This window comes from Pseudomonas sp. NPDC090203 (assembly GCF_044746765.1).
Classification (GTDB): Bacteria; Pseudomonadota; Gammaproteobacteria; order Pseudomonadales; family Pseudomonadaceae; genus Aquipseudomonas; species Aquipseudomonas putida_AD.
This window is the reverse complement of the sequence record NZ_JBIVCV010000006.1, coordinates 14,862-385,227: the sequence shown is the minus strand read 5'-3', so window position 1 is coordinate 385,227 and position 370,366 is coordinate 14,862. Positions and strand designations below refer to the sequence as shown.

Below are 370,366 nucleotides of genomic sequence, written 5' to 3'. Positions count from 1 at the left end.
GATCCCATCCCGAACTCAGAAGTGAAACGATGCATCGCCGATGGTAGTGTGGGGTTTCCCCATGTGAGAGTAGGTCATCGTCAAGATTAAATTCCAGAACCCCAATCGCTAACGCGGTTGGGGTTTTGTTTTTGCGCCTGGAAAAGTTTTCCACCCTGATGCCGCCCTGTAGGAGCGCGCTTGCCCGCGACTGCGCCAGGACAAACACCACCGCACCGCCTGACCCACCGCGATCGCGGGCAAGCGCGCTCCTACAGCCGATCGCGCCGCTTACCCCATCCCCAATCACCACCACTGATAACCCTCCAATCACCACACCGTTGCTTAACAAAAGATAACGTCATGTCGATTGTCATACGTTTTGAAAGCTGGATAGGATGGGCCTGCTTCGGTGGGCCGGGCTGCGCAGGCTAGAGCGCTTGCAGCCGCTACGCGGGCTACCGGGAGAACCTGATAACAACAAAGAAAGGGAAGCTCCATGCGTGCGAATGTTGCATTGCCGCTGTTCATCTTCATGGCCCTGAGCGGCGCTGCGCTGGCCACTGAAAGCTCACCTGCGGCCACCGCCGCAGACAATTCAGAATTCGCCCTCGAATCAGCCAAGGCCTCCCGCAGTCTGCTGCTGGACGTGACCCACGCAGGCAATCGCATGGTGGTCGTGGGGGATCGCGGCCATATTCTCTATTCCGACGATCAGGGCAAGACCTGGACCCAGGCCAAGGTGCCCAGCAGGCAGTTGCTGACTGCGGTGTATTTCGTCGATGACCAGCATGGCTGGGCCGTGGGCCATGACGCTCAGATCCTGGCCAGCAGCGATGGCGGCAAAACCTGGAGCAAGCAGTTCGAAGACCTCAAGCGCGAGGCGCCGTTACTGGACGTCTGGTTCAAGGACCTGTCCACCGGCATCGCCGTGGGTGCCTACGGTGCGTTGCTGGCAACCACTGATGGCGGCCAGCACTGGCAGGACATCGGCGAGCGCCTGGATAACGAAGACCAGTACCACCTCAATGGCATCACTTACGTGAAGGATGCGGGCCTGTTCATCGTCGGTGAGATGGGCAGCATGTTTCGCTCCCCCGACGATGGCCAGACCTGGGAAAAACTCGAAGGCCCCTACCAGGGCTCGCTGTTCGGCGCAGTCGGCACGGCCCAGTCCAACACGCTTCTGGCCTATGGCCTGCGCGGCAACCTGTTTCGCTCCACCGATTTCGGCAGTACCTGGGAGCCCATCGCCTTGCAGGGCGAGCGCGGACCGCTGGAATTCAGTATCGCCAATGCCTCCGTTCTGCCTGATAACTCCATCGTTCTCGTAGGAAACGGCGGCAGCGTGATGCGCAGCACCGATGACGGCGAAACCTTTACCGTCTCCAATCGCTCGGACCGTCTCTCGCTGTCAGGCGTGGCCGAAGACAACAAAGGCAATCTCATTCTGGTAGGACAGGGCGGTGTTCACCTCACTTCGCCAACGGGCGCTGATGTCGCTCAACAATAAGAACGGATAAGGCGAGGACGCTGACTGATGACCCAATTTCAACACCACCACGACAAACCCACGCTGCTGGAACGGCTGATCTTCAACAACCGCCCGGCCGTCATCACCATCTGCCTGCTGGTCAGCATCGTGCTGTTCTGGCAAGCAACGCTGGTGCGCCCGTCCACCAGTTTCGAGAAGATGATTCCCTTGGGCCATCCGTTCATTCAGAACATGATGGACCACCGCAATGACCTGGCGAACCTTGGCAACACCGTGCGTATTTCAGTGGAGGCCAGGCAGGGCGATATCTTCTCCAAGGAATACATGGAGACCCTGCGCCAGATCAACGACGAGGTGTTCTACATCTCGGGCGTGGACCGTTCCGGCCTGAAATCCCTGTGGAGCCCCAGCGTGCGCTGGACCGAAGTGACCGAGGAGGGCTTTGCCGGTGGCGAGGTCATTCCGCAGAGCTACGACGGGTCCCAGGCAAGCCTGGACAAGTTGCGCAACAACGTCCTGAAGTCCGGCCAGGTCGGACGGCTGGTGGCCAACAATTTCAAGTCCAGTATCGTCGATGTACCCTTGCAGGAGTTCTATCCGGACCCCAACGACCAGAGCAAGCTTCTGCCGCTGGATTACCGTCAGTTCTCCCATCAGCTTGAAGAGAAGATCCGCGACAAGTACGAAGCGCAGAACCCCAACGTCGACATTCACATCGTCGGCTTTGCCAAGAAAGTCGGCGACTTGATCGACGGCCTCATCATGGTGGTGATGTTCTTCGGCGTGGCCTTCCTCATCACGCTGGTCCTGCTGATGTGGTTCACCCGTTGCCTGCGCAGCACCATCGCGGTCTTGAGTACGACGCTGATCGCCGTTATCTGGCAACTGGGCCTGATGCATGTGGTCGGGTTTGGTCTGGATCCCTACTCGATGCTGGTGCCGTTTCTGATCTTCGCCATCGGTATTTCCCACGGTGTGCAGAAGATCAACGGTATTGCCCTGCAATCCAGCGATGCTGACAACGCACTGACGGCGGCCCGTCGCACCTTCCGCCAACTGTTCCTGCCGGGGATGATCGCGATCCTGGCTGATGCCGTGGGTTTCATCACCCTGCTGATCATCGATATCGGCGTGATTCGCGAACTGGCCATCGGTGCGTCGATCGGTGTGGCGGTGATCGTGTTCACCAACCTGATCCTGTTGCCGGTGGCGATTTCCTACGCGGGCATCAGCAAGAAAGCCATATCCCGCAGCAAGGAAGCTGCAGCCTGCGAACACCCTTTCTGGCGTCTTCTGTCTAACTTTGCCGCGCCAAAGGTGGCCCGGGTGTCCGTGGTGCTGTCGCTGCTCGCGCTGGCCGGAGGCCTGTGGTACGGGCACAACCTGAAGATCGGCGACTTGGACCAGGGTGCGCCGGAGTTGCGCCCGGACTCGCGTTACAACCAGGACAACAATTTCATCATCAACAATTACTCGACCAGCTCCGACGTGCTGGTGGTGATGGTCAAGACACCGCCCGAAGGCTGTTCGGCCTACCAGACGCTGTCAGCGATCAACGAGTTGTCGTGGAAGATGGAGAACACCCCTGGCGTCCAGTCGGCGATCTCGCTGGTCACGGTCTCCAAGCAGGTGATCAAGGGCATGAACGAGGGGAATCTCAAGTGGGAGTCGCTTTCGCGCAACAAGGACGTGCTCAACAGTTCGATTTCCCGCGCCGATGGTCTGTACAACAACACCTGCTCACTGGCGCCGCTGCTGATCTTCCTCAACGATCACAAGGCCGAAACCCTGGACCGTGCGGTACATGCGGTGCAGGACTTCGCCAAGGCCAATAACAAGGAAGGGCTGGAGTTCCTGCTCGCGGCGGGGAACGCCGGGATCGAGGCGGCGACCAACGAGGTCATCAAGCAGGCCGAGTTGACCATTCTGATCCTGGTGTACATCTGCGTGGCGGTGATGTGCATGATCACCTTCCGCTCCTGGGCGGCGACGCTGTGCATCGTGCTGCCTCTGGTGCTGACCTCGGTACTGGGCAACGCGCTGATGGCGTTCATGGGCATTGGCGTGAAGGTCGCGACCTTGCCTGTGGTGGCCCTGGGTGTGGGGATTGGCGTGGATTACGGCATCTACATCTACAGCCGCCTGGAGAGTTTCCTGCGCGCGGGCCTGCCATTGCAGGAGGCGTACTACGAAACCCTGAAGTCGACCGGCAAAGCGGTGCTGTTCACCGGCCTGTGCCTGGCGATCGGCGTGTGCACCTGGATCTTCTCGGCTATCAAGTTTCAGGCCGACATGGGCCTGATGCTGACATTCATGCTGTTGTGGAACATGTTCGGTGCGCTGTGGCTGTTGCCGGCCCTGGCCCGGTTCCTGATCAAGCCCGAGAAAATGGCGGGCAAGGTGGGCAATTCGCTATTCTCACATTGATCGGTCCCTGACACCCATCCACCCGTAGCAGTCCGGCTCGCCGGCGTTAGCGATCTAAAAGACGCCGACGCCGGCAAGCCGGACTGCTACGGACCGTAGAAAAACCAGAAATCCACGTAGGAGCGCGCTTGCCCGCGACGGCGTCAGGTCAGACAACGCAATGTTGATTGACCCGACGCCGTCGCGGGCAAGCGCGCTCCTACAGGGTGAGGCGAACGTCGTCAGTTATAAACGAAAAACCCGCGCCCGCTCTTGCGTCCCAGGTACCCCGCCGCGACCATTTCCTTGAGCAGCGGAGCAGGGCGGTATTTGCTGTCGTTGAAGCCTTCATGGAAGGCCTCGACGATGGCCAGCAAAGTGTCCAGACCGATCAGGTCCGCCAGCGCCAGCGGACCGATGGGCTGGTTGCAGCCCAGGCGCATGCCGTCGTCGATGTCCTGCGCGGTGGCCAGACCTTCCTGGAACACCAGGATCGCCTCGTTGATCATCGGCACCAGGATGCGGTTGACCACGAAGCCCGGCCGGTTGCCCGCTGTAATGGCGGTCTTGTTCAGCCGTTCAGCCAGCTTGATCGCAACCACATGTGTCTCATCGGCGGTCTGCAGCCCTCGAATCACTTCGATCAGCCCCATCATCGGCACCGGGTTGAAGAAGTGCAGCCCGATGAAACGCTCCGGGCTGTCCACGCTGGCCGCAAGCTGAGTGATCGACAGCGACGAGGTGTTGGAAGCGATGACGCAATCCACGCCCACGTTCGCGGCAATCTGCTTGAGCAAACGCAACTTAAGGTCCAGATTCTCGGTGGCGGCTTCGATCACCACCTGCGGAGCATTGAGCTCTGCGTAATCGGTGGTGCAGCGAATCCGAGACAGGGCTTGTTCGGCGATCTCGCTGGTCAGCGTCTGCTTGTTGACCTGGCGCTCAAGGTTCTTGCGCACGGTTGCGAGGCCGCGCTCCAGCGCAGCGTCGCTGATGTCCAGCAGGGTGACGTCAAAGCCTGCAATGGCGCATACCTGTGCGATGCCGTTGCCCATGGTGCCCGCGCCGATCACGGCGATGTGTTGCATGCTCATCGAAAGGGCCTCGCTCATACGCGTTCGAAAATGACAGCGATGCCCTGACCGCCGCCGATGCACATGGTCACCAGCGCATAACGGCCACCGGTGCGGTGCAGTTCGTGGATGGCCTTGGTGGCGATGATCGCGCCGGTCGCGCCCACCGGATGGCCAAGGGAAATCCCCGAACCGTTAGGGTTGACCTTCTCCGGGTCCAGGCCCAGCTCGCGAGCCACGGCACAGGCCTGGGCAGCAAAGGCTTCGTTGGACTCGATCACGTCCAGATCGGCAACGGTCAGGCCTGCACGTTCCAGTGCCTTGCGGCTGGCCGGGATCGGTCCCAGGCCCATCATCGAGGGTTCGACGCCGGCATGAGCGTAGGCCACCAGGCGCGCCATCGGCTTGAGACCGTGCTCGCGAACCATGTCGCCATTAGCCATCACCAGTGCCGCCGCGCCGTCGTTCAGGCCCGAAGCGTTGCCCGCAGTGACCGTGCCGTCCTTCTTGAACGCGGTCTTCATTTTTTCCAGTTGCTCGGCAGTGACGTCGCCGCGCACATGCTCGTCCTGGGCGAAGGTTACCGTGCCTTTGCGGGTGGCGATTTCGATCGGCACGATCTGCCCCTCAAAACGGCCTTCAGCGATGGCGCGGGCGGCGCGCTGCTGGCTGGTCAGGGCCAGTGCGTCCTGATCGGCGCGGGTGATGCCGTAGTTCTCGGCAATGTTCTCGGCGGTGATGCCCATGTGGATATTGGCGAACGGATCATGCAGCGCGCCGAGCATGTAGTCGTACGCCTGAACGTTGCCCATGCGCGCACCCCAGCGGGCCTGCGGCATGATGTAGGCGCCGCGGCTCATGGACTCGGTGCCGCCGGCCAGCACTGCCTTGGCATCGCCGAGCATCAGCGATTGTGCGGCCGACACGATGGCCTGCAGGCCCGAGCCGCACAGACGGTTGACGTTCATTGCCGGGGTTTCCTTGGTCAGCCCGGCCTCCAGTGCGACGACCCGCGACAAATAGGCGTCGCGCACTTCGGTAGGGATCACGTGACCCATGACTACATGGCCGATATGCTCAGGCGCCAGACCGGACTTGGCGATGGCCGCGCGGCTGACCTGGGTGCCCAGTTCGATGGGCGAGACGTCCTTGAGGGAACCGCCGAATCCACCGATGGCGGTACGCAGTGCGCTGACGACGAAAACTTCGGTATTGCTCATGTCGACTCCTTCAAATCTTCGAGATTTCTTGTGGTGGCACCCGGCCCGGAAACCGCCAAATGGCATTTCGGCCAGACGCATGTTGCGGGCAAGGATAGATCGGGCTCGCAGAGGGGCCTATGCCGAAACTGTCCATATCGACTGGCGTTCTTTACCATCTGCGCCGTCGGCTCGTTCAAGAGCACATCAATAAAAAGGAAAGGCCGGACATGCGGGAAAAGGATTCAGTCTCGATCTACTTCGTGCAGTTGGTGGTGTATGCCCTGCGTGACCAGCCGCTGCGCCTGCAATCGGTGCTGCAGGCGGCCGGGATCGACATGGCGCTGCTCGACGACCCGGCCGCACGGGTGTCGGCCAGTGCGTTCGCTGCGCTCTGGCTGATTCAGATCAAGGAGCTGGAAGACGAGTTTTTCGCCCTGGATTCCCATGGCATGCCACTGGGCAGCTTTACCCTGATCTGCCGGGGGCTGATTCAGGAGCCGAACCTGGAAAAAGCCCTGCGCCAGTGCTTGAACAACTTCGGCCTGTTCCTGAGGGATTTTCGCGGCAGCCTGATCGTGAGAGGGCAACGCGCGGTCATCGCGGTGGAGTCCCGGGTCGAGGATCCGACGCGCCAGCGTTTCGGCGAGGAAACCTTCCTGCTGCTGATGATCAGCCTGCTGTGCTGGCTGGGTGGTCGGCGCATCACCATCGACCGCGCGCAGTTTCGCCAGACGCGTCCGCGCCTGAGCGACGACCCGCTGCTCTGGGGCTTCAACCTGAGCTTTGGCGAGCAGAAGACCGAGATCGAATTCTCAAGCCACTACCTGCGCCTGCCGGTGGTGCAGTCGCTGCCGTCGCTCAAATCCTTCCTGCGCACTGCGCCGCAATGGCTTGTCATACGATTCCGCAACCAGCGCGGGCTGGCGGCTCAGGTCTATCAGCGGCTGCGCAACAGCCATTACGGCCATTGGCCAACATTGATCGAAATGGCCGTGGAGTTGAAACTCAGCCCCACCACGTTCCGCCGTCGGCTGGAGCGCGAAGGGTGCGCCTTCCAGGGCATCAAGGACGAGGTACGGCGTGGCATCGCCCAGCAGAAGCTGCGCGAGACCGAGATGAGCGTGGTGGACATCGCCTCGCTGGTGGGTTTTCAGGAGCCCAGCGCGTTTCACCGGGCGTTCAAGAAATGGACAGGGGAGAGTCCGGGCAGTTACCGCGCCGGGCGCAAGGCGACACTCCAGGCCGAGCAATGATTGCTCACTGATATCACGTGACACGCGGGCACAAAGTTTTTAGTGAACGACGTCGCATTTGTCTTCAGTTCGCCATGGACCTGCCGATGACTTGGTCAGTACGGAGCTTAGGAGTTCTATCGTGAATTTGTATCTCAACCAACTGCAGAGCAAGGCCGACTTCAAAAGCTCGATCTATGCAGGTGACATCTATCTGAACACCAACCTGCAGGCGACCCACGACCTGTGCCGGTTCGCCAAGCAAAGCATCACTGCGGCGTTCGATGGCGAGACCGACCACCAGGCACTGCACACCATGATGCCGGTCACCGAGTTCGTGGAGCGGGTTACGGCTCTCAAGCGCCAGTTCACCAACTGCCTTGATGTCAAAGAGATGATTCACAAGTTCGCCCTCGAGATCGGTATCGATCCGGCCGAATACCTGTTCGATGTGCCACGTATCCGCGTGGTACCGAACTACAACTACCTGCACGCCGGGGTGAGCTATGCGTACAAGCCGCATCGCGATACCTGGTACGGCAACGCCGACTGCCAGATCAACACCTGGATGCCGGTGTACACCATCACCCCCGACCAGACGATGATGATCAACCCGGGCTATTTCAGCACCCCGGTGAAGAACTCCTCGGTGGACTGGAGCCTGGCCGACTGGATCAACGTCCAGCGTCCGCTGGCAAAAACCAACGTGACCGAAGAAACGCGCATTCACCCGGTTCCTCAGGAAGACATCCAGACGTCATCGGAGATCCGCATCGCCGGCAACGAGGGGGAAGTCATTACCTTCTCCGGCTCGCACCTGCACGGCACCGTGGCCAACTTCACCGACAAGACACGTTTCAGCATCGATTTCCGCCTGATTCATCTTCAGGACCTGCTGACTGGCCGCGGTGCGCCCAACGTCGACAGCGGCGCCAAAGACGTCGAAGCCGGTTACAAAGATCTTTTCCATCTCAACGACTTTTCGCAATTCCAGGGAGTTAGCCAATGACCAAGCGCCGCCTGACGGGGCCTGAGGCCGAGTACGCCGAGAAACGCGCCAATCTGCTCAAGCGCGTCGACTCTCAATATGTGGCCGATGCTCCGTTCGTGTTTGCCAACCGGATTGCAGTCACGGCGGCGCTGTCGCGCATCGAGCTGTTCAAGATGGTGCAGGACGTGCCCGGCGCGATCATCGAGTGCGGCGTGTACAAGGGCAACTCGCTGATGCTCTACATGCAACTGTCGATGATCCTGGAGCCCTACGCGATCAACCGTTCGATCATCGGCTTCGACACCTTCTCGGGCTTTCGCAGCATCGACGCCGAGGAAGACCCGGCCGACATCAACGAAACCATGTTTTCGGACACCGATGAATCGATCATTCAAGAGATGATCGACGCCAATGACCTGGTGCGCCCGGTCAACCGGATTCCGCGTTGCGAGATCATCAAGGGCGACATCATGGAGACCGTTCCGGCGTTCCCCAAGACTCGCCCTGACCTGGTCGTGGCGATGCTGATCCTGGACACCGACCTGTATTCGTCGACCAAAGTGGCGCTGGAAACCTTCCTGCCGTACATGCCAAAGGGCGCCATCGTGGTGCTGGACGAAGTGGCCTATCGCAACTTCCCGGGTGAAACCGCAGCACTGCGCGAAGTGCTGGACCTGAACAAGGTCGAACTCAAGCGCCTGCCGTTCGATTCGTGCGTGGGCTACTTCCGCGTCTGATCGCCGCTTGCGTTGCCAGAGCCCCGTTGTGACCCAGCGGGGCTTTTTGTTTTCGGCAATCGGCAGGCGATAGCCTGTTTGCGTCATGGCGCTTGATATTTTGAACGCCCGACGCTTATTTTGTACGCCTCGCCGCGTTGCGGCCTGCACAGAACCCTGCATAAAAATAAAGGACTTGAGTCATGAGTAGCGGTGGCCACAATTCTCTCGCGCAGCGATTGATGGGCATTGATGAAATTGAATGCGTCACGCCGGACCTGAACGGCGTGCCCCGGGGCAAAGTCATGACAGCGGAGGGCTTCCTTGAAGGCCGTCGGCTGCAACTGGCGCGGGGGGTGCTGTTGCAATGCATCATGGGCGGCTATCCGGCCGCGAAATACTACGGCAGCGATGACGGCGACCTGGCGCTGATCGCCGACCCCGAGCAGACCCATCGCCTGCCCTGGAGCGACGAACCTCGCGCCCTGGCGATCTGCGACGCGGACGAGCTGGACGGCGAGCCGTCGAACCTGTCCACCCGCGGGCAACTGAAATCGGTCATCGCCCGCTATGCCTGCCATGGCTGGTCGCCGGTGGTGGCCACCGAGCTTGAGTTCTTCGTCTTCGCGCCCAACAGCGACCCCAACCAGCCGTTCAAGCCGCCAGTGGGCCTGGACGGGCGTCGCGAGGACGGGCAGTCGGCGTTCAGCGTCAGTTCCAACAACGGCCTGCGTCCGTTCTTCAGCGAAGTCTACAAGTGCATGGCCGCGCTGGGCCTGCCACGCGACACCTTTATGCACGAAATGGGCGTCAGCCAGTTCGAGATCAACCTGTTGCACGGTGATCCGCTGCTGCTGGCCGACCAGACGTTCCTGTTCAAACACATGCTCAAGGAAGTCGCGCTCAAGCACGGCCTGACCGTGGTGTGCATGGCCAAGCCTCTGGCCCATACACCGGGCAGCTCGATGCACATTCACCAAAGCGTGGTCGACAGCGTCACCGGCCAGAACATTTTCAGCGACGCCCAGGGCGACCCGACGGCGGCATTCCGTCACTTCATCGGTGGCCAGCAGGCGGCCATGGCCGACTTCACCGCCTTGTTCGCGCCCAACGTCAATTCGTACCAGCGGCTGTGCCATCCGTTCGCCTCGCCGAACAACGCCTGCTGGTCCCATGACAACCGTGCGGCAGGCCTGCGCATTCCGGCCAGCTCGCCGGTGGCCCGGCGCGTGGAAAACCGTTTGCCCGGTGCAGATGCCAACCCGTATCTGGCCATTGCAGCTAGTCTTTCAGCCGGGCTCCATGGTATCGAGCAGCAGCTTGAGCCAACCGAACCGATCCAGGGGGAATTCGTCGTGCCGGACGCGCTGTCGCTGCCATGCACCCTGCATGCGGCGCTTGAACGTCTCAAACGCAGCGGGCTTGCCAAGGAACTGTTCGGGGCCGAATTCATCGAAGGCTACGTCGCGTCGAAGACCCTGGAACTGACCAGTTTCTTCAACGAAATCACGCCCTGGGAACGCAGAGTTCTGGCTGCCCAGGCTTAACCACCGCGTTTCGGAAATCCTCCATGGATGAGGGTTTCCGTTTTTGGAAAGTCGATGCGCCAAATCTGGAAATCCTTTCGAGCGCTGTACTTCGCCTCACTGATGATGCTCATCGGTTCGGGTCTGTTAAGTACGTATCTGGCATTGCGCCTGGCCGCTGACCATGTCGATGGCCTGTGGGTCGGTGCGTTGATGGCGGCCAACTATGTGGGGCTGGCGCTGGGCGGGAAGGTCGGTCACCGGCTGATCGGCCGGGTAGGGCATATCCGGGCCTATGCCACGTGCGCCGGTATCGTCGGCGCGGCGGTGCTGGGGCATGGCCTGGTCAACTTCCTGCCGGCCTGGATCTTCCTGCGGATGATCGTCGGCCTTGGCATGATGTGCCAGTACATGGTCATCGAGAGCTGGCTCAACGAACAGGCCTCGCCCAAACAGCGCGGCCTGGTATTCAGCGGCTACATGATCGCCTCGTACCTGGGGCTGGTGCTGGGGCAACTGATTCTGGTGATCCATCCTCAGTTGGGGCTGGAGCTGCTGATGCTGGTCGCGATGTGCTTCGCCCTGTGCCTGGTGCCGGTGGCGATGACCCGCAGCATCCACCCGGCGCCCATGCGGCCGGCGCCGCTGGAGCCGCTGTTCTTCATGCGCCGGGTGCCGCAGTCGCTGACCACCGTGCTCAGCGCCGGCCTGATCATTGGCTCGTTCTACGGCCTGGCGCCGTTGTTCGCGGCGCAGCAGGGCTTGTCTACCGATCACGTCGGTCTGTTCATGGCGTGCTGCATCGGCGCCGGCCTGCTGGTGCAGGGGCCGCTTGGCAGGCTGTCGGACCGCTATGACCGCGCCAAGCTGATTCGCGGTTTCGCCGGTTGCCTGGTGGTCGCCTCGTTGCCCCTGGCGATCTTCCCCGGGTTGCCGATGGAAGTGGTCTTCGCCATGGGCTTCGTGACCTCGCTGCTGCAGTTCGCGCTCTACCCGCTGGCAGTGGCGTTTTCCAACGACCACGTCGAAGGCGAGCGACGTGTATCGCTCACCGCCATGCTGCTGATGACCTACGGCGTGGGCGCCAGTATCGGGCCGTTGGTCGCGGGCGTGCTGATGAAGCAGTTCGGCAGCAACATGCTCTATGCGTTCGTCTGCTTCGTGGCGCTGATCCTGGTGCTGCGCATCCGGCCCAAAGCCGTCACCAACCTGCACCAGGTGCAGGACGCACCCCTGCATCACATTGCCATGCCCGACAGCATGGCCAGCTCGCCCCTGGTCGTGGCCCTCGACCCCCGTGTGGATGAGCAGGTGGTGCAGGACCAGATGCAGACAGCCGCCGATCCCGCAGCGCAATCGGCCGATGCGCCTGCCGAGCCTGATGTTGAAGTGCAGGAACGGGTCGTGGCGTCTGGCGAAGGCGTGGTGCGGCCGGTGGCGGTGGTGGACGAGGAGGGTGGCGCATCCCCGGACGAAACCCGTGACGTGGGGGTGGATCGGCCGTTGTAGCTTTCTCGTTGTGGCCGAAAAAGCTGTTTCTACGACATATGCTGCTTTTCGCTTCTCTCTAAGATCGGTTCCAGAATCCCACGGCCTTGGCGAATCCCGCCGCCGTGGGTCAACCCTGATTCCGGAGAATCGACATGAAGCTGACCCACAACACCATTTTTATCACCGGCGGCACGTCGGGCATTGGTCGCGCACTGGCCGAGGCGCTTCACCAGCGCGGCAACAAAGTCATCATCGCGGGGCGTCGCCAGGCGTTGCTGGAACAGATCACCGCAGCCAACCCCGGCATGGAAGGAGTGACCCTGGACGTGGGTGATGCCGCCGACATTGCCAAGGTGACCGCTGACGTGGTTCGGCGTTTCCCGGACCTGAACGTGCTCATCAACAACGCCGGGATCATGCTGATCGATGACGCGAGCGGCGCCATCGACGAGCAGTTGATGATCGACACCATCACCACCAACGTCTACGGCCCGATTCGTGTCACTTCCGGGTTGATCGAGCATTTGAAAACCCGCCCCGATGCTGTGGTGATGAATGTTTCGTCGGTGCTGGCCTTCGTTCCACTGGCCTTCACGGCGGTCTATAGCGCGACCAAGGCGGCCATGCATTCCTGGTCGATGTCCCAGCGCTACATGCTGCGCAATACCTCTGTGCGGGTGCTGGAGATCGCCCCGCCATGGGTTCAGACCGATCTGTTGAACAGTAATGATGAGCCTCGCGCCATGCCCTTGGCGGAGTTCATCGAAGAAACCATGACGGCGCTGGCGACGGACGCCGATGAAATCCTGGTCGAGCGCGCGAGGCCCTTGCGCGCGGCGGCGGGTGCGGATGAGGCCGCCTTTGTTCATGGCTTCAACGATTCCTTCGCTGCGGGTTGATCTGCTGGCGAATAGCCCCGTAGCAGCACGGCTTGCCGGCGGGGGCGGTGTGTCAGGCGATGCATGTGTGTCTGATGCACCGCTCCCGCCGGCAAGCCGGACTGCTACGGGTTCAGGGCGCAGCGCAATACTTGTGTACACACCTGCCGCAGGTTCGGGTCTAGAATCGGAGATCCCATGACGGACCTCGCGCCCATGCAATCCATAGCTCTCGTCGTTCGGCCAGACTTTCAGGTGATGAGTCTGGCCGCGCTGTCGGCGTTCGAATTTGCCAATGTCGTCGCCGAGCAAAAACTCTACGACATTCACCTGCTCTCCGAGCACGGCGGTCCAGTCGCCACCAGTTCGCTGTTCACGTCGGTGTCGACCCAGCCCCTGGGCCAGGCGCAGTTCGACACGGTGTTGATCAGCGGCGCCATGGACCGGTCCTCGGCTTCGAGCCGCATCAATGAATTCCTGCTCCAGGCCTACGCCAACTGCCGGCGGGTAGGCGCCCTGTGCGTAGGGGCTTTCGCCCTGGCTGAAGCGGGTCTGCTCGACGGGCGCCGAGCCACCGTGCACTGGGCCCGGGCACGAGAAATGCGCGAGAAGTTCCCGGCGATCAAGGTTGAAGAGGACCGGATCTTCGTGGTCGACGGCAAGGTCTGGACCTCGGCGGGGATGTCCGCAGCCTTGGACCTGAGCATCGGCATGGTGGAAAAAGACCATGGCCCGGAGATCGCGCGCAAGGTTGCTCAGCACCTGGTGCTTTACCATCGCCGCGCCGGTGGCCAGTCGCAGCATTCGGCCATGCTGGAGATGAGCCCGGGCTCCGATCGCATCCAGGTATCGCTGGACTATGCGCGCAAGAACCTGCGCCGGGAATTGTCGGTGGACGAACTGGCCGATGCGGCGTGCCTGAGTCCTCGCCAGTTCAGCCGGTCGTTCCGTGCGCAAACCGGGGTTTCGCCGGCCAAGGCGGTGGAAAACCTGCGTCTGGAGGCGGCGCGACTGATGATGGAGCAGGGGAGAAAGTCGCTGGAGGCGGTCGCCCAGGAAACAGGCTTTGGTGACAGGGAACGGATGCGCAGGGCGTTTGTGCGGGTGTACGGGCAGACGCCCCAATCACTGCGGCGAAGCCTGGGGCCGGTGGCGGATGCGTTTTAGATCAAAGGCACATTCCGTAGCAGCCCGGCCGGGCGGCGATCCGCTTGCCGACGGGAGCGATCTTGAATACGCCCCCGCCGGCAAGCCGTGCTGCTACGGGATCAATCAGAAGTCGTCGTCTTTGTCGAAGCGGCGGGCTTCGCGTTGCAGCTGGTAGACGAAGCGTTCGACCTGACGCTGCACCAATCCACTGATGTTGTGGAAGCGCACGCCGGCGAAGGTGGTGTTGATCTTCTCTTCGAAGTGCAGGTAGCGCAGCTCGACCGAGGTGGTCATGTTGCCGAAGGGCAGGGCCGCGACGAAACGGTCGTACACCTGGCCCAACTGCATGCGCTCGGAATAGTCGCCATCGAAACGCAGCTTGCAGCCGGTGGCGGAGATGTCGAGCAGCTTGCCGCGCAGCGGCGCCTTGAGCTTCTCGCCGCCGACTTCGATGTCCACCAGGGAGGCCAGCTTCAGCGCAGCGCGGAAGGCGTTGCGGCGCTGGTGATAGACGACTTCCTCGGGAAGAGGGCCGCGATAGCTGTGGGGGTCGTCGATGATGGTCATCTGCGCCTTGACTTCCCAGGCGATGCGCACGCCATCGTGGAAGCCTTCGACACGGAACGCTTCGCCGTTGGCCATGAATCGCTCGCCGTCGCGAGGAATCATTTCATCCAGGGCGATGACGTTGTTGTCACGGTCGACTTCGATGACGTAGCTCTGGAAGCGCTGGCTGCGCTCATGGAAGGTGATGATCAGCGGATCATGGCTTTCCATCAGCAGCCGCAGGTTGGCGGCAATTTCCAAAGGCGTGGTAAGTACCTTCGGGGGCTGCGGAACATCTTCCGCGCTTAAGGCATTCACGGTTAATCCATCTCCAGGCAAATAACGACAACGTGCGACGGAAGGCAGTTTGCCACCATGTTGCACGTCTTGATACAAGAACTTACGCCTGGCTAAGCGGACGTGGTCTCATCTTCCCGGATGTCGAACCCCGGCTGTCATACAGCGTAGGTGTGTCGCCACCGTTGAGGATGCGTAGTTGTTGAGCCGTGGTCAGCTGCTGGAGCTGGATCAGTGCGCCATTCTGTTCGTTGGCGGCCTGACACTCGGTCATCAACCCACTCAATTCGTCGCCCGCTTTCAACAGTGCTTCGCCGACGGAGGAGTGCCTGGCCACTTCTTCAAGTCCCGCGCGATTGGCGGGCAGGCCCAGACTGCTCATCAGTTGGCTGCGTCTGCGTCCATGCTGTTCGAGCACGATCACCAGCGCCTGTTTCTGCGCCAGGATATGTTCCATTTCGACCATATTGCGTCCGTGGAGCGCCAGTGACTCGGCCCTCAGGATATCCAGCAGATGCTGGGTCGGCGCAATATCGTCCGTGATCAGTTGAAGCAATGTAGTGTCTTGCATCGCATGCCCTGGGATTCAAGCGTCCAGAAGCCCCTGCGCGGACCGGGGGCTAGCGCTGGGCTTCGAAGTTAAGCAGTTTGCTTGCAACACGGTTGCTGTCGACCTTGTAGCTGCCGTCGGCGATAGCCTGCTTCAACTCGGCCACACGGGCGCTGTTGACAGTGGGCTGATCACGCAACGAATCAGTGATCTTCTGCAACTGTTGAGCTTCGCTGCTCAAATGTACTTTCTCGCCGCTGCCGTCAACGCTTTGAGAAGTGCTTACCGTCGCGGAGGCGTCGGCCTTGCTGGCTTCCTTGGTGCTGGCGGTACGCGAAGTACCGCTTACGGCAGTGGAGCTATTCAAACGACTGAAGTCGATGACCATGATTAAAACCTCTGGGTTCTAGGACGCTTGCCTTTGTTTCGGCTAAACCCGGAATAACTTTAGGGCCAGTGCGAAAACAGTCTTGAATCGACTTCGCACAGGGCAGATGGGTTCCGAGTGTAGAAAAAGCGCAAGCGTTGCGCCAGAGGTTCCTGCGCGTCACATAGGCACCTCGACCTGCCCTGGGGCGACGATATTGGCCTTGATCACACGTTTGGAATTGAGGTTCTTGACCCGTATCTGCTCGTTGAAACCGCCGTCCGACAGTGCCTCGCCAGGCATGCGAACGCTCATGGCGCCACTGCGCGCACTGATGACCACCTGATCGCCCTTGCGCACCATTTGCGGCTGCTCCAGATGCACCGGGGTGAGAATCTGATCGATGACCGTTGGTCGGACGACTTTCTGCCCGATCGCCTGGTCCAGCGAATCCAGAAAACCTTGCCCCAGCAGGCCCACGTCACGCTCGCGCAGGGCCACGTCGGCCTGGGAGACGATCGCGTCACGCTTCATCGGGCGCACAACGGTCACCACATTGCGAAACAGATGTACCTGCGCCGGGACGAACACCGTCCACGGAGAAGAGCCCTCGCAGCGCAGTTTCACGGTCACCCGGCCGATGGGGGTTGCGGAATTTTCCAGGGAAGCTGTCAAATCCTTGTCGCAATGGGGCATGCGCAGGCGAGGGTCGAGCTGTTTGACTTCGATCTCGTAGCGCCCCTGGGTCTGACTGGTGGCCAGATAGTCTTCCACTGTGAATTCAAGAAAGCCCTGGGTGGCGCCGATAAGTTGTTCAGGCAGGGTTACGTTGTCCGCGCGGGCCACACCTGTGGCGGCGAGCAGACACAGCGCGACGACCACGCTATAAAAGCTGCGGGTCGCGTTGTTGAAGTGTCGGGATACTGTCATAAGCGAGTTCATGACAGGTCAATAGCAAGGGCCGTGCCGCTTGCCGATGTGGCAGTGCGCGATTGGTCGTTTTGGGAAGGAGTGGTGCATGGCTGGTGTTTTGGATTCAGTGAACCAGCGCACTCAACTGGTAGGGCAGAACCGCCTTGAACTGTTGCTGTTCCGGCTGGAAGGCAAGCAGTTGTATGGGATCAACGTGTTCAAGGTAAAAGAGGTGCTTCAGTGCCCAAAACTTACCCTCATGCCCAAATCCAGTCCGATTGTGCGCGGAGTGGCAAATATTCGTGGCGGGACGATTCCGATTCTCGATCTGTCGATGGCAACCGGGGCTGCGCCTCTGGCCAACATCGCCAATTCGTTCGTCATCATTACCGAGTACAACACCAAGATTCAGGGTTTCTTGGTGCATTCGGTCGAACGCATCGTGAACATGAACTGGGAAGACATTCATCCGCCACCCAAGGGTACCGGTCGCGATCACTACCTCACGGCGGTGACGCGTATCGACAACCAGTTGGTGGAAATCATCGACGTGGAGAAGATCCTCGCCGAAGTGGCGCCGGTGTCGGAAAACATTTCGGCGGGCGTTGTGACTGAAGAAGTCGCGCACAAGGCCTTGTCGCTGCGGGTCCTGACCGTGGACGACTCTTCGGTTGCGCGCAAACAGGTCACCCGTTGCCTGCAGACCGTGGGCGTTGAAGTGATCGCGTTGAATGACGGTCGCCAGGCGCTCGAATTCCTGCGCAAGCTGGTGGACGAGGGCAAGAAACCGGAAGAAGAATTCCTGATGATGATCTCCGACATTGAAATGCCGGAGATGGACGGCTACACCTTGACTGCAGAGATCCGCAACGATCCGCGCATGCAGAAGCTGCACATTATCTTGCATACTTCCTTGTCCGGGGTGTTCAACCAGGCGATGGTGAAGAAGGTAGGTGCCGACGATTTCCTGGCCAAGTTCCGGCCGGACGATCTGGCAGCTAGAGTGGTAGATCGTATCAGGGCGGCAGATATCAGCTGAGGAGGGGACTCCCTCCTGGCTGTTCACATGATTTGAGAGGCGGCATGTCTACAGGTAATTTGGATTTTGAGCAGTTCCGGGTCTTCCTGGAAAAAGCCTGTGGCATTTTGCTGGGTGAAAACAAGCAGTACCTGGTCTCCAGTCGCCTGAACAAGCTGATGGAGCAGCAGGGCATCAAGTCGCTGGGCGAGTTGATCCAGCGTATCCAGAGCCAGCCGCGCAGTGGTCTGCGCGAGCAGGTGGTCGATGCGATGACGACCAACGAAACCCTGTGGTTTCGCGACACCTACCCGTTCGAGGTGCTCAAGAACAAGGTGCTGCCCGAGCAGCTCAAGGCGTCGCCGGGGTTGCGTCCGCGCATCTGGTCGGCGGCCTGTTCGTCGGGGCAGGAGCCGTATTCGCTGTCGATGTCGTTCGATGAGTTCGAGCGCAGCAATCCCGGGCTCTTGAAGTCGGGGGCGCAGATTGTCGCGACCGATCTGTCGGGCAGCATGCTGACCAACTGCAAGACCGGGGAATACGACAGCCTGGCCATTGGCCGTGGTTTGTCGCCGGATCGCTTGCAGCGCTATTTCGATCAGAAGACGCCGGGGCGCTGGACGGTGAAGGCGCCGATCAAGAATCGTGTGGAGTTTCGTTCCTTCAATCTGCTGGACAGCTATGCGGCGTTGGGCAAGTTCGACATTGTGTTCTGCCGCAACGTGCTGATCTATTTTTCGGCTGAGGTGAAGAAGGACATTCTGTTGCGTATTCATGCGACGTTGAAGCCAGGCGGGTATCTGTTCCTGGGGGCGTCGGAGGCGTTGAACGGATTGCCGGATCATTATCAGATGGTGCAGTGCAGTCCGGGGATCATTTATCAGGCCAAGTAGGGCTGGTGGGTGATTTGACTGGTTGCTTGAAACCCGGCGATGGTGGCCGGGTTTTTTGTTGATCGTTCCCACGCCTGTGCCGTTGATCGTTCCCACGCTCTGCGTGGGAATGCAGTGGGCGACGCTCCGCGTCGTTGGCGGACTTTGGTATCGGGTGTTGATCCGTTTTCGCGGTGGTCCGGATTTTGGGTTTCGCCCCTTACGGGCGACTGACTTTCCTTACGGGGAAAGTAAGCAAAGCCATTGCTCCTGGCTGGGGTCCTCCTTCGTCGGACTTCCCTCGACTCCGGCGCCGTTCCGGGGGCACGCTGTGATGGGCCGTCCCTGGCCCGCACAGCTTTCGCGGCTTCCTGCCGCTCATCCCCCTGCACGACGCCTGCGCTCGGCCTGGCGCCTTGACGTCGCGTTCGGCGTCGTCTGTGCCATCGCGCATGAAGATCAAAATCAAAATCTAAAACACACCACCGTCCCGTAGCAGCACGGCTTGCCGGCGGGGACGTCCTCAAGATCGCCGACGCCGGCAAGCCGGACTGCTACGGGGTGTGGTGTCAGTTTCTGTAGGAGCGCGCTTGCCCGCGACGTGGGCCTCAAGATCGCTCCCGCCGGCAAGCCGTGCTGCTACGGGAGGCATGCGGTATCCGTCGGCAAACGGCAAAAAAACGACACAACCCTTGCCGCTTTGCCTTCTTCCTGCGGAAATCGTTTGCCGCTTTTCTGGCATCGCCCATTGCCACTTGCCTCGAACCCCAGCAAACGCGGCCATTTCGCAACTTGGCACGCCGCTTGCTCTAAGACCTGCAGTCACGAACATCTGGTCAACCGATAAAGGTTCCCGACATGAGCATCAGCTTCGACAAGGCACTGGGCATTCACGAGAAAGCGCTGAACTTCCGCGCTCAACGTGCAGAAGTGCTGGCCAACAACATCACCAACGCCGACACGCCTAACTACAAGGCGCGCGACCTGGACTTTTCCAAGGTGCTGGCCGCCGAAAGCGACAAGGCCAACAACGGTACTTTCGCCCTGAACATGACCAACAACCGTCATATCGAGGCCGAAGGCATGAGCACCGGCGATGCGAGCCTGTTGTATCGCACGCCGTCGCAGCCGTCGCTGGACCAGAACACCGTCGATTCCCAGGTCGAGAACGCCAACTACGCCGAGAACGCGATTGGCTTTCAGGCCAGTTTCACTTTGCTCAACAGTAAGTTCAAAGGGCTGGTAGCAGCCCTGCGCGGAGAGTAATTCATGTCTCTATCCAGTGTTTTCAATATTGCCGGTAGTGGCATGAGTGCCCAGAACACTCGCCTGAACACCGTCGCCAGTAACATCGCCAACGCCGAGACCGTGTCGTCCAGCCTGGACAAGACCTACCGTGCCCGTCACCCGGTCTTCTCCACCGTGTTCCAGAGCCAGGAAGCCGGCGGCAGCGCTTCGCTGTTCGAAGAGCAGGGCCAGGCCGGTACCGGCGTGCAGGTGTCCGGGATCGTCGAGGACGCTTCCAACCTGGAAGCCCGCTACGAGCCAAATCACCCGGCTGCCGACAAGAACGGTTACGTCTACTACCCGAACGTCAACGTCGTCAACGAAATGGCTGACATGATCTCGGCGAGTCGCTCGTTCCAGACTAACGCGGAAGTCATGAACACCGCCAAAACAATGATGCAGAAGGTCCTGACCCTGGGTCAGTGATAAGGGGCGCATGCGATGACCGTTACCAACGACACGACCACCAGCGACTACCTCAAGTCGCTCCAGTCGGCCACTTCCGGCAAGACTGGCGACAGCACCACCGGTTCCAGCACCCTGGGCAAGGATTCGTTCCTGCAATTGCTGGTCACCCAGATGCAGAACCAGAACCCGCTCGATCCACAGGACAACAGCGAATTCGTGGCCCAGCTGGCGCAGTTCTCAAGTCTTGAAACCATGCAGAACCTGAGCACCTCGGTCGACGCCATTGGCGGCATGTACCAGTCGTCCCAGGCGTTGCAGGCGTCTTCGCTGGTGGGCCGCACCGTGGTAGTCGACGCCGGCTCCACCAGTGTCGACACCACCAAGGGCATTACCGGTCAGGCCGTCCTGCCTAACAGCAGCACCGTGACTCAGGTCAAGGTCTATGACAGCAAGGGCGAGGTGGTCCGCACCCTCGATCTGGGCGAGCAGAAGGCCGGCAACGCCAGCTTCACCTGGGACGGCAAGGACGAGGACGGTAACGTCCTGGCCTCCGGCAACTACAGCTTCGTGGCCACCGCAGCGCTGGATGGCAAGAGCTCCACGGTCAAGACCTACCTGCCGGCCACCGTCAGCAGCGTGACCATGGGCTCGGCGGGCACTGCAATGACTCTCAACCTGGCCGATGGCAGCAACGTTGCCTTGTCCAAAGTTCAACAAATCGGAATCTAGAGCCGGATCGACGGCGCAGGAGTGATACATGTCTTTCAATATCGGTCTGAGTGGGCTCTACGCAGCAAATAAAAGTCTGGACGTCACCGGCAACAACATTGCCAACGTCGCGACCGTGGGCTTCAAGTCTTCCCGTGCGGAATTCGCCGACCAGTACGCGCAATCCATTCGTGGTACTTCCGGTGGCACCAATGTCGGCAGCGGCGTGACCACTGCGGCCGTGACCCAGAACTTCACCCAGGGCTCCCTGACCACCGGCACCGGCCGTGACCTGGACCTGGCGATCAACGGCAACGGCTTCTTCATGGTCAGCAACAATGGCGAGAAGCTGTACACCCGTGCCGGTAACTTCCACACCGACACCGCCGGCAACATCATCGACACCAACGGCAACAACCTGCAGGGTTTCGGTGTTGATGCCAACGGCAATGTGAAGACGGGCGTCCTTACCAACCTGAAGGTCGATACCTCGAACATGGCGCCGAAGGCGACCACCAGCATCAGCATCAGCTCCAACCTGGATTCGAGCAAGGAAATCAACACCGCTGCCGCGTTCGATCCGGCCAAGGTCGAAACCTACGACCTGACCTACAGCACCAAAATCTACGACAGCCAGGGCAACGAGCACACCCTCGACCAGTACTTCCGGAAGACGGGACTCAATACCTGGGACATGTACTCGATGATCGACGGTCGCAGCATTTCCAACCCGGCATCCACCACCCCGGACGTGACCAACCTCACGTTCAACTCGGCGGGTAACCTGGTGACCACCCCTGCGCCAACGTCCACCGCCAACATGGTGGTAAACGCTGATGGCACGTTCACCGTCGCCAACTGGATTCCGGCCCAGAGCAAGACCGTCGGTTCGACCACCACCTGGGCAGCCAACGGTGCAGCGGCAGCCACTGGCGGCATGAAGCTGGACATGCTGGCGACCACCCAGACCAACGCGGCCGGCGGCGCCATCGCCAAGAATCAGGACGGCAACTACACCGGCCAGATCAGCGCCATGAACGTTGACTCCACCGGTAACCTGTTCGCCACCTACACCAACGGCCAGTCGCGCGTTATCGGTCAGGTTGCGCTGACGTCGTTCGCCAACGTCCAGGGCCTGGCCCCGGCCGGTGGCACCATGTGGCGTGAAACCTACGCTTCGGGCATTCCGGTCACCGGCGCTCCGGAGTCGGGTACGCTGGGTAACATTACCGGTTCTGCGCTGGAAGAATCCAACGTTGACCTGACCACCGAACTGGTTCAGCTGATCAAGGCGCAGAGCAACTATCAGGCGAACGCGAAGACCATTTCGACTGAAAGCACCATCATGCAGACCACCATCCAGATGACCTGATAACGGTTGCTGGACAGGCGTTGACAGAGCCCCTCCTCGGAGGGGCTTTTTTGTGGGCGATGGGTGGTGTTTGGCGGGTCTGAAATTACAGGAGGTGTCCCACTCGATAACTGGAAAATTCCTACTTCCGTTTTTGCGAGCATAAAACCGCTGGCAAATGAATGCGTTTGAGCCGCCGTGTTCGACCGCATCCGTTTGCCCGCGACTATCAATGCATTGACGGATGTGTCGTGAAAACGACTCAGGGAGTGTTCATGTCATTCAATATTGCGGTTTCCGGATTGAACGCGGCGCACAAGCGCATGGAAGTGGCGGGCAACAACATCGCCAACGTACACACCTCGGGTTTCAAATCCTCTCGCGCGGAATTCTCTGCGGTGTATGGCTCGGCGACCCTGGGCGGTAGCCGGTCGGCAGTGGGGGACGGGGTGCAGTTGACCAATGTCTCGCAGAACTTCGCCGCCGGCGGGGCCCAGACCAGTGAGGGGCGCCCGCTGGATCTGCGTATCCAGGGTTCGGGTTTCTTTGTGGTCAGCGACGGCGGCACCATCAGCTATACCCGTTCGGGCGCCTTCAACAAGGATGCGGAAAACTTCATCGTCGACGGACACGGCAGCCGCTTGCAGGGTTACGCCGTGAACGCCGATGGCCAGGTCATCGGCGGTGTGCGCAGCGACCTGAAGATGGACACCGCGAACATGGCGCCCAAGGCCACGAGCAAGATCGAGCAGACGCTGAACCTGGATTCGTCGGCGGCATCGCTGGCGGCGCTGCCGCGGTTCAATCCTGACGATCCGCGTACCTACACGCGCGTGACCACCCAGACCATCAAGGACGCCGGCGCCCCGGAGATCAAGGAAGAGAAGGGCAAGAACCACAAGGGCGAAGAGGTCATCACCACTCATGCCCGAGCGGCAATCCCGCCGCAAGACCACGAACTCAAGCAGTACTTCGTCAAGACCGACGACAACAACTGGACCTCGTACATCCTCATTGACGGGATCAACCCGCTGGATCCCTCGACCACCTCACCGCTGGAAATCGGTCTGCGCACCCACGCCAACGGCAAGCTTCACCTGAGCGGTGCCTCGGCGGTGGTGAGCGTGGAGAATGACACTGAGCTTGCGCTGCATGACTGGCGGCCGGCGATCAAGGAAAACGGCAGCTGGAAACCCAGCCCGGCGAGCAATGCGGGGCCCATCAAGCTGCCGCTGAGCGAAGCGGGCGCGCCGCTGCTCGATCCGGCTGATCCAGCGATGGCGCGGCCCGTGCCACCGTTCAATCCGTCCGATGTCACGACCTTCAACCGGGTCATTCCCACCGGGCTTTTCGACAGCCTCGGCAACCGGCACGAACTGAGCCAGTACTTCGTCAAGGACGGCAGCAACAGCTGGAAAATGCACGTGCTGATTGACGGACGCAATCCTCAGGATCCGGCCAGCACCGATCCACTGACGGCCAGTATGCTGTTCAACGCCGATGGTTCGATGCAATTGCTCAGTGGCGGCCCGGGGCTGACGGCGGCCAACGGCAAGCTGACCCTCAGCGGCTGGATTCCGGCCAAGTCCCTGGACGGTAACAAGCCGGGCGGCCTCTGGGGCAGCAGCGGTGCGGTGGCCAGCGGCGACGGTATCCTGCTCGACTACAGCAAGTTGAGCCAGCACCGGGCCGACACTGGGCGTTCCAATGTGGTGGTCGATGGTCATGCGTCTGGGGTGGCGTCGGGGTTGTCCATCGACAAGTCGGGCATCATGAGCGTCGGCTACACCAACGGCCTGCATCGCAAGATCGGCCAGGTCATGCTCGCCAGCTTCGCCAACGAGCAGGGCCTGCAACCGATCAGCGGGACCCGTTGGGTGCAGACGCACGCGTCCGGCATGGCGAATTTCGAGACGCCCGGCATTGGAGGGCTGGGCACAGTGGTCAGCCACTCGCTGGAGGGCTCGAACGTGGACATGTCCCGGGAGTTGGTGGAACTGATCCAGGCCCAGACCGCCTACCAGGCCAATTCCAAAAGCCTGTCGACCGAAGCTGAACTCATGCAGACCCTGATTCGCGCGACTTGATCCCTGCACCGCACCTGTAGGAGCGCGCTTGCCCGCGATGGCGTCAGCACATTCGGCATCACCGTACCTGACACACCGCCGTCGCGGGCACGCGCGCTCCTACACGGTTCCGTGGTGGAATCAAATCAGGTACCCCCCAATCCTGTAGGAGTGAGCTTGCTCGCGATGACGGTGTGTCAGTGACCACGGCTTTGACTGACACACCGCGGTCGCCGGCAAGCCGGACTGCTACGGTGCCGGCGTTGAAATCGAATCACGCGCACGCCGCCACCTGTAGGAGCGCGCTTGCCCGCGATGGCGTCAATGGGTTCGGCATCACCGTACCTGACACACCGCCGTCGCCGGCAAGCCGTGCTGCTAGGGGTGAATTATCGTCATTCAGATCGAACAATCAGACCTCACGAACGCGCCGCTGATGCGGGTCCAGCCTTTGCCGGGGCTGGTCTGGGCGCAGACGGTCTTGGTCTTGCCTTGCCACAGGTAATAAGGCGCTGGCGCCGCGACGGCCAGGGTGGTGAAGGCGAGGAGGAGGGTGAAGGTGAGCGGCAAGCGCATGACAATTTCCTGTTGGCAAAAGGCTCGATAACCCAGGCACTGCAATTATCGCTCCCTGCGCGAAATTTTTTTGGCGCGCAGGCTGTGGCGATTCTATCGAAAGTGGCGGTCCGCCGTCGCCGATCAAATCACCGCTGCCGACCCGGTCCGATTTGCGCCCGCAATCACTGGGAAATCAGCCATTTGTATCTCTTCTGAAAAACTGGCGCGATCATTGCTATGACCTGCTCAGTACAGCTACAGGCGGCAAGCGTCTGTCGGAGGAGGAAGACTGTGGACAAGTTGCTTTACGTGGCCATGAGCGGTGCGTCGGAAAACGCCATCGCGCAAAAGGCCCATGCCAACAACCTGGCGAACGTCTCGACCAACGGGTTCCAGCGCGACCTGGAACAGGCCCGCTCGATGCCGGTATTTGGCGAGGTCAACCCGTCTCGCGCCTATGCCATGAGCGAGCGCCCGGGCACTGACTTCAGCCAGGGTTCGATGATCGACACCGGTCGCGAACTGGACGTTGCCGTCAAGGGCGACGGCTGGATGGCGGTCCAGACACCCGATGGCGGCGAAGCCTACACCCGCACCTCCAGCATGAATATCGACGCCCTCGGCGTGTTGCGTGATGGCAATGGTTTGCCGGTCATGGGCAACAGCGGGCCGATTGCCGTGCCGCCACAGCAGCAGATCGAAATCGGCGCCGACGGCACGATCAGCGTTCAGTCCCTGGGTGAGAGCCCGCAGGTGATGGCGCAGATCGACCGCATCAAGCTGGTCCGGCCTGACCTTGCCAACCTGGAAAAAGGCCCCGACGGCCTGATGCACACCAAAGACGGCAAACCGGCGCAAGCCGATGCCAACGTGCAGGTCGAATCCGGTTTCCTGCAGTCGAGCAACGTCAACGCCGTCGAGGAAATGACCTCGGTGCTGGCGCTGTCCCGCCAGTTCGAACTGCATATCAAGATGATGAAGACCGCTGAGCAGGACGACGAGTCGATGGCTCGCGTCTTGCAAATGGGCTAATGACTGACAGCTTGCGCCGATAATCAGGCGCTCGAGGAGATTCAATACATGCTTCCGGCACTTTACGTCGCTAAAACCGGCCTGGCCGCTCAGGACATGAACCTGACGACCATTTCGAACAACCTGGCCAACGTCTCGACCACTGGCTTCAAGAGTGATCGCGCCGAATTCCAGGACCTGCTCTATCAGATCAAGCGTCAGCCAGGTGCTCAGTCCACCCAGGACAGCGAGCTGCCATCGGGCCTGCAGCTGGGTACCGGTGTGCGCATCGTCGGCACCCAGAAGAACTTCACAGCCGGCAGCCTTCAGACCACCAACCAGCCGCTGGACATGGCAATCAACGGCCGTGGCTTCTTCCAGATCCGTCAACCGGACGGCACCGTGGCCTACACCCGCGATGGTACTTTCCACCTGGACCAGAACGGCCAGATCGTGACCGCCAACGGTTACGCGCTGGAGCCTGCGATTGTCGTGCCCCAGGACTCGCAGACCTTCACCGTCGGCGAAGACGGCACCGTGTCGGTGACCACTTCGGCTGCCACTGCCACGCCACAGGTGATCGGCAACATCCAGACCGCCGACTTCATCAACCCGGCCGGTCTGCAGTCCCAGGGCGGCAACCTGTACCTGGAAACCGCATCCAGCGGCGCGCCGCAAGTCGGTACGCCTGGCCTGACCGGCCTGGGTGTGGTGCGTCAGAACACCCTGGAAAACTCCAACGTCAGCACCGTCGAAGAGCTGGTGAACATGATCACCACCCAGCGCGCCTACGAGATGAACTCCAAAGTGATCTCGACCGCCGACTCGATGCTGCAGTACGTCACCCAAAACCTGTAACGCAGTCACATTCAAGCGGATCCTGAAACACCTGATGGTCTTTAACGAAACACCTGGTCAATCCTTGCTACACCGAGAGGTTTTAAGTGTCATGAAACGGCTTTCTGTACTGCGGCTTTCCCTGTTGGCAGCACCGCTTTGCGGGCTCGCGCTGCTGACCGGTTGCGTTGCGCCTTCGGCCAAGCCCAATGACCCTTACTATGCGCCGGTGTTGCCACGAACGCCGCTGCCTTCGGCGGCGAACAATGGCTCGATCTATCAGGCAGGCTTCGAGCAGAACCTGTACGGCGACCGCAAGGCTTACCGGGTGGGTGACATCATCACCATCACCCTGTCCGAGCGGATGGCGGCCAGCAAGGCGGCCAGTTCCGGGATCAGCAAGACCAGCAAGACCAGCGTCGGCCTGACCTCGCTGTTCGGTGCCGGTGTGAGCACCAACAACCCGGTGGGCAGCGGTGACCTGAGCCTGAACGCAGGCTACAGCGGCGACCGCGCCACCAAGGGCGACGGCAAGGCAGCGCAGAGCAACAGCCTGACCGGTTCCATCACCGTGACCGTGGCCGATGTGCTGCCCAACGGGATTCTGTCGGTGCGTGGCGAGAAGTGGATGACGCTCAACACCGGCGATGAGCTGGTGCGCATCGCTGGCCTGATTCGTGCAGACGACATCGCCACCGACAATACCGTGTCGTCCACTCGCGTGGCCGATGCGCGCATCACGTATTCCGGTACAGGGGCGTTCGCCGATTCCAGTCAGCCTGGCTGGTTCGACCGTTTCTTCCTGAGCCCGTTGTTCCCTTTCTGATACCGGGATAGCCATGATCACGTTCAAGCAACTGATAGCGGCAGCGCTGCTGTTCACCACGGCCATCGGCGCCCATGCCGAACGCCTGAAGGACATCGCCAGCATTTCCGGCGTGCGCACCAACCAATTGATCGGCTACGGCCTGGTGGTGGGCCTGAACGGCACGGGTGACCAGACCACCCAGACACCGTTTACCCTGCAGACCTTCAACAACATGCTCTCGCAGTTCGGCATCAAGGTGCCGGCGGGCTCGGGCACGGTGCAGCTGAAGAACGTCGCGGCCGTGGCGGTGTATGCCGACCTGCCGCCGTTCGCCAAGCCCGGTCAGCAGATCGACATCACCGTGTCGTCCATCGGTAACTCCAAGAGCCTGCGCGGCGGTGCGCTGTTGATGACCCCGATGAAGGGTATCGACGGCAACGTCTATGCGGTCGCCCAGGGCAACCTGGTGGTCGGCGGCTTTGACGCTGAAGGCCGCGACGGTTCGAAGATCACCGTCAACGTTCCGTCTTCGGGTCGTATCCCTGGCGGTGCGTCGGTCGAACGTGCGGTGCCGAGCGGTTTCAACCAGGGCAACTCGTTGACCCTGAACCTCAACCGCAACGACTTCACCACGGCCAAGCGCATCGTCGACAAGATCAACGACATGCTCGGCCCAGGCGTCGCGCAAGCGGTGGACGGTGGTTCGGTGCGCGTGACAGCGCCGCTGGACCCCAACCAGCGCGTGGACTACCTGTCGGTGCTGGAGAACCTGGAGATCGATCCGGGCCAGACCTCGGCCAAGGTCATCATCAACTCGCGTACCGGCACCATCGTCATCGGCCAGAACGTCAAGGTTTCGCCGGCCGCCGTGACCCACGGCAGCCTGACCGTGACCATCACCGAAGACCCTGTGGTAAGCCAGCCGGGTGCGTTCTCCAACGGCCAGACCGCCGTGGTACCGCGCTCCAAGATCAATGCACAACAGGAACTGCATCCGATGTTCAAGTTCGGCCCGGGTACCACCCTGGACGAAATCGTGCGTGCGGTTAACCAGGTCGGCGCAGCCCCTGGCGACCTGATGGCGATTCTCGAAGCACTGAAACAGGCCGGCGCCCTGCAAGCCGACCTGATCGTGATTTAAGGACTGACCGATGAGTATTCCAACTGGCGGCACGAGCACAGTCGATTCGGGGGCGTATACCGACCTCAATCGCCTGACCGCCATGAAGAACGGCGATCGTGACAGCGAAGCGAACCTCAAGAAGGTGGCGCAGGAATTCGAGTCGCTGTTCGTCAGCCAGATGCTCAAGGCCATGCGCTCGGCCAACGAAGTGCTGGCCAAGGACAACCCGATGAACACTGCCGCGACCCGGCAGTATCAGGACATGTACGACCAGCAACTGGCGGTCAGCATGTCCCGCGAGGGTGGCGGTATCGGCCTTCAGGAAGTGCTGATGCGCCAGCTCTCCAAGAACAAGAGCGATGCGGGCCCTGCGACCAACCAGCTCAACCCGGCGGCGCCGACGGCCGCTGACGCCACTCACGCCCAGGGTGGCCTGGCGACCCGTATCGCCCAGCGTCCGTTGTGGGCAACCCGTTCGGTCGCGCCGGCTTCCACCGCCCTTGGCACCAACGCCGATGGCAGCGTGCACAACGATGTGGCCGCGCTCAACGCCCGTCGCCTGTCGCTGCCAAGCAAGCTGACCGACCGCATCATGGCCGGTATCGTGCCGAACACCGCAGGTGATGCTGCAGCCAGTGCGACCACGCTGAAAAACCGCATTGCCGTGTCCAATGCCGTGGCCGCCGCCAAGCAGGCTGGCAGTTCGGGCAATGGCGACTGGACCATCGGCCCGCAGTACACCGCCCAGGCCGACAGCTACGTGCGCAACCGCGTGCAGACTCCGCTGGCGCCGGGCAAGGCCGCGTTCGCCAATGCCGACGAGTTCGTCGCCACCATGTTGCCGCTGGCCAAGGACGCCGCCGCGCGGATCGGCGTCGATCCGACCGTGCTGGTGGCCCAGGCGGCGCTGGAAACCGGCTGGGGCAAATCGATCATGCGTCAATCCGATGGCAGCAGCAGCCACAACCTGTTCGGCATCAAGGCCCAGGGTGGCTGGCAGGGGCCTGAAGCGCGGGCGATCACCAGCGAGTTCCGCGACGGCAAGATGGTCAAGGAGACGGCGGACTTCCGTTCCTACGACTCCTACGCCGACAGCTTCCACGATCTGGTCAGCTTCCTGCAGAACAACAATCGCTATCAAGCCACGCTCAAATCGGCCGATAACCCGGAACAGTTTGTGAAAGAACTGCAGAAGGCCGGGTACGCCACGGATCCGGGCTATGCCAGCAAGATTTCCCAAATAGCGAAACAGATGAAGAGTTACCAGAGCGTTGCAACCGCATCGGGCTCTTCCACGACTTTATAAGGTTTGAACCATGTCACTGATCTCAATTGGGCTTTCGGGACTGAACGCCAGCAGTGCAGCGATGACCACCATCGGCAACAACACTGCTAACGTCGACACGCTGGGCTACTCGCGCCAGCAAGTGATGACCACTTCCAGTGCTCAGCAGAATATCGGTGTGGGCTTCATCGGCACCGGTACTACGCTGTCGGACGTACGTCGGATCTACAACGGCTTCCTGAACACCCAAGTGCAGTCCAGTACATCGCTCAACTCCGATGCCCAGGCGTATCTGGGTCAGGCCAAGCAACTCGACTCGATTCTGTCCGACAGCTCGACCGGGATCAGCACCGTCCTGAGCAACTTCTTCTCGTCCTTGCAAACGCTGTCGAGCGGGTCGACCGTCGCGGCCAACCGCGCCAATTTCCTGGCCAGCGCCAAGTCGCTCGCCGGGCAGTTCAACGCCATCTCCTCGCAGATGAAGGACCAGAACACCAGCATCAACAGTCAGTTGACGTCCCTCACCGGACAGGTCAACTCGCTGGCGTCCTCGATTGCCGACCTCAACACCCAGATCACCCAGGCCAAGGCCACCGGCGGCGAGCCCAACTCCCTGCTCGATGCCCGGGACGAGGCCGTGCGCCAGCTCAACGACCTGGTGGGCGCCAAGGTGGTCGAGAACAACGGCAACTATGACGTCTACATCGGCAGCGGCCAGCCGCTGGTCACCGGTGGCAAGGCCGGCACGCTGACCGCAGGCCCGAGCGACAGCGACCCGAACGTGTACTCGGTCAAGCTCAATTATCAGAACAGCAGCGTGGATGTGTCGTCGGTGGTCACCGGCGGTACCATCGGCGGTCTGCTGCGCTATCGCAGCGACGTGCTGCAGCCTGCGGCCAACGAGCTCGGTCGCCTGGCGCTGGTGGTCTCCGACCAGATCAACCAGCAGATGGGGCAGGGCGTGGATGCCAACGGCAACTTTGGCTCCAGCATGTTCACCAGCATCAACGACCCAAGCCTGGTCAGCCAGCGCAGCCTTGCCAACAAAGGCAACAGCGCAGGTTCCGGCAATCTGGACGTGACCATCGCCAACACCGGCGCGCTGACCACCAACGACTATCAGGTGACGTTCACCAGCGCCACCGGCTACAGCGTCACTCGCCTGCCGGACGGCCAGAACATGGGCGCCTACGACCTGAGCACCACGCCGCCACCGGTTATCGATGGCTTCTCGCTCAAGCTCAATGGCGGTGCGGTCACTGCCGGCGACAGCTTCAAGGTCAGCCCGACCGCGTCGGCGGCGGGTGGCATCAAGACGGTCATGACCGACCCGAAAACCATCGCGCTGGCGGCGCCGTTGACGGCCACCAAAGGTGCAGGCAACGAGGGCAACGGGACTTTCACCCAGCCTGTGCTGAACACCCCGACCAATATCTACGACGCCACCGGCACCGCCGACCTGCGCAAGGCCATCGACGGCTCGACGCCGATGCGCCTGATGATGGGCGCCGTCGCAGCGGACGGCACGCAGTCCTATTCGCTGGTTGACGCCAGCGGGGCAGCCGTCAAAGACAAGAACGGCAACCCGATCACCGGCACGATCGTGCAGAAGCAGAACAACGACCTGAACCTGGCAGTGGGCTACACCGACTCGTCGGGTGCGGCGCAGTCGTTCTCCATCAGTATGTCAATCAATGGCGAGCCGAAGGCAGGCGACACTTTCAGCATCGACATGACCGGCGCCGGTTCCTCGGACAACCGCAATGCCGAGACCACGCTGGCCCTGCAGACCAAACAGACCGTCGATACCGCCGGCGGCAGCGGCACCGGGATGACCCTGAGCGGCGCCAACGCCAACCTGATTTCCTCGGTCGGTGCCAAAGCCAAGCAGGCCTCGGCCGACGCCACCGCCACCACCGCAGTGCTGGCCCAGGCCAAGGGCGCGCGCGACAGCGTGTCCGGCGTGTCGCTGGATGAAGAAGCGGCCAACCTGGTCAAGTACCAGCAGTACTACACGGCCTCGTCGCAGATCATCAAAGCCGCTCAAGCCATCTTCAGCACGCTGATCAACAGTCTTTAAGGGGTCGTAAACCATGCGTATTTCCACCACCCAGTTTTACGAAACCAGCGCCAGCAACTACTCGCGCACCTACGCCAACGTCACCAAGACCGGCGAGGAAGTCTCCAGCCAGATCAAGCTCAACACCGCGGGCGACGATCCTGTGGGCGCGGCGCGCGTACTGGCCTTGCAGCAACAGAACTCGATGCTGCTGCAGTACAAGTCCAACATCGACAACATCAACACCGGCGTCGTGAACACCGAGACCGCGCTGACCGCCATCACCTCGGCGATCCAGCGCGCCCAGGAGTTGGTGCTGTCCGCCAGCAACGGCACCAACACCGACCAGAACCGTCAGGCCAACGCTTCGGAGCTCAAGCAGTTGCAGGACCAGATCCTGGGCCTGATGAACTCCAAGGATTCGGAAGGCAACTACCTGTTCTCGGGATCGAAGTCGAGCACACCGCCCTACGCGATCAACCCCGATGGCAGCTACAGCTATCAGGGCGACCAGACCCGCAACATGCTGAACATCGGCAGCGGCATTTCCATGGCCAGCAACATCACTGGCTGGGATGCGTTCGAGCAGGCGATCAACACCACCCGTACCTCGGCGACCCTGACGTCGCCGACCACTGACGACGGCGTGCTGACGCTGTCCGGCGGCAGCGTCAGCAACAGTTCTGACTACGACACCAAGTTCCTGAGCGGCCAGCCGTACAGCATCACGTTCCAGAGCAGCACTCAGTACCAGATCCTCGACAAGAACGGCAACGACGTGACTGCGGAAGCCTCGTCGGCCGGCAAGTTCAAGTCCACCGGCCCGGAGAACCAGAGCATCGGTTTCCGTGGCCTGGAGCTGAACCTGAACGTCAACCTGACCCAGGCGCAGTACACCAACTCAGGCGCGGCCGATACCGCCATCGCAGGCCACAGCTTCCAGCTGGCGGTCTCGCCGACGTCCGTCACCACTGCACGCTTGCCGGCCAACCCGTCGTCAACCGTGATCAGCGGCACTACGGTCACCAACCAGGCCAACTACGACAGCACCTTCCCGTCCGGTGGTGCGATCCTGCGTTTCTCCAGTGCCACCAGCTTTGATCTGTACGCGGCGCCCTACGATCCAGCCACCAGCAAGCCGGTGTCCAGCGGCACCCTGACCGGCACCCCGCCAACGGCGACCGCAGCCGGGGTGACCTTCACCCTGAGCGGCGCGCCACAGGCGGGCGACCAGTTCACCGCCACCGGTTCCGCACCCCAGAGCCAGAACATCCTCAACACCCTGGGCACGGTCATCAATGCCCTGAACAGCAAGGTGGACGGTGATCCGATCGCCAAGCAGAAGCTGCAGGCCACCCTGACCTCGACCATCGGCAACCTGACCAGCGCCGCCAGCCAGATCGGCGATGCGGTCGCCGACGGTGGTGCGCGCGCAGCCACGGCCACCTCGCAAGGTGTCACCAACCAGACGCTGATCGACAACGGCACTACCGAGTCGGGCACCATCACCGCCTCCGACCCGGTCGATGCCATTGCCAGGCTGACCCTGCAGAAGAACATGCTGCAAGCCTCGCAACTGGTGTTCACCCAACTGTCCTCGCTGAACCTGTTCAGCAAGTTGTAATCGCCTGACCGGAGGGCGGTGCGCGAATTCTTCCCGCGCCGCCACCGCCGAGCGTCAACCGTTTTTTTCAGCGGTTAAGCCCCGCTCTCAGCCGAGAGGGGCGCGCCGCTCGTGAGTCCGCCTGTGAAATCAGCTCCTCTGGTCAGCATCGTCATACCCGCCTTCAATTCCCGTTTCTTCCAGCGTGCGTTACAGGGCGCGCTCAGCCAGACCTACTCGAACCTGGAAGTGATTGTCTGCGACGACTCGCGCGGCGACGAGATCCAGCGCATCACCGAAGCCTTTGCCCAGAACATTCGGGTCGACCTGCGTTACGTGCGCAACCCGCAGCGGCTGGGATTTGTCGGCAACCTGCAGGCGTGCCTGGCGCAGGCCCGTGGCGAGTACGTGAAGTTTCTCTGCGACGATGACCAGTTGTTCGCGCTGGCGGTGCAGATGCAGGCGCGGCAGTTGGACATGCATCCGGACGTGAATCTGGTACTGGCCTTGCGCCTGTTCTGGGACGCCGATGACGTGCAGCTTCCGGCCCGCCTTGAAAACAGTGCATTGGCCCCTCGTGGCGCGGTGTACAAGGGCGAGGACCTGCTGGGGATCTTCCAGGCGTTTCCGATCAACTTCGTCGGTGGTTTCAGCAGTTCGATGTTCCGTCGCAGGGACCTTGAAGAACTGTTGCCGGCACTGACCCAGCCGGAGCACGGCTTCGTCGCCTCGCTGGACCTGGCGCTGTACATCTGCCTGATGCGGCGCAGCAACGTGGTGGTGCTCAACAACGTGCTGAGCGTCGAGCGTCTGCATCAGGATCGGCTGAGCCATCAGCAATCGATGAAGGACGCCGCCCTGCAAGAGCGCGAGTGGTTGCTGCAGATGCTCGAAGCCCGTGGTGGCGAGCAGGCACCGGCCAAGGGCTGGGTGCGCTACCAGCCGCTGACCGACGACGAACTGGCGGGCGGCCCTGCACAACCTCGTGCCTGGGATGAGCTGCCGCTGAGCCGTTCGCTCGGCACCAAGCAGAGCACCCAGCAGTGGCGGGTCGGCGTCGACAGCGAGAGTTTCGCCGAACTGTATGACCAGTGGCTGAGCTGCCGCATGCTGACACCGCTGCAGCAGAGCCAGTTGCCCAACGTCATCGCCCAGTGGCCGTCGCGGCCGAAGATCGTTCCGGTCATCATCGACGAAACGGGTGGTCGCGCCAGCCTGGCAACGACCCTCGACAGCCTCGACCAGCAGTTGTATCCGCCGGAACTGATCGTCGTGCTGTCGCGCACCTGCACCGAAGCCCGGCTTGAAAAACGGGTGTTCACCCTGCCGCTGCAGGACGACCCCTACGCCCAGCTCAACCCGCTGTTGTCGCAGCTCGACGGGGCCCAGTGGTGCTACTTGCTGCAGGCAGGAGACCGGTTGGTCAAGCCGGCCTTGCTGATGCTGGCCGAGCGCATCGCCATGAACCCCGGGCTGCAGTGCCTGTACAGCGACGAAGGCTCCCTGCGCGAGGGCGAGTCGGCGGAGCCGGTGTTCAAGCCGGACTTCAACCTCGACATGCTGCGCAGCTACCCTTATGTCGGTCGCGCCCTGGCGTTTTCCCGCCGTGCGTTGCTCGATGCCGGCGGTTTTGATCCGCGGTTTGGCGTGCTGGCACCCCACGACGCCCTGTGGCGGCTGTTCGAGCAGGACGGCGACGCAGCCATTGGCCATGTCAGCGAACTGCTGCTGGAATCGTCGTTCCCGCTACCGCGCTGGCTGGCGCTGCCGGAGGTCGCCGAGCAGAACCTTCAAGTGGTCCAGGCGCACTTGCAGCGCTGTGGCATCGCCCACGACATTCGTCCGGGCCAGAGCCTGGCGTTGCTCAACCGCATCGAGTACCTGCACCGCGAACAGCCGCTGGTGTCGATCATCCTGATCGTCAAGGACCAGTTGCCGGCCTTGCAGCGCTGCGTCGAAACCCTGTTCGAGAAAACCGCCTACGGCCGCTATGAACTGCTGATCGTCGACAATGCCAGCGAAACCCCCGAGGCCCGGGCGTGGCTGGCGGCGATGGCGCAACTGGACCCCGATCGCTTGCGGGTGCTGCGCCATTCGCAGACCGAACCTGTGGCCGCGCTGTACAACCAGGCTGCCAGCGATGCCCGCGGCGACTACCTGCTGCTGCTCAATCCATACGCGATGATTACCCATGGCGACTGGCTCGGCGAGCTGGTCAGTCAGGCTCAGCGCCCGGAAGTCGGTGTGGTCGGCGCGAAGCTGTTTGGCTCCGATGGTCAGGTGCTGCACGCCGGGCTGATCCTGGGCCTGCATGGCCCGGCCGGTGTGCCGTTCCACGGCGAGAACATCAATGCCAGCGGCTACCTGCAACGCCTGCAGGTGGTCAGCGACCTCTCTGCGGTCGGCGGCGATTGCCTGATGATTCGCAAGCGCCTGTTCGCCGAGCTGGACGGTCTGGACGAAGTTCAGTACGGCAAGGGCCTGAGCCATGTCGACCTGTGCCTGCGGGTGCGCGAGAGCGGTCACCTGGTGGTCTGGACTCCGCACGCGTTGCTCGCCCTGGGCAGCCAGCCGCCGGTGATCGCGACGCCTGAGCTTCGCGAATTGCAGATTCTGGAACAGGAGCGTTTCTACCTGCGCTGGCTGCCGGTAGTGGCCCGCGATCCGGCGTACAACCCCAACCTTGCGCTCAACAGCCTGGGCGGCACCAGCTTCAACCTGGAGCCGGGGCTGACCACTGGCTGGAGTCCGTTTTCCACCACGCAACTGCCGCGCATCCTGGCCTTGCCGATCAACGCGTCGGCCATCGGTCACTACCGCGTCACCCAGCCGCTGATCGAGCTGGAAGCGGCGGGTAGGGCGGTGGGCGTGATCAACTACAACCTGCCGAGCATGATCGATATCGAGCGCCAGTCGCCCGACATCATCGTGCTGCAGGGGCGCTACAGCGAAGCCCCCATTGATGAGATCGTAGGGCTGAAAACCTACTCCAGGGCGCGACGCATCTTCGAGCTGGATGACTACGTCATCCATGTGCCCAAGAAGAACGCGCACATCCGCAACATGCCCGACCGCTTGGAGATGGAGCGCCTGGTGCGCCGTGGCATCAGCCTGTGCGACCGCGTGGTGGTATCGACCCAGCCGCTGGCCGATGCCCTGAGCGAGATGCACACCGACATTCGCGTGGTGCCGAACATGCTCTCGCCTCACTGGTGGAGCGGTCTGCGCAGCCATCGCCGAACGTCGGTCAAGCCACGGGTCGGCTGGGGCGGCGGTACCAGCCACTCGGGTGACCTTGAGATCATCGCCGAGGTGGTGCGTGAGCTGGCAGATGAAGTGGATTGGGTATTCTTCGGCATGTGCCCGGATGCCTTGCGGCCTTACGTGCGCGAATTTCACACGGTGGTAGCGCTGGAGGCGTACCCGGCCAAACTGGCCAGCCTGAATCTGGACCTGGCGCTCGCCCCGCTGGAGCATCACATCTTCAACGACTGCAAAAGCAACCTGCGGTTGCTGGAGTACGGCGCCTGCGGCTACCCGGTGATCTGCACCGACACCTTGGCTTACCGTGGTTACCTGCCGTGCACGCGGATCTACACCAACAGCACGGAAGAATGGCTCGAGGCAATCCGCAGCCACCTCGCCGACCCGGACGCCAGCTACCGCCAGGGCGACGCCCTGCGCGAAGCGGTGCTGCGCGACTACATGCTGCGAGACGACAACCTGCAGCATTGGGTCAACGGCTGGCTAGCCGACTGACACCCCGCTCCCGTAGCAGCCGGCCTTGCCCGCGGGTCGATCTCGCGGCCGCCGACGCCGGCAAGCCGTGCTGCTACGGATCGGCGGCGACCCAGATCCCGCGTCCTCCACGCTTTAGGTAGCAGTCCGGCTTGCCGGCGTCAGCGGTCGTACGCCAGAAAAACAGACGCCGCAAAACTGGCGCGCTTCCTGCAAGACCTCCCTTATATCGCCATAAATCGTGCATTCCAGGCGTTGCCCTGCACGGTGCGATGTCGATTTCGGTGATTGGTCCAGACGGCCTGCGAGGCGCGAAGAGCGCCAGCTTGAGCCCTGAACGAAACATGAGGGGAAGTGCAGTGAAAGCAGTAATTCTGGCGGGCGGTCTCGGTACCCGTATCAGCGAAGAGTCGCATCTGAAACCCAAGCCCATGATCGAGATCGGCGGAAAGCCAATTCTCTGGCACATCATGAAGCAGTACTCCGCCCACGGCATTCACGACTTCGTGATCTGCCTGGGCTACAAGGGCTATGCGATCAAGGATTTCTTCGCCAACTACTTCCTGCACACCTCCGACGTCACCTTCGACATGCGCAACAACCGCATGGACGTGCATCAGAACTACAGCGAGCCATGGCGCGTCACCCTGATCGACACCGGGGATGACACCATGACCGGCGGCCGCCTGCGTCGCGCCCAGCGCTACGTCGAAGATGAAGAAGCCTTCTGCTTCACCTATGGCGACGGCGTATCGGACCTGAACATCGGCGCGCTGGTCGATTTCCACCGTGGCCACGGCAAGATGGCCACCGTGACCGCCGTTCAGCCTCCAGGACGCTACGGTGCGCTGGATCGCGATGGCGACCGCGTGCTGGGTTTCACCGAGAAGCCCCGTGGCGACGGTGGCTGGATCAACGGCGGCTTCTTCGTGCTGTCGCCCCGGGTGCTGCCGTTCATTGCCAATGACATGACCTCGTGGGAATCCGAGCCGCTGGCGCAACTGGCTGCCCAGGATCAACTGCGCGCGTACCAGCACGAAGGTTTCTGGCACCCGATGGACACCCTGCGTGACAAGAATCAGCTCGAAGAACTCTGGCAGAGCGGGGAGGCTCCATGGAAGCAGTGGAGCTGAGCCCGGTGTTCTGGCAGGGCAAGCGTGTCCTGCTCACCGGACACACAGGCTTCAAGGGCAGCTGGCTGGCGCTGTGGCTGGGCAGCATGGGTGCCCGGGTGACCGGCTTTGCGCTGGACCCCGGCACCGAGCCGAGCCTGTTCGAGCTTGCCCGTGTGGCTGAAGGCATCGACGACCGCCGTGGCGACCTGCGCGACCTCGGCGCACTGCTGGAGGTGATCGCAGACGTCGAGCCTGAAATCGTCCTGCACCTGGCGGCCCAGCCGCTGGTGCGCGAAGGCTATCGCGACCCGTTGGGCACCTACTCGAGCAACGTCATGGGTACCCTCAACCTGCTCGAAGCGGTGCGTCAGGTCGGCTGCGTGCGCGCCTGCGTGCTGGTGACCACCGACAAGGTGTACGCCAATCAGGAGTGGCTGTGGCCCTATCGTGAGAACGAGCCCCTGGGCGGCCATGACCCCTACAGCAGCAGCAAGGCGTGCTGCGAATTGCTCGCGCAATCCTATGCCGCATCGTTTTTTCATCCCGATAAATACGCCGAGCACGGCCTGGCCATCGCCACCGCCCGCGCGGGCAATGTGCTGGGCGGTGGTGATTTCGCCGCCGACCGACTGATCCCCGATGTGCTCAAGGCATGGTCGGCGGGGGAGCCTGTGACCTTGCGTTATCCGCAGGCCGTGCGCCCCTGGCAACACGCCCTGGAGCCGCTGGCGGGTTATCTGCTGCTGGCCCAGGGGCTGTTCGAGCAGGGCCCGCAGATGGCGGGTGCGTGGAACTTCGGCCCCAGCGACAGCGACATGTGCACCGTCGGCGAAGTGGTCGCGACCCTCGCCAGTCACTGGCCTCAGGCGCCGGGGCTGCGGGTGGAAACCAGCGAGCTGCACGAAGCCGGTCTGTTACGCCTGGACAGCAGCCGTGCGCGGCAGTTGCTCGGCTGGCAAGCGCGCTGGTCCTTGCAGCAGTGCCTGCAGAACACCCTGGCCTGGCACCTGGCGTGGAAGGCCGGCGAAGACATGCGCGACTTCACCCTCTCGCAACTGAACCAGTACATGGAGCGCACATGATCGACATGCAATTGCGCGCCTTGCCGCTCAAGGGGCTGTTCAGCGTCCAGCACCGCCGTCACGCCGATCAGCGCGGGCAGTTTTCACGGCTGTTCTGCGAGGGCAGCCTGGCCGCGTTCGGCCAGACTTTTCACATTCGCCAGATCAACCATTCCCGCACCACCGAGCAGGGCACAGTGCGCGGCATGCATTACCAGAAGGCCCAGGCCCCCGAAGCCAAGCTGATTACCTGCCTGCGCGGCGCCGTCTGGGATGTGGCCGTAGACCTGAACCCGGATTCGGCAACCTTCTTGCAGTGGCATGCCGAGCGACTGGAAGCTGGCGACGGGCGCAGCCTGTTGATTCCTGCAGGCTTCGCCCACGGATTCCAGGCGTTGACCGACGATGCCGAGCTTCTGTACCTGCACAGCGCCGATTATTCGGCCGAGCATGAGGCCGGTCTGTCGGCAAACGACCCACGGCTGGACATTGCCTGGCCGTTGCCTGTCAAGAATCTGTCGGCTCGCGACGCTGGCCACCCAATGCTGGACTCGACTTTTGCTGGAGTGCGTTTATGAATTGCCGTGGTTGCGGTGCGAAGCTTTCGCTGCCGCTGATCGATCTGGGCACTGCGCCACCGTCCAACGCCTACCTGCGGCCCGAGCAACTGACCCAGGCCGAGCAGTGGGTGCCGTTGAAGGTCGATGTGTGCGAACAGTGCTGGCTGGTGCAGACCGATGACTACACCAGCGCCGAAAGCCTGTTCGACGCCGACTATGCCTATTTCAGCTCGTTCTCCAGTTCCTGGCTGGCCCATGCCGAACGGTACGTGGGCGAGATGGTCAAGCGCTTTGCGCTGAACGCTGACAGCCGCGTGGTCGAGATCGCTGCGAACGACGGTTACCTGTTGCAGTACGTGGCCGGTCGTGGCATCGGCTGCCTGGGCATCGAGCCGACCCGCAGCACCGCTGAGGCGGCGCGGGAGAAGGGCCTGGAAATCCGCGAGGTGTTTTTCGGCGAGGCCACCGCGCAGGCGCTGGTTGCCGAAGGCTGGTCGGCGGACCTGATGGCGGCCAACAACGTGCTGGCCCATGTGCCGGACATCAACGACTTTCTGCGTGGGTTCGCCACGCTGCTCAAGCCAACCGGCGTTGCCACCTTCGAATTCCCGCAACTGCTGGCGCTGATCGCCGGGCAGCAGTTCGACACCCTGTATCACGAGCACTATTCCTACCTGTCGTTGACTGCCGTGCAGACCCTGTGCGAACGCAACGGCCTGCAGGTCTTCGATGTGCAATCACTCAAGACCCATGGCGGCTCGCTGCGGGTCTTCGTGCAACGTGGCAGCCTCTCGCAACCCGGCGCTCAAGCGGTACAGCCTGCGGTCGCGCAGCAGTTGCAGGCCGAGCTGGACGCCGGGGTGAAAACGCCGCAGTTCTACGCGTCCCTGGCGCCGGCGGCCGAACGCATCAAGCATCAGTTGCTGGGCTTCCTGCTCAAGGCCAAGGCCGAGGGCAAGCGCGTGGTGGGCTACGGTGCGGCGGCCAAGGGCAACACCTTGCTCAACTACGCGGGCGTGAAGCCGGACCTGCTGGCCTGGGTCGCCGACGCCAATCCGCACAAGCAGGGCAAATTCCTGCCGGGTAGCCGCATCCCTGTGGTTTCCCCCGAACGCATCGCCATCGAGAAGCCGGACTACGTGCTGGTGCTGCCGTGGAACCTGCTCAAGGAGATCGGCGAGCAGCAGAGCCACGTGCACGGTTGGGGCGGCCGTTTCGTGATTGCCGTGCCGGAGTTGACCTTCCTGTGAGCAACCGAACAGTTCTGGTGACCGGTGCGACCGGTTTCATCGGCCGGCACGTGGTGAAGGCGTTGCTGGCGCGCGGATTTGCCGTGCGTGCCGTGGCCCGTGATGCCGACAAGGCACGCAGCATGCCGTGGTATGGCGATGCCGCAGTCGAATTCGTCGCCGCGGACATCCATGCCGCCGCCACCGATGTGCGTGCGTTGAGCGAAGGCGTCGATGCCTTGATGCACCTGGCCTGGCCGGGGCTGCCGAACTACGCAGGGCTGTTTCATTTCGAGGTCAACCTGCCCGCCGACTACGCCTTCATCAAGCAGGTGGTGCGCAGCGGTGTGAGCCAGGTTCTGGTCACCGGCACCTGCTTCGAGTACGGGCTGCAGAGCGGTCCGCTGAGCGAGTCGACGCTTGCCCAGCCCGTCAATCCCTATGGCCTGGCCAAGAACACCCTGCGCCAGTTTCTGGAAGCCTTGAGCCGCACCGAAGCGTTCACCTTGCAGTGGGCGCGGCTGTTCTACCTGCACGGCGAAGGGCAGAACCCCAACAGCCTGTTGGCGGCCCTGGAGCGAGCCATCCAGGCTGGCGATACACAGTTCGACATGTCCCCGGGGGATCAACTGCGCGACTACCTGGCGGTGGAAGACGCGGCGGCCTGCCTGGTGACGGCGCTGGAGCATCCACAGTTCGCCGGCGTGTTCAATTGCTGCAGCGGCCAACCAGTGTCGGTGCGGGCGCTGGTCGAGGCCTACCTGCAGGCGCGCGGCGCAAAGATTTCACTCAACCTTGGCCATTACGGCTACTCGGCTCATGAACCCATGGCGTTCTGGGGCACCCGGGATCGGCTGCAGCAATTGTTAGGGGGCTCTGATGGTGCGTGAATTGTATCGGGCGATGGATCTGCCGGTGTTGCAGAACCGCACCTTCGCCGAACCGCACTCGGCGCGGCAGTCGGGCAGGGCCGATCTGGTGCTGGTCCAGGACGAAGAAACCGGCCTGATCTACAACCAGGCCTTCGATCCGGCCAAGCTGATCTATGACAGCAACTACCAGAACGAGCAGGCCCACTCGGCGCTGTTCAAGCAGCACCTCGAGGTCGTGGAAGGCATTCTCGCGCGTCATTTCACCGGCAAGGTGCTGGTCGAAGTCGGCTGCGGCAAGGGTTACTTTCTGGAGATGCTCGCTGGCAGGGGCTATGACATTCGCGGTGTCGACCCGGCCTACGAGGGCGATAACCCGGCGGTCATCAAGGACACCTTCAACCCGCGCCTGGGCATTCGTGCCGACGGTGTGGTGCTGCGCCACGTGCTCGAACACATTCCGGACCCCATGGCGTTTCTGGCGCAAATCGCGGCGGCCAACCATGGCGGCCAGATCTACATCGAGGTGCCGTGCTTCGACTGGATCCTGGAGCATCGCGCCTGGTTCGACCTGTTCTACGAACACGTCAATTACTTCCGTCTCGAAGACTTGCGCCAGATGTTCGGCAACGTTCAGGAGTCCGGCTACCTGTTCAACGGCCAGTTCCTGTACGTGGTGGCCAACCTTGCGAGCCTGCGCCGCCCCGTCGCCAATGCCACCACCGCAGTGAGCATGCCCGCGGCCTTCGACAGCAGCCTGAACCGCGCCATCGAGGTGATCAAGGCCGCGCCGCACAAGGGCGTGGCGGTGTGGGGCGGGGCGTCCAAGGGCGTGATTTTCTCGCTGTTCCTGCAACGCATGGGCATCGAAGTCGATTACGTGGTGGACATCAATCCACAGAAGCAGGGGCAGTTTTTGCCGCTCAGCGGGCTGCGCGTGTCATCTCCCGAAGAAGCCATGAGCAGTTGGCCCGCGGGCACGCACCTGTTCGTGATGAATTCCAATTACCTAGAAGAAATCAAACGGATGACGGGCGGCGCGTGCGTGTATCACGCCGTGGACGACGCCGTTTTCCATTCCCAGATCGAGGCTGCAAACCAATGACTACAAACCCCGCTCAAGTGTTTCAGGAAGAGTGCAAGGCCGAAGTGGCTGCCCAGGGCCAGGACAAGAGCCTCGTCGCGCTGGGTCAGCAGTTCTACAACGAGTCGGCCAGGCACAAGTACACCTACCACTTCTCGTGGATGGGCCGTCCGATCATTCAGACCCCGCAGGACATGATCGCCATGCAGGAGCTGATCTGGGCAGTGCGCCCGGACGTGATCATCGAAACCGGCATCGCCCATGGCGGCTCGATCCTCTACTACGCCTCGCTGCTGCAGCTGATCGGCCACGGTGAAGTGATCGGCATCGATATCGACATCCGCCAGCACAACCGCGAGGCGATCGAAGCCCACCCGATGAGCCACCGCGTGAGCATGATCCAGGGTTCGAGCATCGATCCTGCGCTGGTCGAGCAGGTCCGCGCGCGCGTTGCCGGCAAGAAGGTCATGGTGGTGCTGGACTCCAACCACACCCACGAGCATGTGCTCGAAGAACTGCGCCTGTACGCGCCGCTGGTGTCGGTCGACAGCTATTGCGTGGTCATGGACACCGTTGTCGAAGACATGCCCGAGGACGCCTTTCCGGACCGTCCATGGGGCAAGGGTGACAACCCCAAGACCGCCGTGTGGGCCTACCTCAAGGAAAACGACGACTTCCAGATCGACGTTTCGGTGCAGAACAAGCTGCTGATCACCGTTGCCTCCGACGGCTACCTGCGTCGCGTTCGCTAACCCATGAATTCAGAGCTTGCGCCTCGGTCGAGCGGCTCGTCAGTGTCAGGATGAAGGTATGAAAGGTCGTAACAGTCTGGAAGTGGCAGCCTCGCTCAACGAGCTGCTGACAGTGGTATTGCTCAGTCACAACCGCCCGGCGTTCCTGCGCCGGGCCATGGCCTACTACAGCGCGCTGTCGTGCCGTGTGCTGGTGCTGGACTCGTCCACCCAGGCGTTGGATAGCGCCGAGACCCGGCATCCCTTCGTGGACTACCGGCACGTCTCGCAATTCGCCTACTGGGGCTTCCAGGCCAAGCTGGCCCACGGCGTCGGGCTGGTCGAAACGCCGTACATGGTGCTGGCCGCCGACGACGATTTCATCGTGCATGACTCCCTGCACCAGACCCTGGCGTTCCTGGAGAGCAACCCCGACTACGGCCTGTGCCACGGCTATTGCATGATGTACGTGTCGCAGGCCAACAGCGTCGGCTACCTGCGCCGGGACAAGAAGGTGCGCGAAGACTACGACGACGAGAGCGCCGAAGACCGCATCGTCTCGTACATGGGGCAGTACCTGCCGCCGTTCTACGCCGTGACCCGCACCGGGCTGCTCAAGGACTTCTTCGAGGCGATGCCCGATCGTGGCTTCGAGTGGATGGAAATCGGTCACGTGTACTACCTGCTGGCGCGCGGCAAGGCACGTGTGCTGCCGATTCCGTACGTGGTGCGCGAGGTCAACGTCGGCGAGTCCGAGCACCGCACCGACGTCTACCACAAACTCAGCTACCTGGACCCCAAGACCGTCGCCGAGCGCGAGGCCTATGCCGAGTTTCTTGCCGCGTTGCCGACCCAGGTGGTCGCCAGCGACGCCGAGCACGGCAAGCAGATCGCCCTGCGCGCGTTCGATGCCATGGCCCAGGGCTTGCGCGAACGCGCGTCGCTGACCATCGAGCCGATCTTCCGCTCGGTCTGGACTGACCCGCTGTTGCCGCCTGACCGCACCTTCGGGCCGCGTCAGTACGTCGAGATGCCGTTCTACAACAAGCCGTTCTTCGACACCCTGGCCGAGTATGAATTTCTCCTGCACGCGATGCCTGCCGGGCACCTGCAACTGGCAGAACTCGAAGGCGTGTGGGTGCGGCAACAGGCGTTGCTGCAGATCCACGACAATGACGTGCTCGAAACCATCCTCAACCGGTTGTGGCAGGCGGTGGAACTCAGCCCGTTCAATCGCGAAGTGGTCAACGCCCTGGCGCTGCGCCTGAGCCAGCAGAGCGAAGCGGGGGTGGACGAAGCCCGCGAAGACGCGCTGACCATGGCCGCCTGGGCCGAACGCCTGGCCGCCGCCCCGGAATACGATTACCGCAAGACATTCGACAGCATGCAGTCGGGCCGTGTCCTCAAGTGGCTGCAAGAGCGCAGCCCGGATGCAGCGCAAGGCGCAGCGCTGGGCCAGCACCTGGCAGAGCTGGGCGGCGGGCCGCAGTTCGGTCTGTTCCTGCTGGACCTGGACAACGACATGGAGCAGTTGCAGGCCACCCTCGACAGCCTGGTCGAAGGCTACTGCAAGCGCTTCAAGATCGTGGTCTTCACCACCGGTGAGCCGCCAGCCGCCACGGCGGTCAACAACACCCTGCATTTCGTCGAAGTGACCCGCAACAACTACGTCGACAAACTCAACCAGATGGCGCGCCAGACCGAGTGCGACTGGGTAATGCTGGCGCAGGTGGGCGATGTGTTCACCCCCGGCGGCCTGGTGCGCGCGAGCCTCGAGCTGCAAGGCGCGCCTGGATGTCGCGCGGTGTCCGTGGACGAAGTCCAGCGTCTGGAAAGCCATGCGCTGGCCGATGTCCTGCGTCCCGGTTTCAACTTCGACCTGCTGCAAGCGGTGCCGTCGGTAATGGCCCGCCACTGGCTGGTGCGCCGTGATGTGCTGCTGGATGTCGGTGGCTACTCGGCGGACTTCAGCGAGGCGCTGGAATTCGACCTGCTGCTGCGCCTAGTCGAGGAGGAAGGCATGAACGGCCTGGCCCATCTGGACGAGCCGCTGCTGATCTGTCACGCACAGCCCATGAAGGACAATGAACAGGAGCGCATGGCCCTGAGCCGTCACCTGTCGGCCCGTGGTTACAAAGCGTTGATCAGCTCCTCGCAACCGGGTGTCTATCAGATCGACTACCGTCATACCGCGCGACCACTGGTGTCGATCATTCTCAATGGCGAGGCCGGGCTGCCGGCGTTGCAGAACTGCCTGACCAGCATCCTGCAGCGCACCCGCTACAGCCTGTACGAGGTGCTGGTGGCGGTGGCGCCGGCGCTGGAAGCCGAACTGGCTGCCTGGCTGAACGAGCAGGGCAAGATCGCAGCCCAGGTGCAGGTGGTCGCCAACCGCGATGGCCTGAGCCATGGCGCATTCGTCAACACGGTTGCCGCCCAGACCAACGGCGAGTATCTGGTGCTGATGGCGGCCGATGCCCAACTCATCAGCCCCAACTGGCTGGGCTCGCTGCTCAACCAGGGCCTGCGCGCCGAAGTCGGTGCGGTGGGCGCGAAACTGCTGGACGAAGACGGCAAGGTCACCCAGGGAGGGCTGCTGCTGGGCTTCGACGGCGGCATCGGTTCACCGTTCGTGGGCCAGGGCAAGGACGAAGACGGCTACATGTACCGCGCGGTGGTCGAACAGAATCACTCGGCGCTTTCCGGCACCTGCATGATGGTGCGCAAGGAGGTATTCGATGCCGTGGGCGGGCTGGACGAAGGCCCGCTGGCCGAGGCATTTGCCGACGTCGACCTGAGCCTGAAAGTCGCCCAGGCAGGTTATCTGCTGGTCTGGACGCCGCAGGTGCAACTCACCCACCCGGGCGTGCTGCCCGATGCACCCGAGGCCCTGGCGGCGCTGCGGGAGAAATGGGCTGACGCCTTCGCCCGGGACCCGGCCTACAACCCCAATCTGGCACTGACCGGCAAGGCCTATTCTCTCGGTCAGGCCAGCGGTGCCCACTGGCAGGAATTCCTGGCGTAGTCGCACGGGAAAAAGGACGCACTCATGTTCAACGGCAAATCAGTGTTCATCTCAGGCGCGACCGGCTCGTTCGGTCGCCAGTTCATCCGCACGCTGCTGGCGCGTTACCAGCCGCGGCGGGTGGTAGTGTTTTCCCGCGACGAGCTCAAGCAGTACGAGATGCAGCAGGAATTCAACGCACCCTGCATGCGTTATTTCCTGGGCGACGTGCGCGATGCCGAGCGGCTGGTGCAAGGCATGCGCGGCATCGACTATGTGGTCCATGCCGCCGCGCTCAAGCACGTGCCCGCAGCGGAATACAACCCGACCGAATTCATCCGCACCAACGTCAACGGCGCCGAGAACATCATCGCGGCAGCCATTGCCAACGGCGTGAAGAAAGTCGTCGCGCTGTCCACCGACAAGGCCGCCAGCCCGATCAACCTGTACGGCGCGACCAAGTTGCTGTCGGACAAGCTGTTCGTGGCCGCCAACAACATCGGCGGTGAGGAGCAGACCCGCTTTGCCGTGGTGCGCTACGGCAACGTGGCAGGCTCGCGGGGTTCGATCGTGCCGTTTTTCAACAAGCTGATCGCAGGCGGCGCGAAGGAGCTGCCGATCACCGACCCGCGCATGACGCGCTTCTGGATCACCCTGGACCACGGCGTGGATTTCGTCATGCAGAGCTTCGAGCGCATGCACGGCGGCGAAGTGTTCGTGCCCAAGATTCCGTCGGTGCGCATCGTTGATCTGGCCCAGGCCATGGCCGCTGACCTGCCGCACAAGGTGGTGGGCATTCGTCCCGGCGAGAAACTGCACGAACTGATGGTGCCCCAGGACGATGCGCGCATGACCCTGGAATTCGACGATCACTACACCATCGTGCCGTCGATCCGCTTCAACAACGTGGACACCGATTTCACCATCGATGCGACCGGAGCCGCCGGGCGTGCCGTGGCCGATGACTTCGAGTACCGCTCCGACACCAATCCGGATTTCATGTCGGTCAAACAGATCGGCGACCTGCACGCCGGCATCACGCCATGATTCCCTACGGGCGGCAGAGCCTGGATCAGGCCGACATCGACGCGGTGGTGGCTGTGCTGCAATCGGACTGGCTGACCCAGGGCCCGACCATCGAGCGCTTCGAAGCAGCCATGGCCGAGCGTTGCGAAGCCGGCTTCGGCATCGCTGTCAGCAACGCCACCGCAGCCCTGCACATCGCCTGCCTGGCCGCAGGGCTAGGGGAAGGGGATGCGTTGTGGACCAGCCCCAACACCTTTCTGGCCTCGGCCAACTGCGGGCGTTACTGCGGCGCCGATGTCGATTTCGTCGACATCGACCCCTTGACCTGGAACCTCGACGTCAACGCCCTTGAGCACAAGCTGCGTGCCGCCGAGCGCATCGGCAAGCTGCCCAAGGTGCTGGTGGCAGTGGCCTTCTCGGGCCAGAGCTGCGACATGCGGGCGATTGCCGAACTGGCCAGAACCTACGGTTTCATCGTCATCGAAGACGCCTCACACGCTGTCGGCGCCCGGTACGCCGGACGGCCGGTGGGCTGTGGCGAGTTCGCCGACATGACGGTGTTCAGCTTTCATCCGGTGAAAATCATCACCACCGGGGAGGGCGGGCTGGTGCTGACCAATCGCCCAGAACTGGCCGAGCGCCTGCGCCGCCTGCGCAGCCACGGCATGACCCGCGACCCTGCACAGATGGACGAACCCAGCCACGGCCCCTGGTATTACCAGCAGGTGGAACTGGGCTTCAATTACCGCATCACCGACATGCAGGCAGCGCTGGGGCTTTCGCAACTGGGCAAGCTCGATGGCTTCCTGGCGCGCCGGCGTGAACTGGCAGCGCGTTATCAGCAGTTGCTGGCGGACCTGCGCCTTGACCTGCCAACGGCGCAGGCCGACGCCGAATCGGCCTGGCACCTCTACGTGGTACGTTTGCAGACGCAGCGCCTGGCCGTGAGCCACCGCGAAGTGTTCGAAGGCTTGCGCGCCGCCGGCGTCGGGGTCAACGTGCATTACATCCCCGTGCACCTGCAGCCGTATTATCGGGACCTGGGGTTCATCGCCGGAGACTTCCCCGAGGCCGAAGCCTACTACGCCCAGGCCATCAGCCTGCCGCTGTTCCCGGCCATGACGCACGAACAACAAGACTTCGTGATCGGGCAGCTCAAGACGCTGCTGGTTACCTCAGATTGATGGATGCAGCATATGCGTGAACTGACTGAACAAGAGCAATTCTGGCAAGGCGACTTCGGCGACCAATACGTGGGGCGCAACCAGGGCCAGGCGCTGATCTCGGCCAACCTTGCGCTGTTCGCCAAGGCGTTGGGCCGGACCCAGAAGCTCGGTTCGCTGCTGGAACTGGGCACCAACACCGGCAACAACCTGCAGGCCCTGCGTCAGTTGTTGCCGGGTTGCGAACTGGCAGGTGTCGAGATCAACGCCATGGCCCACGCCCAGGCCCAGGCACTGGAGATCGCCAGCGTCTGGCACGGTTCGCTGTTCGACTTCCCCCGCGAGCGCCAGTACGACCTGACGCTGAGCAAGGGCGTGCTGATTCACCTGGCACCCGAGCTGTTGAGCCAGGCCTATGACCAGCTCTATCACCTGAGCAAGCGCTATGTGCTGATTGCCGAGTACTACAACCGTGCGCCGGTGGAGGTCGCTTATCGCGGCAACAGCGGCAAGCTGTTCAAGCGCGATTTCGCCGGGGAGATGCTGGATCGTTTCGCCGATCTGCAGCTTGTCGACTACGGCTTCGGCTATCACCGCGATCCGCAGTTTCCGGTGGACGACATCACCTGGTTCTTGCTGGAAAAACGTTCGTGAGTGCCGTGGCGATCATTCCGGCACGCGGTGGCAGCCAGCGGATCGCGCGCAAGAACATCAAGCTGTTCAACGGCGAACCCATGATCGCAGGTTCCATCCGCACGGCGCTCGCTTCAGGGGTGTTCGATGCAGTGGTGGTCAGCACCGATGACGAAGAAATCGCCGAGGTCGCGCGGGCCTGCGGTGCGCAGGTGCCGTTCATGCGCCCGGCGCAACTGGCCGACGCTTACACCGGCACCGCACAGGTGATCGAACATGCCATCGGCGCGATGGGGCAGCGCTTCGATTATACCTGCTGCATCTACGCCACCGCGCCCTTATTGCAGGCGCGCTTCCTGCGTCAGGGGCTTGAACTGCTCGAGGCGGCACCGGACAAATCCTATGCGTTCTCGGTGTGCAGCTTCGGCTTTCCGATCCAGCGCGCGCTGACGCTCAACGACAGTGGCGCGCTGCAAGCGTTGTACCCTGAATTCCGTAATGTTCGCTCACAGGACCTGCCGGTGGCGTATCAGGACGCCGGGCAGTTCTACTGGGGGCGTACCGAGGCTTGGCTGCGCGGTGACCTGCTGTTTTCCGAGGCGAGCCTGCCGGTGATCCTGCCCCGGCATCTGGTTCAGGACATCGATAACGAAGAAGACTGGCTGCGCGCCGAATACCTGTATGCCGCGCTCAAGGCGGGGGGAGAACTCGATTCATGAGAGTGCTGATTCGCGCCGACGCCTCGATCAACATCGGCAGCGGCCATATCGCCCGCTGCCTGACCCTGGCCAAGGTGCTGCGCAAGGACGGCGCCGAGGTGGCGTTCGCCTGCCGGCAACTGCCGGGCCATCTGCTGCAACGCCTGACCGATGAGGGCTACGTCGCCCATGGCTTGCCCGAGCGCTACCCTCAGGAGCAAGGCGGGGTGGACATCGAAGCCTCTCTGCCGTGGCAGGCCGACATCGATGCGCTGGCGCAGGCGCTTGGCGAGCAACCACGCTTCGACTGGCTCATCGTCGACCATTACGGTCTGGATGCGGGGTGGGAAAAGGCAGCCCGTCAATTCGCCGACCGGCTGATGGCCATCGACGACCTGGCCAACCGGCCCCACGCGGTGGACGTGCTGCTCGATCAGAACTACAGCGCACAGGCCCAGGAGCGGCCCTATGCGCGTTGGGTCGATGCCGACTGCCGCACCTTCCTGGGCCCGCACTACGCGCTGATGCGCGACGAATTTCGATGCGAGGCCATCGCCATCAAGCCTGTGGTCAAGCGGGTGATGGTCAACTTCGGCGGCTTCGATGCAGCGCGGCAGGTCTATGCCACCATGCTGGCGCTGCAGGGGTTCGACGATCTTGAAGTGGACTTCGTCGCCGGGCTGCACAACCCCGAGTGGGACGCGATGTGCGCGTTGGTCGCGTCCCGCCCGAACTGGCGATTGCACACGCTGGTGAGTGATTTTCTCGGCCTGATGCAACAGGTCGATCTGTTCATCGGGGCGGGCGGCGGCACCACCTGGGAGCGGGCGGCGCTGGGCTTGCCGACGATCTGCATCTCGGTCGCCAACAATCAGCAGCTCAATGCGCAACTGATGGCCGAGGCGGGCGGGCACCTGTATCTGGGGCCCCACGAAACGCTGGAGCCGCAGCGCCTGGTGCAGGCCATTTCGACGCTGCGCGACGACCAGGAACTGCGCCGCAGCTATGCCATGCACTCTCGCGCACTGGTGGACGGCAACGGTGCCCGGCGGCTGGCCGTGGCGCTGATGGCGCCGTTGCTGCAATTGCGCCAGGCCACTGGGCTGGACGCCGCTTTACTGTTCGAAGGCCGCAATGCAGAGCATGTGCGCCGTTGGTCGTTCAACCCCGAGCCGATAGACTGGGATGCCCATATGGCCTGGCTGGCACGCAGCCTTGAGAACCCGCAACGGCTGATCCTGATCGCCGAAACCGCCCAGGGGCCGGTTGGCGTGGTGCGCTACGATCTACAGGACGCAACGGCCGAGGTCTCGATCTACCTGTTCGAGGGGCAGACCGGCGTGGGTTGGGGCGCGGCACTCTTGAACAGCGGGGAGCGTTTCCTGCACCGCCACTGGCCGCAGGTCCGCATGATCGCGGCGCAGGTGATGGACGCCAACAGCGCCTCCCATTCTCTTTTTACCAAGGCCGGTTATCTGCAGGCCGGCCAGCAATACCAGCGAGTGATCAGCGATGAATAGCTTCAAGATCGGTTCAAGAATCATCGGCCCCGATGCGGCGCCCTTTGTCATCGCCGAAATGAGCGGCAACCACAACCAGTCCCTGGATCAGGCGCTGCGTATCGTTGACGCCGCCGCGAAGGCAGGGGCGCATGCGCTCAAGCTGCAAACCTACACCGCCGACACCATGACCTTGGACATTGCCGAAGGCGAGTTCTTCATCAAGGACCCCAACAGCCTGTGGGCGGGGTCCTCGCTGTATGCCCTGTATCAAAAGGCCCACACGCCGTGGGAATGGCATGCGCCGATCTTCGAGCGCGCCAGGGCGCTGGGGATGCTGGCGTTTTCCACGCCGTTCGACGAGACGGCGGTGGACTTTCTCGAAAGCCTGGACGTGCCGGCGTACAAGATCGCCAGTTTCGAGAACACCGACATTCCGCTGATCCGCAAAGTGGCGGCCACCGGCAAGCCGATGATTATCTCCACCGGCATGGCCAGCATCGCCGAACTCGACGAAAGCGTGCGTGCTGCCCGCCAGGCCGGATGCAAGGATCTGGTGCTGCTCAAATGCACCAGCACCTATCCGGCATCGCCCGAGAACAGTCATATTCGCACCATCCCCCATCTGGCCGGGTTGTTTGGCTGCCAGGTGGGACTGTCCGATCACACCATGGGGGTCGGAGTGTCTGTCGCGGCGGTGGCGATGGGTGCAACGGTGATCGAAAAGCACTTCACCCTCGACCGTGCAGATGGCGGGGTGGACGCGAGTTTTTCCCTGGAACCTGCCGAAATGGCAAGCCTGGTGATCGAAACCGAACGTGCCTGGCAGGGGCTTGGACAGGTGCGCTACGGCGCGACCCAGGCTGAGCATAAGTCCCTGGTGTTCCGGCGCTCATTGTATGTGGTCAGGGACATGGCCGAGGGCGAAGTCTTCAGCCCCGACAACGTCCGCGCCATCCGGCCCGGCCTCGGCCTGGCGCCCAAACACATCGACACCGTGCTGGGCCGCAAGGCGCGCCAGCCGATCAAGCGCGGAACGGCACTTAGCTGGGACATCGTTGGCTGATCGCCGCAAAATCGCTATCGCCGGCAAGCCGGACTGCTACGGAACCGAGGTAAGACACAAATCCCACGAACACCCACGCCCCGTAGCAGCCGGGCTTGCCCGCGGGTCGATCTCGAGGACGCCCCCGCCGGCAAGCCGTGCTGCTACGGAACCGAGATAAGGCACAAATCCCACGAACACCCACGCCCCGTAGCAGCCGGGCTTGCCCGCGTGGCGATCTCGAGGACGCCCCCGCCGGCAAGCCGTGCTGCTACGAGACCGAGGTAAGACACAAATCCCACGAACACCCACGCCCCCGTAGCAGTCCGGCTTGCCGGCGTCATCGATCTTGCGGACGCCCCCGCCGGCAAGCCGTGCTGCTACGGAACCGAGGTAAGACACAAATCCCACGAACACCCACGCCCCCCGTAGCAGCCGGGCTTGCCCGCGGGTCGATCTCGAGGACGCCCCCGCCGGCAAGCCGTGCTGCTACGGGATGAGAGGCGTTCAGGACCGGCAAAACCCCGCACCTGACACGCACACCCTCATGACCCTTTCATGTCAATTGACTGTCCGAAACACACGCCACCCTTGCACAGCACCGACCGGTCAGCTAAAAGCTTGTAAAACTTTTGGTGACCTGTGAGTCATAACGGGCATCTTCACTGTATCGTGCTTGCAGGTAATGGAAGCATCAGGCTGATTCCACAGACATTCCGGACAGCCCGGCGCCTTCGCATTTGCCATTTTTTCGGCCTCAAGCCCCGGATTTCAATGCCCCGCCCCCAGGGCTGCGGGTGATGTTCAGCAGTTTTTGATTGGGAAGCCATGATGATTGGCATTAAAAGCATAGCGAGTTACGTGCCAGCAGCCGGCGTTGACAATTACGCTCAGGGTGCCAAATTCGGGAAGGATGAAGACTTCATCCTTGGCAAGATCGGTTCTGCTTTTCTGCCTCGCAAGGACGACACACAGGAAACCTCCGATCTGTGCGTCGAAGCCGCCAACCAGCTGTTCGCCAACAACCCCGAACTTTCCCGCGACGCCATCGACGTGGTCATCGTCGTCACCCAGAACGGTGATGAAGAAGGGCTGCCGCACACCGCAGCCATCGTTCAGCACAAACTGGGCCTGCCGACCCACGTCGCCGCGTTCGACATCTCCCTGGGATGCTCGGGTTACGTCTACGGCATCTACGCGCTCAAGGGTTTCATGGAAGCCGCAGGCCTGAAAAACGGCTTGCTGATTACCGCCGATCCGTATTCGAAGATCGTCGACCCCGAAGATCGCAACACCACCATGCTCTTCGGCGACGCCGCCACGGCCACCTGGATGGGCGAAAACGCGCCATGGCAGTTGGGCAAGTCCAAGTTCGGCACCGATGGCTCTGGCGCCGAATTCCTCAAGACCACCAACGGCGCGTTCTACATGAACGGTCGGCAGGTGTTCAACTTCGCCCTGGTCAAGGTGCCTGCGCACCTGAACGAACTGCTCACCGATTCGGGCCTGCAATCGTCCGAGATCGACGCATTCTGCATTCACCAGGGCAGTGCCGCCATCGTTGACGCCGTGGCCCGCCGCTTCGAAGACGGCAGCCACCCGGAAAAATTCGTCAAGGACATGCTCGAGACCGGCAACACCGTGTCGTCGAGCATTCCGCTGCTGCTGGAAAAGCACCTGCTCAACGCCAGCTGGAAGCGCGTGGCCATTTCAGGCTTCGGTGTAGGGTTGTCCTGGGGCTCGGCGATCATTTATCGTCCTTGACCCTGAGTCAGTCAAAACGGCGACACTGAATTTCAGGTCGCCGTTTTTTTATTTCCATCGTTTGCCAAGGACCGCGCGCATGAGCGAGATTTTCCAGCGCAACTTCGCGATCATCGAACAGCGCTGGCCCCAGGTCGCTCAGCGGTTGTCGGCTGAAGATGCCGATGCAGTGCCCGCGCAACTGCTCGAAGGCCAGGGCTCGACCCTGAGCATCGCCGGCATTCAGCTCACCAGCCGCCACGACCGGGTTGCCGAGGCGCGGTTGCAGGCGGCGAGCCTGCCCGCCGACAGCGCCGAGATCCATGTGTATGGCACAGGGCTTGGGGATCTGCAGCGCGTCCTGCTGGCGTCCTCCACGCTGCAAAACCTGCACCTGCACATCCTCAACGGCGCGATCTTCGCCCTGGTGCTGCGCCTGCTGGAACAGGATGACTGGCTCACAGATCCCCGTGTGAGCCTGGCCTATGCCGACGGGCACGCTGAAATTCAATTGCCGTTCTTCGCGCTCCCCGCCGAGCTGGTGCTGGCCGAAGACAGCAGCGCGCGGATCCGGGACCGATTGGTGAGCGAGATCCACCTGAGCTTCAACAACCGCGAGTTCGCAGCCGACCACCCCGACAACATCGCGCGGCTGGAGCAGGGCAGGGCACTGCTGCGCAGCGACACCGATGTGGGCGAACTGTTTGGCACCGCGCCCGGACGCGACGTCTTCGTGATCGCCACCGGGCCAAGCCTGCAACAGCATTTGCCACGGCTGAAACTCATCAGCGATTCGACCGAGCGGCCGCTGTTGATATGCGTTGACACGGCGCTGGTCCCGCTGAGCCGCCACGGTATTCGGCCGGATCTGGTGGTCAGTATCGATCACAACATCACCCAGCGTCATTTGCCCCCCGAAGCCAGCGCAAACGTCGCGCTGGTCTACCTGCCGCGGCTCGACGCCGAGCTGCTCAGCGCCTGGCAGGGCCCGCGCTACGTCGGTTACTCGGCGAGCCCCATGTACACCGCCATTCGCCAGGACATCCCCAAGGCGCAATTGCTCGCCGCGGGGAGCGTCATCCATCCGGCCATCGACCTGGCGGTGAAGATGGGCGCCGCCCGCATCACCCTGTTCGGCGCCGACTTCGCCTTTCCCGGCGACAGGACCCACACCGGCTGGCAGGACGGCGAACTGGGCCCCGAAATGAGCATCGCCAAACACTGGGTCCGTGACGGGCGCGGCAACAAGGTCAAGACCCAGCTCAATTTCCGTAGCTACCTGATCGAACTCGAGCGCTACATCACACTCCATCCCGAGGTGAAATTCCTCAACACCAGCCGCGACGGCGCACTGATCGCCGGCACCGAATTCGACCCAGACTGGACCGCGCCATGACCTCCCGGACCCAAATCATCGAAGACGCCGTCCACTGCGCGCACCTGTTCCGGCTGGGGCGGGATATCGAAGGGGCATTGAAAATGGTGGATGTGATCGATGCGGCGATGCCGCTATTTTCGGCCCGCCCGCCAGAGGATCAGGCACATCTGGCCCGGATCATGAGCGCGATACTGCAGAGCCAGGAATGCCAGGATTGGCTAGCTGTGGCGGATGCTCTGGAGTATGAACTGGTGGCGATTGTGTGAGGTCTTCGGGATGAGGGCTGGCCAGCCTGGCCAGCCCTCGAGATGACGTGGAGTATCAGTCAGTCATCCAGAAACGCAGGCGGTAATTGAAAGGTGAGGACCACCTGCTCACCGAGCGTACTGCCCCGCAGATATTGTAGCTTTCCGAGCCTGTCGAACTGGCGTCCCATTTTGTGGTGTTGCCTCCGTAATATTTGTGCCATCCACGAAAGTTGCAAGACTTTCCAGATGCTCCGGTGTAAGTGATATTGACGTCGCTCGTGTGGTCTGGAAAGTTCAGAGTGACGGACTCGCTTTGCCCTGGTGAAAGGATTTTCGGAAACCCCGAAGCGTAGGTTCTTATCGTTTCCGAAGACAGGTTTTGTACTTCTACCATTACTTCCGTTGCAGTGGCGTGCGTCGCAGTCACTGCAACGGATAGTGTTGTGATGAATAAAAGTGTCGTGGTGTTCATATGCCTTCCTCTGGGTTAATAAATGGTGTCTCGTTATTTGGCCTGCGATTTCACGTAAGCCGGTTCTGCTGGCGAAGGAAAGACAGCCATTTCCCAGGACGTTGTAGGAAGGTTCTCGGTTGGAGCCTGTTCGGCGAAAGCTTCTGGGCGTAATGGGCTTTCACAAGCGGTAATGAATCGGGTTGTTAAAATTATTTTTGTTCTTATCATTTATTCCAGGAAGTCTTTTCATATTCGTAGGTTGAGGGCTGGAATACCCCTGCATTTGTCGTGATGGCATATGGAGTGATTATGCCGTTTCAACTTTTACTGGCTAAAGCCCGTTAGCGCCTCGTCGATAAGCCAATGGTAGGTTTTCCGGGCGAAATGGACTTCCCCGCTTTTTGAAAACCTGCCGTTTCTATCAACGAGGGAATTCAAAATGGCTTTGACCGTAAATACCAATATTGCGTCACTGGGTGTTCAGCGTAACTTGAACCGGTCTTCTGATTCGTTAGGCACAGCGATGACTCGTCTATCGTCCGGGTTGCGGATCAACAGTGCAAAGGACGACGCGGCAGGGATGCAGTTGGCGTCTCGGCTGACTACTCAGGTGAGAGGTATGACTGTGGCGATGCGCAACGCAGGAGCCGCGATGTCGATTATTCAAACTGCTGAGGGCGCGCTGGACCAGTCCATGAATAATTTGCAGCGCATGCGAGACCTGGCCATGCAGGCAGCGAACGGGGATAAGGGGCCGAAAGAGCGAGCAGCTTTGAATGCCGAGTTTTTAAAGCTGAATGCTGAAATATCACGCTCTGCAAAAGGCACTACGTTTGGTGCAGAGCTTCGACTGTTGGATGGCAGTGCGGGGGAGCTAAGTTTTCAGATTGGCGCGAACGTTGGTGCTACCGAAAAGATCAGTCTCACGCTCAATCAGGACTTCGCTTCCGAATCGATCCTGGCTGCGAGTGAGGATCGAGCTGCTGTACCGGCGGACGCTACATCTTCAGGGTCGAAGGCCATAGTGAAAGGGGACTACACCCCTTTGTCTATCGATGGCTCAGGTTTTCGGCTCATTTCCGATAGCGTAACCCAGGCGATGACCGACGCGGTTGATACTGCGAAAACAGAACTGACTGCTGCGGAAGCGGCGTTTGCGGCTATCGCTGCTCCTGTCCAGACCGATATCGACACCCTGGATACTGCACGCAAGAAGTTATCTGACGCTGAAAAGGTCGTAGGGGACGCCAAGGCGTCAGACGGCGCCCTCAACAAAGCTGCGCGTATCGAGAACATTGAATACACCGTCACGGTGATTGACCTCGCTATCAGTAAAATCAATGCCGCTCGTGCAGACCTCGGTGCCAACCAGAACCGGATGGCCAGTGCGATGGAAAACCTCCAGAACATGGTGAAGAACGCCGAGGCTTCCAGAGGGCAAATCCAGGACGTCGACTTCGCCGCCGAAACCGCCGAACTCACCAAACAACAAACCCTGCAACAAGCCTCGACCGCCATCCTGGCCCAGGCCAACCAGCTGCCGTCGGCTGTCCTCAAGCTGCTCCAGTAACCATCTCAAAAGCAGGATCCGCGCACGACGCACGCCGTGCGCGGCTTCAAGGCCCGAGAAATCAACGCGTTGCTTGCGTGATTAAAGCTTTCCAGGGTTGCGCCGAAACGCTGTGTAACCCCCGTCAAAAAAGCAGGGGTGGCGCTCTGGTGGCAAAAAATTTTCAAAAGCCCCTAAAGCTCCTTGCAGATACGACGATAAACATTACGAAGGTTCTCTAGGCCACACCCGGCGGTTGCCAGGGCCGGATAGCCGCAGCACCCAACCAACGAGGAATTCATCATGGCTTTAACCGTTGCTACCAACACCACTTCCCTGGCCGTTCAGAAAAACCTGAGCCGCGCTTCTGACGCTCTGTCGACTTCCATGACCCGTCTGTCCTCGGGCCTGAAAATCAACAGCGCAAAAGACGACGCCGCTGGCCTGCAGATCGCCACTCGCGAAACTTCGCAAATCCGTGGTCAGACTGTAGCTATCAAGAACGCCAACGACGGTATCTCGATCGCTCAGACCGCTGAAGGCGCTCTGCAAGAATCGACCAACATTCTGCAACGTATGCGTGAACTGGCTGTTCAAGCCCGTAACGGTACCAACAGCTCGGCTGACCGTGACGCTCTGCAAAAAGAATTCGTGCAGATGCAATCGGAACTGGACCGTACCGCAGGTTCGACCAACCTGAACGGCAAGAACCTGCTGGACGGCTCGGCTGGCACCATGACCCTGCAAGTCGGTGCTGACACTGGCTCCGCCAACCACATCGACATCGTGCTGAGCAGCAAGTTTGACTCCGCATCCCTGTCGGCTGGCAGCGGTACCATCTCGATTTCCGGTACCAGCGCCAACTTCAGCGGCAACATCGACAAGGCCATCACTGCCATCGACCTGGCAATCGCCAACATCGGTGCAACCCGTGCTGACCTGGGTGCTGCGCAAAACCGTCTGACCAGCACCATCTCCAACCTGCAGAACATCGTGGAAAACACCACTGCTGCACAAGGCCGTGTACAAGACACCGACTTCGCAGCTGAAACCGCTAACTTGACCAAGCAGCAGACTCTGCAACAGGCTTCCACCGCTGTTCTGGCCCAGGCTAACCAACTGCCATCCGCTGTACTGAAACTGCTTCAGTAATATCGGAATGAGTTTTGGCGGAGGAGTGTGCTTGCGTACTCTTCCGCCTTTTTACGTTGAGAGGTAGTAGACATGGACATGACCGCCAAGCTCAATCAGTCTTACGCTGCTGTACAACCCCTGCCTGCGGTCGCGGACAAGCCTGCTGTCACCCCTCAAAAAGCCGTCACCCCGGTGCCTGACACCGCCAAGGCCGACGCGCAAACAAGTAAAGACTCGCATTCCGAAAGTGATCCCGACGCATTGAAAGCCGCAGTCCAGGAAATCGAAAAGTTCGTTCAGTCGGTGCGCCGCAATCTGGAGTTCTCGATAGATGAGGCTTCGGGCAAGGTCGTCGTTAAAGTGATTGCCAGTGAAACCGGCGAAGTCGTGCGGCAATTGCCCTCTGCAGAGGCGCTGAAGATCGCCGACAGCCTGCAGAACGCTCACAGCTTGTTGTTCGACGCAAAAGTGTAAGTGGCATGAAACGTGAACGCGGTACTTTTGAACGGTGACTTAGTCAAAAGACCGACTCAAACTGAAGGGAGACACACATGGCTAGTCCAATCACTCCATCCACCGGTCTCGGATCGGGCCTGGCAATTGGCGATATCGTCAATGCCCTGGTCGCTTCCGACAAGCTGGCCAAGCAGACGCAGATCACCACGCAGACCAAGCTGGTCACTACCAAACTGTCCGGGATCGGTACCCTGCAGTCGGCGGTGTCTGCATTTCAGACAGCCCTCAAAGGCCTTTCTGACGCGAAGAACCCGTCATTCAACGGCTATGCGGCCAAGTCGTCCGACGAAACCAAGCTGACCGTCACCTCCGACAACAATGCGGTGCCAGGCAACTACACCGTTGAAGTCGGCAATATCGCGACCAGTTCCAGCGTCGCCACCGCTGCCTTTTCCGGCGGCACTGCCAGTGCCATTCCGAGTGGTAACCTGACCATCACTCAAAATGGCATTTCCACCAGCTACACCATTCCTGCCGGCGCCACCCTGGCCTCGGTGGTCAAGCAGATCAACGCCGATACCGACAGCACCAAGATCAGTGCGAACATCATCACCGACGCCAACGGTTCGCGTCTGGTGCTGGGTTCGACCACCACCGGTGCCGGCTCCGATATCACCACCACCAGTGATATCGCAGGCTTCACGATCAATGCCAACACCAAGCTCGATTCGACCTCGGGAAGCTCGGCCGGTTACATCGGCGCTCAGGCCGTGGACGCGTCGCTGACCATCAACGGTCTGCCGGTGACCAGCAAGAGCAACACCCTGGATTCGACCCTGGGTGGCGTGACCATGACCCTGGTGGCCAAAGGCACTTCCACCGTCAACGTCGCGACCAACACCGACGGCCTGAAAACCTCGCTGCAAACCTTCATCACTGCCTACAACGCAGTGGTTGCCGCCGTGTCCAGCGTGACCAAGGCGACGATCAGTTCCACGCCCGATCCCACCACCGGCGCCACTGTGACCCCGGCTGCGCTGACCGGCGACTCGATGCCGCGTTCGATCCTGACCGCCATGCGCAACGAACTGGTGACCACCGGTGCCGCTGGTGACCTGTCGGTGCTGGCGCAGTTGGGTATCACCACTTCGCAGACCGACGGTACGCTGTCGCTCAATGACACCCAGTTCAAGGCGGCGATGGACAAGGGCCTGGCCGGTGACGTGCAGCAGCTGTTCAGCGGCACCACCGACAGCAACGGCCTGGTCGCACGCATGAACGCCGCGCTGACGCCCTACACCCAGACCGGCGGCATGTTCGACACCCGCAAGAGCAGCCTGAACACCCAGCAGAGCGATCTGCAGGATCAGCAGGCGGCTCTGGACTTGCGCGTGACCAACCTGACCGCGACGCTGACCGCCAAATACAACGCGATGGACCTGGTGGTGGGGCAGTTGAAGGCCTCGGCTTCCAGCATTACTTCGTTCTTCGATTCGTTGAATGCGCAGAAATCCAGCTGATGCTTGACTGATAAACCAGGACCCGGCCAAAGTGCCGGGTTTTTGGCATCTGGGCCTAAAGTTTCTCAAGGCCTCGTCGATATCCTGAATATAGAAACTTCAAGTGGTGTGAGGTAAGTACATGAACCGGATGGCAGCCCTTCGGCAGTATCAGAAGGTCAATTCACACGCGCAGACCGCCGTCGCGACACCGCACCGTCTGGTGCAGATGCTGATGGAAGCGGGTCTTGACCGCATCGCCCAGGCCAAGGGTGCCATCGAGCGCAAGGACATTCCCTCCAAGGGCGTGCTGATCGGCAAGGCCATCGAGATCGTCGGCGGCCTTCGCGAAGGGCTCGACATGGAGAAGCAGGCCGAACAACTGGCGCATGTCGACAACCTGTACGTCTACATGATGAAGCGTCTGGCCGAAGCCAATATCAAGACTGACCCTAAAATTCTCGATGAAGTCAGCGGATTGTTGACTACCGTGAAGGAAGGTTGGGACGCCATTGGCGATCAGCCACCTGTCCTGTAAGAGGAAATCACCATGAGTGCTGCACTCAAGCGAATCGAAGAAACCCGCGAAGCTCTGGTCGGTGCCCTGGCCGAACGTGACTGGGAGGCCATCGGCAAGCTCGATCTGGCCTGCCGGGCCTGCGTTGACGAGGTCATCCGCGAGGCCAACGACGATGAGCCGCAGTTGCGCAGCAATCTGGAAGAGCTGCTGGGTGTGTACCGCCAGTTGATAGACGTTGCGGTGGAAGAGCGTCAGGCAATTGTCGATGAAATGTCACAGATCCAGCGAGCGAAAAGCGCCGCAAAGGTATACCATCTGTTTGGTTGACGCTTAGGTTGATCGAAAAAATTGTGCGCCATAAAATTGACTGTGTACGGTTTTTTGACTTAACTAGTGATGTTCACTAATTTCTGGTTTGTGTGGCGTTGATCGCACCCCATACAGAGCCAAGCTTGCCCCTGAGCGGGCATCGAGTTGACTAGGGAAGTTGCTATTGCATGTGGCGTGAAATCAAGATTCTGCTAATCGATGACGATAGCCAGCGCCGCCGTGACATGGCGGTCATTCTGAATTTCCTCGGCGATGAGAACCTGTCCTGCTCCAGCACTGACTGGCAGCAAGTGGTAGGCGCTCTGGCGTCCACTCGGGAAGTCCTTTGCGTGCTGGTTGGCACCGTGAACGCCCCGGGCAGTCTCCAGGGGCTGCTTAAGACCATCGCTGCGTGGGATGAGTTCCTTCCTGTCCTGCTGATGGGCGAAAATTCTTCGGTCGACCTGGCCGAGGACTTGCGTCGGCGCGTGTTGTCCACCGTCGAAATGCCCCCCAGCTACAGCAAGCTGCTGGATTCCCTGCACCGTGCCCAGGTCTATCGCGAGATGTACGATCAGGCCCGCGAGCGCGGTCGCCAGCGCGAACCCAACCTGTTCCGCAGCCTGGTCGGCACCAGCCGTGCCATCCAGCACGTACGCCAGATGATGCAGCAGGTGGCGGACACCGACGCCAGCGTGCTGATCCTGGGCGAGTCGGGCACGGGCAAGGAAGTGGTCGCGCGCAACCTGCATTACCATTCCAAGCGGCGTGACGCGCCCTTCGTGCCGGTCAACTGCGGCGCGATCCCGGCCGAGCTTCTGGAAAGCGAACTGTTCGGCCACGAGAAGGGCGCCTTCACCGGTGCGATCACCAGCCGGGCAGGGCGTTTCGAGCTGGCCAACGGTGGCACGCTGTTTCTCGATGAAATCGGTGACATGCCGTTGCCGATGCAGGTCAAGCTGCTGCGCGTATTGCAGGAGCGCACCTTCGAGCGCGTGGGCAGCAACAAGACCCAGAGCGTCGATGTGCGGATCATCGCGGCCACCCACAAGAATCTCGAAGACATGATCGAGACCGGCGGTTTCCGTGAAGACCTGTACTACCGCCTGAACGTGTTCCCGATCGAGATGGCGCCGTTGCGTGAGCGCGTGGAAGACATCCCGCTGCTGATGAACGAGCTGATCTCGCGTATGGAGCACGAGAAGCGCGGCTCGATCCGGTTCAATTCGGCGGCGATCATGTCGCTGTGCCGTCACGGCTGGCCGGGCAACGTTCGCGAGCTGGCCAACCTGGTGGAGCGCATGGCGATCATGCACCCGTACGGCGTGATCGGTGTCGCTGAACTGCCGAAGAAATTCCGCTACGTCGACGACGAAGACGAGCAACTGGTCGATAGCCTGCGCAGCGACCTGGAAGAGCGCGTCGCCATCAACGGCCACACGCCCAACTTCGCCAACAGCGCCATGTTGCCGCCCGAAGGCCTGGACCTGAAGGACTACCTCGGTGGTCTGGAGCAGGGCCTGATCCAGCAGGCGCTGGACGATGCCAACGGGATCGTCGCACGGGCAGCCGAACGCTTGCGTATCCGTCGTACCACGCTTGTGGAGAAGATGCGCAAGTACGGCATGAGCCGTCGCGAGGGCGATGATCAGGGCGACGACTGACACCCGATTGACGCGTCAAAAATAAACCGCTGATTTTTCAGCGGTTTTTTTTCGGCACGAGGATTGCTAAGTCTCTTGCAACATACCGTTTAACTGACGGTTCGCCACGCGAGAGATCATTTATGTCCCAGGCCGCTCCGATGTCTTCCAAACCTGCCACGACAGCGGGTTTGCAAGTGCAGCCGTCCCCGGAATTGGAAAGTCGACAAGGGTTGGAGCAGGCATTCGCCCTGTTTAACCAGATGTCGGCGCAATTGACGGATTCCTACAGCCTGCTGGAAGCGCGGGTCACCGAGCTCAAGGGTGAGCTGGCGGTGGTCAGTGCCCAGCGCATGCAGGAACTGGCGGAAAAAGAGCGCCTGGCCAATCGTTTGCAGAACCTGCTGGACCTGCTGCCAGGTGGCGTGATCGTCATTGACGCCCACGGCATGGTGCGCGAGGCCAATCCCGCGGCGCTGGACCTGTTGGGTGAGCCGTTGATCGGCATGCTGTGGCGCCATGTCATCGCACGTTGTTTCGCGCCTCGCGAAGACGACGGTCATGAAATCTCCCTGAAAGACGGGCGTCGCCTGTCGATCTCCACCCGCTCCCTGGACGCCGAGCCCGGCCAGTTGGTGCTGCTCAACGACCTGACTGAAACCCGTCATCTGCAAAGCCAGCTGGCCCGCCATGAGCGCCTGTCGTCGCTGGGGCGGATGGTCGCATCCCTTGCCCATCAGATCCGTACGCCGTTGTCGGCGGCCATGATCTACGCCAGCCACCTGACTGAGCAGGCCCTGAATACCGAAACCCAGCAGCGCTTCGCCGGCCGCTTGAAAGAGCGCCTGCATGAGCTGGAGCACCAGGTGCGCGACATGCTGGTGTTCGCCCGTGGCGAATTGCCCTTGACCGACCGCGTAAGCCCCGCGGGTCTGCTCGGCGCGCTGGAGTCGGCGGCCCAGACCCATGTACGCGATGCGGCGGTGCGCTGGCAGTGCGACAGCCTCGACGGCGAGTTGCTGTGCAACCGCGACACGCTAGTGGGGGCGTTGCTCAATCTGATCGAAAACGCGGTGCAGGCCAGTGCCGGGGCATCGCGTATCAAGGTCCATGCCTACAGTCGCGGCGCGACGCTGCGGCTGTGCATCAGTGACAACGGCAGCGGCATCGACGCCGCCGCGCTCGCCCGTATCGGCGAACCCTTCTTTACCACCAAGACCACGGGCACGGGCCTGGGGCTGGCGGTGGTCACGGCGGTCGCCCGGGCACATCAGGGGCAGGTGCAATTTCGCTCGCGTCCGGGGCGGGGCACCTGTGCCATCGTTTCCTTGCCGCTGGTTCCAGGCACCGGCGGTGCAGTGGCTGGAGTGGAGAACCCATCATGACGATCAAGGTGTTGCTGGTCGAGGACGACCATTCTCTGCGCGAGGCCCTGGGCGAAACCCTGGCGCTGGCCGGCCACGATTACCAGGCCGTCGGCTCGGCCGAGGAAGCTTTGCTGGCAGCAGGGCAAGCCTCGTTCAACCTGGTGGTCAGTGACGTCAACATGCCGGGCATGGACGGCCATCAGTTGCTCAGCCAGTTGCGCAGCCGCTATCCGCAGTTGCCGGTGCTGTTGATGACCGCTCATGGCTCGGTGGATCGAGCCGTGGACGCGATGCGTCAGGGCGCTGCCGACTACCTGGTCAAGCCATTCGAGCCCAAGGCGCTGCTGGCGCTGGTGGCCCGGCATGCGCTGGGGCGCCTGGGGCCTGCCGATGGCGAGGGGCCGATTGCGGTCGAGCCTGCCAGCGTCCAGTTGCTCAACCTGGCAAGCCGGGTTGCCAAAAGTGATTCCACCGTGCTGATTTCCGGCGAGTCGGGAACCGGCAAGGAAGTGCTGGCGCGCTTCATTCACCAGCAGTCACCGCGGGCAGGCAAGCCGTTCATTGCCATCAACTGCGCGGCAATCCCGGACAACATGCTCGAAGCCACCCTGTTCGGCCACGAGAAAGGCTCCTTTACCGGCGCCATCGCCGCCCAGCCGGGCAAGTTCGAACAGGCCGATGGTGGTACCATTCTGCTCGACGAAATTTCCGAAATGCCCATGGGCCTGCAGGCCAAGCTGCTGCGGGTGTTGCAGGAGCGGGAAGTGGAGCGGGTCGGTGCGCGCAAGCCCATCGAGCTGGACATTCGCGTGCTGGCCACCACCAACCGCGACCTGGCGGGGGAGGTGGCGGCAGGGCGCTTCCGCGAAGACCTGTTCTATCGTCTGTCGGTGTTCCCGCTGGCCTGGCAGTCGCTGCGTCAGCGTCCTGCCGACATTCTGCCGCTGGCCGAGCGTCTGCTGGCCAAGCACGTCAATAAAATGAAGCACGCCCCGGTGAGCCTGTCGCCCGAAGCGCAAAAGTGTCTGGTCGGGTACAGCTGGCCAGGCAACGTGCGCGAACTGGACAACGCCGTGCAGCGGGCGCTGATTCTGCAGCAGGGCGGGGTGATCCAGGCCGAGGACTTCTGCCTGGCCGGTCCCGTGAGCTTTGCATCGGCGCCACTCGCAGCGCCGGCCCTTCAGGTTTTGCCGACGCTGCCGACAACGCCGGGTGTCATGGAATCGTCGCCGGAAGCGGCGGGCGGTGAAATGGCCGGTGCGCTGGGGGAAGATCTGCGCCGCCGGGAGTTCCAGATGATCATCGACACCCTGCGCGCCGAGCGCGGCCGCCGCAAGGAAGCCGCCGAACGCCTGGGTATCAGCCCGCGTACCTTGCGCTACAAGCTGGCGCAGATGCGTGATGCGGGAATGGATGTCGAAGGGTATCTGTTCGCATCCTGACGCAGAACCTGTAGGAGCGCGCTTGCCCGCGACCGCCTTGTGCCAGCCAGATATCTGCCGCCTGGCAGAGTGCGTTCGCGGGCAAGCGCGCTCCTGCAACGTCCGTATTTGTGGCGTGAAATCGGCGCTGGCTTGCGTGAGCTTTTTCGTTTTGTAACCACCCAAATACTTTCATGAAAAGCTGGCACAGTGCCTCTATTGGTCTGGCATTGTTGTTGCTACTACATGGGTAACCGCTGAATCGGTGTCAAAAATTTGCGGCCCTTTTAAGAGAGAAGTCCATGAGCCAGGGTGTTGAATTTAATCGCTTGATGTTGGACATGCGTTCCATGCAGATGGACGCAATGGCCAAGCCTAAGGCCATCGATGCCCCGCAGCAGGCGGGTGCGACCAGCTTTTCCGACATGCTCGGCATGGCCGTGAACAAGGTCAATGACACGCAGCAGGCCTCCAACCAGCTGGCCACCGCCTTCGAGATGGGCAAGAGCGGCGTGGATCTCACCGACGTGATGATTTCCTCGCAGAAAGCCAGCGTGTCGTTCCAGGCGCTGACCCAAGTACGCAACAAGCTTGTGCAGGCGTACCAAGACATCATGCAAATGCCGGTTTGAGGACGATTTAAGTCATGGCTGAAGCCGTCGCCGATAACGTGCCCGCAAAAGCGGGTGCGACAGGAAGCAAGCCGATGTTCGGCCTGGCGTTCCTGCAAAATCTTTCCGAGATGACCATGCTGCGGCAGGTTGGCCTCATGGTCGGTCTGGCGGCCAGCGTGGCGATTGGTTTTGCCGTCGTGCTCTGGTCGCAACAGCCGGACTACAAGCCGCTGTATGGCAGCCTGTCGGGCATGGACACCAAGCAGGTGATGGATACCCTGGCCCAGGCTGACATCCCGTACACCGTCGAGCCCAACTCCGGCGCCTTGCTGGTCAAGTCCGAAGACCTGTCCCGTGCCCGCATCAAGCTGGCCGGTGCTGGCATCGCGCAGAACGACGGCAACGTCGGCTTCGAGATCCTCGACAAGGACCAGGGCCTGGGCACCAGCCAGTTCATGGAAGCGACCCGTTATCGTCGCGGCCTGGAAGGCGAGCTTGCGCGTACCATTTCTGCCCTGAACAACATCAAGGCCGCCCGCGTGCACCTGGCGATCCCGAAGAGTTCGGTGTTCGTGCGTGACGATCGCAAACCTACCGCTTCGGTGCTGGTCGAGATGTACGCCGGCCGTACCCTGGAGCCCGGGCAGGTAGCCGCGATCGTCAATCTGGTGGCGACCAGCGTTCCCGAGCTGACCAAGTCCCAGGTCACCGTGGTCGACCAGAAAGGCAACCTGCTGTCCGATCAGGCGGAAAATTCCGAACTGACCATGGCCGGCAAGCAATTCGACTACACCCGTCGCATGGAAGGCATGCTGACCCAGCGTGTGCAGAACATCCTGCAACCGGTGCTGGGCAATGATCGCTACAAGGCGGAAGTGTCGGCCGACGTTGACTTCAGCGCCGTGGAGTCCACTGCCGAAAGCTTCAACCCCGATCAGCCTGCACTGCGCAGCGAGCAGACCACCAACGAACAACGCTCCAGCAGCAGCGGTCCGCAAGGCGTGCCCGGTGCCCTGAGCAACCAGCCACCTGGCCCGGCCACCGCGCCGCAGACCACCGGTGGTGGTGCAGCCGGTGCCGCAGGCCCGATTGCCCCTGGCCAGCCACTGCTGGACGCTAACGGTCAGCAGATCATGGACCCGGCCACCGGCCAGCCAATGCTCGCGCCGTACCCGTCGGACAAGCGTAACCAGTCGACCAAGAACTTCGAGCTGGACCGTTCCATCAGCCACACCAAGCAGCAGCAGGGCAAGATCAATCGCCTGTCGGTTGCGGTAGTGGTGGACGATCAGGTCAAGGTCAACCCGGCCAATGGTGAAACCACCACCGTGCCGTGGACCGCCGACCAGTTGGCGCGCTTCACTCGCCTGGTGCAGGATGCGGTGGGCTTCGATGCCGCCCGTGGCGACAGCGTCAGCGTGATCAACGTGCCGTTCTCCACCGAGCGTGGCGAAGTGATCCCGGACATTGCCTTCTATCAGCAGCCGTGGTTCTGGGACATCGTCAAACAGGCGATGGGCGTGATCTTCATCCTGGTGCTGGTGTTCGGCGTGCTGCGTCCGGTGCTCAACAACATCACCAATCCCAAAGGCAAGCATGCCGACGGTGACGTGGAACTGGGCGGCATGGTCGGCCTGGACGGCGAGCTGGCCAATGACCGCGTGAGCCTTGGCGGTCCGCAAAGCATCCTGCTGCCTAGCCCTACCGAGGGTTATGACGCGCAGCTCAACGCAATCAAGAGCCTGGTGGCCGAAGACCCGGCCCGTGTGGCTCAGGTCGTAAAAGAGTGGATCAACACAGATGAGTGAGACTCGTGCAGCGGTCAAATTGACCCGCGTTGACAAGGCCGCGATCCTGCTGCTCACCCTGGGTGAGACGGACGCCGCGCAGGTTCTGCGTCACATGGGGCCCAAGGAGGTCCAGCGTGTGGGCGTGGCCATGGCGCAGATGCGCAGTGTGCACCGCGAGCAGGTCGAGCAGGTGATGGGCGAGTTCGTCGATCTGGTCGGTGACCAGACCGGCGTCGGCATAGGCTCGGACGGCTACATCCGCAAGATGCTCACCCAGGCGCTGGGCGAGGACAAGGCCAACGGCCTGATCGACCGCATCCTGCTGGGTGGCAACACCAGCGGTCTGGACAGCCTGAAGTGGATGGAACCGCGCGCGGTCGCCGACGTCATTCGTTACGAGCACCCGCAGATCCAGGCCATCGTCGTCGCGTATCTGGACGCCGACCAGGCCGGTGAAGTGCTGGGCCATTTCGACCACAAGGTGCGTCTGGACATCATCCTGCGCGTCTCGTCGTTGAATACCGTGCAGCCTGCGGCGCTCAAGGAATTGAACCAGATTCTCGAGAAGCAGTTCTCGGGCAACGCCAACACCTCGCGTACCACCCTGGGCGGGATCAAGCGTGCTGCGGACATCATGAACTTCCTCGACAGTTCGGTCGAAGGCCAGCTCATGGATTCGATCCGCGAAGTGGACGAAGACCTCTCGACCCAGATCGAAGACCTCATGTTCGTCTTCAACAACCTGGCCGATGTCGACGACCGTGGCATCCAGGCCTTGCTGCGCGAAGTGTCTTCCGATGTGCTGGTGCTGGCCCTCAAGGGTTCGGACGACGCCATCAAGGAAAAGATTTTCAAGAACATGTCCAAGCGTGCCGCCGAATTGCTGCGCGACGACCTGGAAGCCAAGGGCCCGGTTCGCGTCAGCGACGTGGAAACTGCACAGAAAGAGATCCTCACCATTGCCCGTCGTATGGCGGAGGCCGGGGAGATCGTTCTCGGCGGCAAAGGTGGCGAGGAAATGATTTAACAGCAGGTGCAGTCGATGTTCAGCTCCGATAAAGAAACGCCTAGCGAGCTCATCCGCGCCAAGGACCTCAGTGGATTCGATGTCTGGGCCTTGCCCAGCTTCGATCCCCATGTCGAAGAACCCGAGCCGGAACCTGCGCCCGAGCCCGAACCTGCCGAAAGCGAAGAAGTGCCGCTGGAAGAAGTCCAGCCCATGACCCTCGAAGAGTTGGAGAGCATCCGTCAGGACGCCTACAACGAGGGCTTTGCCATCGGTGAGAAGGAAGGCTTCCACAGCACCCAGCTCAAGGTTCGCCAGGAGGCGGACATCGCCCTGGCCGCCAAGCTGCAAAGCCTGGAGACCCTGATGAGCCATCTGTTCGAGCCCATCGCCGATCAGGACGCGCACATCGAGAAGGCCATGGTCACCCTGGTCGAGCACGTCGCCCGCCAGGTGATCCAGCGCGAGCTGAAAACCGATTCCAGCCAGATCGGCAAAGTATTGCAGGATGCCCTGCGCATGCTGCCGATGGGCGCCACCAACGTGCGGATCCTGATCAATTCCCAGGATTTCGACCAGGTGAAGGCGCTGCGCGATCGCCATGAAGAAAACTGGCGCATCCTTGAAGACGACACCCTGCAACCCGGCGGTTGCCGCGTGGAAACCGAACACAGCCGCATCGATGCCAGCGTCGAGACGCGCCTGAGCGTGGCGATCGCCAAGATGTTCGACCAGCTTCACGAACAGGCGCTGCACCCGGCCGTCCCGGACGTGAGTGTCGATCTGGACGCCGCGATCAAGAGCGCCGAAAGCGCCCTGCAGAAACAGTCGGACGCCTCCGATGCGTCTTGAGCGCACCAGCTTCGGCAAGCGCCTGAGCACCTACGCCGATGCCATTACCTTGCCGGTACAGCCGGTGGTGGAAGGGCGCCTGCTGCGCATGGTCGGCCTGACCCTCGAAGCCGAGGGCCTGCGCGCCGCCATGGGCAGCCGTTGTGTGGTCATCAACGACGACAGCCATCACCCGGTTGAAGTCGAAGCGGAAGTCATGGGCTTCGCCGGCGGCAAGGTGTTCCTGATGCCGGTGGGCAGCGTGGCCGGTATTGCGCCGGGTGCGCGCGTTGTGCCTCTGCCTGATACCGGTCGTTTGCCCATGGGCATGACCATGCTCGGTCGCGTCCTCGATGGCGCCGGTCGTCCGCTGGACGGCAAGGGCGGCATGAAGGCCGAAGACTGGGTGCCGCTGGACGGCCCGACCATCAACCCGCTCAAGCGCGACCCCATCAGCCAGCCGCTGGATGTGGGCATTCGTTGCATCAACGGTTTGTTGACGGTAGGTCGCGGCCAGCGTCTGGGCCTGTTCGCCGGTACCGGTGTGGGTAAGTCCGTGCTGCTGGGCATGATGACCCGCTTTACCGAGGCCGACATCATCGTGGTCGGGCTGATCGGCGAACGGGGCCGCGAGGTGAAGGAGTTCATCGAGCACATTCTTGGCGAAGAGGGCCTCAAGCGTTCGGTGGTGGTGGCGTCCCCAGCCGACGACGCGCCGCTGATGCGTCTGCGCGCTGCCATGTATTGCACGCGCATCGCCGAATATTTCCGCGACAAGGGCAAGAATGTCCTGTTGCTGATGGATTCGCTGACCCGTTTCGCCCAGGCCCAGCGGGAAATCGCCCTGGCCATCGGCGAGCCGCCCGCGACCAAGGGCTATCCGCCCTCGGTGTTCGCCAAGCTGCCCAAGCTGGTGGAGCGCGCGGGCAATGCGGAGAAAGGCGGCGGATCGATCACCGCGTTCTACACCGTACTGTCTGAAGGCGACGACCAGCAGGACCCGATTGCCGACTCGGCGCGGGGTGTGCTGGACGGTCACATCGTGCTGTCCAGGCGGCTGGCCGAGGAGGGGCATTACCCGGCCATCGACATCGAAGCGTCCATCAGCCGGGTCATGCCGTCGGTGGTCGATGCGCAGCACATGACCCAGGCGCAGTACTTCAAACAGCTGTGGTCGCGCTATCAACAGAGCCGCGACCTTATCAGCGTGGGCGCCTATGTGGCGGGCGGCGACCGCGAGACAGACCTTGCGATCAACCTTCAACCGCAACTGGTGCAGTACCTGCGTCAGGGCTTGCACGACAACGAGAGCATGCAAAGCAGCGAGGCGCAGTTGGCGCGCATCTTCAATCCTCAGGCGGCTGGCTGATAACCCATGGCCCAGACCCGCGCATCGCGCCTGGCGCCCGTGGTGGACATGGCCGAAAGCGCCGAAAAGACCGCCGCCCAGCGTTTGGGGCATTTTCAGGGCCAGGTCCGGCTGGCCGAGAACAAACTCGGCGAGCTCGAAAAATTCCGCGCCGATTACCAGCAGCAATGGATCGACAAAGGCTCGGTGGGTGTGTCTGGCCAGTGGCTGATGAACTACCAGCGCTTTCTCAATCAGCTGGAAACGGCCGTCAGCCAGCAACGCCAGAGCCTGACCTGGCACCAGAACAACCTCAACAAAGCCCGCGGCGAGTGGCAAAAGGCATACGCCCGCGTCGAAGGCCTGCGCAAACTGGTGCAACGCTACATCGACGAAGCCCGCGCCGCGGAAGACAAACGCGAGCAAAAACTCCTCGACGAACTCTCCCAACGCCTCCCCCGGCAGCAGCCGTTCTAACCGCTTCAGGTGTCGGCTGTGATGCGTGGCGCGTCAGCGATGAATCCCTGTGGGAGCGGGCTTGCCCGCGAAAGCGTCATATCGGACCCTTCAATGTCGTATGGTCCGCCCCCTTCGCGGGCAAGCCCGCTCCCACACTTCTATGATCCCCAGTCCCGTAGCAGCACGGCTTGCCGGCGGGGCGATTTCGAGGGCGTCATCGCGGGCAAGCGCGCTCCTACAGGCACAGGCACCGCATGCCCGGCCGGTGGTGCGCGACGTCAGGCGACCAATCAAACCACTCAACTCCACCCCAGTCAGATCACTTCCATCATGACTGTAGGAATCTTCCATTTGCCGCGCCGCACAAGGGGTGCTAAAACTTCATCCGTCTGACGCCGTTTCATATAAGGGATTTGCCAATGTCAGTTACTTCCGAGCGCTCTCCTGACAAGCAGAAGCTGACCATCAAGATCAAAGGACGGTTCGATTTTTCCACGCACCAGGATTTTCGCGGTGCGTACGAGCGAGAAACCGACGCCAAGCATTACGTAGTCGATCTGAAGGAAACCAACTACCTCGACAGCTCGGCGCTGGGCATGCTCCTGCTGCTGCGCGATCATGCCGGCGGCGAACGCGCCGATGTACGGTTGGAAAACTGCAGCGCCGACGTCATCAAAATCCTCGCCATTTCCAACTTCTCCAAACTCTTCAACATCGGCTAATGGCGGGTTCTGCGCCACCCGAGCGCCTGACGATACTCATCGCCGACGACAACGCCAGCGACCGCATGCTGCTCTCGGCGATCATCAGCCGCCTGGGGCATGAGGTCCAGAGCGCCTGCGATGGCGAAGAAGCCGTCGGACTGTTCGAACGCAGGCGTCCGCAACTGGTCCTGATGGACGCCCTGATGCCGGTCATGGACGGCTTCGAGGCGGCCCGCCGGATCAAGGAACTGGCCGGCGAAGCGCTGGTGCCGATCATCTTCCTCACCTCCATGAGCGAAGGCGAGGGCCTGGCGCGCTGCCTGGATGCCGGCGGCGATGACTTCATCACCAAGCCCTACAACCCCATCGTGCTGGCCGCCAAGATCAACGCGATGAACCGCTTGCGCCTGTTGCAGGAAACCGTCCTGCAGCAGCGCGACATGATCGCCCGCCACCATAAATACCTGCTCAACGAGCAGCGCGTGGCCAAGGCGGTGTTCGACCAGATCGCTCACTCGGGCTGCCTCAACGCCCCCAACATTCGTTATCTGCAGTCGCCTTACGCGCTGTTCAACGGCGACCTGCTGCTGGCGGCGTGGGCGCCGTCGGGCAACATGCATGTATTGCTTGGCGACTTCACAGGACACGGCCTGCCGGCCGCCGTCGGGGCAATGCCGCTGGCCGAAGTGTTCTACGGCATGACGGCCAAGGGTTACGGCCTTCCGGAAACCCTGCGCGAGATGAACGCCAAGCTCAAGCGCATCCTGCCGGTGGACATGTTCTGCTGCGCGGCGCTGGTGTGCGTCAACTTCAAGCAGCAACTGGTGGAAGTCTGGAACGGCGGCCTGCCTGATGGCTACCTGCTGCATGCCGACGGGCGACCCCACACGCCGCTGGTGTCGGCGCACCTGCCGCTGGGCGTGCTGGGTGCCGGCAGCTTCGATGACAATACCCAGGTCTACCCCTTTGCCCCCGGCGACCGGGTGTTCCTGCTGTCTGACGGCGTGGTGGACAGCACCGACGAAAATGGCGAGATGTTTGGCTCGCGGCGGTTGCAGAACGTGTTCGTCACCAACCGCAACCCGGCCTCGCTCATGGAAGAAGTGCAATGGGCGCTCGCGCGGTTTCGCGGTCAGGTCCGTGACGATGTGAGCATGCTGGAAGTGGGCTTCAACGAGCCCGAGCTTCTGGGCACGCCATCGGTGATCTACACCGACAGCGGCGATTCGAGCCCGCTGGACTGGGCCGCCAGCTTCGAATTCCGTGCCTCGACCCTCAAGCGCTTCAACCCGCTGCCCTACCTGCTGCAACTGCTCCAGGAAGTGCATGGCCTGCGCCTGCAGAGCAGCGAGCTCTATACCGTGATGTCCGAGCTGTACAGCAACGCCTTGGAGCACGGGGTGCTGGGGCTGGATTCGGCACTCAAGCGCGATGCCGAGGGTTTTGCCCTTTACTACCAGTTGCGCGCCGAGCGTCTGGAGAACATGGAAGGCGGGTTCATACGATTTAGTTTCCAGATAATTCCGGTCGGGCAGGGTGGGCGGCTGATCGTCGAAGTTCACGACAGCGGCAATGGTTTCGACGTCGAGCGGGTGCTGGCGTTGCCCCCTGCGGTCAACCAGTTGTCCGGGCGCGGGCTCAACCTGGTCCGGCAATTGAGTAATGAGTGCCATTGGTCCCCGGACGGGCGCACCGCCCGTGTAGAGTTCGCTTGGGAGGGTCTGGCATAATCCGGCGCTTTCTTGATCAAGGAGCGAGCAAGCAGTGAAAAATCATATGGATCTAAACGTCCTCGGGACGCTGCGTGACGTCATGGAAGGGGAATACCCGGCGCTGCTGGAGGTATTCATCAAGGATTCCGAACGACGTGTCATCGAACTCAATGAGCTCATTCAATCAGCCGATTTTTCCTCCCCCGGCCCGCTCCAGCTCAAGCAACTGGCCGACAAGGTCCACAGCTTCAAAGGTAGTTGCAGCAACATGGGCGCTGCACACCTGGCCGACCTGTGCCGCGAGCTGGAAGACCAGGCGCGCAGCCCGGCGCCTCCCGGTGCTGCTGAAATCCGCCAGAGCGTCGCGGCGATCACCAGCGAATTTGCCGTGGTGCGCGATCTTTTCGACGTACAACTGGAGTCTGCGCTCAAGGGATTCTGAGCCGGCGATCTGTCCCATCCCGAAAGCTGGCCCGCCATTTGCTTGATCTCCGCGCAATCGTGCTTTTGCGGAGATCAACATGGCCCTTGCCAACAACCCTTTACTTACGGCCCTGACGGCTGCCAAAGCCCAGAAAGCCAGCGCCGCCAATTCGGTAAAGGCGCCAGACCCCGTCAAGGACAACGCTTCCAGCTTCTCGACGGTATTTGCCAAGCAGGCCGCGCCCAAGTCTTCCAGCGTCGATGACAGCCCGCCCAAGCCCGCCAGCGCCAAGAGTCCGGCAGCGACCGACAAGCATGGCGCCAGCCAATCGTCTGCCGCCTCCGACAAGACGGTTGCCGATAACGGCAATGGCTTGCCTGGCAACAAGGCGGTCAATGCCAAGCCGGATAACGCCTCCGGTAAGGACAACGACGAGGACGACGATACCGACGACACCTCCGATTCCGCGACCTCGGCCACCGATCCGACGGTAGCTGACGGCACTGTCACTGACCCGGTCGTCGATCCGTCGCAGATCGTTGCCACCCCCGTGGTCGAGCCTGCGCCGGTCCAGCCCGACGTCGCCGCGCAGCCGGTGATCGATCCGGCGTTGCTGGCCGGCACCGCCCCGGTTGTGCCGCCACCGGTGGTGCAGGCGCCGACCGACGCCACCGATGACACCTTCGACCCGTCGGCCGATCCTCTGGAAGGCTTGACGGCGGTTCAGGTGGCCCTGGAGAACAAGGCCCAGCAAAGCGCCCAGGCGAATGCGGCCGTGAAGGGCGCAGGCCATGACGCCGGCAAGCAGGACCCCAACGCCGATGCAGCGCAGCAGCTTGCCGGTAACCTGGCGGCGCTGGGCGATCAGCCTGTGGACAAGAGCACCACCGAGGGTGGCGGCGACAAGGCCTTTGCCGGGCTGCTGGCCGATGGCCTCAAGGATGTGAAGAGCGCCGCCGGCGACACCCGGGTGGACAACTTCGCCGAGCGTCTGGCGGCATTGTCCCAGGCCGCCCAGGTGAAAACCGGCTCCGCGACGCCAGCGACCCCGCTCAATCAGCCGCTGGCCATGAACCAGAGCGGCTGGACCGAGGGCGTGATCAACCGCGTCATGTACCTGTCCAGCCAGAACCTCAAGCAGGCCGACATCCAGCTGGAACCGGCCGAACTGGGACGCCTGGACATTCGCGTCAATATGGCGGCAGACCAGCAGACCCAAGTCACCTTCATGAGCGCCCATGTTGGTGTGCGTGAAGCGCTGGAAAACCAGATGTCGCGCCTGCGTGATTCCTTCGCCCAGCAGGGCATGGGGCAGGTCGATGTCAACGTGGCCGACCAAGGCCGTGGCTGGCAACAACAGGCCCAGCAGCAGTCGGGTGGTGACGCCCAGCGCGGCAATGGCACCAGTGGTTCGGGCAATGGCAGTGGCAGCGACCTGATCGCCGACGGCGCCCCGGTGGATGCCGCAACGGCCGCCGCCAGCGCCCCGTTGCAGATGGTAGGTTCAAGCGCGGTCGATTATTACGCCTGACCCCACGCCAGCCAAGTAGGAGCGCGCTTGCCCGCGACCTGCTGCACCGCAGCAGTAAAACCTGACACCTCGGATTGACTGGTAGTCCGAGCTCGCCGGTTTTACTGCCGCCTTGCGGCAGGTCGCGGGCAAGCGCGCTCCTACGCCTTCCAGGCAGCATCAAAAGCGCCACGCGTCTTGCCGTTCTGGCACAACCCTTGCTCTCCCTCTGTCACGCAACACCGAACCCATTGGATAGTGACGGATTATTGGCATGGCGAAGACCGACGACGCAGCACCTAAAGACCCCGCGAAGAAAGGCAAGTTGAAGATCATCATTCTCGTGGTGGTGGGCCTCTTGCTGGCCATCGGGCTGTCGGTCGGCGCTACCTGGTTCATCATGCACAAGGCCGAGAGCAAGCCTGATCCTGCGGTGGCGGCCGAAGCTGCCAACGTCAAGAAAGAGGCGATCTTCGAGCCCCTCACGCCGCCCTTCGTCGTCAACTACAACGTCAATGGCCGCCAGCGCTACATGCAGGTCAGCATTACCCTGCTGGCCCGTGATCACGCCGATCTGGAAGCGTTGAAAGTGCACATGCCGGTCATCCGTAACAATCTTGTGATGATGTTCTCAGGCCAGGCGTTCGACACCATCGCAACGCCGGTGGGCATGGAAATGCTGCGCCAGAAAGCCGCTGCCGTGGTGCAGGAAGTCGGCCAGAAAGAGCTGAACAAGAGCGTCATCGAGCAGGTTCTTTTCACTAACTACGTATTGCAGTAGGACCACGACATGGCCGTGCAAGACCTGCTGTCCCAGGATGAAATCGACGCGCTGCTGCATGGCGTGGACGATGGTCTGGTACAGACCGAGAGCGTCATCGAACCTGGCAGTGTCAAGAGTTATGACCTGACCAGTCAGGACCGCATCGTCCGTGGACGCATGCCGACCCTGGAAATGATCAACGAGCGTTTCGCCCGTTACACCCGCATCAGCATGTTCAACCTGTTGCGTCGCTCTGCCGACGTGGCGGTGGGCGGTGTGCAGGTGATGAAGTTCGGCGAGTACATCCACTCGCTGTACGTGCCGACCAGCCTGAACCTGGTCAAGATCAAACCGCTGCGCGGCACCGCGTTGTTCATCCTGGATGCCAAGCTGGTGTTCAAGCTGGTGGACAACTTCTTCGGTGGCGATGGCCGTCACGCCAAGATCGAAGGCCGTGAATTCACGCCGACCGAGCTGCGCGTGGTGCGTATGGTGCTGGACCAGGCCTTCATCGACCTGAAGGAAGCCTGGCAGGCGATCATGGAAGTCAATTTCGAGTACATCAACTCGGAAGTGAACCCGGCCATGGCCAACATCGTGGGCCCGAGCGAAGCGATCGTGGTGTCGACCTTCCACATCGAACTCGATGGCGGTGGCGGCGACCTGCACGTGACCATGCCGTATTCGATGATCGAGCCGGTGCGCGAAATGCTCGACGCCGGCTTCCAGTCCGATCTGGACGACCAGGACGAGCGCTGGGTCAACGCCCTCAAGCAGGACGTCATGGATGTGGCGGTGCCGCTGAGCGCCACGGTTGCCCGTCGTCAGCTCAAGTTGCGGGACATCCTGCACATGCAGCCCGGTGACGTGATTCCGGTGGAGCTGGGTGAACACCTGGTGATGCGCGCCAATGGCGTGCCGTCGTTCAAGGTCAAGCTGGGCTCGCACAAGGGCAATCTGGCGCTGCAGGTGATCGAGCCGATAGAACGTCGCTGACGCCTGGCCGTCTGCATCTGAATGTGTGCTGTAAACGAATTGCTCTGCTAACACAATTTTACGGGCGAATGACAAAGCCCTGTCGAGGACAACCATGGCTGATGAAAACGAAATGAACTCCGCAGACGACCAGGCACTGGCTGACGAATGGGCTGCAGCGCTGGGCGAAGCGGGCGAGGGCGGTCAGGCTGATATCGACGCGCTGCTGGCCGCCGATGCGGGCAACGCCGCCGGCAACCGTCTGGCGATGGAAGAGTTCGGCAGCGTGCCAAAGCACAATGGCCCCGTTTCGCTGGAAGGCCCGAACCTGGACGTGATTCTGGACATCCCGGTGTCGATTTCCATGGAAGTGGGCAGCACCGACATCAACATCCGGAACCTGCTGCAACTCAACCAGGGCTCGGTGATCGAGCTCGACCGTCTGGCCGGCGAGCCGCTGGACGTGCTGGTCAACGGCACACTGATCGCCCACGGTGAGGTGGTGGTGGTGAACGAGAAGTTCGGCATCCGTCTGACTGACGTGATCAGCCCAAGCGAACGCATCAAGAAGCTGCGCTAAGTGGGTCGCTTGCTAAAGGGCCTGTTGGTCGCGCCCGTGCTGATGACGTCGTGGCTGGCAATGGCGGCGGATCCTGCAACCACGCCAGCGCCAGCCGCTGCCACGCCTGCCGTGACAGCGCCGGCTGCCGTTACCGTGCCCCCGGTGGGCGCTTTGACCAGCGGTATCGGCGGTCAACTGGCGCAACTGGTGTTCGGTTTGCTGCTGGTGGTCGGTTTGATCTTCGTGCTGGCCTGGCTGATGCGCAGGGTTCAGCGCGCAGGGCCCGGCGGCAACCAGGTCATCGAACTGGTGGGTTCCCGTGCTCTCGGCCCGCGTGACCGGCTGGTCCTGGTGCAGGTTGGCAACGAGCAGGTGCTGCTGGGCGTTTCCCCCGGCAGCATCACCGCGCTGCATGTGATGAACGAGCCGGTGCAGGTGCCTGAAACCCAGAACGCCACGCCCGAATTCGCCCGCCGCCTGATGGAAGCGCTGGGCAACAAGGGTGTGGTCAACAAAGGCGCGGCCCGGCCGTTCGGCGGCAAGGACAGCCTCGAAAATCCGGGTCAGAAGGATAAGAACTGATGCGCATTGTCTTGACGCTGCTGTTGTTGCTGGCAGCGCCGCTGGCGTTCGGCGCCGACCCGTTGTCGATCCCGGCGATCTCGCTGGGCACCGGTGCCAACGGCCAGCAGGAATACTCGGTCAGCCTGCAGATCCTGCTGATCATGACCGCGCTGAGTTTCATCCCGGCGTTCGTCATGCTGATGACCAGCTTCACCCGGATCATCATCGTGTTCTCGATCCTGCGCCAGGCCCTGGGCCTGCAGCAGACGCCGTCGAACCAGATCCTCACCGGCATGGCGCTGTTCCTGACGCTGTTCATCATGGCGCCCGTGTTTGACCGGGTGAACAACGATGCACTTCAGCCGTACCTGGCGGAAAAACTCACCGCCCAGGACGCCGTTGCCAAGGCTGAAGTGCCGATCAAGGACTTCATGCTCGCCCAGACCCGCTCAAGCGATCTGGAGCTGTTCATGCGTCTGTCCAAGCGCACCGACATCCCGACGCCCGACGCTGCGCCGTTGACCATCATCGTCCCGGCGTTCGTGACGTCGGAGCTCAAGACGGCGTTCCAGATCGGCTTCATGATCTTCATCCCGTTCCTGATCATCGACCTGGTGGTCGCGAGCGTGCTGATGGCCATGGGTATGATGATGCTTTCGCCGCTGATCATTTCGCTGCCGTTCAAGATCATGCTGTTCGTGCTGGTGGATGGCTGGGCGCTGATTATCGGTACGCTGGCCGGCAGTTTCGGTGGCGTATGAACCTGTTTGACGAGGAGTGCGCAGCATGACCCCAGAAGTGGCCGTCGACCTGTTCCGTGAAGCGCTGTGGCTGACCACCACCATGGTCGCCATCCTGGTGGTGCCCAGCCTGATCGTCGGCCTGCTGGTCTCGATGTTCCAGGCCGCCACCCAGGTCAACGAACAGACCCTGAGCTTCTTGCCGCGTCTGCTGGTGATGCTCATCACCCTGATCGTGGTCGGCCCGTGGCTGGTGCGTACCTTCATGGAATACATCATTTCGCTGTACACCAGCATTCCCCAAGTGATCGGCTGACGTCTGCATGGAACCTGTGCTGGCGCTGACCGATACGCAGATCAGCACGTGGGTGGCCGCCTTCATGCTGCCGCTGTTTCGCATCGCGGCGGTGCTGATGACCATGCCGATCTTCGGCACGACCCTGGTGCCGACCCGCGTGCGCCTGTACCTGGCGCTGGCGATCACCGTGGTGGTGGCGCCGAGCCTTCCGCCGATGCCCGAAGTGCATGCGCTGGACCTGAGTGCGCTGCTGCTCATCGCCCAGCAGATCATCATCGGCGCGGCGCTGGGTCTGTCCCTGCAACTGTTTTTCCAGGCCTTCGTGATCGCCGGCCAGATCGTCGCGATCCAGATGGGCATGGGTTTCGCGTCCATGGTCGACCCGGTCAACGGTGTGTCGGTGGCGGTGATCGGACAGTTCTTCACCATGCTGGTGACGCTGCTGTTCCTGGCCATGAACGGTCATCTGGTGGTGTTCGAAGTCCTGATCGAAAGCTTCACCACGCTGCCGGTGGGCGAGGGGCTGATGGTCGCCAATTTCTGGGGGCTGGTGCTGCGCCTGGGCTGGGTGCTGGGGGCTGCGCTCATCCTGGTGTTGCCGGCGATCACTGCGCTGCTGGTGATCAACATTGCCATGGGCGTAATGACCCGGGCGGCGCCGCAGCTGAACATCTTCTCTATCGGCTTCCCCTTGACCCTGGTGCTGGGCATGGGGATTCTGTGGATCTCCCTGGGCGACATTCTCAATCAGTACCAACCGCTGGCGGTCGACGCCTTGCAGTTGCTCAAGGAAATGGTCAGGGCGCGCTGAGATGGCAGAGAGCGAGAGCGGTCAGGACAAGACAGAAGACCCCACGGACAAGCGCAAGAAAGACGCGCGAGAAAAGGGCGAGATCGCCCGGTCCAAGGAGCTCAACACCGTCATCATCATGATCGTCGGCGCCGCCGGTTTGCTGGCGTTCGGCGGCTCGATGGCAGAAATGATGATGCAGCTGATGCGCGACAACTTCACCATCTCCCGGGATGCGCTGATGGACGAGCGCAGCATGAGCCTGATGTTGATGGTCTCAGGCAAGGCAGCGCTGCAGTCGGTCACTCCGTTGTTGGTGGCCCTGACCCTGGCGGCGTTGATCGGGCCGATTTCCCTGGGTGGCTGGCTGTTCGCGGCAGGCTCGCTGGCCCCCAAGTTCAGCCGGCTCAATCCTCTGGCGGGGCTCAAGCGCATGGTCTCGCCCAAGGCGCTGATCGAACTGCTCAAGTCCCTGGCCAAGTTTTTCATCGTGTTGATCGTGGCCATCATGGTCCTGTCCAAGGACAAGAACGATCTGCTGGCCATTGCCCATGAACCCCTTGAACTGGCGGTGGCGCACAGTCTGCAACTGGTCGGCTGGAGTACCTTGTGGATGGCCTTCGGGCTGTTGATCATCGCTGCGGTGGACGTGCCGGTGCAGCTGTGGGAAGCCCACAAGAAGCTGCTGATGACCAAGCAGGAAGTGCGCGACGAGCACAAGGACAGCGAAGGGCGGCCAGAGGTCAAGCAGCGGATTCGCCAGTTGCAGCGCGAGATGTCGCAGCGACGGATGATGGCGGCGATCCCCGAAGCCGACGTCATCATCACCAACCCGACCCACTACGCCGTGGCGCTCAAATACGACTCCGAGAAGGGCGGCGCGCCGGTGCTGCTGGCCAAAGGCAGCGACTTCATCGCCCTGAAGATCCGCGAGATCGGGGCGCAGCATCAGATCCTGCTGCTCGAATCGCCGGCGCTGGCGCGTTCGATCTACTACAGCACCGAGCTTGAGCAGGAAATTCCGGCGGGGCTGTACTTGGCGGTGGCGCAGGTGCTGGCCTACGTGTACCAGATCCGCCAGTTCCACGCAGGCCGCGGCAAGCGTCCACCGCCGTTGAACGAGGATCTGCCGATTCCGCCGGATTTGCGGCGGGATTCTTAGGTTTGGTTTGAGTTGATGCTTTTTGGGTTGGCTTTGGATCGCCACATTGAAGCCCTTCGGGCGCGGTCGCGGGCAAGCGCGCTCCTACATTTTTTGCAACGTGCCGCATTCGGATGGACCGAGCGCATAGCCTTTGGCGCTGGCCAGAAAAACCTGACCCGTACGCCAAGGCTACCAACGCGGTCCATCAGGCCATGGCACGTTGCAACAAATGTAGGAGCGCGCTTGCCCGCGATAGGCCCGAAGGGCATCCATGTATCAATGTGCCGCCAGACAAATATGTCGACCCCAACACAATTCTGTATAGTGGCACTCTGACATTTTTCTCGCTTTCCCAGAGTTGGACAGAATTTTGCAATACCTGCGTTACAGCGCCTCTGGCGTCAAAAGTTTGATTTAACGCGCAGGTAGATAATCGGTGGATCGCTCTCAAATACTCACAAACGCACGCTCCGGACTGATCGGCCTGGGTCGTGGTCAGTTGGGTGTGCCGTTGTTGTTGCTGGTCATGCTGGCAATGATGATGTTGCCGATGCCGCCGTTCCTGCTGGACGTGTTCTTCACGTTCAACATCGCCTTGTCGATCGTCGTGCTGCTGGTCTGCGTCTACGCCCTGCGGCCGCTGGATTTTTCGGTGTTCCCCACCATCCTGCTGATCGCGACCTTGCTGCGCCTGGCGCTCAACGTGGCGTCCACTCGTGTGGTCATGCTCCACGGCCAGGACGGCCACGCCGCCGCCGGTAAGGTGATCCAGGCCTTCGGTGAGGTGGTGATCGGCGGTAACTACGTGGTCGGTATCGTGGTGTTCGCGATCCTGATGATCATCAACTTCGTGGTCGTGACCAAGGGTGCCGGTCGTATCTCCGAGGTGAGCGCGCGCTTCACCCTCGATGCGATGCCCGGCAAACAGATGGCCATCGACGCCGACCTCAACGCCGGCCTGATCGACCAGCCCGAAGCCAAGCGCCGTCGTCTGGAAGTCGCCCAGGAAGCCGAGTTCTACGGCTCCATGGACGGTGCCAGCAAGTTCGTGCGCGGTGACGCCATCGCCGGCCTCCTGATCCTGTTCATCAACCTCATCGGCGGCATGCTGGTGGGTATCCTGCAACACAACATGACTTTTGCCGACGCCGGCAAAGTGTACGCACTGTTAACCATTGGTGACGGTTTGGTGGCGCAACTGCCATCGCTGCTGCTCTCGACCGCTGCCGCGATCATGGTGACCCGCGCCTCGGGCTCCGAAGAAATGGGCAAGCTGGTCGGCCGCCAGATGTTCACCTCGCACAAGGCGCTGGCCGTCTCGGCAGGCATCATGATCGTCATGGGCCTGGTGCCGGGCATGCCGCACTTCTCGTTCATCAGCCTGGGCTTGGTGGCGGCGGGCGGTGCGTACCTGCTGTGGAAGAAACAGAACATGGTCAAGCTCGCGGCGATCCAGGAGGTCAAGCGTCAGCAGGACCTGCTGCCTTCGCCAACCCGCGCGCAGGAATCCAAGGAGCTGGGCTGGGACGACGTGACGCCGATCGACATGATCGGCCTGGAAGTGGGCTACCGCCTGATTCCGCTGGTGGACCGCAACCAGGGTGGTCAGTTGCTGGCGCGGATCAAGGGCGTGCGTAAGAAGTTGTCGCAGGAGTTGGGCTTTCTGATGCCAACCGTACACATTCGCGACAACCTGGACCTTGCGCCGAGCGCGTATCGTCTGACGCTGATGGGCGTGACCCTGGCCGAAGCCGAGATTTATCCGGATCGCGAGCTGGCGATCAACCCGGGTCAGGTATTTGGCAGCCTCAACGGCATCAATGCCAAAGACCCGGCGTTTGGCCTCGAGGCCGTCTGGATCGAAATCAGCCAGCGCGCCCAGGCGCAATCGCTGGGTTATACGGTGGTGGACGCCAGTACGGTAGTGGCCACTCACCTGAACCAGATTCTCTACAAACACTCACATGAATTGATCGGTCACGAAGAAGTCCAGCAATTGATGACGTTGCTGGCCAAAAGCTCGCCCAAACTGGCCGAGGAGCTGGTCCCTGGCGTGCTGTCGCTGTCGGCTTTGCTCAAGGTGCTGCAGGCGCTGCTGGCCGAGCAGGTTCCGGTGCGCGACATCCGCAGCATTGCCGAAGCCATCGCCAACAATGCCGCCCGGAGTCAAGATACCGCCGCGCTGGTGGCCGCCGTACGGGTCGGATTGTCCCGCGCAATCGTGCAAAGCATTGTCGGCATTGAGCCGGAGCTGCCTGTTATCACCCTGGAGCCAAGGTTGGAACAGATATTGCTCAATAGTCTGCAGAAGGCAGGTCAGGGTCAGGAAGAAGGCGTTCTGCTCGAACCGAGTATGGCTGAGAAACTTCAGCGCTCGTTGATCGAAGCGGCGCAGCGTCAGGAGATGCAGGGTCAGCCGGTAATTTTGTTGGTCGCAGGTCCGGTTCGCGCCATGTTGTCCCGCTTTGGACGCCTGGCGGTTCCGAACATGCATGTTTTGGCTTATCAGGAAATTCCTGACAATAAGCAAGTCACCATCGTAGCGACTGTCGGGCCGAACGGCTGAGGTAGTGAGTCATGCAAGTTAAGCGTTTTTTCGCCGCCGATATGCGTCAAGCCATGAAACTGGTTCGTGATGAGCTGGGCGCTGAAGCCGCCATCATCGGCAACCGGCGGATTGCCGGTGGCGTCGAGCTGACAGCCGCGCTGGACTACAAACTGTCTGCGCTGGCCCCGCGTGTGCCCAACGTCGAGCTCGAGGACGAGCTGCGCAAGACTCAGTCGCGCATCGTGACCGCACAGGCGGAGCTGACCAGCCGCAGCGAACTGGACACCGTCGCCAATCGCCAGCTGTTCGCAGGCATCGCCATGGACGACAGCAACAAGCAGATCGAGCCGACCCTGGACGAGCCGTTCCGCCCATCGATCCATGCCGCGATCGCGGCTGATCGTGCAGAGCGTGCCGAGCGTGCGGCGGCCGAGCCTGGCATCAGCCAGCGCGCCTACGAGTCGATGCGTTCGGAATTGAACGGCCTGCGTGAACTGCTGGAAGTCCAGCTCGGTTCGCTGGCCTGGAATCAACTGCAAGGCAGCCGCCCGCAACAGGCCAACCTGTGGCGTCGCCTGCAACGTGTTGGCCTGTCCGGCCCGCTGTCCCGTGACCTGCTGAACATGGTCCCGGACGTCGACGACCAGCCCCACGCCTGGCGCATGTTGCTGGCGCACCTGGCGCGCATGATCGTCACGCCCGACGTCGAGCCGCTCGAAGAGGGCGGGGTGATTGCCATGGTCGGACCTGCCGGAATGGGCAAGACCACCACACTGGCAAAACTTGCGGCGCGATATGTGTTGAAATACGGCGCGCAAAATATCGCGCTGGTGAGCATGGACAGCTTCCGTATCGGTGCCCAGGAGCAACTCAAGACGCTGGGCCGCATTCTCAATGTGCCGGTGACCCACGTCGATCCGGGCCAGTCCCTGGCTCAGGCGCTGGAGCCGCTGCTGCGCAAGCGCGTGGTGTTGATCGACACCGCAGGCCTGCAAGCCAGCGATCCTGCACTGCGTCTGCAGCTGGAAAGCCTGGCGGGCCGCGGCATCAAGGCGCGCAACTACCTGGTCCTGGCCACAACCAGCCAGAAGCAGGTGTTGACCGCCGCGTACCACAGTTACAAACGTTGCGGCCTGGCCGGGTGCATCCTGACCAAGCTGGACGAAACCGCAAGCCTGGGCGAAGTGCTCAGCCTTGCCGTGACACACGAGTTGCCCGTGGCCTATCTCACCGATGGCCCACGGATACCGGATGATCTGCATCTGCCACGTCGCCATCAGCTTGTAAGCCGGGCGGTGAGTGTTCAGATGCAGGAGGAGCCTAGCGAGGAAGCGATGGCGGATATGTTTGCGGATCTTTATCACAGCCCCGGCAAACGCGCGGGCTAGGTTAAGGAAAATGACATTGGAAAATACCTGCATCGATGGTCTGCCAGGCATTGTTCAGTCACTGAACGTGCAGCCCGAAATGTGGCTTAGGTCTAAGCAAGACAAGGTAAAAAATTAACATGGGCAGCATGCATCCCGTTCAGGTTATTGCGGTGACTGGTGGCAAAGGTGGCGTAGGCAAGACCAACGTGTCAGTGAACCTTTCGCTGGCACTGGCCGAGCTAGGGCGTCGCGTGATGTTGCTGGACGCCGATCTGGGTCTGGCCAACGTCGACGTATTGTTGGGCTTGACCCCTAAACGCACCCTGGCCGACGTCATCGAAGGCCGCTGCGAACTGCGCGATGTCCTGTTGCAGGGGCCTGGCGGTGTGCGCATCGTGCCGGCGGCGTCCGGCACTCAGAGCATGGTCCAGTTGACCCCGGCCCAGCATGCCGGCCTGATTCAGGCATTCAGCGACATCGGCGACAACCTGGACGTGCTGGTGATCGACACCGCCGCCGGGATTGGCGAATCGGTCGTCAGCTTCGTGCGCGCGGCGCAGGAAGTGTTGCTGGTGGTCTGCGACGAGCCGACTTCGATCACTGACGCCTACGCGCTGATCAAGCTGCTCAACCGCGACTACGGCATGAACCGCTTCCGCGTGCTGGCCAACATGGCCCAGAGCCCGCAGGAAGGGCGCAACCTGTTCGCCAAGCTGACCAAGGTCACCGACCGCTTCCTGGACGTCGCGCTGCAATATGTGGGCGCCGTGCCGTACGACGAGTGCGTGCGCAAGGCGGTGCAGAAGCAGCGCGCGGTGTACGAAGCGTTTCCCCGTTCCAAATGTGCGCTGGCGTTCAAGGCCATCGCGCAGAAAGTCGATACCTGGCCGCTGCCGGCGAACCCGCGTGGCCACCTGGAATTTTTCGTTGAGCGCCTGGTTCATCAGACCAGTGCAGGGCCAGTGTCATGACTGCAAGTGGCTATCGCATGTACAGCAAATCATCCAGAGATTCCCAGTACGAGCTCATCGAGCGCTATGCCCCGTTGGTCAAGCGTATCGCCTACCACTTGCTGGCGCGTCTGCCGGCCAGCGTGCAGGTCGAGGACTTGATCCAGGCGGGGATGATCGGCCTGCTCGAAGTGTCGACCAAATACGACTCCACCAAGGGTGCGAGCTTCGAGACCTACGCCGGCATCCGCATTCGCGGCGCGATGCTCGACGAAGTGCGCAAGGGTGACTGGGCGCCACGCTCGGTTCACCGCAACACGCGCATGGTCAGCGACGCGATTCGTGCCATTGAAGCAAAAACCGGCCGTGACGCTAAAGATCACGAGGTTGCTGCCGAACTTCAATTGAGCCTGGACGATTACTACGGGATTCTGAACGATACCTTGGGCAGCCGCCTGTTCAGCTTCGACGACCTTTTGCAGGACGGCGAGCATGAAGGGCTGCACGAGGACGGCGCGAGCCAGTCGCTGGAACCCTCGCGCGATCTCGAAGACGAGCGCTTCCAGAGCGCGCTGGCCGATGCCATCGCCAACCTGCCCGAGCGTGAACGCCTGGTGCTGGCGCTGTACTACGACGAAGAGCTGAACCTCAAGGAAATCGGTGAGGTCCTGGGTGTCAGCGAATCCCGTGTCAGCCAGCTGCACAGCCAGTGCGCCGCACGTCTGCGGGGCCGGCTGGGTGAGTGGCGCGCACGTTGATTGATTGAACGCAGGCTTTCGGGGCTGCGGATGGTATGTAAAACCGGCTGTGCAAGATGTTGTGTGGGCATCATGAGACAAGGCAGGAGCCGGTCGGATCGGGTCTTTGAAGATCCGCTCTGCTGCGCGCGTGACCTGCCGATTCGTCAGACCCGTCACTGTTATTCGTAGAAGCCGCTCGCCGGTATTGATTGAACGCGCGTCCAGGTGCTGGGCGCGTTAAAGACTGCTTGGAGGTCGAATTGGACAAGAACATGAAAATCCTCATCGTTGATGACTTCTCAACGATGCGGCGGATCATAAAAAACCTGTTGCGTGACCTTGGGTTCACCAACACGGCCGAAGCAGATGACGGTACCACCGCATTGCCGATGTTACAGGCTGGCGGTTTCGATTTCCTGGTCACGGACTGGAACATGCCGGGCATGTCGGGCATCGACCTGCTGCGCCAGGTGCGTGCCGATGAACGCCTGCGCCACATGCCGGTGCTGATGGTCACTGCCGAAGCCAAGCGCGAGCAGATCATCGAGGCTGCCCAGGCCGGTGTTAACGGTTACGTCGTGAAGCCATTCACAGCCCAAGTGCTCAAAGAGAAGATCGAAAAGATATTCGAGCGCGTCAATAGCTGATGTCCGCTGCGAGGGCGCTATGGATCCTAAAGATTCGACAATGGGTGACTTCGAGTCGACCCTGAAGAAACACGCACAAGAGCTCGTCACCAGCCTTGAAAAAGGCAAGTTCGGCGACGCCGTGCAACTTATCCATGAGCTTAACCAGACTCGCGATCGCGGGTTGTATCAGGAAGTGGGCAAGCTGACGCGCGAGTTGCACAGCGCGATCGTCAACTTCCAGATCGACCCGCACATGCCGCAAGCCGAGGAAGTGTCCCAGATCACTGACGCCACCGAGCGCCTGTCCTATGTGGTCAGGCTCACGGAAGGTGCGGCCAACCGCACCATGGACCTGGTGGAGCAGAGCACGCCGTTGATGAACGGCCTGAGCGAGGACGCCAAGGCACTGAGTGCCGATTGGGGGCGCTTCATGCGTCGCGAGATCGGCGCCGAAGAGTTTCGTGATCTGGCCCGCCGCGTCGATGGTTTTCTGTCGCGCAGCGAGAAGGAGACCCACCAGGTCGCCAGCCACCTGAACGACATTCTGCTGGCCCAGGACTATCAGGACCTGACCGGCCAGGTGATCAAGCGTGTCACCACGCTTGTGACCGAGGTCGAGAGCAATCTGCTCAAGCTGGTGCTGATGGCAAGCCAGGTGGATCGCTTTGCCGGGATCGAGCACGATCAGGAAGTGTTCCGTAAGCAAAAAGAACAGGAAAAACTTCATTCCAAGGGTGAAGGTCCGCAGATTCATGCCGATAAACGTGAAGACGTCGTATCCGGTCAGGATGATGTAGACGATCTGCTATCCAGCCTGGGTTTCTAACTTCCAGTTCCCGGGTTCTATGTGAAAGTGGCGCAAGGTCTGCGCGCGAATGCTTCGACGAAGGCAATGCGCGCAGGCCATCAACGCAGCCTCTGGATCGGTTTGACGGTTAATTTTAGGAGCACCCCCAATGAGCTTCGGCGCCGATGAAGAAATCCTTCAGGATTTTCTGGTAGAGGCCGGCGAGATTCTCGAGCAGTTGTCCGAACAGTTGGTCGAGCTGGAAAGCCGACCGGATGATGCGGATCTGCTCAATGCAATTTTTCGCGGTTTTCACACTGTAAAAGGGGGCGCCGGCTTCCTCCAGCTCAACGAGCTGGTTGAATGCTGCCACATCGCTGAAAACGTGTTCGACATCCTGCGCAAAGGTGAGCGTCGGGTCGATGCCGAACTCATGGACGTCGTGCTCGAAGCGCTGGACACCGTGAACAGCATGTTCGGCCAGGTGCGCGAACGCTCTGACATTACCCCCGCCACCCCAGGGCTGCTCGCCGCGCTGTCGCGCCTGGCCGAGCCTGCGTCGGCCGATGAAATCGCCGCTGCGCCTGCACCTGTGGTCGAGGAAGTGCCAGAGGCTGCGTCCGAAGACATCACCGATCTTGAATTCGAACAACTGCTCGACTCGCTCAACGCGGTCAAGGCCCAGGCGGCGGGTGCTGCTGTCTCGGCGCCGGCACCGGTGGCTGCTGCCCCCGTGCAGGCTGATCAGCCGGCCAGCGATGAAATCACCGACGCCGAGTTCGAATCGCTGCTCGATCAACTGCATGGCAAGGGTCAGTTCGCCGCCGATGCCGTGGCGCCTGCCGCCAACGCGCCATCTGCAGCGGCAGCGACACCTGCCAGCGACGAAATCACCGACGACGAATTCGAAGCCCTGCTGGACCAGTTGCATGGCAAGGGCAGCTTCTCCCCCGACGCCAGCGCACCGGTTGCCGCCGCGCCTGTGGCTGCTGCTGCCAGCGAGCCTGCATCGGACGAAATCACCGACCACGAATTCGAAGCGCTGCTCGATCAACTGCATGGCAAGGGCAAGTTCGAACCGGCCGTAGCCGGCGCGACCGCCACTGCTGCCGCACCGGTGAAGAAAGCCGAGCCTGCCAAGGCTGAACCTGCCAAACCGCAAGCACCGAAAGCCGAGGCACCGAAGGCTGAAGCGGCACCTGCGCCTGCGCCAGCAAAAGCTGCGCCTGCACCGGCGCCGGCCCGTGCACCTGCGCCGACCGCCGCCGACAAGGCGCCGACCGAAGCGGAAACCACCGTGCGCGTCGACACCGCGCGGCTGGACGAAATCATGAACATGGTCGGCGAACTGGTACTGGTGCGTAACCGCCTGGTGCGCCTGGGCCTGAACAGCGGCGACGAAGCCATGTCCAAGGCCGTGTCCAACCTGGACGTGGTGACCGCCGACCTGCAGACCGCCGTCATGAAGACGCGCATGCAGCCGATCAAGAAGGTCTTCGGGCGCTTCCCGCGTCTGGTTCGTGACTTGGCGCGCCAGCTCAAGAAAGAAATCAACCTTGAACTGGTGGGTGAAGAAACCGACCTGGACAAGAACCTGGTCGAGGCCCTGGCCGACCCGCTGGTGCACTTGGTGCGCAACGCGGTGGACCACGGCATCGAATCGCCGGAAGAGCGCGAAGCGTCGGGCAAGGCCCGTGGCGGTCGCGTAGTACTCTCGGCGGAACAGGAAGGCGACCACATCCTGCTGTCGATCTCCGATGACGGCAAGGGCATGGACCCGGCGGTGCTGCGCGCCATCGCGGTCAAGCGTGGCGTGATGGACAAGGACGCGGCCGATCGCCTGTCCGACACCGATTGCTACAACCTGATCTTCGCCCCGGGCTTCTCGACCAAGACCGAGATTTCCGACGTGTCCGGCCGTGGCGTGGGCATGGACGTGGTGAAAACCAAGATTTCCCAGCTCAACGGCTCGATCAACATCTACTCGACCAAGGGCCAGGGCTCGAAGATCGTCATCAAGGTCCCGCTGACCCTGGCGATCATGCCGACCCTGATGGTGATGCTGGGCAATCAGGCCTTCGCCTTTCCGCTGGTCAACGTCAACGAGATCTTCCACCTGGACCTGTCGACCACCAATGTCGTCGATGGTCAGGAAGTGGTGATCGTACGGGACAAGGCCCTGCCGCTGTTCTACCTCAAGCGCTGGCTGGTCAGCTCGGCCGCTCACGAAGAGCAGCGCGAGGGTCACGTGGTGATTCTCTCGGTGGGCACGCAGCGCATCGGTTTCGTGGTGGATCAACTGGTGGGCCAGGAAGAAGTGGTCATCAAGCCGCTGGGCAAGATGCTGCAAGGTACCCCAGGCATGTCCGGCGCCACCATCACCGGTGACGGCCGCATCGCGCTGATCCTCGATGTACCGAGCATGCTCAAGCGTTACGCCGCACGGCGTATCTGATTCAAGCGAGCGCGTCCGCCGTCACGGCAACGCGCGCCTCGTAGCAGCACGGCTTGCCGGCGGTGGCGCCTGCGGGACCGTCACCGCCGGCAAGCCGTGCTGCTACGAGGGCGTCGCCGGGATCAGATCCCGGTGTGTGTCATGTTTGACGAAACAGGTTTGATTCAGCGGCCTGTTCCGTCCTATGGAGTGTTTATGGCAGTCAAGGTTCTGGTGGTAGACGACTCCGGTTTTTTTCGCCGGCGCGTCTCGGAAATTCTTTCCTCTGACACAACGATTCAAGTGGTCGGCACCGCCACCAATGGCAAGGAAGCGATCGAGCAGGCGCTGGCCCTCAAGCCTGACGTGATTACCATGGACTACGAAATGCCGATGATGGATGGCATTACCGCAGTCCGGCACATCATGCAGCGCTGCCCGACACCGGTCCTGATGTTCTCCTCACTGACCCACGAAGGCGCCCGGGTGACCCTGGATGCGCTGGACGCCGGTGCGGTGGACTTCCTGCCGAAGAATTTCGAAGACATCTCGCGCAACCCCGAGAAGGTCAAGCAGATGCTGTGCGAGAAGGTGCACAGCATTTCGCGCAGCAACCGTCGCTTTGGCGGGTACAGCAGCCCTGCAGCGCCTGCGCCGGTATCGAGCCCGGCCTCTGCATCGCCTGCCAGCTCGCTGCGCAGCAGCGCAACCCCGAGCGCCACCACGCGCCCGGCGCCAGCCCCTGCACGTCCGGCGCCAACTGCGCCTGCGGCCCACGGCGCGGGACACCATGGACCTGCCTCGCCTGCGCCCAAGCGCAAGGCATACAAGCTGGTGGCCATCGGTACGTCCACAGGTGGTCCGGTGGCGCTGCAACGGGTGCTGACCCAGCTGCCTGCCAACTTCCCGGCGCCCATCGTGCTGATCCAGCACATGCCGGCCGCCTTCACCAAGGCTTTTGCCGAGCGCCTGGACAAGCTGTGCCGCATCAGCGTCAAGGAAGCCGAGGATGGCGACATCCTGCGTCCGGGCCTGGCGCTGCTGGCCCCCGGCGGCAAGCAGATGATGGTCGATGGCCGTGGCGCGGTGAAAATCCTGCCGGGCGACGAGCGCCTCAATTACAAGCCCTGCGTGGACATCACCTTCGGTTCCGCCGCCAAGGCCTATGCCGACAAGGTGCTGGCCGTGGTCCTGACCGGCATGGGCGCGGACGGCCGCGAAGGCGCGCGTCTGCTCAAGCAGGGCGGCAGTCATATCTGGGCTCAGGACGAAGCCAGCTGCGTGATCTACGGCATGCCGATGGCCATCGTCAAAGCCGATCTGGCGGATGCCGTTTACAGCCTGGACGATATCGGGCGACATCTGGTCGAGGCGTGTATCTGATGGATGTTCTGACTCTCATAGGGATCATTCTGGCGTTCATCGCCATCATCGGCGGCAACTTCCTGGAAGGCGGCCACCTGGGCGCCTTGCTCAACGGGCCGGCGGCGCTGATCGTGCTCGGCGGTACGCTTGCGGCCTGCCTGTTGCAGACGCCGATGAGCGCGTTCAAGCGGGCGATCCAGATCTTCGTGTGGATTCTGTTTCCGCCGCGCATCGACCTGCAAGGCGGTATCGACCGCGTCGTCAACTGGAGCCTGACTGCCCGCAAGGAAGGTCTGCTGGGCCTGGAAACCGTCGCCGACACCGAACCTGATGCCTATTCGCGCAAGGGCCTGCAATTGCTGGTCGATGGCGTCGAGCCGGAAACCATTCGCAGCATCCTGGAAGTGGATTTCCTGACCCAGGAAAGCCGCGACATCCAGGCCGCCAAAGTCTTCGAAAGCATGGGCGGCTACGCGCCGACCATCGGCATCATCGGTGCGGTGATGGGCCTGATCCATGTCATGGGCAACCTGGCCGACCCGAACCAGCTGGGCAGCGGCATTGCCGTGGCATTCGTCGCGACCATCTATGGCGTGGCGTCGGCCAACCTGATCCTGCTGCCGGTGGCCAACAAGCTCAAGGCCGTGGCGGTGCGTCAGTCGCGCTACCGCGAGATGCTGCTCGAAGGCCTGCTGTCCATTGCCGAGGGCGAAAACCCGCGTTCGATCGAGTTGAAGCTGCAAGGCTTCATGGAGTGATGGACTGATGGCCCGTCGACGTCGCCACCACGAAGAGCACGAAAATCACGAACGCTGGCTGGTGTCCTACGCGGACTTCATCACCTTGCTGTTCGCCTTTTTCGTGGTCATGTACTCCATCTCCTCGCTCAACGAAGGCAAGTACAAGGTGCTTTCCGAGGCGCTGGTCGGCGTGTTCAACGAAGCCGAGCGCAGCGTGCGGCCGATCCCCATCGGCGAGCAGAAGCCGCAGACCGTGCGCCCGGCAGACCCTCTGGTCAAAGACAGCGACCAGACCGACGCAGCCCTGGGGCAGGCCGCCCAGGATCCGCTCAAATCCATCGCCGATGACGTCAACGCAGCGTTCGGCGACCTGATCGCCTCGAACCAGATGACGGTGCGGGGCAACGAGTTGTGGATCGAGATCGAACTCAACTCCAGCCTCCTGTTCGGCAGCGGCGATGCGATGCCCAGCAACCTGGCGTTCGACCTGATCGACAAGGTGGCCAAGATCGTCAAGCCGTTCGACAACCCGATTCACGTCGAAGGCTTCACCGATGACCAGCCCATCAGCTCGGCGCAGTACCCCAGCAACTGGGAACTGTCGTCGGCGCGTGCATCGAGCATCGTGCGCATGCTGGCCATGGACGGGATCAACCCGGCGCGCATGGCCTCGGTCGGCTATGGCGAATTCCAGCCGCTGACCTCCAACGCCACCGCCGATGGCCGCGCGCGCAACCGTCGCGTGGTGCTGGTGATTTCTCGCAACCTGGACGTGCGTCGCAGCCTGACCGGCTCAGGTACCGCCGCCAATGCAAAACCCGATGCAGCATTGCGGCGTGCTGACACACAAACTGCACCAGTCCCGGCTAAACCGCCGCAAGGCGTCAAATCTTCGTCATCTGCCCCGTGATTGCGGGCGCAGCGCTTTGATCGGCGGGAACGCGAACACATGAGAGTCTGGGCGGTAGCCAATCAGAAAGGCGGGGTCGGAAAGACCACCACCTCAATCGCTTTAGCCGGCTTGCTGGCAGAGGCGGGCAAGCGCGTGGTCGTGGTCGATCTGGACCCTCATGGCTCGATGACCAGTTATTTCGGTCACAACCCCGACGCGCTGGAGCACAGCTGCTTCGACTTGTTCCTGCACAAGGGCGCGGTGCCTGACGGCCTGCCGGGCCAGTTGCTGCTGCCCACCAGCGATCAGCGCATTTCACTGCTGCCTTCGAGCACCGCCCTGGCCACCCTTGAGCGTCAGACCCCGGGGCAGAGCGGCCTGGGCCTGGTGATCGCCAAGAGCCTGGCGCAACTGTGGCAGGACTTCGATTACGCGATCATCGACAGCCCGCCGTTGCTGGGCGTGTTGATGGTCAATGCCCTGGCGGCGAGCCAGCAACTGGCCATTCCGGTGCAGACCGAGTTTCTCGCGGTCAAGGGCCTGGAGCGCATGGTCAACACGCTGGCGATGATCAACCGCTCGCGCAAGGTGCCGCTGCCGTACACCATCGTGCCCACGCTGTTCGACCGCCGCACCCAGGCCTCGATGGGCACGCTCAAGCTGTTGCGTGACAGTTTTCCGGAGCATGTCTGGAAGGCGTATATCCCGGTGGACACTCGCTTGCGCGATGCCAGCCGGGCCGGTGTCACGCCGTCGCAGTTCGACGGCAAGAGCCGCGGCGTGCTGGCCTATCGCGCGCTGCTCAAGCACATGCTCACCGAGCAGTTGGCCGGGCAGGGGCAGGTGGCCTGACATGTCCATTGATCGTTTATTTGCAGCTCAGGGCGCTCTGCGCTCAAGTCCAAAGGTCCCGCAGCCGATATTCGGGGCAGGCGGCAATCGCATCACTTATATTCGGGCCCTTGTATGAACCGCCCTCTGGACACCGCTTCACGGCCACAACTGGCGCTGCAGAATTACCTCGACGCGTTGCTTCAGGACGCCACCGAGGAACTGGAAGCGGACGACAGCATCGATGATTTCCAGGCGGCCGTGCTCGAAGAGCAGGCCCACGACGCACGCATGCGCTCGGCCGTCGCCGAAGCTGTTGCGGCAGCAGTGCCTGTACCGGTCAGCCGGCCCGAGCCGGTTTCCCTGGCGTTCGTGCCCGAGGCCAGGCCTGCCCGGCCGGTCGCCGAGCCTGTGGCGGCGCGGGTGCTCGAAGCCCCGGTGATCCTGCCGCAGGTGCTGGTGCCACCTGTCGTTGCGACGCCGGTGCTCGAAGCTCCGGTCATTGACGCGCCGGTGCTCAAGGCTCTGGTGATCGAAACGCCCATCGAAGCCCCCAACCAGGCTGAGCCTGTCAAAGGCCTGGTCGAGCCGGTGGCCGATGTGCACCTGCCAGCCCAGCGCCCGCCGGTGCCGCCGACCTCGGACGAGCGTCCGCAGTGGGCCGAGGAGCCTTTCGAATGCCTGCTGTTCGACGTCGCCGGGCTGACCCTGGCGGTGCCGCTGGTGTGCCTGGGCTCGATCTATCCACTGGCCGGCCATGAACTGACGCCGCTGTTCGGTCAGCCGGACTGGTTCCTCGGCATCCTGCCCAGCCAGGCCGGTAACCTGAAGGTGCTGGACACCGCGCGCTGGATCATGCCGGACCGCTACCGCGACGATTTTCGCCAGGGCCTGCAATACGTGATCTCGGTTCAGGGCTATGAGTGGGGGCTGGCGGTGCATCAGGTCAGCCGCTCGTTGCGCCTGGACCCCAGTGAAATCAAATGGCGCACCCATCGCGGCCAACGTCCCTGGCTTGCCGGGACGGTGATCGAGCACATGTGTGCGCTGCTGGACGTTTCCGAATTGGCCGAGCTGATTGCCAGCGGCGCGGTCAAGCAGATGCAAGCACTTAAATAAACACTCTCAGATAAACACCGGGCGGCGCTGACGCGTCGTTCGCAGAGCACAACACGCAAGGGGTTAGGGGTATGAAGAAGTCGTCAGCACAGGGTTCCGAAGATCCGATCCTGCAATGGGTCACCTTCCGCCTGGACAACGAAACGTATGGCATCAACGTGATGCAGGTTCAGGAAGTGCTGCGCTACACCGAGATTGCGCCGGTGCCGGGTGCGCCAAGCTACGTGCTGGGCATCATCAACCTGCGCGGCAACGTGGTGACCGTGATCGACACGCGTCAGCGCTTTGGTCTGCCACCGGTTGAAGTCAGCGACAACACGCGTATCGTGATCATCGAGGCCGACAAGCAAGTGGTCGGGATCCTGGTCGACAGCGTGGCCGAAGTGGTCTACCTGCGTCAGTCGGAAGTCGAGACGGCGCCGAACGTGGGCAACGACGAATCCGCCAAGTTCATCCAGGGCGTGTGCAACAAGAACGGTGAGCTGCTGATCCTCGTGGAGCTGGACAAGATGATGTCCGAGGAAGAGTGGTCCGAGCTGGAGAGCATCTGATTGATCTTCGAGGTTGCGGTCATTTTTCTGGCGGTGTTGTGGGTCGCGAGCGTCGCGATGTTCATGGCCCACACCAAGCGCCAACGCACACTGGCCATGCAGCAGGTCGAAGCCGACTCGCTGCGTGACCAGCGCATCCGCGATCTTGCCCGGCGCCTGGAGAACTACCAGGGCGGTACGGTAAAAATGGGCGAAGAGCTGCATGAACTGCGGTCCATCGTCGCGCCTCTGCCGGACAAGATCACCGCGCTCGAACAGCGCGACCCTTCCACCTTGTCCTTCGCCCAGGCCGCCCGCCTGGTCGGCATGGGCGCCAGCGTCGACGAACTCACCCAGTCCTGCGGCCTGACCCAGGCCGAAGCGCAGTTGATGACCAAGCTGCACGGCAACAACTGAGTTCCTCTTGCCGGTAGCAGCACGGCTTGCCGGCGGGGGCGGCGTCAAGATCGCCTCCGCCCGCATTGATGCACCAAACATCCCCCACCGTAGGAGCGCGCTTGCCCGCGACCGCGTGGTGTCAGCCGCCATCCATGGCACAGACAGACCGCATCGCGGGCAAGCGCGCTCCTACAGCGTTGTGTGTATCCCTACGGGTGCTCTGGCATTTATGGAATTCGCGTTCACCGCCACCCTGTAGCAGCACGGCTTGCCGGCGGGGGTGGCCTCAAGATCGCCTCCGCCCGCATTGATGCACCAAACATCCCCCACCGTAGGAGCGCGCTTGCCCGCGACAGCGTGGTGTCAGCCGCCATCCATGGCACAGACAGACCGCATCGCGGGCAAGCGCGCTCCTACAGCGTTGTGTGTATCCCGTAGCAGTCCGGCTTGCCGGCGTCAGCGTCCACAAGATCGCTCACGCAATCACGTCGCACGCCAAACCTGTGGGCGCGTTAGCGCGGGGTGATATCCCGCTCCACCGGCTCTGGATCCGGATCGAACCCCACCGGAAACTTGCCCTTCAAATGCCAGGCAAACGCGATGATTTCGGCAATGGTCAGGTACAGCTCCTGGGGAATGCTGTCGCCCAGTTCCATACGCGCGAGCATTTTCACCAGTTCGGCGTTTTCGTAGATCGGGACTTTGTATTCCCGGGCGATCGCCAGGATCGCCTCGGCCAGGGCATCGTCGCCCTTGGCGGTGAGGGTGGGGGCTTGCTGGCCGTCGTAGCTCAATGCGATGGCCTGGCGTGGAGTGTGTTCGGGCTGTCTCATCAGGCGTTCTCGTCGATCCAGCGTTGTTCCAGCACGGTACGCGGGCCTTGGCTGGGCACGCCGCGGTTGCACGCCAGTTCCTTCACGTTCAGGCCGCAGGCCACCAGGCGGGCGCGCAGGTTGTCCAGCTCGCCCGAGATCAGTTCGGCTGCGCCTTCGCGCTGTGCCCACATCTGGCTCGAAAGACTGCCAGCGATGAGCTGCGCCTGAACCTGCAGCGGCCCCAGTGGCTCCAGATCGAACGCCAGCTCCACGCGCCAGAGTTTCTCCTTCTCCTTGACCTCTTGAGTGGCACTGTCCGGCGCTTCCTCGCGCTCGGGCGTGTCTTCGCGCTGAACCTTGACCTGCAACGGCACGATGTCATGGGCGTTGCGCATCGGGATCTCAAGCTGCCAGGTGGTGACCTGGGTGCCGTCGGCGTTGGTGCGGGTCTGCTCCAGGCCGCCGAGTTGATGGCTTTGCAGGCGGGAAATGGCCCCCGCCGCAAGCTTCAACAGCGTCTCAAGGTCATCCTTGCCTTCGGCACTGCCCAAGGTGCGGGCGGGCAACGGAAAGCTGCTCTGCGGCCCGGGCGCGGCCACCAGCCCCAAGGTGCCGAGGGCGTTGCGGATCACGCTGGGCATCGCTCGCGCCAGGGTATTGGCCGCGGCCGCAGCGTTGTAACTGGTGTTATCCGGCAGGCCCGGAAGAATCTGCGCAATGACCCGCAACAGATTGGCTTTCATGTCCGGCACCAACGTCGGGTTCTGCCCGGCCAGCAGGCGCGATTCCATGAACAGCCCGCTGGCGTTGAGCGCCTGGGCCACACCCTTGGCGGTGCTCATCTGCGCAAGATCGGGCAGGTCGGCGAGCAGTTGTTCGACGCTGGCGCGCAGGTTCGCCGGCAAGGTGTCCGGGGTGTCTGCGCTGGGTGGCGGCAGGTTCTGCAGGGCGGTCAGGAGGCTTTGCAGCGAGCCTTGGCGGCTTTGCTGGGTCGAGAGTTGCTGGGCCAGAGCCAGTTCATCAAGCCGATTGGGCAAGGCGACGAAGTTCAGCGCCTGGCTGTTCTGCACCTGGGCGCTGAGCAGGCTGCCCACCCGCAGCGGCTGCGGGCTGTCGATGGTCAGGCTGCTGCCCGCCAGCGCGGTATTGAGCAGCATGACAATCGAGCGATACACCGCTGGCTGGGTGGTCGCGCTGCCGGCAGGTGTGCCGGCCAGTTGCGCCACATTCTGCGCCGCCACCTGGGTGGTCAGCACCTTGCCCTGCAGCAGGGTCCCGGCGGGAAGCTGGCGGGTGTCGATGCTGGTCAGGCTGTTGGTAATGGCCTTCTGCAAGTCCTGAACGCTGATGGTCAGGGTGTCGGCTGAACCCTGGGCCACGTTCACTGTGGTGCCGGGCGTCAGGGGCAGGGTGCTGGAGACGGGCAGGGTGGTCTGCCGGCCGTTGTCCATGGTGAGCTTGAGCAGCAACTGAAAGTCGTTGCCCAGCTGTTTGAGGCTGACCACTTCGGCATTGGCGACCTGCCCCGCATTGAGCAGGCCGGCGCGCGGCTCCATCAGCTTGAGCACTTCGCCCGGCGGTACGCCTGCGCGCAAGAGGGCAGTGGCCGCCGCGACTGGAGAAAGATTGGGTATATCGCCTGTCATCAGATCCCGACTCGGTCAAATGGCGCTCTGGAAAGCCTGTCTTAGGGACATGGGACCCTGGTATGTATAATCGCGCACCGGCATAGCCACCCAGACGCTAAGATTGCATCAGTATAACGGCCGTGCCGTCGCCGACTTGACACCTGCCATCCGAAAAGAAGGTCCACATGCAGATCCCTGTTCTTGAAGCTGTAGGGCTTGCCTGCGAACGCGACTGGCGCCTTTTGTTCGAGCACCTGGACGTGAAGCTGGCGCCCGGGGACATGGTACAGATCAGCGGCCCCAACGGCAGTGGCAAGACCAGCCTGCTGCGCCTGCTCAGCGGCCTGATGCAGCCCACGGCAGGGGAGGTGTTGCTGGACGGCAAGCCCCTGGCCGACCAACGCAGCGCACTGGCCCATAACCTGCTGTGGATCGGCCACGCGGCGGGCATCAAGGATTTGCTCACCCCCGTGGAGAACCTCACCTGGCTGTGCGCGCTGCACCACAGCGTTCAATCCAGTGAGCTCTGGCAGGCCCTTGAAGCCGTCGGCCTGCGCGGCTTCGAAGATGTGCCCTGTCACACGTTGTCGGCCGGGCAGAAGCGTCGGGTCGCGCTGGCCCGCCTGTATCTGCCGGGACCTGCGTTGTGGATGCTCGACGAGCCGTTCACCGCGCTGGACAAGCAAGGCGTGGTGCAACTCGAAGAGCACCTGGCCAGCCATTGCGAGAACGGCGGCACTGTGGTGCTGACCACCCACCACACGCTGAGCCGCACGCCGGCCGGTTATCGCGACCTGGACCTGGGGCAGTGGGCCGTATGAGTCATGTGTTTACCCTGTTGATCGCCCGCGAAGCGCGGCTGCTGTTTCGTCGTCCCGCCGAGCTGCTGAACCCGTTGGTATTCTTCGCCATCGCCATCGCCCTGTTTCCGCTGGCAGTGGGGCCAGAGGCCCGATTGCTGCAGACGTTGTCCCCAGGTTTGGTGTGGGTGGCGGCGTTGTTGTCAGTGCTGCTGTCGCTGGACGGCCTGTTCCGCAGCGACTTCGAAGATGGCTCCCTTGAGCAATGGGTGCTCTCGTCACACCCCCTGGCATTACTGGTGCTGGCCAAGGTGGCGGCACACTGGGCCTTTTCCGGGCTGGCACTGGTTTTGCTCGCGCCTCTATTGGCCCTGATGCTGGGGTTGCCGAGCGCCTGCCTGCCGGTTCTGCTGCTGTCATTGCTGCTGGGAACGCCGGTGTTGAGCCTGCTGGGCGCAGTGGGCGCGGCGCTGACGGTGGGGCTCAAGCGCGGCGGCCTGTTGCTGGCGTTGTTGATCCTGCCGCTGTACATCCCGGTGCTGATTCTGGGCAGCGGCGCCCTGCAGGCTGCACTTGAGGGTATGCCTGCGACCGGCTATCTGCTTTGGCTTGGCAGCCTGACCGCTCTGGCGATAACTCTGACGCCCTTTGCAATTGCCGCTGGCTTGAAGATCAGTGTTGGCGAATAATGAATTTCTGACCGATCAGACAGTTTTTTGAGATCCTTCGCTGGACTTCATACGATCGGCAGCAGGACACTTCAGCTAAAAGAAGTGCCTGGGTTCTGCAAGCAGGCTTGAAACACCGTGATGACAAGTACCTTGATGAAGGCAACATGATGAACACTAGCGCCAAGGCGAAGAGCGGCATCAGTTGGGCCTGGTTCCACAAACTGGGTTCGCCGAAATGGTTTTACGGCATCAGCGGCCGCCTGCTGCCCTGGCTGAGTATCGCTGCTGCCTTGCTGATCGGCATTGGCGTGGTCTGGGGCCTGGCCTTCGCCCCACCGGATTACCAGCAGGGCAACAGCTTTCGCATCATCTACATCCACGTGCCTTCTGCCATGCTGGCGCAGTCCTGCTACGTGATGCTGGCGATCTGCGGCGTGGTGGGGCTGGTGTGGAAGATGAAAATGGCCGACGTCGCGCTGCAGTGCGCCGCGCCCATCGGCGCCTGGATGACCGCCGTGGCGCTGGTTACCGGGGCGATCTGGGGCAAGCCGACCTGGGGTTCATGGTGGGTCTGGGATGCACGCCTGACGTCCATGCTGATTCTGCTGTTCCTGTACTTCGGTCTCATTGCGCTGGGTAACGCGATCAGTAATCGTGATAGCGCGGCCAAGGCCTGTGCGGTGCTGGCCATCGTCGGCGTGGTGAATATCCCGATCATCAAATACTCGGTGCAGTGGTGGAACACCCTGCATCAGGGCGCGACCTTCAGCCTCACCGAAAAACCGGCCATGCCCGCTGAAATGTGGCTGCCGCTGCTGTTCACGGCGCTGGGCTTCTATTGTTTCTTCGGCGCGGTGTTGCTGATGCGCATGCGCCTTGAAGTGCTCAAGCGCGAGGCACGGGCCGGCTGGGTCAAGGATGAAGTGATGAAAAGCCTGGGCCGTGCTGCCGGCAAGGAGACACAGCCATGAGTTTCGAGACATTCGGCGACTTTCTCGCCATGGGCAAGCACGGGCTGTTCGTCTGGACCGCCTACGGCATCTGCCTGACGGTGCTGGCCATCAACGTCGCGTCACCTTTGCTGGCGCGTCGGCGTTACCTGCAACAAGAGGCGCGTCGTCTGCGCCGGGAGAAGCATTCGTGAATCCGCTGCGAAAGAAGCGCCTGTTGATTATCGTCGCGATCCTTGCCGGGGTCGGCGTCGCTGTCACCCTGGCCCTCAGCGCCCTGCAGGAAAACATCAACCTGTTCTACACCCCGACCCAGATCGCCAGTGGTGAAGCGCCCCACGACACGCGTATCCGTGCCGGCGGCATGGTCGAGAAGGGCTCGCTGCAGCGTTCGTCCGATTCGCTGGACGTGACCTTCGTGGTCACCGATTTCAACAAGTCGGTGACCATCGCCTATCGCGGCATCCTCCCGGACCTGTTCCGCGAAGGGCAGGGCATCGTCGCGCTGGGCAAGCTCAACGCCGATGGCGTGGTGGTCGCCGATGAGGTGCTGGCCAAGCACGATGAAAAGTACATGCCGCCGGAAGTGACCAAAGCGTTGAAAGACAGCGGTCAAACCGCACCGAACCAACCGGCGGGCGCGTCCTATGCGCCGGCCAAACAGGGGTAAGCCATGATTCCCGAACTCGGCCACCTGGCCATGATTCTGGCCCTGTGCTTTGCCATCGTGCAGGCCATCGTTCCGCTGTTTGGCGCCTGGCGTGGGGATCGCGCCTGGATGGGCCTGGCCCAGCCAGCCGCCTGGGGGCAGTTCGCCTTCCTGCTGTTCGCCTTTGGCTGCCTGACGTACTCATTCATGGTCGACGACTTTTCGGTGGCCTACATCGCCGAAAACTCCAACAGCGCCTTGCCCTGGTACTACAAATTCAGCGCCGTGTGGGGCGCCCACGAGGGCTCGCTGCTGCTCTGGGCGTTGATCCTCGGCGGCTGGACCTTCGCCGTGTCGGTGTTCTCGCGACAGTTGCCGCAAGTGATGCTGGCGCGGGTGCTGGCGGTCATGGGCATGATCAGCGTGGGCTTCCTGCTGTTCCTGATCCTGACCTCCAACCCGTTCAGCCGCATCCTGCCGCAGGTGCCCCAGGACGGCCGCGATCTGAACCCGCTGCTCCAGGATCCGGGGCTGATCATTCACCCACCGATGCTGTACATGGGCTACGTCGGGTTCTCCGTGGCCTTCGCCTTCGCCATCGCCGCGTTGCTCGGCGGGCGCCTGGACGCTGCCTGGGCCCGCTGGTCGCGGCCATGGACCATCGTCGCCTGGGGTTTTCTGGGCATCGGCATCACCCTGGGCTCGTGGTGGGCCTATTACGAGCTGGGCTGGGGCGGCTGGTGGTTCTGGGACCCGGTGGAAAACGCATCCTTCATGCCTTGGCTGGTGGGCACGGCGCTGATCCACTCGCTGGCCGTCACCGAGAAACGCGGCGTGTTCAAGAGCTGGACTGTGCTGCTGGCCATCGCGGCGTTCTCCCTGAGCCTGCTGGGGACCTTCCTGGTGCGTTCCGGCGTGCTGACGTCGGTTCACGCCTTCGCCTCGGACCCGGCGCGCGGCGTGTTCATCCTGGCGTTCCTGCTGCTGGTGGTGGGCGGTTCGTTGACGCTGTTCGCGATCCGCGCGCCGGTGGTCAAAAGCCATGTCGGTTTCGGCCTGTGGTCGCGGGAAACCCTGCTGCTGGGTAACAACCTGGTGCTGGTGGTGGCGGCCTCGATGATTCTGCTCGGCACCCTGTACCCATTGGTGCTCGATGCCTTGAGCGGGGCGAAGATGTCGGTCGGCCCGCCGTATTTCAACGCGATGTTCGTGCCCTTGATGGGCGTGCTCATGGCCGTGATGGCCGTGGGCGTGCTGGTGCGCTGGAAAGACACCCCGGTCAAGTGGCTGATGAGCATGCTGGCGCCGGTGCTGGTCGGCAGCGCGGTGCTGGCGGTGATCGCCGGTTTCGCCATGGCGGACTTCCACTGGGCGGTGCTCGCCACCTGCTTGCTGGCGGCCTGGGTGCTGCTGGCCGGCGTTCGCGACGTGCTGGACAAGACCCGCCACAAGGGCCTGCTCAAGGGCATGCGCGCCCTGACGCGCAGCTATTGGGGCATGCAGGTGGCCCACCTGGGCATCGCAGTGGTGGCGCTGGGCGTGGTGTTGTCGAGCCAGAACAGCGCCGAGCGCGACCTGCGCCTGGCGCCAGGGGAGTCGGTCGAGTTGGGCGGCTACATGTTCGTCTTCGAAGGGGCCAAACACGTTCAAGGCCCCAACTTCACCTCCGACAAAGGCACGATTCGCGTGCTCGAAGGCGGCAAGGAAGTGACCGTGCTGCATCCTGAAAAACGTCTGTACACCGTGCAGCGCTCGATGATGACCGAAGCCGGCATTGACGCCGGCTTCACCCGTGACCTCTACGTTGCCCTGGGCGAGCCGCTGGATAACGGCGCCTGGGCGGTGCGGGTGCACGTCAAGCCGTTCGTGCGCTGGATCTGGTTCGGTGGGCTCATCACCGCACTGGGCGGCCTGCTGGCTGCGCTGGACAAGCGTTATCGGGTCAAGGTCAGGGCAAAAGTGCGGGATGCGTTGGGGCTGTCTGGAGCTGCGGTATGAAGCGTTGGGTGTTGTTGATTCCTCTGGTGCTGTTCCTGGGCATGGCGGCGTTTCTCTATCGCGGCCTGTACCTGGATCCTTCGGAACTGCCGTCGGCGCTGATCGACAAGCCGTTCCCCGAGTTTTCCCTGCCTTCGGTGCAGGACGGCAAGCCGCTGACCCGCGCCAATCTCGTGGGCAAACCGGCGCTGGTCAACGTCTGGGGCACCTGGTGCATCGCCTGCCGCGTCGAGCACCCGGTGCTGACCCAACTGGCGCAGCGGGGCGTGGTGATCTACGGCGTCAACTACAAGGACGTCAACGCCGACGCCCTCAAGTGGCTCAAGGATTTTCATGATCCCTACCAGCTCAACATCAACGACGAGGCCGGCAGCCTGGGCTTGAACCTCGGGGTGTATGGCGCGCCGGAGACCTTCCTGATCGACCGCAAGGGCATCATCCGCTACAAACACGTGGGGGTGATCGACGAGACGGTCTGGCGTGAAAAACTCGCTGGGCTGTATCAGGGGTTGGTGGATGAGGACAAGCAATGAGGCAGCTGTTTCATGCCGTTTCGCGCATCGCTTCCGTAGCAGCACGGCTTGCCGGCGGGAGCGGTCTTCCGGGCGCCCCCGCCGGCAAGCCGTGCTGCTACAAGGGGATGGCATTTGCCGCTGCGTTGCTGACGCTGGGCTGCGCAAACACCGCCCACGCCGCCATCGACGCCTACACCTTCAAGGACGATGCCGAGCGTGCCCGTTACACCGAGCTGACCCGCGAGCTGCGCTGCCCCAAATGCCAGAATCAGGACATCGCCGACTCCAACGCGCCGATTGCCGCCGACCTGCGCAAGGAAATCTACCGCATGCTCGGCGAAGGCCAGAGCAATCAGCAGATCATCGACTTCATGGTCGACCGCTACGGCGAGTTCGTGCGCTACAAGCCTGAACTGAACGCCCACACCTGGCTGCTCTGGTTTGGCCCTGGCGGCCTGTTGCTGGGAGGCGTGGTGCTGATCGGGGTGATAGTTGCCCGTCGGCGCAAGCAGCATACCCCACAGACCGATGTGCTTTCCGACGAGGAGCGTCAGCGCCTCGCCCACCTGCTGGATAACAAAAACGAATGATCGATTTCTGGCTAGCGGCCGGCCTGCTGTTGCTGGTGGCCTTGAGTTTTCTGCTGATCCCGGTGTTGCGCGGTCGTCGTGCGCAAAGTGAGGAGGATCGCACCGCCCTGAACGTCGCCCTGTACCAGGAGCGCCTGGCCGAGCTGCAAGCGCAGCAGGCAGAAGGCGTGCTCTCGGCAGAACAGATGGACAGCGGCCGTGCCGAGGCCGCCCGCGAGTTGCTGGCCGACACCGAAGGCGTCTCGCCAGACCGGGTCGGTCGTTTGGGCAAGCCGCTGCCGTTGCTGGCGGCCGGGCTGGTTCCGGTGCTGGGTCTGGGGCTCTATCTGCACTACGGTGCCAGCGACAAGGTCGAACTGACTCGCGAATTCGCCAAGCCGCCAGCTTCGTTGGCGCAGATGACCGATCGCCTGGAGCGGGCGGTCAAGGCCCAGCCCGATTCTGCCGAAAGCATCTATTTCCTGGCCCGCACCTATATGGCCCAGGATCGCCCGGCCGATGCGGCGAAGATGTTCGAAGCCGCCGTTGCGCTGGCGGGGCGTCAGCCAGAGCTGCTGGGGCAGTGGGCGCAGTCGTTGTACTTCGCTGGCAACAAGGCCTGGACCCCGCAGATCCAGGGCCTGGCCGATGAGGCGCTGAAGGCCGATCCCAGAGAGCCTACCAGCCTGGGGTTGAAAGGGATCAATGCGTTCGAGAGCCAGCATTTCCAGGAGGCAGTGGATTACTGGCGTCGCCTGTTGGCCGTACTGCCGCCTGACGATCCTTCGCGCACTGCCCTCGAAGGTGGCATTGCCAAGGCCAGCGATCGCCTGGTGCAGAGCGGCGGCACGCTGAAAGACGCACCGCTGGTGGCGGCTGCCGGCGCGCATCTGAAGGTGAGGGTGACCCTCTCCGACGAGCTCAAGGCCCAGGTGCAACCGGGCGACACGGTGTTTGTCTTTGCCCGCGCTGTGTCCGGTCCGCCGGCACCTTTGGCGGTCAAGCGGGTGACCGTGGCGGATCTGCCGGTGGAAGTCGAGCTGACAGATGCCGATGCGATGATGCCGCAGCTGAAACTGTCGAACTTTCCGGAAGTCCAATTGGTGGCCCGGGTATCCCGTGCTGGCCAGCCGACCTCCGGTGAGTGGATCGGCCGCAGTCAACCGCTGCCCAGCAACGTGACGGCCCGCCAGGCCCTGACCATCGACAGCCCCGATCAATGATTCTGGTCGTGCGGCCCTGACACAAAAGAGATGCCTTTATGTATCGCGTCGCACGATTTGCCTTGTTGAGTGTGGTGGTGGCGCTGAGCGCCGCCTGTGCGGTCCAGCGCCCAGGTCCGCAGAGTTCGGAACCGATTCCCACGATTCCCGGGCCATCGCCCACCCCGCAGCCGGGAACGCCGCGCACCACGCCGCAGACCCCGCCCACGATGCCGATCCCGTCGGGCCCGAAAACCAGCGCCAACTTCGCCCCGCCGCCGGGTGGCCACAGCCACTGGGACGCCAAACTGGGCGTGCACGTGCTGGATAACGTCCCCAACACCTTCTACCGCCAGCGCACCTACTACCGCTGGAACAACGGCTGGACCTGGGCCACCTCGCCAGCCGGGCCGTGGCAGGAAACCGATTCGAGCGGCGTACCGGCCGGGCTGAGCCGCCAGTTCGGGAATTGATTCTCCCTAGTTGATCGCGCTTGCTGACCGGTACACCGAACCTGTGTAGGAGCGCGCTTGCCCGCGACGGCTGTGTATCAGGACCAGATATGTCGGCTGACTCCCTGCGGTCGCTGGATTGCTAGGGCTAGAACCATCTTCGGCAAGAAGCTACAAAGCTTTCGGCAAAGTCCTACAGATTATCGGTTTACTTATTAGTGCTACTGTAGAACTATTCTCGGCGGTCTGAATTGTATGCGGCGGTCGAAGGTATGAAGATATTTGAATGTTCGCTGAAGCAGTGGTTGGGCGTTGTATTGTTAGTTTGCAGTGGGGCTGCGCTCGCCGATGGAGGGTGTGAGTACGCAACTCCGAAGCATGAGTCTCTGCGCTTGCATGAAAGTGGCTCCCTGCCTGTTTACTTTTCTAAATACCAGTTGACTCTTCCTGAAAAGCCTGTCGGTTTCATAAGCACTGATGGGTTTACCGCTGTGTACCCTGACAAAGGGTATGTCAGTATTGACCGGCTTCAAGAGCAAGAGATGACCGAGCCTTTACGCAGAATGTCATCACAGATTTCCGGCCCGGCCGACTACTTCAGACTTATTTACGGCGATGCTGGCTCTTTGAGTCGCTGGAATCCCGAGGAGTTGCGGTTGCAGCGTGCCGTCGCAGGACTTGACTGTCATTCGGTTGTGACCTTTTTTCGGGTCGGCGACGTCGACGTGATCCTGCATGAGGCCAAAACCGAGAAAGATTTCCACCGTGTGTTGGTATTGGATAGATTCGATGTTGAGCTTGTTACCGTTAAAGGATCTAGGGAAATGGCTCTGCAAGTTGTAAGTAGTATAAAAAGGAGGTTGTGAATGGAGTTAATGGATTATCATGATAAGAAAGCGCTAAATGAAGTTTTAGTGAGGTGGTATGGGGCGCAGGCTGCTAGTTGGCGAATGAACGACTCAGTGGCTCAAGTAGTCATTAAAATGCTGGTTGAGATGCGCAGTTGCACTGCTGCACTTCATTTTGTGCCGATGCCAACGACTTTTGGGAATCAGCTTGGGCAGTTGACGAAAGGGTACTTGAAAAAGGTGATTGGGGTGTTGAAGAATGATGAAAGAGTCTACAATATCTGTTCTCATCATACTATCCGGCAGTACAGGTCCGAAATACAGATGGCGTCAATGGGGCTGTAACCACCATAGCATGTTTTCCTGGCATCTAATCTCCATTTATACGCAATAACAAAACGGCGACCTCGATGGGTCGCCGTTTTCATTTCATCCCAACCCCTTACTTGGCGGGGTAGATCTGGTCAAACACTCCGCCATCGACGAAGTGCGTCTTCTGCACGGTGCGCCAGTCGCCGAAGGTCTTCTCCACTGACAGGAAATCGACTTTCGGGAAGCGGTCGGTGTACTTGGCCAGTACCGCCGGGTCACGTGGACGCAGGTAGTTGGCGGCGGCGATTTCCTGGCCCTGGGCCGACCACAGGTATTTCAGGTATTCCTCGGCGGCGGCGCGGGTGCCTTTCTTGTCCACCACCTTGTCGACCACGCTCACCGGCGGCTCGGCCTCGGCGGAGACGCTTGGGTAGACCACTTCGAACTGGTCGCGGCCAAACTCGCGGGCGATCATTTCGGCTTCGTTTTCGAAGGTGACCAGCACGTCGCCGATCTGGTTGGTCATGAAGGTGGTGGTAGCGCCGCGACCGCCCGTGTCCAGTACCGGCACGTGGCTGAACAACTCGCCGACGAATTTCTTCGCCGCCGCTTCATCGCCGCCATTCTTCAGGGTGTAGCCCCACGCCGACAGGTAGGTATAGCGGCCGTTGCCCGAGGTTTTCGGGTTCGGCACCACGACTTCGACGCCATCCTTGACCAGGTCCGGCCAGTCTTTCAAATGCTTGGGGTTGCCCTTGCGCACGATGAACACAGTGGCGGAAGTGAACGGCGCACTGTGATTGGGCAGGCGCTCGACCCAGTTTTTCGGGACCAGTTCGCCATTGTCGGCCAGGGCGTTGATGTCGGTTGCCATGTTCATGGTGATGACGTCCGCCTGCAGCCCGTCGATCACGGCGCGGGCCTGCTTGCTCGAACCACCGAATGACATCTTCAGGGTGACGTCTTCCTTGTGCTCGTCCTGCCAGTGCTTCTGGAAGGCAGCGTTGTAGTCCTTGTAGAAGTCGCGCATCACGTCGTAGGAGACGTTGAGCAGCTCAGGGGCGGCGTGGGCGGCGCTGGCGAAGGCCATGGCGCAGGTCAGCATCGAGGCGGCGAAGATTTTTTTCACTGCGAATTCCTTTGTCGTGTCGCGATTATTCTTATGAAAAAAGGGATGGCTAATGGCCGCGACTATAACGAAAACGGTTAGCGTCTTATAGATTAAAAACTTCTGTACTTATGACCGTTTAGAAACGCAGCGGGCGATCCTGCACAGACTGTCGAAACAGACGGCCACCTGCCTGCACCAGCCAGCAGGAGAGGATGAACGGCGCGGTCAACGTCGCCAGGCCCAGACTGGAAAAACCCGGTTGCAGCACAATCGCCAGGGCGACGGCGATGGCTGGCAGCCAGGGCTTGTGGCGTATATGGCTGAACGCCAGAGCCGCCAGCGCCGGGTTGTAACCGGCAAGCCCCAGCAACGCCAGATTGGTTTCCTGCTGCCAGAGGGCGAAGGCCACTCCGCTGACGCAGCCGAAGGCCGCCCACAATGCAGCGTTGCGGCTGGACAGCAGCAAGCCGATGCCGATCAGCACGCCTGCCAGCGGATGGTCCAGCAGAAACACCTGGCCCAGGCCCACCGGAAGCGCCTGGAGCAGACCGGTATCGACCATCGGGGCGGCGGGCATCGGCTCGGCAAAGGTCAGCAGCACCCAGCTGAACAGCACGAACGGCGCGGTGTAGGCCTTCAGGCAAGACGCCTTGGGCGTGCGTTGCAGCCAGGCGTGCATCAGCATCGCGCTCAGCCCGCCACAGGCGATGACCAGCAGTGGCAGCATCGGCGACCATTCGAACCGATAGCAGATCAGCAAGCCCAGCAGCACGCCGTTATAGCTGTACACCCCGGACTGCCGCTCGGCCTTGGGATAACCGCGACGCTGCGCGGTCAGTAGCCCCGACACGGCACCGAGCAGCGCGCCGCCGAGGGAGGAGGGCGCACTGATGAGAATCGCCAGCAGGCACATCAAGCCACACAGGGGACTGCGTTGCAGAAGCACCTGGCTGAAGCCATTGAGCAGTGCTTCGGCCCAGTCGGGACAGTGGGAGGCGGGGGCAGATCGAAGGGTTTGCATGTATGTATTCAATATTATTTTTTATTGTATACATAATGGCTGAAGGGCAAACCTCTATCAAGTAGGAGCGCGCTTGCCCGCGATTGCGCCGTATCAAATGACGCATGAGCAACGGAAAATCCCAATCGCGGGCAAGCGCGCTCCTACAAAGGCTATTTGCGCCAGATCTACACCCTGAACTGCCGCAACAACCCGTTCAACTGCTCACTCAAGCCCTTGAGCTGCGCACTGGCAGCGCTGGACTGCTCGGCGGCGATGGCGGTGCCCTGGGACAACTGCGCGGCCTGGGTCACGTTCTGGTTGATGTCTTCGACTACGTGGGATTGCTGCAACGTCGCGCTGGCAATCGAGGCGTTGAGGCCATTGAGGTTTTGCAGGGCCTGGCTGATGGAGGTCAGGCTCTGGCCGGCCAGGTGCGCCTGTTCGATGGTCAGTTGCGAGGAGCGGCTGCTGTCGCTGATGACTTTCACGGCGGCGTCGGAATGGCTTTGCAGGCGTTCGATCATCGCCTGGATTTCCGCCGTGGATTTCTGCGTGCGTTGCGCCAGCAGGCGCACTTCGTCGGCCACCACCGCGAAGCCGCGGCCCTGATCGCCTGCGCGCGCAGCTTCGATGGCAGCGTTCAGGGCCAGCAGGTTGGTCTGTTCGGCGATGGAGCTGATGACTTCCAGCACCCCGCCAATCTGCGTGCTTTCACTGGCCAGGGTGCGGATCACGTCCACCGCCTGACTGATGGTGCCGGACAGGTGATCGATCTGCTTGAGGCTGCTGTCGATGTTCGCCTGACCCTGCTGCGCCTGGGACTGGGCACTGCGCATCTCGCTGGCGGCGTGCTCCGCGTTCTTGGCGACATCCTGCACGCCATAGGTCACTTCGTTGATGGCGGTCGCGACCTGTTCCATCTGCAGCGATTGCTGCTGGCTGCGTTCCTGGGCCTGCACCGCGTTGTTGCCCAGTTCGCTCGACGCCTGGCCCAGGCCCACTGCCGACAGTTGCAATTGGCTGACCACCCCGCGCAGTTTGGCGGTGAATGCATTGAAATGCCCGGCCAGTTGGGTGATCTCGTCCTTGCCCTGGGTTTCAAGGCTGCGGGTCAGGTCGCTTTCGCCACTGGCAATACTGGCCATGGCCTCGACGGTGGCGTTCAACGGCCCGGCAATGCTGCGTGCGATGAGGGTCAACAGCAGCGCCATTACCAGAATGATCCCGGCGCTGATCGACAGGGCCTTGATGACCTGCTGCTGGAACTCGGCCTGCACGTCATCGACATACACGCCCGAGCCGATGATCCAGCCCCACGGGCTGAACAGCGAGATATAGGATGTCTTCTGCACCGGCTCGCTGGCGCCCGGCTTGGGCCAGCGATAGTTGACCATGCCGGCGCCCTTGGCCTTGGCCAGGGTGACCATTTCGTTGAAGACCTGGAAACCGTCCGGATCCTTCACCCCGGACAGATCCTGTCCCACCAGCTTGGGGTTGGCCGGGTGCATGATCATCACAGGCCGCAGATCATTGATCCAGAAGTAGTCGGTCTGGTTGTAGCGCAGGCCGCGAATGGCGTCCATCGCCTGCTGCTGGGCCTGTTCGCGGGTCAGCTTGCCGCTGTTTTCAAGGCCCTGGTAGTACTCCAGGAGGCCGCTGGCGGTCTGCACCACGTGCATGGTTTTCTGCGCCTTGGCGTCGTACAGATCGTCGTGGATCTGCTTGAGCATGGCCACGGCCAGGGTGAACAGCATCAGCACGGCGACGATTAGAATCAGCCACAGGCGCCGGCTGATCGACAGGTTACGCATATTCATGATCGTCACTCCGTTTCATTGTTCTTGTTATTGCGCCAAGCCTCGTCAGGCACCATGGCGAATGGCAGACAGCGGGCTCGTCTTCAAGCATCTCGGCCCGTGCCGGACAAACCTGAGAGCGGCATGCGGATTTGTACAGCCAGTCATCGAATATGGCCAATTGGCCATTAGTCCAACAAAACAATGGCGTCAGAATGCCATCGATATAGCCAAAGGCTTACACGAAATGGAGATTTTGGCTCTGGATGGGATCCAGTTATCACAGTAAATTGGATCCCATCAACCGCAACGAAGGAACGCTGCGGGATCAGGGACGATCGACCGTTCGCCAGGAATGGCTGCCGACATGGATTTTGGACGGTCTTGCACAAACCCGCTTCGGCGGGTTTTTTTATGCCTGAAAGGCTGCCCTTACAACCGTTTCAATCAAATCTCGTCACTGAATGGAATTTCCAGCGCGCGCGCCGTTCACAGTACCGACAGCAGCCGGAGTCCAGGACAGGACCAGCCGGACAGGTGACGGGAAGAATTATGGTGGGTGCAGCGCAAATGGCAGCAAACGAGCAGGAAAAACGCCTCATCCTGGTGGTTGAAGATGAGTCGATCATCCGTGATTTCGTGTGCGAGATTCTGGGCGACGAGGGTTTCTCGACCCATGCCCTGGAGAACGCCGACGACGCGGTGAGGTTTCTCGATGAGCACGCCGACCGCGTGTCGCTGCTGCTGACCGACATCCTCATGCCGGGCACGTTGAATGGAGCCGATCTGGCCAACCTGTCGGGTAACAAGTGGCCGCAGATTCCCATCCTGATCATGTCTGGCCACGAAACGCCGGAAAGCTCCGGCGTGCAGCATCAGGTGACCTTTATCCGCAAGCCGTGGAGCTTCGGGCAACTGCTTGATGGCGTCGACAAGGCCCTGCAATCGGGCAAGGCGCCATAAGCCTCAGCGATCCGGCTCACACCCCTTGAGCACCAGGCGCACGATGGTCTGGGCGGCGGCTTCGTAGTCGGCGTCGTCCAGCTTGGCCTTGCCGGTGACCGAGGAAATCTGCCAGTCGAAGTCCGCGTAGGTCTGGGTCGCGGCCCAGATGCTGAACATCAGGTGGTGCGGGTCGAGCGGGGCGATCAGGCCGTCGTCGATCCAGCCCTGGATGCACTCGATGTTGTGCCGGGCCTGGGCGTTGAGCTGTTCGGCCTGCTCGGCGGTCAGGTGCGGCGCACCGTGCATGATCTCACTGGCGAACACCTTGGAGGCGAAGGGCAAGTCGCGGGAAATGCGGATCTTGGAGCGGATGTAGCCGCTCAGTACTTCAGCCGGGACTCCCTGGCGATTGAAGGGCGTCGAGGCCTGCATGATCGGCTCGATGATGCTTTCGAGCACCTCGCGGTAGAGGTTGTCCTTGGATTTGAAGTAGTAATAGACGTTGGGCTTGGGCACGCCAGCCTTGGCGGCGATGTCGCTGGTCTTGGTGGCGGCGAAGCCCTTGTCGGCGAATTCTTCACTGGCTGCGCGCAGGATCAGTTCTTTGTTGCGCTCGCGGATGCTGCTCATAAAGCGGAATGTCCTTGCCGGCTCGGCGGTGGCGAATGGTAGCACCGGCCTCGCGGCAGGCTCAAGATTGGGGCGAACGCGCTATGATCCGGTCAGTGGAGTGACCGTGTCCGGGTTTCTGGCGGCCATGGTGGCGGGGAATGAACCGGATCTGAACGGCGAGGTGACAGCAGCATGAACAGCCCTTTGTTTTCCAGCGTCGTTGCCTATGCCCAACATTGCGAACGACAACTGGTGGAAATCCTTCATCGCCGGCCGACGCTCGACCGGCAACAAGTCATGACCTGGGTGGACGAGCAAAGCCACGCCCTGGAAGACCGCGACCCGCTGGAGCTGCTGCGCGCGCTCAACGCCAAGGTCAGGGCAGGCAAACCGATGCCATGGGAAAAACGCACGCCGTAGCAGTCCGGCGTGCCAACGTATCGATCTTGAAGACGCCTCGCCGGCAAGCCGGACTGCTACGGTTTTGCGGTGCCCACAAATCCAGAACTCGACACCTGTCCCGTAGCAGTCCGGCGTGCCAACGTCGGCGATTTCAAGACTGCCCCCGCCGGCAAGCCGTGCTGCTACGGATTTGCGGTGAACGCGAATCCAGAATTCGGCACCTGCCCCGTAGCAGTCCGGCTTGCCGGCGTCGGCGATTTCAAGACTGCCCCCGCCGGCAAGCCGTGCTGCTACGGATTTGCGGTGAACGCAAATCCAGAATTCGGCACTTGCCCCGTAGCAGCCGGGCTTGCCCGCGGGAGCGATCTCAAGACTGCCCCCATACCCGTCAATTATCGGCGACCTGCGCATAGGCCTTGGCCGGTTTGCGGTGGTAGAACATCGCCACGCCCACCAGCACCACCAGGATGCTCAACAACACCATCGACGAGCCGACGGTGCCAAAATCCAGCCCGCCTTTTTCATGGGGCTTGGTGAGCACATCGCCCAGGGTCGCGCCGAACGGCCGGGTCAGCACGAACGCGATCCAGAACAGCGCCACCGACGACAGGCGCGTGGTGTAGTGCAGCACCGCCACCACCGCGATACCCGAACCGATCAACAGCGCGCCGCCGGAAAAGCCCAGGCCCGAATCATCGGCCAGGAAATCACCCAGCGCCGTGCCCAGGGTGTTGGAAAACAGGATCGCGAACCAGTAGAACAACTCCGCTTTCAACGTCGTCACCCGGCTGACCGACAGCGATTTCTCACTCATGTACCAGACCGAGAAAATCGCCAGCAGGATCGCCACCAGAATCGCCGAGCCCGCCGCGTACCCCAGCCCGAGCGTGCGATCCATGAAATCGGACATCGTGGTGCCCGCCGTGCTGGTCGAAAGAATCACGATCCAGTACAGCGCAGGGTTGTAGCGTTTGGACGAAAGTTGGGTAAGCAGGGTGACGACAAACACGCTGATCAGAATCAGCGAACTCATCAGATAGCCGACATCCAGGGTCATTGAGAGCAGGTCGCCAGCGGTTTCACCCAGCGTTGTAGCGCAGATCTTCATGATCCAGAACGCGAGGGTAATCTGTGGAAGTTTATTCATGGGCTATACCGAAATGGGTCAGGAGCAATGGTTTGAACAAGCGTCTGGCAGAGGCCAAAGGTGGCCCATAGTCCGGTAAAGGGCGTTAAAAGCTGGTCGAATGGAAATGAAAATCCCATGAAAGTTACAGTTGGCGACATATCCGCTTTCAGTTTTTTACCGGCGGGCAGCCCTGGCGCTGGCAACGGGTGTAAAATCCGCCGCGGCATTTAAATGGATCGAATTGCCGTTTCGACAAGACGTATTTGCTAGAAGGAGATAGACCATGCATGGATACGGGATGTCCGGAGACCTGCTGCACCTGAGCCTTTATCTGCTGACCATCGTCGCCTGGCTCTATTTGTGGCTGGTGTGCGTGTTTGGCAGCGTGCCGTTCAGGAAACGCCTTGGCACTCACGCTTTGTTGATCTGCGCGCTGGGCGTGCCGAGTCTTGCGACTTTCATGGTGGGCGGCGCGGTTGTGCTGTTCGGTCTGGAGTACGTGCTGTGGAGCCTGATGGTCGTCGGCGTGGGAATGCCGCTGGCGGGGGTTCAACTGGTCAATCGCGACCGGCAAAAGGACGGCTCGGCCCAGGCGCGGCGTTGAGTGCCGCTTGGCGTGGGCTTCGATCAAACAAAGCCCACGCCTGCACTGATTAGAAGAACACTTTTACCAACAGGCTGGCAGTGTTCTGATCGGTATCGAAGTAACGGGTGTCATTGATCCCGTATTTGTTCGTCCAGTAGTCATACTCGATACCCACGTACAGCTGGCGCTCCGCCATGTTCATCGCCTTGCCCAGGTCATATTTGATCTGCGGGTTGAAGTGCAGGTTGGAGTGGTAGTCGCCCTTGGTGTTGGACTGTTTGTTGTCCACGACCCAGTCCATGAACCCGTCGATCAGAATGTCCGACTTGCCCACCGGAATGGTGTAGGACCACACCGGCGTAATCTGCCAGGCGCCGTAACCGGCACGGTGGCCGTCGTTGTAGCGCTTGTAGAAGTTGAGCTGGAAGTAGTCGAAGCCCGGGATGTTCAGGTCGAAGCCCGGACCGATCAGGTACGACTCGACGTCGCCTTCGCCGAACTCGTAAGTACCCGCCAGCAATACGTCCTTGATCGGGCCCAGCTCGAATTTCTGACCAAAGATCTTGCCCATCGACAGGCGAGGGGAGAACTCGCCGTACAGGGTGTTGTTGCCCACGCCCGGATCTTTCTTGCCGTTGTAGAAGATGTTGTCGACGAACAGGAAGTTGTCGCCGTACTTCCAGCCATCCGCGTGCTCGAAAGTGAACGTCTGCTGGATCTCCGGGTTCACGGCAAAGTCCTTGCCGTAGAGATAGGTCAGGCTGTTGCTCTGCCACTGCAACAGATCGCCCGACATGGCAGGGGCGGCGGCGAGCAGGCTGCCTGCGGCCATCAGGCTGGAAAGTGTACGGTTCATGCATTTACTCCCTAAGGTTTAAAGTCGTTGTCGCTCGGTTGTAACGCTCTGATGTGGCGCTATTTCTTCTAAATAAGTTGTCCATTTGGTCAACTTGAAGGGTGCAACGAAACCGCGCCCGCAGCCGGAAAAAAGGCCAAAAAGACTCGTCGGCTGTTTTCGCAACAGTCGAGGGAAGAGTGTTTTCAATGCCTTTTCGAGGGTGCAGCGGGTGATCGGTTAACTAACTTTGCAGTCAGAATCTTGTTGGTGGTCGTTCGACCCTGATTTCGAGCGGCGGCGGAGGATACTGACTCGCGCCACCAGGCTCAAGTGCTCCGCGACGGAGCACCTGAATCGACACCAGGTAAACGTTTGTCAGTGCGAGTGCACAGGCCCTGCCATGGCCGCGCGTTCGGCACCGCCGAGCACGTTGAACAGCAGGTTGAGCAGCACGGCGCTCAAGGTCGCCATGGCAATGCCGCTGTGGGTGATAGGCCCCATCCAGTGTGGCAACTGGCTGAAGAATTCCGGCCGCACGACCGGGATCAGGCCCATGCCGATGCTTACCGCAACCAGCAACTGGTTGCGACGGTCGGAGATGTCGGCTTCCTGGAGGATCTTGATACCGGTGGCCGCCACCATGCCGAACATGGCAATGGCCGCGCCGCCGAGCACTGCTGGCGGAATCGACGCCACCAGGTACGCAGCCTTGGGCAGCAGGCTGAGCAGGATCAGGAAGCCACCGGCAACCATGGTCACCGAGCGGCAACGCACACCGGTCATCTGCACCAGGCCGATGTTCTGGGCGAACGAGGAGTGGGTGAAGGTGTTGAGGAAACCCGCCAGGAACGAGGCTGCCGCATCGCACATCAGGCCGCGACGCAACATGCCGGGGGTGACTTCGCGGTCGGTGATCTTGCCCAGTGCCAGGAACATCCCGGTGGACTCGACGAAGATGATCACCACCACCAGGCACATCGACAGGATCGGCGCCAGGCTGAAGGTCGGCATGCCGAAGTGCATTGGCGTGACCACCTTGACCCATTCGGCCTGGGCCAGGCCGCTCAAGTCGACCATGCCGATGAAGCCCGACAGGATGTAGCCCAGGCCCATGCCGATCAGCACCGAGATGTTTACCCAGAAACCGCGCATGAAGCGGTTGATCAGCAGGATGCTGCCCAGCACCAGCGCCGCCACGCCCAGATACACCGGGTCACCGAAGCTTACGGCCTTGTTGCCGCCGCCCGCCCAGTTGACCGCAACCGGAAACAGCGAAAGGCCAATGGAGGTGATGACGGTACCGGTCACCAGTGGCGGAAAGAAGCGCACGATTTTCGACATGAACGGGGCGATCAGCATGCCGAAGAAACCGGCAGCGATGGTCGCGCCGAAAATCCCCGGCAAGCCGACGCCGGGCATGCCGGCCATCGCGACCATGCTGCCGACAGCGGCAAAGCTTGCCCCCATCATCACCGGCATGCGAATCCCCAGCGGGCCGATCCCGAAGGATTGCACGACCGTGGCGATACCGGCGACCAGGAGGTCTGCGTTGATGAGAAAGGCGATTTCTTCGCGAGACAGGCCAGCGGCCTGACCGATGATCAGCGGCACCGCGACGGCACCGCCATACATCAGCAGGACGTGTTGCAGGCCCACCAGAATCAGTTGCATCAGTGGCAAGGGCTGTCGTGGTGGCGCAGCAGGGATGCGCGCGTGAGTTGACTCGGACATGCAACACCTCATTTGTTCTTATTTTTGAGTACGCCCGTTGCGGCTGGGCGGTGGAACTTCACGTCAACGCGATCCTATGTAGGAGCGCGCTTGCCCGCGATTGCGATCGGTCTGTGCCATCGATGTTGCCTGACACACCGCCGTCGCGGGCGAGCGCGCTCCTACAAGGGAAGGCGCCGCTACATCAGTTCGTCTGGGCCCCCTTGTCGATCCACTGCCCCAGCAGGTCACGTTCCTGCTGGGTCATCTGGGTGATGTTGCCCAGTGGCATGATCTGCGCAGTCACGGCCTGGGCCTGGATGCGCGGGGCCAGTTGCTGGATCTGCTGCGGGGTGTCAAACATGATCCCGGCCGGCGCACTGCTGAACAGCGGGCTGGTCGGTTTGGCCGAATGACAGACCGCGCAGCGTTCCTGAATCACGCTGTGCACCTTGTTGAAATCCACGCCGCCGGCATTGCTCGCCTGTGCCGGTTGCTCGGCAGGGGCAGGGGCTTTTGCAGGTTGCGGTTCGTCGGCGCGATGACCACCGATGGCGGTAGCAGGCAGCGGCTGGTACTCGATCTTCGCCACGTCAGGCGCCTTGGCCATCTGCGCAGGACCTGTGACATACGCCAGGCAGATCATCCCCAGTGCGCCGACCGGCAGTGCCCAGGCGAACTTGTTGCTGTCGTGACGGGTATTGAAGTAGTGACGCACCAACACCGCACACACCGCGATCGCCGCCAGGATCAGCCAGTTGTACTGGCTGCCGTAGGTGCTCGGGAAGTGGTTGCTGATCATGATGAACAGCACAGGCAGCGTGAAGTAGTTGTTGTGACGCGAACGCAGCAGGCCCTTGGCTGGCAGCGTCGGGTCCGGCGTGCGGTTCTCGGCGATGGCCGCGACCAGTGCGCGCTGCGCTGGCATGATGATGCGGAACACGTTGCCGACCATGATGGTGCCCATGATCGCGCCGGTGTGCAGGTACGCACCACGGCCGCTGAACACCTGGGTGAAGCCGTAGCATGCCCCGATGACCAGCACGAACAGCACCAGGCCCAGCAGGCCAGGGCGCTTGCCCAGTGGCGAGTCGCACAGCAAATCGTAAATGAACCAGCTGGCGACCAGGGCGCCGACGCCGATGGCGATGCCTTCGCCGCCGGTCAGTGTGCTGCCGGGCGCGAGCAGGTAAAGCGTGGGGTTGGAGTAGAACACGATGCACAGCAGCACGATGCCCGACATCCAGGTCCAGTAGGCTTCCCATTTGAACCAGTGCAGGTTGTCCGGCATGGTCGGCGGGGCCAGCTTGTATTTCTCCAGGTGGTAGATACCGCCGCCGTGGATCGCCCACAGGTCACCCGACAGCCCGTCGCGCGGCTTGGCGCGGTTGAGGTTGTTCTCCAGCCAGACGAAGTAGAAGGATGCGCCGATCCAGGCGATCCCGACGATCATGTGAATCCAGCGCACGCCCAGATTCAGCCATTCCATCAGATGTGCAGCCACAGTCTTTACCGTTAGTCTTCTGCCACTTAGCGAGCAGTCAGACCCTCTTTTATTGTTGGGGATCGAGAATCATCTTCTGACTCTCTTCGAAGAAATGCTCATCGCAGTTATTGCCACTGCCACTGCGATCAACCACCAGGAAGTCATCCCGCTTTTCGATCGTCAGCACCGGGTGGTGCCAGACGCCGCGATGGTAATTAACACCCTGCCTGCCATTGGTGATGAAGGCGCGGGTCAACTCTGGTTCAGGAACATCGCCAAATGGCGCGACCACGACCAGAAAAGGGTTGCCGAGCAGCGGAATGAAAGCCTGGCTGCCCAGCGGATGGCGCTCCAGCATGCTCACGGTCAGCGGCATGTCCTGCGCGTCGGCGCGGAAGATGCTGATGATCGCGTTATCGTCCGGCGTTGCCGTTTCAACGGTCGCCAGCTTGTGAAAGCGCATGGTCGAGCCGTTGTTGATCATGAAATGATCGCTGCCATCGGTTTCGATGACATCACCGAAAGGGGCGAAGGCTTCTTTGGTCAACGGCTCGATAATCAGTTTGCGCATGCGGATTCTTCTGTTCTCAAGTTCAGTGATGGATCTGCGATCCTGCTGTCTTCTGTGGGAGCGGGCTCGCCCGCGAAAGCGTTGTGCCGGTCAACACATGGTTTGCAGACATATCGCCTTCGCGGGCAAGCCCGCTCCCACAGGGTCGGTCAGCTGCTCGTTACTTGGCAACCTTGCCCAGCACACGCAAGCGGCTCACACCACCGTCCGGGAACACGTTCAGGCGGATGTGGGTGATCGGGCCCAGCTTGTTGATCTGCTCGACGAAGCTGTGCTCGGCGTGCATCTGCAGCTTCTGGCTCGGCAGCAGTTCACGCCAGAACAGGCTCTGGGTTTCGATCTGGCTGTCGGTGCCGCCTTTGACGAATGCGCCCTGGATCGAGCAGCTGTCCGGGTAGTTGCCCTTGAAGTGCAGGGTGTCGACGACGATCTGCTCGACTTCACCGGCATGCCCCAGCGCCACGATCACCCAGTCATTGCCTGGTGTGCGACGACGCGCGGTTTCCCAGCCGTCGCCCATGTTGATGCCACGGCCCGGGTTGAGGATGTTGCTCATGCGGCCGAAGTGCTCGTCGGAGCAGGCCAGCGCGCGGCCGCCATTCAGGGCTGCGGCCAGGTCCACTTGCTCGTTGTCGCCAACGGCCGACCAGTCGCGGTGCGGCACGCCGTACACGCGCAGGCGCGCCACGCCGCCGTCCGGGTAGATGTTGAAACGCAGGTGGCTGTAGGCCTTGGCGTCGCTGATTTCGTGGTAGTGGTGGCTGTCGCCCTTGAGCTCCACGGCCGCCAGCACTTCAGTCCACACGGTGTTCTCGTCCGGTTCGCCCGAGGCCAGGAAGCAGCCTTCCAGGGACGCCGATGGCGGGTAGTTGCCGGTGAAGAACGAGGTGTCGATGTCCACGCCCTTGATCGAACCTGCCACACCCAGGCGGATCACCGCGCTGTCATAACCTTCGAAACGCTTGCGGCGCGATTCCCAGCCGTCCATCCACTTGCCGTTGTCGTCGAACACGCCTTCTTTCCACACAGCCGGGGTCGGCTGGAACAGGCGGTTGGCATCGGCGAACCAGTCGTCGGTGACGGAGATGATCTTGGTGCCCAGACGTGCATCGGCCAGGTTGACGAATTTCTCGAAGGGTACGGCGTAAGCTTTCATTCTTTTTGTCTGCCTTTTATTGATGGCGTGGGAGAAGGTCGGTTGGGGCTCAAAGTGTCTGCAATCGGAACAGCGCGATCTTGTTGATTTCGGCCAGGGCGCAGGCGAACTCGGTTTGGGCCGAGTTGTGAATGCGCGTCTCGAATGCCGCAAGAATCTGATGCCGGTTGCTGCCCTTGACCGCCATGATGAAGGGAAACGCGAACTTGGCCTTGTAGGCGTCGTTCAGCTCGGTGAAGCGTGCAAACTCTTCAGCCGTGCATTGGTGGATACCGGCGCCAGCCTGTTCGTTGGTGCTGGCTTCGGTCAGTTGGCCTTGCACGGCGGCTTTGCCGGCAAGATCCGGGTGAGCATTGATCAGCGCCAGTTGCGTGGCGTGATCGGCGCTCAACAGGATGTCGCTCATACGGGCATGCAGGACGTCGACGTCGTCGATGTCGCTGCCGTGGCCCAGGTCATAGGCCTTTTCGGCGACCCAGGGCGAATGCTCGTAGATGTCGGCGAAGGCTTTGACGAAGTCTTCGCGGGTAAGGGATGAAGGCGTCAGGCTCTGGAAGCGGCTCATTTGGCGGCTCCCTTCACAGAGTGGGGCTGGAAAGGATGCACATCATGCCAGTGGCGGGCGATCTCGACGCGGCGGGCGAACCACACCTGCTCATGGCCTTTGACGTATTCAAGGAAACGCTGCAGCGAGGCCAGGCGGGCAGGGCGGCCGATCAGGCGGCAGTGCAGGCCGATGGAAAGCATCTTCGGCGCCTCGGCCCCTTCGGCGTAGAGCACGTCGAAGGCGTCTTTCAAGTAATCGAAAAAGTCGTCGCCCTTGTTGAAACCCTGCACCTGGGTGAAGCGCATGTCGTTGGTGTCCAGGGTGTAGGGAATCACCAGGTGCGGCTTGCCGGTGCTGTTGTTCGGTTCCCAGTAGGGCAGGTCGTCGTCGTAGGTGTCGCAGTCGTAGAGAAAGCCGCCTTCTTCCATCACCAGGCGACGGGTGTTGGGGCCGGTGCGACCGGTGTACCAGCCCAGCGGGCGCTCGCCGGTGAGCTCGGTGAGGATGCGGATCGCTTCGAGCATATGCTCACGTTCCTGGGCCTCGTCCATGTTCTGGTAGTCGATCCAGCGGTAGCCGTGGCTGCAGATCTCGTGGCCGGCTTCGACCATCGCGCGGATCACGTCCGGGTGACGCTGGGCGGCCATGGCCACGGCGAAGATGGTCAGCGGGATATCGAACTGCTTGAACAGCTTGAGGATGCGCCACACGCCGGCACGGCTGCCGTATTCGTACAGCGACTCCATGCTCATGTTGCGCTGGCCTTGCAGCGGCTGGGCGGCGACCATCTCGGACAGGAAGGCTTCGGATTCCTTGTCACCGTGCAGGATGTTGCGCTCGCCGCCTTCCTCGTAATTGAGTACGAACGACAGCGCGATCCGGGCATTGCCTGGCCAGTGTGGGTGGGGCGGGTTACTGCCGTAACCGATCAGGTCGCGTGGATAGTCGGCGCTCACTGCAATCTTCCTTATCTACGTGTTGTCTGTGGCAGTGGTCGGGTCGAACCTGGCAGGACCACTGCGGCGATGGATAGATTGTATACAACTTTATTTACTATTTGTAACCCTGTTTTTTCGCCTTTCTGCTGCCGTACATCACCCCGCTGTACGTAGCAAGAAACTTGCCTGAGTGGTCAGGTTAAGCTGAAAAAACGCAGTAATATCCGCGATGCCCGAGAAATCAGGCTCCAACAGGATGGCCGGGCGGATAGGGTCAAAAAAGCCATTTTAATTGTGTACAATTTTCGCAGAAAGTGTCTTAATCGCTCATCGCCCGCATCTTTCAGGCCCTGAATGAGTGCGCGCCTATACCCCAACCATCCAAAAAGAGGCACTGACACGCCATGGGACGATTGACCACACACGTGCTGGACGCCGCGCATGGCTGCCCCGGCAGTGACATCCGCGTTGCCCTGTATCGCATAGAGGGCGAGCGCCTGGAAAAGATCGCCGAGACCCGCACCAACGCCGACGGCCGCTGCGATGCGCCGTTGCTGCAAGGTGAGGATTACCGTTCCGGTGTCTATCAATTGCAGTTCAGCGCCGGCGACTACTACCGCGCCAAGGGCGTGAAGCTGGGTGAGCAGCCGTTTCTGGACGAAGTGGTGCTGCGTTTCGGCATCGATGCCGGCCAGGACCACTACCACGTGCCCCTGCTGATTTCGCCGTACAGCTACTCGACCTATCGCGGTAGCTGATTCAACCGCTTGACCCGCTTCATCGCACTGCCCCTGTTCCTCATTGCCCGCCCCACACTGCGGGCTTTTTTTTGTCTGGCGTTTCCCGGCGTCAACGCCTTACACCTGTAGGAGCGCGCTTGGCCTGGGCCGCATCCGGACGATGGCGGTGTGTCAGCCAATTAATGCGGCACAGACATGACGCATCGCGGGCAAGCGCGCTCCTACAAGGGATGTCGCGGGCTCAATGACTAAGCAACGCCGCCGTGCCCGCCCCGCCAAACAACCCCGCGCTGATGCGGTTGAACCAGCTCTGGCCGCGCCCGGTGCGCAGGTACCGCGCGGCGCCCTGGGCGCTCAGGCCGTAGAACAGCTTGCAGGCCAGGTCCAGCAGGGTCCAGGTCACGATCATGGTCAGCAACTGGCCGAGAAACGGCTGATCGGCCTTGAGAAACTGCGGCAGGAAGGCGGCGAAGAACAGGATGTCTTTCGGGTTGCTGCCGCCCAGCACAAAGGCACGCCAGAACAGTGATGCGAAACCCGGATGGTTCAGCGCCTGGGGTACTTCCTGGGCGGTCACAGGCTGACGGGACTGCTTCCAGCTCTGCCAGGCCAGATAAAACAGGTACAGGCCACCTGCGATCTTCAGCACGCTGAACAATTGCTCGGATGCCATCAACAGCGCGCCCAGGCCCAATGCCGACGCGCTGAGCAGGCAGATCGAGGCGCAGACCCCGCCGAGGAACGCCGGGTACGAACGCAGCAGGCCGTAATTGAGGCTGTTGCCAATCATCAAGAGCGACAGGGGGCCTGGGATCAGGATCACCACCAGCGCAGCGCCGCTGAACAACAGCCAGGTTTCCAGAGTCATGCTTTATTTCTCCTTTTTTGAAATGACAAAACGCCATCCGATGGATGACGTTGTCGTTGACGCCTGTAGGAGCGCGCTTGCCCGCGATGGCGATGGGTCAGTCAATCAATGTGGCACAGACATGACGCCATCGCGGGCAAGCGCGCTCCTACACGGGTTTACGTGGGTTTACAGAAACACAAACTTGGCAATGAAAATCGCGCACAGTGCCCACAGGCTCACGGAAATTTCCTTATGCCGCCCGGTACCGGCCTTCAGCACCACGTAGGTGATAAAGCCCAGCGCGATGCCGTCGGCGACCGAAAAGGTCAGTGGCATCATGATCGCTGTGACGATGGCCGGAATCGCGTCGGTGGCCTCGTCCCAGTCGATGTGCGCCATGCCGCCCATCATCAGCATTGCCACATAAATCAGTGCGCCTGCAGTGGCGTAGGCAGGAATCATGCCCGCCAGCGGTGCGAAGAACATCGCGGCCACGAACAGGACACCCACGGTCACGGCGGTCAGACCTGTACGACCGCCAGCCGCCACGCCCGAAGCACTTTCCACGTAGCTGGTGACCGGCGGCACACCGACCATCGCCCCGAACACGCTCGATGCGCTGTCGGCCTTGAGGGCGCGGGACAGGTTCTCGATGCGGCCGTCTTCATTGACCAGGCCTGCACGCTGGGCGACGCCCATCAGGGTGCCCGCCGTGTCGAACATATGAACGAAGAGGAAGGCCAGCACCACGCTGATCATGCTGACGTTGAACACGCCCGCGATGTCCATGGCCATCCAGGTCGGCGCCAGGCTCGGCGGGGTAGAGAAAATGCCGTTGTAGTGCACAAGGCCCAGGCCCCAGCCAGCCAGTGTCACGGTGATGATGCTGATCAGGATCGCGCCGAACACCCGGTGGTAGCTGAGCACGGCAATCATCAGAAAGCAGATCGCCGCCAGCAGCGGACCAGGCTCACGCAGGGAACCCAGCTTGATCAGGGTGGCCGGGCTGTCGACCACGATGCCCGCCGTCTTCAGGCCGATCAGGCCGAGGAACAGCCCGACCCCCGCACCCATGGCGTAACGCAGGCTGACCGGAATGCTGTTCAGCAGCCATTCGCGAATGCGCGACAGGGTCAGAATCATGAAAAGCACGCCCGAGATGAACACCGCACCCAGCGCCGTCTGCCAGCTGTAACCCATGGTGCCGACCACGGTGTAGGTGAAGAAGGCGTTCAGGCCCATGCCCGGCGCCAGGCCCACCGGCCAGTTGGCGTACAGGCCCATCAGCAGGCAACCCAGGGCGGCGGCGATGCAGGTCGCGACGAAGGCGGCGCCGTGATCGATACCGGCGTCAGCCATGATGTTGGGGTTGACGAAGATGATGTAGGCCATGGTGATGAAGGTCGTCAGGCCCGCCAGCAGCTCGGTCCTGACGGTGGTGCCATGCACGCTCAGCTTGAAGATGCGCTCGAGCAGGCCGGTGCGTGGCGGCCTTGCTTCTATTGGAGTGGCATCGAGCGGCGCGGCTTCGGTTTTGCGACTTTCCACAGTGAAATCCTCGGGACGTTTTTGTTGTTTTTTTCAGAGCCGGTAACTGCTCTTTGAAGCGAGTCGACCTTCAGTCCGATTTCTTGACTGAAAGGTCAGAAACGTGCACGAGCGAATTATGCTTTTGTATACAAAAAATGCAAATAATGTTTTTGATTTTGTCGCAAGGATTTTACCGATTGTGTGCATAAGGCCCAATGGAACACGCCTCTTTGCAGACTTTGCACACTGTGTACAATGCGCCATTACTTTTACTGTGACTTTGCGCGGATATCTGCTATTGGTTTTACCAACAGTGGCTGTTCCCAGCAGTCACGGCACGGCCCCCGGGCCGGATTCAGGTCTTGTGAGTGTCCATGAACGATCAGCTGCAACCCCTCAAGAAACAACCGCGCGCCGCCAAGGCAGGCCGCAGCGGCACACAGGACGACATCGTCTACGCGCATATCTTCGAGGCGATCCTCGAGCAGCGCCTGGCGCCCGGCACCAAGCTTTCCGAAGAAGCCCTGGGGGAGATCTTCGGGGTGAGCCGCACGATCATCCGTCGCGCCTTGTCGCGCCTGGCCCATGAAGGCGTGGTGCTGCTGCGCCCGAACCGTGGCGCCGTGGTGGCAAGCCCCAGTGTCGAAGAAGCCCGGCAGGTGTTTTTCGCCCGGCGCATGGTCGAGAAGGCCATCACGGAACTGGCGGTGCAGCACGCCACCGTCGAGCAGCTCAATGAACTGCGCAAGATGGTCAGCGACGAGCGCGACAGCTTCTCCAGAGGGGATCGTGGGGCGGGAATCCGGTTGTCTGGCGAGTTTCACCTGAAACTGGCCGAGGCGGCCAAAAACGCACCGCTGATCAGCTTCCAGCGCAGCCTGGTGTCGCAGACCTCGCTGATCATCGCCCAGTACGAAAGCGGCAACCGCACGCACTGTTCCTACGATGAGCACACCCAGCTGATCGACGCCATCCAGGCCCGCGACGCAACGCTGGCAGTGGACCTGATGATGCACCACATGGATCACATCGACAGCAAGCTCAATCTGGACGAAGAAAGCGCGTCGGATGACCTGCACGCGGTGTTCTCGCACCTGGTGCTGCCGAAGAAGAAGCCGGGGCGCAGTACGGCGGTTTGATGGCCTGAGTTCGCCGCAAGCCTTGCGCCGAACACCGATCGCCTTTGTAGGAGCGCGCTTGCCCGCGACAGCGGTGGATCAACAACACATGTGTCGTCTGACCCTCCGCCATCGCGGGCAAGCGCGCTCCTACAAAGTGTGTGGCGCTTTCCTCAGCGCTTGTGCACCAACGCCCCCGCCGAATACGTCTCGCTCACCGTCCGGTCATCCCCCAGGGTCATCAGCACGAACAGCTTCTCCTCGATGCTCGTCGCCTGCTTCATGCGGTACGACAGCAGCGGGGTGGCGTTGTAGTCCAGGACCACGAAGTCCGCTTCAGTGCCTTCATGCAGGTTGCCGATCTTGTCCTCCAGACGCAGCGCCCGCGCGCCGCCCAGGGTCGCCAGGTACAGCGACTTGAACGGGCTGAGCTTGGCGCCCTGCAGCTGCATCACCTTGTAGGCCTCGTTCAGCGTCTGCAGGATCGAGAAGCTGGTGCCGCCACCCACATCGGTGCCCAGTCCCACGTTCACCTTGTGCTTTTCCGCCATCGGCAGGTTGAACAGCCCGCTGCCCAGGAAGAAGTTGGACGTCGGGCAGAAGGCGATGGCTGACCCGGTTTCCGACAACCGCTCACACTCCTGATCGCACAAATGCACGCCGTGGGCGAACACCGAGCGCTCGCCCAGAAGCTTGAAGTGGTCGTACACGTCCAGGTAGTTCTTGCGCTCCGGGAACAGCTCCTTGACCCACTCGACTTCCTTCAGGTTTTCGCTGATGTGGGTCTGCATGTAGAGGTCGGGGTATTCGCCCAGCAACTGGCCGGCGAGGGCCAGTTGCTGTGGCGTGCTGGTGGGCGCAAAGCGTGGCGTGACCGCGTAGTGCAGGCGGCCCTTGCCATGCCAGCGCTCGATCAGCGCCTTGCTGTCGACGTAGCTGGACTCGGCGGTGTCCACCAGGTAGTCCGGGGCGTTTCGGTCCATCATCACCTTGCCGGCGATCATCCGCAGATTCAGCTTCTCGGCAGCGGTGAAGAACGCATCTACCGACTCCTTGTGACGGCTGCCGAACACCAGCGCGGTGGTGGTGCCGTTGCGCAGCAATTCCTGAATGAAGATGTCAGACACTTCAGCGGCGTGCGCAGGATCGGCGAACTGACGCTCGACAGGAAACACGTAGGTGTTGAGCCAGTCCAGCAGTTGTTCGCCGTAGGAGCCGACCATGCCGGTCTGCGGTAAATGGATGTGGGTGTCGATGAAACCGGCGGTGATCAGCGCATCGCTGTAGGCCACCACTTCGATGTCGCTGGCAAGCGTGCCGAGCAAGTCCCTGGCGTGGCCGACGGCGATGATCTTGCCGTTCTCGACCACCATCAGGCCGTCTTCGAAATACTCGTAGGACGCCTCGATCACCACTTCGGCCGGGTCGGCGATGCTGTGGACGATGGCGGCGCGGTAGGCTTTCTTTGCAGTAGTCATGTTCAGGATTCGTTCTTCAAATGTTCATTGAGCCTGGCTGCGGCGGGAGACCGGCATCAGCTTGGCGACGGGTTCGGAAGTCGAGCCTTGCTCGCCGCTTTCCATCCCGAAGCAGGCGTTATAGGTGGCGATCACTTCGGCGGCGACCGACACGGCAATTTCAATAGGCAGCTTGCCCTTCACCTCGGACAGGCCCATGGGGCAACGCATGCGCTGCACCAGTGCCGGGTCGAAGCCGCGATCACGCAGGCGGTGTTCGAATTTGACGCGCTTGGTCTTCGAGCCGATCAGCCCGAACCAGGTGAAGTCGCCACGCTTGAGGATGGCGGCGGTCAGTTCCAGGTCCAGTTGGTGATTATGGGTCATGACGATGCAATAACTGCCGGCGGGCAGGTTGTCCACTTCGTCGACCACTTCATCGTTGACGATCTTGCTCACCCCTTCGGGCAACTGCGCGGGGAATTCCGCTTCCCGCGAGTCGATCCAGCGCACCCGGCAGGGCAGGCTGGCCAGCAGCGGCACCAGGGCGCGGCCGACGTGGCCTGCGCCAAACACGGCAATCTGCGCCTGGGGCTGGCCCATGGGTTCGAACAGCAGCACGTTCACGCCGCCACAGCACTGGCCGAGACTCGCGCCGAGGCTGAAGCGTTCGAGGCGCGTCTGCTGGGTGCCGCTTTCGAGCATCTGGCGGGCGATGTCCATGGCCTTGTATTCCAGATGGCCACCGCCAATGGTGTCGTAGATCCGCTCGGCGCTGACCACCATTTTCGAGCCTGCGTTGCGCGGTGTCGAGCCGCGCTCCTCGATGATGGTCACCAGCACGCAGGCTTCCCCTGCGGTTTGCAGCTCGGCGAGGGCGCTGATCCAGTTGTTCATGTGTTTCTCCTGATCGCCTGTGGCAGATCAAAAATCCTGGTTGCCTGTTCCGGCCTTGTCGCGGGCAAGCGCGCTCCTACAGTTGCAACGCGATTCTTTGTAGGAGCGCGCTTGCCCGCGACGGCATCATTTCAAACGCCGCCGATCAAACCGGTGAAACCGTCAACTCATGGGCCACACCCTCGGCCTCGGGCGCTGCCTGTTTCAACTTGCGCATCTGCTCGCACCCCCACAACACCCGCTCCGGCGTCGCAGGTGCGTCGATCTTCGGCTGATGCCTGTAGTCACCCAGGCTCGCCACCGCATCCTTGATTGCACACCACGCCGCAATCCCCAGCATGAATGGCGGCTCGCCCACGGCCTTGGAATGGAACACCGTGTCTTCCGGGTTCTTGCGGTTCTCCACCAGCTTCACCCGCAAGTCCGCCGGCATGTCCGCCACCGCCGGAATCTTGTAGCCGGCCGGGCCGTTGGTCATCAGCTTGCCCTTGGCGTTCCACACCAGCTCCTCGGTGGTCAGCCAGCCCATGCCCTGAATGTAGCCGCCCTCGACCTGGCCGATGTCGATGGCCGGGTTCAGCGAGGCACCGACGTCATGCAGGATGTCGGTGCGCAGCATCTTGTACTCGCCGGTCAGGGTGTCGACGATCACCTCGGTGCAGGCTGCGCCGAAGGCGAAGTAGTAGAACGGCCGCCCGCGGGCCTGGCTGCGGTCGTAGTAGATTTTCGGCGTCTTGTAGTAGCCGGTGCTCGACAGCGACACCTGGCCCATCCACGCCTGTTGCGCCAGGGTGTCGAAGCTGATGACCTGCTCGCCAACGCGCACATGGCCATTGCGGAATTCGACCTGGGATTCTTCGCACTTGTAGTGCCTGGCCGCGAATTCCACCAGGCGCTGCTTGATGGTTTCTGCCGCGTTCTGTGCCGCCTTGCCGTTCAGGTCCGCACCACTTGAAGCAGCGGTGGGCGAAGTGTTCGGCACCTTGTCAGTGTTGGTGGCGGTGATCTGCACGCGGCTGAAATCCACCTGGAACACCTCGGCCACCACCTGCGCCACCTTGGTGTTCAAGCCCTGGCCCATCTCGGTGCCGCCGTGGTTGAGGTGGATGCTGCCGTCGGTGTAGATGTGGATCAGTGCGCCGGCCTGGTTGAGGAAGCTTGCGGTAAAGGAGATGCCGAATTTCACCGGCGTCAGCGCAAGACCCTTCTTGAGAATCGGACTGTTGGCGTTGTAGGCCATGATCGCCTTGCGCCGCTCGGCGTACTGGCTGCTTTCCTCAAGCTCGGCGGTCATTTCCTCGAGCATGTTGTGCTCGACGGTCTGATAGTAGTGCGTGACGTTGCGCTCGGTCTTGCCGTAGTAGTTGGCCTTGCGCACCGCCAGCGGATCTTTGCCGAGGTGCCGGGCGATGGCGTCCATCACTTCCTCGATGGCCACCATACCTTGCGGGCCGCCGAAGCCGCGGTAGGCGGTGTTCGATGCGGTGTTGGTCTTGCAGCGATGGCCGTTGATGGTGGCATCGCCCAGGTAGTACGAGTTGTCGGCGTGGAACATGGCGCGGTCGACGATGGAGGCGGACAGGTCCGGCGAGCAACCGCAGTTACCGGCCAGCTCCAACTGGATGCCCTGCAGGCGCCCGTCGTTGTCGAAGCCCACGTCGTACTCGACGTAGAAGGGGTGGCGCTTGCCGGTCATCATCATGTCTTCGACGCGGGGCAGGCGCATCTTGGTCGGTTGGCCGGTCAGCCGCGCAACCACCGCGCACAGGCACGCAGGGCTGGCGGCCTGGGTTTCCTTGCCGCCGAAACCGCCGCCCATGCGGCGCATGTCCACCACCACCTTGTTCATCGAAACGTCCAGCACTTCGCTGACCAGCTTCTGCACTTCGGTGGGGTTCTGCGTAGAGCAGTAAACGATCATGCCGCCGTCTTCGGTGGGCATCACCGAGGAAATCTGGGTTTCCAGGTAGAAGTGTTCCTGGCCGCCGATGTGCAGCGTGCCCTGGATGCGGTTGGGCGCCGAGTCCAGCGCCGTGGCCGAATCACCGCGTTTATGGGTGTGGCTTTCGAGCACGTAATGCTTGTCGCGATAGGCCTGGACCACGTCGAGCACCGGTTCTAGATCTTCATATTCGATGATCGCCGCCATGGCCGCCTTGCGCGCGGTTTCCAGGTCACGAGCGGCAACGGCGATCACCGGCTGGCCGACGAATTCGACCTTGTCGATGGCCAGCAGCGGGTCGCCCGGCAGCAGCGGGCCGATGTCCTTCAGGCCTGGAATGTCTTCGTGGGTGATGGCGATGCGCACGCCTTCGAAATCGTAGCAAGGCGAGACATCGACCTTGACGATGCGCGCGTGGGCACGGTCCGACATGCGCGCATACACATGCAGCTGATTGGGGAATTCGAGGCGGTCATCGATGTAGATCGCCTCACCCGAGACGTGCTTGTCGGCGCTGTCATGCTTGACGCTGCGGCCAACGCCGGAGGTGAGGTCCTGCTGGAACAGGGCGACCAGTTCTTCCTGGGTCTTTTGCGGGGCGTGATTAGACATATGCAGTCACCCGAGTCTCGATGTGTGGCGTTTGCAGCTCGATGAAGTATTTGCGCAACAGGTTCTGCGCGCTCAGCAGGCGGTATTCCTTGGTGGCGCGGAAATCCGACAGCGGCGTGAAGTCCTTCTCCAGCGCGGCGCAGGCGCGTTCAATGGTGGCCGACGTCCAGGGCTGGCCGATGAGGGCCTGCTCGCAGTTGGCCGCGCGTTTCGGGATTGCCGCCATGCCGCCGAAGGCTGCACGGGCATCGACGATGGCGCCGTTTTCCACCTGCACGCGGAATGCAGCGCAGACTGCCGAGATGTCGTCGTCCAGGCGCTTGGAGACCTTGTAGGCGCGGAAGGCCTGTTTGGCGTTGGCCTTGGGCACGATGATCTTCTCGATGAACTCGCTTTCCTCACGGGCGGTGACGCGGTAATCGATGAAGTAATGCTCCAGCGGCAAGGTACGAGACTTGCTGCCTTTGCGAAGGACGATCTTGGCGCCCAGTGCGATCAGCAGGGGAGGCGAGTCGCCAATCGGCGAGGCGTTGCCGATGTTGCCGCCCAGCGTGCCCTGATTGCGGATCTGCAGTGATGCAAAACGGTGCAGCAGCTCGCCGAAATCCGGGTATTGGTGGGCCAGGGCTTCGTAACAGTCGGTGAGTGCGGTGGCGGCGCCGATCTCGATGCGGTCGTCGAACGCCTCGATCTTCTTCATCTCGGCCACGTTGCCGACGTAAATCATCACCGGCAATGGACGGTGGAACTGGGTCACTTCCAGCGCCAGGTCAGTGCCGCCCGCCAGCAACCGGGCTTGCGGATAGGAATCGTAGAGGTCGGCGAGATCGGCCACGGTCAGCGGCACCAGGCAGCGTTTGTCGCCGCTGTTCAGCTCGGCGGTTTCCTTGGGGGCGATGGCCTTCAGGCGGGCGATGGTCTGGGCCTGGCGAGTGTCGAACTGATCCGGCTGGGGCTGGCTGCAGCACTGCTCGGCGGCGGCCAGGATCGGGCGGTAGCCGGTGCAGCGGCACAGGTTGCCGGCCAGGGCTTCGTGGGCCTGGGCGTGTTTGATCTTGCTGGAATCGGCTTCGCTGGTGTTCTTCTGCAGGGCAAACAACGACATCACGAAACCTGGCGTGCAAAAGCCGCACTGCGAGCCGTGGCACTCGACCATGGCCTTTTGCACGCTGTGCAGTTGCCCCTGGTGCTTGAGGTCTTCGACGCTGATGAGTTGCTTGCCATGCAACGAGGCGACGAACGTCAGGCAGGAGTTGAGGCTGCGATAGCTCAAGTGATCCTGGCCGTCGGCGTCGGTGCTCAGTTCGCCCACCACCACAGTGCAGGCGCCGCAGTCGCCGCTGGCGCAGCCTTCCTTGGTGCCGGATTTATGCAGGTGCTCACGCAGGTAGTTGAGCACCGTCATGTTCGGGTCAAGAGCATGCTCGGTCTTGAGCTCTTGGTTCAGTAAGAACTGGATCACGGGTCGCGCCTCGTCTTCTTGTAATAGATAGCTGTCTTAAAGGTGTAGCGGAAATTGTTCATCGAACCTGTCGATGAATCTATCAGTTCTGACTATTGGGTCAATTAAAATCTGACCTAGAGGTCAAGAAAATCACATTTCCGATGACTAGCCGATTAACGGCAGCAAGGTCTTGCAATAAAACCGTGGGACGACGCTCAAAGAATTGCTTATTTCATGCCAGTTTCCATGCATATGGCCCTGCGCCACAGGTATCCAGTGCGATACACTGCGCCGCTTGTGTGCAGCCATGGTTTTAAAGGAAAGAAATGACGTTCAAGGCACCGGACAGCCTCGCTGAGCAGATCGCTCACCACCTCGCCGAACGGATCATTCGCGGCGAGCTCAAGCCCGGGGAGCGGATTCAGGAGCAGAAGGTCACCCAAGCGCTGAATGTCAGCCGTGGCTCTGTGCGCGAAGCATTGCTGATCCTGGAACGCCGTCACCTGATCGTGATCCTGCCGCGCCGTGGTGCCCAGGTGTCCGTGCTCACCCCGCACAACATCGAAAGCCTGTGCGCGCTGATGAGCGAGATGTACATCCTGCTCGGCCTTGCGGTGGCCAAACGCTGGGCCGAAGAACTGGACCTGGCGCCGTTCCAGCAGATCCAGCAGCGGCTGATCGCCAGTTGCGAGCGCGGCGACGTGAAGAGCTTCGTCGAGGACAGCTTCAACGTGATGCGCGCTGCGTATCCGTTCGCCAACAATCCGTACCTGGAAGAAACCGTCGAGAACCTGCAGCCGTCCATGAGCCGCTTCTACTACCTGGCGCTGGATCAGCGTCAGGCCGAGATGAGCGAGTACCTGACACTGTTCGGCCAGTTGCTGGAAGCCGTGGTTGCGCGGGATCTGCCGCGCATCCGCGACGTGCTCACCGCCTACGCCGAGCGCAGTTGCCAGTCGATCCTGTCTGCATTGGCGGCCAGCTGATCCATGCGTCTTAAATGCATCAGGCTGGCGGGGTTCAAGTCGTTCGTCGACCCGACGACAGTGAACTTCCCCAGCAACATGGCGGCCGTGGTCGGCCCCAACGGATGCGGCAAATCCAACATCATCGACGCGGTGCGCTGGGTCATGGGCGAAAGCTCGGCCAAGAACCTGCGCGGCGAGTCGATGACCGATGTCATCTTCAACGGCTCCACCAGTCGCAAGCCGGTGAGCCAGGCCAGCATCGAGCTGGTGTTCGACAACTCCGACAGCACGCTGGTGGGCGAATACGCCGCCTATGCGGAAATTTCCATTCGCCGCAAGGTCACCCGCGACAGCCAGAACACCTATTACCTGAACGGCACCAAATGCCGGCGTCGCGACATCACCGACATCTTCCTCGGCACGGGCCTGGGGCCGCGCAGCTACTCGATCATCGAGCAGGGCATGATCTCCAAGCTGATCGAAGCCAAGCCTGAGGATCTGCGCAACTTCATCGAAGAAGCGGCGGGCATTTCCAAGTACAAGGAGCGCCGGCGCGAGACCGAGAACCGCATTCGTCGCACCCACGAGAACCTGGCGCGTCTGACCGACCTGCGTGAAGAGCTGGAGCGCCAGCTGGAGCGCCTGCACCGCCAGGCCCAGGCCGCCGAGAAGTATCAGGAGTACAAGGCCGAAGAGCGTCAGCTCAAGGCGCAGTTGTCGGCGTTGCGCTGGCAGGCCCTGAACGAGCAGGTGGCCCAGCGCGAAGCGGTGATTGGCAACCAGGAAGTCGGCTTCGAAGCGCTGGTCGCCGATCAGCGCAGCGCCGATGCCGCCATCGAGCGCCTGCGTGACGGGCACCATGATCTGTCCGAGCGCTTCAACGTGGTGCAGGGGCGCTTCTATTCGGTGGGCGGTGACATCGCTCGTAACGAACAAAGTATCCAGCACGGCCAGCAGCGTCTGCGCCAGTTGCAGGACGACCTGCGCGAAGCCGAGCGTGCGCGCCAGGAGACCGAATCCCATCTGGGCCATGACCGCACCTTGCTCGCGACCCTCGGTGAAGAGCTGGAAATGCTCGAGCCCGAGCAGGAAATGACCCTGGCCGCCGCCGAAGAATCCGCCGCCGCGCTGGAAGAGGCCGAAGCGGCCATGCACGGCTGGCAGGAGAAGTGGGACGCTTTCAACCTGTCGTCCGCCGAGCCGCGGCGTCAGGCCGAGGTCCAGCAATCGCGCATCCAGCAGCTGGAAACCAGCCTGGAGCGACTGGCCGAGCGGCAGCGTCGGTTGGGTGAAGAGCGTCAGCTGCTCGCCGCCGATCCCGAAGACGCGGCGATTCTTGACCTCAGCGAAGACCTCGCCGCCCGGGAAATGGCCTTCGAGGAGCTGACCGCCGAAGAAGAGCAACTGGTCGAGCGCCTTGAAAAGCTGCGTCTTGATCTGCAACAGGCCACCCAATCCCAGCAGCAGGCCCAAGGCGATCTGCAGCGCTTGAACGGCCGCATCGCATCCCTTGAAGCCTTGCAACAGGCCGCCCTCGACCCGGGCACCGGCACCGCCGAGTGGCTGCGCGATCACCAGTTGAGCGAGCGTCCGCGTCTGGCCGAAGGCTTGCGCGTTGAAGCCGGTTGGGAGCTGGCGGTGGAGACCGTTCTCGGCGCGGACTTGCACGCCGTGCTGGTCGATGACTTCTCGGGGCTGGATCTGGCGGGTTTCAGCCAGGGCGACTTGCGTCTGGTCAGCTCCGCCAGCGACATGACGCGCATTGCCGGCAGCCTGCTGGACAAGGTCGACAGCCAGGTCGACCTGAGCAGTTGGCTGGGGCAGGTCAAACCTGTCGAAACACTTGACGACGCCTTGTCTATGCGCGCGCAGTTGAGCGCCGGGCAGAGCCTGATCAGCCGCGATGGCTATTGGGTCGGGCGTGATTTTCTGCGGGTGCGCCGCGCCAGTGAAGCCGAAAGCGGCGTGCTGGCCCGAGGCCAGGAATTGCAGCGTCTGGAAGCCGAACGCGAAGAGCGCGAAGCGACCCTCGCCGCGCTCGAAGAGCAACTGCTCAGCCTGCGTGAACAGCAGCGCACCCAGGAGGAGAGCCGGGAACAGCTTCGCAGGCGCCTGCAGGAAGAAGCCCGTCAGCAGAGTGAGTTGAAGGCGCAACTGTCGGCGGCCAAGGCCAAGGTCGAGCAATTGACCCTGCGTCGCACCCGGCTGGACGAAGAACTGACCGAACTTGGCGAGCAGCGCGCTTTGGAGCAGGAGAGCCTGGGCGAATCGCGCCTGCAATTGCAGGACGCCCTGGACAGCATGGCGCTGGACACCGAGCAGCGCGAACTGCTGCTGGCCCAGCGTGACAGCCTGCGCGAGCGCCTGGACCGGGTGCGCCAGGAAGCCCGCCAGCACAAGGACCACGGCAACCACCTGGCCGTGCGCCTGAGCTCCTTGCGAGCGCAACACGATTCCACCCGCCAGGCGCTGGAGCGTCTGGAGATGCAGTCCGAACGCCTGACCGAAAAGCGCGAGCAGTTGAGCCTCGGGTTGGAGGAGGGCGCAGCACCGCTTGAAGAGCTGCGCATGAAGCTTGAAGAGCTGCTGGAAAAGCGCATGGCCGTCGACGACGAAATGCGCACCGCCAAGAATGCCCTCGAAGACGCCGACCGTGAACTGCGCGATGCCGAGAAGCGTCGTACCCAGGCCGAGCAGCAATCGCAACTGCTGCGTGGGCAACTGGAACAGCAGCGTCTGGAATGGCAATCGCTCACTGTCAGGCGCAAGGCGTTGCAGGAGCAATTGCACGAAGACGGCTACGATCTAAATGGTGTGCTGGCGACATTGACTCCCGAGGCCAACGAAAAGGACGCCGAGGAAGAACTGGGGCGCATCGACGGGCGAATCCAGCGTCTGGGCGCGATCAACCTGGCGGCCATCGACGAGTACCAGCAGCAGTCCGAGCGCAAACGCTATCTGGACGCTCAGGATGCCGACCTCGTTGAAGCGCTGGATACCCTGGAAAACGTCATTCGCAAGATCGACAAGGAAACGCGAAATCGCTTCAAAGAGACCTTCGATCAGATAAACAGCGGAATTCAGGCACTTTTTCCAAAAGTTTTCGGTGGTGGCAGCGCTTATCTGGAACTGACGGGCGAAGATTTACTCGATACAGGGGTGACGATCATGGCGCGTCCTCCGGGCAAGAAGAACAGCACGATCCATTTGCTGTCCGGCGGCGAGAAAGCCCTGACCGCACTGGCACTGGTTTTTGCCATTTTCAAACTCAACCCGGCGCCGTTCTGCATGCTCGACGAAGTCGATGCACCACTGGACGACGCCAACGTGGGCCGCTATGCCCGACTGGTCAAGGAGATGTCGCAGACCGTGCAGTTCATCTACATCACGCACAACAAGATCGCCATGGAAATGGCCGACCAGTTGATGGGTGTCACCATGCATGAGCCGGGGTGTTCGCGCCTTGTGGCGGTGGACGTAGAGGAGGCGATGGCGCTGGTGGATGCGTAGCTGCTGGCCAGGCGGCCAGACGAATAGACAGGGAAAAGTGGCGTTCTGATAGCGCGGCACAGGATTAACCGTCGCAGCCGTACAGATGCTCGCGACATGCCAGATGTAACTGACGGTGTAAAGTTACCTTTGGTCGTGCTAGTTTAATGTCCACTTTTTCATTTTTGCGTGGGTAAAAGGCCATTCAGAACATAGAGTTGGCTCCACGTTTTAAAGGGGTTTACGCCCTTAATTTTCAGAATTTTCAATAGAGGCACGGGATTACATGGAAATCGGTCTGCGAGAGTGGCTGATCGTCATCGGCATTATTGTCATTGCCGGTATTCTTTTCGACGGCTGGCGCCGGATGCGCGGCGGCAAGGGCAAGTTGAAATTCCGACTGGACCGCAGCTTCTCCAACCTGCCGGACGACGAAGAAGGCTCGTCCGCCGAGGTACTGGGCCCTGCACGTGTCCTGGACAACCAGAAAGAACCGCAGCTCGACGAGCACGATCTGCCGACCATGAGCGCTGCCCGCGAGCGGCCGGAACGCGCCGAGCGCCCCGAGCGCGAATCCAAACGCGGCAAGCGCAAGGACGAGCCACAGCAGGGCGACCTGAATCTGGACCTGGACGGCCCGAGCCTGTTCAGCGCCCGCGAAGACGACTTCCCGGACGACAAGCCTGCCCAGCGCATCACCGAAGACAAGGATCTGGCGCCGGTCGAGGAAGTGCTGGTCATCAGCGTGATTTCCCGCGACGAAAGCGGCTTCAAGGGCCCTGCCTTGTTGCAGAACATTCTGGAAAGCGGCCTGCGTTTCGGCGAGATGGACATTTTCCATCGCCACGAAAGCATGGCGGGCAATGGCGAAGTGCTGTTCTCCATGGCCAATGCGGTCAAGCCGGGCGTGTTCGATCTGGACGACATCGACCACTTCAGCACCCGCGCCGTGAGCTTCTTCCTCGGCCTGCCAGGCCCGCGTCATCCGAAACAGGCTTTCGACGTGATGGTGGCCGCAGCCCGCAAACTGGCTCACGAATTGAACGGCGAGTTGAAAGACGATCAGCGCAGCGTCATGACCGCGCAGACCATCGAACACTACCGCCAGCGCATCGTCGAATTCGAACGCCGCGCGCTGACTCAGCGTCGTTGATTGAACGCCGCAGTTTTTCGTTGTAGGAGCGCGCTTGCCCGCGATTGCGTTGTGTCAGGCAACGTAAATGTATCTGGCAAACCCCCGTCGCGGGCAAGCGCGCTCCTACAAGGTCATGCAACATCAAATGAGCAGCCCCGGCTGCTCTTTTGCTTTTCGAGAACACCCATATGAACGCCGAACAACGAATTCTGGAACTGCGCGCAGAGCTTGACCTGCACAACTACCGCTATCACGTGCTCGATGAGCCGAGCATTCCGGATGTCGAGTACGACCGCCTGTTCCACGAACTCAAGGCGCTGGAAGCGGAAAACCCGCACCTGGTGACCCCGGATTCGCCGACCCAGCGTGTCGGCAGCGCGGCGCTGTCGGCGTTCACCCAGGTGCGCCACGAGATCCCCATGCTCAGCCTGGGCAACGCCTTCGAAGAAATCGACCTGCGTGAATTTGACCGCCGCGTGACCGAAGGCCTGGACCTGCCGGTGGGTGATCTGTTCGGCGCAGGCGCCAAGGTGCAGTACAGCTGCGAACCCAAGCTCGATGGCCTGGCCGTGAGCCTGCTGTACCAGAACGGCGCCCTTGTGCGCGGCGCAACCCGTGGCGACGGCACCACCGGCGAAGACATCAGCGTCAACGTGCGCACGGTGCGCAACATCCCGCTCAAACTGCACGGCGAAGGCTGGCCAGAGACGCTGGAAGTGCGCGGCGAAGTGTTCATGTCCAAGGCCGGTTTCGAGCGACTGAACGAGACCCAACTGGAAGTCGGCGGCAAGACCTTCGCCAACCCGCGCAACGCCGCGGCAGGCAGCCTGCGCCAACTGGATTCGAAAATCACCGCCAACCGCCCGCTGGAATTCTGCTGCTACGGCATCGGCCAGGTGTCCCACGACATCGCCGACACCCACACCGGCAACCTCGAGAAGCTGAAAACCTGGGGCATGCCCATTAGCCGTGAGCTGAAAGTGGCCGACGGCATCGAAGACTGCCTCAAGTATTACCAGGACATCGGCGAGCGGCGTCTGTCGCTGCCCTATGAAATCGACGGCGTGGTGTTCAAGGTCAACAGCATTGCCTCCCAGCGCGAACTGGGTTTCCGCGCCCGGGAGCCGCGCTGGGCCATTGCCCACAAATTCCCGGCCATGGAAGAGCTGACCGAACTGCTCGACGTCGAATTCCAGGTCGGGCGCACTGGCGCAGTGACCCCGGTGGCGCGCCTCAAGCCGGTCAAGGTCGCGGGTGTGACCGTGGCCAACGCCACGCTGCACAACATGGACGAAGTGGCGCGCCTGGGCCTGATGATCGGCGACACCGTCATCATCCGCCGCGCTGGCGACGTGATCCCGCAGGTGGTGCAGGTGGTCATGGAGCGCCGTCCGGAGAACGCACGCCAGGTCGAGATCCCGCAGACCTGCCCGGTCTGTGGTTCGCAGGTCGAGCGCACGCAATTGATCAAGCGCAGCAAAGGCAAGGAAACCGTCAGCGAAGGCGCGGTGTACCGCTGTGTGGGTCGCCTGGCCTGTGGCGCGCAGCTCAAGCAGGCGATCATCCATTACGTGTCACGCCGCGCCATGGACATCGAAGGCCTGGGCGACAAGACCATCGAGCAACTGGTGGACGAGAAGCTCATCGGTTCGCCCGCCGATCTGTACAAGCTTCAGTACGAACAGATCATCGATCTGGAAGGTTTTGCCGACATCTCCAGCAAAAAGCTGCTCAAGGCCATCGAAGACAGCAAGCAGCCGACTCTGGCGCGGTTCATCTATGCGTTGGGCATTCCGGATGTGGGCGAGGAAACGGCCAAGGTGCTGGCGCGCTCCCTCGGGTCGCTGGACAAGGTCAAGGTCGCGCTGCCCCAGGTGCTGACCTACCTGCCGGACATCGGCCTGGAAGTTGCCCACGAGATTCACAGCTTCTTCGAGGACGATCACAACAAGGACGTCATCGGCGCGCTGCTGGGCGAGTGCAAGATGCAGTTGCAGGACGTGGGTGAACTGGGCGCCGAATTCGCCGCCAGCGCGACCCTTGGCGGCATGCTCGACAAACTGAACATCCCGTCGGTAGGGCCGGGCGGGGCGCAAAAGCTGGCAGACAAGTTCGGCACGCTGGAAGGCGTGGTCAAGGCCGACTGGCTGGACATGCGCCAGACCTTGCCTGAAAAGCAGGCGCAGTCTGTGAGAACCTTCTTCGACAACGCTGAGAATGCTGACCTTGCCCTCAAGATCGAGCAGCAGCTCAAAGATTTCGGCATGCACTGGCACAGCGAGAAAAAAGCCGTCGAAGGCCTGCCGCTCACCGGCCAGACCTGGGTCCTGACCGGCTCGCTGGAGCTGATGAGCCGCGACGTTGCCAAGGAAAAGCTCGAAAGCCTGGGCGCCAAGGTATCCGGCTCCGTGTCGGCCAAGACCCACACTGTCGTCGCCGGCCCTGGCGCCGGGTCCAAACTGACCAAGGCCAACGAACTGGGCTTGAAGGTGCTGGACGAAGAAGCGTTCGTGGCGTTCCTGAAAAAGCACAACGTCGCCATCGATTGACGCCACCCACCGTAGCAGCCTGGCTTGCCCGCGGGGGCGATCTCAAGCCCGCCCCATACCTCGGAGCCCCCGCAATGCTGTGGGAGCGGGCTTGCCCGCGAAAGCGGTGGGTCAGTCCACCCTTGATGTATCTGGCCCGACTCCTTCGCGGGCAAGCCCGCTCCCACAGAAATTCGCCGATCGATGATCGTCAACATCCTTACCCATGCACAAAAATCCACGGAACCCCCGCAACCCCCGACGATCTAGTGCTTGCGGCCACATCGGGAGATCGCCATGTTCCAGTTCTTCGAACAACTCAGCACACGCATCGCGGCGCCGTTCGCCCCGGAAACCCGGCGCAACGGCAAAGTCTGGCAATGCCGCTGCGGCCAGTCGGTGTTCCTGCGCAACAGCCAGTGCCTGGCCTGCCAGGCGGCGCTGGGCTACCTGCCCGAGCAAGGCAAAGTCGCTTCACTGGAACCCGGACCCGATCTCAACACCTGGCGCCTGAGCGAAGAGCCGCAGGCCGGTCTGTACCGCCGCTGCGCCAACCTCGACACGCCCGCCGCCTGCAACTGGCTGTTTCCAGCCCACGATGCAGGAGAATTCTGCATCGCCTGTAGCCTCAACAAAACCATCCCCGACCTGTCCGTGCCGGAAAACCCCGAACGCTGGCGCAAGATCGAGATCGCCAAACGCCGGCTGGTCGCGCAACTCGTCACCCTGGGCTTGCCGGTCGTCCCCAAGACCGTCGATGAACAACGCGGACTGGCCTTCGAGTTTCTCGGCGTCGACCTGGAAGGCAATCTGCCCACCACCGGACACGCCAACGGCCTGATCACCCTCAACGTGGAAGAAGCCGACGACGCCATCCGTGAGAAGGTTCGCGTGCAGATGCACGAACCCTATCGCACGCTGCTCGGACATTTCCGCCATGAGGTCGGACACTACTACTGGGATCGTCTGATCGCGGGCACCTACTGGCAGGACGGTTTCCGCAACCTGTTCGGAGACGACCGCGCCAGCTATGCCGAAGCGCTGGATCATCACTATCAGAACGGCGCCCCCGCCGACTGGCAACAGCACCACGTCAGCGCCTACGCCACCATGCATCCATGGGAAGACTGGGCCGAAACCTGGGCCCATTACCTGCACATGACCGACGCCGTCGACACTGCCTTAAGCCTGGGCATGAGCGCCCACGACATGGACCTGGATTACCAGCCCTTCGACCTGCACACCCTCTACGACCCGCAGCATCCCGGCGGACCTGCGTTCCTCGCCTTCGTCAATGCGTGGATCGAACTGGCAGGCATGCTCAACGAGCTTTCCCGCGCCATGGGCCAGCCGGATTTCTATCCCTTCGTGTTGTCACCTGAAGTCATTACCAAGCTGCATTTCATCCATCTGGTCATTCAGGATGCGGGCGGCAAGGCAGACGAAGTGGTGCAGATCCAGTGACCCATCCAAACGAGTGAAGTGCATGTTTTGCTGCAACTTCCACCCCTCGCGCCAGTCGTCGCCGCCGGTCTGCGAACGCCTGCATGGTTGCGAATCTGGTGCTAACTTGGGGCTCACAATATCGTTTTGATACTACTGGCATAAAGCTGTTGCACAGGGATTCGCATATGGCCAATAGCGCTCCAATTCCACTGAACGAGGCTTCGCGTCTCTCTCGCATTTCCCACATGGGGCTTCTGGATTCAGCAGCGGACGACGTGCTGGATCACATCGTCGAGATGGTTGCTCACTATTTCGAGGCGCCGGTGGCGCTGGTGTCCATCATCAGCGAACACCGCCAGTGGTTTCGCGCCGGCACCGGGCTGGATGAGCGCGAGACCCCACGGGAAATTTCCTTCTGCGCCTACTCCATTCTCTCGCACGACATCTTCCAGGTGCCTGACGCGCTGCACGACAAACGCTTCAAGGACAACCCCATGGTGGCGGGGGAGCCCTACATCCGTTTCTACGCAGGTGTACCGCTGGTGACCGCCGATGGCCTGGCCCTTGGCACCCTGTGCATCATCGACAGCAAGCCGCGTGCGCCGCTGGAAGGGCGTGACATGAGCATGCTGGAGATGTACGGCCAACTGGTGATGAAACGCCTGAACAACCTGCGCAACAGCAACTACGTCGACCAGCCCACCGGCCTGTTCAATCGCCTGCGTCTGGAAGAAGACATCATGGCGCTGGCCGACCGGGACAACTACGCGCTGGTGGCGCTGGACATGGTCGATCCGCTGTTTCTGGACAGCATCGTCCGCGCGCTGGGCTACAGCTTTTCCCAGGAACTGGTCAAATGCATGATCGACAGCTGCCGCGAGCAACTGCCGCCCGACACCGCGCTGTACAAGGTCAGCCCCACCCGCATCGCGCTGCTCACCCGGCACGCGGCGCCAGAGCAGGCCGAGCAGCTGTTTCGCAAACTCATCAAGCATTTCCAGCGCCCGCTGGTGTGCCGCAACATCCCGATTCAGATGGACGTGGGTATCGGCGTGCTGCCTCTGGGCCTGGGCAAGCACGACGAGCGTGACTGGATTCGACTGGTAGTCAGCGCCGCCGACGAAGCGCGCGGCAAGGCCACCGGCTGGCGCTGGTATGAACCGCATCTGGATTTCGCCCAGCAGCGCGCGTTCCTGCTGCTGGCTTCGCTGGCCGATGCCGTCCGCAGCCCCGACCAACTGTCACTGGCCTTCCAGCCGCGCCTTGAAGTCAGTACCGGCCGTGTGGTCACCGTCGAGGCGCTGCTGCGCTGGCAGCACCCCGTGCTAGGCCCGATCAGCCCCGCAGAATTCATCCCCCTGGCGGAAAAGACCGCGCTGATCCGCTCCCTCAGCCTCTGGGTGCTGCGCCATGCCGTGCAACAGGCTCGAACCTGGCAGCAGCAGGGCTATGCGTTCAAGGTGGCGATGAACGTCTCGGCCATTGACCTGGCCAACTCGCAATTCAGCGACGCACTGTTCGAACAACTCGCCATCAGCGGCCTGGATCCGGGCCGCTTCGAACTCGAATTCACCGAAAGCGCCCTGTGCGCCAACCCCGAAATCACCCGCCAGCAACTCGAACGTCTGCGCGCCCTGAACATCGACATCGCCATCGACGACTTCGGCACCGGCTACAGCAACTGGACCTACCTGCGCCAACTGCCGGCCACCACTGTCAAACTCGACAAGTCCCTGGTGGAAAACCTCGACGCCAACGAAAAGGATCGCCGCCTGGTCGAAGCCATCGTCGACCTGGCGCGACGCCTGGGCTACCGCGTCGTGGCAGAAGGGGCGGAAACCGAAGACGTCTACGAAATCCTCTGCCAGCTCGGCTGCCACGAAGTGCAGGGCTACCTCATCGCCCGACCCATGCCCCCGGGCGCCCTGGAACACTGGATGAACGGCGAACGCACCGCCAAGGTTCGCGAACTTCGAGCGCTGGGGCACTGAGCATCGGAACGCCGGGAAGAAGGGTGCGCACAAGTGCTTGAGCGCTATCGGATTTTTTATCTGAAACCAGAGGTTGTAACTTCGCGCCAGACCGGTACAATGGCCCCCGCTCGCCGGGCAAGCCGGCAGCACGCGTTATGGTGACCCCATCGGTCCCCCCGCAACGATTACCCGTGAACCTGGTCAGAGCCGGAAGGCAGCAGCCACAGCGGGAACATTGTGTGCCGGGGTGTGGCTGGTGGGGGCACCACCTATCTCTAAGTCCTTGGTTTAGCAAGGATTTATCTGCGAAAAGCTCAAGAGTGGAACAGCGTTTAGGTACACCTAAGTGGTGCACTCCGTGAGTATCTTACTTTTTGCCTGCTCGTTGGCAAGTACCCTCATTGATAATCCTATTCGGCAGCCAGCATCCTCTATTAGATGACTGTTGATTCATCCAGTATTCTGCTCTACTCTCCGAAGAGTGAACTCGTGGACCAAAATCGCTCGATCAGCAACGTTGACGGGAGCGAAATGTGTGTAATCGAATCGCAAGAGAACGAGCACAGCATCTCCGAACTCACAAATCACATCTTCGCAGTGCGGTTATGGAATGGGACGGATGAAACCACCTTCGGATCTTAGAATCCTTCGCACCATTTACAAAATGTACTATCGAGATTTTATATCCTTCGCCCTCGGCAAGGAAAACTCTCGTCAATCAAAGGTGTACGTGCCAATAGATTGCAAGCAGGTAGCAACAAAACTGGGTGTGGATGGTGATATTGTATTTGGACGTCTCTATTACCATTTTGAAAACAGGTATGGTTATAAGAAGGCGGATGGAAGTGACGTGCACTTTTTTGCGATGGCCGTTGGGCGAGATAATAAGTGTGTGAACTTTCCCTTTTTGGCTTCGGTGTTGGCGGAGTTGGAGGCGGATCATAGTAAGTTTCGTTGGTCGATCGTGATTTCAACTACTGCTGTTATCATTTCTCTGATCGCCTTATATCTTGGTAAGTAATGCGTTTCAGATTTTAGGGGATGGGGAAGTGCAGTTGGAGGCCGGTGAAATTCGTCTCTAAGGCAGACATAGGCTTGGAGTTGCTCACAGCCGAGTAGGGAGAGAGAAATGAGTGAGTGCGTACTGTGCGATATGCAGATAACTGCAGAAACTGATTCGGCGGAGCATATCATAATTAATGCCATAGGTGGTCATTATAAGGTTAGAGGCATTCTTTGCGTTAGGTGTAATAGTGAAACTGGCAAGACTTGGGACTGCTCACTAGCTAAAGACTTGCATTCGCTTGGGCTGTTGGTTGGTGTCGTGCGAGAGCGAGGCGAAACACCCTCGATGGTGGTAAGTAATCTAGAAGGTCAGCGTCTGTTGCTGCATGCGGATGGTACGATGAGTCCTGCCAAGGTAGAGTTTAAAGAAAGTCAAGATGCTTCGGGTTTGGTTACCGTTGAGTTTGTTGCTCGTGACATCGAAGAAGTGCGTAAAATTCTGAAGGGAGTTAAGAAGAAGTATCCAAAGTTGGATGTGGAATCGGCTCTCGCTAAGACTGGAGATAAATTCATCTACCTTACAAGCCCACTGAACTTTTCCATGGACTTTGGCGGCCCGTTGTCAGGTAGATCACTTGTGAAATCTGTGTTGTGCTTCGCTGCCGTGAATGGTGTTTCCGCTAAGGATTGCTGGAATGCCAAGAGTTATTTGATGAACGAATCCGGCGAGCCGTGTTTTGGGTATTGGTATGCTCGCGACATGATAGTGGACCGCCCTAATGGCGTGCCTCTCCATTGCATTGCGATAAGTAGCCTGGGCACGGATGGACAGTTGATAGGGTATGCCGAATTTTACGGCGTCCGGCGAACGGTCGTCTGCCTGGCGGGGAGTTATTCGGGACCGCCTGTACATGCTGTATATTGCATCGATCCGCGAACTTCGGAGCAATTATCGATTTGCTGCAACTTGAGTCTCACCAAAGAAGAGCTCAGGGCTGCGTATAATTATGAGAAAATCCCAGATGGCAGTATGGAAGCTGCTTTTGAACCAATTCTGCGTGAAGCTTACCGACGGTCACACCAGCGAGAGAGGGAGAGAGTAATCGATCGAGCTGTCGATCACGCGTTCAAGAACATTGGCGTGGCGGAAGGGGAAGTGCTGACTGATGAGGAACTGTGGAGACTGTCCGGTCTAGTTGCAGAGCATATGAGACCGTATCTAGAACAGGTGTTGGTGAAGGGGCGGCGAAAGGACGAGCAGTAGTCGATGAACCTACTCCGTATGATTGAATCCCTCCGGGGTGTAGGGGGCGCTACTGTCTATTCTACGGAAGGGTTGAAGGTACCAAAGAGCACTCCATCGTCAGGGTGCTCCAGCCTGGTCAAGTAGACCGGGTTTCCGCTTCATGCCAACGGCGATGTACGTCTTCCAAGCGGCAATCAATCAGGCTTGGTGGGCAGCAGTATTCTTTGTCGTCCGTCACGTTAGATTTCCTCCAGACCCAGTTTCAGAATCTTTATCTTCGTCGTTTGTCGGCATGGCAGTCAGTGATTTCGTCGCTCTAGCTCATCAGCTGCAGCCATCGCAAGCGAGAGAATCTGAGCATTTTCCTCGAACGCTTTTGGGTCGCTAGAGCCTTCATATAGAGCTCCACCCTTTGAAATGTCCGTGACGACGCTATCAGCGTACTGGTAGAACTTGACGATCAGCTTCGCATCCTTGGGGTTCAGCATCCCAAGTTTGGCGACATGTTGGACGTACACCCGGCAGTAGTGACTGGGAACGGCAACCTCGAATGAAATGCTCTGCCGGTTTGCCTCAGAATGCTTGTTCAATGCATCAGCAGCTTCAAGTAGTTGGCTTATGTAGTGACGGGCTTTCGCTATATCACGTAAAGCGGTCACCTCGGCTACGAGTGCGACTCGGACAGCGTTACGCTCCTGCCGAGCTCTCCAAAACCACGATCCAGATGCCACCACGGGAGTAACGACGAGCCCCAAGAAGCTAAAGATGCTTGCCCATTCCATCCTCTCCAAGCCCGACCAATCCATTTGTACTCTCCGATGCTGGCATATGGCTTTATTGTACACGGGCTGTAGAGTAGCTCCGACGGTGTATTGGCTATACTGTTGATACATCCAGTATGTGGCGTTACCTCTTGTGGGGAGCATTTGTACTCCACTGAGTGACCTGACCATGAATGATGACCTGATCAACTACACCGGCTTCTAGGATTTGGACGTTCCCACGCCACTGGAATGCTGGAGGCACCAGGCTCACCAACTGGCCTGTGAGGTAGGGGAGTTGCAGAAGGATCTCTCCAACGCCCGGAAGAACATCCACACGCTTGTGAGGATGCACACGGAGCGACCAAGGAACGAGACGCCCTCAAACTTCAGGTGGTCGAACTCGCATGGCGAGTATCTGACATGCTTAGAGAGCAAGGAATGGCGGCAGCGGCGAAGATTAATCCGTTCGAGAGCTGTCACCGACATGACTCTGACGTTCAAGGCTGAAAGGGTCAGAATCCGCTTGCTGATCTGCCTCCCCTCAACTGAGTGCATCGTTTCGAGCGTTTCAACTACTTCGTTCCAGCGTTACGCTTCTGCTTTCACAGGGAGGCGACATCATGACCGCAGATCAAGCACTGATGCTCTGGAACACACGCTGGATGCTAATGGAAGGAGTGATTGTGTGTGGCGACTGCCAGCGAAGACAAATTCTGAGGGAGAGCCATCAGCCTTTCGACCACGCACCAGGTTGCAGCAACATCAACGATGCCGGAACCACGCCTTGGGCGAATCTGCACGACATACTCGATGCCGCGAGGGGGTAAGCTTTCACACGCTTCTCTATCTTCTCAACTTTCCCGTTTGCGGCTTGCAGACGCCCCGGCGAGTTGGTTAATGTCACGGTCAGTGACTGGGATACGTATTTTAATATAAGGGTTTTATATGTCAGAATGGATAACGGATAGCCAGGATGAGCAGAATTTTGAAAGCCTCCTAAGAGATGCTGACCAAATACATATTCCGATATTTCAACGAAGCTACGTCTGGAAAAGTAAGCAGCTCTCAGAACTCCTGGCTGATATCGATCAGGTTAGGTCTGAGGTCGAGGAAACACAGTTCATGGGTGCCATAGTCGCCTATGAGAAACCGCGAAGAGGGAACACCGTTGGGCGCATGCGCGCCTTGGAGGTGGTTGATGGGCAACAACGCTTGCTTACATTATATGTTTTCGTAATGGCAGTTGTTGAGTGCATCGCGCAGTTTGACAAAGAGGAAGCGTTCGAGCTAGTGCAGGAATATTTGTTGCTGTCGCCGCGTCGAGGTCTTGATATCAACACCAGAATTGTTCCTGCATTTGCTGATCGAAGTCAATTTAGAGTTATCTGGGATCGGATTAATAGTCCCTCAGTTTTGCAAGACGAACTGGCGGAATTGCAGCTACATCTGCCTCCTCCTAGCGGTGAGGCGGATGGTGACCTAGTTGGTCAATACTACCGTATACTTAGGCACTTAAAAGCCGAGTCGCAAGTTGATCCTGACGAGGCGTCGGAGTATTTGCGTGAGACTGTTGGTATCGTAACTCGTAACCTCTCGTTCGTGCACCTCAAGCTTACTGATGCTTCTGCCGCGACAAAGATTTTTGAAAGATTGAATTTTAGAGGAGTAAAGGTTGGGGTAGTAGACTTAGTTAGAAACGAGATTTTTTCTAGCTTGGCAGAAGATCCCGCTAAAGCTCAGCGTGTGTTTGACCACGTATGGAGACCTTTTGAGGAGGCATTTGGCGACAGGGCCGAGGCTTTCTTTTTTCCCTACTGTTTAATACACGATAGTAATACGAAAAAGTCAGAGCTGTTCATGCAGCTTCGGGCGTCTTGGCGAGGTCGGACGCCGGAGCAAATGATTAGTGATATGAAGCCGCTTCAAGGGCCATTCTTAGCAATTGACCAAACCGGGCACCAACCGAAGAGCAAGGAAATCTCGAAGCGTCTGGAGCGTCTTGTCAGAATGCGGCGGCCTGCGTCGGTTTACCCATATGTTATGTCCATGCTTCTCGCATATGAAAACTCTTCCGTAGCAGAGAAAACGGTTGTGAGTCTGTTAGATGCACTAGAGTCTTTTTTGGTTCGTAGAGCTATTGTCGGGCTAGAGCCGACAGGGTTGCATGCAGTATTCAAAGGCCTTTGGACGCAGATGAAGAAGCACGACGTTGCTGAATTCAAGCGGCAAATTAAGGTCAGGCCAACTATTCAGTGGCCAAGTGATGGGGAGGTTGTAGCGGCGGTTGAAAAGCGGGCGCTCGCGCGGGCTAATATATGCGGTTATCTTCTGGTTGAATATGATCGCGATCTGAAAGGCGATAATCCGCCGTTGGTGCCAACTATAGAGCATATTCTACCGCAGACGCTGGATGACGATTCAGAGTGGGCAAAAAGATTTAGCAAAGAACAACATAAGCATATGAAAGATCTTTTGGCGAATGTCATACCTCTATCTTCCCCGCTGAACTCTTCACTTCAGGATTCGTCATATGCTGTTAAAAAAGATCGGTATAAAAAGGAGTCAATGTTTACCACCCCTAGAGACTTAGCTAGTAGATGGTCAAGTTGGGGGCCAAAGTCGATTGGGCAGCGATCTGAGGTTCTGGCTGAATGGGCAGTGGCCCGTTGGTCGGATTCGCTGTAGCGTACGTAGAGCTGGGGATCGATGGGGGCGATGATTTATCACCCTCATCTCGCGAAACTGCTTTAAAGTCTGTTGAGATCGAGCTAAAGGGGGACGTTAAGTTTTATAGCGTCAACTAAATGTCCTCCAAGAGCCTGGACTAATCGTGAACGGGGATCAGGGGATAGCAACTCTCCGGGCCGCTGCGATTTCTGCGTCGTAGCAGGTAGAGCATTTTTCCAAACCCTAGGGGCCTAAGACTTTCAAAACCGACTATTGACCATGCTGAATATCGGGCGGTGAATCTATGGTGGATCATCAGAGCGGATATCTGGAAGTTTGCTGAAACCCTGAAAAATGTGGGTCGGTGCTAAGACCCATTCTTGTGCCCGAGTGGATCCCGAGTTGCTAACATTGAAATATCGCATCCATGAAATAACCTGCCCGATTGCGGCTGGTGTCAGATCGAACCACGAAATAAGACTTAGCCTTTATTCCAATGGCGTTTGACAGTTGCGATGCCGATGCCAAGTTCGATTGCAACCTCTATCTGAGTCATGGCCTTCGCCTTAAGCCGCTGTACTGCGTCAGTGGTAGTCTTCGCCACTGGCCTGCCCAGCCTCTTGCCCTCTGCCTTGGCGCGCTTCAGACCGGCCTGTGTGCGTTCGATCAGCAGATCACGCTCAAACTCTGCCACAGCCCCCAACACCTGCATTGTCATCTTACCTGCTGCACTGGTCAGGTCCACGCCGCCAAGTGCGAGACAGTGAACGCGGATGCCTGCTGCTGAGAGATGTTCAACTGTCTGGCGAACATCCATAGCATTGCGGCCTAGCCGATCCAGCTTGGTGACGATCAGAACATCACCTGATTCCATTCGATCAAGCAGCTTCTGGAAGCCAGGACGCTCTTTGGCGGCGATGCTCCCTGAGATGGTTTCCTCGATGACCCGACTGGCCTGTACATCGAAGCCTGCGGCTTTCACTTCTCGAACCTGGTTCTCGGTGAACTGGCCTGAGGTGCTGACACGGCAATACAGGAAGGTGCGGGACATAGTGGATGATCCTTGGTATCACTTAACGTGGTATCAATGTACCAAGGTATCATCAATGTGTAAATGCTAAATTTATGATGCGATCTTAAGCGGTTTTTTGAGGTGTCATATAACGGACGTTTAATGATCCGGAGGAAATAGCCGAGTTTACTGGGCTGGGGACAGTCCTCCGATTGGGCGTGGCCGGGTAAGCTTGGCTGTAGGTGATCATTCTAGGCTAATGACGGGGTAGGTCACGAATGAGCGAGGGGTAGCTCACGGGTGCTCACTAGCGAGCAGGCATGACCTAGGGGTAGCTCAAATCCTGATCAGCATCGACAAGTACCAAGCAGCCTGACTATCGGGCGAAACGATTGTCAGCAGCTTTGCCGAGACTAGTATGCGAAGGGCTGGCTTGATGCCTTCAGGGGCAATACCCCGAAAACAGGGCACTTGGTGAACGTCAGGACGATGCAGGGGCTGTAGCGGACATGTAACAGAATTAGATGCTGGTTACTTTTTGATCAATTATGGAAGGGTGTTAACGGGGAACTTTACTGTGACTGCTGACCAATGATTCCACCTCAGAAATGAGGGCTGAAGGTTTACATTTCAGCCCAGCAGCTAGCTTGAAGATGATGGTGATCGTCGGCTGGTTGATACCCCGTTCGATCAGGCTGACGTAGTTCCGCTGGATATCAGCTTCAAGTGCGAGTTGTTCTTGGGTCAGTCCCGCCTGCTTGCGTAGCTCCTTCAGAACCTTACCGAATGCCAACCCTGCTTCCAAACCATGCCCCCCTAAATGAGGTAGCACTGTCGGATCAAGGGCTGACAACGTCTTCACAACATGTTGTGAATTTTTGTTCTTACGTGCGACTATCGGCCGAGGGGACTCTTGAGCCTCCGTTTGCTCATCGCAGGGCCGGGACCACTGCTGAGCTCATCATCATGAAGATTCACCAACTGGAGTGAGCAATGACCTCGCAGAACATAACAGACAACCAGTCGACCGGCGACGCGATTTACTTCAATTCATCTGTATTCGGGAAGCTGGCGGGAATGAACCGCACAAGTCCCTACGCTCCACAGGTGATGCTGACCTTGATGGCGATGATGGATAGAAAAGGTGCGGTTAGTACGACGCAGGGGGCGATAGCCCATCGGTGCAAAATCCTGGTACAGGAGGTCGAGCAGGCTATTAACGACCTCGCATCTGCCGACCTGATCCTTTCTGTAGAGGCAAGTCCCGAGCCACCAGGTGGTTCTCTAACCTGCCTTGTAAATCCTGATTTTGTACGAGGCGAAATGCCTGGCAATCAGGTGCAGCCCTTTCTCAAGCTTCATGGACGAGAGCTGGCAGATGGTTGACCTATACGCGTCCAGCGATCAGGCGGTGCGTGTCCCCAGGTATGCCTTCGAAGTGATGGCAGCGATGACAGCGCTGGACGAGGACAAGGTAGCGGTAATGCTGCTGCTCTTGGTCCGAATGGACGTTGATCGCACCGTGAAAATCTACCTCGACCAATTGCCTGAATTTCTAACGGTGAGACCCGAGCGAGTAGATCGAGCCGTATCGAGTTTGATAGAGCGCGGTTGGATCACTTTGGTCGACATGGCCGCGATGCGATCTCGCATTCTTGCCTGTGTCGTGCATCCAGCGTTCCTGGATTCGGACTTCGATGGCCTCATGAGGGTGGTGTACCCCCGCATGTTCAAGGCTGATGGTCATTAGAATAACGAAGGGTGATTCAGAGGCGTCCGAGCGGGTTGGCTGTCCAGGTATGTTCTCGACAGTCACGCGGAGACTGCTGCTCTCCGTGCCTTGTACGCTCGGAACTCTTCCATGTTGAGCTCTGGTAGGCCAGAGCTTCGCTGGAAAAAGTTGTGGAATCTCAGATCGTAGTCTTCTGGGGTGAGCTTGTACTGCACTCACATTGCAGCAAGGTCAAGGTCAGCGGGCCAGTACTTGATTCTCTGCTGCTCAAACCATCGCTCAACAAAGCCGTGGCCGCCAGACATATCGATCGGTCCCTTCGAGCTGTCTACTAATCCCTGAGCGGTAAGGGATTTCAGGGTTCGGGTTAGATTGGCTAGGTCAAAGTCACCGTACCCAAGATCATCCCGCAGAATCCAATGGATGGTCGCAGCGTTGTGAGGTGGGTAAAGATTGTCTTCAGCATTGATGTGCCCGGCAGCCTCTAGGACTCGCCGCTTGTTCTGCGTCATCCGCATTATGTTTCCTTATTGACTAGTAGCGTGAGTTCATCATGTTGCATAGGTCATCTACGCCTTCTTACTCGCGTTGCGCGACGGGTAGGAGCGACTGGTGACGGTTCGTCACGGTTAACCCTCTTTTGAGTAATATCACCTGTGCTCGTGAGCACGGATGACTCTTATCCACATTCAGGGGGAGGTGGGGTGCCCTGCTGCTGGTGAAGCTTATAGTGTGTTCTGGTGCCCATCACGCACGGTCCAGCATGGTTCAACGCTATCCTTCAGGCATTACCGTGGCTGAGGCCACAATGTAATCCTGCCAAGGTGGATCAAAGTGTGGAGGAGCTTTGTTGCTCCTCTTTCTCTGTACTTGCAAGGTGTAAACTGTGTCAAGAGACACTTTATTATAGGTGGGGCAGAGGGCAGAAAGCCCTACATGCTTTTGATCTTAACCATGCAGTTTGTATGTGACGTACCGTCACGAGTAATAATCTGCAAGGTGGCCTTTACAGTTAAGATCAAAAGCGAGGAGGGCTTGACTGCGCTCTCCTCTACATTGCCGCATGAAATATTATCTTGCCTCGCGGCTTGGATTTTAGCTGGGCAGGCGGTGTAACCTTTCCTAAGAAGTCTTTTAGGATAGTTTACACCTATTCTGGAGGAGTCAAGCCGCTTGGAGAGCATCCTTCATCTGGGCTATCTTCTGTCTTGATACTCCCGTTTCTTTGTGGATCTGAAGGGTTGAGATGTTCATTGATATCAAGCGTTGAACCTCTGCTTCAGTAGTGACGTCCAGCTTTCTGCCGTCTCGTCTGAACGGAGCGTTATTAGCGAGGGACCAGTCGATCGTTGCATCCTGGAAATATGTCGATTGTAGGTATTCGACAACACGGTAATCTTGCACATAAAATCTGAGACGCTCGGTGTTGTGGCGGCAGCGAATAGCTGTGCGTGCCACCGCCTGTAACGTTGGCTCCAAGAGTCGGCTTGTAACAAATGACTCTTCAAAGCTTACGCCGTACTTTTCCTCCAAGTACTCTAACCCCTTCCCATCGGATGGGCTAGGATTTCCTCCGAATAAGGTGACCGCTTCTGTCGCGTGGATGTATCGGTTCAGGCCTCGACAGTCCTTGGGGACGTATAGAGTGCCGGGAACGTTCTGGAATCTTGCCCACTTGTTTGCAAACAGAAGGGGGGTGCTACCTACACACTTCAACACATTTGCAAGGAGGATATCGATAAGGCGCGAATCTTCGTGAACCTCGGTCATCATTCGCCAGCTGAACTTCTGGCCTTTCGGTACGACTGGGTAGATGGTTACATTGCCGCTGTCTGGGCGCCAGTCTGGAGTAAACTCTGAGTCTTTAAATTGGAAACCATGTACCTGTGCGAAGATCTCGAACTCGCTGTTTTTGATGCTTGCCGCAAGTACATGAGCTTCAGACGCTGAAGAGAATATGTCCCACCAATCTGTAAACTCCTCGACTGCACGCACATGACGTTTGCCGTCGGGCATGGGCTTGTCGATGAAAACTTGGACATCTGAAATCAGCAAGCGGAAGACATGAGCTGCTGATTTTCCTAATGTCGAACAATCAACGCCTCTCGCATCACCGCGATGTGTATTAATTTGTTCTATCAGAGTGCTCTTCCGATCTTCAATGATTTGCAACTGGCCAGAGTTGTCCTTTGTGTACTCTAGGATGCGGTTCAACTCTACTGGCTTAAGTGAGTAGTCTGGATAGTCCACTACCTTTGGAACCTCATCTAGCACCAGACTCCAATCGTGGAGTAAATGTGGTTTGACTCGGCGTATTGCTTCCTGGGTACAAATGATCAGTGCATCTGCCTTGTCTGCTAACGATGTCTCCAAAGCACTGACTACAGTTTCACCGGAGCGGTGGTCAATTGATTGACACGAGATTCCCTTGAGCGTTGCACGATGCGCGATTTCATCGCTCAGCATGAGTGTGGGTAATGCAAGGATGAATCGCTTACCTAAACTTATTAACGCGGGGAGTTTGCATAGTAGCGATTCTGTCTTGCCCGCACCTGGTGCGGCGATTGCAGTGTAGATGGGTTTGATGCGTGTGACCTTGCTTATGATATTCTTCCATGTGTCGTTTGATGTTCAACTCCTCAGTGCATTCCGGTAATCCACCTAGAGCTCTAATGATGACTAATGCGTATGCACTGGAATACGTACTACGCAGCCGCTATGGCCTTGAGTCGGTGAGGTAGTTGTTGGTTTGTAGCGAAGGTGTTGCGAAGGCCAGTGATCGGCTGGCGGAGCGAATCGTACAGGGTTTTTGTGGCGGGAGTCAAGATGTAATTCAAGTTTTTCGCTTTCTGGGCAGTGTGATACATAAATCTTACAATAGAGTGCTTGCTGTATGTGCGGTCTACCGAATATAGGGAATAACTTAGTTTCGGAAAGAATAAAGTTGCTCCGGCTGCACTCTCAAAAGAGCGTACAAGGCGCACGATAGCGTTCTTCTCGCTATGCCGCACCTTCGCCTTGATTTTGTTGTTATCGTCTTCAATGGTTTATGCAAGCGCTCTGGGGACGCGTTATAACCGCATGGGATTACACACTTGTCTTTACCTTACCGCTAATTGTGCCAGCTTTCAGTCTCGCACCGTGCTATATCTCGCAGATGGTTAGGCATACTTCATATATGAACTTGGCTTCAGCTTGATGTTCACAATCTCTTGAGCCTTCCACTCACTGACTTCAATTTCAAAGTTGCCTGTATTCAGGTGCTTCTGGTAAGGAATGTTCTGGTTGGGGTGGCCCATCAACTCTTCTCGTCTCGTAGTAACTTGTAGGACTTAATAGAGCCCATGCCGAACTCTTTCGCAACGTCTTGTACAGACTGTGTGCCTACAGAAACTGCCACATCATGGTAAAACTCAACTTTCGGTGGGTCTTCCGCGATACGGTGCTCCAGTTTCAATACTTGCTCGGTATGCCCAAGTAGCAGACCACGAAGAGTTGCTGCGTCGGTCAAGGTCGGAACTGGCTTAGCGTTCGCATCTTCCTGCTCACGCAGGCGGCGAACGACTACAAGACGGAGCGGAGCGTTATAGCCGGTAATCAGTGTTTCAGTCAGATCACGCGGAAGGTTGAATACCTTCTCCTTGCGAAAACCGCCTCGTGGCATTGGCACTTTCATGTCGGCTGAAAAGTCAGCCGACATCACCTAGGGCTCCAAGCATCTTGCGGATGTCGGCCATGACATTCTTGTGGTCTTCCCCTGTCAGCGTTGAAATCTCTTAGCTGCTCATGGTCAGTGGTGTTTCGGTCTTGATGATGAGCAGGATGGCGGTATCACAGCGGGACAAGCCAGTATGCGGATTTCTCATATCACAGCAGCCGGACGCCTACCTGTCAGATTGCCGATAGCTCCAGCCTACATACGAGCGTCAATGCCCTCCCACAGAATCGTTTCCGTGATTGCCAGAGCGAAGGAAAGTACTTTTCCTCAAATCTGAGGAAAAGTGCATCGGTGTAATCGGTGATCAAGGCTTTAATAGCATCACACTTATGATTCTTTCGTGCTGATGCTGTCATCTTCCCCTCCGTAGATGGACCACTCCACATCGCATAGGATTAAACCAATTGCTTCACGGCGTAGGTGCCGCCGTATCTCCCCGCAACCTTATTGACGGCTTTTCCCGTCAATTGCATTTCTAATTTACCGATCAGCTCTTGAGCACTCTTCGTGCTCAGCCACTCACGAGTATTTTCCTTACGCTCGCCGCATAACATCGTTCAGGCAGAACTGGCCTTCTGCCTCTTGTTTGGCGGTGATGCCGTCAATCGCAAGTTTGTCGGTTTGGTAGTCAGATATCGGTATTACATTCAACAACCACGGTGCTCTCCTTGGGTTACGGGGCTTGCTACTACATTGCAATGTGTCGAAGCGCTTGCTCCATTGCCTTGAGTGGACTTCTGCTGCCGTAGACACTGAAGGTCACGGATCCGTCTTCATGGCCGACGATTCGCTTGATTAGCGAGTCTTGCACCCCAGCATCTCGCAGGTCGTCAATGAGCGTGTGGCGGAAGCTGTGGAAGGTTTTCCTTGCGTCGGTGACGCCCATCTTCGTTTTATACCGCCCGAACCACTTGGACGGCGCGTGCCCCAGTTTCCCCCGCACGGCCTCTAGGTCAGGGAAAAGACGATCTGCTCCGGTTATGCGAACAGATTCCACATGGCCTAGCAGCCCCATGGCGATCAGGGCAGGGTGTAGCGGAAGAATGCGGCGACTGCTTGAGTTCTTCAGATTCTGGCCTTCGCGAGTATCATCGATGCGGATGCACGGGGTGCCTTGTTGGTCAATGAAGTCATCTACCCGCAACTGGCAGAGTTCCTCCAAGCGAGCGCCGGTGGCCCGCCCTAGGAATGGCAGCCAGTACCGCCAAGGATGTTTGCGTGCTTCGAGCCGCAGCGCCTCCGTGTTCAGCAAGGCAGCCAGATCCTGATGTTCGAATGACAGCCGTGCTTCCTTGGCGGATCCTGTCATCACCTTCATTCCGGCGAGAGCATTCTCTGATATGTAGCCATTTGCTTTGCACCAGCCCATGAAGGCGGTGATCTTGCGTAGGCGGTTGTTCACCGTGACAGCCGTGATTGTTTTATAGGTGCCGCTGGAGGCAACCACCTCCTTCAGAGACTTGCCTTTGAATTCGGGACGCAGGCCAAAGTACTGCGGACAGCGGCTCAGTCGTTCTTTCAATGTGCGAGCCTGTTGCAGATCGAACGCATCGGCAGCCATGTCGCCCATCAGCTCGAAGAAGTCAGACAGCGAGCGTTCGACGTCTGCTGTACTGACCTCCCGCCATGTGCCGCCACGCTTCCCTTCATCTATGTAGAGCTTGGCGAGGTAAGACAGTGTGGGGCCGCCTTTCGTCTGCACCGTAGCGGCGCCTGGAACCGCTTTTGAGGTTAGTCGAATCACCGGGGCAGGGGCAGCATCCCGCCACTGTGAGCACAGCCCTCGGAGCGTTTGGGGCGATGTGAGAGGGTGCTCGCCCAAGTGCCGCTGTACTTGCTCGGCAAGCGAAACTGCCAGAAATAACGCCGATTGGCGCTCTCTGACGTTGAGGCATAAACGAAGAGTGGACCGGTTGGGAAACAGGTGCTTGGGTAGCCTCAAGTTCAGGTAATAGACGGCTTGGCGACGGACGATATAGGCCATGAGTGGAACACCAGAGTGGAACAACCGAGTGGAACAATTCTGGTCACACCCCAGTGCATTTCGCGTTCGTGCGGCACGTCCGCACGGTAGGTATCTTGCACCCTTATCAGCCTGAAACCCTTGACCCATAAGGCCCGCAACGATTACCGAGCATGCTTGCATGCCACCTGGTCAGAGCCGGAAGGCAGCAGCCACAGCGGGAACATTGTGTGCCGGGGTGTGGCTGGTGGGGTTGCCTCCATTTCAGGGTCTTGAAATCTCAAGGCTTTCTCGACAAAAAATATTGAAATGTGACAGCGTTCTGGTACGCCAAGATGGTGCACTGTGCTGGGTTTTTCGCGCAGCGAAATCTTCATCTCCCATGTCCTCCGTTTCGCCACACCCTTTCTTCACTGATGCCTGAGAAGTGGCGTTTTTGCAGAACCGTGTGAACCAATTCCTCGGAAGTTATTGTGGCGATAGGCTACTATCAGGTTAGTGCATGGTATGGACAGGGAGTTGGGTATGGGGAAGGTCAAGGCAGTGACCGGAGCTGCGGCGGCTCTGGTAAAGAAGCTTGACGAGAATCGAGATCGGATCGCTGATCGCGCTGACAGTGCGGCAAAAGCCGGCAAACTGCTGGCAGCTGCGACGATGACTGGTGCAACAGTTGCCGCTCCTACCGGATTGACCGCATTAGGGGTAACCATTGGTGTTGTTAGTGCCCCTGCTATCGTTACTGCTGCCCCCATCATTGTCTCCGTCGCAGGAGGGGTAATGCTTTTTTCGGCGGCGGCCTCCCTCTATGTAAAAGCTCGGAAGAGGCGGCAGAGTTGTGAATGATTCCCGGTCTAGCGTTACTACTTTTCCGAGTTTCCGTACCGTGAATTCCTGTATGGGCAGTAGCGAATGAAAGCGTGTGGCGTATCAAGTGGGATAGTTCTGATGATGCTGCTGTAGAGCATAAGGTCGTTTCAATAGTGAGTTATCGCCGTTCATGTTCAAACCTCAAGGGCGTGCGACTAGGATGTTGGAGGGAGTATGCGGGTATGGACGCTAGTCATCACCACTGGGTTCGGGTTCTCCTTGGTCGGTGCTGCTGACGCTGGCCAGATTTGTACCTTGGTGAGTAACGCAAATACTTCCACTATTCTCTATCAGCAGGGGGACTGTTCGACCCGTGTCTCACCCGCTTCTACCTTCAAGCTGGCAATCAGTCTGATGGGATTTGATTCCGGCTTCCTTCAAGATGAATACAGCCCTGTGCTCAACTACAAGTCTGGAGATCCAGATTGGGGTGGCGCTAATTGGCTTCAGCCCACTAATCCTGAGCGCTGGCTCAAATACTCTGTCATCTGGTATTCCCAGCGCATCACCCACGGGTTGGGAACAGCTCGAGTTGAGCACTACGCTCGTGCTTTCGGATTCGGCAACGCTGATCTCTCCGGAGATCCTGGAAAATCGAATGGGCTTGATAGAGCCTGGATCTCTTCTTCACTTAAAATTTCACCGCTAGAACAGCTCCGTTTTCAGGAAAGACTGGCGAAGCGTGAACTCCCGGTCAGTGAGCGGGCGTTCGATCTGACCTCCCGCATATCTCTGATTGATGCACGTCCCGATGGTTGGGAAATCCGCGGTAAAACCGGTACCGCTTTTCCTCGCAACGCCAATGGTGTGAGTGACGAGTCTCGCGGATATGGCTGGTTCGTAGGGATCGCAACCAAAGGAAACCGCACGCTGGCGTTTGTTCAATTAGAGCAGGATCAGAAGGCCAACAGCGTGCCGGCGGGAATTCGGGCAAAGGACACCTTTCTCAATGAGTTCCCTTCTTTAGTTCACTAGCTGAAAGTAGTATCGGTGTCCTAGAGTCTCGCTGCGCTCGTTAAAGGGAAAAGCCGCCCACCACCCAATGGTGAGCGCGCTGTGGGGTGTTCGTCATTCAACAATCACCAACGCCAATCCCGACGATGATCCCACCCACGATCATGCCCCCGACGCCATCCACCGTCGTAATACCCATGGGGCAGTGGCGGTTCAAACCGGCGGTACACAACCGGTGGCGGTGGCGGCGCGTAGTACACGGGCTGGTAGCGCGGCACGTAACGCGGCGGCGGCGGTGGGGCGTAGTAGCGCGCCGGGCGGTGATGGTGGTGGGAGTTGCTGGCCACCGTGGCCACGACTGCGCCGATGGCGGCGCCTGCGATGACGGGCACGATCACGTTGCGATCGCTTGCGTTGGCTGCGCCTGCAGCAATCAGGGTGCCGGTCAGGACAAGGGCTTGGGTCATCTTCGAAATCATGGTGTCTCCTTTGGCGAAAGGTTTGGAATCGCCATGGACGTATCAAACACCGGATTCGTGTAAAGGGAGGTCTAGGGTGGGTAAAGGCTGAGTAAAGCGTATCTGGATACAAAAGAGCCGCTGCAGAGGTCGATGACCCGTGCTGGCGGGGCTTTGGAGTGTGTCAAAGAATGTAAGTATCAGCTCAATCGTTGTTTGCTACGTTCCAGCCACTGCAAGACGTGCGTCGGGTTGCCAATGGGAAACAGGTGCAAACGCAGCGTCTCCAGTTCCGCCGGGTCGATTCCCTCGATCAGGGCATCGATAAACCGGTCCGGCCCTTGTGGGCTCATCAACGAAGTCAATTGCCAGCCGTAGTGCTTGAGCAACTGCGCCGAGGTGCCGACGCGGCACTGTCGGGCGAAATTGAGGACGCCGGCCATGGTCGCGGGTGCGGGAATGCCGATGCGGATCGGGGCATCGATCCCGGCGTCCCGGACCTGTCTGATCCAGTTCATCACTGCCTGGACGTCGAACGAAAGCTGGGTGGTGATTTCAAGCTTGAAACCTCGGCTGGCCAAGGCGTCAGTCTTGCGTTTGAGGTAATGCCACAGCACTTCATCGGCGATCTTGGGGTGCCCCTCGGGGTAGCCCGCGATGCCGACGCTTTGCAGCCCCAGCCCGTCCAGATAGCCGCCTTCGATCACTTGCAGCGAGTCGGTGAATGGCCCGGCGGAGGTTGCCGGATCGCCACCCACCAGAAATATCCCGTCAACTCTCCCGACTTCGATGGACCGGGTTAGATAGCTGCGCAACACCTCGGGCGATATCAGGCGCCGTGCCGAGATGATGGGCCTGGGCCGAAAGCCTGCGCCATGCAAGCCCGCGACCGCCGCAACCCGTTCGTCAAAGGACTCGTTGCCTATGAACGCGATGTTCACCGCCATGCCCGAAGGTGCCAGATTACCCAGGCCACTGAACGCCGCCGCGTCCCGGGCGGTGGTTTCAATCGAGGGGGCGTCGAACAGTGGAAGGCGGGGCGGGTTCATTGAGTAGCGGCTCGTGGCGGCGGGGAGGGACGATCCTCTCAGGCTAGACCGGCAGGGGCGGGCGATACAGTGGCAGAAACCGGTTTTGCAGCCGGATCAGTGTCGGACTCGCCGATTGCCATCACACCGTCGCATCCTCCCCCAACATCTTCGACACCACCGCGCCCACCGGATGACCCTCGCGAATCAACTCGGCGAAGTGGGTGAGCATTTCCGGGCCGGAGTCGTTCATCAGTGCTTCGTACAGCAGGCGCCGTACCGGTTCGGGATCGGGCGCTACCGCATCGGTTTCCTCGCTTTGCGGCTGCGCGGCGATAAGTTGCGCGAGCACCTGGCTCCCCGGCGTGTCTTCGTCGATTCCGAACAGTTCGTTGAAGAGCATGCCCAAGGTTCCGGATGGCTGCTGGTCGGGGCGTTTCCATTTGCTGATGACGGTTTTTTCCTTCTCGACCTTCTCAAGGGTGCGTCGGATCTTTCCGGGAATCGTCGCTGCCGCGCGCTCGTCGGTGTAGTAAACGAGCTTGGCGAGGGCGGCGGCGTCCTTGATGTTTTTCCAGATCACGAACCAGATCTGCGAAATGCTGTGAGTTTCCAGGGCGCCACGCAGGCTGCTGCGGATTTCCTTGAGTTGCCGGTCATCGAGTTCGTGGTCGAAGGCTTTGCACTGGTCCAGCAGATAGCGCATCGAGTCGGCCGTGGCGAAGTCGAGCCAGAGGCTGAACAGCGCGGCGCTGTCGCAGAACTCCCGGGTCAGCAGGATGCTTCTGGCTTCGTCGTCGAGCCCGAAGTGGATGTCCGGTGTCAGCGCGTAGGCGACGTAGTGGGTGCGTACCGTCAGCACATCGTCCTGCATGAAGTAGGTGCCCGGCGTCGCTCGGCGCGGGTCTTCGCGCAGTACTGCGGCGGCTCTGAGTTTGTCGATGAACAGGCGCAGGTCCATCGGCGCCAGCGCCTGGCAGTCGCTGACCGTAAAGGCTTCGGCGCCCAGGCGGGGGCTGATGGCGAAATCCAGGGCGACGGTCAGCAGGGCCAGGTCATCGCCCAGGTGGGCATAGTCGATGGGGTGCGATGGCAGTCGGTTGATGTAGGCCGCGAGGTGAGTCTCGAGCCTGGCGGCGGCTTCGGCTTTTTGTGCCTGTTCCCGGGCCGCCTGGAGCTTCTGGCAATCGCCACAAGGCCTATAGGATTTTTGCGGATACTTCTTGGCGCAGGAGCGGCTTTTGACTTCAAGGCCTTCGTCGCAGTGGGGGCAGCGCAGGTTTTCGTCGTAGGCCGTGCACAGTTCACGAACGTGGGCGGCCAGCGCGCCGCTGTTGGTGATGTGGCGGAAGGGCACCAGATCGATCACCTTTTCCAGAAAATCGCCGCTTTCGCTCATCGCCCAGTAGCGGACGGCGAGTTGCATGGCCTCGGGGTCGGTGGTCAGGAATTCAAGCTTTACGGTCATGGGGCAGGGCCATCCGGTTTTCAGGGCGGTATGAAAAGCGTGGAGGGCCGGCGTTGTGCACCCATCCCGCGTTGAGCGATAGAAACAGGAAGTCACTATCAGGACTCATGATCGCCGGATGCAGGGTGCTGGATATGTAGGCTTGGGCTATCGGGTTTGTAGGCGTTGTCCGGAAACTGTACTGGCGTGAGCGGCCTGGCTGTCGCCGATCTTGTCGTTCAGCGCATGGCGCTGCGGTCTTCGGCGAACTGTTTGCCGAGCAGGGTCCGCACCGCGACCACGCAACCGTCCTTGATGCTGACGTCGGCAAACCCCTGATCGCGCAGGTACAGGAGCGCGGTGAAATCCAGCGGATTGACTCTGCACAGGGCCTCGTCGGCGAGGCTGATCAACAGTCGAATGGCGTTGGATTCTAGCCGCATGGGGGTGGCCTCCTGGTGATGATGGCGAATGATGGCTATTCGTCACTAGAGGGCGATCAGGAGTTCCATTTATTTGCGAGCTTTACACCGCTTTCCGGCGTTTTTCGCGAACGGCCGATTCTGCCGATCACGCCAATAATGCGTGGTAAATCAAAGAAATCTGCCCGGTTTTGGGGTCAATACGATAGTCTTCGCACCATTGTCGATACCGACACTGGATTGGAAGGCTATAGATGGCGCCTGATGACTATCTCGTAATGACCAGCAAAGAGTGGGCGGCGCTGCGTGCCAGCACGCCGTTGACTCTGTCCGAAGAAGACCTGGCGGCGTTGCGGGGCGTGAACGAAGATATTTCCCTGGAAGATGTCGTCAACATCTATCTCCCCCTGTCGCGCCTGATCAATCTGCATGTGAGTGCGGCGCGCAACCTGGCCAGCATCAAGGACACCTTCCTGGGGCGTCCGGCCAAGAAACAGACCTACGTGGTGGCGGTGGCCGGCAGCGTGGCGGTGGGCAAGAGCACCTTTGCCCGGGTGTTGCAGGCGCTGATGGCGCGCTGGCCCGATCACCCTCGGGTCGATCTGGTGACCACCGACGGCTTCCTGCACCCCAACGCGCGGCTCGACGCCGAAGGCATCATGCACCGCAAAGGCTTTCCGGAAAGCTACGATCGCAAGCGCATGGTCAAGTTTCTCTCGGAACTCAAGGCCGGTACCCCGGAGATCAGCGCGCCGGTGTATTCGCACATCAGCTATGACATCGTTCCGGACAAGTTTCTCAAGGTCAGCCAGCCGGACATCCTGATCTTCGAAGGCCTGAATGTGCTGCAGACCGAAGGCAACGACGGCCAGAAGCCGGGCACCATCGTGTCGGACTTCTTCGATTTTTCGATTTATCTGGATGCCGACGAAGGCGACATCGAGCGCTGGTATGTCGAGCGCTTCCTGATGCTGCAACGCACTGCATTCCGTGCCCGTGGTGCCTATTTCCGTGAACTGGCCGACTTGCCACCGGAGAAATCCCCGGACGCGGCGCGCAAGATCTGGCGCGACATCAACCGTCCCAACCTGCTGGAAAATATCCTGCCCACACGGGAGCGCGCGAGCCTTGTGGTGCGCAAGGCGGCCGATCATTCCGTGAAGGAGTTGTGGTTGCGGTGATGGTCAAGTCGCTCGGCGCGCTGATGGGGTTATGGCTGCTTGGCTGTGGTGTGCCCGCCATGGCTGATGGCAACAAGTTGTTGCTCGAATGCCAGGATGGCATCAACAGCATGAGCGGCGGGGTGGCCAGGAACCCCACCGGGATCGGCCATTGCGTGGGCGTGTTGCAGGCGACCATCGACACCCTGGACATCGTCCATGAGGCCGGTGGCGCGCCGAAGTTGGTGTGCGTGCCGGAGGGCGGCATTCCCATGATCCAGTCGATGCGCATCGTGGTGCAGTCGCTGGAGGAGCACCCGGAGGCCCTGCACCTGAATGAATCGGTGCTGGTGGTTTCTGCGCTGAAGAATGCGTTTCCCTGTCGATAGGCTGCGCTGCTGATCCGTTGCGGTCTCCCTTGAGACCGCCACGCCGGCAAGCCGTACTGCTACGGTTCAGCGGCCGGACCCTGACCTTTCGAACCCCAAATCCCCGTAGCAGTCCGGCTTGCCGGCGTCGGCGATCCCGAATACGCCCCCGCCGGCAAGCCGTGCTGCTACGGGGCGTAGTCGTCCGCAGATTTCGTGAACGGCCCCTATCCCGTAGCAGCCGGGCTTGCCCGCGGGGGCGTACTTGAGATCGTCGCCGTCGGCCAGCCATCGCGCTATACGCAACCATTCGTCGTGCGATCACTGCCGCGCTGGCTGATTGCGAATGTTTGACTATCCTTACCGGTCAGTACAGTTCATCCGCACAGGTAACCTATGCCAGCTAATCACAACGCCAGCCTCACCCATCAACGCTTGATCGAAGCGGCATCGGCGCTATTTTTTCGTGATGGCATCAACGCCACCGGCATCGCTGCGGTTGCTGAGTTCGCGGGGGTTTCGAAGATGACGCTCTACGCCCACTTCGCCTCCAAGGACGAACTGGTGGTGGCCTACCTGGATGAGCGTAACGAGCGTTGGAACGCGGCGGTCCTGCAGTCGCTGGCCGCCGCCGATTCGCCTGCCGAGAAGCTGCTGTCGCTGTTCGATCTGCATCGGCAATGGCTGTTCGAAGGCGGCTTGCGCGGCTGCCCTTACGTGAATTCCGCCGCCGAATTTCCGGACCGTTCTCATCCGGTGCGTCAGGCAGTGGATCGCCACAAGCGCGGGGTGAAACAGCACCTGCTGGACCTGGCGCAAAACGCCGGCCTGGCCAATCCGCAGACACTGGTCAGGCGCCTTTTCCTGCTACTGGAAGGGGCTTTTCTGACAGGCGCCCTAGAGAACGACGACAGCGTATTCCTGGTGGCCAAGGACCTGGCCGCCGAGCTGATCGAGGCCGCGCAACCCCGAGCCGTTATCTGAACAAACCGACCGATTTCTTGCCCCCAGGAAAGGACGCTGACGATGCGAATCAATGCTCTGATTGTGTTGCTGCTCACCGGGTTGGTGGCGGCCACTTACGGCTTCGGGATCTACCTGTTCGCACAGTTGGTGCCGGACATGCGCGCAAGCCTGGGTTTCGACATTTCCTACGTGGGCACCATCACGGCCTGCGCCCAACTGGGCTTTCTGGCCAGTGCATTGTTCGCCGCGTGGATCACCCCACGGGTCGGCGGTGGCTGGGTGGTGTTCGGTTCGGGCATCGTCTGTGCGGCGGCGCTGCTGCTGATCCCCATGGCGCACAACATCGTGCTGATCGGCGCGCTGCTGACAGTGCTGGCCGGCACTGCCGCCACGGTGTTCGTGCCGATGGTGGACGTGATCGCCCGCACGGTAGCCTACAAGTATCGCGGCATGGCGATGGGGCTGGTCTCCAGCGGGACCAGTTATGGCGTGTTCATCAACAGCCTGCTGGTGCCCATGTTCGCGCCACAGGGCGAATGGCGCACCGTGTGGGGGCTGGTGGGCTTTCTCACGGTGCTGATTGCGCTGGGCGTGATGCTGGTATTCTTCCGCGCACGCTTGTTCAGCCATTCCCGCGGCACCCATGCGGCCTCGAACGCCGAAATGAAGGTCGGCAAGAGCGCCTTGACCCAGCCCTGGGTGCTGAAGATCTGGGCGATGACGATGTTGCTGGGCTTTTCCACTTTTCCGTTCCAGAACTACCTGTCTTCCTACCTGCGCACGCAACTGGATTTCGACGTGACTTACACGGCGCAGATCTGGGCCAGCATGGGCTTCGTCGGCATGTTCGCAGGATTGGCCGTGGGCTGGCTGTCGGACCGCATCGGCCTGCGCGTCGCCATGCTGCTGGTGTACGTCAGCGTGTGTGCGGCCGCCTTGATCTTTGTCCTGCATCCGGTCGGACCTTGGCCGCTGGTGGCGGCGATCCTGTTCGCGCTGGCGTTTTATCCGATCTTCGGCCTGATCCCGGCCTACGTCTCGAAGATGGCCGGCAGCGCAGCGGTATCGGTAGCGGTGTTTGGCGTCGCCAATATCACCCAAGGGGTGGGCGGGATGCTCGGCAACCTGTGCGCGGGGCTGCTGGCCAGTTTCACTGGCTCGTTCGTCGGCGTCTATCTGGCGATCGCGGTGGTGGCGGTGGGGCTGGCGATTCTCACCACCCGCCTGCCCAGGGAGGCCGATGAGGTCTTGGGCAGTGGAGAGCACAAGGTTGATGCGGTGGCCTGACATCCCTCGCGTACATCGACCGGAAGCCGGCATCTGTCGGCTTCCGATACGCAGGCTACAGCGTTACATTCCCCGCAACACACTTCTGCACCTGGCCACTGACCCAGATCTGCTCGCCGATCTGCTCCACGCCCACCTGGCCTTTATGGCCCAGCACCGTGCCCTGCCGGGCGCTGTAGGTGCGCGGTGCGAGGCCCGCCGGGATCAGCCATTGCGCCAGGCTCGCGTTGAGGCTGCCGGTGACCGGATCTTCAGCGCCCAGGTCGCCGGTCAGCGCGCGCACTTCGAAGTCAGCCTCGGCACCCGGCCCGGTCCAGCGCGCGACAATGCCGACGTTCAGCCCCTTGAGCGCCGGATAGTCGGGGCGGATGGCCAGCAGTTCTTCGCGGCTGTCGAGCATTACGGCCACCCACCCCGGCCCGTTGTCGGCCCACTGGCTGGCAACAATCTGGCTGCGCTGGATCTTCAAGCCGGCGGCGATGGTGTCCAGGACCTCATCTTCCACGGCGCCGCTGCGCAACAAGGCCGGGGCCGCAAACGCCAGCCGAGCGCCGTCGCGACGGATGCGGACCAGACCCGCGCCGCATTCCTGAACCACTTCTTCAGCCTTGGACTGGCCGCCGCTGTCCAGCCACACGAAGCAACTGCCCAATGTCGGGTGCCCGGCAAACGGCAGTTCGCGGGTGGTGGTGAAAATGCGCACCCGGTAGTCCGCCTCGGGGTGCGTGGGACGCAGCAGGAAGGTGGTTTCGCTGAGGTTGGTCCAGCGGGCGAAGGCGGCCATTTGCGCATCACTCAACCCGTCGGCGCCGATGACCACGGCAAGGGGATTGCCTTGGGTCGGGGCAGTGGAAAAAACATCGACCTGCTGGAAGTTCAGCGTCTGTGGCATGGCACTCTCCTGATTGTGCTGTAGGACCTGGTCACTCTAAGCAGGCGAATCAGGGCTGTACATGCACAGATCAGCAGTCATTTTTCGCGAATGTGTGTGGTCGAGAGCTGCCGGAAGTGACCCGGCAGCAACCCTCGCCGCAGGCGCTCAGCGGGTGTTCAACCACGCTGAGACGTCAAACGACGGGCAGGCCTTGATGAATTCGTCGGGGGTGATCTTGCCGTCGCCGTTCAGGTCCGGCGACAAATCCCGATGGCCGAGAACGCGGGCCTTCGGGTAACGGGACTGAAGCTGATCGAGCAATCGGCGCAAGGTCGCGAATTGCCTGTCGGTGAAGTTGTTCTCCGGTTGGCCTGATCGGTTCACACCGCCGACCAGGCAAACGCCGACAGATTTTGCGTTGTGGCCTTTGACGTGCGCGCCGATGGCGTTTTCCGGTCGGCCTGTTTCCAGCGAGCCATCGCGGCGGATGACGTAGTGATAGCCCAGCGTGTCGAAGCCGCGCTGGATATGCCATTGAGTGATTTCCCGCGCGCCGATGTCCTGGCTGGGGGCGGTGGCTGAACAGTGCACGACCAGCCAGTGGGTGGCGATGCGGTATTGCGGGGTGTAGCGAGGTGGTGTTGCGTTCATGGCGGTGCTTCCTTGCACGTTGATTGACGTGTGCAAGGAATACCCATGAGTGCGATGGGTCAACGAGTGAAGCGTTGCAGAACGTCTCGGCAACGTTCTGCAACCTGGGCGTCTGTCAGACGTTCAGCCGGTCAGGCCGGAAAGCGCAGCGCGTTGGTCAGGTCGCCCATCGGCGCCTGTCCGCGTGCCACCATGGCGTCGTCCCGCTCCTTGAGCCCGTCCAGCGTTTCGAGGCCATGCACCCGGGTGATCAAGCGCAGGATCGAGGCGGTGTCGTACACCGTGTGATCGACCGTGCCCTTGCGCGCGAACGGCGAAATGACGATGGCCGGAATTCGCGTGCCAGGCCCCCAACGGTCGCCTTTGGGTGGCGCCACGTGGTCCCACCAGCCGCCGTTTTCGTCAAAGGTGACGACCACGACCATGTTTTTCCATTGCGGGCTGTTGCGCAGCACTTTAATCGCGCGGTCGATGTGGCGATCGCCCGAGGCGACATCGGCGTAGCCTGCGTGCAGGTTGAGGTTGCCCTGAGGCTTGTAGAAGGTCACGGCGGGCAGCTTCCCGGCCTCGGCGTCCGCCAGGAATCTGTTGGTGGCCGACTCGTCGCCCAGGCCACCATCGCGCAGGCGTTTCGCGCGCTCCTGCGGATGGTCCGGGCCCTGGTTCTTGAAGTAGTTGAATGGCTGGTGGTGGTACTGGAAGTTGGGGATCTTGGGGATGCCTGCCGAATCCTTGTACTCATCCAGCGTGACCTGCCAGGCGCCGGCGTACCAGGCCCAATCGACGCTCTTCTTCGACAGTTTGTCGCCGATGTGATCGTGGGTCTGAGGCACCAGCACGTTGGCCAGGTTTGGCTGCGAGTATTCAGGTTTTTCCTTGTCCCGCAGCCAGGTCGGCCAGTAGGGCGGGGCCATGGTGTTGACCGCGTAGCCATCGGGGGTCAGCAGGCTGGGGCCGAACTGGGGAGGGCCGGTCATGGCGCTGGCCGGGGATTTTTCCAGAGGTTTGAGGCGGTAATCCAGCGGATCGCTGCTTTCCAGCGTGGCGATCTGCGATTTCGCAGGGGAGTTGGCCGCATCCGGATAGAAGGGCGCCCTGGCCGAAATCAGGTACTGGTGATTGAGGAAGGAGCCGCCGAAAGCGCCCTGGAAGAAGTTGTCGCAGAGTACGAACTCCCGGGCGACGTCCCACAGGCGCAGGGAATATTGTGTCTGGCTGTAATGGCCCATGGTCAGGCTGCCGGAATCGGCCCAGGCCACGAAGCTGTCATTCTTGCCGCCGTTGATCTGCATCTGGTTCTGATAGAACACGTGCCACAGGTCACGGGTGACCACGCTCAGGGGCAGGTCCTCGCCGCTCGGGCCTTTGAGCGCGTAAGGGGCGTTGGGCAGGTTTTCCTGGTATTGCACGCCGGTGGCATAGGTCACGCCGTCGATACTTTGCGGGCCAATCTGGCACACGCCGCCCCAGCAGGACGGCAGGCTCTCCAGGACTTTGCCGTCACGGTCGCGCTGGCGGTAGTCTTCGGGCTTGACCGCCGACAAGGGTTTTTCAATGCCGGGAAAGTTGGCGAACAGGTTGTTGAAGCTGCGGTTTTCGGCGTAGATCACCACGATGTTCTTGATGTTGTCCTGCAGGGCCTTGTCCAGCGCAGGTCCCGTCAGCGCAGTTTCCAGGGCGCTGGCCTTGCCGTCGGTGCCGGTTTCACTGGCGGCCACCACACTGCTGACTGCGGCGCCAGCGCCGAGCACGGCCACGCCGCCGAGGAATCGGCGACGGCTGGTGTCAGACGGAGAATCCGATGAATCAAGGCTGGCGGACGGCTTGGACGGGTCTTGTTCTTTGTCGCTCATCACGGCTCCTGCTCGCTGGCATAAATGTGTTACCAAGTATGTCGAGGGAGCCTAATCCCGCAATGTGACGTTAATGCTACAGCTTGAATGGGGCGGTCCAGAGCGGTTGGGAGTTGGATGCCTGGGTGTGATGGTGGCCTCTGGATCGCTCCCGCCGGCAAGCCGTGCTGCTACGGGCTGGGAGCTACGGGCTTGGGGGCAGGCCGGTCACGGTGTTGTAGCGCGCCGTGATGCGGTCGATTTCTCCGGACATGCGCATGCGCAACAATACCCTCATCAAAAGCTGCGCCGGGACGTTGCTGTCATTGCGTACTATGCAGCCCACCGGCTGCTCGTCGATGACCGCGACGCTGCGCAATTTCTGCTCCTGGGGCAGGTTGCGGTTGAACCAGTCCAGTGACCACTGGTTGGCGACCGCGTAGTGATAGCGGCCGATCAGCAGCTTTTGCAGCACCTGGTCTTCGCTGCGTGCGTCTTCGCGCAGCAGTCTGCGAGTGTCGAACGCCGGTTGCAGGGTAGGGTAGGCGTAGCCCAGCACGGTCCCGACCACTTCATTGTGCAGTTGGGCGGGGTCCGCCGGCGAGGCGTTGTCAGGAGTGCTGATCAAGAGGTCGCGCTGCACCAGCAGCGGCAGGCTCCAGGTCACGTCCCCGGATAGGGTGGGCATCCAGGATTGTGCGGTGTAGCAGCGCACATCGATCTGGCCTTGCTCAAGCGCCCGCTGCACGCGGTTGATCGACAGCACCCGAAACTGCGCGGGCTGCCCGGCGTGGCTGGCCAGGCTGCGCATGATGTCGACCATGATCCCGCCTGTCGCCTGATGGTTCACCACCTGCGCCATGGGCATCGACCAGGAATCGGCGACGGCGAACCGCAGCGGCACAGGCTCGGCGCGAAGGGGCCCGCTCATCAACAGCAAGGCGCTCAGTGCCAACAGACGCATAGGATCCCTCAGTGTGTCCATGACATGGCGGTTTGGCATCGGTGGCAGTTTAGCGCCAGATGATTTAAATGCGCGCGGGCAAATCGTCCCGGATGCAATTTTGCCCCCGCTCCGCTAGCATTAGCGGTCTTCCGCAACCCAGTCGCGACGGTTTTCAATGAGTTATCAGGTTCTTGCACGTAAATGGCGTCCGCGCTCGTTCCGCGAAATGGTCGGCCAGACCCATGTGCTCAAGGCCTTGATCAACGCGCTGGACAGCCAGCGCCTGCACCATGCCTATCTGTTCACCGGCACGCGCGGGGTCGGCAAGACCACCATCGCGCGGATCATCGCCAAGTGCCTGAACTGCGAAACCGGCATCACCTCCTCGCCGTGCGGCGAATGTTCGGTGTGCCGGGAGATCGACGAGGGGCGTTTCGTCGACCTGATCGAAATCGACGCCGCCAGCCGCACCAAGGTCGAAGACACCCGCGAGCTGCTGGACAACGTGCAGTACGCGCCAAGCCGCGGTCGCTTCAAGGTCTACCTGATCGACGAAGTGCACATGCTCTCCAGCCACTCCTTCAACGCCTTGCTCAAGACGCTGGAAGAGCCGCCGCCGTACGTCAAGTTCATCCTGGCGACCACCGACCCGCAGAAGCTGCCCGCGACCATCCTGTCGCGCTGCCTGCAGTTCTCCCTGAAAAACATGACGCCGGAGCGTGTGGTCGAGCACCTGACCCACGTCCTGGGCGCCGAAAACATTCCGTTCGAAGACGACGCCCTGTGGCTGCTGGGCCGTGCAGCCGACGGCTCGATGCGCGATGCCATGAGCCTGACCGACCAGGCGATTGCCTTCGGTGAGGGCCGGGTGCTGGCCGCCGACGTGCGCGCCATGCTCGGCACCCTCGATCACGGGCAGGTGTATGACGTACTCACCGCGCTGATCGATGGCGACGCCCGCAGCCTGCTCGAAGCCGTGCGTCACCTGGCCGAGCAGGGCCCGGACTGGAGCGGCGTGCTGTCGGAAATCCTCAACGTGCTGCACCGCGTGGCCATCGCCCAGGCGCTGCCGGATGGCGTCGACAACGGCCATGGCGACCGCGAGCGAGTGCTGGCCCTGGCCCAGGCGCTGCCTGCCGAAGATGTGCAGTTCTATTACCAGATGGGCCTGATCGGTCGTCGTGACCTGCCCTTGGCGCCGGACCCTCGCGGCGGTTTCGAAATGGTCCTGCTGCGGATGCTGGCGTTCCGCCCGGCCTATGCCGAGAACGCGCCGCGACAGCCGTTAAAGCCAGTGGGGATCAGCCCGGCCACGGCTGATTCCCAGGCAGCGGTGGCCCCTGCTGCACCGGTCTCGTCCACGCCCGCGCCTGCACCGGCTTACATGCCGGCGCCGGTTGCCGAGCAGCCTGCGACGGTCATCGAACCCCCCGCGCCTGTGCCTGCGCCCGCCGCCAAGCCTGTCGAAGACCTCGACCTGCCCTGGAATGAGCGCGCGCCTGCTGCTGAGCCCGAGCCGGTTGCGGCGCAGGTCGCCGAAGACATCCCCGAGCCGGTGCTCGACACCGTGGCCGAGCAGCCTGACCTGACGCCGATGCCTGCCCCCGCACCGGCCAGCCCCGTGCCGGACGCGCCGGAAGTGGAGTCGCCCGAGCAGGTGCAGGCCGCGGCCGAAGTGGTGACGCCGGCCATGCTCGAACACGTGCCCGACGCCGTGGCCTACGTGCCTGCGCCCATGGACCGCGATGACGAGCCGCCACCGGACGACGACTATTACGAACCGGACGTGGACATCGACCCCGCGTCGTTCGCCTATCTGGATGACCTGGCCCATGACACCGTCGAAGCGGTGGAGAAGGAGCCGGAGTTGCTGCCAGCGGCGGAGCCCGCGACCGGCCTGGCTGCCGAGTGGCTGGAGCTGTTCCCGAAACTGCCGGTATCGGGCATGACCGGGAGCATCGCCGCGAATTGCACGCTGATCTCCGTCGATGGCGACAACTGGCTGCTGCATCTGGACCCGGCCCACAGCGCCTTGTTCAACTCCACGCAACAGCGCCGCCTGAACGATGCGTTGAACCAGTATCACCAGCGCACGATCAACCTGAGTATCGAGCTGATCAAGCCATTGCAGGAAACCCCGGCCCAGGCGGCTGCGCGCAGGCGTGCCGATCGTCAGCGTGACGCCGAGGCGTCGATTCATGGCGATCCGTTCATCCAGCAGATTTTGCAACAGTTCGGTGCCAGCATCCGTGAGGATACGATTGTCCCGGTGGACAGTCCGGCGGCCTGAACCCTTTAACGACCGCGAGGCGCTAAGCTGATTTGGCGCCACGCAAAGACCCCAACGACTTTCGAGGAGAATTCCCATGATGAAAGGTGGCATGGCTGGCCTGATGAAGCAGGCCCAGCAAATGCAGGAAAAAATGGCCAAGATGCAGGAAGAACTGGCCAATGCCGAAGTGACCGGCCAGTCGGGCGCAGGTCTGGTGAGCGTGGTGATGACCGGTCGTCATGACGTCAAGCGCGTGAGCCTGGACGACAGCCTGATGCAGGAAGACAAGGAAATCCTGGAAGACCTGATCGCCGCCGCCGTCAACGACGCCGTGCGCAAGATCGAAGCCGCCAGCCAGGAAAAGACCGCCAGCATGACCGCCGGCATGCAACTGCCGCCAGGCATGAAGCTGCCGTTCTGATCCGGCGACAAGTGCGTCACCAAATGCCAGGCCCAGTGCCTGGCATTTTTGTTTGTGGTAATTACCGATTTCGTGGCGTTCCCATTACCTGTAGGAGCGCGCTTGCCCGCGACGGCGTCAGGTCAGAGACACATGGATGGCTGACACACCGCCGTCGCGGGCAAGCGCGCTCCTACAGGCGGGCGCAGGGTTTATGATATGTGTCATATCGGCCTGCAGATCCAACCGAACCCCTCCTGACCGCCACGGTCTGCTTTCTATAGCCATTCAAGGAGCCGCGCCTCATGTCGCAAGAACTGATCCTCAACCAACGCATCGTCCTGGCCTCCCGCCCGCAGGGGGCGCCGGTGCCCGAGAATTTTCGTCTTGAGCGCGAGGCATTGCCTGACCTGCAGGACGGCCAGATTCAACTGCGCACCCTCTACCTGTCCCTCGACCCCTACATGCGCGGGCGAATGAGCGATGCGCCATCCTATGCCGCGCCCGTGGAGCTCAACGCGGTCATGGAAGGCGGGGCGGTGAGTGTGGTCGAGCAGTCGCTCAACCCGGCATTCAAGGTGGGCGACCTGGTGGTCGGGCAGACCGGCTGGCAGACCCACAGCATCTCCGACGGCAAGCAACTCTTGCCGGTACCCAAGGACCTGCCCAGCCCGTCGATGGCCGTCGGTGTGCTGGGCATGCCGGGCATCACCGCCTACATGGGCCTGATGCACATCGGCCAGCCCAAGGCCGGTGAAACCCTGGTGGTGGCCGCAGCGTCCGGCGCGGTGGGTTCGGTGGTCGGCCAGGTCGCCAAGCTGCATGGCCTGCGGGTGGTGGGCATCGCAGGCGGGATCGACAAGTGCCGCTACGTGATCGATGAGCTGGGTTTCGACGACTGCATCGACCACCGCAGCCCACATTTCGCCGAGCAACTGGGCGAAGCCTGCCCCAGTGGCATCGACATTTATTTCGAACTGGTGGGCGGCAAGGTTTTCGAGGCGGTGATCCCGCTGCTCAACCAGCATGCGCGGATTCCCCTGTGCGGCGTGATCGCCCAGTACAACGCTCAAGGTCAGTCCGATGGCCCGAACCAGCTACCGCTGCTGATGCGCACTTTGCTGACCAAACGTGCGCGGATCCAGGGCTTTATCGTCTATGAGGAGTACTACCATCGCCTGGACGAATTCATGCAGGCCATGGTGCCGCTGGTGAAGGACGGCAAGGTCAAGTTCCGTGAAGACGTGGTCGAAGGCCTGGAACACGCGCCTGATGCGTTCATCGGTCTGCTGGAAGGGAAGAACTTCGGCAAGCTGGTGGTCAAGGTGTCCTAAGTGATTTGACGCTGTCCGGAGGCGCGGGTATAAACCGCGTCTCGTGTTTTTGTGAGATTTTTCTTCAATGAGCTTCAGCCCTCTGATTCGCCAGTTGATCGATTCCCTGCGCATTCTGCCGGGCGTGGGTCAGAAAACCGCCCAGCGCATGGCCTTGCAGCTGCTCGAGCGTGATCGCAGTGGCGGTTCGCGCCTGGCGCAGGCGTTGAAGCAGGCGATGGAAGGGGTCGGGCACTGCAAGCAGTGCCGCACGCTCACCGAAGACGAACTCTGCCCGCAATGCTCGGACCCGCGCCGCGATGACACGCTGCTGTGCGTGGTGGAAGGGCCGATGGATGTGTACGCCGTCGAGCAGACGGGCTTTCGCGGACGTTACTTCGTGCTCAAGGGGCACCTGTCGCCCCTCGACGGCCTGGGCCCGGAAGCCATCGGCATTCCGCAACTGGTGGCGCGCATCGAAGAGCAGGGCACGTTCAGCGAAGTCATCCTGGCCACCAACCCGACGGTCGAAGGCGAGGCCACCGCCCATTACATCGCCCAGTTGCTGGCCAACAAAGGCATGGTCACCTCCCGCATCGCCCACGGCGTGCCGCTGGGTGGCGAGCTTGAGTTGGTGGACGGCGGGACGCTGGCGCATTCGTTTGCGGGGCGCAAACCGATCCAGCTCTGACAGATACACCGCCGTCGCGGGCAAGCGCGCTCCTACAGAGGCGATGCACCCGTAGCAGCACGGCTTGCCGGCGGGAGCGATCTTGAGGGCGCTCCCGCCGGCAAGCCGTGCTGCTACGGGACGGATGACGCAATACGGGCGTGGTTCGGGCTTGGCGTTGTTACTTATCGGTCAACGCAAACTGCGTCAGGCAGAAAGTCGGGATTTCCATGTCTTGCAGGCGCTGCGAGCCGCCCAGTTCCGGCAGGTCGATGATCGCGGCTGCTTCGTGAACCTTGGCGCCCATGCGGCGGATCAGGCTGGCCGCAGCGATCAGCGTGCCGCCGGTGGCGATCAGGTCATCGAACATCACCACCGAGTCGCCGTCGCACAGGCTGTCGGCGTGCACTTCCAGAAAGGCTTCGCCGTATTCGGTCTGATAACCTTCGGCCAGCACGTCCGCTGGCAGCTTGCCTTGTTTGCGGAACAGCACCAGTGGCTTGTTCAGCTCATAGGCCACGATGGAACCCACCAGAAAGCCCCGCGCGTCCATGGCGCCGACGTGGGTGAAGTCCGAGTCGATGTAGCGTTGCACGAAGCTGTCGATTACCAGGCGCAGAGCCTTGGGCGACTGGAACAGCGGAGTGATGTCACGAAAGATGACGCCGGGCTTGGGAAAGTCCACCACAGGGCGGATCAGGGATTTGAAGCTGAATTCGTCGTAAATCATAAAAGTCCCGGGCAGACGGTTGGCACAAAGGTGCCAGTTTAAGCCCGCCCGGGATGAATCGCCATCAGCTTTCCAGCGAGCCGCCCGCCAGCGCGCACAGCGCAATAGGGTCAAGAATGTGGATTTCCTTGCCCTCGGCGGCGATCAACTGGTTCTGCTGGAAGCGGGTGAACACCCGGGAAACCGTTTCCACGGCCAGGCCCAGATAGTTGCCGATTTCATTACGCGACATGCTCAAGCGGAACTGATTGGCCGAGAAACCCCGGGCCCGGAAGCGCGCCGAGAGGTTGACCAGAAAGGTCGCGATGCGCTCGTCGGCAGTCTTTTTCGACAACAGCAGCATCATTTGCTGATCGTCGCGGATCTCCCGGCTCATGACCCGCATCAACTGGCGGCGCAACTGCGGCAATTGCACCGAGAGTTCGTCCAGATGATCAAAGGGGATTTCGCAGACCGATGTCGTCTCCAGCGCCTGGGCCGACACCGGATACGCCTCGGCGTCCATTCCGGACAAACCGACCAGTTCGCTGGGCAGATGAAAGCCTGTGAGTTGCTCTTCGCCACTGTCGCTCAGGCTGAAGGTTTTCAGGGCGCCGGAGCGCACCGCATAGACCGAATCGAAGCCGTCGCCCTGGCGGAACAGGAACTCGCCTTTTTTCAACGGGCGGCCGCGTTTGACGATTTCGTCCAGCGCATCCATGTCCTCAAGGTTCAGCGATAGCGGGAGGCACAATGGCGCCAGACTGCAATCCTTGCAGTGAGCCTGGGTATGAGCGCGGGTTTTGACTGGCTCAGACATCGGAAAAATTCCTTGTGAAGAAACACACTTGAATCGTAAGGGTATCCCACGTGCCAATCCCCCGGCTAGCACATGCCCTCCATGGCGCGAACGTGGTTCCCACTGCGGATACAGAAATTTCCTATATCACTCTCGAAAATCTCTGACGGTTTTGCTGGCTCAGGTAGGCATCGAACACCATGCAGACAGAGCGCACCAGCAAGCGACCTGCGGGTTGCACCTGGATGCCCCGGGTGTCCAGATGGATCAGCCCGTCGCTGGCCATGCCCAGCAGTTGTGGCCACACAGCATTGAAGTAGTGGCGAAAGTCGATACCGAAGGCCTGCTCGATGGAGGCGAAGTCGAGATTGAAGTGGCAGATCAACTGGGCAATCACTGCGCGGCGAATGTGATCGTCGGCGTTGCACACCAGGCCCCGGTGGATTGCCAGTTGATCGCCTGCCAGCAGGTTCTGGTACTCGGCCAGGTCACTGGTGTTCTGCGCGTACAGGTCGCCGATCTGGCTGATGGCCGACACGCCCAGGCCAATCAGGTCGCAGTGGCCATGGGTGGTGTAGCCCTGGAAATTGCGTTGCAGCGTGCCTTCCTCCTGGGCGATGGCCAGGTCATCGTCGGGCAGGGCGAAGTGGTCCATGCCGATGTAGCGGTAGCCGGCTGATGTCAGTTGGTCGATGGTGCGCTGGAGCATGTCCAGCTTGTGTTCGGCGCTGGGTAATTGCGCGGTGTCGATGCGCCGCTGGGGCATGAAGCGTTCGGGCAGGTGCGCGTAGTTGAACACCGACAGGCGATCCGGTTGCAGGGCGATCACCTCGTCCACGGTGCGGGCGAAACCTTCCGGGGTTTGCAGCGGCAGGCCATAGATCAGGTCAATGTTCACCGAACGAAATTGCAGCGTGCGTGCGGCTTCGACAATGGCGCGAGTCTCGGACAGGCTTTGCAGGCGGTTGATCGCCCGCTGCACCAGCGGGTCGAGGTCCTGCACGCCGAGGCTGACGCGGTTGAAGCCCAGTTCGCGCAACAGGCCCATGGTCGACCAGTCCGCTTCGCGAGGATCGATCTCGATGCCATAGTCGCCAGAGTGGTCATCGAGCAAATTGAAGTGCTGGCGCAGGTGGGCCATCAACTGGCGCAGTTCCACATGGCTGAGGAAGGTCGGCGTGCCGCCGCCCAGGTGCAGTTGCTCGACCTTCTGCTGGCCGTCGAGGTGGCAGGCGATCATGCGGATCTCCTGCTGCAACCGTTGCAGGTATTGCTGGGAGCGGCCGCGGTCCTTGGTGATGACCTTGTTGCAGGCGCAGTAGTAACAAATGTTGGCGCAGAACGGCACGTGCACATAGAGCGACAATGGCCGCGATTGCTTGCGGCTTTCGCGCAGTGCGTGAAGCAGGTCGAAACCGCCGATCTGGTTATGGAATTGCACCGCAGTGGGGTAGGACGTGTAACGCGGCCCTGTCAGGTCATAGCGGCGGAGGAGTTCAGAATCCCAACGAAGGTCGTCGAGCATGCGGGCATTCCCGAAAAGGCTGGCGGTGCCGGCAGTTTAGGGAGTGCCCGGGCGGGTTTTATTGATCTGGATCAATGTCCGGCGGATGCCCGGTCAAACGACGCCGTTGGGCAGATCAATTGAAAATCGCGTCAGCCCCTCGCCCGACTCGCAGCGGATTGTGCCGCCATGGGCCTTGATGATCGACTGGGTGATGGCCAGCCCCAGGCCCGCGTGCTCGGTGCTCTCGTGGCGCGCGGGGTCGGCCCGGTAGAAGCGGTCGAACAGGCGCGGCAGGGTCTCGGCGGGAATCGTCGGGCCGGTGTTTGCGATGCTGATCCGCACTTGGGCAGCGTCCGAATCCAGCCGCACCGACACTCGGCCCTGGGGCGGGGCGAAGCGCAGCGCGTTGTCCAGCAGGTTGGACAGGGCGCGCCGCAGCATGGGGCGGTCACCCAACAGGCTGGCCTCGCCCTCGCGGCTCAGGTGCACCTGCGCGTCTTCGGCCAAGGGCAAAAAGAATTCCAGCAGTGCGTCGATTTCCTCCGCCAGTTGCAGGCGTTCGCGATGGGGGTTCAACAACCCGTGTTCGGCCTTGGCCAGGTACAGCATGTCGTTGACCATCTGCGCCATCCCTTGCAGCTCCTCCAGATTGCCCAGCAGCGCCTCGCGGTACTGCTCAAGATCGCGCGGACGGGTGAGGGTCACCTGGGTGTGGGTCAACAGGTTCGACAGGGGCGTGCGCAGTTCGTGGGCGATGTCGGCCGAAAACGCCGACAGCCGCTGAAAGGCATCGTCGAGGCGGATCAGCATGGCGTTGAACGCCTGGCTCAACTCGGCCAGCTCCGGCGGCATGTCGGTCTGGGGCAGGCGAGTGGTCAGGGAGCTGGCAGACACGCTGGCGGCCACCTCGGTCATTTGCCGCAAGGGGCGCAAACCGCTGCGTGCCGCCCAGGCGCCCAATAGCGCGGTGGCCAGCGCCGAGAGCCCGACCGTGAGCCAGATCAGCCGTTGCATGCGCTCAAGAAAATGCTGGTGATGGGTAATGTCCAGCAACAATGTCAGCTGCGGCGAATCGGGCTGACCGGGCTGCAGGTCAAGGCTGTAGGCGCGGTAGGAAACGCCGTTGTCGCTCAGGGTATGCAGCCCTGTGCCAAGGCTGTGGCTGGTCATGGTCTGCGGCAGGCTGTCGAACCAGACGTCGCCGTTGGGGCCGTGCACCCGCAACGCCAGGCCCGGCGAGTGGGCGAGTTCGCCGAGCAGCGCGGGCTTGTGCTCATTCAGTTGATCGACGCTGCTGGCCCCGGCCATGGCAGCGCGCAAGCCCGGCAACTTGCTGTCGAGCAACTGCCGATCCAGTTCGATGAAGTGGCTTTGGCTGGCCTGGCTGAACAGCACGCCGGCAGTCAGCGAGACCACGGCGGTGCAGGCGGCGAACAGCAATGCCAGACGGTTGCCCAGTGAGATGCGCCTGAACATCAGAGACTGCGCTCTTCAAGCACATACCCCATGCCGCGCACGGTGTGGATCAGTTTGTTGGGGTATTCATCGTCGACTTTCAGGCGCAGGCGGCGAATGGCGACCTCGATCACGTTGGTGTCGCTGTCGAAATTCATGTCCCAGACCTGCGAGGCAATCAGCGACTTGGGCAGCACTTCGCCCTGACGGCGCAGCATCAGTTCCAGCAGGGCGAACTCCTTGGCGGTGAGATCGATGCGCTGGCCATTGCGCTCGACCCTGCGCCGCAGCAGGTCCAGACGCAGGTCTGCCAGTTGCAGATGGGTTTCCTGGCTGGTGCTGCTGCCGCGCCGCAACAGGCTGCGCACCCGGGCCAGCAGTTCGGAGAAGGCAAAGGGCTTGATCAGGTAATCGTCGGCGCCCAGTTCCAGCCCGCGCACGCGGTCTTCGACGGCGTCGCGGGCGGTCAGAAACAGCACCGGGGTGTCCAGCCCTGCGCTGCGCACCGCTTGCAGGATCTGCCAGCCATCGCGACCGGGCAGCATCACGTCCAGGATCAGCAGGGCGTAGTCGCCGCTCAGCGCCAGGTGCTGGCCGGTGATGCCATCGGCGACCAGTTCGGTGTTGAAGCCGGCTTCGCACAGCCCCTGGCGCAGGTACTGGCCGGTCTTGGCTTGATCTTCGACGATCAGTAGTTTCATGGGTGGCTCAAGGTTCGTGATCACGTGGGGCAAGGGCGCTTTATAGCGCGAGCGGGGCAGGCCGCGGCGAAGCTTACAAAGTTGTAATCTTGCGGTCAGCTGATTGCCAGTGGCCCGGGCCTATCTTAAGGTCATCGATTGTCGTTGACTGGAGAGATTCATGTTCGCTCGTTTGACCGCTGCAGCCGTGTTGTTGGGTGTGAGCCTGTCGTCGCTGGCCTCCCCCGGGGCGCATTTCGATTTCGGCCATGCCGCGAAGGCCGACCAGGCCACCCGCACGGTCGAGCTGACCCTGGGCGACATGTATTTCGAACCCAAGGCGCTGACCGTCAAGGAAGGCGAAACCGTGCATTTCGTGCTGGTCAACAAGGGCAACCTGCTGCACGAGTTCAACCTGGGCGATGCCGCGATGCACGCGGCCCACCAGCAGGAAATGCTCAAGATGGTCGCCAGTGGCATGTTGACGTCCACCGGCATGAAGCATGACGCGATGCCGGGCATGGATCACGGCGAGCACGGCATGAAACATGACGATCCCAACAGCGTGCTGGTGGAACCGGGCAAGACCGCCGAGCTGACCTGGACCTTCACCAAGGCCACCGACCTTGAGTTCGCCTGCAACATTCCCGGCCACTATCAGGCCGGAATGGTCGGCAAGATCGCTATCGACAAATGAGTCAGCGACAATCAGGCGCTGAAAGCGCGGGACAAAACCTATAGACTTGGCGGTCAGGATTTTTCGATCAGCCATTCATATCCGTTTTCAGGTCCCGCCATGCATCCCGCAGCCGAACACTCGCCGCTGGGCAAGTCCAGTGAATACATTTCCACCTACACGCCGTCTCTGCTGTTCCCGATCCCGCGCACTGCCAAGTGGGCCGAACTGGGGCTGACCGCAGAGACGCTGCCGTATCAGGGCGTCGATTTCTGGAATTGCTACGAGCTGTCCTGGCTGCTGCCGTCGGGCAAGCCTGTGGTGGCCATTGGCGAGTTCTGCATCCCCGCCGATTCGCCGAATATCATCGAATCCAAGTCGTTCAAGCTGTACCTGAATTCGTTGAACCAGACGCCGTTCGCTTCCAGTGATGAACTGGTCGCGGTGCTGGAGAAAGATCTGTCGGCAGCGGCGGGCAAGCCGGTGGGCGTGCGGGTTCGTTCGCTCAAGGACATCGAGGCGGACGGCATCGTGGCGGTGCCGGGCGTGTGCGTCGACGAGCTGGCCGTGAGCATTTCCAGCTACGACCGGCCACAGCCGGAGCTGTTGCGTAGTGACGAGTCGCGCGTGGTCGAAGAAGCGCTGCACAGCCATCTGCTCAAGTCCAACTGCCCGGTCACCAGCCAGCCTGACTGGGGCACCGTGGCGGTGGAATACCGTGGTGCAGCGCTGGATCATGCAAGCTTTCTGGCCTACATCGTCAGTTTCCGCCAGCACTCGGATTTCCACGAGCAGTGCGTGGAGCGGATCTTCATGGACCTGCAACGCCTGTTGAAGCCGGAGAAACTGACCGTGTATGCGCGTTATGTGCGCCGTGGCGGGCTGGACATCAACCCGTACCGCAGCACCGAGAAGCTGACGCTTGAGAATGGGCGCCTGGCGCGCCAGTAGAATTTGCCCACGATCGCGTAGGAGCGCGCTTGCCCGCGATTGCGCAGGGTCATTCAACCTTGCGTCGCATGACACACCGCCATCGCGGGCAAGCGCGCTCCTACGGGGTGGTGGGGCAAGGGTCGCGGATCCGGCCCGGCAGGATGATCATTCCCACGCGGAACGTGGGAACGATCAGGGCAGGGTGGTGGAGCGGTGTTTACGGATCAAATCCCGATATTGCCCAACGTTTGCACAATGTTGCGCAACGTGCCGGCGATGGTCGGGTGATCGACTTCGAATCGTTCCACGGCCAGGTTCACGCCGTCGGCCAGGCTGTTGTCCTGGGTGGCGGTTTCCACGGCGATCTCGGCCTGGATCTGGGCCATCAAGGCGTGCAGGTCTTCGCGTTCTGCTTCAGTCAGCGGTGGGTTCTGATCCAGTTGCTCGCGCAGGGTGTCCAGTTGTTCTTGCAGTTCGCGGGCGGGCATAGCGTGCTTCCTTCTCGAATAGTCTCAGCATGGACAACGATGCCTTGGCAAAGGTCCTTGACGTCTTAAGACTAATCCAGTCGGCGCCACCTTGCATGGTGGCAGTCGCACGCGACTCAGGGCTTTTCCGACTTCTGCCGGCGCAGCGTGATGTCGGCCAGGCACGAATCCAGCTCGCCCAGATGATCGATCACCGAATGCGCGCCGGCGGCATACAACTCCAGCGTTGCCCGGCCGCGCAGGCGCTCGCGTTCCAGATCGCTCAACGCCTCCCATTGCGCCGGTGACAGTCCGCACAACGGGCCGGTGGAGGCGATGCCCACTGTCCACAACCCTGCGTTGAGCCCGGACATGACCAGACGCGGATCGCCGCTGACCATCACGCAGCCGTCGATCTGCGCCACGTTGAGGCTCATCAGCGCCTGCCAGCAGGCGTCCGGCGCTGGCCAGTGATTGTTCGGTCCTGGAGTCGGCTGGATCAGATCCTTGAGGGGCGCGGCCAGTTGTTCGGCGATGCTGGCGGGGTATTCTTCGATCCAGGCGCAGGGCACGCCTTGCAGCTTGAGGTTCTTCAGGGCACTGAGGGCCCCCGGTGTCGGCGCGGCAAAAGCCTTGGCGTCGTGGGAGAGCAGGGTGATGCCGTCCTGGTCGCGCAATGTCCGCGCCTGTGCGCCGAAATCGACGAGGCAACCACTCAGGCCGAACAGCACGGCGGTGAACGATGGGGCGGGCGCGGCGACCGGGGCGAGCATGGAATTCCCTCTCAAATGGCAATGACGCTAAGGGATTTGCATGACAGAGAGATGACGGGATCGTGACTTTGTCAGCGGATGTTTTGACGCCTGTGCAAATGTGTCGGTTTTCAGCGACGTAAAACGTTACAGAAGGCTTTATACTCTCGCCTTTGGTTCGGGGGCGTAGCGCCCGCTTCATCACTTTTGACTGGGAGTCTCAGCTATGCCCGTGACCGGTGCAGGCTTTATCAATCGTCTGGCGTTAACCTGTTTGTGGACCGGCCTGGCCGTGGTGCCGATGGCCGCTCAGGCAGCCGACGAAGATCCATGGGAAAGCGTCAACCGCCCGATCTTCCGCTTCAACGACACCGTCGATACCTACGCGCTCAAGCCGATCGCCCAGGGTTACCAGTTCATCACCCCGCAGTTTCTGCAGGACGGCATCCACAACATGTTCCGCAACGTCGGCGAGGTGACCAACTTCGCCAACGACGTGCTGCAGGCCAAGCCTGAGGCGGCCGGCGTCGATACCGCGCGCCTGATCCTCAACACCACCTTCGGCCTGCTGGGCTTCTTCGACGTGGGCACCAAGATGGGCCTGCAACGCAACGACGAAGACTTCGGCCAGACCCTGGGCAAGTGGGGCGTGCCGAGCGGCCCGTTCGTGATGCTGCCGCTGCTGGGCCCAAGCACCGTGCGTGACGGGCTCGCCAAGTACCCGGACACCTACACCCAGCCGTACCGCTACATCGATCACGTGCCGACCCGTAACACTGCATTTGGCGTGAGTGTGGTCGATACCCGTGCAAGCCTGTTGTCGGCCGAGAAGCTGATCAACGGCGACAAGTACATCTTCATCCGTAATGCCTATCTGCAGAACCGCGAATTCAAGGTCAAGGACGGCCACGTCGTCGACGACTTCTGATTGGTCCACGCATCATTGCGATACAAAAAAAGGCGACCTTCGGGCCGCCTTTTTTTCTTCTGGGAATTTGCTGAAACTGTGATCTGGTTCCGATGTGCCATCACTTCATGGTGAGGATGGTCAGCCCCAGTTTCTGTTCGTCACCTTCGACATCGGCCACCCACACCACCTCGGTATCGGCTTGCAGGCCCTTGAGCGCAGCGTGGTCGGATTCGATTCGCACGCTGATCCTGTCACCCACCCGAAACGAGCGCGGCGCCTGTATCTGCATGCCAGTGCTGGATAAATCCACGCAAACGGCGGGGATGATCTGGCCGGCGTAGATCAGGCTGATGTCCGCGTCGACGCGCATGCGGATGTAGTCTCGTTTCTCGGCATAGTCACGATCAATCTGGCCCATGGGCTCATCCTTCGTTTTTGTTGCTGATTTAGCGGTTCTTATAACTCCGGGCGATTTGCGATGTAAAGACGCCCACCGACCACTGGAGCACGCTTGAAACGCCCGGCGGATGGGAGTACCGTCTGCGCCTTGAAGGGCACCTCTGACAAGTGAAGCGTTTGACCAAAAGTCCGCTACCGTTTCCAGAGAGGCTAGAAGCGAATCCAGTACACGGCCTGACAACCTCCGACCGCGTACGCCAACCTGATCTGGCGCCGTTTGCCCACATGCAAAAAACCAGTGCCACGCTGCTGATTATCGATGACGACGAAGTAGTGCGCGCGAGTCTCGCGGCCTATTTGGAAGACAGTGGGTTCAGCGTCCTGCAAGCCAGCAATGCGCTGCAGGGTCTACAGACCTTCGAGCAAAAAAAGCCTGATCTGCTGATCTGCGACCTGCGCATGCCTCAGGTGGGCGGTCTGGAGCTGATACGTCAGGTGACCAGCCTTGCCCCGGAAACCCCGGTAATCGTGGTGTCCGGTGCAGGCGTCATGAGCGATGCCGTCGAGGCGTTGCGCCTGGGTGCGGCCGACTACCTGATCAAGCCCCTCGAAGACCTGGCAGTGCTCGAGCACTCGGTTCGCCGTGCGCTGGACCGTGCGCGGCTGCTGCAGGAAAACAAGCTGTACCGGCAGAAACTCGAGACCGCCAACCGCGAACTGGAAGCCAGCCTGCATCTTCTTCAGGAAGACCAGGACGCCGGTCGTCAGGTGCAGATGAACATGCTGCCGACCAGCCCCTGGGCCATCGACTCGTTCGAGTTCGAACACGAGATCATCCCCTCGCTTTACCTGTCGGGGGATTTCGTCGACTACTTCCGCGTCGACGAGCGCCGCGTGGCGTTCTATCTGGCGGATGTGTCGGGTCATGGTGCGTCGTCGGCGTTCATCACCGTGCTGCTCAAGTTCATGACCACGCGGCTGCTGTTCGAGTCCAAGCGTGGCGGCATGTTGCCCGAATTCAAGCCTTCGGACGTGCTGGGCCACATCAACCGTGGCCTCATCAGCTGCAAGCTGGGCAAGCACGTGACGATGGTCGGCGGCGTGATCGACGAACAATCCGGCAAGCTGACCTACAGCGTGGGCGGGCACCTGCCGTTGCCGGTGCTGTACACCCCGGCCGAAACCCGCTATCTGGAAGGCCGCGGCCTGCCGGTCGGGCTGTTCAACGAGGCAACGTACACGGACCACGTGCTGGACCTGCCTGAGTCCTTTAGTCTGACGTTATTGTCTGATGGCATTCTGGACCTGTTGCCAGGTGATACACTCAAAGAGAAAGAAGCCAACTTGCCCGAACTGGTCAAGTCGGCGGGCGGCAGCCTGGATGGCCTGCGTGATAAGTTTGGATTGGCCACACTCGGGGAGATGCCGGATGATATCGCCTTGTTGGTGTTGAGCAGGAACCTTTGATGAGTACCGGTAGAATCCAGTTTGCCGAGCAAGATGGCACCTTTGTCCTGAAATTCGTGGGTGAAGTGCGCCTGACGCTATGCTCGGCGTTGGATGCGACGATTGAGCGGATCTTCACCTCGATGAATTTTTCGACCGTGGTGATCGATCTGACCGAGACCCGCAGCATTGACAGCACAACCCTTGGCCTGCTGGCCAAGCTTTCCATTCTGTCCCGTCAGAAAGCGGGGCTGTTGCCGACTGTCGTGACCACCCACGAAGACATCACGCGCCTGTTGCAGTCGATGGGCTTCGATCAGGTGTTCAACATCGTTGGCCGACCGATTCCCCGTCCCGAGTCGCTGTGTGACCTGCCATCGCAGGACCAGTGCGAGGACGTGGTCAAGGCCAAGGTGCTGGAAGCCCACAAGATCCTGATGGGGCTCAACGATTCCAATCGCGAGGCATTCCGCGATCTGGTCAATGCGTTGGAACACCAGTAAGCCCGAAGCCTGAACCGAATCCGGCAGTAACGACGATCCCGGCCACAAAGTTATTCCTGTGGGAGCGGGCTCGCCCGCGAATGCGTCCTGTCTGACGCATCGGAGTTTCCTGACCCACCGCCTTCGCGGGCAAGCCCGCTCCCACAGGGACGTAGCAAGCCCTCAGACAGACCAGCAAGCCATAAAAAAGGGCAGCCCCCGAAGGAGCTGCCCTCTTTGTGCTTCAGGGCCTGCAGGTCACGCCTTGGCGCGCAGCAATGCCTCAAGCTTCTCCTGGTCGCGCGCGAACTGGCGGATACCTTCGGCCAGTTTCTCGGTCGCCATCGCGTCCTCGTTCGAAGCCCAGCGGAACTGGGTTTCGTTCAGGGTCTGACGTGGCTCGCCCGGGTTGCCTGGCTTGAGCTTCTGCACCAGCGTGCCGGTGTCTTCCGACAGCTTCTGCAGCAGGTCAGGGCTGATGGTCAGGCGGTCGCACCCGGCCAGTTCTTCGATCTGGCCCAGGTTACGGAAGCTGGCACCCATGACCACGGTCTTGTAGTCATTGGCCTTGTAGTAGTTGTAGATGCGGGTCACGGACTTCACGCCCGGGTCTTCGGCGCCGACGTAATCCTTGCCTTCGGCCTTCTTGTACCAGTCATAGATCCGGCCCACGAACGGCGAGATCAGGAATACGCCCGCGTCGGCACAAGCCTGCGCCTGGGCGAAGGAGAACAGCAGGGTCAGGTTGCACTGAATGCCTTTCTTTTCCAGCTGCTCGGCGGCACGAATGCCTTCCCAGGTAGAGGCCAGCTTGATCAGGATACGGTCGCGGCCGATGCCGGCCTTGTCGTACAGGTCAACCAGGCGCTCGGCGCGTTCGATGCAGGCGTTGGTGTCGAAGGAGATGCGCGCGTCCACTTCGGTGGAAACACGGCCCGGCACCACCTTGAGGATTTCCTGGCCGATGGCCACGGCGAAACGGTCGCTGGCAAGGCCGATGTCGCCCTTGGCGCCGCTGAAGGCTTCCTTCAGGCGCTCGGCATTGCTGTCGCTGGACGCAGCCTTGAGCAGCAGGGAAGGGTTGGTGGTGGCATCGACCGGCTTGAGCTTTTCGATGGCAGCGAAATCGCCGGTATCGGCAACCACGGTGGTGATCTTTTTGAGTTGTTCCAGCTTGGAAGTCATGAGCGTGCTCTGTCCTGTGGGTCTGATGACATTACCCGAGCACCGCCAGTCACTCAAGGGTATAAACCGCATCAAGGAGGCTGATTCAGAGGCCTGCGTTTGCGCAAACAGCAGACTTGCCCGTTCAGCCACGCGCCCTGCGAAACACGATCGTGAACGGATCAGCCAGGGTTGATGAGTTTTGATTGCCGAGGAGGGCGGATACTCGATCCAGACAGGTTGGAGCCTGTATCCGGCCAGTGGTTCCCGGCGGCTGGAACCGGACTCTCGCGTCACTGGTGTACCAACGCCGTAGTCAATGGCTTACACGCGCTGACGCGAACTCGCTCTATGAACTGTAACAATGGAGCGGTACATTGGATCCATCAACTGAAGCCAAGGATGCGCTTCGAAGATCAGGACGATCAGCCATGGCGCGGAGCGCTGCCGACAGGATGTTGGAATGGTGTTGAACTGAAAAACGACCCGCTTCGGCGGGTTTTTTTATGCCCGCCCGCCAGGCCCTGCGAACTGGTAAACTGTGCGGCCATTACGCTTGTCCGATCGCCCCCATGTTGCCGACCACCGCCCCTGTTGCTGCAATCCAGACCTTTGAGCCTTCCCGGCGTTTTTCCGTTGCCCCGATGATGGACTGGACTGACCGCCATTGCCGGTTCTTCCTGCGGCTGCTGTCGAAAAATGCCTTGCTGTACACAGAAATGGTCACCACCGGCGCCTTGCTGCACGGCGACAGCGAGCGGTTCCTGCGCCATGACCAGAGCGAACATCCGCTGGCGCTGCAACTGGGCGGCAGCAACCCGGCGGACCTGGCCGCCAGCGCGCGGCTGGCAGAGGCGGCGGGGTATGACGAGGTCAACCTCAACGTCGGCTGCCCAAGCGACCGGGTGCAGAACAACATGATCGGCGCGGTATTGATGGGCCATCCGCAACTGGTGGCCGACTGCGTCAAGGCCATGCGCGACGCCGTGTCGATCCCGGTCACGGTCAAGCACCGCATCGGCATCAATGGCCGTGACAGCTACGAACAGCTCTGCGAATTCGTCGGCACCGTACGCGAAGCCGGTTGCACCAGCTTCACCGTGCATGCGCGGATTGCCATCCTCGAAGGCCTGTCGCCGAAGGAAAACCGCGAGATCCCGCCGCTGCGCTACGACGTCGCCGCACGCCTGAAACAGGATTTCCCCGATCTGGAATTCATCCTCAACGGCGGCATCAAGACCCTTGAACAATGCCGTGAGCACTTGCAAACCTTCGACGGCGTGATGCTCGGCCGCGAGGCGTACCACAACCCCTACGTGCTGGCCGAAGTCGACCGCGAACTGTTCGGCAGCACCTCCCCCCAGATCACCCGCGCCCAGGCCTTGGCGCAGCTACGCCCCTACGTCGAAGCCCACCTGCGCGACGGCGGCGCCATGCACCACATCACCCGCCACGTCCTGGGCCTGGGCACCGGCTTCCCCGGCGCCCGCAAATTCCGCCAGTTGCTCTCGGTGGACATCCACAAGACCGACGATCCGCTGGGTTTGCTGGACAAGGCAGGGGAGCTGCTGGAGGGGCGGTGAGGGCGGAAGGAGCCGACGGTCAGTTCTGACGGTCGGTCCGATCCATCATTGGGCAGACACATGTGAGGGGGGCGAGCGACCCTTGATCGTTCCCAGCAGCTTTCCGTCAGTTCCTGCGTCGTGCGCGGACAGCGGCTACCTGTTCATAGGTGGCGGACTTTCCGTCATCGGCCTCTTTAACTGCCAGTTCGATCTGACTGGCCAGCGTCGTTTCGTACTCGATGTATTCGCGCAGGATATCCAGGGCGAGGTAGCTCGCACTCTGTCCGTGGTTCTTGGCCAATGCGGTGAGGGAGTCAGACAGATCTTCCGGCAGGTTCAAGGATATTTCGGTCATGGGCGCCTCGGTTGGTGGGGCTGGGACGGCACCTATCTTACACCCACATATACTCAGTACAGCGGGCAGGTTGTCGCGTCGTATGTCGAGAGCAGCGCTTGACAGCAATCAAGGATCAAGCCCCCGCATCACCCGCCCCACCTTGGTCTGTATCTCATACGCCGGTGCTTCGACCTCGTTGAAGTCCTGGGTATAGCGCTGGGCGAAGCCGTTGACGCCCCATTCCTGGTATTGCTGCACGTGCTTGAGTTCGTGGGCCCAGAGGGAGACGTTGTTTTCGGCATCCTGGGCGGTGCGGAAGACGATGATGTCGATCAGGGTGACGGCGCCGATGTCGGGGTTTTGCAGCATGGTGCGAGCGGCGCTGAGTTCGCCGTCGTTGCCGACCTTGTAGAGCGCGGCGTCGAGTACGCTGGGCGGGTACCAGCGCAGCAGTTTTTCGCGAATGCCTTCGGGGATCGGCTGGGTCAGGCCGTTGGCGGCTTCGGCGCGGGACTGGGTCAGCCACAGGGCAAGGGCCGGGCCGGCGATCTGGGTGACGTCGGTGGGCATGCCGCTGCCCAGCACCTGGCCGATGTCGGGCAGGCAGAAGCAGCCGTTGAGGCAGATGAGTTTTTCGCCGGAGGGGCAGGAGGTCGGGTCGGCGTGGGCGCTCGCGGTGAGGCAGGTCAGGAGCAGGGCGAGCAGGTGGCGGCGCATGGATGATTCCGGCGGGGGATTGCTGCATAGCCTAGCTGGTTGCACGCGATTTCCGTAGCAGCACGGCTTGCCGGCGGGAGCGGTGGATCAGTCAGCGATGTGTTGCCTGACACTACGCCCCCGCCGGCAAGCCGTGCTGCTACGAGGGCGTGGTGTGCAGGCAAGCAGGGTTGGTGGGGGCGGGCTCTTACCGGCGTCCGGTGCGCGTACTCACATCGACCCACACCGCCAGCACCAGGATGCTGCCCTTGACGATCATCTGCCAGTAGCTGTCGACGTCGAGCATCGACATGCCGTTGTCCAGGCTGGTGATGACCAGCGCGCCGAGCAGTGCGCCGTAGACGGTGCCCGAGCCGCCGCGCATGGAGGTGCCGCCGATGAAGCAGGCGGCGATGGCGTCGAGTTCGCCCATGTTGCCCGCCGACGGCGAGCCGGCGGCCAGGCGGGCAGTGTTGACCAGCCCGGCCAGGGCGCACATCACGCCCATGATGCCGAAGATCCACAGTTTCACCGCCTGCACGTTGATCCCGGACAGCCGCGTGGCTTCCATGTTGCTGCCCACCGAATAGATGCGGCGGCCAAACACGGTCTGGCTGGTGATGTAGCTGAAAACGCCCAGCAGCACCAGCAGCAACAGCACCGGCACCGGAATGCCATCGTAGCTGTTGAGGGTGTAGACGAAACCGGCCAGCACCGCGCCAATGGCGATGACCCGTAGAACATCGCGCACCAGAGAATGTGCCGCCAGGCCGTGCAGCGCCCGGTTGCGGCGCTGGCGCCAGGTAAGGAACAGCGTCAGGGCGAACAGCAGAACACCCAGGGACACGCCCACCAGCGGCGGCAGGTAGCCCTGGCCGATGTACACCAGTTGCGGCGAAACCGGCGCAATGGTGGTGCCGCCGGTGATGCCCAGCAGGATCCCGCGAAACGCCAGCATGCCGCCCAGGCCGACGATGAAGGAGGGGATGCGCAGGTAGGCGGTCATGCTGCCGTTGGCCAGGCCGATCAGCAGCCCGCACAGCGCCACGATGGCCAGGTTCAGGGGCAGTGACAGGTGATAGACCACGTCGAGAATCGCCGCCAGTCCACCCAGCAACCCGAGCAGTGAACCCACCGACAGATCGATCTCGCCACTGATGATGACCAGCACCATGCCGCAGGCCAGAATCCCGGTGATGGACATCTGCCGCAGCAGGTTGGACAGGTTGCGCGGGGTGAGGAAGCCGCCTTCGGTCTGCCAGCTGAAGAACAGCCAGATCAGGGCGATGGCGATGACCAGCGCGAGCATCTTGTAGCGGGTGAACAATTGTTTGACCTGATTCATTTACAGCGTTCTCTCGGCAGTTGGCCGTTCGTTATTGTTATGGCCGGCAGGAGCGGTGAGCGCGGCGGCGAGGATCTGCTCCTGGGTCAGGTCCTTGTTGATGAAGTCGCCACGCAACTGGCCTTCGCCGATCACCAGCACCCGGTCGGAGACACCCAGCACTTCGGCCAGCTCCGAGGACACCATGATGATCGACACGCCGTTGGCGGCCAGCGCGCCCATCAGTTTGTAGATCTCGTACTTGGCCCCCACGTCCACGCCGCGGGTGGGCTCGTCGAGGATCAGTACCCGGGGTTTGGTCAGGAGCATTTTCGCCAGCACCGCTTTTTGCTGGTTGCCCCCCGAAAGGCTGGTAATCGGCAGGAAGGGGCTCGCGGTTTTCAGGTGCATGCGGGCGATTTCCTTGTCGATGCTGCCGAGCTCGGCTTCGGCGTCGATGCGAGTCATGTGCGAGAAACTGTCGAGCACCGCAAGGGTGATGTTCTGGCCCACGCCCAGATCCGGAATGATCCCCTGGCGCTTGCGATCCTCGGGGACCATGCACAGCCCGGCACGAATGGATTTGAGCGGCGTGCGGCTGTCGATGCGCTTGCCCTCCAGCAGCACTTCGGCCTGGTAGCGGCCCGGATAGGAGCCGAACAGTGCCGACACCAGCTCCGTGCGCCCGGCGCCGACCAGCCCGGCGATGCCGAGGATTTCCCCGCGCTTGAGCGAGAACGAGATGTCGTCCACGCGCTTGCGGGTCGGGTTGTCGACGTCGTAGCAGGTGACGTTGCGCGCCTCGAACATCACCTCGCCCACGGCATGGGGCTCGGTGGGGTAGAGGTTGCTCATCTCGCGGCCAACCATCTGGGTGATGATTTTCGGGATGTCCATGTCGGCCATGGCCGTGGTCGCGATGTGCTTGCCGTCGCGGATCACTGAAATGGTGTCGCAGACCGCCGCCACTTCATCGAGTTTGTGCGAGATGTAGACGCAGGCCACGCCCTTGGCCTTGAGGCCTTTGATGATGTCCAGCAGCACCTCGATTTCCGAGCGGGTCAGGGCCGAAGAGGGCTCGTCGAGGATCAACAAACGGGCCTGTTTGTTCAGCGCCTTGGCGATTTCCACCAGTTGCTGATAACCGCCACCGTATTGCGAGACCGGCAGCGAGACGTTCATGTCCGGCACCTTGAGCTCGCGCATCAGGGCTTCGGCGCGGTGGATCATCGCCGGGTAGTTCATGCGCCCGCCGGGCAGGGTCAGCTCGTGGCCCATGAAGATGTTTTCAGCCACCGACAGGTCAGGCACCAGGGTCAGTTCCTGGTGAATGATGACGATGCCGGCCGCTTCGGTTTCGCTGATGGACTGGGCCTTGAGCGGCTGGCCGTCCCAGAGGATTTCGCCTTCCCAGGTGCCGTGGGGGTAGACCGCTGACAACACTTTCATCAGCGTCGATTTGCCCGCACCGTTCTCGCCGCACAGGCCGACGCATTCACCGGGGCGGACCTTGATGTCGATGCCGTTCAGGGCTTTGACACCGCCAAAGGTTTTGACGATGCCATTCATTTGCAGCAGGTAGTCGGACATGGCGCAGGTTCCAGAGTACGCAGGTGCGTAGCAGCACGGCTTGCCGGCGGGCGCGGTGGATCAATGGACTTTTACGTCACTGACACACCGCTCCCGCCGGCAAGCCGTGTTGCTACGGGACGTGATTGAGCCTGTGACTATTGCCCGGCCAGTTGCGCCTTGGTGTAGAACCCGTCCTTCTCCAGCAGATCGATATTGTCCTTGGTCAACGGCGTTGGGGTCAGGAGGATGGTGTCGACCTTTTTCGTGCCGTTGTCGTACTGCGAGCTGAATGCCGGTTTTTCGTTGCGAGCCAGTTGCACCGACAGCTTGGCGGCTTCGGAGGCGATGAGTTTCAGCGGTTTGTAGACGGTCATGGTTTGAGTGCCGTCGAGCACGCGCTTGACCGCGGCAAGGTCGGCGTCCTGGCCCGAGATCGGCACCTTGCCAGCGAGCTTCTGCGCAGCCAGGGCCTGGATCGCGCCACCGGCGGTTGCGTCGTTGGAGGCAACGATGCCGTCGATCTTGTTGTTGTTCTTGGTCAGGGCGTTCTCGACGATGCTCAGCGCCTCGGTCGGGTTCCATTCCTTGACCCACTGCTGGCCGACGATCTTCACGTCACCCTTGTCGATGGCCGGCTGCAGCACTTTCATCTGCCCCTCGCGCAGCACCTTGGCGTTGTTGTCGGTCGGCGCGCCACCGAGCAGGAAAAAGTTGCCTTTTGGCTGAGCCTTCAACACGCCAGCGGCCTGCATTTCGCCGACCTTCTCGTTATCGAAGGAGATGTAAGCGTCGATGTCGGCGTTGAGAATCAGCCGGTCATAGGACACCACCTTGATCCCGGCCTTCTTGGCCTCGGCCACGGCGTTGGTCAGCACGGTGGCGTTGAACGGCACGATGACTATCACGTCCACGCCACGGGAAATGAGGTTTTCGATCTGGGAAATCTGCTTCTGCTCGTTGGCGTCGGCCGACTGCACGAAGACCTTGGCGTCCATCTTTTCAGCGGCGGCGACGAAATAATCGCGGTCGCGTGACCAGCGTTCAAGGCGCAGGTCATCGATGGAGAAGCCGATTTTCGGATGGGCCGAATCGGCCATGACCGGCAGGCTGAGAAGCGCCAGAGCACTGGCCAGGAGGGTGAGTTTCAGGTTTTTCATTGTGGTGCGTCCTTTTATTTTTGTTTAGAGGCACTTCCTGAGCGTGAAACGTATTGCCGGTAAAACTGTAGAGAGTTCGCTGGCGATGCGGTGCAGAGAATTGTCGCGAGATTGTCACCGTCCCCTCGCTGCACATGCTGTAGGAGCGCGCTTGCCCGCGACAGCGTGGTGTCGGCCACCCTGAATGTCACAGGCAGATCGCATTCGCGGGCAAGCGCGCTCCTACGGGACTCGTTTATCGAGGGAAAATAAACCGGTTCACCACCCCCTCCAGCATCTCCTGCCGCCCACTGACCGCCTGCGGGTCGAGGTCATGGGCCAGCGCGTGCTGGGCCAGGGATTCGAGGCTGTAATCACCGGACAACACAGCCTGGCCGAAGGGCTTGTCCCACCCGGCATAGCGTTGGGTCTTGAACTGTTGCAGCACGTCGTTCTCGATCATCGCGGCGGCGCGTTCCAGGGCCAGCGCGAGCACATCCATGGCAGCCACGTGGCCGTAGAACAGGTCGATTTCGTCCAGGCTCTGGCGACGTACCTTGGAGTCGAAGTTGAAGCCGCCGCTCTTGAAGCCGCCTGCCTTGAGGATTTCATAGGTGGCCAGGGTCAGCTCTTCGACGCTGTTGGGGAACTGGTCGGTGTCCCAGCCGTTCTGCGGATCGCCGCGGTTGGCGTCGATGCTGCCGAAGATGCCCAGCGACGCCGCCGTGGCGATTTCGTGATGGAAACTGTGGCCTGCGAGGGTCGCGTGGTTGGCCTCGATATTGACCTTGATCTCCTTCTCCAGCCCGTACTGATGCAGGAAGCCAAACACCGTGGCGCTGTCGTAATCGTACTGGTGCTTGGTGGGCTCCTGCGGCTTGGGTTCGATCAGCAGGTCTCCCTTGAAGCCGATCTTGTGCTTGTGCTCGACCACCATGCGCATGAAGCGCCCCAGTTGTTCGCGCTCGCGCTTGAGGTCGGTGTTGAGCAAGGTTTCATAGCCTTCGCGGCCGCCCCACAGCACGTAGTTCGCGCCTTTGAGCCGTTGCGTGGCGTTCATCGCGCTGAACACCTGGGTGGCGGCGCAGGCGAAGATTTCCGGATCGGGGTTGCTCGCCGCACCTGCCGCGAAACGCGGATTGCTGAAGCAGTTGGCGGTGCCCCACAACAGGCGGATGCCGCTCTGTTCCTGATGCCGCTCAAGCTCATCAACCATCTGCGCGAAGTTGCGGCTGTACTCTTTCAGGCTTGCGCCTTCGGGGGCGACGTCGGTGTCGTGGAAGCTGTAATAGTCGATGCCCAGCTTGGAGAAGAACTCGAATGCGGCCTCTGCCTTGAACCGCGCCAGCTCCATCGCATCACCGGGTTTGCTCCAGGGCCGCTTGAAGGTGCCGACGCCGAACATGTCGGCACCCGGCCAGACGAAGGTGTGCCAGTAGCAGGCGGCCATGCGCAGGTGCTCGCGCATCGGTTTGCCAAGCACTTTTCTGTCGGCGTCGTAGTGGCGGAAGGCGAGGGGCGATTCGCTGTCCGGGCCTTCGTAGCGAATGCGGTCAATCTGGGGGAAGCAGGGCATCATCAGGTTCCTTGTTGTTCTGGTTCGAGCTGCGATTGACCCGATACTAGCAACGGCCCCAGGCCTTCCGATTACGAAAATCACCAACCCGGTGTTCGATTTTGAGTATTGAGATTCCGCCTGCGCAGGCCTAGTCTGTGCCATCTGTTCGAGACAGGCCCGGGGAAAACAATGAAAACCGTCCCGCCCGTTCACCGCATCGCCTTGTTGTTCAATGGCGGCAAAATCTACGACCGCGGCATCATCACCGGCATCGGCAATTACCTGAGCAGCACCCGCGCGTCCTGGGACCTGTTCCTGGAGGAGGACTTTCTCTGCCGCCTCAAGGGCATCGAGCGCTGGCAGGGCGACGGCATCATTGCCGACTTCGACGACCCGCTGATCGGTGAAGCGCTGGCTGCGAGCAAACTGCCGGTGGTGGCGGTGGGCGGCTCTTATGAAGACCCGGACGCCTACCCGAAGAACATTCCCTACGTGGCGACGGACAACTTCGCCCTGATCAAGCTGGCGTACGAGCATCTGATCGAAGCCGGTTTGACCCGTTTCGCCTGTTTCAGCCTGCCCGAATCCCACAGCAACCGCTGGGCCCAGGAGCGCGAGCGGGCCTTTCGCCGCCTGCTCAAGCGCGACGGTTTGCACGGTGAAATCTATCGCGGCCTGGGCACCAGCGCGCCGCTCTGGGACAGCGCCGTGGAGCAGCAGATCGCCTGGCTGCGCAGCCTGCCCAAGCCGATCGGCATCATCGCGGTCAGCGACGCCCGCGCCCGACAGTTGTTGCAGGCTTGCCTGACCGCCGGGATCGCGGTGCCCGAGCAAGTGGCGCTGATCGGTATCGACAACGATCCCTTGACCCGCACCCTGACCCGCGTGCCTCTCAGCTCGGTGATCCAGGGCACCCAGAGCATGGGCCGCACCGCCGCGCGGTTGCTGCATCAGATGCTGCACGGCGTGCCCTCGACCACCAGCCAGATCCTGGTGCCGCCCGAGGCGATCAACGTGCAGGCGTCCAGTCTGCACCAACCGCTGGGCAACCCTTACGTGATGCAGGCGCTGCACTTCATTCGCCAGTACGCGTGCCAGGGCATCAAGACCGCGCAGGTGGCGGGGTACGTCGGCATTTCACGGTCATCGCTGGAGTCGCACTTTCGCAAGGCGCGCGGTTGCAGCGTGCACGATGAAATCCTGCGCTTCAAACTGGCGGCAGCGGCGGCCCGGCTTGAGAAAACCGACTCGGCCATCGCCGACATCGCGCAGCACTGCGGCTTCAAGTCCGCGCAATACCTGCACACGGTTTTTCGCCGGGAGTTCGGCTGCACGCCACGGGAATACCAGCAGGACGTCACGGCGCCAGTTCACTGATTCGCTTAGAAGCGGGTTCTGTACAAAACAACGACAACATCACAGGAGTCATCGATGCATCCGATTCGTTTAGGGCTGGTGGGCTACGGCAAGATCGCGCAGGACCAGCACGTTCCGGCGATCCTCGCCAACCCGCAGTTCGAGCTGGTGGCGGTTGCCACGTTGGGCCAGCCGTGCCCGGACGTTGCCAATTTCAGCTCGCTGGCCGAGTTGCTCGGCACAGGGCCGCAGGTGGATGCGATTGCCTTCTGCACCCCGCCACAAGGGCGCTTTGCCCTGGTGCAGCAGGCGCTGGATGCCGGCAAGCACGTGCTGGTGGAGAAACCGCCGTGCTCGACCCTGGGCGAAGCCATGGCGTTGGTCGATGACGTGGAAACCGCCGGTGTGACGGGCCTGTTCGCCTGGCATTCGCGTTTCGCGCCGGGGGTGCAGACTGCCAAAGACTGGCTCGTGGGCAAGACCCTCAAGCAGGTGCGCGTGGAGTGGAAAGAGCAGGTGCGCAAATGGCACCCCGGGCAGACCTGGATCTGGCAGGCGGGCGGGCTGGGGGTGTTCGATCCGGGCATCAATGCGCTGTCCATCGTCACGGATTTGCTGCCGGGCTCGCTGTTCGTCGAGTCTGCTGCGCTGAGCGTGCCGGACAATTGCCAGTCGCCCATTGCTGCGGACCTGAAGATTCGTGGCGCCGGGCTGGTGGAGGTACTCGCCGAATTCGATTTCGATCACAGCGACAACGAGCTGTGGCGCATCGAGCTGCAATGCGAGGAAGGCACGCTGAGGCTGGATTCGGGCGGTGCCCAGGTCAGCCTCGACGGTGTAGCGCAGCGGGTGTCGGAGGACGGCGAATACCCGGCGATGTACCGGCATTTTGCGCAGTTGATCGCGGACCGCCAGAGTGATCTGGACCTGCAACCGCTGCGCATCGTGGCGGACAGTTTTTTTGTCGGCAGCAAGGAGACGGTGGCGGCGTTTCATGAGTGACAAAACCTGACGCAAATCCCGTAGCAGCACGGCTTGCCGGCGGGGGCGGTGGATCAGCCACCGATGTATCGCCTGACACGACGCTCCCGCCGGCAAGCCGTGCTGCTACGGGTCCGAGGCGAACCGAAATCCCGTGAACACCCACGACATTCGGGCGTCATGCTCACGTGGCCTGGGACCACTCCCCAAACAGATTCCCCACGAACAGCCGCAACGAGTCCCAGGCCCGGCTCAGCAGCGAGCCGGGTTCGGTGGCTTGCAGTGCGATGAGCGGCCGTTCGGCGAGTTTGGTCTCGCCTTCGTACAGCGCGTAGCTGCCCACCACGTCACCCACGGCGATCGGCGCCACCAGCGGTGTGTCGATGTGCAGCCGGGTTTCGGTCTTGCGGTGCGGGTTCTTGGGCAGCGTCAGGCTGACGTCATCCAGCAGGCCGACCTGCAGGGTGCGGCTGTCGGCTTTCCAGACCATGGGCGTGGTCAGCGTCTGCCCGGCTTTCTGGTAGGTCTGGGTGTCGTAGAAGCGGTAGCCGTAGGTCAGCAGTTTTTCCGCATCGGCCGCCCGGTTGGCGATGCTGGTGGAGCCGAAGGTGGCGGTAATCAGGCGTCGGCCATCGCGTATCGCGGAGGTCACCATGCAGTAGCCGGCCGCCTCGGTGTGCCCGGTTTTCAAGCCATCGACCGTGTTGTCGCGCCACAGCAGCAGGTTGCGGTTGGGCTGCTTGATGCCGTTCCAGGTGAAGTGCTTGTGGGCGTACAGCTCGTAGTAGGCGGTCTCGTCGTTGATGATTGCCCGGGCCAGTCTGGCCATGTCATCGGCTGACGAATAATGCCCCTCGGCTGGCAGGCCCGTAGGGTTCATGAAGTGAGTGTTGTTCAGGCCCAGTTTCTGCGCGGTGTTGTTCATCAGCCCGGCGAAGCTGTCTTCGCTGCCGGCGATGTGCTCCGAGAGCGCCACCGCCGCGTCATTGCCCGAGTCGATGACCACGCCCTTGAGCAAGTCGTGGACCGAGACCTGGCTGCCGGGAACCAGGAACATACGCGAGCCTCCGGTGTGCCAGGCGTTCTCGCTGACGGTCACCAGGTCATCGGCCTTGAGCCCGCCGGCCTGCATCTGCCGGGTGGCGACGTACACCGTCATCAGCTTGGTCAGGCTCGCAGGGGGCAGGCGCTCGTCCGGCTCTTCGCTGGCGATCACATTGCCGCTGGCGGCGTCCATCAGCACCCAGGCCTTGGCGGTGAGTTGCGGCGGCGCCGGGATCATCGCGCCGGACGGGCCTGCCGGAATGGGCGCCGCAAAGGCGCAGGTCAGGTGCGAACAGACGAGAAACAGGCTGAGCCGCAGGATCGGATGCTTCACGGAATAGGGGCCTTGGCTGGACAGAAGGGCCGCCAAACTAGTGGCAGCGCGCCAGGGCCTCAAATGAAGCGAAGTTAAGAAATGTTTATGTTGGCGCCCCCGCAGTGCCATGCATCGGGCAATCGATCAGCACCCGAGTGCCTTGGCCGCCTTCGCCATCCTCGATGCTCAGGTTGAAGCCATGCAGCCGGGCCACGGCCGTGACCAGCGACAGGCCAAGGCCATGCCCCGGTGTCTGGCGCGAAGTGTCGCCCCGGTAAAGCCTGCGGGTCACGCTGCTGCGCTCGCTGGGCGCAATGCCGGGCCCGTTGTCGCTGACCTCGATCAGCACCCGGTCTGCCTCCTGACGGCATCCCAGCAGGATGGTCCCGCCCTGGGGCGTGAACTTGATCGCGTTATCCAGCAGGTTCACCAGGGCTTCGAACAGTAGCGCCGCGTCGCCTTGCAACGGCGCGACATCAGCCGCCAATTGCAGCAGCAGGACCTGGCCCTTGTCATGGGCCATGGGCTCGTAGAACTCATGGGCCTGACGCAGCAGTTCATCGGCGGCGAGCGTCTGGAAGGCGCCCCGGCGACGAGTGTCCTCCAGCTCCGAGATGCGCAGCAGGCCCTGGAAACGCAGCATGATCGACTCGCTTTCTTCCAGTGCCAGGTTCAACGTGTGGCTGTGGCCGGTTTCCAGAGGCAGTTGCTGGAGTTGGTACAGCCGCGTGCGCAGGCGCGTGAGCGGGGTGCGCAAGTCATGGGCGATGCCGTCGCACACGCTTTTGACCTCATGCATCAGTTGCTCGATGTGTTCGAGCATGATGTTCACTGCGTTGGCGAGCATGTCCAGTTCGTCGCGGCGGGTCGACAGCGGCAGGCGTTCGCGCAGGTTGCCCGAGACGATGCGTTCGGTACTGCGCTGCAAGCGTTCGACCCGGCGCAAGGGCCTGCGGCGCAACAGTCGCCAGCCGATCAGACCGGGAATCAGCGTCAGCGACAGACCCCAGAACAACGCCTGGCCGATGATCCCGCCAACGGCTGAAATCGAGCCGCCGTCGCGGGCCAGAATCAGGATCCGACCGTCCGGTCGATTCACCCGCAAGGCATGGCTGCTGCGGGTCTGTTCATCGGGCTGGGCAATGCTCAGGCCGCGCTCCAGATAGTGCACCCGCCCATCGTCGGGCAGGCTGGAGCGCAGCTTTAGCAGGTCGCCCGCGATGTGCGTGCCGTCCGCCTCGAACAAGCCGTAGGCGTCGATGCCGGTCACGGCGTAGGCTTCGCTGGCGGCCAGTTCACCGACCAGCGAGGCGTCGTCGATCTTCTGGTAGTAATGGGCCCGCTGCATCAGCGTGCGTTCGGCGACCTTGCCCAGGTACTGGGAGATTTCCCAATACAGCACGCCGGTGAACATCGCACCCCAGGCCACGAAGAACAGCGCGTACAGGCCGATCAGCCGGCTGTTGCTGGAGCGCCAGCGGTCAGGCCTTTTCGACCAGAACATAGCCCGCTCCCCGTACGGTCTGGATCACCGGCGTGGCAAGGCCTTCGATCTTCTTGCGCAAGCGCCCGATGTGCACCTCGATGATGTTGGTGCCCGGATCGAAGTGATAGCCCCAGACTTCCTGGAACAGCATGGTGCGGGTGACCAGTTGCCCGGCGTTGCGCAGCAGGTAGGTCAACAGCTTGAATTCGGTGGGCAGCAGGGCGATGGGGGTGCCGTCGCAAGTCAGGCGCTGGTCGATCAGCTCAAGCTTGAGATTGCCCAGGCACAGGCAATGATCGGCGCCGGTGGCGGCGGGGTTGCGCAACAGCACTTCGAGGCGCGCCACCATCTCGACCATGGAAAACGGTTTGGTCAGGTAATCGTCACCCCCGGAGCGCAGCCCGCGCACGCGCTCGTCGACGTCGGACAGCGCACTGATCATCAGCACCGGTGTCTGGATATTGAGCTGGCGCAGGGTGCTGACGATCGTCAGGCCGTCGAAGTCCGGCAGCATGCGGTCCAGGGTAATGACGTCGTGACCGCCGGCAATGGCCAGCGACAGGCCCTCGCGGCCATTGTCGGCCCATTGGGTGGTGAAGCCGTGGGCGGCGAGTTCGGCGATGATGCCCTGGGCGGTGACCTCGTCATCCTCGATGACCAACGCTCGGTTCATGGGGTGCTCCGGTTGGGATGACCGGCCATTGTACGGTCATCGGTACCCAAAACTGGACCGCCATAGGGCAAACTAAACTTTTCTTAACCTGGGTTAATGCTCGATGGGGCAGGTCTGGGTTAGCGTTCGACCCTTTACCCCCGAGGAAGCACCCTCTGTGAGACGTTCATTGACGGCCCTGGTGCTGGGCCTTTCGTTGCTGTGCTGCAGCCAGACTCAAGCCGCAGCGCCTGCAAAGACATCTGCAAAGTCAGCTGCAAAAACGCCGTCCGTCACCCTGACGCTGTTCAGTGCCGATGCCATCACCGCCGCCGTGCAGAGCCTGGTCACCGAATATGAAACCGTCAGCGGGACGAAGCTTGCGGTGGTGCAGTTCTCCGAGGCGTCGCGTCAATCCACCGGTGCCGAACTGGCGGCGGCCCAGGCGGCGGATGTGGTGCTCAGCGCCCGTTCGACCATGGACACCCTGGTGGCCCAGGGGCGAGTGGACAGCGCGTCGCGGATCGATTTCGGCAAATCCTTCATTGCCGTAGCCGTGCGCGCAGGCAGCGCCAGGCCGGATATCGGCAGCCAGGCAGCGTTTCGCGAAACCCTGGTGAGTGCGCCGTCAGTGGCGTATTCGAACAATGCCAGCGGCATGTACCTGACCCACTGGCTGTTCCCGCACATGCAGTTGCCCGAGGATTTCAAGAACAGACTGGTGGAGGGGAATTCGGCCGGTGAAACCGTGGCCAGGGGAGAGGCGCAGATTGGGCTGCAGCAGATGAGCGAGTTGAAATCGGTGAGCGGCATCGAGGTCGTCGGCCTGATTCCCGACGCGCTCCAGCAGATGAAGCTCTACTCGGCAGGCCTTGTCAAAGGCAGTCCGCACCCGGCCGAGGCCGCGGCGCTGCTCGCCTGGTTGCGCTCCGGCGCCTCGAGCAAGGCCGTGGAACGAGGCGGGCTGATGCCGCTGCGCTGAGGGACACGATTTCAGAACTGCCCGACACCTGCCAATGCAATGGAGAAGGAAACAATCAGCATCAGCAGAATGGTCATGTTGATGGACATCGGGGGCAATCCTTGTTCGGGTTTTCGAGGTTGCCATGATCCTGAACTGCGCCGGCAAAATGAACGGCGATCTTGCGTATGTTGGTTATCGATACAATCGATAGTTCCACGCTTTCAAGCGGCCGGCGCCTGCTACGGTTTCGAGGCGATTCCAGATCCCTCAGACACCCCCAACCTGTAGGAGCGCGCTTGCCCGCGACGGCGCCCGCAAAATCGCTGACGCCGGCAAGCGGAACGCCGCCCGGCCGTGCTGCTACGAGGCTGTGGCGATTGCAAATCCCTCAAAAACTCCTGAACATCTCCCAGAACGACGCACCCACCCCGACGATGCTTTCCCCGGCAATCAACCCGGCTGCGGCGGTGATTGCGAAGCGCTCGGTGAGGCTGGGCCAGCGGCGACTGACGATCCAGGTCAGCACGGCGCCAAGCCCCATCATCAGCGAGGTTGACGCGGGTAACACGAACGCCAGCCCCAGTGCCGCCGTGCTCGGCAGCCAGCGCGCGAAACGTTGCGGCAGCAAGCTGTCCAGCGCACCCAACAGCCCCCCGGACACGGCGCCCAGGAAAATCGCCCAGCGAATCTCTGGCGACAGCGATTCCAGCCCATGGGTCAGGGTTTGCGCCACGGCCTTCCAGGTGGCAACGGCTGGGGCCGGCCATTGCTCGGTCAGCAGCATGTGCTGCGGATCGGGAATCAGCGCCATGTACACCAGCACCCCCACCACGCTGCCGATGAAGATCCCGATGCACTGCGCCACTACCTGTTTCTTCGGCGTTGCGCCAATCGCCAGGCCCACCTTGAAATCGTTCATCAGGTCCGTGGACTGACCGGCCGCGCCGCCTGCGGTGTTGGCGCTCATCAGGTTGATCGGCACCTGACCGGGCGCGATCAGCCCGAAGGTCAGTTGCGACAGCTTGCCGATGGCGCCAATGGGCGCGATTCCAGTGGCACCCACCACCCGCGCCGCCACCACCGCAAGACAGATCGCCAGCGGAATGCTCAGCAACGCCATCCGCAGATCGATTCCGAACAGCGCCGCTTGCAAGCCCACCACCAGCGCAATGGACAACAGCAGCCCCAGCGCGGGACCAGCCGAGAAAGGCGCCTTGGCCTTAGGCGTGTCGCTGGCCGACACACGCCTCGGCGCCCTGAATAATCGCACCGCCAGAGCGGTGAGCGTCGAACACACCATCAGGCTCACACCGGGCCACAACAACCACTCCACCAGCCTGGCGAACTGCGGCCCGCTGGCATCAGGCGCAAGCAGCAGCCAGCCGTGAGCGATCAGCCAGGGCGCCAACCCACCCCAGGCCAGCAGCGCGCCGAACAGCAGCGTCAGCCCGACGCGAATGCCGATGATCCCGCCAAAACCCACCAGCAACAGCGACGGATCGAGGGTGAAGGTCAGCCGCTCCAGTTGCGCCGTCGGCGCCCAGCGCGGGATGGCCCAGATGAAGCCATCGACCCACTTCACCAGCCCCGACAACAACGCCGCGCCAAACAACACCTTGATTCGCACCACCGCTTCGTGACCGTGGCGGTAGATGTGCTGCAGGGTTTCCAGCGTTGCCATGCCCTCGGGAAATTTCAGACCGTGATCGTTGAGCAGGGAAGGGCGCAGGTACCACGCGATCCAGATGCCCAGAAAACTCACGGAAAACACCCAGGCCATCATCGGCACCGGGTCCAGTTGCTGGCCGGTGAGCAAGGTGTAGGCGGGAATCGGCGCCACCAATCCCCCGGAAATGATCGACGCGGCAGCCGAAGCCACGGTCTGGTTGATGTTGCTTTCATGCAGCGTCCAGGCCGGCAGCTTGCCGTTGCGCCGCGCCAGGCTCTGCCACAGGCCAAAGCCCACCAGCAGCGCGATGATCGACATGTTGAACGACCAGCCGATCTTCAAGCCCGCGTAGACGTTCGAGGGGGTCAGCAGGATACCCAGCAGGGCGCCGGTGAGTACCGCGCGCGGGCTTAGTTCGCGCTCGATGCGGATGTCTTGCGGCGGCGTTGCAGCGTGGCGGCCCATGGCAAATCCTGTGCGGGAAGTCGGGTCAGGCCTGTCAGACCAAAATCTGCGACGCAAGTCTCAGCTTCAAATCGAAATGTATCGTCCATGAAACATTTTTTTGACAGGCAAAAATGCTCGTCTAGCCTGAATAATCCCTTCGTCCGACAATCTTTAATAACCATAAAAACGTTTAAAAATCAGTAACTTGAGTCTATTTGGCCATCATCTGGCCGCCACTCGTCGGACAACAAAACGACCACGCCGTTATAACGAAAGTTTCACAAGACGGTAAATTTTCTTACATTGCAATGAGAATCGTTTGCGTTATTCTTCGCGTTCCTTTGTATCCGGGGATGTCGAAAAACATGGAATTTCGTCCTGCAATGAGCCAGCCAGTCAGGCTTCGCGCGACCGGACCTGGCGGGGGCTGTGTGGCGATCGATCCTCATCTCGATGCTTTGATGGGCACCTACAACACCCATCGGGAAGGGCTGTTGCGCCTGGCTGCAAAATTCCTCGGCTGTCGTGCCCGCGCCGAAGACGTGGTGCAGGATGCCTTCGTGAAAATGCTCGAAAGCGACCTGGCGTCCATCGAGCCTGCGCGCTACATGTTCCGTGTGGTGCGTAACCTGGCCATCGACCGCCTGCGCCGTCAGCGTCTCGAGCGCAACCACGGTGTCGAAGCCGAACTCGACGAGCAGCAACGCTTCGACGTCTCGCCGGAGCGGGTGCTGGCGGGGCGCGAATCGGTCAGCCAACTGGTCGGCGCCCTCAACGAGCTGCCCAAGCGCATGCGCATCGTGTTCAACCTCAGCCAGATCCAGGGTTACACCCAGCGCGACGTGGCCAAGGTCATCGGCACTTCGCCCACCATGGTCAATTTCCTCCTGCGTGACACGCTATCCCATTGCCGTTCGCGGCTGGGCGAGATCTGAGCGTGGGTTTCACTTTTTCTGCCTTTGCCTTTGCCTTTGCCTTTGCCTTTACTGCCCGGAGTCATCCATGAAATTAGTTCGTCTGGTCTTCCAGCAATACCGCTGGCCCCTTGCGATGGTGTTGTTGCTGAGCATCAGCAGTGGCCTGCTGAGCGTGGGCGTGATCGCCTTCGTGAACCAGCGCATGATCAGCACCCACGACGGTCTGGGCACCGCGCTGTGGCAGTTCGGCCTGATGCTGGCGGTGTTGCTGGCGCTGGCGTCCGGTGCCTCGCTGTCACTGACGGCGCTGGGGCATCGTTTTGTCTACGGCCTGCGCCGGGTGATGGTCAAGCGCCTGCTGGACACCAACATCGAACGCATCGAGTCCATCGGCGGGGCGAAGATCTTTGCCAGTCTGTCCAGCGACATCCGCGCGGTGACCATGGCTTTCGTGCAGTTGCCGGACCTGATCTACGGCACGGTGTTGAGCGTCGCGGCGTTCAGTTACCTGGCCTGGCTTTCGCCTTCGCTGTTCGTCACCACCCTGTGCTGGATGGCCTTCACCCTGGGCGTTGGCTGGCTGCTGGTGGGCAAGCTCAATGCGCACATCCGGGCGCTGCGTGAGTCCGAAGACAAGCTGTACCAGAGCTATCAGGGCGTGATCGACGGGCGCAAGGAGCTGACCCTCAACCGCGACCGCGCCCGACGTCTGTACGAAGAAACCTTCGACGCCGCCGCACTGCGCTACCGCGAGCATTTCACCCTGGCCGACCGCTACCACGGCCTGGCCAGCAACTGGGCGAACATCATGGTGCTGGGCACCATTGGCCTGGCGTTCTACCTGGCCAACGGCCTGGGCTGGGCGCCGACCGAAGTGGCAGCGACCTACGCGCTGACCGTGCTGTTCATGCGCACGCCGCTGGTGCTGGCGGTGGCGGCGATTCCGGCCCAGGTCTCCGGGCGCGTGGCGCTGGACAAGGTCGAGTCGCTGGCGTTGGCCGAGCACCACGATAGTTTCGAAGTCGCCCCGAGTCACATCGCCGGCCACTGGCAGACCCTGGAATTGCGTGACGTGGAATATCACTACCCGCCTCAGGGCGACGAGCCTGGCTTCGACGTCGGGCCGGTCAACCTGACCCTGCGTCGTGGCGAAACGGTGTTCCTGATGGGCGGCAACGGCAGCGGCAAGTCCAGCCTGGCGCGCCTGCTCAGCGGGCTGTATCGCCCTTCGGCCGGGGTGATCCTGATTGATGGCCAGGCGATCGGCGCCGACGACTGGCTCGCCTACCGTCACCTGTTCGCCAGCGTGTTCACCGATTTTCACCTGTTCTCGCAGTTGCTGGGGGAGAAGGGCGAGAACGCCGACGCGCCGCACATCGAGCATTGGCTTGAGCAACTGCACATGAAACACAAGGTGCAGATCGGCGACGGGCACTTGCTCGACACCCGTTTCTCCCAGGGCCAGCGCAAGCGTCTGGCGCTGTTGCTGGCGCTGCTGGAGAAGCGCGACATCCTGCTGCTGGACGAGTGGGCCGCTGACCAGGATCCGCTGTTTCGCCGCTTCTTCTACCGCGAGCTGCTGCCGATGTTCAAACAGGCTGGCATTACTGTATTCGCGATCAGCCACGACGACCAGTACTTCGACCTGGCCGACCGGCTGGTGAAGATGGAGTCCGGCCAGCTCAGCGAATTGCAGGGTGATCGCCGGGAAAACGCCAGCCGCGATGCGGTGCACGAGATCGGCGGCGCCTACCGGATGCAAAACGTAAATGCTTTGTAAGTTTTTCATCGCAAGGGACTAAACAGCCTGAAGGCTCAGGCGTCTTTGTAATGATAATCAGTCTTACTCATTCTTGATGCGCACTCACTGCCCGAATGCCGCTGTGACCTGGGTCACGCAAGGCTCCACCTGAGGGCGCATCGCTCCAAACGAGAGGGAAGCATGGAACTCGTCTACGACTACATCGGCATAGGATTCGGCCCGTCCAACCTGGCACTGGCCATCGCCACTCAGGAGCATGCGCTGCGCACCGGTCTTGCGCCCAAGGTGTGTTTCCTGGAGAAGAAGCCAGCGTTCAACTGGCACGAAGGCATGCTGATCGACGGCTCAACCATGCAGATTTCCTTCCTCAAGGATCTGGTCACCCAGCGCAACCCGGCCAGCCGTTTCACCTTCGTGAATTACCTGAAAGAGCGCGGGCGCCTGCAGGATTTCATCAACCTCAAGACCTTCTTCCCGACGCGCGAGGAGTACACCGACTACCTGAGCTGGGCCGCCTCGCACTTTGCCGAGCAGGCGCACTACGGCGAGGAAGTGATCTCGGTCGAACCGCATTTCCAGGACGGCCGATTTGTCGCAGTGGACGTGCTGTCCCGTGGGCCGAGCGGTGGCATTTCCCGGCGCCGGGCGCGCAACCTGGTGTTCGGTATCGGCGGCATCCCCCAGGCGCCAGCGGCATTCGATGGCCTGAGCGATCCGCGCGTACTGCACTCGGCCGGCTACCGTGGCGGCATCGAAAAACTGCTGACCAACCGCCCGGGCCCGGTGCGGGTGGCGGTGGTGGGCGGCGGCCAGAGCGCGGCGGAAATCTTCGAAGACCTGGCCAGCCGTTTCGACAACGTCGAGGCCAGCCTGGTGATTCGCGGCAGCGCGCTCAAGCCGTCCGACGACAGCCCCTTCGTCAACCAGATCTTCAACCCGTCGTTCACCGACACCATCTTCAACCACAGCGAGGAGCGCCGCGACGCGCTGTTCGCGGAGTTCCGCAACACCAACTATTCGGTGGTCGACAACGACCTGATCGAGACCATCTTCCAGCGCCTCTATCACCAGAAGGTGCGCGGCGAGCAGCGTCATCGCCTGCTGACCAACCGCGAAGTGGCCCACGCCGAAGTCAGTGCCGCCGGCATCGAGCTGTTCCTGCGCGACGCTCCCCATGACCAGATGCACAGCGAGTCCTTCGACATCGTGGTGCTGGCCACCGGTTACCGCCGTGACTACCACCTGGAGTTGCTGGCAGGCGTGCAGGACCACATTCAGGGCGCAGGCGTTGACCGCAATTATCGCCTGCCACTGACCGCCGGCAGCGACGCAGGCATTTTTCTCCAGGGCTGCTGCGAAGACAGCCACGGCCTGAGTGACACTCTGCTGTCGGTGCTTGCGGTGCGTTCCCAGGAAGTGGTCGAGTCGATTTTCGACGGACATGAACAGTCCTGCGCCAGCCGACCGGCGAGCGCCCACGAGCGCGTGGCGTTGAAACTGGCGCGCTGATCCGCGCCCGCCACACCCGTCGTCACGGTGGCTGCTGGTCGGCCACCCACTCTTTTCTCACAACGTTGCGGGCGGCCCGAGAGGCTGTCTGTGGGTTGAGCCTTGCCGAAACAAATAGGTGAAAGAATGAAATCCATACGAGATCAGGCCGCGCATTTTCCCGAACTGGTGGGCCTTTATGCGCAGAGCCAGCCGGACCGGATTGCCCTTCGACACATCGTTTCCGAAGACCATGAACCGCTGCTGACCAGCTACGCCGAGCTGGACTTGCAGGCGCGATCCATTGCCGGATTGCTGCAGCATCACCTGGGCGTCCAGGGTGGCGAGCGCTGCGTGCTGATCCTGCCCACCGGTGCCGACTACGCGGCAGCGTTCCTGGGCTGCCTGCATGCCGGTGTCATCGCGGTTCCGGCGTTCGCGCCCGAGTACAACCGCCAGACGCACCTGGATCGCCTGACCGGCATCCTGCAGGACGCCGCCCCTGGCGTGGTGCTGGGGCGTCGCGAAGACCTGGATAAATTCGAGCACCTGCTGCAACCCTTCATGCCGGCGGGCGGGCGTTTTGTCGCCATCGAAGAGGTCCACGGCTGGCAGGCATCGTTCCAGCCCTCGCTGATCGACACCTCGTCGCTGGCGTTCCTGCAATACACCTCCGGTTCCACCAGCGCGCCCAAGGGCGTGATGGTCTCGCACAACAACCTGATGGCCAACGAAGTGGCCATGGCCCGGCACTTTGTTACCGATGCCGCCACCGAGAGCTGGGTCAGCTGGCTGCCGCTGTACCACGATATGGGCCTGATGTGCGGCCTGCTGCTGCCGCTGTATTACGGCGGCACCCTGAACCTGATGTCGCCCAATTATTTCCTTGGTCGCCCGGCGCGCTGGCTGGAAGTCATGAGCCAGTACGGCGGCACCTTCTCCGGCGGCCCGGATTTCGCCTATCGCCTGTGCGTCGAGCGGATCAAGCCGAACGCCGTGAAGAACCTCAAGCTCGACAACTGGAGCCTGGCGTTTTCCGGTTCCGAGCCGATCCGCATCGCGACCCTGGACGCCTTCAGCGAGCATTTCGCCGCCGCCGGTTTCGACCGTCGCGCCTTGACCCCCAGCTATGGCCTGGCCGAAGCCACGCTGTTCGTCGCTGCGGCCATGCGTGACAAGCCGTTCGGCATCAAGCGTTTCGATGGCAATCAACTGGCGCCGGGGGACTCTGCCGAAGCGCTGTTCGCCAACGGGAACGCCACCAGCCGCCTGCCGGGTTGCGGCTGGTGCCGTGACGATCATGACCTGCGCATCGTCGATCCGGCCACCCAACAGGTGTTGCCGCAAGGGCAGGTGGGTGAAATCTGGATCGCCGGCCCAAGCGTTGCCGAAGGCTATTGGCAGAACCCCGAGGCCACTGCCCAGACCTTCGTTCAGCACGACGGCCAGCGCTGGCTGCGCAGCGGTGACCTGGGGATTGCCAGTGCCGGCGAGCTGTTCATCAGTGGCCGCTTGAAGGACCTGATTATCCTCAACGGCCAGAACCTCTACCCGCAGGACATCGAACAGTCGCTGGAAAAAAGCGTCGAGCTGCTGCGTCGCGGGCGCATCGCCGCCTTCCCGGTGACCGACGAGCAGGGCGCCGAAGGGGTGGGGCTGGCCCTGGAAATCAGCCGCAACGTGCGCCGCCTGATGAAGCCGCAGATGATCTGCGAAGCGGTGCGCGATGCGGTGTCCGAACTCTTCCTGGTGGCGCCAAAAGTCATCGTGCTGCTGGAGCCGGGCGCCTTGCCGCGCACCACCAGCGGCAAGTTGCAGCGTTCGGCCTGCCGGGCCGGTTGGCAGAACGGCAGCCTGGACAGCTTCGCCCTCTGGCAGGACGGCCGTCTGCTCGACACCGCCGGCGAGCAAGGCCCTGCCGACGCCCAGCCGGTTCTGCCCGGTGTGCTGGCCGCCTGGCGTGAAGTGCTGGGCAAGCAGGACCTCACCCCACACGACCACTTCTTCGCCCGTGGCGGCGACTCGGTGGGCGTGGTCCAGATACTGTCGCGGCTCAACCGCGAGCTGGGCCTGAAGCTGGAACCGGCGCACCTGTTCGAGCACCCGACCCTGGGCCAGTTCAGCGCCCATGTCGCAAGCCAGTCCCGCAGCAGCGAAGGTCCACAGGCCGTGGCACGCATCCCGCGTGATCCTGCGCCGGAGCAGTCCTTCGCCCAGCAACGGCTGTGGTTCCTCGCGCAACTGGAACCGGACAGCAGCGCCTATCACCTGTGCGGGCAGTTGAGCCTGAACGGCGCGGTGGACGACCTCGCCCTGCAGCGCAGCTTCGACGATCTGGCGGCACGCCATGAGAGCCTGCGCACCACCTTTGCCATCGACGCCAACGAGATGCTGGTGCAGCGCATTCATGCACCGCAGCCGGTCATCATCGAGCGTCACGATTTGAGTCTGCATGCCCAGCCGGTCGAGGCCCTGGGCGAGCTGGCCAAGGCTGCGGTCGAGCAGCCGATGGATTTGCAGACCGGTCCCCTGTGGCGCGTGCTCAACGTGCGTCTGGCCGCCGACCAGCAACAACTGGTGCTGGTGCTGCATCACATCATCGCTGACGGCTGGTCGGTGCAGGTCATCCTCAAGGACTTCGCCGCGCTCTACCGCGCCCACGCACAAAACCGCACGCCCGCATTGCCGGAGTTGCCGATCCAGTACGCCGACTTCGCCGCCTGGCAGCGTGAGCGTCTGGCCGCTGGCGAGCGTGAGCGTCAACTCAAGTACTGGCGCGAGCGCCTGGGCGACACCCAGCCGGTGCTCGACCTGCCTGCCGACCGCCCGCGTGCGGCGCAGCAAAGTCATCGCGGCGCACGTTATGCCATCGCCTTCGACAGCACGCTGAGCCAAGGGCTGCGGGATCTGGCGGCGGGTCACGGCGCCACGCTGTTCATGGTCATGCTGGCGGCCTACAAGACCCTGTTGCAGCGCTACAGCAGCCAGACCGACCTGCGCGTCGGCGTGCCGGTGGCCGGGCGTACCTGCACCGAAGCCGAGGGCCTGATCGGCCTGTTCGTCAACACCCTGGTGCTGCGCACCGAAGTCCTGCCACAGCAGTCGTTCAGCGCGCTGGTCGCGGCGGTCAAGCACAGCGCACTGGGCGCGCAGAACCATCAGGACCTGCCGTTCGAGCAACTGGTGGAGGCGCTGGGCGTGAGCCGCAACCTCAGCCACAACCCGCTGTGCCAGGTGAAATTCACCCAGCAGTTCGTGCTGCCGCAGAACGTGGACATGGGCGACGTGCGCATGGACGTCAACCAACTCGACGACTTCTCGGCGCACTTCGACCTGGGCCTGGACATCACCGACAGCGCCGACGGCATCCAGGCGGTGTTCACCTATGCCTGCGACCTGTTCGACGAGCCGCGCATCGCCGGTTTCGCTGCCGACCTGCTGCGCATCTGCACGCAAGTGGTGGCTCGCCCCGAGGGGCGCCTGAGCGATCTGCAGGTGTCGGCCGTGCCGTCACGGCTGGACGCCGAAGCCGTGTCGTTCCCCGCCACTGACGTGCTGCAACTGTGGAACGCCAGCGTCAAGGCACAGCCGAACACGACTGCCCTGCAGCATGAAACGCAACGGGTTGATTTTGCCGAGGTCGACGCCCGGGCCAACCGCCTGGCGCAGTACCTGCGTGAGGCGGGTGTCGCTGCCGAGAGCCGCGTCGGGGTGCTTCTGGAGCGCTCGGTGGAGTTCGTTGTTGGTCTGCTGGCCATCGTCAAGGCCGGCGCTGCCTACGTGCCGCTGGACCCGAAATGGCCCGCCGAGCGCCAGGCGTTCGTGCTGGCCGACAGCGGTGCGCGCTGGGTGGTAAGCGATGCGCCGGCCCCGGCCGATTACCAGGGCGAAGTGATCGCGGTGGACGCGGACGCTGTCTGGCGCGCTCATCCGGCCGTGGCGCCGCAGGTGCAGATTCATTCCGAACAGGCCGCGTACCTGATCTACACCTCAGGCACCAGCGGCACGCCAAAAGGTGTGGTCATCAGCCACGGCGCACTGGCCGACTACGTGCAGGGCCTGCTCAAGCGCGTTGAATTCGACGCCCAGGCAAGCATGGCGATGGTCTCCACAGTCGGCGCCGACCTGGGCCACACCGTGCTGTTCGGCGCCCTGTGTTCGGCGCGCACGCTGCACCTCATCAGCCCCGAGCGCACCAACGACGCCGACCGCTTCGCCGCCTACATGAGCGAGCACAAGGTGGGCGTGCTGAAGATCGTGCCGACTCACCTGAGCGGCCTGCTGCAAGCGGCCAACGCCGCGGACGTGTTGCCGGAACAGGTTCTGATTCTGGGGGGTGATGCACTGCCCTGGGAGCTGGTGGCCCAGGTCAAGCGCCTCAAGCCTGCCTGCCGGGTGATCAACCACTACGGCCCGACTGAAACCACCGTCGGCGTGCTCAGCAATGAACTGCCTGACGCCACGCCCACCGCGCAGTCCGCGCCCATCGGCCGTCCGCTGCCAAACGCCGTGGCATTGGTGCTAAACGACCAGCTTGAACCAGTGGTGCAGGGCGACGTCGGCGAGCTGTACATCGGCGGGCCAGGCCTGGGCCGTGGCTATCATGACCGCCCGGCGCTGACGGCTGCGGTGTTCATTCCCGATCCAAATGGTTCGGGCGCTCGCCTGTATCGCAGCGGTGACCGCGCGCGCCTGCTGGCCAACGGGCAGATCCAGTTCCTCGGCCGCGCCGACGATCAGGTCAAGGTCCGCGGCTATCGCGTGGCCTTGGGTGAAATCGCCCAGCGCCTGCGCACCCTCGATGGCCTGCGTGACGCCCATGTGCGGGTGGATGATCGCGGCCAGTTGATCGCCTATGCGTTGGTCGGCAAGGGCGAGCAGGTCGATGGCGAGGCGCTGCGTGCGCAGTTGGCCGAGAGCCTGCCGGACTACATGGTCCCCAGCCACGTGTTGACCCTTGAGGCCTTCCCGGTCACCGCCAACGGTAAGCTCGATCACGCGGCCTTGCCGACGCCGCAGCTGGTTTCGCAAAGCTTTGAAGCGCCCCATGACGGCGTCGAAGCGACCTTGGCCGAGCTTTGGCAAAAAGCGCTGAACGTCGAGGCCGTGGGGCGTCACGACAACTTCTTCACCCTCGGCGGCGACTCGATCCTGAGCTTGCAGATCATCGCCCGGGCTCGCCGTCAGGGCATTCGCCTGACGCCCAAGCAACTGTTCGAAAAGCAGACCATCGCCGAACTTGCGCAAGTGGCCGTGGTGTCCGAGGCCAAGCCTGCCGCAATCCCGGCTGCCGCGCCTGTGGCCCCCCGTGACTTCGCCCTGACGCCGATTCAGGCGCGCTTCTTTGCGCTGTCGGTCAGTGAGCGTGCGCACTGGAACCAGTCGCTGTTGCTGAATCTGCCGCAAGCACTGGACGTCGCGCTGTTGCACCAGGCGCTAGCCCTGTTGCTGGCCCAGCACGACAGCCTGCGCCTGAGCTTCCATCAGGGCAGCGACGGGCAGTGGTTGCAGCGCTATCGCGACAGCGAAAGCGCCGAGCGCGTGCTCTGGACCTGCGAACTCACCCGCGCACAAGACCTGGCCTCGCTCAGCGATGAAGCCCAGCGCAGCCTGAACATCGAAACCGGCCCGTTGCTACGGGTGGTGCATGCGCGCCTGCCTTCTGGCGAAGGTCGCCTGTTGCTGGCGATCCATCACCTGGCCGTGGACGGCGTGTCGTGGCGGGTGTTGCTTGAAGATTTGCAGCACGCCTACAGCCGTCTCGTGGCAGGGCAACCTGTAGCGCTGGCTGAAAAGACCGCCAGCTTCCAGGCCTGGTCGCAGTCACTGCAGAACCTGGCCCAGAGTACCGAGTTGGCCGCGCAACTGCCGTACTGGCAGGCGCTGCAGGTCGATGAAGCCTGTCTGCCGGGGGATGCCTCCATTCAAAGCCTGGTCGGCGATGGCGAAACCCTCAGCCTGACCCTCGATGCACAGGACACCCGCCGTTTGCTCAGCGAAGCTCCGGCGGCCTATCGCACGCGTATCGACGACCTGCTGCTGGCGGCGCTGTCCCAGGCCTTGTGGCTATGGAGCGGGCGCCGTCGGCATGTCATCAGTCTGGAAGGCCACGGCCGTGAAGACTCAAGCGGTGCCTTGGACCTGAGCCGCAGCGTGGGCTGGTTCACCAGTCTGTATCCGGTGGCGCTGGACGCCTGCGATGACGCCATTGCCACGCTCAAAGCCGTCAAGGAAACCGTGCGAGCGGTGCCAGATAAAGGCCTGGGCTACGGCGTGCTGCGTTACTTGTCGAAGGCCGAGCTGCCCGAACTGGTGGGGCAGGGCGTGACCTTCAACTACCTCGGCCGCTTCGACGATACCGAAGGCGCGTTGTTCTCCCTGTCGGGCCAGGCGCCTGGCAACCTGCGTGATCCAAAAGGTCCGCTGGCCAATGCCCTGGCGGTGGATGGCCAGGTGCGGGACGGCCAGTTGCACCTGGACTGGACATTCAGCCGTCAGCGCTTCAGCCGCGAGACCATCGAGCAACTGGTGGCGCTGTACCGCGAGCAACTGCTGCAACTGATCGCCCATTGCAGCGACGAGCACAACGCCGGGCTCACCCCGTCGGACTTCCCGCTGGCGGGGCTCAATCAGGCCCAACTGGACGCCCTCGAAATCCCGTCGCGGGACATTGAGGACATCCTGCCGCTGGCACCCATGCAACAGGGGATTCTGCTGCACAGCCTGCTGGAGCAGGGCAACGGCATCTACCTGATGCAGGACCAGTACGAAGTCGGCAGCCACGTCGATTTCGACGCCTTCAAGTTCGCCTGGCAGCAAGTGGTGCAGCGCCATCCGGCCCTGCGCACGGCGTTCCATGGCCTGGAGAGCGGCGTACAGCGCCAGGTGGTGATGCGCCGCGTGCCGTCGCCTGCGCAGTTGATCGATCTCAGTCACCTGTCCCGCGAGGCGGCCGAAGCGGAGCTTGAGGAGGTCCTCGCCGCCGAGCGCGAACAGGGGTTCGACTTCGCCCGCGCGCCGCTCTTGCGTTTGCGCCTGGTGAAGTTTGGCGAGGCGGATTTCCGCATCGTCCAGAGCCACCACCATGCGCTGATCGACGCCTGGTGCCGTGGCCTGATGCTCACCGAGTTCTTCGCTCATTACCGTGCACACTTGGAGGGGCGTCACGTCAGCTTGCCGGCCGCGCGACCGTACCGCGACTTCCTCGCCTGGCTGGCCGAGCAGGACGAAATGGTCAGCCGTGACTACTGGCGCCAGGCGCTGGCCGGGTTCACCGATGTCACGCCGCTGCCGTACCGCCACAGCCCGCACGGTGAGCCGCAGATGCGCGACGTCACGTTGGCGTTGGGCGTCGAACAAACCTCGAAACTGGCCGATCAGGCCCGCCAGCATCGCCTGACCGCCAACACTTTCGTGCAGGCCGCCTGGGCGCTGTTGCTGATGCAGCACGCTGACCGTGACGAGGTGCTGTTCGGCGTCACCGTCGCCGGTCGTCCCACCGAGCTGGAAGGCATCGAAGGCGCACTGGGCCTGTTCATCAATACCTTGCCCCTGCGCCTCAAGCGTCCGGGTGCGGGCGCGCCGGCGCTGGAGCTGCTCAACGCCTTGCAGGCGCAGAACGCCGAAATGCGTCAGCACGAGCACCTGTCCCTGGCTGACATCCAGCTGCTGGCCGACACCCCGCGTGGCCAGCCGCTGTTCGACAGCCTGTTCGTCTTTGAAAACGTTCCGTTGGGCGCAGAGGTTCAGCAGGCCGTGAACGAATACCGGATCAACCCCCTGGCCAACCGCACCCACACCAACTACCCGTTGACCGTGGTGCTACTGCCGGGCGAATCGCTGCAACTGCAACTGACCTATGACACCCGTCACTTCCACGACCACGACATGACCACCCTGGTGGGGCATTTCCGTCGCCTGCTGGCGCAACTGATCGACAACCCCCAGCAGACCCTCAGCCACTTGCAGCTGCTGGAGCAGGCCGAGCGCGAGCAGCTCTTGCAACAGGGGCAGGGGCCGGTGGAAAAACACTGGTACGGCATCAGTTATCTGGAGCGTTTCGAGTCCCGGGTGCAGGCCCATCCATCGCTGGAAGTTGCGCGTTGCCAAGGCCAGAGCCTGAGCTACAGCGAACTCAACCGTGAGGCCAACCGCATCGGCCACGGCCTGATCGCTGCGAATGTTCAGGGCGACGACGTGGTGGCGCTGTACGCACCCCGTGGCCTGGCGTTGCTGAGCATGATCATCGGCGCGTTCAAGGCCGGTGCTGCCTATCTGGCACTGGACGACCGTCATCCGGCCGGGCGCAGTGCGCGGATGCTGGTGAGCAGCAGAGCGCAGGTTTTGCTAACGCCCCGCGACTGCCTGGCGCAAGCCCGGGCCATTGTCGAGCTGGCCGAGGTCAAGCCACGGCTGCTGATTCTCGAGGACCTGCTGGCAGGCACCGTCGAGAGCAACCCCGGTCGCTACTCCAGCGCCGAACAACTGGCCTATGTGATCTACACCTCCGGTTCCACCGGTGAGCCGAAAGGGGTGATGGTCAACCAGCGCGGCATGCTCAACAACCAGATGTCCAAGCTGCCGTACCTGCGCCTGGCCGAGGGCGATGTGATCGCCCAGACCGCCGCCACCGGCTTCGACATCTCGGTGTGGCAGTTCCTTACCGCACCACTGTTCGGTGGGCGAGTGGAAATTCTGCCGGATGCGGTGGTTCACGATCCCCAGCGTTTGCTGGAGGAAGTGGTCGCCAATCAGGTCACCGTTCTGGAGTGCGTGCCTGCGGTGATCGACGGCATGCTCGCGGTGGCCCCGCACAAGCTGGATGCCTTGCGCTGGTTGCTGCCGACTGGCGAAGCGCTGACGGTGGACCTAGCCTCGCGCTGGTTCGCACGCTACCCCGACGTGCCGCTGATCAATGCCTATGGCCCGGCCGAGTGCGCCGATGACGTGGCGCTGCACACGCTGACGGCGGCCCCGCCTGCCAGGTCGAACATGCCAATTGGCCGGGCGACCGACAACAACCGGCTGTACGTGCTCGATTCCAGCCTGCAACTGGCAGCGCCGGGCGTGGTGGGCGAGCTGTACATCGGCGGCGTCGGGGTCGGTCGCGGTTATGCGGCGCGCCCAGGCCTGACCGCCGAGCGCTTCCTGCCCGACCCATTCGGTGAGGCCGGTGCGCGCCTGTACCGCAGCGGTGACCTGGTGCGCTGGAACGCCGAAGGCGCGCTGGAGTACGTCGGCCGGGCGGACTTCCAGGTGAAGATCCGCGGCCAGCGCATCGAGCTGGGTGAAATCGAAACCGTGCTGCTGGCCCAACCCGCCGTCCATGACGCGGTGGTCAGTGCGCAACCGACGGCCCATGGCCCGCAACTGGTGGCGTACGTGGTCGCGCAGGCCTCGCACAGCTTGTCTGTGGATGTCCTGAAAACTGCGCTCGCCCTGGAGCTTCCGGCGTTCATGGTGCCGGCCCACGTGATGCTGCTCGACCGCCTGCCGCGCAACGCCAACGGCAAGCTGGATCGCAAGGCCCTGCCAGCGCCGAGCGTGCAGGAACGCCACTTCGAGGCGCCCCGGGGCGAGCGCGAGCAGGTGCTCGCCGAACTCTGGCAGGGCCTGCTGAAAATCGAGCGGGTAGGGCGCGACGACAACTTCTTTGAACTGGGCGGGCACTCGCTGCTGGCGACACGGCTGTTGTCGCGCATTCGCGAGCGCCTGGGGGTGAGCATTCCGCTGGCGCAGGCCTTCGAAGCCACCACCGTCGCCGCACAGGCGGCCCTGATCGACACCTTGCAGGGGCAGACCCTGACGCTCGAGGGGCTAGATGCCCTGGACGAGTTCATGAATGAGCTGGAGGAAAGCAACTGATGTCGCAACCGAGCATGACTTCGCAAAGCAAGCTGCTGGCCCTGGCCACGCGCTTTCTCAGCCTGGGTGCGGCACAGCGCCGGGTGTTTCTGGGCAAGCTGCGCGAACAGGGGCTGGATGCGTCGGCGCTGCCGATTCCATCCGGCGTGGCGGGCGAGCGCAGTCCGACGTCCTTTTCCCAGCAGCGCCTGTGGTTCCTTGAGCAACTGGAGCCTGGCAACAGCACCTATTACCTGCCGGGTGCGCTGCGTCTGAAGGGCGAATTGAACATTGCAGCCGTGCAATCGGCCTTCGAAGGCGTGGCCCAGCGTCACGCCAGCCTGCGTACGGTGTTCGACACCGCCGAGGACGGCACGCCGCAGCAGTTGGTGCTGGTACAACAGGCGTTGCCGTTCGAGCGCCTGAACGCGGCCAGCGAGGACGAACTCAAGGCGCTGTCCGATGAGTTCGCCCGTCGCCCGTTCGATCTGGCGCAGGGCCCGCTGTGGCGCGTGGCGCTGGTTGAGCGCGCGGCAGACGAGCATGTGTTGCTGGTCTGCCTGCACCACATCATCGCCGATGGCTGGTCGATCCAGGTGCTTTTGCTGGATTTCGTCCAGGCCTACCGCGCAGCCCTTGAAGGCGAGGATCAAGCCTTGCCGCAGCTCCCGCTAAGCTACGCCGATGTCGCCCTGTGGCAGCGCGCTTGCCTGGAAGCGGGTGAGGCTGATCGTCAGCTGGAGTACTGGAAACAGCAACTGGGCGATGAACCGCCGGTGCTGGAACTGCCCGCCGACCGTCCGCGCCCGGCACGGCAGAGCTTCCGCGGTGCGCGCCTGCCGTTCAGCTTCGACGCAACGCTTTCAACCCGCATGCGCGAGCTGGCCAGGCAGCGCGGTGTGACCCTGTTTACCGTGATGCTGGCGGCCTATCAGGTGCTGCTGCAGCGCCTGAGTGGCCAGAATGACCTGCGCATCGGCGTACCCATCGCCGGACGTCAGCGGGCGGAAACCGAAGGGCTGATCGGCTTCTTCGTCAACACCCAGATCCTGCGCGGCGACGTCACGGCCGACGCCAGTTTCAACCGCATCATCGATAACGTTCGCCACGCCTCCCAAGGCGCCCAGGCCAATCAGGACCTGCCGTTCGAACAGCTGGTCGATGCCCTGGCGCCCGAGCGCAGCCTGAGTCACAACCCTCTGTTCCAGGTGCTGTACAACCATCAGCAGCGCCAGGACGAGGCGCTGCAACTGATGCCTGGCCTGAGCGCGACCCTGATGCCGCTGGACAGCGGCAGCGCCCAGTTCGACCTGGCGTTGCACACCTGGGAGAACGCGGCGGGTGAACTGGCGGGCAACTGGAATTACGCCACGGATCTGTTCGACCACGGCACGGTCGAGCGCCTGCATCAGCGTTTCGTGCAGCTGTTCGCTCAGTTGCTGGAGCAGCCGGATGCGGCGATTGGTGATTTTGAATTGCTGGATCTGCAGGACCGGGCGCAACTGGCTTTGGTCAATGACACGGCGCGGAGTTGGGTGACTGACGAGTTCGTCGTGCATCGGCAGTTTGAGCGCCTGGCTCAGTTGCATCCTGATCGTGAAGCTCTGTGCTTTGGTGAGCAGGCGGTGACCTACGCTCAACTGGATCAGCGGGCCAACCAACTCGCTCATTACTTGCGCGCTCAAGGTGTGGGGCGTGAGTCGCTGGTGGGCGTGGCTGCCTTGCGCTCGATTGAAATGGTGGTTGCGCTGTATGCGGTGGTGAAGGCGGGCGCTGCTTATGTGCCGCTGGACCCTGAATACCCGGCAGATCGTTTGCGCTACATGCTCGAAGACGCTGGCGTTGGCCTGGTATTGAGCCATGACGCGGTGATTGATGACTTGCCGGCAATGGAAGGCGTGCAGGTATTGAATCTGGATCGGCTGTCACTTGTCGATCAGCCTGTTACCTCGCCGGTGGTTGAGATTCACCCTGAGCAACTGGCCTACATGATCTACACCTCCGGCTCGACCGGTAAGCCAAAGGGCGCGGGCAACACTCATGCTGCATTGTTCAACCGCCTGGCGTGGATGCAGGAGGCTTATCTACTCGATGAAACCGATGCCGTCCTGCAGAAAACTCCATTCAGCTTCGACGTCTCGGTCTGGGAGTTCTTCTGGCCTCTGATGGTCGGCGCGCGTCTGGTCGTGGCCCAACCTGGCGATCATCGCGACCCTGTGTTGCTGACTGCCTTGATTGCAGATCATCAAATCACCACGCTGCATTTCGTCCCGTCGATGCTCGCCGCGTTCATGGCCCAGGACGATCTGTCCAACTGCACTTCGCTGAAACGCATCGTCTGCTCCGGCGAAGCCTTGCCTGCGGACTTGGCCCGGGACACCCTACAGCGTCTACCCAACGCAGGCCTGTTCAACCTCTACGGCCCCACCGAAGCCGCCATCGACGTCACCCACTGGACCTGCCGCAGCGAACCGGGCGCCTCGGTGCCCATCGGTCGTCCGATTGCCAACCTGCAAGTCCACATCCTCGACAGCCGCCTCAACCCGCAACCTATCGGCGTACCGGGCGAGTTGTACATCGGCGGCGACGGTCTGGCCCGTGGTTACCATCTACGTCCTGGCCTGACGGCTGAGCGCTTCGTCGCCAGCCCGTTCGGCAAGGGCCAGCGCCTGTACCGCACCGGTGACCTGGCGCGCTGGCGTGCCGATGGCGCGGTGGAATATCTGGGTCGTCTCGATCACCAGATCAAGCTGCGCGGCCTGCGTGTGGAAATCGGCGAGATCGAATCGGCACTGCTGGATCATCCTGCGATCAGCGAAGCGGTGGTCGTGGCCCGGCAACTGGCCAACGGCATGCAACTGGTGGGTTATGTCGTCGCCGAAGCTTTCGACGAGGAGCAACTACGCACCCAGCTCAAACAACGCCTGCCGGACTACATGGTCCCGGCGCACCTGGTGACGCTGGAGAAATTCCCGCTGTCGGCCAACGGCAAACTGGACCGCAAGGCCCTGCCAGAGCCGCAGGTGCAGCAGCGGGCGTTCGAAGCGCCGCTGGCCGGTGTGGAAAGTACACTGGCCGAACTCTGGCAGGATCTGCTGGGCGTGAAGCAGGTTGGCCGACAAGACAATTTCTTCGAACTGGGCGGTGATTCGATTCTCAGCCTGCAGATCGTTTCCCGCGCAAAGAAACGCGGGATCGGGCTGTCGCCAAGGCAGATGTTCGAACGCCAGACCATCGCCGAGCTGGCGCAGGTGGCCCAGGTGGTCAACCACAGCGAAGCCGCCGCGCTCTCGCGCATCGAATTCAACCGCGACATCCCGCTGACGCCGATCCAGCACTGGTTCTTCGAGCAGCCCATGGGCAACCGCAGCCACTGGAACCAGTCGTTGTTGCTGACCCCGTCCGAGGCGTTGGATCCTGCGGCGCTGGGCCACGCGCTACAGGCGCTGATCAATCATCACGACGCGCTGCGCATGGGCTTCGTCCAGCAGGACAACGGCCACTGGCAACAGCGTTATCGCGCCGAGGAGGACGCCGCACGCCTGCTCTGGCAGCGTGAGGTCGGGGCCCGGCAGCTCGCTGAAATCTGCGATGAAGCCCAGGCCAGCCTGCGCTTGAGCGACGGCCCGCTGCTGCGCGCCGTGCAGTTCAAACTGGCAGAAGGCGGCGAGCGTCTGCTGCTGGTGGTGCATCACCTGGTGGTGGACGGCGTGTCGTGGCGCCTGCTGCTCGAAGACCTGCACAACGCCTACGTCCAGGCCCAGGCGGGCTTGACCATCGATCTGGGCGAGAAGGGCCTGTCGTTCCAGCGCTGGGCCAATCGCCTGCTGGATTTCGCCTACAGCGATGCGCTGCTGGCCGAAGCCGATTACTGGCGTAACCTGCCGCCTGCGCCGCAACTGCCGTGTGCCAACCCCCAGGGCAAGGCGCAGCAAAGCGTCGTGCAACATCAGCACCTGCAACTCGACGCCGTTCGCACCCAGGCGCTGCTCAACCAGGCCCCTGCAGCCTATCGCACCCAGATCAACGACCTGCTGCTGACCGCGCTGACCCGCGCCCTTGCCCGGTGGAGTGGCCAGCCCCGCGCCTTGATCGCGCTGGAAGGCCATGGCCGCGAGGACCTGTTCGACGGCATCGACCCGGCCCGTACTCTGGGCTGGTTCACCAGCCTGTACCCGGTCAGCCTGCAGGCCCACGAGAGTCTCGATGCAGCGCTCAAACACACCAAACAAACCCTGCGCGCGGTACCCAATGGCGGCCTGGGCTACGGCCTGCTGCGCCATCTGCGCGGCGAGGCGTTGCCGTCGCTGGAAGGCTGCGTGCTGTTCAACTACATGGGCCGCGTGCAGGACAGCAGCGGGCTGTTCCGCCTGTCCGCTGAAGGCAGCGGTGCCCAACGTGCCGCCGATGCGCCGCTGGGCTGCGAATTGTCCATCGATGCCCAGGTGCGCGACGGCCAGTTCAGCCTAACCTGCAGCTACAGCGGCGAACGTCACGAAGCAGCGTCGATCCAACACCTGCTCGACGCCTACTCGACAGCGTTGGACGAGGTCATCGAGCATTGCCGCAGCCACTCGGCGGTCACGCCCTCGGACTTCCCGGCGCTTGAATTGACCCAGGCGCAACTGGACGCACTGCCGGTCGCCGCCCGCGACGTCGAGCAACTGTACCCGCTGACGCCGATGCAGCAGGGCCTGTTGTTCCACAGCGAACTGAGCGACGTGCAGTCCGCTGACGATGCCCGCGACCTGTACATCAACCAGGTGGCGCTGGATGTCGATCACCTGCCTCTGGCGCGATTCAAGTCGGCCTGGGCGGCAGCGGTGCAGCGTCATCCGATTCTGCGCGCCTCGTTCCTGCGCCTGAGCGGCAGCCAGCAGCCGGTGCAACTGATCCGTCGCGATGCGCAGCTTGAGGTCCGCGAACTGGACCTGCGTGGGCGCACCGAAGCACTCGGCGAAGTGCTGGCCGCCGAGCGAGAAACCCCGTTCAACCTGCAGAACGCGCCGCTGATGCGCGTGCTGCTGGTGCGCCAGAGCGAGACCCTGTGGAAACTGGTCTGGACCTTCCACCACATCCTGCTCGATGGCTGGAGCAGCGCGGCGGTGCTGGGCGAGGTGATCCAGGCGGCGATGTCCGATGCCGCGCCTCAGCCTGCCGGGCACTACGGCGATTACGTGCAGTGGCTCAACAGCCGCGACGCCGAACACAGCGCGCGGTTCTGGCAGACCCATCTGGCCGGTTTCGAACAACCGACGCTGATGGCCACGGCCCTGACCGCACCGACTTCGAGCAATGGCGAGCCGCTGCCGACCCAGGTGCTGGTCAAGACTATGCATCTGGACAGCGAGCTGCTAGGCACGGCCGCCCGCCGCCAGCGCGTGACCGCCAATACCCTGATTCAAGCGGTCTGGGTGCTGCTGTTGCAGCGCTACACCGGTCAGCAGCGCGTGGCCTTCGGCGCCACGGTGTCTGGCCGCTCGGCCCAGGTGCCGGGCATCGAGCGCATGCTCGGGCTGTTCATCAACACCTTGCCGCTGGTGCAGGCACCCCAGGCGCAGCAGACGGTCGGTGACTGGCTCAATGAGCTGCAACAGCACAACCTCGAACTGCGTGAGCACGAACACACGCCGTTGTTCGAGGCCCAGCGCTACGCCGGGCATGCGGGCCGCGATCTGTTCGATAGCCTGGTGGTATTCGAGAACTACCCGGTGGACGCCGTGCTGCGCGACAAGCAAGCCGGCGGCATCGAGTTGGGTGCGGTCGAGCTCAGCGACAAGACCCACTACCCGCTGAGCCTGGCGGTGGTGGCGGGCGAGCGCGCGCACATCCATGTGAACTACCACAGCAACGTGTTCAGCGCCGGGCAGGTCGAACGCCTGTGCGGCCATTTCCAGACCCTGCTCGACGGCATTTGCCGCTTCCCTGAAGCGCGCATCGGCGACCTGTCGATGCTCACCCTAGATGACGTGAAGGAGATGCACGGCTGGAACCAGCCACCGTTCTCTCCTTACGTCGAGCGTCCGATTCACGAACTGATCGCCGATCACGCACGCTTGCGTCCCGATTCTATCGCTTTGGTCCACGGCGAACAGCGCCTGACCTTCGCCGAGTTCGACCGCCGCGCCAACCAGTTGGCCCACGCCTTGCGCGCTCGCGGCATCGGCACCGAAGTTCGGGTGGCGATTGCCATGGAGCGCGGTGTGGATTTGTGGTTGTCGTTCATGGCGGTGTTGAAGGCCGGTGGCGCCTACATCCCGCTGGACCCGGATTACCCGACCGAGCGCCTGCGCTACATGCTCGAAGACGGCGGTGTGAAGCTGCTGATTTCCCACGATGCCGCGCTGGATCGCGTGCCCGTGGGTGATGTGCCGCTGCTCAATCTGGATCAGTTGGATGTCTCGGCTGAGCCCGAAACCGCGCCCGAGGTGACGATTCATCCTCAGCAACTGGCGTACCTGATCTACACCTCGGGTTCGACCGGCAAGCCGAAGGGTGCCGCCATCGCCCACGGCGACATCTCGATGCACATCCAGACCATCGGCGAGCGCTATCGCTTCACTGCCGAGGACCGGAAATTCCACTTCCTGTCGATCAGCTTCGACGGCGCCCACGAAGGCTGGATGATGCCGATGTGTTATGGCGCTCGGGTGGTGCTGCGGGATCAGGAGCTGTGGAGCGTCGAGCAGACTTACGACACCCTGATCCGCGAAGGCATTACCGTCGCTTCGTTCCCGCCGAGCTACCTGCGCCAGTTGTCCGACTGGGCCGGCTTGAAAGGCAAGGGGCCGGGGGTGAAAACCTACTGCTTCGCCGGGGAAGCCTTCAGCCGCGAGATGCTGCATGACGTGATACGCAACCTGCAGCCGCTGTGGATCATCAACGGCTACGGCCCGACTGAAACCGTGGTCACCCCGACGCTGTGGCTGGCGTCCGCCGAGACCGCCGATTTCACCACGGCCTATGCGCCAATCGGTGATCTGGTGGGGGACCGCCAGGGCTACGTGATGGACGCGGATCTGAACCCGCTGCCTCGAGGCATCGCTGGCGAACTGTACCTGGGTGGCGCCGTGGCGCGGGGCTATCTGGACCGTCCGGGCGCCACCGCTGAACGCTTCCTGCCGCACCCGTTCCGGGCCGGCGAGCGCATCTATCGCAGTGGCGACCGCGTGCGCTTGAACAGCCAGGGCCTGCTGGAATACCTGGGCCGCATCGACCACCAGATCAAGATTCGCGGCTTCCGCATCGAGGCCGGTGAAATCGAGGCGGCCCTCAAGGGTTGTGAAGGTGTACGTGAAGCCTTGGTCATCGTGCGTGACGGGGCGAACGGCAAGCAGCTTCTTGGGTACGTCGGGGGCAACGATCTGAACGAAGAGCAGATCAAGCAGCAACTCAAGTTGACCCTGCCCGAGTACATGGTCCCGGCTCACATCATCTGCATGGCGCGCCTGCCACAACTGCCCAACGGCAAGCTGGACCGCAACGCATTACCGGCTCCGCAACTCGCTTCCAGCGATTACCAGGCGCCGCAAAGCCAGATCGAACAGCAACTGGCAGCCCTCTGGCAGCCACTGCTGGGCATTGATGCGGTAGGGCGTAATGATCACTTCTTCGAGCTGGGCGGCCATTCGCTGCTGGCGATGCAACTGATCTCGCGCCTGCGTCATGAACATGAACTGAGCGTGCCATTGCGGCTGTTGTTCGAAGCACCGCGGCTGGCGGATTTCGCCCTGCGCATCGAGCAACTGGAGCAGCCGGGCAAGCAGTTGGAACTCACCAAGCGCAACGCCAGCCAGGCGGTGCAGTCGTTCTCGCAACAGCGGTTGTGGTTCCTCGACCAGTTGCAGCCGGGCGGCCACACCTACAACCTGCCGGGCGCGATGCGTCTGCGCGGCGAGGTGAATGAAGCGGCCCTGCAATTGGCGTTCGACGGCCTGACCGCACGGCACGAGGTGTTGCGCACGCGATTCATGGCGGGCGAAGGCCTGCCGTTGCAGCAGATCGATGCGGCGGGCGCGGTGCAGATCGAGCGTCTGGACATCAGTCAGGAAGCCAATCCTGAGGCGGCTTTCAAGGCGCTGGCGCAGGAGTTCGTCAAGCGTCCGTTCGACCTGTCGCAAAGCCCGGTCTGGCGTGTGGCGCTGGTGCGGGTGGCGGCCGATGAGCAGCGCCTGCTGCTGTGCCTGCACCACATGATCTCCGACGGTTGGTCGGTGCGGGTGTTGTTGCAGGAGTTCAGCGAGTTGTATCGCGCCGCCTTGAAAAACCGCGCGCCGCAGTTGGCGCCGTTGCCGGTGCAGTACGCCGATTTCGCCGCCTGGCAGCGTGAATGGCTGGCGGCGGGCGAGGGCGAGCGGCAGCTCGATTACTGGCGCGAACAACTGGGCGACGAGCACCCGGTGCTGGAATTGCCGAGCGACCGGCCGCGTCCTGCGCAGCAAAGCTATAACGGCGACCGCCTGCTGTTCGACTTCGACGAGGCCTTCAGTCAGCGTCTGCGCATTTTTGCCAGGCAACAGGGCGTGACCCCGTTCATGACGATTCTGTCGGCGTATCAGGTGCTGTTGCATCGCCTCAGCGGCCAGAGTGATCTGCGCGTCGGCGTACCGATTGCCGGGCGTTCCCGTCTGGAGGTGGAAGGCCTGATCGGCTTCTTCGTCAGCACCCAGGTGCTGCGTGCCCAGGTGTCTGCCGAGCTGACATTCCGTCAGGTGCTGGAACAGGCCAACGCCGCGACGCTGGGTGCCCAGGCCCATCAGGACCTGCCGTTCGAACAACTGGTGGAAGCCTTGCAGCCGCAGCGCAGTCTCAGCCACAACCCGTTGTTCCAGGTGGCCTACGACCACCAGCAGCGCGATTTCGAACCGCTGTCCGGCTTGCCGGGGCTGGTGGCCGACGTGCTGCCGCTGGACGACGGCAGCAGCCAGTTCGACCTGGCGCTCAACACCCATGAAGACGCCGATGGTGGTTTGGGTGGGTCGTGGAATTACGCCACGGATCTGTTCGATCACGGCACGGTCGAGCGCCTGCATCAGCGTTTTGTGCAGTTGTTTGCGCAGTTGTTGGAGCAGCCGGATGCGGCGATTGGTGATTTTGAATTGCTGGACTTGCAGGACCGGGCGCAGTTGGCTTTGGTCAATGAAACCGCGCGGGACTGGGCGACTGACGAGTTCGTCGTGCATCGGCAGTTTGAGCGCTTGGCTCAGGCGCATCCTGATCGTGAAGCTCTGCGCTTTGGTGAACAGGCGCTGACCTATCTGGAGCTGGATCAGCGGGCCAACCAACTCGCTCATTGCCTGCGAGCTCAAGGTGTAGGTCGCGAGTCGCTGGTGGGCGTTGCCGCTTTGCGTTCGATTGAAATGGTGGTCGCGCTGTATGCGGTGGTGAAGGCCGGCGCTGCTTACGTGCCGCTGGATCCGGAATACCCGGCGGATCGTCTGCGTTACATGCTGGAAGACGCAGGCGTTGGTCTGGTGCTGAGCCATGACGCGGTCATCGATGACTTGGCGGTGATGGAAGGCGTGCAGGTGCTGAATCTGGATCGTCTGGATGTCAGTGGTCAGCCAGTTACCTCGCCGGTTGTGGAGATTCATCCCGAGCAACTGGCCTACATGATCTACACCTCGGGCTCGACTGGTAAGCCCAAAGGCGCGGGTAACACCCATGCGGCGCTGTTCAACCGCCTGGCGTGGATGCAGGAGGCTTATCAACTTGGCGCAACCGACGCCGTCCTGCAAAAGACCCCATTCAGCTTCGACGTCTCGGTGTGGGAGTTCTTCTGGCCTCTGATGGTCGGCGCGCGTCTGGTCATGGCCCAACCTGGCGATCATCGCGACCCTGCGCTGCTGACTGCCTTGATTGCAGATCATCAGATCACCACGCTGCACTTCGTGCCGTCGATGCTGGCGGCGTTCATGGCGCAGGACGATCTTGATGGCTGCGTGTCTTTGAAACGCATCGTCTGCTCCGGCGAAGCCTTGCCTGCCGATCTGGCGCGGGAAACCCTGCAGCGCCTGCCCAACGCAGGCCTGTTCAACCTCTACGGCCCCACCGAAGCCGCCATCGACGTCACCCACTGGACGTGCCGCAACGAACCCGGCGCTTCGGTGCCCATCGGCCGTCCGATTGCCAACCTGCAAGTCCACATCCTAGACAGCCGCCTCAACCCGCAACCTATTGGCGTACCGGGCGAGTTGTACATTGGCGGCGACGGTCTGGCCCGTGGTTACCATCTACGTCCGGGCCTGACGGCTGAACGTTTTGTCGCCAGCCCATTCGGCAAGGGCAAGCGCCTGTACCGCACCGGTGACCTGGCGCGCTGGCGTGCCGACGGCGCGGTGGAATATCTGGGCCGTCTCGATCACCAGATCAAGCTGCGCGGCCTGCGGGTGGAAATCGGCGAGATCGAATCGGCGCTGCTGGATCATCCAGCGATCAGCGAAGCGGTGGTGGTTGCACGTCAACTGTCCACTGGCATGCAACTGGTGGGCTACGTCGTCGCCGAAGCATTCGACGAAGAGCAACTGCGTGCTCAACTCAAACAACGCCTGCCGGACTACATGGTCCCGGCGCACCTGGTGACGCTGGAGAAATTCCCGCTGTCGGCCAACGGCAAACTGGACCGCAAGGCCCTGCCAGAGCCACAGGTGCAGCAACGAGCCTTCGAAGCGCCGCTGGCCGGTGTGGAAAGTACGCTGGCCGAACTCTGGCAGGATCTGCTGGGTGTGAAGCAGGTTGGCCGACAGGACAATTTCTTCGAACTGGGCGGTCATTCGCTGTTGGGCATTCAACTGGTGGCGCAGATCCGTCGCGAGCTCAAGCTGGAACTGCCGCTGCGCGCGCTGTTCGATTCGGCGGTGCTGGCAGACCTTGCGCACTACCTGAGCACCCGCGCCGAACGGGCGGCATTGCCAGCCTTGTTGCCTCGGGGTGAAGCTGCCTTCGCCCCGCAATCCTTCGCCCAGCAGCGCCTGTGGTTCCTGGCGCAACTGGAGCCGGAAAGCGCCGCTTACAACTTGCCCTGTGTGCTGAACCTGAGCGGTGCGCTGGACATCGATGCGCTGCAACACAGCTTCGACGCCCTGGCAGCCCGCCATGAAAGCCTGCGCACCTGCTTCCAGCCCGGCGAGGCGGGCGTGCCGTTGCAGCGCATCCTGCCGTTGGCCGGCGTGAACATCGCCCGGCATGACCTGCGCGACAGTGCGGCGATGGAGGGCGACTTGGCCGAACTGGCCCACGGCTTCATGAACCAGCCGTTCGATCTCGATGCCCCTCAGGCGCCGTGGCGCGTGGCGTTGGTGCGAATCGGCCAGGATCAGTGGCGCCTGCTGCTGTGCATGCACCACATCATCTCCGATGGCTGGTCGGTGCAGGTCATGCTCGAAGATTTCGCCCGTCTGTACCGCGGCTTTGCTGAAGGCCAGCAACCCCAATTGCCTGACCTGAACGTGCAGTACGCCGACTACGCCAGCTGGCAGCGCGAGGTGCTCAGCGGGCCCGAGCGCGAACGGCAGTTGAGCTGGTGGCGTGAAGCGCTGGGCAACGAGCATCCGGTGCTGGAGCTGCCGGCTGACCGCTCGCGGCCTGCCGAGCGCGATGGCAAGGGCGGGCGGCATGCCTTTGTGTTGCCGCAGGATCTGGCCGACAGACTGCGACACACGGCCCGGGCCCAGGATGCCACGCTGTTCATGCTGTTCCTGGCCTCGTTCGACACTCTGTTGTATCGCCTCAGCGGTCAGCGTGACCTGCGCATCGGCGTGCCGGTGGCGGGCCGTGCCGAGGTGCAGACTCAGGGGCTGATCGGCTTCTTCGTCAACACCCTGGTGCTGCGTGCCCAGGTCAGCGGTGATCTGCCGTTCGCCCGGTTGCTGGCGCAGGTGAAAGACAACCTGCTCGGCGCCCATGCCCACCAGGACCTGCCGTTCGAGCAACTGGTGGAAGCCTTGCAACCGGCGCGCAGCCTGAGCGTCAACCCGTTGTTCCAGGTCAGCTACAACCACCAGCAGCAACCGGACATGTCGCTGCTGCAATTCGACGGCCTGAGCATCGAAGCGCAGCAATGGGACATCAAGGGTGCGCAGTTCGACCTGGTGCTCGGCACCTTCGAGCATCAGGACGGGCGCATCAGCGGCTACCTGGATTACGCCACTGACCTGTTCGACGCCTCGACCGTCGAGCGCCTGTACGGCCAACTGCTGACAGTGTTGAACGCGGTTTGCGCGCAACCGCACACCGCCATCGGCGACCTGCCCTTGCTGGGCGAGTCGGACCTGGTGGCGCTGGATCGGTGGAACACGCCGCCGTTCTCGCCGTATGTCGAGCGCCCGATTCACGAGCTGATTGCCGATCACGCCCGCTTGCGCCCCGATTCCATCGCCCTGGTCCATGGCGAACAGCGCCTGACCTTCGCCGAGTTCGACCGCCGTGCCAATCAGCTTGCCCACGCCCTGCGCGCTCGCGGCATCGGCACCGAAGTTCGCGTGGCGATTGCCATGGAGCGCGGGGTCGATCTTTGGCTGTCGTTCATGGCGGTGCTGAAAGCTGGCGGCGCCTACATCCCGCTGGACCCGGATTACCCGACCGAGCGCCTGCGCTACATGCTCGAAGACGGCGGCGTGAAGCTGCTGATTTCCCACGATGCCGCACTGGATCGCGTGCCGGTGGGTGATGTGCCGCTGCTCAATCTGGATCAGCTGGATGTCTCGGATGAGCCCGAAACCGCGCCAGAGGTGAAGATTCATCCTCAGCAACTGGCGTACCTGATCTACACCTCGGGTTCGACCGGCAAGCCGAAGGGCGCCGCCATCGCCCACGGCGACATCTCGATGCATATCCAGACCATCGGCGAGCGTTATCGCTTCACCGCCGAGGACCGCAAGTTCCACTTCCTGTCGATCAGCTTCGACGGTGCCCACGAAGGCTGGATGATGCCGATGTGTTACGGCGCCCGCGTGGTGCTGCGCGATCAGGAACTGTGGAGCGTCGAACAGACTTACGACACGCTGATCCGCGAAGGCATCACCGTCGCGTCCTTCCCGCCAAGCTACCTGCGGCAGTTGTCCGACTGGGCCGGCTTGCAGGGCAAGGGACCGGGCGTGAAAACCTACTGCTTTGCCGGGGAAGCCTTCAGCCGCGAAATGCTGCACGACGTTATCCGCAACCTGCAGCCGTTGTGGATCATCAACGGCTACGGCCCGACCGAAACCGTGGTCACCCCGACCCTGTGGCTGGCGTCCGCCGAGACCGCCGACTTCACCACCGCCTATGCGCCAATCGGTGATCTGGTGGGGGATCGTCAGGGCTACGTGATGGACGCGGATCTGAACCCGCTGCCTCAAGGCATCGCTGGCGAACTCTATCTGGGCGGCGCGGTGGCGCGGGGTTATCTGGACCGTCCGGGCGCCACCGCCGAACGCTTCCTGCCGCACCCGTTCCGGGCCGGCGAGCGCATCTATCGCAGCGGCGACCGCGTGCGCCTGAACAGTCAGGGCTTGCTGGAATACCTGGGCCGCATCGACCACCAGATCAAGATTCGCGGCTTCCGCATCGAGGCCGGTGAAATCGAGGCGGCCCTCAAGGGTTGTGAAGGTGTACGTGAAGCCTTGGTCATCGTGCGTGACGGGGCGAACGGCAAGCAGCTTCTTGGGTACGTCGGCGGCAACGATCTGAACGAAGAGCAGATCAAGCAGCAACTGAGCCTCACGCTGCCGGAATACATGGTGCCGCACTACATCGTCTGCATGGAGCGCCTGCCGCAGTTGCCCAACGGCAAGCTCGACCGCAACGCGCTGCCCAATCCGCACGTCAGCAGCCACAGCTTCGAAGCGCCTCAGGGCGAGCGCGAAGAGCACTTGGCAAAAGTCTGGCAGCAGCTGTTGGGTGTCGAAAGCGTCAGCCGTCAGGACAGTTTCTTCGAGCTGGGCGGTGACTCGATCCAGTCGCTGGCGGTGATTACCCGTCTGCGTCAGGTTGGCTTGAAACTGCTGCCCAAGGACGTGTTCAGCCACCCACGGCTCAAGGACCTGGCCCTGCGCCTGACCCTGGTCGAGGCCACTGGTAAAGTGCTGGTCGATGAAACACCAACCGGCGAGCTGCCGTTGACGCCGATCCAGGCGCATTTCTTCGAGCAGCCGATGGTCAACCGTGCGCACTTCAACCAGGCGCTGCTGCTGGAGGTTAAGCGCCCGGTCGAGGCGCCTCTGTTGGCCCGTGCGCTGGAGGCGGTGCTGCGTCATCACGATGGCCTCAACCTGAGCTTCCGGCAGTTGACCGACAACCGCTGGCAGCAGGCTTACCGGGAAACACCGGTCAGCGACAGCCTGTGGGTGCGTGACGTCGCCGATGACAACGAGCTGACCGCCCTGTGCGAGCAGGCCCAGCGCAGCCTCGACCTGCAGGACGGCCCCTTGCTGCGGCTGGTACTGGCGCAGATGCCGAATGCCAGTGAGCAGCGCCTGCTGCTGGTCGCGCACCACCTGGTGGTGGACGGTGTGTCCTGGCGTGTGTTGCTGGAGGACCTGGCCCGTGCCTACGCGCAACTGGCGTCGAACAGCGTCGTCAATCTGGGCCCGAAAGCCAGCAGCTACCAGCGCTGGGCGCGCCACTTGCAGCAGGCAGCACTGAGTCCTGAACGTGAAGCCGAGGCTGGGCAGTGGCTCGCGCAGGTCGGTCAGGACGATACCCTGTGGCCGGTGGACAACGCTCAGGGGCGTGCGACTCAGCAGGATCTCGAACAGTGTGAATTGCTGCTCGATGCCGACTCGACCCGCCGCCTGTTGCGCGAAGCTCCGGCGGCGCTGGATGCGCGAATCGATGAAATCCTGCTGGCGGCATTGGCCCAGACGCTCGAAGGCTGGACCGGTCGCAGCGACAACCTTGTGGCCCTTGAAGGTCATGGCCGCGAAGCGTTGTCCGAGGCGCTGGACGTAGGCCGCACCGTAGGCTGGTTCACCAGCCTGTTCCCGGTACGGGTCAAGGCCGCGAGCAGTATTCGCCAGACGCTGGAACAGGTTCGCGCCCTGGTGCGTGGCCTGCCGGACAAGGGCCTGGGCTTCGGTCTGCTGCGTTATCTGGGCAATGAGCCGGTGCGTGAAAAACTGGCCGCGCTGCCGGAGCCCAAGGTGGTGTTCAACTACCTGGGGCAGTTCGATCAGGATCTGGGCGACGGTCGTTTCGCGCCGTCGAAGGTGTCTTTCGGCGCCTTGATCGACCCGGCCACGGCGCTCAATCGCGAGCTGGAAATCAACGGCCAGGTGTACGCCGGGCAGTTGGGGCTGACTTTCCGTTTCAGCGGCCAGCGCTACCAGCGCCAGACCATCGAACGCCTGCAAAACGCTTATCGCTTGGCCTTGGTTCAACTGCTGGAATCACTGCCGGTGGCACAGCCAGAGTCGCCGGCAAGCGCCAAGCCATCGAGCAACAACGGCGCGCCCAACCCGCTGATCCGCCTGACCAGCGGCCCCGGCGACAAGCCGCCGGTGTTCTGCGTGCACCCGGTCAGCGGCACGGTGGTGGGCTATTACGCCCTGGCTCGTCGGCTGTCCGCGCAGTGGGACGTGTGGGGCATCCAGAACCGTCAGGTGCTGGACGGCAACTGGCGCGATTCCTCCATCGAGCAGATGGCCCGGGATTACGTCAAGGCGCTGCTGGAGCAGCAACCGGGCGGGACCTATCGCCTGGTCGGCTGGTCGATGGGCGGCACCATGGTGCTGGAAATGGCCCGCCTGTTGACCCGTCTGGGCAAGCGTGTGGAGTTCGTCGGTCTGATCGACGGCTACGTGCCGGGGGCAGGGCAGCCGCGTCCACCTGTGCCGGAAAACAGAGCGCCGGACAGCGATGCGGACAGCGAAGGCGATGAGCACTGGCAACAGTTGCTGGGCGTCGAGCGGCACATGCGCACGCTGGCCAATCAATGCCGGGCAATCCACCGCCAGAGCGTGCCGGTCTACGCCTGGTGGGCCGAGCGTTCCCCGGAAAATAACGATAACGCACCGGCTCTTCTGGAGCAGGGCATGGGTGCTCGCATGCAGGTTTCGGCCTGGATCGACGCCGACCACCTTTCGATTGTCCGTGATCAGCAGTTCATCACCCAGCTTGCCGAGGCCCTCGCGCAGGTCAACGAGCGTCCTCAATCACATGATTTCCAGGAGCAGGAATATGCATAGCCAACACAACGTGACGCCGATCAACGCTGAAAGCGGGCCAGACGCAGCGCTGGTCAATGCGAACTACCAGTTCGCGCCGACCCCGCGGCTGGAGCGTCAGGCGGCGGTGGAGTCCAACGCCCGCAGCTATCCGCGGCGCATTCCGCTGGAGCTCAAGCGCGCCCAGGGCATTCATGTGCAGGACAGCGAAGGACGCTGGTTCATCGACTGCCTGGCCGGTGCCGGCACCCTGGCGCTGGGGCACAACCACCCGGAGGTGGTGCAGGCAATGCGCAGCCTCCTCGATGGTCAACGCCCGCTGCACACCCTGGACCTGATGACCGAAGCCAAGGACGACTTCATCAATGAACTGTTCGCCCTGTTGCCGGCGGAGTTCGCCAGGGATGCGCGCATCCAGTTCTGCGGCCCGGCGGGCACCGACGCGGTGGAAGCGGCGCTGAAACTGGTGCGCACCGCCACCGGTCGCAGCAACCTGATGGCCTTCCACGGCGCTTACCACGGCATGACCCAGGGCGCGCTGGGGCTGATGGGCAATCTGGGACCCAAGGCGTATCTGGACGGCATGGCTTCGAACGCGCAGTTTCTGCCGTTCCCGTACGACTACCGTTGCCCGTTCGGCGTGGGTGGCGAGGCGGGCGAACGCATCGGCCTGCATTACATCGAAAACCAGCTGACGGACCCCGAAAGTGGCGTGTTGAAACCGGCCGGGATGATTCTGGAAACCCTGCAGGGCGAGGGCGGCGTGGTGCCGGCCTCGGCCAACTGGTTGCGTGAGGTGCGGCGCATCACCCGCGAGGCCGGGGTGCCGATGATCCTCGACGAAATCCAGTGTGGCGTCGCCCGCACCGGCAAGCCATTCGCCTTCCAGCACGCCGACATCATCCCCGACGTGCTGGTGCTGTCCAAGGCCATCGGTGGCAGCCAGCCGATGGCGGTGGTGGTCTACAACAAGTCGCTGGACGTCTGGAAACCGGGCTCCCACGCCGGGACCTTCCGTGGCAACCAGTTGGCGATGGTCGCGGGCTCCACCACCTTGCGTATCGTGCGCGAGCAGCAACTGGATCAGCATGCTGCGGCAATGGGCGAGCGTCTGACCGGGCATCTGCGCGGGTTGCAGAAGGACTATCCGCAGATGGGCGATGTGCGCGGCATGGGCCTGATGCTCGGGGTGGAGATGGTCAACCTCGAAGGGCGCACCGATGCCTTGGGTCGCTTCCCGCAGAACGGTGAACTGGCTTCGAAAATCCAGCGTGAGTGCCTCAAGCGCGGCCTGATCATCGAAGTGGGTGGCCGCCACTCCAGCGTCATCCGTTTCCTGCCGCCCCTGATCGTCACTGCTGCCCAGATCGACCAGATTGCCGAGATCTTCGGCGCTGCAGTCGCTGCTGCAACTCGCTAGAACCCCTCCCGAATGTATCAGCGATGTGTCAGCCCCCGGGGCAGGGATGGCATTTCGCTGTTACACGTAATACTAATGGTAATGAGAATAATTCTTTGCTACATTTTCACGCTTTTTTGACATTTCCGGTCAAGATTCAGGGGCTTGGGGCCCGCGATATTCAAAGGGAGGGGGAGTAAGGATGGGTAGCTACAACAACAATCAATTCAAGGTGAAAGCCTTGGCGGCGCTGGTTGCAACGGTCGCCTGCCACGGTATGGCCTGGGCCGAGGATGCCCCGGTCAAGCCGGCAAAAGGCAACACCATTCAACTGCAGAATTCGCTCGTTTCCGGGGAAGCCATAGCGGTAGAGAATGAAACCGGCTACCAGGCCAAGAACAGCACCGCAGGCACCAAGACCAGCACTCCATTATCGGAAACACCGCGCTCTGTATCCGTCGTGACACGTCAGCGCATGCAGGATCAGGCTTCGCAGACCCTGACCGACGTGCTGGGCTACGTGCCGGGTATTTTCGCGCCGCCATTCGCTGTGGGTGACGGTCTGGCGGGCGACCTGTTCTCCATTCGTGGCTTCAACGCCACCGACTACGGTTACGGCCTGCTCAAGGACGGCCTGCGTCTGCAAGGCAACCGCTACGACACCACCACCGAGCCCTATGGCCTGGAACGCACCGAAGTGTTCCGCGGCCCAAGCTCGATCCTGTACGGCGAAAACGCCCCGGGCGGCCTGGTCAACCTGGTCAGCAAACGCCCGACTGAAACCGCACAGGGCGAGGCCAAGTTCAGCTATGGCAGCAATAACCGTCGCCAACTGGGCCTGGACGTATCCGGCCCGCTGACCGACGACAACCGCATCCTGGGCCGCATCGTGATGCTCGGCCGCAACGCCGACACTCAGGTCGACTCGGTGCCGGATGATCGCCTGTACATCGCGCCGTCGATGACCTTCAACTTCGACGAAGACACTGCGCTGACATTGCTGTCGTCCTACCAGCGCGACCGCACCAAGCTGCTGCTGGGCTATCCGGCGGCGGGCACGCTTTTGAACAACCCCAACGGCAAGATCGGCAAGTCGCAGTTCAACGGCAACCCCGCCTGGGATGACTTCGAGCGCGAAACCTGGACCCTGGGTTACGAGTTCAGCCATCAGTTGAACGAGAACTGGCAGTTCCGCCAGAACTCGCGCTACATGGAATCGCGTCTGAACCGTCACGAAACCTGGCCGAACAACCTGAACAACGCAGGTTTTGGCACCACGCTGAGCAGCACCGCATACGACCGCGACAACAAGTCCGTGACCTACTCGGTGGACAACCAGTTCGAAGGCCACTTCACCAGCGGCGCACTGGAAAACACCGTGCTGCTGGGCGCCAGCTACGACCGCACCTCCTTCAATCAGGACTGGAACGCAGGCCTGGGCGGCACCTACAACGTGTTCAATCCGGTGTTCTCGCCGGTTCAGCCGCGCACCACGCAGTACGTGCAGAACTCCCAGCTCGACCAGCACATGTACGGTGCCTACGGCCAGTTGCAGAGCAAGTACGACAACTGGATCTTCCTCTTGGGCGGTCGTCAGGACTGGGTCCACAGCGAATACCGCAACCGTGCGAGCGCCGCTCGCGCAGGCAGCGCAGCGGTGCCGGCCACCGATCTGGATGGCTGGGATCATCGTTTCAGCTGGCAGACCGGCCTGATGTACCAGTTCGACAACGGCATCTCGCCTTACATCAGCTACTCGACTGCGTTCACCCCGGTGCAGCAGTCGTCGCAGCCGAACGGTGAATTGCTCGATCCGATCCTGAGCCATCAGTACGAAGCGGGTGTGAAGTACGAGCCCAAAGGCTGGAACACCACCTTCAGCGCGGCGGTCTTCCAGTTGACCAAGACACACGATGTGGTGGCCGGCTCCAACGGTTTCAGCCAGCAGGTCGGGGAGAGCGAGTCCAAGGGGATCGAGCTTGAGGCCAACAGCGACATCACCAAGAATCTCAGCCTGATGGCGTCGTACACCTACACCGATGCACGGGTGACCAAGGACGCGCCGGGTTCGTTGTTCGAAGATCATCAGTTGACCGGCATTCCGCGTAACCAGGCGTCGGGCTGGGCGACCTATCGCTTCCTCGATGGTCCGTTGAGCGGGTTCCGTGTGGGCGGTGGTGTGCGTTACTTCGACAACACCTTCGCGTACACCTCGCCGACGCTGTACGGCAAGTTGAAGACGGGCGATGTGACGCTGGTCGATGCGCTGGTCGGGTACGACATCGACAAGCACTGGTCGGTGGACGTGAACGCCAAGAACCTGTTCGACAAGGAATACGTCAGCGGGTGTAACAACGCCGGTCGTTGCTACTGGGGTGAAGAGCGTACTGTCATGGGGACCGTTGCCTTCCGTTGGTAAGGGTTGATTGACCACCGACCGTAGCAGTCCGGCTTGCCGGCGGGGCGTTTTCAAGATCGCTCCCGCCGGCAAGCCGTGCTGCTACGGGGATTTTTGATCGTGTTTGATCGTTCCCACGCTTTGCGTGGTAACGGCTTGTTTGACGCTCCGCGTCTTTCGGCGACGCTGGGGTTGTGTGTATATCCGTTATCGCGCTGGTTGGACTTTAGGGTTTCGCCCCTTACGGGCGACCTACTTTCTTTCGGGAAAGTAGGCAAACCATTTGCTCCTGGCTGGGGTCCTTCGGACTTCCCTCGACTCCGGCGCCGTTCCGGGGGCACGCCATGATGGGCCATCCATGGCCCGCACGGCTTTCGCGGCTTCCTGCCGCTCATCCCCCTCCACGACACCTACGCTCGGCCTGGCGCCTTGACGTCGCGCCCTGTGTCGCCTGCACCACCGCGCATGAAAAGCAAAATCAAAATCTAGAACACACCACCATCCCGTAGCAGTCCGGCTTGCCGGCGTCGGCGCCCCCAAAATCGCCGACGCCGGCAAGCCGGACTGCTACGGGCCGATTGAACGACGCTGAGATAGGGTGCAGATCCGTCATTGGGTCAATTGCACCTGAGGGTCCCAATCACCGTATTCAACTCACCCGCCAATGTCGCCAGTTCATCACTGGTGCTGGCCGAATCCACCGTCTGGCGCACGGTACGCTCGGTCACGTCGCGGATGCTCACCACCGCGCGGTTCATCTCTTCGGCCACCTGACTCTGCTGCTGGGCGGCGACGGCGATCTGCGTATTGCTCTCGCGCATCTGCGCCACGGCCTCGGTGATGGCCGTGAGTGCTTGCCCCGCTTCTCGCGCATGGGCCACGCAATCGTCGGCCTTGTGCGAGCTTTCCTGCATGAAGTCCACCGCATCGCGGGTGCCTGCCTGTAGGGCTGAAACCATGGTGGTGATCTCGTCGGTTGAGGTCTGGACGCGCCTGGCCAGGTTGCGCACTTCATCGGCGACCACCGCAAAGCCGCGCCCCATCTCCCCGGCGCGGGCCGCTTCGATGGCCGCGTTCAGGGCCAGCAGGTTGGTCTGCTCGGCGATGCTGTGGATCACGTTGACCACGCCGTTGATCTTCTGGCTGTCCTCGGCCAGGCGCTGGATCATACCGGCGGTCTGCTGCACGCCACTGGACAGCCCGGCGATGGACAGTTGCACCCGGTCCACCACCGCCTTGCCGCTACCGGCCAGCGCATCCGCGCTTTGCGACTGATCGCGGGTGGCGCTGGCGTGTTGGGCGATGTGGTAGACGGTAGCGGTCATTTGGTTGATGGCCGTGGCGACCTGGTCGGTCTCGCTCTGCTGGCCGAGCATGCCTTCGCGCACATCGCTCATGCCTGAAGCCAGGTGCACGGCACCCTGGTCCAGCCGCGCTGCCGATTGCGCGACGGTGCCGACGACGCGCTGATACCCGGCCTGCATGGCGTTGAACGCCTTGGCCATCTGCCCGACTTCGTCATCACCGGCCAGCGGCACCCGGGCGCACAGGTCGCCGCTGTGTTCGACGTGCAGCATTACGTCCTTGAGGGTGTTGAGGTGGGTCAGCAGGAAACGGATCAACAGTTGGGAGGCACCGAGCATGGCCAGCATCAGCACGAACACCGCAAGAGCGTACTGGCCGAGGTGCTCGGTCAGGACCTGGTTGAAGGAGGGAGGTGCGGCAATCGGGCGAATGTCTGGAAGCGCTTGTCCGGCGGGCCATGCAGCCTGCCATTGTGCCCGGACCTGCACCGCCTGCCGGGCATCCTCGGCGCGGCTGTGTTGCTCCAGGTTCACGGCGTACAGCACCAGCAGCAGAGTGGTGAGAAAGGCGACCGCGTTCACCGCCCAGAATTTGTATTTAAGCGAAATGTTGCTCAGCCAGCGGCTCATGAGAAGCTCTTCTGTGATTGCACGGGGTAAGGCAAGGTGCCATTAGTGTGTGCAATCGGCTGGGGTCAGAGGTTGATCTGGATCAATGAGCGAGATGAGGCACGTTGCCTGTCACGCCACCGTACCTGTGGGAGCGAGCTTGCTCGCGAAAGCGGTGGCGCGCCGATATGGCATTGTCGGGACGAACGCTTTCGCGGGCAAGCCCGCTCCCACAGAGGAAGCTGCAAGTCACTGGCATCGGTGAGGCATCAGCCTGCGAGCTGCGGCAATCCAAAGAACGCCTGGGCGCACGCGGTGGTGTGGGCTGCAACATCCTGCGCGGTTTCACCCCGGTGCAATGCCACTTCCCGCAACACTTCCGGAAGATACGCCGGCTCGTTACGGCCGTTCTTCGGCTTGGGCCGGAGGCTGCGCGGCAACAGGTACGGCGCGTCACTTTCCAGCATCAGCCGGCCACGGGGGATTTCGCGCACCAGCGGGTGCAGATGTGTGCCGCGGCGCTCGTCGCAGATCCAGCCGGTGATGCCGATGTGCAGGTCCATGTCCAGATAGCTGAACAGCGCGCGTTTTTCGCCGGTGAAGCAGTGCACCACGGCAGCCGGCAGGTGGTCACGGTATTCACGCAGAATGGCCAGCAGCCGTTCGTCGGCTTCCCGCTCGTGGAGGAACACCGGCATTTTCAGGGCAACCGCCATGGCCAGTTGGGCGTGCAGGGCCTTTTCCTGCTGTGGACGAGGGGAGAAGTCGCGGTTGAAGTCCAGCCCGCATTCGCCCACCGCACGCACGGCATTTTCTTTGAGCAGGGCATGCAACTCTTTCTCGGTTTCGCTTGTCCAAGCGCTCGCCGAGTGGGGGTGCACCCCGGCGGTGCTGAACAATCGCACACCGCTTTCATCCAGTTGGCGGCACATTTGCAAGGCTTGTTCGCTGCCTTCGACATCGGTTCCCGTGAGGATCAATTGACCCACGCCAGCGGCGTAGGCGCGGTCGAGTACCTCCCGTTCCTTTGAAGCGAAGCTTGAGTTGGTCAGATTGACGCCGATGTCGATTAATTGCATGGTTTCACCCTTGGCCTAGGCCCAGAAGAATACCAGAGCGTTTGAAGCGATAAAAAAACAAGCGGGTTCAACTGCTTAACAATTTTAATTCCCTGTGACGTCGCAGGCCGTTGCGCCTTGCGCAGCTCGCGCGGCTGTCCGTCACAGGCTTCAAGTCCGTTTTTCGGCATTTTTCCGGAGCTTCAATGATTCGAGCCCCCATGCTCACGTTGCTGTGCCTGTTTTTGGTGCCGTCTCTCGCCGATGCGACGCAACACACTGCCGGGCCGCCGGTGGTCATCAAGAAATCGCAGGTTCGTGACCTGTCCGCGATCCGCAGCAGCAAGGTGCTGAGGGTGCTGGTCAATCAGAGCCGCAACAGTTCCGGCGAAGTGCAGGGCGAGGCCATCGGTGTCGAATACCGTCGCCTGCAAGCCTTCGAAAAGTATCTCAATGGCCACGCCCGTGATGGCCAGAAGGTCTCCCTCAAGCTGATTCCCAAGGCCAAGGACCAGTTGCTCGCCGCCCTGCAGCGTGGCGAAGGCGATCTGGTCGCTCCCGGCGAGTTGCTCGACGCCAGCGCGGCCAAGTATGTCGACCCCACCAATGCGGTGGTCAGCGGTGTGCCGCTGGTGCTGGTGGGGGTGCGCGGCGAGCGCAGTTTCAAGCGCCCCGAGCAATTGTCCGGGCGCACCCTGATGCTGACCTCCGGCAGCGCTGCCAACCAGGCGGTGGTGCAATTGAACCAGAAACTGGCATTGCACAAGCTGGCGCCGGTGAAGGTCGAATGGGTCGATCCGAGCCTGGCGGTGGAGGATGTGCTGGAAATGGTTCAGGCCGGTATCTATCACCTGACGGTGGTCGAACAACCGATTGCCGAGCGCTGGGCCAAGGTGATGCCCAAGCTGCGGGTCGACCGTTCGGTGGCCCTGAGCAACGGCGACATGCAGTGGTTCGTGCGCAAGGACGCGGTGATGCTGCACGCCACGGTGGACCGTTTCCTGGAAACCTGGCAGGCGCCGGCCAACCAGGATGTCGCGTTCCAGAAGGCCTACAAGGACCTTTATCGTGTGCACTACCCCTTGGCTCGGGAGGATCGCCAGCGCCTGGAAAAACTGCGCCCGACCCTGCAACGCCACGCCGACGCACAGAAGATGGACTGGCTGGACCTGGCCGCCCTGGCGTTCAAGGAATCCCAGCTCAATCCGGGCGCCAAGGGCGGCAGCGGTGCCACGGGCCTGTTGCAGATCACGCCATCGGCAGCCCAGCGGGTTGGGGTGGGCAACATCCGTGATGTGGACGGCAACGTGCAGGCGGCCAGCAAATACCTGGCAATGATTCGCCGCAAGTTCTTTTCAAGCCCCAGGATCAACGAACGCGAGCGCATGGCGTTCACCCTCGCGGCCTACAACCTGGGCCCGGAGCGGGTGCAGGCGATGCGCACCCAGGCCAAGCGCCAGGGGCTGAACCCCAACCAGTGGTTCTTCCAGGTCGAGCGCGTGGCGATGGAACAGGTGGGGATGGGCGTGGTGAGCTACGTTAATAGTGTGAACAAATACTATCTGGCGTATGACCAGGAGCGCAGTTCGCTGGAGAGTCCTTCACAACGTAAAGTGGCTTCCAGAGACTGATCGATTAATTCGATGTTTATGGTGGGATTTTTGCGATTTTCATATTTGATGATTCGATTATGATGGCGCCACTTCTTCTTACCAAATGGAATTAAACGCCATGAACGCTCAAATCAAATCGCTGTTCAACACCAACGCCGGCTACGGCATCACTGTCCTGCGCATCCTTGTGGGCATCATCTTCATGGCTCACGGCAGCCAGAAATTGTTCGGCATGTTTGGCGGTTACGGCCTGGAAGGCACCGGCCAGTACATGGCGAGCCTGGGTCTGAATCCGGGTTACCTGATGGCGTTGCTGTCGGGTAGCGCCGAGTTCTTCGGTGGCCTGGCATTGTTCCTGGGCCTGCTGGTGCGCCCTGCGGCGGTGGTGCTGATCGTGATGCTGGTGGTGGCGATCCTTTCGGTGCACATCCACAACGGTCTGTTCATGGCCAACAACGGTTACGAGTTCGGCCTGGCACTCCTGGGTGCGGCGGTTGCGGTGCTGTTCGAAGGGGCAGGCCGGGTTTCGCTGGATCGGTTGATTGCCGCGAAGTAAGCAGCAAGTTCCACCTGTAGCAGCACGGCTTGCCGGCGGGGGCGTCATTGAGATCGCCCCCGCCGGCAAGCCGTGCTGCTACAGGTATCAATTCCCAGTATTGCCTACATCCAGAATTGACAATTCCCCTGCGGCTTCTCTAGGATGCCGCTCATGCGCCGATTTAAACAGCTACTTGCGGGGCGCCTGATGTCGTGAAAACGCCATCGAAATACCGCTAAAGCGCTGGTTCGGTGTTGCCTCTCACCTGCCCGGCGGAACATTGAGGCAGAGAAACTACACCATGAGCAGCCACGCCAACCCGCGCCCTCTCATTCGTCTGGCACCCATCGCCGGCCAATTCGTTCGTCGCAATCCGAAGATTCTCCTGGGCGGTTCCCACCAGCCGACGCTCTTGCGTTATCTGGACGGCTGGCCCCGTCGTCAGAACGGCCCCCACGCATTTCTCATCAAATTCATCGAAGCCAACGCGCCCCTCGACCGGTTCGCAAACGACCAGTTCGACCTGGCCGTCATTCAGGCACCCAGCGCCGAGCGCGCCGAGTCGGTGATTGGACACCTGACGCGCATCGCCCGGCAGGGTTTGATCACACGCTGCTGATCGGGCGGCGGCTGGGTTGCAGTCGGCCGTCCGGGTCAGTCTTTTTGAGCGCGCTGCGGATCTGGTTGGCGTGCCGGCAGTTGGCGACGATATTGCTGCGCAACGACCAGTCAGTGTTGATGATGAAAAAGTTCTGGATGTAGCTGTTTTCATCCACCGACTTGAACCACTCATCGATCTTGTTGCTCAAGTCCGTAGGGGCGTGGAAGGGCAGCGAGTACTTGGCGCACTGCACGGCCTTGAGCTCGAAGTCGCGCTTGCTCTCCTTGCCAATCCTGTCGACAAACGCTTTGAGTGTGTTGGTGTTGAACAGGTTTTCCCCCGGCCAGCACTGCTTGACGCCCGGCCACAATTCATGACTGGCCGATCCGTGGTTATAGGCCACGACCACGTTCTTGCCCGGGTGTTCGTTCCAGAGCTGTGCAAGGGTCTGTCCGCGCAAGGCGTAGGGCAGCCGCCTGGAGCCCAGCCCGGTATAGATCAAGGCTTGCAGCTCTTCATGGGCTTGCGCTGTGAACTTGTCGAACTGATGAAAATCCAGAATGACGATTTCCCGAGCCTTGCTCCCGTCCTGTTCCAGTTCGGCGAAATACTCCCGCGTACGCTGCAGGATATCGACAGCCACCGTCCTGCCCGATGAGGTCAGGTGAAAGACCTGGAAGCGCCTGGCGTCGCCTTCGGGATAAGAGGAGTAGAACCTGACGCGCAGGTCGAGCACCCTGATGCCGTGGCGCAGCTGTTCGTGGGGCGGGACGTCCTGCGCGAACTCCTGAAGGACGCCCAGGTTGGGTGATTGCTTGTCGCTGCCTGAGTTGTGGGTGCCTGGCAAAATCAGCTCATCGACCCGCAGGCTTTCCAGCCCGGGGGTGTGCGCCATCCAGTTCAGGTGCAGAGGGGGATTGCTTGAGGTGCTGGTCATGTCGTCATTCCTTGACGTAATGGCGGCGCGCGGAAAGCACGGCCGCGTGAAAAGTCCAGGGATCACGTTACCGAACGAAAACGCCCGGTCAATGAAGGCACCGGGCGCGAACTGTTGCAGGATGTTGGGAGGGCGCAGCCTGCGCAGGACGCCTCAGCGTACCCGCAGCACCACCCGACCGCGCACCGGATCTTCGTCCAGGTGGTTGTGCGCCTTGCCGAACTGCTCGAAGGGCCAGGTGCGATGGATGTCCGGCTTGAGCAGGCCTTTGACGGTCAGCTCGTTGATCGTGTCCAGGGCGCGCTTCATGGCCTCGCTGTCCTGGGCGATGCCCAGTTCCGGTTTGCCGGTGAAATTCTCCAGGCAGTGCACGAAGAAGCGCATGTTCTTGCGAAAGGCCTGCATCGCCGGGAAGGGCGTGGTGTTGCCGCCGCGCAGGCCATACAGCACCAGGCTGCCACGGGGCGCCAGCACGTCACCGAGCCGCGACATGTGCATGCCACCGTAGCCGTCGAACACCGCTTCGATGCCCTTGCCCTTGGTCAACGCGTCGATGCGCAGGCAAATGTCGTCCTCTTCGGTCACGATCACCCGCTCGGCACCATTGGCCAACAGGTATTCGCGGTCCTCGGCATGTTCAGTCGCCGCGATAACCCTTAGGCCCAGCGCCTTGCCCAGTTGTACGAAAGCGATACCTGGGCTGTAGGCCGCGTCGGTGACCAGCACCGTCTGCCCGGCCTGCACCCGCGCCAGATCGACGAGGGCGAAGTAGGCCAGCAGCATCGGCGTGTAATGAACGCTGGCTTCGACCGGCGTCAATGCATCGGGATAGCGGGTCAGGGCGTTGCGCGGCACCAGCACGTGATCGCCGCAGACCGGGTAGTCGTTGGCGCTCATGGCCTTGAAGCTGGCGACCTTGTCACCCACTTGCAGATCGGTGACGTCGGCGCCCACGGCCTCGACGATACCGGCCATTTCGCTGCCGATACCGGCTGGCAATTGCACCTTGGCCAGGGCCAGGTTCTGGCGCCACAACACATCGTCCCAGCTGATGCCGATGGCTTCGGCACGAACCAGCACTTCCTGTGGACCGGGCAAACGGTCAGGCTGCTCCTCGCAACTGAGCACATCGGCTTTGCCGAAGCGATGAAATTTGATGGCGCGTGACATTTCCAACCTCGACTCATTTGATTAGCGTTGGAATGACTCTACGGGGCAGGGGGCTCGGGGACCATTTCTGTCTGTCGATACCCGACATGTCTGTCATCAATTGAGAATTGCGGAACTCTCAAACGGTGCGACCAGGGTTTATGATCCAGCTCACCCATTCTTCGAACAACAGAGGCTGACAATGTCGTGTGATGCTCGCTTCAAACAGCTGTGCGCCCAGTCCGGTCATGACTTCGACGGCGAGATCAAGATCGGTGGCAACTACGTGCCGTTGGTGCGCCATGAGGATCAGATCTACATCAGCGGGCAGATCCCCCGGGTCGGCGACAGGGTGGTGGTGACCGGGCGCGCCGGTGGTGATGTGACGCTGGAAGCTGTGCAACAGGGCGCCAGGATCAGCGCGCTGCGGGCCATTGCACTGTTGCAGCGCAGCGTCGGCAGCCTGGATCGGATCGTACGGGTGCTGCGCATGACGATGTACGTGCAGTGCACCGACAGTTTCACCCAGCACAGCGAAGTGGCCGACGGCGCGTCCGAGGTGCTGTTTTTCGTGTTCGGCGAGGCGGGCGCCCATACCCGCAGTTCGGTGGGGGTGTATCAGTTGCCCAAGAATGCGACGGTCGAGATGGATCTGATCGCGGTGGCTGAGCGGGATTGAGCATCATTTGCCCCATGTCGCCAGCACGCTGTCCACGAAATGCCGGACCTTGGGCAGCCGATAGCGGTCCTGGGCGTACATCAGCCACATGGGCCGGCTAGGCGGGCGGTAAGCCTGCAGCAGGGGTATCAGCTTGCCCGCCTGCAAGTCCTCGCTGATCAGCACGTCCGGCAACATCGCGATGCCCATGCCCGCCAGTGCCGCCTGGCGCAAGGCGGGCGAGCTGTTGACGATCATCGAGCCTGCCACCGGAATCTCGATCACTCCTTCAGGCCCCGTGAGTTTCCACAGCTTGTCGGTGGCCCGCCAGTCGTCCCCGGCCGGGTAGGCGAACGCCAGGCAATTGTGCTCGCACAAGTGCGCAGCCTTCAGCGGCGTGCCACGGCGCTCCAGGTAATCGCGCGAGGCGCAGATGGTCAGGGTGTAATCCCGCAAGGGGCGGGCGATCAGCGCAGAAGATTCGGGCATCCCCAAGCGAATCGCGGCGTCGAAGCCGTGCTCGATCAGGTCCATCAACTGGTTGCTCAGCACCACCTCGACCTTGATCTGGGGGTACTGGTCCATGAAATCCTTGAGCATCGGCGACAGGCGCTCGGCACCAAAAGCTGGAGGAGCAGTGATGCGCAACGTGCCGCTGGGCTGGGTCTGGATGTGTTCGGCCATGCGCTCGGAATCGTTGACCAGCGCCAGTACGTCGAGGCAGCGGCGGTAGTACTGCGTGCCGAATTCCGTCAGGTTCTGGCGACGGGTCGTACGCTGCAAAAGGCTCACGCCCAGTCGCTGCTCCAGCGCCTTGAGGTGATTGCCGACCATGGTCGTCGACATTTCGCACTGCCGAGCGGCGGCGGTCAGGCTGCCGCTTTCCACCACCTTCACGAATACCGTCATTGCCTGGAACACATCCATTAGCCACTCCAGCTTTAAAGTCACTCAAGAAATGCCATCTTTATACAGCATATCGGGCTAACGATACTGACGTCACCCACTGTGATGGAGCAATCGAGATGACCGCCGCCTGCCTGATGAACACCTACAAACCGCTGCCCCTGAGCTTTGCCAGAGGAGAAGGCGCGCGCCTCTGGGACGAGACCGGTCGCCAGTACCTGGACGCCATGGCGGGCGTGGCCGTGACCAACGTCGGGCACAGCCATCCGCAGCTGGTGACGGCAATCAGCGAGCAGGCCGGGTTGCTCCTGCACACTTCCAACCATTACCGGATCGACTGGCAACAGCGCCTGGCTGCGAAGCTGACCCGCCTGGCGGGGCTGGAGCAGGTGTTCTTCAACAATTCCGGGGCCGAGGCCAACGAAACCGCACTCAAGCTGGCGCGTTTGCATGGCTGGGCCAAAGGCATCGAACAGCCGCTGATACTGGTCATGGAAAACGCCTTCCATGGCCGCACGCTGGGCACGTTGTCGGCCAGTGACAGCGGTTCGGTGCGCCTGGGGTTTCAGCCGTTCTCCGGGGAATTCGTCAAAGTGCCTTTCGGGGATATTGAAGCGGTGCGCCAGGCGAGCAGGGTGTACGGCGAACGCATCGTCGCGGTGATGCTGGAGCCGATTCAGGGGGAGGGCGGCGTGATGCTGCCACCGCCGGGGTATCTCAAGGCGCTGCGTGCTCATTGCAGCAATAACGCCTGGCTGATGATCCTCGACGAAATCCAGACCGGCATAGGCCGCACCGGACACTGGTTCGCCTTTCAGCACGAAGGTATCGTGCCGGACGTGGTCACCCTGGCCAAGGCACTGGGCAACGGCATTCCCATTGGCGCGTGCCTGGCCACGACCGCGGTGGCGCGCTTGTTCACCCCGGGCAGCCACGGCAGCACTTTCGGCGGCAACCCGCTGGCCTGTCGCGTTGGCTGCACGGTGCTGGACATCGTTGCGCAGCAAGGCCTGCTGGAGAATGCCGCAACCCAGGGAGAGCGACTGTTGGCGCGTCTGCGCGAAACCCTGGCGGGGCATCCGGACGTGGTGCAGATTCGCGGCTTGGGCCTGATGATCGGCATCGAACTGGCCCGCCCCATCCGCGACCTGACCCACATCGCCGCCCATGAATACGGCGTACTTCTGAACGTCACCCGCGGCCAGACCATCCGCCTGCTGCCGCCGTTGATCATCGAAGAGTCGGACGTCGAGCAGATCGTCGCCGCTGTGTCGGGGGTGTTGGGGGTGGGTTATTGACCCGAAATCATGCTCGCCACACAACCCGTAGCAGTCCGGCTTGCCGGCGATAGCGGTCTTGAGTACGCCCCCGCGGGCAAGCCCGGCTGCTACGGGATTTGGGTTGTTCACGGGATCTGTGTATCACCCCAGCACCGTAGCAGCACGGCTTGCCGGCGGGGCGGTCTTGGGTACGCCACGCCGGCAAGCCGGACTGCTACAGGGTCATTTTGCGCTGGACAACTGCATGATCATTGCCACGGTCAGGTAAAGGCGGGGTGCGATGCTGGAAAGCTCGGAATATTCGTCATCGGCGTGCAAGCCGGCGCCGACCACGCCCATGGTTTCAAGCACCGCTGGTTTCTGACTGTCGGGGACGTAGGCGTAACCGGCGTCGGTGCCGAAGCGCATGGCGATCGGTTCGATGGTGCGGCCGATCTTGCCGTACAGCGCCTGGGCGGTTTTCGCCAGGTCTTCGCTGCCCGGGTTCTTGACCAATAGCGGCCGGCCCTTGTCCAACCGGAAGGTCACATCGGTGCCGTCGATCAGCTTGTCCTTGATGATCCGCTGCCCATCGGCCAACACCCGGTCCGACTCGCTCGGGTCCGAATAGCGCATGTCACCTTCGGCTGCCGCGCTGGCAGGAATGATGTTGCGTTTTTCTCCACCCTTTATCAGGGTCCAGTTCACGGTCGTGCCCTTGGCCGGATCGCCCAGGTCCTTGAGCTGGACCAGTTGATGGGCCAGTTCCATCGCCGCGTTGCGACCCGCTTCAGGCGCCGAGCCCGCATGGGACGACTTGCCCTTGACGTCGACGAACACGCCATTGATGCCGTTGGTGGCGACGGTCACCGCATCCTTGTCCGGTGGCTCGTAGGAGAAGACATAGTCATGCTCGCGCGCAAGCTCGGCGATGAGTTTCTTCGAGCCTGCCGAGCCGGTTTCTTCATCCGGGTTGAACAGCACGGTGATGGTGCCGAAGTCCTTGAAGTTCTGATCCTTGAGCAGTTTCAGCGAATGCAGAACCATGGCCACGCCGCCCTTGGCATCGGCCACGCCAGGGCCGTAGGCGCGTTCGGCGTCCACCCGGAACGGCCGTTTGGCAGCGGTCCCCGGGCCGAAAACTGTGTCGTAGTGAATCATCAGCAGAAAGCTTTTCGAGCCGCTGCCTCTAAGGGTGCCGACAATGTTGTCGCCCGCAGATGGCGTGGCCGGTGTGGTCTGAACGCTTGCGCCCAGCGCCTTGAGGCGATCGACCAGCACTGCGCTGACCGTCTTCAGGCCAGGGGCCTGTCCAGTGCCGGTGTCGATGTCCACCAGTTGTTTGACCGTGGCCAGATAGGCTTTCTGTTCGGCTTGGGCCTTGTTCAGGAGCTGGTCGGCGGGCAGGTCGGCCGCAAGGGCCAGTGAGCAGAAGAGTGAAGTGGCGACGGCGGCCGCCAGGGTGGTGCGTCGGACGAGCATGCTGGATCCCTCAGAGGTGTGAACGCTTTTGCTGTGAACCCTGTGACGGGGCATCGTTCCACCGCATCCGCCTCCGGGAAAGCCAAACCGGCGCGCGTTTGCCCGCCGATCCCCGTAGAATCCACTTCCTGAAAGCAGGTTTTCGAGGTTGTACAGGTGGAACTAGAGCAGGGCTTCGTCCTGACCCGGCATTGGCGCGACACCGACGCGGGCACCCAGGTCGAATTCTGGTTGGCGACTGACAGCGGCCCGCGCCGCGTGCGCCTGCCGTTGCAGACGTCCGTGGCGTTCATTCCTGCGCAGCATCGCGAGCGGGCCGAGGTGGTGTTGCGCCAGGAAAGCAATGTCCAGCTCAAGCCGCTGGAACTCTGCGACTTCCGCCATCGACCGGTGCTCGGGCTCTACACCGGCCAGCATCGCCAGTTGATGAACCTTGAGAAGGAGCTGCGTCGGGCCAGCGTCGATGTCTACGAAGCCGACGTGCGTCCGCCCGAGCGCTACCTGATGGAGCGCTTCATCACCGCGCCGGTGGAGTTCAGCGGCACGCCCGATGCCAGCGGCCTGCTGGTTGATGCGCAGATGCGGCCCGCTCCCGACTATCGCCCACGCTTGAAACTGGTGTCTCTGGACATCGAAACCACCGAGCGCGGCGAGTTGTACTCCATCGCCCTGGAAGGGTGCGGCGAGCGTCAGGTGTACATGCTCGGCCCGGCCAATGGCGATGCTGCGCAGGTGGACTTCACCTTCGATTACTGCGACACCCGCGCAGCGCTGCTGGAAAGCTTGAATGCCTGGATGGCACGCCACGACCCTGACGCGATCATCGGCTGGAACCTGGTGCAGTTCGACCTGCGGGTTTTGCACGAACACTCCCGGCGTCTGAACGTGCCGTTGCGGCTGGGGCGCGACGGCGAGGTGATGGGCTGGCGCGAACACGGGGCGGGCAACAATCACTTCTTTGCCTCGGCCGCCGGACGGCTGATCATCGATGGCATCGAGGCATTGCGCTCCGCCACCTGGAGCTTCCCCTCGTTCAGCCTGGAAAACGTCGCCCAGACTCTGCTCGGCGAAGGCAAGGCCATCAGCACCCCGTACCAGCGCATGGACGAAATCAACCGCATGTTCGCCGAGGACAAGCCGGCGCTGGCTCGCTATAACCTCAAGGACTGCGAACTGGTCACGCGGATTTTCGAGAAGACCGAGCTGCTTACCTTTCTGCTCGAGCGTGCCACGGTCACCGGCCTGCCGGCTGATCGCAATGGTGGTTCGGTGGCGGCTTTCGAGCATCTGTACATGCCGCTGATGCACCGCCAGGGCTTCGTGGCTCCCAACCTTGGTGAACGCATGCCCGAGGCCAGCCCAGGCGGGTTCGTCATGGACTCGCGTCCGGGGCTGTATGAATCGGTGCTGGTGCTTGACTACAAGAGCCTTTACCCGTCGATCATCCGCAGCTTCCTGATCGACCCGGTGGGCTTGATCGAAGGCCTGAAACACCCCGACGACCAGGACTCGGTCGAAGGCTTTCGCGGGGCGCGCTTTTCCCGCACCCGGCACTGCCTGCCGTCCATCGTTTCCCGCGTCGCCGAGGGGCGCGAAGCCGCCAAGCGCGAACGCAACGCACCGCTGTCCCAGGCCCTGAAAATCATCATGAACGCCTTCTACGGTGTGCTCGGTTCCAGCGGTTGCCGCTTCTTCGATACGCGCCTGGCGTCGTCGATCACCCTGCGCGGCCACCAGATCATGCGCCAGACCCGCCAACTGATCGAAGCCCAGGGTTATGAGGTGATCTATGGCGATACCGACTCCACCTTCGTATGGCTCAAGCGCCCCCACGAGCAAGAGGAAGCGGCGCGGATCGGCAAGGCGCTGGTCAAGGGCGTGAACGACTGGTGGCGCGAGCATCTGCACAACGAGTTCGGCCTTGAAAGCGCGCTGGAACTGCAATTCGAAACCCACTTCAAACGCTTCCTGATGCCGACCATCCGTGGCGCAGAGGAGGGCAGCAAGAAGCGCTACGCAGGCCTGGTGACCCGCGCCGACGGTGAAGACGAGATGGTCTACAAGGGCCTGGAAACCGTACGCACCGACTGGTCGCCGCTGGCCCAGGTGTTCCAGAAAGAGCTGTACCTGCGCATCTTCCAGCGTCGCCCGTTTCAGGAATACCTGCGCGATTATGTGCGCCGCACGCTGGCGGGGGAACTGGATGAGCAGCTCATCTACCGCAAGCGCCTGCGCCGTTCGCTGGACGAATACGAACACAACGTCCCGCCCCACGTGCGTGCTGCCCGCATCGCCGACGATTACAACCGCCAGCAAGGTCGCCCGCTGCAATACCAGAACCGCGGCTGGATCAGCTACGTCATCACTGTCGCTGGTCCCGAACCCCTGGAAGCCCGTAGCGCCCCGATCGACTACGACCACTACATCACTCGCCAGCTGCAACCGATTGCCGACGCGATCCTGCCGTTCGTGTTGCCCGGCACGATCAACCTGCAGAGCCTGGATCAGATGAGTTTCGATTTCTGAGAAGACTCCATCCAGCACCGAACCCGTAGCAGCACGGCTTGCCGGCGGGCTGCTGCGTAGCAGCAGTAGAATCAGACACCTGCGTCGTGTCAGACAGACCGCGTCCACAGGGTTTACTGCCGCTGCGCGCCAGCCCGCCGGCAAGCCGTGCTGCTACGCCCTGGGGGCAGAAGCGAGGTCCTGTTACATTCGGACATCGTAAATACGGCTGATTCAACGAACCTCTGCTACAACCAATGGGGGTGTCCCGGCACAGCAGTGCCCCTGGATACCCGTTAACCATAATTACAAGGAGTTTTGTCCATGGCCCTGTCTGAACTTGAGTTGCGCCACATCATCGAGCGCAGCTTCCTGCCGCTCCAGTGCAAGTGCTCCATCGATTCGCGTGGTGAGGTTTCCATCGAACTGCTCGATCGCTCGACCGGGTTCAACGTGGCGGCCAGGGGCATTCCCCGTTCGAGGTTCGAATCGTCCCGGGAGTTATCCAGTTTCGTGGCGCAGATGAGAGCGCAATTGTCTTTCGCTAACGCAGGGGAAGCACCTGCCAAGACAAGATCCAGTGGCCGACAGCTCTGATCTGTCCAGCGTGATGAGCCGGTACTATCGCGGCCGGTAATAGTGAGCATCAACAATCAAAAGTTCTGTTTTGCGGGTAGAACCGGAAAATGGCGATATCGAGGCCACTGCCCATCGGCAGGCCGTCCACAGGATATCGCCCATGCGACTTTTGACTTCCTCCGCCTTCTCTGCGGTTTGTGCCCTTGTGCTTGCCGGTTGCGCGTCTGCGCCAAACGAGCCGACGCTGACGCTGGAAACCAGCAAGACGCCCGAACAGTACACCGCCTGCGTGGTGCCCAAGCTGCAAAGCCGTTCGTTGAGCCCGGTGCTGTCGCAGGCCCAGCGGCATTACAAGATCGTGATGTCGAGTTCAGTCACGGCGGACAACGTGATCGAAGCCTACAAGGCCAACAGCGGCGGCAAGGTATTCGTCTATGAGCGCAGCCTGCTGGGCGCAGGGGTCGGGAAAGTCGCGAAAGAGTGTGCCTAGCGCCAGAATTGGCCGGCGAATCCACAGCAGCAGGGCAGACCCGCCGGGCCTGCCTTGCGCCTTCGTTCAGGGCAGTGCGATCTGGTATTCGGCCAGCTTCGTGCGCTGCTCTGCCTCTACGTACTTCTTGTCGACGATCTTGGCGAAGGTCGTGAAGTCGGCCCTGGCGTCGTCCTTGTCGTTCAGGTGGTCATAGGCAACGCCACGCGCATAGTACGCCCAGGCGAAATCCCGCTGGCGTTGCAGCCCGGTGCTGAAGGATTCGGCGGCTTCGCGATACATGCCAAGGTCGTTCAGCGCCAGGCCCAGGTGGTAATAGGTCGGCATGTTGAAACCATTGCCCTTGCCGGCTTCGCCCAGGTTGTTGTCCAGGTTGTACTGAACCAGTTGCAACGCCTTTTTCGGGTTGCCGGCCTTGCGATACATGTAGCTCAGGTCAAGGTATTCCCGAGGGGAGGGCTTGACCGACAGTTGCATCGACTTTTCCTTGGCCACGATGGCCTCGGGGTAGCGATTGAGATTGCCGTAGGCATCGGCCTGCACCAGGTAGATCAGGCTCTGCATCGGGTTGGACAGGGTGTTTTTCTCAAGGCACAGATCGCCTTCCTGCAACACCAGCGGGTAGTTGGTGGCCTTGGAGGCCTGAAGCTGCGCGCGGCAGTGCGCAAGGTTCGGGTTGACCGGTTTCTGCATCCCGGCGCAGCCTGCCAGAAGAGCCGTGCAGGCGATCAGAGCGGTGAAACGAGCATTCATCAGAAACATCCTTGTCAGTCCAGCAGATGGGCGTTGAGGTCAGGGCGATACACCTGCAACAGCGGCGCGGTGACGGTGCCCTGCAACGAGCAGAACACGGTGGTGTGCCCGCCCAGCGGTGGGGTGGTGTCGCCGTTGTCGACCATCAACACCCGGTCGACGAATCCGAACGGCGTCGCCACGCCCGGGCCGGTCAGGCCTTCGGTACGCCACTGGTTGATAGGGTCGCCGATCCGGCGGATCTCGGCGCGAGTGAAAGTCTTGCCCATCGGCACGAAGCGCGAGTTGTCGACGATCAGCGGCTTGAGTCTGGCGGCCACTTCAGTTGGCGTGCCGTCGGCCACGAATCCCCAGAACAGGAAATTGCCGGCGTCCTTGATGGTCTGCGCCTGATTGTAATAACCCACCATGCGCACGCCGTTGACCATCAGCGGGTTCTCGAACGCCTGGTAGTTGCCACCTTCCTGCAAGGGGTTCATCACAGTCGGTGCCTTGACCTTGCCGTAATCACCCAGGCGAATCGTACCGGCCGGCAAACGCGCATCGCGCAGGCCCTCGAAGAAGCTCGCGTCGCAGCGGGAGAACTCGGTCAGCAGTTGTTCGGGAGTGGAGACGGCCTGGGCCTGGGTGGCGCAGGCAATGGCCAGCAGGCCAATACCGGAAAGCAGAGGGCGGAACATGTAAATCATCCGTGACGGGGAAAAGAAGGTTATCGGCGGCGGGAGCCATGACTTTAATGATCAGTTGGGTTTGAGAGAAGTCCTCCAGGGGGCGATGAATGCTCACCGATCCGTTTCCTACGAAATGCGCGGAATAAATCAGCCTTGCCTGTCGCTGGTCAGGAAGGGACCTGCAGGGCATTGAGTGGTATACCACCTAGTGGTAGATTAACTAATGTCGACGGGCTGGCTCATGCTGAACAGGGTATTCAAAACGAAGGGATTTGCTTCGACGGCGACCAAGGCGCTGATCACCGATGCTGATCTCTGTGAAGCAATACAGGAAGTGCTGATGGGACAAGCCGACGACCTTGGCGGTGGGGTATGGAAAAAAAGACTCAACCAGAATCGTCATCGTTCGATCATATTGGCGAGAGGTCGTTGTTATTGGGTCTATCAGTTCCTTTTTGCCAAGCAGGGCCTCAGTAACATCAACAAAAGCGAGTTGGCGACATTCAGACGGCTGGCCAAAGTCTACGAGAGTCTGAGCCCTGCACAGATCCAGCTGTTGGTGGAACGTCAGGACTTCATGGAGATTTGTAATGGCGAAAAAATTTAAAAGTCAGGCACTGGAGTCTGTGCACGAGTCAGCGACCGCACTATTTGAAATCGGCGCGATTGGCAAGGCGACGATGCGCGAGTTCGATGAGGATTGCATCGCTGCGGTTCCTGCTGAAATCGAACCGGCGCAGATCAAGGAAATTCGCGAGCGCAGCCGCGTGAGTCAGCCTGTGTTTGCTCGCTATCTCAACACCAGCACCTCAACGGTCAAGCAGTGGGAGGCGGGGGCAAAACGGCCAGGAGGCATGGCTCTGAAACTGCTGACCATCGTGCAGAAACATGGGCTCGAAATCCTGACTTGAACCTGTACAGATCCTCTGCCTGCCCATAGGCAATGGGTGTTGCCCAATTGCCGAAAGCCCAACGGCACACCTCTTGCTTTGCTAGCTACAGAAAACTAAATAGCTAGCAATATGCAAAAGGACCCTCGCTCATGATCGCGACTTCTCGCCGTGCCGTCATCGCCACTCCCCACGCTGAAGCCAGTGCTGCCGGGCGGCGTGTTCTGGAGGCTGGGGGTACGGCCATTGATGCGATGCTGGCCGCCAGCGCCATGCTCAGCGCAGTTTTTCCGCACATGACCGGCATCGGTGGCGATGCCCTGTGGATGATCCATGATCGCCAGGTGCGCACCATCGTGGGGATCGGTCAGGCAGGAATGCGCTTGCCCGAGGCAGGCAGCATTACCTTGCGCGGGCCAAGTTCGGTGGCTAGCACTGCAGGGGCGCTGGCCAGTTGGCAGACTGCTGCCAATATCAGTCGTCACGAGTGGGGCTCGCGCTTCGGTTGGGCCGACTTGTTGACAGACGCCGCCGTGATGGCGGACGAAGGTGTGCCTGTCTCGCAATCCCAACTGTTCTGGCAGACCCTGCGCCAGCCGTTGATCGAGCAATTGCCCGATCTGCATCGGCTGTGCCGCACCGACGGGCGCTGGATGCGCGAGGGCGATGTGTTGCGCCAGCCTGCGCTGGCGAACACGCTGCGGCATCTGGCTCGCCACGGTGTCGAGGATTTCTACCGGGGCGAGTTGGCCAGTGCATTCGGCGAAACCTTTGCGCGCCTGGGTTGCGGGCTGACCACCGCCGATCTGCGGGCGACACAGGCGCCGGAGGTGGCGCCGGTGTCGGTGCGTTATCGTCAGGGCCGACTGTTCAATGTCGCGCCGCCCAGTCAAGGTTTGTACACCTTGCAGGCCATGGGATCGCTGCAGCACAAACCCCTGGCCGATGTCGCCAATGGCAGCGCCGCGTACTATCACCTGTTGGTCGAAGCGATCAAGCAGGGGTTGCTGCGACGCAATGCACAGCTGTGTGATCCGGGTTTTACTGACTGGGATTTCGCGGCCAGCCTGTCCGATGAAAACCTCGCCCAGTATGCCGCTGCGATCGATGATGAACGCGCCGCTTCGTGGAACGAGCCGGGCCGTCCGGCCGATACCATCTGGATGGCGGCGACCGATGAGCAGGGGCGTACAGCCTGTCTGATCCAGAGCCTGTTCCATGACTTCGGCTCGGGCTGCATTCTGGGCGACACCGGTGTGCTGTGGCAGAACCGCGCCGCCGGTTTCAACGTCGACCCCCGGCACGTCAATGGCTGGGCACCGGGCAAGCGCCCCGCGCATACGCTCAACCCGTCCTGCTATCTGGCGGACGACGGTCGGCGCTTCTTCTTCGGCACCCAGGGCGGCGACGGCCAGCCGCAGACGCAGATGGTGCTGGCGACTCAATTGATCGACTACCGCCAACCCATCGACCGCGCCTTGGGCACGCCGCGCTTTCTCCTGGGCCGCAGCTTTTTCGACAGCACCGATAACCTCAAGCTCGAAGGCGACATCAGCCCTGATGCGGCGGTTGGCCTTGCCGAGCTTGGGCACGAGGTGGAAATGATCGCGCCGCACAGCCCCATGACCGGGCATGCGGGGATCATCAGCATCGAGTGCGACGGTGTTCGTCATGCCATGCACGATCCTCGCGGCGAAGGTGTGGCGTTTGGTCTGGCCGGATAAGCCGGGCGCCATGCACGCCGGGTTTGCCGAGTCCGGGGCGCTGGCGGATAATGCCGGCCGTTGCCCGCTCGCCACTGCTGCGCGTGTGGCAGAAGGTCTTCTGCACGAACGAGGAATGGATGGGCTTGAGCACTGTCACCGCCAAACAGCTTGAAGTGCAGCGTATCGTCGATGCGCTGTACAAGGCCATTGCCCAGCACCGCCTGCCGCCCGGCACGCGGCTGATCGAAGCGCAGATCGTCGAAACCCTGCAAGCCAACCGCAACCATGTCCAGGCAGCGATCCAGCGCCTGGCGTTGCAGAAAGTGGTGACCATCGAGGCCAATCGCGGGGCGATGGTGTCGCAACCGACGGCCAAGGAAGCGCGGGACATTTTCAGTGCGCGGCGGGCCATCGAGCGGGCGATCGTGGAGTCCATCACGCCGGCCATCATGCGCAAGCAGCGCCAGCGCATCGCCACCCACATGAGCAACGAGCGCAAGGCCACCAACGACACCGACCGCCGCGCCATCGTGCGTGAACTCAGCGAGTTCCACCTGATGCTCGGCGCGATCTGCGGCAACACCGTGCTGAGCGACATCCTCGGTAACCTCATGGTGCGCAGCTCTTTGATCGTCGCCCTCTACCAGCGCAACGACGTGCCGTCCTGCGCGTCGGACGAACACCAGCAGATCATCACCGCGCTGGAAGAAGGCGACCACGAAAAAGCCGTGGCCGTGATGATCGAACACCTGGACGAGCTGGAAGGCCAACTGGCACTGGGCGCCGAACCACCGGCCGAGTTCAACCTCAAACAGGCGCTCAGCGACTGAGGAACCGTAGCAGTTCGGCTTGCCGGCGTCGGCGATCGTGAGAACGCCATCGCGGGCAAGCGCGCTCCTACAGGGTTGGGGTGAATTTCATTTTTTTGCCATACCCCAAACCCGTAGCAGCACGGCTTGCCGGCGGGGGCGATTTTGAGGACGCCGACGCCGGCAAGCCGGACTGCTACGGATGACCTGCGCCGGTCTTGTAGGAGCGCGCTTGCCCGCGACGGCGTCCTTGAGATCGCTCCCGCCGGCAAGCCGTGCTGCTACGGGACTGAGTCGTGCGTTTGATTTTGATCTTGGTGCGCGATGGCCCAGACACCGCCGAACGCGACGTAAAGGCGCCAGGCCGAGCGCAGGTGTCGTGTAGGGGGATGAGCGGCAGGGATGCCGCGAAAGCCGTGCGGGCCATGGATGGCCCATCATGGCGTGCCCCCGGAACGACGCCGGAGTCGAGGGAAGTCCGACGAAGGAGGACCCCAGCCAGGAGCAAATGGTTTGCCTACTTTCCCGAAAGAAAGTAGGTCGCCCGTAAGGGGCGAAACCCTAATCAGAGACCACCGCCAAAACGGATATACGCACAATCCCAGCGTCACCCAAAGACGCGGAGCGTCAGACCCACCCGTTACCACGCGGAGCGTGGGAACGATCATTCAACGCGTCCTCAACAACCGCCCCTGCGGCCGCTCAAACGTCCGTATCCCCCGCTTGTACCCCATCAACGGCGCGCTGATTTCAGCGATCACCGCCGCAGGCGAGGGCGCATCGAACACGATGAAATCGGCCTGGCACCCAGCATCCAACCCATAGTCCGTCAGCCGCAACAGCCGCGCCGATTCGCTCGACACCCAGGCCAGACACTGCAACAACTCAGGCCCCGTCCCCAACTGACTGACATTGGCAAACAGATTAGCCTGCCGAACCAGCGAAGCATCACCGTACGGCGTGAACGGATTGCCGATGTTATTGGTCGACAGCGAACAGGTCACCCCACAGCCATGCAGGTGAGCCAGCGGCGCCAGCCCTCGGGGCTTGTTGTGGAAATGCTCGCGACCGGTCAGGAACAGATCGGTGCTGGGCAGGCACGTCACCTGCACCCCGACTTCCGCCAGCCGCACCCCCAGCGACATCAGATCCTCCATCGGCAACGCCGACAGCTTGGTAGCGTGGCCGACCGTCACCCGGCCACCCCAGCCATGGCGCTCGGTACAACGGGCGACGTGGTCGATGGTCATGCCCTGCGGGTTGAGGTCGAAATCCAGGTGCAAATCCAGGTCACAGTCGTACTCCACCGCCAGCTCGAACAGCCGCTCGATCTGCCCCAGCGGATCGCTGTCGGTGTAAGGGCAGCCACCCAGCACCGTCGCACCGTTTTCCAGACCGTGGCGCAGCAGCGCCTCGGTGCCCGGATTGTTGAGCAGACCCTCCTGGGGAAACACGCAGATTTCCAGGGTGATGGCCCACGCGTAATCCGCTTGCAGGCGCTTGATGGCGGCGAACCCGATCAGGCCGATCTGCGGGTCGAGTTCGACGTGGGTGCGCATGTAGCTGGTGCCCTGCATGATCGCCTTGTCCAGCACCGTGGCGCCGCGCAGGTAGACGTCCTCTTCGGTGAATTCGGCCTTGGCGGCGCGGGTCTGTTGCACGGCTTCGGCCAGGGTCCCGGCCTGCAACTGGCAGCGCTGCATGATGCACGCCTTGTCCAGATGAATATGGGTTTCGATCAGGCCGGGCAGCAGCAGCCGGCCTTCAAGATCAAGGTGTTCACCCAGGCTAGAGTCCCGGCTCAAGGCATGAACGAAGCGCCCGTTTTCCACGTACAGCGTGGTCGGTGTCGGGTCATTGCCCACCCGGGCGTTGCTGATCATCAAGGTGCTCATGCGCAGGCTCCTTCGCCCAGATAGGCCGCCGCCAGTTCGCCATCCTCACGCAGCTCGGCGGCGGTGCCGGACTTGATCACCTGGCCGGTCTCCAGCACATAAGCGCGGTCGGCGACCTGCAGCGCGAGGTTGGCCATCTGGTCCACCAGCAACAGGGTCACGCCCTCGTCGCGCAGGGCGGCCAGTGCGTCGTACAACTCGCCGATCATCGAAGGGGAGAGGCCTAGCGATGGTTCGTCCAGGAGCAGGATTTTCGGCTTGGCCATCAGGCCGCGACCCACCGCCACCATTTGCTGTTCGCCGCCGGACAGCAGGCCGGCAGGGCTGTCGATACGGTCCCGCAGGCGCGGGAAACGGTGCAGGATCGCTTCGATTTCCGCATCCGCGTCCACCGCGTCGCGCCGTGAATAACTGCCCAGCAGCAGGTTGTCGCGCACACTCAAGTAAGGGAACACCTGCCGGCCTTCGGGCACCAGCGCCAGGCCCTGGCCTGCGATAGTGCTGGCGCTGGCCTGCTCGATGTTTTCGTTGTCCAGCAGGACGCTACCGCCCGAGGCGCGGTGCAGGCCGGCCAGGCATTGCAGGATGCTGGATTTGCCCGCGCCGTTGGCACCCAGGATGGCGACCAGCTCACCGGGATTGACCACCAGGTTGACCTTGTTGACCACCGGCGCTGCGCCGTAATCAATCACCAGATCCTTCACGTACAGGCGCGCATCGCGGCTGCCGTTCCAGGCCTCACCCCTTGGCGTGGCCTCATACTCGGTGCCACCCAGATAGGCCGCGATCACCCGTTCGTCCTGCTGCACCTGGGCCGGTGTGCCCACGGTGATCGGCTTGCCGGCGTCGAGCACTAGCAGGCGTTCGGACACCGCCATGACCAGCGCCATGTCGTGCTCCACCAGAATCACCGTCAGGCCAAACTGCGCCAGTTGTCGCAACAGCACGGCCAGTGCATCGGTATCGCGGCGGCTCAGGCCCGCAGCCGGCTCATCGAGCAGCAATACGGCGGGCGCGGTGGCCAGTGCCCGGGCGATTTCCACCAGGCGGCGGTCGACGTGGGGCAGGTCTTCGGCGGGAATATTGACCGCACCCCGGTAACCGACCAGTGCCAGCAGGTCGAGGGCCAGCGCCTTTTGCGCAGCGCCTGGGTGGCTGAAGATCTGGCCCAGCCGGCCTTGCTGCATCGCCACCAGCACGTTATCCAGCACTGACATTTCGCCGAACAGCTGGGTGGTCTGGTAGGTGCGGGCGATGCCGGCCCGTGCGGTTTTCCAGGCGGGCAGCCCGGCCAGCGGTTGATCGAGGTCGATCTCTCCGCTGTCGGGGGCGTAGAAGCCGCTGATCATGTTCAGCACGGTGGTTTTCCCCGCGCCGTTGGGACCGATGATGCTGGTGATGCTGCCAGCCGGTGCGTGCAGGCTGACCTGTTGCGCGGCCTGCACGCCGCCGAAGCGAATGCCGATATCGCGAATGTGCAGGCCGTCGCGGTTCTTGCGCTGGCCAAGGTGCCGGGCGATGCGACCGTGGTCGATCCGGACCGGTGGCGTCAGCGGCGTCGGCTTGACCCAGCGGCGGGCGAGGGCGCCGAGCAAGCCGTTGGGGGCAATCCACAACACCACCAGCAGCAGTACCGAGAAAATCAGCAGGCGGTATTCGGCGAAACCCGACAGCAACTCGGGTACCAGCACGATCAGCAGCGCGCCCAGCACCGGGCCGAACAGCGTGCCGCTGCCACCGACGATCACCGCGAGCACGAACAGGATCGACTGCGAAAACGGAAACGACTCGGGGTTGATGAACATCAGCAATGGCGCGAGCAAGGCACCGGCCAGCCCAGTGAGCAGTGCCGACAGGGCGAAGGCCAGGGTTTTGCTGACCACCGGGTTGAAGCCCAGCGAACGCGCGGCGATCTCCGACGCCTTGACCGCGCGCATGGCCTTGCCCCAGCCGCTGTGATGCAGGCGCCGGTAGAACGCCAGTGCGCCGATCATCAGCGCCGTGGCAATCAGCGCCAGCAGGATCGAGGGATCGAGCCCGGCGAAGTCAGGCAGCGGAATGCCCATCAAGCCATTGGAGCCACCTGTGACGTCACGCCACTCGATCAGGCTGTGATGCACCACGAACGAAAAGGCGATGGTGATCATCGCCAGATACGGCCCCGAGACGCGCAGCGCAGGAATCGCCAGCAAGGCGCCAACGGCACCCGCCACCACACCGGCCGCGGGCACTGCCAGCCACAGAGGCAGGCCGGCCAGGGTCATCAGTGCCGAAATGTACGCACCGATGGCGTAGAAGGCGATGTGACCGAAGGAAATCTGGCCACTGAGACCGATCAGCACGTTGAGGCCGACACCCACCACTGCAGCCAGTGCGCAGAGGGTGAAGACCAGCAGCGAATAGCTGTCGAGCATGAACACGGCCACCACGCTGGCAATCGCCAGCAGTGCGATGGAAGCGGGGGCGAGCAGGGTTTTCGGGTCTTTCATACTTTCACCAGTGCCTGTTTGCCGAACAGCCCGTTGGGACGAATCGCCAGGGCCAGAATGACTAGCGCGAAGGTAAAGATCTGGGTGAAGGCCGAGCCGAAATACAGCGTTATCAGCGCCTCGGTCAGGCCGAACAGCAGCCCTGCACCGAACACGCCGCCCGCGCTGGAAATCCCGCCGAGAATCGCCACCGCAAAGGCCTTGAGCCCGAACAACATGCCCATCTCGGCGTTGACGCTGAACAGCGGCGCGATCAGCAGCCCCGCGACGGCGGCGAAAACGGTAGAGATCGCGAAGGCGATGGCCACCACCCGGTTGACGTTGATGCCCATCAGCATCGCCGCACGGGGATTCTGCACGCAGGCCTCCAGCACCTTCCCCAGCCGGGTGTAGCGACGCACCACCAGCAGGGCCAGGGCAATCGCCGCGCCCACCAGCGGGATCAACAGTTGCAAGGCTCCGACGCCGTTGCCGAACAACTCGACCTTGAGGCTGACCAGGCTGCTTTCGAACTGCCGTGGCTCCTTGCCGAAGGTGAACAGCGCCAGGTTGTCCACCAGAATCCCGCCCGCCACCGTCGCCATCAGCCAGGCCTGGGAGCCGCGGCTATGAAAAGGCCGCACCAGCCAGCGTTCGATGGCCAGGCCGTAGATCGCGCTGAGCAGCAGCGTCAGGGGCAGCGCCAGCCAGAGCGACAGGCCCCAGGTGATGCACAGCGTGTAACCCAGCACCGCGCCGACCATCATGGCACTGCCCTGGGCGAAATTGACGGTGCGCGAGACCACGTAAGTCAGGTGAAATCCCAGGGCCAGCAGCGCGTACATGCTGCCCAGTCCGAGGCCGGTAACGATGGCGGCGGTGAACATGGCGTGATTCCTTAAGGCGTGAAAACAGCTCGGTCAGGCGGGTCAGGGTTTGGCGTTCAGCGGCACGATCTGATCGCCGACGAACTGGGTGAACACGTAGTCGTCAGGCCCCAGGGCATCGTGTTTCTGCGCCGTGAAGGGCTGTTTGTAGTCTTTGATCAGGCCGTCGTAGTCGGTGATCCCGTAGAAGCCGTCACGCACCGCGCGGCCCTCGGTGTTGCCGGCCTTGGCGATGGCCAGCGCGCTCAGGTGCAAGGCGTCGTAGGCGTTGGCGATACCCACTGCAGGGGTGACATCGGCCAGGGTCTTGATCTGCGGGTAGGCGGTCTTCAGCGAAGCGAGCAGGGCGTCGCCTTTGGGGTTGTTGTGATCGGTGAACACGTAGGTCTGGATGAAGTGCACGCGCGACGCGCCAGGACCTGCCAGCTCTCCGAAACGTCCGCCCGCCGGGCCCCAGTGCGAAACCACCGGGACGTCCCAGCCCATGCGGTCGAGGGATTTGACCACCTGCGCCGACGGGCCGACGTTACCGACCATCAACAGGGTGTCGGCACCGGCATTCTTCAGGCGCGTCAGTTGCGGCACCACGTCCAGGTCACTGTCCTGAATGCGCTCGACCCCGGCGTTCTCCAGGCCGCGTTTTTCCAGGGCACGCTTGAAGCCCGCCTCGTTGGATTCGCCCCAGGGGTTGTTGATCAGGATCATGCCTGGCTTCTTCATGCCCTGGCTCGCGCCGTACTTGACCAGTGCTTCGTCCACCAGCTCATCGACCGCCGAGACGCGAAACACGTAGTTGTCCGCCGCGCCGTTCTCGGTGATCTTGGTGCCGGCTGCCCAGATGCCCATGAACGGCACTTTCATCTGGTTGGCCAGCGGCACGATGGCCAGCGACACCGGAGTGTCCAGGCCACCGAACAGCACCGTGACCTTCTCGCGCTGGATCAGCTCACGGGCCGCCAGCATGCCTTTGGACGGGTTGCTTTCATCGTCCCGGCGCACCAGTTCCAGCGGCCGCCCCAGCACACCACCCTTGGCATTGACCTCGTCGATGGCCATGGTCAGGCCACGGGTCAAGGCTTCACCGGATTTGGCCGATTGGCCCGAAAGCGCCGCCACCAGGCCGACCTTGATCGGTGGTTCAGCAGCCTGGGCGCTGGCCGACAGGGCCAGTTGCAGGGAGAAAGCCGCAGCCACGGGGAACAACAGACGCTGCACGTTTGGAAGCCGGAATGACATGGGTGATTCTCCTGATTGCTAGCACTTGTAAATTTATTGCTAGCAAGTAGGATGCCAGTTCAAGGCCGCCTGAAATCCTTGTCTGGCGCGGGGTCTGCCCCGGTTATACGCTCCAAAACAAGGCGCCTTGCACCACGTGGAGGCATTCGGCCTATCAACGTCCATCGATGAAGCAGGAGAGTGGAAGATGTCGGAAGCGAACAAAGATGTTCAGATTGTTAGCAATTTTCTGGAAGCGTCCATGGCCCCGGATCCGGTACGTGCCGCGACCTTCATGAGTGATGACGTGAAGATTACTTTCACCGGTGGCCGCGCCATGCCCGACCCGCAGACCATTACCGGCTTCAACGGCGCGCGTTACGCCTGGGTGAAGAAAGCCCTGGGCAACTTCGACTGGATGGACCGCGGCGATCACACCGTGGTGTATTCCAACGGCACGTTGTACGGCGAGTGGCCGGACGGCCGCAGTTTCTCCGGTAATCGCTACCTGGATCGCTTCGAAGTGCGTGACGGCAAGATCACCCGAATGGATGTGTGGAACGACAGCGCGGAGTGGATCCTGACGCCCGAGATTGCCAAGGCGTAGACACAGGATGCGGGCCTGAAAAAATATTCTTCAGCAGGGTGGAATAAACACCCCGCCCAAACGTTTACCTAGGACTGCCGCATCAATCGGCAGCGGGAGCCTGGGAGGTTTCTGGCATTGCTCCCCCAATCAAGAACAACATCAAGGAGTTCACCATGCTGAAGAAATTCATCCTCACCGCCGCCGTTGCCTTGACCTGCGCATCGAGCCTGGCGTTTGCCGCGGCGCCTGCCATGACCGGCAAGACCGACAAAGGCGAAGTGCTCACCGACCACAAGGGCATGACCCTCTACACCTTCGACAAAGACAGCGGCGGCAAGTCGATGTGTAACGGCGATTGCGCCACCAACTGGCCGCCGCTGATGGCCGGTGCCGGAGCCAAGGACGAAGGTGGCTACACCGTCGTGACCCGTGACGACGGCAGCAAGCAGTGGGCCTACAAGGGCAAGCCGCTGTACACCTGGGTCAAGGACAAGAAAGCCGGTGATGCTACCGGTGATGGCGTCAAGAACGTCTGGCACGTTGTCAAACCCTGATTCCACCTGACACCTGAAACGTCTTGCTCACGAATGATCGATCCGTGAGCAAGGCGTTTTTTTTCAGGGGTGAAAAGCAAGCGCTTGCGTGAATCGTTTCAGCTGGTCTAGAGTGTTTCAAATCAAGTCCGCTGGGCCGCCGACAACCAAGTGGCCAGCCAGCGACACGAAAAAACAAGAACAAGAAACCTCGGAGATTCGCATGAACAGCTTGCCTGCTCTGTCGCCGCGTGTTTTTGCTGTGCGCGCTGCCGCCAATTCCCTCGTTCCGGGTGCTCGACCATGAGCGCCGTCCTCCAGGAAAATCCCGTACCCGTACTGGAAATGTCTGCCATTTCCAAGACCTTCAATGGCCTGCGCGTGCTGAAAAACGTGGCGCTGAAGGTCTATGCCGGCGAAGTCCATGCGTTGATGGGCGAAAACGGCGCGGGCAAATCGACCTTGATGAAAATCCTTTCCGGCGCCTATCAGGCCGATGCCGGTAGCGAGATTCGCATCGACGGTCAACCGCTGGCCGCCTTCGATCCATTGACCGCCAAAGAACGCGGCATCGCGGTGATCTATCAGGAGCTGAGCCTGTGCCCGAACCTCAGCGTCGCCGAGAACATTTACCTGGGCCGTGAGCTGCGGCGCGGCTGGAGCATCGACCGCAAGGCCATGGAGGAGGGTTGCGTCGAAGTGCTCGCTCGCCTTGGCGCCGATTTCAAGCCATCGACCAAGGTCAGCGTGCTGTCCATTGCCGAGCGGCAACTGGTGGAAATTGCCCGGGCACTGCACGCCAAGGCGAAGATCCTGGTGATGGATGAGCCGACCACGCCCCTGTCTTCCCGCGAGACCGACCGCTTGTTCGCGCTCATCAAGCAGTTGCGCGACCAGGGCCTGGCGATCATCTACATCAGCCATCGCATGGCGGAAATCTACGAGTTGTCGGACCGGGTGTCGGTACTGCGCGACGGTGAATACGTCGGCATGTTGCAGCGCGACGGGCTGTCCGCCGAGACGCTGGTGAAGATGATGGTGGGCCGCGATCTTTCCGGTTTCTACAAGAAGGAGCACGCCCCGTACGATCCCGGCGAGGTGGTAATGCGGGTGCGCGACATGGCCGATGGCAAACGCGTGAAACCGTGCAGTTTCGACCTGCACGCCGGCGAGGTGCTGGGCATCGCAGGGTTAGTCGGGGCCGGTCGCACGGAACTGGCGCGGCTGATCTTTGCCGCCGATCCGCGCACTTCAGGCACGCTGGAAATCGCCGGGAAAGCGGTCGGCGATCTGCGCACGCCCACCGATGCGATCAAGGCCGGCGTGGTCTATCTCACCGAGGACCGGAAGGCCCAGGGCCTGTTTCTGGACATGAGCGTGCGCGACAACATCAACGTCTGTGCCTGCGTGCCCGACGCCCATGCTGGCGGCGTGCTGGATCGCGGGCGCGGCGCGCAGCGGGCGGTGGAGGCGATCCGTTCACTGTCGATTCGCGTGGCGTCGGGCAAGGTCAACGTCGGGGCGCTGTCCGGGGGCAACCAGCAGAAGGTCTTGCTGGCGCGGCTGCTGGAGGTCAAACCCCATGTGCTGATCCTCGATGAGCCGACTCGCGGCGTGGACATCGGCTCGAAATCCGAGATCTACCGCATCATCAATGAGCTGGCCAAGGCCGGTGTGGGGATCGTGGTGATCTCCAGCGAACTGCCGGAAATCATCGGCACCTGCGATCGGGTGCTGGTCATGCGCGAGGGGCAGTTGGTGGCGGAGGTGGGCGGAGCGTCAGGGCAGGTGATTTCCCAGGAGCGGATCATTGATCTGGCGACTGGGGGTGAGCAGGTGGCCGAACATGTTTGAACAGCCCGGCATGTCCACCCCGAACGCCCATGATTGTTCGCCGAACACCTGTAGGAGCCCGCTTGCCCGCGATGGCGGTGTGTCATCGAACACCCCATGCCCTGACACACCGCGGTCGCGGGCAAGCGCGCTCCTACAAAATTCTTAACCCTCGATAACAAAAACAAAGGAGGCCAGCCCATGAGTCTGACCCTGGAAAACTCGCCAAGCGTGGCCGCCATCAGCAAGCGCGAACGTGCCCGTGAACTGATGCGCACCTTAGGGATGCTGCCGGTGCTGCTGTTGCTGCTGGTGGGCTTTGCCCTGATGACCGATAGCTTCATGACCTGGCAGAACCTGTCGATCATTACCCAGCAGGCGTCGGTCAACGTGGTGCTCGCTGCGGGCATGACCTTCGTGATTCTCACGGCGGGTATCGACCTGTCGGTGGGCGCGATTCTGGCCGCCTCGGCGGTGGTTGCATTGCAGGTCTCGCTGTCGCCGCAGTTCGGCATGCTGGGAATCGTCGCAGGCGTCGGATTCGGCCTGCTGCTGGGCCTGGTCAATGGCGGCCTGATCGCCTTCATGCGCCTGCCGCCGTTCATCGTGACCCTGGGCGCGCTGACCGCCATGCGGGGCCTGGCCCGTTTGCTGGCCGACGACAAGACCGTGTTCAACCCAGACCTGCCGTTCGCCTTCATCGGCAACGATTCGCTGCTGGGCGTGCCGTGGCTGGTGATTATCGCCATCGCTGTCATCGTCATCTCCTGGTTCATCCTGCGCCGCACGGTGATGGGCGTGCAGATCTACTCGGTGGGCGGCAACCCTGAAGCGGCGCGGCTTTCCGGGATCAAGGTGTGGAAGGTGCTGCTGTTCGTCTACGCGCTGTCCGGCGCACTGGCAGGCCTGGGAGCGGTGATGAGTGCATCGCGGCTGTTCGCTGCCAACGGCCTGCAACTGGGGCAGTCCTACGAGCTGGACGCCATCGCGGCGGTGATCCTGGGCGGTACCAGTTTCACCGGTGGCGTCGGCACTATCGGCGGCACGCTTATCGGCGCGCTGATTATCGCGGTGCTGACCAACGGCCTGGTGCTGCTGGGCGTCTCGGATATCTGGCAGTACATCATCAAGGGCATCGTGATCATCGGGGCGGTGGCGCTGGACCGTTATCGCCAGTCGGGGGCGCGGACGTAACCCAGCTTGTCCCAGGGTTCAAAAAATGCGTTTCAACAACAATCACAAGAGAGAAAACATGAACTTCAAACGCAAATTTCCTGCTGTCGTTTCCCTGTGCCTGGCCGCGTTTCTCGCCCAGGGCGTCGAGGCCCGCGAGCTGAAATCGGTGGGCATCACCCTGGGGTCGCTGGGCAATCCGTATTTCGTCACCCTGGCCGACGGCGCCAAGGCCAAGGCCCAGGAGATCAACCCCAACGTCAAGGTCACCTCGGTGTCTGCCGACTATGACCTGAGCAAGCAGTTCTCGCAGATCGACAACTTCATCGCTGCCGGCGTCGATCTGATCCTGATCAACGCCGTGGACCCGAACGCCATTGCCTCGGCTGTGATGAAAGCGCAGAAGGCCGGCATCAAGGTCGTGGCCGTAGACGTCAACGCCGCCAAGGTCGATGCCACGGTGCAGACCGACAACGTCGAGGCTGGCAAGCTGGCCTGCCAGTTCATCGTCGACAAGCTTTCGGGCAAGGGCAACGTCATCATCGAGAACGGCCCGCAAGTGACTGCCGTGACCGACCGCGTCACCGGTTGCAAGGCCGCCTTCGCCGCCGCGCCTGACATCAAGATCCTCTCCGACGACCAAGACGCCAAAGGCTCCCGCGACGGCGGCCTGAATGCCATGCAGGGCTACCTGACGCGCTTCCCGAAAATCGACGGCCTGTTCGCGATCAACGACCCGCAAGCCATCGGCAGCGATCTGGCGGCCAAGCAGCTCAAGCGCAGCGGCATCGTCATCACCTCGGTGGACGGTGCGCCGGACATCGAGCACGCGCTCAAGTCCGACACCCAGATCCAGGCTTCGGCCAGCCAGGACCCATGGGCCATGGCTCAGCAGGCGGTGGTGATCGGCAACGACCTGCTCAATGACAAGAAGCCGGCTGAAGCGGTGACTCAACTCACGCCGAAACTGATCACCCGCGACAACATAGGCACCTACAGCGGCTGGTCGAGCAAGCATTAAGAAAGGGGACGTCCGTGGTCAAGATGGAGGACGTGGCGCGGCGGGCGCGGGTGTCGACTTCGACGGTGTCCCATGTGCTCAACGGTACGCGCAAGGTCAGCCCGGAAACGGTCGTGGCGGTGCAGCAGGCGGTCAGGGAGCTGGGCTACATTCCCAACACCCTGGCCCGCTCGCTGGCCCGTTCGCGCACCAATACCATTGGCGTGGCGATTTCGGCGCTGTCCAACCACTACTTCAGCGAGACGGTGCACGCCATCGAAACCGAGTGCGCGCGCCACGGCATCATGATGCTGTTTGTCGACACCCACGATGATCCGGCCCAGGAACTGCGCGTGGTCGAGGCGCTGCATCATCGGCGCGCGGACGGGATTCTGCTGGCGCCGTCCAGCGATCCACAGCAGGCGGCACTGGCCTACCTGCAGGCCAATGCGATTCCTGCGGTGCTGGTGGACCGGCTGGCGCCGCAAGGCTTCGATCAGGTCGGGGTGGAGAACCGGCACTCGACCCGGGAACTGGTGGCGCACCTGATCGGTCACGGCCACCGACGCATCGGCATGATCGCCGGGCATCGCGGTCTGAGCACTACCGAGGAGCGCATCGAGGGGTATCGGCTGGCGCTGGCGGATGCCGGGATCGCCTTCGACCAGGCGCTGCTGGTCAACGGCGAATCCAACAGTGAGTCGGCGCGCCGGGCAGCCTCGTCGCTGCTGGCATTGGCCACGCCACCGACTGCGATCATGGCGGCCAATAACCTGATGACCATCGGCGCCATGCATGCGCTGCGGGACGCCAGGATCCAGGTCCCTGAACAGATGGCGCTGGTGGGCTTCGATGACTTCGACTGGGCCGATTTCTTCCAGCCGCGCCTGAGCGTCATCGCCCAGCCGGTGCAGGCCCTGGGTGAGCGTGCGGTGCAGTTGCTGTTGCAGCGCATCGCTCATCCTGATGGGCCGCGGCAGTCGGAACACCTGCCTGCCAGCCTGAAAATTCGCAATTCATGCGGGTGCCATTGAGCATTCGCGCTGACAGGAACTGAACGTAGATGAGTCAAGTTGTCTCGCTGGGCATCGACCTGGGCACCTCGGAACTCAAGGCCATTCTGCTCGATGCCAAAGGTCAGGTGCTGGGGCGGGCAGGGGCACGGCTGAACGTTTCGCGTCGGCAGCCGGGCTGGTCGGAACAGAACCCCGAGCATTGGTGGCAGGCGTGCGTGGAAGCCCTGGCGGCCTTGCGTGCCAGCCAGCCTCAGGCCTGGGCGCGCATTGCCTGCGTGGGGTTGTCGGGGCAGATGCACGGCGCGGTGCTGGTCGATGCCCGCGATCAGGTGCTGTATCCGGCGGTGCTCTGGGACGATTCGCGAGCCGTGGCCGAAGCCGATCGCTTGAACCGGGATTTTCCGGGCTATGCCCAGGTCACTGGCAGCCTGGCCATGGCCGGGCTGACCGCACCGAAACTGCTGTGGTTGCAGCAGCACGAGCCCGAGGTCTTCGCGCGGATCGACTGCGTGCTGTCGCCCAAGGATTATCTGCGCCTGCTGCTGACCGGCGAGCGCGTCAGCGACATGTCCGATGCCGCCGGTACGCTGTGGCTGGACGTGGCACGACGCCGCTGGCACGAGCCGATGCTGCATGCCTGCGGCCTGACCCTCAAACAGATGCCTCGGCTGCTGGAGGCCGATCAGTTGTCCGCTCGCCTGAATACCGAGGCTGCGCAGGCGCTGGGCTTACCCAAGGGTTTGCCGGTGGCGGCGGGCGGTGGTGACAACCCGGTGTCGGCGGTGGGCATCGGCGCGGTCAACGCAGGGGATGCCTTCGTCACCCTGGGCACCAGCGCTGCCATCGTGGCGATCACCGATCACGCGGCGGGCAATCCGCCAAGCGCGGTGCACAGTTTCTGCCATGCGCTGCCGGGGCGTTGGTACACCATGGGTGCGATGCTCGCCGGTGCCAGTTGCCTGCGCTGGGTGACGCGCCTGCTCGGGCAGCCCGATGAGCAGACGCTACTGGACCTGGTGCACAGCGCCGTGCCCATCGAGCAGCCGGTGGCGGTCAGCGCTCCGATGTTCCTGCCGTATCTGGCAGGCGAGCGCACACCGCACAATGATCCCTCTTTGCGCGGCGGCTTCATGGGCCTGGGCCACGACAGCACGCCTGCGATGCTGGGTTATGCAGTACTTGAGGGGGTCGGGTTCGGGCTGCTGGACGCGATGAATGCGGCGCTGTCTGCCGGCGCTGCGGTGAACGCCTGCGCCTTGGTCGGCGGTGGGGCGCGCAGCGAATACTGGGCGCAACTGCTGGCCAACATCCTGGACCGCGAGGTGTACACCCTGCACGGCAGCGAATCGAGCGCGTGCATTGGCGCGGCGAAACTGGGCTTTCTGGCCATCGGGCAGGGGGTGGACGTCGAGGCCGGGTTGGAGGTCAAGGCGCGCTACCTGCCCAACGCCGATGTGCAGCCTGCGCTGCGGGCGCGCCATGTGAAGTTTCGTGGCTTGCTGCCTGCGACCCGAGATTTTTCCCGCCCGTAACTGATCGTGCCCATGCTCTGCGTGGGCATGCAGCCCCGGATGCTTTGCGTCCGGTGACGCGGAGCTTCACACAAGGCATTCCCACGCAGAGCGACGGGAACGATCACTCAGTGCAACGCCCAAGAGCGTGGCGCCGGGGTGTGGGTGAATTTGGCGATGCCCTTGACCCAGTAACGCCGGTGCGACGTCTGGTCCGGTGGCAGCAAGGGTTCGCTGGACCAGCGATTCTGCCGTTTGACTTCCTGGCGATAGGCTTTCCACTCCATCGCTTCTGCGGTTTCCTGTGCCGCTCGCTCGTCATCGAACCAGCCCAGAACGCTCACTTCGCCCTGGTCGCGGCCGTGTTCCACCAGCAGAAAAATGTTGTACATGTCAGTGCCTTTCGCTCATCGAGTCCGGCCCGCTATTCGGGCTCTACTGATGGCTTATCGACACTTGGCAGGAAAAATTGAATGAACGGGCGAGCCGACCAGACCGATGGCGCCGTCCTAGAGCGGCGCCGGCCCGGCCAGCAACTTATTTGGGCAGTGGCGTGAGGATCTCGCCGTTGTCATCGAGCAGGATGAATACCAGCAGTTTCGCAGGCTTGGTCTTGCTGGCATTGCGCGACTCGTAGTGCTTGGAGCCTGCAGGCTCGTACCAGCTCTGGCCGACCTTGTAGGTGATCGCCTTGCCGTCATTGACCCGCGACACCACTTCGCCTTCCAGCACATAGGCCAGGGCGCTGCCGCTGTGGCTGTGGGGAATGGACACTTGGCCCGGCTTGTAATCGACCGTCAGCATCATCGCTTTCTTGCCCGGTGCGTTGAGCATCGGATGGGTTTCCAGCACAGTGACTTTCTCGTGCTCGCCATCGTGTGCCATCGCCGTGACAGGCACAGTCAAAGTCAGGGAGAACGCCACGCAAGCGACACCGGCGGCCAGCAGTTTCATCGGTTTCATGATCGATCCTGTTCGTTGGGAGTGATGACCTACACGCTATGCCTGGGGCTGCGGTGGTCACACTCCCAATCCGGGGAAAGATCAGGGGGCCAATTACCTCATAGCACCGAAATCGGGTAGTCGACGATCAGGCGAAACTCATCCTGATCCCCTTCGGCCTGATCGGCATTGCCGCGGTGCCACGCCTGACGAATCCTGAACGACAGGTTCTTGGCCGGGCCATTCTGGATCACGTACTTGGCTTCCAGGTTGGTTTCGTGGTGCTTGCCGTCCTCGCCATAACCGTAGGCGCGGTAGGGGCTGTCCAGGGCCATTTTGGTCCCGTCGATATCCCGGCCATTGGCATAACGCGCCATGAAACTGAGCCCGGGAATGCCATAGGCGCTCATTGCCAGGTCATAGCGCGCCTGCCAGGATTTTTCCCCCGGCCCGTTGAAGTCCGAATATTGAATGGAGTTGGCCAGGAAGATCGAATCACCGGTAGTGCCCGGCCCGTTATCGCCAAACGCGACATAATCGAACGGCGTGTCGCCATGCACTTTCTGATAGGCCAAGGTAAAGGTATGGCCAGCCATGAAGTTGTAGGCTGCGGCCAGCGACCAGGTGGTGTTATCGATGTTGCCGGCCTTGGCCTGACCTTCGTCATTGGTGCGATAGATATTGAAGTCGAACGTCATCGACTGGTCGTGTGGCATGGCCCACGCATAGTTGGCATTGCCGTAGTACTGACGCCAGATGTCTTCAAACTCCGAACCGTATAACGAGAACGTCAGCGCATCATTGACGGCGTATTTACCGCCGACAAAGTCGACACTGTTGGCGGTGACATTGGCGTAACTGGCAAAGAGTTCACCGCTTGAGCTGGTGTGTTGCGGCCCGTTACCCGCGGTGAAGTGTCCGGCTTCGAGGTCCAGGTCCTTGATTTCACTGCTTTGCAGGCTGAAGCCGGTGGCGGTTTGCGGGAACAGGCGCGTGCCGCCCGCTGCAAAGACCGGTGCGGTGGGCTGCATCGTGCCCCACTTGAGTTCGGTCTTGGAAATGCGCATCTTCACTGCGCCGCCGGCTGTTGCGAATTCATCTTCCGGACTGCCGCTGCTGTCCACGGGAATATTACCGGTGCCCGAATGCCCGGCGCCGCCATCCAGTTTCAGGCCGTACCAGCCATAGGCATCGACACCAAAACCGACGGTGCCCGGCGTGAACCCGGAACTGAAGTTGGCCAAGGCGCCCTGAGACCAGTCACGTCGATCGCCGGCGCCGCTTTTACCATCCCGGTTGAAGTAATAGTTGCGCAACAGCACATCGAGCTTGGCATCTTCGACGAAGCCTTTTGCATCGGCCTGACTGCTGACGAAGGGTTCTGCTTCTACGGATTGAACATATCCTGCCGATACCGCCAGAGCGATCAGACTCAGACTTATCATTCTCATGATTGCATTACCTCTTGGGTCTTTGAGGCAATTGGCTACTATCTGGAGGGGAAATAGCACGAACTTGCCCGCAAGACGCAAAGGATAATCGCGGTTCTGGACTTCGCCACTTCAAGGGCGAAATCAGCCGTCCGATGGCCGATTTTCTGACGATTGGTTTAGTTAACAGCCAATTAAGGGGTCTGCTTAAAGTGGATGTTCAAGAATCACCGCCAAATGAACTCTGTCAGCGGTTGCCCGGCAGGTTGCAGCGCTCTGAATCACTCTGGAAGTCGATATGGCGGATGAACAGATTGTTCAGCAGGCCGTTCAACACCTCGTTGCTGGGCTGCGAGAAGTGCTCGCCCATTGCCTGGCAGGATTCCCAACGCACATCGATGATCCACAGGTCGCGATCATCCTCGTCGCGGTTGAGCACACTGCTTTCGCAACCTGGCAGCAGCGGAAGATTCTTGACGACAGTGGCCAGATATTCGCCCAGCTCCTCGGAGCGGCCATGGGCGGCATGAATACGAACCGTGTTATTGGCGTGCTGGGTCATGCTGATGTCTCCGTGGCGATGAGATCGTCTTTCAACGGTTGCCATAGTAGTGGGCATCAACGCAATTTCCAGCGTCCAATCATATGATTGACCAGGAGGCCAATTTGGGTGTTGGGGGTATTTGAAAATTTACGGCTGAGCGCACGGCTTGCCGGCGGGGGCGTCCTTGAAACCGGCGCTGCCCCACGCCTGGCGCATTACCTCACGCCTGCTCCTGCGGCGGATCGTCCTTGCGGCGGCGGAACAGGGTGCCGTGTTTCCAGTGTTTGCCGAACCGAATCCCCGGCGCTTCGATGTAGCAGTGGGTGAGCATCGAAATCACCACCACGGCCACCACCACCAGCACCATCAGCAGGTTGTCGTTGAGCGTGCTGCCGGTGCTCAGGTAGCGCAGCATGGTGCCGGTGGTTTCGCCGGGGCGGTCCACCAGCAGGCTGTAGCCGGTGAACTTGGCGGCCACTGCAAGGCCGGTGGCGAGTACGAAGATCACTGCGGCGTGTGTCAGGTAAATCGACAGCCACAGCTTGCCCAGCGCCGGAAACAGCCGCAGGCGCAGCAGCCGCGAGATCAGCCCGGACTCGAACGAGAAGATCAGGATGGCCGCACAGAACAGCAGCCCCAGCTCGATCGTCAGGGGCTGCTCGCCCTCGGTCATGACCCAATAGATCGCCCCCAGCACTCCCACCTCCAGCAGGCTGGCCAGGCCCACGTTGGGCACCGAGTCGTGCAATCTCACGTACAGGCGATAGGTAATCGCTCCTGCGAAGAAACAGGAAACACCCCACAGCACATTGCGCGGGATCAGGTTGAAATCCTTGTAGAGCGCCACAAAAGCCAGCACGCATAGCAGTGAAAACAGCTTGCGGGCGATCTGTGGCACGCAGAACACCAGGAGCCCGAAGATCATCCAGATCCAGAACTCGACGCTGATGAACCACGAGGGGTAATTGAAGGAAAGTGCGTTGAATGTCGGCCACCAGGCCTGTATCAGCAGCAGATTGGGCAGAATCTCGCTCGGCGCGCGGTCACCGCTGAAGGCCGGATAATTGAGCGACAGGCCATAGCGTTCAAGCACCAGTTTCAGGCATTCGAAGCCGATGAAAAACAGCAGCACCGCGATGTGCAGCGGCATCACCCGGCAGGCCCGGGTGACGGCGAATTCGCCCAGCAGCCTGGGTGTGCCGAGGTTGCCCACATAGCGGCGATAGATCAGAAACCCGCTCAGGGCGAAGAAAAACCCCACGAACTGGCTGGCGTTTCGGAAGAACGTCAGTTCGGTGATGCTGCGCTCAATGTGCGAGTGATGAATGATCAATGCGACTGCACAGAGGCCGCGAAAGCTGTCGAGCACGAGGAAACGCTTCATCTGACGGGTCCTTTTGTAGATGAGTGTAGACGGTGGCAGACAGCGGGTTGGCAGTGCAGGGAGGACCAACGAGCCGAGTATGCCCCAGGGATTTGTCGGCGCACCAGTCACGGCGCCCGTTACGCTCGTACGTTTGTCGCAAAACGTAAAATCCCACAATATGGGATTGATAATTACATATTGAGATAATCCGCTTTTCGGGTTTATAGTCCTCCCTGCATTCACACTTCAATAACAATCAGGTGAAGCCATGCAGGCGCAATTGATCGCGCTCGATTGGGGCACGACGTCCCTTCGCGCGTATCGGCTCGGCGAGAATGGCCGGGTGCTGGAACAACGCTCGCTCAGTGCGGGCATCATGCAGCTGCCGTCGGCGCCACGCTGGGTGGCCGGGCAGATGTGCAGCGACGGTTTTGAGCTGGCGTTCGACGAAGCCTGCGGCGACTGGCTCGACGCCCAGCCGGGCGTGCCGGTGATCGCCTGCGGCATGGTCGGCAGTGCCCAGGGCTGGCGCGAAGCCCCCTACCAACAGACACCCGCCAGCGTTGCGGCCCTGAGTGCGGGTCTTGTGCAGGTGCGCAGCCTGCGCCATGCCGATGTGCACATCATTCCCGGGGTGATCCAGCGCTCCGAGCTGCCCAACGTGATGCGCGGCGAAGAAACCCAAGTGCTCGGCATCCTCAGCGCGCTGTCTGCCGACGAGGCGCGTCGCCCCCTGCTGATCGGCCTGCCCGGCAGCCACTCGAAGTGGGTGAGGGCGGTGGATGGGCGCATCGTGCATTTCGATACCTTCATGACCGGCGAGGTGTATGCCGCGCTGTCCAGCCACACCATCCTGGGACGCACCATGCAACGCAGCGACGACTTCGATGCCGCTGCGTTTGACCGTGGCGTCAGCGTGGCGCAATCGGCCAGCGGCAGCGCCGGCCCCTTGTCGACCATCTTCAGCTGCCGGACCCTGGGCCTGACTGGCGAGCTCGCTGGCACGGCGCAGCCCGATTATCTGTCGGGCCTGCTGATAGGCCATGAAATCGCCGCCCTGGCGCAGATGCTGAACAGCGATGGCGCAAGCCTGCCAGGCGTGATCCTGATTGGCAGCGGCGCGCTGCTGGAACGCTACCAGCGCGCGCTCAAGGCCAACGGCTTCCCGCAGGTGACCCTGGCTGAGCAGGCTACCGAGCGTGGCCTGTGGCAGGTCGCGGTGCAGGCAGGCCTTATTCCTTCCCATTCGGCGGCCCCGAGCCAGCCCCTTTCTGTCGAGAACTGAGATGCTCAAACAAGCCCTGGCGCAAAACGGTCTGGTCGCGATCCTGCGTGGCCTGCGCCCCGAAGAAGCGATTGCCATCGGCGAAGTCCTGTACACGGCAGGATTTCGCGTCATCGAAGTGCCGCTCAATTCCCCGCAGCCGTACGACAGCATCCGTCTGCTGCGTCAGAACCTGCCCGCCGATTGCCTGATCGGCGCGGGCACAGTGCTCACCCCTGAACAGGTGCGTCAGGTGAAGGAGGCGGGCGGCCAGGTCATCGTCATGCCCCACAGCGATCCGGAAGTGCTGCGCGCCGCCAAGGCCGAAGGCCTGTTTCTGTCGCCGGGCGTGGCCACGCCGACCGAAGCCTTCGCCGCCCTGGCCGAAGGCGCCGATGTGCTGAAGATGTTCCCTGCCGAGCAGATGGGCCCCGCCGTGGTCAAGGCCTGGCTGGCGGTGCTGCCTGCGGGCACCGTGCTGCTGCCGGTCGGCGGCATCACCCCGGACAACATGAAGGTGTTCCTGGATGCCGGTGTGCGCGGTTTCGGTCTTGGCTCGGGGCTGTTCAAGCCGGGCATGAGTGCCGACGACGTCGCCGAGCGCGCCCGCGATTACGTGGCCGCCTGGAACCGCAACCGCCCCGCGAACCCTCAATGAATTGCACAGGCGTCCACGGGCGTCTTGAACTGCCGTCTTCGAATAAGAGAGAACTGACATGAAAATCACCAAACTCACGACCTTCATCGTTCCGCCGCGCTGGTGCTTTTTGAAAGTGGAAACCGACCAGGGCGTCACCGGCTGGGGCGAGCCTGTGGTGGAAGGGCGTGCGCACACTGTGGCGGCCGCCGTTGAGGAATTGTCCGATTACCTGATCGGCAAGGATCCGCGCAATATCGAAGACATCTGGACCGTGCTCTATCGAGGTGGTTTCTACCGTGGCGGCGCGATCCACATGAGTGCGCTGGCCGGTATCGACCAGGCGCTGTGGGACATCAAGGGCAAGGCGCTGGGTGTGTCGGTCAGCGATCTGCTCGGCGGCCAGGTGCGGGACAAGATTCGTGTGTATTCGTGGATCGGCGGCGATCGCCCGGCCGACACCGCGCGCGCTGCCAAGGAGGCGGTCGGCCGTGGCTTCACGGCGGTGAAGATGAACGGCACCGAAGAGCTGCAATTTCTCGACACCTTCGAGAAGGTCGATCTGGCCCTGGCCAACGTCGCTGCCGTGCGTGATGCGGTCGGGCCGAACGTGGGCATCGGCGTGGACTTCCACGGGCGCGTCCACAAGCCCATGGCCAAGGTGCTGATGAAGGAGCTGGACCCGTACAAGCTGATGTTCATCGAGGAGCCGGTGCTCAGCGAGAACTATGAAGCCCTCAAGGAGCTGGCGCCGCTGACCAGCACGCCGATTGCCCTGGGCGAGCGGCTGTTCTCGCGCTGGGACTTCAAGCGCGTGTTGAGCGAAGGCTACGTCGACATCATCCAGCCGGACGCCTCCCACGCCGGCGGCATCACCGAAACCCGCAAGATCGCCAACATGGCCGAGGCCTATGACGTGGCGCTGGCGCTGCATTGCCCGCTGGGCCCGATCGCCCTGGCCGCGTGCCTGCAACTGGATGCGGCCTGTTACAACGCCTTCATCCAGGAGCAGAGCCTGGGCATCCATTACAACGAGAGCAATGACCTGCTCGACTACGTGAAGGATCCGGCGGTGTTCGACTACGACAAGGGCATGGTCAAGATCCCCAACGGCCCGGGCCTGGGGATCGAGATCAACGAGGAATACGTCAAGGAGCGCGCCGCGGTCGGCCATCGCTGGCGCAACCCGATCTGGCGCCATGCCGATGGCAGTTTTGCCGAGTGGTGATTGCCACTCAGTAGCCACACCACTCCCGCCCCGTAGCAGCACGGCTTGCCGGCGGGAGCGGTGTGTCTGTGACAGATGTACCGCCTGACACTCCGCCCCGCCGGCAAGCCGTGCTGCTACGGGGCCGGTGACACACGATTCCTGACCTCAAATAAACATAAAAAGAGGCACGTTCCCCATGCGCACACAGACGCTGCAAGAGGCGCGGGCGATCACCGCCACGCCGACCCGCAAACGCTATTTCATCATGGTCCTGCTGTTCATCACGGTGGTCATCAACTACCTGGACCGCAGCAACCTGTCCATCGCCGCGCCCGCACTGACCAGCGAACTGGGCATCGACCCGGTGCACGTCGGCCTGATCTTTTCGGCTTTCGGCTGGACCTACGCCGCCATGCAGCTGCCCGGCGGCTGGCTGGTGGATCGCGTGCCGCCGCGCATTCTCTACACCGTCGCCCTGGCCCTGTGGTCGGTCGCGACCATCTTCCTGGGCTTCGTCGGCAGTTTCATCGGCCTGTTCGTGTTGCGCATGGCAGTCGGTGCGCTGGAAGCTCCGGCGTACCCGATCAACAGCCGGGTGGTCACCGCCTGGTTCCCCGAAAAAGAACGGGCAACGGCGGTGGGCTTCTACACCTCCGGCCAGTTCGTCGGCCTGGCCTTTCTGACCCCGGTGCTGGCCTGGCTGCAAACCGCGTTCGGCTGGCACATGGTATTCGTCGCCACCGGCGCTGTGGGCGTGCTGTGGGCGGTGATCTGGTACATGGTCTATCGCGAGCCCCGGGATTTCAAAGGCGTGAATCAGGGCGAGATCGACCTGATCAAAGAGGGCGGCGGCCTGGTGGATATCCAGACCGACACCGCGAAGCAGAAAGCCGGGTTCAACTGGAGCGACCTGGGCATCGTCCTGAGCAAGCGCAAGCTGTGGGGGATCTACCTGGGTCAGTTCTGCCTGAACTCGACGCTGTGGTTCTTCCTGACCTGGTTCCCGACCTATCTGGTGAAATACCGGGGCATGGATTTCATCAAGTCCGGTCTGCTGGCCTCGCTGCCGTTTCTGGCGGCCTTCGTCGGCGTGTTGTGTTCGGGATTCTTCTCCGACTGGCTGATCCGTCGCGGCCACACGGTCGGCTTTGCCCGCAAGCTGCCGATCATTGCCGGGCTGCTGATTTCCACCTCGATCATCGGCGCCAACTACGTTGAATCCACGCCGCTGGTGATCATGTTCCTGGCCCTGGCGTTCTTCGGCAATGGCCTGGCGTCGATCACCTGGTCGCTGGTGTCGACCCTGGCGCCGGCACGCTTGCTTGGCCTGACGGGAGGCACCTTCAACCTGATCGGCAACCTGGCGGCGATTGCCACGCCCATCGTCATCGGCTTTCTGGCGTCCGGTGCGTCGTTTGCACCGGCCATCACCTACATCGCTGTTCTGGCACTGCTTGGGGCGCTTTCCTACATCCTGCTGGTGGGCAAGGTCGAGCGCATCGAGCTGTAACGGCTGACATGGACCCTGGCTGGCATTGATAATGCCGCCAGCTTTCCGATTCGATAAGGCGTGATATGCAACAGTCCTCAGACACCACGACCGGTAAAGAGACCGCACCCACCGGCACGCAGACCCTGCTGCGCGGTTTGGGTGTGGTTCAGGCCGTGGCCAGCGGTGCCCGGGATCTCAAGGAGATCGCCCGGCTGATCGGCACCACGCGCAGCACGACCCATCGCCTGGCCAGTTGCCTGGTGGAGGAGCGCTATCTGCGGGTGCTGCCGCAGGTGGGTTATCTGCTGGGCCCCAAGCTGATCGAACTGGGCTTCCAGGCCCGCGAAGAATTGCCCTTGGCCATGCTGGCGCAGCCATTTCTAGATGAGTTGTCGGCGCTGACCGGCGACACCGTGCACCTGGCTATTCGGGACGGTGACGAGGTGTTGTACCTGCACAAGAATCCCGGCCGCAACGGCCCGGAAATGCGCTCGCGGGTCGGGCACCGCATGCCGCTGGCGCGGACCGGGATCGGCAAGGCGCTGCTGCTTGACAGCCCTGAGAGTGAATGGCGAAGGCTGTACGACATCAGTGTGCCTGAGGTGGCTAGGCAGCCTCAGTGGCCGGCGCATCAGGAGCAGACCTGGGAGCAGGTGCGCGCGCGGATGCACGAGTACGTGAATGGCGGGTATGCGTTCGATCTGGAAGACAACGAACCGTCGATTCGCTGTGTGGCGGCGCCGATTCGCGATGCCGGCAAGCAGATTGTGGCGGGGATCAGCATCGCCAGTACCGTGCCTTACATGCCGCTTGAGAAGATGGCCGATCTGGTGCCGGTGATCAAAGAGGTGGCGGCGCGGTTGTCGGCGGAGTTGGGCGGGTAAACATGACCAATGATCGTTCCCACGCTCCGCGTGGGAACGCCGTGAATGACGCTCCGCGTCATCGGGACGCGGAGCGTCCAGGGATGCATTCCCACGCAGAGCGTGGGAACGATCAATGGGTCAGAGTGTTCCCGACCGAGAGGAAGGCTTACGCCTTCAACGTCGCCATGTCGATCACGAAACGGTACTTCACATCACCGGCAATCATGCGCTCGTACGCCTGGTTGATGTTCTTGATGTCGAGCATTTCGATGTCGCAGCTGATGTCGTGTTCGGCACAGAAATCCAGCACTTCCTGAGTCTCGGCGATGCCACCGATCAGCGAACCTGCCAGCACCCGGCGTTTCATCACAAGGTTGGCGGCGTGGACGGCCGGGTCGATCGGTTCGATCAGGCCCACCAGGATGTGCACGCCATCGAAGCGCAGGGTTTCCAGGTAAGGGTTCAGGTCGTGCTGCACCGGGATGGTGTCGAGCAGGAAGTCGAAGTGCCCGGCGGCAGCTTTCATCTGTTCGGCATCGGTGGACACGATCACGTGGTCAGCGCCCTGGCGGCGGGCTTCTTCAGCCTTGCTCGCCGAACGGGTGAACAGCGTCACTTCCGCGCCCATTGCCTTGGCGAACTTGATGCCCATGTGGCCCAGGCCGCCCATGCCCAGCACGCCGACCTTGTCACCGGCCTTGACGCCGTAGTGCTTGAGTGGCGAGTAGGTAGTGATGCCGGCGCAGAGAATCGGCGCAGCGGCGGCCAGGTCGAGTTTCTCGGGGATGCGCACGACGAAGTGCTCGCTGACCACGATGCTGTTGGAGTAGCCGCCCATGGTGTTGCTACCGTCGACGCGGTCCGGGGTGGCGTAGGTCAGGGTCGGGCCTTCCAGGCAGTACTGCTCAAGGTCCGCCGCGCAGGCTTCGCAATGGCGGCAGGAGTCGACCATGCAGCCGACGCCGACCAGATCGCCGACTTTGTGCTTGCTGACGTTGGCGCCGACTTCAGTGACCTTGCCGACGATTTCGTGGCCCGGCATCAGCGGGTAGACCGCAATGCCCCACTCGTTGCGCGCCTGGTGAATGTCGGAGTGGCAGACACCGCAGTACAGAATCTCGATGGCCACGTCGTCCGGGCGCGGGCTGCGACGGTTGAAAGTCATGGGGGCGAGGGGAGCCGTGGCCGACTGGGCGGCGTAACCGATAGCTGTGTACATGTGAAGCCTCGCAAAATGCTGAGTGGTGAGGCGATGCATTTTGCGCAGCAGGGCGGGGTGCGGCCATGTCGGTTCCTACGTGAGTCATGCCTAATCCTCCGAAGGTTGCTGATCAAGGGATGCGCATGGCCGCAGATCTGCGATCATGTCAGTGTCTAATCCTCTGTCCGGTTGCCCATGCTTTTGACTTCCCGCTCCGATGCCAACCAAACCCTGGTGTCGCTCATCAAGCCGCTGTCCCACACCCCGGGCTTTCTCGACACCGGATTGCCGGGCGTGCAGACGCTCTCGTGGAGCTACTACGTGGCCAGCAGCCCGCAGATCTACGAACCCAGCCTGATTATCCTGGCGCAGGGCAGCAAGCTCGCGCGCCTGGGGCCGCGCACCTTCGAATACGGCGCCGGGCATTACCTGGTGCAGGCGCTGTCGGTGCCGTTCATGTGTGAAACCTTCGCGACCCCCGAGGAGCCGCTGTACGGCGTGTCGGTGTCGATTGACCGGATCGTGCTGGGTGACCTCGTGCAAGCCATGGGATTGCCGGCGGATGCGTCGGTCAAGGCGCAGACACCGGAATCCATGACCTCCGCCGAGCTGGATGCGCAGATGCGTGAGAGTGTCGAGCGCCTGTTGCGCTGCCTGCACGACCCGATGGACCGTCAGGTCATGGGGCCTTCGCTGGTGCGCGAGGTGCTGTACGCCGCCCTGCGTGGCCCGCAGGCGGGGGTGTTGCGGGCGCTGGTCGAACAGCAGGGGCACTTCGCCAGGATCGCTGCGGCGCTGCAGCATCTGCGTGATCACTACCACGAGGCGTTGAGCGTGGACGAGCTGGCCGGCTGCGCCAACATGAGCGCCTCGACCTTCCACGAGCATTTCAAGCGCACCACCTTGTTATCGCCGGTGCAGTACCTCAAGCGCCTCAGGCTTTTGAAGGCGCAGCAGATGCTGATCGGCGAGGGCATGGCGGTGGGGCAGGTGGCGCATCGAGTGGGGTATCAGAGCACATCGCAGTTCAGCCGCGAGTACAAGCGGTACTTCGACCGAAGCCCGGGGGAGGAGGGGGTGTTGCTGAGGATTTCTGCGTAACACCGCCATTCGTGATGCGGGGTGTACGCCACATCCGGATTCCACCATTCCCGTAGGAGCGCGCTTGCCCGCGATGGCGTCGTGTCAGTCAACGCAGGGGTTGCAGACCGAACGCCGTCGCGGGCAAGCGCGCTCCTACAAGGGATGTGGTTTACATGTTTGGATACGTCGGCCCGCCCGCACCTTCCGGGGTCACCCAGGTGATGTTCTGCGAAGGGTCCTTGATGTCGCAGGTCTTGCAGTGCACGCAGTTCTGGGCGTTGATCTGGAAGCGCTTGGCGCCGTCTTCCTGGGTCACCACCTCATACACACCGGCCGGGCAGTAGCGCTGCGCCGGTTCGTCGTACTTGGGCAGGTTGACGTTGATCGGAATGCTCGGGTCCTTGAGCTTGAGATGGCACGGCTGCTCTTCTTCATGGTTGGTGCCCGAGATGAACACCGAACTCAGTTTGTCGAAGCTCAGCTTGCCGTCCGGCTTGGGGTAATCGATCTTTTTCGAGTCCGCTGCCAGCTTCATGCACGCGTAATCAGGCTTGTTGTCGTGCAGGGTGAACGGAATCTTGCCGCCGAACAGGTTCTGGTCGATGAAGTTGAACGCACCGCCCAGCACCGGGCCGAACTTGTGGATCGCCGCGCCGAAGTTGCGGCTGGCGAACAGTTCTTCGTGCAGCCAGCTGCCCTTGAAGGCCTCGACATAAGTGTTCAGCGCATCGCCGCCTTCGCTGCCGGCCAGCAACGCATCGGCCACCGAGTCAGCGGCCAGCATGCCGGATTTCATCGCAGTGTGGCTGCCCTTGATCTTGGCGAAGTTCAGGGTGCCCAGGTCGCAGCCGATCAGCGCGCCGCCGGGGAAGACCATCTTCGGCAGCGAGTTCAGGCCACCCTTGCAGATGGCACGGGCGCCGTAGCTGACGCGCTTGCCGCCTTCCAGGTACTGCTTGAGGACCGGGTGATGCTTGAGGCGCTGGAACTCGTCGAACGGCGACAGGTACGGGTTGGCGTAGGACAGGTCGACGATCAGGCCGACCACCACCTGGTTGTTTTCCAGGTGATAAAGGAAAGAGCCACCGGTGTTCTCGGTGCCCATCACGTCCAGCGGCCAGCCGGCGGTGTGCACCACCAGGCCTTGCTGATGCTTGGCCGGGTCGATTTCCCAGATTTCCTTCAGGCCAATGCCGTAATGCTGGGCGTCGGCTTCGCTGTCCAGGTTGAAGCGCTTGATCAGCTGCTTGCCGATGTGGCCACGGCAGCCTTCGGCGAACAGGGTGTACTTGCCGCGCAGTTCCATGCCGGGGGTGTACATGCCGTCTTTGGGATTGCCTTCGCGATCCACGCCCATGTCACCGGTGACGATCCCGCGCACCACGCCATTCTCGTCGATCAGCGCTTCCTGGGCGGCGAAGCCCGGGTAGATCTCGACGCCCAGGTTCTCGGCCTGCTGGGCCAGCCAGCGGCACAGGTTGCCCAGGGAAATGATGTAGTTGCCTTCGTTGTGCATGGTCTTGGGCACGAACATGCCCGGCACCTTGGTACCGGCTTCGCTGCTGGTCAGCACATAGATGTCGTCGCCTTTGACAGGCGTGTTGAGCGGTGCGCCCAGTTCTTTCCAGTCAGGGAACAGCTCGTTCAGCGCGCGAGGTTCGAACACTGCACCGGAGAGGATGTGGGCGCCGACTTCGGAGCCTTTTTCCACCACGCAGACGCTGATTTCCTGGCCAGCTTCGGCGGCCTTCTGTTTCAGACGGCATGCGGCGGACAGACCGGCAGGGCCGGCGCCGACGATGACGACGTCGAACTCCATAAATTCGCGTTCCACTGACTCTCTCCTGATCAAGGCTCAACGGTATTTTTTTATAGGTAGCTAAAAACTGGCACCTGGGGGCGTTGTCACCCAAGTGTCATCTCAAAGGGGCGCATTATATCTACACCACCTTGCAGGTCCAATACAAACGTTTGTTTGAAATGGCTGAAACCCTGATAAAACATAGGGACACGACTTGTGACTGGCGTTTTTGTCGTATTGACCCGAATAGGTGTTCCGGTCAAGATACGGGCGGTTTTGCGCTCGCCGTAGGCTGGCCGTTGGCCAATGGAATACCTCTGAAAGCTGCGCGGGTGCCGTGTTGCAACCCCGCCCGATCACCCGTTTACAGGGGCGATGCAGGCGGTGTGCAGTTTACACGCATGGTCGGGCGCTGGCTTGGATTGCGCGGGTCGAGCGGTTGTTTTTTGCCGAACTCACCCTTAAGCAACGACGAATACGCTGTTTTCAAAGGTGTTCTTTACACTGACGTGTACCCATCGCCGGGCAGGGCCGGGCGATTTTCTTTTCACCGGAGAGTAACGAGGAATCCATGAAGGTTCTTGTAGCTGTCAAACGAGTGGTCGACTACAACGTCAAGGTTCGCGTCAAAGCGGACAACTCCGGCGTCGATCTCGCTAACGTCAAAATGTCGATGAACCCTTTCTGCGAAATCGCCGTGGAAGAGGCCGTTCGCCTGAAAGAGAAAGGCGTGGCGACCGAGATCGTCGTCGTTACCATCGGCCCGACCACCGCTCAGGAGCAACTGCGTACCGCACTGGCACTGGGTGCCGACCGCGCTGTCCTCGTCGAATCCGCTGAAGAGCTGACTTCCCTGGCTGTGGCCAAGGCGCTCAAGGCCGTTGTCGATAAAGAGCAGCCTCAGCTGGTCATTCTCGGCAAGCAGGCGATCGACAGCGACAACAACCAGACCGGCCAGATGCTGGCGGCCCTGAGCGGTTACGCTCAAGGCACCTTCGCCTCCAAGGTCGAAGTGTCGGGCGACAAGGTTGCCGTGACCCGCGAAATCGACGGCGGCCTGCAAACCGTTTCGTTGAACCTGCCGGCCATCGTCACCACCGACCTGCGCCTGAACGAGCCACGCTACGCGTCGCTGCCCAACATCATGAAAGCCAAGAAGAAGCCTCTCGAAGTGCTGACCCCTGATGCTTTGGGTGTGTCCACGTCCTCCACCAACAAGACCCTGAAAGTCGAAGCCCCGGCTGCTCGCAGCGCAGGCATCAAGGTCAAGTCGGTTGCTGAACTGGTCGAGAAACTGAAAAACGAAGCGAAGGTGATCTAAATGACTACCCTGGTAATCGCTGAGCACGAAAACGGCGTGATCGCTCCCGCCACCCTGAACACCGTTGCCGCTGCCGCCAAGATCGGTGGCGACATTCACGTCCTGGTCGCTGGCCAGAACGTGGGCGCTGTCGGTGAAGCCGCCGCGAAAATCGCAGGCGTCGCCAAGGTACTGGTCGCCGACAACGCGGCCTACGCGCACCAACTGCCGGAAAACGTAGCGCCACTGGTAGCCGAGCTGGCCTCGGGCTACAGCCACGTACTGGCCGCTGCCACCTCCAACGGCAAGAACATCCTGCCGCGCGTTGCGGCCCAGCTGGACGTTGACCAGATCTCCGAAATCATTTCGGTTGAATCGGCTGACACCTTCAAGCGTCCGATCTACGCCGGTAACGCCATTGCGACTGTACAGTCGTCGGCGGCCGTCAAGGTCATCACCGTTCGCGCCACCGGCTTCGACGCCGTTGCCGCTGAAGGTGGTTCGGCTGCTGTCGAAGCTGTTTCGGCGGCCCACGATGCAGGCAAGTCGTCCTTCGTCAGCGAAGAGCTGGCCAAGTCCGACCGTCCTGAGCTGACCGCTGCCAAGATCGTCGTCTCCGGCGGTCGCGGCATGCAGAACGGCGACAACTTCAAGCACCTGTACGCCCTGGCCGACAAGCTGGGCGCAGCCGTCGGCGCCTCCCGCGCTGCGGTGGACGCAGGCTTCGTGCCCAACGACATGCAGGTCGGCCAGACCGGCAAGATCGTTGCGCCACAGCTGTACATCGCGGTCGGTATCTCCGGCGCGATCCAGCACTTGGCTGGCATGAAGGACTCCAAAGTGATCGTTGCGATCAACAAGGACGAAGAAGCGCCGATCTTCCAGGTGGCCGATTACGGCCTGGTGGCGGATCTGTTCGAAGCAGTGCCTGAGTTGGAGAAGCTGGTCTAATCCAGCCACCTGACTTATAAAGAGAACCCGTTCGTTTCGGGCTGATCGAAAGCGTTGGGCATCGGCAACATTGATACCCCGTGTTTCGTTCAGTTTGAGTGAACGGGTTTTTTATTGAATTGAAAAAAGGACGTGACCATGTTGCCGCTCAGGCACACGCTGACATCGCTGCTTGCCGGTCTGTTCTTGTTGCCATCGATGGCGGCCGTAGCGGCAGGCAAATGCGATCGCCTGGTCGTGACCGGCAGCCCCGATGCGCCACCCTACATGTGGCGCGATCCGCAAGACCCTGCGCATCTGATGGGCGCCAACGCCGACCTGCTCAAGGAAGCGGCGGGGCAGATGGGCATCAAGCTGGAATTCCTGTTCGCCGGCAAGCGCAGTCAGGCCCTGGAAGAGGTGCGCACCGGGCGAATGGACCTGCTCGCCGACACGCCGTTGAAATCGTCGGAACTGGAGTCTCTGGATTTCATTCATCCGCCCATCGCGCAAAACGAGATCATGGTCTGGACCCGGGCCGGGCGGCCACAGCCGTTCAATTCCCTGGCCGATCTGCAAGGCCATCCTGGCGCCATTTCCGAGAAAACCCGTGTGACGTCGGCGTTTGAAAACGCCATCAAGGATCACCTGACCCTTGAGAAGCAGCCGAACCTGACCCAGGCCTTTCAGAAGCTGATGCTGGGGCAGGTCGAATTTGTACTGGCCGGTCGATATGCCGGCATGGCGTTGACCCAGACCTTGGGGATGTCCAGGGATTTGCTGGCGCAACCGCTGCCGCTGGACAGGCCGGGGCTGTACCTGGCGCTGTCGTTCAACTCGGCGTGCAATGACCCCTGGTTGCGCGGACAGCTGGCGAAAAAAATGACAGAATTGGCAGCTTCCGGTCGCTCGAACGAAGCTGTCACCCGCAATCTGGAGCTATGGAAGGCCCAGCTGCAACAGCCGACCAGCGCCACACATCAGTAGGAATGTTTTTTTGAGCTTTCTTTTCAGAACCAGACCTTTACTCGCCGCCATGGCGCTCGCTTCGTTGTTCGGTTGCGCCAACGATCCGGCTCCCAACGAACAACTGAAACTGACCGAGCAGGCCGTGGCCCAGGCTACGGCGGTCGGCGCCACTGACGATCAGTCGGACATGGCCACCGCCCAGTCCAAGCTGGCCCAGGCCCAGGCCGACATGGCCGACAAATCCTACAAGGACGCCCGCATGCAGGCCGAACAGGCCGAACTGGACGCGCGTCTGGCAGAGGCTCGCGTGCTGACCGAAAAAAGCGCCGAGCAACTGGCCCAGGTGAACGCTCGCCTCGAACGCCTGCGCAAGCAGTTGGGGGCGGCACAATGAATCGTATTCCACGGGTCTTGAGTGTGTGCCTGTTGCTGACCAGCGCCGGGCTGTACGGCTGCGCCGGCCATCAGAACAGCGAGAAGGCGTTGCAGGGTGCCAGCGCCGATTTCCAGAAAGTGAAGAACGACACCAACGTCTTGCGCAGCGCGCCCAAGGACGTGATCCGTGCCGGTGAATTGCTGGGCCGTGCCGAACGGCTGTCCAGCTACATTGGCAGTGGTGATGATGTGAGTCACTACGCGTATCTGAGCAGTCGCTACAGTGCGATTGCCACCGAGCACAGTCAGTTGCTGCTCAACCAGGAAAAGCTTGCCCGCCTTGAGCTTGAACGCCAGCGCCTGCAACTGGCATTGCGCGAAGCCAAGCTGGCCGGCGCCCAGCAGCAGGGCAAATGGGCGGAGGATCAGGTCATCAGCCTGTCGACCCAGCAGAACGAGCGGGGCCTGGTCATGACCCTGGGTGACATGCTGTTCGACACCGGTCGTGCCGAACTGAAAAGCTCGGCCAATCGCACGGTGCTCAAGGTCGTGCAGTTCCTGCAGTTCAACCCCAAGCGCGTGGTGCGCATCGAGGGTTACACCGACAGCACCGGCGACAGCCAGGAAAACCTGCAACTGTCTCGCGATCGCGCGCAATCGGTGGCCGACGTGCTGTCCGATCTGGGCATCGAGGACGAACGCATTCAGGTCGAGGGTTACGGCGATCAGTTTCCGGTGGACGTGAACACCTCGGAGCGTGGCCGGGCGCAAAATCGTCGGGTCGAAATCGTGTTTTCGGATGAAAAAGGCAAGCTGAGCGCCGCTCGCTGACATTTATTTTTCATCAAGCCCGACTTTTTTCGAAAAGCCGGGCTTTTTTGTGCGCGAAAGGCCGGTTGTTTGGCGTATATGCCTTATGAAATTTTTCATCAAACTGAAGTATGACTAGCCGATGAATCAACTGTCCCCGTACACTTATCAACTGTTCTGGTGATCTTTTCCTGTCGATCACCGCCCTGTGCTCAGAATGGCCGTGAAAGAGTGGAATCGAGGGACGCGAAATGACCAATCTTCTGCTGTATCAACGTATCGCCCAGCAGTTGGCTGAGGATATTCGTCGGGGTGTATACCAGCCAGGCGAGCGCGTGCCTTCGGTGCGAAAAATGAGCTCCCAGCTCAATGTCAGCCATGCGACGGTGCTTCAGGCCTACGCCAATCTCGAAGACCAGGGGCTGATTCGTGCACGTCCGCAGTCCGGCTATTACGTTCACCAGACCCCCGCGCTGACGGCGCCAACCCCGGATATCGCTCGGGTCGAGCGGCCCGGCCTGGTCACCCGCGCCAGCATTATCCAGCAGGTGCTGGTCGAAGCGCGTCGTGAAGGGGTGTTCGCCTTTGGCGCAGCCGTCCCGCACATCGACTACCTGCCGCTGCGCGCGCTGCATCAGCAGTTGGCCAAGGTCACGCGATTCCAGAGCCCGCGGGCGTTCAACTACATGTTCAGCCCCGGCTTCGAGCCGCTGCGCCGCCAGGTCGCGATCCGCATGCGCGACGCAGGCGTGGTGGTTGATCCCTCTGAAGTGGTGATCACTCACGGCTGTGTCGATGCCTTGCAGATGTCGCTGCGGGTGCTGACCAGTCCGGGTGACCTGATTGCCGCCGAATCGCCGACGTATTACGGCTTGCTACAGTTGGCCGACCTGCTGGGCCTGAAAGTGATCGAGATCCCGAGCGATCCGAACACCGGCATCAGCCTTGAGGCACTCCAGCTGGCTGCCAACCAGTGGTCGATCAAGGCGCTGGTCATGACCTCGCGCCTGAGTAATCCGTTGGGCAGTACCATGCCCGAGGACCGGCAGAAGCAGCTGCTGCGCCTGGCGTCTGACTTCGACATTCAGGTGATCGAAGACGATATCTACGGCGAATTGATGTATGAGCAGAACAAGACCAAGGCGCTGAAGGCTTTCGATCGCCTGGGGCGGGTCATCTACTGTTCGAGCTTTTCCAAGACGCTGTCCCCGGGTGTGCGCATCGGCTGGATGATTGCCGGCAAATATCAGGCGGAAATCCAGCGTTTGCAGACCTTCAGCACCCATTCGGCGTGCAGCGTGACGCAGATGGCGGTGGCGTCCTACCTGGAGAACGGTGGCTATGACCGGCATCTGCGCTACATCCGCCAGGAGCATCGCAAGAACGTCAGCGCGTTCCAGTTGGGGGTGCAGCAGATGTTCCCTGAAGGCACGCAGATCAGCCGGCCTGCCGGTGGTTTCATCCTCTGGATCAGTCTGCCGGGGCGGGTGAACACCCAGGAACTGCATGTGCGCGCACTGGAGCAGGGCATCAGTGTGGCTCCGGGCCTGATTTTCAGCAACACAGAGCAGTTCAACCACTGCATTCGTCTAAACTGTGGGTTGCCGTGGAACCGCGAAGCGGAGAGGGCGCTGATGACCTTGGGCATGCTCGCCAAGCAGCTGTGCCAGGACGCCGGTCAATCCTGGTGAACTCTGCAGGCTGAACGTTTTTCACACCCTCAAGAGGCCGGCTGACAGGTCCTTCACTTGTCACCGGCCATGCAAAGAGCCAGCATATCGGCTCCTGCCTTTTTTCTGCCATTTGATTTATGAATTCACTACGCTGTGCCGGATTGATGTTGGTGGTATTGCTCAGTGCCTGTGACGCTGACAAACCGCCTGCGCCACCGCCCAAAGTCACCGCTGCCGCGCCTGTCGCGCCTGCTGCAGCGCCCGTTGTCACGCCTGAGGTCAAGCCTGAGCCTGCCGCGGCTGTTGCGCCGCAGCCTGCCGCCCCGGAGAAGCCGGCGGACGTGTTCCATCACCTTGCGCCCAATGTCGGGGTGGTGCCTGTGGTCGCGGCGAGCAAGCCGGATCCGGTCAAGCCCAACCCCGCGAAGAAGATCACCACCCCGGCCAAGGCTGCGGCCGTGGAGCAGAAAACCCCAAGTGCGAATGCCAAATCCGCCAAGGTCAAAGCGGATAATGCCGCCGTGGCCAACCGTGCGCCGGTTGCCAGCAAGACCAAGCCTGCCTCCCAGGTAGTCAAGGAAACCAGGCTGCCCAAGGCTGCTCTGGACCTGAGCTTGCCGCCTGACATGGTCAAGCAGCTGACGCCGCCGCCTAACGTGATCACTGCGGGCAACAAGGCCAAGTCCACGCCTGGCGGGGGCAAACCGCTGTTGCCGAAGATGTTCCCCGATGCTGGCAGTGATTCGGACTTCCAGTTGCAGGGTCGGTTGTTGAGCAATGAAATGGAGTTGCAGCTTCGCAACGAGGCGCGCAAGGAAGTGGACGGCGCGGCGCTGGACTTCAAATTCAAGCAGTGACCTGGCGTCGGCTGGTCCTTAATCCTTCATTTTCAAACGCGCGTTTTAGCGGGTAAGATCCTGTCAACTTTCACTGCCTCTCAAGAGGATGTTTCCATGGATTGCCGTCCGGGCTGTGGCGCATGCTGCATTGCGCCTTCGATATCCTCGCCGATTCCCGGCATGCCTTTGGGCAAGCCGGCCGGCGTGCGCTGCGTGCAGCTCTCGGATGACAGGTATTGCCTGATCTTCGGGCAGCCTGACCGGCCAGCGGTGTGCGGCGGGTTCGCCGCCGACCCGGAAGTCTGTGGCAGCAGTTCCGAGGAAGCGATTCGCTTGATCGGGTGGTGGGAGCAGGCCACTTCCGTCGCCTGATGGGCGAGGAGGGGAGCCGATCGAGGCATCTGAAACGACACCTGAACTGCAGACAATAAGGAATAAGACAATGGGTTCGCTGTACCGGATTGCGTTTGGAGTTGGGTTGACTGTACTGGTCGCCGGGGCTGCACAGGCCGATGACTGGAAGGTCGCCAAGAACGAGGACGGCATCAAGGTTTCTCTCAGTGACGTCGCGGGCTCCCAGTACAAGGCCTATCAGGGCGTGACCACCATCAAGGCCAGTGTCGCCAAGCTGCGCGGCCTGCAGGAGGATGTGGCGGGTGCCTGCGCCTGGGTTCACGAGTGCAAGTCGCAGAAGGTGCTCAAGCATGAGGGCGACAAGACCTGGACCTACACCCAGTTCAACACCCCGTGGCCGGTGACGCCCCGTGATTCGGTGCTGCAGATCACCACGGTCGAAGGCACTGATGGCAGTCTGACTCGTAACCTGCTGGGCCAGCCGACCTACATCCCTGAAGAGAAAGGCTTCGTGCGCGTCGCCCAGGTGGAGGGCTTCTGGAAGCTGGTGCCCAAGGGCCCGAACGAGACTGAAGTGACCTATCAGGTGCACACCGAGCCAGGTGGCAGCGTGCCGTCGTGGCTGGCCAACAAGTTCGTGGTCGATGCGCCGTTCAACACCCTCAAGGCGCTCAGAGAGCGTGCGATGAAGTGATCGGGTGACCGATACAATTTCTGCGGGAATGAAAAAAGGCTGCCACTGGCAGCCTTTTTTTGTGGCGTTCGAAGCTTACTTGCGTTCGGCCAGTGGCACGATGTCGCGAGCTTTTTCGCCGGTGTACAGTTGGCGTGGACGGCCGATCTTGTACGGGCTGGAGAGCATTTCCTTCCAGTGCGAGATCCAGCCGACGGTACGCGCCAGGGCGAAGATCACGGTGAACATGCTGGTCGGAATGCCGATCGCCTTCAGGATGATGCCCGAGTAGAAGTCGACGTTCGGGTACAGCGAGCGCTCGATGAAGTACGGATCGGTCAGGGCGATCTCTTCCAGGCGCATTGCCAGTTCCAGCTGCGGGTCGTTGGTGATGCCCAGCTCGCGCAGGACTTCGTCGCAGGTCTGCTTCATCACGGTGGCGCGCGGGTCGCGGTTCTTGTAGACGCGGTGACCGAAGCCCATCAGCTTGAACGGATCGTTCTTGTCCTTGGCCTTGGCGATGAACTTGTCGATGTTCGAGACATCGCCGATTTCATCGAGCATGGTCAGTTCGGCTTCGTTCGCACCGCCGTGGGCAGGGCCCCACAGTGCAGCGATGCCGGCGGCGATACAGGCGAACGGGTTGGCACCCGAGGAGCCCGCCATGCGCACGGTGGACGTCGAGGCGTTCTGTTCGTGGTCGGCGTGGAGGATGAAGATCCGGTCCATGGCCTTGGCCAGCGTCGGGCTGATCGGTTTGATCTCGCACGGCGTGTTGAACATCATGTGCAGGAAGTTTTCCGCATAGCTCAGGTCGTTGCGCGGGTACATCATGGGCTGGCCCATGGAGTACTTGTAGACCATCGCGGCCAGGGTCGGCATCTTGGCGACCAGGCGGATCGCGGAGATTTCGCGGTGCTGCGGGTTATTGATGTCCAGCGAGTCGTGGTAGAACGCCGACAGGGCGCCGACGACGCCGCACATGACGGCCATCGGGTGGGCATCACGACGGAAGCCGTTGAAGAAGGTCTTCAACTGCTCGTGCACCATGGTGTGGTTCTTCACGGTGACGACGAATTGGGCTTTCTGCTCGGCAGTCGGCAGTTCGCCGTTGAGCAGCAGGTAGCAGGTTTCGAGGTAGTCGGACTGCTCGGCCAGTTGCTCGATCGGGTAGCCACGGTGCAGCAGAATGCCGTTATCACCGTCGATGTAGGTGATCTTGGATTCGCAAGAGGCGGTCGACATGAAGCCTGGGTCGAATGTGAAGCGTCCGGTGGCGGTCAGGCCGCGTACGTCGATTACATCGGGACCAACTGTGCCGGTCAGAATGGGCAGCTCGACGGGGGCAGCGCCCTCGATGATCAACTGCGCTTTTTTGTCAGCCATGTGGCCTCCTAATTATGCTTCAAATCATCAGACAGGCCCCCCACGCAGGGCCCGCATCACTATAGTGAGATAAATTCTAAAGTCAATTTGCCAAAAGTCTTGTGGCAGAAGGCTTTAAGCCGAGGTTTTCCGCGAAATTACCTGCCATTTACGCCTTTTATTCCACTAATGCAATCCGCCATTAGGGGAGGGCTGGTGCGTTGTCATTAGGCGGCTAACTGTCTATACTCGGCGTCCGACCGCCAGGGGCTTTCAGGCCCGGTTTTCTGGGGTTGGTCACTTCCTGGGTAGTGGGTACCTGACCAGTGCACTTCCCAACAACTTGCCCTGATTGTTAGGGGCTCTTCAGTGTGAAAAAAAGCCGTGAAAAGCCAACGACCTGTAAACCTAGACCTAAGGACCATCAAACTCCCCATCACAGCGATCACGTCGATCCTTCATCGCATCTCCGGCATCATTCTCTTTGTCGGCGTCTTCTTCATGCTTCTGGCATTGAGCAAGTCGCTGGGTTCTGAAGAGGGCTTCGCCGATGTGAAGGCGACCTTGACCAGTCCGCTGGCCAAGTTCATCGCATGGGGGCTTCTGTCTGCCCTGTTGTATCACCTTGTGGCAGGTGTTCGTCACCTGATCATGGATACGGGTGTCGGTGAGACGCTGGAAGGCGGAAAGCTGGGCTCGAAAATCATCATCGCCATCTCCGTGGTGCTGATCATTCTGGCGGGAGTTTGGATATGGTAACCAGCGTTACGAACCTGTCTCGTTCGGGCCTCTACGACTGGATGGCGCAGCGCGTCTCCGCAGTAGTGCTCGCGGCTTATTTCATTTTCCTGATCGGGTACCTGGTCGTGCACCCTGGCATCGACTATGCCACGTGGCACGCTCTGTTCTCCCACGTAGGGATGCGCATCTTCAGTCTGCTGGCCCTCGTTGCCCTCGGCGCTCACGCCTGGGTCGGCATGTGGACCATCGCGACCGACTACCTGACTCCGATGAGTTTCGGCAAGTCCGCGCTGACTGTGCGTTTCCTGTTCCAGGCTGTATGCGGCGTTGCGATGTTCGCGTACTTCGTCTGGGGTGTGCAGATTCTTTGGGGTATCTGATTCATGGCTAGCATTAATACAATCTCCTTCGACGCCATCATCATCGGTGGCGGCGGTGCGGGCATGCGCGCTGCCTTGCAGCTGGCTCAGGGCGGCCACAAGACCGCCGTAGTCACCAAGGTCTTCCCGACCCGCTCGCACACCGTATCCGCCCAGGGCGGCATCACCTGCGCCATCGCTTCGGCCGACCCGAACGACGACTGGCGCTGGCACATGTACGATACCGTCAAGGGTTCCGACTACATCGGTGACCAGGACGCTATCGAATACATGTGTCAGGAAGGTCCTGCCGCGGTCTTCGAACTGGACCACATGGGTCTGCCGTTCTCGCGTACCGAAACCGGCCGTATCTACCAGCGTCCGTTCGGTGGCCAGTCCAAGGACTTCGGCAAAGGCGGTCAGGCTGCACGCACCTGCGCGGCCTCCGACCGTACCGGTCACGCACTGCTGCACACCCTCTATCAGGGCAACCTGAAAGCGGGCACCACGTTCCTGAACGAGTACTACGCTGTCGACCTGGTGAAGAACTCGGAAGGCGCCTTCGTCGGTGTCATCGCGATCTGCATCGAAACCGGCGAGACCATGTACATCAAGTCCAAGGCGACTGTCCTGGCCACCGGCGGTGCTGGCCGTATCTACGCCTCGACCACCAACGCCCTGATCAACACCGGTGACGGTATCGGCATGGCGCTGCGTGCAGGCGTTCCGGTCCAGGACATCGAAATGTGGCAGTTCCACCCGACCGGCATCGCCGGCGCAGGTGTACTGGTCACCGAAGGTTGCCGAGGTGAAGGCGGTTACCTGATCAACAAGCACGGCGAGCGTTTCATGGAGCGTTATGCTCCGAACGCCAAGGACCTTGCAGGTCGTGACGTGGTTGCACGTTCCATGGTCAAAGAGATCATCGCCGGCAACGGCTGTGGCCCTAACGGCGACCACGTGATGCTCAAGCTCGACCACCTGGGCGAGGAAGTGCTGCACAGCCGCCTGCCAGGCATCTGCGAGCTGTCCAAGACCTTCGCACACGTTGACCCGGTAGTTGCTCCGGTTCCTGTGGTTCCAACCTGCCACTACATGATGGGCGGCGTTGCCACCAACATCCACGGCCAGGCCATGACCATGGACGCCGAAGGCAACGACCAGGTCATTCCTGGCCTGTTCGCAGTCGGTGAAGTGGCGTGCGTATCGGTTCACGGTGCCAACCGCCTGGGCGGCAACTCGCTGCTCGACCTGGTGGTATTCGGTCGCGCTGCCGGCCTGCACCTGGAAAAAGCGCTGACCGACGGTATCGAATACGCCGACGCCAGCGACACCGACATCGAAGTTGCACTGAACCGCCTGAACAGCCTGAACTCCCGTGCCGATGGCGAAGACGTCGCCACCCTGCGCCGCGAGCTGCAGAGCTGCATGCAGAACTACTTCGGTGTGTTCCGTACCGGCGAATACATGAAGAAGGGCATCGAGCAACTGGCCCAACTGCGTGCACGTATCGCCAACGTGAAGATCAACGACAAGTCCCAGGCCTTCAACACCGCGCGTATCGAAGCGCTGGAGCTGCAGAACCTGCTGGAAGTCGCTGAAGCGACCGCCATCGCGGCCGATACCCGTACCGAGTCCCGCGGCGCCCACGCCCGTGAAGACTTCGAAGACCGCGACGACGTCAACTGGCTGTGCCATACCCTGTACTACCCGGGTGAAAAGCGGGTTGCCAAGCGTGCAGTCAACTTTGCGCCGAAGACCGTTCCGGCGTTCGAACCAAAAGTACGGACTTACTAAGGGTGGCTGCTATGTTGAAAGTCGAAGTTTATCGTTACAACCCCGATACCGACTCGGCGCCTAAAACCCAGGTGTTCGACGTGGATACCGGTGGCAAGGATCTGATGGTCCTGGACGTACTGGCGCTGATCAAGGAACAGGACGAGGGCTTCTCCTATCGTCGTTCCTGCCGTGAAGGCGTCTGTGGTTCCGACGGCATGAACATCAACGGCAAGAACGGCCTGGCGTGCATCACGCCGCTGTCCGCCGTGGTCAAGAACAACAAGCTGGTGGTGCGTCCGCTGCCTGGCCTGCCTGTTATTCGTGACCTGGTCGTCGATATGAGCATCTTCTACAAGCAGTACGAGAAGGTGAAGCCATTCCTGCAGAACGACACGCCGGCTCCGGCCATCGAGCGTCTGCAGTCGCCGGAAGAGCGTGAGAAGCTGGACGGTCTGTACGAGTGCATCCTGTGCGCTTGCTGCTCCACGAGCTGCCCGTCCTTCTGGTGGAACCCTGACAAGTTCCTGGGTCCGGCCGCGATCCTGCAAGCCTATCGTTTCCTGGCTGACAGTCGCGACAACAAGACCCAGGAGCGTCTGGCTGCACTGGATGATCCGTTCAGCGTGTTCCGCTGCCGCGGGATCATGAACTGCGTCAACGTTTGCCCGAAAGGCCTTAACCCGACCAAGGCCATCGGTCACGTTCGACACATGCTGCTGACCAGTGGTGTCTGAGTTCGTTGCACCTGTAGCACCGATGTATCTGTAAATGTTGTACCCGTAAACGCTGCGGCGCAGGCTTCAACCGGCGCCGTAGTTTTAACCTGAGCAGTGGCCGTACGGCTTCGGCTCTTATTTTGAAGAAATGAGACCAGCAGGGGCATCCGGGCTGGTACCCGGGCTATCAGCGTGATCCTTGGCGACTTGCTACAGTCAGCGATTCGATACATTCGCTGCATGGACTGTTCAAGCCTGCGACGGTGTGCACGCCGGTGGTGTCCCCTAACCGAGGGTGACCAAGCATGCAAGAAAGCGTGATGCAGCGCATGTGGAACAGCGCCCACCTTTCAGGTGGTAACGCTGCCTATGTGGAAGAGCTCTATGAGCTCTACCTGCACGACCCTAACGCTGTGCCAGAAGAATGGCGCACCTACTTTCAGACGCTGCCAGCCGATGGCGGCGCTGCCACCGATGTATCGCACTCTACGGTTCGCGATCATTTCGTGTTGCTGGGCAAAAACCAGCGCCGCGCTCAACCGGTCTCCGCCGGTAGCGTGAGCAGCGAACACGAGAAGAAGCAAGTCGAAGTGCTGCGACTGATCCAGGCATTCCGTATGCGCGGCCATCAGGGTGCGCAACTCGATCCTCTGGGCTTGTGGAAGCGTACTGCGCCAGCTGACCTGTCGATCAACCATTACGGTTTGACCAACGCTGACCTCGATACCACATTCCGTGCCGGCGACCTGTTCATCGGCAAGGAGGAGGCGAGCCTACGCGAAATCGTCGACGCTTTGCAGAAGACATATTGCCGCACCATCGGCGCCGAGTTCACGCACATCGTCGATTCCAACCAGCGCAACTGGTTCATGCAGCGCCTCGAAAGCGTGCGTGGCCGTCCAGCTTACCCTGCCGAGATTCAGAGCCACCTGCTCGAGCGCGTCACCGCGGCAGAAGGTCTGGAGAAGTACCTGGGCACCAAGTACCCGGGCACCAAGCGTTTCGGTCTGGAAGGCGGCGAAAGCCTGATCCCGATGCTCGACGAGCTGATCCAGCGCTCCGGTTCCTACGGGACCAAGGAAGTCGTGATCGGCATGGCCCACCGTGGCCGTCTGAACGTCCTGGTCAACACCTTCGGCAAGAACCCGCGCGAGCTGTTCGACGAGTTCGAAGGCAAGAAGAAGGTCGAGCTGGGCTCCGGTGACGTGAAGTACCACCAGGGCTTCTCGTCCAACGTGATGACCGCAGGTGGCGAAGTTCACCTGGCGATGGCGTTCAACCCGTCGCACCTGGAGATCGTCTCCCCGGTGGTCGAAGGTTCCGTGCGCGCTCGTCAAGACCGCCGCAACGACGCCACTGGCGAAAAAGTACTGCCGATTTCCATCCACGGTGACGCTGCGTTCGCAGGTCAGGGCGTGGTCCTGGAAACCTTCCAGATGTCGCAGACCCGCGGCTTCAAGACTGGCGGCACGATCCACATCGTGATCAACAACCAGGTCGGCTTCACCATCAGCAACCCGCTGGACTCGCGTTCTACCGAGTACGCCACCGACGTTGCCAAGATGATCCAGGCGCCGATCCTGCACGTGAACGGCGATGACCCTGAAGCGGTCATGTTCGTGACCCAGCTGGCCATCGACTACCGCATGCAGTTCAAGCGTGACGTGGTGATCGACCTGGTCTGCTACCGTCGTCGCGGCCACAACGAAGCGGACGAACCAAGTGGCACCCAGCCGCTGATGTACCAGCAGATCGCCAAGCAGCGCACCACCCGTGAGCTGTATGCCGACGCACTGGCTGCATCGGGCGTGCTCGACGCCGCCGGCGCTCAGGCCAAGGTCGACGAGTACCGCAACGCACTCGACAACGGCATGCACGTTGTGAAGAGCCTGGTCAAAGAGCCCAACAAGGAACTGTTCGTCGACTGGCGTCCATACCTGGGCCACGCCTGGACCGCGCGTCACGACACCCGTTTCGATCTGAAGACCCTGCAGGAACTGTCGGCCAAGCTGATGGAACTGCCGGAAGGCTTCGTGGTTCAGCGTCAGGTCCAGAAGATCTACGAAGACCGCCAGAAGATGCAAGCCGGTGGCCTGCCGATCAACTGGGGTTACGCCGAGACCATGGCCTACGCCACTCTGGCGTTCGAAGGTCATCCGGTGCGTATCACCGGGCAAGACGTCGGTCGCGGTACGTTCTCGCACCGTCACGCCGTCCTGCACAACCAGAAAGATGCCACCACCTACGTGCCTCTGCAGAACCTGTATGCCGGTCAGCCTCGCTTTGACCTGTACGACTCGTTCCTGTCGGAAGAAGCGGTACTGGCATTCGAATACGGCTACTCGACCACCTCGCCAAACGCGCTGGTGATCTGGGAAGCCCAGTTCGGTGACTTCGCCAACGGTGCACAGGTCGTGATCGACCAGTTCATCACCAGCGGCGAGCACAAGTGGGGCCGTCTGTGCGGTCTGACCATGTTGTTGCCTCACGGCTACGAAGGTCAGGGTCCGGAGCACTCCTCGGCTCGTCTGGAGCGTTACCTGCAGCTGTGCGCCGAGCACAACATCCAGGTGTGCATGCCGACCACCCCGGCCCAGATCTACCATCTGTTGCGCCGTCAGGTGATTCGTCCGCTGCGCAAGCCGCTGGTCGTGCTGACGCCCAAGTCGCTGCTGCGTCACAAGCTGGCGATCTCGACCCTGGAAGATCTGGCCGAAGGCTCGTTCCAGACTGTCATCCCGGAAATCGATACCCTCGATGCCGCCAAGGTGACCCGTCTGGTGCTCTGCAGTGGCAAGGTCTACTACGACCTGCTGGAAAAACGCCGTGCCGAAGGCCGCGAAGATATCGCCATCGTGCGTATCGAGCAGCTCTACCCGTTCCCGGAAGACGACCTGATGGAGGCCATCGCGCCTTACACCAACCTGACCAACGTGGTCTGGTGTCAGGAAGAGCCGATGAACCAGGGCGCCTGGTACAGCAGCCAGCATCACTTGCGCCGCAGCATTGGCAATCACAACCGCAACCTCGTTCTCGAGTATGCCGGCCGTGATGCTTCCGCAGCGCCTGCTTGTGGCTACGCTTCGATGCACGCCGAACAGCAGGAAAAACTGCTGCAAGACGCGTTCACTGTTTAACGCCTTCGCGCACTAGAAACCGAATTAAGGAATTACAGATAATGGCTATTGAGATCAAAGCCCCCTCTTTCCCGGAATCCGTTGCCGACGGCACCATTTCCAAATGGCACAAACAGCCGGGCGAAGCGGTAAAGCGTGACGAGCTGCTGGTCGACATCGAAACCGACAAGGTCGTGCTCGAAGTCCTGGCCGAAGCTGACGGTGTGCTGGCATCCATCGTCAAGGGCGAGGGCGACACCGTCCTGTCCAACGAACTGATCGCCACCCTGGACGCAGGCGCTACCGCGTCGGCTGCTCCTGCTGCCGCTGCTGCTCCGGCCGCCGCTCCAGCAGCAGCTGCTCCAGCTGCCGCTGCCAGCGACGAAGACGCCATCGGCGCTCCAGCTGCCCGCAAGCTGGCTGAAGAGAACGGTATCAACCTGTCCAGCGTCAAAGGCACTGGCAAAGACGGTCGCGTCACCAAGGAAGACGTCGTTGCTGCCATCGAAGCGAAGAAATCCGCTCCGGCTGCCGCACCTGCTGCCAAGCCTGCTGCTGCACCGGCTGCCGCTGCTCCTGTGTTCGCTGCTGGCGACCGCACCGAGAAGCGCGTACCGATGACTCGCGTTCGTGCCACCGTTGCCAAGCGTCTGGTCGAAGCCCAGTCGAACATGGCGATGCTGACTACTTTCAACGAAGTCGACATGACCGAAGTCATGGCCCTGCGTTCCAAGTACAAGGATCTGTTCGAGAAGTCCCACAACGGCGTACGCCTGGGCTTCATGTCGTTCTTCGTCAAGGCTGCCACCGAAGCGCTGAAACGCTTCCCGGCTGTCAACGCGTCGATCGACGGTTCCGACATCGTCTACCACGGCTATGCGGACGTCGGCGTTGCCGTCTCCAGCGACCGTGGCCTGGTGGTTCCGGTCCTGCGTAACGCCGAGCAGATGAGCCTGGCTGAAATCGAAGGCGGCATCGCCACCTTCGGCAAGAAAGCCCGTGACGGCAAACTGTCCATCGACGAGATGACTGGCGGTACCTTCACCATCACCAACGGTGGTACCTTCGGTTCGATGATGTCGACCCCGATCGTCAACCCGCCACAAGCCGCTATCCTGGGCATGCACAACATCATTCAGCGCCCGATGGCGATCAATGGTCAGGTTGTCATCCGCCCGATGATGTACCTGGCGCTGTCCTACGATCACCGCCTGATCGACGGCAAAGAAGCTGTGACGTTCCTGGTGACCATCAAGAACCTGCTGGAAGATCCGGCTCGTCTGTTGCTGGACATCTGATGAAGCAGCCGCAAGTTGCAAGCCGCAAGCTTCAAGCCAGAAGCGGCCCGGTGTGCAGCTTGCGGCCAGTAATTCGTATCCAATGAATAAGTCGTGAGTCTGATCTGCAGATCACCGCAGATCAGCTTGCAGCTTGCAGCTTAATGCTTGCAGCTAGAGAGGAACTCTTAGTTATGTCCCAGAAATTCGACGTGGTAGTGATTGGCGCAGGCCCTGGCGGTTATGTTGCCGCCATCAAGGCTGCGCAACTTGGTCTCAAGACTGCCTGCATCGAGAAGTATCAGGATAAAGAGGGCAAGCTGGCTCTCGGCGGTACCTGCCTGAACGTAGGCTGCATCCCGTCCAAGGCGCTGCTGGACAGCTCCTGGAAATTCTATGAAGCCAAGAACCAGTTCAACGTTCATGGCATCTCCATTTCCGGCGACGTGAAAATGGACGTACCGGCCATGGTCGGTCGCAAGTCCCAGATCGTCAAAGGCCTGACCGGCGGCGTTGCCAGCCTGTTCAAGGCCAACGGCGTGACCTCCCTGCAAGGCCACGGCAAGCTGCTGGCCGGCAAGAAAGTCGAGCTGACCAAGCCTGACGGCACCACCGAAGTCATCGAAGCCGACAACATCATCCTGGCTTCGGGCTCGCGTCCGATCGACATTCCGCCGGCTCCGGTCGACCAGAACGTCATCGTCGACTCCACCGGCGCCCTGGAATTCCAGACCGTGCCTGAGCGTCTGGGCGTCATCGGCGCTGGCGTCATCGGCCTGGAACTGGGTTCGGTATGGTCGCGCCTGGGCTCCAAGGTCACCGTTCTGGAAGCGCTGGAGAAGTTCCTGCCAGCCGCCGACGAAGGCGTTGCCAAAGAAGCTCAGAAGACCTTCACCAAGCAGGGTCTGGACATCAAGCTGGGCGCTCGCGTCACCGGCTCGAAAGTCAACGGCAACGAAGTTGTCGTGAACTACACCGACAAGGACGGTGAGCAGAACATCACCTTCGATCGCCTGATCGTGGCCGTCGGCCGCCGTCCGGTGACGACCGATCTGCTGGCCTCCGACAGCGGCGTCGATATCGACGAGCGCGGCTTCATCTTCGTCAACGATCAGTGCGAGACCAGCGTTCCTGGTGTCTATGCGATCGGTGACGTGGTCCGTGGTCTGATGCTGGCACACAAAGCCTCGGAAGAAGGCATCATGGTGGTCGAGCGCATCAAGGGTCACAAGACCCAGATGAACTATGACCTGATCCCTTCGGTTATCTACACTCACCCGGAAATCGCGTGGGTCGGTAAAACCGAGCAGACCCTGAAGGCCGAAGGCGTTGAAGTCAACGTGGGTCAGTTCCCGTTCGCGGCCAGCGGCCGTGCCATGGCGGCGAACGACACCGGCGGTTTCGTCAAGGTCATCGCTGACGCCAAGACCGACCGTGTACTGGGTGTACACGTCATCGGCCCAGGCGCTGCGGAACTGGTTCAGCAGGGTGCAATCGGCATGGAGTTCGGCACCAGTGCCGAAGACATCGGCATGATGGTCTTCTCCCACCCGACCCTGTCCGAAGCACTGCACGAAGCTGCTCTGGCTGTGAATGGCGGCGCCATCCACATCCAGAACAAGAAAAAACGCTAAGAAAAAAACCACGGCGGACCGCCCGTCGTAAGCCCTGTTCGCATGGCTTACCGCGGAAGGTCCGTCGGACTCGAACTCCCGGCGGATTTCGACCAGGCACCCCGAGTGCAGGGGCGGGGCCTTCCGGGGGAAGCGGTCACAGGTGGTGCGGCACGCTTTAGCGAGCAGCACCGAAGCGCAGTACCTAACGAAGACGGTAAAAAGCATGAATCTTCACGAGTATCAGGGTAAACAGCTGTTTGCTGAATACGGCCTGCCAGTATCCAAGGGCTTTGCAGTAGACACCCCCGAAGCAGCAGCAGAAGCGTGCGACAAGATCGGCGGAACCGAGTGGGTCGTCAAAGCCCAGGTTCACGCAGGTGGTCGCGGTAAAGCGGGCGGCGTCAAACTGGTCAAGAGCAAGGAAGACGCAGCTGCGTTCGCCGCTCAGTGGCTGGGCAAGCGTCTGGTCACTTACCAGACTGATGCCAACGGTCAACCGGTTACCAAGATCCTGGTTGAATCCTGCACTGACATCGCCAAAGAGCTGTATCTGGGCGCTGTAGTCGATCGCTCGAGCCGTCGCATCGTGTTCATGGCCTCCACCGAAGGTGGCGTGGACATCGAGAAGATCGCTCACGAAACTCCTGAGAAGATTCTCAAGGCCACTATCGACCCACTGGTTGGCGCTCAGCCATTCCAGGGTCGCGACCTGGCATTCCAGCTGGGTCTGGAAGGCAAGCAGGTTGCTCAGTTCGCCAAGATCTTCGTTGGCCTGGGCAAGCTGTTCCAGGACCACGACCTGGCCCTGCTGGAAGTGAACCCGCTGGTAATCAAGGCTGACGGCGATCTGCACTGCCTGGACGCCAAGATCAACATCGACGCCAACGCCATGTACCGTCAGCCTAAGCTGAAGGCTTTCCACGACCCATCGCAAGATGACCCACGTGAAGCCCACGCTGCCAAGTTCGAACTGAACTACGTGGCACTGGAAGGCAACATCGGCTGCATGGTCAACGGTGCTGGCCTGGCCATGGGTACCATGGACATCGTCAACCTGCACGGCGGCAAGCCAGCCAACTTCCTCGACGTAGGTGGTGGCGCTACCAAAGAGCGCGTGACCGAAGCGTTCAAGATCATCCTGTCCGACAGCAACGTCGCAGCAGTACTGGTCAACATCTTCGGCGGCATCGTTCGTTGCGACATGATTGCCGAAGGCATCATCGGCGCCGTGAAAGAAGTCGGCGTGAAAATCCCGGTCGTTGTTCGTCTGGAAGGCAACAACGCTGACCTGGGCGCTAAAGTACTGGCGGAAAGCGGCTTGAACATCATCGCTGCAACCAGCTTGACCGACGCTGCTCAACAAGTTGTCAAAGCTGCGGAGGGCAAATAATGAGCGTCCTGATCAATAAAGACACCAAAGTTATCTGCCAGGGCTTCACCGGCTCGCAAGGTACTTTCCACTCCGAACAAGCCATCGCCTACGGCACCAAGATGGTTGGCGGCGTGACTCCAGGCAAGGGTGGCACCACTCACCTGAACCTGCCGGTGTTCAACACCGTTCGCGAAGCAGTAGAGCAAACCGGCGCCACCGCCAGCGTGATCTACGTTCCGGCTCCTTTCTGCAAAGATTCGATCCTGGAAGCTGCTTTCGGCGGCATCAAGCTGATCATCTGCATCACCGAAGGTATTCCTACCCTCGACATGCTGGATGCCAAGGTCAAGTGCGACGAGCTGGGTGTTACCCTGATCGGCCCTAACTGCCCAGGCGTCATCACTCCGGGCGAGTGCAAGATCGGCATCATGCCAGGTCACATTCACTTGCCAGGCAAGGTCGGTATCGTGTCGCGTTCCGGCACCCTGACCTACGAAGCTGTGAAGCAGACCACTGACGCCGGTTTCGGTCAGTCCACCTGCGTCGGTATCGGTGGTGACCCGATCCCGGGCTCCAACTTCATCGACATCCTGAAGCTGTTCCAGGAAGACCCACAGACCGAAGCGATCGTCATGATCGGTGAGATCGGTGGTTCGGCCGAAGAAGAAGCTGCTGCCTACATCAAGGCCAACGTGACCAAGCCGGTCGTTTCCTACATCGCTGGTGTGACTGCTCCTCCGGGCAAGCGCATGGGCCATGCTGGCGCGATCATCTCCGGCGGCAAAGGCACTGCTGACGAGAAATTCGCTGCTCTGCAAGACGCTGGCGTGAAGACCGTGCGTTCGCTGGCAGACATCGGCAAGGCCCTGGCCGAGCTGACCGGTTGGGAAATGAAGAAGTAAGCATCGCTTGCTGATCATTGACTGATCGACAAAGGCCACCTTCGGGTGGCCTTTGTGTTTTCCGGAGAAGCACATTCTGATGTGTAGGAGCGCGCTTGCCCGCGACGGCGTCAGGCCAGGCGTCACCCACCCTGTGGGAGCGGGCTTGCCCGCGAAGGCGTCAGATCAGACGGCTCGAGGTTGATTGACAGGTCGCATTCGCGGGCAAGCCCGCTCCCACAGGGTGTGTTGAGCCAGAGAGGTGTAAGACCTTTCCGATATGCGACACGAAAGTGCAGACATCGGTCGGGGCGCCCTGTATTGGAGCGCCAAATAGGGTAGGCTACCCGCCATTTTGCGACGTCGACCCCCACAAGGGGCCACTTCGCACCCAGGGCCTGTTCTAAAAGGACGGGCAGCATTTCCCTCACCCATTGGGAAATCCTCTTCTTAATTCCGGTTCAGCAGTGTGGTTTCCTTGATGAAAGTGTTGAAAGGCCAGGACATCCTGGCGCTTGGTTTCATGACGTTCGCGTTGTTCGTTGGTGCTGGCAATATCATCTTCCCCCCAATCGTAGGCCTGCAGGCCGGTCCGCATGTGTGGATGGCAGCGCTTGGCTTTCTGGTGACTGCGGTCGGCCTGCCCGTGGTGACGGTCGTGGCCCTGGCCAAGGTCGGTGGCGCCATGGACGCCCTGAGCAGCCCCATCGGCAAAATCGCCGGCACCGTTCTGGCCGCCGTCTGCTACCTGTCGGTGGGCCCGCTGTTCGCGACGCCGCGTACCGCCACCGTGTCCTTCGAAGTGGGGCTTGCGCCGATCACCGGCGAAAGCCCGATGGCGCTGTTCCTCTACAGCCTGGTGTATTTCCTGCTGGTGTTCTGGATCTCGCTGTATCCGGGGCGTCTGCTCGACACCGTGGGCCGTTTCCTTGCGCCGCTGAAGATCATCGCGCTGGCCGTGCTGGGCATCGCCGCGTTCGCCCTGCCAGCCGGTGATATCGGCGCTGCGCAGCCTGCCTATGTGGCGGCGCCGTTCTCCCAGGGCTTCATCAACGGCTACCTGACCATGGACACCCTCGGTGCGCTGGTGTTTGGCATCGTCATCGTCAACGCCATCCGTTCCCGTGGGGTCGAGTCGCCACGGCTGATCACCCGTTACGCCGTCATTGCCGGCCTGATCGCGGGCGTGGGCCTGGCGCTGGTGTATGTCAGCCTGTTCCGCCTGGGTTCGGGCAGCCATGCGATCGCCGCAGACGCCAGCAACGGCGCGGCCGTTCTGCATGCCTACGTGCAGCACACCTTTGGCACCCTGGGCAGCGGCTTCCTGGCCATCCTGATTTCCCTGGCGTGCCTGGTGACGGCAGTGGGCCTGACCTGCGCCTGCGCCGAATACTTCAGCCGTCTGCTGCCGCTGTCCTACAAGGCGCTGGTGGTGATTCTGGCCGGCTTCTCGCTGCTGGTGTCGAACCTGGGCCTGACCAACCTGATCCACTTCTCCATCCCGGTACTGACTGCCATCTACCCGCCGTGCATCGCGCTGGTGGCGTTGAGCTTCTGCAAGGACTTCTGGCACGTTCAGGGCCGCATCGTCGCGCCGGTGATGCTGGTGTCGTTCGTGTTCGGCATGGTCGATGCGGTGAAGGGGGCAGGGCTGGAAGGCTATCTGCCTGACGTGCTGGCGCACTTGCCGCTGAGCGATCAGGGGCTGGCGTGGCTGATCCCGTCGCTGATTACCCTGTTTGGCGCGTTCGTGATTGACCGCGTGATCGGCAAGCGCAGCGAAGCGCTGGCCTGATCTTTTCGCCGAACAAAAATAAAGCCCGCTAATGCGGGCTTTATTTTTTTGAAACTCTGGAACTTACTGCTTAGTTGGCGCAGGCGCTTGTTCGTTGGCCTCTTTGGCGCGCTCTTGAGCGGCTTCGGCGTTCTTCTGGGCAGCTTCCTGACTTTCCTTGGCGGCGTCGTTCACTTTGTCTTGAGCCTTTTGCATCGACTCCTGGGACTGCTGGGCAGCCTTGTTGGCATCCTGCTGTTTATCCTCGGATTTCTTGTCGCACGCAGCGAGACCCAAAGTGGCAGAAAGCATGAGGGCAATGGCTAAAGTCTTACGCATGGGGTGTTTCTCCTTATTGAACATCTACGTGCCTTCGAACGCCCCGTTATTGTGTTAGTTCCATTTTCGCAGCAGATATTTAAATAGTTGTTTCGCAGCTGTTACGCCTGTTCGATGGTCATCGCAGGTTAAACGTTTACGCTGTGACAGATGTGCACCCTCTGACAAACAGTCTGACTTTATTGTTCATGAAGATGCGGCCCTCAGGTTCAGTGTGCCCTTGAAATCCATCGCCGAGCCCCCACCTTGATGACAACCCGCCGTCCAGCCTCTCTATCGCACGGCTTGGCGGCTATCCCTGTTTGTGTGGACTGATTGGAGTTTGATGACCATGAGTGTGGAAACTCAAAAGGAAACCCTGGGCTTCCAGACCGAGGTAAAGCAGCTGCTGCACCTCATGATCCATTCGCTGTATTCGAACAAGGAAATCTTCCTGCGTGAGCTGATTTCCAACGCCTCCGACGCCGTGGACAAGCTGCGCTTCGAAGCGCTGTCCCGGCCTGAGCTGCTTGAAGGCGGCGCCGAACTGAAAATCCGTGTGAGCTTCGACAAGGACGCGCAAACCGTCACCCTCGAGGACAACGGCATCGGCATGAGCCGCGAAGACGTCATTACCCACCTTGGCACCATCGCCAAGTCCGGTACGGCCGATTTCATGAAGAACCTGACGGGCGACCAGAAGAAGGATTCGCACCTGATCGGTCAGTTCGGCGTGGGCTTCTACTCGGCGTTCATCGTCGCCGACAAAGTGGACGTGTTCAGCCGTCGTGCCAGCCTGCCCGCCAGCGAAGGCGTGCACTGGTCCTCGAAAGGCGAGGGCGACTTCGAAGTCGCTACCGTCGAGAAGGCTGACCGCGGCACCCGTATCGTCCTGCACCTGAAAAAAGGCGAAGACGAATTCGCCGACGGCTACCGTCTGCGCAACATCATCAAGAAGTACTCCGACCACATCGCCCTGCCGATCGAACTGCCCAAAGAGCAGATCGCTGTCGAAGGCGAGCCTGCGCCGGTGCAGGAATGGGAAACCGTCAACCGTGCCAGCGCCCTGTGGACCCGTCCTCGCACAGAAGTGAAGGACGAGGAATACCAGGAGTTCTACAAGCACATCGCCCACGATTTCGAGAACCCTCTGAGCTGGAGCCACAACAAGGTCGAAGGCAAGCTGGAGTACAACTCGCTGCTGTACGTACCGGCCCGCGCCCCGTTCGACCTGTACCAGCGTGAAGCGCCGCGCGGCCTGAAGCTGTACGTCCAGCGCGTGTTCGTCATGGACCAGGCCGAATCGTTCCTGCCGCTGTACCTGCGTTTCATCAAGGGCGTGGTCGATTCCAACGACCTGTCGCTGAACGTTTCCCGCGAGATCCTGCAGAAAGACCCGATCATCGACTCGATGAAATCGGCGCTGACCAAGCGCGTGCTGGACATGCTGGAGAAACTGGCGAAGAACCAGCCTGAGGAATACAAAGGCTTCTGGAAGAACTTCGGTCAGGTGATGAAAGAAGGCCCGGCAGAAGACTTCGCCAACAAGGAGAAGATCGCAGGCCTGCTGCGTTTCGCCTCGACCTCCGACGAGAGCGGCGAGCAGAGCGTTTCCCTGGCCGACTACCTGGCGCGCGCCAAGGAAGGTCAGGACAAGATCTACTACCTCACCGGCGAAAGCTACGCGCAGGTCAAGAACAGCCCGCATCTGGAAGTCTTCCGCAAGAAAGGCATCGAAGTGCTGCTGCTGACCGACCGCATCGACGAGTGGCTGATGAGCTACCTGAGCGACTTCGACGGCAAGGGCTTCGTCGACGTGGCCCGTGGTGACCTGGACCTGGGCAAACTGGATTCCGAAGAGGACAAGAAGGCTCAGGAAGAGGTCGCCAAGGACAAGGAAGGCCTGATCGAGCGCCTGAAAGCCGCCCTGGGTGATGCCGTCAGCGAAGTGCGAGTCTCGCACCGCCTGACCGACTCGCCAGCGATCCTGGCCATCGGTGAGCAGGACCTGGGCCTGCAGATGCGTCAGATTCTGGAGGCCAGCGGCCAGAAGGTTCCGGATTCCAAGCCGATCTTCGAATTCAACCCGACTCACCCGCTGATCGGCAAACTGGACAACGAACAGAGCGAAGAGCGCTTCGGCGAACTGTCGCACATCCTGTTCGACCAGGCGGCCCTGGCGGCTGGCGACAGCTTGAAGGATCCGGCCGCATACGTGCGCCGTTTGAACAAGTTGTTGGTCGAGCTCTCGGTTTAAGATCGAACCCCGTCAAAACCCGCTTCGGCGGGTTTTGTCATTTGATCTCCCCCACATTCTCAAAAGCAGGAGTCAGCAATGAGCAACATTACTGTGCAGTCCGTGGTTTATCAGGTTGATGGCCAGAGCTACGAGAGCCGCCTGGTGTTCGGCGAAGGCGCGAAGGCCGCTCCGGGCCTGGTGATGGCGCCGAACTGGATGGGCATCAGCGAAGACGCCGAGCAGATCGCCAGGGAAGTGGCGAGCAAGGGTTATGTGGTGTTTCTGGCTGACCTGTACGGGCAGGGCGTGCGTCCGACCAATGCCGATCAGGCGCTGGCTGCCATGATGCCGCTGAAGAACGACCGTGGCCTGCTGAACAAGCGCATGCTGGCGGCGCTGGATCAACTGAAGTCGCAATCGCTGGCGGCAGTGGATACGGGGCGTCTGGCTGCATTCGGTTTCTGCTTCGGCGGATGCTGCGCGCTGGAACTGGCCCGCACTGGCGCGCCTCTGAAAGCCGCAGTGTCGTTCCACGGCACACTGGACACCACCAACCCGGCCGATGCGAAAAACATCCAGGGCAAGGTGCTGGTGCTGCACGGCGCGTCCGATCCATTGGTGCCCAAAGAGCAACTGCCAGCCTTCGAAGCCGAAATGAACGCGGCCAATGTCGACTGGCAACTGCTGAGCTACGGCGGCGCGTTCCACTCGTTCACCGACCCGCATGCGAACAATCCTGGGGTGCAGATGTACAACCCGATTGTGTCCAAGCGCGCGTTCACCGCCATGCATAACCTGCTGGATGAAGTGTTCGCCGGTTAACACCGTATCCGTGGCACACCGCGGAGCCCTGTAGGAGTGAGCTTGCTCGCGATAGCGTCCTTGTCGTCACCATCAGGGTGAACAGGCAACCGCCTTCGCGGGCGAGCCCGCTCCCACAGGTTCTGCGCTCGACGTGAAGAGCGGGCGTTATTTCCTGCCCACCGGCAATTCGATGCGCGCCACTTCCCCCGGCACCGTCGGCCAATCGCCCGCTGCCCACTTCGCCCGGGCCTGATCGATCAGCGCCGGGTCGCTGGCCACGAAATTCCAGTTCATTCTCCTGGGCCCATCCAGCGGCGCGCCGCCAATCAGCACGGCGTGGCATTCGCTTTCGGCGCACAGCGTCGGCTCTTCCCCGGGCTCCAGTACCACCAGCGAACGCGCTTCCACCGGCTCGCCATCCAGCAACACCTCACCCTCGATCACATACAACGCACGTTGCTCATGCTCGGCGGGGATCAGCAGCGTGGTCGCAGTCTGCATCCGGATTTCGGCGTACAGCGTGGGGGATAGCACCGGCACCGGCGACTCCAGGCAAAAACCGTTGCCGGCAATCATCCGGAGGCAGATACCCATGGCATCGCTGACCGGCAGGGTCGCCGCAGGGTGATGGCTGTAATGCCCCGGCCCTTGTTCATGGCTTTTGGGCGACGCCAACCAGACTTGCAGCCCATGCAGCCGCGAGCCCGCATCGTGGACCTCCTGGGGCGTGCGCTCGATATGGGCGATGGCGCTGCCGGCCGTCATCCAGCTGACTTCGCCGGGCATTACATGCTGATCGCTGCCCAGGCTGTCCTTGTGCTGGATCTGGCCCTCGAACAGGTAGGTCAGGGTCGACAGGCCGATGTGCGGGTGCTGGCGAATGTCCATCCCGGTCCCGGGGGCGTAAGTGGTTTCCAGCATGTGGTCGAAGAACACGAAGGGTCCGACGCTGCGGCACTGGGCCGATGGCAGGGGGCGCAGGATCGGCTGGCCTTCGACGTCTTCGGCGCGGGGTTTGATGGTCAACATGGCAGGGCTCTCGGTGAACATGGCGACAGAATACAAAGCATAGGCTGCGGTGTCTGGATGGTCTGTGCTGCGCTGTCGCATCTGTTTGCAAATTCCTCACGCAGTCGTCGAATTGTCCTACAGGTTTTTCAGATATCCGCCGATATCAGGGGCGACAACCGGCTGCACATTTTCGGTGCAGGGTTTTATCTGGGAAGGGACCCATTATGAGCGTCAGAAACATGAATATTGCACCCCGTGCTGCATTGGGCTTCGGGGTGCTGGCGCTGTTGGTATTCGCGTTGGGGGCATTTGCCTTGTTGCAGATGTCGAACATGCGCAAACAGTCGGATCTGGTGGAGAACAAGTGGCTCCCCAGCGTGATGGAGTTGGGCACCATGGGCCAGGACCTGATGCGGATCAGGACCCTGACACTGCGCCTGATGCTCGATCGCAATGCGTCGTCGCTGCAGCAGAACTACAACAAGATCGACCAGCTCAAGGCTGGCCTGCAGAGCACCGAGCAGCGCTATCAGGCATTGATCGAATCACCCCGGGAGCGGCAGCTCTACGATGGCTTCACCGTGGCCAAGCAGGCCTACATGCAGCGCCAGAGCCGGGTGATGGAATTGTCCCGGCAGAACCAGCTCGACGAGGCGCTGGTGGTCATCAACAGCGAAATGAACCAGTACGCCGACACCATGACCCAGGCGCTCAACGACCTGACCGCCCTCAACCGCCAGGGTGCCAGCCAGGCCGGTGAACTGGCGTTGCAGGTGTTCGGCAGTGCCAAGGGCTGGGTGATGGGCATGATCGTGCTCACCGCCGTGATTACCCTGCTGCTGGCCTGGGCGCTGATTCGCAGCATCCTGCAACCGCTGGCCCAGGCGTTGGGCATCGCTCAGGTGATTGCCTCGGGTGACCTGACCGCGCGGATCGAGGTGCAAGGGCGCGATGAGCCGGCACGCCTGCTTGAAGCGCTCAAGGCTATGCAGTTGAGCCTGCGCAATACCATCTTGCGGATTTCCGACTCTTCGAACCAGTTGGCGTCGGCCTCGGAGGAATTGAGCACGGTGACCGAAGATTCCACCCGTGGCCTGCATCAGCAGAGCCTGGAAATCGACCAGGCCGCCACCGCCGTGAACCAGATGACTGCGGCAGTGGAGGAGGTGGCGCGCAACGCAGTGGCGACGTCTCAGGCGTCCGACGAATCCGAGCGGGTTGCCCAGCGCGGCCGCCATCAGGTGCAGGAAACCGTGGCCTCGATCAATCACCTGGCGCAGGACGTCACCCGCACGGGCGATCAGGTGGAAACCCTGGCGCAGAAGGTCTACGGCATCAGCAAGGTGCTGGACGTGATTCGTTCGGTGGCCGAGCAGACCAACCTGCTGGCGCTCAACGCTGCCATCGAGGCGGCGCGGGCGGGAGAGGCGGGACGTGGTTTCGCGGTGGTGGCTGACGAGGTGCGGGCGCTGGCCCATCGTACCCAGTCATCGACCCAGGAAATCGAATTGCTGGTGGGCGATATCCGTCAGGGCACCGATCAGGCAGTGGCGGCGATGCAGGGCAGCAATGACCGTGCCCGCGCGACGCTGGAGATGGCGCAATCGGCGGGGGTGGCACTGGATGAAATCGCCTCGGCCATCACGTTGATCACCGAGCGCAACACCGTGATCGCCAGCGCCTCGGAAGAGCAGGCGCAAGTCGCCCGGGAAGTGGACCGCAACCTCACCAACATCCGTGACCTGGCGCTGCAAAGTTCGGCAGGCGCCAACCAGACCAGCGCCGCCAGCCAGGACCTGTCGCGTCTGGCGACGGATCTGAACGGGATGGTAGCGGCGTTCTCGGTCTAGGCCTCATCACCCCGTAGGAGCGCGCTTGCCCGCGATGGCGGTGTGTCAGGCGATGATGCAGTGCCTGACCGGGCGCCGTCGCGGGCAAGCGCGCTCCTACGGGGGTGGTGTTTGTTACATAGCTTTCTGCATGTCCTTATCACCAAAGTATTAACACTATTTATTCAACGCCGTCCCGCCGCTTTGAACTAGCGTGTCTCTGAAATCTATCGGTTTTTGTCAGGACCGATACAGTCTTGATTCGCGTGTCGAACGAGATCGTCGTGTCGTACGCCCTTCAAGGATGATGTTCAGCCACGCAAGGAGTAGGACGTGGAATCACGGTTTGGCGTCGCCCCCGCTTGGAACATTTCCCCCCTTTCTCTCGCCGTAAAACTGAGCATTGCCGGACTGTTGTTCTGGGCACCGGTGCCCCAGGCCAACGCGACGTGCTCGGCGGCTGGCTCCACCATCACCTGCACCGGTGTGCCGACCCTGCCGCTGTTTCTCAATGACTACTCCAGCGCCACGAACGGCCTGACGGTCAACGTCAACTCCGGGGCGCAGATGAACGCGACCCTGGGTGGCAAGGTGCTCAACCTGACCGGGGTGAACATCACCCTCAACAACTCCGGCACCATCGACCCTGCCTTGCTGGGCCTGGTGTCCATATTGAGCGGCGGCGCGTTCATCGGCACCGGAGGCAGCAGTGTCGTCAATGTGCTCAACAACACCACCGGGATCATTCGTGGCACCGGCATGATGCTGGGCCTGAACCTCACCAGCATCGATGGCCTGGCGCTTGCGGTGAACAACGCCGCGACCGGTACCACCACCGTCGCCAACAATGGCACCATCACCTCCACCGGTCTGTCGGTCGGCGGTATCACCCAGGCCGATACTCCCGTGGTCGGTATCTATGGCGGCTCGCAGGTCAACATGACCAACAGCGCCAGCGGGACGATCCTCGGCCGCGTGGCGTTCGAGACCTCGGCTGCGGGCAACACCTTCACCAACGCCGGCAACATCACCGGCAGTGTGTCCCTGGGGGTGGGCAGCACCAACACCTTCTACGGGATCACCGGTTCGAGCGTGAACGTCGGTGACGGCGTGCAAGTCACCACGGGCCTGGGTGGCCTGATCGGGGTCAACCTGACTTTCGCTCCCACCGGGACTGTCGATGGCGGTGCGGCCGGCAGCAACACGCTGATCCTGCAAAATCCCATCGGACTGGGTGGCGGGACCACCGGGACCGGCACGGCGTCCAGTGCCACCTACGTCAACTTCAACAACCTGACCCTCAACAGTGGTACCTGGACCTTGCAGGGGCCGCTGGTCAGCGGTTCGACAACGCTCAATGGCGGTGTGGCGCAGTTCAATGACAATGGCACCTTCGGCAGCGGCGTGCTGACCTCCAATGGCGGGATTCTCCAGGCCAGCAACGCCGGTTTGACCCTGGCCAACCAGATCAACCTTGGCGCGGGTGGCCTGACCCTGCAGGGTATCAACGGTACAACCCTCAACGGTGTGATTTCCGGCACCGGTGGCCTGACCAAGATCGGTAGCGGCCAGCTCAACCTCAATGGCATCAACACTTACTCCGGCAACACCACACTCAACGGTGGCGTGGTACTGGTGGGCAACAATCAGGCGTTCAGCAGCGGTGGCATCACCGTCGGCGGCTCTTCGAGCATTTCGGCGACGGCGCCGATTTCGCTGGCCAACGCGATCACGCTCAACAGCACCCTGACCGCGACCGGCACCGGTGCGTTGACCCTGGGCGGAGTGATCAGCGGCGCGGCCAACCTGACCAAGACCGGCAGCGGCAGCCTGACCCTCAACGGCATCAACAACTACACCGGGATCACCAGCCTCAGCGCCGGCACCCTGCGCGTGGGCAACAACAGCGCCCTGAGCACCGGGGTGCTCAACACCAGTAACGGCACCAGCCTGGACAGCACGGGCAACGTGACCCTGGCCAACAACGTGGGCATCACCGGCGCGCTCAACGTGCTGGGCAGCAATGCCCTGACCCTGGCCGGCATTGTCTCGGGGACCGGCGCGATCACCAAGAGCGGTGCTGCCAGCCTGACCCTGACCGGCAACAACACCAACAGCGGTACCACCGCGCTCAACGGCGGTAGCTTGTTCGTCGGCAGCAATACCGCGCTGGGCACGGGCGCATTGAACGCAGCGGCGGGCACCACGCTGGATGCGACCACGGCAGTCACGCTGGCCAACGCCGTCGCGCTGGCCGGAGGGCTGAGCCTCGGCGGGACCCAGGCGCTGGGCCTGAGCGGCGTCGTCAGCGGCGCCGGCAACCTGATCAAGAACGGCACCGCGAACCTGACCCTGAGCGGCAACAACACTTTCTCCGGCGGCACGACGCTGAATGCCGGGACGCTGATCGTCGGCTCCAACACCGCGCTGGGCACCGGTGCGCTGAACACCGCCGCGGGCACCACCCTGGACGCCAGCACCTCGGTTTCGCTGGCCAACGCCGTCAATCTTGGCGGGAATCTCAACGTGGCCGGCAACGCCAACACGACCCTGGGCGGCGTCGTCAGTGGCAGCGGCGGGCTGACCAAGAACGGCGCCGCCAATCTGATTCTCAACGGTGCCAACACCTTCACAGGCGGCACCAACCTCAATGCCGGTACGCTGACCGTCGGCAACAGCGCGGCACTGGGCAGCGGCGATCTGAACGTCGTCAACGCGGCGACGCTGGACAGCAACACATCTGTCATCCTGAACAACAACGTTGCACTCAACGGCAACCTGGCCATCGGTGGCAGCAACGGCCTGATCCTGGGCGGCGTGCTCAGCGGTGCCAACCAGTTGATCAAGAACGGCACCGCCAACCTGACGCTCAACGGCGCCAACACCTTCACCGGCGGCACCGCCATCAATGCCGGGAGCCTGACCGTCGGCAATGGTGCAGCGCTGGGTTCCGGCACCCTCACCGTGGGCGGCGCGGGCGCCACCCTCAACAGCAGCGCCAACGTGACGCTGAACAACGCGATCGCGCTCAACTCCAACCTCACCGCTGGCGGGGCCAACCCCTTGACCCTCGGCGGCGTCATCAGTGGCGCCAGCAACCTGATCAAGACCGGCTCTTCGACACTGACCTTGACCGGCAACAACACCTACACCGGTGCCACGTCGCTGAATGCCGGAACACTGGTGGTCGGCTCCAACACAGCCCTGGGCACCGGCGTGCTCAACGCAGGCAACAACACCACGCTGGACGCCAGCACCGCGACCAGCCTGGCCAACAACGTCAACCTCGGCGGTAACGTCGCCATCGGCGGCAGCAACGCGCTGACCCTTGCCGGCGTGGTCTCCGGTGTCGGCGGCCTGACCAAAAGCGGCCCCGCCGATCTGATTCTCAATGGCCCCAACACCTATTTCGGCAACACCGCGCTGAACGCCGGCAAACTGATCCTCGGCAGCAACACCGCGATCGGCAGCGGCGCGCTGAATGCAGCGGCCGGCACCACGCTGGACACCAATACCGCAGTCACCCTGGGCAATCAGGTCAACCTCGCCGGGGCGCTCAATGTGGACGGCAGCGCTGACCTGACCCTGAGCGGCACTGTCGCCGGTGCCGGCAGCCTGGTGAAGAACGGTGCGGCCAACCTGAACCTCAACGGCATCAATACCTACCTCGGCGGCACCACCCTGAACGCCGGGACCCTGACCGCCGGCAACAGTGCGGCGCTGGGCCTGGGAGCCTTGACCGTTGGCGGTGCGTCGACGCTGGACAGCAGTTCACCGCTGGTGAACCTCGGCAACTCGGTGGTGCTCAATGCGGCACTGAGCAACGGCGGCACCCAGGACCTGACCCTGGGCGGCGTCATCAGCGGCGCGGGCGAGCTGATCAAGAATGGTGCGGCCAACCTGACCCTCAACGGCACCAACACCTACAGCGGCGGCACCACCCTCAATGCGGGCACGCTGACCCTCGGTTCGGCTGCTGCATTGGGCAGCGGCGGGCTGAACGTCGGTGGCGCCTCGACGCTGGACAACAGCACCGCCATGAACGTCGGCAACAACATCACGCTCAATGCCGACCTGACGCTGGCAGGCAACAATGACCTGAACCTCAGTGGCGTGATCGATGGTGCGGCCGCCCTGAACAAGGACGGCTTCAGCGATCTGACACTCAGTGGCAACAACACCTTCACCGGTCCGCTGAATATCCAGTCCGGCAGCGTGACCACCCTGAGCAGCGGGGCGCTGGGCAACACGTCCGGTGCCAATATCAGCGCCGGTGCAGGCTTGAATCTGGGCAGCGATGCGAGCCTGGCGGCGCTCAGCGGCAGTGGTAGCGTGCAGATCGGCGGTGGCAACACCCTGTCCGTGGGCGGTGTGAGCACCACCAGCACCTTCGACGGCGACCTCGGTGGCAGCGGCGCTCTGACCAAGGTCGGCACGGGCACCCTGAACCTGACCGGCACCAATGGCATCACCGGCAACACCACCGTCAATGGCGGTACGCTGAACCTCACAGGTTCCCTGGCCAGCACCCAGCTCAATGTCAACAATGGCGGCACGCTGACGGGCACCGGTTCAGCGCTTGGTCTCATCACCATCAACAACGGCGGCCACCTGGCGTTGTCTTCGGGCAATACCTTGTCGGCCTCGTCGCTGGTGCTTGACGCCAACAGCAACGTCGATGCGAGCCTCTCCACGCCATCCACCAGCTCGCTGATGAACGTCGGCGGCAACCTGACCCTGGACGGTAACCTCAACGTCACCGATGCCGGCGGGTTCGGTGTGGGTGTCTATCGCCTCTTCAACTATATTGGCGCACTGACTGACAACGGCCTGACCGTTGCTGGCGTGCCGGTGGGGTATAGCCTGGGCGACATGCTGGTGCAGACCCTCGGCAATCAGGTCAACCTGATCGTCTCGGCGCCGAACGCCACCCTGCGTTTCTGGGACGGCAGCCAGACCATTCCCAACGGCACAGTGGATGGCGGCAGCGGCACCTGGAATGCCGGCGGCACCAACTGGACCAATTCCAACGGCACGCTGAACCAGACCTGGGCGGATGACTTCGCAGTGTTCCAAGGCACGGCGGGTACAGTGACGGTCAATGGCACGCAGCTGTTCACCGGGATGCAGTTCCTCACCGATGGCTACAACCTGGTCAATGGCACGGCGGGGCTGCTGACCGCCGCCAACGGTACCGGCGGCACCACGGCGATGCGGGTCGATCCGGGCGTGACCGCCACCGTCGGCGTGGACATCGACGGCAGCGGTACTCTCAACAAACTCGACAGCGGCACCCTGGTGCTCAACGGCGCCAACAGCTACACAGGCGGCACCCAGCTGGACGGCGGCACCTTGGTGGTCGGCAGCAACACCGCACTGGGCACTGGTGCGCTGATCGCCAATGCCGGTACGCAACTGGACAGCAACACCGCCGTGACCCTGGCCAACGCTGCCACGCTGAACGGCAATCTCACCGTGCTCGGCAGCAATGCGCTGACTCTCAACGGTGTCATTTCCGGCACTGGCGGCTTGATCAAGAACGGTTCGGCCAGCCTGACTCTCGGTGGCAACAACGCCTTCCTCGGGCCAGTTGCGCTGAACGCGGGCGGTCTGATTCTTGCGTCGAACAGTGCGCTGGGCTCGGCCACCCTGAACGCGGCGAACGGCACCACCCTGGACTCCAGCGCCAGCGTCAGTGCGGGCAACGCGATCAACCTGGCAGGCAACCTTGGCATCGTCGGCAGCAACGATTTGACACTCAGCGGAGCCATCAACGGCGCCGGCAGCCTGACCAAGAACGGCGCGGCCAACCTGATCCTTAGCGGCGCCAACAACTTCCTGGGTGGTATCACCCTCAACGCCGGCTCGCTGACTGCGGGCAGCAACGGCGCGCTGGGCCTTGGCAACCTGACCGTGGCAGGCGCCTCGGCGCTGGACAGCAACACTTCGGTGTCGCTGGGCAACAACGTGGTGCTCAACGCCAATCTGACCAACACCGGCAACAGCGACGTGGCCCTCAGCGGCGTGGTCAGCGGCAGCGGCGCACTGATCAAGAACGGCGCGTCCAACCTGACCCTCAACGGCATCAACACCTACTCCGGCGGCACCACGCTGAATGCCGGCACCCTGACCCTCGGCACCTCCGCGGGCCTGGGCTCCGGCGCGGTGACCGTGGCTGGCAGCTCGACCCTGGACACCACCGCGCCGCTGGTGCTGGCCAATGACCTCGACATCAATGCCAACCTGAGCGTAGCCGGCAACAACAACCTGACTCTGGGCGGCGTGATCGGCGGGGCAGGCACGCTGACCAAAAACGGTCTGGCCGACCTGACGCTGAGCGGCGTCAACACCTTCAGCGGCACCTTCGACGTGCAGTCCGGTAGCCTCACCACCCTGGGCAACTCGGCGCTGGGCAACGACGCCGGGGTCAATCTCGGCAATGCCGCGACCCTCAACCTCGGCGGCTCGGGCAGCCTCGCCAGCCTCACCGGCAGCGGCACCGCGCTGATCGGCGGCGGCAACACCCTGAGCATCGGTGGCAACGGTGCGAGCAGCATTTTCGACGGTGTGCTCACCGGCACCGGCGAATTGAACAAGCTCGGCACTGGTACTCTGACCCTGACGGGCATCAACAGCCTGACCGGCAACACCACGGTCAACGGCGGTACCTTGAGCGTCAACGGATCGCTGGACAGCGCCAGCGTGCTGGTCAACAGCGGTGGCACCCTGGCCGGCAGCGGTTCGCTGGGCGGGGCAGTGACCGTGGCCGATGGCGGTCATCTGGCGGGCGTCACAGGCAGCACCCTGTCGGTGAACTCGCTGGTCTTCAACGGCAACTCGATCTTTGATGTCGGCCTCGGCGCCCCGGTTTCCGGCGGTGGCAACGCGCTGGTGAATGTCGGCGGCGACCTGACCCTGGACGGCACCCTCAACGTCAGTGACATCGGCGGCTTCGGCAGTGGTGTGTACCGCCTGATCAACTACACGGGCGGTCTGACCGACAACGGCATGCTGATCGGCGCCGTACCCGGCAGCGTCACTCCGGGCGACCTGAGCCTGCAGACCGCGCTGGCCAACCAGATCAATCTGCTGGTCACTGCGCCAGGTGTCACCGTGCAGTTCTGGGACGGCAGCCAACTGGCCGCCAACGGCTCGGTGGATGGCGGCAACGGCACCTGGGCCACTGGCAGTGCCAACTGGACCGACGTCAACGGCACCTTCAACCAGGCCTGGACCGGCAACTTCGCGGTGTTCCAGGGCACTGCGGGCACCGTGACCGTCGATGGCACGCAGACCATCACCGGCATGCAGTTCGTCACCGACGGCTACAGCCTGCAGGACGGCACCGCGGGGTCGCTGAACCTGGTCAACGGTTCCTTGGGCAACGCTTCGGTGCGCGTCGATCCAGGCGCCACCGCGACCGTCGGTGTTGCGCTCAACGGCGCAGGTACTTTGGGCAAGTACGACAGCGGCACCCTGGTACTCGACGCTGCCAACGGTTACTCCGGAGGCACCGCACTCAATGGCGGCAAGATCGTCGTGGGCAATGACGCGGCACTGGGTACCGGTGTGCTGACCGCAGCCGACGGCACCGCCCTGGACAGCAATCGCGCCATCAGCCTGGCCAACGACGTGGTGCTCGATGGCGGCCTCACCGTCGCCGGCTCCAATGCCCTGACCCTGGGCGGCGTGGTCAGCGGCAGCGGCAGCCTGATCAAGGCCGGCGCCTCGACGCTGACCCTCAACGGCAACAACACCTACAGCGGCGGCACCCGTCTGGGCGGCGGCACCTTGCTGCTGGGCAACAACAGCGCCCTGGGCAGCGGCGCAGTGAGCGTGCTGGCCGACTCGAGCCTGGACAGCACCTCGGCCCTGCAACTGGCCAACGCCATCAACCTGGGCGCGCAACTGACCCTGGCCGGGAACCAGAGCACCACGCTGATCGGCGCTGTCACCGGTACCGGCAGCCTGGTGAAAAACGGCAGCGGTGAGCTGTTGCTCAGCGGTGCCAACACCTACAACGGCGGCACCACGCTCAACGGCGGTACGACTCGCGGCGACACCAGCAGCCTGCAAGGCGCCATCGTCAACAACGCGGCCTTGACCTTCGAACAGAACGCGGACGGCACCTATTCGGGCAACCTCACCGGTACCGGTACGCTGAACAAGACCGGCACCGGCCAACTGCTCCTGACCGGTAACAACAGCTTCACCGGCAACACCTCGGTGCAGGCCGGTACGCTGACCGTCAACGGTGTGCTGGACAGCGCCAGCATCAACGTCGCCAGTGGCGCGAAGATCGGCGGCAGCGGTCAGTTTGGCGGGACGCTGCAACTGGCTGACGGCGCGACGCTTGCGGGCGGTGGCAGTGCATCGCCGCTGTCGGTGGGCTCGCTTGCGTTGTCCTCGGGCACCAACCTGGACTTCAGCCTGGGTTCGGCCGCCAGTTCCACCACGGTGGTCAACGTGGCCGGCGACCTGACCCTGGACGGCACGCTGAACATCAGCAATGCCGGCGGCTTCGGCGCCGGGGTGTACCAGCTGTTCAGCTACGGTGGCAACCTGACCGACAACGGCCTGGTGTACGGCAGCCTGCCGGTTTCGGCAGCCAGCCTGACCCTGCAAACCGCCATCGCCAATCAGGTCAACCTGCTGGTGCAAGGCTCGCCAGGCGAGGTGCAGTTCTGGAACGGCGGCACCACCAATCCTGACGGCAGCATCGGCGGCGGCGATGGCGTGTGGGGCCCAGCCACCAACTGGACCGATTCGACCGGTACCCAGGCCCTGGCATCGAATGGGCAGTTCGCGGTATTTGGCGGTCGGGCCGGTACGGTCACCGTGCTTGGCAACCGACGTTTCACCGGGCTGCAATTTCTCGCCAGCGGCTACAACCTGACTGCGGGCACCGATGGCAGCCTGACCCCCGTCAACGGCGACGACGGCAGCCTGGCGCCGGTGCGGGTCAATGCCGGCGGCACTGCGCAGCTTTCCGTAGCGCTGGTGGGCGAGGGCGGTATCGAGAAAATGGATTCCGGCACCTTGATCCTCAGCGGCGCCAACACCTACAGCGGTGGCACCATCGTCAGCGGCGGTACCTTGATCGGCGATACCACCAGCCTGCAAGGTGACATCACCAACGATGCGCAACTGGTGTTCCAGCAAAACGCCGATGGGCAGTTCAACGGCGCGCTGAGCGGCACCGGGCAGCTGTTCAAGCGAGGCTTTGCGCGGCTTCTGTTGACGGGCAACCAGTCGTTCAGTGGACCGTTGTCGCTGGATCAAGGGGTACTGCAGGTCGGCAATCGCGAGGCGCCAGCATCGCTGGGCGCTGAAGTGACGGTCGCCAGTGGTGCCGGCCTCAGCGGTAACGGCAGCGTCGGCGGGGTGATCAACAAGGGCGTGGTCGCGTCCGGCGGGACGGACGGCACCTTGAGCGTGGCCGGTAACCTGACCAACACCTCAAGCGGGATCCTGGACCTGACCGCCGTTGCGCCAACCACCACGGTAGAAGCGGCGCCTGTCGCCAGGTTCGCAAGCCTGGCCAGAAGCAGGGTGCTGGCCCTGGCCGTCGCGCCAGCAACCGGCACTTCCCTGGTGGTGAACGGCACGGCCAACCTGGACGGCGGCTTGCGCGTCACGGGCATCACGCCGTTCACCGGCGACACCACCTACTCGCTGATCACCGCCAGCGGCGGGGTGGTCGGCACCTTCAGCAGCACCGACCTGCCGCAGTACGCGTTCCTGAATACCTTGCTCGCCTACAACCCGGATTCGGTGACCCTGGCGGTCAGCCGTAACAGCAATGCATTCGCCGACGTGGCGGTCACCCGCAACCAGCGCAACACTGCTTCGGCGCTGGCGGCCAACGGTGCCGCCGGGGCTGCGTTGCAGAATGAAATCGTCAACTTCACGGTGGACAGTGCGCGCAATGCCTTCGACAGCCTGTCCGGGGAGATCCACGCCAGCACCGCCAGCGCGATCCTCGAAGATTCGGGTCACGTGCGTAACGCTGTCAATGACAGGATGCGCCAGCCCTCATGTGGCGCAGCCGGTGATCCACGCCTGGCGCTGGCGCCGAGCGACAACCAGCTGAGCAGCAATGGCTGCCACGGCGAAATGGTCGGTTGGGCCCGTGCACTCGGCGCCTGGGGGAAATCGGATGGCAACAGCAACACGGCCAGCCTGGATCGCAACCTGAGCGGCTTCATGCTCGGTACCGACAAGCAGCTCGATGACGCTTGGCGCGTGGGCATGGCAGCCGGGTACACCCGCAGCGACCTGGATGCCCATGACCGTCGTTCCGATGCGACGGTGGAAAGCTACCATGTGGCGGCGTACCTCAACTCGCAGTTCGATGCCCTGGCGGTGCGCCTGGGTACGGCGTACAGCTGGCATGACATCGAGACCAAGCGCGATGTCAGCGTCGGCAACTACAATGATCGCCTCAAGGCCGACTATGACGCACGCACCGCTCAGGTCTTCGGTGAAGTGGGCTACACCCTTGAAGCGGCAGGTGTTGCACTCGAGCCGTTCGCCGGGCTGGCCTACGTCAACTACGACTCAGACAAAGCAAAGGAAAAGGGTGGGGTAGGGCGCCTGACGGCCGAAGCTGACCAGGACATCACTTTCTCGACCCTCGGCCTGCGGGCTGGCAAGGTGATTACCCTGAACAACGGCGGCCAGTTCACCCCGCGCGCGGCCATCGGCTGGCGGCATGCGTTTGGTGACACCAAGCCCGACGCAGACCTGACCTTCATCGACGGCGGCGGCTCGTTCAAGACCCAGGGCGTGCCGATCGCCAAGGACAGCGCCATCGTCGAGGCCGGCGTGGACTTCCAGATCAGCCCGACCGGCAAACTGGGGATTGGCTACTCGGGGCAACTGTCGAACGAAGCCAAGGACCACGCCATGACCGTGAGTTTCAGCCTCGGGTTCTGATGCGCACCGAAAGACAAAAAACGCCCGAAAGGGCGTTTTTTCATGCCGCAGGTCCTACGGCGCTCCCCCGTCACCCGTAGCAGTCCGGCTTGCCGGCGTCCGCGCCCTCAAGCCCGCCCCCGCCGGCAAGCCGTGCTGCTACGGTACCGAGGGGTGCCGAAAACCGGTGACCGCCCCGAATCCCGTAGCAGCCGGGCTTGCCCGCGGGGAGGCCCGCATGTTCACCGCCGCCATCAGATCGTGCCGCGACAGGCATAAAAAAAGCGCCCCGAAGGGCGCTTTCCTGGATGCTGCGAAAGACCGTATTACTTGCCGGTCCAGCGCTTCATCACCAGCGTGGCGTTGGTGCCGCCGAAGCCGAAGCTGTTGCTCATGACCAGGTTGATCTCGGCGTTTTCGCGAGTCTTGGTCAGGATCGGCAGATCAGCCACCGCAGGGTCCAGTTCGTCGATGTTCGCCGAACCTGCCATGAAGTTGCCTTCCATCATCAGCATGCAGTAGATCGCTTCGTGAACGCCGGCGGCGCCCAGGGAGTGACCCGACAGGCTCTTGGTGGAGCTGATGGCCGGAGCGTCGGTGCCGAACACTTCACGCACGCCTTTCATTTCCGCGACGTCGCCGACCGGGGTCGAGGTGCCGTGGGTGTTCAGGTAGTCGATCTTGCCGTCAACGGTGGACAGCGCCTGCTGCATGCAGCGGATCGCGCCTTCGCCGCTCGGGGCGACCATGTCGTAGCCGTCGGAGGTGGCGCCGTAGCCCACCAGTTCGGCGTAGATCTTCGCGCCGCGAGCCAGAGCGTGTTCCAGCTCCTCGACCACGACCATGCCGCCACCGCCGGCGATGACGAAGCCGTCACGGTCGGCGTCATACGCACGGGAAGCCTGCTCAGGGGTTTCGTTACGCTTGCTGGACAGTGCGCCCATGGCGTCGAACAGGAACGACTGGCTCCAATGCTCTTCTTCACCGCCGCCGGCGAACACGATGTCCTGCTTGCCCATCTGGATCTGTTCCATGGCGGTACCGATGCAGTGAGCACTGGTGGCGCAGGCAGAGGCGATGGAGTAGTTCAGGCCCTTGATCTTGAATGGCGTCGCCAGGCAAGCCGAGACGGTGCTGCTCATGGTGCGGGTCACGCGGTACGGACCTACACGCTTGACGCCTTTTTCGCGCAAGATGTCCAGCGCTTCCATCTGGTTCAGGGTCGACGCGCCGCCGGAACCTGCGATCAGGCCGGTGCGCGGGTTGGACACCTGCTCTTCGGTCAGACCCGAGTCCTTGACCGCGTCCTGCATGGCCAGGTAGGCGTAGGCAGCAGCGTGGCCGACGAAACGGTAGATCTTGCGGTCGATCAGCTCTTCGAGGTTCAGGTCGATGGAGCCGGAAACCTGGCTGCGCAGACCCATTTCGGCATATTCCGGGTTGAATCGGATGCCAGGGCGGCTTGCACGCAGATTGGCGGAAACGGTGTCTTTGTCATTGCCCAAGCAGGAAACAATGCCCAGACCAGTGATAACGACGCGGCGCATGCGAATACCCTTAGAAATTGTCAGTGGAGGTGAACACGCCGACCCGGAGGCCTTCGGCGGTGTAGATTTCGCGGCCGTCCACGGTCACCGAACCGTCGGCGATGGCCAGGTTCAGCTTGCCCTTGAGGACGCGCTTGATTTGAATGTTGTAGGTGACCTTCTTGGCGGTCGGCAGGACCTGGCCGAAGAATTTCACTTCGCCCGAACCCAGCGCACGGCCGCGGCCCGGCAGGCCTTGCCAGCCCAGGAAGAAACCGACCAGTTGCCACATGGCATCCAGGCCCAGGCAGCCCGGCATGACCGGATCGCCTTCGAAATGGCAGCCGAAGAACCACAGGTCGGGGGTGATATCCAGTTCGGCGACCAATTCACCTTTGCCGTACTTGCCGCCTTCTTCGCTGATGTGAGTGATCCGGTCGATCATCAGCATGTTGGGGGCGGGCAGTTGCGCGTTACCTGGGCCGAACAGCTCGCCGCGGCTGCAGCGCAACAGATCTTCCCGGGTAAAGGCGTTTTGTTTGGTCATGCGAGCTCCTCGATAATCCTGTGCGGCATACGTACATCTGACCAGCGGGTCATCCCTCGGCTGGCAGCCTACTCATAGACTATTGCGTTGTAATGAAAGTCACAGCACAGGTGAAATGAATGCACACCTGTGCACTGAAATTGTCCGTTCGCACGCATCTGCGGATCGATCACGGCACACAAGACTGCCGCAATTTATCATTTATCGCCAGTCGCAGATGGCTTAAAGGTCAGCCAGCGTTGCAAAACCTGCGCAAGATCAGCCCGTTTGAAGGGTTTAGCCAGGTAGTCGTTCATGCCCGCCTGCAGGCAAATCTCCCGGTCTCCGTGCCGCGCATTGGCGGTCAGCGCCACGATGGGCAGGGTGTCCAGGCCCGGGAGCTGACGGATCCGGCGGGTCGCTTCATAGCCGTCCATGACCGGCAGGCGGCAGTCCATCAGCACCAGTGCGAATTTTTCCTTGCTGGCCATGCTGACCGCTTCGGCGCCATCGCCGGCCATGCTGACCTGCAATCCGAGGCTGCGCAGCATGGCGTCCACCACCGTGCGGTTGACCGGATTGTCCTCTACCAGCAGCACACAGCCTTCGCGCTCCTGTGGCAATTCGCCCACCGCGCCGGGGGCCGGTTGGGGATCTTCCTGCTGGACCACCTGCAACGGAATTTCCAGTGTGAACACCGAACCCAGGCCTTCGCTGCTCTGGGCCATGAGCGTGCCGCCCATGCGCTCGGCCAGGTTGCGGGCGATCGGCAGGCCAAGGCCAGTGCCCCCGTAACGTCTTGAAATGGAATTGTCGGCCTGCTGAAACGCATCGAACATCGATTCCACAAGATCCGGCGAGATACCGATACCGCTGTCACGCACCGCGCAAGTGAACAGGATCTGCTGGGCGTCGGTGTGCTGCCAAGTGGTTTCCACGCGCACGCTGCCAAATTCGGTGAACTTGAGGGCATTGCCTATCAGGTTGACCAGGATCTGCCGAATCCGTGTCGGGTCGCCCTTGACCCGCAGAGAATCCAGCCCCGGCGGCAGATCGACTTCCAGTGCCAGACCCCGCTGTTGGGCGTTGTGGGCAAAAGCCTGCACCGAGGTGGAAATCAACTCTGCCAGGTTGAAGGAAATGTTCTCCAGCTCCATGGCGTCGCGTTCGAAGCGGGAAAAGTCGAGGATGTCGTTGATGACCCGCAGCAGATGCCCGGTGGACTCACTGGCCAGCGCAGCGTATTCGGCCTGCTCTTCGGTCATGCGGGTGGTTTCCAGCAATTGCAGCATGCCCAGCACGCCATTCATCGGCGTGCGCAATTCGTGGCTCATCATCGCCAGGAATTCGGACTTGGCACTGTTGGCGCGCTCGGCTTCTTCCCGGGTGCGGATCAGCTCGTCCATGGCCTTTTTCTGCTCGCGGCTGGCTTTCTCCAGGCCCAGCGCCAGGTTGTTGATGTGGCGGGCCAGATCGCCCAGTTCCGCATCGTCGGCCACCGGCAGCGGAGCGGTGTAGTCGCCGTGCTGGATGGCCTTGACTGCATCGCTCATGGCGCTGATCGGCTGCGACAGGCTCAGGGACAGGCGCCGCGCGAGAATATAGGTAAACAGCAGGGCGAAGAGGGCGAGGATGCCGGCCTTGAGCAGGATTTCCTGCTCGCGCAGGTTGAAGGCTTCACTGGACATGCCCACCAGCACCCGACCCAGGTAGTCCTCGACCGGGATGCTGGTGAAATCGTCGATGTCATTCAGCGGTCCGTCCTTGGGGCTGACCTGCTGCAGGCGGATCGGTGCCTGGAACACCTCGATCTGCCGCGCATGGCCGGCCTCGACGGGCTGCTCGACATGCACCAGCACGCTGCCGTTGCTGTCCTGGACTTCGAGAAAACGCACGTGGGGCGTGCTCATGGTGGCTTTCATCAGCCGTTCGAGCACGTCATCGTTGCCGACGATCACCCCGTATTCCGAGGCCGGGGCCAACTGGTTGGCGATCAGCTGGCCGGTGTGGGTCAGCTCCTGGCGCAGATCCTGGATGCGCACCACGGTAAAGAAACTGATCAGCAGCAGGGTCAGCAGCAAGGCGGGGCCAAGGCTGAGGATCTGCGTGCGAGTGCTGATATTCCAGCCCCGTTGTGCCGTCATGCCAGGATCCCGGTCGTCATGGGTGCTTGATTCGCCATCGTGGGTGCAAGGTCGGTCTCATCGAACGGAATTTCATCGGCGCGCGTGCTAAAGATAGCGCATCAGAGGCATCGCGGAATTTTCATCCGGGGCGCGCATCTTAACCGAGTTGTCAGGCATTTCCTTGTGAAAGGTAGGGTTTGGCTTATATGTATCCACGGCCGTGTTTTGCCGCTGGTGGCGAGCACGGCGCTCCGTATAATGCTGCCATCGCCAGTTCTGATGGCTCTAGATGGATTGTTTTATGACCCAACAGCAACCGATCGCAGTTCTGGGTGGCGGCAGCTTCGGAACGGCAGTGGCGAACCTGCTGGCCGGCAATGGCCACCGCGTGCTGCAGTGGATGCGCGATCCCGAGCAGGCCGAGGCGATTCGCGTCAACCGTGAAAACCCGCGTTACCTCAAGGGCATCAAGGTGCTCGACGGGGTGGAGCCGGTGACGGACCTGCAACAGGCCCTGAGCGCCAGCCAGTTGGTGTTCGTCGCCTTGCCTTCCAGCGCCCTGCGCGGCGTGCTGACGCCCCATGTCGAACTGCTCACCGGCAAGATGCTGGTCAGCCTGACCAAGGGCATCGAGGCGCAGACCTTCAAGCTCATGAGCGAGATCCTCCAGGACATCGCGCCCAAGGCCCGCATCGGCGTGTTGTCGGGGCCCAACCTCGCCCGCGAGATCGCCGAACATGCGCTGACGGCCACCGTGGTCGCCAGTGAAGACGAAGAACTGTGCCAGCAGGTGCAGTCCGTGCTGCATGGCCGCACCTTCCGCGTGTACGCCAGTGCCGACCGTTTTGGCGTGGAGCTGGGCGGCGCGCTGAAAAACGTCTATGCGATCATTTCCGGCATGGCGGTCGCGCTGGGTATGGGCGAGAACACCAAGAGCATGCTGATCACCCGGGCACTGGCTGAAATGACCCGCTTTGCGGTGAGTCAGGGCGCCAACCCGATGACCTTCCTGGGGCTGGCCGGCGTCGGCGACCTGATCGTGACCTGCTCCTCTCCCAAGAGCCGCAACTACCAGGTCGGTTTTGCCCTGGGCCAGGGTCTGAGCCTGGACGAGGCCGTTACCCGCCTGGGCGAGGTGGCCGAAGGCGTCAATACGCTCAAGGTGCTCAAGGCCCGCGCGCAGGAAGCGCAGGTCTACATGCCGCTGGTGGCCGGTCTGCATGCCATCCTGTTCGAAGGGCGTACGCTGGAACAGGTCATCGAGCTGCTGATGCGCGCCGAGCCCAAGACCGACGTCGACTTCATTTCCACCAGCGATTTCAACTGATTCCTTGTCCGGGAGAAACACTTGAACGAGTCCAAAATCAAGCAACACGAATCGATCCTGCTGCGCGTCCTCTGGATGCTGGTGTTTCTGGTGGTCTGGCACGTCGCGGAGATCGTCCTGGCCGTCGTGGTGCTGGTGCAGCTTGCCTATCGCCTGTTCTATGGCGCGCCAAGCCTGAGCCTGCTGTCGTTTGGTGACAGCCTGAGCCAGTTCCTGGCGCAGATCGGCCGTTTCGGCACCTTCCATACCGACCAGAAGCCCTGGCCGTTCGCTGACTGGCCAGCGCCACGCCCACCGGAAGGCGAGGCGCCGCACAAGGTGCCTGCCGCCGCACACCCGGTGCGCGACGAGGAACCCAAGCTATGAAATTGTGGATTCTGCGTCACGGCGAAGCCCAGTACCGGGCGCGCACCGACGCCGAACGGGAACTGACCGCCAACGGCCGGGAAGAGGTGCTCGCAAGCGCCGCGCACCTGTTGGGCCAGCCGCTGCGCTTCATCCTCGCCAGCCCCTACGTGCGTGCGCAGCAGACGGCGGAGCTGGTGCGCCAGGCGCTGGGGTTCGCCGAATCGGTGGTGACCGTGCCCTGGCTGACCCCGGACAGCGACCCGCGCAAGGTGCTGGACAACCTGGATCTGTATGCCGCGGATGAAGTGCTGCTGGTCAGCCACCAACCGCTGGTAGGCACGCTGATCGGCCTGGCAGTGCACGGCAACCTGCAACAGGCCCAGGCCATGCACACCGCAAGCCTTGCCGAACTCGAGGCGGACTTCCCGCTGGCGGGGGCGATGAACCTGGTGAGCGTTCGGCATCCTGCTTCCGGCGCCTGACCTGTAGGAGCGTGGCTTGTCCCGCGATCGGCTGCGCAGCAGTCGTAAAACCTGCACATGCGGCAGGTCTGGCGCACCGCGATAACCGGATTTGCGACGACTTCGTCGCCGATCGCGGGACAAGCCACGCTCCTACAGTGCGCAGGTGTACCTGTCACTCATCAACAACAAGGAAAAATCATGAGTCTATGGCGCGACACACCCAACCTTGAAGCCCTCAATGCCATGCAGAAAAACACCATCGGTGAGCTGCTGGACATCCGCTTCGAAGCCTTCGACGACAACTCGCTGACCGCCAGCATGGCCGTCGATCATCGTACCCATCAGCCCTACGGCCTGTTGCACGGCGGTGCGTCGGTGGTGCTGGCGGAAACCGTGGGTTCCAGCGCCAGTTACCTGGCCATCGACACCAGCAAGTACTTCTGCGTGGGCATCGAGGTCAACGCCAACCATCTGCGTGGTCTGCGCAGCGGGCGGGTGACGGCGGTGGCGCATCCGGTGCATATCGGCCGCACGACCCACGTCTGGGACATCCGCCTGACCAGCGACGACGGCAAGGCCAGCTGCATCTCGCGCCTGACCGTTGCCGTCGTGCCCCACGGCGAGCAGCCTCCGGCGCGCTGAGCCACGCTTGGCTTGCATGACCGGAGTGTCATCCCCGATGGCAGTTCCGGTCATTGCCGCTGCCGCGGGCCGGTGCGCACAATTGAGTCCTGATCGAGGTTCACTGGACACGCCCGCATGACCCAACCGGTTTTTTTCGCCCACGCCAACGGCTTTCCTTCGGCGACCTATGGCAAGTTGTTCGCCGCGCTGGGTGACGAGTACGAAATTGTCCATCTGGGCCAGCACGCCCATGACCCGCGTTTCCCGGTCACCGACAACTGGCCCAACCTGGTTGACGAGCTGATCCACCATCTGTCGCAGCAGTCGCAACCGGTCTGGGGTGTGGGGCATTCCCTGGGTGGCGTGCTGCATTACCACGCAGCCTTGCGCCATCCCGAGTTGTACCGAGGTGTGGTCATGCTCGATTCGCCAGTGCTCACCCGCTTTGACCAGTGGATGATTCGCGCGGCCAAACGTTTCGGTTTCATCGACCGCATCACGCCAGCGGGCCGCACTCTGGGGCGGCGCGAAGTATTCAGCGACCTGAGCGCTGCCCGGCAGTATTTCTCCGGCAAGAACCTGTTCCGTCGCTTCGATCCCGAGTGCTTCGAAGCCTATCTGTTGCACGGCCTGCAGCCCGATGGCGAACAGTTGCGCCTGCGCTTCGACCCTGCCACCGAAATCAGCATCTACCGCAGCGTGCCCCACACCAGCCCCGGCATGGCCCGGCATCTGCGGGTGCCGCTGGCGATGGTGCGCGGCGAGCACAGTGATGTGGTGCGCCGCCATCACGCGATGTCGGTGAAAAGCATGCGCGAAGGCGAGTATCTTTCGGTACCGGGCGGGCACATGTTCCCGCTTGAACACCCGGAGGATACCGCGCAGATGCTCAAGAACCTGTTTTCCCGATGGTCCGACAGATCGCTGCCCGCCAGCAACCCGCAGGGCAGCCAGCGAGCCCGCGCATGAGCTGTTCGGTCGAAGAGATACGCCTGAGCCTGCCGCATATCGAACTGGCGGCGCACCTGTTCGGCCCGCAGGACGGCCTGCCGGTAATTGCCCTGCATGGCTGGCTGGACAACGCCAACAGCTTCGCTCGCCTGGCGCCCTGGCTCAAGGGCCTGCGCATCCTGGCGCTGGACATGGCCGGGCATGGGCATTCCGATCACCGCCCACCGGGCGCCGGTTACGGCTTGCCCGACTACGCCCATGACGTGCTGCAGGTGGCGCAGCAGATGGGTTGGGAGAAGTTTTCCCTGCTGGGGCATTCGCTGGGGGCCATCGTGTCGGTGATCCTGGCGGGCGCGGTGCCGGAGCGGGTCAACCGCCTGGCGCTGATCGACGGGCTGATCCCGCCCCTTGGCGAGCCGGAAGCGGCGGCTGAGCGAATGGGTGCTGCCTTGCAGGCGCAACTCAATCAGTTCAACAAGCGCAAGCCGGTGTATCAGGACATGGACCGCGCCGTGGAGGCGCGCATGCGCGGCATGGTCGCGGTCAGTCGCGAAGCGGCCGAGCTGTTGGCCCAACGCGGCCTGATGCCGGTGCCCGGCGGCTACACCTGGCGCAGCGACAGCCGCCTGACCCTGGCATCACCGACCCGGCTGACCCGCGCCCAGGCGATGTCCTTCGTCAATGCGGTGCGCTGTCCGGCGCATCTGGTGGTGGCCGAGGAGGGCATGCTGGCACAGAACAAAGAGCTGCTGGCCAGCGTGCCGTTTGCCGTCAGCGTCTTGCCTGGCGGCCACCATTTGCACCTGAACGACGAGGCCGGTACACACGCTGTTGCAGACTGTTTCAATCGGTTCTTCGCCGTTTCTTGACTTGCGCGGCGCAACTGCCGACGCTGGGCGGGTAGAAACAGGAGACTGCCCGATGGACCACTGCACACGCTTCACCCATTCATCCACCCGTTATTCCTCACAAAGCCGGCACAACGCGCCGGTTTTTGTGTGCCCGCCGATGGCTGGCCTATGAACTTCCCTCTGGGGCGTGGCTACGCGCTCGGGTTGCTGCTGTGCCTGACCGGCTTTGCCAGCGCAAGCCAGGCGGCTGACGTGGCGGGGAGTCAGGATTTTTCCATCGTGCCGCGCCCCACCGATGCTGAAATCGTCGATTACAAACCTGCGGTCGAACTCGAACGCATCTACCCCATGGGCTCGATCCGCAAGATCAGCGGCCAGTTGCGCTTCGACGGCCAGGTGGCCGCGCGGGGCAATGCGGCTTCCGTGACTTACCAATTGCCCGCCGAGCGTTCCGCCGACGAAGCGTTCACCGCTGCCCGCGAAGCGTTGCAGAAGCAGGGGGCGCAGTTGTTGTTCTGGTGTCAGGCTCGCGATTGCGGCGAGAGCAGCCTGTGGGCCAACGAGGTGTTCGGCAACGCCCGGCTGTACGGCGCCGACAACGGCCAGGCCTATCTGCTGCTGCGTCTGGCCGAACCTGCCAACGACACGCTGGTGGCGCTGTACAGCATCACCCGGGGCAACCGCCGGGCACTGCTGCACGTCGAGCAGTTCCAGGCCAGTGCGCCACTGGGCGAGCTGCTGCCGACCTCCGCAACCTTGCTGCGCGAACTCAAAAGCACCGGGGATCTGGATTTGCCGATGCTCAGTGGTGCTCCCGCCCAGCCCTGGATCACCCTGTTGTCACGGGGGCTGAACCTGGACAGCACGGTGCGCGTGACCCTGTCCGGCGCGCAAAGCGAGGCCTGGCGCCAGGCCCTGACCGATGCAGGCGTGCGCGCGGCGCGGCTTGAAATCGGCGCCGCACAAACCCGGGGGCTGGCCATCGAACTCATTCGCTGATGCAGGTTCTATCATTGGCGTTATCACGGGGAACGGTGAACGTCATCGTTCGCCCCTATGCTTGAATACTCTCGATTTCTTTTCAGCGGACTGATCCATGCTCAATAACGACCGCCTGTTGGTGCAGATTCTTCTGCTCGCCTTGCTGGGCGCCTGTCTGTGGGTGATGGCGCCGTTCTGGTCGGCGCTGTTCTGGGGCGCGGTGCTGGCCTTCGCCAGCTGGCCGCTGATGCGTCTGCTGACCCGCGCATTGAATGGCCGCGAATCCCTGGCCGCAGGTATCCTGACCCTGGGCTGGATGCTGCTGGTGGCGGCGCCTCTGGTGTGGCTGGGCTTCAACCTGGCGGACCACGTGCGCGATGCCACGGTGTTCGTCAAGGATGTGCAGGTCGATGGCCTGCCTGATCCACCCACCTGGCTTGGCAACATTCCTCTGGTGGGCGAGCGCCTGGTGGGCTACTGGACCACCATCGATCAGCAAGGCGCGGCCTTGCTGGCCAGCATCAAGCCGTATTTCGGCCAAGTGGGCAACTGGCTGCTGGCACGTAGCGCGCAGATCGGCGGTGGCATTCTCGAGCTGACCCTGAGCATCGTTTTCGTGTTCTTTTTCTACCGCGACGGCCCAAGACTGGCGGCGTTCGTGCTCAGCCTGCTGGAGCGGCTGATCGGCGATCGTGCGCAATACTACGTCGATCTGGTGGCAGGCACGGTGCAGCGGGTGGTCAACGGCGTGATCGGCACGGCGGCGGCACAGGGCATCCTGGCCCTGATCGGCTTCCTGATTGCCGGTGTGCCGGGCGCGCTGGTGCTGGGCATCGGTACCTTCCTGCTCAGCCTGGTGCCCATGGGCCCGCCGCTGATCTGGATTCCGGCCACGGCGTGGCTGGCCTGGAAAGGCGAATACGGGATGGCGGTGTTTCTGGGCCTGTGGGGCACGTTCATCGTCAGTGGCGTGGACAATGTGCTCAAACCGTACCTCATCAGCCGTGGCGGCAACCTGCCGCTGGTAATCGTGCTGCTGGGCGTGTTCGGCGGATTGCTGGCCTTTGGTTTCATCGGCCTGTTCATCGGCCCGACCTTGCTGGCGGTGGCCTACAGCCTGTTGCTGGACTGGGTGGCCGACAGCCGCGCAAGGCAGTTGCCCAAGTAAACCGGGCGCAACAACGCGACCGCCGTCGGGCACTGACCCGGCGGCGGTCTTTTTTTGTCAGGCAGAAATACTCACGTACTTGCCCGCCGTCGCGCTGCTTGTGAGGTTGTAGCTTTGGCTGATGGCCGCGACCATGCGATTCAGTGCTTCGGTGGCCTGGGTGCTGGTGTTCGAGTTGCTGCTTGAATCGTCGCCTTGCAATGCAGCGGTCAGCTCCGACTCGCTGATGCTGCCATCACCGTCGGCATCCAGTGCACTGAGCAGGTCCTGGGCCTGGTCTGCGGCCGAGCCTGCGTCCATCTGCATGGGCGGTGGCGGTGGCGGGGTCATGGCGGCCAGCTCGTCAACGTCCAGACTGTCATCGTCATTGCTGTCCAGATCGCCGAACGCCTTGCTCAGACTGACCGTGATCCCGTCCTTGGAGTCGGAAGACAAGGCTGAGCTGAGTTCATCCTTGTCGATGCTGCCATCGCCATTGGTGTCGAGTTTCTTCAGCAGATCCTCGGCGAATTTCTTGCTCTTGTCGGTGCTGGTGGTGCTGCTTGAGCTGGCGTACCCGGAATAACTGCTGCTGCCGCTGATGCCTGAGATCATCGGACTGCCTCCCTTCGAATGGATAGAGCCGGCTCGGTTTACCGGCTCATGCAGCGTCGGGGGTGTGGGTGTCGGGGGTGTGTGGGGTTTGTAACGCGGGGCTTACGCGGCGCCTGCGTACATGCACCGTAGGAGCGCGCTTGCCCGCGACCGCAGTGTGTCAGGGCACCTGAAGGTCAATGACACACTGCGGTCGCGGGCAAGCGCGCTCCTACAGGTGTGCCTTTGGAACGGCCAGCATGGAAAGAGCATTCAGATACGTGGCAGGTCGAGCACGGCGGTCAGGCCGCCGCCCGGCGTTTCTTCCAGGCGCAGATCACCGCCCATGCGCCGGGCGGCTTCGCGGGCGATGGTCATGCCGATGCCGACGCCGCCGGAGTTGCGGTTGCGCGAACCCTCGACGCGATAGAAGGGCTCGAACACCGCTTCGCGCAAATTCTCCGCAATGCCCGGGCCCTGATCTATCACCCGCACTTGCAGCCTGTCGCTGGCATCCTCGATCACCACTCGCGCGTGTCCGGCGTAGCGCAGGGCGTTGTCGATCAGGTTGTGCAGGCAGGAGCGCAGGGCCATGGGCTGGGATTTCAGCGGTTTGCATGTACCGCTGGCCTGCACGTCGTCGCCATTGTCCTGGGCGTTCTCGGTCAGCGATTCGATCAGCGCCTGCACGTCGAAATACTGCAGGGCCTCGCTGGTGCGCTGCTCGTTCAGGTAGGTCAGGGTCGCATCGAGCATGCCGATCATGTCGTTCAGATCCTGGGTCATCTGGCCATGCAGCCTGGGCTCTTCAATCTGTTCGACGCGCAGTTTCAAGCGCGCCAGGGGCGTGCGCAGGTCGTGGGAAACGGCGGCCAGCATGCGCCCGCGTTGCTGCACCTGTTCGCGAATACGCTCCTGCATCAGGTTGAACGTCGCAGCCGCCTGACGCGCTTCCCTGGGGCCGGTGATGGTCAACGGCGGGCTGTCGAGGTTTTCGCTCAGGCGCTCGGCCGCGTCACTGATACGCTGGACCGGTCGGCTCAAGGCCTTGGCCCCGAACCAGGCGGCAATCACCAGGGTGACCAGTTGAAAGAACAGCGGGATCAGCGGAATGCCGAGAAACGGCGGGCGTCCGGGTGGCGGCGGGGGCGGGCGCAGGGCGTCGAGGGCCGACGAAAGCTCGCTCTGTTCCCCTGCAGGCGGCATGGGATGAACGTTCTGCTGACCGGCGGGCGGCGGTGGCGGCATCGCCGGGCCGTAGTGGTGAAACCAGATGAACGCCAGCAGGTGCGCCAGGACGATGGCCAGCAGCGCGCCGCCGAACAGGCGGGCGAAGAGGGTGTCGGCCGAGCGGATCAACCAATGTCCCTGGCGTCGAACATATAGCCTTCGCCACGTACGGTCTTGATCAGTTGCGGGGACTTGGGATCGTCACCCAGTTTCTGGCGCAGGCGCGAGACCAACAGGTCAATGCTGCGATCGAATGCCTCGATGGAGCGGCCACGGGCGGCGTCGAGCAGTTGTTCGCGGTTCAATACCCGGCGCGGGCGTTCGAGGAACACGCGCAGCAGGCGGAATTCGGCGTTGGACAGCGGCACCACCAGGCCGTCGGGCGCAGTCAGTTGGCGCAGCACGCTGTTCAGGCGCCAGTTGTCGAAGCGCAGGGTGGTACGCTCTTCGGTGCGGTCGTCGCGCACCCGGCGCAGGATGGTCTGGATCCGCGCCACCAGCTCGCGAGGCTCGAAGGGCTTGGCCATGTAATCGTCGGCGCCCAGCTCAAGGCCGATGATGCGGTCGGTCGGCTCGCAGCGGGCGGTCAGCATCAGGATCGGAATGTCAGAGGTGCTGCGCAGCCAGCGGCACAACGACAGGCCGTCTTCGCCCGGCAGCATCAGGTCCAGCACCACCACGTCGTAGGTTTCCTCGGCCAGGGCCTGGCGCATTGCATTGCCATCAGTGACGCCGGTGCTCTGGATGTTGAAACGGGCCAGGTAGTCGCACAACAGTTCGCGGATCGGCACGTCGTCATCGACGATCAGCGCGCGAGTGTTCCAGCGCCGCTCTTCAGCCGGAGCGTTGGCGGTGTTGCTGTCAGGGGTCGTTTGCATGTTGCTGCCGCCATGTGATGCCGCCGGGAAGGCCGCGGGTGAGGAACGACGCTGCCATGCTACTGCGCAGGCGAGCGGGGCGGAAGGGTGAGCCTGTCGGGTGTCGGCGCGATGTCTTGAATGTATCAAGAAATGTACAAAGCGGTTAATAACGTTTGTTGTAGGAGCGCGCTTGCCCGCGACCGCGGTGTGTCATTCAACATCAGATGCCCTGACCCACCGCGGTCGCGGGCAAGCGCGCTCCTACAGACTGGGGTGAAATCGGCACTCTTTACGCTTTCTTTATGCCCCGCGCCTACCCTCGATCTCGTTCCTTTACACCCCTCATGACGACAATTCCTACACACGGCAATCGCCGTATGACGGAGAGTTTTTTCATGAGCGTTCTGGATGGGGTGTCACTGCTGTTGGCGGCAGGGTTGTTCGTGTACTTGCTGGTGGCGCTGCTGCGCGCTGGCCGGGTCGAGGAGTGACGGCCATGCACGGGTATGACTATCTGCTGATTCTGGCCTTCTTCGCATTGGTGCTGCTGCCCGCGCCGTTGCTGGGCCGTTTCTACTACAAGGTCATGGAAGGCGAACGCACCTTCCTGACCCCGGTGATGGGGCCGGTGGAGCGCATCTGCTATCGCCTGTCCGGCGTTGACCCCAAGGTCGAACAGAACTGGAAGAGCTACACCCTGGCCCTGCTGGCGTTCAACCTGGCGGGCTTTGTCGCGTTGTTCGCGATTCTGCTGTTTCAGGGCGCGCTGCCCCTCAATCCCCAAGGCTTGCCGGGGATGGAGTGGTCGCTGGCGTTCAACACCGCGATGAGTTTCGTCACCAACACCAACTGGCAGAGCTACAGCGGCGAGGCCTCGTTGAGCTACCTGAGCCAGATGGCCGGCCTGACCGTGCAGAACTTCGTCAGCGCCGCCACCGGTATCGCGGTGCTGGTGGCGTTCTGTCGCGGGATCGGTCGCCGCTCGACGCAGCATCTGGGCAACTTCTGGGCCGACATGACCCGCGCCACCCTCTACGGCCTGTTGCCGCTGTGCATCGTGCTGGCGCTGTTCCTGGTCTGGCAGGGCGTGCCGCAAACCTTTGCCCATTACGTGGATGCCGTGACCCTGCAAGGCGCCGACCAGAGTATTCCCCTGGGCCCGGCGGCCAGCCAGATCGCGATCAAGCAACTGGGCACCAACGGCGGCGGCTTCTTCGGCGTCAACTCGGCGCATCCGTTCGAAAATCCGACGGCCTGGAGCAACCTCTTTGAGCTGGTGTCGATCATCCTGATCCCGGTGGCGCTGGTGTTCACCTTCGGCCATTACGTCAAGGACATGCGCCAGAGCCGCGCGATCATCGCCTGCATGCTGGCGCTGTTCCTGATTGGCGGCGCCACGGCGCTTTGGGCCGAATACCAGCCCAACCCGACGCTGAACCTGGCCTCGGTCGAGCAGACCGCGCCGATGGAAGGCAAGGAAACCCGCTTCGGCACCACCGCCACCGTGCTGTGGGCGACCACCACCACTGCGGCATCCAACGGCTCGGTCAACGGCATGCATGACAGCCTCAACCCGCTGACCGGTATGATCGCCCTGGCCAACATGATGGTCGGCGAGGTGATCTTCGGCGGTGTGGGCGCGGGGCTCTACGGGATGTTGCTCAACGTGCTGATCGCCGTGTTCCTGGCCGGCCTGATGATCGGCCGCACCCCGGAATACCTGGGCAAGAAGCTACAAGCGCGGGAAGTGAAGCTGCTGGTCGCCACCCTGATCGTGATGCCGGTCGGCGTGCTGGTGCTGGGTGCGCTGGCGGCCTCCCTGCCGGGGCCTGCCGGTGCGGTGAGCAACCCCGGCCCCCACGGCTTCAGTCAGCTGCTTTACACCTACACCTCAGCCACCGCCAACAACGGTTCGGCATTCGGCGGTTTCAGTGCCAACACGCTGTTCCACAACCTGATGCTCAGCCTTGCGATGTTCATCGGCCGCTTCGGCTACATCCTGCCGGTGCTGGCACTGGCGGGCAGCCTTGCGGCGAAGAAAACCGCGCCGCTGGGCCTGAACAGTTTCCCGACCCACGGCCCGCTGTTCGTGAGCCTGTTGACCGTGACCATCCTGCTGGTGGGCGGCCTGACTTTCCTGCCGACCCTGGCGCTGGGGCCGATTGCCGAACATTTGAGCCTGGGTTTCTGAGGACCGAATCATGAACATGCCTGCACCTGTAATCAAAAATGCTCAACAGCCGGTGACGGAGTCGGCCAAAACCGGTTTCGCCCAGCTGTGGCGCCCGGCGTTGATTCAAGCCTTCGTCAAGCTCGACCCGCGCCAGTTGCAACGTGCGCCGGTGATGCTGGTGGTCGAACTGACAGCGATCCTGACCACGATCCTGTGTTTGATCCCCAACCCTGCCGTACCGACCTTTGTCGCCGTGCAGATCGCTCTTTGGCTGTGGTTCACCGTGCTGTTCGCCAACTTCGCCGAAGCACTGGCCGAAGGCCGTGGCAAGGCGCGGGCCGACAGCCTCAAGGCCGGGACCGATGGCCTCAAGGCGCGCCTGCAAGGGGCGACCGGGGCCTACATCACGGTCAACGCCAGCACCCTGCGCAAGGGCGATGTGGTGCGCGTCGAAGCCGGGGAGCTGATTCCCGGTGACGGCGAGGTCATCGAAGGCATCGCGGCGGTCAACGAGGCGGCGATCACCGGTGAGTCTGCGCCGGTGATTCGTGAGTCCGGCGGTGATCGTTCGGCGGTCACCGGCAATACCCGGCTGGTGTCGGACTGGCTGCTGGTGCGCATCAGCGCCAACCCCGGCGAGTCGACCCTGGACCGCATGATCGCCCTGGTCGAAGGCGCCAAGCGCCAGAAAACCCCCAACGAAGTGGCGCTGGACATCCTGCTGATCGGCCTGACCCTGATCTTCCTGCTGGTGGTTGTGACCCTGCAGCCGTTTGCCCATTTCGCGGGCGGTGACCTGCCGCTGGTGTTCCTGGTGGCGCTGCTGGTCACGCTGATTCCCACCACCATCGGTGGCTTGCTGTCGGCCATCGGCATCGCCGGCATGGACCGCCTGGTGCGCCTGAACGTGATCGCCAAATCCGGCCGTGCTGTGGAAGCGGCGGGGGACGTGCACGTTCTGCTGCTGGACAAGACCGGCACCATCACTTTCGGCAATCGTCGTTGCGCGGCGGTGTATGCGGCGCCCGGCGTCAGCGGCAAGGAACTGAGCGAAGGCACGCTGCTGGCCTCGCTGGCGGACGACACCGCCGAAGGCAAATCGATTGTCGAATACCTGCGCGGGCTGCATCAGTTCGCCGAACCTGCGGCGAGCCAGTTGACCGCCGTACCTTTCAGCGCCGAAACCCGCTTGTCCGGCGTCGATTACGACGGTCGCGTGTTCCGCAAGGGCGCAGTGGATTCGCTGCTGGCGTTCCTGGGCCGTGATCGCAGCGACCTGCCCGCGCCGCTGGCCCGGGAAATCGACAAGATCGCCAAGACCGGTGGTACTCCGCTGCTGGTGTGTGGCGACGGCAAGCTCTTGGGGGCCATTCACCTCAAGGACGTGGTCAAGCCCGGTATCCGAGAACGTTTCGACGAGCTGCGCAAGCTGGGGATTCGCACCGTGATGGTGACTGGCGACAACCCGCTCACCGCCGCTGCGATTGCCGCCGAGGCGGGGGTCGATGACGTGCTGGCTGAAGCTACGCCTGAGAAAAAACTGGAGCGCATTCGTCAGGAACAGAACGACGGGCGTCTGGTGGCGATGTGTGGCGACGGCGCCAACGATGCCCCGGCGCTGGCCCAGGCGGACGTCGGCATGGCGATGAACGACGGCACCCAGGCGGCGCGGGAAGCGGCCAATATGGTCGATCTGGACAGCGACCCGACCAAGCTGCTGGACGTGGTGCAGATCGGCAAGGAATTGCTGGTGACCCGTGGCGCGCTGACCACCTTTTCGATTGCCAACGACGTGGCCAAGTACTTCGCGATTCTGCCGGCGCTGTTCGCGGCGATCTACCCGCAGCTTGGCGTGCTCAACATCATGCACCTGGCCAGCCCCCAGAGCGCGATTCTCTCGGCCATCGTCTTCAATGCGCTGATCATCGTGGTGCTGATTCCCCTGGCCCTGCGCGGCGTGCGGGTGCAGGCGGCGAGCGCGGCGCATCTGCTGCGGCGCAACCTGCTGATCTACGGGCTGGGCGGGATCGTGGTGCCGTTTGTAGGGATCAAGCTCATCGACCTGCTGCTGACCGCGCTGCACCTGGTGTAACCGTTACCTGCGCTGCGGGCGGGATTGCCAGAGGGCGACCGCCGCAGCCACTGAATTGATCGAGGATTGAGAGATGTCGACTATAGTGCGTCCCGCCGTGAGCCTGATTGTGCTGATGACCCTGATCACCGGCGTGGCATATCCGCTGGTGGTGACCGGCCTCGCCCAGGTGGCGTTCCCGGAACAGGCCAATGGCAGCCTGGTGTACGACGATCAGGACAAGGTGCGCGGCTCGGAACTGATCGCGCAGAATTTCACTGGGGAAGAGTGGTTTCATTCGCGTCCGTCCGCAGGGGCCTACGCCACGGTGGCCAGCGGCGCGAGCAACCTGTCGCCGAGCAACCCGGCGTTGGCCAAGCGCATCGGCGATGATGCCGCGCAGGAGAAAGTCGAAGGGCAGGGGCCGGTGCCGCTGAACCTGTTGACCACCTCGGGCAGCGGCCTGGACCCTCATCTGTCGCCTGCTGCGGCCGATTACCAGGTAACCCGCGTGGCCGTCGCCCGGCACCTGCCGCGGGAGACCGTGCAGCGCCTAGTGGCGGCCAACACCGAACATTCGCTGATCGGCCCGCCGGTGGTGAATGTGCTGGCGTTGAATCAGGGTTTGAGTGAGATTCGGCAGTAGCAGGCACACCGCGCTCCTACGATGGGCGGTGATGGGGAAAAGGTAATTGACCTGGCAACCCTGTAGGAGCGCGCTTGCCCGCGACGGCGATCTCCCTGTGAAACATATGGTGCATGACACACCGCAGTCGCGGGCAAGCGCGCTCCTACAGGGTGTGTCTCGGGATTATCGAACAGGCAATTTTCATCAGGACAACCATCGTGAATTCAGACAGCCGCGCCGACGCCTTGCTGGCCTCTCTTCCCCGGGACGACCGTGGCCGGCTCAAGGTCTTTCTGGGGGCCGCGCCCGGCGTTGGCAAGACCTACGCCATGCTGCAGGCCGCGCACACCCAGTTGCGCCAGGGCGTTTCGGTGCTGGTGGGCGTGGTGGAAACCCACGGCCGCAGCGAGACCGAAGCCTTGCTCGGCGGGCTGGCCCAGCAACCGATGCTGCGCAGCGAATACCGTGGCGTGATGCTCGAAGAAATGGACCTGGACGGCCTGCTCAAGGCCCGTCCCAAACTGGCACTGGTGGACGAACTGGCCCACAGCAACGCGCCGGGCAGCCGCCACACCAAGCGCTGGCAGGACATTCAGGAATTGCTCTCGGCGGGCATCGACGTCTACACCACGGTCAACGTGCAGCATCTGGAAAGCCTCAACGATCAGGTGCGCGGCATCACCGGCGTGCAGGTGCGCGAAACCCTGCCGGACTGGGTGCTGCAGGAAGCCTTCGAGCTGGTGTTGATCGACCTGCCGCCCCGGGAGTTGCTGGAGCGTCTGCGCGACGGCAAGGTCTATGTGCCGGAACAGGCGCGGGCGGCCATCGACGCGTTCTTCACCCAGACCAACCTCACCGCCCTGCGCGAACTGGCGATGCAGACCGCCGCCGCCCAGGTCGATAACGATCTGGCGCTGGGCTATCGCCAACTGGGCCAGGCCGCGCCTGCGGTACGCGGCCGATTGCTGGTGGGCGTGGACGGCGATGCGCAGGCTGAACGGCTGGTGCGCCATGCCAGCCGCGTGGCTCAGCGCCGGCATTTGCCGTGGACCCTGGTGCACGTCGATAACGGCCGGTTCTTCGATGAAGTCGCCCGCAGCCGCCTGCAAAACGCCCAGCAACTGGCCGAACGCCTGGGTGGCGAGGTCGTGGTGTTGCGTGCCCCGGAAGTGGCGAAAACCCTGATTCAGCACGCCGCCGAACGTCGGGCTAGCCTGGTGCTGGTGGGCCAGTCGCGGCCTCTGTTGCGCCGTCGTGTGTTCGGCGGTGGCCTGGCGGCCCGGTTGTTGCGTAACGCCCATGGCCTTGAGATCAACGTGCTAGACAGCGAAGCGCGGCCTGATCAGCCGCGCTCGAACACGCCCCGTGCGACGCCCTGGTTCGATTACCTGCTGGCGGTGCTGGCGACGATCTGCGCCAGTGCCCTGGCCTGGGCAGTAGCGAGCGTGCTGGCACTGCCAAATATCTCGCTGGTGTTCCTTGCCGCCGTGCTGCTGGTGGCAGTGCGCAGCAGCGTGGGCCCGGCGATGGTCTGCTCGGTGCTGTCGTTCCTGGCCTATGACTTCCTGTTCATCCCGCCGAATTTCTCCCTGAGCATCCAGCGCGAAGAAGACGTGCTGACCTTGCTGTTCTTCCTGCTGATGGCCGCCCTGACCGGCAACCTCGCGGCCCGGCAACGGCGGCAATTGCAGGCGCTGCGCGACACTCAGGAAGAAACCAGCGAACTGCTTGACCTGTCCCGGCGCCTGACCGCCGCAACCGACCGCCAGGCCGTGCTCAGCGCCGCCGAGCAGCATCTGGCCGGCTGGCAGGAGCTGGAGGTGTGCATCCTCGACAACCAGAACCAGCAAGGCTGGAAAGTGGAAAGCGGCGGCGCCCTGCAGTTGTCCGAGTTCGAGCGGGCCGCCGCCGATTGGGCCTGGCAGCACGGCCAACCTGCGGGCAAGGGCACCGGCACCTTGCCGTCGGGTGCCTGGTGGTTCCTGCCGTTGTGGGTCGATGATGCGCCGCTGGCGTTGCTCGGCGTCCGGCCACGGGCCGGGCAGAGTTTCACAGCCCAGCGCCGACGTCTGCTGACTGCCCTGAGCCAGCCATTGGGTCAGGCGCTGGCGCGCGCGCGGCTGGCCGAAGACCTGGAAGCCGCCCGCCTGCATGGCGAAACCGAACAGCTGCGCAGCGCCTTGCTGGCCTCGGTGTCCCATGACTTGCGCACGCCCCTGACCGCCATGCGTGGCAGCATCGACAGCCTGCTGGCGCTGGGCGAGGCGATCCCGCTGGCGGATCGTCAGGAGCTGCTGGAAGGCACTCGCGATGAGGCCGAGCGCCTGGATCGCTACATCCAGAACCTGCTGGACATGACCCGCCTGGGCCACGGTGCGCTGAAACTGGCCCGGGACTGGGTCGCCCCGGCAGATATCGTCGGCAGCACCCTGAACCGCCTGCGTGCGGTGCTGGCGCCGTTGCAGGTCAATACCGAGCTGCCCGTCGAGCTGCCGTTGCTGTACGTGCATGCGGCGCTCATCGAGCAGGCGCTGATCAACGTGGTGGAAAACGCAGCGCGCTTTTCGCCGCTCCATGGCCGCTTGCAGATGGAAGTGAACGCCTCGTCCGATGAGCTGGTTTTTTCAGTCAGCGACGAGGGGCCGGGCATTCCCGAGGATGAACGGGCGAAGATCTTCGACATGTTCTACACCGCCGCCCGCGGCGATCGCGGCGGGCAGGGCACGGGGCTAGGGCTGGCGATCTGTCAGGGCATGGTCGGCGCCCACGGCGGGCGGATCAGCGTGGGTGACGGCATCGACGGACGCGGCACCCGCATCAGCCTGCACCTGCCGCTGCAGACGCAGCCCCAGGGGGAAACCGAGGCGGCAATGGGTTAGGCTTCTGCTGACAAAATGAGGACCCGTAGCAGCACGGCTTGCCGGCGGGGGCGGCGTGTCAGGCGATGCATCACTGACGGATGTACCGCTCCCGCCGGCAAGCCGTGCTGCTACGGGTCCCAAGTGACTATTTAACAGGAAAACCATGAGCCAGACGGCAACCATTCTGGTGATCGACGATGAACCGCAGATTCGCAAGTTCCTGCGCATCAGTCTCGCCTCACAGGGCTACAAAGTGCTGGAAGCCGGCACCGGGAGCGACGGGCTGAGCCAGGCGGCGCTGAACAAGCCCGATCTGCTGGTGCTCGACCTGGGCCTGCCGGACATGGACGGCCAGGACGTGCTCAGCCAGTTCCGCGAATGGTCGGCAGTGCCGGTGCTGGTGTTGTCGGTGCGCGCCAGTGAAGGGGAAAAGGTACGGGCGCTGGATTCAGGCGCCAACGACTACGTGACCAAGCCGTTCGGCATCCAGGAGTTTCTGGCGCGCATCCGGGCCCTGTTGCGCCAGGCGCCGGACTCCGGTCAAGCCGAGTCGGCGCTGGTGATCGGTCCGCTGACTGTGGATCTTGCCTATCGGCGGGTGATGCTCGACGGCAACGAAGTCGCCCTGACCCGCAAGGAATACGCAGTCCTTGCGCAACTGGCGCGGCATCCGGGGCGGGTCATTACCCAGCAGCAACTGCTCAAGGACATCTGGGGGCCTACCCACGTGGAGGATACCCATTACCTGCGCATCGTCGTCGGTCACCTGCGCCAGAAACTCGCCGATGACCCGACCGCGCCCCGCTTCATCGTGACCGAGGCGGGGGTGGGGTATCGGCTGATTTCGGCCTAGTGCTCGCGCTCGTACCGATCCAGCGTATCCCGGGCAATTTCACGCCCCAGCGCGATCAGCTCCGGGGCCTTGTAGAACTCGAAGAAACGGCAGACCCGCTTGGGCACGTTGATCAGGATGTCGGGCGGGTAACCGGCGATCTTGTATTGCGCCAGTGACGTCTGCATGACCTCGAAGCTCTGGTTGATCAGGTCCAGCAGTGAGGCGGGGCCGACGTTATCGATGATCACCGCGCCGCTGGCCGACTTCGGCGCGCCGGGTTCGGTGGGGGCCGCCGCCGGCTGCTGGCCCTGAGGGTTGGCCGACTCGCCTCCCGCGCCTGGCCAGGGATCCGGCAGCACGGCGGCGGTGGCCTTGAGGCTGTCCTGCTGCAGGCGCAACACATCGCCACCGCCGACCTCCAGCTTGCGCCGGAATGGCAGGTGCGAGCCGATGGAGGCGATCAGGCTGTCGAAGCGTTTCTTCACCGCCGGCGGGCGTTCGATCACCGGGAGCTGATACTGCTTCTGGTTGGTGGAGTTGAGGTTGACCGCCACGATCAGGTCGCAGTGGCTGGAGACCACCGGCACGATCGGCAAAGGGTTGAGCAGGCCGCCGTCCACCAGGGTGCGGTTGCCCTGGACCACCGGGGTGAAAAGGGTGGGGATCGCCGCCGACGCGCGCATGGCCGCATGCAGATTGCCTTCCTGGAACCAGATTTCCTGCTGGTTGGTCAGGTCGGTCGCGACGGCGGTGTAGGGGATGCGCAAATCCTCGATATTCACCTCGCCGACGATCTCGCGAATCTGCCCGAACACCTTCTCCCCGCGAATCGCCCCCAGACGAAAGCTCACGTCCACCAGACGCAGCACATCGAGGTAATCGAGGCTTTCGATCCAGGCCCGGTACTGCGGCAATTTTCCGGCGGCGTAAATCCCGCCGACCACTGCCCCCATCGAACACCCGGCGACGCAGGCGATGTCATACCCGCGCCGCTCCAGTTCCTCGATCACCCCGATGTGCGCATACCCCCTGGCACCGCCGGACCCCAACACCAGCGCTATTCTTTTTTTCATTGGCAGGTCCCCCGTTGCAGTGCTTCTACCCTACGCCCAAGCCTGCCGCGAATCATCAGGTGTTTGTATAACCCGTGCGACATAAAACAGATACTCTGCGACGCGCCGTTATGGCACTTTTGCATCGACGCACCGTCCAACTCGCATTGTCGATTTCCATTGTTGAGGTAACACCCGATGAAAGCCTGGATCTGCCTGCCATTGCTCGCCCTTGTTCTCACAGGCTGCGCCGGTAAAACCGCCTACCGCGACAGCTGCGCCACCAATCTGGACGCCGCCTGGCACGAGCTGGACCTGGCCAAGGCCGAAGGCTTTGCCGGTACCGTCAGTTACTCCAAGGCCCTGTCGTTGCTGACCGGCGCCAAGACCCAACAGCAGTTCGAAGCCTTTGAAGGCTGCAACGAGAAGGCCGAGAAAGCGCGCTTCTACATTCGCGAATCCCGCGCAGGGCGCTGAAATGACCTCTCCGTAGCAGCACGGCTTGCCGGCGGGAGCGGCGTGTCAGGCAATGCATCACTGTCTGATGTACCGCTCCCGCCGGCAAGCCGTGCTGCTACGGGCTCGCGTCACTTGTTCAACTGCCTTTGCAATAAATCCATCCCCAATCCCATCCCGCTCTGGCGAAAAGGCCTACGCTGATTTTAAAGTGGCTGTACGCTAGGTCTTTTCTGCGGTCCTTGAGCCGTGAGCAGTCGCCTGGGGAGGCTTTCCAATGGGCAGAAAACTCGATCTGTGTCTGAACGCGATCAACGAGGTGGTACTGGGCAAGGAGCCTCAGGTGCGATTGGCCCTGACCTGCCTGCTCGGCGGGGGCCATCTGCTGATCGAGGATTTGCCCGGCATGGGCAAGACCACCTTGAGCCACACCCTGGCCCGTGTCCTGGGCCTGAGCTTCCAGCGCATCCAGTTCACCTCCGACCTGCTGCCGGGCGACATCCTCGGTACCTCGATCTTCAACCGGGAAACCGGGCAGTTCACCTTTCATCCGGGGCCTATCTTCGCCGAACTGGTGCTGGCCGACGAGATCAACCGGGCCACCCCCAAGAGCCAGAGCGCATTGCTCGAAGCCATGGAGGAAGGGCAGGTGACCATCGAAGGGGCAACCCGGCTGCTGCCTGATCCGTTTTTTGTCATTGCGACGCAGAACCCGTTCAGCCAGGGCGGCACCTTTGCTTTGCCCGAGTCGCAACTGGACCGTTTCCTGATGCGTCTGTCGCTGGGCTACCCGGCGCGCTCGGCGGAAAAGGCGCTGTTGCAGAGCGAATCCCGCCGCGAGCTGCTGCCGCGCATCGAGCCGATCATCGATCACGGGCAACTGGCCGCCTTGCAGGAAGAGGCCCGGCGGGTGCGGGCCAGCGATGCGCTGATCGACTATGTCCTGCGCCTGGTGGACGCCACTCGCAGCCAGCCGCAGTTTGCGTACGGGCTGTCGCCCAGGGCCAGCCTTGCGATTTTGTCGGCGGCGCGGGCCTGGGCCTTGTTGATCGGTCGTGATTACGTGATACCTGAAGACGTCCAGGCGATCCTGCCTGCGGTGATCGGCCATCGCTTGCGCGATCGTACCGACCCCACCGGGCATGGAGGCGGGGCGTTGGTCCAGTGGCTGCTGCGCGAGGTGCCGGTGCTTTGATCGAACAGTTCAAGCCGCTCTGGCAGCGCTGGGTGGGACGCCGTATCCCCCCGGCCTCGCGGATCGAGCTGAATCACCGTCGAATCTTCATACTGCCGACCCGGGTCGGTGGCACGTACGCGTTCGTGCTGGTGTTGCTGTTGCTGGTGTCGATCAACTACCAGAACAGCCTGGCCTACGGCCTGACATTCCTGATGCTGTCGGTGGGCATCCTCGCGATTCTGCACACCTACCGCAATTTCACCGGGCTGGTGCTCAGTGCCAGCAACGCCCGCTCGGTGTTCGTCGGCGAGCCGGTGCAACTGCGCCTGCGTCTGGAGAGCGCCGGCAGCGGCCATCATGCCATCGCCCTGGGCTGGGACACCGAACAGCTCGAACAGGCCGACGTCGCTGCCCATAGCCAGCAGGAAGTGGCGCTGACCCTGCCTGCGATCAACCGTGGCTGGCTGCGGGCGCCGCGCCTGCGGGTCGAAAGTGTGTTTCCGCTGGGCATCTTCCGCGCCTGGAGCTGGCTGGACCTGGAGCAGACGGTGTTGATCTACCCGCGCCCGGTGCCCGGCAGCATGCCGTTGCTGCAAGGGGTGCAACCTCATGCCGAGGACGACGGCCAGGCCACGCGCGGGGAAGGCGTCGACGATTATCAGGGCCTGCGCCCGTGGCAGGCCGGCGATTCGCTGCGGCGCATGCACTGGAAGGCGTGGTCCCGGGGGCAGGGGCTGATGGTCAAGGAGTTCACGGACCTGTCGGGCCACGATTTGTGCCTGGATTTCATGGCGCTGGGCGGCGACATCGAAGAGCGCCTGTCGCGCTTGTGCTACTGGGTGCTGGAGCTGTCGCAACGCCAGCAGCCGTTCGCCCTGCGCCTGCCGGGCTTCCTGTCGGCGGTGGACAGCGGCGATGCCCATCGTGAAGCCTGCCTGCGCCAGTTGGCGCTGTACGGCGTGCGGGCATGAGGGGCGCGCGGCCATGACCCTGGGCAATCTTGCCAAGCCCATCCCCAGGACCAGCCTGAACTGGCTGCTGATTGCTCAGGCACTGGTCATCGTGCCGTTTTCCCTGCACGTTCCCGTTTCCTTGATCGTGCTGTGGCTGGCCTGCACCTTCTGGCGCATCCAGATCTTTCGCATGCGCGTGCGCATGCCCGGCAACTGGGTCAAGTCCGGGTTGCTGGTGGGCACGGCGGGCGGCATCTTCCTGGCCCGAGGCAGCCTGGTGGGGCTGGACGCGGGGGCGGCGTTGCTGATCGCGGCGTTCATCCTGAAGATGCTGGAAATGCAGACCCGCCGCGATGCCCTGGTGCTGATTTTCCTGGGGTTCTTCTGCGTGTCGGTGGGGTATCTGTTCGAGGATGCCCTGCTCTGGGGACTGTTCACGATTCTGCCCATCGTCACCCTGCTGGCGGCGCTGATCGGCTTGCAGCAGTCCGGTTTTGCCAGCAAGCCGGCGGACACCCTGATGCTGTCGGGCAAGCTGGTTTTGCAGGCTGTGCCGCTGATGTTGCTGCTGTTTCTGTTCTTTCCGCGCCTGGACCCGCTGTGGTCGCTGCCCCAGCCCAGCAACAAGGCCCTGACCGGTCTGTCCGACAGCATGGCGCCGGCCGATGTCACCGAGTTGAGCAAATCGGCTGCGCTGGTGTTCCGAGCCAGTTTCGAGGGGCCGGTGCCACCACGCGATCAGCAATACTGGCGCGGCCTGACCCTTGAACAGTTCGACGGACGCCGCTGGTCCCAGTCATCCCGGGCCCAGGTGCCCGATGCGCCGGACTGGCGCCGCGACGGCGAAAAGGTCAGCTACAGCGTGGTCATGGAGCCCACCGGCAAACCCTGGTTGATGACCCTGGATGTGGGTGAGACGGACCTTGCCGGGGTGCGCCAGATGAGCGATTTCCGCTGGCAGCGCAGGCGGCCCATCGACCAGTCGATCCTCTACACGGTCAACTCCTGGCCTGACGCCGTGCGGGAAACCACCCTCAGCGACGGCGCCCGTTCCCAGGACCTGCAGTTGCCGGCGAAGGTCAACCCCGAGGCCCGGGAATGGGCGGCCGACCTGCACCGGCGCTACCCTCAGCCCGACAGGCTGGTTGACGCCGTGCTGTCGAATTTCGCCGAACAGCCGTTTCACTACACCCTCAAGCCGCCGGCGCTGGGCCCCAACAGCATCGATGACTTCCTGTTCGGCAGCCGCTCGGGGTTCTGCGCGCACTACGCGGGGGCGATGACCTTCGTGCTGCGGGCTGCCGGCATTCCGGCACGAGTGGTGGCGGGCTATCAGGGCGGGGAGCTGAACCCTGACGGAAATTACATCAGCGTGCGTCAGTTCGATGCCCACGCCTGGGTCGAATACTGGCAGGCGGGTGTGGGCTGGCGCAGTGTCGACCCGACGGCGGCGGTGGCCCCGGCGCGAATCGAACAGGGACTGGAACAGGCACTGGCCGCTGACGAGGAATTTCTCGGTGACTCGCCGATGTCGGCCCTGCGCTACCGCCATCTGGCCTGGCTCAACGCGATCCGCATGAGCTGGGATAACCTCAACTACGGCTGGCAGCGCTGGGTACTTGGCTATCAGGGGCAGCAGCAGTTGCAGGTGCTGGGGCGCTGGTTCTCCGGGTTTCACGCGCCGGTGTTCGCGGGCGGCGCCGTGGCGATCCTCGGCTTGCTGGCGCTGTGGGTGTTCAAACCCTGGCGGCGGGAAAGCGATTCGCAGTTGCGGCTGTTCAACGCATTCGAACGACTGCTGGCCCGCCATGGTCTTAAACGACAGCAGGGCGAAGGTGCGCAGGCGTTTGCCCGACGCGCGGCCCTGCGTTTTCCCGCGCAGGCCGAGGCCATCGAAGCGTTCGCCCGGGAATTCGAAGCCCAGCGGTACGCCGGAGTTGCAGGCTCGGTCGGGCATTTACGCCGACGTTTGAAATATCTACGACGTAGCCTGCCCTGGCGCCTGTCGGCGGTCAGAGACAAGCCGCGGTCATGAATGAATAAGCAGTCGTGAACGAATAAGGAGTGGTTCGATGTCCTCAATGGTCGATCATCTGGTCGCCGAGATTCTCAGTCTCAACGTCAAGTTGCTGGCCTGCCACGCACGGCTGGCCGCGTCGACGGACAGCGAAGCGCTGCACGATCTGCGCACCACCGTCAGGCGTCTGCGCAGTGTATTGCGCCCGCTGCGCGGTCTGCCGGGGATGGATCAGGTCGAAGAGGCGGCCAAGGGCGTCGGTGACCTGACCACGCCGCTGCGGGACATGCAGGTGCTGGCGGCCTTCCTGCACAAGCAAGGCATGCACGAGCCTGCCCGCAAACGCACGCACTATCTGGACACGGCCTGCCCGCAAGTGGCCACCAGCGCTGAACTCAATCGCCTGCTCGGCGTGCTGGACCAGTTGCCGTCGTTCCTGCGTGCCCAGCAACGCCATGGCCTGCTCAAGAAGCTGCGTCAGCGGATCGAGAAGCGCATGGACAAACAGTGGAAGAAGCTGCGCGAGGCGATGGCCGACCCTGCCCATGACCGCCATCGCCTGCGCCTGCTGATCAAGCGCGTGCGCTACGCCGCCGAGGCCTACCCTGAGCTGAGCCATCAGCCTGACGGGATGCAGAAGCGCCTCAAGGCGGCCCAGGGCGCGCTGGGCGACTGGCACGATCACATGCAGTGGCTGGCCCAGGCCGAAGAACAGAAGGACCTTGCGCCTTGTGTGGCCGGATGGGAATTGGGGATTCTGCGTGCCGAGGAGAAATCCGACAAGGCGCTGGATCGCCTGTTTCATGCCTGCTTTGGCGAAAAGCCCGCCCACTGATCCCGATCAGGCCGCAGGATTGGCAGTTATGAACCCTGTCCTGCGCCATCGGCCTCGCTAACATCCGGAAAACCCTGTCGTCCGCCTCCAGGAGTGCGCATGAAATTTTCCGAATTACTCGATGCCGTGCGGGATAACCCGGGTAACGTTTCCATCCCCGCTGCCTGGGGCCAGGGCCGTTCCTGTTTCGGTGGCCTGATGGCGGCGCTGCAGTTCGAAGCCATGCGCGCCAGGGTTGCGGCTGACCGGCCCGTGCGTTCCCTGGCGATCTGCTTTGTCGGGCCGCCTGCGGTCGATGTGCCGATTTCCTTCGAGGTGGAGATTCTGCGTGAGGGCAAGGCGGTCAGCCAGGTGCTGGGCCGGGCGGTGCAGAACGGGCAGACCGTGACCTTGATCCAGGGCAGCTTCGGCGCGCCACGTGAATCGATGATCGCGGTACAGGCCGAGCCCGCGCCGTCGTTCAAACCGGTGCAAGATGTACCGGCCTTTCCGTTCATCCCCGGTGTCATGCCCGAATACCTGCGCTTCATCGAAATGCGCTGGGCGCTGGGCGGCTTTCCCTATTCGAACACGCCATCGCCCGCCATTGGCGGCTACGCGCGCCTGCGCGACGTGGAAGAAGAACCGCTGACCGAGGCGCATCTGTTGGCCCTGGTAGACACCTGGCCGCCAGCGACCTTGCCGCACCTGAGCAAACCGGCGCCGGGCAGCTCGCTGACCTGGACCATCGAATTCGTTCAACCCTTGCCGGCCATGACCACCCATGACTGGACGCAATATCGTGCGGTGATCGAACACGCGCGAGACGGTTACGGCCATGTGGCCGCCGCGTTGTGGACGCCGAAAGGGGAGTTAGTGGCGATCAGCCGCCAGACGGTGACGGTGTTCGGATAGGTACGATGTGCTGAAGAAGGGCCGATGAGCGCTGCTTCGAGGCCCGCGCCGAGACCTTATTGGCCTCGGGCTTTGATGGCCTGCGCCGCGATCAGACCCAACACGCCGATCCCCGCTGACGTCACGCTGGCGTTCAACGCGCCGTCGAGCAGCAGCAGACCCGAGACGATGGACAACGGGAACGCCATCGACGACAGCACCAGATTGGATGACAGGCCGGATTTGTTCACGGCCGAGAAGAAATCGTCGAGGTGCAGGTTGGTGATGAACTTGGGCATGATGCAGGCCTCCATGGACACTGAATAAGAACTGTTTTCGATGGATTCAGAATAGGCCCGCCAGCCCATCGCGGCGAATGGAGGTTTGCTATCGCCGCGATAGGGGGCATGGTTTTAGCCAATCGCATCGGCCCCACCTCCCGTAGCAGCACGGCTTGCCGGCGGGGCGATTTCTGGGCGGCCGACGCCGGCAAGCCGGACTGCTACGGGTGTGGTCACCTCAACCTGTAGGAGTGAGCTTGCTCGCGATGGCGCCTTTGAGATCGCTCCCGCCGGCAAGCCGTGCTGCTACGGGATGGGATTCAACCAAAGATTTTGATCTTGCTTTTGATCTTGTGCGCGATGGTGCAGACACCGCCGAACGCGACGTTAAGGCGCCAGGCCGAGCGCAGGCGTCGTGGAGGGGGATGAGCGGCAGGAAGCCGCGAAAGCTGTGCGGGCCAGGGACGGCCCATCACGGCGTGCCCCCGGAACGGCGCCGGAGTCGAGGGAAGTCCGAAGGACCCCAGCCAGGAGCAAATGGTTTGCCTACTTTCCCGGAAGAAAGTAGGTCGCCCGTAAGGGGCGAAACCCTAAGCTAAAACCCCCGCGAAAACGGATATACACCCGACCTCAGCGTCGCAAGAAGACGCGGAGCGTCAGACAACGCATTCCCACGCGGAGCGTGGGAACGATCATAACCAGCGGGATTTCCGCCGATTTTTTGAAAGAACCACTAATCATCCCGCCCCCTCAATCGTCTTCTAGATAACGCCTCCTGCACGCAGGCGATTTCCATCTGAAGAGGTTTTGCATATGAGCTTTGACGGCGAAAACACCCAGTTCCGGGTCGTGATCAACCACGAAGAACAATACTCCATCTGGCCTGACTACAAGGCCATCCCCGAAGGCTGGAAAAGCGTTGGCGTCGAAGGCGACAAACAGACCTGCCTCAACTACATCGAAACCACCTGGACCGACATGCGCCCGCTGAGCCTGCGCAAGGCCATGGCCTGAATCAGACAAACCCATTTGCCTGCGGAGCGACCTGCCCATGAACATGAGCATGCTCACGCCACACCAGCTCCACCTCGAAACCGGCTTTCCGCTGCGCGTCTACCCAGGCCAGCCGGGTGCATCGCTGGCGGCGCAATTCCAGTCCCTGCGCGGCGTGGTCGAGCGGATGCTCGAACGCGACGGTGCCATCCTGTTCAGCGGTTTCGACAGCGAAGGCGTCGAAGGCTTCCAGCGTTTCGCTGCAGCCTTCGGCCACCCGTTGCTCAACTACGAGTTCGGCTCCACCCCGCGCAGCAAGGTCGGTGGCAAGGGCGTCTATACCTCCACCGAATACCCCGCGCACCGCTCGATCCCGCTGCACAACGAACAGGCCTACACCACTGAGTGGCCGATGCGTATCTGGTTCTACTGCGCCAAGGCCGCAGCCAGTGGCGGCGAGACGCCGATTGCCGACAGTCGCGAAGTGTTCCGCCGCATTGATCCGGCCTTGCGCAAACGCTTCGAAGAGAAGCGCCTGATGTACGTGCGCAACTACGGCAACGGCCTGGACCTGACCTGGGAGCAGGTGTTCAACACCGAGCAGCGCAGCGAAGTCGAAGCCTACTGCCGCAAGCGCGGCATCCAGTACGAGTGGACCGAGGACGGCGACCTGCGCACCCGCGAGCAGGTCCAGGGCGTGGCGCAACATCCACGCACCAGAGACTGGGTCTGGTTCAATCAGGCGCACCTGTTCCACCTCTCCAACCTCGATCCGGAAATGCAGGAAATCCTGCTGGACACCGTGGGCGAGGAGGGCCTGCCGCGTAACGTCTACTACGGCGACGGCAGCCCGCTGGAAGACGACGCCCTGGCGCAGATTCGCGGCGTGCTCGCGCAATGCGAGGTGGTGTTCCCCTGGCAGACCGGCGATGTGCTGATGCTCGACAACATGCTCGTCGCCCACTCGCGCAAGCCCTTCAGCGGCGAGCGCAAGGTGGTGGTCGCCATGGCCGAAGGCATCAACGGTCACACGCTGCTCAACACTCCATGAGTTCGAAATCCATGCAAAAAACCAAGCTTGTGTACGTCTGGTCGTTGCGCAACGGGGCGGCCGACAAGGCCGGTCAGTACGTCGACTACCACGGCGAGAAACGCTACATGAAGTCGCCCCTGGAGTTCCTGGTGCAGGCGCTCAACGACACGCCGCTGGGGGATTACTACTCCCTGGAAGCGGTGATCTGCGACGACAACCCGCAATCGCCCCGCGACCGGGAAAACATCAGGGAATACGGCTTCGCGCCGGGGCAGGGCGAGCACTGGTTCTATCCTGCCGGGCTCAAGGTGCAGGGGCGCCTGGTCAATGACCTGCTGGAAAACGTGCCATCCACCTACCGTGCCCTGCCTCTGGGCGACACGGGCCGTCCGGCGGGCAAGTCGGATTTCGAGCGTCGTCTGGGCGAGCGGCTGCATGCCCTCGAAGCGGAGGTCGTGGTGCTCGATGGCCTGCTGGTGATCCTCGATGAACTGGTCCGTCCGGGTGCGGATTTCCATCGGCGTATCGTCAACATCCATCCGGGCATCACCCGCCTGGAATCACCCTACGAGCGTCGCGGCGCCTACGCCACCCTCGACGCGCTGTACGGCGCCAGTGGCAAGAAGGTGATCGACTGGAAGACCCGCGAAACCGTGGACATCCCGGTGGTGGACATGACCGGCGCCTCGTTCCATTACGTCGATAACGGCATCGATTCGGGCGAGGTGATCTTCGACGTCCTCGACACGCCCATCGCCCCCGACGACACCATCCTGGAACTGCGCTGGAACAACTTCAACAACAGCCTGTTCCCGGCGCTGGAGCAGGGGTTGCTGGTGCTGGCGCGGCGTCAGCCTCATTAGAGGTCGAACCACACAAACGGCGCCAGCGCGATGATCCCCGCCCTGGCGCCGTTGTTCATTGCCGAGTTCGCCCATTACCGCGATGTGCTGGTACTGAACGACGACCCGCGCGAGGGCATTCCCCTGCGCACTTTGCTCGACCCCGAAATTTTCGATCAGGTGCTCGACCGCTTTGGCGCGCATTACGCCGAGGGTGACCGACGCGGTCTGGCATCGATCTGGACCAAGTACTATTTCATCAAGCTGATTCCGCCCGTGGTGGCCGCTTCGCTGGTTCTCGGTCATCGGCTGCCATTGCACCTGGAACGGCTGCAACTGGTGCTGGACGAGCAGGGCATGCCCCAGGCCTTCAAATTGCCTGACGCCGGCCAACGCTGGGCGTCGACACCCACGGATCCCTTCCAGCGTTTCGAAGACCTCATCGAGGGCCATTTGCGTCCCTTCATCGACGGCGTCGCCGGGCGTGTGCGCGTCTCGCCCAAAGTGCTGTGGAGCAATGCCGGCAATTATTTCGAGTGGTTGCTGGGCGTGCTTGCCGCTGGCGTTCCCCACGCCGACCTGGGCCACGGCCACGAACTGCTGGCCGCGCCGACCCAGCCTGACGGCACGCGCAACCCGCTGTATCAGCCGGTGCGCTACGTCAAAGTGATCGGACAACATGGCCTCAAGCGACAGCGTCGGGTGTGTTGCGTGCGCTATCTGGTAGGGGGACTCGAGTACTGCGAGAACTGCCCGCTGCCCGCCCGTGAACGCCGGCTTGAGTGCGCCCTGATTAAATCTGCCAACTGATTGGCGTCAATTTGCCATCAATTTATTTCAAGATGTACGATCACCGGCCGATAGGGGATAACCACACGACCAGGAGGTGATTCGTCTCATGAAGCTGACCGTCAAAAGCAAGCTGCTCTGTCTTGCCATCGTTCCCGCGTTGCTGTTCGCCCTGATTCTCAGTGGCGTGGCCGCATGGATGTTGCAAAACAGTGCCAATCAGGAAATGAAGGAAACCCGTGAGCAACTGGTGGAACGCAACCGCCAGGTGCTGAAAAACTATGTCGATGTCGCGCTGACCACCATCAAGCCGCTGCATGACGCGTCTGCCAAAGGCGACATGGCCGCGCGGGACAAGGCGCTGGAACTGCTCAAGCCGATGAAGTACGGCGAGGACGGTTATTTCTTCGGCTACGACACCAAGGGCGTGCGCATCTTCCGGGGCGACAGTCCGGCCGGTGTCGGCAAGAGCTTCTGGGACACCCGCGATCCCGATGGCTCGTATCACTACCAGACCTTCGTCGAGGTCGCTAAAAACGCAAAGCATTACATCGACTACGCGGCGCCCAAGCCGGGTGACGAAGCGGTGCAGGTGCCCAAGCTGGGTTACACCGTGTTCCTGGACAAGTGGGACATGGTGCTGGGCAGCGCGATCAACATGGACGACATCGACGCCGCCATGGTGCTGGAACAGCAAGCGGTGACCAGCCGTACCCGCAGCATTCTGGCCAGCGTGTTCGTGGTGACCCTGATCCTGCTGCTGGTGACCGCTGCTGCCGGTGTCTGGACTGCCAACGGTATCGTGCGTCCGCTGCGTATTCTCAAGACCAACCTGGATGACATCGCCGCCGGCGACGGCGACCTGACCCATCGTCTGGTGGTGACCAGCCGCGACGAGTTGGGTGATCTGGCCGTGTCGTTCAACCTGTTCGTCGACAAGATCCACGCCATGGTCCGGCAGATCGCGCAGATGACCACAGATCTCGCAGGCCTGGTGGACCAGGCGACGCAGCAGACCCAGCGTTCCGAGGTGGCCATGCAGCGCCAGCGCGAGGAAACCGATCAGGTGGCGACAGCGATTCACGAGATGTCCGCCGCAGCCCAGGAAGTGGCCCTCAGCGCTCAGCGTGCCGCCGAAGCCGCCAGCGAAACCGACCAGCAAGGCCAGGCCGCGCGCAAGGTGGTGGGCACCAGCATCACCGGCATGAGTTCGCTGGTCGATGACATCCGCTTGAGCGGCACCAGCCTGGACAACCTGCAACAGGACGTGCGCTCCATCGTCTCGGTGCTCGACGTGATTCGTTCGATTGCCGAGCAGACCAACCTGCTGGCGCTCAACGCGGCCATCGAGGCGGCACGGGCCGGTGAAGCCGGGCGTGGTTTTGCCGTGGTCGCCGACGAGGTTCGCGCGCTGGCCAGCCGTACCCAGCAGAGCACCCAGGAAATCCAGGGCATGATCACCCGCCTTGAAACAGGCACCCATGCCTCGGTCGCGGCCATGCGCCGTTCCACCGAAGCGGGCGAGGGCGCCAACCAGCAGACCAACGAAGTCGGCGTCTCGCTGGATTCCATCTCGGGCCTGATAGGCACCATCAATGCCATGAACGCGCAGATCGCCAGTGCCGCCGAAGAGCAGACCTCGGTCGCCGAGGAGATCAACCGCAGCGTGCACCAGATCGCCGGCGCCGTGGAAAACCTCGCCGAGGAAACCGAGCAGAGCGCCCGTACCATGCGCGACGTTTCGGCACTGGGTAACAACCTCAGCGCGCTGGTAGGGCAGTTCAAGATTTGATGAATCGTTTAACCCGTCCCTGCTCGTAGCCGAGGGCGGCAATAGCTGGTTTAGTAACGCCCGATTGCTTAGCTATCTAATGATTAGCTGGCAATCGAATCTCCCGGCACGAAGGCTGTGCAAGCCTTCGCGTACGGGCGATGCACAACGAGAGCCACGACAAGAGGCCGTAACACCCCACAAGAAAAACGCAGCACACCCGTGTTCAGTCCGAGGAGTAAAACCCGATGTTCGATGACGACACGTCACCGGCGCGGCGCGATTTCCTGCGCAAGTCGTTGACCCTTATCCCCGTGGTAACCCTGGCCAGTGCCGGCCTTCCCGGCACCTCCTTCGCGCAGACGCCGGCAAGCGACGCCGCCCAGGCCGCGCAACCGGTAGCCCCGGCAGTGCCCGGCGACTACAAGCCGACCTTCTTCACCCCGCAGGAGTGGGCCTTTCTGATCGCCGCCTGTGACCGGTTGATCCCGTCGGATCACGTCGGCCCCGGTGCCGTCGAGCTTGGCGTGCCGGAGTTTCTCGACCGCCACATGCAGACGCCCTACGCCAACGGCGGTATCTGGTACATGCAAGGCCCGTTTCTGGAGGCCGCGCCCGAGTTCGGTTACCAGGGCCGCCTGAACCTGCGCGAAACCCTGCGCATTGGCATCAAGGCCATGGACGAGAGCTGCAAGAGCACCTTCTCCGGCAAGGTCTTCGCCGAGCTGTCCCATCCGCAGCAGGAAGAACTGCTCAAGGCCGCCGAGAGCGGCAAGCTTGCGCTGCAGGACATCTCGTCGAAGTTGTTCTTCACCAATCTGCTCAACGAGGTGCGCAACGGCTACTTCGCCGATCCGTCCCACGGTGGCAACAAGAACATGGGCGCGTGGAAGATGATCGGCTATCCGGGCATGCGCGCCGATTACATGGACTGGGTCACGGTGCGCGACAAGCCGTATCCATTGCCGCCAGTCGATCTGGCCGGACGGAGGGGCTGAACATGGCAACTGCAAAACCTAAAGTGGACGCCGTCATCGTCGGCATGGGCTGGACAGGCGCGATCCTGGCCAAGGAACTGACCGACGCCGGCCTGCACGTGGTGGTGCTGGAACGCGGCGCCGACCGCGACACCCAGCCGGATTTCGCCTACCCCAAGGTGGTCGACGAACTGGAAGGTTCGGTGCATCGTCGCTACCTGCAAAGCCTGTCCCAGGAAACCGTCACCGCCCGTCACGGCCTCAACGGCACCGCCGTGCCGTATCGCCAGATGGGTTCGTTCAAGCCGGGCACCGGTGTGGGCGGGGCGGGCAGTCACTGGTCCGGCTGCCACTTCCGCGCACTGCCGGAAGACTTCAAGCTGCGCAGCAATGTCGAGCAGCGCTATGGCGCGAAATTCATCCCCAGCGACATGAGCATCCAGGACTTCCCGGTCAGCTATGAGGACCTGGAACCGCATTTCGATCACTTCGAATACGTCTGCGGCACCTCGGGCAAGGCTGGGGTGATCCAAGGCGTGAAACAGGCCGGCGGCAACCCGTTCGAAGGTTCGCGTTCCCGTGAATTCCCGCTGGGGCCGAACCCCAATTACCTGGGCGCGGAGATGTTCTACAAGGGCGCCCGCGAGATGGGCTGGGACCCGTACCCGATTCCCGCTTCAAACGCCTCGGGACCTTACGTCAACCCCTACGGCTGCCAGATGGGCCCGTGTAACGCCTGCGGTTTCTGCAGCGACTACGGCTGCCTGAACTACTCCAAGGCCAGCCCCAACATCAGCATTCTGCCGGTGCTGCGCCAGCGCAAGAACTTCGAGCTGCGCACCCACGCGCAAGTGCTCAAGGTCAATCTGGACAGCGACGGCAAGAAGGCCACCGGCGTGACCTACCTCGACGCCCAGGGCCGGGAAGTCGAGCAGCAGGCCGACCTGGTGCTGCTGTGCGCGTTCTCGCTGTACAACGTGCACCTGATGCTGCTGTCGGGCATCGGCAAACCCTATGACCCGCAGACCGGCGAAGGCACGGTGGGGCGCAACTATTCCTACCAGAACCTCAACCGCGTGGTGCTGTTCTTCAACAAGGACGTGCAGGCCAACCAGTTCATCGGGATCGGCGGCGCCGGCACCACCATGGACAACCTCAACGGCAACCAGTTGGACAATGCCAAGGCCGGTTTCGTCGGCGGCGGCATCATCTGGGCACGTCAGCCGGGTGCCGGGCCGGTGCGCGGAATCAACGTGCCGCCGGGCACGCCGAACTGGGGCACGGCCTGGAAGCAGGCGGCCAGCGATGCGTTCCGCCACTCGTTCTATTTCGAGGTGCAGGGCGCGTGCATGTCCTACAAACAGCACTATCTGAGCCTGGACCCGACCTACAAGGACGGTTTCGGCAGGCCGCTGTTGCGCATGACCTTCGACTGGCACGACAACGAGGTCAAGGCGTCGCAGTTCCTGGTGGGCAAGGCCATGGAGATGTCGAAGATCCTCAACCCGACCGACATGTCCGGCGACGCCAAGAAGCCGGGCGAGCACTACAACATCACCAAGTACCAGAGCACCCACACCTGCGGCGGCGCGATCATGGGCAGCGATCCGAAGACCTCGGCGCTCAACCGCTACCTGCAATCGTGGGACGTGCACAACGTGTTCGCCATTGGCGCCAACGCCTTCCCGCAGAACAACGGCTACAACCCGACCGGGATGGTGGGTGCGCTGGCGTACTGGTCTGCCAAGGCCATTCGCGAGCAGTACCTGAAAAACCCCGGCCCGCTGGTTCAGGCATAAGGAGAAACAACGATGAAAAAGTTTCTCTTGAGCCTGATCGCACTGGGCGTGCTGGTGTTCGTGGCGCTGTTCACGTTCGCCCTGTGGCCCACTTCGACGCCTGCGTTGAGTGCCTCGGCGAGCATCGACCAGGCGTTGATCGACAAGGGCCGCTACCTGGCCGACGCCGGTGACTGCACCGCCTGCCACACCACCAAGGGTGGCAAACCGTTCGCCGGTGGCCTGCCGATCGCCTCGCCGGTGGGCACGCTGTACAGCACCAACATCACGCCGGACAAGGACACCGGCATTGGCAAGTACTCGCTGGACGAGTTCGACCGCGCGCTGCGTCACGGTATCGCGGCCAACGGCGACAGCCTGTATCCGGCCATGCCGTTCCCGTCCTATGCCCGCGCCAGCGACGATGACGTACGCGCGCTGTATGCGTACTTCATGCAGGGGGTGGAACCGGTGAAAGCCGAGAATCGCGTCAACGACGTGCCCTGGCCGTTGTCGATGCGCTGGCCGCTGGCGATCTGGCGCAAGGTGTTCGCACCGGCGCCGCAAGCGGTGGCGTTCGATGCGGCGCGTTACCAGGACCCGCAGATCGCTCGCGGCGCCTATCTGGTGCAGGGCCTGGGGCATTGCGGCAGTTGCCACACGCCACGGGCGCTGACCCTGCAGGAGAAGGCGCTGGATGAGTCGGGCAGCGAGTACCTGGCTGGCGGCCCGGTGATCGACGGCTGGCTGGCGGTGAACCTGCGCGCCAACCCGGCAGACGGTCTGGGCAACTGGAGCGCCGATGACATCGTCGCGACCCTGCGCAGCGCCCGCAGCGAAACCCACGCGGTACTGGGTGGGGCCATGGGCGATGTGGTGGTGCACAGCACCCAGCACCTGAACGACGCCGACCTGCACGCCGTGGCGGCCTACCTGAAGAGCCTGCCGCCGAGCGCCCATTCGGTGTCGAGCTTCAAGGCCGATCCGGCCACGGCCAAGGCGTTGCAGGCAGGGCAGGAGAGCGGTCGCGGCGCCGAGCTGTACGTCGACAACTGCGCAGCCTGCCATCGCACCGACGGCCAGGGCTATCAGCGGGTATTCCCGAAGATCGCCGGCAACTCGTCCGTGCTGTCGCAGGATCCGGTGTCGATGATTCGCCTGGTGCTGACTGGCAGCAAACTGCCGGCTACGGCAACGGCGCCGTCGGAGCTGGGCATGCCGGGCTTTGCCTGGCGCATGTCCGATGAAGAAGTGGCGCAACTGCTGACCTTCATCCGCAGCAACTGGGGCAACCAGGCGCCTGCGGTGAAAGCCAGCCAGGTCGCCGAACTGCGCGCGACTTTGCCCAAGCCATAAAAGCAGAAGCGGCGTCACGCGCAATGCATGACGCCGCTTTCTTTCATCAAATTTGCCCCCCCCGACCTGTAGGAGCGGGGGGGGGGCCCCCCGGCGGGGGGGGGGGGCCGGGCGGGGGGGGGGGGGGGCGGGCGCCGCCGGCCGCGCCCGCGCCCCCGGGGGGGGGCCCCCCCCCCCGCGC

The 370,366-nt window shown here is 62.0% G+C and carries 305 protein-coding genes, 1 rRNA gene, 1 other RNA gene and 3 pseudogenes; 216 read left to right on the top strand and 94 right to left on the bottom strand.

Going from position 1 to position 370,366, the window contains the following annotated elements:
* The 3 genes from rrf to ACIPO9_RS13505 form a co-directional block, all read left to right on the top strand.
* Positions 1-86: ribosomal RNA gene (gene rrf, locus ACIPO9_RS13515) — 5S ribosomal RNA — on the top strand; the annotation flags it as partial.
* Positions 87-478: 392 nt separating this feature from the next.
* Entirely contained in the window at positions 479-1,492 is a 1,014-nt protein-coding gene (locus tag ACIPO9_RS13510) for a WD40/YVTN/BNR-like repeat-containing protein (protein ID WP_400781407.1), read from the top strand.
* Positions 1,493-1,516: 24 nt separating this feature from the next.
* Positions 1,517-3,901, top strand: a complete 2,385-nt coding sequence (locus ACIPO9_RS13505; RefSeq protein WP_400609820.1) for an RND family transporter — start codon at positions 1,517-1,519, stop codon at positions 3,899-3,901.
* A gap of 221 nt (positions 3,902-4,122) precedes the next feature.
* Here the strand turns inward: ACIPO9_RS13505 and ACIPO9_RS13500 are convergent, their stop codons facing one another.
* Together ACIPO9_RS13500 and ACIPO9_RS13495 are read right to left on the bottom strand one after the other, a co-directional pair.
* Positions 4,123-4,974, bottom strand: a complete 852-nt coding sequence (locus tag ACIPO9_RS13500; protein ID WP_400781426.1) for a 3-hydroxybutyryl-CoA dehydrogenase — start codon at positions 4,972-4,974, stop codon at positions 4,123-4,125.
* Positions 4,975-4,988: 14 nt separating this feature from the next.
* Entirely contained in the window at positions 4,989-6,173 is a 1,185-nt protein-coding gene (locus ACIPO9_RS13495; RefSeq protein WP_400609808.1) for an acetyl-CoA C-acyltransferase family protein, read from the bottom strand.
* 209 nt (positions 6,174-6,382) lie between these two features.
* Here ACIPO9_RS13495 and ACIPO9_RS13490 point away from each other — a divergent pair, with 209 nt between their 5' ends.
* From ACIPO9_RS13490 to ACIPO9_RS13460, 7 genes are all read left to right on the top strand, one after another.
* Positions 6,383-7,408, top strand: a complete 1,026-nt coding sequence (locus ACIPO9_RS13490) for an AraC family transcriptional regulator ligand-binding domain-containing protein (RefSeq protein WP_400781405.1) — start codon at positions 6,383-6,385, stop codon at positions 7,406-7,408.
* 121 nt (positions 7,409-7,529) lie between these two features.
* A complete protein-coding gene (locus ACIPO9_RS13485; RefSeq protein ID WP_274136374.1) occupies positions 7,530-8,396 on the top strand; it encodes a hypothetical protein in 867 nt (288 codons plus the stop codon).
* Positions 8,393-9,115 carry a TylF/MycF/NovP-related O-methyltransferase gene (locus ACIPO9_RS13480; RefSeq protein WP_274136376.1) on the top strand — a complete coding sequence of 241 codons (723 nt, stop codon included), beginning with the start codon at positions 8,393-8,395 and terminating at the stop codon, positions 9,113-9,115. Before ACIPO9_RS13485 ends, ACIPO9_RS13480 begins: the two co-directional genes overlap by 4 nt.
* A 284-nt stretch (positions 9,116-9,399) precedes the next feature.
* The gene (locus ACIPO9_RS13475) at positions 9,400-10,641 is read left to right on the top strand and encodes a glutamine synthetase family protein (RefSeq protein WP_400781424.1); all 1,242 of its coding nucleotides are present in this window, start codon (positions 9,400-9,402) and stop codon (positions 10,639-10,641) included.
* A 54-nt stretch (positions 10,642-10,695) separates the two neighbouring features.
* Positions 10,696-12,129, top strand: a complete 1,434-nt coding sequence (locus tag ACIPO9_RS13470; RefSeq protein ID WP_400781403.1) for an MFS transporter — start codon at positions 10,696-10,698, stop codon at positions 12,127-12,129.
* Positions 12,130-12,263: 134 nt separating this feature from the next.
* A complete protein-coding gene (locus tag ACIPO9_RS13465) occupies positions 12,264-13,010 on the top strand; it encodes an SDR family oxidoreductase (RefSeq protein WP_400781401.1) in 747 nt (248 codons plus the stop codon).
* A 195-nt stretch (positions 13,011-13,205) separates the two neighbouring features.
* Positions 13,206-14,156 carry a GlxA family transcriptional regulator gene (locus ACIPO9_RS13460; protein WP_400781399.1) on the top strand — a complete coding sequence of 317 codons (951 nt, stop codon included), beginning with the start codon at positions 13,206-13,208 and terminating at the stop codon, positions 14,154-14,156.
* Between the two features lie 105 nt (positions 14,157-14,261).
* On the opposite strand, the gene ACIPO9_RS13455 is transcribed toward ACIPO9_RS13460, so the two are convergent.
* From ACIPO9_RS13455 to flgA, 4 genes are all read right to left on the bottom strand, one after another.
* Positions 14,262-15,002, bottom strand: a complete 741-nt coding sequence (locus tag ACIPO9_RS13455; protein WP_274136381.1) for a flagellar brake protein — start codon at positions 15,000-15,002, stop codon at positions 14,262-14,264.
* 82 nt (positions 15,003-15,084) lie between these two features.
* Positions 15,085-15,552: a flagella synthesis protein FlgN gene (locus ACIPO9_RS13450; protein ID WP_274136383.1), complete on the bottom strand. Its 468-nt coding sequence runs from the start codon at positions 15,550-15,552 to the stop codon at positions 15,085-15,087.
* 49 nt (positions 15,553-15,601) lie between these two features.
* The gene (gene flgM / locus ACIPO9_RS13445) at positions 15,602-15,919 is read right to left on the bottom strand and encodes a flagellar biosynthesis anti-sigma factor FlgM (RefSeq protein WP_400781396.1); all 318 of its coding nucleotides are present in this window, start codon (positions 15,917-15,919) and stop codon (positions 15,602-15,604) included.
* A gap of 159 nt (positions 15,920-16,078) precedes the next feature.
* The gene (flgA, locus tag ACIPO9_RS13440) at positions 16,079-16,840 is read right to left on the bottom strand and encodes a flagellar basal body P-ring formation chaperone FlgA (protein WP_400609783.1); all 762 of its coding nucleotides are present in this window, start codon (positions 16,838-16,840) and stop codon (positions 16,079-16,081) included.
* 76 nt (positions 16,841-16,916) lie between these two features.
* Between flgA and ACIPO9_RS13435 the strand changes: the two genes are divergently transcribed.
* From ACIPO9_RS13435 to ACIPO9_RS13405, 7 genes are all read left to right on the top strand, one after another.
* Positions 16,917-17,849 carry a chemotaxis protein CheV gene (locus ACIPO9_RS13435; protein ID WP_274136389.1) on the top strand — a complete coding sequence of 311 codons (933 nt, stop codon included), beginning with the start codon at positions 16,917-16,919 and terminating at the stop codon, positions 17,847-17,849.
* Positions 17,850-17,893: 44 nt separating this feature from the next.
* Positions 17,894-18,721: a protein-glutamate O-methyltransferase CheR gene (cheR, locus tag ACIPO9_RS13430; RefSeq protein WP_274136390.1), complete on the top strand. Its 828-nt coding sequence runs from the start codon at positions 17,894-17,896 to the stop codon at positions 18,719-18,721.
* A gap of 837 nt (positions 18,722-19,558) precedes the next feature.
* A complete protein-coding gene (gene flgB / locus ACIPO9_RS13425) occupies positions 19,559-19,966 on the top strand; it encodes a flagellar basal body rod protein FlgB (RefSeq protein WP_274136392.1) in 408 nt (135 codons plus the stop codon).
* A 3-nt stretch (positions 19,967-19,969) separates the two neighbouring features.
* Positions 19,970-20,413: a flagellar basal body rod protein FlgC gene (gene flgC / locus ACIPO9_RS13420; RefSeq protein ID WP_274136394.1), complete on the top strand. Its 444-nt coding sequence runs from the start codon at positions 19,970-19,972 to the stop codon at positions 20,411-20,413.
* Between the two features lie 15 nt (positions 20,414-20,428).
* Positions 20,429-21,124 (top strand): flagellar hook assembly protein FlgD, encoded by a 696-nt coding sequence (locus ACIPO9_RS13415; RefSeq protein ID WP_400781393.1) that lies wholly within the window; start codon positions 20,429-20,431, stop codon positions 21,122-21,124.
* Between the two features lie 28 nt (positions 21,125-21,152).
* Positions 21,153-22,475: a flagellar hook protein FlgE gene (gene flgE / locus ACIPO9_RS13410; RefSeq protein ID WP_274136397.1), complete on the top strand. Its 1,323-nt coding sequence runs from the start codon at positions 21,153-21,155 to the stop codon at positions 22,473-22,475.
* A 254-nt stretch (positions 22,476-22,729) separates the two neighbouring features.
* Positions 22,730-24,541 carry a flagellar hook protein FlgE gene (locus ACIPO9_RS13405; RefSeq protein WP_400781390.1) on the top strand — a complete coding sequence of 604 codons (1,812 nt, stop codon included), beginning with the start codon at positions 22,730-22,732 and terminating at the stop codon, positions 24,539-24,541.
* A gap of 378 nt (positions 24,542-24,919) precedes the next feature.
* Here the strand turns inward: ACIPO9_RS13405 and ACIPO9_RS13400 are convergent, their stop codons facing one another.
* Positions 24,920-25,096, bottom strand: a complete 177-nt coding sequence (locus ACIPO9_RS13400) for a hypothetical protein (RefSeq protein ID WP_400781388.1) — start codon at positions 25,094-25,096, stop codon at positions 24,920-24,922.
* 273 nt (positions 25,097-25,369) lie between these two features.
* On the opposite strand from ACIPO9_RS13400, the gene ACIPO9_RS13395 reads away from it, so the two are divergent.
* The 25 genes from ACIPO9_RS13395 to ACIPO9_RS13275 all read left to right on the top strand — a co-directional run bounded on the left by ACIPO9_RS13395 (position 25,370) and on the right by ACIPO9_RS13275 (position 56,646).
* Entirely contained in the window at positions 25,370-26,110 is a 741-nt protein-coding gene (locus tag ACIPO9_RS13395) for a flagellar basal body rod protein FlgF (protein WP_274132339.1), read from the top strand.
* Positions 26,111-26,158: 48 nt separating this feature from the next.
* Entirely contained in the window at positions 26,159-26,947 is a 789-nt protein-coding gene (flgG, locus tag ACIPO9_RS13390; RefSeq protein ID WP_274132340.1) for a flagellar basal-body rod protein FlgG, read from the top strand.
* Positions 26,948-27,038: 91 nt separating this feature from the next.
* Positions 27,039-27,752 (top strand): flagellar basal body L-ring protein FlgH, encoded by a 714-nt coding sequence (gene flgH / locus ACIPO9_RS13385; protein ID WP_274132341.1) that lies wholly within the window; start codon positions 27,039-27,041, stop codon positions 27,750-27,752.
* A gap of 13 nt (positions 27,753-27,765) precedes the next feature.
* The gene (locus ACIPO9_RS13380; RefSeq protein WP_274132342.1) at positions 27,766-28,875 is read left to right on the top strand and encodes a flagellar basal body P-ring protein FlgI; all 1,110 of its coding nucleotides are present in this window, start codon (positions 27,766-27,768) and stop codon (positions 28,873-28,875) included.
* 10 nt (positions 28,876-28,885) lie between these two features.
* The gene (gene flgJ / locus ACIPO9_RS13375; RefSeq protein ID WP_400609774.1) at positions 28,886-30,163 is read left to right on the top strand and encodes a flagellar assembly peptidoglycan hydrolase FlgJ; all 1,278 of its coding nucleotides are present in this window, start codon (positions 28,886-28,888) and stop codon (positions 30,161-30,163) included.
* Between the two features lie 10 nt (positions 30,164-30,173).
* Positions 30,174-32,222, top strand: a complete 2,049-nt coding sequence (gene flgK / locus ACIPO9_RS13370; protein WP_400609772.1) for a flagellar hook-associated protein FlgK — start codon at positions 30,174-30,176, stop codon at positions 32,220-32,222.
* A gap of 13 nt (positions 32,223-32,235) precedes the next feature.
* Positions 32,236-33,825, top strand: coding sequence for a flagellar hook-associated protein 3 (locus ACIPO9_RS13365; RefSeq protein ID WP_274132345.1), 1,590 nt, complete (start codon positions 32,236-32,238; stop codon positions 33,823-33,825).
* A gap of 123 nt (positions 33,826-33,948) precedes the next feature.
* Positions 33,949-37,563 (top strand): glycosyltransferase, encoded by a 3,615-nt coding sequence (locus ACIPO9_RS13360; RefSeq protein ID WP_400781386.1) that lies wholly within the window; start codon positions 33,949-33,951, stop codon positions 37,561-37,563.
* Between the two features lie 338 nt (positions 37,564-37,901).
* Complete coding sequence (gene rfbF / locus ACIPO9_RS13355) at positions 37,902-38,675, top strand: glucose-1-phosphate cytidylyltransferase (protein ID WP_274132347.1); 774 nt, start codon at positions 37,902-37,904, stop codon at positions 38,673-38,675.
* On the top strand, positions 38,657-39,739 hold the full coding sequence (rfbG, locus tag ACIPO9_RS13350) for a CDP-glucose 4,6-dehydratase (RefSeq protein ID WP_400781383.1): 1,083 nt from the start codon (positions 38,657-38,659) through the stop codon (positions 39,737-39,739). The genes rfbF and rfbG overlap by 19 nt, the downstream gene beginning before the upstream one ends.
* Positions 39,736-40,296 carry a dTDP-4-dehydrorhamnose 3,5-epimerase family protein gene (locus tag ACIPO9_RS13345; protein WP_274132349.1) on the top strand — a complete coding sequence of 187 codons (561 nt, stop codon included), beginning with the start codon at positions 39,736-39,738 and terminating at the stop codon, positions 40,294-40,296. Before rfbG ends, ACIPO9_RS13345 begins: the two co-directional genes overlap by 4 nt.
* Positions 40,293-41,528 (top strand): methyltransferase domain-containing protein, encoded by a 1,236-nt coding sequence (locus ACIPO9_RS13340; protein ID WP_400781381.1) that lies wholly within the window; start codon positions 40,293-40,295, stop codon positions 41,526-41,528. Before ACIPO9_RS13345 ends, ACIPO9_RS13340 begins: the two co-directional genes overlap by 4 nt.
* Positions 41,525-42,397: an NAD-dependent epimerase/dehydratase family protein gene (locus ACIPO9_RS13335; RefSeq protein WP_400781379.1), complete on the top strand. Its 873-nt coding sequence runs from the start codon at positions 41,525-41,527 to the stop codon at positions 42,395-42,397. Before ACIPO9_RS13340 ends, ACIPO9_RS13335 begins: the two co-directional genes overlap by 4 nt.
* Complete coding sequence (locus tag ACIPO9_RS13330; protein ID WP_400609760.1) at positions 42,387-43,481, top strand: class I SAM-dependent methyltransferase; 1,095 nt, start codon at positions 42,387-42,389, stop codon at positions 43,479-43,481. Before ACIPO9_RS13335 ends, ACIPO9_RS13330 begins: the two co-directional genes overlap by 11 nt.
* Positions 43,478-44,212: a cephalosporin hydroxylase family protein gene (locus ACIPO9_RS13325; RefSeq protein ID WP_274132353.1), complete on the top strand. Its 735-nt coding sequence runs from the start codon at positions 43,478-43,480 to the stop codon at positions 44,210-44,212. The genes ACIPO9_RS13330 and ACIPO9_RS13325 overlap by 4 nt, the downstream gene beginning before the upstream one ends.
* A 58-nt stretch (positions 44,213-44,270) precedes the next feature.
* Positions 44,271-47,216 (top strand): TIGR00180 family glycosyltransferase, encoded by a 2,946-nt coding sequence (locus ACIPO9_RS13320; protein ID WP_400781376.1) that lies wholly within the window; start codon positions 44,271-44,273, stop codon positions 47,214-47,216.
* Between the two features lie 24 nt (positions 47,217-47,240).
* On the top strand, positions 47,241-48,242 hold the full coding sequence (gene pseB / locus ACIPO9_RS13315) for a UDP-N-acetylglucosamine 4,6-dehydratase (inverting) (protein ID WP_274132355.1): 1,002 nt from the start codon (positions 47,241-47,243) through the stop codon (positions 48,240-48,242).
* A complete protein-coding gene (gene pseC, locus ACIPO9_RS13310) occupies positions 48,239-49,405 on the top strand; it encodes a UDP-4-amino-4,6-dideoxy-N-acetyl-beta-L-altrosamine transaminase (RefSeq protein ID WP_400781373.1) in 1,167 nt (388 codons plus the stop codon). The genes pseB and pseC overlap by 4 nt, the downstream gene beginning before the upstream one ends.
* Positions 49,406-49,417: 12 nt before the next feature.
* Complete coding sequence (locus ACIPO9_RS13305) at positions 49,418-50,038, top strand: pseudaminic acid biosynthesis-associated methylase (protein WP_274132357.1); 621 nt, start codon at positions 49,418-49,420, stop codon at positions 50,036-50,038.
* Positions 50,035-50,736 carry a pseudaminic acid cytidylyltransferase gene (gene pseF, locus ACIPO9_RS13300; protein ID WP_274132358.1) on the top strand — a complete coding sequence of 234 codons (702 nt, stop codon included), beginning with the start codon at positions 50,035-50,037 and terminating at the stop codon, positions 50,734-50,736. Before ACIPO9_RS13305 ends, pseF begins: the two co-directional genes overlap by 4 nt.
* Positions 50,733-52,235, top strand: coding sequence for a UDP-2,4-diacetamido-2,4,6-trideoxy-beta-L-altropyranose hydrolase (pseG, locus tag ACIPO9_RS13295; RefSeq protein WP_400781371.1), 1,503 nt, complete (start codon positions 50,733-50,735; stop codon positions 52,233-52,235). The genes pseF and pseG overlap by 4 nt, the downstream gene beginning before the upstream one ends.
* A complete protein-coding gene (gene pseI / locus ACIPO9_RS13290; protein ID WP_400781369.1) occupies positions 52,228-53,280 on the top strand; it encodes a pseudaminic acid synthase in 1,053 nt (350 codons plus the stop codon). Before pseG ends, pseI begins: the two co-directional genes overlap by 8 nt.
* Before the next feature lie 810 nt (positions 53,281-54,090).
* A complete protein-coding gene (locus ACIPO9_RS13285) occupies positions 54,091-55,023 on the top strand; it encodes a ketoacyl-ACP synthase III (RefSeq protein WP_274132361.1) in 933 nt (310 codons plus the stop codon).
* 79 nt (positions 55,024-55,102) lie between these two features.
* Positions 55,103-56,398, top strand: a complete 1,296-nt coding sequence (locus ACIPO9_RS13280; RefSeq protein ID WP_400781367.1) for a motility associated factor glycosyltransferase family protein — start codon at positions 55,103-55,105, stop codon at positions 56,396-56,398.
* Positions 56,395-56,646 (top strand): hypothetical protein, encoded by a 252-nt coding sequence (locus ACIPO9_RS13275; RefSeq protein ID WP_400609747.1) that lies wholly within the window; start codon positions 56,395-56,397, stop codon positions 56,644-56,646. Before ACIPO9_RS13280 ends, ACIPO9_RS13275 begins: the two co-directional genes overlap by 4 nt.
* Positions 56,647-56,701: 55 nt before the next feature.
* Here ACIPO9_RS13275 and ACIPO9_RS13270 read toward each other — a convergent pair whose 3' ends face one another.
* Complete coding sequence (locus ACIPO9_RS13270; RefSeq protein ID WP_400781365.1) at positions 56,702-57,100, bottom strand: hypothetical protein; 399 nt, start codon at positions 57,098-57,100, stop codon at positions 56,702-56,704.
* Between the two features lie 421 nt (positions 57,101-57,521).
* Between ACIPO9_RS13270 and ACIPO9_RS13265 the strand changes: the two genes are divergently transcribed.
* From ACIPO9_RS13265 to ACIPO9_RS13065, 41 genes and pseudogenes are all read left to right on the top strand, one after another.
* The gene (locus ACIPO9_RS13265; RefSeq protein ID WP_400781362.1) at positions 57,522-58,652 is read left to right on the top strand and encodes a flagellin; all 1,131 of its coding nucleotides are present in this window, start codon (positions 57,522-57,524) and stop codon (positions 58,650-58,652) included.
* 282 nt (positions 58,653-58,934) lie between these two features.
* Positions 58,935-59,783 (top strand): flagellin domain-containing protein, encoded by an 849-nt coding sequence (locus ACIPO9_RS13260; protein WP_274132365.1) that lies wholly within the window; start codon positions 58,935-58,937, stop codon positions 59,781-59,783.
* Positions 59,784-59,855: 72 nt separating this feature from the next.
* Positions 59,856-60,239, top strand: coding sequence for a flagellar protein FlaG (locus ACIPO9_RS13255; RefSeq protein ID WP_274132366.1), 384 nt, complete (start codon positions 59,856-59,858; stop codon positions 60,237-60,239).
* A 77-nt stretch (positions 60,240-60,316) separates the two neighbouring features.
* Entirely contained in the window at positions 60,317-61,741 is a 1,425-nt protein-coding gene (gene fliD, locus ACIPO9_RS13250) for a flagellar filament capping protein FliD (protein WP_400781360.1), read from the top strand.
* 121 nt (positions 61,742-61,862) lie between these two features.
* The gene (gene fliS, locus ACIPO9_RS13245; protein WP_274132368.1) at positions 61,863-62,258 is read left to right on the top strand and encodes a flagellar export chaperone FliS; all 396 of its coding nucleotides are present in this window, start codon (positions 61,863-61,865) and stop codon (positions 62,256-62,258) included.
* A gap of 12 nt (positions 62,259-62,270) precedes the next feature.
* Positions 62,271-62,567, top strand: coding sequence for a flagellar protein FliT (gene fliT, locus ACIPO9_RS13240; RefSeq protein WP_274132369.1), 297 nt, complete (start codon positions 62,271-62,273; stop codon positions 62,565-62,567).
* Between the two features lie 170 nt (positions 62,568-62,737).
* Positions 62,738-64,213 (top strand): transcriptional regulator FleQ, encoded by a 1,476-nt coding sequence (gene fleQ / locus ACIPO9_RS13235; protein ID WP_274132370.1) that lies wholly within the window; start codon positions 62,738-62,740, stop codon positions 64,211-64,213.
* A 122-nt stretch (positions 64,214-64,335) separates the two neighbouring features.
* Positions 64,336-65,577, top strand: coding sequence for a sensor histidine kinase (locus tag ACIPO9_RS13230; RefSeq protein WP_400609736.1), 1,242 nt, complete (start codon positions 64,336-64,338; stop codon positions 65,575-65,577).
* A complete protein-coding gene (locus ACIPO9_RS13225; protein ID WP_274132371.1) occupies positions 65,574-67,001 on the top strand; it encodes a sigma-54 dependent transcriptional regulator in 1,428 nt (475 codons plus the stop codon). The genes ACIPO9_RS13230 and ACIPO9_RS13225 overlap by 4 nt, the downstream gene beginning before the upstream one ends.
* 281 nt (positions 67,002-67,282) lie before the next feature.
* Positions 67,283-67,612 (top strand): flagellar hook-basal body complex protein FliE, encoded by a 330-nt coding sequence (gene fliE / locus ACIPO9_RS13220; RefSeq protein ID WP_274132372.1) that lies wholly within the window; start codon positions 67,283-67,285, stop codon positions 67,610-67,612.
* A gap of 14 nt (positions 67,613-67,626) precedes the next feature.
* Positions 67,627-69,402 carry a flagellar basal-body MS-ring/collar protein FliF gene (fliF, locus tag ACIPO9_RS13215; RefSeq protein WP_274132373.1) on the top strand — a complete coding sequence of 592 codons (1,776 nt, stop codon included), beginning with the start codon at positions 67,627-67,629 and terminating at the stop codon, positions 69,400-69,402.
* Positions 69,395-70,411 carry a flagellar motor switch protein FliG gene (gene fliG / locus ACIPO9_RS13210; protein ID WP_274132374.1) on the top strand — a complete coding sequence of 339 codons (1,017 nt, stop codon included), beginning with the start codon at positions 69,395-69,397 and terminating at the stop codon, positions 70,409-70,411. The genes fliF and fliG overlap by 8 nt, the downstream gene beginning before the upstream one ends.
* A 15-nt stretch (positions 70,412-70,426) precedes the next feature.
* Positions 70,427-71,242 carry a flagellar assembly protein FliH gene (gene fliH / locus ACIPO9_RS13205; RefSeq protein WP_274132375.1) on the top strand — a complete coding sequence of 272 codons (816 nt, stop codon included), beginning with the start codon at positions 70,427-70,429 and terminating at the stop codon, positions 71,240-71,242.
* Positions 71,232-72,590, top strand: a complete 1,359-nt coding sequence (gene fliI / locus ACIPO9_RS13200) for a flagellar protein export ATPase FliI (protein ID WP_274132376.1) — start codon at positions 71,232-71,234, stop codon at positions 72,588-72,590. Before fliH ends, fliI begins: the two co-directional genes overlap by 11 nt.
* A 6-nt stretch (positions 72,591-72,596) precedes the next feature.
* On the top strand, positions 72,597-73,046 hold the full coding sequence (gene fliJ / locus ACIPO9_RS13195) for a flagellar export protein FliJ (protein WP_274132377.1): 450 nt from the start codon (positions 72,597-72,599) through the stop codon (positions 73,044-73,046).
* Positions 73,047-73,447: 401 nt separating this feature from the next.
* On the top strand, positions 73,448-73,750 hold the full coding sequence (locus ACIPO9_RS13190; protein ID WP_274132378.1) for an STAS domain-containing protein: 303 nt from the start codon (positions 73,448-73,450) through the stop codon (positions 73,748-73,750).
* A complete protein-coding gene (locus ACIPO9_RS13185) occupies positions 73,750-75,462 on the top strand; it encodes a fused response regulator/phosphatase (protein ID WP_274132379.1) in 1,713 nt (570 codons plus the stop codon). Before ACIPO9_RS13190 ends, ACIPO9_RS13185 begins: the two co-directional genes overlap by 1 nt.
* Positions 75,463-75,508: 46 nt before the next feature.
* Positions 75,509-75,886, top strand: a complete 378-nt coding sequence (locus tag ACIPO9_RS13180; RefSeq protein ID WP_274132380.1) for an Hpt domain-containing protein — start codon at positions 75,509-75,511, stop codon at positions 75,884-75,886.
* 79 nt (positions 75,887-75,965) lie between these two features.
* Positions 75,966-77,399, top strand: coding sequence for a flagellar hook-length control protein FliK (locus ACIPO9_RS13175; protein WP_400781358.1), 1,434 nt, complete (start codon positions 75,966-75,968; stop codon positions 77,397-77,399).
* A gap of 253 nt (positions 77,400-77,652) precedes the next feature.
* The gene (fliL, locus tag ACIPO9_RS13170) at positions 77,653-78,159 is read left to right on the top strand and encodes a flagellar basal body-associated protein FliL (protein ID WP_274132382.1); all 507 of its coding nucleotides are present in this window, start codon (positions 77,653-77,655) and stop codon (positions 78,157-78,159) included.
* Positions 78,160-78,168: 9 nt separating this feature from the next.
* Positions 78,169-79,137 (top strand): flagellar motor switch protein FliM, encoded by a 969-nt coding sequence (fliM, locus tag ACIPO9_RS13165; RefSeq protein ID WP_274132383.1) that lies wholly within the window; start codon positions 78,169-78,171, stop codon positions 79,135-79,137.
* Positions 79,138-79,231: 94 nt separating this feature from the next.
* Entirely contained in the window at positions 79,232-79,696 is a 465-nt protein-coding gene (gene fliN, locus ACIPO9_RS13160; protein WP_274132384.1) for a flagellar motor switch protein FliN, read from the top strand.
* Positions 79,697-80,173, top strand: a pseudogene (fliO, locus tag ACIPO9_RS13155) (flagellar biosynthetic protein FliO); the annotation flags it as partial. It lies immediately after the preceding gene.
* A gap of 86 nt (positions 80,174-80,259) precedes the next feature.
* A complete protein-coding gene (gene fliP / locus ACIPO9_RS13150; RefSeq protein ID WP_274132385.1) occupies positions 80,260-81,003 on the top strand; it encodes a flagellar type III secretion system pore protein FliP in 744 nt (247 codons plus the stop codon).
* Positions 81,004-81,028: 25 nt separating this feature from the next.
* On the top strand, positions 81,029-81,298 hold the full coding sequence (gene fliQ, locus ACIPO9_RS13145) for a flagellar biosynthesis protein FliQ (protein WP_400781355.1): 270 nt from the start codon (positions 81,029-81,031) through the stop codon (positions 81,296-81,298).
* A gap of 7 nt (positions 81,299-81,305) precedes the next feature.
* A complete protein-coding gene (gene fliR / locus ACIPO9_RS13140) occupies positions 81,306-82,091 on the top strand; it encodes a flagellar biosynthetic protein FliR (RefSeq protein ID WP_274132387.1) in 786 nt (261 codons plus the stop codon).
* Position 82,092: 1 nt separating this feature from the next.
* Positions 82,093-83,232 (top strand): flagellar biosynthesis protein FlhB, encoded by a 1,140-nt coding sequence (gene flhB, locus ACIPO9_RS13135; protein WP_274132388.1) that lies wholly within the window; start codon positions 82,093-82,095, stop codon positions 83,230-83,232.
* A gap of 418 nt (positions 83,233-83,650) precedes the next feature.
* Positions 83,651-85,780 (top strand): flagellar biosynthesis protein FlhA, encoded by a 2,130-nt coding sequence (gene flhA, locus ACIPO9_RS13130; protein WP_274132389.1) that lies wholly within the window; start codon positions 83,651-83,653, stop codon positions 85,778-85,780.
* Positions 85,781-85,791: 11 nt separating this feature from the next.
* A complete protein-coding gene (gene flhF, locus ACIPO9_RS13125) occupies positions 85,792-87,150 on the top strand; it encodes a flagellar biosynthesis protein FlhF (RefSeq protein ID WP_274132390.1) in 1,359 nt (452 codons plus the stop codon).
* A gap of 119 nt (positions 87,151-87,269) precedes the next feature.
* On the top strand, positions 87,270-88,103 hold the full coding sequence (gene fleN, locus ACIPO9_RS13120) for a flagellar synthesis regulator FleN (RefSeq protein ID WP_274132391.1): 834 nt from the start codon (positions 87,270-87,272) through the stop codon (positions 88,101-88,103).
* Entirely contained in the window at positions 88,100-88,840 is a 741-nt protein-coding gene (gene fliA / locus ACIPO9_RS13115) for an RNA polymerase sigma factor FliA (RefSeq protein ID WP_268800319.1), read from the top strand. The genes fleN and fliA overlap by 4 nt, the downstream gene beginning before the upstream one ends.
* A 254-nt stretch (positions 88,841-89,094) precedes the next feature.
* Positions 89,095-89,469: a chemotaxis response regulator CheY gene (locus ACIPO9_RS13110; protein ID WP_274132392.1), complete on the top strand. Its 375-nt coding sequence runs from the start codon at positions 89,095-89,097 to the stop codon at positions 89,467-89,469.
* 19 nt (positions 89,470-89,488) lie between these two features.
* A complete protein-coding gene (locus ACIPO9_RS13105; protein WP_274132393.1) occupies positions 89,489-90,277 on the top strand; it encodes a protein phosphatase CheZ in 789 nt (262 codons plus the stop codon).
* A 130-nt stretch (positions 90,278-90,407) separates the two neighbouring features.
* On the top strand, positions 90,408-92,693 hold the full coding sequence (locus ACIPO9_RS13100; protein ID WP_400781353.1) for a chemotaxis protein CheA: 2,286 nt from the start codon (positions 90,408-90,410) through the stop codon (positions 92,691-92,693).
* Positions 92,694-92,888: 195 nt separating this feature from the next.
* Complete coding sequence (locus ACIPO9_RS13095) at positions 92,889-94,055, top strand: chemotaxis response regulator protein-glutamate methylesterase (RefSeq protein ID WP_400781350.1); 1,167 nt, start codon at positions 92,889-92,891, stop codon at positions 94,053-94,055.
* Positions 94,055-94,795, top strand: coding sequence for a flagellar motor protein (locus ACIPO9_RS13090; RefSeq protein WP_274132396.1), 741 nt, complete (start codon positions 94,055-94,057; stop codon positions 94,793-94,795). The genes ACIPO9_RS13095 and ACIPO9_RS13090 overlap by 1 nt, the downstream gene beginning before the upstream one ends.
* A gap of 7 nt (positions 94,796-94,802) precedes the next feature.
* Positions 94,803-95,687, top strand: a complete 885-nt coding sequence (gene motD, locus ACIPO9_RS13085) for a flagellar motor protein MotD (protein WP_400781348.1) — start codon at positions 94,803-94,805, stop codon at positions 95,685-95,687.
* Between the two features lie 39 nt (positions 95,688-95,726).
* On the top strand, positions 95,727-96,521 hold the full coding sequence (locus ACIPO9_RS13080; RefSeq protein WP_274132398.1) for a ParA family protein: 795 nt from the start codon (positions 95,727-95,729) through the stop codon (positions 96,519-96,521).
* Between the two features lie 114 nt (positions 96,522-96,635).
* Positions 96,636-97,619 (top strand): chemotaxis protein CheW, encoded by a 984-nt coding sequence (locus ACIPO9_RS13075; RefSeq protein WP_400781345.1) that lies wholly within the window; start codon positions 96,636-96,638, stop codon positions 97,617-97,619.
* A 71-nt stretch (positions 97,620-97,690) separates the two neighbouring features.
* A complete protein-coding gene (locus ACIPO9_RS13070; RefSeq protein WP_274132400.1) occupies positions 97,691-98,170 on the top strand; it encodes a chemotaxis protein CheW in 480 nt (159 codons plus the stop codon).
* Positions 98,171-98,566 carry a DUF2802 domain-containing protein gene (locus ACIPO9_RS13065; RefSeq protein ID WP_274132401.1) on the top strand — a complete coding sequence of 132 codons (396 nt, stop codon included), beginning with the start codon at positions 98,171-98,173 and terminating at the stop codon, positions 98,564-98,566.
* 494 nt (positions 98,567-99,060) lie between these two features.
* Here ACIPO9_RS13065 and ACIPO9_RS13060 read toward each other — a convergent pair whose 3' ends face one another.
* Positions 99,061-99,381 (bottom strand): EscU/YscU/HrcU family type III secretion system export apparatus switch protein, encoded by a 321-nt coding sequence (locus ACIPO9_RS13060; RefSeq protein ID WP_400609713.1) that lies wholly within the window; start codon positions 99,379-99,381, stop codon positions 99,061-99,063.
* A complete protein-coding gene (locus ACIPO9_RS13055) occupies positions 99,381-101,009 on the bottom strand; it encodes a flagellar hook-length control protein FliK (RefSeq protein ID WP_400781343.1) in 1,629 nt (542 codons plus the stop codon). Before ACIPO9_RS13055 ends, ACIPO9_RS13060 begins: the two co-directional genes overlap by 1 nt.
* A 167-nt stretch (positions 101,010-101,176) precedes the next feature.
* On the opposite strand from ACIPO9_RS13055, the gene ccmA reads away from it, so the two are divergent.
* The 12 genes from ccmA (at position 101,177) to ACIPO9_RS12995 (ending at position 109,990) form a co-directional block, all read left to right on the top strand.
* Positions 101,177-101,812: a cytochrome c biogenesis heme-transporting ATPase CcmA gene (gene ccmA, locus ACIPO9_RS13050; RefSeq protein ID WP_400781340.1), complete on the top strand. Its 636-nt coding sequence runs from the start codon at positions 101,177-101,179 to the stop codon at positions 101,810-101,812.
* Complete coding sequence (gene ccmB / locus ACIPO9_RS13045; RefSeq protein ID WP_400781338.1) at positions 101,809-102,480, top strand: heme exporter protein CcmB; 672 nt, start codon at positions 101,809-101,811, stop codon at positions 102,478-102,480. The genes ccmA and ccmB overlap by 4 nt, the downstream gene beginning before the upstream one ends.
* 149 nt (positions 102,481-102,629) lie before the next feature.
* The gene (locus ACIPO9_RS13040) at positions 102,630-103,433 is read left to right on the top strand and encodes a heme ABC transporter permease (RefSeq protein ID WP_400609814.1); all 804 of its coding nucleotides are present in this window, start codon (positions 102,630-102,632) and stop codon (positions 103,431-103,433) included.
* The gene (gene ccmD / locus ACIPO9_RS13035; protein ID WP_400609705.1) at positions 103,430-103,606 is read left to right on the top strand and encodes a heme exporter protein CcmD; all 177 of its coding nucleotides are present in this window, start codon (positions 103,430-103,432) and stop codon (positions 103,604-103,606) included. Before ACIPO9_RS13040 ends, ccmD begins: the two co-directional genes overlap by 4 nt.
* Complete coding sequence (ccmE, locus tag ACIPO9_RS13030; RefSeq protein WP_400609703.1) at positions 103,603-104,082, top strand: cytochrome c maturation protein CcmE; 480 nt, start codon at positions 103,603-103,605, stop codon at positions 104,080-104,082. Before ccmD ends, ccmE begins: the two co-directional genes overlap by 4 nt.
* A gap of 3 nt (positions 104,083-104,085) precedes the next feature.
* The gene (locus ACIPO9_RS13025; RefSeq protein WP_274132408.1) at positions 104,086-106,059 is read left to right on the top strand and encodes a heme lyase CcmF/NrfE family subunit; all 1,974 of its coding nucleotides are present in this window, start codon (positions 104,086-104,088) and stop codon (positions 106,057-106,059) included.
* Positions 106,056-106,592 (top strand): DsbE family thiol:disulfide interchange protein, encoded by a 537-nt coding sequence (locus ACIPO9_RS13020; protein ID WP_400781336.1) that lies wholly within the window; start codon positions 106,056-106,058, stop codon positions 106,590-106,592. Before ACIPO9_RS13025 ends, ACIPO9_RS13020 begins: the two co-directional genes overlap by 4 nt.
* Positions 106,593-106,699: 107 nt before the next feature.
* Positions 106,700-107,164 carry a cytochrome c-type biogenesis protein gene (locus tag ACIPO9_RS13015; protein WP_400781421.1) on the top strand — a complete coding sequence of 155 codons (465 nt, stop codon included), beginning with the start codon at positions 106,700-106,702 and terminating at the stop codon, positions 107,162-107,164.
* On the top strand, positions 107,161-108,366 hold the full coding sequence (gene ccmI / locus ACIPO9_RS13010) for a c-type cytochrome biogenesis protein CcmI (protein ID WP_400781334.1): 1,206 nt from the start codon (positions 107,161-107,163) through the stop codon (positions 108,364-108,366). Before ACIPO9_RS13015 ends, ccmI begins: the two co-directional genes overlap by 4 nt.
* A gap of 38 nt (positions 108,367-108,404) precedes the next feature.
* Positions 108,405-108,818 (top strand): hypothetical protein, encoded by a 414-nt coding sequence (locus tag ACIPO9_RS13005; protein ID WP_400781332.1) that lies wholly within the window; start codon positions 108,405-108,407, stop codon positions 108,816-108,818.
* A gap of 251 nt (positions 108,819-109,069) precedes the next feature.
* Positions 109,070-109,663, top strand: coding sequence for a hypothetical protein (locus ACIPO9_RS13000; protein WP_400781330.1), 594 nt, complete (start codon positions 109,070-109,072; stop codon positions 109,661-109,663).
* Positions 109,664-109,990, top strand: a complete 327-nt coding sequence (locus tag ACIPO9_RS12995; protein WP_400781328.1) for a hypothetical protein — start codon at positions 109,664-109,666, stop codon at positions 109,988-109,990. It abuts the gene before it with no gap.
* A 97-nt stretch (positions 109,991-110,087) separates the two neighbouring features.
* On the opposite strand, the gene ACIPO9_RS12990 is transcribed toward ACIPO9_RS12995, so the two are convergent.
* From ACIPO9_RS12990 to ACIPO9_RS12975, 4 genes and pseudogenes are all read right to left on the bottom strand, one after another.
* On the bottom strand, positions 110,088-111,086 hold the full coding sequence (locus tag ACIPO9_RS12990; RefSeq protein WP_274132414.1) for a sulfate ABC transporter substrate-binding protein: 999 nt from the start codon (positions 111,084-111,086) through the stop codon (positions 110,088-110,090).
* Positions 111,087-111,204: 118 nt separating this feature from the next.
* Complete coding sequence (locus tag ACIPO9_RS12985; protein WP_400781325.1) at positions 111,205-112,089, bottom strand: urea transporter; 885 nt, start codon at positions 112,087-112,089, stop codon at positions 111,205-111,207.
* Between the two features lie 167 nt (positions 112,090-112,256).
* Positions 112,257-112,991, bottom strand: coding sequence for a methyl-accepting chemotaxis protein (locus tag ACIPO9_RS12980; protein ID WP_400781419.1), 735 nt, complete (start codon positions 112,989-112,991; stop codon positions 112,257-112,259).
* 123 nt (positions 112,992-113,114) lie between these two features.
* A pseudogene (locus ACIPO9_RS12975) lies at positions 113,115-113,801 on the bottom strand (cache domain-containing protein); the annotation flags it as partial.
* A 636-nt stretch (positions 113,802-114,437) separates the two neighbouring features.
* On the opposite strand from ACIPO9_RS12975, the gene ACIPO9_RS12970 reads away from it, so the two are divergent.
* Positions 114,438-114,830 carry a response regulator gene (locus ACIPO9_RS12970; RefSeq protein WP_274132417.1) on the top strand — a complete coding sequence of 131 codons (393 nt, stop codon included), beginning with the start codon at positions 114,438-114,440 and terminating at the stop codon, positions 114,828-114,830.
* Positions 114,831-114,833: 3 nt separating this feature from the next.
* Here the strand turns inward: ACIPO9_RS12970 and ACIPO9_RS12965 are convergent, their stop codons facing one another.
* Positions 114,834-115,442, bottom strand: a complete 609-nt coding sequence (locus tag ACIPO9_RS12965; protein WP_274132418.1) for a TetR/AcrR family transcriptional regulator — start codon at positions 115,440-115,442, stop codon at positions 114,834-114,836.
* Between the two features lie 174 nt (positions 115,443-115,616).
* Here ACIPO9_RS12965 and ACIPO9_RS12960 point away from each other — a divergent pair, with 174 nt between their 5' ends.
* Positions 115,617-115,844 carry a hypothetical protein gene (locus ACIPO9_RS12960; RefSeq protein WP_274132419.1) on the top strand — a complete coding sequence of 76 codons (228 nt, stop codon included), beginning with the start codon at positions 115,617-115,619 and terminating at the stop codon, positions 115,842-115,844.
* 370 nt (positions 115,845-116,214) lie between these two features.
* Here ACIPO9_RS12960 and ACIPO9_RS12955 read toward each other — a convergent pair whose 3' ends face one another.
* Positions 116,215-116,973: a hypothetical protein gene (locus tag ACIPO9_RS12955; protein WP_400781324.1), complete on the bottom strand. Its 759-nt coding sequence runs from the start codon at positions 116,971-116,973 to the stop codon at positions 116,215-116,217.
* A 265-nt stretch (positions 116,974-117,238) separates the two neighbouring features.
* Between ACIPO9_RS12955 and ACIPO9_RS12950 the strand changes: the two genes are divergently transcribed.
* Positions 117,239-117,559 (top strand): hypothetical protein, encoded by a 321-nt coding sequence (locus ACIPO9_RS12950; RefSeq protein WP_274132421.1) that lies wholly within the window; start codon positions 117,239-117,241, stop codon positions 117,557-117,559.
* Positions 117,560-117,608: 49 nt separating this feature from the next.
* On the opposite strand, the gene ACIPO9_RS12945 is transcribed toward ACIPO9_RS12950, so the two are convergent.
* The 7 genes from ACIPO9_RS12945 to puuE all read right to left on the bottom strand — a co-directional run bounded on the left by ACIPO9_RS12945 (position 117,609) and on the right by puuE (position 124,805).
* Positions 117,609-118,397, bottom strand: a complete 789-nt coding sequence (locus tag ACIPO9_RS12945) for an outer membrane protein OmpK (RefSeq protein ID WP_400781322.1) — start codon at positions 118,395-118,397, stop codon at positions 117,609-117,611.
* 357 nt (positions 118,398-118,754) lie between these two features.
* Entirely contained in the window at positions 118,755-120,110 is a 1,356-nt protein-coding gene (locus ACIPO9_RS12940) for a nucleobase:cation symporter-2 family protein (RefSeq protein WP_400781320.1), read from the bottom strand.
* Positions 120,111-120,294: 184 nt separating this feature from the next.
* Positions 120,295-121,593 carry a urate hydroxylase PuuD gene (locus tag ACIPO9_RS12935; RefSeq protein ID WP_274132425.1) on the bottom strand — a complete coding sequence of 433 codons (1,299 nt, stop codon included), beginning with the start codon at positions 121,591-121,593 and terminating at the stop codon, positions 120,295-120,297.
* Between the two features lie 49 nt (positions 121,594-121,642).
* Positions 121,643-122,146, bottom strand: coding sequence for an ureidoglycolate lyase (locus ACIPO9_RS12930; RefSeq protein WP_400609686.1), 504 nt, complete (start codon positions 122,144-122,146; stop codon positions 121,643-121,645).
* A 160-nt stretch (positions 122,147-122,306) separates the two neighbouring features.
* Positions 122,307-123,302, bottom strand: coding sequence for an allantoicase (gene alc, locus ACIPO9_RS12925; protein ID WP_274132428.1), 996 nt, complete (start codon positions 123,300-123,302; stop codon positions 122,307-122,309).
* A gap of 49 nt (positions 123,303-123,351) precedes the next feature.
* Positions 123,352-123,867, bottom strand: a complete 516-nt coding sequence (gene uraD / locus ACIPO9_RS12920) for a 2-oxo-4-hydroxy-4-carboxy-5-ureidoimidazoline decarboxylase (protein ID WP_274132430.1) — start codon at positions 123,865-123,867, stop codon at positions 123,352-123,354.
* Entirely contained in the window at positions 123,864-124,805 is a 942-nt protein-coding gene (gene puuE / locus ACIPO9_RS12915) for an allantoinase PuuE (RefSeq protein ID WP_274132433.1), read from the bottom strand. Before puuE ends, uraD begins: the two co-directional genes overlap by 4 nt.
* 386 nt (positions 124,806-125,191) lie before the next feature.
* Here puuE and uraH point away from each other — a divergent pair, with 386 nt between their 5' ends.
* The gene (gene uraH, locus ACIPO9_RS12910) at positions 125,192-125,545 is read left to right on the top strand and encodes a hydroxyisourate hydrolase (RefSeq protein WP_274132435.1); all 354 of its coding nucleotides are present in this window, start codon (positions 125,192-125,194) and stop codon (positions 125,543-125,545) included.
* Between the two features lie 223 nt (positions 125,546-125,768).
* On the opposite strand, the gene ACIPO9_RS12905 is transcribed toward uraH, so the two are convergent.
* Together ACIPO9_RS12905 and ACIPO9_RS12900 are read right to left on the bottom strand one after the other, a co-directional pair.
* The gene (locus ACIPO9_RS12905) at positions 125,769-126,395 is read right to left on the bottom strand and encodes a LysE family translocator (protein ID WP_400781317.1); all 627 of its coding nucleotides are present in this window, start codon (positions 126,393-126,395) and stop codon (positions 125,769-125,771) included.
* 168 nt (positions 126,396-126,563) lie between these two features.
* Entirely contained in the window at positions 126,564-127,925 is a 1,362-nt protein-coding gene (locus ACIPO9_RS12900) for an NCS2 family permease (RefSeq protein WP_400781316.1), read from the bottom strand.
* A 356-nt stretch (positions 127,926-128,281) separates the two neighbouring features.
* Between ACIPO9_RS12900 and ACIPO9_RS12895 the strand changes: the two genes are divergently transcribed.
* The gene (locus ACIPO9_RS12895) at positions 128,282-129,046 is read left to right on the top strand and encodes a GntR family transcriptional regulator (protein ID WP_400781313.1); all 765 of its coding nucleotides are present in this window, start codon (positions 128,282-128,284) and stop codon (positions 129,044-129,046) included.
* A gap of 152 nt (positions 129,047-129,198) precedes the next feature.
* On the opposite strand, the gene guaD is transcribed toward ACIPO9_RS12895, so the two are convergent.
* The 4 genes from guaD to xdhA all read right to left on the bottom strand — a co-directional run bounded on the left by guaD (position 129,199) and on the right by xdhA (position 135,395).
* Positions 129,199-130,503, bottom strand: a complete 1,305-nt coding sequence (gene guaD, locus ACIPO9_RS12890; RefSeq protein ID WP_400781311.1) for a guanine deaminase — start codon at positions 130,501-130,503, stop codon at positions 129,199-129,201.
* Between the two features lie 24 nt (positions 130,504-130,527).
* Positions 130,528-131,379: a xanthine dehydrogenase accessory protein XdhC gene (gene xdhC / locus ACIPO9_RS12885; protein ID WP_400781309.1), complete on the bottom strand. Its 852-nt coding sequence runs from the start codon at positions 131,377-131,379 to the stop codon at positions 130,528-130,530.
* 145 nt (positions 131,380-131,524) lie between these two features.
* Positions 131,525-133,933: a xanthine dehydrogenase molybdopterin binding subunit gene (gene xdhB / locus ACIPO9_RS12880; RefSeq protein ID WP_274132447.1), complete on the bottom strand. Its 2,409-nt coding sequence runs from the start codon at positions 133,931-133,933 to the stop codon at positions 131,525-131,527.
* Positions 133,926-135,395 carry a xanthine dehydrogenase small subunit gene (gene xdhA / locus ACIPO9_RS12875; RefSeq protein WP_400609669.1) on the bottom strand — a complete coding sequence of 490 codons (1,470 nt, stop codon included), beginning with the start codon at positions 135,393-135,395 and terminating at the stop codon, positions 133,926-133,928. The genes xdhB and xdhA overlap by 8 nt, the downstream gene beginning before the upstream one ends.
* Positions 135,396-135,703: 308 nt before the next feature.
* Between xdhA and ACIPO9_RS12870 the strand changes: the two genes are divergently transcribed.
* The 9 genes from ACIPO9_RS12870 (at position 135,704) to ACIPO9_RS12830 (ending at position 149,185) form a co-directional block, all read left to right on the top strand.
* A complete protein-coding gene (locus ACIPO9_RS12870; RefSeq protein WP_274132451.1) occupies positions 135,704-136,363 on the top strand; it encodes a GntR family transcriptional regulator in 660 nt (219 codons plus the stop codon).
* 3 nt (positions 136,364-136,366) lie between these two features.
* Positions 136,367-139,855: a chromosome segregation protein SMC gene (smc, locus tag ACIPO9_RS12865; protein ID WP_400781306.1), complete on the top strand. Its 3,489-nt coding sequence runs from the start codon at positions 136,367-136,369 to the stop codon at positions 139,853-139,855.
* 265 nt (positions 139,856-140,120) lie between these two features.
* Complete coding sequence (gene zipA / locus ACIPO9_RS12860) at positions 140,121-140,987, top strand: cell division protein ZipA (protein WP_274132453.1); 867 nt, start codon at positions 140,121-140,123, stop codon at positions 140,985-140,987.
* 170 nt (positions 140,988-141,157) lie between these two features.
* A complete protein-coding gene (gene ligA, locus ACIPO9_RS12855; RefSeq protein WP_400781303.1) occupies positions 141,158-143,518 on the top strand; it encodes an NAD-dependent DNA ligase LigA in 2,361 nt (786 codons plus the stop codon).
* A gap of 276 nt (positions 143,519-143,794) precedes the next feature.
* Positions 143,795-144,961, top strand: coding sequence for a putative zinc-binding metallopeptidase (locus ACIPO9_RS12850; RefSeq protein ID WP_400609662.1), 1,167 nt, complete (start codon positions 143,795-143,797; stop codon positions 144,959-144,961).
* A gap of 167 nt (positions 144,962-145,128) precedes the next feature.
* Positions 145,129-146,934: a GGDEF and EAL domain-containing protein gene (locus ACIPO9_RS12845; RefSeq protein ID WP_274132456.1), complete on the top strand. Its 1,806-nt coding sequence runs from the start codon at positions 145,129-145,131 to the stop codon at positions 146,932-146,934.
* 147 nt (positions 146,935-147,081) lie between these two features.
* An RNA gene (gene ffs, locus ACIPO9_RS12840) (signal recognition particle sRNA small type) lies at positions 147,082-147,178 on the top strand.
* A 357-nt stretch (positions 147,179-147,535) separates the two neighbouring features.
* A complete protein-coding gene (locus ACIPO9_RS12835; protein WP_400781301.1) occupies positions 147,536-147,937 on the top strand; it encodes a hypothetical protein in 402 nt (133 codons plus the stop codon).
* A gap of 108 nt (positions 147,938-148,045) precedes the next feature.
* Positions 148,046-149,185 (top strand): HNH endonuclease, encoded by a 1,140-nt coding sequence (locus ACIPO9_RS12830; RefSeq protein ID WP_400781299.1) that lies wholly within the window; start codon positions 148,046-148,048, stop codon positions 149,183-149,185.
* Positions 149,186-149,466: 281 nt separating this feature from the next.
* Here ACIPO9_RS12830 and ACIPO9_RS12825 read toward each other — a convergent pair whose 3' ends face one another.
* On the bottom strand, positions 149,467-149,973 hold the full coding sequence (locus ACIPO9_RS12825; RefSeq protein ID WP_400781297.1) for a hypothetical protein: 507 nt from the start codon (positions 149,971-149,973) through the stop codon (positions 149,467-149,469).
* A gap of 903 nt (positions 149,974-150,876) precedes the next feature.
* Here ACIPO9_RS12825 and ACIPO9_RS12820 point away from each other — a divergent pair.
* A complete protein-coding gene (locus tag ACIPO9_RS12820) occupies positions 150,877-152,616 on the top strand; it encodes a DUF262 domain-containing protein (protein ID WP_400781295.1) in 1,740 nt (579 codons plus the stop codon).
* A gap of 463 nt (positions 152,617-153,079) precedes the next feature.
* Here ACIPO9_RS12820 and ACIPO9_RS12815 read toward each other — a convergent pair whose 3' ends face one another.
* Together ACIPO9_RS12815 and ACIPO9_RS12810 are read right to left on the bottom strand one after the other, a co-directional pair.
* On the bottom strand, positions 153,080-153,649 hold the full coding sequence (locus ACIPO9_RS12815) for a recombinase family protein (protein WP_400781293.1): 570 nt from the start codon (positions 153,647-153,649) through the stop codon (positions 153,080-153,082).
* Between the two features lie 520 nt (positions 153,650-154,169).
* The gene (locus tag ACIPO9_RS12810) at positions 154,170-154,415 is read right to left on the bottom strand and encodes a helix-turn-helix domain-containing protein (protein WP_400781291.1); all 246 of its coding nucleotides are present in this window, start codon (positions 154,413-154,415) and stop codon (positions 154,170-154,172) included.
* Positions 154,416-154,603: 188 nt separating this feature from the next.
* On the opposite strand from ACIPO9_RS12810, the gene ACIPO9_RS12805 reads away from it, so the two are divergent.
* Together ACIPO9_RS12805 and ACIPO9_RS12800 are read left to right on the top strand one after the other, a co-directional pair.
* Complete coding sequence (locus ACIPO9_RS12805; protein ID WP_400781288.1) at positions 154,604-154,996, top strand: hypothetical protein; 393 nt, start codon at positions 154,604-154,606, stop codon at positions 154,994-154,996.
* Positions 154,989-155,360 (top strand): hypothetical protein, encoded by a 372-nt coding sequence (locus ACIPO9_RS12800; RefSeq protein ID WP_400781286.1) that lies wholly within the window; start codon positions 154,989-154,991, stop codon positions 155,358-155,360. Before ACIPO9_RS12805 ends, ACIPO9_RS12800 begins: the two co-directional genes overlap by 8 nt.
* A 197-nt stretch (positions 155,361-155,557) precedes the next feature.
* Here the strand turns inward: ACIPO9_RS12800 and ACIPO9_RS12795 are convergent, their stop codons facing one another.
* The 5 genes from ACIPO9_RS12795 to ACIPO9_RS12775 form a co-directional block, all read right to left on the bottom strand.
* Positions 155,558-155,854, bottom strand: coding sequence for a hypothetical protein (locus ACIPO9_RS12795; protein ID WP_400781284.1), 297 nt, complete (start codon positions 155,852-155,854; stop codon positions 155,558-155,560).
* 652 nt (positions 155,855-156,506) lie between these two features.
* Positions 156,507-157,808, bottom strand: a complete 1,302-nt coding sequence (locus ACIPO9_RS12790) for a hypothetical protein (protein WP_400781281.1) — start codon at positions 157,806-157,808, stop codon at positions 156,507-156,509.
* 832 nt (positions 157,809-158,640) lie between these two features.
* Complete coding sequence (locus ACIPO9_RS12785; RefSeq protein ID WP_400781279.1) at positions 158,641-159,042, bottom strand: phage antirepressor KilAC domain-containing protein; 402 nt, start codon at positions 159,040-159,042, stop codon at positions 158,641-158,643.
* Between the two features lie 413 nt (positions 159,043-159,455).
* A complete protein-coding gene (locus ACIPO9_RS12780; protein WP_400781277.1) occupies positions 159,456-159,614 on the bottom strand; it encodes a KilA-N domain-containing protein in 159 nt (52 codons plus the stop codon).
* A gap of 134 nt (positions 159,615-159,748) precedes the next feature.
* Complete coding sequence (locus ACIPO9_RS12775; protein ID WP_400781274.1) at positions 159,749-161,044, bottom strand: site-specific integrase; 1,296 nt, start codon at positions 161,042-161,044, stop codon at positions 159,749-159,751.
* A 504-nt stretch (positions 161,045-161,548) separates the two neighbouring features.
* Between ACIPO9_RS12775 and ACIPO9_RS12770 the strand changes: the two genes are divergently transcribed.
* Entirely contained in the window at positions 161,549-161,866 is a 318-nt protein-coding gene (locus ACIPO9_RS12770) for a hypothetical protein (protein ID WP_400781272.1), read from the top strand.
* 198 nt (positions 161,867-162,064) lie between these two features.
* Entirely contained in the window at positions 162,065-162,865 is an 801-nt protein-coding gene (blaOXA, locus tag ACIPO9_RS12765) for a class D beta-lactamase (RefSeq protein WP_400781269.1), read from the top strand.
* A gap of 104 nt (positions 162,866-162,969) precedes the next feature.
* Here blaOXA and ACIPO9_RS12760 read toward each other — a convergent pair whose 3' ends face one another.
* From ACIPO9_RS12760 to ACIPO9_RS12745, 4 genes are all read right to left on the bottom strand, one after another.
* Entirely contained in the window at positions 162,970-163,323 is a 354-nt protein-coding gene (locus ACIPO9_RS12760; RefSeq protein WP_400781266.1) for a hypothetical protein, read from the bottom strand.
* A 179-nt stretch (positions 163,324-163,502) separates the two neighbouring features.
* Positions 163,503-164,351: a methylenetetrahydrofolate reductase gene (locus ACIPO9_RS12755; RefSeq protein ID WP_400781263.1), complete on the bottom strand. Its 849-nt coding sequence runs from the start codon at positions 164,349-164,351 to the stop codon at positions 163,503-163,505.
* A gap of 121 nt (positions 164,352-164,472) precedes the next feature.
* Positions 164,473-165,798, bottom strand: coding sequence for a hypothetical protein (locus ACIPO9_RS12750; protein WP_400781261.1), 1,326 nt, complete (start codon positions 165,796-165,798; stop codon positions 164,473-164,475).
* 218 nt (positions 165,799-166,016) lie between these two features.
* Complete coding sequence (locus ACIPO9_RS12745) at positions 166,017-166,220, bottom strand: hypothetical protein (RefSeq protein WP_274132469.1); 204 nt, start codon at positions 166,218-166,220, stop codon at positions 166,017-166,019.
* Positions 166,221-166,235: 15 nt separating this feature from the next.
* Between ACIPO9_RS12745 and ACIPO9_RS12740 the strand changes: the two genes are divergently transcribed.
* The 5 genes from ACIPO9_RS12740 to ACIPO9_RS12720 all read left to right on the top strand — a co-directional run bounded on the left by ACIPO9_RS12740 (position 166,236) and on the right by ACIPO9_RS12720 (position 169,980).
* Positions 166,236-166,478: a hypothetical protein gene (locus ACIPO9_RS12740; RefSeq protein ID WP_400781428.1), complete on the top strand. Its 243-nt coding sequence runs from the start codon at positions 166,236-166,238 to the stop codon at positions 166,476-166,478.
* Positions 166,454-167,380, top strand: coding sequence for a type I pantothenate kinase (gene coaA, locus ACIPO9_RS12735; protein WP_400609652.1), 927 nt, complete (start codon positions 166,454-166,456; stop codon positions 167,378-167,380). Before ACIPO9_RS12740 ends, coaA begins: the two co-directional genes overlap by 25 nt.
* On the top strand, positions 167,380-167,748 hold the full coding sequence (locus ACIPO9_RS12730) for a Rap1a/Tai family immunity protein (RefSeq protein ID WP_400781258.1): 369 nt from the start codon (positions 167,380-167,382) through the stop codon (positions 167,746-167,748). Before coaA ends, ACIPO9_RS12730 begins: the two co-directional genes overlap by 1 nt.
* 375 nt (positions 167,749-168,123) lie before the next feature.
* A complete protein-coding gene (locus tag ACIPO9_RS12725; protein ID WP_400781255.1) occupies positions 168,124-168,711 on the top strand; it encodes a TetR/AcrR family transcriptional regulator in 588 nt (195 codons plus the stop codon).
* A gap of 42 nt (positions 168,712-168,753) precedes the next feature.
* Positions 168,754-169,980 (top strand): nitrate/nitrite transporter, encoded by a 1,227-nt coding sequence (locus ACIPO9_RS12720; protein ID WP_400781252.1) that lies wholly within the window; start codon positions 168,754-168,756, stop codon positions 169,978-169,980.
* Positions 169,981-170,035: 55 nt separating this feature from the next.
* Here ACIPO9_RS12720 and ACIPO9_RS12715 read toward each other — a convergent pair whose 3' ends face one another.
* The 4 genes from ACIPO9_RS12715 to ACIPO9_RS12700 form a co-directional block, all read right to left on the bottom strand.
* Complete coding sequence (locus tag ACIPO9_RS12715) at positions 170,036-170,872, bottom strand: PhzF family phenazine biosynthesis protein (RefSeq protein ID WP_400781251.1); 837 nt, start codon at positions 170,870-170,872, stop codon at positions 170,036-170,038.
* A gap of 147 nt (positions 170,873-171,019) precedes the next feature.
* The gene (locus ACIPO9_RS12710) at positions 171,020-171,505 is read right to left on the bottom strand and encodes an N-acetylmuramoyl-L-alanine amidase (protein WP_400609642.1); all 486 of its coding nucleotides are present in this window, start codon (positions 171,503-171,505) and stop codon (positions 171,020-171,022) included.
* 131 nt (positions 171,506-171,636) lie between these two features.
* Positions 171,637-173,358, bottom strand: a complete 1,722-nt coding sequence (locus ACIPO9_RS12705; protein WP_400781248.1) for an acid phosphatase — start codon at positions 173,356-173,358, stop codon at positions 171,637-171,639.
* Between the two features lie 184 nt (positions 173,359-173,542).
* Positions 173,543-174,301, bottom strand: coding sequence for a substrate-binding periplasmic protein (locus ACIPO9_RS12700; RefSeq protein ID WP_400781246.1), 759 nt, complete (start codon positions 174,299-174,301; stop codon positions 173,543-173,545).
* Between the two features lie 157 nt (positions 174,302-174,458).
* Between ACIPO9_RS12700 and dnaX the strand changes: the two genes are divergently transcribed.
* From dnaX to recR, 4 genes are all read left to right on the top strand, one after another.
* A complete protein-coding gene (gene dnaX, locus ACIPO9_RS12695) occupies positions 174,459-176,573 on the top strand; it encodes a DNA polymerase III subunit gamma/tau (protein WP_400781244.1) in 2,115 nt (704 codons plus the stop codon).
* Between the two features lie 76 nt (positions 176,574-176,649).
* Entirely contained in the window at positions 176,650-176,976 is a 327-nt protein-coding gene (locus ACIPO9_RS12690; RefSeq protein ID WP_062385680.1) for a YbaB/EbfC family nucleoid-associated protein, read from the top strand.
* Between the two features lie 284 nt (positions 176,977-177,260).
* Positions 177,261-178,289 carry an NADP-dependent oxidoreductase gene (locus tag ACIPO9_RS12685; protein ID WP_400781242.1) on the top strand — a complete coding sequence of 343 codons (1,029 nt, stop codon included), beginning with the start codon at positions 177,261-177,263 and terminating at the stop codon, positions 178,287-178,289.
* Between the two features lie 67 nt (positions 178,290-178,356).
* Positions 178,357-178,959, top strand: a complete 603-nt coding sequence (recR, locus tag ACIPO9_RS12680; protein ID WP_400781240.1) for a recombination mediator RecR — start codon at positions 178,357-178,359, stop codon at positions 178,957-178,959.
* Positions 178,960-179,119: 160 nt separating this feature from the next.
* Here recR and ACIPO9_RS12675 read toward each other — a convergent pair whose 3' ends face one another.
* From ACIPO9_RS12675 to ACIPO9_RS12655, 5 genes are all read right to left on the bottom strand, one after another.
* Positions 179,120-179,668: an adenine phosphoribosyltransferase gene (locus ACIPO9_RS12675; RefSeq protein WP_274133675.1), complete on the bottom strand. Its 549-nt coding sequence runs from the start codon at positions 179,666-179,668 to the stop codon at positions 179,120-179,122.
* 64 nt (positions 179,669-179,732) lie between these two features.
* Entirely contained in the window at positions 179,733-180,467 is a 735-nt protein-coding gene (fnr, locus tag ACIPO9_RS12670; protein WP_274133676.1) for a fumarate/nitrate reduction transcriptional regulator Fnr, read from the bottom strand.
* 121 nt (positions 180,468-180,588) lie between these two features.
* Positions 180,589-181,971, bottom strand: a complete 1,383-nt coding sequence (gene hemN, locus ACIPO9_RS12665; RefSeq protein WP_400781239.1) for an oxygen-independent coproporphyrinogen III oxidase — start codon at positions 181,969-181,971, stop codon at positions 180,589-180,591.
* Positions 181,972-182,064: 93 nt separating this feature from the next.
* On the bottom strand, positions 182,065-183,429 hold the full coding sequence (locus ACIPO9_RS12660; RefSeq protein ID WP_400781236.1) for a heavy metal sensor histidine kinase: 1,365 nt from the start codon (positions 183,427-183,429) through the stop codon (positions 182,065-182,067).
* A complete protein-coding gene (locus ACIPO9_RS12655; protein ID WP_400781234.1) occupies positions 183,429-184,109 on the bottom strand; it encodes a heavy metal response regulator transcription factor in 681 nt (226 codons plus the stop codon). The genes ACIPO9_RS12660 and ACIPO9_RS12655 overlap by 1 nt, the downstream gene beginning before the upstream one ends.
* A 160-nt stretch (positions 184,110-184,269) precedes the next feature.
* On the opposite strand from ACIPO9_RS12655, the gene ACIPO9_RS12650 reads away from it, so the two are divergent.
* On the top strand, positions 184,270-184,785 hold the full coding sequence (locus ACIPO9_RS12650) for a plastocyanin/azurin family copper-binding protein (RefSeq protein WP_400609404.1): 516 nt from the start codon (positions 184,270-184,272) through the stop codon (positions 184,783-184,785).
* A gap of 99 nt (positions 184,786-184,884) precedes the next feature.
* Positions 184,885-185,715: an NADPH-dependent 7-cyano-7-deazaguanine reductase QueF gene (gene queF / locus ACIPO9_RS12645; protein ID WP_400781232.1), complete on the top strand. Its 831-nt coding sequence runs from the start codon at positions 184,885-184,887 to the stop codon at positions 185,713-185,715.
* Positions 185,716-185,921: 206 nt separating this feature from the next.
* Here queF and ACIPO9_RS12640 read toward each other — a convergent pair whose 3' ends face one another.
* Complete coding sequence (locus ACIPO9_RS12640; RefSeq protein ID WP_274133682.1) at positions 185,922-186,185, bottom strand: DUF4404 family protein; 264 nt, start codon at positions 186,183-186,185, stop codon at positions 185,922-185,924.
* A 116-nt stretch (positions 186,186-186,301) separates the two neighbouring features.
* Positions 186,302-186,937, bottom strand: coding sequence for an HAD family phosphatase (locus ACIPO9_RS12635; protein ID WP_400781230.1), 636 nt, complete (start codon positions 186,935-186,937; stop codon positions 186,302-186,304).
* A gap of 205 nt (positions 186,938-187,142) precedes the next feature.
* On the opposite strand from ACIPO9_RS12635, the gene ACIPO9_RS12630 reads away from it, so the two are divergent.
* Positions 187,143-187,844 (top strand): VacJ family lipoprotein, encoded by a 702-nt coding sequence (locus tag ACIPO9_RS12630; protein ID WP_400609400.1) that lies wholly within the window; start codon positions 187,143-187,145, stop codon positions 187,842-187,844.
* A gap of 100 nt (positions 187,845-187,944) precedes the next feature.
* Here ACIPO9_RS12630 and ACIPO9_RS12625 read toward each other — a convergent pair whose 3' ends face one another.
* Positions 187,945-188,244, bottom strand: a complete 300-nt coding sequence (locus ACIPO9_RS12625) for a PilZ domain-containing protein (protein ID WP_400781229.1) — start codon at positions 188,242-188,244, stop codon at positions 187,945-187,947.
* Positions 188,245-188,510: 266 nt separating this feature from the next.
* Here ACIPO9_RS12625 and rssB point away from each other — a divergent pair, with 266 nt between their 5' ends.
* Complete coding sequence (rssB, locus tag ACIPO9_RS12620) at positions 188,511-189,692, top strand: two-component system response regulator RssB (RefSeq protein ID WP_274133686.1); 1,182 nt, start codon at positions 188,511-188,513, stop codon at positions 189,690-189,692.
* On the top strand, positions 189,692-190,174 hold the full coding sequence (gene rssC / locus ACIPO9_RS12615; RefSeq protein WP_081569474.1) for an anti-sigma factor antagonist RssC: 483 nt from the start codon (positions 189,692-189,694) through the stop codon (positions 190,172-190,174). Before rssB ends, rssC begins: the two co-directional genes overlap by 1 nt.
* 237 nt (positions 190,175-190,411) lie before the next feature.
* Here the strand turns inward: rssC and tal are convergent, their stop codons facing one another.
* Positions 190,412-191,338 carry a transaldolase gene (gene tal, locus ACIPO9_RS12610; RefSeq protein WP_400781227.1) on the bottom strand — a complete coding sequence of 309 codons (927 nt, stop codon included), beginning with the start codon at positions 191,336-191,338 and terminating at the stop codon, positions 190,412-190,414.
* A gap of 551 nt (positions 191,339-191,889) precedes the next feature.
* Here tal and dusA point away from each other — a divergent pair.
* The gene (gene dusA / locus ACIPO9_RS12605) at positions 191,890-192,900 is read left to right on the top strand and encodes a tRNA dihydrouridine(20/20a) synthase DusA (protein ID WP_400781224.1); all 1,011 of its coding nucleotides are present in this window, start codon (positions 191,890-191,892) and stop codon (positions 192,898-192,900) included.
* Between the two features lie 106 nt (positions 192,901-193,006).
* On the opposite strand, the gene ACIPO9_RS12600 is transcribed toward dusA, so the two are convergent.
* From ACIPO9_RS12600 to xylA, 6 genes are all read right to left on the bottom strand, one after another.
* Positions 193,007-193,237: a CopG family ribbon-helix-helix protein gene (locus tag ACIPO9_RS12600; protein WP_400781222.1), complete on the bottom strand. Its 231-nt coding sequence runs from the start codon at positions 193,235-193,237 to the stop codon at positions 193,007-193,009.
* A gap of 108 nt (positions 193,238-193,345) precedes the next feature.
* Positions 193,346-193,936, bottom strand: coding sequence for a DUF4157 domain-containing protein (locus ACIPO9_RS12595; protein ID WP_400781219.1), 591 nt, complete (start codon positions 193,934-193,936; stop codon positions 193,346-193,348).
* Positions 193,937-194,123: 187 nt separating this feature from the next.
* On the bottom strand, positions 194,124-195,260 hold the full coding sequence (locus tag ACIPO9_RS12590; RefSeq protein WP_400781217.1) for a sugar ABC transporter permease: 1,137 nt from the start codon (positions 195,258-195,260) through the stop codon (positions 194,124-194,126).
* Positions 195,261-196,829: a D-xylose ABC transporter ATP-binding protein gene (gene xylG / locus ACIPO9_RS12585; RefSeq protein WP_400781215.1), complete on the bottom strand. Its 1,569-nt coding sequence runs from the start codon at positions 196,827-196,829 to the stop codon at positions 195,261-195,263.
* A gap of 137 nt (positions 196,830-196,966) precedes the next feature.
* Complete coding sequence (gene xylF / locus ACIPO9_RS12580) at positions 196,967-197,968, bottom strand: D-xylose ABC transporter substrate-binding protein (protein ID WP_274133694.1); 1,002 nt, start codon at positions 197,966-197,968, stop codon at positions 196,967-196,969.
* Between the two features lie 235 nt (positions 197,969-198,203).
* Positions 198,204-199,523, bottom strand: a complete 1,320-nt coding sequence (gene xylA / locus ACIPO9_RS12575) for a xylose isomerase (RefSeq protein ID WP_400781212.1) — start codon at positions 199,521-199,523, stop codon at positions 198,204-198,206.
* A gap of 171 nt (positions 199,524-199,694) precedes the next feature.
* Here xylA and ACIPO9_RS12570 point away from each other — a divergent pair, with 171 nt between their 5' ends.
* Complete coding sequence (locus ACIPO9_RS12570; RefSeq protein ID WP_274133696.1) at positions 199,695-200,882, top strand: XylR family transcriptional regulator; 1,188 nt, start codon at positions 199,695-199,697, stop codon at positions 200,880-200,882.
* 54 nt (positions 200,883-200,936) lie between these two features.
* Positions 200,937-201,863 (top strand): Gfo/Idh/MocA family protein, encoded by a 927-nt coding sequence (locus ACIPO9_RS12565; protein WP_400781209.1) that lies wholly within the window; start codon positions 200,937-200,939, stop codon positions 201,861-201,863.
* Between the two features lie 163 nt (positions 201,864-202,026).
* Here the strand turns inward: ACIPO9_RS12565 and ACIPO9_RS12560 are convergent, their stop codons facing one another.
* The 3 genes from ACIPO9_RS12560 to ACIPO9_RS12550 all read right to left on the bottom strand — a co-directional run bounded on the left by ACIPO9_RS12560 (position 202,027) and on the right by ACIPO9_RS12550 (position 205,361).
* On the bottom strand, positions 202,027-203,124 hold the full coding sequence (locus ACIPO9_RS12560; RefSeq protein ID WP_400781417.1) for a D-alanyl-D-alanine carboxypeptidase family protein: 1,098 nt from the start codon (positions 203,122-203,124) through the stop codon (positions 202,027-202,029).
* Positions 203,125-203,305: 181 nt separating this feature from the next.
* Complete coding sequence (locus tag ACIPO9_RS12555) at positions 203,306-204,706, bottom strand: sensor histidine kinase (RefSeq protein WP_400781206.1); 1,401 nt, start codon at positions 204,704-204,706, stop codon at positions 203,306-203,308.
* Positions 204,684-205,361 (bottom strand): response regulator transcription factor, encoded by a 678-nt coding sequence (locus tag ACIPO9_RS12550; RefSeq protein WP_400609380.1) that lies wholly within the window; start codon positions 205,359-205,361, stop codon positions 204,684-204,686. Before ACIPO9_RS12550 ends, ACIPO9_RS12555 begins: the two co-directional genes overlap by 23 nt.
* Positions 205,362-205,518: 157 nt before the next feature.
* Here ACIPO9_RS12550 and ACIPO9_RS12545 point away from each other — a divergent pair, with 157 nt between their 5' ends.
* A complete protein-coding gene (locus ACIPO9_RS12545; RefSeq protein ID WP_400781204.1) occupies positions 205,519-206,322 on the top strand; it encodes a molybdate ABC transporter substrate-binding protein in 804 nt (267 codons plus the stop codon).
* A gap of 370 nt (positions 206,323-206,692) precedes the next feature.
* Here the strand turns inward: ACIPO9_RS12545 and ACIPO9_RS12540 are convergent, their stop codons facing one another.
* Entirely contained in the window at positions 206,693-208,438 is a 1,746-nt protein-coding gene (locus ACIPO9_RS12540) for an OPT family oligopeptide transporter (protein WP_400781202.1), read from the bottom strand.
* A 443-nt stretch (positions 208,439-208,881) separates the two neighbouring features.
* Here ACIPO9_RS12540 and ACIPO9_RS12535 point away from each other — a divergent pair, with 443 nt between their 5' ends.
* From ACIPO9_RS12535 to ACIPO9_RS12505, 7 genes are all read left to right on the top strand, one after another.
* Entirely contained in the window at positions 208,882-209,355 is a 474-nt protein-coding gene (locus ACIPO9_RS12535; protein WP_400781199.1) for a sigma-70 family RNA polymerase sigma factor, read from the top strand.
* 67 nt (positions 209,356-209,422) lie between these two features.
* Positions 209,423-211,117 (top strand): multidrug ABC transporter permease/ATP-binding protein, encoded by a 1,695-nt coding sequence (locus ACIPO9_RS12530; protein ID WP_400781196.1) that lies wholly within the window; start codon positions 209,423-209,425, stop codon positions 211,115-211,117.
* A gap of 162 nt (positions 211,118-211,279) precedes the next feature.
* A complete protein-coding gene (locus tag ACIPO9_RS12525; RefSeq protein ID WP_274133712.1) occupies positions 211,280-212,608 on the top strand; it encodes a lysine N(6)-hydroxylase/L-ornithine N(5)-oxygenase family protein in 1,329 nt (442 codons plus the stop codon).
* 126 nt (positions 212,609-212,734) lie between these two features.
* On the top strand, positions 212,735-222,451 hold the full coding sequence (locus tag ACIPO9_RS12520) for an amino acid adenylation domain-containing protein (RefSeq protein WP_400781195.1): 9,717 nt from the start codon (positions 212,735-212,737) through the stop codon (positions 222,449-222,451).
* Complete coding sequence (locus tag ACIPO9_RS12515) at positions 222,451-238,593, top strand: non-ribosomal peptide synthase/polyketide synthase (protein ID WP_400781193.1); 16,143 nt, start codon at positions 222,451-222,453, stop codon at positions 238,591-238,593. Before ACIPO9_RS12520 ends, ACIPO9_RS12515 begins: the two co-directional genes overlap by 1 nt.
* Positions 238,586-239,992, top strand: a complete 1,407-nt coding sequence (locus ACIPO9_RS12510) for an aspartate aminotransferase family protein (protein ID WP_400781190.1) — start codon at positions 238,586-238,588, stop codon at positions 239,990-239,992. The genes ACIPO9_RS12515 and ACIPO9_RS12510 overlap by 8 nt, the downstream gene beginning before the upstream one ends.
* A gap of 256 nt (positions 239,993-240,248) precedes the next feature.
* Positions 240,249-242,390: a TonB-dependent siderophore receptor gene (locus ACIPO9_RS12505; RefSeq protein WP_400781416.1), complete on the top strand. Its 2,142-nt coding sequence runs from the start codon at positions 240,249-240,251 to the stop codon at positions 242,388-242,390.
* A 596-nt stretch (positions 242,391-242,986) separates the two neighbouring features.
* On the opposite strand, the gene ACIPO9_RS12500 is transcribed toward ACIPO9_RS12505, so the two are convergent.
* Entirely contained in the window at positions 242,987-244,303 is a 1,317-nt protein-coding gene (locus ACIPO9_RS12500) for a methyl-accepting chemotaxis protein (RefSeq protein WP_400781187.1), read from the bottom strand.
* A 248-nt stretch (positions 244,304-244,551) separates the two neighbouring features.
* Positions 244,552-245,361: a TatD family hydrolase gene (locus tag ACIPO9_RS12495; protein ID WP_274133718.1), complete on the bottom strand. Its 810-nt coding sequence runs from the start codon at positions 245,359-245,361 to the stop codon at positions 244,552-244,554.
* A 185-nt stretch (positions 245,362-245,546) separates the two neighbouring features.
* Here ACIPO9_RS12495 and ACIPO9_RS12490 point away from each other — a divergent pair, with 185 nt between their 5' ends.
* The 3 genes from ACIPO9_RS12490 (at position 245,547) to ACIPO9_RS12480 (ending at position 248,110) form a co-directional block, all read left to right on the top strand.
* Positions 245,547-246,971 (top strand): transglycosylase SLT domain-containing protein, encoded by a 1,425-nt coding sequence (locus ACIPO9_RS12490; RefSeq protein ID WP_400781185.1) that lies wholly within the window; start codon positions 245,547-245,549, stop codon positions 246,969-246,971.
* Between the two features lie 100 nt (positions 246,972-247,071).
* Positions 247,072-247,509, top strand: coding sequence for a DoxX family protein (locus ACIPO9_RS12485; protein ID WP_274133720.1), 438 nt, complete (start codon positions 247,072-247,074; stop codon positions 247,507-247,509).
* A gap of 283 nt (positions 247,510-247,792) precedes the next feature.
* Positions 247,793-248,110 carry a class I SAM-dependent methyltransferase gene (locus tag ACIPO9_RS12480; RefSeq protein ID WP_274133721.1) on the top strand — a complete coding sequence of 106 codons (318 nt, stop codon included), beginning with the start codon at positions 247,793-247,795 and terminating at the stop codon, positions 248,108-248,110.
* On the opposite strand, the gene ACIPO9_RS12475 is transcribed toward ACIPO9_RS12480, so the two are convergent.
* Together ACIPO9_RS12475 and ACIPO9_RS12470 are read right to left on the bottom strand one after the other, a co-directional pair.
* The gene (locus ACIPO9_RS12475) at positions 248,097-249,029 is read right to left on the bottom strand and encodes a hypothetical protein (protein WP_400781183.1); all 933 of its coding nucleotides are present in this window, start codon (positions 249,027-249,029) and stop codon (positions 248,097-248,099) included. The two genes, ACIPO9_RS12480 and ACIPO9_RS12475, sit on opposite strands and share 14 nt — an antisense overlap.
* Positions 249,030-249,182: 153 nt before the next feature.
* Entirely contained in the window at positions 249,183-250,199 is a 1,017-nt protein-coding gene (locus tag ACIPO9_RS12470) for a zinc-dependent alcohol dehydrogenase family protein (protein ID WP_400781181.1), read from the bottom strand.
* Positions 250,200-250,380: 181 nt separating this feature from the next.
* Here ACIPO9_RS12470 and ACIPO9_RS12465 point away from each other — a divergent pair, with 181 nt between their 5' ends.
* The gene (locus tag ACIPO9_RS12465) at positions 250,381-250,857 is read left to right on the top strand and encodes a RidA family protein (RefSeq protein WP_400781180.1); all 477 of its coding nucleotides are present in this window, start codon (positions 250,381-250,383) and stop codon (positions 250,855-250,857) included.
* Positions 250,858-250,860: 3 nt separating this feature from the next.
* Here ACIPO9_RS12465 and ACIPO9_RS12460 read toward each other — a convergent pair whose 3' ends face one another.
* Positions 250,861-251,763, bottom strand: coding sequence for a LysR family transcriptional regulator (locus ACIPO9_RS12460; protein WP_400781179.1), 903 nt, complete (start codon positions 251,761-251,763; stop codon positions 250,861-250,863).
* 98 nt (positions 251,764-251,861) lie between these two features.
* Here ACIPO9_RS12460 and ACIPO9_RS12455 point away from each other — a divergent pair, with 98 nt between their 5' ends.
* The gene (locus ACIPO9_RS12455; RefSeq protein WP_400781177.1) at positions 251,862-253,040 is read left to right on the top strand and encodes an aspartate aminotransferase family protein; all 1,179 of its coding nucleotides are present in this window, start codon (positions 251,862-251,864) and stop codon (positions 253,038-253,040) included.
* Positions 253,041-253,244: 204 nt separating this feature from the next.
* On the opposite strand, the gene ACIPO9_RS12450 is transcribed toward ACIPO9_RS12455, so the two are convergent.
* Complete coding sequence (locus ACIPO9_RS12450; protein ID WP_400781176.1) at positions 253,245-254,483, bottom strand: M20/M25/M40 family metallo-hydrolase; 1,239 nt, start codon at positions 254,481-254,483, stop codon at positions 253,245-253,247.
* A gap of 156 nt (positions 254,484-254,639) precedes the next feature.
* On the opposite strand from ACIPO9_RS12450, the gene ACIPO9_RS12445 reads away from it, so the two are divergent.
* From ACIPO9_RS12445 to ACIPO9_RS12435, 3 genes are all read left to right on the top strand, one after another.
* On the top strand, positions 254,640-257,009 hold the full coding sequence (locus ACIPO9_RS12445) for a DNA polymerase II (protein ID WP_400781174.1): 2,370 nt from the start codon (positions 254,640-254,642) through the stop codon (positions 257,007-257,009).
* Between the two features lie 303 nt (positions 257,010-257,312).
* On the top strand, positions 257,313-257,585 hold the full coding sequence (locus ACIPO9_RS12440; RefSeq protein ID WP_274133729.1) for a DUF1652 domain-containing protein: 273 nt from the start codon (positions 257,313-257,315) through the stop codon (positions 257,583-257,585).
* Between the two features lie 142 nt (positions 257,586-257,727).
* The gene (locus ACIPO9_RS12435) at positions 257,728-258,057 is read left to right on the top strand and encodes a hypothetical protein (RefSeq protein WP_400609332.1); all 330 of its coding nucleotides are present in this window, start codon (positions 257,728-257,730) and stop codon (positions 258,055-258,057) included.
* A 66-nt stretch (positions 258,058-258,123) separates the two neighbouring features.
* Here the strand turns inward: ACIPO9_RS12435 and ACIPO9_RS12430 are convergent, their stop codons facing one another.
* Together ACIPO9_RS12430 and ACIPO9_RS12425 are read right to left on the bottom strand one after the other, a co-directional pair.
* Positions 258,124-258,810, bottom strand: a complete 687-nt coding sequence (locus tag ACIPO9_RS12430; protein ID WP_400609330.1) for a tetratricopeptide repeat protein — start codon at positions 258,808-258,810, stop codon at positions 258,124-258,126.
* Between the two features lie 14 nt (positions 258,811-258,824).
* Complete coding sequence (locus ACIPO9_RS12425) at positions 258,825-259,490, bottom strand: hypothetical protein (protein WP_400781172.1); 666 nt, start codon at positions 259,488-259,490, stop codon at positions 258,825-258,827.
* Positions 259,491-259,722: 232 nt separating this feature from the next.
* Here ACIPO9_RS12425 and ACIPO9_RS12420 point away from each other — a divergent pair, with 232 nt between their 5' ends.
* The 4 genes from ACIPO9_RS12420 to ACIPO9_RS12405 all read left to right on the top strand — a co-directional run bounded on the left by ACIPO9_RS12420 (position 259,723) and on the right by ACIPO9_RS12405 (position 262,907).
* Positions 259,723-260,088: a type II toxin-antitoxin system RelE/ParE family toxin gene (locus ACIPO9_RS12420; protein ID WP_274133736.1), complete on the top strand. Its 366-nt coding sequence runs from the start codon at positions 259,723-259,725 to the stop codon at positions 260,086-260,088.
* The gene (locus ACIPO9_RS12415) at positions 260,072-260,392 is read left to right on the top strand and encodes a helix-turn-helix domain-containing protein (RefSeq protein WP_400781170.1); all 321 of its coding nucleotides are present in this window, start codon (positions 260,072-260,074) and stop codon (positions 260,390-260,392) included. Before ACIPO9_RS12420 ends, ACIPO9_RS12415 begins: the two co-directional genes overlap by 17 nt.
* A gap of 131 nt (positions 260,393-260,523) precedes the next feature.
* Complete coding sequence (locus ACIPO9_RS12410) at positions 260,524-262,095, top strand: gamma-glutamyltransferase family protein (protein ID WP_400781169.1); 1,572 nt, start codon at positions 260,524-260,526, stop codon at positions 262,093-262,095.
* A 119-nt stretch (positions 262,096-262,214) separates the two neighbouring features.
* On the top strand, positions 262,215-262,907 hold the full coding sequence (locus ACIPO9_RS12405; protein ID WP_400609420.1) for a GntR family transcriptional regulator: 693 nt from the start codon (positions 262,215-262,217) through the stop codon (positions 262,905-262,907).
* 647 nt (positions 262,908-263,554) lie between these two features.
* On the opposite strand, the gene ACIPO9_RS12400 is transcribed toward ACIPO9_RS12405, so the two are convergent.
* Genes ACIPO9_RS12400 through ACIPO9_RS12385 form a run of 4 tightly spaced genes read right to left on the bottom strand, consistent with a single transcriptional unit; the run spans position 263,555 to position 269,372 of the window.
* On the bottom strand, positions 263,555-264,781 hold the full coding sequence (locus ACIPO9_RS12400; RefSeq protein ID WP_400781167.1) for an amidohydrolase family protein: 1,227 nt from the start codon (positions 264,779-264,781) through the stop codon (positions 263,555-263,557).
* The gene (locus ACIPO9_RS12395; protein WP_400781165.1) at positions 264,778-267,270 is read right to left on the bottom strand and encodes an ATP-binding cassette domain-containing protein; all 2,493 of its coding nucleotides are present in this window, start codon (positions 267,268-267,270) and stop codon (positions 264,778-264,780) included. The genes ACIPO9_RS12400 and ACIPO9_RS12395 overlap by 4 nt, the downstream gene beginning before the upstream one ends.
* Positions 267,267-268,136 (bottom strand): branched-chain amino acid ABC transporter permease, encoded by an 870-nt coding sequence (locus ACIPO9_RS12390; protein ID WP_274136331.1) that lies wholly within the window; start codon positions 268,134-268,136, stop codon positions 267,267-267,269. The genes ACIPO9_RS12395 and ACIPO9_RS12390 overlap by 4 nt, the downstream gene beginning before the upstream one ends.
* A 42-nt stretch (positions 268,137-268,178) precedes the next feature.
* The gene (locus ACIPO9_RS12385; protein ID WP_400781162.1) at positions 268,179-269,372 is read right to left on the bottom strand and encodes an ABC transporter substrate-binding protein; all 1,194 of its coding nucleotides are present in this window, start codon (positions 269,370-269,372) and stop codon (positions 268,179-268,181) included.
* A 241-nt stretch (positions 269,373-269,613) separates the two neighbouring features.
* On the opposite strand from ACIPO9_RS12385, the gene ACIPO9_RS12380 reads away from it, so the two are divergent.
* The 7 genes from ACIPO9_RS12380 (at position 269,614) to xylB (ending at position 277,027) form a co-directional block, all read left to right on the top strand.
* Positions 269,614-269,958 (top strand): nuclear transport factor 2 family protein, encoded by a 345-nt coding sequence (locus tag ACIPO9_RS12380; protein ID WP_400609316.1) that lies wholly within the window; start codon positions 269,614-269,616, stop codon positions 269,956-269,958.
* Positions 269,959-270,113: 155 nt separating this feature from the next.
* Complete coding sequence (locus ACIPO9_RS12375) at positions 270,114-270,494, top strand: hypothetical protein (RefSeq protein ID WP_400781161.1); 381 nt, start codon at positions 270,114-270,116, stop codon at positions 270,492-270,494.
* Between the two features lie 282 nt (positions 270,495-270,776).
* Positions 270,777-272,327, top strand: coding sequence for a sugar ABC transporter ATP-binding protein (locus ACIPO9_RS12370; protein WP_400781160.1), 1,551 nt, complete (start codon positions 270,777-270,779; stop codon positions 272,325-272,327).
* A 180-nt stretch (positions 272,328-272,507) separates the two neighbouring features.
* Positions 272,508-273,500: a ribose ABC transporter permease gene (locus tag ACIPO9_RS12365; RefSeq protein WP_400781157.1), complete on the top strand. Its 993-nt coding sequence runs from the start codon at positions 272,508-272,510 to the stop codon at positions 273,498-273,500.
* Between the two features lie 58 nt (positions 273,501-273,558).
* Positions 273,559-274,500, top strand: a complete 942-nt coding sequence (locus ACIPO9_RS12360) for an ABC transporter substrate-binding protein (RefSeq protein WP_400781155.1) — start codon at positions 273,559-273,561, stop codon at positions 274,498-274,500.
* Positions 274,501-274,514: 14 nt separating this feature from the next.
* Complete coding sequence (locus tag ACIPO9_RS12355; RefSeq protein ID WP_400781153.1) at positions 274,515-275,513, top strand: LacI family DNA-binding transcriptional regulator; 999 nt, start codon at positions 274,515-274,517, stop codon at positions 275,511-275,513.
* A 29-nt stretch (positions 275,514-275,542) separates the two neighbouring features.
* Positions 275,543-277,027, top strand: a complete 1,485-nt coding sequence (xylB, locus tag ACIPO9_RS12350; protein ID WP_400781151.1) for a xylulokinase — start codon at positions 275,543-275,545, stop codon at positions 277,025-277,027.
* A gap of 107 nt (positions 277,028-277,134) precedes the next feature.
* Here the strand turns inward: xylB and ACIPO9_RS12345 are convergent, their stop codons facing one another.
* The 5 genes from ACIPO9_RS12345 to ACIPO9_RS12325 all read right to left on the bottom strand — a co-directional run bounded on the left by ACIPO9_RS12345 (position 277,135) and on the right by ACIPO9_RS12325 (position 281,306).
* Complete coding sequence (locus tag ACIPO9_RS12345) at positions 277,135-277,398, bottom strand: hypothetical protein (protein ID WP_274136319.1); 264 nt, start codon at positions 277,396-277,398, stop codon at positions 277,135-277,137.
* Between the two features lie 145 nt (positions 277,399-277,543).
* Positions 277,544-277,960, bottom strand: coding sequence for a cupin domain-containing protein (locus tag ACIPO9_RS12340; RefSeq protein WP_400781413.1), 417 nt, complete (start codon positions 277,958-277,960; stop codon positions 277,544-277,546).
* A gap of 107 nt (positions 277,961-278,067) precedes the next feature.
* Complete coding sequence (locus ACIPO9_RS12335; RefSeq protein WP_274136318.1) at positions 278,068-279,399, bottom strand: OprD family porin; 1,332 nt, start codon at positions 279,397-279,399, stop codon at positions 278,068-278,070.
* A gap of 226 nt (positions 279,400-279,625) precedes the next feature.
* Entirely contained in the window at positions 279,626-279,940 is a 315-nt protein-coding gene (locus ACIPO9_RS12330; RefSeq protein WP_274136316.1) for a putative quinol monooxygenase, read from the bottom strand.
* A 202-nt stretch (positions 279,941-280,142) separates the two neighbouring features.
* Positions 280,143-281,306: an acyltransferase family protein gene (locus tag ACIPO9_RS12325; RefSeq protein WP_400781150.1), complete on the bottom strand. Its 1,164-nt coding sequence runs from the start codon at positions 281,304-281,306 to the stop codon at positions 280,143-280,145.
* Positions 281,307-281,556: 250 nt separating this feature from the next.
* On the opposite strand from ACIPO9_RS12325, the gene ACIPO9_RS12320 reads away from it, so the two are divergent.
* The 5 genes from ACIPO9_RS12320 (at position 281,557) to ACIPO9_RS12300 (ending at position 286,775) form a co-directional block, all read left to right on the top strand.
* The gene (locus ACIPO9_RS12320; protein ID WP_400781149.1) at positions 281,557-282,573 is read left to right on the top strand and encodes a 2-dehydro-3-deoxygalactonokinase; all 1,017 of its coding nucleotides are present in this window, start codon (positions 281,557-281,559) and stop codon (positions 282,571-282,573) included.
* 1 nt (position 282,574) lies between these two features.
* Entirely contained in the window at positions 282,575-283,210 is a 636-nt protein-coding gene (locus tag ACIPO9_RS12315) for a 2-dehydro-3-deoxy-6-phosphogalactonate aldolase (protein WP_274136310.1), read from the top strand.
* 58 nt (positions 283,211-283,268) lie between these two features.
* A complete protein-coding gene (gene dgoD, locus ACIPO9_RS12310; RefSeq protein ID WP_274136308.1) occupies positions 283,269-284,417 on the top strand; it encodes a galactonate dehydratase in 1,149 nt (382 codons plus the stop codon).
* Between the two features lie 178 nt (positions 284,418-284,595).
* Positions 284,596-285,909: an MFS transporter gene (locus tag ACIPO9_RS12305; RefSeq protein ID WP_274136307.1), complete on the top strand. Its 1,314-nt coding sequence runs from the start codon at positions 284,596-284,598 to the stop codon at positions 285,907-285,909.
* A 65-nt stretch (positions 285,910-285,974) separates the two neighbouring features.
* Entirely contained in the window at positions 285,975-286,775 is an 801-nt protein-coding gene (locus ACIPO9_RS12300) for an IclR family transcriptional regulator (RefSeq protein ID WP_400781147.1), read from the top strand.
* Between the two features lie 148 nt (positions 286,776-286,923).
* Here the strand turns inward: ACIPO9_RS12300 and ACIPO9_RS12295 are convergent, their stop codons facing one another.
* Positions 286,924-287,976 carry an NAD(P)-dependent alcohol dehydrogenase gene (locus tag ACIPO9_RS12295; RefSeq protein ID WP_400609291.1) on the bottom strand — a complete coding sequence of 351 codons (1,053 nt, stop codon included), beginning with the start codon at positions 287,974-287,976 and terminating at the stop codon, positions 286,924-286,926.
* Positions 287,977-288,153: 177 nt separating this feature from the next.
* On the opposite strand from ACIPO9_RS12295, the gene ACIPO9_RS12290 reads away from it, so the two are divergent.
* Positions 288,154-289,059 carry an AraC family transcriptional regulator gene (locus ACIPO9_RS12290; protein WP_274136304.1) on the top strand — a complete coding sequence of 302 codons (906 nt, stop codon included), beginning with the start codon at positions 288,154-288,156 and terminating at the stop codon, positions 289,057-289,059.
* Between the two features lie 151 nt (positions 289,060-289,210).
* On the opposite strand, the gene ACIPO9_RS12285 is transcribed toward ACIPO9_RS12290, so the two are convergent.
* Positions 289,211-290,875: an electron transfer flavoprotein-ubiquinone oxidoreductase gene (locus tag ACIPO9_RS12285; protein ID WP_400781146.1), complete on the bottom strand. Its 1,665-nt coding sequence runs from the start codon at positions 290,873-290,875 to the stop codon at positions 289,211-289,213.
* 538 nt (positions 290,876-291,413) lie between these two features.
* Between ACIPO9_RS12285 and ACIPO9_RS12280 the strand changes: the two genes are divergently transcribed.
* From ACIPO9_RS12280 to ACIPO9_RS12240, 9 genes are all read left to right on the top strand, one after another.
* Entirely contained in the window at positions 291,414-292,163 is a 750-nt protein-coding gene (locus ACIPO9_RS12280; RefSeq protein ID WP_400781143.1) for an electron transfer flavoprotein subunit beta/FixA family protein, read from the top strand.
* The gene (locus ACIPO9_RS12275) at positions 292,164-293,093 is read left to right on the top strand and encodes an electron transfer flavoprotein subunit alpha/FixB family protein (RefSeq protein ID WP_400781142.1); all 930 of its coding nucleotides are present in this window, start codon (positions 292,164-292,166) and stop codon (positions 293,091-293,093) included.
* A gap of 138 nt (positions 293,094-293,231) precedes the next feature.
* Positions 293,232-294,059 carry a substrate-binding periplasmic protein gene (locus tag ACIPO9_RS12270; protein WP_400781140.1) on the top strand — a complete coding sequence of 276 codons (828 nt, stop codon included), beginning with the start codon at positions 293,232-293,234 and terminating at the stop codon, positions 294,057-294,059.
* A gap of 49 nt (positions 294,060-294,108) precedes the next feature.
* Complete coding sequence (locus tag ACIPO9_RS12265; protein ID WP_400781412.1) at positions 294,109-294,435, top strand: DUF4398 domain-containing protein; 327 nt, start codon at positions 294,109-294,111, stop codon at positions 294,433-294,435.
* The gene (locus tag ACIPO9_RS12260) at positions 294,432-295,247 is read left to right on the top strand and encodes an OmpA family protein (RefSeq protein WP_400609283.1); all 816 of its coding nucleotides are present in this window, start codon (positions 294,432-294,434) and stop codon (positions 295,245-295,247) included. Before ACIPO9_RS12265 ends, ACIPO9_RS12260 begins: the two co-directional genes overlap by 4 nt.
* 230 nt (positions 295,248-295,477) lie before the next feature.
* On the top strand, positions 295,478-296,917 hold the full coding sequence (locus ACIPO9_RS12255) for a PLP-dependent aminotransferase family protein (protein ID WP_400781139.1): 1,440 nt from the start codon (positions 295,478-295,480) through the stop codon (positions 296,915-296,917).
* Positions 296,918-297,063: 146 nt separating this feature from the next.
* Complete coding sequence (locus ACIPO9_RS12250; RefSeq protein WP_400781138.1) at positions 297,064-297,756, top strand: translation initiation factor 2; 693 nt, start codon at positions 297,064-297,066, stop codon at positions 297,754-297,756.
* A 96-nt stretch (positions 297,757-297,852) separates the two neighbouring features.
* Complete coding sequence (locus tag ACIPO9_RS12245; protein WP_274131411.1) at positions 297,853-298,110, top strand: YkgJ family cysteine cluster protein; 258 nt, start codon at positions 297,853-297,855, stop codon at positions 298,108-298,110.
* Positions 298,111-298,180: 70 nt separating this feature from the next.
* On the top strand, positions 298,181-298,786 hold the full coding sequence (locus ACIPO9_RS12240) for an START domain-containing protein (protein WP_400781136.1): 606 nt from the start codon (positions 298,181-298,183) through the stop codon (positions 298,784-298,786).
* A gap of 75 nt (positions 298,787-298,861) precedes the next feature.
* Here ACIPO9_RS12240 and gltA read toward each other — a convergent pair whose 3' ends face one another.
* Positions 298,862-300,151: a citrate synthase gene (gene gltA, locus ACIPO9_RS12235; RefSeq protein ID WP_400781135.1), complete on the bottom strand. Its 1,290-nt coding sequence runs from the start codon at positions 300,149-300,151 to the stop codon at positions 298,862-298,864.
* A 363-nt stretch (positions 300,152-300,514) separates the two neighbouring features.
* Between gltA and sdhC the strand changes: the two genes are divergently transcribed.
* The 10 genes from sdhC (at position 300,515) to brnQ (ending at position 313,782) form a co-directional block, all read left to right on the top strand.
* A complete protein-coding gene (gene sdhC, locus ACIPO9_RS12230) occupies positions 300,515-300,889 on the top strand; it encodes a succinate dehydrogenase, cytochrome b556 subunit (RefSeq protein WP_274131408.1) in 375 nt (124 codons plus the stop codon).
* The gene (gene sdhD / locus ACIPO9_RS12225; RefSeq protein WP_274131406.1) at positions 300,883-301,251 is read left to right on the top strand and encodes a succinate dehydrogenase, hydrophobic membrane anchor protein; all 369 of its coding nucleotides are present in this window, start codon (positions 300,883-300,885) and stop codon (positions 301,249-301,251) included. Before sdhC ends, sdhD begins: the two co-directional genes overlap by 7 nt.
* 3 nt (positions 301,252-301,254) lie before the next feature.
* On the top strand, positions 301,255-303,027 hold the full coding sequence (gene sdhA, locus ACIPO9_RS12220) for a succinate dehydrogenase flavoprotein subunit (RefSeq protein ID WP_274131404.1): 1,773 nt from the start codon (positions 301,255-301,257) through the stop codon (positions 303,025-303,027).
* Between the two features lie 11 nt (positions 303,028-303,038).
* Positions 303,039-303,743 (top strand): succinate dehydrogenase iron-sulfur subunit, encoded by a 705-nt coding sequence (locus ACIPO9_RS12215; protein ID WP_274131402.1) that lies wholly within the window; start codon positions 303,039-303,041, stop codon positions 303,741-303,743.
* 287 nt (positions 303,744-304,030) lie between these two features.
* Positions 304,031-306,862, top strand: coding sequence for a 2-oxoglutarate dehydrogenase E1 component (locus ACIPO9_RS12210; protein ID WP_274131401.1), 2,832 nt, complete (start codon positions 304,031-304,033; stop codon positions 306,860-306,862).
* A gap of 41 nt (positions 306,863-306,903) precedes the next feature.
* The gene (gene odhB, locus ACIPO9_RS12205) at positions 306,904-308,139 is read left to right on the top strand and encodes a 2-oxoglutarate dehydrogenase complex dihydrolipoyllysine-residue succinyltransferase (protein WP_400781133.1); all 1,236 of its coding nucleotides are present in this window, start codon (positions 306,904-306,906) and stop codon (positions 308,137-308,139) included.
* Positions 308,140-308,312: 173 nt separating this feature from the next.
* Entirely contained in the window at positions 308,313-309,752 is a 1,440-nt protein-coding gene (gene lpdA, locus ACIPO9_RS12200; RefSeq protein WP_274131396.1) for a dihydrolipoyl dehydrogenase, read from the top strand.
* Positions 309,753-309,957: 205 nt separating this feature from the next.
* On the top strand, positions 309,958-311,124 hold the full coding sequence (gene sucC / locus ACIPO9_RS12195; RefSeq protein WP_274131394.1) for an ADP-forming succinate--CoA ligase subunit beta: 1,167 nt from the start codon (positions 309,958-309,960) through the stop codon (positions 311,122-311,124).
* Positions 311,124-312,008, top strand: a complete 885-nt coding sequence (sucD, locus tag ACIPO9_RS12190) for a succinate--CoA ligase subunit alpha (protein ID WP_274131393.1) — start codon at positions 311,124-311,126, stop codon at positions 312,006-312,008. The genes sucC and sucD overlap by 1 nt, the downstream gene beginning before the upstream one ends.
* Before the next feature lie 460 nt (positions 312,009-312,468).
* A complete protein-coding gene (gene brnQ, locus ACIPO9_RS12185) occupies positions 312,469-313,782 on the top strand; it encodes a branched-chain amino acid transport system II carrier protein (protein ID WP_274131392.1) in 1,314 nt (437 codons plus the stop codon).
* Positions 313,783-313,845: 63 nt separating this feature from the next.
* On the opposite strand, the gene ACIPO9_RS12180 is transcribed toward brnQ, so the two are convergent.
* Positions 313,846-314,100, bottom strand: a complete 255-nt coding sequence (locus tag ACIPO9_RS12180; RefSeq protein WP_074753404.1) for a hypothetical protein — start codon at positions 314,098-314,100, stop codon at positions 313,846-313,848.
* 331 nt (positions 314,101-314,431) lie between these two features.
* Between ACIPO9_RS12180 and htpG the strand changes: the two genes are divergently transcribed.
* The gene (gene htpG, locus ACIPO9_RS12175; protein ID WP_274131390.1) at positions 314,432-316,336 is read left to right on the top strand and encodes a molecular chaperone HtpG; all 1,905 of its coding nucleotides are present in this window, start codon (positions 314,432-314,434) and stop codon (positions 316,334-316,336) included.
* A 78-nt stretch (positions 316,337-316,414) separates the two neighbouring features.
* A complete protein-coding gene (locus ACIPO9_RS12170; protein WP_400609269.1) occupies positions 316,415-317,140 on the top strand; it encodes a dienelactone hydrolase family protein in 726 nt (241 codons plus the stop codon).
* A gap of 147 nt (positions 317,141-317,287) precedes the next feature.
* On the opposite strand, the gene ACIPO9_RS12165 is transcribed toward ACIPO9_RS12170, so the two are convergent.
* On the bottom strand, positions 317,288-318,151 hold the full coding sequence (locus tag ACIPO9_RS12165) for a pirin family protein (RefSeq protein ID WP_400781131.1): 864 nt from the start codon (positions 318,149-318,151) through the stop codon (positions 317,288-317,290).
* 206 nt (positions 318,152-318,357) lie between these two features.
* On the opposite strand from ACIPO9_RS12165, the gene ACIPO9_RS12160 reads away from it, so the two are divergent.
* Positions 318,358-319,983 (top strand): methyl-accepting chemotaxis protein, encoded by a 1,626-nt coding sequence (locus ACIPO9_RS12160; RefSeq protein WP_274131387.1) that lies wholly within the window; start codon positions 318,358-318,360, stop codon positions 319,981-319,983.
* A 312-nt stretch (positions 319,984-320,295) separates the two neighbouring features.
* Positions 320,296-330,900 (top strand): autotransporter-associated beta strand repeat-containing protein, encoded by a 10,605-nt coding sequence (locus ACIPO9_RS12155; protein WP_400781129.1) that lies wholly within the window; start codon positions 320,296-320,298, stop codon positions 330,898-330,900.
* Positions 330,901-331,205: 305 nt separating this feature from the next.
* On the opposite strand, the gene fabB is transcribed toward ACIPO9_RS12155, so the two are convergent.
* From fabB to ACIPO9_RS12140, 3 genes are all read right to left on the bottom strand, one after another.
* Positions 331,206-332,426 carry a beta-ketoacyl-ACP synthase I gene (fabB, locus tag ACIPO9_RS12150; RefSeq protein WP_274131385.1) on the bottom strand — a complete coding sequence of 407 codons (1,221 nt, stop codon included), beginning with the start codon at positions 332,424-332,426 and terminating at the stop codon, positions 331,206-331,208.
* Positions 332,427-332,436: 10 nt separating this feature from the next.
* Positions 332,437-332,952 (bottom strand): 3-hydroxyacyl-[acyl-carrier-protein] dehydratase FabA, encoded by a 516-nt coding sequence (fabA, locus tag ACIPO9_RS12145; protein WP_274131384.1) that lies wholly within the window; start codon positions 332,950-332,952, stop codon positions 332,437-332,439.
* Between the two features lie 197 nt (positions 332,953-333,149).
* Entirely contained in the window at positions 333,150-335,075 is a 1,926-nt protein-coding gene (locus ACIPO9_RS12140) for a response regulator (protein ID WP_400781127.1), read from the bottom strand.
* Positions 335,076-335,358: 283 nt separating this feature from the next.
* Between ACIPO9_RS12140 and ACIPO9_RS12135 the strand changes: the two genes are divergently transcribed.
* The 8 genes from ACIPO9_RS12135 to ACIPO9_RS12100 all read left to right on the top strand — a co-directional run bounded on the left by ACIPO9_RS12135 (position 335,359) and on the right by ACIPO9_RS12100 (position 341,771).
* A complete protein-coding gene (locus ACIPO9_RS12135; protein WP_400781126.1) occupies positions 335,359-336,384 on the top strand; it encodes an NAD(P)H-dependent glycerol-3-phosphate dehydrogenase in 1,026 nt (341 codons plus the stop codon).
* A 21-nt stretch (positions 336,385-336,405) separates the two neighbouring features.
* On the top strand, positions 336,406-336,750 hold the full coding sequence (locus tag ACIPO9_RS12130) for a DUF4389 domain-containing protein (protein ID WP_274131381.1): 345 nt from the start codon (positions 336,406-336,408) through the stop codon (positions 336,748-336,750).
* Positions 336,747-337,214 (top strand): phosphohistidine phosphatase SixA, encoded by a 468-nt coding sequence (gene sixA / locus ACIPO9_RS12125; protein WP_400609259.1) that lies wholly within the window; start codon positions 336,747-336,749, stop codon positions 337,212-337,214. Before ACIPO9_RS12130 ends, sixA begins: the two co-directional genes overlap by 4 nt.
* 180 nt (positions 337,215-337,394) lie before the next feature.
* Positions 337,395-337,838: a hotdog fold thioesterase gene (locus ACIPO9_RS12120; RefSeq protein WP_274131379.1), complete on the top strand. Its 444-nt coding sequence runs from the start codon at positions 337,395-337,397 to the stop codon at positions 337,836-337,838.
* Positions 337,839-337,955: 117 nt separating this feature from the next.
* Positions 337,956-338,789 (top strand): alpha/beta fold hydrolase, encoded by an 834-nt coding sequence (locus ACIPO9_RS12115; protein ID WP_400781124.1) that lies wholly within the window; start codon positions 337,956-337,958, stop codon positions 338,787-338,789.
* Complete coding sequence (locus ACIPO9_RS12110; RefSeq protein ID WP_400781122.1) at positions 338,786-339,640, top strand: alpha/beta fold hydrolase; 855 nt, start codon at positions 338,786-338,788, stop codon at positions 339,638-339,640. The genes ACIPO9_RS12115 and ACIPO9_RS12110 overlap by 4 nt, the downstream gene beginning before the upstream one ends.
* 150 nt (positions 339,641-339,790) lie before the next feature.
* On the top strand, positions 339,791-340,621 hold the full coding sequence (locus tag ACIPO9_RS12105) for a DUF4892 domain-containing protein (protein ID WP_274131376.1): 831 nt from the start codon (positions 339,791-339,793) through the stop codon (positions 340,619-340,621).
* Positions 340,622-340,718: 97 nt separating this feature from the next.
* Positions 340,719-341,771, top strand: coding sequence for an AI-2E family transporter (locus ACIPO9_RS12100; RefSeq protein ID WP_400609256.1), 1,053 nt, complete (start codon positions 340,719-340,721; stop codon positions 341,769-341,771).
* A 57-nt stretch (positions 341,772-341,828) separates the two neighbouring features.
* On the opposite strand, the gene xopAW is transcribed toward ACIPO9_RS12100, so the two are convergent.
* The 3 genes from xopAW to ACIPO9_RS12085 form a co-directional block, all read right to left on the bottom strand.
* Positions 341,829-342,365, bottom strand: coding sequence for a XopAW family type III secretion system calcium-binding effector (gene xopAW / locus ACIPO9_RS12095; RefSeq protein WP_400781120.1), 537 nt, complete (start codon positions 342,363-342,365; stop codon positions 341,829-341,831).
* A gap of 252 nt (positions 342,366-342,617) precedes the next feature.
* A complete protein-coding gene (locus ACIPO9_RS12090) occupies positions 342,618-343,703 on the bottom strand; it encodes a sensor histidine kinase (RefSeq protein WP_400781118.1) in 1,086 nt (361 codons plus the stop codon).
* Complete coding sequence (locus tag ACIPO9_RS12085; protein WP_274131372.1) at positions 343,700-344,452, bottom strand: response regulator; 753 nt, start codon at positions 344,450-344,452, stop codon at positions 343,700-343,702. Before ACIPO9_RS12085 ends, ACIPO9_RS12090 begins: the two co-directional genes overlap by 4 nt.
* Positions 344,453-344,829: 377 nt before the next feature.
* On the opposite strand from ACIPO9_RS12085, the gene kdpF reads away from it, so the two are divergent.
* The 6 genes from kdpF (at position 344,830) to ACIPO9_RS12055 (ending at position 353,020) form a co-directional block, all read left to right on the top strand.
* Complete coding sequence (kdpF, locus tag ACIPO9_RS12080; RefSeq protein ID WP_037009437.1) at positions 344,830-344,925, top strand: K(+)-transporting ATPase subunit F; 96 nt, start codon at positions 344,830-344,832, stop codon at positions 344,923-344,925.
* A 5-nt stretch (positions 344,926-344,930) separates the two neighbouring features.
* The gene (gene kdpA, locus ACIPO9_RS12075) at positions 344,931-346,625 is read left to right on the top strand and encodes a potassium-transporting ATPase subunit KdpA (protein WP_400781117.1); all 1,695 of its coding nucleotides are present in this window, start codon (positions 344,931-344,933) and stop codon (positions 346,623-346,625) included.
* 10 nt (positions 346,626-346,635) lie between these two features.
* Positions 346,636-348,699 (top strand): potassium-transporting ATPase subunit KdpB, encoded by a 2,064-nt coding sequence (gene kdpB, locus ACIPO9_RS12070; protein ID WP_400781114.1) that lies wholly within the window; start codon positions 346,636-346,638, stop codon positions 348,697-348,699.
* Between the two features lie 73 nt (positions 348,700-348,772).
* The gene (gene kdpC / locus ACIPO9_RS12065; protein ID WP_400609247.1) at positions 348,773-349,324 is read left to right on the top strand and encodes a potassium-transporting ATPase subunit KdpC; all 552 of its coding nucleotides are present in this window, start codon (positions 348,773-348,775) and stop codon (positions 349,322-349,324) included.
* A gap of 200 nt (positions 349,325-349,524) precedes the next feature.
* Positions 349,525-352,185, top strand: a complete 2,661-nt coding sequence (locus ACIPO9_RS12060) for a DUF4118 domain-containing protein (RefSeq protein WP_400781112.1) — start codon at positions 349,525-349,527, stop codon at positions 352,183-352,185.
* Positions 352,186-352,330: 145 nt separating this feature from the next.
* The gene (locus ACIPO9_RS12055) at positions 352,331-353,020 is read left to right on the top strand and encodes a response regulator (RefSeq protein WP_400609242.1); all 690 of its coding nucleotides are present in this window, start codon (positions 352,331-352,333) and stop codon (positions 353,018-353,020) included.
* Here the strand turns inward: ACIPO9_RS12055 and ACIPO9_RS12050 are convergent.
* Entirely contained in the window at positions 353,017-354,075 is a 1,059-nt protein-coding gene (locus ACIPO9_RS12050) for a patatin-like phospholipase family protein (protein WP_400781110.1), read from the bottom strand. The genes ACIPO9_RS12055 and ACIPO9_RS12050 overlap by 4 nt on opposite strands.
* Before the next feature lie 177 nt (positions 354,076-354,252).
* Here ACIPO9_RS12050 and ACIPO9_RS12045 point away from each other — a divergent pair, with 177 nt between their 5' ends.
* The 6 genes from ACIPO9_RS12045 (at position 354,253) to ACIPO9_RS12020 (ending at position 360,386) form a co-directional block, all read left to right on the top strand.
* Positions 354,253-354,531 (top strand): hypothetical protein, encoded by a 279-nt coding sequence (locus tag ACIPO9_RS12045; protein ID WP_166595210.1) that lies wholly within the window; start codon positions 354,253-354,255, stop codon positions 354,529-354,531.
* Between the two features lie 256 nt (positions 354,532-354,787).
* Positions 354,788-355,705 carry a MoxR family ATPase gene (locus ACIPO9_RS12040; protein ID WP_274131364.1) on the top strand — a complete coding sequence of 306 codons (918 nt, stop codon included), beginning with the start codon at positions 354,788-354,790 and terminating at the stop codon, positions 355,703-355,705.
* Complete coding sequence (locus ACIPO9_RS12035; protein WP_274131363.1) at positions 355,675-356,658, top strand: DUF58 domain-containing protein; 984 nt, start codon at positions 355,675-355,677, stop codon at positions 356,656-356,658. The genes ACIPO9_RS12040 and ACIPO9_RS12035 overlap by 31 nt, the downstream gene beginning before the upstream one ends.
* A gap of 13 nt (positions 356,659-356,671) precedes the next feature.
* A complete protein-coding gene (locus tag ACIPO9_RS12030; RefSeq protein WP_274131433.1) occupies positions 356,672-358,675 on the top strand; it encodes a DUF3488 and transglutaminase-like domain-containing protein in 2,004 nt (667 codons plus the stop codon).
* A 37-nt stretch (positions 358,676-358,712) separates the two neighbouring features.
* Positions 358,713-359,492, top strand: a complete 780-nt coding sequence (locus tag ACIPO9_RS12025) for a CHAD domain-containing protein (protein ID WP_400781107.1) — start codon at positions 358,713-358,715, stop codon at positions 359,490-359,492.
* A gap of 99 nt (positions 359,493-359,591) precedes the next feature.
* Positions 359,592-360,386, top strand: a complete 795-nt coding sequence (locus tag ACIPO9_RS12020) for an acyl-CoA thioesterase (RefSeq protein WP_400781105.1) — start codon at positions 359,592-359,594, stop codon at positions 360,384-360,386.
* Between the two features lie 56 nt (positions 360,387-360,442).
* Here the strand turns inward: ACIPO9_RS12020 and ACIPO9_RS12015 are convergent, their stop codons facing one another.
* A complete protein-coding gene (locus ACIPO9_RS12015) occupies positions 360,443-360,664 on the bottom strand; it encodes a hypothetical protein (RefSeq protein ID WP_274131360.1) in 222 nt (73 codons plus the stop codon).
* A gap of 795 nt (positions 360,665-361,459) precedes the next feature.
* Between ACIPO9_RS12015 and ACIPO9_RS12010 the strand changes: the two genes are divergently transcribed.
* The 9 genes and pseudogenes from ACIPO9_RS12010 (at position 361,460) to ACIPO9_RS11970 (ending at position 370,185) form a co-directional block, all read left to right on the top strand.
* Positions 361,460-361,660: an MbtH family NRPS accessory protein gene (locus ACIPO9_RS12010; protein ID WP_081569556.1), complete on the top strand. Its 201-nt coding sequence runs from the start codon at positions 361,460-361,462 to the stop codon at positions 361,658-361,660.
* Between the two features lie 43 nt (positions 361,661-361,703).
* Complete coding sequence (locus ACIPO9_RS12005; RefSeq protein ID WP_400781410.1) at positions 361,704-362,690, top strand: TauD/TfdA family dioxygenase; 987 nt, start codon at positions 361,704-361,706, stop codon at positions 362,688-362,690.
* An 11-nt stretch (positions 362,691-362,701) separates the two neighbouring features.
* Entirely contained in the window at positions 362,702-363,535 is an 834-nt protein-coding gene (locus ACIPO9_RS12000) for a formyltransferase family protein (protein WP_274131358.1), read from the top strand.
* Between the two features lie 30 nt (positions 363,536-363,565).
* A complete protein-coding gene (gene fhuF / locus ACIPO9_RS11995; RefSeq protein ID WP_400781103.1) occupies positions 363,566-364,324 on the top strand; it encodes a siderophore-iron reductase FhuF in 759 nt (252 codons plus the stop codon).
* An 88-nt stretch (positions 364,325-364,412) separates the two neighbouring features.
* A pseudogene (locus ACIPO9_RS11990) lies at positions 364,413-365,237 on the top strand (cache domain-containing protein); the annotation flags it as partial.
* A gap of 15 nt (positions 365,238-365,252) precedes the next feature.
* Positions 365,253-366,095 carry a methyl-accepting chemotaxis protein gene (locus ACIPO9_RS11985; RefSeq protein WP_400608586.1) on the top strand — a complete coding sequence of 281 codons (843 nt, stop codon included), beginning with the start codon at positions 365,253-365,255 and terminating at the stop codon, positions 366,093-366,095.
* A 227-nt stretch (positions 366,096-366,322) separates the two neighbouring features.
* Positions 366,323-367,072 carry a gluconate 2-dehydrogenase subunit 3 family protein gene (locus ACIPO9_RS11980; protein WP_400608566.1) on the top strand — a complete coding sequence of 250 codons (750 nt, stop codon included), beginning with the start codon at positions 366,323-366,325 and terminating at the stop codon, positions 367,070-367,072.
* Between the two features lie 2 nt (positions 367,073-367,074).
* The gene (locus ACIPO9_RS11975) at positions 367,075-368,850 is read left to right on the top strand and encodes a GMC family oxidoreductase (RefSeq protein ID WP_400781101.1); all 1,776 of its coding nucleotides are present in this window, start codon (positions 367,075-367,077) and stop codon (positions 368,848-368,850) included.
* Between the two features lie 12 nt (positions 368,851-368,862).
* Positions 368,863-370,185: a c-type cytochrome gene (locus ACIPO9_RS11970; protein WP_400781099.1), complete on the top strand. Its 1,323-nt coding sequence runs from the start codon at positions 368,863-368,865 to the stop codon at positions 370,183-370,185.
* Positions 370,186-370,366 lie beyond the last annotated feature (181 nt).

Excerpts from the sequence above, each read along its gene's own strand:
- flgB (WP_274136392.1), top strand. The coding sequence starts at position 19,559 with ATGAGCATCAGCTTCGACAAGGCACTGGGCATTCACGAGAAAGCGCTG.
- ACIPO9_RS13185 (WP_274132379.1), top strand. The coding sequence starts at position 73,750 with ATGGCGGGTTCTGCGCCACCCGAGCGCCTGACGATACTCATCGCCGAC.
- queF (WP_400781232.1), top strand. The coding sequence starts at position 184,885 with ATGCATCCCGCAGCCGAACACTCGCCGCTGGGCAAGTCCAGTGAATAC.
- ACIPO9_RS12750 (WP_400781261.1), bottom strand. The coding sequence starts at position 165,798 with ATGACCGTAAAGCTTGAATTCCTGACCACCGACCCCGAGGCCATGCAA.
- xylF (WP_274133694.1), bottom strand. The coding sequence starts at position 197,968 with ATGAAAAACCTGAAACTCACCCTCCTGGCCAGTGCTCTGGCGCTTCTC.
- ACIPO9_RS12430 (WP_400609330.1), bottom strand. The coding sequence starts at position 258,810 with ATGAATGCTCGTTTCACCGCTCTGATCGCCTGCACGGCTCTTCTGGCA.
- ACIPO9_RS12690 (WP_062385680.1), top strand. The coding sequence starts at position 176,650 with ATGATGAAAGGTGGCATGGCTGGCCTGATGAAGCAGGCCCAGCAAATG.
- ACIPO9_RS12530 (WP_400781196.1), top strand. The coding sequence starts at position 209,423 with ATGAAATTAGTTCGTCTGGTCTTCCAGCAATACCGCTGGCCCCTTGCG.
- sdhA (WP_274131404.1), top strand. The coding sequence starts at position 301,255 with ATGGCTAGCATTAATACAATCTCCTTCGACGCCATCATCATCGGTGGC.
- ACIPO9_RS12395 (WP_400781165.1), bottom strand. The coding sequence starts at position 267,270 with ATGAAAGACCCGAAAACCCTGCTCGCCCCCGCTTCCATCGCACTGCTG.
- ACIPO9_RS12055 (WP_400609242.1), top strand. The coding sequence starts at position 352,331 with ATGAGCCAGACGGCAACCATTCTGGTGATCGACGATGAACCGCAGATT.
- ACIPO9_RS12565 (WP_400781209.1), top strand. The coding sequence starts at position 200,937 with ATGCATCCGATTCGTTTAGGGCTGGTGGGCTACGGCAAGATCGCGCAG.
- fliD (WP_400781360.1), top strand. The coding sequence starts at position 60,317 with ATGGCTAGTCCAATCACTCCATCCACCGGTCTCGGATCGGGCCTGGCA.
- ACIPO9_RS12245 (WP_274131411.1), top strand. The coding sequence starts at position 297,853 with ATGGATTGCCGTCCGGGCTGTGGCGCATGCTGCATTGCGCCTTCGATA.
- blaOXA (WP_400781269.1), top strand. The coding sequence starts at position 162,065 with ATGCGGGTATGGACGCTAGTCATCACCACTGGGTTCGGGTTCTCCTTG.
- fliF (WP_274132373.1), top strand. The coding sequence starts at position 67,627 with ATGGCTGAAGCCGTCGCCGATAACGTGCCCGCAAAAGCGGGTGCGACA.
- ACIPO9_RS13060 (WP_400609713.1), bottom strand. The coding sequence starts at position 99,381 with ATGAGACAGCCCGAACACACTCCACGCCAGGCCATCGCATTGAGCTAC.
- ACIPO9_RS12370 (WP_400781160.1), top strand. The coding sequence starts at position 270,777 with ATGAGCGCCGTCCTCCAGGAAAATCCCGTACCCGTACTGGAAATGTCT.
- ACIPO9_RS12745 (WP_274132469.1), bottom strand. The coding sequence starts at position 166,220 with ATGCGGCTAGAATCCAACGCCATTCGACTGTTGATCAGCCTCGCCGAC.
- ACIPO9_RS12020 (WP_400781105.1), top strand. The coding sequence starts at position 359,592 with ATGAAATTTTCCGAATTACTCGATGCCGTGCGGGATAACCCGGGTAAC.
- ACIPO9_RS12495 (WP_274133718.1), bottom strand. The coding sequence starts at position 245,361 with ATGCAATTAATCGACATCGGCGTCAATCTGACCAACTCAAGCTTCGCT.
- ACIPO9_RS13080 (WP_274132398.1), top strand. The coding sequence starts at position 95,727 with ATGAGAGTCTGGGCGGTAGCCAATCAGAAAGGCGGGGTCGGAAAGACC.
- fliR (WP_274132387.1), top strand. The coding sequence starts at position 81,306 with ATGGAACCTGTGCTGGCGCTGACCGATACGCAGATCAGCACGTGGGTG.
- brnQ (WP_274131392.1), top strand. The coding sequence starts at position 312,469 with ATGAAAGTGTTGAAAGGCCAGGACATCCTGGCGCTTGGTTTCATGACG.
- tal (WP_400781227.1), bottom strand. The coding sequence starts at position 191,338 with ATGACTTCCAAGCTGGAACAACTCAAAAAGATCACCACCGTGGTTGCC.
- ACIPO9_RS12775 (WP_400781274.1), bottom strand. The coding sequence starts at position 161,044 with ATGGCCTATATCGTCCGTCGCCAAGCCGTCTATTACCTGAACTTGAGG.
- pseG (WP_400781371.1), top strand. The coding sequence starts at position 50,733 with ATGAGAGTGCTGATTCGCGCCGACGCCTCGATCAACATCGGCAGCGGC.
- ACIPO9_RS12295 (WP_400609291.1), bottom strand. The coding sequence starts at position 287,976 with ATGTACACAGCTATCGGTTACGCCGCCCAGTCGGCCACGGCTCCCCTC.
- ACIPO9_RS13095 (WP_400781350.1), top strand. The coding sequence starts at position 92,889 with ATGGCAGTCAAGGTTCTGGTGGTAGACGACTCCGGTTTTTTTCGCCGG.
- fabB (WP_274131385.1), bottom strand. The coding sequence starts at position 332,426 with ATGCGCCGCGTCGTTATCACTGGTCTGGGCATTGTTTCCTGCTTGGGC.
- odhB (WP_400781133.1), top strand. The coding sequence starts at position 306,904 with ATGGCTATTGAGATCAAAGCCCCCTCTTTCCCGGAATCCGTTGCCGAC.
- ACIPO9_RS12835 (WP_400781301.1), top strand. The coding sequence starts at position 147,536 with ATGAAACCACCTTCGGATCTTAGAATCCTTCGCACCATTTACAAAATG.
- ACIPO9_RS12845 (WP_274132456.1), top strand. The coding sequence starts at position 145,129 with ATGGCCAATAGCGCTCCAATTCCACTGAACGAGGCTTCGCGTCTCTCT.
- ACIPO9_RS12135 (WP_400781126.1), top strand. The coding sequence starts at position 335,359 with ATGACCCAACAGCAACCGATCGCAGTTCTGGGTGGCGGCAGCTTCGGA.
- xylG (WP_400781215.1), bottom strand. The coding sequence starts at position 196,829 with ATGTCCGACTACCTGCTGCAAATGAATGGCATCGTCAAAACCTTTGGC.
- fliP (WP_274132385.1), top strand. The coding sequence starts at position 80,260 with ATGCGCATTGTCTTGACGCTGCTGTTGTTGCTGGCAGCGCCGCTGGCG.
- ACIPO9_RS12705 (WP_400781248.1), bottom strand. The coding sequence starts at position 173,358 with ATGAGCGACAAAGAACAAGACCCGTCCAAGCCGTCCGCCAGCCTTGAT.
- ACIPO9_RS12270 (WP_400781140.1), top strand. The coding sequence starts at position 293,232 with ATGTTGCCGCTCAGGCACACGCTGACATCGCTGCTTGCCGGTCTGTTC.
- ACIPO9_RS12480 (WP_274133721.1), top strand. The coding sequence starts at position 247,793 with ATGAGCAGCCACGCCAACCCGCGCCCTCTCATTCGTCTGGCACCCATC.
- ACIPO9_RS12640 (WP_274133682.1), bottom strand. The coding sequence starts at position 186,185 with ATGCCCGCCCGCGAACTGCAAGAACAACTGGACACCCTGCGCGAGCAA.
- ccmA (WP_400781340.1), top strand. The coding sequence starts at position 101,177 with ATGCAGATCCCTGTTCTTGAAGCTGTAGGGCTTGCCTGCGAACGCGAC.
- ACIPO9_RS12655 (WP_400781234.1), bottom strand. The coding sequence starts at position 184,109 with ATGAAACTACTGATCGTCGAAGATCAAGCCAAGACCGGCCAGTACCTG.
- ACIPO9_RS12955 (WP_400781324.1), bottom strand. The coding sequence starts at position 116,973 with ATGAATAAACTTCCACAGATTACCCTCGCGTTCTGGATCATGAAGATC.
- zipA (WP_274132453.1), top strand. The coding sequence starts at position 140,121 with ATGGAAATCGGTCTGCGAGAGTGGCTGATCGTCATCGGCATTATTGTC.
- ACIPO9_RS13400 (WP_400781388.1), bottom strand. The coding sequence starts at position 25,096 with ATGCGCTTGCCGCTCACCTTCACCCTCCTCCTCGCCTTCACCACCCTG.
- ACIPO9_RS13380 (WP_274132342.1), top strand. The coding sequence starts at position 27,766 with ATGATCACGTTCAAGCAACTGATAGCGGCAGCGCTGCTGTTCACCACG.
- ACIPO9_RS12385 (WP_400781162.1), bottom strand. The coding sequence starts at position 269,372 with ATGTCATTCCGGCTTCCAAACGTGCAGCGTCTGTTGTTCCCCGTGGCT.
- ACIPO9_RS12280 (WP_400781143.1), top strand. The coding sequence starts at position 291,414 with ATGAAGGTTCTTGTAGCTGTCAAACGAGTGGTCGACTACAACGTCAAG.
- ACIPO9_RS12560 (WP_400781417.1), bottom strand. The coding sequence starts at position 203,124 with ATGATCCCGGCGCCGCCGCAACTCACCGCCAAGGCCTGGGTGCTGATG.
- fleN (WP_274132391.1), top strand. The coding sequence starts at position 87,270 with ATGGGCAGCATGCATCCCGTTCAGGTTATTGCGGTGACTGGTGGCAAA.
- fliE (WP_274132372.1), top strand. The coding sequence starts at position 67,283 with ATGAGCCAGGGTGTTGAATTTAATCGCTTGATGTTGGACATGCGTTCC.
- ACIPO9_RS12455 (WP_400781177.1), top strand. The coding sequence starts at position 251,862 with ATGACCGCCGCCTGCCTGATGAACACCTACAAACCGCTGCCCCTGAGC.
- rssC (WP_081569474.1), top strand. The coding sequence starts at position 189,692 with ATGAGTACCGGTAGAATCCAGTTTGCCGAGCAAGATGGCACCTTTGTC.
- flhB (WP_274132388.1), top strand. The coding sequence starts at position 82,093 with ATGGCAGAGAGCGAGAGCGGTCAGGACAAGACAGAAGACCCCACGGAC.
- ACIPO9_RS12330 (WP_274136316.1), bottom strand. The coding sequence starts at position 279,940 with ATGACCCAGCACGCCAATAACACGGTTCGTATTCATGCCGCCCATGGC.
- ACIPO9_RS13510 (WP_400781407.1), top strand. The coding sequence starts at position 479 with ATGCGTGCGAATGTTGCATTGCCGCTGTTCATCTTCATGGCCCTGAGC.
- ACIPO9_RS13500 (WP_400781426.1), bottom strand. The coding sequence starts at position 4,974 with ATGAGCATGCAACACATCGCCGTGATCGGCGCGGGCACCATGGGCAAC.
- xopAW (WP_400781120.1), bottom strand. The coding sequence starts at position 342,365 with ATGATCTCAGGCATCAGCGGCAGCAGCAGTTATTCCGGGTACGCCAGC.
- ACIPO9_RS12785 (WP_400781279.1), bottom strand. The coding sequence starts at position 159,042 with ATGTCGGCTGACTTTTCAGCCGACATGAAAGTGCCAATGCCACGAGGC.
- kdpC (WP_400609247.1), top strand. The coding sequence starts at position 348,773 with ATGTCGACTATAGTGCGTCCCGCCGTGAGCCTGATTGTGCTGATGACC.
- ACIPO9_RS13450 (WP_274136383.1), bottom strand. The coding sequence starts at position 15,552 with ATGCAAGACACTACATTGCTTCAACTGATCACGGACGATATTGCGCCG.
- ACIPO9_RS12505 (WP_400781416.1), top strand. The coding sequence starts at position 240,249 with ATGGCCTGGGCCGAGGATGCCCCGGTCAAGCCGGCAAAAGGCAACACC.
- ACIPO9_RS12240 (WP_400781136.1), top strand. The coding sequence starts at position 298,181 with ATGGGTTCGCTGTACCGGATTGCGTTTGGAGTTGGGTTGACTGTACTG.
- ACIPO9_RS12820 (WP_400781295.1), top strand. The coding sequence starts at position 150,877 with ATGTCAGAATGGATAACGGATAGCCAGGATGAGCAGAATTTTGAAAGC.
- ACIPO9_RS13020 (WP_400781336.1), top strand. The coding sequence starts at position 106,056 with ATGAAGCGTTGGGTGTTGTTGATTCCTCTGGTGCTGTTCCTGGGCATG.
- ACIPO9_RS12535 (WP_400781199.1), top strand. The coding sequence starts at position 208,882 with ATGGGCACCTACAACACCCATCGGGAAGGGCTGTTGCGCCTGGCTGCA.
- ACIPO9_RS13190 (WP_274132378.1), top strand. The coding sequence starts at position 73,448 with ATGTCAGTTACTTCCGAGCGCTCTCCTGACAAGCAGAAGCTGACCATC.
- ACIPO9_RS12790 (WP_400781281.1), bottom strand. The coding sequence starts at position 157,808 with ATGCTGAGCGATGAAATCGCGCATCGTGCAACGCTCAAGGGAATCTCG.
- ACIPO9_RS12625 (WP_400781229.1), bottom strand. The coding sequence starts at position 188,244 with ATGGGCCAGATTGATCGTGACTATGCCGAGAAACGAGACTACATCCGC.
- fliI (WP_274132376.1), top strand. The coding sequence starts at position 71,232 with ATGCGTCTTGAGCGCACCAGCTTCGGCAAGCGCCTGAGCACCTACGCC.
- guaD (WP_400781311.1), bottom strand. The coding sequence starts at position 130,503 with ATGACTACTGCAAAGAAAGCCTACCGCGCCGCCATCGTCCACAGCATC.
- ACIPO9_RS13225 (WP_274132371.1), top strand. The coding sequence starts at position 65,574 with ATGACGATCAAGGTGTTGCTGGTCGAGGACGACCATTCTCTGCGCGAG.
- ACIPO9_RS12460 (WP_400781179.1), bottom strand. The coding sequence starts at position 251,763 with ATGGATGTGTTCCAGGCAATGACGGTATTCGTGAAGGTGGTGGAAAGC.
- ACIPO9_RS13175 (WP_400781358.1), top strand. The coding sequence starts at position 75,966 with ATGGCCCTTGCCAACAACCCTTTACTTACGGCCCTGACGGCTGCCAAA.
- fliT (WP_274132369.1), top strand. The coding sequence starts at position 62,271 with ATGAGTGCTGCACTCAAGCGAATCGAAGAAACCCGCGAAGCTCTGGTC.
- ACIPO9_RS12275 (WP_400781142.1), top strand. The coding sequence starts at position 292,164 with ATGACTACCCTGGTAATCGCTGAGCACGAAAACGGCGTGATCGCTCCC.
- ACIPO9_RS13025 (WP_274132408.1), top strand. The coding sequence starts at position 104,086 with ATGATTCCCGAACTCGGCCACCTGGCCATGATTCTGGCCCTGTGCTTT.
- ACIPO9_RS13040 (WP_400609814.1), top strand. The coding sequence starts at position 102,630 with ATGAACACTAGCGCCAAGGCGAAGAGCGGCATCAGTTGGGCCTGGTTC.
- pseB (WP_274132355.1), top strand. The coding sequence starts at position 47,241 with ATGTTCAACGGCAAATCAGTGTTCATCTCAGGCGCGACCGGCTCGTTC.
- ACIPO9_RS13330 (WP_400609760.1), top strand. The coding sequence starts at position 42,387 with ATGGTGCGTGAATTGTATCGGGCGATGGATCTGCCGGTGTTGCAGAAC.
- ACIPO9_RS12420 (WP_274133736.1), top strand. The coding sequence starts at position 259,723 with ATGCTGAACAGGGTATTCAAAACGAAGGGATTTGCTTCGACGGCGACC.
- fliH (WP_274132375.1), top strand. The coding sequence starts at position 70,427 with ATGTTCAGCTCCGATAAAGAAACGCCTAGCGAGCTCATCCGCGCCAAG.
- fhuF (WP_400781103.1), top strand. The coding sequence starts at position 363,566 with ATGATCCCCGCCCTGGCGCCGTTGTTCATTGCCGAGTTCGCCCATTAC.
- ACIPO9_RS13470 (WP_400781403.1), top strand. The coding sequence starts at position 10,696 with ATGCGCCAAATCTGGAAATCCTTTCGAGCGCTGTACTTCGCCTCACTG.
- ACIPO9_RS12635 (WP_400781230.1), bottom strand. The coding sequence starts at position 186,937 with ATGCTCGCCCCGGTCGCCGCGCCCGCCCCATCGTTCACCGCCGTGCTG.
- ACIPO9_RS12500 (WP_400781187.1), bottom strand. The coding sequence starts at position 244,303 with ATGAGCCGCTGGCTGAGCAACATTTCGCTTAAATACAAATTCTGGGCG.
- ACIPO9_RS13305 (WP_274132357.1), top strand. The coding sequence starts at position 49,418 with ATGCGTGAACTGACTGAACAAGAGCAATTCTGGCAAGGCGACTTCGGC.
- ACIPO9_RS12305 (WP_274136307.1), top strand. The coding sequence starts at position 284,596 with ATGCGCACACAGACGCTGCAAGAGGCGCGGGCGATCACCGCCACGCCG.
- fabA (WP_274131384.1), bottom strand. The coding sequence starts at position 332,952 with ATGACCAAACAAAACGCCTTTACCCGGGAAGATCTGTTGCGCTGCAGC.
- ACIPO9_RS12630 (WP_400609400.1), top strand. The coding sequence starts at position 187,143 with ATGCCCGTGACCGGTGCAGGCTTTATCAATCGTCTGGCGTTAACCTGT.
- sucC (WP_274131394.1), top strand. The coding sequence starts at position 309,958 with ATGAATCTTCACGAGTATCAGGGTAAACAGCTGTTTGCTGAATACGGC.
- ACIPO9_RS13000 (WP_400781330.1), top strand. The coding sequence starts at position 109,070 with ATGAAGATATTTGAATGTTCGCTGAAGCAGTGGTTGGGCGTTGTATTG.
- ACIPO9_RS12870 (WP_274132451.1), top strand. The coding sequence starts at position 135,704 with ATGACGTTCAAGGCACCGGACAGCCTCGCTGAGCAGATCGCTCACCAC.
- ACIPO9_RS12485 (WP_274133720.1), top strand. The coding sequence starts at position 247,072 with ATGAACGCTCAAATCAAATCGCTGTTCAACACCAACGCCGGCTACGGC.
- ligA (WP_400781303.1), top strand. The coding sequence starts at position 141,158 with ATGAACGCCGAACAACGAATTCTGGAACTGCGCGCAGAGCTTGACCTG.
- sixA (WP_400609259.1), top strand. The coding sequence starts at position 336,747 with ATGAAATTGTGGATTCTGCGTCACGGCGAAGCCCAGTACCGGGCGCGC.
- ACIPO9_RS12520 (WP_400781195.1), top strand. The coding sequence starts at position 212,735 with ATGAAATCCATACGAGATCAGGCCGCGCATTTTCCCGAACTGGTGGGC.
- fleQ (WP_274132370.1), top strand. The coding sequence starts at position 62,738 with ATGTGGCGTGAAATCAAGATTCTGCTAATCGATGACGATAGCCAGCGC.
- ACIPO9_RS12425 (WP_400781172.1), bottom strand. The coding sequence starts at position 259,490 with ATGTTCCGCCCTCTGCTTTCCGGTATTGGCCTGCTGGCCATTGCCTGC.
- ACIPO9_RS12650 (WP_400609404.1), top strand. The coding sequence starts at position 184,270 with ATGTTCGCTCGTTTGACCGCTGCAGCCGTGTTGTTGGGTGTGAGCCTG.
- ACIPO9_RS12265 (WP_400781412.1), top strand. The coding sequence starts at position 294,109 with ATGGCGCTCGCTTCGTTGTTCGGTTGCGCCAACGATCCGGCTCCCAAC.
- dnaX (WP_400781244.1), top strand. The coding sequence starts at position 174,459 with ATGAGTTATCAGGTTCTTGCACGTAAATGGCGTCCGCGCTCGTTCCGC.
- ACIPO9_RS12345 (WP_274136319.1), bottom strand. The coding sequence starts at position 277,398 with ATGTACAACATTTTTCTGCTGGTGGAACACGGCCGCGACCAGGGCGAA.
- ACIPO9_RS12490 (WP_400781185.1), top strand. The coding sequence starts at position 245,547 with ATGATTCGAGCCCCCATGCTCACGTTGCTGTGCCTGTTTTTGGTGCCG.
- ACIPO9_RS12365 (WP_400781157.1), top strand. The coding sequence starts at position 272,508 with ATGAGTCTGACCCTGGAAAACTCGCCAAGCGTGGCCGCCATCAGCAAG.
- ACIPO9_RS12675 (WP_274133675.1), bottom strand. The coding sequence starts at position 179,668 with ATGATTTACGACGAATTCAGCTTCAAATCCCTGATCCGCCCTGTGGTG.
- fliG (WP_274132374.1), top strand. The coding sequence starts at position 69,395 with ATGAGTGAGACTCGTGCAGCGGTCAAATTGACCCGCGTTGACAAGGCC.
- xdhC (WP_400781309.1), bottom strand. The coding sequence starts at position 131,379 with ATGAACAACTGGATCAGCGCCCTCGCCGAGCTGCAAACCGCAGGGGAA.
- ACIPO9_RS12015 (WP_274131360.1), bottom strand. The coding sequence starts at position 360,664 with ATGCCCAAGTTCATCACCAACCTGCACCTCGACGATTTCTTCTCGGCC.
- motD (WP_400781348.1), top strand. The coding sequence starts at position 94,803 with ATGGCCCGTCGACGTCGCCACCACGAAGAGCACGAAAATCACGAACGC.
- ACIPO9_RS12550 (WP_400609380.1), bottom strand. The coding sequence starts at position 205,361 with ATGAACCGAGCGTTGGTCATCGAGGATGACGAGGTCACCGCCCAGGGC.
- ACIPO9_RS13285 (WP_274132361.1), top strand. The coding sequence starts at position 54,091 with ATGATTGGCATTAAAAGCATAGCGAGTTACGTGCCAGCAGCCGGCGTT.
- ACIPO9_RS12260 (WP_400609283.1), top strand. The coding sequence starts at position 294,432 with ATGAATCGTATTCCACGGGTCTTGAGTGTGTGCCTGTTGCTGACCAGC.
- ACIPO9_RS12250 (WP_400781138.1), top strand. The coding sequence starts at position 297,064 with ATGTTGGTGGTATTGCTCAGTGCCTGTGACGCTGACAAACCGCCTGCG.
- fnr (WP_274133676.1), bottom strand. The coding sequence starts at position 180,467 with ATGTCTGAGCCAGTCAAAACCCGCGCTCATACCCAGGCTCACTGCAAG.
- ACIPO9_RS12805 (WP_400781288.1), top strand. The coding sequence starts at position 154,604 with ATGACCTCGCAGAACATAACAGACAACCAGTCGACCGGCGACGCGATT.
- flgK (WP_400609772.1), top strand. The coding sequence starts at position 30,174 with ATGTCACTGATCTCAATTGGGCTTTCGGGACTGAACGCCAGCAGTGCA.
- flgG (WP_274132340.1), top strand. The coding sequence starts at position 26,159 with ATGCTTCCGGCACTTTACGTCGCTAAAACCGGCCTGGCCGCTCAGGAC.
- ACIPO9_RS12850 (WP_400609662.1), top strand. The coding sequence starts at position 143,795 with ATGTTCCAGTTCTTCGAACAACTCAGCACACGCATCGCGGCGCCGTTC.
- ACIPO9_RS12720 (WP_400781252.1), top strand. The coding sequence starts at position 168,754 with ATGCGAATCAATGCTCTGATTGTGTTGCTGCTCACCGGGTTGGTGGCG.
- ACIPO9_RS12010 (WP_081569556.1), top strand. The coding sequence starts at position 361,460 with ATGAGCTTTGACGGCGAAAACACCCAGTTCCGGGTCGTGATCAACCAC.
- ACIPO9_RS13415 (WP_400781393.1), top strand. The coding sequence starts at position 20,429 with ATGACCGTTACCAACGACACGACCACCAGCGACTACCTCAAGTCGCTC.
- flgC (WP_274136394.1), top strand. The coding sequence starts at position 19,970 with ATGTCTCTATCCAGTGTTTTCAATATTGCCGGTAGTGGCATGAGTGCC.
- ACIPO9_RS11970 (WP_400781099.1), top strand. The coding sequence starts at position 368,863 with ATGAAAAAGTTTCTCTTGAGCCTGATCGCACTGGGCGTGCTGGTGTTC.
- ACIPO9_RS13260 (WP_274132365.1), top strand. The coding sequence starts at position 58,935 with ATGGCTTTAACCGTTGCTACCAACACCACTTCCCTGGCCGTTCAGAAA.
- pseC (WP_400781373.1), top strand. The coding sequence starts at position 48,239 with ATGATTCCCTACGGGCGGCAGAGCCTGGATCAGGCCGACATCGACGCG.
- ACIPO9_RS12555 (WP_400781206.1), bottom strand. The coding sequence starts at position 204,706 with ATGTTCTGGTCGAAAAGGCCTGACCGCTGGCGCTCCAGCAACAGCCGG.
- ACIPO9_RS12995 (WP_400781328.1), top strand. The coding sequence starts at position 109,664 with ATGGAGTTAATGGATTATCATGATAAGAAAGCGCTAAATGAAGTTTTA.
- ACIPO9_RS12685 (WP_400781242.1), top strand. The coding sequence starts at position 177,261 with ATGTCGCAAGAACTGATCCTCAACCAACGCATCGTCCTGGCCTCCCGC.
- sucD (WP_274131393.1), top strand. The coding sequence starts at position 311,124 with ATGAGCGTCCTGATCAATAAAGACACCAAAGTTATCTGCCAGGGCTTC.
- ACIPO9_RS12165 (WP_400781131.1), bottom strand. The coding sequence starts at position 318,151 with ATGTTGACCATCAAACCCCGCGCCGAAGACGTCGAAGGCCAGCCGATC.
- ACIPO9_RS12005 (WP_400781410.1), top strand. The coding sequence starts at position 361,704 with ATGAGCATGCTCACGCCACACCAGCTCCACCTCGAAACCGGCTTTCCG.
- ACIPO9_RS12375 (WP_400781161.1), top strand. The coding sequence starts at position 270,114 with ATGCTGAAGAAATTCATCCTCACCGCCGCCGTTGCCTTGACCTGCGCA.
- ACIPO9_RS12950 (WP_274132421.1), top strand. The coding sequence starts at position 117,239 with ATGCATGGATACGGGATGTCCGGAGACCTGCTGCACCTGAGCCTTTAT.
- xdhB (WP_274132447.1), bottom strand. The coding sequence starts at position 133,933 with ATGTCTAATCACGCCCCGCAAAAGACCCAGGAAGAACTGGTCGCCCTG.
- ACIPO9_RS12930 (WP_400609686.1), bottom strand. The coding sequence starts at position 122,146 with ATGCGCAAACTGATTATCGAGCCGTTGACCAAAGAAGCCTTCGCCCCT.
- ACIPO9_RS13110 (WP_274132392.1), top strand. The coding sequence starts at position 89,095 with ATGAAAATCCTCATCGTTGATGACTTCTCAACGATGCGGCGGATCATA.
- pseI (WP_400781369.1), top strand. The coding sequence starts at position 52,228 with ATGAATAGCTTCAAGATCGGTTCAAGAATCATCGGCCCCGATGCGGCG.
- ACIPO9_RS13280 (WP_400781367.1), top strand. The coding sequence starts at position 55,103 with ATGAGCGAGATTTTCCAGCGCAACTTCGCGATCATCGAACAGCGCTGG.
- uraD (WP_274132430.1), bottom strand. The coding sequence starts at position 123,867 with ATGAGCCGCTTCCAGAGCCTGACGCCTTCATCCCTTACCCGCGAAGAC.
- kdpB (WP_400781114.1), top strand. The coding sequence starts at position 346,636 with ATGAACATGCCTGCACCTGTAATCAAAAATGCTCAACAGCCGGTGACG.
- ACIPO9_RS12255 (WP_400781139.1), top strand. The coding sequence starts at position 295,478 with ATGACCAATCTTCTGCTGTATCAACGTATCGCCCAGCAGTTGGCTGAG.
- ACIPO9_RS12400 (WP_400781167.1), bottom strand. The coding sequence starts at position 264,781 with ATGAGCACCTTGATGATCAGCAACGCCCGGGTGGGCAATGACCCGACA.
- ACIPO9_RS13325 (WP_274132353.1), top strand. The coding sequence starts at position 43,478 with ATGACTACAAACCCCGCTCAAGTGTTTCAGGAAGAGTGCAAGGCCGAA.
- ACIPO9_RS12105 (WP_274131376.1), top strand. The coding sequence starts at position 339,791 with ATGAACTTCCCTCTGGGGCGTGGCTACGCGCTCGGGTTGCTGCTGTGC.
- ACIPO9_RS12760 (WP_400781266.1), bottom strand. The coding sequence starts at position 163,323 with ATGATTTCGAAGATGACCCAAGCCCTTGTCCTGACCGGCACCCTGATT.
- ACIPO9_RS12435 (WP_400609332.1), top strand. The coding sequence starts at position 257,728 with ATGCGACTTTTGACTTCCTCCGCCTTCTCTGCGGTTTGTGCCCTTGTG.
- ACIPO9_RS12180 (WP_074753404.1), bottom strand. The coding sequence starts at position 314,100 with ATGCGTAAGACTTTAGCCATTGCCCTCATGCTTTCTGCCACTTTGGGT.
- ccmI (WP_400781334.1), top strand. The coding sequence starts at position 107,161 with ATGATCGATTTCTGGCTAGCGGCCGGCCTGCTGTTGCTGGTGGCCTTG.
- ACIPO9_RS13405 (WP_400781390.1), top strand. The coding sequence starts at position 22,730 with ATGTCATTCAATATTGCGGTTTCCGGATTGAACGCGGCGCACAAGCGC.
- ACIPO9_RS12730 (WP_400781258.1), top strand. The coding sequence starts at position 167,380 with ATGGTCAAGTCGCTCGGCGCGCTGATGGGGTTATGGCTGCTTGGCTGT.
- xylA (WP_400781212.1), bottom strand. The coding sequence starts at position 199,523 with ATGCCCTGCTTCCCCCAGATTGACCGCATTCGCTACGAAGGCCCGGAC.
- ACIPO9_RS12710 (WP_400609642.1), bottom strand. The coding sequence starts at position 171,505 with ATGAACGCAACACCACCTCGCTACACCCCGCAATACCGCATCGCCACC.
- ACIPO9_RS11975 (WP_400781101.1), top strand. The coding sequence starts at position 367,075 with ATGGCAACTGCAAAACCTAAAGTGGACGCCGTCATCGTCGGCATGGGC.
- ACIPO9_RS12360 (WP_400781155.1), top strand. The coding sequence starts at position 273,559 with ATGAACTTCAAACGCAAATTTCCTGCTGTCGTTTCCCTGTGCCTGGCC.
- ACIPO9_RS12825 (WP_400781297.1), bottom strand. The coding sequence starts at position 149,973 with ATGGATTGGTCGGGCTTGGAGAGGATGGAATGGGCAAGCATCTTTAGC.
- sdhD (WP_274131406.1), top strand. The coding sequence starts at position 300,883 with ATGGTAACCAGCGTTACGAACCTGTCTCGTTCGGGCCTCTACGACTGG.
- ACIPO9_RS12525 (WP_274133712.1), top strand. The coding sequence starts at position 211,280 with ATGGAACTCGTCTACGACTACATCGGCATAGGATTCGGCCCGTCCAAC.
- fliL (WP_274132382.1), top strand. The coding sequence starts at position 77,653 with ATGGCGAAGACCGACGACGCAGCACCTAAAGACCCCGCGAAGAAAGGC.
- ACIPO9_RS13345 (WP_274132349.1), top strand. The coding sequence starts at position 39,736 with ATGATCGACATGCAATTGCGCGCCTTGCCGCTCAAGGGGCTGTTCAGC.
- rfbG (WP_400781383.1), top strand. The coding sequence starts at position 38,657 with ATGGAAGCAGTGGAGCTGAGCCCGGTGTTCTGGCAGGGCAAGCGTGTC.
- ACIPO9_RS12945 (WP_400781322.1), bottom strand. The coding sequence starts at position 118,397 with ATGAACCGTACACTTTCCAGCCTGATGGCCGCAGGCAGCCTGCTCGCC.
- ACIPO9_RS11980 (WP_400608566.1), top strand. The coding sequence starts at position 366,323 with ATGTTCGATGACGACACGTCACCGGCGCGGCGCGATTTCCTGCGCAAG.
- ACIPO9_RS12030 (WP_274131433.1), top strand. The coding sequence starts at position 356,672 with ATGACCCTGGGCAATCTTGCCAAGCCCATCCCCAGGACCAGCCTGAAC.
- ACIPO9_RS12965 (WP_274132418.1), bottom strand. The coding sequence starts at position 115,442 with ATGAGCAGCATCCGCGAGCGCAACAAAGAACTGATCCTGCGCGCAGCC.
- ACIPO9_RS12335 (WP_274136318.1), bottom strand. The coding sequence starts at position 279,399 with ATGAGAATGATAAGTCTGAGTCTGATCGCTCTGGCGGTATCGGCAGGA.
- ACIPO9_RS12405 (WP_400609420.1), top strand. The coding sequence starts at position 262,215 with ATGGGCTTGAGCACTGTCACCGCCAAACAGCTTGAAGTGCAGCGTATC.
- ACIPO9_RS12725 (WP_400781255.1), top strand. The coding sequence starts at position 168,124 with ATGCCAGCTAATCACAACGCCAGCCTCACCCATCAACGCTTGATCGAA.
- dgoD (WP_274136308.1), top strand. The coding sequence starts at position 283,269 with ATGAAAATCACCAAACTCACGACCTTCATCGTTCCGCCGCGCTGGTGC.
- ACIPO9_RS13465 (WP_400781401.1), top strand. The coding sequence starts at position 12,264 with ATGAAGCTGACCCACAACACCATTTTTATCACCGGCGGCACGTCGGGC.
- ACIPO9_RS12940 (WP_400781320.1), bottom strand. The coding sequence starts at position 120,110 with ATGTCCGAGTCAACTCACGCGCGCATCCCTGCTGCGCCACCACGACAG.
- ACIPO9_RS13320 (WP_400781376.1), top strand. The coding sequence starts at position 44,271 with ATGAAAGGTCGTAACAGTCTGGAAGTGGCAGCCTCGCTCAACGAGCTG.
- ACIPO9_RS12475 (WP_400781183.1), bottom strand. The coding sequence starts at position 249,029 with ATGACCAGCACCTCAAGCAATCCCCCTCTGCACCTGAACTGGATGGCG.
- ACIPO9_RS12465 (WP_400781180.1), top strand. The coding sequence starts at position 250,381 with ATGTCGTGTGATGCTCGCTTCAAACAGCTGTGCGCCCAGTCCGGTCAT.
- ACIPO9_RS12570 (WP_274133696.1), top strand. The coding sequence starts at position 199,695 with ATGAAAACCGTCCCGCCCGTTCACCGCATCGCCTTGTTGTTCAATGGC.
- ACIPO9_RS12160 (WP_274131387.1), top strand. The coding sequence starts at position 318,358 with ATGAGCGTCAGAAACATGAATATTGCACCCCGTGCTGCATTGGGCTTC.
- ACIPO9_RS12000 (WP_274131358.1), top strand. The coding sequence starts at position 362,702 with ATGCAAAAAACCAAGCTTGTGTACGTCTGGTCGTTGCGCAACGGGGCG.
- recR (WP_400781240.1), top strand. The coding sequence starts at position 178,357 with ATGAGCTTCAGCCCTCTGATTCGCCAGTTGATCGATTCCCTGCGCATT.
- ACIPO9_RS12415 (WP_400781170.1), top strand. The coding sequence starts at position 260,072 with ATGGCGAAAAAATTTAAAAGTCAGGCACTGGAGTCTGTGCACGAGTCA.
- ACIPO9_RS12440 (WP_274133729.1), top strand. The coding sequence starts at position 257,313 with ATGGCCCTGTCTGAACTTGAGTTGCGCCACATCATCGAGCGCAGCTTC.
- smc (WP_400781306.1), top strand. The coding sequence starts at position 136,367 with ATGCGTCTTAAATGCATCAGGCTGGCGGGGTTCAAGTCGTTCGTCGAC.
- ACIPO9_RS12510 (WP_400781190.1), top strand. The coding sequence starts at position 238,586 with ATGCATAGCCAACACAACGTGACGCCGATCAACGCTGAAAGCGGGCCA.
- ACIPO9_RS13015 (WP_400781421.1), top strand. The coding sequence starts at position 106,700 with ATGGCATTTGCCGCTGCGTTGCTGACGCTGGGCTGCGCAAACACCGCC.
- kdpA (WP_400781117.1), top strand. The coding sequence starts at position 344,931 with ATGCACGGGTATGACTATCTGCTGATTCTGGCCTTCTTCGCATTGGTG.
- fliM (WP_274132383.1), top strand. The coding sequence starts at position 78,169 with ATGGCCGTGCAAGACCTGCTGTCCCAGGATGAAATCGACGCGCTGCTG.
- ccmD (WP_400609705.1), top strand. The coding sequence starts at position 103,430 with ATGAGTTTCGAGACATTCGGCGACTTTCTCGCCATGGGCAAGCACGGG.
- ACIPO9_RS12050 (WP_400781110.1), bottom strand. The coding sequence starts at position 354,075 with ATGAAAAAAAGAATAGCGCTGGTGTTGGGGTCCGGCGGTGCCAGGGGG.
- ACIPO9_RS13475 (WP_400781424.1), top strand. The coding sequence starts at position 9,400 with ATGACAGCGGAGGGCTTCCTTGAAGGCCGTCGGCTGCAACTGGCGCGG.
- ACIPO9_RS12100 (WP_400609256.1), top strand. The coding sequence starts at position 340,719 with ATGCTCAATAACGACCGCCTGTTGGTGCAGATTCTTCTGCTCGCCTTG.
- ACIPO9_RS13340 (WP_400781381.1), top strand. The coding sequence starts at position 40,293 with ATGAATTGCCGTGGTTGCGGTGCGAAGCTTTCGCTGCCGCTGATCGAT.
- ACIPO9_RS13230 (WP_400609736.1), top strand. The coding sequence starts at position 64,336 with ATGTCCCAGGCCGCTCCGATGTCTTCCAAACCTGCCACGACAGCGGGT.
- flgJ (WP_400609774.1), top strand. The coding sequence starts at position 28,886 with ATGAGTATTCCAACTGGCGGCACGAGCACAGTCGATTCGGGGGCGTAT.
- fliN (WP_274132384.1), top strand. The coding sequence starts at position 79,232 with ATGGCTGATGAAAACGAAATGAACTCCGCAGACGACCAGGCACTGGCT.
- ACIPO9_RS12895 (WP_400781313.1), top strand. The coding sequence starts at position 128,282 with ATGAACGATCAGCTGCAACCCCTCAAGAAACAACCGCGCGCCGCCAAG.
- lpdA (WP_274131396.1), top strand. The coding sequence starts at position 308,313 with ATGTCCCAGAAATTCGACGTGGTAGTGATTGGCGCAGGCCCTGGCGGT.
- ACIPO9_RS12085 (WP_274131372.1), bottom strand. The coding sequence starts at position 344,452 with ATGCAAACGACCCCTGACAGCAACACCGCCAACGCTCCGGCTGAAGAG.
- ACIPO9_RS12025 (WP_400781107.1), top strand. The coding sequence starts at position 358,713 with ATGTCCTCAATGGTCGATCATCTGGTCGCCGAGATTCTCAGTCTCAAC.
- fliS (WP_274132368.1), top strand. The coding sequence starts at position 61,863 with ATGAACCGGATGGCAGCCCTTCGGCAGTATCAGAAGGTCAATTCACAC.
- ACIPO9_RS12795 (WP_400781284.1), bottom strand. The coding sequence starts at position 155,854 with ATGACGCAGAACAAGCGGCGAGTCCTAGAGGCTGCCGGGCACATCAAT.
- ACIPO9_RS13480 (WP_274136376.1), top strand. The coding sequence starts at position 8,393 with ATGACCAAGCGCCGCCTGACGGGGCCTGAGGCCGAGTACGCCGAGAAA.
- alc (WP_274132428.1), bottom strand. The coding sequence starts at position 123,302 with ATGAAAGCTTACGCCGTACCCTTCGAGAAATTCGTCAACCTGGCCGAT.
- ACIPO9_RS13005 (WP_400781332.1), top strand. The coding sequence starts at position 108,405 with ATGTATCGCGTCGCACGATTTGCCTTGTTGAGTGTGGTGGTGGCGCTG.
- ACIPO9_RS12115 (WP_400781124.1), top strand. The coding sequence starts at position 337,956 with ATGACCCAACCGGTTTTTTTCGCCCACGCCAACGGCTTTCCTTCGGCG.
- ACIPO9_RS12045 (WP_166595210.1), top strand. The coding sequence starts at position 354,253 with ATGAAAGCCTGGATCTGCCTGCCATTGCTCGCCCTTGTTCTCACAGGC.
- cheR (WP_274136390.1), top strand. The coding sequence starts at position 17,894 with ATGTCTACAGGTAATTTGGATTTTGAGCAGTTCCGGGTCTTCCTGGAA.
- flgM (WP_400781396.1), bottom strand. The coding sequence starts at position 15,919 with ATGGTCATCGACTTCAGTCGTTTGAATAGCTCCACTGCCGTAAGCGGT.
- ACIPO9_RS12780 (WP_400781277.1), bottom strand. The coding sequence starts at position 159,614 with ATGTTATGCGGCGAGCGTAAGGAAAATACTCGTGAGTGGCTGAGCACG.
- ACIPO9_RS12390 (WP_274136331.1), bottom strand. The coding sequence starts at position 268,136 with ATGTTCACCGCCGCCATCGTTACCGGCCTCGGACTGGGCAGCATGTAC.
- dusA (WP_400781224.1), top strand. The coding sequence starts at position 191,890 with ATGTTGCCGACCACCGCCCCTGTTGCTGCAATCCAGACCTTTGAGCCT.
- ACIPO9_RS12170 (WP_400609269.1), top strand. The coding sequence starts at position 316,415 with ATGAGCAACATTACTGTGCAGTCCGTGGTTTATCAGGTTGATGGCCAG.
- ACIPO9_RS12815 (WP_400781293.1), bottom strand. The coding sequence starts at position 153,649 with ATGTCCCGCACCTTCCTGTATTGCCGTGTCAGCACCTCAGGCCAGTTC.
- ACIPO9_RS12960 (WP_274132419.1), top strand. The coding sequence starts at position 115,617 with ATGAACAGCCCTTTGTTTTCCAGCGTCGTTGCCTATGCCCAACATTGC.
- ACIPO9_RS12770 (WP_400781272.1), top strand. The coding sequence starts at position 161,549 with ATGGGGAAGGTCAAGGCAGTGACCGGAGCTGCGGCGGCTCTGGTAAAG.
- ACIPO9_RS12600 (WP_400781222.1), bottom strand. The coding sequence starts at position 193,237 with ATGACCGAAATATCCTTGAACCTGCCGGAAGATCTGTCTGACTCCCTC.
- ACIPO9_RS12040 (WP_274131364.1), top strand. The coding sequence starts at position 354,788 with ATGGGCAGAAAACTCGATCTGTGTCTGAACGCGATCAACGAGGTGGTA.
- ACIPO9_RS12315 (WP_274136310.1), top strand. The coding sequence starts at position 282,575 with ATGCTCAAACAAGCCCTGGCGCAAAACGGTCTGGTCGCGATCCTGCGT.
- uraH (WP_274132435.1), top strand. The coding sequence starts at position 125,192 with ATGGGACGATTGACCACACACGTGCTGGACGCCGCGCATGGCTGCCCC.
- flgE (WP_274136397.1), top strand. The coding sequence starts at position 21,153 with ATGTCTTTCAATATCGGTCTGAGTGGGCTCTACGCAGCAAATAAAAGT.
- ACIPO9_RS12380 (WP_400609316.1), top strand. The coding sequence starts at position 269,614 with ATGGCCCCGGATCCGGTACGTGCCGCGACCTTCATGAGTGATGACGTG.
- ACIPO9_RS13055 (WP_400781343.1), bottom strand. The coding sequence starts at position 101,009 with ATGACAGGCGATATACCCAATCTTTCTCCAGTCGCGGCGGCCACTGCC.
- ACIPO9_RS12970 (WP_274132417.1), top strand. The coding sequence starts at position 114,438 with ATGGCAGCAAACGAGCAGGAAAAACGCCTCATCCTGGTGGTTGAAGAT.
- ACIPO9_RS13075 (WP_400781345.1), top strand. The coding sequence starts at position 96,636 with ATGAACCGCCCTCTGGACACCGCTTCACGGCCACAACTGGCGCTGCAG.
- ACIPO9_RS12830 (WP_400781299.1), top strand. The coding sequence starts at position 148,046 with ATGAGTGAGTGCGTACTGTGCGATATGCAGATAACTGCAGAAACTGAT.
- ACIPO9_RS12590 (WP_400781217.1), bottom strand. The coding sequence starts at position 195,260 with ATGAATCAGGTCAAACAATTGTTCACCCGCTACAAGATGCTCGCGCTG.
- ACIPO9_RS13255 (WP_274132366.1), top strand. The coding sequence starts at position 59,856 with ATGGACATGACCGCCAAGCTCAATCAGTCTTACGCTGCTGTACAACCC.
- ACIPO9_RS13275 (WP_400609747.1), top strand. The coding sequence starts at position 56,395 with ATGACCTCCCGGACCCAAATCATCGAAGACGCCGTCCACTGCGCGCAC.
- kdpF (WP_037009437.1), top strand. The coding sequence starts at position 344,830 with ATGAGCGTTCTGGATGGGGTGTCACTGCTGTTGGCGGCAGGGTTGTTC.
- ACIPO9_RS12410 (WP_400781169.1), top strand. The coding sequence starts at position 260,524 with ATGATCGCGACTTCTCGCCGTGCCGTCATCGCCACTCCCCACGCTGAA.
- ACIPO9_RS13365 (WP_274132345.1), top strand. The coding sequence starts at position 32,236 with ATGCGTATTTCCACCACCCAGTTTTACGAAACCAGCGCCAGCAACTAC.
- coaA (WP_400609652.1), top strand. The coding sequence starts at position 166,454 with ATGGCGCCTGATGACTATCTCGTAATGACCAGCAAAGAGTGGGCGGCG.
- fliQ (WP_400781355.1), top strand. The coding sequence starts at position 81,029 with ATGACCCCAGAAGTGGCCGTCGACCTGTTCCGTGAAGCGCTGTGGCTG.
- ACIPO9_RS12140 (WP_400781127.1), bottom strand. The coding sequence starts at position 335,075 with ATGACGGCACAACGGGGCTGGAATATCAGCACTCGCACGCAGATCCTC.
- ACIPO9_RS12340 (WP_400781413.1), bottom strand. The coding sequence starts at position 277,960 with ATGAAACTGCTGGCCGCCGGTGTCGCTTGCGTGGCGTTCTCCCTGACT.
- ACIPO9_RS13460 (WP_400781399.1), top strand. The coding sequence starts at position 13,206 with ATGCAATCCATAGCTCTCGTCGTTCGGCCAGACTTTCAGGTGATGAGT.
- ACIPO9_RS12450 (WP_400781176.1), bottom strand. The coding sequence starts at position 254,483 with ATGCTCGTCCGACGCACCACCCTGGCGGCCGCCGTCGCCACTTCACTC.
- ACIPO9_RS12660 (WP_400781236.1), bottom strand. The coding sequence starts at position 183,429 with ATGTTCAGGCGCATCTCACTGGGCAACCGTCTGGCATTGCTGTTCGCC.
- ACIPO9_RS13180 (WP_274132380.1), top strand. The coding sequence starts at position 75,509 with ATGGATCTAAACGTCCTCGGGACGCTGCGTGACGTCATGGAAGGGGAA.
- ACIPO9_RS12755 (WP_400781263.1), bottom strand. The coding sequence starts at position 164,351 with ATGAACCCGCCCCGCCTTCCACTGTTCGACGCCCCCTCGATTGAAACC.
- ACIPO9_RS12325 (WP_400781150.1), bottom strand. The coding sequence starts at position 281,306 with ATGAAGCGTTTCCTCGTGCTCGACAGCTTTCGCGGCCTCTGTGCAGTC.
- ACIPO9_RS11985 (WP_400608586.1), top strand. The coding sequence starts at position 365,253 with ATGGTCCGGCAGATCGCGCAGATGACCACAGATCTCGCAGGCCTGGTG.
- hemN (WP_400781239.1), bottom strand. The coding sequence starts at position 181,971 with ATGCTCGACGACCTTCGTTGGGATTCTGAACTCCTCCGCCGCTATGAC.
- ACIPO9_RS12470 (WP_400781181.1), bottom strand. The coding sequence starts at position 250,199 with ATGTCACGCGCCATCAAATTTCATCGCTTCGGCAAAGCCGATGTGCTC.
- ACIPO9_RS13105 (WP_274132393.1), top strand. The coding sequence starts at position 89,489 with ATGGATCCTAAAGATTCGACAATGGGTGACTTCGAGTCGACCCTGAAG.
- ACIPO9_RS12715 (WP_400781251.1), bottom strand. The coding sequence starts at position 170,872 with ATGCCACAGACGCTGAACTTCCAGCAGGTCGATGTTTTTTCCACTGCC.
- flgA (WP_400609783.1), bottom strand. The coding sequence starts at position 16,840 with ATGAACTCGCTTATGACAGTATCCCGACACTTCAACAACGCGACCCGC.
- ACIPO9_RS12515 (WP_400781193.1), top strand. The coding sequence starts at position 222,451 with ATGTCGCAACCGAGCATGACTTCGCAAAGCAAGCTGCTGGCCCTGGCC.
- ACIPO9_RS13495 (WP_400609808.1), bottom strand. The coding sequence starts at position 6,173 with ATGAGCAATACCGAAGTTTTCGTCGTCAGCGCACTGCGTACCGCCATC.
- ACIPO9_RS12540 (WP_400781202.1), bottom strand. The coding sequence starts at position 208,438 with ATGGGCCGCCACGCTGCAACGCCGCCGCAAGACATCCGCATCGAGCGC.
- ACIPO9_RS12980 (WP_400781419.1), bottom strand. The coding sequence starts at position 112,991 with ATGGAACAGGTCGCGACCGCCATCAACGAAGTGACCTATGGCGTGCAG.
- ACIPO9_RS13490 (WP_400781405.1), top strand. The coding sequence starts at position 6,383 with ATGCGGGAAAAGGATTCAGTCTCGATCTACTTCGTGCAGTTGGTGGTG.
- flhF (WP_274132390.1), top strand. The coding sequence starts at position 85,792 with ATGCAAGTTAAGCGTTTTTTCGCCGCCGATATGCGTCAAGCCATGAAA.
- ACIPO9_RS12215 (WP_274131402.1), top strand. The coding sequence starts at position 303,039 with ATGTTGAAAGTCGAAGTTTATCGTTACAACCCCGATACCGACTCGGCG.
- gltA (WP_400781135.1), bottom strand. The coding sequence starts at position 300,151 with ATGGCTGACAAAAAAGCGCAGTTGATCATCGAGGGCGCTGCCCCCGTC.
- ACIPO9_RS13435 (WP_274136389.1), top strand. The coding sequence starts at position 16,917 with ATGGCTGGTGTTTTGGATTCAGTGAACCAGCGCACTCAACTGGTAGGG.
- ACIPO9_RS13270 (WP_400781365.1), bottom strand. The coding sequence starts at position 57,100 with ATGAACACCACGACACTTTTATTCATCACAACACTATCCGTTGCAGTG.
- flgH (WP_274132341.1), top strand. The coding sequence starts at position 27,039 with ATGAAACGGCTTTCTGTACTGCGGCTTTCCCTGTTGGCAGCACCGCTT.
- ACIPO9_RS12320 (WP_400781149.1), top strand. The coding sequence starts at position 281,557 with ATGCAGGCGCAATTGATCGCGCTCGATTGGGGCACGACGTCCCTTCGC.
- ACIPO9_RS12985 (WP_400781325.1), bottom strand. The coding sequence starts at position 112,089 with ATGCAAACCCTTCGATCTGCCCCCGCCTCCCACTGTCCCGACTGGGCC.
- ACIPO9_RS12290 (WP_274136304.1), top strand. The coding sequence starts at position 288,154 with ATGCTTTTGACTTCCCGCTCCGATGCCAACCAAACCCTGGTGTCGCTC.
- ACIPO9_RS12595 (WP_400781219.1), bottom strand. The coding sequence starts at position 193,936 with ATGCGCCGCCACCTGCTCGCCCTGCTCCTGACCTGCCTCACCGCGAGC.
- ACIPO9_RS13090 (WP_274132396.1), top strand. The coding sequence starts at position 94,055 with ATGGATGTTCTGACTCTCATAGGGATCATTCTGGCGTTCATCGCCATC.
- ACIPO9_RS13100 (WP_400781353.1), top strand. The coding sequence starts at position 90,408 with ATGAGCTTCGGCGCCGATGAAGAAATCCTTCAGGATTTTCTGGTAGAG.
- ACIPO9_RS12120 (WP_274131379.1), top strand. The coding sequence starts at position 337,395 with ATGAGTCTATGGCGCGACACACCCAACCTTGAAGCCCTCAATGCCATG.
- ACIPO9_RS12110 (WP_400781122.1), top strand. The coding sequence starts at position 338,786 with ATGAGCTGTTCGGTCGAAGAGATACGCCTGAGCCTGCCGCATATCGAA.
- ACIPO9_RS13070 (WP_274132400.1), top strand. The coding sequence starts at position 97,691 with ATGAAGAAGTCGTCAGCACAGGGTTCCGAAGATCCGATCCTGCAATGG.
- ACIPO9_RS13265 (WP_400781362.1), top strand. The coding sequence starts at position 57,522 with ATGGCTTTGACCGTAAATACCAATATTGCGTCACTGGGTGTTCAGCGT.
- htpG (WP_274131390.1), top strand. The coding sequence starts at position 314,432 with ATGAGTGTGGAAACTCAAAAGGAAACCCTGGGCTTCCAGACCGAGGTA.
- ACIPO9_RS12700 (WP_400781246.1), bottom strand. The coding sequence starts at position 174,301 with ATGCGTCTGTTGGCACTGAGCGCCTTGCTGTTGATGAGCGGGCCCCTT.
- ACIPO9_RS12210 (WP_274131401.1), top strand. The coding sequence starts at position 304,031 with ATGCAAGAAAGCGTGATGCAGCGCATGTGGAACAGCGCCCACCTTTCA.
- fliJ (WP_274132377.1), top strand. The coding sequence starts at position 72,597 with ATGGCCCAGACCCGCGCATCGCGCCTGGCGCCCGTGGTGGACATGGCC.
- ACIPO9_RS12905 (WP_400781317.1), bottom strand. The coding sequence starts at position 126,395 with ATGACTCTGGAAACCTGGCTGTTGTTCAGCGGCGCTGCGCTGGTGGTG.
- ACIPO9_RS12300 (WP_400781147.1), top strand. The coding sequence starts at position 285,975 with ATGCAACAGTCCTCAGACACCACGACCGGTAAAGAGACCGCACCCACC.
- rssB (WP_274133686.1), top strand. The coding sequence starts at position 188,511 with ATGCAAAAAACCAGTGCCACGCTGCTGATTATCGATGACGACGAAGTA.
- xylB (WP_400781151.1), top strand. The coding sequence starts at position 275,543 with ATGAGTCAAGTTGTCTCGCTGGGCATCGACCTGGGCACCTCGGAACTC.
- fliA (WP_268800319.1), top strand. The coding sequence starts at position 88,100 with ATGACTGCAAGTGGCTATCGCATGTACAGCAAATCATCCAGAGATTCC.
- ccmB (WP_400781338.1), top strand. The coding sequence starts at position 101,809 with ATGAGTCATGTGTTTACCCTGTTGATCGCCCGCGAAGCGCGGCTGCTG.
- ACIPO9_RS12800 (WP_400781286.1), top strand. The coding sequence starts at position 154,989 with ATGGTTGACCTATACGCGTCCAGCGATCAGGCGGTGCGTGTCCCCAGG.